Genomic DNA, 461373 nt, shown 5'->3' with positions numbered 1-461373 from the left:
GCTAATACAAGCCCGTTTAAAACAAACTGAGCTCTTTACAAAGTTTCTAACCACCAGGGCTGAACTATATCGCAGCCTTGGGGTAATACCGGATGTGGAAGCAGAAATTCAGCAATAAAAAAAACGGAATCTGGAAAATCATAACAGTGACTTTCCGGATTCCGTTTTAGTTTTTCAAGAGTCAGGTGCAATGCTCTGAATGCAATCAATATAATTGCGCCCCTGAATCTTAAAATTTATTCAACTCGTACCTTAATCCTAAACTAAACCAACGTGTAGGCATAGGTACAGCGCCTGCTTCGGTATATTCAGCATCAAAAAGATTAGTTACCTCTGTAAAGAAGAGAAGCTTTTGCCAGTTGTAATTCACCCGTATATCTGTAACGTTATAAGCATTAGCGAGTTCCCGCTGTAGCCATCGGTTTTCTAACTGTAGGGACAGGTTGTCAATACCGTAGGAAATTCCTGCAATAAATTGATGTTTTAGAGACTCCAGGATATATTTTGACTGGATCCCTTCTGAACTTATAATGCTTGGATCCAGATAATTATAACTTAATCGGTACCTCAAAGACTGGTTGTTTTTCAGGTAAAAATTCTGCTGAATCCTGGCATATATGCCTTGCGTGGTGTTATCGCCAAAGTTAACGGGAGAATAAGGCTCTGAAGCATCTTCTCTCACCCAGTCTATGAAATCGGTTATTTCGCGGTAGAAATATCCCACCTGGAAGTTAAGGGCATTTTTCTGGTAAGTGATGTTACCTTCGTAGTTCCAGGCATCTTCGGGCTGCAGCAGTTCATTTCCAATATTTCCCGGGCGCTGGTCCAGGTATAGATCTGTGAAGGACGGGATTCTTTGGCCCGATCCAATGCTGGTAGAAAGGGTCCAACGTTCATTGATTTCATAAGCCAGGTCTAAGCCCGGATATACCTGCCAGCCAAATACGGAATTGTAATTGGCATAAACTCCTGCCGATCCTGTTAATCTTTCGCCCACCTGGCTCCTTAATTCGGTATAAAATCCATGGTTATCGCGTTCATGTTCCCCAATATTTGAACTATTGATGGTTTCCAGGCGGGATTCCCAGCCAAAACCTAAAGTTCCTATATTGGTGTGAAGGCTGCTGTTGAGTTCGAGCATTAGGGCATTGGTGTAATGTATGGAGCGGCCTTTGCTCAAATCATCTTTAAAGTACCTGTAATCATCTTCACCATAGCGGTTGCTTATTCGGGGTGAGATCATAAAGTTGCCCCACTGGTGCCTTGAAGAAAGGCTGAAAATAGACGATTTTACAAGCTCTTCCGAATTACGGTCACCGGGGGCGGCGTAAAAGCCATTGGCGCCAAATTGGCTGTCTGCATACCCCGCCATAGCCTGCAGTTTGTTGTTAATATCAAGGTCAATTTCACCGTTATAAAAAAGTCGGGTGTTTTTTGAAGCCGAATTATAACGCAGCCCATTGTAGTTGGTCTGGGCCAGGGATAAAAGGTGGCTTTGATTTTCATTTCCGAAGTTAGCGGTAACTTCTGCACGCCCCCTGGCATAAATACCAGATCCGTCGCCTTCTTCTTTTTGTTTAAAAGAGCTTCCCGCCTGTGCAATAGCAGTGATCGAGGAATGGCGTTCTTTTTTGGTGACAATATTAATGGCTCCCGTGAGGGCATTGATCCCGAAAACCCTTGCTGCCGGACCTCTAAGCACCTCAATGTGGTCTATTGCACTTAGCGGAATAGGGATATTCATCATGTTGTGGGCAGTTTGCGCATCAATCATTTTTACGCCATTGATAAGCAGTATGGTTTGTTCGGAAGTGCCGCCGTCAATAGAAATGTCGGTTTGGGTACCGAAAGGACCGCGCTGCCTTACGTCAACTCCGCTGATGTAAGACAAAACTTCATTGATAGATTTTGCAGGAAGCATTTTAATTTGTTCCTGGGTGACCACCTGTATATCCCGTGCGGACTGGCTGAAAGGAATCCTGATCCTGTTCCCGTGAATCACTACTTCCTTTAGCTCATTTTGTGGGTTTTCCTGATTCTCGTGTTCAGGAGATGTCTCCTGTTGTTGTGCAAATACAGGGAGGCTGCATAAGAGACTCACTGTAAAAATTATTTTTTTCATTTAATAATATTCAATTGGGGTACAAAGATTAAGGTTTAAGGGGTAACTTTGCTAGTCCGATTTAAAAATAATGAGTAGTCCGGTTAACATTGCTTTTCGTTCCTTTGTCAAAATAGATCGCAGTAAGAAAGATCCGGTCTATTTGCAAATAGTGTATCAGTTTATTAATGCGGTTAAAACAAACCTTCTGGAAGATGGCGATCAACTTCCCGGAAGCAGGAAAATCGCAGAAGACCTGCAAGTTCACAGAAAAACAATTATGGCCTCCCTGGTGGAGCTGCAAGAGCAGGGATGGATAAATAGCATTCCCAACATAGGTACTTTTGTAAAAAATGCGGAGCTATCTTCGGTGGCGGCCATCGGTTCCGGAGCTTTTAGGTCTCCCCCCGAAAAGGCAGCCTTTACTTTCAGGAAAGAATTTATTCTGGATACTCCCTTCTTGGAGCATCGTGAAGATCTTTATTTCACCGATGGTACACCCGATTATGGGATCATCAAAGGGGAAGAATTGGCTCGTTTTTTCGCCTCGGTCCTTAAAAGGGCCAATTGGTTCAATGAATTGCAGCAGGCAACCGGAGGAAATATGTTTTTTAGGGACCAGCTAAGTTATTACCTGAATATCACCAGGGGGTTTCATCTTTCCAGAAAATTTTTGTTGCCTATTTCGGGAAGAGAGCAGGTCTTTTCCATCTTATCGCAGTTACTTATAAAAACCGGGGATATTATTTTGGTGGAGAACCTGAGTTATTTTCTGCCCAATATGATTTTTGGTCAGGCAGGTGCACAGCTAAGGACGATTCCTGTGGATGAGGACGGGATGAGGGTTGATTTTATCAGGGAGCACTTTAAGGCCGGTGAGATTAGGGCCGTTTACCTCAACCCTCGTTGCCAATACCCCACTACAGTTCCTCTTTCTGAAGAGCGAAAGAAAACTTTACTCCAATTAGCGGCACAATACAACTTTATTGTGATTGAAGATGATGACGACTTTGAATTTTCCCTCCCAAAAGACAGGTCGGCATCACTCTATAGAAAGGACGGGGGAAACAGGGTCATCTATATCGGAGCTTTTGGAAGGTTCCTCACCCCCGGATTTCAAATGCATTTTTTAATCGCCCCAGAAGACTTTTTGGAAGAAGGAAAAAAGTATCTTAATATTTTTGGCAGGCCCAATTTCTTAATGGAAAAGACACTAGGAGATATTATTCATCAAGGGGATGTACATCGGTATCAAAGGAAATTTCACAGCGTAATTAGTGAAAGAAAAAAAATCTTTGCCCAATTACTCCATACCCAACTTAAAAGCGAAATTACATTTAGTGTACCTTTATCCGGCCTGGCTTTCTGGATCAAGTTTAATCGATCATTCTCATTGAATCATCTTCAAAAAAGAGCAAGAAAAAAGGGGCTCTTGATTCCGGGTATATGTCTTTATCAAAATCAAAATCTTATTGCTTTAAGATTGGGATTTGGCCATCTCAGCAAAAATGAAATGGGAGAAGCTGTAAGATTACTTGCTGAAGCATATTGAGAATTGGTTTCTGAGGCTTCGTTGCAAGGATGAAGGAATAATTGGAAGTTTTAAAAGGCCAGCACCTTCCCCTAATGATCTGAGAAGTAAGAGGACGACTTGCGAAGCACTGTTGTATATCTCAACTCCAGTATTAATGGGCTACCATTATGGGAGCTTAATAATTGTGCGGCAAATTTCACGATAACCGATATCTTAATTAATAAAAGTGCGGCAAATTATGGCTTACTTTTTAGATTGACATAACTTCTGAAATACCTGATTTAATCACTCTTTTGTATTAGTTTAGTAGTACATTAATATTAGTTTTGTATTAGTTTAGTAATACATTTATAGTTTAGTTGTATTTTTGTGCCTATATTAGGTTGGTATAAGTATTGTTATACTATATCTAAAAAAGAAAGGTTTAGTTATGGGTCATTCAATTTCAATTTTCTTCGGTAATCTTTCTGACGCTTTGAACGGTGCGTTTAAGCCTGAGAAGAGCAAGGAGTACAACGAGATCTGGCATGAAATAATGGAGCCTCAAAATGAAAAAGAAAATCTTCGCAAAGACTTTAATACCATTTTAAAGGACACGAAAAAGGCTCAAAAAAAATTAGAAGAGGAATTCCACAATGGCTAAACAGAGGCGTAGGGCTCATCTTCAAAAGGGCCATAATGGCGAACATCAAGGCCATATAGAAGAAACCTTTGACGATAGTTTACTCCCAGATGCAGCTGAAATTAAAAGGCTGCAGCAAATAGATCCAAATATGATTACTTGGCTCAAGGAACGAGCTGAAAAGGAACAGGAATTTAGGCACGAATTCACCCGTGAAAAGCTTGGTATGATTAAAAGTACTGAGAAGGGGGAGCGTAGAGTCAACTACTTAGGGTTAATTTGCTCTTTTCTGCTTTTGGGAGGTGGTATGTTTATTTCCTATTTATTAATCACTGGAGGCTTTGAGATTATAGGTTCTATATTCTCAGGTACAACTTTAGTGGCTATTGCTTCGATATACATGCGAAAAGTTAGGAGTAGCAATCGCAGATAAAATGCTCCTATTAAAAAATTCCAACCCCTTTTAGAAGGGTTTTTTATGTCTTGAACTTTTTCTGAAATTCAGAGGGAGAGATTGCGAGTCTTAATAATCTCCGTCAAACAAAGCAGTATTAGTTCTGGTAGTATTTGGGGCACATAGAGGTTCATTTCTGCAATGCGCACGATTTACTTAATTATTGTCAGGAATATTTTTTAATAAAAAGTTGGAATAATATTTTTTTATTATTAGAAGAAGCATTTTATTTGGAGAAATAAAATTCCCCCGAAAAATGGAACGAAAATTTCACACATTAGAACAATCCAAAGAACTTATAGCTCCGATCTATGAAGAAGTTGTTGACTGCATTAGAAATAGCTTTGCCGATTTTATCACCTTCAAAAATGTTTTTGATGAAAAAGCGGGCTTTGTTGAATTTCAAAAAAGAACCAAGGCTTGTATTATTCACGATTTAATTAAAGGTAAAATAACAAATTCTTTTTCTACGAATCCTACTGTTACGATCGGTACCTTTAATAAAGTATTCGGGATAGTTTTAAATGATGATTTGTTTCTTCGGTTCAAGAAAATGGACAAGGATTACAAAGTATCCTCTTTGAAAACTAAACAGCATAAAAAATTTATGAATCAACATCAAATAGAAGGTTTTCCGGAAACTCCAACTTTTCTTTTTGCGGGTTATATACCTAATGCAACCTGGACAGATTTGGATGGTATTTATCTCGCCTGCTGGAATGGAGACATTCTTGAGTGGTATGATGAGGCAGGGAATTATTCTTATGAACAGTCTAATTTTGATTTTCAGACAAATGCTGATACTGATCTTTTCGAGGTGAAAGGGGACAAGCTAACTCTTAAGGAGGGGCTTAAAAAGAAAAAGGAAACAGGAACAAATTAAACTTAAATAAGTGGAAATCAATAGAGAGATAATTAAGCTGGCTCGCCAAGCAAGGGGGTTCAGTCAAAAAGATTTGGCCTCTATGTTACAAATAAAGCAAGGAACTTATTCTAAAATTGAAAATGAGTTTCTTTCTGTAGACGAGGCTCTAATTGAAGGTCTGTCTAATGCTCTTCAATATCCTAAAGAATTTTTTTATCAGAAAAAGGAAGTTCATTTAGTGAAGGGGCATTACAGACGCAAGCTTTCTTTGCCACAAAAGGAAGTCGTAAAGTACCAATCCATAATGACTATAGTGGAATGGAATATTGAAAAAATGATGGAGGCTCTAGATCTTCCAGCAGCTGAATTACCAAGATGGGACTGTATAAAAGATGGTGAGCCAGATCTTTGTGCCCAATTTCTTCGGGAATTTTGGAAGTTGCCCAAAGGAAGAATTCCAAATATTACGAATCTAATTGAAAATAAGGGGGTAATAGTCATTCCTATAGATTTAGGACCTATAGATGCATTCAGCGCTTTTTCAGATGAAGGTTTGCCGTTGATATTTGTACATAGGAGTTTAAAAGGGGATAGATACCGCTTCAATCTTGCTCATGAATTAGGGCACTTGATTATGCATTTCGGACAAAAAGTTGCAGAGGACCGAGATATTGAAGAAGAGGCTCATCTTTTTGCAAGTGAGTTCTTGGTTCCAGGCGCGGAAATAAAACCATATTTAAATAATTTAAGTCTTGAGAAATTGGCCGATTTAAAAAGATACTGGCTCGTTTCCATGCAATCTTTAATTGTCAAGGCTTATAAACATCTTGGGGTGCTTTCTAAAAGTCAATATCATTATTTGTTCAAGAAGATGAGTATTAAAGGTTATAGGAAAAATGAACCAATTTTTATTCCTATTGAAAAGCCAGATTTGTTGCCGAGTATGATTCGTCTTCATATTGATGAACTGGAGTACTCGGATAATGAATTGGCAGAAATGCTTAATTTAAGACAAGAGGAATTTAAAAAATATTATCTCAACCTGAAGACCGAATTAAAAATAGCTTAGGATTGAATCTTTTGCGGATCTTTAGAAATGTTTTTATCTTAATTCTTCACTATGGTCAATTCTGTTTGCGCTTTGTAAAGCGTCTTTAACTACTTCAATTAAACATGTTGTGGATTTGCAGACCTTGATAACCATCAAGTAAGAATCAAAATAAGCAGCCTCGTTACTATCCGGGGCTGTTTCCGTTAATTTGATGATTGTTTTCTCGAGTTGTTCTTTTGCTTCTAGACATTGTTTTTAGTAGATCCTAGAAATTATGATTGCCCTTCCCCTTGCTCCATGGAAACTGCGTTCCGCATTAGGCTCTGTTATGTTCGAGCCTGATTAGAGGGATAAACTTTCCGCAGTAGTTTTTCGAAAGTAGTGCCGGCATTGTATGCATTTAAACCCATATGATATAGTTTAGTGTTGCGGGTAATTGTAAGACTTCTATATATTAAAGAATGTCAACGAAATTGTTAATTCTAAAAAAGAAGCCCCGTAAACATTACTGTTTCGGGGCTATTTAGTGGAGTCGGAGGCAACACTAAGACGCAAAACCTCATCTTTTCTAAACGCCCTAATTTCCTGTAAAGTTATTTATAAATTCAGTATTTATAAGGGTTTAAAGGTAATTAACTTTTTATTAAAGTTTTTAATCCTTTGCAAATAATTGCAGTTTACCGTACAACTACCGTACAAATTTAATAGATTTGTATTGTTCAAATTATTACAAGTATGGCTACTGTTAATTTTCTTTACCGATCTACACGGGAAAAAGCACCTTTAAACTTACGTTTACTATTTCGCCACAATGACAAAGATTTTGCTATTGGAGGCAAAACCAAATTAGATGTTACACGGGATTACTGGAACAACCACCACAGCAAACAGCGTTTAAAAGATATTGAAGTTAAGAACCTGCAAACTGAAGTAAACAACAAGTTAGCAGCGTTAGAAAACCACATTTTAAAAGCCTTTAATTCTACTCAACCGGGAAAGGTTACTAAAGACTGGTTAAAAACCACAATAGAGAATTATTACAACCCACCACAGACTAAAAAAATTCCAACTGATCTTGTTAGTTACATTGATTACTATTTAGAGTACCGTAAAAATGAAATAACCGAAGCAAACAGGAAAAAAGTAAAGGTTACCAAAAACAAAATGTTACGGTTACAAAAGGAACTGGGAAAGCTTATCTTAATCAATGAAATAAATGAAGACTTTAAAAAAGCGTATGTAGATTTTAGTAATAAAAATGCCTATTCTCAAAATACACAACACCGGGAATTTGTACTAATAAAAACGATCTGTTTCCACGCCCGGTATTTAGGAGTAAAAACACACCACCAACTTGACGGTATAACTTTACAGCGCGAAGAGGCGAACCACATTTACTTAACCCTTGAGGAACTGGAAAAGGTTAAAAAAGCTGATCTTAAACACGATTATTTAGACAATGCGCGCGACTGGCTTTTAATTAGCTGTTACACCGGGCAAAGGGTTTCCGATTTTATGAGGTTTAAACCTGAAATGATAAGAACCGAAAACGGCAAACCTTTATTAGAGTTTAGACAAAAGAAGACCAAAAAAGAAATGTCTATTCCTGTTGTTAAGGAGGTAAGGGAAATTTTAGCAAAAAGGAACGGCAAGTTTCCACGCCCTATTTCCGATCAACGTTATAACGATTACATAAAAGAAGTTTGCGAAGAGGCAAAGATCAAAGATGAGGTTAAGGGCAAAAGGCGCGTTTCAATAGCACCAAAAGGCGTTAAACCAACTAAAAACGATTACCGGGATATTGAAGACACTTTTCAAAAATGGGAATTAGTATCTTCTCACATTGGCAGGCGTTCATTTGCGACTAACTTTTACGGCAAAGTACCTACAACCTATCTAATAAACATAACGGGGCACGGGAGCGAAAAAATGTTTCTCAACTACATTAAGAAAAGCAACAAAGATTTAGCTCTTGACGCCTTTAATTACTTTGAATAAAAATAAACAAATGGAATTTACACAAATAGCAGGTTTAGTGTATTTTGCTCAAACAGCAAATTTAAGAGCCTTTTGGAAGAATATTAAAGGCATTGGAGAGCCTAAAGAATTGATTTACCAAATAAGGGATTACAAAGTTTTTCCTGTTCTGTTAGAAATAAACGACAATTACATTAACCACCCTAAACGAAAAAACGAATTAGGGGAGGTTTACGACCGTTATCTTGAAGAAATGGATAAAGCAGTAATGAGGTATCCGGAAAAAGAACAGGAGGTCTTTGGTTGGAAAATTAAGGCAATTAAAAAGCAATTAGAATTGCCAATTTATTTACTTCCCGGACTGAATAGAGAGAATGTAAAAAAAGATATTTCTTCAAATCAAAATCAATTAAAAGGAGAAATTGAAAATGAAGAGAACCACCCGAAACATGACCCCAATTTATGGACAATTGGAGCTTATGAGCTATTTAAATACCTTTTTGATGAGTATTATTTACCGAAGCAAACAGACAAGAGGTTAATGGATATTTTCTTTTATTTAAAGGATAAAGAGTATAAAAACAGGGATACCCTTTGTTTAGTACACGCTACAAAAGACGAATATTTTAGTTTTTTAAATGAGCATTACAAGCTATTTCCGACCAATAAGGATAGAAGTAATAACTATGAAAAACATAAAATTATGTTGGAGGAACACGAGGAAAAATATTCAAATCACTTGAAAAAGTAGAAAAACACAAGAAAAACACTTCGCACACATTTTTTACCTCTTGCCTTACAGTTAACTTCTTGACCTCATTTGCAGTGTAACATTTAAACACTGTAATAATGAGTACAATTCAATTTCTTCAAACTTCGCCTGAACAGTTAGCGGAACTAATTACAGAGGGCGTAAAAACGCAATTAGAAGCGTTTAAAAAGGATCTTCACAACAAAGAGGCGCAAGATGACCTGCTAACACGGGAACAAGCCGCAAACCTGCTGCAAATTCACGAAACAACCCTTTGGCATTGGACTAATAAAGGGCGCGTTACTGCCTATTCAATAGCAGGTAAAAGGTACTACAAGCGAAGCGAAATTTTAGGAAGTTTAACCGAACTAAAAAAATAAGGCTATGGAGTTAACAGCAAGAACCCACAGCCTTAATAATACGTTCGGAAAACGTGTTAAAGATAGGCAAAATAAAACACAATTAGAACTTGTTTACGAGGCTTTTAAAGCCAAACCTATGACTATGTTAGAAGCAGACAGAGAAACAGGCGTAATGCGCTCAAATATCTGTTATTTCATTGACAGGTTAAAGGCAGAAAACAAAATTGCAGTAAGAAAAATTAGACGCTGTTCAATTACTGGTTATCCTAAAGTACAGGAACTAACGGCAAACCCGGATTTGTTTCCACAGTCGAACCAATTAAAACTTTTTTAGACTATGGAGGCAAGAAAATTAAACCCCGTTTTTTCTGATCTTGAACCCGAAAGCCTTATTAACCACGTTGAAAATTTAAAGAGGGTTACAGCCGTTGAAAAGGAAATAAAGAAAAACCCTTTCCCGGTTGAGGTTTTCCCTAAAGCAGTACAGGAAATTATAACAGCAACAAACCGAAGTTTAAATTATCCTACTGACTTTATTGGCGCGTCAATGCTTTACGCTGTTTCTGTTGCAGTCGGTAACACTCACAAAATACATAATGGAGTATTTGAGCAAACAGCCGTTTTATACCTTTCAATTGTTGGAAGAGCAGGAACAAATAAAAGCCACCCTTTAACCTTTGCTTTAAAGCCTATTGAAGAGCGCGACAAACAGCGTTTTAAAGGTTACCAGGAACTAAAACAGGAATACGATCTTGTTAGCAGTCTAAATAAAAAGGAAAGGGAGGCGCAAGGTTATGACGAACCAGTACAGCCTATTTGGGAACAACACCTAATAACAGACTTTACACCTGAAGCACTTACAGACGTTCATAAATTCAATAAAAGAGGTATTGGAGTTTATGCAGATGAACTTGCGAGCTGGTTTAAGAACTTCAACCGATACAACAAAGGGAGCGAAGAGCAATTTTGGTTAAGCGTATGGAGCGGAAAACCTTTAAGGATTAACAGGAAAACAAGCGAGCCTATTTACATACCTGAACCCTTTATTTCTGTTGCAGGAACAATACAACCGGGCGTATTAAACGAACTGGCAAAAGACAGAACCGAAAACGGGTTTCTTGACAGGATTTTATTTGTTATTCCTGACGATCTTAAAAAGGAGTATTGGAGCGAAAACCAGTTAGATGAAGTAATAATTCAAAATTGGAACGCTGTTATAAATAACCTGTTGGATTTAGACCTTGAACAAGATGAGAACCTGAACCCTAAACCCACCGTTCTAAAGTTTACACCTGAAGCCAAACAATTATTATTTGAATGGCAAAAGACAGTAACAGACTTGAGCAACAAAGCAGATAATGAAGCCTTGAGCGGAATTTATGCAAAGTTTGAACAATACGCTTTGCGACTGGCTTTAAACCTTGAATTATTGCGTTACGCTTGTGGAGAAAGCAACAAACAAGCGGTTACCGTTGAAGCCGTAAAGGGAGCGTTAAAACTTGTTGAGTACTTTAAAAATTCAGCCCTAAAAGTACACACGATCTTAACCAATACAAGCCCCGTTGATAAGTTGCCGGGCGACAAAAAGAACCTTTACAACGCCTTACCTGAAGAGTTTACCACAAGCGAAGGGTTAGAGTTAGCAAATGATTTCGGAATAGCAGAAAGGACGTATAAACGCCTTTTAGCAAACCGGGAATTATTCAATAACCACAAAAGAGGGGAATACGAAAAAAGGTTTTAACCTCTATTGGCACAAGGCACTAACGGCACTAACGGCACAAACTAACGTTTATTAATGCCACAAATGCCGCTTGTGCCAAATGCCACAGGTAATTTCTAAAAAAATGGAACAGCACCGATACACTTTAGAGAAAGGGAGTAAAAAAGACTTTTGCCCGGAATGTAGTAAAAAACGTTTTGTTCATTATGTCGATACCGAAACAGGGGAATATTTGCCGAACCAGTACGGACGTTGCGACCGTGAAAGTAAATGCGGTTACCACCTGAACCCGTATAAAAACGGCTATTCTCAAATGATAAAAGAACAGGAACAGGGAACGTTTAACGGGAACTGGAAACCCGACCAATACGCGCGCGTAGTGACTATCAAAAAACCTTTAAGGTCTAAACCTGCCTTTATTCCTGTTGAGGTACTTAAACAGACGTTAGAGCCTGACAGGTACGAACAGAACGTTTTTATTCAGAACCTATTTAATAACGTTCCTTATTCTTTTGAGGTTTCAGATGTTACTAGAGCCGTTGAACTTTACAAGATAGGCACTATTAAAGCAGGTTACAGAAAAGGCGCGGTTACCTTTCCTTTTATTGATCTTAAAGGCAATATTAGAGCAGTACAGGTAAAACAATTCAATAAAAGCAACCACACCACAGGAACGGACTTTTTACACTCTATTATTGATAAGCACCACAGTAAAAGAAATGAACCTTTGCCGAACTGGTTACAAGCGTATAATAAGAATGAATTAAAAGTTTCCTGCCTATTTGGGGAACATTTGTTAAGTAAGTACCCGTTAAACCCTATTGCGTTAGTAGAAGCCCCTAAAACGGCTTTTTACGGTACGTTGTATTTTGGATTTCCTGAACAACCTGAAGACCTTATTTGGTTAGCGGTTTACAACAAGAGCAGTTTCAAATTTGATAAACTAAAGGTATTAAAAGGCAGAACAGTTTTAACCTTTCCTGACTTATCAAAAGACGGGCAAACCTTTAAAGAATGGAAGCAGAAAGCCACAGGAATAGAAAGCAGGTTACCGGGAACGCGTTTTATTTTTTCTGATCTACTGGAACAGTTAGCACCTGAAGCAGATAAAAAAGAGGGGAACGATATTGCAGACTATTTAATTAAGCAGGACTGGCAGAACTTTAGAAAAAGGAAACCTAAACAAAAACCACCCGAACCAGTACCCGAAATTAAAGAATCTGTTACCGAAGTTAGACAAATTAGACAGCCTAAAAAGGAAACAGAAGATTTTGAATTTTCGGAAACCATAAAAAAAGAGCCTGAAGACTGGCAAACCGATATTTCAGAATTGGAAAGGTATTTTGAAAAGATGAGGTTACCACCCGAACCAGTACGGCTTAATCAATGCACGGTAATAACTAACGTTTCTCAATTCCTTAAAAGCCACCTTCAAACAATTAAAAGCCACAACGGGAACAATAGGTTTATACCTTACCTGAACCGATTACAACAATTAAGAACCACGTTAAACTAACACAAACTAACATTATGAGTTTTACAAGTGAAACAGCAAAAGAAGCCGGGAAAAGATCAACAAGAGCCGGGAAAAAGAACAGAACAACCGAAGAAACAAGGGAGCGTTTTAAAGACTTGTTAGAAGCTAATTTTGATAAGATACAAGAAGACCTGGAACAGTTAGCACCTGAACAACGTATTAAAGCCCTTTTAGATTTGGCAAAGTTTGTATTACCCACTTTAAGATCAACGGAACTAAAAGCTGAAGAAAAAGATTTTCAACCTATTGTTATCAATTTAGGTAACGGCATTAATCCTGAAGCAGATGAATAGAAAATTCAAAATTTCCACAGGCGAAGAGTTAATACAGTTTATGGAAACCGAAAAGCTGAACAGCAAAGAAATTTGCCACATATTAAAAGAAGCCTTTATTCTCTTTGCAGATGAAACAAAACCACCTGAAATATTAATTCAGGAATTTAAGGAGTACTGGGAACAATTCAAGAACACTAAGGAAAGGGGAATATTTTTAGGTTTAGATTTAGACGTAAAAAAGCCGCCTGAACAGGATTAAAATAAACTTCATTGGTATCTGTTCGCGCGTTAGAACTTAGTAAAACTTAACTTTAGAACCTGTCAAAACTTGACTATTAAACTTGTTTACAACCTGTATGTAAAGAAAATCTAACGAACTGAACGACTTAAAAGAACCTTAAGGATACATTAAGATTTTTCCGAAGTCATTACGCACGCGCGAAATATTCGAGTATCTGTTACACGTTAGAACCTATTGTTTCTCGAACGCAAAAAAGGGTTAGGTTAATCTGTTTGGACGAGAGTTAGGGAGTTGGTAAGGACGAGTTTTCCGAAACCATAAAAAAGGGCGAACCTCAACGGAACGCCCTTTTTCTGTTCAAATTATTAGCACGGCTAAATGCTAATTTCAACAAAGATAAATTAAATTTTCCTTACCTGATCTGAAGTTAATTTTCAGTTACCGTACAGAAACCGTACAAATTAGAAAACAAAAAAGCCGCAAACCCTTATTAATAAAGGAATTACGGCTTTTAATAGTGGAGTCGGAGGGGTTCGAACCCTCGTCCAAACAAGCAATTCAGAAGCTTTCTACACGTTTAGTTTTCGCTTATTTTTCGATGTACAGCCGGCCGAAAACCACCAACTGCACACTTATCCTCAATTAAGTTTCAAAACTGCATCAAGGTCCTGCAGTCTCTATATTTACTTTGTCGGTGCCTCTGGTGTGAGTGCCGTAAATCAAGGCCCTCACGAGACATCTTGGCTCCCTACCTTGTAGGGACTAGAGTAATCCTACTATGATTCAGATTATGCTGCCAAGGCGTAGTTATTCTCGCCGTTTAAAAAGTGTGAAAAATGAGATTTACGAGCTATTTCCCAGCGCTCGACGTGCTTACAACTCAATTAGACTCGCTGTCAAAACCAAGTCGACCCCATTATGTAAAGAACTTCTGCAGTAATATTGCATATTTCATGCCAAACCTATTAGTCGTAGGTTGAGCATAAGAGTAACAAAAATAGACATTTTAGATTACAAATAACATGATTCGCTCTTGTTTCTGTTTCCTTTCAAATCTTTCGGGGGTTTATTGTCAAAATAAGTGGAAGAGGAATGTGGAGATACAAGACTATTTATTGTTTTTGCCTATTAGTAATGCCAGATGTTTCTTATATAGTTTACTCTTATGGCCTGTTAAATGATTCATTCCTGCCTCTTGCAGCGCAGCTTTCTATTATCTTTTTCCCACTCCTAATAATTCCTATCTTTGAGAAAATCCAAACATTTTAAAAAGCTATTTCAGTATGATAAAATTTGCCCTTATAAAAGAGCGAAAAACTCCCCCAGATCGTCGTGTGGTATTTTCTCCTGAAGAACTCAGGGAAGCTGTGAAGCAATTTCCTGATATCCAGTTCAAGATAGAAAGTTCAGACATCAGGATCTTTACAGATGAGGAGTACAGGCAGGCAGGTTTTGAAGTAACTGAAGATATTTCTGACTGTGATATCATGCTGGGGGTTAAAGAGGTGCCACTACCTTATTTAATCCCCGATAAAAAATACTTTTTCTTCTCTCACACCATTAAAAAGCAGCCCTACAACCGGGATTTATTGCGGGAAATTCTTAAAAAGAATATAGAACTTTATGACCATGAAGTTATTATAAATGAAACTGGCGGCCGGCTCATTGGCTTCGGAAGATATGCAGGGATTGTAGGAGCTTACAATGGATTTAGAGGCATAGGTCTCAAAAATGGCATTTTTGAACTCCCTAAAGCTGAAAGTCTGCCAAACCTCAAAATTATTCAGGATGAACTTGACAAAATTTCTATCCCGCCCCTTAAAATTGTGCTTACAGGCAGTGGGAAAGTGGGGGAGGGAGCTAAGGAGATCCTCGAACATTTAAAAATACCAAAGGTGGGTGTAGAGGAATTCCTCAATTCCGAATATACCCATCCCGTTTACTGCCAGGTTGACGTGCTGGACTATAACAGGCGTAAAGATGGAGCCCAGGGCAGTAACAGGGAATTTTACAACCACCCAGAACTTTATGAAAGTAATTTCAAAAAGTTTGCTAATGCGGCAGATTTTCTAATAGCCGGGCACTTCTACGGGGAAGGTGCCCCGATCTTTTTTACTGCTGAAGATGCAAAATCCCCAGATTTCAGAATTAAATATATTGCGGACATCTCCTGTGATATTGACGGTCCCATTCCCAGCACTATTCGTCCTTCTACCATCGTCGAACCATTTTACGGTTATAATAAACAGGAAGAAAAAGAGGTTGATTTTAAGGATGAAGATGCGATCCTGGTGATGGCTGTAGATAATTTGCCGTGTGAATTGCCACGGGATGCCAGTGAAGGTTTTGGGCAAATGTTCCTGGAAAATGTACTCCCCGCTTTTTTTAACGGTGATAAAGACGGAATTTTACAACGGGCGCAAATGACCAAAAATGGCAGTTTGACTCCACGGTTTAGTTACCTCAAAGATTACGTAAAAAGAGAAGAATCAGAAATATGAAAAAATACACCATGAGCTTAATGATCTTGCTATTTACGGCAATTCCCGTAGAAGCACAGCTACAGGTGATGAGCTATAATATTAAGTATACCAATGAGAATGATGGAGAGAACAGCTGGTCAAACCGAAAAGATGATCTGGCGGCCCAACTCAGGTTTTATGAGCCGCATATCTTTGGAGTCCAGGAAGCGTTGCAGGGGCAGCTCGAATTTTTAAAAAAGGAGCTCGATAACCAATACAAATTCTTCGGAAAGGGACGTGACGATGGGGCTCAAAAAGGGGAATTTAGTGCCATATTCTTTAAAACTGATGATCTTGAACTTCTGAAAGAGGGAACCTTCTGGCTTTCTTCAACGCCCGAAACTCCCGGAAAAGGTTGGGATGCCGCATATCCAAGGGTGTGTACCTATGGGAAGTTCAGACTGAAGAATTCAGGAAAAGAATTCTGGGTTTTTAATACACATTTTGATCACGTAGGGAAAGAGGCAAGACGGCAGAGCGTTCGCTTAATCCATAACAAGATTTCAGAATTAAATAAAGAGAAGTTGCCGGTAGTATTAATGGGAGACCTCAATTTGGAACCTGACACCGAAGAAGTAAATTACCTGGCTTCTCATTATAAAGATTCTAAAAAAGTCGCAGATCACACTTTTGGACCCGAAGGTACTTTTAATGCGTATAAATTCCATGAACCCGTCACCACGCGAATAGATTATATTTTTACCGACGGTGAAGTGCAGGTGAAGAAATATGCCGTATTGAGTGATTCAAAGGATTTACGTTATTTTTCAGATCACCTTCCGGTAATGGTAGAATTGAAATTAAAATAAATATCCGGTATAAATAAAAAGAGGCTGTCTGAAAAGGCAGTCTTTTTTTGTATAAAAAGGTGGAGCTGCTTATTTTTAAAGTATGAGCAGAAAAGTAGTTTTTAAGACTTATCATCAGAACCAACTAAGTCTTATTCCCCCAAGCTATGATGATCTGGTTCCGAAAAATCACCCTGTCCGGATTGTCAATACCATTGTAGATCATTTAGATATTAGCGCTCTTGCGAAGAGCTATAAAGGAGGAGGCACCTCCAGCTATCATCCACGGATGCTTCTAAAGGTGGTGATCTATTCTTACCTGAGAAACATTTATTCCTCAAGAAAAATTGAACAGGCACTACAGGAGAATGTTCATTTTATGTGGCTTAGCGGACAAAGCAAGCCAGATCATAACACCATCAATGATTTCAGAGGCAAAAGATTAAAGGGTAAGTTTAAAAACATCTTCAATCAGGTAGTTGTATTACTGGCTGAACAGGGAGTGCTATCTCTCAAAGAACTCTACGTAGATGGCACCAAAATAGAGGCCAATGCCAATCGCCATACCTTTGTATGGGGCAAATCCATCAAGACCAGTAAAGAGCGAATTAAGAAACAGCTCAAGGAACTCTGGGCCTATGTTGAGAAGGTTTATGCGGAAGAACAGATGCTTCCTAACCAGCCCGACTTTGAAGAGATCGATCCTGAAAAAGTAGCACAGACCATTGATACTATCAATCAGGCTTTGCAGGATAAAGAGGTAGATAAAAAGGTCAGACAAAAGCTAAACTATGCCAAAAAAAACTGGCCGAAAAACCTGGAGAAGTACACTGAACAGGAAGCTATCCTGGGGAAGAGAAACAGCTACAGTAAAACAGATCCCGATGCCACCTTTATGCGCATGAAGGATGATTATATGCAAAACGGACAGTTAAAGCCGGGATATAATTTACAAGCCTCTACCAACAACCAGTTTATCACCAACTACACCCTTGCTCAAACTACTGCTGATACTACTACTTTAAAAGAGCACCTTAAAGATCATATCGAATCCTACGGTCAAACTCCTGAAACACTTACCGCTGATGCGGGCTATGGTAGCGAAGAAAACTATACAGACTTAGAAGACAAGAACATTACTGCTTTTGTAAAATACAATTACTTCCATAAAGAGCAGCGGGATAAAAAGTACAGGGAAAACCCGTTTCATCCCGACAACTTCTTTTACAATCCAGAAACAGATACTTATTACTGTCCCATGGGGCAGGCGATGAGAAAAACTCATACCTACGAAGGGAAAACCAAAAATGGTTTTATTCAGCAAATCCCCCGCTACCAGGCCCAGAACTGTCAGGGATGTCCTTTGCGGGGTAGCTGTTATAAAGCCAAGGGAAACAGGATCATTGAACGCAACCACAACCTGATCCGCCTGAAAGAGAAAGCAAAAAAACTACTGCTTAGCGACGAAGGAATAGCTCATCGTAAGCGCAGGTGTTGGGATGTAGAGGCCGTCTTCGGAAATATTAAACAAAATATGGGCTTCAAACGGTTTATGCTCCGGGGTATGGAGAAAGTAACCACCGAAATAGGGTTAATAGCGATGGCACACAATTTAAAGAAGTTCAATATAGTCTAGAGGGGGCTATATAACCAACTTTTTCAATGCTCACTACAACGTGAAAAAGGAAAAACCCTCCTTGAAAATCTTATCATGAAAAAAGGCCACCTAAAAATTACTTTTTAGACGACCTCTTTTGTTTGTGTGATGTTCATTTCTGAAATAGCTTCAGAAGAAGCTTCAAAAATGACATTTTTGACAACTATTTTCCTATTAAGTCGGATTAATAGGATCGTTTGGTCCTGCACCTGCCGGCCCGTTTTTATCAGGATTTCGGGGAGGATTGGGTTTTGAAGGATTAGATCCCGAATTGTCACCTGGTTTGTCACCTGAAGTATCCCTGGAAGTTTTCGGGGTACTGGCATTTCCGGCGCCGGTACCTTCTGGCGGAAATTTCCTTTCGGTGTTTCGCACATCAGGGTTGTCCCGGTTTGTGTCCCGGGCATCGGCTGCTTCGCTTCTAAACTTCTGAATAATATCTCTAAAATGCTCCCCGGCTGCCTCCCGGCCACCAAGACCGTAACTTAAAGCTACTGCAACGGCTATGGCACCAAGTATCAATCCGAAGGCAAGTTCTACAATTTCATTGGCAATCCCCATGGTTCGTAAGGCGATGGCAATGAAAAGAGCGAGTGATGACCAGCGAATAACGCCTGCAATAAAGTGATTCTTGCTTGAGCGCGTCATCGTGTTATATATAAGGAGAGAAATATAATTTCCTATAGCAAGAATGACAAGACCAAAGAGGATTTGACCCGTGATCTCCAAAATTTGATGAAGTATTTCAGTAAGTCTCGAAAGTCCTAAGATCTCTACAGCGGTAATAATTCCGAAGAAAACCAGGAAGAAATAAATGAGGTTTGCCACGAGTTTTGAAAGCGATTGTCCTGCTCCTATCATGTTATGGATCTGGATCTTTTCAGCCGTGCGGTCCAGCCCCATGCTTCTGAAGAGATCTTCCAGGAAATTGGCGAGATATCTACCACCCCAAACAAATACCAGTAGAATGAGGGCAGCGATCACTATTTCTCCTATAAGTTCTGTAAAGCCATAAAGGATGTCATTGGCGGGTTCGGAAATGGCATCCAGGCGCAGGGTGTTGAAAGCCTGAATGAGAAATGGAATAAAGATGATTATAAATACCAGTTTGCGAAGTATGTTCACAAGTTGGTCTGTGTCTTTAAACCCGGTTTTATCTATCATCCTGTCTAGCAATCCGCCGCCAATGTGAACAAGATTGGCAACAAATTTTGCCAGCACATAACCAATAAATCCAATTAAAAGGGCTCCAATTAAATTGGGAATAAAGAGCAGGAACTCGTTGAGCATATTTTCAAGGGGTGCAAGCACCTCACTTATTCCTAAAACCTCTAAAGCGATTAGGAGAACAATGATCATGATTAAATAATAGAAGATATTCCCAACAAAAACATTGGTGTCATCTATATTATCCCCACCAAAAATTTTTTCATCCCAGGAGGTTTTGCGAAGCAATTTCACCACCATAACTTTAATGCCTTTAGCAATAAGCCAGCCAATGAGAAGTACCAGCAGCGCCCCCAGGAGGTTGGGCAGGAAATAGGCAATGCGGTCTCCTATGTTTTCTAATTGTGTGTCCATAATTTATTGTTTTTTTAAGATAGTTAGTATTTGAAGGTAGATTAAAAAGAGCTTATGCCACAGTTACTTAACAAGAGTTTAAAAAAAATTTTACGGTTGTTGTTAATATTTTTTTACCTAAAATATGAAGAGATAGTAGAGACGAAATTAGGAGTGGTAAGGGCTGAAAGGAAATGCCAGATTTCAGAAAAAATCTCAAATTTTTTTTCAACAGTCTTTAGTTAATAAGAAAGCTGCAGGCCCTCTTTTAAAACTGCTGAATTAAAATAACTTTACTCCTCTTTCAAGTTAAAACAAAAACAAACGGCCATGGTTGAAGAATTATTTAGTACCCAGACTTATACCTATGATGAGGTACTGCAAGCATGTTTAAAATATTTTAAAAATGATGAGCTTGCAGCCACTACCTGGATAAATAAGTATGCAGTAAAAGACAAAAAAGGAAAATTTTTTGAGTTGACTCCCGATGATATGCACAGACGTATGGCGAGGGAATTTGCCCGGATGGAGGCAAAATATGCCGATCGTGTAGCGGGAAAAGAGAACCTTTCTGAATACGGAAAGACAAGAGAATTCTTAAGTGAAGAACGTATTTTCCAGCTTTTCAAGGATTTTAAATACAGCATTCCGCAGGGTAGTGTCATGGCGGCCCTTGGGAATGACCAAATGATAGCTTCTTTGTCTAATTGTGTGGTGGTACCACCTGTTTACGATTCTTACGGCGGAATTTTACATACAGACCAGCAGTTGGTGCAATTGTTTAAAAGGCGTTGCGGGGTAGGTGTTGATCTTTCTGGTTTACGCCCCAATAATGCACAGGTCTCAAATGCAGCCGGAACCACTACCGGAGCAGTTTCTTTTATGGAGCGGTTTTCTAACACCACCAGGGAAGTAGCTCAAAATGGCCGACGCGGAGCTTTGATGCTAACTATTGATGTAGCGCACCCCGATGTTGAAGATTTTATCACCATAAAGCAGGACCTTAAAAAAGTAACCGGAGCCAATATTTCTCTAAGGCTTTCAGATGAATTTATGCAGGCGGTAACCGATGATGCCGATTTTACCCTGCGCTGGCCAATTGACAGTCCGAACCCTAAATACACTAAAAAGGTTAGGGCTAAAGAGCTTTGGGATACCATCATAAGATGTGCGCACAATACTGCCGAACCAGGATTGATCTTTTGGGATAAGCAACATACCTATTCAACATCTTCCTTCTATCCCGGGTTTAAAAACAGTTCTACAAATCCATGTTCAGAGATTGCCATGCAGGGAGGGGATTCCTGTAGATTGATCGCCGTTAACCTATATAATTTTGTAGATAATCCTTTTACTGAAAATGCTTCTTTTAACCATGAGAAGTTCTATAAAGTGATCTATGAAACCCAGCGTTTGATGGATGATCTTGTAGATCTTGAATTGGAAGCGGTAGAAAAGATTCTTGCTAAAATTGATAAGGACGAAGAGCCAGATTTTATTAAGAAAAATGAAATAGATACCTGGAAGTTACTTGCTGAAAATGGCAAAAACGGAAGACGTACCGGTTTAGGATTTACTGCCCTTGCCGATGCAGTTGCTGCCCTTGGAGTGAAATTTGATACCGATGAAGCTCTTGAAGTAGTTGACAAAATTATGCAGACAAAGCTGAAAGGAGAATTTGACAGTAGTATCGATATGGCGATCACAAGAGAACCATTCAAGGTTTTTGATCCTGCTATTGAAGAGAAGTCAGATTTCGTGCAGATGATGAAGAGAGAATTCCCGGGGCAATATAACCGCATGATGCAGCACGGAAGAAGAAACATTTCTATTAGTACCGTAGCTCCTACAGGAAGTCTTAGTATGCTCGCTCAAACTTCTTCAGGAATTGAGCCAGTTTTCATGTTGTCTTACAAGAGAAGAAGAAAAGTCAATGCTTCAGAAAAGAACGCGAAAGTGGCCTTTGTTGATGATACCGGAGATGCTTTTGAAGAATTTACCGTATATCACCCAAAAGTAAAGACCTGGATGGATGCTTCAGGCAAAGAAGCTATTGAAGAAAGTCCTTATGCAGGTGCCACTGCTTCAGAAATTAACTGGCAAAAACGTGTAGAAATGCAGGCTTTGGTGCAAAAATATACCACGCATTCTATAAGCTCTACAATCAACCTTGCCAGTGATGTGACTACAGATAAGGTAAGTGATATCTATATTGAATCCTGGAGACAGGGGCTAAAGGGAATTACAGTTTATCGCGATGGTTCCCGAAGCGGTATCCTTGTTTCTTCAGATGATAAAAAGGATAAAAAAGCCGATGCAGTTCAAAATGTATTTGCTGAAACCTATGCCCCAAAACGACCTAAAAAACTTGAATCAAGGATCATTCGTTTCAATAACGAAAGTGAAAAATGGCTTGCCGTTGTCGGGATTCTGAATGATCGTCCTTACGAGATCTTCACCGGAAAAATGGAAGATGTTTTCAATCTGCCAAATTGGGTAGAAAAAGGATATGTGATCAAAAACAGGGATGAAGATGGAAACTCAAGGTACGATTTTCAGTTCTGTGATAAGCATGGCTATAAAGTGACCATTGAAGGATTGTCAAGATCTTTTAATGAAGAATACTGGAACTATGCAAAATTGATTTCCGGAGTACTTCGTCACGGAATGCCAATCCCATATGTAGTTGACCTTATTAACAACCTTAACCTGCTTGACGAAAGCATCAATACCTGGAAAGCAGGAGTTGTACGTGCCCTTAAGCAGTTTGTCCCCGATGGTACACCTGCCGCCGACAAAGAATGTGGCGAGTGTGGAGATCCTGACGGAATCATTTTTTCTGAAGGTTGCCTGGTTTGCAAGAGCTGTGGCTACTCTAAATGCGGGTAAGAATTAAATTTTGTCCCCCGGTAAATAGGAAAACCCCGCTTCTGAAAAGGAGCGGGGTTTTTGTTTTTAACCCCGGCCAACCCTTTCAGGTTCTGAACCTTAGTAAGGGTTATATTAATTCCCTTTACATCCTTAGATCTCCCTACCTTGATAAAAAAATATTAACTTTTACGTATAATTCATACTTATAGAATATATTTACTATAAATTTTTTTGACATGGGAACTTTCACCTCCTCGCTGCCTCAGGACCTTCTGGATAGACTAAATTCCGAAGCGAAAAAACGCGGAGTGGCAAAAAATAGCCTCATTGAAAAGGCATTGCGAATATATTTGGACCAATTGAACCGGGCGGAGTATGCACGCTCTTATTCTAAAGCAGGCAAAGACGAAGAAATAATGGCTATTGCTGAGGAAGGGATGGTGACTTATCTTAAGGACCTTGAAGATCATTTAACAGAATGAGACAGGGGGAAATTTGGGAGCTATATCTTGATCCGGTTACTGGAAGCGAACAAGGTGGAAGAAGACCTTGCGTAATAATAAGTGGAAATCTTCTTAACCAATATCTTCAGGTGGTAATTGTATGTCCTTTGACTTCAAAAATTAAAAATTACAAAGGGAACTTAATAATTACACCAGATTTAGAGAATGGTTTAGAAAAAGTATCAGAAGTCATGACATTTCATGTAAGATCGGTTTCCAAAAACCGGCTGGATAAAAGAATTGGAAAGATAAGTTCTGAACAGGTAGATTTTATTAAAACAACCTTAGACGATATATTAAGGTATTAAAAACCGTAACAGCACGGATTACCATTCTGCGTTGAAAAAAAGACCTCACAGGTTTTTAAAACCTGTGAGGTCTTTAATTATATGGTCTATAATTAATATGAGATGGCGCGGATTTGCAATCCGTGCCGATGTGTAATTCTAAGATGGCGCGGATTTGCAATCCGCGACGAGATTAATCTTAAAAAGAATTTATGGTCTTTCTAATCGCTGTCAGGTTGCTTAACAATCTCTCTAAATACTGAATGTCCAGCATATTGGCCCCGTCACTTTTTGCATTGGCAGGATCAAAATGAGTTTCGATAAAAATTCCGTCGGCACCGGTTGCAATTCCCGCACGGGCAATGGTTTCGATCATGTCGGGCCTTCCGCCTGTTACGCCGCTGCTCTGGTTGGGCTGTTGAAGGGAATGCGTTACATCAAGAACGGTAGGCGCAAACTGGCGCATGGTAGGTATTCCCCGGAAGTCAACGATCATGTCCTGGTAGCCAAACATGGTCCCTCTGTCGGTTACCATCACCTGCTCGTTATTGCAGTCCTGAACTTTGGTAACTGCATGTTTCATGCTTTCCGGACTCATAAACTGGCCTTTCTTCAGGTTCACTACTTTTCCTGTTTCAGCAGCTGCAATTACCAGGTCAGTTTGACGGACCAAAAATGCAGGAATCTGCAGTACATCCACATATTCTGCAGCTAAAGTAGCATCTTCGGGTTCATGAATATCTGTAACCGTAGGAACACCAAAGGTTTCAGAAACTTTCCGAAGAATTTTCAGGGCTTTTTCATCCCCAATTCCGGTAAAGCTGTCAATACGGCTGCGGTTTGCTTTTTTAAAGGAGCCTTTAAAAATATAAGGAATTTGCAGTTTGTCGGTAATGCCCACAATGGTTTCGGCTATGCGCAAAGCCATATCTTCACCTTCAATGGCACAAGGACCGGCAAGCAGGAAAAAATTTCCGGAGTCGGTATGTTTTATCTGAGGTATCTTATCAAGTTGCATAGAAAAAATTTTACTGCAAAGATACCTTTTTTAGAACGTTATGTGGAAATGCCTTTTTTAAGACCCTTTTTTGCTTCCGTCTATTTCTGCGGAAGGATCTTCGCTCTCTTCTTCCTCGAACGGCGGCTGAATTTCATAACCCAAAGCTCTTATTATTTTATTGTTGTCATAATAAAAATGAGCTGCATTTACCTTATTTCCCTCAAATTTGAGAGCTACATGGTATGGAAAGCTTATAGTTTCTCCATTGGGGTAGCTAAGGGTGTTGGTACCCCAATGCAGTACCCAATTTCCCTTCCCGGCACCTTCGGCTATAGACACTCCCAGCCACACACCATCTTCGGATAATACAGGAGTGGCAGATTCCCGCCCTTTTTTCCAGTACTTTATGGTCTGGTCAATCGTTAAGCTGTCATAACTGCCAAGGTTGTGAAAAATGGCATTTTCAGTAGCGTCTTTTCTAAGGGTTTCCCAGTTTCCGGTTTCATAGGCTTTTACTATTTCTTTCGCTGTTTTCACCAATTGATCCTGCATGGGAAAATCAAGACTTGGCTGGCCATCTACCTGCGTCATACCGGGCTGCACATTGGCAACTGCTAAGAGCAGGCTAAGGCATAACAGCAGTATTTTCTTCTTCATTCTTCCTTTCGTTCTCATGGCTTTTGTTTTAGGTTATACCTTTTAATTAATATGCTGAATACTAATTACTTAAATTTACTGAATTATACGCTCAAAAGGAATTTCATATTCTTAAAATATGAGAAAGCTCAGTTTTAGGGCATGTCTGGGGCAAATCCTCAACCTCTTCTACACGCTTAAGATGTATAAAATCTATAATAAGTTACATAACTTTTTAGTAAACAGTTGTTTATGGTTTTTATAAATAAAAATTTAATTCAAAGCCCAGCTGTTTTAAATGGAAAAAATAAACGTACCTTTGCAGCCTTTAAAAATCAGGCGTTTATATGACAGCTATCAAGAATATCGCGATCATCGCACACGTTGACCACGGAAAAACCACCCTGGTGGACAAAATAATGTACCACTGCAGGCTTTTCAGGGAAAACGAAAATACCGGAGACCTTATCCTGGACAACAATGACCTTGAAAGGGAACGGGGCATCACTATTACTTCCAAAAACGTATCTGTAGTTTACAAGGATACCAAGATCAACATTATTGATACTCCTGGTCACGCCGACTTTGGAGGAGAGGTAGAAAGGGTGTTGAACATGGCCGATGGCGTGCTACTTTTAGTAGATGCTTTTGAAGGGCCTATGCCGCAAACCCGTTTCGTACTTCAAAAAGCTATTGACCTTGGATTGAAGCCATGTGTGGTGATCAATAAAGTTGATAAAGAAAACTGTACACCCGAAGAAGTTCATGAAAAGGTTTTTGACCTTATGTTTGAACTTGGGGCCGAAGAATGGCAGCTTGATTTTCCTTCAGTATATGGTTCAGCCAAGAATAACTGGATGAGCGACGACTGGAGAAACCAAACCGAAAATATTGAACCGCTTCTTGACATGGTGATCGAACATATTCCTTCTCCAAAAGTTGAGGAAGGTTCTCCACAAATGTTGATCACTTCTCTTGACTTTTCTTCCTTTACCGGAAGGATCGCCATTGGTCGCCTTCAACGTGGGACTTTAAAAGAAGGTATGCCTGTTGCCCTTGTAAAAAGGGACGGCACTATCAAAAAGACAAGAATTAAAGAATTACACACTTTTGAAGGTCTTGGCCGTAGAAAGATAGAAGAAGTACACGCCGGGGATATTTGTGCTATTGTGGGGCTTGAAGGATTTGAGATTGGAGATACTGTAGCCGATTTTGAAAATCCTGAAGGTCTTAAAACCATCGCCATTGATGAGCCAACAATGAGCATGCTCTTCACCATCAACGATTCTCCTTTCTTCGGAAAAGACGGAAAGTTTGTTACTTCAAGACACATAAAGGAGCGCCTGATGAAGGAGCTTGAAAAGAACCTTGCCCTTAGGGTGCAGGAGACTGATAGTGCCGATAAATTCATGGTCTTTGGCCGTGGGGTTCTTCACTTATCAGTGCTTATTGAAACCATGCGTCGTGAAGGTTATGAACTTCAAATTGGTCAGCCACAGGTGATCATCAAAGAAATTGATGGTGTGAAGTGTGAGCCAATTGAAGAATTGACTATAGATCTTCCTGAAGATGTTTCAGGAAAAGCAGTAGAGATGGTGACCATGAGAAAAGGGGAGATGTTGAGCATGGAAGGAAAAGGAGATAGGATGACCATCCAGTTCCAGATTCCATCCCGTGGAATCATTGGCCTTAGAAATCAGCTGTTGACTGCAACTGCCGGAGAAGCTATTATGGCACACCGCTACAAGGAATATCAGCCGCTTAAAGGTGGTATTCCTGAACGCCAGAATGGTTCTTTGGTTTCTATGGAAAAAGGTAAAGCAATTCCTTACTCTATCGATAAACTTCAGGATCGTGGAAAATTCTTTGTTGATCCGGGAGAGGATATTTATGAAGGGCAGGTAATTGGAGAGAACTCACGCCAGGATGATATGGTAGTGAACATTACCAAAACCAAAAAACTTTCGAACGTACGTTCATCGGGAGCCGATGACAAAGCGAAGATCGTTCCTGCAATAAAATTCTCTTTAGAAGAGGCTTTGGAGTATATTCAGAAAGATGAATATGTGGAAGTAACACCAAAGCACCTGCGCCTTAGAAAAATCTATCTTACAGAGAATGACCGTAAAAGAAATAAGACTATTTAAGATTAAATAATTTTATATCTTAAGGCCTGTCAAAAATCGCATTTTTGACAGGCTTTATTTTTTTATAGAAGTCCTCAATCTAAGCATCATTCAGGAATGGAAATTTTAGGAATATCGTATATAGAATGGATTGGATACCTGGCATCATTCTTTTTGCTGTTGTCTTTTCTTATGAGAAACCTCACCACGCTTAGGTACATCAACAGCCTTGGATGTTTGTTCTTCGTTGCTTACGGAATTTTACTCGATTCCTGGCCGCTCATCATCACTAATGGTGCTATTGTACTAATCAATATCTATTATCTTTTTATTAAACCGAAGGAAAGTTAGAAGAACGAAGGTAGACTTACGAAGTACGATTTTAGAAGTTCAGGTAGACTTACGAAATTAGACTTACGAAGGACTGTAAGCTTCCCTTAAAACCGAACTGTTTAAAAGTAGAATAATTCTTAATTTTAAACAGTATGAAAAAAAGTAAATTTTCTCCACAGCAAATCTCTAAGATCCTCAAAGAATTCGATAATGGTAAAACAGCTGCCGAGATCAGTCGTGAATATGGTGTAAGCACCGCTGCTTTTTATAAATGGCGAGAGCGTTTTAGTGGTATGAATGGTAAAGAGCTTAAGCGACTTAAAGAACTTGAAGAAGAGAACCGTCGACTCAAGCAAATGTATGCCACCCTTTCTCTGGATCATGAGATGGCTAAGGAGATCATCGAAAAAAAGCTCTAAAGCCTTGCCGTAAGAGAACTATAGCTAAAGAACTTGCTCATTACGGTATAAGCAGGGCGTGCCGTGTCTTAAAAATGAGCAAGAGTGTGTTTTATTACACTCCTCTCCCTAAAGATGATAAACCCATAGAAGAAGCCTTACAGCAAAAGGCAGAGAAGTATAGTGAGGAAGGTTTTTGGATGGCTTATGAGCGACTGCGTAAGGAAGGAAAGCCGTGGAACCATAAAAGAGTTTATCGTGTATATAAAAACCTTGGCTTAAGCCTAAGGCGCAAAGTGAAGAAAAGATTACCAGCGAGAGTAAAAGAACCCTTAGAAGTGCCAGAGACCCTTAATCATACCTGGAGTATGGATTTTGTAACAGATGTTCTGGATAACAAAAGAAGATTTAGAGCATTTACTATTATTGATGATTACAACCGGGAAGCACTTCATATAGAAGTTGATTTTTCCTTGCCCAGCAATAGGGTAATTTGGGTGCTAAACCATTTAATTAACCGAAGAACCAAACCTCAAAAGATAAGAATGGACAATGGTCCTGAGTTTATTGCTAAAATAGCTTCAGAATGGAGTCAAATGCATGGGATCAACTTCCAATATATCCAACCAGGAAAACCTACACAGAATGCTTTTATTGAACGATTTAATGGGACGTACAGAAGAGGAGTCTTGAACAAATACATATTTGAAGATTTGGATCAGGTAAGAGAGCAAACTCAGGTATGGATGGATGATTACAATAACCAAAGACCACACGATGCATTAGGAAAAATGGCTCCAATAGAATATGCAGAATATAATTCTCTATTAGCGACTTCAGATAAAACCAAAAACAATAATTTTATATCATCAAGCAGTTCTAATTAGGGGAAGCTTACATTTTTAGATCATTTAAATATTTATTTCAATAGAATTGCTTCTCACTCTGAGCATTTTCCGCAGAAAAGAAAGCCGTATAAAGAAGCTTTCCTGAAACGATTTCCATTTCTGGTTGTTTACGAAATTATTGAGGACAGGATAATTGTATATTCTGTTTTTAATACATGGCAGGATCCCCGGAAAAAGAGGAAATAAAGACGAGGTGAATTAAAAATGCACCATAAGGTTCAAAGTAGAAGGATTACTACAGTCGCTCTACGAATCCCACTAAACAGGTTGGGTTGTATTATTCAAATTTAAAATTCAGTCACTGGAATCTGGTACTATAAAACAACCTTGAATTTTGCACCTTAAACCTTAAACCTTGAGCCTTTGAATTATACAGTTTTCTGAACCACCTCAAACACTTTTTGCCCGTCGCACTTCAGGGTTTTTGAAGGGTATTTAAGCAGTAATGCATAATCGTGAGTGGCCATAAGTATGGTCTTTCCGTTTTTGGAGATTTGCTGCAGTACTTCCATAACTTCTACAGAGGTCTGCGGATCGAGGTTTCCGGTAGGCTCATCGGCCAGGATAAGTTCGGGGTCATTGAGCAGGGCACGTGCAATGGCAATACGTTGTTGCTCCCCACCAGATAACTGGTACGGATTTTTAAAACCTTTGGTACCCATCCCTACCTTTTTTAGCACCTCTTCGATCTTGGCATCCATGGCAGCTTTGTCTTTCCAGCCGGTAGCTTTAAGTACAAAGAGCAGGTTGTCATTTACATTGCGATCATTCAGTAGTTTAAAATCCTGAAACACCACTCCCAGCTTTCGGCGTAGAAAGGGAATATCTTTTTCGCGCAGGGTGCGCAGGTCGTAATCTACAATACTTCCTTCTCCTTCGGTAAGTGGCAGATCGCCATAAAGGGTTTTCATGAAGCTACTTTTCCCTGTCCCGGTCTTTCCTATGAGGTAAACAAATTCCCCTTTTTCAATCTCGATATTTACTTCAGAAAGAATAAGCGTCTCCCGTTGGTAGATCGCAGCGTCTTTTAGGTATAGAACAGTATTTGACATGAAAAATGACATTTTAGAGAGGTAAAAGTAAGAAAGAGAACGTAAATATGAGAGCTTGAGTTGCTTTTCTTCTATTGAATTTTTTTCAGCTAAATTTTAGGTTTCATTTAACTAGAATGCATAATTTATCTTACAATAAAGGCGTTATTACCTTAGAGTTTCTTATATCTTTGAATCATCAACAAAATAAAATCTACGAATGAAACATTGCAAAATCTGCCTTTTTGTTGTTTTTGTTTTCTTTTCAGTTTCCGGTTTTTCACAACAATCTGCCATTCAAACAAATGCATTGGCCGATTATAACCGCGCTCTGGAATTATACAACAATGGGCAATACCTTGCCGCGCAAACCCTCTTTGACGAAGTACAGGATGAAGTGGACGATGAAAGGGTTAAAGCCAACGCCGCTTATTATATCGCCAATGCTGCGATTCGCCTGAACCAACCCGGGGCCGATGCGCTCATGGAAGATTTTGTGCAGCGATATCCTACCAGCACTAAAACAAATGCAGCTTACCTCGATGTTGCCGACTATTATTTTGAAACAGGAAAATACTCTCTTGCCCGAAAATGGTACGATACTGTAGATCAAAGAAACCTGAGCAAGGCCGAAAAAGAGCGATTTAACTTCAATAACGGGTATGCTTATTTTAGGGCTAAACAATATGATGAGGCCGAAGAATACCTTAATAAGGTGAAAGATTCAAAAAAGTACGGCAGCCAGGCCAAATACTACCTCGGTTTCATGGCTTATGAAGGCGATGACTATGAGCAGGCAAATGCCCTTTTTGAAGAAGTAGAAGATACCGAACGCTATGAAGAAGACCTGTCTTACTTCCAGGCCGATATGAATTTTAAGCAGGGGAATTTTGAAAAGGCCATTGAACTTGGGCTGGAGCAATTGCCCCGCGCCGATCGCCGCGACAGGTCTGAACTCAATAAGATCATAGGTGAAAGTTACTTCAACCTTGGGCAGTATGATAAAGCTATTCCTTATTTAAAGGAATACCAGGGGGAAAGAGGTAAGTGGAATAATACCGATTACTACCAGTTGGGTTACGCTTACTTTCAGCAGGGAGATTATGAAGCCGCGATCTCAGAATTCAATAAGATCATTGACGGTAAAAATGCCGTGGCGCAAAATGCTTATTACCACCTGGCTCAATCTTACCTAAAGACCGATAAGAAACAACAGGCCCTCAATGCGTTTAAAAATGCAAGTGAGATGGATTTCAATCCGGAGATCAAGGCCGATGCTGCTCTTAATTATGCCAAGTTAAGCTACGAGATTGGAAACAGCTATGCCAGCACACCACAGGTTTTGATGAATTACCTGGAGGCTTACCCCAATTCACCTGCTAAAGAAGAGATCAATGAATTGCTGATAAATTCCTTTATCACTTCAAAAAATTATGAGGAGGCAATGCGCCTGCTTAAAGGAAACCGTAATTTCCAGAATAACGTGGTGTACCAGCAGGTAGCTTTCTACCGTGGGCTCGAACTTTATAAAGAAGGAAACTACAGAGAGGCCGAAGAATATTTTGACCTGGCTTTAAGCGAAAGACGCGATCCAAGATTTACTGCCTTGGCCACCTTCTGGAAAGCCGAAAGCGATTTTAACCTTCGCAACTTCCAGGATGCACTGGTGGGTTACCGCGAATTTGCCGGTATGAGTGGCGCAAAGGGAGTTTCAGAAAAAGAAAACCTGGACTATAATATTGGTTATGCATACTTCAAACAGCGCGATTACGACCGTGCAGTAGAATATTTTAAGCGTTATTCCAATGATACTTCCCACGATAAGGCAAGAAGGAATGATGCTTTTGTGAGATTGGGAGACAGCTACTTTGTAAACAGTAGCTACTGGCCGGCAATGGAGGCTTATAATGCCGCTATTGCTTTAAACGGAAATGAAAATGACTATGCTGCTTTTCAAAAAGCCATCAGCTATGGGTTTGTGCAGCGAAACGAAACTAAAATAGCGTCTTTAAATGAATTTCTTCAGAAGTATCCGCGTTCGTCCTATCGCGATGACGCGGCTTACGAGCTGGGGAATACTTATGTCGCCATGAACAATACGAGCCAGGGAATGCAGGCTTATGACAGGCTTATAAGAGACGTTCCCGGAAGTACTTTTGTTCCGCAGGCTTTACTGAAGCAGGGGTTGATCTATTACAACAACGATCAGTCTTCTCAGGCTTTGGAGAAAATGAAAAAAGTGGTTGCCGATTACCCGAATTCGGCTGAAGCAATTCAGGCAGTAAGCACTGCGCGTCTCATATACGTTGACATGGGCAGGACCGATGAGTACGCCAACTGGGTTAAAAACCTGGATTTTGTGGAGGTGACCGATGTAGACCTGGATAATACCACGTTTGAATCGGCAGAGAAACAATATCAAAACAACAATACTTCAGCAGCAATTACTGCACTTCAAAAATATCTTAGTTCTTTCCCTAACGGAATTCATGCTGTGCAGGCCAATTTCTACCTTGGGCAGTTACACTTCCGTGAAGGCAGTAAGCAAAAGAGCATTCCGTATTACAAGTACGTGATCCAGAGATCGGCTTCAGAATATCTTGAGCAGTCTTTGGCAAGGCTTTCTGAAATTTATTTGGAGAGCAGGAATTATTCCGAAGCTATACCCCTGTTAAAGCGGTTGGAGAGCCAGGCATCGTTTGCTCAAAATACCATTTTTGCCCAATCTAACCTGATGAAGTCTTACCTGGAAGAAGGTAGTTACAACGAAGCAGTAGCCTATGCCGAAAAGGTATTGTCAAATCCTGATGCCGAGACCGATGCAAAGAATGATGCGCAGGTAATCATAGCCCGTGCCGCCTTGCGTACAGGAAATGAAGAGCGTGCAAAACGCGCTTATGCCGAAGTGCAGAAATCGGCCACCGGAGAATTGGCTGCCGAAGCTTTATACTATGATGCATATTTTAAAAATAAAGCAGGAAACCATCAGGCTTCTAATGACGTGGTACAGCGACTTGCGCGTGATTACTCCGGATATAAATTATATGGTGCTAAGGGGCTGGTGCTCATGGCTAAGAATTTCTACGCTTTGGGTGATGCTTACCAGGCAACTTACATCCTGGATAACGTGATCAATAATTTCGCGCAGTTCCCCGAAGTTGTAAAAGAGGCCAGGCAGGAACTTGCCCGTATAAAAGCAGAGGAAGCTAAAACCAATGCTTCTGTAGAGACCAACAATTAAATATTACATAAAAACCTTCCCATGAAAATTAAATCGTTAGGTATTTTTATCATATTTCTGGTTTTCACCGGCTTCTCGTATGCCCAGGATCTTGGGAGCGAGATGGTAGAAGTGGTAAAACCCTATACCCCCACAGTAAGTGATGCTTTTAAGATAAAAGAGACTCCAAAGATCTCAGATTCTGTGAACCTGGAGAAGAGGCCTGTACAGTACAGTATATTTTCGGTACCTGTGGCTTCTACTTTTACGCCAGCAAAGGGTAGGGCTACGACGGTAGAACGTCAGCGGCCGCCAAAGTTGTTTGACAATTACATCACGCTTGGCTTTGGAACTTACACCAGTGCCCTCGCTGAGTTTTACAGTAATATTGAAGTTACCCGTACCGATAATTTTGGGATTTTTCTCACCCATAATTCGGCACAGGGAGGCATTGACGGTGTAGAACTTGATGATCATTACTACGATACCGAACTCAATCTTAACTACTCTTCCCGAAAAAGGAACCTTATTTGGAATACAGATTTTGGTGTAGAGCACAGGTTGTTCAACTGGTATGGAGTTCGAAGCGATGAAGTGAGCCAGGAGGTTATAAATAATCTTGAGCCACAACACAATTATTACAGTGTGTACGCCGGCGGAGAAATTAATTGGGAAAATTCCTTTTTTGACAGGGCAGAGGCTAAGTACAGGTATTTTGGGGATGATTTTGAATCTACCGAGCACCGCCTTACTTTTAAACCTACTCTTGAGATTCCTATTGGTGGCGAATTGTTTCACACCAATCTGATTTTCGATTATCTCAACGGATCTTTTGCTCCTTATTTTGATGAGGGAGAAGATCTTAGTTACAGCTATATGAACCTGGGGGTAGCTTCGAGCCTTCTTATTCTGCGCGATGACCTTACCCTTAACCTGGGAGCGGCGATTTACTATAGCTACGATTCAGAGAACAGCGACAGCGGGATTTACGTTTACCCTCAGGTGACTGCCAGCTACCGTGCCGCAGGCGATTATTTTATTGTCTATGCCGGCCTGGAAGGGGAGTTGCGACAAAATTCTTATTACGAGTTTACTAAAGAGAACCCTTTTCTTTCACCTGCAGTTGATATAGCCCCTACAGATCAACAGTACAATGCTTATGTGGGTGCTAAAGGAAAATTGTCAACAAATATAGGCTACAACACGCGCTTAAAGTACATGGCCGAAGATTACAAGCCTCTCTTTAGATCAAATCCCAATGAAATGACTGAGCCGGGAACTAAACCCGAATATGCTTATGGTAACTCTTTTGGTGTTGTTTATGATCAGGTAAATACCATCTCCCTTTTTGGAGAACTTGATTTTGATGTGAACAGTGACTTTAACCTGCGTGTTAATGGGGAGTTTTTCGTTTACGACACCAGTGATGAGGAAGAAGCATGGAACCTTCCAACTTTTAGAGCCAATTTGATTGGAGATTACCAGATCACAGAAAAATGGTTTGCAGGTGCAAATGTCTTTTTTGTGGGCGAGCGCAAGGATTTTGAGATATACCAAACCAGTGATGTACTCAATTCCGTAAGAACAGAAATAGTGAGCCTGGATTCTTATTTTGACCTTAACCTTAATCTGGGGTACAGGTTCAACGACAGGCTTTCAATATTTGCCCGGGGGCAAAACCTGCTGGGAGATAACTATGAAAGATGGGTAGATTATCCTGTGCTGGGAATGCAGGTTATGGCAGGAGCTACTTATAAGTTTGACTTCGGAAGATAACAAACAGGAAAAACACAATATTCAAAAAGCCGGTTCTTACCGGCTTTTTTTATGGAAAGGATATCAGTAATTTTAGACAATCTTAACAATTAGATAACATTGGAATAAAAAGAGGTTTTATGGAAGTGTATAATTTTGCAGCGCAAAAAAAATGTAAAAAAGACAGTTTTATTCGCATTTTTTAGCAATTTTTGAAAACCCTATAATAATCAAATGGCAAAAACTAAATTTAAGAGGATAAAGAGGAATCGGCCGTACTTGAACGTGCTCGATTTTATGGTACAGGAAAAGACATTTCTTGCCATAGTAATTGTAGGACTTGTTCTGGCGGGTATCCTTACCGGTTACGGCCAGGCCGGGATGTGGCTCGGGTTCTTTTTCGCTGCCTACGCTACCGTAGCCAATGATAGTATACAGTCGCTGGGTACCTTTATCGAAAGTAATAAAAATAGAAAATGGTGGGTAATGTGGATCTTCATCGGGAGTATTTTCCTTGCGGTGGTCACCTTTAGCTGGATCTATTTTGACGGTGATGTGACCTATCAACGCCTCCTCAACCCCGATGGCACTACTAAATATCCGCACCCAGAGAACTTCAGCTTTTTCCAAATAATTGCACCCCTGGTACTTCTTATTCTTACCCGTTTAAGAATGCCGGTTTCTACCACTTTTCTTATTTTAAGTGTGTTTAGCGCCGATACGTCGGGGATCACTTCCGTAGTATGGAAATCCTGGACCGGGTACATCATGGCGTTCATCCTGTCATTCCTGGTTTGGTACCTGTCGTACAATACCATCAAAAAGTACTTTAAGAGCCGTAAATTCAACCAGAGCTGGAACATAGTGCAGTGGGTAGTGAGCGGTACATTGTGGGGAGTTTGGGTGATGCAGGATGGTGCCAATATCGCCGTCTTCCTGCCAAGACAACTTGACCTCTTTCAATTCATCATCTTTGCATTGACCATCTTTACAGGTCTTGGACTTCTTTTCTACCTGCGGGGAGACAAAATTCAGAAAGTAGTAAGTGAAAAAGCGAGGATTTCGGATGTTAGGGCGGCAACCCTAATCGATGCCACTTATGTGATTTTGCTTATCTATAAATTATTTATTAGTACGGTCCCAATGTCTACAACCTGGGTTTTCCTTGGAGTCATTGGCGGTAGAGAGATCGCCGTGAGTTTTGCCCGTACCAAAAAAGGTAAGAAGCACCGCAAGAAGGCCGGCAGGATGATCTTTAGAGATTTCGCTTACGCCATGATAGGTTTATTTGTTTCTATTGCCCTTGCTGCTGCAGCCAATGCCGATATTCGTAAGGCCATAGGTGAGGCAATTGTGGGCTGGTTCTAAACTTCATGTGCCCAAAACTTTATAAATGCGCTTCTGTTTGGAGCGCATTTTCTATTTTTACCCTAAATCTCTTCACATGATCAAAAAAGCACTATTTCTAATTCTATGCTTCGGAATGTTCTTCGGATGTAATGACAACGGGAAACAAGAAGCCGATCTCCTTGTAATCAATGCCAATATATATACTGTAGACGATCAGTTTTCTACTGCGGAAGCATTCGTAGTCAAAGACGGAAAGTTCCTTGCTGTTGGTACTTCAGCTGAAATGCAGGAGAAATACAATGCCCCTGAAGTATTGGATGCCCAGGGAAAGACTATTCTTCCCGGATTAATTGATGCACACGCACATTTCTACGGTCTCGGCAGTACCATGCAGGCTGTAGATCTTACCGGCACTAGCAGTTTTGAAGAAGTAGTTGCACGAATAACAGCATTTCAGGAGGAAAAAAATTCCGATTTCATAGTAGGTCGTGGGTGGGATCAAAATGACTGGGAAATAAAGGAGTTTCCCGTAAAAGATACGCTTGATATTCTTTTTCCAGATATTCCGGTTGCCATCACACGAATTGACGGTCACGCTTTACTTGCCAATCAGGCGGCGCTCAATGCAGCTAATATTACAGCAAACACTCCTGCAGAAGGGGGAGAAATTGAAAAGAAGAACGGCAAACTTACCGGAATCCTTATAGACAATCCCATGGCTTTGGTAGAGAACGCAGTTCCCGAAGCCAGTGTTAAAGATCAAACCGCAGCTTTACTCGATGCTCAAAAAGAGGTTTTTCAATATGGTTTAACTACCGTTAATGATGCAGGATTAGATCGTGCTACCATTGAATTGATAGACAGCCTGCAGCAGGCTGGGGAGTTGGAAGTGCGCATCTACGCAATGATAAGCAATACAAAAGAGAACCTGGATTACTTTCTTGACAGGGAGCCTCTAAAAACGCCCAGATTAAATGTACGTTCGGTGAAATTTTATGCCGACGGTGCCCTGGGGTCAAGGGGAGCTGCATTAAAAGAGTCTTATTCCGATAAGCATAACCATTACGGCGCTTTACTTTCTTCGGTGGCCGATTTTAAGAAGACAGCCGGTAGAATTGCAAATTCGCCTTACCAAATGAATACCCATGCCATTGGAGATTCGGCCAATGTTGTGGTGCTAAAGACTTACGATTCTCTGCTTTCAGACGCAGGAGATCGCCGTTGGAAAGTTGAACATTCACAAATAATTGCCCCCGAAGATTTTAAATATTTCAGTAAAAATATAATTCCGTCAGTGCAACCTACCCACGCTACAAGCGATATGTACTGGGCTGGAGAAAGGCTGGGCGAAGAGCGGGAAAAAGGTGCTTATGCCTATAAAAAACTGCTCGAAGAAGCCGGAATAATCGCTTTGGGCACAGATTTTCCCGTTGAGCAGGTGAGCCCATTCCTCACCTTCTATGCGGCGGTGGCACGTAAGGATACAAAAAATTATCCTGAAGGAGGTTATATGCCCGAGCAGGCACTTTCTCGGGAAGAAGCCTTACGCGGAATGACAATTTGGGCAGCTTACAGCAATTTTGAAGAAGATGAAAAGGGATCGATAGAACCTGGAAAGTATGCCGATTTTGTCATTTTAGACAGGGATATCTTGAAGGTTTCTGAAGAACAAATCCCCGATATGAAAGCCAGTGCTACTTATCTTGACGGAAAAAAAGTTTATGGAAATTAGAAGACTTTAGAGAAATGCGAATTTTAAAAGTACGACTTTAGAAGTACAAGTAGTAGAAAAAGGACCCCTTAAAAGCACATTTTTGAGGGGTTTTTTGTGAGTTATAACGAACTAAGTAAATGTTTATCTGATGCTACCCGAAGTTTAATAAGCAGTGGAACGAGCCTGGATCTTTCCCTAAAACAACAATGATCTTGAATCCAGCAGTTACTTTCCTCCATTGGCCTTCAGGTCGAGCTTGCACTGCTCGTCAAAGTCTAGGATATTTTGATCATTTTCAAGAAAACTGAGAGGTGAGGAGCTAAATTCAATGGCCGCTGCCATTAAACATCCCTCAACGCTGCAGTGCGCCCGGGAGCCTTTATCGGGATCTTCATGTTCACTCTGTGCGGGGCTTCCGTTGTTCACCAGGCCAAAGAGGTGCCCAAATTCGTGATGCAGGGTCACTGTTTGAATCTCGCTTTGGGAGGCGCTGCCTGCCATATCACTCAATTCCTGATTGTCAAAAATAACCAGTGAGGTATTGAGGTAAGCTTTTCCTAGAATGCGGAAGTTGGCTTTACTATCCTCACTTTTGTTGTCGGCAAAAAAGATAAATACTCCTAATTTATCATCTTCAGAAAAAACGCTGCGGTGCTGTTTTTCAACCGTTTTAATTTCTTTGATAGAATAGGATCCCATTTGAGGGCTTACAATCGCGCGGGTTTTAAGGCTTATGCCACCCGGCTTGTGGGTATAGCGTTTAAGAAAGTTTGTTAGGCTTTGCAGCACCTGGTCTTCGGGCTTATGGCCCATCACGTAAACCACGTCTAGTTCAATGCGGGTAAAGGTTTCATCGCTTAAAAAATCCCGTGCCGAAGCGCCCAAAACCAGATTATTACTGTACACCGAAGGTTTCTTGTCGGCATCATCAATGCTGCAACCCGTTAAAACGAATAACAACAAGATGCAGGCGGCATGGAAATTTTTCTTCATTCTACTTTTTTACTGTAAGCCTTGCCAGGTAATCATAATGTTCGCCTTCATATATTTTTTCACAGTTAAAGCGGTGCTTGTCAGCTGCTAAAGATAAGGATTCAAAATCAAGGTACAACCAGTCAAAACTATTGGAGGTTTCAGCCTTATAGCTCAATCGGTAGGTGAGTTCGCCATAGTAACCGTTTGTAGTATCCACCCAAACGCCTCCGTCTTCATCGGTATCAAAAAGGTAAATAAGGTCTGAAGAATCAATTAAAACCTGGCCATTTTCAGCAAGAAGATTCTTTAGCTGCTCAAAAAAGGCATCCAGGAACTTCATTTTTCCTACGATACCTGTTCCATTCATCAGCAGTAAAATTGTATCGAATTTTTCTTCGGAAAGATCTTCAAAAGCAATATTTCTGGCATCCGAAATTCCGCGTTTGCGACACACTTTTATAGCTCCGGCTGAAGTATCTATAGCTGTAACTACAAGATTGCGCTCCTGCTGAAGGTACAGGGAATGACTACCCGCACCGCAACCTACATCCAGCACCTTTCCCCGACACAATTTGAGGGCTTGCTGTTCAAGTGGCTGCATTTCTTTATAACTTCTGAAGAGGTAGGGCACCGGAATCACATCATCATCAAAGTCGGGCGAATGCACAACAATATCGGTTTCATCAGCTTTCTCGAAGAAAGCAGTTATTGCTTTTCCGAAGATATCGGGATTATTTTTTGGCTTGTTCACGTGTTGGTTCTGTTTATCTTTGCGGCATGCAGGATGAATTAAATGGGCTTCCGCAAAAGGCCAAAGATAAACATACAGAGAATAAGAAATTTTTTTCGCGTCTTAAAAAGAAGCCGCCGCGGCATCTTGACCTGCAAATGCAGGAGTTGCACGAAGAAGAATTTAGCCGAACCGATTGTCTTACCTGCGCTAACTGCTGTAAAACCACCGGACCTCTGTTTACCAATAAAGACATTGAGCGCATCTCAAAGCACCTGCGCCAAAAGCCACAGCAGTTCATTGACCAGTACCTCCGCATAGATGAAGATAATGATTACGTGCTTCAGGAAGTGCCCTGTGCTTTTTTGGCTCCCGACAATTATTGCCTCATCTACGATGTACGGCCCAAGGCCTGCAGTGAATTCCCTCACACCAACCGGAAAGACTTTCACAAAATCTCAAACCTCACCATTAAAAATGTCGCTATTTGCCCGGCAGCTTTCAGGATTGTGGAGGAGATGAAGAAGAGACTGCCTTAGTTTTTGTTGCGGGTCTTGTTGTTGCGGGTTGCACGTTGTCTTTGTTGCAAGTTGAATTGTTGAGGAGTATTGTTGCACGTTGCGGGTTCCGAATTCCGAGTTCCGAGTTCCGAGTTACTTCATGTACGTGCCTACAAAATTCTTATCTTTTAATTTTCAATTAAAATAAAGATTATGGCAAATTCATATAAAGAGCTGGAGATTTTTCGCACCTCATTAGCTTTATTTTACAAGGTTCACACATTAAGTTTGAAATTACCTAGACACGAGCTTTATGAATTAGGAAGTCAAATTAGAAGGTCAGCAGATTCAGTAAATACAAAAATTGTTGAAGGTTACGGAAGGAGAAGGTACAAAGGAGATTTTCTAAAGTTTCTGGTTTATTCACATGCAAGTAATGATGAAACTATAAATCATTTGGAGAAAATCCTTCATCTTTATCCGGAAATAATGGAAGATCAACATTACCTGAAGAATGATTATAACGACCTGGGTCGCAAAATAAATTCCTTTATAAAATATGTTGAGAAATCCTGGAAAACCTAAGAACAAAGATTAAAAGTTTCTGATTAAATAATTCTGCGGTATAAATCTGAACCACGAATTCCGCAACCCGCAACTCGAAACCTATATACTTCCGGCAGAAAAACTTTCAACTTCTAATAAACCTGCAACCGTGCAACCCGCAACCCGTATCCCGCAACATATTTACTTCCGGTAAAGATTCAACCTCTATCAAACCTGAAACGATGCAACCTGCAACTTTGATAATTTCAACCCGCAACCCGCAACATATCAAACTTGCAACCCGCAACTTTCAAATCCCGCACCTCGCAACTAATACAACAAATACTTCTCCCTTACTGTTTTAAAATCTTCTAAGCCAGGTTTCCAGGTTTCGCGTATTGCCTCTGCGGTCATACCGTTTTCAATTTGCTTCTGCAGTTCTTTGGTTCCGGCGAGCTTTGTGAAAAATGCGTTGAAAAATTCCTCTTTTTGAGAGCTGTGATTATATGCTTCTATAAGCCATTCAAGGTTAAGATAATCCAGGTGCGCTGCATTTGAGAGATCTCTTCCGTAGCAGGTCTTGTTTAGGTGCTTTGGAGATTTGGCACCTTCATTAGGCTCGGGGACATAAGTGAATGGAAATACGTCTTGTGAAAGGTAAGGGGAGCCAAATACCTGGAACTGCTTACTTGTGCCACGACCTGCATTAACGTTGGTTCCTTCAAAAAAACAAATGCTGGGGTACAGGTTAATTGACTTTGCATTAGGAAGGTTTGGAGAAGGTTTTACAGGAAGATCGTAGGGCATGCTGTGAACATAATTTTCCATTTCAATCACTTTTAGATCGGTTTGCACGCCGTTCTTCAACCAGTTCTCGCCATTGGTCATTTTTGCGTATTCTCCAATGGTCATTCCGTGTACCACCGGGATGGGATGCATCCCTACAAAACTCTTGTGCTGCGGGTCGAGCACCGGCCCGTCCAGGTAATGACCGTTTGGATTTGGACGGTCAAAAATGATCAATGTTATGTCATTTTCGGCAGCGGCTTCCATCACATAATGCAGGGTAGAAATATAGGTGTAGAAGCGCACTCCCACATCCTGAAGGTCGAAAATCAGAACATCAAGGCCTTCCAGCTGTTGTACAGATGGTTTTTTGTTGTCTCCATAAAGGGAAATTACCGGCAGGCCGGTATTTGGATCTTTTCCGTCTTCAACTACTTCGCCAGCATCGGCTGTACCCCGGAATCCATGCTCTGGGGCAAAAACTTTAACCAAATTCACGTCGAGGGCCAAAAGAGTGTCTACAAGATGTACATTTCCTGCTTCCGTAGGAATAATACTGGTCTGGTTTCCTACCAGCCCAACTTTCTTACCTTCCAAAAATGGCAAATAATAGGCTGTTCTTTCAGCACCCAGCTTCAGCTCTTTTGAAATTTTGGCAGGGGACTCGTTTTTGGCTTCAGCAGAATTAACCGAAGGATTTCCTGAATTGTTTCCGCAGGCGGTGGCGGTAATAACTAGGAATAAAAATGTACTTTTGAAAAATCTAAAACTCATAGCTACTCTTGAATTTGGAATTGTTTATCGCCAGGCGCCTTATTAGTGCGAAGCAGCACAAAAATAGCATATCGGCACCTATAATAAAAATAGCAATTGTTGCAATTGCTATTGGCGTGATAATGATGCTGGTAGCTTTTGCTACAAGCCTGGGACTGCAGCAGAAGATAAGAGAAAAGATGTCGGCTTTTACCGGTCATATCACCATTTCGAGCTATGACAACAACAATTCACAGGTTTCTTTAACGCCTATCTCGACCGAACAGGATTTTTATCCCGAATTTACCAGTGTAGATGGAATTGATCACATCCAGGCCACGGCCTATCTTGGCGGAGTAATCAGGACTGAAACCGACTTTGAGGGTATCATTGTGAAAGGAGTTGGGCCCGACTTTAACTGGGAATATTTTGAAGATTTCCTGGTAGCAGGCAAGATGCCCAATGTTAGCGACGGGCTGAATAATGAAGTGCTTATTTCCCGCTACACTGCAAACAGACTGGGTTTGGAAGTGGGAGACAAAGCAGTCACTTATTTTTTAAGGGATGAAACCAGCAGGACGCCGTTAATCAGGGCTTTTGAGATCACGGGAATTTACAATTCCGGCTTTCAGGAGTTTGATGAGCTCTATATGCTGGGCGATATTCGGCATGTGCAGCGAATTAACCGCTGGGAAAAAGATGAAGTCGGTAATTTCGAGGTTTTTCTTGAAGATTTTGGTCAGCTGGAAGAGAAAGGGCAGGAGATCTATGAGAATACCGGATCATTTCTCGATACCCGCACCATTAAGCAGCAGTATTATTCTCTTTTTGAATGGTTATCGCTTTTCGATTTTAACGTCGCGCTTATCATCGGGATCATGATCCTGGTGGCAGGCATTAATATGATCACCGCTCTTTTGGTGCTTATCCTGGAACGCACACAAATGATTGGGATCTTAAAAGCCCTTGGCAGCAGCGACTGGAGTGTAAGAAAGATCTTTTTGTACAACGCCGGATATTTAATCCTGCTGGGTCTTTTTTGGGGAAATTTAATAGGTCTGGGGTTGTTATTTGCACAAAAGTACCTCAAGCTTATTCCACTAAACCCCGAGACTTACTATGTGACCGAAGCACCTGTGTACATTGGCTGGGAGTACATTGTAGCAGTTAATTTAGGTACCCTCTTTTTGTGTATGCTAATGCTGCTTATTCCTTCTTTTATCATTACCAGGATCTCCCCGGTAAAGGCCATGAAGTTCGATTAGGAAGAAGTGTCAAAAATGCCTTTTTCGGCATCCCTTTTGCAATCTTTCTAAAGCTGCTTTTTTTCTTACCTTTGCAGCCGAAAATTTGAGATATGGAATACGCTGAAAATATACTAGGTACCATTGGAAATACGCCTCTAGTTAAGATCAATAAGCTTACGGAAGGTATAGATGCTTTGGTGCTGGCAAAATATGAAACTTTCAACCCCGGAAATTCGGTAAAGGACCGTATGGCGGTGAAAATGATTGAAGATGCCGAAGCTGCCGGACTTCTTAAGCCGGGGGGAACCATTATTGAAGGGACTTCGGGAAATACCGGTATGGGGCTTGCTCTTGCCGCTATAGTGAAGGGCTACCGAATGGTTTGTGTGATGGCCGACAAACAGTCTAAGGAGAAAATTGACATTTTACGAGCCGTAGGCAGTGAGGTTGTGGTTTGCCCAACCGATGTAGCGCCCGATGATCCTCAATCTTACTATTCCACTTCTAAACGCCTTTCGGAAGAAACCCCGAATTCCTGGTATGTGAACCAGTACGACAACCTTTCCAATACCAAAGCCCACTACGAGAGTACCGGACCCGAAATTTGGAAACAAACCGATGGAAAAGTGACACATTTTGTAGTAGGTGTGGGTACCGGCGGAACTATTTCGGGAGTAGGAAAATACCTGAAAGAGCAAAATCCAAATGTGAAGGTTTGGGGGGTTGATACCTATGGTTCGGTATTCAAAAAATACCATGAGACCGGCGAGTTTGATGAAAAGGAGATTTATCCATACGTTACAGAGGGAATTGGGGAAGATATCCTTCCGAAGAATGTAGATTTTGACATTATTGACGGTTTTACAAAGGTAACCGATAAAGATGCAGCGGTTTATACCCAAAGGCTGGCTAAAGAAGAGGGGATGTTCCTTGGGAATAGTGCGGGAGCCGCTATAAAAGGATTACTTCAGCTAAAAGAACATTTTAAGAAGGATGATGTGGTGGTAATCTTATTTCACGATCACGGTAGCCGCTATGTAGGTAAAATGTTCAATGATGAATGGATGCGAAAAATGGGATATATTGACTAAGAATATGTTCACTGGAACCTAAAATCAGGACTTACTGATTTAAATATTAAAGAGCTGTCTTAATTTCTTACTTTAGGCAGCTTTTTTTATTGCTGAAGATTCCTTGGCTGCTTCCATTCCCTGAACCAGCCAAAAAGCAAATGCACCTGAAAAGTATAAAATCACATCTATTACATCTGAGGTATATCTTGTAGAGTTGTTAGGCAGATAAAGCTCAAAATAAACAGAATAAAGTGCCGCGAGAGAGCATGCTGAAAAAAGGGAAATTTTGATGCCCTTGTTTCTGCTGAAGCTTCTAATGATAAACAGGCATATACTTAAAACTATGGGCATGCATAAAAGATCATTGAGGTGAGAAGTGAAAAATTCGGGTAATTCAACTGCTAGCTTTATTAAAGCCATATTCAGAAGAAAGGCTGCGAGGCAAATACTGAAAAGCAGATAGATATTTTTCATACCAGGAACAGAGCTGTAACAAAAGCCAGTGCGCCTCCAATAACCATTACTGCCAGCCAAATATTAAATCCTACTTTTTTGAGCAGAGACATGAATTTATTTTCCTTTTTTGGAGGTTTTTCGGCTTTACTATCCGGGTTTTGCTCTCCCGGTACAGGTGGTGTGGCTTTCATGGGCAAGGTTTTGAGTAAGATAAAATATTTAGCTGAAAATTAATCGAGCAGCAGCCTCTTTAACCGTGAATTAAGAATTTCCTGATAATTGTCCCCTCAAAAATGCCATTTTTGCTGATCATTTCTGAAAAAATTCCCGGCAGTATTTGTACTGCTGCTGTTGAATAGTATATTTAGTGACTTAAAACTGAAACTGATGAAACAAATATCCATACTCTGTTTAATGCTGATGTTGTTTGCGGGATGTAAAGAGAATTCTTCAGAAAATATTACAGTAGTAGAGCAACAGCCATTGCGGTACCTGGCTTTGGGAGATTCTTATACTATAGGGGAAAGTGTAGCGCCCGAAATGAGATGGCCTGTGCAGCTTGTAGAGCAATTAAGAGCGATGGATTTGAAGTTAAAGATCCCAGGATCATTGCCACTACAGGTTGGACCACTCAGGATCTTTTAAAGGCTATAGATGCGCAGTTAAACAATGAAAAATATGATCTTGTTTCGGTGCTCATTGGGGTAAATAATCAATACCAGGGAAAATCTATAGAAACTTATCGGGAAGACCTGAAGAAAGTTTTTAAAGAAGCTATTTTACATTCGGTTAATGGAGCAGCAGGGGTTTTTGCAGTGAGCATTCCCGATTATGGAGTGACGCCCTTTGGTGCCGAAAATGCTGAAAAAATTGGACGTGAAATAGATGAATTTAATGAAGTTTTTAAGCAAGTAGCTTCAGAATTCAATATAGAGGTCTATGATATTACGCCCATTTCCCGTGAAGCAATAGAAAAACCTGAATTAATTGCCGAGGATAACCTTCATCCCAGTGGGGAAATGTACCGCCGTTGGGTAGAGAAATTTTATCACGAGGTAAAGCAAAAGTTGCTTATCGAAAATTAACATTAGTTGTAAGGCGAATCTGTCATTTTATTTGGTTGTGTATCAGTAAGGTATGTGAATATTGTATACTTTTATTTGATGCGGGAAGATTATCTACATTATTTATGGCAGTTTCAGAAGTTCGATCTACAGGAGATGAAAACTGTAGATGGCGCTGTGGTTAGTGTCATCTCGCCAGGTCTGCACAATGAGCTTTCAGGTCCCGATTTTCTGTACTCAAGGCTTCGAATCAATGATCAGGAATGGGCAGGAAATGTCGAAATCCATATTCGTTCTTCAGATTGGTACATGCATGGGCATGAAACCGATCCTGCCTATGATAATGTGATTCTTCATATTGTCTGGGTTCATGACGTTGATATCTTCCGAAGGGATAATTCGCCACTTCCAGTGATGGAGTTACAGTCTCTGGTCTTGCCTGAAAGCCTCAATAGCTACAACAGGTTGTGTGCAGAAGATCATGGGAAATGGATCAATTGCGAAAAAGAACTGCCCGATATTGATGATTTTGTAATAGACAATTGGCTGGAGCGTCTATACGTGGAGCGACTGGAGAAGAAATCTTCCCTCATTTCAGAGCTGCTCTCAAAAACTGCCGGAGATTGGGAGGCGGTGCTTTTTCAAATGCTGGCCAAAAATTTTGGGCTCAACATAAACGGGGAGGCTTTTCTGAGTATCGCGGGATCTATTCCTTTTCCGGTAGTAAGAAAAGTGAGAGCAAATGCTCTCGAAATGGAAGCATTGCTACTGGGGCAGGCGGGGCTGCTGGAAAAAGATCATGAAGAACCTTATTTTTTAAAGTTAAGAGAGATCTATCTCTATTTGCAGCATAAGTTTGCCTTGTGTAGAAAAGGAGTTCTGCCTGTTAAATATTTTCGTCTCAGGCCCGATAACTTTCCTGAAATTAGGTTGGTGCAGCTTGCAGCAGTATACTGTGAACATGCGGCGCTGTTTTCGAAGCTTCAAAAATGTCAAAATACGCAACAGGTTCACGAACTTTTCGAAGTGCGTTTAAATGAATTCTGGAATACACACTATACCTTTTCGCGCAGGCACACTGCGAGAATAAAGAAACCGGGAAAGAAGTTCCTGGATCTTCTCATCGTGAATACTGTGGTTCCTGTAAAATTTGCCTACCTTAAAAGTGAGGGGAAAGATGCTTTCGAGATAGTGGCTCCCCTTATAGAGGCCGTTGCTGCAGAGGAAAATGAAATAGTCAAAAAATTTAAAACCCTAAGGCCATCTATCGTGAAGAATGCATTAAGATCACAGGCATTACTGCAGTTAAAAAAAGAGTACTGTGACAGGAAAGCCTGTTTACATTGTGCAGTAGGCCTGGAAATCTTGCAACAGCAACCACATTTTTAATATATTTGTGATATGCAGAGATGGGTGAACCAAATAAGGAACTTTTTTGAGAGACATGGGTTTTATGTTTCTTCGCGCTTTGCCGATAAACTTGGGATGAGAGCTAAAAACGTAAGGCTGTTCTTTATCTACCTTTCGTTTGCCACTTTTGGGATAGGTTTTGCAGTTTACCTCACATTTGCTTTCCTCCTCAGGTTCAAGGATATGATCTACTCAAAACGCACATCAGTTTTTGATCTTTAGAGGGGCCTAAATTTCTCTTAAGTCTTATGGGTTAACGTTTTCTTTGCATTTTAACTTCATAAAATTTGAAAACGTTAATATTTTTAGCATCTTGCTTCGCCGAAAATTCCATTTAGTATTATTCTAAAATCCTTTTATGAGAAAGTCGATACTTTCATTATTATTCTGTGTATTCTTTTTAACTACTTATGCCCAAAACCTTGATGTTGAAGTCCAGGTTGAAAACCCTTCAAAGGTGATCAATGACGGCTTTGCTGAACTTCAGGTACAGGGGGGGGCGCCTCCTTATCAGTACAAATGGTCCAAACAGGACACACCTTTGGATGCCCCGCGGGCAGAAGGTCTTATTGAAGGTGTAGATTATACGGTAACCGTTACCGATGCCAACAACAACAGTGTTACCAAAACAATTAAAGTACCGGCAAAAGCCATTACAGAACATTTCAATGGCACCTTTGCTCCTATTGTGGAAAGCATGGGTAGCGTGCTATTTTGGGATCCATTCTCAGCTATTGGAATTTATGATCCTGTGGTCTATGCCGACATTAAAAGAGTAGCAGCGCCAAATTGGGAAGCCCGTACCGATAGTCGATTTCTTCTGAAAGAATGGCTTAAAGCCGAAGGAGAGCGTGTTGAAGAAGGAGAGCCTATTGCCATTGTGCTGCAGGATGGAGAAGAAGAAAGTACTGCCTACGCAAATGCTACAGGTACCCTCGAGTATTTAGTGAAGGAGGGGGGAATGATCTATAATTCAGAGAATGTTGAAGATGTTATTGAGCAGGGGGCACATTATCTCGCTGCCATAAGATATGATCAGCCTGTGCCATTACTTCATCCTAACGGAGATTTGCAGAAAAAAGATATCCCATTCATTGTAATATGGCTCGTTTTAGGAGCATTGTTCTTTACAATAAGAATGGGCTTTATAAATATTAGAGGGTTTAAACATGCTCTTGATCTTGCTAAAGGAAAATATGACGATCCCAATGCACCCGGACAGGTAACACACTTCCAGGCGCTTGCCACTGCAGTGTCGGGTACGGTAGGATTGGGTAATATTGCCGGGGTGGCTGTTGCTATTTCCCTTGGTGGAGCCGGAGCTACTCTCTGGATGATCCTTGCTGGTCTTCTGGGGATGTCGTCCAAATTCGTGGAGTGTACCCTGGGGGTAAAATACCGCTTTATAAATTCTGAAGGGCGCGTTTTTGGAGGTCCTATGAATTATCTTAGGTATGGGCTTGAAAAGAGAAATATGACCGGATTGGGTAAATTCCTGGCGGTTTTCTTTGCTATTCTTGCAATTGGAGCCTCCTTTGGAGGTGGAAACATGTTCCAGGCCAACCAGTCTTTTGTAATTCTTGCGGGTGAATTTCCGGCGCTTGTTGGTAACGGGTTTATCTTCGGGGTGGTAGTTGCAATTCTTGTGGGAATTGTGATCATTGGTGGAATAAGCAGTATTGCCAAAGTAACAGGGAAAATTGTTCCAATTATGGCAGCAGTCTACATTGTAGGAGCCTTAGTTGTAATTGGTGTAAATATTGAAAATATAGGTCCGGCGTTTGCTGCGATCTGGGATGGAGCCTTTAGCCCCAGTGCCTTAAAAGGTGGGGTAATTGGTGTATTGATTGTCGGGTTCCAAAGAGCGGCTTTTTCTAACGAGGCCGGGGTAGGATCTGCTGCTATTGCACATTCTGCCGCCAAGACAAACAATCCGCCGTCTGAAGGTTTTGTGGCACTTCTTGAGCCTTTTATCGATACAGTTGTAGTGTGTACCCTTACTGCGCTTGTGCTTATTTTTACAGGAATGCACGAGGTTGAAGGAGTAGGAGGAGTAGAATTAACGTCTACCGCTTTTGGTAGTGTGATCTCGTGGTTCCCTTACGTTCTTGCAGCTGCAGTATTCTTATTCGCTTTCTCAACAATGATCTCCTGGTCTTACTACGGAATGAGAGCCTGGACTTTTCTCTTCGGAAAAAGCAAGAATATGGAACTACTCTATAAAGCACTCTTTCTTGTGTTTGTAGTAGTGGGAGCATCGGTGAGCCTTGGTGCTGTTCTTGACTTTTCAGATATGATGATCCTTGCCATGTCTTTCCCTAACATCATCGGGCTTTACATCATGTCTGGTGAGGTGAGAAAGGATCTTAGAGAATACTCAAGAAAATTGAAAGTCGGCGAGCTTTTTCATAAGCCTGAAAAAGAGCGGGTGAAAAAAGCCTCTTAAGGCCTAACTTACATAATGAAAAACTGGAAATCCCATTTTGTTTTCACCAGAAGTCAACAGAATGGGATTTTTGTTTTGGTAGCTATCATCATTGCCCTGCAGGGGATCTACTTTTTCATTCTTTTTTCTTCGGAAGACCTTCCAGACCCTGAAGAAGAAAAAATTGTCACTGAAATGCAACGTACGGTTGATTCATTGAAGCAGGTTGCGGCTGAAAGAGATGAGGTGGCAGTAGCGCCTTTCAATCCCAATTTTATTTCAGATTATAAAGGCTATTTGCTGGAGCTTTCTGTAGCTGAAATAGACCGGCTTCATGAATTCAGGGAACGCGATCTATGGATCAATTCTGCTGAAGAATTTCAGGAGGTCACGGGAGTTTCAGATTCTTTGCTGAAGATATTGGCGCCTTCTTTTCAGTTTCCCAATTTCCGCAGAAATACTTCCGAAGAAAACAGGGTGCCAAAAAAGGCATTTTTGACACCTCTTTCCAAAGCTGATATTAATACCGCTACGGCCGAAGACCTGCAACGGGTTAATGGGATAGGGGAAAAACTTTCTGCCAGGATTGTGAAATACCGTAATTCGCTTGGCGGCTTTAGAGGTGAGGTGCAGCTTAATGATGTCTACGGCCTCTCTCCAGAAGTTGTGGAAAGGCTGCTGCTGCACTTTGAGGTGCAGCAATGGCCCGGAGAACGGCTGGATATTAATAAGGTGAACCTTATGCAGCTCACCGGCATCCCATATTTAAATTACGAGCAGGCCCGTGCCATTGTGAAGTTTCGGGAAGAGGCAGGAGAAATAAAGAGCCTGGAAGAACTTGGGCAGATTCCGAATTTTCCTCTGGAAAAATTAGGCAGAATTGCCCTATATTTGAGCATTGACCAGAAAAACTAAGTTTTTCGCATTCCCAGAAAATTTTCAGGTTTAAAAAAACATTCAGAAATAAACTTTATGAACAGCAGATATTTTACAGAAGAACACGAATTATTCCGCAAAAGCTTTCAGGAATTCCTTCAAAAAGAGGTGGTTCCGCATATCGAAAAATGGGAGGAGACAGGGACTATTGAGCGCTTTATCTGGGAGAAATTTGGAGAAATGGGATATTTCGGCCTCAATTATTCCGAAGAATATGGAGGATTAAATCTCGATATTTTCTATACTGTGATTTTTCTTGAAGAGTTACAAAAGATCAATAGTGGCGGATTTGCAGCGGCTATGTGGGCGCATGCATATCTTGCAATGACGCATCTTGACAAAGAGGGAGATCACCGCATCAAAGAAAAATATCTGGCACCCAGTATTAGTGGAGAAAAGATTGGCTGTCTTTGTATTAGTGAGCCTTCTGGCGGGAGTGATGTTGCCGGGATGAGGACTACTGCGGTTAAAAAAGGGGATAAATATGTCATTAATGGATCCAAGACTTTTATTACGAATGGAGTCTATTCAGATTATCTTGTTGTAGCTGCAAAGACTGCTCCCGAGCTAAAAGGGAAGGGGATGAGCATTTTTGTGATAGACCGTGAAACTCCCGGGATTTCGGCCACAAAACTGAATAAACTGGGCTGGAGAGCATCAGACACTGCCGAGATTGCTTTTGATAATGTAGAAGTACCAGCTTCAAACCTTATGGGGGAAGAGGGTAAAGGCTTTCCTTACATCATGCAGCACTTTGCTTTTGAAAGGCTAATTATGGGGATTAACGCCCATGCCCGTGCAGAGTTTGCCTTAGACTATACTTTGAAGTATATGAAAGAAAGGGAAGCTTTTGGAAGAACCATTGATAAGTTCCAGGCTCTGCGTCACAGCTATGCCGATATGGCCAGCGAGGTGGAGATGGCAAAGGAATTTAATTATTCTATTGCCGAAAGAATGCACCGCGGGGTTTATGTGGTTAAAGAAGCCAGTATGTCTAAGCTGCTTTCTACAAAAATAGCCGATGAGATTATTTACAAGTGCCTTCAGTTTTTGGGAGGATATGGCTATATGGAAGATTATCCATTAGCGCGGTTGTTGAGGGATAGCCGCCTGGGGCCTATTGGAGGCGGGACTTCAGAAATTCTTCGTGAGATCATCGCTAAAATGGTGATTGACGGGAAGGAATACAAACCGGCAGCCAAATAGTCCAAGGTTTAAGGTTTTGGAATTTGGTGCTTGGAATTTGGATTTTGGTTCTTGGAAATTTTTTTAAGAAATAAAACAAATTAAAATTGCGAGTTTACAATTAACGATTATCTTTGCAGCTCGAAAATAATTTTTAAAGAAAGGAGGTGACACTATGTTAATTATACCAGTTAAAGACGGAGAGAATATTGATAGAGCGCTGAAGCGTTTCAAGCGTAAATTTGATCGCACAGGAACAATGCGTCAGTTGAGAGATCGTCAGGCATTTACAAAACCGTCGGTAGAACGTAGGGCTCAAGTCCAAAAAGCTGCTTACATTCAGCATCTAAGAGATCAGGAAGAGATCTAGTATCAATTCCTAAGCCTGAGTTCTTAGGTATATAATATTAACTGTTGATAGATAAAGTTTTATAACTTTGTTTGTCAACAGTTTTTTTATGCCCCAAAATATTTACACTTCATTTTTTGATTACCTGGAACTGGAAAAAAAGAATTCGGTTCACACGGTCACGGCATACCGGGCCGATCTTCTTTCTTTTGCCGGTTTTATCGCTGAAACTTACGGGCAGGAGGATCTCAAGCAGGTGAATTACTCCCAGGTGCGTAGCTGGATTGTGCAGCTGGTTGAGCAGGGCATGTCCAATAATAGTATTAATCGAAAGGTATCTTCTTTAAAAGCTTTTTATCGTTTTCTTCAGAAGTCAAAGCAGCTGGAAACTTCTCCTTTAGCAAAACACAGGGCTTTAAAGACTTCACGCAACCTGCAGGTGCCATTTTCTGAAGGAGAAATGGAACAGGCCCTGGGGCAGGTGCAGGCTGAAGGTTTTGAAGAAGTTAGAAATAAACTGATGGTTGAACTTTTCTATTCAACCGGGGTAAGGCGAAGTGAGCTCATAAATATAAGGTTGCAGGATGTCGATATGACTACGGGTCTTCTAAAGGTAAAAGGTAAAGGGAATAAAGAGAGGTTTGTGCCACTTTTACCTGGTGTTATGAATACATTAAAGGGGTATCTCAATGAGAGGGAAGGTGTCAAAAATGCTGTTTCAGAAGACTTTTTATTTTTGACAGCAGCAGGCGTTAAAACCTATGATTCGCTTGTTTACCGTACAATAAATAATTACTTTAGAGGTATCTCGAGTAGGCTAAAGAAGAGTCCGCATATCCTGCGACACTCCTTTGCCACTCACTTATTGAACCAGGGTGCTCATTTAAATGCTGTTAAAGAACTTTTGGGGCATTCCAGCCTTGCTGCTACCCAGGTTTATACTCATAACAGCATGGCTGAGCTTAATAAGGTCTACCGCAATGCGCATCCAAGGAACAACAAGAAGGGGTTATAGAATTTGTCTAATTAAAAACTTCAATTTTTATGAAAGTCAATGTGCAATCCGTGAACTTCCACGCCGATCAAAAACTGGTTAACCTTATTCAGCAAAAGCTTGACAAACTTGAAAATCATTTCGACAATGTAATTTATGCCGATGTGTACCTCAAAGTGGAGAAAGCGAGTGATAAGGAAAATAAAATTTCAGAAATTTTACTAAGTATTCCGGGAGATGAAATAATTTGTAAAAAAAGGGGCAGGAGATTTGAAGTAGGTGTAGATGAATGTGTTAGTTCACTTGAGAGGCAGCTTCAAAAGCGCAAGCGCAAATTTAATGTGCAGGTAGCTTAAAATATTTTTCATCAAATGTTTTGAGAACAAATATTAATTTATACATTTGCAGTCCGTTAGAAATAGCGGACTTTTTTTATGAAAAAGAAAAAGTTTTGCCGATGTAGCTCAGCTGGCTAGAGCAGCTGATTTGTAATCAGCAGGTCGTGGGTTCGAGTCCCTCCATCGGCTCTAAAATATTGAAGTGAAAACGCAAGGGTGTAGCCTGGAAAAACAGAGTTTTGAAAAGTTACAGAGGGATGAGAAGTTTATCCCGAGCGAAGTCGAGGGGAGTCCCTCCATCGGCTCTAAAAAGTCAAATTTTATTTGATTTTTAAAGTTCTTGAAATTTTGAAAAAAAGCTTTGGTTGCTAAATTAATTTTCTATTAATTTGCGGCTTCTAAAAATAAGCCATTCCAAAGCGATGGTTCTGTGAAATACTGAAAGAATTAATTGGGGAGATACTCAAGCGGCCAACGAGGACAGACTGTAAATCTGTTGTTTTTTAACTTCGCAGGTTCGAATCCTGCTCTCCCCACAAAAATTGAATTCCAGATAACAAATTCCAAACACCAAGTTGGGATTTGGTGCTTGAGGCCTGGAGTTTGAAAATTGCGGGAGTAGCTCAGTTGGTAGAGCGTCAGCCTTCCAAGCTGAATGTCGCCGGTTCGAACCCGGTCTCCCGCTCCAAATCTTTCCTGGTTTAAGATGCTTGTATAAGGGTCTTGATTTTGGAAGAAAAGAGGAGCTTAGAGCTGCAAAGTGAAAGTGACTCATTATAAATTCTTCGGGTGTTGAACTTCGGTTCTATTTCCCGGGAACCAAAGAAGAAAGGTTCTTCTTTTAACGGAGGTTTTCACGCTATTAGCGTGTTTTTCTGTTAACCGGAAGTAGGGCCTGGATTTTTGAATCCTATAGTCGTCTCCCCAGAAAAGCTTGGTGGAGGCTTTTTTGCCGACGTAGCTCAGGGGTAGAGCGTTTCCTTGGTAAGGAAGAGGTCACGGGTTCAATTCCCGTCGTTGGCTCTGAGGTTTGTGTAAAATTGAACACTAATATATAACTAAGATTAAATAAGTATTAATTATGGCAAAGGAAACTTACGATCGGTCCAAGCCGCACCTAAACATAGGTACTATTGGACACGTAGATCACGGAAAAACAACTTTAACAGCAGCGATTACTAAGGTAATGGCTGATGCCGGTTATTCAGAAGCTAGATCTTTTGATCAAATTGATAACGCACCGGAAGAAAAAGAAAGAGGTATTACAATTAACTCTTCACACGTTGAATATTCAACTGAAAAGCGTCACTACGCTCACGTTGACTGTCCTGGTCACGCCGATTACGTAAAGAACATGGTGACTGGTGCTGCTCAAATGGACGGTGCTATCCTTGTGGTTGCGGCTACAGATGGTCCGATGCCACAAACTCGTGAGCACATCCTTCTAGGACGCCAGGTAGGTATTCCAAGAATCGTTGTGTTCCTTAATAAAGTTGACCTTGTTGATGATGAGGAGCTACTTGAGTTAGTTGAGATGGAAGTAAGAGATCTTCTTTCTTTCTACGAATATGATGGAGATAATGGTCCTGTAATTTCTGGATCTGCTCTTGGAGCACTTCAAGGTGAGCAGCAGTGGGTTGACACTGTACTTCAATTGATGGAAGCTGTTGATAACTGGATTGAATTGCCAGAGCGTGATGTTGATAAGCCATTCCTATTGCCTATCGAAGATGTATTCTCTATTACTGGTCGTGGTACTGTTGCTACAGGTCGTATCGAAACTGGTGTTGCTAACACTGGTGATCCAGTAGAGATCATTGGTATGGGAGCTGGAAAACTTACTTCTACAATTACTGGAGTTGAGATGTTCCGTAAGATCCTTGATAGAGGTGAAGCTGGTGACAACGTTGGTATCCTTCTAAGAGGTATTGAAAAGACTCAGATTTCAAGAGGTATGGTAATTACCAAGCCAGGATCTGTAACTCCACACGCTAAATTCAAAGCTGAGGTTTATATCCTTAAGAAAGAAGAAGGTGGACGTCACACTCCATTCCACAACAACTACCGTCCACAGTTCTACGTACGTACAACTGACGTAACAGGAACAATTAACCTTCCTGAAGGAGTTGAGATGGTAATGCCAGGTGATAACCTTACTATTACTGTAGATCTTATCCAGCCAATCGCAATGAATGTTGGTCTACGTTTCGCTATCCGTGAAGGTGGTAGAACAGTAGGTGCTGGTCAGGTTACTGAAATTTTAGACTAATATAGTTTAGTATAAAAGTCAAGGTATTCACTCCGGTGAATATCTTGACTTATATTTACGGGTTTAGCTCAGTTGGTAGAGCACTGGTCTCCAAAACCAGGTGTCGGGAGTTCGAGTCTCTCAACCCGTGCATAAAGAGTGGTCGATATAAACCTCTTTTTTAATAATAGTGATCAATCACATGGCCACCGAGAATTCTTTCCACTACAAGGGGTGATATAACGGGAGCCGGTGCTTAATGACTTATTAAGCTGAAAAAATTAATACCATGGCAGGAATATCAAATTACATTTCGGAGTCCTATAATGAATTAAAGAACCACGTGACCTGGCCAGCATGGGCAGAAGCTCAAAAGTTGACTGTGGTTGTGGTTGTGTTTTCAATAGTGTTTGCATTGTTGATCTGGGGTGTAGATACTGTTTTTAGCGGTGTTATAGAGCAATATTTTGAGTGGATTAAATCATAAATAATATTGCAATGGCAGAGGTGAAAGATAAAAAATGGTATGTAGTTCGTGCCGTAAGCGGACAGGAAAATAAGGTTAAGGAATATATAGAGCGGGAGATCGCTCATGAAGGCCTTGAAGATTTTATTGAAGAAGTTCTTGTTCCAACCGAAAAGGTTATTCAAATAAGGAATGGCAAAAAGGTGAATAAGGAACGTGTTTACTTCCCTGGTTACGTAATGATCCTTGCTAATATTGGGGGAGAGATTCCTCACATTATTAAATCAATCAATGGTGTTATTGGGTTTTTAGGAGAGACAAAAGGAGGAGATCCTGTGCCGCTAAGAAAATCTGAAGTTAACCGAATGTTAGGTAAAGTGGATGAGCTTTCTGTAAAGGCAGACAATGTTGCGATTCCTTTTACTATTGGTGAGACTATCAAAGTAATTGATGGTCCTTTTAACGGTTTTAATGGTACGGTTGAAAAGATCAATGAAGAAAAGCGTAAGCTTGAAGTGATGGTGAAGATTTTTGGAAGAAAAACTCCGCTTGAACTGAGTTACATGCAGGTAGAAAAAGTATAATAACTGTTACACTATATATTTTTGGATAGTTTTAGTATGCTTCCACTAACAAAACTATCATCTTAAAATTAATAAAATGGCAAAAGAAGTAAGTAAGGTTGTTAAGTTACAAGTTCGCGGAGGTGCTGCTAACCCATCACCACCAGTTGGACCAGCTTTAGGTGCTGCCGGAGTTAATATCATGGAGTTCTGTAAGCAATTTAACGGAAGAACCCAGGATAAACAGGGAAAAGTATTGCCTGTTGTTATTACAGTGTACAAAGATAAATCTTTTGATTTTGTAATTAAAACTCCCCCGGCTGCAGTGCAAATTTTGGAAGCTGCGAAAGCTAAGAAGGGTTCTGGTGAGCCAAACCGTAAGAAAATAGCTAGTGTTTCTTGGGATCAGGTAAGAACCATTGCTGAAGATAAGATGCAGGATCTAAATGCATTTACTTTAGAATCTGCAATGAAGATGGTAGCTGGAACAGCAAGATCTATGGGAATTACTGTAAAAGGACAGGCACCTTTTTAATCCAAAAAGAAATTAGAAATGGCAAGATTGACTAAAAAGCAAAAGGAAGCACAATCTAAGATTGAAAAAGGTAAGACTTATTCGGTGGCAGAGGCTTCGGCTTTAATAAAAGATATAACCAATGTGAATTTTGATCCTTCTGTGGATATCGCTGTTCGTTTGAACGTAGATCCACGTAAGGCTAATCAAATGGTGCGTGGCGTAGTAACTTTACCACACGGTACTGGTAAAGACGTTAAAGTATTAGCTCTTGTAACTCCCGATAAGGAAGCAGAAGCTAAAGAAGCTGGCGCAGATTATGTTGGTTTAGATGAATACCTTGATAAGATCAAAGGTGGCTGGACAGATGTTGATGTAATCATCACTATGCCCAGCGTTATGGGTAAACTAGGACCTTTAGGACGTATCCTTGGGCCAAGAGGCTTAATGCCAAACCCAAAAACCGGAACTGTAACTATGGATGTTGCCAAGGCAGTATCTGATGTGAAAGCCGGTAAGATCGATTTCAAAGTAGATAAGACTGGTATTGTTCATGCCGGTATTGGAAAAGCTTCATTCGAAGCTGAGAAAATAGCAGGTAACGCAAGAGAATTATTAACTACCCTGGTTAAATTGAAACCTACGGCTGCTAAAGGTGTGTATATTAAAAGTATCCACATGTCAAGCACAATGAGCCCTAGTGTTGAAATTGATACTAAAAGGTTCACTGAGCAATAATATTATTGGATTATGACAAGAGAAGAAAAATCAAGAGTAATTGAAGATTTAACTGCCCAGTTAGCTGATAATACCACTATTTACCTAGCAGATATTTCAGGCTTAAATGCATTGAATACATCAAACTTGCGTAGAGCTTGTTTTAAAGCGAACGTAAAGCTGGCGGTAGTTAAGAACACACTTTTGGCTAAGGCCATGGAAAGTTCAGGTAAAGATTTTGGAGAACTTCCTTCTATTTTGAAAGGAAATACTTCCATCATGTTTTCTGAAACTGGAAATGCACCAGCTAAAGTAATTAAAGAATTCAGAAAAAAATCTGACCGCCCTTTACTAAAAGGCGCGTTTATTGAAGAGGCTATATTCATTGGAGATGATAAACTGGATACCCTGGTTAACATCAAATCTAAAGAAGAAGTTATTGGAGATATCGTTGGACTGTTACAATCACCTGCCAAAAATGTTATTTCGGCACTTAAATCTGGTGGTGGTAAAATCGCAGGAATTCTTAAGACTCTTTCTGAGAAAGAAGAGTAAGCATAGTACGCACTTTTTAACAAATATAAATTACATTACATTTTAAAAACGATAGAAAATGGCAGATTTAAAAGATTTTGCAGAACAATTAGTTAACTTAACAGTTAAAGAAGTTAATGAATTAGCTGATATTTTGAAAGAGGAATACGGTATCGAGCCTGCTGCTGCGGCTGTTGCTGTTGCTGGTGGTGCTGCTGCTGGTGGTGAAGAAGCCGCTGAAGAGCAGTCTGAGTTTGACGTAATCCTTAAAGCTCCGGGTGGATCTAAACTAGCCGTAGTGAAATTAGTAAAAGAACTTACCGGTCTTGGCTTGAAAGATGCTAAAGAATTGGTAGATGGTGCTCCAAAACCAGTAAAAGAGGGAGTTTCTAAAGACGAAGCTGAAGCATTAAAAGCACAGTTAGAAGAAGCAGGAGCTGAGGTTGAGCTTAAATAAGCTAAACCCACAGACACATATAGGTTTAGACCCGGAGATTAGGTTCTCTGAGGTCTAAACCATTTTGCGTATATAAATATTTCTTGTTTATTTCGCGCCCATTTTATTATAATAACATAATTCCGTCCATTGATGTTAGCAACGCAAACTGAAAGATTGAGTTTCTCTTCTGTTAAGAACAGGCCTGCTTATCCCGACTTTTTGGATATCCAAATTAAGTCATTCCAGGACTTCTTTCAATTAGAAACGAAATCAGAAGAAAGAGGAAATGAAGGTTTATACAATACCTTCATGGAGAACTTTCCCATTACGGACACCCGTAACCAATTCGTACTAGAATTTTTAGACTATTTTGTGGACCCGCCAAGATACTCCCTTCAGGAGTGTATCGAGCGTGGATTGACCTATAGTGTACCGCTTAAAGCACGGTTAAAGCTTTATTGTACAGACCCGGAACATGAGGACTTTGAAACTATTGTTCAGGATGTGTACCTTGGGACGATTCCTTACATGACCCCAAGCGGGACCTTTTGTATCAATGGAGCTGAGCGCGTAGTCGTTTCTCAGTTGCACCGGTCTCCCGGAGTATTCTTTGGACAATCCTTCCATGCAAACGGGACAAAACTTTATTCTGCCCGTGTAATTCCTTTTAAAGGATCCTGGATTGAATTCGCTACCGATATCAATAGCGTAATGTACGCCTATATCGATAGGAAGAAAAAATTACCTGTAACTACACTTTTCCGTGCCATTGGATTTGAGCGCGATAAAGATATTCTTGAAATATTTGACCTTGCTGAAGAGGTTAAAGTTTCTAAAACCGGACTTAAAAAAGTCCTTGGCCGTAAACTGGCCGCACGTGTATTGAACACCTGGTATGAAGATTTTGTTGATGAAGATACTGGAGAGGTTGTTTCAATTGAGCGTAATGAGATTGTATTAGATCGTGATACTGTTCTTGATAAAGACCATATTGAAGAGATATTAGAGACCGGATCAAAAACTATCCTGCTACACAAGGAGGATAACCAAACCGGAGATTACGCTATTATCCACAATACATTACAAAAAGACCCAACCAACTCCGAAAAGGAAGCGGTTGAGCACATATACCGTCAACTTCGTAATGCAGAACCGCCAGATGAGGAAACTGCACGTGGAATTATTGACAAACTGTTCTTCTCAGACCAACGTTACAACCTTGGGGAAGTAGGTCGTTACAGAATGAACAAGAAACTAGGTCTTGATATCGCTATGGATAAGCAGGTGCTTACCCGTGAAGATATCATTACCATTGTAAAATATCTTATTGAACTTATCAATTCAAAGGCAGAAGTTGATGATATTGATCACCTTTCTAACCGTAGGGTAAGAACAGTAGGAGAGCAGCTGTCTCAGCAATTTGGTGTAGGTCTTGCCCGTATGGCACGTACCATTCGTGAAAGAATGAACGTACGTGACAACGAGGTATTTACTCCAATTGACTTGATCAACGCGAAGACCCTGTCTTCTGTGATCAACTCATTCTTTGGTACCAACCAGCTGTCTCAGTTCATGGACCAGACCAACCCGCTTGCAGAGATCACGCATAAGCGTCGTCTTTCGGCTCTTGGGCCTGGTGGTTTATCAAGAGAAAGAGCAGGGTTCGAGGTACGTGACGTTCACTATACGCACTACGGAAGACTTTGCCCTATTGAAACACCAGAGGGACCAAACATTGGTCTTATCTCCTCACTTTCAGCTTATGCTAAAGTGAATTCAATGGGATTCCTTGAAACTCCTTACCGTGAAGTAATCAACGGTAAAGTGAATGTTGCCGATGAGCCAAGGTATCTAAGTGCCGAAGAAGAGGAAGATAAGATGATCGCCCAGGCGAACATCGCAATGAGTGATGATGGTACTATTGAAGCCGATAGAGTTATTGCACGTGAAGAAGGTGACTTCCCTGTTGTAGAGCCATCTCAGGTTCACTACATGGACGTTGCACCAAACCAAATCGCTTCTATCTCTGCTTCGTTAATTCCATTTTTGGAACATGATGATGCGAACCGTGCCTTGATGGGATCTAACATGATGCGCCAGGCAGTACCTCTTTTAAGAGTTGATTCTCCTATTGTTGGTACAGGGCTTGAAAGACAGGTAGCTACAGATTCCCGTGTATTGATCAATGCTGAAGGTGAAGGAACTGTAGAGTACGTTGACGCACAAAAGATCATTATTAAGTACGATAGAACTGAAGAAGAGCGCATGGTAAGCTTTGACTCAGATTCTAAAACTTATGAACTGGTTAAATTTAGAAAGACAAACCAGGGTACTTCTATCAACCTGAAGCCTATTGTAAGAGTAGGAGACAGAGTGAATAAAGGACAGGTGCTTTGTCAGGGGTACGCTACCGAAGCAGGGGAACTTGCTCTTGGACGTAACATGAAAGTTGCCTTCATGCCATGGAAAGGGTATAACTTTGAGGATGCGATTGTGATTTCAGAAAAAGTTGTTAGAGATGACATCTTTACTTCTATTCACATCGATGAGTATTCTCTTGAAGTTAGAGATACCAAACTTGGTAACGAAGAATTGACTAATGATATTCCAAACGTTTCTGAAGAGGCTACAAAAGACCTTGATGAGAATGGAATGATCAGGATTGGAGCCGAAGTGAAGCCGGGAGATATTCTTATTGGTAAGATCACCCCAAAAGGAGAAAGCGATCCAACCCCTGAAGAAAAACTTCTTAGAGCAATCTTTGGTGATAAAGCCGGTGATGTAAAAGATGCTTCTCTTAAAGCTTCGCCTTCATTGAGAGGTGTGGTAATAGACAAGAAATTGTTTGCCCGCGCTATTAAAGATAAGCGTAAGAGAGCTCAGGATAAAGAAGATGTTGCGGCACTTGAGAAAAAATATGAAGCAAAATTTGCCATTTTAAAGAGTGAACTTGTAGATAAGCTTTTCGCTATTATTGGAGGTAAAACTGCCCAGGGTGTAATGAACGACCTTGGAGAAGAGATCCTTCCAAAAGGTAAGAAGTATACTCAAAAAATGCTTAATTCAGTTGATGATTATGCTCACCTTACACAAGGTACGTGGACTACAGATGACCACCTGAACGCTTTGGTGGCCGATCTTCTTCACAATTACCGTATTAAGGAAAATGATATTCAGGGTAACTTAAGAAGAGAGAAATTCACTATTTCTGTAGGGGATGAACTTCCTTCTGGTATTATCAAACTTGCTAAAGTTTACATCGCTAAGAAACGTAAGCTTAAAGTAGGGGATAAAATGGCAGGGCGTCACGGTAACAAAGGTATTGTTGCCCGTATAGTTCGCCAGGAAGATATGCCTTTCCTTGAAGATGGTACACCTGTTGATATCGTATTGAACCCACTTGGGGTACCTTCACGTATGAACATTGGACAAATCTATGAGACTGTTCTTGGATGGGCCGGACAAAAATTGGGTAGAAAATATGCTACTCCAATCTTTGATGGTGCGACTATAGATCAGATCAATGAATTGACAGATGAAGCGGGAATTCCAAGATTCGGTCATACCTATCTTTATGATGGTGGTACTGGAGATCGTTTTGACCAGCCTGCAACTGTTGGTGTGATCTACATGCTTAAGTTGGGCCACATGATTGATGATAAGATGCACGCACGTTCTATTGGGCCTTACTCATTGATCACGCAGCAGCCGCTTGGAGGTAAAGCTCAGTTTGGTGGACAGCGTTTTGGAGAGATGGAAGTTTGGGCGCTGGAGGCATACGGTGCTTCGGCAACCCTTCGTGAAATCTTAACTGTGAAGTCTGATGATGTAATAGGAAGAGCCAAAACTTATGAAGCCATTGTAAAAGGTGAGCCAATGCCAGAACCGGGACTACCTGAATCTTTCAACGTACTTATGCACGAATTGAAAGGTCTGGGATTAGATATTAGATTAGAAGAATAAAGCTTTGTTGTGCAGGGCGAAAGTCCTGCACAACATTTACAATAATTAGATAGCACCATTTATTATGGCTAGAAATAATGATAAGAATACAGTACAGAGGTTTAACAAGATCTCTATAGGTTTAGCTTCTCCAGAGTCGATTCTTGCCGAATCACGCGGGGAGGTCCTAAAGCCTGAAACTATCAATTATCGTACGCACAAACCCGAGAGGGATGGTCTTTTCTGTGAGCGTATCTTTGGTCCTGTAAAGGATTACGAATGTGCCTGCGGAAAATACAAAAGAATCCGTTATAAAGGGATCGTGTGTGATAGATGTGGTGTAGAGGTGACCGAAAAGAAAGTGCGTAGAGATCGCGTGGGGCATATCAACCTTGTGGTTCCTGTTGCACACATCTGGTACTTCCGTTCTTTACCTAACAAAATTGGTTATCTGCTTGGTCTTCCGTCCAAAAAACTGGACATGATCATTTACTACGAGAGATACGTGGTAATTCAGCCGGGTATTGCCAAGAATGAAGATGGATCGCCGTTGAAGAAGATGGATTTTCTAACAGAAGAAGAGTACCTCAATATCCTTGATACCCTTCCGCAAGAAAATCTTTACCTGGATGAAAATGATCCAAATAAATTTATCGCTAAAATGGGTGCCGAATGTCTTATTGACATCCTGCAACGCATTGATCTCGATTCTCTTTCTTATGAATTAAGACATAAAGCGAATAACGAAACTTCAAAACAACGTAAAACTGAAGCCCTTAAAAGACTTCAGGTTGTTGAAGCACTTCGTGATGCAAATAAAAACCGCGAAAACCGTCCGGAATGGATGATTATGAAAGTAATCCCAATCATTCCGCCAGAATTGCGTCCATTGGTGCCGCTTGATGGAGGACGTTTCGCAACTTCAGATTTGAACGACCTTTACCGTCGTGTGATCATACGTAACAACCGTTTGAAGAGATTGATGGAGATCAAAGCTCCTGAAGTGATCTTGCGTAACGAAAAGCGTATGCTTCAGGAATCTGTAGATTCGTTGTTCGACAACACCAGAAAATCTTCAGCAGTAAAAACTGATTCCAACAGGCCGTTGAAATCCCTTTCTGACTCACTTAAAGGTAAGCAAGGACGTTTCCGTCAAAACCTGCTTGGTAAGCGTGTGGATTATTCAGCACGTTCGGTAATTGTTGTTGGACCTGAATTGAAGTTTTACGAATGTGGTCTTCCAAAAGACATGGCAGCCGAGCTTTACAAGCCTTTTGTGATCAGAAAATTGATTGAAAGAGGTATTGTTAAGACAGTAAAATCTGCCAAGAAAATTATAGATAAAAAAGAACCTGTTGTTTGGGATATTCTTGAGAACGTGTTGAAAGGGCACCCTGTGTTGCTTAACCGGGCCCCAACCCTTCACAGACTTGGTATCCAGGCATTCCAGCCTAAACTTATTGAAGGTAAGGCAATACAGTTACACCCATTAGCGTGTACTGCATTCAACGCCGACTTTGATGGGGATCAAATGGCTGTTCACCTTCCGCTAGGGCCAGAGGCTATCCTTGAGGCGCAGCTGTTAATGTTAGGTTCTCACAATATTTTGAACCCGGCTAACGGTTCTCCTGTAACTGTTCCTTCTCAGGATATGGTACTTGGTCTATATTACATGACCAAGTCAAGGAAATCTACCGAAGAAAGACCGGTGAAAGGGGAAGGGCTTACTTTTTACTCTCCCGAAGAGGTGGTTATTGCTTACAACCAGAAAATGGTTGAACTTAATGCCATTATTAAGATAAGAACAAAAGATTTCAATGAGGCCGGTGAACTAGTCTACCAAATCATTGAATCTACTGTTGGAAGAGTGTTATTTAACCAGGCAGTACCCGAGAAAGCCGGGTATATCAATGAAGTACTTACTAAAAAGTCACTTCGTGATATTATTGGAAACATCCTTAAAGTTACAAGTGTTCCCGAAACTGCTGAATTCCTTGATGCTATTAAGGAAATGGGTTATGGATATGCATACCGCGGCGGACTTTCATTTAGTCTTGGGGATATTATTATCCCTGCGGAAAAGCAGAGCATGATTGATGATGCAAACCAACAGGTAGAAGGTATTATTGCCAACTATAACATGGGTCTTATCACCAACAACGAACGTTATAACCAGGTTATTGATATCTGGACTTCTACAAACGCCGGCTTAACGGAATTAGCGATGAAGCGTATTCGTGAAGACCAGCAAGGATTTAACTCTGTGTTTATGATGCTTGACTCTGGTGCGAGGGGATCTAAAGAACAGATCCGTCAGTTAACCGGTATGCGTGGATTGATGGCCAAGCCTAAGAAGTCTACTTCAGGTGGTGGTGAAATTATTGAGAACCCAATTCTTTCTAACTTTAAGGAAGGTCTTTCGATTCTTGAATACTTTATCTCTACTCACGGTGCCCGTAAAGGTCTTGCCGATACGGCCCTTAAAACTGCCGATGCTGGTTACCTTACCCGTCGTTTGGTTGACGTATCCCAGGATGTGATCATCAACGAAGAAGATTGTGGTACTTTAAGAGGTGTAGATGTAGCTCCATTGAAGAAGAATGAAGAGATTGTAGAGTCACTTGGAGAGCGTATTCTTGGTAGAACAGCGCTTCATGATGTGTACAATCCTTTAACTAACGAATTGCTTGTAGCTTCGGGTGTTGAGATCGATGAAGATATCGTTAAGAAGATCACCGATGCGCCAATTGAAAGCGTAGAAGTGAGATCTGCTCTTACATGTGAGGCTAAAAAAGGAATTTGTGTGAAATGTTACGGCCGTAACCTTGCTACCAATAAAACGGTACAAAAAGGAGAAGCGGTTGGAGTTGTAGCTGCCCAGTCCATTGGAGAACCTGGTACACAGCTTACCCTTCGTACCTTCCACGTGGGTGGTATTGCAGGAAACATTTCTGAAGAGAATAAATTGATCGCGAAGTTTCCGGGAATTGCAGAGATCGAAGACCTTAAAACTGTAACAGGAGAAGCTCCTGATGGTAGTGTGGCCGAGATCGTAATCTCCAGGACTTCAGAATTAAAACTGAAAGATGAGAAGTCTGGAATCGTGCTTAGTACAAGCAACATTCCTTATGGATCACAGATATTCATCAAGAACGGAGACAAAGTTTCTAAAGACGATGTAGTTTGCCAGTGGGATCCTTATAACGGGGTGATCATTTCAGAATTTGCCGGTAAGATCAAGTATGAGAATATCGAGCAAGGGGTAACTTATCAGGTAGAGATAGATGAGCAAACCGGATTCCAGGAAAAAGTAATTTCTGAAAGCCGTAATAAAAAGCTTATCCCAACGCTTCAAATCCTAGGTAAGAAAGACGAAGTAATTCGTTCTTACAACCTTCCGGTGGGAGCTCACCTTATGGTGGACAATGATGAGAAAATTGGTGTAGGTAAGATTCTTGTGAAAATTCCACGTAAATCTTCAAAGTCTGGGGATATTACAGGAGGTCTTCCAAGGGTAACCGAGCTTTTCGAGGCGCGTAACCCATCTAACCCTGCTGTGGTAAGTGAGATTGACGGGGTTGTTTCCTTCGGAAAGATCAAACGTGGTAACCGTGAGATCATTATCGAATCTAAACTTGGAGAAGTTAAGAAGTATCTTGTAAAGCTTTCTAACCAGATCCTTGTTCAGGAGAACGATTATGTTCGTGCCGGAATGCCATTATCTGATGGTTCTGTTACTCCTGAAGATATCCTTTCAATTAAAGGGCCAAGCGCTGTACAACAGTATCTTGTGAATGAAGTTCAGGAAGTTTACCGACTACAAGGGGTGAAGATCAACGATAAGCACTTTGAAGTAGTTGTGAGGCAAATGATGCGTAAGGTAAGAATCGTAGATCCGGGAGATACTATCTTCCTTGAAAACCAATTGGTGCACAAGGATGATTTCACCGAAGAAAACGATGAGATCTTTGGAATGAAAGTGGTTGAAGATGCGGGAGATTCAGAAAATCTGAAGCCTGGACAGCTTATTTCGCCAAGAGACCTTAGAGATGAGAATTCAATTCTTAGAAGAGAAGACAAGAATCTTGTTACTGCAAGAGATGTAGTTGCTGCAACTGCAACTCCTGTACTACAGGGAATCACCCGTGCGTCTCTTCAAACCAAATCATTTATTTCTGCAGCATCCTTCCAGGAAACTACGAAGGTGTTGAATGAAGCAGCTGTAAGTGGAAAGGTTGATCTACTTGAAGGACTAAAAGAAAATGTTATCGTTGGTCACAGAATCCCTGCTGGTACAGGTCTTCGTGAGTACGAAAACATCATTGTTGGTTCTAAAGAAGAATTTGACGAAATGCTTGAAAAAAAGCAGGAAGTAAATTATAACTAAGAAAAAAGGCCGCTTTCGCGGCCTTTTTTTACTTAAAGAGTAGACCTCACAGGTTTTTAAAACCTGTGAGGTCTTTTTATTTTCCTTACTTTTATAGGTAATAAAAAAACAACTGATGAGCGACGAAAATAACAATCCAAAAAAGTCTAAAAAAGGGCAAATTAATATAGAACTTGATGAGAAAGTAGCCGAAGGTATCTACTCGAACCTGGCCATTATAAATCATTCAGTTTCAGAATTTGTGGTCGATTTTGTAAGTATCATGCCCGGTACTCCCAAGAGTAAAGTAAAATCCCGGATAATCTTAACACCCCAACACGCGAAACGGCTACTTAAAGCTTTGGCCGACAACGTGAACAGGTTCGAAAAAGCACATGGGGAAATTAAGGAATACGATCAACCCAATATTCCATTAAATTTCGGGCCTACAGGGCAGGCTTAATCAACTTAAAGATTAGGTGTCAAAAATGACATTTTTGAACTCCAAAAAAACCGAAGTGAAAGCTTCGGTTTTTTTAATTGATGTATTTAGTAAAAAATCCTTTAAGCATCTTTAATTCAAAATAATATAAGCAAAAACTTTTTATTTTAAGACTGTTTTATTTGCTGTCAGGTATACTAAAATAGTGTTTTTTAACATTATCTTCACATTCGGAATTTTTAATATAATCCCGATGCGTACTTCTGTATTTTTCTCATTGTTCTTCCTTGTTTTTTCTGCAATGCAAGCCCAGCAGGATAGCCTGCAACAGGAAATTCTTGATTACTCTAACACTACATCTCAAATCATTTCTCGCGGAAGAAGTTTGTTGCTTGACAAATTTATGGAACGGGACCTTCAAAAAGTGAGCGAGGTAAGAGATTATCTTGTAAACGAAGTTCAAAATGACGATTATCTTGCGCTATATCCCAGTGAGTACTGGTTATTACTTTACTGGACAACAGACTATGAGGAGCTTTTGCACAGTATTACAAGCTTTGATGATGAAGATTGGGAAAAAATGTCCCGGCAAATTCCACCCACTTATGACAGGTTGTTTGCCAAACTTCGTGAAAGTACTTTGAATTCTGTAGACCATGTAAAAAACAGGTTGAGAGCGGCAGATCTAAAAACTGTAGATCAGGATTTTTTACTGTTGTATCTTGAATATCTTTTAACAGATTCCGAAGAGGTCTTACAGGAACAAAAACGGATCAATTCATTAGATGAGTTTCTTGCCAACCATCCTGATAGCGCCTATGAGAATTATGTTCGGGAAAACATCCGCTATGTTTTTATTCCTTCTAAATGGGGTTTTGGTTTTGAATTCTTTTCCGGTTATGGATTATTTACTGGTAATCTTTCAGAAGACTATCAAAATAGCATCCCAATGGGAGTAGGTTTTGATATTGAGTACAATAAAATAACTTTATATCTTCGGAATTATATAGGTTTCAGTTTTACCAAAAAAGAGCTGCCTTCCGATACCAAGATCTGGAAAGAAAATTCGCAAGTGAGGGTGTTACTTCCCGAAGCCTCTCTTGGATATGCTGTTATCGATAATAACCGTCTCAAAGTTTCCCCTTTTGCAGGCATAGCCTCTACATCTATAAGTCCTACAGAATATGATATTGAAAAACAACCGGAAATTGAAGACGCCGGTCACGATTTTACCACAACCTATACTGCAGGAATTAATGCGGACTTTAAACTTAACTGGGGCACAGGACTCTTTAGACTAACTGACTCAAAACACAGCTACTGGTTTGTAAGGTTAAGATATGGCTTTTCTGCTCCTCAGTTCAGGGATGGATATTCGGGAAATATGCACTACCTCACGCTTGGTTTGGGTGGATTGGGAAGAGGTTCAAAGCGCCAGTTGTAACCAATAATAATTGCAGGGGAGGTGAAGCAGGCAATAAAGTGATGACTTTTAAGGTTATATAATTTGTAGTTTGAAGAAAAATACAAATATGGCCGAAAAAATTACGAATTATAGCGACTTCTATCGCTTCTATCTTACCGAGCATCAAAATAAAACCAGCAGAATTCTGCATTTTACGGGAACTTTCCTTGTTTTTGTAATGCTTTTTTTGGCCATTATTAATGGCTGGGGGTGGGAATGGATCTTTCTTCCTCTTGTAGGTTACGGCTTTGCCTGGGTAGGCCATGCCTTTTTTGAAAAGAACAAACCTGCGACCTTCAAATACCCTTTTTGGAGCCTTATATCAGACTTTAAATTATTTTTCGACATTCTCTTCGGAAGAAAACATTTTGACTCCCGAAAAGATCAGGCATGAGAAGAATTTATCTTACTATCATGCTGCTGTGCCTGGCTTTCTATGGATATGGACAGGAAAAATCGCTACTGAAGGGAAAGATCCTGACGCAAGACGGGGAGATCTCCTCTATCAATATTATCAACCTTACTTCAGAGTTTGGAACAACAAATAAGGCCGATGGTCGGTTTGAAATTGAAGTCAGCCTTAATGATACGCTCCTCTTTTCTTCGGTCCAGTATGAACCTATAGAAATTGTCGTGACAGAAGAGGTATCAAAAAGGGCATTTTTGACTGTTCTTCTTGACGAAAAAATTGATGAGCTCGGGGAAGTTAACATCAGTAATATTAGTCTTAGTGGCAATCTCGCAACCGACCTTCAAAATATTCCCACGCTTACCCAGGCCGATATTGGTTTCCCAATGTCTGATGTTTTGCCTCCCACCTCGGTTGAAAGAAAATTAATGACAGCTACCTCGGGTCTTGATGGGCTTCTGAATACGTTAAATGGCAAGATCAAAATGCTGAAAAAGGCCGCAGCCTGGGAAGATCTTTCTCAAATAGTTGATGCCGGCGAAACCGCCCTGCCTGCGTCTTTTTTTGTAGATCTTGGTATTACTGAAGATCAAATACGGGATTTTGTTTATTTCTGCGCAAAAGATCCCGATTTTGTTTCTCACTTGCGTGAAGATATGCGTCTGGAACTGCTGCAGTTCTATGAAACAAAGGCACCCGAATTTAAAGCAGAAAGACTGCAGGAAGAACAAATAACTTCAGAAGAGTAAAAATGAGATCTTTCTGCTTCCTGGTTTTCTTTATCGTCTATTTTTCCTCTTTTGGTCAGGAAAGATCTCTGTTGAAGGGCAAGATCCTGACACCTGATGCCGAAGTTTCTTCCATCAATATTATCAATTTAACTTCAAAACAGGGAACAACGAATAGTTCTGAAGGTTTATTTGAAGTAGAAGTCAGTGTCAATGATACGCTTCTGTTTTCTTCGGTTCAATATGAGGTTCGGGAAATTACAGTCACAGAAGAGGTGCTGAAAAAGCCATTTTTGACAGTGCTTCTCGTGGAGAAAGTTGATGAGCTTTCCGAAGTGAACATCAGCGATATTGACCTTAGCGGCAATCTTGCCACAGATCTAAAAAACATCCCGACACTCACCCAGGCCGATCTGGGTTTTCCTATGAGCGATACGCCGAGGCCCACCTCAATTGAACGAAAGTTGAAAACAGCCTCAAACGTAAGCACCACTTCAAAATATAATCCCCCCGGGAATCTCAACGTAAGTCTCGACGGAATAATAAATCGCTTGAATGGCAAAACCGAAATGCTTCAAAAAGCTGCTGCCAATGAAGATCGTGCTCAAGCGGTAGATGTGGGAGTAGCAGCCCTTCCAACCTCCTTTTTTGAAGATCTTTCTATTCCGGAAAACAGAATTCGGGATTTTGTGCATTACTGCGCCGAAGACGGGAATTACTACCGGCTTTTGTCTGAAACTAAACGCCTTGAACTTGTAGAATTCTTTCAGAAAAAAGCACCGCAATTCGTGAAGGAGCGATTGTAATTCTTATTGAAAGACTGCATTAAAAAATAAATACCTTCCAAAAATGCCATTTTTGGAAGGTATTTCAGTTTAAGATCTAAAATTCCGAAGTAAAGTGGAATTTTATATTGGGATATTTTTGCTGCGCCATTTGTAGTGAGAAAGCAGAGTCGGCAAGAAAAACCAGCTGCCCCTGTTTGTCTATAGCCAGGAATTTTTGTTTTACCCTTTTAAAATCTTTGAATTCTTCACTTTTTGGATCGTTTGGTTCTACCCAGCAGGCCTTGTGAACGTTCAGGTTCTCGTAGGTACACTTGGCACCGTATTCATGTTCAAGGCGGTATTGGATCACCTCAAACTGCAGTGCCCCAACAGTTCCAATTACTTTACGGCCGTTAAGTTCGAGCGTAAATAACTGTGCCACCCCTTCATCCATAAGCTGGTCAATTCCTTTTTCCAGCTGTTTTGATTTCATAGGATCGGCATTGTTGATATACCGGAAATGTTCTGGCGAGAAGCTTGGTATTCCTTTGTATCGCAGTTCTTCCCCTTCAGTTAAGGTATCTCCAATTTTAAAGTTACCAGTGTCGTGAAGTCCAACAATATCTCCGGGATACGAAACATCTACGATCTCTTTTCTTTCAGCAAAAAAGGCATTGGGGCTTGAGAATTTAAGCTTTTTGTTGTGCCTTACGTGCAGGTAAGGAGTATTTCTCTCAAACTTTCCGGAAACGATCTTAATGAATGCCAGCCTGTCGCGGTGTTTGGGGTCCATGTTGGCGTGGATCTTAAAAACAAAGCCCGTAAAATTATCTTCGGAAGGTTCCACTTTTCTGATATCGCTGTCTTTTGGCCTTGGAGGAGGCGCGATTGTGATAAAACAATCCAGCAACTCCCGCACTCCAAAGTTATTTAGGGCAGAACCGAAAAATACAGGTTGCAGGTTTCCGGCCAGATAAGCCTCTTTGTCAAAATCGGGGTAAACCCCGTGCACAAGTTCAAGCTCATCCCTTAAAGTGCCGGCGGCCTTTTCGCCAATAAGTTTATCAAGTTCGTTAGATTCAAGATCCGAAATCTCAACGGTTTCTTCAATATCCCTTCTCGGGTCGCCCGTAAACAGGTTTACGTTTTGTTCCCAGATGTTGTAAATACCTTTAAAATCGTAACCCATCCCAATGGGGAAACTAAGTGGAGTAACGGTAAGGTTAAGTTTTTGCTCAATCTCATCGAGTAATTCAAAAGCATCTTTTCCTTCCCGGTCAAGTTTGTTAATGAACACGATCATGGGGATGTTGCGCATACGGCAAACTTCCACCAGTTTTTCAGTTTGTTCCTCAACCCCTTTTGCAACGTCAATAACAACAATTACGCTGTCTACGGCAGTAAGGGTGCGAAAAGTATCTTCAGCAAAATCCTTGTGTCCCGGGGTGTCAAGAATGTTGATCTTGGTTCCCTCATATTCAAAAGCAAGTACAGAAGTGGCTACCGAGATCCCTCTTTGCCGCTCAATTTCCATGAAGTCACTGGTTGCCCCTTTTTTAATCTTGTTCGATTTTACCGCTCCCGCCTCCTGAATAGCTCCACCAAATAGCAGTAGCTTTTCGGTTAATGTGGTTTTACCGGCATCGGGGTGGGAAATGATCCCAAAGGTCCTTCTTCTCTTGATCTCTTCTGAAAACTTCATACTTGTATTTAAGGCTGCAAAGATAATTATTTGATCGTGAAATTAATGCTATACGCCTTCACTCGTTTTACTTCTTTTCTGAAGTCTGAAAAAATGGATTTCCCGCCTGATTTTGTACATTTGAAGCTCAAATTTTGCGATGAAAGAAGAACAAGTGATCCTGGTGAATGAAAAAGATGAGCAAATTGGGCTCATGCCAAAGATGGAAGCTCATGAAAAAGCTTTGCTGCATAGGGCATTTTCGGTCTTTGTCTTTAATGACAAGAACGAGCTCATGATCCAGCAGCGCGCATTGGGTAAATATCATTCCCCCGGGCTTTGGACCAATACCTGCTGCAGCCACCAGAGAGAAGGGGAAACCAATATTGAAGCAGGTAAGCGGCGTTTACAGGAAGAAATGGGGTTTTCTACAGAATTAAAAGATACTGTTTCTTTTATTTATAAGGCCCCTTTTGACAACGGTCTTACCGAACACGAATTTGATCACATTCTTGTGGGCTATTATAATGAGGAGCCAAATTTAAATCCTGAAGAAGCACATGCTTATAAATGGGTGTCTCTTGAAGATTTGAAGAAGGATATGAAAGACAATCCCGAAATATATACGGCCTGGTTTAAAATTATTTTTGATAAATACTACAAGCACATCCAGCAATGAGAGTAACGGTAAACAGGAAGGCGCATTTTAATGCGGCGCACAGGCTGCATAGAAAAGACTGGGATGATGAGAAGAACCGCCGGGTCTTTGGGAAGTGCAGCAATCCGCACTATCACGGTCATAATTATGAGTTAGTGGTGGCCGTTACGGGAGAGATCAATCAGGAAACAGGTTTTGTTATGGATCTTAAAAATTTGAAAGAATTGATCTATGAGAAGATCGAAGTGCCTTTTGATCATAAGAATCTCAACGTAGAAGTTCCGGAATTCAAAGACTTAAACCCCACTGCTGAAAATATTGCTATTGTAATATGGCGTAAGCTGCGACTAGAGCTGGAGCCACATCTCGACCTTGAAGTGACCTTATATGAAACCCCCAGGAATTATGTCACTTACAAAGGAGAATAATTTTTTTGTAAAAAACTGTTTTTTGAATTGAGAAATAGTGTAAATTCGCACCTGAAAAATTACGCGAAAGATGGCGAATAGAAGAACATTAAAGAGAGATATGAATTACGTCTTTGGAGACATCATTGAGGCGGCTTATCTGCACCAGATTACCCACCCTGATGAAGATCCTTCTAAATCTGAAAAAGTTGTCGATGAGGCGATATCAGATTTTGACGAATTGATAGGAAAGATGAACCAAAAAGATATTGAGAATAAAAAACAACATTTTAGAGGTATAGAGAAGGAATTTGAGGTTAAAGCCAAAGTCCTTGTAGAAAAAATAAACGCTTTATAGTAATAAAGCATTCGCCGATGTAGCTCAGCTGGCTAGAGCAGCTGATTTGTAATCAGCAGGTCGTGGGTTCGAGTCCCTCCATCGGCTCAGAAAACCTCTCAATTTTTTGAGAGGTTTTTTTTATGAAATTATGTGAAGGACGATAAACTCCTGCGCGAAAGAAGCTTCTTCCTTTCTAAGGATAAAAAGCTTCATAAGGCTAACTTTTTGGGAGGTGATTTATACGAGTGATTGTTTGAAATGCAGCTATTGAAACTACTTTCTTGCCATTCACTATATAGGCCGGGTGCGTCCAATTTAATACTTTCTTCAAGTACTGCCATTGGGTAGTATATTAATGAGCTGCACTTACTCACCTGGTTTTAAATAAGACCTCACAGGTTTTTCAAACCTGTGAGGTCTTATTACGACTAACGCGGATTTCTAATTTGATCCGCCTTTACTTATGCTTTCAGCTGTAAGTTCGGCTATTTGTACAATTACTTCCACCGCTTTCTGCATACTTTCTACAGGCACATATTCATATTTTCCGTGGAAATTATGACCACCGGCAAAGATATTAGGGCAGGGAAGACCTTTAAAGCTAAGTTGAGCTCCATCGGTACCACCACGAATGGGTTTGATGATTGGCGTGACATCTGCTTTTTTCATTGCAGCCTCGGCAATATCAACAATATGCATCACCGGTTCTACTTTCTCTCTCATGTTGTAGTACTGGTCTTTTACTTCTACAGTCACACAATCTCTTTCATATTGGCTGCATATCTCTGCTGCAAGATCTTTGATCATTTCCTTACGGGCTTCAAAATGCTCCCGGTCATGGTCGCGAATAATGTAATGAAGCGTGGTTTCTTCCACATCGCCTTCAATTGCGTTGAGGTGAAAAAAGCCCTGTCTGTCTTCAGTATGTTCAGGAGTCTCAAGGCGTGGCAGGGAGTTAATAAAATCCATAGCAATATACATGCTGTTTATCATTTTATCCTTGGCATAACCCGGGTGCACGCTTTTTCCGCTTACCTTCACAACAGCACCGGCTGCATTGAAATTTTCAAATTCCAGTTCACCAACCTGGCTACCGTCCATAGTATACGCCCATTCTGCACCAAATTTCTCCACATCAAATTTGTGTGCACCGCGACCAATTTCTTCATCGGGCGTAAAACAAACCCGGATCTTCCCATGTGGAATTTCAGGATGTTCAATAAGATGTTTCATGGCTTCCATGATCTCTGTAATTCCGGCTTTATCATCTGCGCCCAGTAGGGTGGTACCATCGGTAGTAATGATGGTTTGTCCTTCGTATTGCAGGAGGTCATCAAAATATTCGGGTGATAGAATGATGTTCTTTTCCTTGTTCAGCACAATGTCTTTTCCGTCATAATTCTCGATGATCTGCGGGTTAACATTGGTTCCCGAAAAGTCGGGCGTGGTATCAAAATGAGCTACAAAACCTATTACCGGCACATCATGTGCAACATTTGAAGGTAGGGTGGCCATCACGTAGGCGTGGGTATCAATGCTCACTTCCTGCATGCCCATGGTCTCTAATTCTGCCTTTAATTTATTGGCTAAATCCCACTGTTTCTCTGTGCTGGGAGTTGATTCACTTGTTTCGTCACTTTGAGTATCTATCTTGACATAGCTTAAAAAGCGGTCAATGATTTGCTGCTTATTAGTCATTTTTAAGGTAGTTTTCCCAAAAGTAGCGATATAAAAAGTAGGTTCAAAACCTTTTCTATTTTCATACTTTTTTATGCAGCTTTGTGTTAATTTTGTGCAAAACCCACTTCATGTATCAAAAGATAATCCGGCCCCTGCTTTTCAATATTGATCCGGAGAAGGTGCATTATTTCACCTTTTCTGCTCTTCGGAAATTGTTTCTTCTTCCCGTAAGCCAAAAACTTGTTCGAAAACAATTTGTAGTTGAAGATAAAAAGCTGGAGCGGGAAGTCTTCGGAATTAAATTTCCTAATCCTGTAGGTTTGGCCGCCGGGTTTGATAAAGATGCAAAGCTGTATAAAGAACTTTCTAATTTTGGCTTCGGATTTATTGAAATAGGAACCTTAACGCCAAAACCTCAACCGGGAAATGAGAAAAAAAGGCTTTTCAGGCTAAAAGAAGACAAAGCCATTATCAACAGGATGGGCTTTAATAATGGAGGGGTGACAGAAGCGGTAGAAAGACTGAAAAAGAACAACGGAGTTCTTATTGGCGGAAATATTGGTAAAAATAAAGTCACGGCCAATGAAAAAGCTGTTGATGATTATTTGATCTGCTTTAATGCCCTTTTTGAGCAGGTAGATTATTTTGTGGTCAATGTAAGTTCACCAAACACTCCAAATTTAAGGGAGCTGCAGGATAAAGAACCACTAACGAAATTGCTTAATACCCTACAACAGGAAAATTTAAAGCGCCCGGTGCAGAAACCAATCCTGCTTAAAATCGCACCCGATCTTACCGATTCCCAGCTCCTCGATATCATAGATATTATAAAAGAAACCGGGATTGCCGGAGTTATAGCCACCAACACCACCATTTCCCGCGAAGGTCTCACTTCAGCAGACAAAGATGAAACAGGAGGGCTAAGTGGACAGCCGTTAGCTAAACGTGCAACAGAGGTTATTCGTTTTCTTTCAGAAAAAAGCAATAAAGCATTTCCAATTATTGGAGTAGGAGGCATCATGTCTCCCGAAGATGCTATTGAAAAACTTGAGGCAGGGGCCGCTTTAGTACAGCTTTACACAGGTTTTATTTATGAAGGGCCGCAGTTAGTGAAGAAGATCAATCAGGCAATTCTAGCACGTTCCTAGTGGCGGGAGAACTCATAGCTTTTCTTGCAGCTGCCGTGCTGCTCACCCTTTCTCCCGGCCCCGATATAATTTATGTATTGGTCCAGGGTATGACCAATGGGAAAAAACACGGAATTGTTACTGCCCTTGGCCTGGTAAGCGGAATTATCGTTCACACCAGCCTTGTGGCTTTTGGGATTTCAGCAATAATTAAGCAGTCCGAAAATTTATTTCTAATGATCAGGCTCTTGGGAGCGGCATATTTATTCTACCTGGCCTGGAAGGTCTACAAAAGCGATTCGACAATAACCGTCAAAGCGCCGGCTGCCGAGCAAAAGAAGGAATTAGCTGCCCTCTTTAAAAGGGGATTTTTAATGAATGTTTTAAACCCTAAAGTCGCCATTTTCTTTCTCGCCTTTTTCCCGGGATTCCTTTGGGATCCACAAGGCAATACCGTTTACCAGTTCTACGTTCTCGGTTTTCTATTCATGCTTCAGGCTTTCCTTATTTTCGCTGCCGTTGCTATTCTTGCAGGAAAAATTTCTGTCTATCTTCAAAAGCACCCTGCCTCAGGCCAGATTTTTAAGTGGGTGCAGGTGGTGGTCTTCGTTGGGATTGGCGTGTTTATATTGGTATAGAGTAGAGATTATTAAGTAGTTATAACTGAGAAGAGGGTATTATCCTTTAGCAGTTAACCCTTAGCTTCTTTCTGATAAGATGGCGCGGATTTGTAATCGGTGCCGGGGTAAACATTAAAATAAGGCCCTGAAACAAGTTTATGGCGAAAAAATTCTACTTCCTACTTCAGAATCTCAATTCTCATATCTCAATACTAAATTCTATATTTGACTCATGGGGAAATTAAAAATTATTGAATGTCCGCGAGACGCTATGCAGGGAATTAAAAACTTCATTCCTACAGAAAAAAAAGTTCAGTACATTCAGTCTTTATTGCGCTGCGGATTCGACACTATTGACTTCGGAAGTTTTGTTTCTCCAAAAGCGATTCCTCAAATGGCCGATACTGCTGAAGTTTTATCTAAACTCGATCTTTCGAGAACACAAAGTAAGCTGCTGGCCATCGTTGCGAATACACGGGGCGCCCAGGATGCTTCCCAACATCCTGAAATAGACTATTTAGGCTATCCTTTTTCGATTTCTGAAAACTTCCAGATGCGAAATACCCATAAGACCATAGCCGAATCTGTTGAAACCCTGCAGGAGATCCTCAATATCGCCGATGCTTCGGGTAAAGAAGTGGTGGCATACCTGTCTATGGGTTTTGGAAACCCATACGGAGATCCGTGGGATGTGGAGATTGTGGGGGAGTGGACAGAAAAACTCTCCGGAATGGGTGTAAAGATCCTCTCGCTCTCAGACACTATTGGTAGTTCCACCCCCGATATTATTACTTACCTGTATTCAAATTTAATTCCGAAGTATCCAAAAATAGAATTTGGGGCACATCTTCATACCACTCCGGCAAAATGGTTTGAAAAAGTAGATGCGGCTTATAAATCGGGTTGCAAAAGATTTGATGGTGCGATACAGGGATTTGGTGGCTGCCCAATGGCAAAAGACGAGCTTACAGGAAACATGCCTACAGAAAAATTACTTTCTTACTTCACTTCTAAAAAAGACGATACCAATGTTAAAATGATGAGCTTTGAATCATCTCATAATGAAGCAACAAAAATATTTTCAACTTATCATTAGAAGAGTAGTGTTTCAAAATTTATATCTATAATTGCACTCTAAAATGCCATTTTTGAAGCGTAATTATATCTGTTTTTTTGTTGCCCTTTTATTTTTTCCGGGTGCTTATTCTTCAGTTTATGTTGAGTGGCAACAGGAACAGGATTCTGTTGCATTTTATGTAGACAAAGGGTTTTCTATGCTTAACAATGATTTTTCAACAGCGTTAAAAATCCTTGAGAAAGCAGATGCTCTGGCGGCAGCATCCAATGACCCTGAAGATAGGGCAGATGTGGCTTATGCTTATGGCTATGCCTACTATGTAAAAGGGAACTACGATCTTTCTCTTCAGTATTATCTGGAGGCCTTAGAGATCTATCAGGCAACCGGAAATCAACTTTCCGTGGCAAAAAGCCTGGTGGGGCAGGGGCTAATTCAGCAGGGGATTGACAGGAATGAAGCAGCAATTAATCTTTTTAATGAGGCTATTGATGCTTATAATGAATCTGGTGACCCTGCAAGGGCAAATCCTGCCTATCTTAATATTGCCATCTCACAAATTGAAGTGAAGGAATACGAAAAAGCACTGGATAACCTTCAAACGGCGCTGGAACTTTCGCAAAAGGCAGGACGTATAGATGTAGAACACCTCGCATTAAACCGAATTGCCCAGATCAACTTTTTCCGTGGGAATTACGACAAAGCCATAGAATTTTATTTTCGGGTGCTCAACCATCAAGCCGAACCTAGTAACTGGGAAAAATCTTTTACTTATGCGGGGCTGGCCCAGGTTTATGCTGCACAGGAAAAGTATGAGCTGGCAGAAGAGATGGGGCAAAAAGCACTTGTTTTTGCCAGGGACCTTCAATCTATTTGGGACCTGGAAAGGAATACCGGGATCTTATCAAATGTTTACCAAAGCCAGGGGAAGACTGCTGAGGCCTTTGAGTATTTGGCATTAAATCAAAAATACCGTGACTCCCTTTACAATCAAAATAAACTGCGGGCCATAAATTTACTCCAGCTGGAGAGCAAAGAAGGAGAGAATCCAAAGCTGCAGTCAGAAAAAGAAGCGGTAGAGAAGCAGCTTTTTACCAACAGAATTTTTCTTGCAATCTTGGTACTTGCGGTCTCATTGTTGCTGGTGCTGGCAATTTTATATAGAAAGAACATTCGGCAAAAAGAGCAATTTACTACGCAACTGCAAAAAAAGAACCAGACCATTTCTGAGCAAAATCGTCTTATCTCTAAGCAAAATGAAGATCTTTCAGAAATGAACGAGGCGAAAAACCGGCTTTTTTCAATCCTTTCTCATGACCTGCGTTCTCCATTGGCTTCTCTCGAGCAATTGCTGGGGCTTATTAAGTCGGGTGATTTTACACCAGAAGAGCAGGCATCTCTATTAGATGAAATGCTGGTGCAGGTTTCAGGTACTTCTTCAATGTTGCAAAACCTTCTGCACTGGGCCAACTCACAGCTGGAGGGTAGTAAAGTGAACATAGAAAAAGTTGACCTTCCGCAAAAGGCGGCAAAAATTATAAAGGCCTATTATCTCATTGCCAAGCGTAAAAACATCAAATTCATTCAGCAGCAAGTTGAAAACCTGCCCCCTGTAATGGTAGATCGCGGTCATATTTCTGTTATTCTGCACAACTTACTGTCAAACGCCATAAAGTTTACCCGAGAAGGAAAAGAAATCAACATCAGCTTTGAAGAGCAGGAAGAAACTGTGCTTATGAGCATACTTGACGGGGGAGAGGGAATATCGCAGGAGAAAATTAATGAGATCAAAAAATTTAATAACCGTATGATCTCTGAAATTGGTACGAGTATGGAAACAGGTACCGGAATTGGCCTTATGCTGGTCAAGCATTTTCTGGGAATCAATGAAGCTACACTTAATATCAAAAATCATCCAGGTAAGGGAGCAGAGTTCATTGTAGCTTTCCGGAAAGCCTGAAAATGAATTAATCAAATATAATTCTCTCTTCTGGCGAAAAGAATGTATATTTGCACGCAATTAAATCTTAATTGCCATGATCGCACACACCTCCAGGATCCTGGGCGAAGGACTCACTTACGATGACGTACTCTTAGTCCCTGCCTTTTCAGAAATCCTTCCCCGCGAAGTTAATATTCAATCTAAGTTTACCCGCAACATTGGCCTCAATGTGCCTATTGTTTCCGCAGCTATGGATACTGTGACCGAATCACGTATGGCTATTGCCATTGCACGTGAAGGAGGAATTGGTGTTTTGCACAAAAACATGACCGCCGAAGAACAGGCGCTCAAGGTGCGAAAAGTGAAGCGGGCAGAAAGTGGGATGATCATTGATCCTATCACCCTCCCAATTACAGCAAAGGTGAAAGACGCTAAAGAAAATATGCGTGAGCATAGTATTGGCGGTATTCCCATTGTTGATGAGGATGGTAAACTACTTGGAATAGTGACAAACCGCGATTTGCGTTTTGAAAAAAATAATAACAGGCCAATTTCAGAAGTAATGACTTCTAAGAATCTGGTTACTGTAGCCGAAGGTACTTCCCTTGAAGATGCCGAAGTGATACTGCAGCAGAACAAGATTGAAAAACTGCCAGTTGTAAATTCTGAAGATAAACTTGTTGGACTTATCACCTTCAGGGATATTACAAAGCTTACCCAAAAACCTATTGCCAACAAAGATTCCTTCGGAAGGCTTCGCGTAGCCGCTGCCATTGGCGTTACAGGTGATGCAGTTGAAAGAGCCGAAGCTTTGGTGAAAGCAGGAGTGGATGCCATTGTTATAGACACGGCCCACGGGCACACTAAAGGAGTGGTGACAGTACTTAAGGAGGTGAAAAGAAAATTCCCCGACCTGGAAGTAGTTGTTGGAAACATTGCTACCGCCGAGGCTGCCAAATATCTTGTAGAAGCCGGAGCCGATGCAGTAAAAGTGGGAATTGGCCCCGGATCAATATGTACTACAAGAGTGGTTGCCGGGGTAGGTTTTCCACAATTCTCGGCCGTACTGGAAGTTGCAGCAGCCATTAAAGGCAGCGGCGTTCCTGTAATTGCCGATGGAGGAATTCGCTATACAGGAGATATTCCAAAAGCTATTGCTGCCGGAGCCGATTGCGTGATGCTGGGTTCACTTTTGGCAGGTACCAAAGAATCGCCGGGAGAAACTATAATCTACGAAGGAAGAAAATTCAAATCTTACCGCGGAATGGGATCTGTAGAAGCTATGAAACAAGGCTCTAAAGATCGATATTTTCAGGATGTGGAAGATGATATCAAAAAACTGGTGCCCGAAGGTATAGTAGGAAGAGTGCCTTACAAAGGGGATCTTTATGAAAGTATCCACCAGTTTATAGGAGGCCTGCGTGCCGGAATGGGTTATTGCGGGGCAAAAGATGTTGCTGCCTTGCAGGAATCGGCTAAATTTGTGAAGATAACAGCTTCAGGAATAAACGAAAGCCATCCACATAATGTAACGATCACGAAAGAATCACCTAACTACAGCAGATAGTTCATAGTTCAGGAGTTTGTAGTTAAGAGTAGATAGCAAAGCCCAAAAAAAAGGAGGGTCTCAAAAATGGCATTTTTGAGACCCTCCTTTTTTTAGCTGTGTCAATGATTTCAGAGATTGACCTTCAGTCATTGCAGCACTTCTGACTGCTGATCACTAAATTTATTCTTTCACTACAATTCCTAATTTATCCAGAACTTTCATGGTAATATCAAATTCTTCAGCAGAATAGGCCAGGCTATTTCCGCCGGCATGGAAGATCTGGGTGTAATTCTCTTCCTGGATCACCTGTAGCATGGCAGCATTAATCTTCTCATAAAGTGCCTTGGTAAGTTCATTTCTCTTCATCTGCATCATTAGGCTGGCTTTTTGTCGAAAACCTTTTATGTCATTTTCAAGCCCCATGATCTCTGATTCTTTTGTTTTTCTGTCTTCTTCAGAAAAGGTTGTGCTGTTTGCCTGATAGTCTTTTACCAGGGTTTCGTACTTAGTAACGTTTGATTCAAGTTCTTTTTGAAGATCTTCATTGTAGGTTTTGAGTCCTTCGTTGACCTGGGCCATTTCAGGCAATTGGTTCAGGATATAATCGGCATCTATGGTTCCTATTTTTGACTGTGCAAAGGCTGTTAGACTAAGGAAGGTAAAGCTTAAAACTAAAAGATATTTTTTCATGATTTTGTTTTGATTTTCGCAAATATAAAGGAGCAGAGGCATTTATGAAGATTTTAAGAAAATATTTTTTTATTAATCTTCATAAAGCTGTCCGCGATGAGGTTTTAGAGCGTCACGAACCGCCGGCATTTCATCGTTAGTCACTACCAAAAAGGCAATGGCATGTGTTTCAGATAATTTTTCGCTACCCAAAATATTTATTGATAAAGCGTTGTTATTAAAGAATTCCTGTAAGTGATGAGCGTGATGTTTGGCGGTAATTTCGGAATCAGGGCCACGAAAATCCCAGATAAGTTTTAGTTTGCGTTCTTTAGACATGAGATGAAATTTGGCTTCTTTGACTTTAGCATAGCGAAAGCCACGCCAAAAGTAAAATTTTTGTGAAATTCTTTCGTTTTATCTGCAGGTTGGTATACTGTTTGGAATTCGTATTTTTGCGAACTCATAATATTTAAGACTAATTTGACTGTCAAAAAAAGACTTTTCTTCTTACTGTTTTTGGGCTTTTTAACCGGAAGCTGCAACCTGCTCAATGAACCCGAAGAGAAAGAGGTCATTGCACGCGTAAATGATGCATATCTGTACAGGGATGATGTAGCTACTTTAATTTCGGCCAACACTTCTCCTGAAGACAGTACACTTTTGGTAAATAACTTCATTACCCGATGGGCCACTCAAAAATTGCTGCTTGACAGGGCGCGGGTTAATTTGAGTAGTGAACAGCAGGCAGAATTTGATCGCCTGGTGCAGAACTACAAGAACGAACTTTATGCTAAAGCCTATACCGATGCTATCGTGGCCCGGGAACTCGACACCAGTATTTCAAGAGAGGCAGCCGAAGCTTATTACGAAGAAAATGGAGAGAATTTTTTTCTTAATGAGAACCTTGTGAAGGTGAGGTATATCAATATCACCAAGAACAACAAGGACTTTGAAACTATAAAAAAACGGTTTATCAGGTTTAACCAGGAAGACAGGCAGGCATTGCTGGATATGGCCATTCAGTTCAATTCATATTCGCTCAATGATTCTGTTTGGGTTAAAACAAAACAGGTTTACGATAAAATTCGGCCTTTAACGCCTCAGGACAATCCTGAATTCTTAAAAAACAAAAATTTTATGCAGCTTGAAGACTCATTAGGAGTATATTTGGTCTCTGTTGAGGATGTTAAGCTGCGCAATGAACAGGCGCCCCTGGAGTATTCCTTGCCGGGTATAAAGCAGATCCTGCTTAATAAAAGAAAGCTGGATCTCATTAAAAAATTAGAAAAAGACATTACACAAGATGCTATTAAAAATGACGAATTTGAGATCTATAATTAAATCACTGGGCCTATTATCCCTTATCGTGGGCGGGAGCAATGTTCATGCGCAGGAAGTAATAGTTACCGACAGTACCGCAATTGGTATTGAATCGGAAATTCAGCAAAAAATACAGGACAGGAGTGGCCGTTTTAAGGTAGATGGTGTAGCAGCAGTAATTGGTGATTTTGTTGTGCTTGAAAGTGATATTGATAAGATGTACCTTGAGCTTCAAAGCCAGGGCGTTTCTACTCAAGATGTGACCAACTGCAACCTTGCAGGGAGGTTAATGGAGAACAAGCTTTACGCTCACCACGCCATACAGGACAGTATCATAGTTTCTGATGCCGAGATCAATGCCAATATTGATCAGCAATTGGCTTATATGACCCAACAGGTAGGTTCTCTTGAAAAAGTACTCGAGTTCTATAAAAAGGATAGTGAAGCTGATTTTAGAGCTGAACTTTTTGAAATTAACAAGCAAAACAGGCTTGCTTCTGAAATGCAACGTAAAATTGTTGATGCTGTAGAGATCACACCTGAAGAGGTGAGGGCATTCTTTACAGAGATTCCCGAAGACGAGCGTCCTGTATTTGGGGATGAGGTTGAAATTGCACAGATCGTAGTGAAACCGGAAATTCCGCAGGAAGAAAAAGATGAAATTATAGCACGACTGAATGAAATGCGTGCAGATGTACTGGAGAATGGAGCCAGCTTTGCTACAAAAGCGGTTTTGTATTCTCAGGATCCAGGTTCGAGATCTTCGGGAGGAAAAATTACGCTTACACGTCAGGATCCTTTTGTAAAAGAATTTAAAGATGCTGCATTTTCCCTTCAGGAAGGGGAGGTGAGCAAACCCTTTAAGACTGAATTTGGTTATCACATTCTTATGGTCGATAAAATTCGTGGGCAGCAGGTAGATGTTCGTCACATCCTTTTAATTCCTGATGTTACCGAAGAGACCAAGCAAAAAGCTTTTGACGAAATAGAAAATGTAAGAGAAAGGATCAGTAATGAGGAAATTTCTTTTGCCGATGCTGCCAAAGAAGTTTCAGATGAAAAAGAAACTCGTGAAAGCGGAGGAAAGTTAGTAAATCCTACCACTGGTGATAATAGGTTTGAACTTACCAAAATTGATCCGTTGCTATACGAGCAGGTTGTCAATCTTGAGAAGGGAGAGGTTTCAAACATTATCACAGATCAGGACAATACCGGAAGACCTTTTTATAAATTAATCACTGTTACTAACAGGTACAAAGAACATAAGGCAGACTATGCCCAGGACTTTAACAAGATCAAAGAACTTGCACTTAGGGATAAGCAGCTTGAAGCTATTGAAAAATGGCAGGCAGAAAAGATCAAGGAGACGTATGTTAAGGTAAATGGAGAGTATCGAGATTGCGAATATTCCAGCAACTGGCTTAAGAAATAAATGACATTTTTGGCAGGTATGACAGATGTAGAAGCGGTAGAAAATCTGGTTAAACGGCATCAGCAATTAAGGCAGGAAATCGCCAAAAGAATTGTTGGCCAGCAACAAGTAATAGACCAGATCCTTTTATCTGTTTTTTCGGGAGGGCATTCCCTGCTTATTGGAGTTCCAGGCCTTGCCAAGACCCTGATGGTTGATACCATAGCCCAGGCCCTTGGGCTTAATTTTAAAAGAATTCAGTTTACTCCAGATCTTATGCCGAGTGATATTCTGGGCTCGGAGATATTAGATGAGAACCGGCATTTTAAATTTATAAAAGGTCCTGTTTTTGGCAATATCATTCTTGCTGATGAGATTAACAGAACTCCGCCTAAAACCCAGGCAGCCTTACTGGAAGCCATGCAGGAGCGATCGGTAACCGTGGCCGGTCAACATTATAAGTTAGACCTGCCCTATTTTGTGCTCGCAACCCAAAACCCCATTGAGCAGGAGGGTACCTATCCATTACCCGAGGCGCAGCTTGACCGGTTTATGTTCGCCATCAAACTGGAATATCCCTCCTTTGAAGAGGAAATTGAGGTAGTGAAGAATACTACATCAGATGAGGTAAAGGAGATAAATCCTCTATTTACCGCTCGTGAAATTGTCGATTTTCAGCACCTGATTCGACGCATACCCGTGGCCGATAATGTTGTGGAATATGCGGTAGACCTTGTGGGGAAAACCCGTCCCGAAGGAAATAGAGCTACCTCTCTTGTAAAGGAATATGTAGATTGGGGCGCCGGACCAAGAGCTTCTCAAAATCTCATTTTAGGAGCCAAAGCTAATGCAGCGGTAAGAGGAAAATTTTCACCCGATATTGAAGATGTGCAGGCAGTGGCCTTTGGAATTCTTAGGCATAGGGTGATTAAAAATTACAAAGCCGAAGCCGAAGGAATTTCGGAAGAGCATATTATCAAGAGTTTGCTCTAAGGTTTTTAGAGCTGATATAACTTCTTCGTGTGCATTACTGTTTACTTCCGAAGTATAGTGCACAAATTATTTTAGTTAATTGGTTCTTCTCCCTGTTATCTTCAGGAGTACTGTTTGCTGAATTACTAATAATCTTCCATCTATGCGATTCAGGAGCAGCTTCAAAAGACTGTCTCTCTTGTTGTTTAAAAGTGTTGTTGTACACTTGTTTTTGCTGAAAAAATCATCGGATGGAGGGTGCTTATTTTTCAGAAAGGATAAAATAAAGCTTCATATTTACCATATTCTTGTTTTTATGCTAATTTTATAGCATTAGCTTATTTTTATATATAGTTTTTTCATGAACTGCTAAATTATCTTCAGGTAATTTTCAGGTTTGGTTATAATTTTTTAAATCGGGCAGGAATTTGTAATTTTGCAACACTTCAGAATATTAATAAATTCAAGATATGGCATACGATATTGATATGATCAAGAAGGTTTACAGCCAGATGGGCGAGCGCGTTAATGCCGCACGTGAGGCTGTTGGTAAACCTTTAACCCTTTCAGAAAAGATCCTTTATTCTCACTTGTGGGATGGAAAACCGACTCAAAAATTTACCCGAGGTAAAGATTATGTAGAGTTTGCGCCAGACAGGATTGCCTGCCAGGATGCAACTGCTCAAATGGCTTTGCTGCAATTTATGCAGGCTGGGAAAAAGAACGTGGCCGTTCCTACTACAGTACACTGTGATCACCTGATCCAGGCAAAACTAGGGGCGCAGTTTGATTTACCAAGCGCAAAGAAATCCAGTGATGAGGTTTTTGACTTTCTTGAATCTGTTTCAAATAAATATGGGATTGGATTCTGGAAACCGGGAGCGGGAATTATTCACCAGGTAGTACTGGAGAATTATGCCTTCCCTGGAGGAATGATGATTGGTACAGATTCTCATACGGTGAATGCCGGTGGTCTTGGAATGGTTGCTATAGGTGTTGGTGGTGCAGATGCTGTAGATGTTATGGCAGGAATGGCATGGGAGCTAAAATTTCCAAAGCTAATAGGTGTTAAGCTTACAGGTAAGCTTTCTGGATGGACTTCATCAAAAGATGTGATCTTAAAAGTAGCTGGCATACTTACCGTTAAAGGTGGTACTGGAGCGATCATCGAGTATTTTGGTGAAGGTGCCGAATCAATGTCGGCTACCGGAAAAGGAACTATTTGTAACATGGGAGCTGAGGTTGGAGCAACTACTTCTACCTTTGGCTATGATGAATCTATGGCGAGGTACCTTCGTGCAACAAATCGTGCCGATGTTGCAGATGCTGCCAATGAAGTGAAAGAACACCTTACCGGTGATCCTGAAGTTTACGCTAACCCAGAGCAGTATTTTGATGAAGTGATTGAGATCAATCTTTCTGAACTTAAGCCTCATTTAAACGGGCCTTTCACACCAGATCTTGCTACGCCAATTTCAGAAATGGCTGAAAAAGCCAAAGAACATGACTGGCCAATTAATGTAGACTGGGGCTTGATAGGATCATGTACCAACTCTTCTTATGAAGATCTTACCCGTGCTGCTTCTATCGCAAAACAAGCAGTAGATAAGAAAATAAAAGCTAGGTCTGATTTTGGTATTAACCCCGGATCTGAACAGATTCGTTTTACTGCCGAAAGAGATGGTTTGTTACAAATATTTGAAGATCTTGATGCCACTATATTTACTAATGCCTGTGGGCCATGTATTGGGCAGTGGGATAGAAGTGACCGTAAAGGAGAAGAGAAAAATACTATTGTACATTCATTTAACCGAAACTTCTCAAAAAGGGCAGATGGTAACCCTAATACCCACGCTTTTGTAGGATCACCTGAAATGGTGGCTGCAATCGCAATTTCGGGAAGATTGGATTTTGATCCTTCCAGAGATACACTTCTTAATGAAGATGGGGAATATGTGAAACTTGATGAGCCAACAGGTCTTGAATTGCCTCCAAAAGGTTTTGATGTTGAAGATCCTGGATATCTTGCTCCTACCGAAGATGGTTCTAGCGTAGAGGTTAAAGTTAATCCTAACTCTGAAAGACTACAGTTACTTGATCCATTCCAGCCTTGGGACGGTAAAAATTTAACTGGAGCAAAACTACTTATTAAAGCCCATGGAAAGTGTACAACAGACCATATTTCTATGGCGGGACCATGGTTGCGCTTTAGGGGGCACCTTGACAATATATCAAACAACTGTCTAATTGGTGCTGTGAACGCCTTCAATATGAAAACCAACTTCGTAAAGAACCAGATTACCGGTGAATATGATGGTGTGCCTGCAACCCAACGAAAGTATAAAGCTGCGGGAATACCTACAGTGGTAGTTGGAGATCACAATTACGGCGAAGGTTCTTCCAGGGAACATGCTGCTATGGAGCCAAGGCATCTTGGAGTTAAAGTGGTGTTGGTGAAATCTTTTGCCCGAATTCACGAGACAAATTTGAAAAAACAGGGTATGTTAGGGATTACTTTTGCAAATGAAAGTGATTATGATCTTATCCAGGAAGATGACACTTTCAACTTTATCGATCTTGAAAGTTTTGCGCCAGATAAGCAGCTTACAATAGAAGTTGTGCATGCAGATGGCTCTAAGGATACTATTAAGGCAAATCACACCTACAACCTACCTCAAATTGAGTGGTACAGGGAAGGTTCTGCGCTTAACCTTATAAAGAAGCAGAACGCTGCTTAGAAAAAGCTTTTAATGTATATAAAACTCCCGCGCTAGCGGGAGTTTTTTGTTTAGGTATATACTAAAAACAGAAAAAGCAATTCTGTTTAGAATTGCTTTTTCCGAGAAAGTAGATGAGAACTCCGGAGGTTTATTTCCGGAGTTTTTTATTAAGTAATTTTTGCCCCCCAGTAAAAATTACTATTTGTTCTCATCTATTTATGGCAGGGATTCCAATTTACTCTTGTGTTTAAAAAGAACATCAAGCGTGGAAGATGGAATATCCTGATTATAAAGTGTTTGGTAATACAATTTAATGTTTTTTTTCTCTTTTTCATAGCAAACCTTCAAATTTAAATTGTTAAAGGTGTTGCGAGCCAAATAATCCAGCTTAAGAAAAACCGGTAAGAAACTTAAGACTGCAGTTCCAACTGCAGAAGCCTGTATAGAATTTTTAATGTTAAAAAGCAGTTTCCGCAGTTCAATTTTCGCCTTTTCCCTTATTTCTATAAGTTTGGCAATATTCTCAGCCATGTCTTTATCTTCCTGTTTTAAGTCGTAGTAAAGGACATAATACATTTGAAGTAGATCGTCGTTGGAGAGATCTAATTTTAAAAGCTGAGAGTATAACTGGAATTGCATCTTCTGGTAAATGAAAAATTACTAAAATAAATGTAGCATTTATTTTGTCTCAAGAAGATGCTAAAAATGTGATTAACAGAATTTTAGGTTTTTTTGTACGAAGTGTTGTAAGAAAAGTGAAAATCCTAAGGAGCTGAAATAAAATGAATTGGAGTAGGAGAGGAAAGTGTAATTGTTTTGAAAAGTGCCCAGAGCGGGACTCGAACCCGCACGCTCTAATGAACACATGGCCCTCAACCATGCCTGTCTACCAGTTCCAGCACCTGGGCTTTCTTTAAGATTTCTTTAACTAAATTTATTCTCCGTGTGAAGAAAATCAATGGTTTTCCCTTTTGGGGGTTTTACATTAATTTCTTGAAGAAAGAAGTGACCTGGCTGGGACTCGAACCCAGGACCCTCTCCTTAAAAGGGAGATGCTCTACCAACTGAGCTACCAGGTCAATATTTATAAGAACTTAATTTTGTGATCTGGCTGGGGCTCGAACCCAGGACCCTCTCCTTAAAAGGGAGATGCTCTACCAACTGAGCTACCAGATCTTGTTACTTGCATTTTTGCCAATGCGGGTGCAAATATACCCACATTAATTTATTTTTCAAGAAGAAATTGACATAAATTTGAAGATCATTTTAAAGTAGAGATTAAACTCCTTATAAATCATATAATTAAGCATGAAAATTATTCTCATTGGCTACATGGGTTCTGGTAAAAGTTCTGTTGGAAAGGCCCTTGCCACTCATTTATCTGTTAAATTCCTGGATCTGGATGACGAAATATGTGCAGAAGAAAATAAGACTATTCCTGAAATTTTTTCGACCAATGGAGAGATTTATTTTCGCAGAAAGGAAACAGAGGTGCTTAAAAAGCTTCTGGAGAGGGAGGAGAGTTATGTTCTTTCCCTGGGGGGAGGTACTCCCTGTTACGGGAAAAATATGCAATTGATCAAAGATACACCGTCTGTTACCTCGATATATCTCAAAACCGGTCTGCTTCAGTTGAAGGAAAGGCTAATAGTTGAAAAAGATAGCCGGCCATTAATACAAGACCTTAAAACTCCTGAAGTTCTAGAAGATTATATCCGAAAGCATTTGTTTGAGCGCACCTTCTACTACAATCAGAGTGACCTTACGGTTTTAACAGATGGTAAATCTGTAGAGGAGGTAGTGGATACGGTTGTGAAAAGCCTAGACTAGCTCCACTTTATCTTCTCCCGGCTTAAAATGTACTTTTACTGTTTCATGAATGGAAGTTGAAAGAGAGATGCCTTTAAAATCGGCCTTAACCGGATATTTTTTATGGCTCCTGTCAACCAGAACTGCAGTCTTGAAACGTTTAAGCGGAACATCCAGGAAGTGCCTTATTCCGTAGATCAAAGTGGTGCCCGAGTTTAAAACGTCATCTATTAATACAAGGGCTTTATTTTCATAATCCTGAGGTGACAAACTACTGGTGACGGCCTGCAGCGGATTCTTTTTATTCACTTTCACCTCACAGAGCAGTACTTCAAGATCAGAAATTTCCTGTAGTGCTGCCTGCAGCTTTTGCGCAAGCTGAAAGCCACTCTTGGCTATCCCCGCCAGGATGATCTGGTCTTCTTCAAGGTTGTTTTCGTAAATCTGGTAAGCGATCCTTCTTATTTTATGGTTGATCTGCTCATTGTTGAGAATCAAAACAGAATTTTTCTCCATGGGATGTTTTTTTAGATACTAATTGTAAGGTAAAGTTAATCAATCATCGTTGTCTTCAGGATCAAACCAGTCATCCAGCTCCCTTCTATCTTTCTTGGTAGGTCGGCCGGTACCTTTTTTTCGGTAATAGTCCTGGGAATATTTAAGCAGTTCTCTTTTTTCGAGTTCTTCCTGCGGAGTGATATCATTGATGTAAAGGTTAACTAACTTGGCACCCACCCGGCTTTTGGGAATATCCAGTACTTCTATCTGGTAATTAATTTGATTTTTCCTGACCTGAATTTGATCTGTCGCGAAAACTTCTCTGGAAGGTTTAACAATAGCCTCGTTCATTCGTACCTTTCCCTGTTTACACGCTTCGGTTGCTACACTTCGGGTTTTAAAATACCTCACGCACCATAAAAATTTGTCTACTCTCATCTTTGTGCTGTAAAATTCCTTCTATCTTCAGCAAAAATACAAGAATATTGTATCTTGCGGCCCTAAATTACCTATTGATGAAACTGAATAAATTTTTGTTTTTATATGTGCTTGCCGGTATCTCTTTAATGTCATGTGATAAGGATGATGACAGTCCCGAAGTTGTTCCTCCAAGAGATAGGGGAGAACAGGAGTTGGCAGACCAGGCTGCGCTGGATGCCTACCTGGATACTCACTTCTATAACTATGAAGAATTCGAGGCTGCTCCCGAAGGTTTCGACTATAAAATTGAAATTGATACCATTAACGCAGATAATGCCGGTAAAACTCCACTCAGTGAGTCGCCGTTGCTCGAGACAAAGAACTTTAACTATGAAGGGGTAAATTATACGTACTATGTTTTAAAGGTTCGCGAAGGAGCAAGCGAGATGCCGCAGCCAAAATTTAGCGACTCGGTTTTTGTTTCCTATAAGGGGACTCTTTTGAACCGCAGCACTTTTGATTCTTCACAAAATCCTGTGTGGTTTGATCTTGTGCAAACCATACCCGGCTTTGGCCTTGGGATTACAGGATTTCGTGGTGCTTCTGGTTTTGAAATACAGGAAGATAATTCCATAGAATGGAAAAATGATTATGGGGTAGGTGCTGTATTCCTGCCTTCTGGCCTTGCTTATTTCAACGCTTTTAGAGGAACTATTCCATCTTACAGTCCGCTTGTTTTTGCCTTTAATTTATACGGAGTAAATGAGGCAGATCATGACCGTGACGGAATTCCGTCATGGAGGGAAGATCTTAATGAAGATCAGCTGTTAATTAATGATGATACCGACGGAGATTTAGTGCCGAATTACGCTGATGCAGATGATGATGGCGATTTTATTCCTACCCGGGAAGAAATTTCTGATGAAAACGGAAATATTATTTTTCCTTATCCCGATTCAGATAACGATGGAACACCAGATTATCTGGATCCAAATAACTAAACAAAAAAAAGCCCCGAAAAGGGGCTTTTTTGATGCTTATAATTTAGTTCTTTTACAGGCTTAAGGAAAGTCCAAAAATGATCTGGCTGGGCCTCGTGTCTACCCTCTGCGGACCATTCCTACTGCCATCAAGTTGCATGAATTCTGCTTCATTCTCTTTTAGTGCTCTTTCGTATCTCACATCAACTCCTATTTTGCCTAATTGAACTCCTGCACCTAGCTGTGCACCAATGGTGAATTCCTCTTTGACGTCTCCCAGGTCAAAACCCTCAAAATCGTTATCTACCATGTATTGAAGGGTGGGGCCTGCAAAGATCTGGACAGGGCCAAGGATTTTGGTACCCACTAAAATGGGGAGGTCTATTTTAGAAACATTGTATTCTGATTCCTGTTGATTGAATTGATAGGTGCTTTTCGTGGTGGTGTAGACCAGTTCGGGTCTTAAGAAGAAGCCAAGGAGGTTTGCCTGGTAGAAAACGCCAAAATGATATCCCATCTTGCTCTCTCCGCCTTCCAGTACATCTTCACCGGCATTAGAAAAGTCGTTATAGGTGAGTTCTCCATTATCGGCATAATTTATACCGCCTTTTACTCCAAATCCACTTTGTGCTATTGCTGTGGAAGTAGTTACAAACATTAAAATAAAAAAGTACTTTTTCATACAAGCTTTGTTTTAGAAGTTAAGTATAAAACGGAATATAAATATTTTTATTTGCTCAAAAATAAAGCCTCTCAAAAATGTCATTTTTGAGAAGCTTTAGAATAGTTTTAAGCTGAAAAAATTATTTCCTTTTGATGACCTTCTCTGAAGCCTTTACAATAGCAGCAGCATTTAATCCATACTTTTCCATAAGTTGCTCGGGTGTACCACTTTCACCAAAGGTATCCATGGTAGCAACGAATTCCTGCGGGGCAGGGTGATTATGTGTCAGCGTACGGGCAACACTTTCCCCAAGCCCTCCAAGAATATTGTGTTCTTCGGCAGTGACTACACAGCCGGTTTTTCCTACAGAAGCTAAAATTGCAGCTTCATCTAAAGGTTTGATCGTGTGTATGTTGATCACTTCAGCTGAAATTCCTTTCTCTTCAAGTTGTTCAGCGGCTTGTAGTGCTTCCCAAACCAGGTGGCCTGTTGCGATGATTGTCACATCTTTCCCTTCGTTCAGTAAAATAGCTTTTCCTATCTCGAATTTTTGATCTGCAGGAGTGAAATTTGCCACTTTTGGACGCCCAAAGCGTAAATAGACCGGCCCATCATATTCTGCAATAGCAATGGTAGCTGCTTTTGTCTGGTTGTAATCACAAGGATTGATTACAGTCATTCCCGGCAACATTTTCATGAGTCCTATGTCCTCAAGGATCTGGTGAGTCGCACCATCTTCACCAAGAGTAAGGCCTGCGTGAGAGGCGCAAATTTTCACATTCTTTCCTGAATAGGCTATTGATTGTCTTATCTGGTCATAGACCCTTCCGGTTGAGAAGTTGGCAAATGTTCCTGTAAAAGGAATTTTTCCTCCAATGGTCAATCCGGCAGCGATGCCCATCATGTTAGCTTCAGCAATACCAACCTGGAAAAATCTTTCAGGGTTTTCATCGATGAAATCCTGCATTTTTAAAGAGCCAACCAAATCTGCACAAAGAGCAACCACATTAGGATTGGTTCTGCCAAGTTCGGTGAGTCCGGCTCCAAAACCAGAGCGCGTATCGTTTTTACCTGTATCTGTATATTTCTTCATTTTTTCTAGTCTGGTGGGTTAGTAGTCTCCTAAAGTTTCAGGGTTTTGAGCAAGGGCTTTCTCCAGTTGCTCATCATTTGGAGCAACTCCGTGCCACTTGTGGCTTCCCATCATGAAATCTACGCCGTGCCCCATTTCGGTATTCAGCATAATTGCGACGGGTTTTCCTTTCCCGGTAAGGCTTTTAGCTTTATTAAGGCCTTCGCGTATTTGGTCGATGTCATTTCCTTTTTCAATCTCCAGCACTTCCCAGCCAAAAGCTTTAAATTTTTCGACAAGGTTCCCCATAGGCAAAACATCATCTGTACAACCATCTATTTGCTGATAATTGCGATCTATAGTAGAGATTAAATTATCTACTTTTTTAGCAGCCGCATACATGATTGCTTCCCAGTTTTGGCCCTCCTGTAACTCGCCATCACCATGAAGGGAGTAAACAAGGTGTGAATCGCCATTCAGTTTTTTTGCGTTTGCAGCGCCTAATGCTACAGAAAGTCCCTGGCCTAATGAGCCAGAAGCTATTCTTACCCCTGGCAGGCCTTCGTGGGTTGTGGGGTGCCCCTGAAGACGGGAATCAATTAATCTAAAGGTGTTGAGTTCTTCCACAGGAAAATATCCGCTACGGGCAAGAACACTGTAGAACACCGGGGAGATATGGCCGTTGGAAAGGAAGAACAGGTCTTCATCAATTCCATCCATATCAAATCCTTCTTTACGGTGCATTACTTCCTGATAAAGGACGCTTAAAAATTCGGCGCAACCCAAAGAGCCTCCGGGGTGTCCCGAATTTACCTTGTGAACCTGCCTTACAATGTCCCTTCTCACCTGGGTGACAAAATCTTGTAGTTGTTGTGTGTCTGACATCTGGTTTTTATTAAATGTCCTGCAAAAATACTATTTTATCAATGCTTTGGAAATCAACCCGACTCAATTCTTCTAAAAGCTTTGAACAATTGTTTGAGTAATTGTCGAGACTTTTAAATCTTTCATATTTCTTCGGAAGTTTGGCCTCTTTCAGATATTGCCTAAAGCCGGCGCGGATTTGTAATCCGTGCCGGGAAAATTTCAATCTGAAGTTTTGCCACAGATGCACAGATATTTTTTCATCTGACGCAGATTTGTAATCCGTGCCGAAACGAAACTTTCAGCTGGCGCGGATTTACAATCCGTGCCGGGAAGACTCTACCTGAAGTTTTGCCACGAATTCACAAATATTTCCTTTGTGCTCTCCTGCATTTTCTAATTTATTTTCACAATGCTGGCGCGGATTTGCAATCCGTGCCGGGGAAGACTCGATCTGTTTTGCCACGAATCCACGAATATCTTCTTTGTACTCTCTTGCATTTTCTAATTTATTTGCCAAAGCTGGCGCGGATTTGCAATCCGTGCCGAAACGAAACTTACAGCTGGTGCGGATTTGTAATCCGTGCCGAAACGAAACTTACAGCTGGTGCGGATTTGTAATCCGTACCGGGAAAATTTCAATCTGAAGTTTTGCCACAGATGCACAGATATTTTTTCATCTGACGCAGATTTGCAATCCGTGCCGAAACGAAACTTTCAGCTAGCGCGGATTTGCAATCCGTGCCGAAACCCAGCCCTTCAGCTGGCGCAGATTTGTAATCCGTGGTGAAACTAAACCTTCACCTGGTGCACATTCGCAATTGGGGCGGAGCGATTTCCGTAGAACATTAGAAAATTTCTGCGGGCTATCCTCTAATCCCTGCCAACGAAAAATACCTATCTTTGCGCCCATTAAAATTGTTTATGAAATTTGAATTAGCAGTTACCGATACGGGTAGCAGTGCCCGCGCAGGTGTGATCACTACAGATCACGGAACCATTGAAACTCCCATCTTTATGCCGGTAGGTACAGTGGCTTCTGTAAAAGGTATTAGTCAGAAAGATCTTAAGGAAGAGGTGAATCCCGATATTATCCTGGGAAATACATACCACCTGTACCTGCGCCCACAAACCGAAATTCTGAAAAAAGCAGGTGGGCTCCATAAGTTTATGAACTGGGACAGGAACATTCTTACCGATAGTGGTGGGTACCAGGTATATTCTCTTGCCGACAGAAGGAAGATCAAGGAGGAAGGTGTGCGGTTTAAATCTCATATTGATGGCTCTTACCACAATTTTACTCCCGAAAATGTGATGGAAATTCAGCGCCTTATAGGTGCAGATATTATCATGGCCTTTGATGAATGCACCCCGTATCCCTGTGATTATCGCTACGCAAAGAATTCCATGCACCGCACCCATAGGTGGCTGGACAGGTGTATCACACATTTTGATAAAACGCCACCTCTTTATGGTTATTCCCAGGCGCTCTTTCCTATTGTGCAGGGAAGTACTTACAAAGATTTACGGGAAGAGTCGGCAGAGTATATAGCTTCAGCAGGAGCAGAGGGTAATGCCATTGGTGGACTTTCTGTTGGGGAGCCGGCAGAAGAAATGTACGCAATGACCGAGGTGGTCACTAATATACTTCCGAAGGAAAAACCACGCTACCTTATGGGAGTGGGAACTCCAATTAATATTCTTGAAAATATTGCTTTGGGTGTAGATATGTTTGATTGTGTAATGCCTACCCGAAATGCCAGAAATGGAATGTTGTTTACGGCTCACGGCACAATTAATATCAAAAATAAGAAGTGGGAAGATGACTTTAGCCCTATTGATGAATCTGGCGCTACCTACGTTGATACTTTTTACACAAAAGCTTACCTTCGTCACCTCTTTACTGTGAACGAAATGCTTGGCAAGCAAATTGCTACCATGCACAACCTTGGCTTCTACCTGTGGTTGGTTCGAGAGGCAAGAAAACATATCTTAGCCGGGGACTTTGCTTCCTGGAAAAGCAAAATGGTACAGCAAATGGACAAACGTTTATAATTTGAAGATCCTTGACTGGTACATACTAAAGAGATACCTGGGGACATTCGTGTTAATGCTGCTCCTCTTTATTCCTATTGGGATAACGGTGAATCTTGCCGAAAAGATTGATAAGATCCTTCAGAACGAAGTGCCTTTTTGGGAAGTAGTGAATTACTATATTGATTTCACCATCTACTTCGCGAACTTACTTTTTCCTCTGTTTCTGTTCCTCTCAGTGATTTGGTTTACTTCTAAGTTGGCACAGAACACCGAGATTATTGCATTTTTGAGTAGTGGTGTTTCCTTTTGGCGTTTTCTTCGCCCTTATATGATAGGGTCTACTATAGTGTGTGTCGCAGCCCTTGTTCTGGGAATGTATCTTGCTCCCAGTGCAAGTAAAGGTTTTAATGAATTTAAGTACACCTACTTAAAAAGGAGTAGCGATGTACAGGAGACCAGTGATGTTTACAGGCAAATTAATGGTAATGAGTTCATTTATGCTTCTCACTTTCAACCCCGAATTAATTCGGCTCAGAATTTTACCCTGGAGCATTTTGAAGGGAATAAACTTAAATATAAGATAAGTGCGTCAAGGCTAAAATTGAATGAAGAAGATTCTACCTACACCCTCACCAACTACCACAAAAGGATCATTGGTGAAGATGGAGATAAATTGATTTCTGAAATTAGTAAAGATACTGTCCTGCCATTTGATTTTGATGAACTTACGCCGGTGTCTTACATGGCAGAGACACTTAATTATAATGAACTCGAAGCTTTTATTGAGCAGGAAAAAGGTAGGGGTTCTGGGAATATAAATCGATATAAAGTGGTGGCTTATAAACGCTGGAGTCTTCCGGTTTCTGCTTATATTCTTACAATAATTGCTGTTGCGGTTTCTTCTATGAAACGCCGCGGCGGTATGGGAGTTAACCTTGCTCTGGGAATTACTTTGGCCTTTATATTTATTTTCATGGATAAGGTATTTGGGACCATTGCCGAGCAAAGTACCTTCTCACCGCTGTTGGCTGTATGGTTCCCTAATATGTTCTTCGGAGTTTTAGCTGCTTACCTGCTCTGGAATGCTAAGCGATAAAGTTAAGGCTTACCTGCACTTTCACTTCATTGTGTTTATCTGGGGGTTTACCGCAGTCTTAGGGGCATTGATCACCTTAGATGCCGTACCATTGGTGTGGTACAGGATGTTATTGGCCAGCGGCTTTATCTTTCTCTGGATCAAGTGGAAGAAAAAGAACCTGAAGCTGGCACCGGGAAGAATTAAAGTGATGCTAATTGCCGGCGTGGTTATTGCCGTGCACTGGTTAACCTTCTTTGGAGCCATTAAGGTTTCCAATGTTTCCATTACCCTGGCACTTCTTTCTACAGGAGCTTTTTTCACCTCTATTCTTGAACCCATTTTTTACAAACGTAAAGTTATATGGTATGAGATCCTTTTAGGGATAGTGGTGATTTGTGGGCTGTACATTATTTTTAAAGTGGAGACAGAATACGTTCTTGGAATCCTGCTTGCTCTACTTTCTGCTTTTCTTTCTTCAGTTTTTTCTCTTATTAACGGCAAACTGGCTAAGCAGGAAGATGCCTCAGTAATTTCATTTTACGAACTGCTTACTGGTGCCGGTGCCATCACCGTTTATCTTCTTTTTCTTTCTTTCTTCGGAAATAGCAGTAGCTCTGGGTTTAGCACAGAGTTCTTCAATGTTTCGGCGGCAGACTGGATTTACCTGTTTATTCTGGCTTCCTTCTGTACCGCCTATGCTTTTATAGCTTCTGTAGCTGTTATGCGGCACTTGAGTCCATATACTATAATGCTTACTATAAATTTAGAACCTGTGTACGGAATTCTGCTCGCCTTTTGGGTCTTCGGAAGTGATGAGGCTATGAATCCGGGGTTTTATTACGGTGCAGCAATCATTTTGATTACCGTAATCCTGAATGGCTTTTTGAAGACAAGGAGAAAATTCAAAAAACTGCCGAAAGCTAGCTCTTAAGTTTCTTATATTTGTAAGCTAATTAAAAACAACCCATAGCTCATTATGGAATATTTAGATTTTGAATTACCTATAAAAGAGTTGGAAGAGCAGTACCAGAAAGCTTGTGCCATTGGTAAGGAAAGTGATGTTGATGTTACAGCTACATGTCGTCAAATTGAGAAGAGACTCACCGAAACCAAAAAAGAGATCTATAAGAATCTTACTGCCTGGCAAAGGGTTCAGCTTTCACGCCATCCAAACCGCCCCTATACATTAGACTACATAAACGCTATTTGTGGTGACACTTTTCTGGAACTTCATGGAGATCGAAATGTAAAAGATGATAAAGCCATGATTGGAGGCCTTGGAAAAATTGGCGATCAAAGCTACATGTTTGTGGGGCAGCAAAAGGGATTTAATACAAAAACCCGGCAGTACCGCAATTTTGGAATGGCAAATCCTGAGGGTTATAGAAAGGCGCTCCGCCTAATGAAATCTGCCGAAAAATTTGGAATCCCTGTAGTAACTTTTGTAGATACTCCTGGAGCCTATCCCGGGCTTGAAGCTGAAGAAAGAGGGCAGGGAGAAGCAATCGCCCGAAATATCCTCGAAATGACCAGGCTTAAAGTACCCATTATCGTTGTGATTATTGGTGAAGGAGCCAGTGGTGGCGCTCTGGGTATTGCTGTGGGAGATAAAGTACTCATGCTCGAAAATACATGGTACTCTGTGATCTCCCCCGAATCCTGTTCGTCAATTTTATGGCGAAGCTGGGAGTACAAAGAAAAGGCAGCCGATGCTTTGAAGCTTACTGCTAAAGATATGAAAAAGCAAAAGCTCATAGACGAGATCGTAAAAGAACCAGTTGGCGGTGCACATAGCAACAGGGAAATGACATTTTCTATAGTAAAAGATGCCATTTCTGAAGCTTATGAAGACTTTAAAAACTTATCACCAGATGAACTGGTGAAAAAACGAATGAACAAATATTCTCAAATGGGAGTATTTAAAGGTTAAATCCTTATTACATAAGACAGGAAAAAATCCGGAGAGAAACCCTTCGGATTTTTTTGGCCTTATCAACAAAATTTTTAAGTTATGAACAGTTAAAATGTTCATAACCTGTGAACTAAGTAAAGCCTTTTTCGGCTAAATTCTATACTCTATTTCTCTACTTTCGTAACATGGAAAAAGTCAAAGCCCCTCAAAATTATAATTTTAATCCCGGGAATGTCATCAATCTCGAGAAAGGGAAAATTCCGCCTCAAGCTGTTGATTTAGAAGAAGTTGTGCTTGGAGCCATGATGATTGATAAAAGAGGTGTTGACGAAATTATCGATATTTTACATCCCGATGTTTTCTATAAAAGTGCCCATCAATATATATTCGAAGCCATATTTAAGCTGTTCGAGAATTCTGAACCGGTCGACTTATTAACGGTTTCCAATCAATTGAGGAAAGATCAGAAACTGGAGCAGGTAGGTGGCGACTTTTACCTGGTGCAGCTCACCCAAAAAGTGTCTTCTTCTGCTCACATCGAGTTCCATGCAAGGATCATTCTTCAAAAATATATTCAGCGTAGTTTAATAAAGATTTCCAACGAGATCATCGAAGAATCATACGATGAAACTACCGATGTTTTCGATCTTTTAGACACTGCGGAATCTAAACTTTATGAAGTAACGCAGGGAAACATAAAAAGATCTTCAGAAACTGCACAAGATCTTGTGATGCAGGCAAAGAAAAAGATCCAGGAGATTTCCAACAAATCAGGTCTTTCAGGGATTCCTTCAGGATTTGAAAAGCTCGATAAGCTTACTTCCGGATGGCAACCCAGTGACCTTGTGATTGTGGCGGCCCGTCCTGGTATGGGGAAAACGGCCCTCACACTTTCTATGGCCCGTAATATTTCTGTAGGCCAGAATATTCCTGTAGCCTTCTTTTCCCTGGAGATGTCTTCTGTACAGTTGATCACCCGTTTAATTTCTTCTGAAACCGGTTTGTCTTCAGAAAAACTCCGTACAGGAAATCTTGAAAAACATGAGTGGGAACAGCTTAACGTAAAGGTGAAGGGTCTTGAAAAAGCACCGCTTTTTATTGATGATACGCCTTCCCTGTCAATTTTTGACCTTAGGGCAAAGGCGAGGAGGTTGGCTTCTCAACACGGTATTAGGTTGATCGTGATTGATTACCTTCAGTTAATGACTGCCGGTGGTAGCCAAAAAGGAGGGAACCGGGAACAGGAGATCTCGACGATCTCCCGAAACCTTAAAGCCCTGGCAAAAGAATTGAACGTGCCGGTAATTGCGCTCTCGCAGTTATCGCGGGCAGTGGAAACAAGAGGGGGGTCAAAAAGGCCACTTTTGAGTGACCTTCGGGAATCGGGGGCGATTGAGCAGGATGCCGATATCGTTTCGTTCATCTACCGACCAGAATATTATAAGATAGAAGAGTGGGATGACGAAGAGCGTTCTCCAACAGATGGACAGGCAGAATTCATTGTTGCCAAACACAGGAACGGTGGACTTGAGAATATTAGGCTTAAATTCATTGGACATTTAGGTAAATTCGATAACTTAGATGACTTTGATTCCCCTTCTGAGTTCCATTCAAAGATGAATGACAATGATTCAGGAGATTTTGGATTTAATACCAGCCATTTCCCGAGTGCCAATGAAGCCTTCGGAAGCTCGATGAATGATGACTTAAATGATGACGACAGCGACGTACCTTTCTAATAAAATCTCATCTCTCCGGAATTTTTCCGTAGAGTTTATTACTAAAGACATATTTTTAAAAGCCGGAAATAGTACAACTTTTTCCGGCTTTTGCATACTGTTATTTTTCCTGGTGTTTTCTGCTTCAGCTTTTGCATCACAGATTCTTATCCCTATGGATGCCGAAAGTCAGCGTAACCACCTCAAGGCTTATGGCATCACTTACTGGATGCTCGACAAAGATGTAAAAGTGCAGTGGTTGCTCAATTACAGGGGCGGTTCCTTTTTATTGCCCATTTCCGAAGAACTCCGAAGAGAATGTAAGATCCGTGGTGTCTCCTATGAGGTGATTAGTGATCAAAAAACTTCAGATATTCTTGAAGAAATCTCGAGCCCATCTAAAAATATGCAGGCTGTATTACTTGAAAAAGCCCCTAAAATTGCAGTGTATTCTCCACAGGGAAATAAGCCTTGGGATGATGCTGTAACTATGGTGCTCACCTATGCCGAAATTCCTTATGAAACCATTTATGATGAGGAAGTTCTTAATGATGCCCTACTGTTGTTTGACTGGCTGCACCTGCACCACGAAGATTTTACGGGCCAATACGGAAAATTTTATCGCAGTTACCGCACTGCTCCCTGGTATATTGAAGACAAGAAGCAGGCTGAAGCTTTGGCTGCCAAACTGGGATATGAAAAACTTGCTGAAGAAAAACTTGCAGTGGCATTAAAAATTAGGGACTATGTGGTTGGAGGCGGATTCATGTTCGCCATGTGCAGTGCCACCGATAGTTTTGATATCGCCCTTTCGGCAGAAGGGGTAGATATTGCAGAACCTATGTTTGACGGTGATCCCAGCGACCCTAATTATCAAAAAGAACTGAATTTTGAGAAGAGTTTTGCCTTTGAGAATTTTATTTTGGAAAGAAATCCGATGGTATATGAATTCTCGTCCATAGATATGACGGGTAAGCGTCGTGTGCCTATGGATGTAGATTACTTTAGCTTGATGGAATACTCGGCAAAATGGGATCCGGTGCCTACTATGTTAACCCAAAACCACACCATGCTCGTCAAAGGATTTATGGGCCAAACCACAGCTTATGATCCTGCTACCATCAAACCCACTGTGCTGGTAATGGGGCAGAGCAAGATCAATGGGGAAGCAAAATATATCCACGGAATAAAAGGTAATGGATTTTTTACCTTTTATGGAGGCCATGATCCCGAAGATTACCAACACATGGTAGGAGACCCAAAAACCGAACTGGAACTACATCCCACTTCCCCCGGATATCGTCTTATTCTCAATAATGTGCTTTTTCCTGCCGCCAAAAAACAAAAACAAAAAACCTGAGAAGACTCTTTCTAGCCAACTATGGAAAAAACCAATAACTACAACAAGAAGATCACCAAAACAATTTTTATAGCCTTGCTGATGCTTTCAGCGCTTGCGCTGCTTATTTTTCACGCCAATTTCTTTCTCTTGGTCTTTGCCGGTATCTTCTTTTCTACTTTGCTAAATTTCTCTTCCAACTGGATAGTTAGTAAATCTAAAATGCCCTATTGGCTGGCGTTATTGCTGGTGCTTCTGTCCATGACGGGAATCCTGGTGTTGATCATTGTACTCATAGGCCCTTCTATGGTACAACAGGTGAAGGAAATGACAAACACTTTACCGCAATCTCTTAACAATTTGAGGGAGGAGATAAGGCAGACTTCCGTTGGGCGTAGTTTATTTGAAGAATTACCTTCAGATCTTGGTGCTTTAATTGAAAATCGGGAAAAAGTAGTGTCGAGAATTGTGGGGTCTTTTTCAACCACTATCGGGGCGATTGCGAACTTTTTTATCATCATCGTAACCGGAATCTTTCTGGCTTCCAGTCCAAAGATTTACACCCACGGATTTATAAGGTTATTTCCAATAAATTTCCGTCCGCGTTTAATTGAGGTGATGGATAAAACTCAGCGTTCTCTCAGCCTTTGGATGATGGCCAAGCTCATTTCTATGCTGGTAGTTGGAGTATTTACAGCTATAGGCCTGGAAATTCTTGGCATGCCCATGCCTTACGCCCTCGCGTTAATAGCTGCATTATTCTCCTTCATTCCCAATATCGGTCCCTATCTCGCCCTTGCGCCGGCAGTATTGATCGCACTCATGCAGGGAGGTAATATGTATATTTATGTGCTCATACTTTACTTTGGTATTCAAATAGTAGAAAGCTACTTAATTACGCCAATGATCGAAAAAAAGATGGTGCACCTGCCTCCCGCACTTACACTTTTCTGGATGGTACTTTTAGGGTTGATAACAGGAATTTTAGGGCTTATCATGGCCACGCCCATCCTTGCCGCACTTATAGTAATTATAGAAGAATTATATGTGAAAGACCATCTGGAGGCTTCCGGTAACCCCGAAAATGAGGTTGATAAAAAGCCGGTAGCGGTTGAAGCAGATCACGACGACTCCGATTCAAAATAATATTTTCTTATGAAAATTGATGCGCACCAGCATTTCTGGCAGTATGATGCTGAAAAATATTCATGGATTTCTGATGAAATGGCCGTGATCAGAAAAGATTTTTCTCCGGAAGATCTTGAGCCTTTGCTGTCAAAAAGGGGATTTTCGGGATGTGTTGCTGTACAGGCCGATCAATCTGAAGCAGAGACAGAGGTTCTGCTGAAAATGGCAAAAAAGCACGACTTTATTAAAGGAGTGGTTGGCTGGGTAGATTTAGGTTCCCCTGAAGTTGAAGAACGCCTGAAGCACTATTCAAAAAACACATTTTTGAAAGGTATACGTCACACCGTCTGGGACGAAAAAGGGGAATTTATGATGTCTTCTGAATTTCAGCACGGAATATCATTTTTGGCAAATCTCGGTCTCACTTATGATATTCTTGTTTTCGATTATCAGCTTGGCGGTGCTGTAGAACTTGTAAAAGCCTTTCCCCGGCAAAAATTTGTCCTTGATCACATGGGAAAACCCCAGATTTCAGGAAAACCCGATAAGCAGTGGGTAGAGCAGATTCAGCAACTGGCGTCTTTTCCCAATGTGTGGTGCAAAATTTCAGGCTTGGTAACCGAAACTCCCGACTTCAGCTGGAAAACTACCGATTTCTTCCCATTTCTTGAGGAGGTCACCGATGCTTTTGGTGTAGATCGCTTAATCTTTGGTTCTGACTGGCCGGTTTGTTTGTCTGCAGCAAGTTATTCAGAAGTTAACGGGATTATAGAGAAATTCTTCAGCAGTTATTCAAAAGAAGACAAAGAAAAGATCTTCGGAAAAAATGCTGCTGAATTTTATAACTTATAAGAGTAAAAACTAAGGTGTCAAAAATGGCAAAAATGGATTACATTTTTCAGAAGGAAATAAAACTTAAAGCCAAACCCAGAGGTTTTCACCTGGTAACCGATGAGGTGCTTCAGCAAATCCCTGAACTTAGGGAAATTTCTGTAGGATTTTTACAGTTGTTTATTCAGCACACTTCCGCCGGACTGACCATCAACGAAAATGCCGATCCTACCGTAAGAGATGATTTTGAGAGCCATTTTAATAAGATGGTACCCGAAGATCAACCTTACTATAAACATACTTTAGAAGGGAGTGACGATATGCCGGCGCACATAAAAGCAGCCTTATTGGGAACATCTCTTCAGATCCCCATTACAAATGGGCGACTAAACCTGGGCACCTGGCAGGGAATTTACCTGGGTGAACATCGTGACCACGGCGGCAGCAGGAAGTTGGTGCTTACCATCACTGGTACGAGCAAATAGTTTTGAATATCCTCTTTGGTTTATCATCCTGAACTTGTTTCAGGATTCTTCGAGAGTACACTTGGTACTTTTAAACTTTTTTGGATGGTTATATTTTATAGTGAGACCTACAAGGTTACAAAAACTTGCAGGTCTGTTGATATATAAAAAAAAACACCCCATCTTGCGGACATGCGGTGGAGGGGATTATTGCCGTAGAATATTTCTGCTAAAAAATCCTGCTTTTTCCCGCTATTGGAGATGGTACTGTTGAGGATTTGCGGTAGAGTAAAGACTTGAAAGGATTTTCATCTGTACATCTGTGGCTAATAGAAGAACCTGCTAATCGATTTCAGAAACTTTGCAGGTCAGGGTGAAAAAATCCTTCATGCGTTCGTCGCATCCTTAAAAGAGGTCTTAGTACGAAAAATTCCGCTCTTTCGAATGGAATTTTGCAGATCACAAAGAGTAAGAAAATCATCTGTGTATCTGTGGCAAGAACTTTAAAAATCTTCAGCACAAAAAAATCCCGCTCTTTCGAACTGGATTTTGCAGATCACAAAGAGTAATAAAATCATCTGTGCATCTGTGACAAGAACTTTAGAAATCTTCAGCATAAAAAAATCCCCCTCTTTCGAACGGGATTTTGCAGATCACAAAGAGTAATAAAATTATCTGTGCATCTGTGGCAAGAACTTTAGAAGTCTTCAGCATAAAAAAATCCCGCTCTTTCGAACGGGATTTTATAAGTGAGATAACAGTTTAATTTATTTTACTTTTTTGACGATAGCTTCAAACGCATCAGGGTGGTTCATCGCCAGATCGGCAAGAACCTTACGGTTCAATTCGATTCCTGCGGCTTTAACTTTCCCCATGAATTGTGAATAAGACATTCCGTGCATACGGGCACCTGCATTGATACGGATGATCCAAAGTGAACGGAAATTTCTCTTCTTGGTTTTACGGTCTCTGTAAGCATATAGCATTGCTTTGTCAACCGCGTTTTTCGCTACTGTCCAAACGTTCTTACGACGTCCAAAGTAACCTTTTGCTTGCTTAAGAACCTTTTTTCTTCTGGCTCTCTTCGCAACTGAATTTACTGATCTTGGCATATTTTTAAATTTTTTTGTAGCAGGCGGCCGGTAACCGGCACTTTTAATTAAAAGAGATCTCAGATCTCATATCTAAAATCTCACGTCTAATTGGCCTGACTCCAGGGTTATTAAATTTGGTAAACCATCAAAGGTTCAACTACAACAAACGTAATTGAAGTTTGATATTTTTTTCGTCTGCTTCATGTACCAAAGTACTGTGAGTCAGCGCTAGCTTTTGTTTTTTAGTCTTCTTGGTTAAGATGTGACTTTTAAACGCATGCTTTCTTTTGATCTTTCCGGTACCGGTAAGCTTGAAACGCTTCTTGGCACTGGATTTTGTTTTCATCTTAGGCATTCTGTCCTTCTTTTTAATTATCTCACTTATTATTGTAACTCATGCAATCCATTAGAATGGCAGGAGGTTATTTAGATTTTGACTTCTTGGGGGAGAGGAACATAGTCATTCTTTTCCCTTCAAGTTTAGGCATTTGCTCTACCTTTCCAAGTTCTTCAAGATCGGTAGCAAGGCGCAGTAAAAGGATCTCTCCCTGTTCTTTAAATACAATAGAACGCCCTTTAAAGAATACGAAAGCTTTTAATTTGGCTCCGTCTTTAAGGAATTTTTCTGCATTCCTTTTCTTAAACTCATAGTCGTGATCGTCTGTATTAGGACCAAAACGTATCTCTTTAACAACCACCTGGGTTGCTTTGGCCTTTAATGCCTTGTCACGCTTTTTCTGTTCATAGAGAAACTTTTTATAGTCCATTACTTTAGCAACGGGAGGATTGGCGTTGGGGGAGATCTCCACCAGGTCCAGCTCCTGTTCTTCGGCAATGGCTAATGCTTTACGGGTTGGGTAGACACCCATTTCCACGTTATCGCCTACAAGGCGAACTTCCTCCGCACGTATCTTTCCGTTAATGCGATGCGGATCTTCTTTGATTTCTCTAAGAGGTCTTTTGGTTCTTTTTCTACGTATTGCTATGGCTCAAAAATTTTAATTAAACTTCGAATGTTTTTAAAGTACTATTTACTTCTTCTTTAATTAGTTGGGCAAATTCTTCGACAGTCATGCTGCCAAGATCGCCTTCCCCGTGTTTACGTACAGAAACCGTTCCATTCTCTGCTTCCTGTTCTCCAACAATCAGCATATACGGAATCTTGCTTACTTCTGCTCCCCGGATTTTCTTACCAATGGTCTCATTCCGGTTGTCTACAAGGGCGCGAATTTCGTGATTTTCCAGCGAATTTAAAACTTTTTGGCTGTATTTTTCGTATTTCTCACTGAGGGAGAGAATAATAGCCTGTTCTGGCATCAGCCAAAGTGGGAAATTTCCTCCTGTATTCTCCAGCAGTACAGCTACAAAGCGTTCCATACTACCAAAAGGAGCACGGTGAATCATCACCGGTCGGTGCATTTCATTATCACTTCCTTTATAGGTAAGGTCAAAACGTTCTGGTAAATTATAATCTACCTGAATGGTTCCCAGCTGCCACTGTCTGCCAAGGGCATCTTTCACCATGAAATCCAGTTTGGGTCCGTAAAAAGCAGCTTCACCGGTTTCTACGATATAGTTAAGACCTTTCTCCTTTGCGGCATTGATTATGGCATTTTCAGCTTTATCCCAGTTTTCGTCAGATCCTATGTACTTCTCTTTATTCTCAGGATCTCTTAAAGAAACCTGAGCTGTAAAATCTTCAAATCCGAGGGAGCTGAATACATATAAAGTAAGATCGATTACCTTTTTGAATTCAGAATCTAATTGATCTGGAGTACAAAAAATGTGGGCGTCATCCTGAGTGAATCCGCGTACGCGGGTAAGTCCGTGTAATTCGCCACTCTGCTCGTAACGATAAACAGTTCCGAATTCAGCAAAACGCTTCGGAAGATCTTTGTAGCTCCAATGCCCGTGGTTGTAAATCTCGCAGTGGTGCGGGCAGTTCATAGGTTTCAGCAAAAATTCTTCTCCTTCATTCGGCGTTTTGATTGGCTGAAAGCTGTCTTCTCCATATTTCGCATAATGGCCAGAAGTAACATAAAGTTCTTTTTGCCCAATATGCGGAGTAACCACCATTTCATATCCGGCCTTCTTCTGAGCTTTTTTCAAAAAGTTCTCCAGGCGCTCTCTCAAAGCAGCACCTTTTGGCAGCCATAAAGGTAACCCCTGCCCAACTTTTTGTGAAAAAGTAAAAAGTTCCAGCTCACGACCTAATTTACGGTGATCCCTTTTCTTGGCCTCCTCCAGCATTTCAAGATATTCCTTGAGATCTTTTTGCTTCGGAAATGAAATTCCGTAAACCCGTGTCAACTGCGGATTCTTTTCATTACCTCTCCAGTAAGCCCCCGCAACACTCATCAGTTTCACTGCTTTAATCACGCTGGTGTTGGGAAGGTGGCCGCCGCGACAAAGATCTGTGAAGGTATCATGGTCGCAGAAGGTGATTGTTCCGTCCTCGAGGTTTTCAATAAGTTCAACCTTGAACGGGTTATTTTCTTTTTTATAGAAATCAAGAGCTTCCTGCTTGGAAACCTCTCTCATCTGGAAGTCGTGCTTACCCCGTGAAATTTCCAGCATTCGGTCTTCAATCTTTTTGAAGTCGTTTTCAGAGATCTTTTGGTCACCAAAATCCACGTCATAATAAAAGCCGTTCTCAATAGCGGGGCCAATAGTAAGTTTCGCGCCTGGGTAAAGATCCTGGATTGCCTGTGCCATCACGTGAGAAGAAGAGTGCCAAAAAGCCTTTTTTCCCTCGGCATCGTTCCAGGTATATAAAGTAAGGCTGCCGTCGGTATTTAAAGGAGTGGATGTTTCAACCACTGTATTGTTGAACTTTGCCGAAATCACATTACGGGCCAGGCCTTCACTAATGCTTTTTGCTACCTCCATTGGGGTAGTGCCGTTCTCAAACTCTTTAATACTGCCGTCGGGCAACGTAATCTTTATCATAAAACTCAAATTAGGTCTGCAAAGATAACAGGTTCATAGGTGCTTTACAATACTAATATATATAATATGTATGTGAAGGTTTTGGGCGTTCCCCGCCTTCGCTACCGCTCATTCGGGTCGGGCTATGCGCTCCAATCTTTTTGTTCATACTTCACAAAAAGGATTTCCGCTTCTCTCCCTAACGCAGGTACGCGTCTTCGATTCATTATTTTGTAATGGTTTTGGGGTTTTGTTCTTCGATTGGCATTGAAATAATCGGATTTGATTGATTGTTTTGATTCCTATTAATATAATTCGATGGATATTTCGTTTATCAGCTATAAACATTTGACCCCTTCGGGGTCACCCCTGCCGAAGAATAATACATATACCGGATCCAAAGGATCCGGATGGTTAGACCCTATCGGGTCTTATGTTTGTCACGTAATAAGTTACGAACTCAAGACCGCAAAGTCTCTTATTTCTTTAATAACGGGAACACGTCCCGAACCCCGACCCTGAAGGGGTCACATGTTCATAACCCCTGAAGCCTTCAACCCCACGATTCCAAAAGGTCTCACATGTTAGTAACTTGGATAGCGTAACGTTCATGACCCCGACGGGGTCACATGTTTTTAACCTGGATACCGTGATGACCCCGACCCCGAAGGGGTCGTACCTTCCGAAACGCCAACTCTCAAAAATGCCATTATTGGAACCTCTTACCTGATAAACGATGTTTTAAAAGCCGGAAGGAGCCATATAATTATAGGGCTTTCACAAAATTGTACCTCCTGCTGGTGTGATTCTTACCACATACTATATATTAAGAACAGGTCACGAACCCAGACCCTGGAGGGGTCTTATGTTTCATAACCCCTGAAGCCCTCGACTCCACGACCCCGAAGGGGTCATATGTTTGTAACTAAGAGGCAGTCACACCTTCGACGCCGACGGGGTCGCACCTTTGTGAATGTCACCTCTCAAAAATGCCATTTTCGGCACCTCTTATCTCATAAGGTATGTCTCAGGGTCCGAAGGAGCCATATAATAGTAGTACTTTCACAAAATTGCACCTCCTGCTGGTAATGGATCTACATAGTATATATAAGAGATATCATGTACTCATAATTTCGAAGGAATTACATGCTTATAGCAGGAGTGGAGGGAACTGTGACCCCGACGGGGTCCAATATTTATAACCAAGAGATCACGCCCCACACGACCCCGGCGGGGTCGCACCATCGAAAAATGCCCATCCTTGTAACCATACATCCTCTACTTTTAATTTCAGGATAAAAAAGTGTAGAAAAAATCTCTCTTCAAAAATTTCATTTTCAGCACCTTAGTTTTGGGGTTTAGAAAAATGTCAAAAAAACCTTAAAATATTTTTGTTGGAGGCTTGTGGGATTAGAATTCAGTTGTATATTTGCAGCCGCTTTGAGAGGGAGTGACGGGGGTAGGAGAGACGGTGTCTGAGCCTATATGTAGCAAGCCTTTAAAGCGAATAAGTTCTCTGAAATTTTTTTGAATTTTATCTTGGATTGTAAAGGAAATTGGTTTTATCTTTGCATCCGCTTTGAGAGGCACGGTAAGTGTTCTTTTAGGGTTGAAAAAGTTCTCTAAAAAACATTTTGAAGTTAAGTAATAAAGGTTGTAAGTTTGCATCCGCTTTTACGGGATTAGCTTCGAGAGTGGCTGAAAAAAAATAAAATTTTTTTATTGTCAGTTTCAAAAAAGGTTATACATTTGCAGCCGCTTTGAGAGAGAGCGAAAGTTCATAAAAACATGCTGAAAAGAAATCCCGGGTTGGGTGAGATAGAATAAGGTTCGACTCCTTTAATTTCAACAAGACGATCCTTCCAGTAATACGGAATGATCCTCCCCTTATAAAGGGGAGGTGCCGAAGGCGGAGGGGGTTTGAGTTCATTGACATATTGAATTGACAGCGCGTATGTTGCTTTAATTAGCAACAAATGCAAATAAGAATTAAGACTAGAAGAACGTTTTGAGCTTTGATTCCCGGTTAAACGGGATGAAGAAGAGGAATTCCTTTAGTAGTTGTTAAAGTATATAAGATTTAACGATGAAGAGTTTGATCCTGGCTCAGGATGAACGCTAGCGGCAGGCTTAACACATGCAAGTCGAGGGGCAGCACGTCTTCGGATGGTGGCGACCGGCGCACGGGTGCGTAACGCGTATACAATCTACCTTTTACAGGGGCATAGCCCGGGGAAACCCGGATTAATATCCCATGGTATTATTAAATGGCATCGTTTGATAATTAAAGCTTCGGCGGTAAAAGATGAGTATGCGTCCTATTAGCTAGATGGTAAGGTAACGGCTTACCATGGCTACGATAGGTAGGGGTCCTGAGAGGGAGATCCCCCACACTGGTACTGAGACACGGACCAGACTCCTACGGGAGGCAGCAGTGAGGAATATTGGACAATGGGCGAGAGCCTGATCCAGCCATGCCGCGTGCAGGAAGACTGCCCTATGGGTTGTAAACTGCTTTTATACGGGAAGAAACACCCCTTCGTGAAGGGGCTTGACGGTACCGTATGAATAAGGATCGGCTAACTCCGTGCCAGCAGCCGCGGTAATACGGAGGATCCAAGCGTTATCCGGAATCATTGGGTTTAAAGGGTCCGTAGGCGGGTTTGTAAGTCAGTGGTGAAAGTCTGCAGCTCAACTGTAGAACTGCCATTGATACTGCATACCTTGAGTAATTATGAAGTGGTTAGAATATGTAGTGTAGCGGTGAAATGCATAGATATTACATAGAATACCGATTGCGAAGGCAGATCACTAATAATTTACTGACGCTGATGGACGAAAGCGTAGGTAGCGAACAGGATTAGATACCCTGGTAGTCTACGCCGTAAACGATGGTTACTAGCTGTTTGGCTCGATTGAGAGCTGAGTGGCTAAGCGAAAGTGATAAGTAACCCACCTGGGGAGTACGTTCGCAAGAATGAAACTCAAAGGAATTGACGGGGGCCCGCACAAGCGGTGGAGCATGTGGTTTAATTCGATGATACGCGAGGAACCTTACCAGGGCTTAAATGTAGCTTGACAGGGGTGGAAACACCTTTTCCTTCGGGCAAGTTACAAGGTGCTGCATGGTTGTCGTCAGCTCGTGCCGTGAGGTGTCAGGTTAAGTCCTATAACGAGCGCAACCCCTGTGATTAGTTGCCAGCGAGTAATGTCGGGAACTCTAATCAGACTGCCGGTGCAAACCGTGAGGAAGGTGGGGATGACGTCAAATCATCACGGCCCTTACGTCCTGGGCCACACACGTGCTACAATGGTAGGGACAGAGAGCAGCCACTGGGCGACCAGGAGCGAATCTATAAACCCTATCACAGTTCGGATCGGAGTCTGCAACTCGACTCCGTGAAGCTGGAATCGCTAGTAATCGCATATCAGCCATGATGCGGTGAATACGTTCCCGGGCCTTGTACACACCGCCCGTCAAGCCATGGAAGCTGGGGGTACCTGAAGTCGGTCACCGCAAGGAGCCGCCTAGGGTAAAACTGGTAACTGGGGCTAAGTCGTAACAAGGTAGCCGTACCGGAAGGTGCGGCTGGAACACCTCCTTTCTAGAGATTTTGCCTCTTATAAGGCAAAACGCAATTACGACATAAGGAGCCTTTTTACAAATAAAGTGATAAGCTTCTTTTGGTCTTAATTCACTGTCAATTTAATAATATATAGTATTGAGATATGAGTATTGAGTATTGAGATGAGGCGAAAAGCTATCTCACTACTAATTACTAACTACTCACTACTAATTGCAGTCTCATAGCTCAGCTGGTTAGAGCGCTACACTGATAATGTAGAGGTCGGCAGTTCGAGTCTGCCTGAGACTACGAAATACAATTAACAATGATCAATAAACAATGGTCAGAGTTAAGAAGTTCATTGAGAAATACTGAAGGAAATTTTAGAAGTTGGGCAACCAGTTTACAGTACGCAGTTAAGCAGTACGCAGTACAGTGAGAACTGAATACTGAATACTGACCACTGCCAACTAAAAAAACGGGGGATTAGCTCAGCTGGCTAGAGCGCCTGCCTTGCACGCAGGAGGTCATCGGTTCGACTCCGATATTCTCCACCACACAATGATCAATAAACAATGATCAATGATCAGTTTTAAACTGGTGATTGTTGATTGCTAATTGATAATTGTAGAAAGTTCATTGACATATTGGAAAATAAGAATACGAGAAACATAAAAATTTCTATAGTTGTAAGATTATAGATAGAGCAAATTATATTAAATAAGAGTGTTGAAGTAAGAATAGGAGTTATTTATAATTCTGAACTCTTAACTCATAACTTTTAAAAGAGCATATTAGGTAAAAGCACATAAGCTAAATAAGGGCGTATGGGGAATGCCTAGGCTCTCAGAGGCGATGAAGGACGTGATAAGCTGCGAAAAGCTGCGGGGACTGGCACATACAGGTTGATCCGCAGATATCCGAATGGGGCAACCCAGCATACTGAAGGTATGTTATCCGAAAGGAGGCGAACCCGGAGAACTGAAACATCTAAGTACCCGGAGGAGAAGAAAACAATAGTGATTGCGCTAGTAGTGGCGAGCGAACGCGCATTAGCCCAAACCGGTAAGTTTACGGACTTACCGGGGTTGTAGGACCACGACATTGGTTGTGAACAGAATTAGAACACTTTGGAAAGAGTGGCCATAGACGGTGATAGCCCGGTATAAGTAATGAACATAAACCATAGTGGTATCCTGAGTAGTGCGGGGCACGAGAAACCCTGTATGAATTTGGCGGGACCATCCGCTAAGGCTAAATACTCCTGAGAGACCGATAGTGAACCAGTACCGTGAGGGAAAGGTGAAAAGAACCGTGAATAACGGAGTGAAATAGATCCTGAAACCATACGCTTACAAGCGGTCGGAGCCCTTTAGGGGGTGACGGCGTGCCTTTTGCATAATGAGCCTACGAGTTAACGTTGCCAGCGAGGTTAAGGGGTTAAGCCCTGGAGCCGTAGCGAAAGCGAGTCTGAATAGGGCGCTTTAGTTGGTAGTGTTAGACGCGAAACCGTGTGATCTACCCTTGGGCAGGTTGAAGCTGTGGTAACACATAGTGGAGGACCGAACCCGTTGACGTTGAAAAGTCTTGGGATGACCTGAGGGTAGGGGTGAAAGGCCAATCAAACTCGGAAATAGCTCGTACTCCCCGAAATGCATTTAGGTGCAGCGATTAATTAGTTTTATAGAGGTAGAGCTACTGATTGGATGCGGGGGCTTCACCGCCTACCAATTCCTGACAAACTCCGAATGCTATAAAATGATGTTAATCAGTGAGGGCATGGGTGCTAAGGTCCATGTCCGAGAGGGAAAGAACCCAGACCATCAGCTAAGGTCCCCAAATGTATGTTAAGTTGAAAAAACGCGGTTGAACTGCTTAGACAGCTAGGATGTTGGCTTGGAAGCAGCCATTCATTTAAAGAGTGCGTAACAGCTCACTAGTCGAGCGGTTCGGCATGGATAATAATCGGGCATAAACATACTACCGAAGCTATGGATTCTATACATTAGTATAGAGTGGTAGGGGAGCATTGTAACAGCGTAGAAGGTGTACTGCGAGGTATGCTGGAGCGGTTACAAAAGAAAATGTAGGCATAAGTAACGATAATGCGGGCGAGAAACCCGCACACCGAAAGACTAAGGTTTCCTCAGCTATGCTAATCAGCTGAGGGTTAGTCGGGGCCTAAGGCGAACCCGAAAGGGGTAGTCGATGGACAACCAGTTAATATTCTGGTACCTGCTTTGCGTTAAAAGTGACGGAGGCGAGAATTAGGTGCGCACTGACGGAATAGTGCGTTGAAGGGAGTGGTAACACCCCGATAGTACACCCAAGCTTCGGCGGCGGTGATAATCCTGAATATCGACTTCCAAGAAAAGCGAGCAAAAGCAGCCCGTACCGCAAACCGACACAGGTAGTTGGGATGAGAATTCTAAGGTGCTCGAGAGATTCATGGCTAAGGAACTAGGCAAAATTGACCTGTAACTTCGGGAGAAAGGTCGCCCCACTCCGGTGGGGCCGCAGTGAAAAGGTCCAGGCGACTGTTTATCAAAAACACAGGACTCTGCTAAATCGAAAGATGATGTATAGGGTCTGACACCTGCCCGGTGCTGGAAGGTTAAGAGGAGATGTTAGCTTCGGCGAAGCATTGAATTGAAGCCCCAGTAAACGGCGGCCGTAACTATAACGGTCCTAAGGTAGCGAAATTCCTTGTCGGGTAAGTTCCGACCTGCACGAATGGTGCAACGATCTGGACACTGTCTCAGCCATGAGCTCGGTGAAATTGTAGTATCGGTGAAGATGCCGATTACCCGCTGTGGGACGAAAAGACCCCGTGAACCTTTACTATAGCTTAGTATTGACTTTGGACAAGTGATGTGTAGGATAGGTGGGAGACATTGAAGCGGTATCGCCAGGTATCGTGGAGTCATTGTTGAAATACCACCCTTTACTTGTTTGAAGCCTAACTTCCATTGGAAGGACAGTGCTTGGTGGGTAGTTTGACTGGGGTGGTCGCCTCCAAAAGAGTAACGGAGGCTTCTAAAGGTTCCCTCAGCACGCTTGGTAACCGTGCGTAGAGTGCAATGGCATAAGGGAGCTTGACTGAGAGACATACAGGTCGATCAGGTACGAAAGTAGAGCATAGTGATCCGGTGGTTCCGCATGGAAGGGCCATCGCTCAAAGGATAAAAGGTACTCCGGGGATAACAGGCTGATCTCCCCCAAGAGCTCACATCGACGGGGGGGTTTGGCACCTCGATGTCGGCTCGTCACATCCTGGGGCTGGAGAAGGTCCCAAGGGTTGGGCTGTTCGCCCATTAAAGTGGCACGCGAGCTGGGTTCAGAACGTCGTGAGACAGTTCGGTCTCTATCTACAGTGGGCGTTAGAAATTTGAGTGGATCTGACTCTAGTACGAGAGGACCGAGTTGGACCAACCTCTGGTGTACCAGTTGTTCCGCCAGGAGCACTGCTGGGTAGCTACGTTGGGAAGGGATAAGCGCTGAAAGCATATAAGCGCGAAACCCACCACAAGATGAGATTTCTTTAAAGGATCGTGGGAGACTACCACGTTGATAGGTCACAGGTGTAAAGGCAGTAATGTCATAGCCGAGTGATACTAATAATCCGTATAGCTTAGTGCGCTTCCCGGCCTGCAAGGGCCGGGGAGGATAACCTAAAGCTTAATATACTGCTCAAAGTGTTTTCTTATATTATTATTTTCCAACTATGTCAAAGTTATTAGGTATGATATCTAGTAAGTAATCATGGCTACTGCCAACTGATCACTGAACACTGCATACTAACGATTTAAGGTGGTTATAGCAACGGGGCTCACCTCTTCCCATTCCGAACAGAGAAGTTAAGCCCGTTAGCGCAGATGGTACTGCTATTTGTGGGAGAGTATGTCGCCGCCTTTCTTTTAAACCCTTCATCATTTATTTGATGAAGGGTTTTTTTATGCCCTGAAATCAGCAAGGCCTGTAGCTAACCACGGATCAAGAACAAAAGTTGTGGACTAGCTAAATAATGTAGTTAATCTGTACAGGAAAAATTCTACATTTTTCACCCCTCTAAATTGACTTCTAAAAGCTTTAATTTTTGCATTGAATGATTCTGCTGAAGCATTTGTGCTTCTATTTCTAAAGTAGTTTAAGATCGATCTGTAGTTGAGACTTATTGTTGTGGCAACGGTGTTAAATGATTTAAATCCGGATTCTTCTACTTCTTTATACCAATGGGCTAATCTTGTATATCCTGCTTCAATAGATTTTGTCTGGTTAAATACATTTCTAAGGCTATTGACAAGTGCATAGGCTTTATCAATGTCTGTATATTCATGGAACAAGATTTTAGCTCTTTTAGATTGACTTTCTGTCCATTTCGATGGAGCTTTGTATAGCAGATATCTACTCCTGGCCAATAACTGTTTCCTGGTATCTCCATTGGTAAAGGTCTCTGGAGTATAACTTTGGCCTTTTAATTTTCTCTTCTGTATCTGCTCGTTTTCATAATCAATTGCTTCCCATCGATGCTTGATCCGGAGGTTCTGAAGGGCTTCAATAGCCAGCTTCTGGACGTGGAATCGATCTGTGACTTTTATTGCTTTTGGAAAACATTTCTGCACGATAAGCTTCATGGAATGAGCCATATCTAAGCTTATCTCCTTCACTTTATTGCGTTGATAAGAAGGGATCTTTAGTAATTGCTCAATGATAGCTTCAGCTTTAGTACCGGCAATAATAGCTACAAGTGCTCCTTTTTTACCTTTAGCCTTCTTATTGGTGATGATCGTGTAGAGCTCTCCTTTGGATAGAGCAGTCTCATCAATGGAGAGGTAAGGTCCCATATTCTCTGGAAAGATAAGCCACTTTCTGGCGTGCTTCTTTTCTTTCCACTGCTTAAAATCACTCAGAAAGTCTTTGTACTGGCGCTGCAGTTTCTTTCCATTGACACTGTAGAAACTTCCAATAGTATGGCAGTCAGAAGCCTTAGTATCGACTAATTTCTTTTAAAAAAGCAGCGAACTCGTTGGTCATACGTGTTCCCTGTGCTACTAAGTTCCAGTCTCTTTGCACTACCTGTCCGGTATCTTTATCCAACCATCGACGGCGTTTCACATGAAGATAAACGGTGTTTCCCCGGAGCGGAAAGTCTTGAATAGTAATTTCTTTGTGGAAACCTTTAGATACTAAAATCTTGGAAGAATGTTCGTGAGGAGGGATATTGCGTTCTTCAAAATAAAGATGAAGTACTTCTTTTTCTTTTCTACTCTTTTCTAAGTCAAAATTCTCCACCAAGAATTGTGGAAGTACAAGCTTAATCAGGTCCAGGTAATTATTATCCACCTACAGTAATTTTTCTGCAAAGATCGAGATTTACTCCAATTCCTCCACAACATTTAGGAATGATCCCTAACCACTCCTCAGAGAGGAGGGGGATTGCAGTAGAAATTTACCCCGCTGGCGCGGATTTGTAATCCGTGCTCTGTCACCCAACAAGCATCCCGGTCCCCATGCACCACCCCGTCTCCGTCTCCCGGCGGATCCACCCCTCCTCAGCTGAGGAGGGGAACATTTAAGCGAGAAGCTTCTGTAGAAAACGACTTTCAGCACCCCTACCTTCTAGGGAGGGGCAATCTGCCTGTGGCGGATGGGAAGGGTCTCGCTTCCGAAATGTGGCTGGCGCGGATTTGTAATCCGTGCCGGGTTAACCAAAACAATTTCCCGGAAACATGCACCACCCCGGCCTGTGGCCACCCTTCATCAGAGAGGAGGGAAACTGACAAAACGTGAAGTCACATTTGAAACCGAATATCAACATCCCTCCCTTCCAGGGAGGGGAAGTCCGAAGGACGGGGAGGGTATTCTTTCCTCAAAATTTACTTCAGGTAATATAACAGAATTCAGCAGAATTTAACGTATTACTATTTCACTTCATAGGTGAGAACGTCAACTTCAGAAAGCCTGAAATATCCGAAAGGAAAATTTTCAGGGTTAGTTTGATTTACAATATTTCCTCTCACAATGCTGGGCTGGGTCTGAAAAGGACCGCCATTCGAAGTCCCGGCCTGAGAACGCAGTATGAACATGTAATCGTAAAATCCGTCGGAGATTCCCTGGATTTCGAACAGCACTAAATCGCCTTCTTCTGCATCTTCGTCACTAAAAAATGCAAAAGTCTGGTTGCCATTCGTGAATTCGTCGTTATATATTTGAAGTGAATATTGCTCGTTCAGGTATCTAAAAAAGTAGAAATTCTCTGCATCTGCAGGGTCTTCATAAAATACTTTAAACTCATATTCATCTCCTGAAAACCCACCCAGTTCCTGTTCGACGAAAAGCAGATCTGTAGTGGTGTAATACTCTTCTGTGGCAGTATAGACTTCGTTTTCATAGATCACCTCTAGCTGGTAGGTAATATTCTCTTCAGGGGTAATATCGTCGTTTTGGTAAATTCCCTCGCTTACCTCTTCAAAAAGGTATTCCTGGCCTGTTTCCGAAGTAACCTTAACATTGGCGCCGGTTACCGGTGGTACTTCGTCATCAAAATAAGGTGCCGTTGTAGTAAGTTTAATGCTCTGTATATTCGTTTCTTCTTCACTATTCCATACCAGAGAGGCTTCAATGACGAGTCGTGGTTCAGCTTCTTCCAAATCAACATCTATCACCTCTTCACATGAGATGAACATCATAAACAGCAGTAAAAACCCAATTTTTTTCATCGTCAAAATTTAAAGTTGTAGGTCACAGAGGGCACTATGCCAAAAAGCGAAAGTTTTACAGCTTCATTGACCGAGGTGTCATCGTTCTCCCTAAAGTTAATCGAAACCGCATTTTTACGCGCATATACGTTGTAGAGTCCAAAATTCCATGAAGAACTATAAGCTTTTGCCGATCTCTTTTTAGGGGTGTAAGTAGCTGAAATATCTAGCCTGTGATAATCAGGAAGTCTGTTACTATTTCGGTCCGCATATACAGGGATCGTCATGTTTTCAAAAATATACTGCCCGGTAGGATAAGTTGTGGGAAGACCTGTTTGGTAAATAAAGTTGGCGCTAAAATCCCATTTTTGACTCACCTCATAAGTAGCAGTTAATGAAACATCATGCGTCTTATCGTAAGCGGTGGCATACCACTCCGTATTATTGATTCCGGGCTCTATAGGTGTTCTTCCGGGGGTGCGCTGTTCAGATTTTGATAAGGTATAGGCAAGCCATCCGGTGAATTTTCCTTTATTTTTTTTCAGCAGTAATTCTGCGCCATAAGCCCGGGCTTCTCCAGGTAAAATCACCTGTTCTATAGCATCATTTGCAATAAGGTTTGCACCGTCTATGTAATCAAGTCGGTCTCGCAGAGTTTTATAATAGCCTTCAATTTCAAGCGAATATTCATCATTAGCAAAATTTCTGTAATATCCTGCTGCTACCTGGTCCAGGGATTGGGGTTCGATATATTTACCACTTGGCGTCCACACATCTAGCGGCGTAGGGGAACTGGTGTTGGTTATAAGGTGCACGTACTGGGTCATCCTGTTGTAACTAAGCTTCACGCTTTGATCTTCAGCAAAAGTATAGGCCAGGGCAAGCCGGGGTTCAAAATTTCCGAAAGAGCGCTCCACCTCATTTTTTTCTGAAGTCTTTACGCTTACAGGATCGGCTTGCTGATAAATCCCAAACCGCTGGTTGTATGTCACCGGACTTTCATCATAAAGGTTGAGCTCCTCCTGTCCCATTCTCAAAAAGTTGCTGTACCTAATACCATATTCTGCGGAAAGTTTTTCAGAAATTGTATGTTCAACCGATAAATATACAGCCGATTCTAAAGCGTATTTCTTGATAAGTTCTCTTGGGATAATTCCTGAAGAAGCCGAATTTGGTTCTATTTCTCCCGGGTTAAACTCATACCAGGTAGAATGAATACCGTAGTCCAGGCTCAGGTTCCTGTTGAGATAATGGTCGAGATCATATTTGAAATTGAAGTTCTTTATCCCGCTGTTCCAGTTGAATCCCACAAAATCTAAGGTGAGACCGTAGTAATAATCGCTGTATATGAGAGAAAGATTGCTGAAGATATTATCTTTTAAAACCCGATTCCATCTAAGGTTGAAAACTGAATTCCCATAAATGTTTTTAAAACTGTCGCTCAAATTAAACACATCCCTCCCGAAGTAACCCGAAAATAAAATAGTGTTTTTTTGATCGAGCCTAAAAGTCAACTTGGTATTGAGATCATAGAAATACGCAGAATTTTCATTATCAGTTAGTTTTAAAAATAGGTGAGCGTATGAACTTCGGCCTCCAATTAAAAAAGAACTTTTTTCCTTCTCAATTGGTCCTTGCGCCAGCAATCGACTGGAAATGAGTCCAATTCCTCCATTAGCCTCAAATTCCCGACTATTTCCATCTTTTTGATAAATATCGAGGACAGAAGATACCCTTCCGCCGTATTTGGCCGGTATACCTCCTTTATAAAGCTTCAGGTTCTTTATGGCATCGGGATTAAATACCGAAAACAATCCAAACAGGTGACTGGAGTTATAGATAGTGGCTTCATCGAGCAAAATAAGATTTTGATCGGCTGCACCGCCGCGTACGTTAAAACCTGAAGAACCCTCTCCCGCATTTGAAACTCCGGGAAGTAAAAGCAGGGATTTTACAATATCTACCTCCCCAAAAACTACAGGTTGCTTCTGTATAGTAGCAATTTCGAGCTTATTTACACTCATTTCAGGCTTCCTTATGTTAAGCCTTTCAGTGTCATCGGTTATCACCACCTCTTCCAGATCCTGCGCTGCCGTACTTAGCTGGAAGTTCAGTTTCATGTCGTTCTCCACATCTATCCTTTGTGAAACCGACTGGTATCCCAGGTAAGACACCTCCATTCTATGGGTACCTGCAGGAACCTTTATGGAATAAAATCCGTAGTCATTGGTCACCGTTCCCGTTTGTAGTTCAGGGAAAAGGATATTTACCCCGGCCAGGGTCTCGTTGTTCTGGGCATCTTTTACCACACCATTAATCACAAGGGTTTCCTGTGCCCACATCGAAATGCAGGAGAGGAGCAAAGAGAAGAAGATAAATTTTTTCAAGAAAGTGTTTTTAAATTGTCATTTTTGACACCTAATCAAACAGCGCTTTCATTACTGTGTTTATTCCCTTAAACATGAGGTAAATGGCTGCGGCCATAGCAATCAATGCGAAAATAAGAACCGGAAGAAACCAGGGGTTATCTGTGTTTTTAAAGGAACTAAAAAGTACTACAGGCCCCACAAAGCTTAGAGGTAGTGCACCGGCGAGAAATTTAAGCCCTTTTAGCAACAGGCTTTTATTGGTATGTTTCATATTTCTCAAAGATAATTATTCCTTTACAAAATTTCTTTTAATTACTCTGCTCCTTTCAAAAGGCTTATTTTCATATATTTAGATCGATGCAAGCTTTTGTTGCTGCCGGGTGTACAAATATTTTTTGGTAATATTAATCCAGAATTAACATATATCAAAACATTTTATGTTTAAATTTGGGTTAAAATATTTAAACAATGGATCAGTTCTCCATAAGTCAGCTTTCCCAGTTTTCAGGAATAAAACCTCATACGATTCGTATTTGGGAGAAGCGCTATAATGCGCTTAACCCTCACCGATCTGAAGGGAATACGCGCTACTATGACGGTGCGCAGTTGCGAAGGCTCCTTAATATAGTAGCTTTATTACCTACAGGAAATAAAATCTCCAAACTCTGTGCTCTAAGCGATGAAGAACTTTTCCGGATGAGAATGGAGTATGAAAAAGAGGCCGGGGTAGAGAATGATTATCAGTATTTCATCAACCAGCTTATTGCTGCCGGGATGAGCTATGATGAGGCCAACTTCGAAAAGGTATTTTCTCACTGCCTTTTAAAGTTTGGCCTTGAGAAAATGTATATAGAAATTATTTGCCCCTTGTTAGATCGGGTTGGCCTTATGTGGTCTGTAGATGATATTCCTCCTTCCCAGGAGCATTTTATTTCTAATCTCTTACGACAAAAAATGTTTACCGCAATAGATTCTATGCCGGCAACTACTGAAGGAGGAGAACCCTGGTTGCTGTTTTTACCAGAAGATGAATTTCATGAACTTGGGCTTCTGTTTTCTAACTTTTTATTGAGGAGCAGAGGTAGAAATGTGATTTACCTGGGGGCAAATGTGCCTTTGGCTTCAGTAGAGAAATGCATTAATGATCTTCATATTGAGAACCTGCTGTTTTTTATGGTTAGGTGTAATTTACCTGAATATATTGAAGAATACCTGGAAGAGCTCCAGCAGGTGGCCGGGCAAAGAAAGATTTTTGTGGCAGGCAGGGGAACAGATTCCGAAGAAATTTCGACCCGTGATAACCTGGTGAAAATTGCAAAAGTTGAAGACCTGCAACGTGAACTAAAACATATTAAAGTAGCCTAAAAGATGTCAAAAATAGCAATTATAGGAGCAGGTTTTTCTGGGTTGAGTGCAGCTTCTTATCTTGGGGCAGCAGGTCACGAGGTGCACTTATTCGAAAAGAACAGCAGTGCAGGCGGAAGAGCCAGGCAGTTAAAAACTTCAGGTGGTTATACTTTTGACATGGGACCAAGCTGGTACTGGATGCCCGATGTGTTTGAAAAATTCTTCGGCGACTTTGGGTACAAAGTGCAGGATCTCTATAAACTTGACCTTTTGGACCCTTCTTTTGAGGTGGTATTTCCGCAGAATGAAAAATTGAGCATACTAGAAAATTACGATCAGTTACGGGAGCTTTTCGAGAGTATTGAAGTAGGAAGTGCCGCCAAACTCGATAAATTCATGGAAGAGGCCCAGTATAAATATGAGCAGGGCATGGAGAGACTGGTGTATATGCCGGGTATTTCCCTTACCGAGTTTGTAGACCTTGATCTTATAAAAGGGGCTATGCGATTGCAGGTGTTTTCCTCTTTTAGTAAACACGTGCGCAAATATTTCAAAGATCCAAAGCTGATCGCTCTTATGGAATTTCCTGTGTTATTCCTGGGAGCTATGCCTCAGGATACGCCGGCCCTTTACAGCCTTATGAATTATGCGGGGCTCAAGCTGGGTACCTGGTACCCGCAGGGTGGGTTTGGAAGTGTGATCAAAGCAATGGTCAAAGTTGCTAAAGCCCAGGGAGTGCAAATTTATCTTGATGCACCCGTAGAGCAGATCATCGCAACTGATAAAAGCGTGAAAAGCCTAAAAGTACACGGCGAAGAAATTGAGTTTGATGCAGTTGTGGCAGCTGCCGATTATCACCATGTTGAGGAGAAATTACTTCAGAAGGAACATCAGAATTACAGCGAAAAGTACTGGGAAAATAAAACCTTTGCGCCGTCCTGTCTTATTTATTATTTGGGAATTTCAGAAAGAATTCCTGAGCTGGAGCATCATACCCTCTTTTTTGATGAAGATCTTTTTGACCATTCTGTAGAAATCTACAAAAAACCTAACTGGCCAAAAAAACCTTTATTTTATGTGTGCTGCCCCTCAAGAACCGATGACACTGTAGCTCCCGAAGGCCACGAAAACCTTTTCCTGCTTATGCCTTTGGCGCCTGGATTAAAGGATGAAGAACCAACCAGGGAAAAGTTCTTTCAAATCATGATCAAGAGATTAGAAAAACAAATAGGGCGAAAAATTTCCGGAAAGATAGATTATAAGGAGAGTTATTGTGTCTCCGATTTTATTGAAGATTACAACTCCTACAAAGGGAATGCCTACGGGCTGGCAAATACCCTGCAACAAACTGCCATTTTAAAGCCGAAAATAAGGAACAAAAAACTCCGGAACCTATTTTATACAGGGCAACTTACCGTTCCCGGGCCGGGAGTGCCTCCATCGCTCATCTCGGGCAAGATCGCGGCAGAACAAGTTATTAAGGAATTAAAAAAGAAGAAGTATGAAGTCACTGTTTGATGATTTGTCGGTACAGGTAAGCCGGCTCACTACACGCTCCTATAGTACCAGTTTTTCGCTGGGAATCTATTTTTTGCATGACCGGCTGCGTGATCCAATTTATTCTATCTACGGATTTGTAAGGGTTGCCGATGAGATTGTTGACAGTTTTGAAGGATATGACCAGGAATACCTGCTTAGAAAATTTCGTGAAGATACTTATGAAGCTCTCGAGTTAAAGATCTCTGCAAATCCTATCCTGAATTCTTTTCAGGAAGTGGTACATCAGTACGACATAGATACTCAGCTTATCGATACATTTTTGCAGAGCATGGAAATGGACCTTCAAAAAGTGGATTATACCGATGAAAAATATCAGCAGTACATTTTAGGTTCTGCCGAAGTGGTAGGCCTTATGTGCCTGCACGTTTTTACCGGCGGAGATAAAAAAATGTTTGCAGAGCTTAAACCCTATGCTATGAAGCTGGGTGCTGCCTTTCAAAAAGTAAATTTTCTTAGAGACCTGAAAGATGACTACCATGTTTTGGGAAGAACTTATTTTCCCGGGGTTGATATGGAAAACTTTTCTGGGGAGGCTAAAAAGCAAATCGAACAGGAGATCGAAGAAGATTTTAGCATTGCCCTGCAGGGAATAAAGATGCTTCCTGCTTCATCAAAAGGTGGCGTTTACCTGGCATATGTGTATTATCAGTCTTTATTTAAGAAGATCAAGAGATTACCGGCAAAGCGTGTACTTTCAGGCAGGATTAGAATAAATAATGGCAGAAAAGTGGGCTTGATGATCAATAGTTTATTGGAATGCAAAATGAGAATGGTTTGAAAAATATTATCATGATTTTTCTGCTGATGACTGGTGGAATGTTCGCTCAGGATATGAATCTTTCAGAAGCAAGAATGTTGTATGACCGTGCTGTAGAAAATGAGGAGGCAGCTGAGAGTCTTTTGAAAATTTCAGAAGCAAATACTTTTACAAATCCTGTGATGATGGGGTATAAAGCAGCGGGACATATGATGATGGCCAAGCATGTAGGCAATCCGTTTAAAAAGATGTCGCACTTTAATAAAGGGAAAGACATTCTGGGCACCGCAATTGCAGCCGATAAAAATAATCTTGAACTGCGCTTCCTGAGGTTTGCCGTACAGGCCGAAGCTCCGGGTTTTTTGGGGTATAGAGATAACCTGGATGAAGACAAGCGCTTGTTGCTCAATGGGGTGGGAAATATTAAAGATCCTGTACTTCAAAACATGATCCTGAAGTACCTCAAAACTTCAAAAGGTCTTACAACTTCAGAAAAAGAAAAATTGGATTAGCCGGTTGAAATTCAGTAAATTGGAACTACTAAAAAAAAATATGATGGAAACAATTGCAATAAATTTTCTTATAGTCCTTGCCTCTTTTCTTGCTATGGAAGGTGTTGCGTGGTTTACCCATAAATACATCATGCACGGGCTGCTATGGACTTTACACAAAGACCACCACAAAAAAGAGTCAAAGGGTTTCTTTGAACACAACGATTTCTTTTTCCTCATTTTTGCGGTTCCCGGCATTGTGTGCCTTTACCTGGGTATGGAAGCCGGTTATAATTTCCTTTTCTGGATAGGACTGGGAATTACACTTTACGGGATGGCGTACTTTTTTGTTCATGACATCTTTATCCATCAGCGATTTAAAGTGTTGCGCAAGGCAGACAATCCCTATTTTAAAGCCATTCGTCGGGCCCATAAAATGCATCATAAACACATAGGTAAAGAGGATGGGGAATGCTTCGGAATGCTGTGGGTGCCAATGAAATATTTTAGGGAACAAAGAAAAACTGCCTGATGCAATACACTTACCTGCTGGTTAACTTTTTTACGATAATTGTTCCGTTCCTGTTTTCCTTTCATCCTAAACTGAAGTTTCATAAGACCTGGGGGGCCTTCTTTCCGGCGGTTTTTCTTACGGGACTAGCCTTCGTGCTATGGGACATGTTATTTACCCAAATGGGCGTTTGGGGCTTTAATGAACGTTACCTTACAGGTATTAAAGTAGGAAACCTTCCTGTAGAAGAGGTACTTTTCTTTTTCTGCATCCCTTATGCCTGCGTCTTTACATTTCACTGCCTGGATCTCTTCCTCGACAAATTGGGAGGCCCAAAAATGCAAAAAATCATCACGCTTTGCCTGGTGGCATTTTTATTCATTTTTGGAATTATTTACTTCCAAAGAGTATACACGGCAACTACCTTTATCAGTTTCGCTTTGCTGCTTTTATACGCGCAGTTTATTTTGAAAATTTCATGGTTAACAAGGTTCTATATGATCTATGGAGTGCTGTTAATCCCCTTTTTTCTCGTCAATGGGGTGCTTACCGGAAGCTGGATTGAAGAACCGGTTGTGTGGTACAATGCTGAAGAATTTATGAATTTTCGCGTTGGGACCATTCCTATAGAAGATGCTTTTTATGGTGCCGAATTGATCCTGATGAACCTTCTTATCTACAGATATCTTTTAAATCGCAAAAAAGCCGTTGCAGCCTCCAATTTAAAAACCACATTATTATGAAAAAGACCATCCAGATAGCAAATATTATTGCATTTCTCCTCATGGTAGCCTTAAACTACCTGTCTAACACCGGGGCTATCAACGGTGAAACCATGGGATCTGTTTCTGCCGAATATGAGAATCTTTTCACACCGGCAGGATATGCTTTTTCCATCTGGGGCTTGATCTATTTAGGGCTGGCAGGCTTTGTAACCTATCAAATCGTCTCTTCGCGCGGCAGGAAAATAGCAGCCACAATCGGCTGGTGGTTTGTGATCACCTGCCTCCTTAACATGAGCTGGATATTTGCGTGGCTAAACCATCTCACGGCACTTTCGGTACTGGTAATGTCGCTACTGCTTATTTCTCTTTTAATCATTGTTTTCAAAACCAGGATGGAGCTAGACGACAAGCCGGTATCTGAGATCGCTTTTGTTTGGTGGCCTTTTTCGCTCTATTCAGGATGGATCACCGTAGCATTAATAGCAAATACTGCTGCATATCTTACCGACATTGGCTGGAATGGCTTCGGAATTTCTGAAGTATTATGGACCTTGATTATGATTGCTGTTGCTACAATTATAAATCTCTTAATTACCTGGATACGCAATATGAGAGAATTTGCGCTGGTTGGTGTTTGGGGGCTGGTCGCTGTGGGAATTGCAAATAAAGGGGATGAAAATCTTATTTTTTATACAGCTATTGCTGCCGCCGTCGTACTTTTTATCAGCAGTAACATCCACGGATATAAGAATAGAAAATACTCACCATGGCAAAAAATGAAGGAGAAGAAGGCATAGCGATTTGCTGGCTGCGACGAGATTTGCGGCTCTTTGACAATACTGCACTCTACCACGCTCTCAACAGTGGCCGCCCTGTGCAGGTTATCTTTATTTTTGATCCTGCCATTCTCAATACGCTTTCAAACAAAAAAGACCGGCGGGTTAATTTTATTTATCGCCAGCTGGAGAAGATAAATGCTAAATTATCTCATTTCGGGGCTTCCTTGCTTGTACTTCATGACCTGCCAAAAAAGGCATTTGAAAAGCTCATTTTTAAGTACCCTGTTCAGGAAGTATTCATCAACCATGACTACGAGCCTTACGCCCGCACAAGAGATAAAGAAGTTTCTGAATTTTTATTAGCTCACGGGGTTGAATTCCATAGCTATAAAGATCAGGTAATATTTGAGAAGGATGATGTCCTTAAACCCGATGGCACTCCTTATACCGTTTTTACGCCCTATTCAAAAAAATGGAAAGAACAGCTGTACCAAAAAGCTGTTCCAGATTTTGCTTCGGAAGATTTTTTGTCTAACCTGCTAAAAAGGCCAAATAAACCAATCGTTTCTTTAGCTGAAATTGGATTTGAGACTATAGATCCTGAAGTTGCCGAAGCAGATCTTTCTAAAGAATTAATAAAGTACTACCACAAGAATCGGGACCTGCCTTACATTGATGGTACCAGCAAGGCCGGAGCTCATTTAAGGTTTGGGACTATAAGTGTTCGTCACCTTGTCAAACAGGCGCTACAGCAAAATGAACCCTGGCTTAACGAACTCATCTGGCGGGAATTCTTCATGATGATCCTTTATCATTTTCCTCATGTAGAGCATCATAACTTCCGAAGAAAGTACGACCGCATTCAGTGGCGAAACAATGAAACGGAATTTGAATTATGGTGCAGGGGAGAAACAGGCTATCCTCTTGTAGATGCCGGCATGCGTCAATTAAATGAAACCGGGTGGATGCATAATCGGGTCCGTATGGTGGTTGCAGGTTTCCTATGTAAGCACTTGTTGATAGACTGGCGCTGGGGGGAGGCTTATTTTGCTGAAAAACTTCTGGATTACGAACTGGCTTCTAATAATGGGAACTGGCAGTGGGCTGCTGGTACCGGTTGTGATGCTGCTCCTTATTTCCGAATATTTAACCCCGAATCACAACTCAAGAAATTTGATCCTAAACTCGAATACGTGAAAACCTGGATCAAAGATTTTAGAGCCGGTTACCTGGAACCGATTGTTGACCACAAATTTGCCAGGGCAAGAGCGCTGGAAACCTATAAGAAGGCTCTTAATTAGATAAGACAGTGGAGTGGTGTTCCAAATGTTTATTTCACGTCCCGTTGGGACGAGCTGTAGGTGAAAAAAGCCGCATGAAAACTATCCCGTACCTAAAGGCACGCTTTGTTTTTTTCCTTAATTCTACCGATATGCTGTCCCTAACGGGACAAAAAATTGGTAATAATTTGGTCTCATGGAGCACAATGTGGATAGCGGAAAAACATTTTAATGAATTTGACGTCCCGTAGGGACGAACTGTGGGTAAAGAAACGACATGGAAACTCTTTGTGCCGTAGGTACAGGATATGATTGGCGATCGGATTACATATGATGAAGACATTCTTTTTCTATGAAAACCAAAAATCTCAATTCTTACCTCTTCCTTCTTACCTCCCGAAAAACCTATAAGATTCCCCTTTTCTTGATCTCCAGATATTTATTGATAGTGTTCATGGTTAGATCTTCTGGTCTTGTGAGAATGGTTTGGATTCCGTGTTTTTGAAGCTCCTTTGCCATCAATCGTTTGTCGTAGCTAAACTGTTCAGCAATGGTTTGATTGAAAATATCCGGCACTTTTTTAGCAGGGGAAGAGATGAAATTTTCCAGTTCGGTATTTTCGAAAAAGATGACCACAAGCAGGTGCTTTTTTGATAGAGCCAACAGGTAGGGCATTTGCCGGTGCAAGGCGCTTAGATGTTCAAAATTTGTGTATAGCAGGAGTAGACTTCTCTGTGCAAGTCTTCGGTTTAAATGGGTGTACAAAAGTCCAAAGTCTGAATCCCGGTACTGTGTGTTAACATTGTAGAGGGATTCCAACAGCAGGTTCAAATGGGCTTTTTTGGAACTTGCAGGGAGTATCTTTTCCATTTTGCTGGAAAATGTGATCAAACCGGCTTTGTCTTTCTTGTTTAGAGCAATATTTGAAAATGCGAGGGCGCTGTTAATTGCATAATCGAGTAACTTAAGATGATTAAAAGGCATTTTCATGGTACGGCCTGTATCTATCACAGAATACACAGGCTGCGACCGTTCATCCTGGTACTGGTTCACCATAAGCCCTCCCTGTTTTGCAGTGGCTTTCCAGTTTATGCTGCGCACATCGTCTCCCGCCACATAGTCCTTGATCTGCTCAAACTCCATGGTATGCCCAATCTTCCTTATTTTCTTCAATCCGGGTTGTGAGATCTTGCGATCTATAGCCAGGAAATCATATTTTTTCATCTGAATGAAAGAAGGGTAGACTTTCACCATTTGTTCTTTTCCAAACTTCTTCCGGCGTTTGACCAGTTTCAGCGGAGTGGAGGCAAAGACATTTAAACTTCCGAAGAAATATTCTCCCCGCTCCACCGGTCGCAGGGAATAGTTGAAAGAGGTTGATATCCCTGAAGGTAATTTGGTGAGGTATGAAAAATCCCTTTTTTGGAACTGTACGGGGATTTCGTCAATAACTTCTACCTGGGTTTTAAAACTGTACAGATTCCGAAGCAAAACTTCCACTGAATTTTCATCGCTGTTGGAAAATTTATCGGGAAGGATCCTTTCAGCAGTGATCCCGGGGCTTTTGTACAAGACAACAATATCGGCCAGGACAATGAGTAGGAATAGGACAGTCAGGATCCATAAAACCGGATAAAGCCACGGGATCCAATAGGAAAACAGGAAACCTGCCGCCAGGGTGAAAACGATCACAAAGAACCGTTGATGGAGATATAGTGACTTGAAAAAATGCACCAATTATCTCGGGATTTCTACAGAATGAGTGATCATATCAATAACACCGGCCGTGGTGCTGCCTTCCATTTCACGTTCGGGAGACAAAATGATGCGATGGCCAAGCACCGGCTCCAGTACCTTCTTAATATCTTCGGGGATGACGAAATCCCTTCCATCTACAGCCGCTACTGCCTTAGACGCATTCATAACTGCAATGGAAGCCCGTGGTGAAGCCCCAAGGTAAAGGTGCGGGTGATTCCGAGTCTTACTAATAATTTCAGCAATGTAACCAAGTAACTTCTTTTCTATCCTTATCCCCTGGATTTGCGTGCGCAGCACCTGTAGTTTTTCAGGATCGAGAACGGCTTCAATTTTTTCCTGGGGTAAAACTCCCTGCCGCTCGTGATGTGACTGCAAAATCTCAATCTCTTCCTCCATTGAAGGATAATTTACATTGATCTTAAAAAGGAACCTGTCCAGTTGCGCTTCGGGAAGGGCATAAGTTCCTTCCTGTTCAATGGGGTTTTGAGTGGCAATCACCATGAATGGCGGTGGCATGCTGTGCTGTTTGCCGTCTATGGTGATCTGTCGCTCTTCCATGACCTCAAAAAGTGCCGCCTGGGTCTTTGCCGGAGCGCGATTAATTTCATCAATGAGAACAATGTTTGAAAACACCGGACCCGGTTTAAATTCAAAGTCCGAAGTCCTGGAATTAAGTACCGAAGTTCCCAGCACGTCACTCGGCATAAGATCGGGCGTGAACTGTATTCTGCTGAATCCGGTTTTAAGGGTTTTGGCAAACAATTTGGCAGTGATGGTTTTCGCTACACCGGGGACACCTTCTATGAGTACATGACCATCGGCAAGCAGGGCCACGATAAGAAGTTCAATAAACCTTTCCTGCCCAATGATGATTCCCGATAACTGCTTTTTCAAGCTTTCTACGGCCGACTTTAATTCCTCAAGCGGAATACGGTTTTCAAAAGTGATCTCGTCGTTCTTTATTTCTTCGTTTTCCATTTACTTCTTTTTAAAAGCCGAAATGGCCTTGTTTAACTCCAGCAATTCTTCTTTGGATACCGAGTTTTTTTTCTCAAGTCTCTCCATAAATTCCCATAATCTTTCTACTTCTTTGGTGTTATTTTCGCTCATTGCCGCTACGCGATCGTAGAAACCCTGGTTTACTTCGTTAGTAGCAACGCGATATTGAGAGCGCACGTATTCCAAAAATAGGGCAATCTTTTTTGATGCTATACTTTTATAGTCCGCGCGGTCAAGGTACAATCCGGCGATGGTCCGGGTAAAGTCGAGCGTTTGATTTTGCAGCGGTTTAATGACAGGTATACTTCGCTGTTTGCGCTTCCCTTCAAAAATGATGAACAGCAGGCTGCCTATAATCACAAAATAGTAGGCCCAGCGCAGTGGTTTACTGTTCAGGATCACAAACAGGGGAGAGGTGTAAAAAGATTTGCCGGTCTTGTAGTAGTGGTCCCAAAATACAGGTTGTTGTGTGGGAAGATAAGCCAAAACTTTTTCAGCGTAGGCCGCATTATTATCCTGTAGCAGGAAGTAATTGCTGAAGGCTTTTGGTGTGGAATGTAAATAAACCATTCCTTTCCCTAAAGTATCCCTCAAAAAGTTGATTTTTGGAGCAGTTATTTTAGCTGAATCTTGCTGAAGCTGCGTTACTCCCAGCACATCTTTAGGTAAGGAATCGGGTATGATAAAAACATCCTGATAAGTTTCTTTATCAAAGAGAAAAGGCCGATTATTCTCAAGAGCCGGATCTTTAAGATTCAAAAAAGGTTTTGAAGAAATGCCCTTTTTGGGTACCAGGGTTTCCATATTCAGGTTTAAAGTGTCAAGAAGATTCTGGCTAAAATTTTCGGCGATGAAAAATGCGGTATTTCCTCTGGCAACCCAGGTAAGTATTCTTTTTAATTCTGGTTCATCAAATCCAAGGCTGTTGTTCAGGAAAAAGTAGGTTCCGGTGATGGTGGAGTCGTTCAGAAATTCATAGGGAGGAATATTGACTTCCTGCAGGTCAAGATCCTGCTGTTTGAGGTTTTCAAAAAGCACTTTTGTGCCCAGCGGAATCTTATCTAAGGCAGCATAACTGGGGCTCCAGTTAATTTCCTGCGGTTCATTCGCTTCCAGCCAGGTGAGAAACACCAGCAGCAAAACGAGCAGGGCGAGAGAGATCTTATAGGCTTTGCTCATGCTGTGGTTGTATTATTTCTTCGGTTGTAACAAATTCCTTTTTTATCTTTTGATAATCTGTAGCCGTGGTGGCAAAATCTCCATACCACACAAAATCGTAGATCCGGTTCAATCTTCTAAATCTATTCTGAAGTTGTGTATCCTGGATTTCCAGTACATATTCTTCATCGGTTTTTGCCGCATCGTAGCTCACTAATTCCTTTCTGGATAACTGCTGAAGGATGTAAAGGAAATGATAGCGTATGGCAAGCCGGTAATTTTCGGCTGCTACGGCTTTATCTATTAATTTCCTGATGTCTCGGGTCTTAATGATCTTTTCTTCTTCACTAAAATGAACCTCTCCGCCAGATGGGGTTCCAAAAATGTTATTTCCGGGAGCTAATTTTGTAAAGAGGTAGAGCACAAGAGCCAGCAGTAAACCAAGCAAAAGATAAGGCAGGATCTTCAGGAAAAAAGCGAGCAGGAATGGAGCTTCATAATCTCCAAAGATCCAATCCAGGAACCGTTGCCATTGCAGGCTTAAATAACGCTTGAATTTTGTCCACCAGTTATCTTCGGCCGTTACTTCAGAATAATCATAATCTGGGTCTTGTTGGAATTTCTCAATGGTTTCTTCGGAAAAATCTAAAGGCACCAGCTCTTCTTCCGCAGTTTGAATCGGCATTACAAGCTCACCGGCAAATACCGAAAGACTAAATCCGAAGAAAAAAATGAGGAAGAATTTTGCCATTTTTAAGACCCCAGGTTTGAGATACGTTCGTAAGTACCTGTGGCGTTCTTCTTCTCATCAAGATGGTAATAAATAAAAGCTGAAGCTACCACCCCAATAACCGCAAGCAGGTATTGAAAGACTGAAGAAAGAACATTAAAGAACACATACACCCAGTCCACAAGATCGGCAGGATTTGCAATACTGCCCTCCTCCGACATGGTCATGGCTTTGATGAACATATAGACCATAAGCGGGAACTGAAAAATAAGGCTTATGATGTAAATGAGCAGGGTGATCACAAAAAGTGTGGCAAATGTATTCCACCAGTTGTCTTTAATAAGGCTGAAGGAATAACTAATGGAATCTATTACTGAGGTGCGGGCAAAAATGAGCATTGCCGGCGCAAGGGATAATGGAACCCAAACATAAATTGCCGGGAGCACACATAAAAAGAAGGCGAAAAAGGTGATGATCGCTACCAGTATAATAAGACCCAGCATCTTCGCGAAGTCATTCTTTACACCTCTAACAACTTCAGAATAGTCTACGACTCCCGAATTTTCAATATAACTTTTTATGAAATGAAGTACGGTATTATAAAGTAGTATGTAAAATGCCACCATTGAGGAGAAAAGAACAAATATTGCAATGATGAACATTTCAATATTCACCTCTGAACTATCATTCAAAAATGGATTAGAGAACAGGTCCATTCCCAGGTAAGAATAATAACCTATCGCCAGGATGAGAATGACAAAAACAGGTCCTGTGATCTTGAATATGGCTTTGAAAAGTGGCTTGAAATTCTGGCGTATAAATTTGAAGGTATCAGTAATAATATCTCCCAGCTCGCGCTGTTTACGGAATTGAATTGGTTGGTTCATCAGGTAGTTTTCGGTGTAATATGATTGGATAAAAAACGTAGTAAAACAGGATAAGGGCAAGGGAGCCGGAAATAATTAATATCGCCAGCCAGTCGGGCATTTCTGTATGTCGGGTCACAAAGCCTTCAAGAAATCCGGCGAGGATAAAGAAGGGAACGGTGCTAATCACGATCTTGAGTCCGGCTTTTATTCCGTTAATAAACGAAGTAAGGCGGGAGTAGGTGCCGGGAAAAAGAATTCCTTTCCCTACAACCAGACCAGCGCAGGCAGCAACTATGATCACAGAGATCTCTATGGTCCCGTGGATCCAGATGGTTCTTACCGATTCCCATAGCAGGCCTTTTTCATAGAAAAAATACTGGAAGGAGCCCAGCATAATGGCATTTTGCATGATGATGAACAGGGTTCCCAAGCCTGCGAAAATCCCGAAGACAAAAGCCATCAAAGCCACTCTCACATTGTTGATGGTGATCCCCAGGAACATTTCCATTTCCCCCATTTTTTTGTATACGGCCATGGGGTCGTCATTAGCGATATTATCAAGAGTCATGTTGACGTATGCGTCTCCCAAAATAGAACGTACAAATGCACCGTCACTTGCTGCAGAGAAACTTCCTGCTGCGACAAAAAGTACAAACACCAGGAAAGCCAGTAGTAACTGCTTTTGGTATTGGTAGAACTCACGGGGGAATTCTTCAGTAAAGAAAGTTACAAACCGGTTTTTAGGTTCTTTCTTATTCCTGTAGATCTTTTGATGAGCCCTTGAAGCCAGGCCGTTGACATAGTGCAGCGTATTGCTGCCGGGATAAAAAGTCTGTGCGTAACTTAGATGATCTGTCACCTCAAGGTAGAGCGAGGAGAGTTCGCCGGGAGGCAAAAGAGCATTATTTTGCAGGGCCCTTTCAAATCTTTGCCATTTATCCTTATTTTGCTTCACAAAAGCGGCCTCGCGCATTCTTTGCTATTTTGTCTCAAAGAAACATATTAAATGGATAATTTTCAAATTGAAACAGCTCAAAATATAAGTATTACGCAAAATGTTGCGGGGGTAGGAGAGCGTATTCTCGCATATCTTATTGATGGCCTTATGATGCTGGCTTACGTCATTATAGTAACCATGCTTATGGGAGGGCTGGATGGCAATCAGGGGCAGGAATGGCTCTTTATGAGTGTGGTGCTGCTACCCCTGCTGCTGTATTTTTTGCTATGGGAGAGTTTGTGGAATGGGCAATCCCCGGGTAAGGCAGCTTTACAGTTAAGAGTAGTGAAACTTGACGGTTCAAAACCTGCGTTTTCCAATTATATGGTGCGCTGGTTATTGAGAATTGTAGATATTACCATCACCAGTGGGAGCGTGGCAGTGGTTACTATCCTGTTAAACGGAAAAGGGCAGCGCCTTGGAGATCTTGCCGCTGGTACCACTGTTATTTCTGAAAGGGTACGCACCGGGCTGGATAATACCCTGCTGGTAAATGTTCCTGATGATTACCGGCCGGTTTACCCGCAGGTCACTATGCTTTCCGATCGTGATGTGCAGGAGATCAAAGAGATTTACAGATCATCCCTTGCCAGCTCCAATTACAGGGTTATTGCTAAACTTTCTAACAGGGTTTCAGATTTACTTGGGGTTACTCCCGAAGATAAACCGGTACAGTTCCTTAAGACTGTGCTTAAAGATTACAGTTATTACACGAGGCAGTAATTAATCAAGGATTTCCATTTCAATGTGGATGTTGCGCAGGGGCCACTCACTATCGTCTGTAGGGACTTTGTTGATCTCGTCAACCACGTCCATACCCGAGATCACACGTCCAAATACCGTATGATCATTGTTGAGGTGTGGGGAGCCATCATGATCCTGAACTATGTAAAATTCGTAAGGGGAAGATGCTTTACTTACATTTTGCTCGGCATATTTTGCAGCTGCAAGAGCGCCTCGCACATGCCTATGCCCGGCATCGAATTCGCTCGGAATTAAGAAGTCTCCAATCCGGTGGCGCTTAATATTGGTATCGGGGTTATCTGAATTTCCTCCCTGAATAACAAATCCTTCGTCAACACGATGGAAAAAAGTGCCGTCATAATAATCCTGGTTTACCATATAAAGAAAGTTTGCGCGATGAAGAGGAGTATCCCGGAACAATTCGACATCAATATTTCCAAAGCGGGTTTTGATCCGCACCCTATTCTCATCGTGTTTTTTCCCGTACTCCATCAGGAAAGGGATCAATTCTTCCTGCACGAGTAGTGGCCCTTTCCTTTTTTCTTTCTTTTCTACTTCAGCTTCTACAACTTCATCTACCTTGGTGTTATCTACACGGGCAGAATCGGGTTGTACGGGTTCCTCTAACATGGTTTCCACCTCATTTTTTGTAGAAGATTGTTTATCTTCACAACTTGCAAAAACGGCAGTGGCCAAAATTAATATCAGCAAAAAATTAGATCTCATGAATTTTCAGGATTTTCTTAATCTAAGTCCGAATTTAAGGAAAATTAATCTTCCGGGCGATGACGCGCACTTCAAATTGGCGCCAATGCTGCGGATGAAAGAACTGGAAAATCTGAATATTGATAAGCAAAACCCGAAGCAGGCGGCGGTATTATCGGTGTTTTATCCGGGGCCACAGGGAGAAACAAAATTTGTTTTGATCCTTAGAAAAACCTATAAGGGAGTACATTCCAACCAGGTAGGATTTCCGGGAGGCAGGGTGGAAATTGAGGATCGTAACCTTGCGCACACAGCCCTTCGTGAAACAGAAGAAGAAGTAGGAATTCCACAACACGAGGTTGAAATAGTAAGGGAGATGACCAGGCTTTATATCCCGCCAAGTAATTTTTGGGTACATCCATTTATGGGAGTTATGAAGAAGACTCCGGTGCTCATACCACAGGAGGATGAAGTAGAAGCTGTACTGGAGATTAAGCTTGAGGAATTTATGAGTGAATCCTGTTTAATTAAAGAGACCCTCTCTACTTCATACGCCACAAATATTGAGGTGCCTGCATTTCTTCTTAACGGGCATGTAGTGTGGGGTGCTACCGCAATGATGTTGAGTGAGATGAAAGAGATCCTCAGGCAGCTGCTGTAAGTTTTAATTAAGTATCTTTGTTGTTTCGTAAAAATCTCAGGGAATAAATGGGGATGTTGAAAAAGAATCCTTTTGGGCACTATCTTTACTTGAAAAAATGGCTCATCCGCATCTTCGGAGTGCTCTCACACAGGCGATACAGAGGTTTCAATGAACTCAGGATCGAAGGATCTGAAATAATCAAAAACCTGCCCGATAATAATGTACTCTTTGTTTCAAATCACCAAACTTATTTTGCCGATGTCACTGCAATGTTTCACGTATTTAATGCTGCATTAAGCGGGAGGGTAGATTCTATCAAGAACGTGGGTTATATATGGCAACCAAAGCTCAATATTTATTACGTTGCGGCCAAGGAAACCATGAATTCAGGCCTCCTCACCCGAATAATGGCTTACGCCGGGGCAGTTTCGGTAGAAAGGACCTGGCGCGAAAAAGGGAAAGAAGTACAGCGGGAAGTAAATCCCAACGATCATAAAAATATCGGAACAGCTTTAGAAGATGGATGGGTGATCACCTTTCCGCAGGGAACCACAAAGCCTTTTAAACCCATTAGAAAAGGTACAGCCCATATCATAAAACAATATAAACCGGTTGTTATTCCTATTGTTATTGATGGTTTCAGGCGTTCTTTTGACAAAAAAGGATTAAGGGTTCGTAAAAAAGGCATTTTACAGAGTTTTCAGATCAAGGAACCACTGGTGATTGATTATGATAACGAAACCATTGAGGAAATTGTAGAAAAACTGGAATATGCTATTGAACAACATCCGTCTTTCCTGAAGGTAATTCCGCAGGAAGAACTGGAAGCGATGGAGGCCCTGAACAAAACCCGACAGTGGGAGTATTAAAAGAGTGTTCAGTATTCAGTGCTCAGTGTTCAGATTTGAATGGCGCGGATTTGCAATCCGCGACGCGTTTTTCTAAGAATTGATTCAGTATTCAGTGGTCAGTTAGCAGTTTTTGAATGGCGCGGATTTGCAATCCGCGACGAGCTTTTTTAAAAGAGTGCTCAGTGTTCAGATTTAAAATGATCCTGATGGCGCGGATTTGTAATCCGCGACGAGTAACTTCCGAAGTAGTTCTACGTAAGAAACCACCATATTTACATTTCCAGCCTTTTCAACTCTTTGTAATTTCTCTTGAGCCTGCCCAAAAGTATTCCGTAGATCAACCTGTAAAACAGCCATAGAGCGAGGAGGAATACACCGAGTATAATGCAACCGGCTACGGCAAATTTAATCCAGTCTACAACATCAAAAGTATATTTGGAAGAATCGGTCACCTCCTGTACCAGCTGGTGGTTTTGGATGGTATAGTAGGTAATAATTACAGAATATAATCCGGTTGAAATAAGGATGTATGCGATATAGGTCTTTACAGTTTTTCGGGTTCTAAGAATATTCTTCATGAGCGTTGCAGCATCGTCTGTAGAAGAAATTCTCCTGTAATTGCGGTAGAAGCAATAGATAAAATAGAAGGTGATGAGGTAGCTAATCACATACATTCCAATCTGGATCTTTTTAAGGTGTAGTTGCTCCATTTGCTCCCAGTAATCGGCATCGGCCATAAAAATGGTGAACAAAGAAGAAAGAAGCAGCTCTACAATACTAATTACAAAGATCCATTTAACGATGGAAGAGGATTTCTTCCAGATCATTTTGTAGATCTCATTATAAGAAAGCTTTGGAAGATTCTCTTCCTGCTTTTTCCAGTTTTGTTTTAAAAATTCTAGTTCATCCATGTGGTAGGTACTACGGATTTAAAATATTTCTTAGGGTCTTTTTGATCCTGTTCATCTTCACGCGTGCATTGACTTCAGATATCCCCAGCATTTCAGAAATCTCCCGGTAAGACTGGTCTTCCAGGTATAAAAAGACCAAAGCCTTGTCGATATCATTTAGTTCTTTTACCGCTTTATACATTAATTGTAGTTGTTTTTCAACCTCATCATCATAAACATCTGCCTTTATTTTAAAACTTACCTCGTCATAATTCTGGGTGCGCAGTTGTTTTTTCGATTTTCTATAGAGGGTGATAGCCGTGTTAAGAGCTACCCTGTACATCCAGGTGCTAAATTTTGAATCACCTCTAAATTTTGGGTAGGCGTTCCAAAGTTGAATGGTAATTTCCTGAAAAAGATCATTGTGAGATTCCTGGTCATTGGTATACATGCGGCAAATCTTGTGCACTATGTTCTGGTGCTTTTCAAGATGACTTACAAATTCATGTTCCAGTTCTTTCTTCACAAGATTGTTTAGGTTCTTAATTAGTAGTGAAAGTAGCGATCTTGTTACAATTCCCTTAAAATTTATTAATCTTCTTTTTATTCTGCGGAAAGCTCTAACTTTGAAAGAAAGGCTTATATAAGATGAATATTCCCATTTCTGAATACCCTCGTGTGGTCATTGTAGGTGGTGGTTTTGCAGGAATTTCAATTGCAAAGCACCTTTTAAAGGAGAAATTGCAGGTGGTTTTGCTGGACCGTCACAACTATCACACCTTTCAGCCTTTGTTGTACCAGGTTTCCACCTCGGGCCTCGAACCCGATTCTATAGCTTATCCTTTACGTAAGATCACCCGCCACAGTACAGATGGTTATTTCAGGCTCACCGAAGTTCAGCGTATTGTTCCTGAAGAAAATAAAATTGTAACCTCCATTGGCGAGCTGGCTTACGATTATCTTGTACTGGCCACAGGTTCGCGCACTAATTTCTTCGGAAATGAGAGCATTCAGAAAAATGCCATGTGGATGAAGACCATTCCGCAGGCACTTAATATTCGCAGTTTAATCCTTGAAAATCTTGAGCAGGCAGTAATCACATCAGATCCCGTAAAACGGAAGGCTTTGCTCAACTTTGTGATTGCCGGTGCCGGCCCCACCGGAGTGGAGCTTTGCGGCGCTATTGCCGAAGTGCGCAATCACATAGTGCCCAGAGATTTCCGGGATCTCGATCCTTCCGAAATGAAAATCCATCTTATTGAGGGGCTAGACAGGGTTTTGCCGCCAATGAGTCCCGAAGCTTCCAAAAAAGCCGAAAAATTCCTTAAAGATCTCGGGGTAGAAATCCACCTCAATGTGATGGTACAGGAGTACGATGGTCAAAAAGTGACTACAAATAAAGAAGACCTCACGTTTAACACTTCCACTTTTATATGGGCAGCAGGCGTTTCGGGCGCACCGGTAGAAGGTTTGAACGCATCGGCACTGGTTGATAGGGCCGATCGTTATGAGGTAGACGTCTTTAACCAGGTGAAAGGTTATGAGAACATATTTGCGATTGGAGACATTGCTTTGATGAGCAATGAAGATTATCCAAAAGGGCATCCTATGGTAGCCCAGCCCGCAATACAGCAGGGAAAACACCTGGCCAGGAACCTTAAGCGCATCCTAAAAGGGGAAAAAATGGAACCCTTTGTTTACAACGACAAAGGTACCATGGCCACGGTTGGAAGGAACAAAGCCGTGGTTGACCTGGGCAAACTCAAGTTTGGCGGCTTCTTTGCATGGTTCATCTGGATGTTTATCCATCTGTATTTTCTTGTAGGTTTTAGAAACCGACTCATTACTTTCTTCAACTGGGTCTATAATTACGTGAACTTTGATAAAGCAGCAAGATTGATCATAAGACCTTTCAAAAGCAACAGGGAAAACCTGGAAGTAGACCAGAAAAAGGTGTGATACTTTGTTTTATACTCTGGAAAGTCTTCTTCTTCGGAAATTCTTCTGCGGAAATTCTTCTGCTGAAATGTTCAAAAGCTTAAACAAATGCTTTCTGAAGTTTTGAGGAAATTACAGTGAAAATTTTCTTTCTACTGAATTAATTTGATATCCTGAAAGATGGCAAAAATGGCAGAAAACTTTTCAAAAATGGCATTTTTGAAGCCTCTTATTTGTACATCAAAAAGTGAAGTTGATTAAATTTTCGAGGGAGAATGGCATATAAAATACCTCAGGTAGCAATCCTGTATAAAAACGTATTTGTAGAACGCTTCCACTCAAATGTTTAGAATGTAAATGACTTATTTCAGGAGATGAATATCAATAAGACGAGGAATATGAAAAAAGCAGCCACAGCGCAATGATCAGACCATACCTCGAATGTAGTCGCCTTCTCTTTATCTTCAGATTTTCTTCTTTGAGCACTCATGGTGAATCATTTATTAGGTTAATACTATAAAATCGTCTTAAAGATTTCCTATAAAATTAGGATTTTTTTGTGCTTTAACCAACTTTTGTCCTGTTAAATATCTGAATTTGAGAATAAAACCTACAAATGTGATTTTAATATATTAACAAATTAGTTAAAATTTTGAGGCTATGAGCTGCATGAGAGCATGGAGCAGCCGGCTTTAGTCTCTGCCCATTCCGGTCTTTTCTTTACAAAATCCTCAAAGCCATCTGTTGCGTAAGGCTGCTTCATCGCTTCCTGTAGCCTTACAAATAATTTATTCTCTCCCCGTTCCAGTTCCTCTATGGCTTCATGAAGTAGGTAATTTCTAAGGATGATGCGGGGATTGGTTTGGTTCATCAGGTTCTTCCTGGCTTCTTCCGAAAGCCCGTCATTTTTTGTCATTTTTGAGTAGTCTGTCAATAAAGCAACCAACTCGTCCTGTTCTTTGGGCTGGAGATCTCTGTACAATGAAGGTGCAAAGTGGTTCAGCAGGGTCTCAGGTACGGTTTCAGAAGGTATTTCAGCTAAAAGCCGATAGAAGAGGGTCATATCTGGCTGAATACTGGAAAGTACTGCTTCAAATCTCGCGATGATTTTCTTTTCCTCTTTTCCGGGGGGTTGAAAGCCTAACTTTTTTGCCATCATTTCATAATAGTAATCCCAAAAGATCTTTTCGTAGGAGTCGAGCGCATTTTCAAGACCTTCGGTGTCATCAAAAAGTAAAGAAATGGCATTGGCGAGCCTGCCAAGGTTCCAGTAACCAATTGAAGGCTGGTTCCCAAAGGCGTAACGGCGGCCCGGAAGGTCGGTGGTGTTGGGTGTAAAGTTGTGATCATAGTGGTCAAGAAAAGAGAACGGCCCGTAATCAATGGTTAGCCCCAGTATAGACATATTATCAGTATTCATCACCCCATGTACAAATCCCACCCGTTGCCACTCGGTCATCAAAAATGCCGTTTTATCGACTACTTCCTGGAACCAGGTGAGGATGCGATCTTCTTCCGTAAGATGCGGAAAATATCGGTCAATGGTCCAGTCTATTAGCTGTTTCATTTTTTCTTTATCGCCCTGGGCAGCCAGTAGTTCAAAGTTTCCGAAGCGTAAGAAGGAGGGGGCTACGCGAGATACAATAGCACCGGGTTCGTATTCGGGATTTCCATTATAGAACATATCGCGCAGCACTTTGTCTCCGGTCTCCACTAAAGCCAGAGCCCGGGTGGTGGGAACTCCCAGGTGGTGCATAGCTTCACTCATCAAATACTCTCTAACCGAAGATCGCAAAACCGCCCGCCCATCGGCATGTCTCGAATAAGCAGTTGGCCCCGCACCTTTTAATTGCAGCTCAAAAATGCCATTTTTGACACCCCATTCCCCCAGGGTAATCGCACGGCCATCGCCCAGTTGCCCTGCCCAGTTTCCAAATTGATGCCCTGCATAACAGGCTGCATAAGGGTTCATGGAGGCAGTAATTTTATTACCGGCCAGTATTTGCACATCTTCCGTAGAAGGATCCGCTATTCCCAATTCTTCAGCCAGATTCTTTGACCAGGCCAATAATTTAGGCGCAGCAACCGGGGTTGGGATTGCCTTGCTGTATAATTTCCCCGGGGTTTGGCGGGGAGTGCGGTCACCACTTTCATCTCCTTCAAACTGCTGCGTGAAATCATTCCGGAATTTTTTTTCTGCTATAGCAGTCATGGTGCAATTTTTTTCCAAAATACAAAACTTTTAAGCAGGTTTGAAAGAAGATGCTTCCGCAGAGAATTATTCACTTACAAAATATAGCCGCTGAAATTCAAGAGTAAGAATTTTCTTTAGAAAATTAACAGCAGCTTAGGCAATGACAAGAAATTAAGTTAAACCTAAATTAAAAAGTATTTTGGACAGCCTGATCTGGATTATTTTTAGAAAAAAATTGAAGGAAAATGATCTCATATCAAAGTAAAAACGAAATTCAGAATCAGGTGCTCAACCTATTGCCGCACCAGATTGAAGAGTGCAGGGAATGCGATAAACTTCCTGCTTCTCTTGAAGAACTTATTAAACACAACTACCAGGCTGCTTTTGTTTGCTATGACAAAAAGACGAACAGCATTGAAGTAGGCGTGGAAAATGAAGAAGAAAATTCACCTTATCCTGAAATTAAAGTTCACAAGATCCCGCTTGCAAAAGCTGTGGCAAGTCTTCGAAAGAGCTTTAAAAATAGTGATGCCGACCTTAAATTCTACGGAAGAATTTTGGCCGGATACGGCTCCTCTTCAAAAGTTGAAGATGTAGTGCTGGTATAACAGCCTAAAGGGTCTAAAATAAAGCCTTCCGGAATTAATTTTCGGGAGGCTTTTTTTATGGAAAGACTCTCAAGGCTTTTATCTTTGCCATTTTCCACTACATTTAGCCGCAATGAATCCAGTCAGTTTTGTTTTAACCCGTACAGGTCTTCCGAAGAAAAGCGTTGAAAACACGCTTCAACTTTTACAAGAAGATGCTACTATTCCTTTTATTTCCCGTTACCGAAAAGAAATGACGGGTAATTTAGATGAGGTGCAGGTTGCAGAGATCCTGCAATTTAAAGAGGAATATGAGGAACTGGAAAAAAGGAAAAAAGCGGTTTTAAAATCTATCGCCGAGCAGGAGCTTCTCACTCCGCAACTGGAGTCGAAGATCAAAGCTTCAGGAAATTTGGTAGAGCTTGAAGATCTTTACCTGCCTTTTAAGAAAAAGCGCAAAACAAGGGCTGATACTGCCCGTGAACTGGGACTTGAACCTTTGGCTAAGATCCTAATGGCCCAAAATTCGGGAGACATAGCAACTTCAGCCAGGAAATTTGTCACTAAAGATGTTGTTGATGTTGCAGCCGCTTTGCAGGGCGCTAAAGATATTATTGCTGAATGGATCAATGAACACCAGGGAGTTCGGAACCGGCTTCGGAAGCTTTTTCAGCAGAAAGCCATGATTTCTTCCAAAGTGATCAAAAAGAAATCTGAAGAGGAAGATGCGCAAAAGTTTCAGAATTATTTTGAATGGGAAGAAAAGCTGAATCATATTCCTTCTCACCGGCTATTGGCCATTCTTAGGGCAGAAAAGGAAGGTTTTGTACGGGTGAAATTGGAGGTGGAGCATGAGGAGTCTTACAGGATTGTATCAGGATTTATTCTGAAACCCCAGCGAAATTCCTGTACCCAATATATAGAAGAAGCCATTGATGATGCCCTGAAGAGGTTGCTTTTTCCGGCACTTTCAAACGAAGCTTTATCGGCTGCAAAAGAGAAAGCTGATACTGAAGCCATAAAGGTCTTTGCCGATAATCTAAGGCAGTTGCTGCTGGCACCGCCTTTGGGCAGCAAACGGATACTGGCGCTTGATCCCGGTTTTAAATCGGGTTGTAAGCTGGTGTGCCTTGATGAGAAGGGTGATTTGCAACACAATGAAACTATTTTTCCGCATGCACCGCAAAGAGAAACTGCCCTGGCTTCAAAAAAGGTAAAATCCCTGGTCAATGCTTATAACATTGAAGCCATAGCGATTGGGAATGGTACGGCTTCGCGCGAAACCGAATTTTTTATTAAAAATATCCGGTTTGACCGGGATGTGCAGGTTTTTGTAGTGAACGAGGCCGGCGCTTCGGTGTATTCGGCTTCGAAAATTGCGAGGGCCGAATTTCCGAATTTTGATGTTACCGTGCGTGGCGCCGTCTCCATTGGCCGTCGTTTGGCCGATCCTTTGGCCGAGCTGGTAAAGATCGATGCCAAATCTATCGGAGTGGGGCAGTACCAGCACGATGTTGATCAAACAAAGCTAAAAAATGAACTTGATCGCGTAGTGGAGAGTTGTGTAAACGCTATAGGTGTGAACCTGAACAGTGCAAGTGCGCCGTTGCTAAGTTATGTTTCGGGCATTGGCGCGTCTTTGGCCGAAAACATCATTACTTACCGAAGGGAAAAAGGCGAGTTTTCTTCCCGAAAAGACCTGCTGAAGGTGCCACGCCTTGGCGCAAGGGCTTTTGAACAGGCAGCAGGGTTCCTGAAGGTGCCTGGCTCTAAAAATCCGCTCGATAATTCGGCCGTGCATCCTGAAAGTTACTCCATAGTAGAGAAAATGGCTGCAGATCTTAAAGTTGAGATAGAAGAACTAATTGGGAATAAAAAACTCATTTCAGAAATTACTCCTGAAAATTACATTTTTGACACCGTAGGTTTGCCTACTATTAAAGACATTCTGCGCGAGCTGGAAAAACCGGGAGTAGATCCACGGAAGTCGGCAAAAGTGTTTGAATTTGATCCTAACGTGAAGAGCATTAGCGACCTCAAACCCGGATTAAAACTACCGGGAATTGTCAACAATATCACCAACTTTGGTTGTTTTGTTGATATCGGGATCAAGGAAAGCGGACTCGTGCATATCTCCAAACTAAAAAACGAGTTTGTGAGTGACGTAAATTCTGTTGTAAAGTTGCACCAACACGTACAGGTAACCGTGATGGAGGTAGATGAGGCGAGAAAACGTATCCAGCTGTCGATGATCGACTAATTGAAGTTAGGACTCATCGAAGGTAGATTTTAGAAGTAAGAAAAAAAGGTTAGATTTTAGAAGTACAAAGGTAGAACTGGGAAAGTACCAATTTCCAGTCAAATTCCAAATCTCTAAGATAGCCTTGGAATGGCAGCCGGAATGAATTTTCCGCAGAAAGAGTCAGGTTTTTTGCCCTTTTTGGCACCTTATTCAGTAGATTTTTTGGGATCCTGTCGCAGGAGCTGGTATTTTTTCTGCCTTGCTTTCCAACGCTCCATCGCGTACTGCTGCATGTCTTCTACCCGGTCTTTTTCGTCCACAATTTCAAAACCAAGTAAGGTTTCAATAATATCTTCAAGAGTAACGATACCATCAATACCGCCGTATTCATCAACTACAAGAGAGATCTGTTCTTTTTTGTGAAGCAATTCTTCCCAAACCCTAAAAAGTGTGTCGGTTTCAGTAAAAGTTGAAATATTTCTTCTAATATCCTTAAGTTTCAGGTGGAACTGGTCTTCGGCCAGCTTTTCAAAAACCATTTCCCTAAAGACATAGCCGGTGACATTTTCTCTACTCTCACTGTAAACCGGGATTCGGGAGAAATGGAGAAATTCTTTGTTGACCAGAAATTCCTGCAGGGTCATTTCTTCATTGGCCAGTACTACTACGATTCGGGGTGTCATGATCTCTGAAATCCGTATGGTTTTAAGTCGGATAAGGTTTTGAATGATCTTATTTTCTTTATCGGCAAAAATCCCTTCTTCGGTTCCAATAGAAGCTAAAGCCGAAATTTCTTCACGGCTGGTGGTTAGTTCCTTTTCTTTTCGGGATAAAAACCTGGTAAGAAAGAGAGACATGATCACCAAAGGATAAGTAATCACTATCATGAGCCTGATTACTTTAGTGGTAATACCCATTAATTCTTTGCTGAAGTTGGCACCCAGTGTTTTAGGAATGATTTCGGTCAAGATGAGGATAAGAATGGTCAATACAGCAGAAACAATCCCAAAGTAGGCTTCGCCGAATACAACTGTGGCCTGGGCACCCACGCCGGCGGCACCAACGGTGTGCGCTACCGTGTTGAGTGAGAGTATTGCCGAAAGTGGCCGGTCTACATCTTCTTTTAATGAGAGGAAATTTTTGGCAGTTCTACTGCCCATTTCTATTTTGGCCTTTACATAAGAGACCGGAGTAGACAGCAATGCTGCCTCTGCAATAGAACATATAAAAGAGGTGAAAAGGGCAATAAAAAGGTAAGTCAATAGGAGTCCCATAACTATAAGTGGTAAATTATAAAGTGATTATGCAGAATAACCTGAACTCTTTAAAGATAAAAGAGAACAATCAGGAAATTTAAAGTCAAAAAGAATGAAATAAGAAGAAGGGCAAAGACGGGAAAGTCCTTTAAAACTCGTATCGCAATTATCGGGGTCAGGGTCCATATGATAATAATTTCAGTAAGCTTCTGAAGATCATCAGGGTTTTGGAGCAGGGGTTTAAAAATTTTAGGTGCCTGCTGCTATTCTTTCAGAATCTACTAAACTGAGTGCAAAGATACGAAGAATTTCATATTCGGAATAAAAATTCTTCAGGAAGGGAATGGGTAGCATAAAAATGAAGAAGAACTCGAAAAATGAAAGCTGCCGTTGCCAGGTTTGCTAATTCCCTACAATGTTTTGCATGATCATTTTGGCGTGAACCCTCGAATTTTCTATAAACCACTTATGAGTTTCGGTGCCGCCACAAATTACTCCGGCGAGGTAGATGCCTTTTACGTTAGACTCCATGGTTTCAGAATTGTACTGCGGAATTTTTTTACCGTCCTGGGAGAGATCGATCCCGATATTTTTTAAAAATTCGAAATTTGGACGGTAACCGGTGAGCAGGAGTACCCAGTCATTTTCCAGTACCTGTTCCCCATCTTTGGAAGTGATAACAACTTCAGATTCTCTGATCTCTTTAATTTCAGCATTAAAAACAGCTTTTATGCTGCCTTCATCGATGCGGTTGTCTATATCGGGTTTGACCCAGTATTTTACACGTTCCCCAATGGCAGGGCCTCTAACCACCATAGTTACATCTCCACCTTTACGGTAGATCTCGAGTGCGGCATCGACAGCCGAATTACTGGCGCCTACCACGATTGCCTTTTGAGTGGCGTAAAAGTGAGGGTCGCCGTAATAATGCGCAACTTTTGGGAGATCTTCCCCGGGAATATTCAGGTAGTTTGGAATGTCGTAAAAACCTGTCGCAATAATGACATTTTTGGAGCGGTAGCTTGCCTTAGAAGTGGTGATCTTATGCAGGTTATCTTTAGTTTCTATTTTTTCTACCCTCTCAAAAAGGTTAATTTTAAGATGGTTTGAAGTTACAATTCTTCGGTAGTACTCGAGAGCTTCCTGCTTGTGGGGCTTTGGATTGGTACTAATAAAAGGGATTTCATCCAGTTCAAGCTTTTCAGAAGTTGAAAAGAAGGTCATGTTAGACGGGTAATTGTAGAGGGAATTCACCAGGGTTCCCTTCTCTAAAATGAGATAGGAGAGACCATTCTTTTTTGCCTCCAGGGCACAGGCTATACCAATAGGCCCTCCACCAACTATGATCACATCAAACATGTTTTCCTCTTTATTTATTGACAAGATCTTTTAGCTCTTTAATGGTTCGTGTAGGATCTTCGGCTTTAAAAACAAAACTACCAGCGACTAAAACATCTGCACCGGCTTCAATGAGTTGGGCTGCATTTTTATCTGTGACGCCACCGTCTATCTCAATGAGCGTAGAAGCACCGTTACGTTCAATGATTTCTTTTAGTTGCTTTATCTTTTTGTAAGTGTTCTCAATAAAGCTTTGCCCGCCAAAACCTGGGTTTACACTCATCATACAAACCAAGTCAATATCTCCAATCACATCTTCCAATAGTTGTACCGGCGTGTGTGGATTAAGTGCTACACCTGCTTTCATACCTTCAGCTTTAATAGCCTGTAAGGTTCTGTGCAGATGGGTGCAGGCTTCGTAATGCACCGAAAGATTATTGGCTCCCAGCGCAGCAAATTCCTTGATGTACCTGTCTGGATCAACGATCATAAGGTGCACGTCAATAACCTTTTTTGCGTGTTTGTTAATGGCTTCCAGTACGGGCATGCCATAAGAGATATTCGGAACAAATACTCCGTCCATAATATCGATGTGAAACCAGTCGGCTTCACTCTTGTTGACCATTTCTATGTCGCGCTGCAGGTTTCCAAAATCGGCAGCCAGAAGGGAGGGAGCTATAAGTCTGTCTTTCATGTTGGTGTTGTTGTGCTGCAAAAGTAACAAGAATTATACTAAAAGGCTTAGCTGAGGGAAGGGGAATTGCTGTATCAGGATTTTTGTATCTTTAAGTGACTAACAACCTAAAAAAGCATTTATGGAAGTAGAAGAAAGAAGTGGAAAAAGGAATTATGGTAAAATGGGCTGTTTTATTGCTGTGATCCTTCTGGTCATTGTCATTATTCTTATAGCTACGGGAGTGATCAACTTTAGCTGGGAACAGTAGAATTTCCTAAGAAAAATTCTCCAGCACATAGTTTACTGAATTTCGGATTGAGGGGTCGAGTTTTTCTACATGAGATTTGTAATAATCTAATTCTTCCCTGTTGTAAGCGGCATCCAGGCTTAAAAACAAGTTCTCATAAGTATCAAATTTTTGACCTTCAATTTCTTTTTTGAAAATAGGAATGAGGTTATAATGCCTTTTATCTTGTTGTATCTTCTCAAAAAGGTCTGCCACCATTGTTTTTTCCCCTTCTAAAACCTGGAAGAAGTTGCCATTAGAGTATAATAAGATACCGGTGATCTTAACCTGATTATTATTGGAGCTGGTTAATTTAAGGAGGTTCTCAATTTCATTTTCAGAAATTCCTGAAGCTACGGTGCTTACGTAGCTTATTGCATAATTCATGAGTATATTTTTGGGCTGCCAAAAATAATAAAAATGAGAAGATAACCAAACAAGTAGTTGATGCTTAACTTCTTGCTTGAAAATTTCCCTTCAAAAATGCCATATTTGACACTTTTATAAAAAGGTGAACCCGGAGTAATCAGCTCCGGGTTCTTCATCAATCAATCAAAAAACGAACAGTAATCAACTGTTGCTTCTTTACCGGGAATTAACCCAGGTATGTCTTTAATATCTTGCTTCTTGAGGTGTGTTTCAACCTTCTAATTGCTTTTTCCTTAATTTGTCTTACTCTTTCTCTTGTTAGATCAAAAGTCTCGCCAATTTCTTCAAGAGTCATTGGATGCTGGTCTCCGAGTCCAAAATAAAGACGAATAACATCGGCTTCTCTGGGAGTAAGGGTTTCAAGAGCTCTTTCAATTTCTGTACGCAAAGACTCATGTAGGAGTTCTCTATCGGGGTTTGGAGATTCTCCTGAACGAAGTACATCATAAAGGTTAGAATCTTCTCCCTCTACCAAAGGAGCATCCATAGATACGTGACGCCCGGAATTCTTCATTGATTCCTTAACATCATTAATAGTCATATCAAGTTCTTTCGCGATCTCTTCGGCACTTGGCGGACGCTCATGTGACTGCTCAAGGAAAGCAAAAGTTTTGTTGATCTTGTTTATTGAACCAATTTTGTTGAGCGGTAAACGCACAATACGAGACTGCTCTGCAAGAGCCTGCAGAATAGACTGTCTAATCCACCAAACGGCATAGGATATGAATTTGAAACCACGGGTTTCATCAAATCGCTTGGCAGCTTTTATTAATCCTAAATTTCCTTCGTTTATAAGGTCGGGAAGGGTTAATCCCTGGTTTTGATATTGTTTCGCTACAGATACCACAAAACGAAGGTTCGCTTTTGTAAGTTTCTCCAGAGCACGGTCATCACCCGCTTTAATTCGTTGTGCCAACTCCACCTCTTCATCTGCGGTGATCAGGTCAACTTTACCAATTTCTTGCAAATACTTATCCAGCGAAGCAGTTTCACGGTTTGTTACCTGCTTCGTAATTTTAAGTTGTCTCATCTAACGTCTCCTTGGATTTTAATTATGAATAACTCTTGTATTAGTTATACGTAAGATGGGTTGGAAATGTTACAAGAATTAAAGATAATAAAAAATTTTTTTCTTTCGACGTCTTTTGACCTGTTTTCCCTGTCGCCAGATCAGGAAGCCTGTAATAGATAAAAAGGGGCCGCTAAGGCCGATAAGGCAGTACAGAAGCTTAATCCAAATGCCGCCATATTGCCCAAAGTGCAACGGGAGTACGGTACTTAAAATTTTTGTTCCCAGGTTGGCTTCCTGGATTTTTGTGACTCCTTTAATTTCTCCGGAAAGATAGTCGGCACTAACATAGTTGAAGAATTCAGAATAAAAGAAAGGGTCATCATCAAAAAAACCATAAATGACGAGGTTGGCATCAGGGCGAAGCGGAAGCCTGATGTAGGTGGGTTGGAAATCTGGAAGTTCCTGCTGCATTTCTTTTAGTAAACTTCCCACCTGTACTGTAACAGCAGGAGAATTTGGTGCGGCTGAAGTTTTAAAACCGGCCACAACAACGCTCCACGAAAGTAAAATACCGGTGATCACCAAAATAAAATTAAGCAGTAAAGCCCAGGTGCCTACAATGCGGTGCAGGGAAGAATAAAAAGTGCGTTTGTTCTTTGTGAGTACCGGGGTTTTGAAAAATAGTGTTTTAAAGATGCTTTTACGGTAGAGGTAAATTCCGCTGATGAGCGAAAATAGGAACAGAATGCCAACAATAAACACAATTGTGCGGCCTACAGGACCTGCCTGCAGGGAATAGTGAAACTTTAGCAACCAACGGGTAAAGGTGGTGAGTTCGTTAAGCTCTTTAATAATTTCTCCACTGGATGGGTGCACAAAGACAAAAAGTCTTTCGTTAGAATTCCTTAAATTGAAGATGAGTGCTTCCTGTTCTTCAAAATGAATGAGTCGGGTGTCCCAGCCGGGATAATTTTTCTGAATTGTCGAAATACCGCGGTCAATATGTAAGCCCGAAAAGTTATCTACTTCAATATATTCCTGCCAGCGGTAATTGTCTATGTCATGCTGAAAAACCAGAATGGCTCCAGATAATCCCATTAAAACTAAAACAAATCCGGCAATGAGCCCGGCATAAGAATGGTATTTTAAAACTTTCCTGTTATTCATAAAATAGAGAAGAGGCCGTCTAAAAAGTTGCTGTAAGGTCTTCTGGAATTCAGTTTGACACTAACGGGGCTTTTTAGGCGGCCTCTAAAATTTATTCGGTTTGGCAGGAATTAGTTCCTGTCGTTACGATCTCTGTTTCCTCTTGAACGGTCATCACGGCCGCGATTATCACGGTTATCGCGTCTCCCGCTATCACGATTGTTGTCTCGTGGAGGTCTTGGAGAATATCCTTCTGGTTTAGGTAGGATAGCCTTTCTGGAAACTTTAGGTTTCCTTGTTTTAGGATCCATACCCAGATATTTTACTTCAAACTCGTCGCCCATGTTGACAACGTCGCTCACATTTTCTGTGCGTTCCCAGGCAAGTTCAGAAACGTGAAGAAGTACTTCATTTCCTTTTGCTTCCTTGTATTCAACTACAGCACCAAAATCAAGCATCTTAACCACTTTCACTTCGTATACTTTACCAACTTCAGGTTTAAAAGTGATTGCTTTGATACGTTTTTTGACTTCGTCGATCATTTCCTGGTTTACACCAAGGATCTCGATCACTCCCATATCTTCGACTTCTTCGATTACAATGGTAGTTCCGGTTTCCTTCTGCATTTCCTGAATAACTTTTCCTCCAGGCCCAATTACAGCACCAATGAATTCTCCCGGTATTTCCACTTTCTCCATTTTTGGAGCGTGAGCTTTTACGGTTGCTTTTGGTTCAGCAATAGTTTCGGTAAGTTTATCAAGGATATGAAGTCTTCCTGCTCTGGCTTGTTTAAGGGCCTTAACAAGGATCTCATAAGCAAGTCCTTTTACTTTAATATCCATCTGGCAGGCGGTAATTCCGTCGGCTGTTCCGGTTACTTTAAAGTCCATGTCACCTAGGTGATCTTCATCTCCAAGGATGTCAGAAAGTACTGCAAAACGATCTCCATCAGAAATAAGTCCCATAGCAATACCAGATACCGGTTTCTTCAATTGAATACCTGCATCCATCATTGCCATTGTACCGGCACAAACGGTTGCCATAGATGAGGATCCGTTAGATTCAAGTACTTCAGAAACAACCCTTACAGTATATGGGCAGTCTTGCGGAATCATTCCTTTAAGGGCTCTTTGTGCAAGGTTACCGTGACCAATTTCTCTTCGTGATGTACCACGAATTGGGTAGGCCTCACCTGTACTAAAAGGAGGGAAGTTGTAGTGCAGATAGAAAGTTTCCTCACCCTGGTGGGTAGGCATATCTATCATATTTGCTTCTCTGGAAGTTCCAAGGGTCACTGTAGCAAGTGCCTGAGTCTCACCTCTGGTGAATATGGCAGAACCGTGTACAGAAGGAAGATAATCGATCTCACACCAAATTGGGCGAATTTCATCTGTCTTTCTTCCGTCAAGACGCAAACCTTCAGCAAGGGTCAATTCTCTAACTGCTTCTTTTTCTACTTTGTTAAAGTAACCTTTTATAAGATCTTTTTTCTCTTCAAGTTCTTCTTCAGAGAACATTTCAAGAACTTCGTCTTTTACTGCAGAAAATGCATCGCTACGTTCATGTTTGCTATGAGCACCTTTAGCGATATCATAGATCTTTTGATAAGCAGCTTCGCGAACTTTGTTGTACAGATCTTCATCAGATTCTGCAACAGCATATTCCCTGGTCTCTTTTCTTCCAAAAGCATCGGCAAGGCGTTGCTGGGCTTCAATTTGACCTTTGATGGCTTCATGAGCGAATTTTATAGCCTCGGCCATTTCTTCTTCGCTAATCTCTTTCATTTCACCTTCTACCATCATTACAGAATCGGCAGAGGCACCAATGATCATATCAATGTCAGATTCTGCCAGTTGGCTACGGCTTGGGTTGATCACGAACTCGCCGTTGATTCTTCCCACACGGGCTTCAGAAATTGCAGTTTCAAATGGGATATCTGAAAGCTGAATTGCTGCTGAAGCTGCCAGTCCTGCAAGTGCATCGGGCATTACTTCTTCATCATGAGACATCAGCTGGATCATCACCTGGGTCTCATATCGATAATCTGAAGGGAAAAGGGGACGCAAAACGCGGTCAACAATTCTCATTACAAGAACTTCTCCGTCGCTTGGGCGTGCTTCTCTTTTAAAGAATCCGCCGGGATATCTACCCGCGGCTGCAAATTTTTCTCTGTAATCTACTGTTAACGGAAAGAAATCTGCCGTGCTTTTGTTGTAGTTAGAAACTACGGTACAAAGTAGCATAGCGTCTCCCATTTGAACAACAACAGAACCGTGGGCCTGTTTTGCCAATTTTCCGGTTTCGATGGAAATAGTCCTGCCATCTCCAAGGTCGATAACCTCCTTAAATGTCTTTGGAATCATAAATTTTTTAATTCTACTCCTGCTCATTTGCAGGTTGTTAAACAATGGTCTCCCGTTAATTCTGAACGGGACAGGTTGTGTTGTTGTTGTGGGTTGTGAAGACCAATGAAAAACTGCCTTTTGTTTTCTCACCTGCCAGGTAAAAAACCAGAGGTGTCAAAAATGAGCTTTTATTACTGAATTTTTTCAGCTTAAAAATTACGGAGATTTTTCAAAGGAAAAGAAAAACCAATAATAAATTTTTAAAAAAGCTGTGTGTAAAGAAGAAATGGTATAAAAAAAGGGGCCGCGAGAGCCCCTTTTAGTTATTTTCTTAATCCTAATTCTTTAACGATCGCACGATACCTCAAGATATCTTTCTTCATTAAATAATCAAGTAGGCTTCTTCTCTTACCTACTAATTTTACCAGTGATCGCTCTGTATTAAAATCCTGACGATTGTTCTTTAAGTGTTGACTTAAATGTTCAATACGATGAGTGAACAGGGCAATTTGTCCTTCGGCAGAACCTGTGTCGTTCTTTCCTTTGCCGTGTTTTGCAAAAAGTTCTTCTTTTGCTTCTTTAGTTAAATACATTCCAATATTAATTTTAATGATTTTTATGTATTGACAGGTTTTCTGCCAGGCCGCAAATATAATATATTATAAAATATTAACAGGGTAAAATATTACTTTTCTGATTGACAGCCTAAAATGTCATTTTTAAGCCCGTATGGGTTGATTTTGAATAAGATCGATGTATTGGTTGACCTTATTCTTAAGTTCAGATCTTTTAGTGATGAAATCTAAAAATCCATGTTCCATAAGAAACTCTGAAGTTTGAAAATCATCTGGAAGGTCTTTACCGGTAGTATCTTTTACTACACGAGGGCCGGCAAAACCGATAAGGGCACCGGGTTCGGCAATATTTATATCTCCAAGCATTGCAAAAGATGCTGTGGTACCACCTGTTGTAGGATCTGTACAGAGGGAAATATAAGGAATTCTGGCATCGGCCAGTTGGGCAAGTTTGGCTGAGGTTTTTGCCAGCTGCATTAAAGAATAAGCTGCCTCCATCATCCTGGCTCCTCCAGATTTTGAGATGACCATAAGTGGGAGCTTGTGTTCTAAGGCATAATCTGCAGCCCTGGAGATTTTCTCTCCAACTACAGAACCCATAGAGCCGCCTATAAAGGCAAAATCCATACAGGCTACTACCAGGTCTTTACCTTTTGATTTTCCTACTGCTGTGCGAACGGCATCTTTTAAACCAGTCTTTTTTTGGGCATCCTCCAGGCGATCGGTATATTTTTTTGTATCCTCGAAATCCAGCGGGTCACGTGACGATAGATTCTTGTCAAGTTCTGTGAACTTATTATCGTCAAAAAGGATCTTGAAGTATTCATTACTTCCAATTCTTACGTGATAACCATCTTCGGGGCTTACATAAAAATTTTTCTCCAGCTGCTCTGCATCTACAATCTTTCCGGTAGGGGATTTATACCACAAACCTTTGGGCACATCCTTTTTGTCTTCGGTGGCAGTTTGTATTCCCTTTTGTGTTCTTCTAAACCAAGCCATGGTGAATGAGATTAAAAAAGGTATGGCCCGAAAATATTCAGGCCATACCTCTAATTAGTTTTATTACAGGGTGTTAATGTTATTAAGGTCTTCAAAAGCCTTTTTTAGACGGTTTTTGAAAGTTACCTCTCCTTCTCTAATCCATTTTCTTGGATCGTAGTATTTTTTATTTGGAGAATCTGCACCTTCAGGATTACCGATTTGACCTTTTAGGTAATCGGCATTTTCGCCCATGTAATCGCGAATTCCTTCTAAATAAGCATATTGAAGATCTGTGTCAATGTTCATTTTGATAACTCCGTAGCCAATAGCTTCTCTTATTTCTTCAACTGTAGAACCGCTTCCGCCGTGGAAAACGAAGTCTATAGTATTTTTTTCAACACCGTATTTTTCAGAAATAAAATCCTGTGAATTTTTAAGGATCACCGGAGTCAATTTTACATTTCCGGGCTTATAAACCCCGTGAACGTTACCAAAAGCTGCAGCAATGGTAAATTGATTGCTCACTTTGCTCAATTCTTCATAAGCGTAGGCAACTTCATCTGGCTGGGTGTAAAGCTTCGAAGAATCAATGTTGGTATTGTCAACTCCATCTTCTTCGCCACCGGTAACTCCAAGTTCAATTTCGAGGGTCATTCCCATTTTGCTCATTCTCTCAAGATACTTCTTAGAAGTCTCAATGTTCTCTTCAAGAGATTCTTCAGAAAGATCGAGCATGTGAGAACTGAATAAAGGTTTTCCAAACTGCTCAAAATGCTTTTCACTAGCATCAAGCATTCCATCTACCCATCCTGTAAGTTTTTTCGCACAGTGATCTGTGTGAAGGATAACTGTTGCTCCATAAGCCTCTGCCAGTTCATGAACGTGCTTTGCGCCGGCAACAGCTCCTGCGATAGCGGCTTTCTCATCTTTATTAGAAAGACCCTTACCGGCATTAAATTGTGCTCCTCCATTGGAGAACTGTATGATGACGGGGGAATTTAATTCGGCTGCTGTTTCAAGTACCGCGTTAATAGTACTTGAGCCTATGACATTGACAGCGGGAAGTGCGAAATTTTTCTCTTTTGCGTATTTAAAAATTTCCTGTACCTCCTGGCCAGTAGCAACGCCGGGTTTGATATTATAACTCATAATTATTATTATTTGGTTAACAAAAATAAGAAAAATAGTCGGGTTAAAAAGGATAATTGATCCCTACATTAAATACTGCTTTTGAAAGTTTGTACCCGCTAAACCACCTGTTTTCTGGTTCAAGGGCAGGGTTGTAAGTTTTAAAACCTACATCAAACCTCAGAACAAAAAAATCGAAGTCATACCGGAAGCCCAGCCCTGTTCCCAGTGCAAGTTCTTTAAGGTCGGGAAGGCCCGTAAAGGTTGAAGCCTCTTCTTCTACAACATCAAAAACATTCCAGATATTTCCTGCATCTGCAAAAACGGCTGCGTTAAGGTCGCCAAAAAGATTAAACCTGTATTCAGCACTTAAAGCTATCTTCATGTTGGCTTCATTGAATTCATTTCGGCCACCGCTACTTCCGGGGCCAAGGGAATAAGGTTGCCAGGCTCGGTTATCGTTAGGCCCTCCGGCAAAAAATGATCTTATGAAGGGAATGCTATTCGAATTTCCATAGGGAATGGCGATACCTCCAAAAGTCCTTATGGCAATTACATTGTCACGTCCCAGATCCCAGTGTTTTATATAGTCAATTTCAGTTTTAACGTATTGGGAGAAATTCACTCCAAAAATGCTGTACCTGCCGGTTTCGTCTTTTTTGATCCCTGCGAGCCTGGATACAGCAGAGAGAAAGTGTCCTGCTGCTTCTAATTTTATTCGTAACCGGGAAAAATCTTCATCATAGATATTCTCTTTTTTGTTGAGGATATAAGAGAAATTGGTTGCATAAATAAGGTTATCTTCGGTTAGCCGGTTTTTTCGCTCTCTTAGATCGCTAAGAATTTCAGACTGGCTCCCTGTTAGCCCCTGAACCTCTCCCAGGCGTGCTGCGCGTAAGAAACCATCGGCACCTTCAGGAATCATGAGAAAACGCTCTCCCTGTTCATTTGTGGTGTAAAATTCTTCGGGAGCATTGACATTTTCTGAAGTTGCTATTTCGTTTATTTCCAGGTATGAATTACGATATACGTTGAAGTAGTTATCTACATTCAGGTTGCGTACATACTGCACATTTACCAGGTCAAGGAGGTGGGTAAGTTTATCGTTGGGCAGCCATCTATAGTTCATAACAGCAGTAAAACTTTGCTTGTCAAGACCAATATTAGTCTGCGTACTGGCACCTGCACCCAGGGTGGTAAAAGGATACATGTACTTTGGAATAAATTTTTCGGTTGAAAAAGGAAATAAAATACGCGGCAAGGTAAGATCTACATCCATACCAATTTCGGTGATGTCAAAGAATCGATCAGAGTCATTTGCAGCGTCTTTTGAAGATCCTATACTTCCCCTTCCAGAGATCTCTAAAATTTCGGCTCCCTTAAAGACATTCCGGATTAAAAGTGAACCCCCAAAACCAATACCGAATTTTTGAATGTTGCTTTGGGAAAGATCAAAATCAAAACCCAAAGAATATTTTTGACGCGGAGTGAGAAAAACATTGGCAACAAGTGCTGTGCCTGTGGTATCGGTAGGATCCTCCATGTATTGAATGTTCGGGTATTTAAAGATCCTTAGCTGGTTGAGTCGGTTGTAAGTTAGTGTCCTATCGGCATCAGAATATATGGTGCCCGGGGTAATGAATATTGCATTGGTAAGAGCCCCCGGTTTAAACTGTAGCTTTTCAAAACTGTAAAGGTTGTAGCCTTCATTAGAGGCAGTATCTGTTATAGGTTCGGTGCGGTTCTCATAGCGGTAATCTGGGAAGATATTCACCTTGCTTATCTTGTGCACCTTATAAGGAATTCTTGTTTCCACGCCATCTACCGTTGCTTCCCGGTTCTGGATAATTATGGCAGAGTTTACTTTATGATCAGTATTTATGGTGTCGGCCTCAAAACTTATATATTCCTGTTCAAAATGATACAACCCATTATTCCGGTATAATTGAGTCAGTCGTTCTCGCTCGGCTCCGTAATCCTGGGTTTTGTATTGAACTCCGGGCACTATCAGGGAGTTCTTCTTATGGGCTTCATAAATGGAATCGGCCACCGCCGAAGCAATCTTTGTAGTGACAGAATCGATATAATAAGGTTGCTTTGGCGTAACAAAATAATTTATTTTCGCCCTCTTTTTCTTGGTGGGAATGATCTCGTACCCAGTCTCTGCATTAAACCAGCCATTGTTCCAGTACCACGCCTTAAGCCGTTCTGCAGATCGTTGACTTTTTTCTTCACTAACAATTGCAGGAGGTTCGCCGGTTTCCTTTAACCACTCATTAATATTTACATAAATGTTTCCCAGCCGTACTACCTGCTTTTCAGAAAGAATATTTGCCAGTCTTTCGGCTCTCTTCGGTTTTTTCTGAAGCCAGTTAATATAAGTAGTATCGGGATTGGGGTTGGCGAGATTGTAGAGGTACAGCTGTAGCGGTAGCCCCAGGAAAGATTTGTTTGGCTCCTGGTAAAGCTGGTTGTAAATATTTCTTTGAGAGACCTCCTTACCATCCACATAAATGGTATTCTCTTTTAGAAGTCTTTGATCGTCTTCAACCCTTTTTACAGCGTTACAGGAAGAAAGAAATAAAGCAATTAAAAGAATTAATGATATTTTTGCCCGTAAATGTTTCAAGTAGCCTATTTAATGTGCTCAAAAATACAACTTTGGTATGTTTAGCAAAAGCCAAATTAAACTTATAAAAAGCCTGTCTCAAAAAAAGTACAGGGCGAGGCATGGGTTATTTGTTATAGAGGGCAAAAAAGGCATTTTTGAACTGCTTTCTTCCCCTTTAGAACTTCATTCTTTATTTACTGCTGAAGATATCTTTGATGCTGCGGAAGAAAAAACCTATCTCATTACTGAAGGCGATCTCAAAAAAGTAAGCAATCAGCAAAGTCCGCAAACGGCATTGGCAATTTTTCATATTCCTGAAGTAGTGCAGCCTAAAGCTGAAGGATTGCAGGTAGCATTAGACGATGTGCAGGATCCCGGTAATTTGGGGACTATTATTAGGTTGTGCGACTGGTTTGGGGTCGAAGACCTTATTTGTTCACAGGGTACGGTAGATTGTTATAACCCAAAGGTGGTGCAGGCCACCATGGGGTCTATTTCAAGAGTAAAGGTTCATTACCTTGATTTAGCTGAATATTTGCGAGAGCTCCCTAAAGAAAGACCTGTCTACGGCACATTTTTGGAAGGTAAGAATGTTTACCGGGAACCGGTTTCTCCAGAAGGAGTAGTAGTTCTAGGTAACGAGGGTAACGGTATCTCACCTGAAGTAGAACAACTCATTACTCAAAAGTTGAACATTCCCCAGTTTGGAAAAGTCATGACAGAAAGCCTAAATGTGGCGACTGCCGCTGCCATTTTCTTAAGTGAATTTAGCCGAAGGAAACCTACTGGAAAGTAAAATTAATAAAGACAGCGCGAGAAGACATTTTTTCTATGTTATCTGAGTTGAATACTGGAGTATCATCCCGTACAAATTCATCATTGATAGCAAATACTCCTCTTATTGATGGGGTGAACTTGAAGTAGTATAAATATAGATCTATACCAAAACCTATTTCGTAATAAAAGTTATTTGTGGTCATTCTAAACTGGCCATCGCTGTTGTCTTCGGGGTTATTCTCGTTACTGGAGAGGTTAAGAGAAGTAGACACTCCACCTACTACAAAAGGTTTAAAGTTGTTAATGCGGGTAGTGGAGAATTTCAGCAAAAGAGGGATGTGTACAAAAGTGGAGTTTATTTCCCTAAAAGAATCTGTAGGGTCAGATTTATTAAAGATAAAATTAATTCTGTTAAAAGAGACTCCGGGTTCCAGGCGCAGGTCGAGGTGATCGCTAAGGCGCATATTCCCGATTAAACCCACATTAAAACCTATAGTGCGGTCTACATGAAAATCTTTACCCTGATTTGATCCTTGAATATAGTCCTTATAGTCAAAATCGAAGTCGTATGTGTTGAATCCAAGAAAATATCCCCAGGAAAATCGCTGCATATCAAAATTTGGATTATTGATCACATCTTCCCCGCCAAAAAGCTGTGCACGTGCTGGTAAAGCCGACAATAATACAATTGCTGCAATTAAAAACTTCTTCATGATCTTATTTTGATGCCGAATAAATAGTCGCCACTCCCATTGTTTGAGGCTTGTGTTGTACCTCTATAAACCCAATTTCACGCAAAATATTGTTCAGGTTTTCGCCGTAAGGGAAAGCGGCGGCACTTTCACTAAGGTAACTATAGGCAACTTTGTCTTTTGAAAACAATTTACCAATTAGGGGAAGAAGATTCTTAGAGTAGAATTGGTAACCTTGTTTAAACGGAAATTTAGTAGGTACAGAGGTCTCTAAAATGACAAAAATCCCGCCCGGTTTTAGAACCCGCAGAATTTCTGATAAGCCCTTTTCTAAATTTTCGAAATTGCGAACCCCAAAAGCAACTGAAATAGCATCAAAACTATTATCGTCAAAAGGTAAAGCTTCAGAGTCTCCCTGAATCATCTTGATTCGCTCTGTAAGTTGTTCTTCTTCGATCTTTTTTCTTCCTACAGATAACATTCCTTCAGAAAGATCAAGACCTACGATTTCTTTTGCACCTGTTTTTGCCAGACTAATGGCGAGGTCTCCTGTTCCGGTTGCGATGTCAAGAACAGATTCAGGATTGGTTTCAGAAATTATATTAATTACTTTTTTACGCCATTTTACATCAATTCCAAAAGAGATAACTCTGTTTAAACCATCATAGTTGGTAGAAATGGTATCAAACATTTGCTCTACCTGTTTCTTCTTGTTTAAACTGGAATCTTTGTATGGGGTAACCTTCTTTCTCATGCCAAAAAATTTTCGCCAAAGATACATGTTTATCTATCAAATGCTGAGCCTGTAAACCAAATACTTATGTGGTATTTTGTTTTGCTCGATTGAAATACATTAACTTTGTGCCTCTTGAACTTACTTGTTCCTTATGAAAATAATCATTGCCGGTGCCGGTGAGGTAGGATTCCATTTAGCCAAGCTATTGTCATATGAATCGCAGGATATCACTCTTATTGATGTGAGTCGTGAGAATCTTATCTATGCCGATGCCCATCTGGATATTCGGACTCTAAGAGGAGATGCTACTTCCATTTCGGTGCTCAAAGATGCGCAGGTAAAAGACGTAGATCTGTTAATTGGTGTTACCAGTAGTGAAACAACAAATATTACAGTTTGTGTTCTGGCAAAGCAATTAGGTGCAAAACGTACCATTGCCAGAATTGCCAATACCGAATTTTTGGACGGAAAGGACGAGATAGGTTTTACCCAGTTTGGAATTGATGAACTCATTTCTCCTGAAGCATTAGCCGCCCGTGAAATTGAACTTCTTCTGAATCAATCTGCGTTTAATGATAGTTACGAGTTTGAAGATGGAGCCCTTACTATGGTGGGACTAACACTTTCTGAATCGGCTGCTTTTTTAGGGAAATCGGTTAAAGAGACTGCCAAGATTTTTCCGGGGATTCATTTTATGCCAATTGCACTTCGGCGGAAGGATACTGTAGAGACAACTATTCCCAGGGGAACTACTACTTTTAAAGAGGGCGATCAGGTTTACTTTGTAACCACACGTGGGGGAGTAAGTGATCTTTATAAGCTTACGGGAAAGAAACGCCAGAACATGAAGAATGTCATGATTCTGGGAGGAAGCAAGATAGGCCGTAAAGCCTCGATGGATTTGTGTAAAAAGAAAATGAATGTGAAGCTCATAGAGAGCGATAAGGATACAGCATTTGATCTTGCCGATGAACTGCCAAAAGCCCTTATCATTCATGGAGATGGTCGTAATGTGGAGTTGCTTGAGGAAGAAAGCATTCAGGATATGGACGCCTTTATTGCGGTAACAGGAAATTCTGAAACCAATATTATGACCTGCCTTGTTGCTAAATCCAAGAATGTAAAGCGAACCATTGCACTTGTTGAGAATATGGACTATTTTCAGTTAAGTCACTCCATAGGGATAGATACGCTTATCAATAAAAAACTACTGGCCGCCAGTAATATATTCAGGTACATAAGAAAAGGAGAGGTGGTTGCAATGACACGTCTTAGTAATATGGATGCTGAGCTGCTGGAGTTCATAGTTAAACCTACTTCAAAGGTTTCCAATAAAAAAATTATAGATCTTGACTTTCCGCGATCAGCAATTATTGGTGGAGTTATAAGAGATGGAATAGGAGTGATTGCTTTGGGTAATTTTAGAATTCTTCCCGGTGACCGGATTGTAATTTGTTGTTTGCCACATGCCATTCACAAAGTAGAAAAATTGTTCCTCTAATGCCGAGACTTAATAAGCCTATAATTAGTCATATCATGGGGGTGCTCATGGTCTGCAACGGGGGGTTCATGCTTACTGCTGCCGGAGTTAGTTTTTACTATCAGGATGGAGTAACCTGGGGAATCCTGCAGGCAGCACTAATTACTATGGGAATTGGGGCTTTGGCAATGGTTTTTACCAGGGGGCATGTGAAAGAGGTCAAAAAAAGGGATGGCTATCTCATCGTTACCTTTGGTTGGGTTTTTATGGCACTAAGTGGTACCCTGCCATATGTGTTAAGCGGTGGAATACCTTCGTTCACAAATGCCTTTTTTGAAACCATGTCTGGCTACACCACCACAGGGGCTTCAATTTTAAATGATATAGAATCTGTTCCCAAAGGGCTGCTTTTCTGGAGAAGCCTTACCCACTGGATAGGGGGAATGGGAATTATAGTCCTGGCCATTGCAATACTTCCCCTGTTGGGAATTGGCGGTATGCAGCTATTTGCCGCAGAGGCTCCGGGCCCCAGTGCCGATAAACTGAAACCAAGAATTACCGACACCGCCAAAAGACTTTGGTTTATTTACGTAGGACTAACTTTTGCTGAAACCGTATTATTATACGTTGCCGGTATGGGCCTTTTTGATGCCGTTAATCACTCCCTAAGTACACTTTCTACAGGTGGATTTTCTACCAAAAACGCAAGTGTCGCCTACTGGAATGATAATCCGCTGGTGCAGTACATTATCTCTCTCTTCATGTTTCTGGCAGGAACAAACTTCGTAATAAGTTACTTTGGGTTCAAAGGGAATTTTAGAAAGGTATTTCGCGATGAAGAGTTTAAATGGTATTCCTATTTTATTACTGGTTTTACGCTGATTGCTGCTTTAATCGTTTTTTTTAAAGCCGATCCTTCGCTTTCTTCCATAAACCATCCTATGATTTTGGGAGAATTTGAAAGTGCCTTGAGACATTCCCTGTTTCAGGTTCTTGCTATTGTTACCACTACAGGTTTTGTCACGGCAGATTATACTTTATGGACTACCTTTTTGACGGTCTTTTTCTTCGGATTATTCTTCCTTGGCGGCTCCGCAGGTTCTACAGCTGGGGGGGTTAAAGTGATGCGTCATGTGATCATGATTAGAAACGGCCTCATTGAATTTAAAAGAACGCTGCACCCAAACGCTGTACTCCCGGTACATTATAACGGTAAGAGTATTAGTAAAAAGATTGTCTTTAATATTCTGGGCTTTTTTATCCTTTACATGCTTTCTTTCATAATTGGGGCTTTAGTGCTTGCTTCCATGGGCCTCGATTTTGAGACTGCAATTGGGGGAGCAGCTTCTGCCCTGGGCAATATAGGTCCGGCATTTGGAGACCTTGGGCCGGTAAACAATTTTGATTCTTTGCCCCCTCAGGGAAAATGGTGGTGTTCTTTTCTTATGCTTATAGGAAGACTTGAACTATTTACCGTCCTCATACTTTTAACACCATTCTTCTGGAGAAACCGATAGGATTAATCAGTATGCAATAATTAGTATTTAGAATTGAGTAGTGAGTGATTTTTGCTGGATATTTTTTCTTCTCTTATACTTCGGAAACCTTCGTGCAGTAAACTATCTTTATTGATGTCGCGGATTTATAATCCGTGACGAGAAGAATTCTATTCGAATTTCTATGACTGAAAATGTTCTTCAAAAATGGCATTTTTGGAAAGTGTTTTCCCGGAAGGCATTCCACAAAGCGGCGTGATTTAGTATTGGGATTCTAAAATTAAGAAGTTAGTGATTTTCATTATTCAAATCTGTTCTTTTTTATCTGCGGAAATCAACGGGAAATAGAAGTATCAGTATTTAGATGTCGCGGATTTATAATCCGTGACGAGCATGATCCATTTGAATTTCCATGACTGAAAATGTTCTTCAAAAATGGCATTTTTGGGAGGTCTTGTGTTCAAAATGCTTCAGGCATAAACAAAAAATCCCTACTTCTTCAGCAGGGATTTTTTTATAAATTTCAGAAGAAATTATTTTTCAGAAATAGCATTTTTAATGCGATTCATGGCTTCTTCTATTTCGGCTTCACTTGCGGCATAAGAGAACCTGATGCAGTTTGGGCTTCCAAAAGCATCTCCGGTTACTGTAGCTACCAAAGCTCTTTCCAAAATGAACATAGAAAAATCGGTTGCATCTTTAATTTCGTAGCCATTGATGGTCTTTCCGAAGAAATAGGAAATATCTGGGAAAACATAAAAAGCACCCTCTGGCTCTGTAATGGCAAAACCTTCAATGCCCGACATTAAATCAATGATCAACTTTCTGCGGCTTTTAAACCTGTCGATCATGTACTGGATCTTGCTTACAGGAGCTTCTAATGCAGTGATCACCGCACGTTGTGCGATACAGTTGGCACCACTGGTGATTTGGCCCTGCATTTTGTTACAGGCTCTCGCAATCTCGGCTGGGGCTCCTATGTAGCCAATTCTCCATCCGGTCATGGCAAAAGCTTTTGAAACTCCGTTTACAGTGACTACACGGTCATACATATCTTCGAACTCTGCCATAGAGGCGTGCCCTCCCACAAAATTAATGTGCTCATAAATTTCATCGCTCACCACAATGATTTGCGGATGTTTTACCAAAACATCGGCCAAAGCACGAAGTTCTTCTTTGCTGTAAACCATCCCACTTGGATTTGAAGGAGAACTGTACCACAACATTTTAGTTTTGGGCGTAATGGCAGCTTCAAGTTGCTGAGGTGTCATCTTAAAATCTGATTCAACTGAAGTAGGTACTTCTACGGGAACGCCTTCGGCCAGCTTCACAATTTCGGCATAGCTCACCCAGTAAGGGCAGGGAAGGATCACTTCGTCCCCAGGGTTGAGCATTACCATCGCAACGTTGGCCAGGGATTGCTTTGCTCCTGTTGAAACAACAATTTGGGAACGATCATAAGTGAGGCCATTATCTCTCTTGAACTTGTTGATAATAGCATCTTTTAGCTCCACGTAACCGTCTACCGGCGTGTAGGCGTTGTAATTTTCATTGATGGCCTGTATGGCGGCATCTTTAATAAAGTCGGGAGTATTAAAATCGGGTTCTCCCAGGCTAAGGCCTATAACGTCTTTTCCTTCTGCCTTAAGCTCTCTGGTCTTGGCAGCCATTGCCAGGGTTTGAGAGGTAGACATGTTGTTAATGCGATCAGATAGTTGGTACATGTTAAAAAGGGTTGATAGTTATGGTAGATTAATAGTTAAGATGATACTGAAGGCTTCATTCCCATTTCGCGCAAATGGCGAAAATGTGCGGTAATGGCTGCCCGGGTGGTCTTATACTCATTGTAAGGCAGCTGGCATTCTTTAGCTGTTTCCTTCACTATTTTTGATAGTTTGTTGTAATGAATATGACTAATATTCGGAAAAATGTGATGCTCTACCTGGTGATTCAATCCGCCGGTAAACCAGTTGACTAACTTATTTTTGGTAGAGAAATTTACCGTGGTAAATAATTGATGAATGGCCCATGTGTTTTTCATAGAACCGGTATCATCGGGTAAAGGCATGTCGGTTTTTTCTACAACGTGAGCCAGTTGAAATACCACACTCAAAATAAGGCCTGCAGTGTAATGCATTATGAAAAACCCAATAAGGATCTTCCACCAGGCGATAGACAGGATAAGCATTGGGATGACAATCCAGATAGCCACGTATATAAGTTTAGTGATGGCTATGATGCTCCATTGCTTTACCGGATTTGGCATTTTTCCGTAAGAAAGTTTACGGGCAAGATACCTCTTGGTTTGCTTAAAATCGGTGGTGAGTGCCCAGTTAAAGGTAAGTAGCCCATATAAAAATATGGAATAATACTGCTGAAACCTATGAAAGCTGTGCCATTTGGCGTGTTTGCTGAAACGTATGATCCTGCCGGCATCCAGATCTTCATCGTGGCCGTGAATATTTGTATAAGTGTGATGCAGAACATTGTGCTGTACCTGCCAGTTGTAAACGTTTCCTGCCAAAACGTAGATCGTACCACCCATTAGATTATTTACCCATTTTTTGGAAGAGTAGGAGCCGTGATTACCATCGTGCATAATATTCATACCCACACCGGCCATACCTATTCCCATCACTATAGTAAGTAATAACATCCACCATTGAGAAATGTCAAGGGTAAGAATGAGAAAGTATGGAGTTAAGAAAAGGGAAAACATGACCACGGCTTTGAGGTGAAGCTTCCAGTTTCCACTTTTTGAAAGGTTGTTTTCTTTGAAATAGGCATTCACCCTGCTATTAAGGGTTCGGAAGAACTTTGCTGAATCTGTCCGGGAAAAACGTACTGTAGGTGTATTCATTAAAAATTTTGTATGTAAATGACAAAGGTAAAAGATTATAATTCTCTACGAGTATAGCACTTCACAATTAATGCTTTAAATTATTACTTTTGCTGAAAAATAAAAAAGTTTGGAGCTTCTCGAAAAATATTTTCCCAATTTCTCAAAAGATCAGAAGAATAAGTTTTCTAAACTGCAGGAACTGTACCAGGATTGGAATCTTAAGATAAATGTAGTCTCCCGTAAAGACATTGATGAACTTTACCTTCGGCACGTGCTGCATTCTCTGGGAATTGCCAAAGTTCAGGAATTTCTTCCCGGCGCATCAATCCTTGATGTGGGCACAGGAGGCGGTTTCCCCGGTATTCCCCTTGCCATTCTGCATCCCGAAACCAATTTTCACCTTGTAGACAGTATTGGTAAAAAGATCAAAGTGGTCAATGAAGTGGTTGAAGGCCTGGGCCTAAAAAATGTTCACACTACCAACGCCAGGGTAGAAGAAGTGCCGGGGCATTACGACTTTATTGTAAGCAGGGCGGTTGCTGCCATGCCTACTTTTGTACACTGGACCACCGGTAAGATTGCGAAACAGAGCAAACACGAACTTAAAAACGGAATTCTCTACCTAAAAGGCGGAGACCTTTCTGAAGAACTGGCCGATTATCCCAAAGCCGTGATCTATGAGCTGCCAGATTTCTTTGAAGAAGATTTTTTTGAGACCAAAAAGGTGGTGCATCTACCCCTGAAGTATAAAAAATAAGGAACCTCAAAAAATAATCTAGCCCCCAAAAGTTGAACACTTATTGGGGGCTGGTCAAAAATGCCATTTTTGAGACCTCTTTTTTCATTTCGGCAAATTTATTTAATCTACAAGGAACTTGAGAGCCACACTCGAATCTTCCAGGTACACCCGCACGACGTACATTCCTTTAACCGGAACCTCTACCGGTAATTTTATTATGCTTCCCTGTTCAATTTCGTTTTTGCTGTACGAATAGATTGCCTGCCCCACAGTGTTGTATAAAATGACATTTTTGACAGGTAATAAATCGTAATTTTTAATGACGAGCTGCTTTGATTCTCCCAAATAAAGGACCTCTAATCCCGTTGAGGAAGGTTGAGGTTGTTGAGGTTTCTCAATGATGATGCTGTCGTCACCTCCATTGCTGCCGTCGTCATCACCTCCTTCATCAGGGTCTCCCGGATCTTCTTCGGAAGGTTGATTGCCTTTAAAGACTATGGCGTATCGGTCATGGATGTTTCCCGCTGCGACTTCAGCAGTAAAATCTGATTCCTGTAAATTATGATAGGTGTCGGTATCATTGTCTTTTACAAAAATTGGAGCATTTTCGCTTATGTTCTCAAGCTCATCAATTGCAATGGTAATTTGGCCTCCTTTGGAAGTCTTGATGCCAAATGGCAACACCCTGCTTTCTCCAAAATCGGGCACCCCCTGAATAATGGCCTCTAATTCATTGAACAACCAGTACATATCTTCCCTGTTGTTTTCTATAAGGGGAGCGTCATAGCCAAGGTCAAATCCTGAAGTCGTATTTTCATCAGCTGTAACCAGAAGCTGACGGTGGTAACCTTCAGGGGAACGGAATTTGATCCAGATCCTTTTTCTGCCTTCCGCGGTAGAAGATTTAGGCTCATTTAAGCCTTTTTTCTCCTGGGAATGAAACACCGATTTTGTGGGGGCAATTTCAGAAACAAAGAAACGCTGACTATTCCTGAACAAAATTTCTCCTCCATCAATGCTAACGCCATATTGAGAAGTGATAGATTCATCGAGGGCGGTACTTACAAAAAAGGCCTGGGCCACCGGAATGTACTGTTGCGGCCTCTCACCACCTTCATCTCCTGTAGCATTAATACGTTCGTCATTTGCTATGGCTCTAATTCCGCCAGAAAGATTATACACTGCATAGCCGCCAATGTAAAGGGGCAGGTAGTGCGTGTTGCCTGAAAAATGCGACCAGAAATAAAGGGAACCGTTAAAAACATTCGTGCCGTTTCTTCTATCCTCCAAATTATCGAGAATAAACTCATTGGCATCAATAGCCGATGCGTAAGGGTTCCCAATAAGGTAATTTTTTCCGGTAGTGATATTTAATGAAATGGTGTCGTTATTTGGCATTCCGGTGAACACGTAATTCTGAAGATCCAGAATTTCACTGTAGCCCGAAGATCCTTTCATGGAATATCCTTCTCCCGATTTTAAGAGCGTTGTACTTTCATTGATCTTTTCCCACTGGCTGTATTCGTTTGAATCTCCAAAGAATTTATGCAGCCAGTAAGAACTTATTTTAATAGGGCTGGCCATAGCCTTGTCTGCCCAATGAAACTGATAATTAAAGTCAATAATTTTTGGATCGGTAGGGTCTGTACCATCTTTTAGTACTGAAGCGATTTTGTAACCGCTGTTTTGACCGCTAATACTCACCGGTGATGTCCAGTAATTGTAATTGTAACTGCTGGCGGTTCCCTGCTGGTCTTTTTGTATGCTGCCATTGCCAACTAAAATACTACCCTGGGTCTGGACCAGCTGTGATTCTCCATTCAGGTCTATAAAACCACCAAGATCGAGGTATTTGGTTATGGTGAGGCCATTTCCGGTTCCAGGCTGAATTCCGCTGGAGGTGCGTACAGGGTTTTCACCCAGCATATCCAACTTTCCTCCATTTAGTAAAAATCCAAGCAGCGTAATATTTTGGCTTCCGGAATTTTGCTTGTGGGTGACATAGGCAATATTCCAATTGATGTTTTCTCCATTGATCCCCTTATCATTGGGCCAGGTCCAGAAATTCTCTCCGTCATCTCCTATATGAACATCCCATGCCGTCCGGGTTTTCCATGCGCCATCAGCTTCGGAAATATAAGGAAGGGGAGCAGTATTTTGCTGAAGGCTTTCAATATTCCGCAGATGCCCGTCTACACCATTATTTGCCCTGTCTACTGCTATTCCCTGGGCCACTTTAGCATCTTCAGCAATAAGCCTGTAATAACTTGCGAGGGATGACCAGGATAAATTTTCAGGAACATTCATGGGGAGAATTATTCCTTTTACAAGGCTACCATTGGGCTCAATGCGCTGGTTCATCATAAACCTTATTTGCTCTACAGAGAGGGCGGTGTTCCACACTCTGAGTTCTTCCATCCAGCCTTTAAAATAGTTTTGCGGTACTTCGGGATTCCCTGCGTTGTACATGGCACCAATAAGAAATGGGAACGAATTGGCTGTTGGTTTGGAGCCGGTAGAGTTTCCTACCTTGATGCCGTCTACATATAACTCAACGCTACTGCCTTTAAAAACCACTGCAAGATGGTACCAGCGGGTGGTGCTTAATTTGTGTGAAGTAGAAACCGAATTTCCATTCCATCTAAACGTGGGTGCACCATTATTGATTACCAGGTCATATCCACTGGAAGTTAATGCAGCTGTGTTACGTTTTGAAATAATTGTTTTTAATCCCTGAACAGACTTCGGTCTAATCCAGACTTCCATAGAAAAATCTGAAGAAAAGTTATTTCTGTCTCCAATATAGACGTAATCATCTACTCCGTCAAAATCTAGAGTACTGCAATCGCCTTTAAAATTAACCGTCATGTCACTACTTGTTCCGCAGGTGCCATCGGCATGGGCAATTGTCCATCTTAACGTGTAAATACCTGCCGGGGCGCTAAAAGCTGAGGTTGGGCTATTTGGTTCGGCAAGTGTCCAGCTTGAATTTGGGGCATCAATTACCGTCCAGGTTCCCACGCCGGTCACGGGCGTATTTGCCTCCAGAACAGTATCGTAAAATCCGCATCCAAACGTTTGATCGGGACCAGTTTCAGCAACAGTCAGCTGTTCAGGCTGGGTAATAGTGACCGGTACGATAGCCTGGCAGCCATTGGCATCAATAACGGTTACAGTGTAGTTGCCTGCAAGTAGATTTATCGCAGTAGCTGTGGTTTGTTCTGTTGGATCATTCCAGAGATATTCGTAGTAACTATTGCCGTTTTCATCAATGAAGGGGGTGCCTCCCTGCGGTGAAGCTGTAGCTTTCCCTTTTTCACCGTAGCAGGCAGGATTAACAGAAGTTAAGTTGATAGTAATTGGGGCAAGCGGCTGGATGATCTCTACAGCCTCCGATTCAAATTTTTTGCCTTCACTGTCTTTCACCCAAACTGTATAAGTGCCTGCTTCGAGACTATTGAACACATTAGAGCTTTGATAGGTTCCATTTGAACCGGTAATACTGAAATAATAAGGAGCTTTTCCTCCGGAAGCTTTTGCGGTTACAGTGCCGTTTTTAGAACCGTAGCACAGTAATTCATTTGCAGTAACTATGACAAATAACGGAGCCTGTACCGTCTCGGGACTATTGGTGGAATAACATTTAGGATTGGGGCCCTGTCCGCACGTCCATTTGCTATTGTTGGAAAAGGTAAGGTATACATTTTCTACAACGAGTATGTCTCCGCAATTCCAATCAACCTCAATGGTTTTTACTTTTTGAGGTATTGCCTGTTTATCGTATAGACACCTGCCTCTGTTCAGGCGGGTTACTTCCCCATTGGGGTGTTCTATAGAAAATATATATTCCATATATAGCGAATACCGTGTGGGGCCAGAAGGCAGATCAAAGTAGATGAATTTTGAAATATCATCATCACAGGTTTCACTGGTAATTTTGTTTCCGTTGGCATCACCGATGTAAAACGGACTAATTCCAAAGTCATTTGATCCGCAGTCGTCAACAAAACATTCCCCTGCATAATGTATGATGGAAATGGTCTTTGAAACTCCGGTAGCATCAGTAACCGTAAGTTTTACATCTTTATTTCCTGTGGCAGAATAAATAACTTTATGAGATCCCGGGCCGGTAGCTGTAGCGGGAGTGGCATTTGCTCCAAAATTCCAGGAATAGGTATAAGGTCCCACTCCGCCCTTCGCAGAAAGATCTTCTACTTCAAAATATGAGGTTCTAATAATGTCGGTATCACTGCCGCATACAGAGGTGGGAATTATTGGGGCATGGATAGCATCATATATGTGGACAGTAGTAGTAAGCTTACAACCCTTGTTGTCGGTTACTGTTACTTCGTATTCTCCTGCAACCAGATAATTTGCCGTTTTTGTAGTTTGAAGAATTGCAGTTTCTCCTTTTTTGTGCCATTCATAGGTGTAACCCGGCGTGCCTCCGGTAAAATCTACAGTTGCTGAACCAGTGGCTGTGCCATAGGTGGTGGTCCGCTGAATGTTTGTATTTACCACAGATAGTGGTTGGGCCGGCTGATTAATTTTTAATGCTGAATTAAGCACTACGACACAGTTAGGGTATGCTGCATCTCTTATAGCTACGGAATATGTTCCGGCAATAAGTTGACTAAAGCTGGCAGCCGATTGCCAGCTTGTTCCATCAATGCTGTATTCATAAGAGCCATGCCCTCCTGAAGCGTTTGAAATATTAATGGCGCCACTATTTCCATTTGCACAACTCACATCGGTTTTGGTGACTTGTGCGTTCATAAGGTCCGCCTGTGATAATGTCACCGGTACCTGTACTGCACAACCATTAGCATCCTTTACGAAGATCGTGTGATTTCCGGCTGGGAGGTTTTCAAAAAGTTTTGTGGAGTAGAAATTCTCATTATCTACAGAGAATTCGTAAGGAGATGTTCCGCCTGTAACAGTTCCGGCGGTGATCATGCCATCACTTCCTCCATGGCAGGTGACTGGTGTAGTTGCAGGTTCGGTGGTCATCGTCAATACTTCCGGCTCAGAAATTGTAACAGTTTCTGAAGCTTCACAGCCCTTACTGTCTTTTACAGTGATCACATGATCTCCTGCGGAAAGGTTACTGAAAGTAGTCGCTGTTGAAAAATCACCTCCATTAATACTGTAAGTATAACCTGAATTTCCGCCTGCAACAGTGCCGACAATTACAGTTCCATCACTTCCTCCATTACAGGAAACGGGAGTGGTGGTGGAATTTGTTAGAGTCAATACGTTTGGCTCAGAAATAGTCACAGTTTCTGAAGCTTCACAGCCCTTGCTGTCTTTTACAGTGATCACATGATCTCCTGCGGAAAGGTTGCTGAAAGTAGTGGCTGTTGAAAAACCACTTCCATTAATGCTGTAGGTGTAACCTGAATTTCCACCTGAAGCAGTACCGACAGTTACTTTTCCATCGTTTCCTCCATTACAGGAAACGGGCGTGGTAGTGGAATTTGTGAGAGTCAGTACATCTGGCTGAGAAATTGTAACAGTTTCTGAAGTTTCACAATCCTTGCTGTCTTTTACAGTGATCACATGATCTCCTGCGGAAAGATTATTAAAAGTTGTGGCTGTAGAAAAGTTTCCACCGTTGATGCTGTAGGTATAACCTGAATTTCCACCTGCAACAGTGCCCACGGTTACTTTACCGTCGTTTCCTCCATTACAGGAAACAGGCGTGGTGGTGGAATTTCTGAGAGTCAGTACGTCCGGCTGAGAAATTGTAACCGTTTCCGAAGCTTCACAACCCTTGCTATCTTTTACAGTGATCACATGATCTCCTGCAGAAAGATTATTGAAAGTAGTGGCTGTTGAAAAACTACCACCGTTGATGCTGTAGGTATAACCTGAATTTCCACCTGCAACCGTGCCGACAGTTACTTTTCCGTCGTTTCCTCCATTACAGTAAACAGGAGTGCTGGTAGAGTTGGTGAGAGTCAGGACATCGGGTTGAGAAACATTAACCGTTTCCGAAGCTTCACAGCCCTTGCTGTCTTTTACAGTGATCACGTGATCTCCTGCGGAAAGGTTACTGAAAGTAGTCGCTGTTGAAAAATCACCTCCATTAATACTGTAAGTATAACCTGAATTTCCGCCTGCAACAGTGCCGACAATTACAGTTCCATCACTTCCTCCATTACAGGAAACGGGCGTGCTGGTGGAGTTTGTTAGAGTCAGTACGTCCGGCTCGTAAACTGTAACTGTTTCCGAAGCTTCACAACCCTTGCTATCTTTTACAGTGATCACATGATCTCCTGCAGAAAGATTATTGAAAGTAGTGGCTGTAGAAAAGTTTCCTCCATTGATGCTGTAGGTATAACCTGAATTTCCACCTGCAACAGTGCCGACAGTTACTTTTCCGTCGTTGCCACCATTACAGGAAACGGGCGTGCTGGTAGAGTTGGTGAGAGTCAGGACATCTGGCTGGGAGATAGTAACAGTTTCCGAAGCTGTACAACCCTTACTGTCTTTTACAGTGATCACGTGATCTCCTGCAGAAAGATTATTAAAAGTTGTGGCTGTTGAGAAACCACCTCCATTAATGCTATAGGTGTATCCCGAATTTCCGCCTGAAGCAGTGCCGACAGTTACTTTTCCGTCGTTGCCACCATTACAGGAAACAGGCGTGGTGGTGGAATTAGTCAGAGTCAGGATATCTGGCTCGGAAACTGTTATTGTTTCTGAAGCTTCACAGCCCTTACTGTCTTTAACAGTAATGATGTGATCTCCTGCAGAAAGATTATTAAAAGTAATGGCTGTAGAAAAACTACCACCGTTAATGCTGTAGGTATAACCTGAGTTTCCACCTGAAACAGTGCCCACAGTTACTTTACCGTCGTTTTCTCCATTACAGGAAACGGGAGTGGAGGTAGATCCTGAGAGGGTCAAAACATCGGGTTGAGAAACATTTACTGTTTCTGAAACCTCACAGCCCTTACTGTCTCTAACAGTAATGATATGATCTCCTGCGGAAAGATTGCTGAACGTAGTTGATGTTGAGAAACCACCACCGTTAATGCTGTAAGTATAACCTGAATTTCCGCCTGCCACAGTTCCTACACTTGCAGTTCCGTCGTTTTCTCCATTACAGGAAACGGGAGTGGAGGTAGATCCTGAGAGGGTCAAAACATCGGGTTGAGAAACATTCACTGTTTCTGAAACCTCACAGCCCTTACTGTCTCTAACAGTAATGATATGATCTCCTGCGGAAAGATTGCTGAAAGTATTCGCTGTTGAGAAACCACCTCCATTAATGTTGTAAGTATAACCTGAGTTTCCGCCTGAAGCAGTGCCGACAGTTACAGTTCCGTCGGTTCCTCCATTACAGGAAACGGGCGTGGTGGTAGAGTTTATTAGAGTCAGTACATTTGGCTGAGAAACAGTGACCGTTTCCGAAGCTTCACATCCCTTACTGTCTTTTACAGTGATGACATGATCTCCTGCAGAAAGATTATTAAAAGTAATGGCTGTAGAAAAACTACCACCGTTAATGCTGTAGGTATAACCTGAGTTTCCACCTGAAACAGTGCCCACAGTTACTTTTCCATCGTTTCCTCCATTACAGGAAACAGGCGTGGAGGTGGAGTTGGTGAGAGTCAGTACATCTGGCTGAGAAATTGTAATAGTTTCTGAAGCTTCACAACCCTTGCTGTCTTTTACAGTGATCACATGATCTCCTGCGGAAAGGTTGTTGAAAGTATTCGCTGTTGAGAAACCACCTCCATTAATGCTGTAAGTATAACCTGAATTCCCGCCTGCAACCGTGCCGACAGTTACTTTTCCGTCACTTCCTCCATTACAGGAAACGGGCGTGGTGGTGGAATTTGTGAGAGTCAGTACATTTGGCTGAGAAATTGTAACCGTTTCCGAAGCTTCACAGCCCTTGCTGTCTTTTACAGTGATCACATGATCTCCTGCGGAAAGATTAGAAAAAGTAGTTGCTGTTGAGAAACCACCTCCATTAATGCTATAGGTATAACCTGAATTTCCACCTGCAACAGTGCCGACAGTTACTTTACCGTCGTTTCCTCCATTACAGGAAACGGGCGCGGTGGTAGAGTTGGTGAGAGTCAGGATATCTGGCTGAGAGATCTCTAGATCCGGATTCAAGGTAACCCGGCAGGAAGTATCAGATTTATCAGTAATAAGTACCTGATAATTCCCAGGTGCAAGATTTTGGAAATTACCCGAATCCTGCCAGGAGTTTCCATTATCGATGCTGTACTGATAACTTCCGCTCCCTCCTGAAGCTCCGGAAATATTTATTGATCCGTCACTGTTGCCATTACAAGTGATGTTAGTTGAAGACAAACTGGCCGAAAGACTACATTCCTGAAAAGAAGCAGAAAAAATTCCGTAAGGAGATTCCGCCCAACTTTGTGCCTGAGGCTGATGTTCCTGAGGGAAAATGTAAGTATTTGATGTAGAGTTATTCCAAAAGGATGCCAGTACCGAACTTGTCAGTAGTAAAAAAAAGACCAAAATTTTGAGAGAATTGTAGATTTTCCCCATGGCAAACCATTAAAAATCAGCAGGTAAAAGTAGGAAAATTTTCAAGATTGTGTTCTTTTATTCCTTTTTTTAATCGGTAAAAGAATTAAAAATCCGATTAAATACACTTCTTTTAGGGTTTAATCTGCCTGGATATCACTTCCAGATCCTTTTAATGGGTTCTTTTGTACTTGGTTTTATTGCTGAAATAACTTTTCGAGAGTTGTGATTCAGTGCTGTTACATCTTTCAGGTATTGATAAAAATATGATGAAAGGATTGAGCAAAAAAACCTTAATCTATCCGATCCACAAGGAATTTTAGCACCCGGGTAAAATCTTCGGTATAAACACGTACAAAGTACATGCCTTTATTTGGGACTTTTATCGGTAATTTGCTGATTTTTTCAAGCTCAATATTGGAATAGGAATGTATTTCCTGTCCTAAAGCATTGAACAAAACAGCCTTTTTGAGAGGTAACAGGCCTGGATTTTGAATTACCACCTCTTTATACTTTGATGAATAAACTAAATTAAATTTACCCTGAGCAGGAGTGGGTTCTTCGGGTTGTTCACTTCCGTCGCCATCGCCATTTCCATCGCCATTTCCATCGCCGTCGCCATCACCACTTCCATCACCGTTATCGTCACCATCATCCCCATCACCGGGATCTTCTGTATCATCTTTTTTCTCATGGAAGACAAGAGAGTAACGATCATGAATTTCACCGGCTTCAATTGTTGTAGTAAAATCAGATGCTCTCAGGTTGTAATAAGTATCGGTAGCATTGTCTCTAATATATATTGGAAGGTCATCGGGGATATTTTCCATTTCATCTATAGCAATGGTGAACTCTCCTTCCGTAGAAATTTTAAGTCCCAGAGGTAAGACCCTTTCAGTATCAAAATCGGGTACTCCCTGAATTACCAGTCTATCCTCCTCTTCTCCCATAAGCCAGTACATATCCTCTTTATTATTTTCGATAAGAGGTGCGTCATAACCCAGGTCAAAACCTGAAGTGGTAGCGGTATCACGGGTTACCAGTAGCTGGCGATGGTAACCTGCCGGAGATTCAAATTTCAACCAAAGTCTCATCCTGGTTTCCTCCTTAGGAGTATCTTCAGCTGTAGTATTCTGGTTCACTGTTTTCTTTTCCATAGAATGGAAAACAACTTTTGTGGAATCTGCTTCTGTTTGAAATACCCGCTGGCTATTATTGAATTTAACCTCTCCACCTGTGATTGTCACATTTGGATTAAGCGACAATGCCGGGTTTAAAACGGTATTGATAAAAAATCCCTGGCCCACAGCAATATACTGGCGTGGTTTCTTTCCGCCCTGGCGGTTTGGGTTCTGGTTATTGATCCTGGCGTCATTGGCAATAGCGCGAATACCACCGGCCAGGTTGTAAATTGCGTAACCTCCTACATATTCAGTAAGAATGTGGGTTTTATTTGCAAAATGGGACCAGAAATAAATTGAGCCATTAAATACATTTTGAGAGTTTCTGCCTAAGGGAACATTCTTTAAGTTATCCCTAATAAATTCACTTGCGTCAATGGCTGAAGGGTATGGGTTTCCAATTAAATAATTTTGATCCAGTCCAATGTTCAGGGTAATAGTTCCATTATTGGGCATACCTCTAAAAGTGTAATTTTGGAGTTCCTTTATGTCTTTATTTCCCCTAGACCCTTTCATGGTAAAGCCTTCTCCAGTGGCAACCAGGGTTTGGGGAGTGATCTGTTTCCACTTGCTGTATTCCCCGGCTTTGCCGAAAAACTGATTGAGCCAGTAGGAACTAATTCGAATAGGACCTTCTTCAGAATAATTATGATCTGCATAATGATACTGAGGATTAAAATCTATGGGTTTGGGATTTTCTGGCTTACTACCGTCCATAAGAACATCAATAAGTTTGTATCCTGAGTTGGGAGCATTTCCTTTTATACTTACAGGAGAACTCCAGTAATTGTAGTTATAGCTGCTGGCAGTTCCCTGCTGGTCTCGTTCTAGGTATCCCGATCCTTCTACCTTACTGCCTTCTGGCTGTAAAAGCTGTGATTCTCCATTAAGATCGAGTACGCCGTCCAGCTTAAAATAATGAGTTAGTGTTAGGCTGGTACCGCTCTTATTATTTTCTCCTTTTAAAGTAAGAGTACCTGTTTTGTCCAGTAAGCCCAAGAGGGTAATATTCTGAGAGGAAGTTGGGTTGTTGACTTTTTTACCATTAAGATCTACAATATTCCAGTTAATTGCATCCCCATTTATCCCGCTGGTGTTTGGAGCATTCCATACATTTGGCATGCTGATATTTCTTCCGTTGTACGGATTGGGCAGCTGCCAGGTATTTTTGTCAAACCAGTTACCATCATTTGTAAAAAGTTTGTAGGGGAGAGGTGCAGTGTTTTCCTGCATATCTTCGATGTTCTTCAGGTTTCCATCTGCTGTATTTCCCAGGTTTCCAAGGTTGACGGTAAAGCCGTTAGCTATCAGGCCTTCTTCGGCCAGGAGTTGATAATAACCGGGCAGTTTACTCCACGACTGTACTTCGGGAGCGTTTGGCAGGTTTAGATCATTTCCTAAGACACTTCCGTTTACCTGAGTATCATTGATTTTCTCCAGCCGCTGATTCATGTAGAACCTTATTTGCTCAACAGAAATTCCTGTATTCCATATTCGAACCTCTTCTATAAAGCCTGAGAAGTTATTTTTACTTCCACTAAAAGAAGAAGCGTAAGTAGCTCCAATAATAGCCGGGGCACTATTGTCAACAATAGCATTTGGGGTAATACCCGAATTGGATTTTACCAGGATGCCATCTACATACAGCTGCAGTTCGTTGCCAGAATATACCCCTGCCACGTGAAACCAACGATCTGTTGTTAGTGAGTTTACAGAAGTTACACTCTTATTTCCGACCCTAAAAGCAGGAGCTCCATTGCTTAAGATAAGATCGTAGCCAGAATTTAATTTATCTTCTTCCCGTTTAGAAATTATAGTTCTTGTTCCGGTAAGATCATGAGGTTTTATCCAGGCTTCAATAGAGAGGTTGCTGTTCACCATGTCGTAGTGATCACCAAGATCTACAAAATCGTCGTTTCCATCAAAGTTCAATCGGCTACAGGCGGGGGGAAGTTCAATTACCACCGTGTCACTTATTTTACATTCTTCAACAATAGGAGTTACTACCCAACTTATTTCATACTTTGTATTTGCCTGCCCCGTGAACCAGGTATTTGGAGCTAATTCGTTTTCAAAAGTGGGTGAATTACTAGTGGTTGGTACAGTTGCAATAACTTCCCATCTGCCAGTCCCCAGGTTAGGATCTACAGGTATGGCGTTTAACTGAATTTTACTTATGCCACATTCAGCAACAATGATATCTTCACCTGCATCCACAATAATTTCTAATGGCTGATCTATAGTAATATTTTCAGAAAGCAGGGTACAACCATATGCTGTATTTGCGGTAAAAGTATAAGCTCCGGCTTTAAGGTTGGTTACCTCAAAATTCCCTGTGGTATTGTTTACTTCTGAAGCAACTTCAGATCCGTTGTTGTTTAGTAAGGTTAAAGTGTAATTAGGGGAATCACCCGTAATCATACCTCCACTGACAGAAATTGTGGCGCTACCATCTTCGCCGTCAAAACAGGTGACATTCGTTACCGAAGTGTTGTCAATTTGTAGTGCTGAAGGCTCTAAAACAGGTGGGCCGGTAACATCTACCTGGCAGCCATTGGCGTCTGTAACAATTACAGAATAACCCGATTCACTTGGAGAAAGGTTGGTAACGGTTTGGGTTGTTCCAACAGTATTTCCGTTTTGGTCTTTCCACTGATAGGTGAAAGGAGCTGTTCCTGTTCCTTCTGTCACGGTTACAGTTGCAGTACCATCCTGTGCACCAAAACAATTTACAGGGGTGACAGAAACGGTTGCAAGGGGAGAATTGTAAAAAGAAATATTCACCTCATCGGTACAGGTAGCGTTAGGATCATTAGAGGTTAAGGTAAGCGTTACCCCGTTTTCAGAAGTAAGGTCAGTTTCTCCCGGAGTATATGTGGCATCCAGGGCCTTATTATTAGAAAAAGTACCGGATCCATTGGTAGACCAGGTGCCACCACCATTTGATCCTGATATGTTACCATTCAGCTGAACGGTTCCTATATTAGAACACAAAATTTGATCTTCACCTGCATCTATTCCCAGGATATTCACAGCAGCTAAAGCCTCTTGCGGTTCGCACCCGTAAAAATCGGTTACTGTTAATTTATACTGTCCGGTCATATCTGCCGTGACATTTTCAATTATAAGGTTTTTTTCAGATGAAACTACCTCTCCATTCGGGCTTGTCCAGGTATATTCAAACGGCTCCCTTCCTCCTTTAAATTCTGGAGTAATTTCCAGTATTTCTCCCTCACATAAAAATGTAGCCGGTATGGGGTCAATTGAAAATTTTATTTGCTCAAGCGTACCAAAGGAGATGTCATCCAAACCAAAGTCGTTACCATTGCGAATTGTTTCTAAATTGATGATCTCAAGTGTGGCTGTAGTAGCGTTTTGAGAATTCCAGAAGGGGTTACTGTAGAACTGAATCCATTCCCCAACAGCGATATTTCTTAGATCGGCTATGGTTCCTGTGGGTACCCCATTTACCCGAAATTGCAGTCTTGCTGGGGTTTTAGGGTTAACATTGGTTCCCCAGGCACTGAAATAATAATCAGTATTAGGCTGAATATTTTCAATGGTTTGCCGCCAAATGACTTTTCCTGATCCAGGCGCCCCATTAATAATCATAAACTTACCATTCCCCGAAGTATGATCTCTTCCGTCAAAATCATTGTGATAATCACTTGCATCCCTGTCAACAGCAAAATCCCCTTCTGGATAAAGATCACCCGAATTAGTTTTGTTGCGATATTCCGTATAGAAGCCATTTACACCATTCTCAAAATTTCCATTCACTAATAGTTCTTCAGAAACATTTATAGAAGCCGAACTTTCACAACCAAACTCATTGGTGACGGTGAGTGTATAGGTTGAAGCTATCTGAACATTCTGAGTTCTATTTGTACCCAATAGTTCTCCTCTTGATTCCCATTTGTAAGTTAAATGCTCATTATCAGAAACGAGCTCTATCCAGGTTGAATCGCCGCAATAATTTGCAGTAATAGATGGTGGCTCTGGCTGATTCACCACAACTTTAACTGAAGCACTGCCAGGACAACCGGTATCTGGATCGGTGTAGGTGGCAGTATAAACCGTGGTGCGCTGAGGATTGACATTTTTTGGATTAGCATCTGTCGATGTCCAGTCACTAACATCACTGGTCCATTTTACTTCAGGAGCAGCCACACCATCTCCTGTAACCGATATGTTGTCTACAGCCCAATACCAGTCATCATTTGCGTTGTCATATCTAAACCTGATCTGCACATTTTTTTGTCCTGCCAGGTTACTAATGTTATAAGTCTTTTTTACAAAATTTCCTGCTTCGCCCTCGGTAGAAGTATAGGTGTCAATTTCTTGCCAGCCGTTTCCGGTATTGTATTCTAAGATTCCATAATCTCTGTTCTGTCTTCCTCCTCCGTCTCTGTAATGATGCCAGAAAGTGAGCTGGAGCGTATTATATCCTTCAGTGTTAAAGCTGGGGCTTGTGAGTTTTACATCATTAAAATTACCGGTATAACTATGACTGTTTACAAGAAAAAATTGATCACTGGTACTGGAGTTGAAATAGACTTCTTCGCAGCGGTATTCATAACGTCCTCCCCACCAGCTATTGTCCCGAACAAAGACCCAGCTACATTCTTCGTAAGCCACGGTTCCACTATTAGTCAACCGCCACCTGTTTCCATTAGTAGGGGTTTGCCACCCGTCTTTTCCTGTATTAAAATTGGCACTCAGTAATTCCGATGGCAAATTTGTACTGTTTGCAAAAGAAGTTTTAGAGAACAAATCTACATTGTCTCCCCGGCAGATGGTTATCTCATCGGTAACTTGAGCTCCTCCATTTCTAGAAGCAGAGACCTCGGTATCAGGAGAAGGAGTCACTGATACAACAACATTGTAAACCTGAGGATTAGTACAGTTATTGGAGCTTAGTACAAAGCGATATGTAACTCCAAGCGTTTGTTGAGTGGTATTGTTTAAAACTTCTTTAATAGCACCTGTGCCACTACTGGTCTCATTGCTAATTCCGGATACCGCGGCTCTGGTCCACGAAAAAACTGTACCTCCTGTGGAACTGGTAGGAATATATCCAAATTCTGTTCCACTACAAACCCCATCCGGGCTAAGGGTACTGCTTAATAAAGGAGTAGGAGTTACAGTTGTTTCTATCTGGGCTGTTTGAATGCAACCTTCTGGAGAAACCATTATAACTTCATATACTACCGCTATGGGGTTTGTGGTAGTATTGATTAAAACTTCACTAATATTGCCGGTTTCGCTATTGGCGGGTGTTGAGATTCCGGAAATCTGGGGCCGGGTCCAGCGAAATTCAGTTCCGGGTATGTCGCTGCTGAAAGTGTACTCAAAGGCCGTTCCTGAACAAAACCCGGCTGCCTGTGTGGGGCTGGTTAAATTGGGAGTGGGTTTTTCGGTTACCACAACCGGTTTTATTACAGAGCAACCATAAGTGTTCTCTGCTTTAATATAGTAAGTTCCCACACTGGTTTCAGTAGGTTTACTGAGAGGAATGGAGGCCGAAATATCCTTCCAGTAAGTGAAAGTCAGGTTAGGTGTAGAACCGGTTGTGATTTCGGGACTTGTTAAATCTACTATTGCCGGGGAGCAAATAGTTTCAGGATTGGTTATAATTAATGAAGGAAGAGGATTCACAGTAACAGTCACACTTATGGGCGTACCAGTACATCCATTTGCTTCAGGCACAATTCGGTATTTTACAACCTGGGGCTGGGAGCTGCTATTGGAAAGCGTCTGAATAATCTGATTTCCCGAGCCTTCAGAAGCTCCGGTGATCTCATTGCCTGCTTCAGCAATAGTCCAGGAAAACGAAGTCCCACTGCCGCTTAAGTTAATGGAAGTGCTTTCTCCGGAACATATTTGCTGGCTCGCCGGGCTCACTGAAACTGTCGGGGTGGGATTTACAGTAACATCATAACTTACAGGTGTTCCTGTGCACCCATTTACCACAGGGGTTATCGTCACAGTTGCCGTTCCGGTTTTAGCAGTAAACGCCGGGATTTCAGTCACATTAGTCCTGTTGGATAATCCAATAGCCGAACCACCAGAAATATTGAATTTAGTGCCGGTTACATTAGCGCCAAGAGACAGGATCTCTGTTGTTTGACCGTTACAATACGTCTGGGAATCAGGAAAAACATTTACTTCCGGCCTGGGTTTTACAGTTATGGTGAAGGTCTCTACTTCTCCGGTACAGTCATTTGCTGAAGGAGTCAGACTAATAGTGGCTACCTGGGTCACATGAGTGCCATTAGTGGTGGCGACAAATGCAGCAATATCTCCATTTCCTGAAGGACTAAGACCAATATTGGTGTTATCATTACTCCATGCTACTTCACTTCCTGTTACCGATACGTGTGAAAGATCAATCTTACTAATCGTTTCTCCTTCACATACCACAATATCATTAGGTTTTGTGATCGATGGAGTGGGATGTATGGTGATGGAAAAACTGGTCGCATCCCCTTCACAGGCATTCCCGAAAGGAATAACCTCAATTACAGCGGTAACAGATTCATTAGTGTTGTTCTTTGCCGTAAAAGCAGGGATATTTCCAGTTCCACTTGAAGCCAGTCCAATATCAAGACTGCTTCCGGAAGCACTTTTATAAGACCAGGAATAAGATTTGTTTGCTAAATTATTACCGGTAAAGGTTACAGCAGGAATAGTTTCAGTATTACAAAACTCGCTGCCGTCAATTGCGGGTACATCAACAGTGGGTTCAGGAATAATGATTTTCTGGTCTGCTGTAACGGAATTATTAGAAGAATCGGTAAAAGTCCAGGTAATTATATATTCCCCAAAATTATTGAAGCTAAGGTCATTTATTGTGGTTCCTGTTATCACTTCATCACAGTTGTCTGTAGTGGTAGGAAAATCTGTTATTTCTCTGCCGCAACTCCAGTTAAGATCCTGTAAAGTTGGAATTTCTGGATCAATGTCGTCAATTACTTTAATAACTGCTGTTGCCGTGGTTAAATTTCCGTTTACGTCGATGATTGTCAGGGTTACTTGGTTATCTCCTGTATTGGAACAATTGAAAGTTGTTTTGTTTAGGCTAAGGCCACTTATTCCACAGTTATCTGAAGATCCATCGTTCACTTCTTCAGGAGTAATGGATGCTGTTCCTTTTTCGTCGAGGTAAATGGTTAAATCCTGCGCACTTGCAATAGGGTTTACCTCATCTTCTACGGTTACAGTCGCGTTCGCTGTAGATTTGTTTCCATTGGTATCGGTAACAGTAAGAACAACAGCATTTGGTCCTACATCAGAACAGTCAAAGCTAGTAATATTCGTATCGAATACTAATCCGCTACAGGCGTCAGATGATCCGTCATTAACTGCATCTTCATCGATAGTTGCGTTTCCGTTAGCATCCAGTTGAACCGTTATATTTTTAGCTTTAGCGACAGGTTTCACCTCATCTTTTACAGTTACAGTCGCATTCGCTGTAGATTTGTTTCCGTTGGCATCGGTGACAGTAAGAATTACAGTATTTGTTCCAACATCAGAACAGTCAAAGCTAGTGATATTCGTATCGAATACTAATCCGCTACAGGCGTCAGATGATCCGTCATTAACTGCATCTTCATCGATAGTTGCGTTTCCGTTAGCATCCAGTTGAACCGTTATATTTTTAGCTTTAGCGACAGGTTTCACCTCATCTTTTACAGTTACAGTCGCATTCGCTGTAGATTTGTTTCCGTTGGCATCGGTGACAGTAAGAATTACAGTATTTGTTCCAACATCAGAACAGTCAAAGCTAGTGATATTCGTATCGAATACTAATCCGCTACAGGCGTCAGATGATCCGTCATTAACTGCATCTTCATCGATAGTTGCGTTTCCGTTAGCATCCAGTTGAACCGTTATATTTTTAGCTTTAGCGACAGGTTTCACCTCATCTTTTACAGTTACAGTCGCATTCGCTGTAGATTTGTTTCCGTTGGCATCGGTGACAGTAAGAATTACAGTATTTGTTCCAACATCAGAACAGTCAAAGCTAGTGATATTCGTATCGAATACTAATCCGCTACAGGCGTCAGATGATCCGTCATTAACTGCATCTTCATCGATAGTTGCGTTTCCGTTAGCATCCAGTTGAACCGTTATATTTTTAGCTTTAGCGACAGGTTTCACCTCATCTTTTACAGTTACAGTCGCATTCGCTGTAGATTTGTTTCCGTTGGCATCGGTGACAGTAAGAATTACAGTATTTGTTCCAACATCAGAACAGTCAAAGCTAGTGATATTCGTATCGAATACTAATCCGCTACAGGCGTCAGATGATCCGTCATTAACTGCATCTTCATCGATAGTGGCATTCCCATTTTCATCTAGTTGAACTGTTATGTTTTTTGCTCTAGCCACAGGTAAGACCTGATCTTCCACAGTGACAGTTGCCGTCTTGCTGTTCGAATTATTGTTTTCGTCAATTACCGTGAGGGTAACCGTATTTGTGCCAATGTCACCACAGTCGAACTGAGTTTTATCAAGCATATAATTTTTGATTCCACAGTTATCATCAGAGCCATTATCTACCTGAGCGGCAGTAATAGAAACTGAACCGGAAGCATTAAGTTGAACAGTAATATTTTTTGTGAAGATTGTGGGTTTAGTAGTATCCTCATCACAATCATCAAACCCCACAGCAAAAATTCCTTTAGGCGATTCATACCAGGAAGCGGTATAATTTTCAGATGGTTGAGGGTAACTAAAGGATTTAAGATCTGGGCTCGACCAGAAGGCACCCAATACAGGGGAGCCGACCAGTAAAAATAGTATCCATATCTTAACAGGAGTAAAATATTTCTCCATACCAAACCATTAGAAATCAGGTGGTAAAAGTAGGAAAAAAAACAAAGCCTTAAATTTTTACTTTATTTTAATAGATTAAAGGCTCCAAACTTGGCTAAAGTGCATAAAGCTAAGAAAATTTTAGTAAGTATTCTTTAAAGTCGATTTACTCCAGAATTACTTTTTTTGTAATGATTCCCTGTGCTGTATGCAGCTTCAGAATATATACTCCAGCACTAAAGCGTTCTACAGGTAGCTCTTCTTTTATTGTTAACGGGATATTGTAGTAGACGTGAACCTGCTGTCCTGAGAGGTTGTTCAGATAGATTCTATTGACCTTTATCAGTTCGGGATTTTTAATTAAAATGATTCTGTCTTCATTCAGGTACTGGACTTTGAACGGCCCATCGTCTACAACAACCGGATCTTCGGGTTCTACTACAGGTGTTTCATCATCTTTAAAGACCAGTTTAAAACGATCTGTAAAGACACCCTCTTCAACTTCTATAGTATATGGTTCGTTTTTTAAATTATGTATTTTGCCTGTGATGCTGTCTTTCAGGAATATTTCCTGATCTTCTGCAATGTTACCCAATCTATCTATGCTAATCTTTACAACTCCTTGTTCTTTTATCTTCACCCCCAGCTGAAGTTCCCGCTCCACATTAAAATCTTCTACTCCCTGTATCACAAATTCGTTATTGTTAAAGTACCAGTACATATCTTCAACATTATTTTCAATAAGAGGGGCGTCATAACCCAAATCGAAGTTATCGGTAGCATTGGGATCGGCAGTGACTAAAATTTGTCGGTGATATCCTTTTGGAGATTTAAATTTCAGCCAAATACGCTGCTGTTCTGCCTTTGAGGTATTTGTACCCTCAATTCCTGAAATTTCTTTCTTTTCCTGGTAGTGAAAAACTGATTTTTTAGCATCATTTTCAGTAATAAATAGTCTTTGATTATTCCTGAAAGTAACCTGCCCGCCATGGATAGTTATATTTGAAATATTTACAATTTCAGGATCTAAGCGGGTATTGACAAAAAAGCCCTGGCCTACCGGAATGAACTGCTGCGGAATGCGCCCGCCTTCATCTTCAGTAGCATTAATCCGGTCATCTATAGCCACAGCAATTACACCGCCTGAGAGATTATAGGTAGCATAGCCGCCAATATATTCTTCGAGATAATGAGTTTTATTGGCAAAATGCGACCAGAAATAGATGGTTCCGTTAAAGACGTTGGAAGTATTTCGGCCATTGATGACGTCTCGCATATTGTCTAGAATAAATTCATCGGCATCAATAGCTGACGGATATGGATTCCCTAAAAGATAATTTTCTCCTGTGCCCGTGGCATTCATAGTTTCCATTAAAATGGTACCGTTATTTGGGAGCCCTCTAAAGGTATAGTTTTGTGGGTCGAGTATAGCTGTACTACCAGAGGTGCCTTTCATACTGTAGCCTTCGCCAACCTGCAAAACTCCTGTACTTCCAATATGTTCCCACCTAAAGTAATTATTTGCCGTACCATGGAACTTGTGAAGCCAGTAAGCACTCACTTTGCGCGGGTTTGTAAAACCAGCATCGGCGTGATTGTAGGCGTTGCCAAAGTTGATCTTAGCGGGGGTAGGGGTTGTTCCATCCATCATAACTGTTCCTACAGAATAATCGGCGTTAAGGCTTCCGGGACTTACAGGGGAAGACCAGTAATTGTAATTATAACTGCTGGCAGTTCCTTGTTGGTCTCTATCCAGGAAACCTGTTATTTCCCCGTTTATACCCGAAGTCTGATCTACGATACTTCCATCAGGTTGAATAAGTTGTGATTCTCCATTGAGGTCAATAATACCATCAAGCAGGAGGTAATGGGAGATAAAAAGTCTATTTCCACTTCCACCGCTGGTCCATCCTGTGGGATTCGCTCCTTCCATATCAAGTACATTACTTTCAGATAATAAGCTCAGGACTGTAATGTCCCGATTACCAGAAGTGATATGATGAGAAGTTTTTACTATGTTCCAATCAATAGTACCTGTATGCGGAGGGTCCCAAACTTCAGGGCGCAACCAGGTATCATCTGTTCCCCAAATTCCATCTTTACCAGAATAATAGGGAAGGGGTGCAGTATTCTCCTGATTCGTTTCCATATTGACTAACCTTCCCGGAGATGCTGTTGCAGCACGATCTGGGGTTAACCCATCAAGAGGCATATCTTCTGGTAAGAAAATAACTGGACTAGTGGGTAAAGGTTCGGGTGTTGCCGAGATCAATCTGTAGTATCCTGCCAGGTCTGAATAATTCAGTCCGCCGGGTACATTCATAGGAATTTGTTCTCCCATTTGAGTGCCATTCGCAATAAGCCGCTGATTCATCATAAATCTTATCTGTTCAACCGTCAGCGCTTTTTTCCATAATCTAACTTCCTCTATCCAGCCGGAATAGAAGTTAGTTGTTTTGCCATTAAGTAGTTGAGCTCCTATGATAGTTTGAGGACCGTTGCCACTACCTAAAGTGAAATTAGTTTTTTCTACTCCGTCTACATATAATTTCCCATTAGAAATTGCAATATGGTACCACCTGGTGTTTGGAGTAATGCCAGCCGGAGTGGTGATATTAAAATTTGGGCCTGAGATTATAGTTCCACCAGATACTTCGGGCCTTATCCAGGCTTCAAAACTTACAACTTCATTGTAGGGATCATCAATGAGTATGTGGTCGTCTTCCCCATCAAAGTCTAAAGCAATACAGCCCTTAATAATTACCTCTAATGAATTGACTTGAGGAGCACAGGTTTCCGGATTTTCATAAATGTTTCCATTTTCATCCTTTTCTGTAGGTTCAAGGATCCAGGAAACATTATAAGTACCCGTAGTTGTGGTATGAAGAAGTGCATTGGGATCATTTTCGGCAGCAATATTATCATTTGGATTGGAGTCTACTAAAGTAGCACCTACCGCATCAATTGACCACTTGCCTATATAACCATCGGGTGTCGGGTAAGTTATTACAGGTTCATTTTTCCCATTTAGTACGGAAGCAGAAAGTTGGGCTTCAAAATTTCCGCAGCTACCATACTCCGCTGAGACAGAAGTAGTGTATTTGTCAAAAACAAACACCTCTATGGTTTCGGCATTTTCGGCTACCTCACAGGCATTACCGGTAGAATCAAACACTAATTTTGTCTTTACTTCAAAAACATTAAGACCAATTTGTTTTGGGGCATATTGAACAGAATTTGTGGTTCCAATGGTGATAACCTGTTGAGGATCTGTATAGTCGTTCCATTCAATAGTAACATTTCGAGGGCCTTCAGGTAATTTTATACCATCTACAGCCCAAAGATCTCCGTTCCTCGCTCCATCAAACGCGAACTTTAGTCTCAGATTATTTTTACCTAGATAGTTCCCAAGGTCTAACAACATTTTGTTCTTAGGGCGGGATTGGGGAGTACCGGTTCCAAAGCTGCTGTAATTACCACTGGAGGCACTACCACTCATGGTAAATAGAACTGCCTGATATGTATTTCCTCCATCTTCGGAAATTTCTACAGTTATTGTGGCTCCGGGTGTTAGGTTGTAGGCCTGATCGAAAGTTACAATCGCCTGATCCATTGAGCCTATACTGAAAATGTTCGTTTCCATGGTAGCATTATGAGCCCCCGAGACCAGTGCAAAACCTTTATTTCCATCTTCGATTCCCGAATCCCACCTCATAGGACTCATTGAGTATGGACTCGTATTATAATTTGCTGTGTTAAAATTATGTGGAGTAGCTCTTGACCAAAAATCCTGGTTGGTATTGTTGGCGTTGGTTTCGAAGTTCATATCTTTTCCGTCGAGTCTAAAACGCCATCCTTTATTTTTAAGTCCTGCATTATCAAAATTCCCGTTTTCAACTGTGGGAACGCTGTTGGTATAACCCGTTTCTGAACTTAAGGTTACCGTATCTCCCAGGCAGATAACACTTTCACTTACTGTTACGGGGCTGGGTGTTATATCTGTCGGAATAACACTCAGAATTGCAGTTTGGGAGAAAACATTAGGGCTACAGGCCCCACTACCTATTTCTACCCTAAACACTGTTGTTTCAGGTAGGTTTAAACCCTGTATTGTAGAGGCAGATAACACATTGCCGGTAAAATTTCCTTCTTCTCCCGGAATTGTAATCCAGGAAGCACCGTTAATACTATATTTCCATGCCAGGATGTTTCCTGTATGACCTGATAGGGTAATGGGTAAATATCCAGAAGTCGCCCCCTGGCATATCATGAAGATCCTGCCGTTGTTATTGGTATTAACAAGATCTTCAAAAGCTAATTTCCCGCCAACTGGTAATGGATCAATATTTATTTCCACAGTACTGCTTACGTCTTCGCAAACTCCTTTCCCTTCAATAATATAAGTAATTTCGTGCGTGCCGGTAATGGCATCTGTAGCAGTCCAGGTAATTGCACCAGTAGTAGCGTTAATGCGACTTCCCAAAGTGGGGCTGGAAAAAGTTCCCCCGGTTTCAGAACCATTCACTACCGAGGCGCTTTTTGTGGAGATGCAAAAGGAAGTACTGCTGTATTCAAACCAGGCATCGGATTTTTTTTCGATATTAATTGAAAAAGAACCTTCTACCACATCACACCCATCGGCGTCAACATTCACCGTGTTCGTAATGACGTAACTTCCGGCATCACTGTTCATTATATCAATATTTCCCGTTGTTGTGTCCAGAGCAAGGATAGCTCCTTCGGGAGTTGCTGTATAAGTAAAACTACCCGTAACTGCACCATCTTCCAGAATTGGGGCAATTGTTTGTTCCACTTCAGAAGCTGAGCAAAATTCTGTTGTAGAGTAGGAGAAATTGGGATTTGGTTTTTGATTAATTGTAATAGATGCAGCATGAGTTACTATAGCACAACCCTGGGTAGAATAATCTACAGTATTAATAATTTCATAGGTGCCGGGTGCACTGGCGGCCACATCAATTTCTCCCGTAGCTGCATTTGCAAATACAAGGTCTTCAGTAGAAGAGCTAAAAGTGCCGGCCACTCCTTCATTTAGAAAACTGGGAGTAATATTTTCTGAATCACTACAAAATGGATTCTCCCCATAAGTAAAATCGGCTACAGGTTTTTCTCCTATGGTTACTTTGAAGATCTTTTCGGCAACTGTACAACCTGCTTCCTGGGAAGTTATAGTGTAGGTATAAGTTATTGTAAACTCTCCCGGGCTAGTGCCATTTGGAGTTATGTCTCCGGTAGTAGGGCCGATCGCTAAAGCAGTGTTATCTACTGAAAATATTCCGGTACCGTTAGTAAGGTTGTTTCCGGCAATATGTGGGGTATAGGTGGCAATGTCTGTTTCACAAAATTCGGTGGAAACAGCACTGTTGTCGCTGGGATGATAGCTGAATTCAGTTATGACTGGTTGAGGTATTATTGTTAGACTTCTAGTATCTACAGCATCTTCACATACCTGAACACCTCCAACTTCGAATTTAGCAGTTAAAGTAAATATAAGGGTATTACCAAAGTCTGCTGCCACAGGAGCATAAGTTGCTCCATTTAAATCTGTTGCATTTAAGATTTGTCCTGCTCCATTAGTGGTCCAGGCGAGAGAGCTGTAATTTGCGGCAGTAGCTTCTGTACCAATGTCAATACTCGTTGAAGTGCTACAAACTTCTATATCTTCTCCCGCTTCAACTTCAGGAGGTGAATAAACAGTTACTGTGGCCGGATTAGAAATAATTTGCAAACAACTTCCTTCAGGACTGCTTATTACTACATCATAAATATCAGAATCTTCCAGAGCTAAATTTTTAATGATCAAATTTGCGGTTGTTGTGCCCGAGTATTTTGATCCATCGAAAATTGGTATCCCATTTTTTCTCCATACATAGTCATAGATGTTTCCGGTAGCGACAACACCAATTTCAACAGCATTTTCTCCCAGGCAGACAGGAAGGGTAGGTTCAGGTTGACTGGTGATAGTGATAGTTTGATTTACTCTGAGTTCGACTTGTTTCGTGGACTGCACATTGGAGCAGGGAGCGGTACCTTTAACCAGAACAGTATAAAATCCGGCATCAGAAGCATCGGCCTGGGCCATATTTAAGGTGGGGGAATTGGTTCCAATAGGATTTCCATCTTTTGTCCATTCAAAAGTCAGACCGGTTCCTGTTGCTTCTATGGAAAATTCAACCGGGAAACCTGCACAAGCTTCTATTGGTGTCGAATCGTCAAGATCTGTTATGATCTCTACCGGCTCATTTACGGTTACCGCACCTGAAACATCACTGGTCACTTCAGGTGTACATGCTCCACCTACAATTACGTAATAGTATATAGTTCCCGGAGTACTGGTTTCAGGAAGGAAAGTGGCGGCAGTAGCTCCATTTATTGCAGTACCTCCGGTATTTAAATTCGTTGAATTACTGTACCATTGGTAAGTCAGATCTTCTCCTGTAGCTGTAATCGACAATTCTGCGGCAGGATCCTCAAGGCATAAGATTTGCTCAGTGGCAGAAGGCTGAGCAGTGATATTGGGTGGAGAGTTTACAGTTACCGCTCCTGAAACACTACTTGTCACTTCAGGAGTACAGGTTCCGCTAACGATAGTATAGTAATATAAAGTTCCTGGAGTACTGGTTTCGGGAAGGAAGGTGGCGGCAGTAGCTCCATTTATTGCATTACCTCCGGTATTTGAATTCGTTGAATTACTGTACCATTGGTAAGTTAGTTCTTCTCCGGTAGCAGTTACAGACAATTCTGTAGCAGTATCGTTCAAGCATAAAGTTTGTTCAGTTGTAGAAGGCTGAGTAGTGATAGTGGGTGGAGAGTTTACAGTAACCGCTCCAGAAATATCACTAGTCACTGCAGGAGTGCATCCTCCCCCAACAATTACATAATAATACAATGTGCCTGCAGTACTGGTTTCCGGAGAAAAAGTAGCGGCAGTAGCTCCATTTATTGCATTACCTCCGGTATTTGAATTAGTTGAATTACTGTACCATTGATAGGCTAGATCTTCTCCGGTAGCTGTTACAGATAATTCCGTGGCAGTATCGTTCACACATAAAATCTGTTCATTGGTTGAAGGTTGAGCAGTAATATTGGGTGGGGAGTTAACAGTTACTGCTCCAGAAAAATTACTTGTCACTTCAGGAGTACAGGATCCACCGATAATTACATAATAATATAAAGTCCCTGGAGTACTGGTTACCGGAGTATAAGTAGCGGCATTAGCCCCATTTATTGCAGTACCTCCGGCATTTGAATTAGTTGAATTGCTGTACCATTGATAGGTTAGGTCTTCTCCGGTAGCTGTGACAGATAATTCTGTGGCAGTATCATTCAGACACAAAGCTTGATCAGTTGTAGAAGGCTGTGCAGTGATTGCGGGAGATGTATGAACATTTACCGCGCCGGATACTCCGCTGGCCACCGGGGGAGTACATGTTCCACTGACGATTACATAATAATACCGAATTCCTGCTGTTGTTGCTACTGGTGTATAAGTAGCAGAAGTAGCTCCATTAATTGCAGTACCTCCGGTATTGGCATTAGTTGTATTGCTGTACCACTGATATGTCAATCCGGCGCCGGTAGCCGTAACTGATAATGGGGTTGCAGTACCATTAAGACATACGACTTGTTCACTGGTTGACGGCTGAGCTGTAATTGCAGGTGGAGCGTTCACGGTTATCGGCCCTGACACGTTGCTGGTCACTGGCGGAGTACATGTTCCGCTGACAACTACATAATAATATGTGGTTCCCTGAGCAGTAGTTAACGGAGTATAAGTAGCAGATGTAGCTCCATTGATTGCAGTACCTCCGGTAATAGAATTGGTGGTATTGGTATACCATTGATATGTTAACCCGGCTCCACTAGCTGTAACTGATAAGGGAGAAGCAGCAGCATTAAGACATAGGACTTGTGGAGTCGTCGAAAGTTGAGTAGTGATTGCAGGTGGTGCGTTCACAGTTAGAATCATTTTGTCAGATAGTTGAGCGCAATTAAAATTCCCTGTCGTTTTTGTACTTGTGAGAGTTAGGGTAATAGAGCCTGTAAAATCCTTTGAAGGAGAAAAAGTAGGATTTTTGGCTTTTATGTTGCTAAAAGAACCACTTCCAGCAGGACTTACAGTCCAGGTTGGGGCATTTTGACCACCACTATTTATATAGCCACTATAATCTGAATCAGTTATACTATAACTTCCATTCATACAAATGGAAGTATCCGCGCCTGCATAGACGGAGGCAGCCTTTTCAATAGTGACCGGCAAAGTTTTAGAACTACTTCCACAAGCATTTCGCGCAGTTGCAATTAAATTATATATTCCTGCATTTAAATTACTGTTGTTTATGGTAATAGAGTTTGTTCCGGCTCCAGCAGTAATCGTCCAACCCGTTGGTAATGTCCAGTTATAGCTGGTGACATTTGGATCTGAGGCCACCGTATAAACCAGACCTGTATTTGGAGGACAAAGTAGAGTAGTATTAACAGGGCCACCTTGTGTTGGAGCAGGACTAAACACGGGAGCCGCAGGAGGTGTAAAACCTTTCATACTAATAACATTACTAGTAGTGGTCACAGGTGATCCACAGATAGCATTTGAAGTCATTACCACTGAGATTTGAGAACCAGCAGCTAAGGAATTTGCTGTAAATGTAGGACTGTTAGGACCTACATTGGTTGTGCCGTTTTTCCATTGGTAGGATGGGTTTGTTCCCGGGTTAATCGGGGTGGCGGTAAAGGTTACCGGAGTTGAGCCCGAGGCTGTTGTAGTACAAATTTCAGTTGAAGTTGATGAGATGGTAACAGAAGGTACGAGAGTCGGGTTCACCGTCACAGTAATTGTGTAAGGTTCACCTGCACAATTTCCTGTAGTAGCCGTAGGGGTAACAATATATTCTACTGTACCTGCTGTTGTACTGCTGGGGTTGCTTAAAGGTTGATTTATTGTTGATCCCGCTCCAGCACTTGCACCAGTAATACCTCCTGTAATATTTCCCACCGTCCAGTTAAATGAACCTGAGGTAGAAGCCGTCAATGAAATATTTGGTCCGTAGCCACTGCATGCCGTTGTCGTGTTTGCAGTAGTTACTAAAGGTTTCGGGTTTACTGTTACTTTAATTGAGTAAGCCTCACCTGCACAATTTCCTGTAATTGCAGTAGGAGTTACAATATACTCAACTGTCCCCGCTGCCGAGGTGCTGGGGTTAGTTAGTGTCTGATTAATGGTAGTTCCCGATCCTGCACTTGCACCTGAAATATTTCCTGTAATGGATCCTAAGGTCCAGGAAAAAGTACCCGGTGTAGATGCAGTCAGTGCAATATTAGGACTTGCCCCACTGCATATTGTTGCTGTATTTGCAGTAGTTACAGATGGTTCCGGATTTACTGTTACCGTAATCTTATAAGGTTCCCCTGCACAACTTCCTGTAGTCGCTGTTGGTGTTACAATATATTCAACTGTTCCTGCTGCTGAGTTGCTGGGATTGGTTAGGGTCTGGTTTATTGTGGATCCCGATCCTGCACTTGCACCTGAAATATTTCCAATTTTGGATCCTAAGGTCCAGGAGAAAGTACTGGGTGTAGATGCAGTCAATGGAATATTAGGACTTGCACCACTACATATTGTTGCTGTATTTGCAGTAGTTACAGATGGTTTTGGATTTACTGTTACCGTAATGGTATAAGCTTCCCCTGCACAACTTCCTGTAGTAGCGGTGGGTGTTACGATATATTGGACTGTCCCTGCTGTTGCGCTGCCTGGGTTGGTGAGAATCTGATTAATAGTAGTTCCCGATCCTGCACTTGCACCCGTGATGCCTCCTGTGACGGTTCCTACAGTCCAGGAAAACGAACTGGGGGTAGAAGCTGTCAATGGGATATTGGGACTTGCACCACTGCATACGGTTGCAGTGCCGGCAGTAGTCACGGTTGGTTTTGGATTTACTGTTACTGTGATTGTATATGGTGTACCTGTACAACTTCCTGAGTTAGCCGTTGGAGTTACGACATATTCTACTGTACCTGGTGTACTGCCTGTATTCGTGAGGGTCTGATTAATTGTAGTTCCCGAACCGGCACTTGCCCCAGTTATTCCTCCTGTGATAGTACCTACTGTCCAGGAAAAGGAACTGGGTGTTGAGGCGCTTAAGGAGATATTCGGACTTGTTCCACTGCATACCTCGATTGAATTTGTGGTTGTTACCGACGGTTTTGGATTTACTGTTACCGTAATTGTGTAAGGGTTCCCTTCACAATTTCCTGTTGTAGCAGTAGGTGTGACGATATACTGAACCGTTCCTGCTGCTGCATTGCTGGGATTGGTTAAAATTTGATTTATTGTAGATCCCAATCCTGCACTTGCACCTGTAATGCCTCCTGTAACGGTTCCTACTGTCCAGGAAAACGAGCTGGGTGTAGAAGCAGTCAACGCGATATTGGGACTTGCACCACTGCATATTGTTGCTGTGTTTGCTGTAGTTACTGTGGGAATTGGGTTCACAGTTACTGCAAGAGAATTACTCGTCAAAGGTGTAGCTAAGCAATCGGCTGTAACAACCACTCTAACAGTATGTCCATCCTGAAGAGTATTAGTGGTAAAAGTATTGGAAGGAGTTTTTAAGCCCTGGTTTAGACCGTTAACCTGCCACTGGTAAAGGATATTTGTTCCGGTTCCATCCAGGGCGGCGGTAAATTCCACAGGTTCCCCTGCACAAATCGTTGTTCCCGGTGATGCAGTGATATTTACAGACGTAGGACATTGCCCCCACCCCAAAATCGAGGTAAGAATAAAAGCCCAAAAAGTGAAAACTTTAAAGAATAGTTTTTTAACCATATTCACAGCATATTGGGGAAGGGGGGGAGTTAAGACCGAGGGGTGCCTTAACAGTCTAAGGTACTGCGAATTAACTTAAATTATCAGGGCTTTCGGCTAAAGGCCGCAAAAAACGTTCAGAGGTGAGGATTTAACTTATTCTATTTTAATTTAACTTTCTGAATGTAAGAGTTTTATGATAAAAACTCTTGCCTTGGCAAAGGTTTAAAAGAGTCAAAAAAAAGCCGCCAGGAAAATATTTTCCGGCGGCTTTTAATAAAAAGGTTGTTTTTACTATTCTCCCAGGAATGGGTATCTGTAATCTGTTGCAGTTACAAAAGTTTCCTTGATAGTTCTTGGTGAGATCCATCGATATAAGTTAAGGATAGATCCTGCTTTGTCATTGGTTCCACTTCCACGCGCACCTCCAAAAGGTTGTTGTCCCACAACGGCTCCTGTAGGTTTGTCATTGATGTAGAAGTTTCCTGCGGCATTCTGTAATGCTTTGGTAGCTTCCGCAGCTGCGTAACGGTCTTGAGAAAGAATTGCTCCGGTAAGTGCATATTCTGAGTCATCTACCAGCTTGAGAGTTTCATTCCATTTTTCATCCTCATAAAGGTACACGGTCACAACAGGCCCAAAAAGTTCGGTACACATTGTACTGTATTTTGGGTTCTCTGTAAGTATAACTGTAGGTTCTATGAACCAGCCCTTAGATTTATCGTAATTTCCACCAACTACTATTTCTGCATCGCTGTCATTTTTTGCAGCATCAATGAATTTTGCCAGCTTGTCGAACGAAGCCTCATGAATTACCGCAGTGATGAAGTTGCTCATATCTTCGGGTGATCCCATCTTGAAAGACTTCACATCTTCTATAAGGTAATTTTTAACTTCTGCCCACATACTTTTAGGGATGTAAACCCTTGAAGCAGCACTACATTTTTGTCCCTGGAATTCAAATGCTCCTCTCGAAATAGCCGTTGCAACCTGCTTTGGTTTTGCACTTGGGTGGGCGATAATGAAATCTTTACCCCCGGTTTCTCCCACAATACGCGGGTACGACCTGTAGTTATGTATATTTTCTCCTATTTGTTTCCAAAGGTTCTTAAACACCGTGGTGCTTCCTGTGAAATGAAGTCCGGCAAAATCCCTGTTCTCAAGAATAGTGTCTGAGATCATTTTTGGATCTCCCATCACCATATTAATTACCCCATCTGGCAATCCGGCTTCTTTAAATACTTCCATAATTACCTGGGCCGAATATACCTGCGAGTCGCTTGGTTTCCAAACTGCAACATTCCCCATTAATGCAGGGGCCGAGGGTAAATTACCCGCAATTGCCGTAAAATTAAAAGGAGTTACTGCATATACAAAACCTTCAAGAGGGCGGTATTCGAGCCTGTTCCATGCTTCCGAAGAAGATTCAGGTTGTTCCTCATAAATGCGTGTCATGTATTCTACATTGAAACGAAGGAAGTCGATCAATTCACAAGCCGAGTCAATTTCAGCCTGAAATATATTCTTAGACTGCCCAATCATGGTAGCAGCATTGATCTTGTAACGGTAAGGCCCTGCAATAAGCTCGGCTGCTTTCAGGAAAACTGCTGCTCTTTGTTCCCATTCAAGATTTGCCCATTTTTCGCGGGCATCAAGCGCAGATTGTATCGCCTTTTCCACATGCTCTTTTGAAGCTTTATGATAGTCACCAAGGTGATGCTGATGATCGTGCGGCGGATTCATAGGTGCTGTATCACCAGTTTTGATCTCTTCGCCACCAATATAAAGTGGTACCTCTACCTTGCTGTTGTACAATTCTTTATAAGCCTTTAAAACGGCTTCTCTTTCGGGTGTTCCCGGGGCATATGACTTTACGGGTTCATTTACTGCCTGCGGAACCTGGAATACACCTTTTCCCATACTGTTGTAATTTTTTTTGATTTCTAAATGTATGGTCGTAAAGGTAAAAAAATTAAAATAGTTTTACTTACTCAATTTTTTACTGAACTTTACTCAAAATCAGCACCTAAAAGGTAAAAAATCTTAATTTTTTCATAATGTGTACGGTTACTATCCTGCCTTTAAAAGGCCATAATTCGTTTGTTCTTACTTCCAATCGTGATGAGGCTCCGGGGAGGCAAACGCTACCGCCAAAAACCTACGAGGTTGCAGGCTCAAAAATGGCATTTCCGAAAGATGTTTTGGCCGGGGGCACCTGGCTGGGAGTGAGCGATAGCAAACGTGCTATTTGTCTGCTGAATGGTGCCTTTAAGAAGCATGAAAGAAAACTGCCTTACGGCAAAAGCAGGGGAGTGGTGGTAAAAGATCTATTGGCTGCTGAAGATTTTACTGAAGCTGCGGAAGAATATGAGCTTTCTGAAGTCGAACCTTTCACCATTGTAGCAGCCGATTGGCAAAAAGGGCTCTTTTTTGCTGAATTTGTTTGGGACGGAAGCGAAAAACATTATAAAAAATTACCTCTGAAGCCTCACATCTGGTCCTCAAGTCCGCTTTATTCTGAAGAAATGAAGCAGCTGCGGGAAGAGTGGTTTTTAGAACTTCAACTTCAGCAGAAAGAGAATATTAATCCCGAAGCTCTTCTCAATTTCCACTTTTCAGCAGGAAAAGGAGATAAGGAACAGGGTGTGATCATGGACCGCGGATTCGTAAAGACCGTGAGCGTTTCTCAAATTATTGTTTCCGAAGGGCAGGCAGATTTTTTCTATAAAGATCTCGCCACAGATAAGGTGTCAAAAATGACATTTTAGAGCGGTAAGCTGTGGAAATTCCAAAAATACAAGCACCAAATTCCAACAATATTCCGTAGTCTGCTTTTTGGATGGACTTGAACCTTAAACCTTAAACCATGAAAGATGAGGTTTCCTAAATGCCATTTTAGAGAGGTAAGGCGTGGAAATTCCAATAATACAAGCACCAAATTTCAACAATATTTCAGAAGTGTGCTTTTTTAATAGAGGAAAAGATGAGGTTTCAAAAATGATATTTTATAAGGTGATTTGAGGATGTGATAATTTGAAGATTTGAAAAAGTTCCAGATACGCTAAAATAATGTAACTCCGAACGGAGTTGACGTAACCACAAACTTTGAACGTTAAACCTTGAACTAGTTTAGCGCAAATGGGGCACTGAGTTTAAAGGAGGGGATGGTGACCCTGAATTTCCTGGTAGAAGTAAAATTGATCATGCTGTAAAAGCCGCTCATAGATCCAAATGGTGAGGTGAGCAGACATCCGCTTTTGTAGGTGTGGGATTCTCCGGGTTTTAGAACCGGTTTCTTTCCAATTACTCCTTCACCTTCCACAATTTCTGTGCGGTTAAGCGCATCTTTTATCTTCCAGAACCTGGAACTGAGTTGCACAGAATCTTTGCTTTGATTCTCAATAGTGATTTGATAGCCAAAGGCGAAGTGGACTCTATAGTTTTTATAGAAAGTCCCTTCAAAATTTGTTTCTATAGAGATTTTTATGCCTCTGGTAATTTGTTGAATCATGCTAGTAGATCGCAAATGAAGCCAGCACCGAAAATATGAATGCTAATAAAGCTAAAGTAAAGAATATAATATTTATTATAATAAACTTTATCAACGTTTTAACTCTTCTCTGTCCGTAGAATTTTCTAAAAGCTTTATAGAGGTAAAAAGCGAAGATGAACATGGCAAGCGCGGTGGCAAAATTGCTGTTGAAGAGCGTATTAATGCCCACTGCTATTCCAAAAAGCACAAACCAGGTGGTTTGATTGTGGAAGGTAAAGATGAGGTGTTCCATGTATGTGAAAGGCCTCCTTAAATAAAGCAGCCAGATGAACAGCGCAAACACCGGAAGGTAAAAGAAGATGATGAACGGCAGCTTGCTGTAAAAATAACTCCAGAAAAGATTAGCATCTGAACCGAATATTTTTGAGTTCACGGTTTTCTTGTAAAACCATTGATTAAAGCGGGAATTTGAATAATTGAGGCTGTCTAAAGCAACTTTGGAATTTCTCATCCCGGTAGCTTCATAATGATCTGAAAATACCTGCCATTGCTTTATTCGGGCATTTAAAAAGCTCATGGTATCCAGATCTTTTTCCGCAATATATTCTGGGGTTGAGACGCTGTCGTTGGCAGGAAGAAATACTTCTAAAGGCGGGTTTTCTATACCCTGGGCGGTTAAAATGGAATCAACTTCCTTTTGTTCTTCTGCACTGCCTTCCAGGTCGAAGTTAATGGGTGATTCAACTTCGTGAGTGACACTCCAAAGCAGGAAAAAAATAATGGAAGCGCTTAGGTAAAACCGGTAAGGATTGGCATAGCGCACCCTCTTTCCCTGAATGTAATCTTTTGAGATTTTTCCGGGTTTAAAAAGCAGGGCTCCCAGCGTTCTGTAGAACCGGGAATCGTAAGCAAAAATTCCGGCAAAAAATTCGTTGAAAAAATCGTTAAAAGCCAGCTTTTTGGTACTGTTAAGCTGACTGCAGTTTGGGCAAAACTCATCACTGATATCAAGAGGATGATGGCAGTTTAGGCATTCTGTGCTGCGGTACTTCAGTCTATGCCGCTCCTTGTATATCTTCGGTAAATTTTGACCCTCGTTCATGAGAAACTATGCAGATAACTTAATTGCTGATGTTTAATGAAGTAGCTGAGCCCATTCCAATAACCCTGGTAAACCTTCCACCGGGAGGCAGGTAATAGATGAGCACGGTATAATCGTTTTCGGTGCTAACAAAATTTCCGCTTATAAAACCTTCATCAAGAATGCCATCCTTCCGAAGAAATACATATTTGTAATCGTAGTATCCCTGTTTGAAGAGGCGTGCCGTTTCATAAGCGCCGGTGTTAGGGTTGTATTCGAGTTTTGTGCTTTCATCAAGCACGAAATTATTAAACTGGCCGTAAAGATGTACTTCACCACCTTCAAAAGGCTCGGGGGCAGCGAGGGCAAAATGGGTCCACACGTAGCCGGCCTCAATGTCGTCTTCAAGCGCTTGAAATTTTCTCACCAAAAATTTTCCGTTGATATCGGGGTTATAGGTGTAGGGTTCAAATGCCCTTATCGCGTCTGGGAAGAGGTAATGATGATATAGGTCCTGGAGGTCAATGTACTGTATTTTTACGGTTGCCGCCCGCAAATCTTTGCTGTCAAAACTAAGGAATTCGTTACCGGCCCAGAAGGAAGTGAGGTCGTTGTATTTGTAAATAAGGCTGGTGCCAATGTGGTACTGTGGGCGTATGTTGTAGATCGCGGTTTTTAAATTGTTGTTTTGAAGGATAACCGCCCAGGTTGATTGTTCCGGGTTGCGAATAATGAATTCGGGCGAGTCTACTTCAAAATTCACCACGTGTTTTGTTTGAATATTTCTCACTTCCGAAGATTTTCGCACGGCTACCTGCACACGGGTGAGAGGTTCGTAAACAATGAACTTTCGGGAGAATACCAGTTCTTTATTGTCGTTAAAGATCTTTATTAAATAATTACCACTAACTTTAAGCGAACGGGTATTGTCATTAGGGATGCGCAGCTCGTAGTGAGAGTAAAGCTGAAGCGTGTTGAAAGAATTCTCATAGTTAGTAATGCGAACGTTATCAAAGCCTTCTAAATACTCATTTTTAAGTAATTCTGAAGGTGTCCAGTCGTAATTAAAATGCTCAATAGTGTAATAGTAATTGGCCTCATCGCCTACCAGGTCGTCAAAAGTGAGCAACAGAGGTTCTCCCAGTTTAATAACAGGCACTCCGCTATACTCGTTAGAGCCAGTAAAGATTACGGTTCTTATAAAATTTGGAGGAGGATTTTCTACCGTCTGTGCGGCAGCAGAAAAAATTCCCAGAAGTAAAAAGAAAAAGAAGGATAAGTTTAACTTCATGCACCAAAAATAAATTTAAATATACTCAAAAACTGATTAGCATCATTATTTGTTCACTTTAACAAAATCTAAGGGGAATTTATTCATTTTAAATTGGGATTTGTGGGTCGGAAATGAGTAAATTTGCCCGATTTTAAATGAAATTTAACACTTCGTCCTATGTCCAACGACATTAGAATTAAAAGAGGGATTACGCTTCGCCTGAAGGGTGAAGCCGACAAGACCCTTGTTGACGCACCCCGCTCCAAAACCTATGCTGTAAAACCGCCCGATTTCCATTCGGTCATACCAAAGATGGTGGTAAAAGAGGGTGCAAAAGTAAAGGTGGGTGATGAGCTTTTCTTTTCTAAATACACCGATAAGATTCGTTTCACTTCTCCTGTTAGTGGTACTTTAAAGGAAATTGTGAGAGGAGAGAAACGCCGCATTCTTGAGGTGGTAATCGAGGCTGATGCTTCAGATGACTACCGGGAATTTGGTACTCTTGATCCTTTAAACGCTGAAGCCGATGCTGTGAAAAGCCGCATCCTCGAAAGTGGAAGCTGGGCTTTCCTGAATCAGCGTCCTTACGATATTCCGGCAGATCCTGAAGATACCCCAAAAGCTATTTTTGTTTCTGCAATGAACACTGCGCCGCTTTCTGCAGATGTGGAGTTTATCCTGAAAGACCGCATGGAGGCTTTTCAGGCTGGGCTTAATGCCCTTACCAGGTTAACCCCGGGGAAGGTGCATGTTTCTGTAAACGGACAGGGTAGTGGGGCCTTTAAAGGTCTTAAAAATGTGGAAATTCACAACGTTTTTGGTCCGCATCCTGCTGCTAACGTGGGAGTGCAGATCCATAAGATCGATCCAATCAATATGGGAGATCGGGTTTGGACCGTTAAGCCTGAAGATGTTGCAAACATTGGAGATCTTTTCCTTAGCGGTAGGTTCACGCCAGTACGTACAGTAGCTGTGTGTGGAAGTGAGGCAAAGGAAAGAAAATACTTTAGAACACGAATTGGAGCTCCGGTAATTGACCTGTCGGGTGCTGTAGATACAAAAAATGTAAGGGTGATTTCCGGAGATGTTCTCACTGGAGAGCAGGTGAATACCGGGCAGTATATCGGCTTTTTCCCAAATGAGCTTACTTTAATACCCGAGGGTAATAAGTATCGTGCATTTGGATGGTTACCGTTTACCTACAATAACATTCCTTCTAACTCACGTACTTCCTTAAGCTGGATGTTCCCAAATAAGAAATTTGAGGTGAACACTAACCTACACGGTGAAGAAAGAGCATTGGTGGTGACAGGGGAAATGGAAGAGGTGATGCCAATGGATATTTTCCCTATGCAGTTGTTAAAAGCCTGCATGGCGGCAGATATTGAAAAAATGGAAAATCTTGGGATCTATGAAGTGGCTCCCGAAGATTTTGCACTTGTAGATTATGTGAACACTTCAAAAATAGAGGCGCAAGAAATAATACGCTTAGGGCTGGATCTCATGATCACCGAAGTTGGATAAACTGTTTACTATGGAATGGATTAGACAAAAATTAGATAAATTTAAGGAGCCCTTTGCTAAGGGTAAGAAACTTGAAAAGTATTCTCCGGCAATTAATGCGCTTGATACTTTTCTTTTTACTCCAAATCACACTACTAGAAAAGGTGCCCATGTGAGGGACGCGGTAGACTTAAAGAGGGTGATGATCACTGTGGTGATCGCCCTGCTGCCGGTGCTGCTTTTTAGTATGTGGAATGTGGGATACCAGTACCTCAAACAAATTCAGCCTGAAGTTGACTTCTGGGATGCATTTGGTCACGGTGCACTTGAGATCCTGCCAATGATCGTAGTTTCCTATGCGGTAGGTTTGGGAATTGAATTCGCTTTTGCCATTTTTAGAGGGCATGAAGTGAACGAAGGTTACCTGGTAACCGGACTTTTAATTCCGATGATCATGCCTGTAGGCTTACCTTTATGGATGCTTGCAATTTCGGTTGTATTTGCTGTTATAATTGGAAAAGAAGCTTTTGGAGGAACGGGAATGAATATTTTAAATCCTGCTTTAACAGCCAGGGCCTTTGCTTTCTTTGCTTATCCAACATATATGTCGGGTAACCAGGTATGGGTGATGAATGCTGCTAATGTAGATGGTGTATCTGGAGAAACTATTTTAGGAACTCTTGCAGCCGGACAGCCGGTTGAATACACTACCATGGATATGTTCTGGGGAATGATTCCCGGATCAGTTTCAGAAACTTCAGCAGCATTGTGTCTGCTGGGAGCACTCTTCCTCATCTTTACAAAAGTAGGAAGCTGGAGAATCATGTTGAGCGCAGTAGTGGGAGCTTCTGTAATGGGCTTGATCTTTAACGCGCTCCCTGCAATGGGAGTGGAAGGTAACTCACTTACAAATTTCCCCTGGTACAATCATCTATTAGCCGGAGGTCTTGCTTTTGGTATTGTTTACATGGCAACAGATCCTGTTTCGGCTGCCCAAACCTATAAAGGGAAATGGGTCTATGGATTTCTTATAGGTTTCTTATCAGTTATGATCAGGGTGTTTAACCCTGCTTATCCTGAAGGGGTGATGCTGGCAATACTGTTAATGAACGTATTTGCTCCAACTATAGATCACTATGTGATTCAGGGTAATATTAAACGAAGAGTGAAAAGAAAGGCAGCAGGTATTAACAAACAAGTTGAAACTGTAGTATAGTTATGGAAGAGAAAACAGTAAATAAGACGAACACCAACTCGTACACATTCATTTTCGCCATCGTTATGGTTGTGGTAGTAGGTGTTGTTCTGGCCTTTGCCGCTACCTCGTTGCAGCCAAGGCAATATGAAAACATGCGCCAGGAAAAGATGCAGAACATCCTTGCGACAGTAGGTGTTGAAACCGACAGGGCCGGAGCCGAAGCTTTATTTGAGCAGTACATTAAAGAACAACTTGTTCTAAATAATGAGGGGCAGGAGAAAGAAGGAGTGAATGCCTTTGATGTAGATCTTGCTAAAGAGCTTAAAAAAGTTGATACAGAACAAAACTTTCCGCTTTATATAGCCGAGGTTGACGGGGAAACCTATTACATTATTCCGCTTAGAGGAGCAGGGCTTTGGAATGCCATTTTTGGATACATTGCTCTACAGGATGATGTAAATACCATCAAAGGAGCCGTGTTTGATCACCTTGGGGAAACTCCGGGACTTGGTGCCGAGATTACTCAGGAGTGGTTTAGAGAGCGCTTTACCGATGAGAAGATCTTTGATGAGAATGGAGAACTTATAGGGGTATCTGTTGTTAAAGGAAACAGCAGTACTTCTAAGGATGATAATAAGGTTGATGCAATTTCGGGTGCAACTATTACCGGAGATGGGGTTTCAAATATGATTTCAGAGAGACTTCAGCATTACCTGCCTTATTTCAAGAGCAAAACAGAATTAAACGTTGCAAGTAATTTATAGTTATGGCACAGGAGACAAAAAATAGACCTGAGCAAATTGCTGAGGTAGACAAGGAAAGTAAGAAAGATGCAATGATCCTTTTTCTTTCTGATTCAGAAGAGAAAGAGCACTTTTTATCAAGAGCCAACAGAAAGTTACTTTCAGATCCTCTTAACGATGATAACCCTATTACCGTTCAGGTTCTGGGGATATGCTCTGCACTTGCGATTACGGTGCAATTAGAGCCTGCTATTGTAATGGCAATTGCGGTAACTGCGGTTATGGCTTTTAGTAACATGATCATTTCAGCACTAAGAAACCTAATTCCAAACAGGATTAGAATTATCGTTCAGCTTGTGGTAGTAGCCGCTTTGGTGGCACTCGTAGACCAGGTGCTTAGGGCTTATGCTTATGATGTAAGTAAACAACTATCGGTATTCATTGGTCTTATCATTACCAACTGTATTGTGATGGGCCGTCTTGAAGCTTTTGCTTTAGGTAACGGTGTGTACAAGTCTTTCCTGGATGCAATTGGAAATGCTGCAGGATATGGTTTGATCCTTATTATCGTAGCATTCTTTCGTGAGCTTCTTGGGGCTGGTAAGCTTTTTGGCTACGAGATCCTTGGGCACAAAGGAGCTACACTGGCAGAATCTACAGGGCTTTACGCTCTTGGATATGAGAACAACGGTTTAATGCTTCTTTCTCCTATGGCACTTATAGTGGTAGGGATCATCATTTGGGTACAGCGCTCAAGAAACCGTAAATTAATTGAAGCCTAATCTATAACTTCAAAAAAACCGACTATGGATTATATAAATTTATTCGTACGAAGCATCTTCATTGAGAACATGATCTTTGCATATTTCCTGGGAATGTGTTCGTACCTCGCAGTGTCCAAGACCGTTAAAACAGGGGTTGGATTAGGTGCAGCGGTGATCTTCGTGTTGACAATGACCGTGCCCATCAACTTTTTACTTGATAAATATCTTTTAAGACCGGGTGCACTTTCCTGGTTAAATGAAGAATATGCAACCATCGACCTTAGTTTTCTAAGTTTCATAATGTTCATCGCCGTAATTGCAGCTATGGTACAGCTTGTAGAAATGGTAGTTGAAAAGTTTGCTCCCGCACTTTATGGTGCCCTGGGGATCTTCCTTCCGCTTATCGCAGTAAACTGTGCTATTCTTGGAGGTGCGCTGTTCATGCAGCAAAAAGATTTCTCGGGTATTGGGGAAGCAGTAACTTATGGTTTGGGAAGTGGAATTGGCTGGTTCCTGGCTATTCTCGGAATTGCAGCTATTCGTGAAAAAATCGCTTATTCAAACGTTCCTGCGCCGCTCAAAGGTTTGGGGATCACTTTTATAATCACCGGACTTATGGCTCTTGGATTCATGAGTTTCATGGGAATCAAAATATAGAGAGAAAGCAATGGAAGTAATTATAGCAAGTGTTATTGTATTCTTAGTCCTAATCTTAATCCTGGTTGCTGTTCTTTTGGGAGCAAAAGCCAAGTTAATACCATCGGGACCTGTAAAGATCAATATTAACAACGAAAAAGATATCGAAGTAGGTTCGGGAGGTACGCTTCTGTCTACTTTAGGTGAGAACAAACTGTTCCTTCCTTCTGCCTGTGGTGGAGGTGGTACCTGTATACAGTGTAAATGTATTGTTGCTGAAGGTGGTGGGACTATCCTGCCAACAGAAGAACCACACTTTACCCGTAAAGAAATTGCCGATGGATGGCGTCTTGGTTGCCAGGTAAAAGTGAAGCAGGATATGAAAATTACCATTCCTGAAGAAGTTTTTGGTATCAAGAAATGGGAAGCTACTGTAGTTAGTAACTACAACGTAGCATCATTTATCAAGGAATTTGTTGTAGAAATTCCTGAAGATATGGACTACAAGGCTGGAGGATATATCCAGATCGAAATTCCGAAGTGTGAGGTGAAATATCAAGATATGGATATCACTGCCCACCCTGAAGAACACCCGGGAGAACCTGATAAATTTAAACTGGAGTGGGATAAGTTTAACCTGTGGCCACTTGTAATGAAGAACCCTGAAGTAGTGGAGAGAGCTTATTCTATGGCTTCTTACCCTGCCGAAGGAAGAAGGGTTATGCTTAACGTTCGTGTGGCAACTCCGCCATGGGATCGTGCTAAGAACGACTGGATGACAGTAAATCCGGGGATAGCTTCTTCTTATATCTTCAATCAGAAAAAAGGAGACAAGGTTACTATTTCAGGACCTTATGGTGAATTCTTTATCAACCACAGCGATGCCGAAATGCTTTACGTTGGTGGGGGAGCCGGGATGGCGCCAATGCGTTCACACTTATATCACCTCTTCAGAACCCTTAAAACCGGAAGAAAAGTAACTTACTGGTACGGTGGGCGTTCTAAACGTGAGTTGTTCTATACTGAACACTTTAGAGCTTTGGAAAGAGACTTCCCTAACTTTAAGTTCTATATTGCCCTTTCTGAACCTCTTGAAGAAGACAACTGGAAAGTTAAAGATGGAATTGAAGGGGAAGGAGATGGTTTCGTAGGATTCATTCACCAGGTGGTAATCGATAACTACCTTAGCCTGCACGATGAGCCGGAAGAAATTGAATTCTATTTCTGTGGACCTCCATTAATGAACAAGGCCGTAGAGAAAATGGCCGAAGATTTTGGAGTGCCACCAGAGAACGTGAGATTTGATGACTTTGGAGGGTAACCTGAAGAAGTTAAAATATATAAAAACAGCTGCCTTTTGGTGGCTGTTTTTGATTTGGGCACATTATATTAAGCTGAATTGACTAATTTTGAGCTATGTCACAATTAACCGATCAGGAACTGCATAACCTTGCAATGAACATTGTAGGTAAAGATCTGGAAGAACAGGGATATGAATTTCTAGGGGTCAATAGTGATTTTAAAAAAGACCCTCAGTTCGTGGCTTTAAGGGATAAAAAGTTGCATTTCGTTGTAGTGCGGGCAATAGAATATCCACACGATCCGCGAGATGTTGATATGATCTTTTTGGAAACTGTAAAAGAGCAGGCTTTAAAATTTAATGCCCGTACTTTTTATGCCGGCGTGGGGCTCGCAAATTCCAAAGACTATGAATTGCCCGTAATGAGTTCAGAAGATTACGTAGTTAATTACCCCGGATTAAAAGAAATCTAAAAATGACATTTTTGAGACCTGCTGTTAGACTGCTGCTGTTATGTGCCCTGATTGTTTCATGTTCGCAGGCAGATAAGGAAAGAAGCGCTTTTGGAGAAGCCCTTGGTACTACCTACTCCATAAGCTATTATTCCGAAGAAGACATTCCCCTTGACAAGGCTCTCGACTCCATTTTTGAACGGGTAAATCAGTCTATGAGCACCTACAGGGAATCTTCAGATATTTCAAGGATAAATAGGGGAGACAGCCTGGTAGTGGTAGACACTCTTTTTCAGAATGTATTTAAACTCTCTAAAAAAGTGTGGCGCAAAAGTAACGGCTACTTTGATCCTACTGTGGGAGATCTCGTCAATCAATACGGTTTTGGCCCTGAAAATGGCCCTAAAGAAATAGATTCAATGACTATAGATTCTCTTATGCAGTTTGTAGGCTTTGATAAACTTCAATTAAAAGGGGACCGACTCATAAAAGAAACTCCCCAAATTTATCTCGATTTTAATGCTATTGCTAAAGGTTATACCATAGATCTTATAGGCCATTATCTCAATTCTAAGGGTGTTGATGATTATTTGATTGAATTGGGCGGTGAGCTTTTGGCAAAAGGGGTAAACCGAGAGAGAGAGTCCTACTGGACTGTGGGAATAGATGACCCCACCCAGGAGGAGGGGCAAAGGGAATTGACTGCTACCATAGGCTTGCAGAACAAGGCCATGGCAACTTCGGGGAATTACCGCAAACACCGTACAGATCCTGAGACTGGTGCCCAATATGTGCATACCATTAATCCGCTCACCGGCTTTGCCCAAAAAAGTGATTTGCTTAGCGTAACTGTTCTTGCTGAAAATTGTGCTTTGGCCGATGCCTATGCCACTGCTTTTATGGCTATGGGATTTGACCTCTCAAAAATGGTACTTTCGCAGGAAGATAATTTGGACGCTTTTCTTATTTACTCTACGCTTGGAGGTGAAATGAAGGAATATGCCACCCCGGGTTTTGACGAACTTATGAAAGACTTATAGTTTGGTAGTGAGTATTGAGAACATTAGGTCGGTATCTTCTGATATGGTTCTCCAGGTAATTCCCAGCAAAATTCTCTGACTATTTACCTTCTGATTCACTTTATCTCCCATAAGAAAATTCTAATCTTAATCTCCAATTAACCAATAACCAACTACTTCCTTGCCACCGGAATAATTTCTCCCTTTGCGAGCCGGTATTTATCTACCAGTTGTAAATCCATTTGAGAGGTAAGGTCTACTTCTTCTACCCTAAAGCCAACTTCTCTCAGTTTATCGAAGTAATCTCGTCCATACACCCTTACATGGTCATATTGGCCAAAGATCTTTGCACGTTCGGCAGGATCTGTAATGGAGTCATCTTCAAATGTTTTTTCGCGGTTTAAATCCTGCGGAATTTGCAGAATGGCAGTGCCACCAGGAGTAAGGATCCTGTATATTTCCTGCATTGCTTTAGTGTCATCGGGAATGTGTTCGAGGACGTGGTTACACAAGATGAAGTCAAAGCTGTTACCTTCAAACGGAAGGTCGCAGATGTCGGCTTTTACGTCGGCTAAAGGCGAGTTGAGATCTGTGGTAGTATAATGAAGGTTATTCAATTTCCTGAAACGTTTGTAAAAGGCCTGTTCAGGGGCAAAATGCAGTACTTTATGCGGGGCGGTGAAGAAAGTGGTGTGGTCTTTTAGGTAAAGCCATAATAGCCGGTGCCGTTCCAGGGAAAGGGTAGAAGGGGAAAGTACATTCTCGCGTTGCTGCCCGTACCCATAGGGCAAAAACTTTGAAAAACTTCGGCCGTCAATGGGATCTGTGTATTTACTTCCGCGGAGGCTAAGTACAAAAAGGGGTTTTACCGCATAGCTAAGACGGATAAGTACAGGCCGGGGAATCCTGTTCAGAAAAAACTTGAAAGCTTTTCCAATCATACCTTGATATCTCCCCAGTTTTCTCCCGATTTGATGCGGTAGAGCTGCATTTCTGAAACCCCAAATTGCTTTGCCAGCACCCTTATGCGGGTTTTTCGGTTGGGGTCGAGCAGTTTTTTCTTAAGTACTGTGGCCTGGGCATAACTTAGCTTGGAGTAGCATTTTATGGTGCCCAGCTTTCGTTTCAGCTTATTTTCCTTTACCTGCGGATTGTTCTGCTGATGCGTAACCCACTCCTTTTTTGTCACCCAGGCAAGGTTGCTCACCTTATTTTCTGTCTTGTTGTAGTTCTTGTGAATAACATATTCGTCTCCTTCTTTCTTCGGAAGAAAAAGTTCAGCAACCACCCGGTGAATATAGCAGGCTTGTTTTTTGCCATTTTTGAGGGTTGCGACAAAGGTGAGGAAGCCCTGCGACTTACCTCCTTTTAGTAGGTCTCCGTCAGGATTTTTCACATAGCTCACCACTCTCCCATAATTAGAAACTGCATACCTGAAGCGGTCGTGCCATTTCTCTCTGGAGTAGGGGAGCCATTTTTCCTGGCGAAAATTTTTAATCATGGAAGTTGATTGTTTGTGCCCTAAATTCTTCTTCTTCATTGCTTTCTATTCCCAGAGCCTCATAAATGTAATGAAAAGTTGATAATAGTTCTGGCTTTCCATCAATTAAAGCTACATCATGTTCAAAGTGGGCACTTGGTTTATTATCTGCAGTGAGAATGGTCCAGCCGTCGCGTAGTTGTTTAATTCGGTGTGTGCCGGCATTGATCATAGGCTCAATGGCTACTACCATACCTTCAATGAATTTCTTTCCGCGGCCGCGTTTTCCGTAGTTCGGCATTTCGGGATCTTCGTGCATTTTTTCTCCCAGGCCATGGCCCACCAGTTCCCTTACCACGCCAAAACCGTTCTTTTCGGCATGTTGCTGAATGGCAAAACCTACATCTCCCACACGGTTCCCCAGTTTAAATTCTCTTATCCCTATGTAGAGGGATTCTTTGGTAACATCCAGTAATTTTTGTGTTTCAGGGGCAATTTCTCCTACGCCAAAAGTATAGGCATGATCTCCGTAAAATCCATTTTTAAAGGCTCCGCAATCAATAGAAATCACATCTCCTTCCTTGAGAGGCTCGTTATTAGGAATACCATGTACCACCTGGGCATTGGGGCTCATACATAAAGAATTGGGGAAATCGTACATTCCAAGAAAACCCGGCTCGGCACCGTGGTCACGAATAAATTCTTCGGCCATTTTATCGAGCTGCAGGGTGGTAACTCCCGGTTTAACTTCAGAAGCCAGCATTCCAAGCGTTTTCGACACGATTAGGGCGCTGTGGCGAATAAGTTCAATTTCTTCTCTGGTTCTTTGTATGATCATAACTTTTTAAAAATACTTAGCAATTTATTCTTTTTTTTGGGCAGCACGGGATCAACTTTAGAAGTCTCTATAAGTTGATGATAGATCTCCCCCCAGGGGGGGAGACCATTAATATTGCGGTCGTCTATAAAAAGATCGGCCAGGATCTTACGACTTATGGCCTTCTCTTCAAATTCCTCTTCCGGATAACTTTTATTGACTGCATAAAAGCTGATGCCTTTGCTCTCGCAAAAGTCTACCGCTTCCTGTAATTTAACTCCGCTTCTATAAGTCCAGAGGATGATTTGATGTCCTTCCTGTTGAAGTTTCTGTAAAGCTTCAAAAGCAAACAAAATGGGTTTGCCTATTTCGGGATAGCGGTTTTCCACCAATGTTCCGTCAAAATCTACAGCTATTGTCAACAATTTGGGCATATGCAAAAATAACAATTTAAATGGCAGCGAAAACTACTCGTAAGAGTGCTTGTATTCCTGCCCCGAAACTATTTTTGCAATATCATCTTCCAGCTCTTCCTGCGGGTATTCTACAAACCTGCCTACTTCTTCACCATCTTTAAAAAAGATAATAGTGGGAACGTAAATAACATCATACTCCTGTTCCATTTTATTAGGAAGGGTTTTGTCTTCCCTTACCGCCATTACCTGCAGCCTGTCTAAATCATAATCGCTAAGCTCCAGTAACTTGTAAAATTTCGGAAGTTCCCGTTGGCTATCGGCACACCAGGTTCCCATGAACATCATGATGTCGTACTCATTAATATTCTCTTTAATTGTGCTGAGTGCTTCCTCTCCCGGTTTATAGGATTGGTACATTGGGTCAAACCAGGCAGAATAGGGCGCTTGTTGTAAATCTTCAAAATTAATCTCTCCAATTAAGTTCCCTGCTTCTTCCTCCTGTGAAACCGGTTCTGTCGTCTTCTGTTCATTCTTTGTATTTCCGGTATTTCCGCAATTGGATGCCGTGATCAACAGCAATAAATAAAGGAATATCTTCATCTTTAAAATAGTGGTTTTTGTGTCATTAATTCAGGTTGTTCCACGCCCATCAACTTTAAAATTGTAGGTGCAATGTCTCCAAGAATACCATCCTTAACCGCTTTTATATCGTTGTCTACAAGAACAAACGGTACCGGGTTGGTAGTATGTGCTGTATTTGGAGTGCCATCTTCATTGATCATGAACTCACTGTTTCCATGATCGGCAATTACAAGTACAGAGTAGTCATTAGCTACGGCAGCATCCACAACTTTTTTGGCACATTCATCAACTGTTTCGCAGGCTTTCACCGCGGCTTCAAAAACTCCTGTATGCCCAACCATATCTGGATTGGCAAAGTTAAGGCAAATGAAGTCGGCCGATTTCTGATTGATCTCAGGCACAATAGCGTCAGTCAGTTCATAAGCACTCATTTCAGGTTGCAGGTCATATGTTGCTACCTTGGGAGAGTTGATCATTATGCGGTGTTCTTTGTGAAAAGGGTTTTCCCTTCCGCCAGAAAAGAAGAAAGTAACATGTGGGTACTTTTCTGTCTCGGCAATTCTTATCTGTGACTTTCCGGCGTGTTCAAGAACTTCACCAAGCGTAGCTTTAATATCTTCTTTGCTGAAAACAACATGAACATTTTTAAATGTCTCATCGTAACGGGTGATAGTTACAAAATACAGTGGCAAAGCCTTCATTTCCTGCTCCGGGAAATCCTGCTGCGTAAGAGCTGCTGTAAGTTGTCTTCCGCGGTCGGTTCTAAAGTTGAAGAAGATCACCACATCTTCTTCTGAAACCTTAGCCACAGGATTGCCCTGGCTATCGGTCATCACAATTGGCTTAAAGAATTCGTCGGTAACGCCTTCATCATAGCTTTTCTGAATAGCTTCCACAGCGTTTTGACAGGGTTCTCCTTTCCCATTCACTATAAGGTCATACGCCAATTTGGTTCGCTCCCAACGTTTATCGCGGTCCATGGCATAATATCTGCCAATAACCGAAGCCAGTTTACCATTGGTTTTATTTAAATGATCTTCCAGGTCTTCAATAAAACCTTTTCCCGAATTGGGATCTACATCACGACCATCAGTAAAAGCGTGCACATATTTTTGGGAGATGCCAAATTCTTCAGCAGCGGTGAGTAGTCCTTTAAGGTGATTAATGTGAGAATGCACTCCGCCATCACTTACAAGGCCCATAAAATGTATGGCTTTATTATGCGTTTTGGCGTAGTTGAAAGCCTGTTCCAAAACCGGCTCTTTTCCAAGCGAATTATTCTGTACCGCCAGGTTGATCTTTGCCAGGTCCTGGTAAACTATTCGTCCGGCACCAAGGTTCATATGGCCAACCTCGCTGTTGCCCATTTGTCCTTCAGGCAAGCCAACGTTCATTCCGTCGGTGCGTAACTTGCTGTGAGGGTATTTGTTATAAAGGGAATCAATAAAAGGTGTATTTGCCTTATCAACGGCCGAAGTGTTGGGGTCATTGCTGATTCCCCAGCCGTCCAGGATCATCAATATTACTTTTTTATTCATTGAATTAGGGTATTTTCACAAAGATACGAAATATGCATAGTAAGGAAAGCCTGTAAGGCCGTTATAATTAGGCTGAAAAGCAGAAATAGCTCAAAAGGTATTTTTTAACACTTAAAGGTTTAAATTATACAATATTTTTAAGATTTTGCAGTTTTTATAAGAGGTGGAGGTGAATGTTAAAATGCTCATTATTACTGAATTAATTGATCATCTTCCCTTTTTGGTATGACCTTTGAAACATTATAGGCAACTAACTATTTAACAAAAAGATATGATAAACAAAACAACTGTATTTGCTCTTCTTCTTACAATAAGTGCCTCCTTTGCCTTTACCACCAATTCCTTAAATTCTGAAAAAGTCTTTGCTGAAAAAACTTCTGAAAAAGAAGTGATCGAGGTAAAAACCGAATTAACTGCCGAAGAGAAGATTGATCTTCTTTACGAGGAATTCGCTGCTGTAAATGCACAAATGCCTTCAAAGGTTTCTTTTACCTATGCAATTACCGGGTATAACAAACTTGAAAACGAAGAAAAGATTGAAAACAGACTGTTGAGTATCGTAGATTTCAGCCTTCCTTCCACCGAAAAAAGATTGTGGATCCTTGATATGGAAACCAACGAGATCATTTACCATACTTATGTTTCTCACGGAAAGAACACCGGAGGAAACATGGCAACTAAATTCTCAAACACACCAAATTCGCTACAGAGTTCCCTCGGATTCTATGTTACTGCGGAAACTTACTACGGAAAAAACGGACTTTCGCTTTTCATCGACGGCATGGAAGAGGAATTCAACTCAAATGCCCGTGAGCGGTATGTAGTGATCCACGGTGCAGATTATGCAAAGGAATCGTCTATCAAAAGACTTGGCAGATTAGGCCGTAGCTACGGATGCCCTGCCGTACCGACAGAAGTTTCAAAAGAGATCATCAATAAGATTAAAGGTGGATCGGCCTTGTTCATTTACCACACGAATAAAGATTATATCTCTAACTCCACTTATTTGAATTCTCAATCGGTTTAAAAAGCTATTCAGTTAATTTCGTGTAGATCTGTTCATCGAGATCGTACACGTCATTCAAAATAACAGTTTCATTTCCGGCCCTCCAGGCAGTCCAGTAAAAATGATGGACCTGGATGGGCCGGTTCACTTTTACAGTAGTTGTTTCTCCAGTCTCAATGATCTCCTTGATCCTCTCTTTTTGCCAGTCATCCTGGTTCTCTACCACGTAAGCAGCCAAATCAACAGCATCTTCTACCCTCACACAGCCCGAACTTTCTGCGCGCTGGGTTTGGCTAAACAGGCTTTTTGCAGGGGTATCGTGTAAATAAATAAGATATTTATTCGGGTACATGATCTTTACCCGCCCCAGCGGATTCGCAGGTCCGGCCCTTTGAGTGATGTTGTAGTTTAGCGCTTCATCGCTGCTCCAGTCCACGCTTGATGGGTCTACACGTTCACCACTACGGGTGGTAATGGTCATGTTGTTATTGCTTAAATAAGAGCGGTTTGCTGCCATTTTTGGAAGTACATCCTGCGACTTGATCGTTGGCGGAACCGTCCAGGTAGGATTGATCACCAGGTGATCTATAGTATCCGAAAAAATAGGGGTGGGGCGTTCTTTAGCTCCGGCGATCACGTTATGTTTCCTTATGGTGTCGCCATCTTTGATTACTGCCAGTTTAAAATTGGGAATATTGATTAAAATGTAATGCTCACCCAAATCTCTCGGGTACCAGCGCCATCTTTCTAGATTTGCCAGTATTTGATTGTAAACTTCTTGTGGTCCTTTATTAAGTTCATCAATGGTGGCATCTCCTATAATTCCGTCAGTTTGAATACTTTTCTTCTGCTGAAATTTTCTCACTGCATCTACCAAAGCTTCAGAATAGGTTTGCCCAATGCCTGAAGTATCAGCTTTAAAGACCCCAAGCTCCTGAAGCCTTTGTATAATAGCAGGAATTCGGGGATCTGTCTGCCCCGGTTCAATAATTTCTCCTCGTGAGATCTTGTTTATTGCAGTTTCCTGAGTCTTTTGTTCCTTATAATCAGCAAGGCTTTTTTTGAGTCCCTGGTAAACCTGGTGGGAAGGCTTCAGGTCTTCCAGGATTGAGCTTACTTCCTTCTGTTCTACAGCATCTTTCAAAAGCTTTCCGAAGTCTTTTTCTTTTCGGCTAATTCCCCAGAACTCGTGCAGCTTTTCAGGATCAAGTTTTCCGTAGTATAAGTGGCGGGCATAGGTGAGAAAAGCATCCGAAAGCAGCAGGTCAAGGCGTGCGGCCTGTTGTGAACTCAGGTCGGCAGTTGATAAAAGTGAATCAATCTCTTTTCCGTGGTAATCTTTAAAATTAAGGCCTTCTTCATTGGCTCCCTGCAGGCTGTTATACAGGGAATGAATGGTTTCTCCATCGCGCCAAAGAGATTTGTAATCCCTCTCGCTGTATACCTCTTCTAAAAGTCCCCCCTCAAAAATGTCATTTTTGGAAGAAATTTCTGTCTTGATGCCATCTGGGGAGGCTTCTGCAATTTTTTCTGAAGCTTTATCAGATGAAGCCCTGTCTGCCGGATTGTTTTTGTCGCCGGTACAGGCGCCAAGGCTTAAAAATAAGATCGATAAAGGTAGTAAAAAGCTCTTTTTCATAATTCAGTAGGTGTTTTGTACATCACAATATGCATGCACACGTTTGGGATCATAAAGGCAGGGCCTGTAGTTGAATATCCATACTTTTTATAGAATTCCACGGCAGTTTCGCGCGCATTGAACCACAGTAAAGTATTCGGATTTCTACTTTTCAAGATTTCTTCCCCTTTATGAAGCATTTTTTCTCCCAGTTTCTGGTTGCGGTGAGAAGGCAGTACGGCCATTCCTCTAAGCTGGTACTGTATTGGGATTTCAAAAATGGCATTTTTACGGGCTACAAAAGTGGCCACAGCCACTACTTGTTCTTCCTCAAAAAACCCCAGGTGAATGGTGTCTTCTTCGAGATCGCCCTCAAAAAAGCACTCTTTTAAAGGTCGGCCGGGGCGTAATACTTCCTGGCGGACCTTATAAGTTTCTTCGGCTGATATTTGGCGGATCATTTATCCTTCGGTGGCCTGTACCTCCCGGTACTCCTCATGCCTTTCAAATTGTTTTGCGGCATAAGCGCAAAGAGGATCTATCTTGATTTCTTTTTCTTTGGCGAAGTCAACACTGTGTTTTACGAGGCTACTGGCCAGGCCTTCGCCGCTATATTTTGGATCGGTTTCAGTATGATCAATGGTCATGATCTGGTTGTCTTTCAGAGTATAGGTGAGTTCAGCAACAATTTCGCCGTCATCTTCAATGTAGAACATCCCTTTTCTGTCTGTTTCTTTATGCTGAATATCTTTGTTCATTTTATCCTTTTTGAATTATTTTGTCTACAATTCCGTAGTCTACAGATTCTGATGCATTCATCCAGTAGTCACGGTTGAAGTCTTTATAAATGCGTTCATAAGGCTGGCCGCAATTGTCGGCAAGAATTTGAGCGCTTTGTTCTTTGATCTTTAGTATTTCGGCAGCCTGGATTTCAATATTGGAAGCCTGCCCCTGCGCACCTCCGCTTGGCTGGTGGATCATCACCTTGGCATGCGGCTGAATGAATCTTCGTCCTTTAGCCCCGGCCGAAAGTAGGATTGATGCCATAGATGCGGCCAGGCCGGTACAAATGGTAGAAACCGGGCTGTTGAGGCTCAGCATCGTATCATAGATTGCAAAGCCCGAGGTTACGTATCCTCCCGGACTGCTTATATAGAATTGAATTTCATCATCTCCCGTGGCATCCAGGTACATCATTCTTTCAATAACATGTTTTGCAGTTTTCTCGTTTACTGTGCCCCAAAGAAAAATTTTGCGTTCATTGAGTAGGGACTGTTCTATGCGATCCTGAATTTTTCCGGGTTTATCTGTGTCTTTCATTGTGTTTTTTAAATGATTGGTAGCTAAAAATATGACTATTTTTGCAGAAAAGATGGGGATGAACCTTGCATTTAACAAGATTTTAAAGGAAGAAATTCCGCATATCCTGCCTATGGTACAGGAGTTAATGGGGCAGCAATTTTCAAACGAGATCCTTACCCAAAGGTTTTTTGAAATGTTTGATCAAAATTACGAATGCTTTAAGATCACACATGATGAGCAAACGGTGGGAGTATTTGGGTTGTGGTTTATGACGCGGCATTATGCGGGGCGCTCTTGTGAACCCGATCATATTTTTATTAAGGAAGAATACCGAAGCAAGGGCGTAGGCAAAAGTTTATTTGAATTTATTTATAAATATGCGACCGAAAAAGGCTGTGAAACTTCAGAATTAAACAGTTACGTTCAAAACTACCGAAGTCATAAGTTTTACCTCAATGAAGGTTATGAAATCAAAGGGTATCACTTTTTAAAAAAGCTGTAAATTTTTCTTGAGCAATAAAAACTTTCGATATATATTTGCAGAGCAATATCAACGCGGGAGTAGCTCAGTTGGTAGAGCGTCAGCCTTCCAAGCTGAATGTCGCCGGTTCGAACCCGGTCTCCCGCTCAAAGCCTCGACGACAGTCGGGGCTTTTTTTTTTGCTGCGGCACGGATTACAAATCCGCGCCAACTTCCGAAGCTTCGGAAATTTTCAAAACCTTGAAGGTCTCATCTAAAGGGTTTAGTATAATTCTTCAACAGACTTCCCTTTTTACGAATCCCGGAAATGATAGATTGATTAAAAAATAAAATTCGTTTAATTTTAAACCTTTTTTAGAATGATCCATGAAGATAAAAAATCTAGCCGGCGTTCCCTTTGAAAATGTGCTTTCCTGCTTTCTTTCTGCTTTTGAAGGTTATTTTATAAAACTGCCCGAAGATCCTAACTACTGGTGGGAGCGATTCACCATTGCCCGTGTAAACTGGGAGCTCTCCTTTGGAATGTTTGATGAAGATGAGCTGGTGGGCTATATTATAAATTGTGTGGATCAACACCGGGAGTCACTTACAGCATATAACACCGGCACAGGAGTGCTAGCTAATTACCGCGGAAGGGCAATCGTAGATCAACTTTATGAACACGCTATTCCTGTTTTAAAGGTTCACGGAGTTGAAAAATGTCTGCTGGAAGTGATCTGTGAGAATGAAAGGGCTTTAAAAGTGTATAACCGCATAGGCTTCGAGATTACCCGACAACTCCGCAGCTTTACCGGATCTCTTCCTGAAACTTCTTCGGAAATTACCCTTCAAAAATGTCATTTTTCGCAGGTAATTCAGAGTGGGCTTTATGAGGAAGCGCTTTATTCCTGGGACCATACGGCCAAAGCTGTAGCATTGATGCAAAACCGGGTTCAAACCTGGTGTTTAGGAGATCCCGACTCTCCTGAAGCTTACCTGGTGATCGATAATGGCGGGAATATCATTCAATTGTTTTCAAAAAGAGATAATTACCCCGAGCTTCTGACTGCTGCAGGCTGGTTAGCAAAAGAAGTTAAGCTGAAAAATGTAAGTGCCGCAAGAGAGAGCCTGATAAATACCCTTCAAAAATGGCATTTTTCGAATCCCGTAAACCAGTACGAGATGGAGATGGAAATCTCTTCCTTCTGAGCTAATATTGGGACTTCAGGAATTTTTTTTAACTTCAGCAGTAACACCTTTTAATTATAACCTTACAAGTGATGCAGACTGCTTATCCTCCAAATATATTACCCAGTGATGGGAAAAGTTACTACTTCGGAAAAATACTTAACGAAAGTGAAGAGCAGCGTTTTTTCAATAATTTGCTGGATGAGGTGGCGTGGCAGCATGATGAGGTTATGATCTTTGGGAAGAAAATTGTTACCGCCCGAAAGACTGCCTGGTATGGCGACCGCGAATTTGAGTACACCTATTCAAAAATGACAAAAAAAGCAAAGCTCTGGATCCCGGAGTTATTAGAATTGCGAAAAAGGGTAGAGGAGGTGACGGGCCTGGAGTTCAATTCGTGCCTGCTCAATCTCTACCACAGCGGGGAAGAGGGAATGTCATGGCACAGTGATGCAGAAGCAGAGTTGGGAAAGCAGCCGGCAATAGCTTCTGTAAGCCTGGGTGTTGAACGTAGATTTGTTTTTAAGCACAAAACTTCAGCCGAAAAAATAGAACTTCAGCTTGAACCGGGCAGCCTTCTGCTTATGACCGGAGATACTCAGAAAAACTGGTTGCACAGCCTTCCGAAGTCAAAAAGAATTAAGGAGCCAAGGATCAATCTGACTTTCAGAAATATCAAAAGATTGAAAATCCGGTGAGGGTAGTGAGGCGTTCGAGGGAAGCCATTCCCAACGCTGAATTTCCTTTGGGGTTCAACGGCGGACTCCATACTGCCACTGCAAACCTGTCGGGGTGAACAGCAACTATGCCGCCGCCCACGCCACTTTTTCCCGGCAGGCCCACTTCAAAACTAAATTCCCCGGCTTCATCGTAAAATCCGCAGGTTTGCATGAGCGCATTAACCCTTTTTACCTGTCGGCCGGTGAGAAACTCTCTTTCAGAGCCTATGGTTGTACCGTTATTTGCGAAAATAATAAAAGCATTAGCCAGTTCCTGGCAAGACATGGCGATAGAGCACTGGTGAAAATAGAAATCGAGCACATCTTCTACATCGTTCTCAATATTTCCGAAAGATTTTAGGTAGTTAACCATGGCGTAGTTACGGTAACCTTTAGACTGCTCGGAGGCGGCCACCACGGGATCAAAATCAATTTGGGGGTTACCGGTTATTTCATGCAGAAAGGTGAGGAGAGCAGCTTTGGCATTGCTAAAGGAAGATACCAGTACATCGGCTACTACAAGCGCTCCGGCGTTTATAAAAGGATTCCTGGGAATACCCGAATCGTTCTCGAGCTGCGAAAGGGAATTGAACGGGTCTCCCGAAGGTTCAACGCCTACCCGGTTCCACAGCTTATCTCCCATGACTTTCATGGCAAGGGAGAGGGTGAAAACCTTGGAAATTGACTGGATAGAAAAGCGTTCCTGGCTGTCGCCAAAGCAATAGTTACTTCCGTCAAGATCATAGAGGTGCATGCCAAATTTGTTCGACGGCACCTTGGCCAGCTCGGGGATGTAAGATGCCACTTTGCCCGACCGTGGCTGGTCTATAAATTCCTGGTTGATCTGGTTGAGGATCTTTTGGTAATCTACGCTAGTTGAGGTCATTCAGCACGGTTTCCGGTTCTACTTCAAAGGGTTCTTTATCGGCTTCAAAAATTCGGGCGGTAAGTGTTCCTTTCAGTTTAATGTCTTTTCCTTTCACTTCCAGCCAGCTCCCTTCGCGAAGGCCTATTACCGGTGGTGTATTGTGACGGTGAAATTCCATAATACGTGTTTCGCGGGTTTCACCTTTGTGGGTGGATTTAGGATCGGGATCCAGGTAGTGCGGATTGATATTGAAAGGCACCAGCCCAAGGGTATTAAAGGATGGCGGGTACACAATAGGCATATCATTGGTAGTTTTCATTGTAAGCCCGGCAATATTGGTCCCGGCACTGGTACCCAAATAAGGTTTTCCCTGGTTTACAGCTTCTTTAAGCACAGCAAGCAAATCGTGCCTGTAGAGCTGTTGTACAAGGAGAAAGGTATTTCCTCCACCGGTAAAAAATCCGTCAGCCTGTTTCACAGCCTCATGCGGAGAATCAAATTCGTAGATGCCTTTAATTTCAAGGCCTGCTTTTTCAAAAGCTTTTTGCGCAGTTGCAGTGTAATCTTCATGAGAGATTCCGCCGGGGCGGGCATAGGGAATAAACAGAATGTTGCTGCAGTCTCTAAAATGGCTTTTTAAGAGGGGCAGTAAATATTCAAGATATTCCTGGTTGTGCAGGGTAGAAGTACTGGCAAGAATAAGATTTTTCATGCGGCTTGTTTAGTAATTGATGTAAAATTAAAAAATATGACACAGGGAGATTCTAAAATTTGGCCAATTCTGAAGAGAAAGCAGGTTAAGATGGTAAATAAAATGGCTTGAACAAGGCTTCAGAGGCTAATGAATATATATTTCGGGTTGAAGGATATTTAACGAAAGTTTAGTCGGGAATTAAATTTTTATAAAGAATAGATTTTGTTCCTTTAAGGAAATCAGCATTATGAAATCTTTATTATTCTTTATTATTTTCTTTATTTCCTTCACAGTTTTGTCTCAGGACAGAGTGCAGATCAATGGTAGTGTAACCCCGCCGGTAGGGGAGACGCCCCAGGGTATTACCGTAGTGAACCGCACGGCCAAAAGTGCCACGGTGGTAAATGATCGGGGGAATTTTACCATAAGAGTGGTGGCCGGAGATACCTTACAGTTCTCGGCACTTCAATTTCAGGATTTTTCAGTAGTGGTAGATGAAGGCGTTGTAGAGAACCGGCAGCTCAACGTTTTTATTTCTGAAGCAGTAACCGAACTACCGGAAGTTGTAGTGAGCCCGTATGATCTTTCAGGAAATGTAGAGGTAGATGTAAAGATTATTCCTGTGGTATCGACCGATCTCCCTACAAAATCTGCTGCAGAAATTAATCCGTATAATCACACTTTTCGACCCGATTCACTGGTTTCTCCTCCCAATGCAGCTATGCGTAGTGGGATGATTTACAGCGGAATGAATTTTGCCAACATCTTTAGGAATATTTTCACCTCTCGTGATGTCACGACAACGGTGGGCGGTGATGACGACCTTGATGAGCAAATTCTTCAACTTCATGATGATGAATTTTTCCAGGATCAGCTTAATATCCCGGAAGAGGATATATCAGATTTCATTTATTTTGCTGCAGATAATGGCATTACGGAAGAAATGCTGAAACCAAAGAATGAGATGTTGCTAATAGAGTTTCTAGTAGCGCAAAGCCAGAAATACAAACAGCAGAAGGCGAATTCTCCTTCTGAAGATTAAGAGTTAAGAAAAAACACCCAGTAAAATTGACATTTTTGAGAGGTGAGTTTTAATATTTTTCTTTAATTATTACGCATTTGATGTAATTATGCCTGAATTTGGTCGTTATTTATAATATGAAGCATATCTACATTTTTATTTTGCTTTTCACCTCGTTTACGGCTGCTGCTCAATCTATAGGGGAAGTCGAAATTAAGGGAAGCATAAAAGTACCTGCGGAAGCTGACGCGCAGGGAATTTCGATCTACAACAAAACCACCGGGAAAGGTAGTGTTTCTAACAGGAATGGAGATTTTACGATTAGTGCGGGCTTAAATGATTCTCTTTACATTTCGGCTGTACAATATAGAGATCTTCTGGTGGTAGTTGATAAGAATATGGTAAGTACGCAAATTTTGCAGGTAGAGATTACCGAAGATATTAATGAACTTGCAGAAGTAGTAATAAAGCCTCATAACCTCACCGGAAACCTTGCAGCAGATCTTAAAAACATTCCCGTTTTAGAGCTAGACCTTCCCACCTGGTCTGCCGCGGAAATCATGGGTATGGATTACACCTTTTCACCCGATGCCCAGACAGGTGTTACAAATCCGGGAATGTCGGCAAATATGGAATATGGTTTTCAGCCAATAAAGATCATTGGCGGCCTTGTAGATCTTGTAGCTCCGGCTCCAAAAGACAGGTCTCAGGAAATACGAAGAGCAAGGGCAGGTTATGACCTGCTTGAGCGGGAGTTGCTGAACCGGTATGACCACGAATTTTTTCAGGAGGTCTTAAAGATCGATAAGGAAGAGATCCTGGCTTTTATTGCCTATCTGCACAAAAAAGGGGTATCTCACGCACTATTAGAAGAAGAAAACGAGCTACAGCTTTTAGACCTTATGGTGCTGCAAAGCACAGAATTTATGAAGCGGTAAGGAAGGTTATTTCTAAAAAAGAATGAAGTTCTGTCTTATCATCAAAAATAACAGTTTCTAAAGTTCCATTGAGCTTCCTTAAAAGACGAAAAGCTCTTCCTGAAGTTGAGACGATCGGAGTTAGAAAAGGTCTTAAAAGCTTTCTGATTTAAAAATTTTCCACACTAGTGCAACTTATAGCAGTAGTATATCTGGAAGACCTTCAGCAGGTGCTCAAAAATGGCTTTTTTGAGAGCCTGTTCCTTGATATAATTGCTGAAGTATAATTGTAATTCCCTGCACTTTCTTTAATAGTGAATGATGAGGCACCGACCTGTCATATGAATGTTTTTACATTTTATTTCTCGCACTTTCCCTCATTTTATTTAAGGCAATCGATTGCATAAAAATATTTCCTCTTTATCGATCTGTGGTATTGTTCCCTGACTTAAAATCGCTCTAAGTCGATTAATCCCCACATTTTTTAACACTGGTTTTACATCTGTATTAAATTTCTATTAATTTTATTTATGTAAAAATTGCTTTTATTGATTCTTTTCTCTAGGTTTGTGTAATCGATTACATTGTGGAAAAGAGCTTATAAATCTGTTTTAATTATCAAATATTAAAATAATAAGGAAGCTCATTAACTAAATGATAAGAACTCCAGTTTTTTGATGTTGTTTTTTCTCAAATGGCTGGGAATATTCAATAGAAATAACGAAAACGATTTAGTTGCAATTTCCTTTGAATGACGGATAGCTTAACCAGAACTATTAAATGATTAACCAATTTTAGTCCAGAATTATGAGTATGAAATTATTTAGTCTTTTCTCTAAGGAGTTTCTTTTGGTTTGCGGGTTTCTCCTGCTGCTAGGAGTTGATGCGCAGTCTCAGAATACAACTACTGTGAATGGAACTGTAGTTGATGCAGCAACTCAGGAACCTCTTCCTGGTGTCAATATTCTTGAAAAAGGAACTTCTAACGGAACTATGACAAATTTTGACGGTGAGTTTTCTATTACAGTTTCGAGTCCTAATGCTGTTTTAATATTCAGTTACGTGGGGTTTGCCCCTCTCGAAGTTAAAGTAGACAGTAGAACTACCATTGATGCGGCACTTGAGTTGGATCAAAATGCTTTAGATGAAGTTGTAGTAGTAGGTTATGGTACTACCAGAAGATCAGATTTAACAGGGTCAGTGGCTTCCATCTCCGGAGAAAAACTAGATGAACAGGCCAGGGCTAGTGTGGCTGAAACCCTTACAGGGAGACTTCCCGGGGTACAGGTGCTCGCTACCGAAGGTTCACCAGATGCCGAAATTAATATTCGAATACGAGGTAATGGTTCATTAACACAGGATAGTTCTCCTTTAATTATTGTAGATGGATTTCCTGTGGCCAGTATGTCTGATATCAGCCCGACCGATATTTCCAGTATTTCGGTCTTAAAAGATGCATCATCTACAGCTATTTATGGGTCCAGAGGGGCTAACGGGGTTATTATCATAACAACCAAAGATGGGGTTAACGGGAAGATCAATGTGAGTGTAAACGCTTTTCATGGTTTTCAAAAAATTGCTAATACCATTGATGTTTTGAGTCCGGAAGATTTCGTCAAGTGGCAATATGAATATGCTTTACTAGATGATCCTGAGAACCTTGACTCCTATGAGCAGCTTTTTGGTCTTTGGCAGGATTACGACCTATATGTGGGCCAGGAAGGAAATAACTGGCAAAAACAAGTCTATGGGAACATGGGTGAAGTTCAAAGTCATGATATCTCTATTAGAGGTGGGTCTGAGAAAGCCAACTACAGCTTTAATTATGCCCATTATGATGTAAATACTATAATGTTAGGTTCAGCTTATAAAAGGGATAACCTGTCACTGGCACTTAAGAGCCAGGCAGGTGAAAAGGTAGACTTGTCTTTTACAGTAAGATATTCTGATACTGAGATTGATGGTGGCGGAACCAATGAACAAAATGAAGTGTCCTCTGCAGATTCAAGGTTAAAATATAGTGTTCAATATTCTCCAATACCTATTTCTGGTCTTACCACAACTAACACCGATGAAGCCCTGACAGGGTATTTGGTTAATCCTTTTGTAGCTACTGCCGATAACCAGAGACAGCAACTAAGAAGGAATTATAATATGCTTGGAAGTTTTGGATGGGATATTATGGATAATCTAAGGTTTCAATCTGATTTTGGTCTTGATTATCGTATTGAGCAAGACTACCGCTATTATGGCAGATCTACTTATTATGCAAAAAACCGGCCATCAGCCAGCAACCAGAGTTTGCCGTCATTGGTGTATAGCGACCGAAAACGTGAAAGCTTTAGAAATGCCAACACCATTAATTATGACTTTAACCAGCATCTTGGAGAAGATCATAATCTTAAATTATTGGTAGGGCAGGAGATGATTTTAACTAAAGACAATGAAGAAACTGCTGAAATTCAGGGGTTCCCTAAGGATTTTGATTTTGAGACAACAAGAAAATTAACTACCCAGGGTATTCCGCAAAGCGTAGATAATTTTTACCGGCCAGATGATAAGCTCTTATCTTTCTTTGGTCGTGTGAATTATGATTTCAGAAGTAAATATTTGCTTACTGCAACTTTCCGGGCTGATGGGTCCAGTAAATTTTTGGGAGACAATAGATGGGGATATTTTCCATCTGCCGCAGTAGCCTGGAAAATAAATGAAGAAGATTTCTTACAAAATGTAGATTGGCTGGATGCCCTAAAGTTAAGATTAAGTTATGGTGAAGCTGGAAATAATAATATTCCTGCTGGTCAAACGGTACAGAGCTTCCAGTCAAAAACCACCACTTATATTAATGGCGTTCCTACCTATTGGGCGGCTTCCAATGCTCTGGCTAATCCTGATTTGAAGTGGGAGACTACTGTAACACAAAATGCAGGTATTGATTTCGAGATTATGAAGGGGTTGCTACAAGGTAGTGTTGAGGCCTATAAGAATGTGACAACAGATTTACTTCTTGCTTTTAGAACCCCTGGTTCAGGGTACGAGTTTCAATACCGAAACCTTGGGGAAATTCAAAATACCGGGGTCGAGGGGTCTTTAAACTTTTATCCGCTAGCAGAGGAGAATTATGGATTGAGTTTTGGCTTGAATGTGTCGGCCAATAAGAACAAGATTAACTCCTTGGGTACTTTAGAAGATTACCAGGATTATTCTGGTTGGGCTTCTTCAGAGATCTCTAACGGGGATTATGCTGTTTGGGTAGGACATCCGGTTGGAGCCATGTATGGTTTTAAGAATGATGGTCGCTATGAAGTGTCAGATTTTAATTATGATCCTGAACTTAATTCTTACACTCTTAAATCTGATGTAGTAGATGCTACAGATATTGTAGGGGAGTTAATGCCGGGATCCTTAAAACTAAAAGATATAAATGGAGATGGCGTAGTGAATATTGAAGATAATTCTATTATAGGTGATGCAAACCCTGATTTCACAGGAGGGTTTGTCATAGATGCTTATGCTTACGGATTTGATTTTTCTGCAGCTTTCAACTTTAGCGTTGGGAATGATGTTTATAATGCTAATAAAATTCAGTTCACAACAGCTAGTGAAAGTGGTCAATACAGAAATTTAAGTACGGTAATGGCCGACGGGAACAGGTGGACAAACCTTAACCCCGAAACCGGACAGCTCATTACAGATCCTGAAGAACTGGCAGCTGCCAATGCCAATACTACGATGTGGTCACCTTATATGCGGAATTATGTATTTAGTGACTGGGCAGTAGAAGATGGTTCATTTTTGAGATTGAATACACTTACTTTAGGTTATACCCTGCCAGAGTCTCTGGTTTCTAAAGCTAATTTGACCAAATTAAGAGTGTATGCAACAGCAAATAATGTGTTTATTCTTACTAACTATTCTGGTCTTGATCCTGAGGTTTCAACCAGAAGAAAAACGCCACTTACTCCTGGGGTTGATTACTCTCCGTTTCCAAGAAGTAGACAGGTGGTATTTGGATTAAACCTTAATTTCTAAAAAAAAATTAGTTGATAATGAAAAATTTATTTAAAATCCTTTCGGTATTGATTCTAATGATCCTGGTTGTTTCTTGTGAGGAAGATTTTCTAGATGAAGATTTCCTGGATGCACCCGCGAATTCAACTCTTGACAAATCGACAATTTTTTCAACGGTTGATTTAGCGAAGGGAGCTGTGGATGGCATTCTTGAACCCATGGGACAAACAAACTCCTACAGGGGAAGATGGATTCCTTACTATGGCTTTAATACGGATGTGGAGTATAATTACAGTTCTGGCAATGAAGGTTCGGATGCCGACCTGTTGTACTATGATGCCAAGCCAAGTAATTCAAGAATGAATACAGACAATAATGCCTGGGCTATGATGTACCAGGGGATTGAAAGGGCAAACATAGCTATAGAGAACCTTCGTCTCTACGGAAACCCGGAACCTGGCAACGCATTTGGTCAACTTTTAGGGGCGGCATTAACATATAGAGCCATTTATTATGCAGACCTTATGAAGACCTGGGGCGATGTTCCTGCTCGTTTTGAGCCAATTTCTTCAGAGACCTTATACTTACCAAAGACAAGTCGTGATACCATATACAAGAAACTCATTGCAGATCTTGGAGAAGCAGCTACTTTAGTTGCCTGGCCCAATGAAAATGCCACAACCTCTTCGGTAGAGCGTATCAATAAGGCATTTGTAAAAGGGTTTAGGGCCCGTCTTGCTTTGGTAGCTTCCGGGTATCAACAATATCCAGATGGGGTAAGAAGAAGCAATGACCCAGACCTCTCTGTGGAGAAAATGTATCGCCTGGCTCTTGAAGAAGCCCGTTCTGTTATAAACAGTGGAAGGGCACACCTGGAACCCTCTTTTGAAGGTTTCTGGAGGAAATACAATATGGAAAATATCAATGCAGGTGGAGAATCTCTTTGGGAAATACCTTTCGCCGATGGTCGTGGCAGGGTGTTATTTTCATTTGCCGTGCCTCACAAAACTGTAGACCAGTTTACCAAACAACCTCGGGGTGGGAATGCCGGACCTACTCCAACAATATATTATGATTTTGATGAAGACGATACTCGAAGAGATGTTTCAGCCGTACCCTTTGAGTGGGGTGCTGCAGTAGACAGTATTGCTAAACAAGAACTCACGGGTATAAACAGGTGGTACTTCGGAAAGTATCGATATGAATGGATGGATCGTAAAGTAACTTCTACAAATGATGATGGAGTAAACTTTATTTATATGCGATATGCTGAAGTTCTTCTAACTGCAGCCGAAGCAGCAAATGAACTGGAAGGGCCAGGAGCCGCAGCGCCATATCTTAAAGAGATTCGACGCAGGGCATTTCCTTCCGAAGTACATGCAGAAAAAGTAGATGCCTATGTCGATGGCCTTGGTTCTAAAGAAGCAATGTTCAATGCTATTGTTGAAGAATACAAGTATGAATTTACAGGGGAAATGGATCGTAAAATGGACCTTATCCGTTGGAACCTTTTAGGTGAAAAGCTTGATGAAGAAAGACAGGAGTTAGAAAATCTTGCCAACAGGACTGGTGATTACGTAAATGTACCAACCACCCTGTATTTCAAATACAAAGAAGACGGTATAACTCTGGATATTTATGGGTTAAACAGAGGTGAGACGGGTAACCCGGGGCCAGAATATACTTCCTATTCATGGAACCAGCCCCTCGATGAAATAATCAACTCGTTGTACAAGCCGGGAGTTGATCCAGATAACAGACAATTTTGGCCCATATGGCAGGTTTTTATTGATGCAAGTAATGGTCTATTGGTGAACGATTACGGGTACTAGAACCCAATAAACAGAATCAATTTATAAATTATGAAAGTAAAAGATATCTTTAAAAAATTACTGGTCTTTATCTTCATTGCAGCTACTGTAACAGGCTGTGATTACGATAAAGAACTCATTGAGGAACTTCCTGTAAACAGGGAATTTGCTCCGGTAAATTTAAGAACCTTTGTTAGAAATCAATTAAACGTAGAATTAAACTGGACCCACAACGAAGATGCTAACAGTTATATAGTAGAGTTTTCTAATGATTCATTACAATTCAACAATATTGTCAAAACAATTGAGGTGAACCCAAATGAACTACCGGTTCTGGTACCTTTAGAAAGTGAAACTTTATATTCTGTTAGGGTAAAAGCAATAAGTGAGAGGGGCCTCGATGATTCCTCCTGGGCTACTACCACGGTACGAACTTTAACCGAACAAATTTTTATAGTAGTTCAACCCGGAGATATTGTGGCTAAAGAGGCTACATTAAGATGGACTCCGGGAAGTGAGGTTACCGAAATTAAACTCAGCCCCGGGGATATCACCCATACCATTACAGCAGAGGAAATGAATCAGGGGGTGGCCACGATTACAGGCCTTACCTCAGAAACAGAATATACTGCAACTTTATTCAATGGAGAGAAAATAAGAGGGATTAGAGAATTTACCACAGGAATTGACATTGGGGATGGAATATTGGTTACTCCTGAAGACGATCTTTTGCAAATGATCGCCGATGCAGAAGAAGGTGCCATTCTTGTTCTGGAACCGGGAGATTATACCGAGCAAACAGGTACCATAACTTTGGATAAATCTCTTACCATAAGAGGCTTGAGAAGCTTCGATAAGCCTTTGTTGACTTTGAATTTTGAAATCGTGGGAGGTGCTACAGATGTTGCCTTAATAGATCTTGATTTAAATGGTGGTGAAGGTGCAGCATTACTATCAGATGCAATAAGATATACAGGTGCCGGAAATTTCAATTCCTTATTTATTAGTGGAAGTAATATACATGATTATGGCCGCTCGTTTATTGCTGGAAATGAAACTGGTGCGATTTTACAAACACTTACTGTGGAAAACAGTATTGTTTACAACATTTTAACTGCAGGTGGGGATTTTATAGATTTTAGAAGTTCAGATGTTCTGAATGTCCACATTGATGCAAGTACTTTTTATAACGTTGCCCCAGACCGTGATTTTATTAGGATGGATGCCAGTGGAACGTCTAATGAAACTGGTTTAACTGCCAATATCCTTATTGAAAACACCACCATTTACGCCAGTTCTAATAAAGATAGTAGCAGGTTGTTATATGTCCGGTTTGTATCGAATGACGTAACCGTAAGAAATACGTTAATCGTAAATACTGCATCCGAAGGTTATGCCGATAGATCTGGTATTGACGAGTCTCCAAGCTTTAGTAACAATAATTACTTCAATGCTCCAGGATTTTATGATACCTCGCAATATATTTTCGATGATAGTAACTATATGACACTTGATCCAGGTTTTGTTGATCCGTCAACAGGAGATTTTACTATCACAAATCAAACATTAATAGATAATAACGTGGGTGACCCCCGTTGGAGATAAGATGGTAGGTTAGTTTAGATGCGAAAAAGGGGGTGCGTTGTAATGACGCAAACCCTTTTTTACACTTTACTGAGATAAGAGTATTTCAAAAGGATAATCCTTAAACATAAAAAGAAGAGCTACGCGCTTTTAAATTTAAAAGCAGTTAAGAATCCTGACATAGGATAGGATGTATTTTTAATTTTAAATCTTGTAAAGAATGATTAAACAATTACACTTCATATCCCTCTTTCTCTTAATAGGGATTTTTACTGGGTACTCCCAGGAGCAAAATATAGTCACCTATGATTTTACCGATGGGACTATAATAAGTGCTAAACAAAGCCCTGATGGTAAACTAACCCTGGGAGGAGATTACTCATTTCACTCAGAGACCTATGGGCTCAATCTCAAAATTGATCAGGAAATAAATGTTTCTGTAGAGGGGAGCGCTACCATACGCTTCATAGGTTCTAAACATTCAGGCCTTAACATGGTAGGTACAGATGTGTCTACAGGAGCATCTTTGGGTGAAGTACCAACAAAGGTAGTCAATGACCTTGAGGATACCTATGAATTTACCTATACTGGGCCTGCTACAACTTTAAATTTTAAGACTGTTGCCGGAACAGGTAATGATACCTACCTTCCCGGGTTAGAGGTGGTTACTGAGCAGGCTGTATCAATCCCCTCTGAGGGCCTTACCCAGGTTTGGGATTTTGGTGCATCACAACTTGATGAGTCTCAATATTCAAATATGTTAACTGAAGAGATCATCAATTCATGGTACGATGAATCTATTACGCCAGGAAGCTCAGATAATAAATTACCAGATTTTACTGTTGGTGATCTAAGCTTTACCGGAGGCGGTAGTGACCGATTACGAACTTCTAATACAAATCTGACCCGTTACGATGAAAATATTTCAGATTACGACGAATTTAAGGGAAGGATCTATATAAATTCATCAGGAGCCACAAACCGGTATTTCAGTATAGATCTTAATGAGGATGATGTTGTAACTATATGGACGCTTACTCAAGAAGGTAACGGAAATATCCATTTTGAATATATTTCAGATCCAACCTTGCAAAACGATATCGTAGCTGTTGGAGATGAACTTACTGAATTAAGCTTTACTGCAAAAGCTGCAGGGACCTACCGTATCTATGATGATACAGATAAGCCTAGCTACTTTAGAATAGCGCGTAAAATTGTTACCTATGCTGCACTTAGTGGGAATGTAGATCTAACTGATGCTGCAGGAATTCCCAATAACTACATCATAAATTTCACTAACGAGTCAGGAAAAACCTGGAGTGCTGAAGTTGATGGGGGATCTTATCAGGTAGATTTACCTGTAGGTTTTGAATATAGCATTTCCCTGGAAGGAGCAGAAGGATATGAAATTACTAACGGTACAACTTTAAGTGTCGATGAAAGTACTTCCACTTACAACATTACTGTAGAGGAAATTGGCAGTGGTACATCCAATGGTCTACCAGATGTTTGGGATTTTGGGGCAGCACAACTTGACGAGTCTCAGTACAATAATAAATTAACTGAAGATATTATCAATTCGTGGTATGATGAGTCCATTCCTCCGGGAACTGCAGGCAATGTCTTCCCGGATTTTACTGAAGGTGATTTGAGCTGGGTAGGCGGCGGAAACGACAGGTTACGTACTTCTAATACCAACCTTACCCGATATGATGAAAATGTTTCATCTGAGGAATTTACGGGAAGAGTTTATATTAATTCGAGAGGAGCGCGCGACAGGTACATGAGCCTTGAGCTTAGTGAAGATGATGAAGTGACACTTTGGGTTCTTGGTCAGGATGGAGTTGGTCAACTTCATTTTGAATATGTTGCAGATCCAGACCTACAGGACGATGTTGTAAGTGTGGGCGGTGAACCCATGGAGGTAAACTTTGTTGCAAAAGCCAGCGGAACCTACAATATCTATGACGCGGCCGATAAACCAAGCTATTTTAGAATTATAAGAACTCCGGCTATTTACGCCAGCCTCAATGGGAATGTAGATCTTTCATCCGCATCAGGGATTCCTGTTGATTATTCTATAACTTTTACAAATAGCGCTGGAAAAAAATGGAATGTCATACCAGCAGATGGAACTTACCAGGTAAAATTACCGGTAGGTTATGAATATAATCTATCTCTCGAAGGAGCCAATGGTTATATTATTTCCAATGGTAGCAGCCTGGAGGTAACTGAAAGCACTACATCTTACGACATAACTATCCAAAAAGTAGAGCTTTTTACTGTTTCTGGATCGGTGATTGGTCTGGGAGAAAATATCTCAGATCTGGCTCTTACTTTTACTCCAGATCCAGATGCCAATAGTATTTATGTTCCTCAGCCTATGCTTGATGTTGATGCTGAAGCCTATTCTGTACAGTTGCAACCAAATATTGAATATACTATAGAGGCAGATGGAGTGAACGATTTTCACATCCCCGATAATACCGTTCAAATTACTGGAGCAACAACTACAGATGTTGTTTTTAAACCAAAACCATTACAGAATGTAACAATCGAAACTAATGGATTAACTGAGGCTCAAAAAGGGGATTTAACGTTAACCTTTACAAATATTAATGAACCAGATTACTTATATACTTTCTCAGATATAAATTCTGTAGCTCTAAGAGACGGGGTTTATGAGGTAAATGTATCTGGTTTGGAAGCATATCCACTAGAACTTTCCCTTACTTCTTATTTGACTGTGGATGGAGAAGCAGTAACCAAAACGCTTGACTTTGAAAGTGTTTCAAATTGGACTTTTGACGATACAAATATTACTGTTGAAACAGAATATTATAAGGGTCTAATTTTTACAGGAAATATTAAAAATGAGCAGGCCAAAGGCCATTTGTCTGCAGGAAGCGAAGGCACAATTTCGGTTCCCATGCAGCCCGGACAGAAAATGGTGGTTACTTTTTATTATGCTGCCGACTTTACCATTGACGGCGGTGATGCAATAACCACCAGCAGTGGCAGTACTTCACAAATGGAGTATGTTACCTATACTTATCCGGGTACCGAAGCAGGAATGGCTGAGATCACATTTAATGCTACTTCCTATATTACCAATATTGAGGTAATAGATGTGGTGGCTTATTCTGAAGTAATTACAGTAGGAAAAGATAAAGATTATCAAACCATAAATGCTGCTCTCGTTGCAATTTCAAGGATGGCCAGGCCTAATGATGAACGTGTAACGGTTCTTATAGATTCAGGAAATTACGAGGAAATGGTAGTAATTAAGGAAGATAATATTACTCTAAAGAACGCCGCATCCATTCCAAGTATTGAATTGACAAATGAAGGTGTAGGTATTGCAGATAACGCCGTTCGTATCACCTCCTATTATGGTTATGGTTACAACTATTATAGCCAGGGAACTGATAATAAATGGAGCGAAGATGCGCTGGAGGTTAATAAAGCCAATGGAAGTCAACCATACAATAACGTTTCAGGAACTACTAATGGTTCTTACTGGAATGCTACTTTAGTGGTTGCAGCAGACGGTTTTATTGCTGAAGATCTAATTATAGAAAATTCCTTCAACCAGTATATCTCTCAAAAAGAATCTGAAGACGTAGTGGTAATGGTTAGCGGTAACAGAGGTGAACGTCCTACCGATTATGGCAATACCAGCGTGCAGGATCGAAGCTTTGTTGAACGTGCCGCGGCAATAGGGATTGCGAGTGGCTCAGACAAGATCATTCTTGACAAATGTCGAATCGTGGGAAGACAGGATTCCTTCTACGGAGGGTCTGATTCCAGGGTGGTGATCTATAAAGGAGCTATGATGGGTGCTGTAGATTACATTTTTGGCGGAATGACCGCTGTTTTCTACAAATCTGACCTGGTTCTTAATACAAGTGATGTAAGTAGTGATGCTGCTTATATTACTGCTGCGCAACAAGACGGAGGAAGAGGGTTCCTTATGTACGAAACCAATATTATTTCAACAATACCAGGTGTAAATACAGCTTCAAATCAGGGTTCCAAACCTGGCTTTTTTGGAAGGCCATGGCAGGCACACACCAGCGAAGTTGTTTTCTATAATACCAATATTGCCGTTTCTACTTATCCAGGTTTTGAAGGAAAGTCTTTGATCGAACCAGAAGGCTGGAAAAGCTCCCTTGGAGGTGAATCTGAAAAAATGTACGAATACGGAACAGTCGAAGCTTCCGGAGAAAATCACATGGACGATCGTGTGTCGTGGTCTACAGTACTCGATTCCCCAGTGCTTAATGATGACACCGAGATCAAACCTTTTAATTTCACTAAAGGGAATGATGGCTGGGACCCGTTACCAAACCTAATAGCGACTGATGATTCTGATAATGATGGGATACTTGATGTGGATGACAATTGCGTATTCACACCAAATGCCGACCAGGCCGATTCTGATGGTGACGGGATTGGAGATGTATGTGATGATAGTGACGGCGACGGACTTGTAGATAGTGAGGATAGCTGTCCTAATTCTACTGAAGGAGCGATCGTTGATGTTTTTGGATGTGAAGTCTTCAATTTGCCATCAGATAATTTCAACATAGCTGTGCATGATGTGAGCTGTAATGGAAACGGAGACGGGTTTGTATCCATCACTGCCAAAGATCGAAATTATACCTATAATGTTTCATTATCTGGTGCAGGTACAGGTTCTGCTACACTTTCATCTTCTAACAACTTTTCAGCAAAGATTGAAAATTTAGCTGCGGGTAGTTATGATATCTGTATGACTGTTGATGGACAGGATGGGTATGAGCAGTGTTTTAAAATAACAGTAGAAGGACCAACTCCTTTAGAAGCTTATTCTTCGGTAGATTATGCGGCTAATACCGTGACCTTATCATTAGATGGGGCCAATCTTTACACAATTGAACATAACGGGAATATCACGACCACATCACAATCTCATGTAACCTTAGATCTTAAGCCAGGCACGAATAAACTTGCTGTCTACACAGATTCTGGCTGTCAGGGAATATTTTATGATGAGGTATTAATGTCTGAAGAGGTTGTACTGTTTCCAAACCCAACCCGGGGAGATCTTAAGGTCTATATCAATGGGTTAGATCCCAATATACATGTTTCCCTGCTTGACCTTAATGGAAAGGAATACTTCTCAGGAAGAATGGGAATTCCTGTAGATAGATTGCTTCCACTCAACCTTACCAACTACAGGGAAGGTGTGTATTTCCTTCAATTGAAATCCGCCACGGTAAGTCAAACTATTAAAGTGATTAAATTATGAAAAACATAAAAAATATATCCTGTATAAAAATGTTCTTCATTATTCTGCTGGGCACTATAACAGTTTCCTGTTCAGAAGATGATGATGCCGAAATAATTTCTGCTACACCTCCCGGAAAGGCCGAACTGGTTATGCCGCAAAATAATACAGAATGTGAAGTAGGAGACGTTATTGCGAATATGGCCGAAGTAGCTTTTGAATGGAATGAAGCTATTGATGCAGAAAGGTATGATCTTTTAATTACCAATCTGGTAACGCAGGAAGTAACACAGCGACCTAACCTTACCTCGACCTCACTTGTAGTTAGACTCGAAAGAGGTTATCCATATTCATGGAGTGTGGTGGCAAAAAATGCGGGAGAAGAGACTACCAGTTCAGATCCTCATAAATTTTATGTTGCGGGTGAGGCAGGATCTAATAATGCACCTTTTCCGGCTACATTAGTTTCACCTGCTTCCGGGGTAACGGTATCTCCTGTTGATGGTAAGGTTACTTTAACCTGGGAAGCTGCTTCCGCAGATATTGATGGAGATCCTCTTACCTATACATTATTTGCTGATGAGGTTGATGGCAACCAGGAACCATCTGAAGAATGGAAAGGACTTACAGTTTCTACCATAGATGTTGAAGTAGAACCCAATACTGTCTACTACTGGCGTATTGAAACCAGAGATGGAAAGAATAGCGCTTTAAGTAACACCTACTCATTCCGTACCGGAGATAATACTTCCTCAATAGATGGTAAAGTGGTTTCTACATCACAGGAAATTCTGGATGCAATTTCAGTGGCCATTCCCGGTGAAAATATATACATCCGTGGAGGTGATTATACCTTCGATGCTACCATAGAAATAAACACCAGTGGTAGTGCGGGTAATATGATCTCCTTGTTGGCTCATCCCGGTGATGACACCAGGCCAAAATTTGATTTTTCTTCAATGGCTGAAAATTCTTCTAATAGAGGTATAGAGTTGAAGGCAAGTTACTGGCACATCAAAGGCATTGATGTTACTAAGGCAGGAGACAATGGAATGCAGATAACAGGAAGCAACAATCTTGTTGAGTTCTGTACTTTTTCTGAATGTGCAGATACAGGGCTTCAGTTGAACAGTGGTGCTGCGAACAATACTATACTTAATTGTGACTCTTTCTTCAATGCAGATTCTACACTAGAAAATGCTGACGGATTTGCCAGCAAATTAGATGTAGGTACCGGTAATAAATTCGTGGGATGTAGGGCGTGGCAAAACCTTGATGATGGTTGGGACGGTTATTTAAGAAATGCAGATAATGTCACTACTATTCATGAAGATTGCTGGTCAATCCAAAATGGATATCTCAAAGATGGTTCTGTAAGCGGTGGTGACGGAAACGGCTTTAAAACGGGTGGTAGTGATAACAAAGATTTGAAGCATAATGCGATTTACATAAGGTCTATTGCTGTAGGAAATAGGTATGATGGCTTTGACCACAACAGTAATAGAGGAGAGGTGACACTTTACAATTGCTCTGCTTATGATAACGGAACCAATTATGGTTTTGGCAGTACAAATCCACTTGAAAAGTTAACAATTAAGAATAGTAATGTTCTTGGGGAAGTTGGCAGCATCAATGCGACTACTCTAGATGTGACCAATAACAGTTGGATGGAGGGAGTTGAATCTTCTGTAAATGATTTTGTGAGTATAGATTATTCTGAATTAACAGGTCCCAGGAAGCCTGACGGTAGCCTCCCCGACGTTAGTTTTTTCCATTTAGAATCAGACAGCGATTTGATTGACGCAGGAGTGGATGTAGGCTTACCTTACAATGGTGCTGCACCAGATCTTGGAGCTTTTGAATTCTAAATAATTCCAATGATTAGAAAAAAGAATATTTATTTAAAAACAGAAATTTAGAAATCTACTCTACTAGGCACTATTAACCGGGTTTTTATAATCCGGTTGATTTTGCCTAATTAAATTTATAGTAGAAGGAGTCTTGAAGACGGAACGAAGGCCTTTAAGATCCAATATTATTAGAAAACTTTTGAAGAGAAAAAAATAAAAAATATGCGGAATTGCCTGAAGAAAATAAAATTTTTAATTGCAGCTATACTGGTAGGCTTGCCCTTACAGGCACAGCAACTGGCTTTTCCTTCAGCCGAGGGTTTTGGAAGGTATGCAACCGGTGGCCGGGGCGGCATTGTTTACACCGTTACAAACCTAAATGATGATGGAGAAGGAAGTCTTAGAAAAGGCATTTTAAAGGATGGTCCCCGTACTATTGTTTTCGCAGTTTCAGGCACTATAGAACTCGAAAGGCCATTAGATATCAACAAAGGCAATCTTACCATTGCCGGGCAGACTGCGCCGGGAGATGGCATTACCATTAAGGGCTATCCTGTGGCAGTAAAGGATGATAATGTGATCATTAGATACATGCGCTTCAGGATGGGCGACATCAAAGGCATTGCCGATGATTCCTTTAAAGGACGGGGTGTCAAAAATGTCATTTTAGACCACTGTTCCGTAAGCTGGGCCACAGATGAAAATGCCTCTTTCTACCAGAATAAGAACTTTACAATGCAGTGGTGTATCATTTCTGAAGCGCTTAACAGTTCTGTGCATTCCAAAGGAGATCATGGCTACGGCGGAATTTGGGGTGGCGAAAATGTCTCTTTTCATCATAATTTAATTGCCAGTAACCACAGCAGAAACCCCCGTTTCAGTGGCTCAAAAACTACTGAAAATCTAGAGGGGGAATTTGTGGACTTCAGAAATAATGTGATCTACAACTGGGAAGATAACAGCATTTACGGCGGTGAAAACGGCCGTTATAATATTGTAAATAACTATTTCAAACCGGGTCCGGCTACCGAAGATGAGGAGAGGATCGTAGAGCCGTATGATCCCTACGGAAAGTTCTATGTAAATGGAAATTATGTTGAAGGTTCAGAAAAGGTGACAGAGAACAACTGGAATGGCGGAGTGCAGGGAGATGATCCTGAAGCAGCACGTGTCAATGATCCTTTTGATTATAACAATAATGTTGACACCCAAAACGCACGTACAGCCTTTGACCTGGTGATGAAAAAGGCAGGTGCCAGTTTAAAAAGAGATGCGGTTGATATCAGGATTATCAACGAAACCAGAAGCGGAAAAGCCACCTACGGCAACGGAATCATTGACTCACAGGAACAGGTGGGCGGCTGGCCAAAATTAAGAAGTGGAACAGCACCCAAAGATTCCGATGAAGATGGAATGCCCGATGCCTGGGAAAAAGCCAAGGGTATTGACGCTACTAAAGAAAATGCCAATGGGCATGATCTCGATAACGACTATACAAACCTCGAAATTTATTTAAATGAACTTGTTGATAAAGAAACCGAAACTGCAGCCGTTAATTCCGCTACTTATGATTTTATAGTTTCAGCCGATGATTCCGGGGATTTTAAGACTGTGCAGCAAGCAATAAATGCGGTGCCCGATTTTAGAAAAGCACGGACAAGAATTTTTATTAAATCAGGGATTTATAAAGAGAAGTTAGTACTTCCTGCTTCAAAAACTAACGTCACTTTTATAGGAGAAGACAAAGTTTCCACCATACTTACTTATGATGATTTTGCGCAAAAGCTTAATGTTTTTGGAGAGGAAGTAGGAACTACCGGTTCCACTTCCTTCTTTGTCTTTGGAGATGGTTTTCACGCTACCAAAATCACCTTTAAAAACAGCGCCGGACCTATAGGACAGGCTGTGGCAGTAAGAGTGGATGCTGATAAAGCCATTTTTGACAACTGTAAATTTTTAGGTTTTCAGGATACACTTTATCCGCACGGCAGGAACAGTAGGCAATACTACCGCGACTGCTATATTGAAGGTACGACAGATTTCATTTTTGGGTGGTCTACCGCAGTGTTTGAGAATTGCGAGATCTACTCCAAAGAAGGCGGCCATTACATCACTGCGGCTTCAACTGAAAAGGGTGCGAAGTATGGTTTTGTTTTTCTGAATTGCACGCTCACCGGTGATGCACCAAAAGGAACTGTTTACCTGGGACGGCCCTGGAGACCTTTTGCTCAGACAGTTTTTATAAACACAAAGATGGGTGAGCATATTAAAAAAGAAGGCTGGCATAACTGGAATAAGCCACATGCCGAAGAAACGGTTCTTTATGCAGAATACAACAATTCAGGTCCGGGATGGGCACCTTCAGAAAGAGTGGAGTGGGCGGTACTACTTACCTCAGAATTATCAAAAAAATACACTGTAGAACACATTTTTGGAGGGACAGACGCCTGGAACCCTTCAGAAGTTTTGAATTTTTAAATTCCATAGAAAAATGATCAAATCCCTAAAATCGAGCATTTATTTACTCCTTCTGTTTATTGCATTCACCTCTTGTAAGGGAACTGAAGAAGAAACTGCCGCTACAGAAGCAACCCCAGTAAAAGAGGAACATAAATATTCCACCTGGATGGCCGATTCAGAAATTAAGAGAAATCCTGAAGGCTGGACACTTGATTTCAATGAAAAGCCAAAATGGGAATACACTCACGGGCTTATCATGACTTCAATGGAAAAGCTTTATAAGGTTACTGGCGACGAAAAGTATCTCAATTATATCAAGAATTTTGCTGAATTTATGGTGAATGAGGAGGGCGAGATCAAAACCTACAAACAGTCAGATTATAATATTGACCGGGTACAGGGAGGCAGGTTCCTTATTGGTCTTTATAAAGAAACAGGTGACGAGAAATATCACAAAGCTGTGGAAATGTTGAGGGAGCAGATGAGAGAACACCCACGTACTTCTGAAGGTGGCTTCTGGCACAAAAAGATCTATCCTTATCAAATGTGGCTGGATGGCCTTTACATGGGTTCTCCATTTCTTGCCCGCTACGCTGCGGAGTTTAATGAGCCGGAATTATTTGATGATGTCGCCAACCAGTTTGCACTGGTAAACAAATACCATTACAGTGAAGATTCTGGACTTTTCCACCATGCCTGGGATGAAAGTAAAGAACAACGCTGGGCAGATCCTGAAACCGGGCTTTCCTCAAATTACTGGGGAAGAAGTATAGGCTGGTTTGCTATGGCTGTAGTTGATGTACTTGATTTTCTTCCGCAGGACCATCCCAAAAGAGATGAAATTGTGGATATCGCTCAAAAACTGGCCGAAGGTATCGTTCGTTATCAGGATGAAACCGGGGTTTGGTATCAGGTAGTAGATCAGGGGGAAAGGGAAGGAAATTACCTGGAAGCTTCAGCATCCAGTATGTTCGCCTATTTCCTGCTTAAAGGAGTGGACGAGGGATATCTTGACCCCAAGTTCCGTGAAGCAGGAGTTAAAGCCTATGAAGGAATTCTGGAGCAGTTCATTGAAGAAAATGAAGACGGTACCATCAGCCTTACAGATGTCAACGGGGTTGCAGGTCTCGGGGGCGATCCCTACCGCGATGGTTCTTACGAATACTACATCAATGAAATCATTAGAGACAACGATCCAAAAGGAGTGGGGCCATTTATTCTTGCCTCACTTCAATATGAAGACCTTGAACAATAATCATGAAGAATACTAATATGAAGTCACTAACAAAATATTTAATCCTTTCACTCATTATTGCAGCAACAGCCTGCAAAAACAAGGATGACAAGAAGCAGCGTTTAATCCCTGAAGACACCAAAACTTCTCAGCCTCAAACTTATGCCGAGATCTCGGTGAAAAAGGACGGACAATGGGAAGGTCGAGAATACAGGGGCGGCACTTTCGAAAATGTGCAGGAACTTACCCTTCCCCCGGAACATACAGATCACTCTTACTACATTAGGTATGAAGGTCCGGGCTGGGAGAATGCACAAGTGGGATATAGATTATATCTGGACTGGAGAAACGCTATAGATATCTTCGGAAAGAAAACTGACACTATGGTGCTGCCACAAGTGGGCCAGGACGGTTTCGATTCTTACCACGAAGAAGCTGCCTGGGGGATGGATATCCTAAAAGCCGGGAAATCTCTGGGAATTGGGAGCTACGGCCGCTTTATGAATGATACTGTAGCACACTTCAGAAACGTAGGTAACACTCATGCGCAGGTTTCTAATACTGAAGGTTCTTCAGAAGTTAAGATCGAATATTCAGATTGGGCAACCGGAACAGATACGGTGGATCTTACTACCACCCTCACTATTTTTCCTGAAGGAAGATATACAAAAGCAACTTTAGATCTTTCTGAACCTCTGGAAGGCTTAACTACAGGAATCGTAAAATTTGAAAATATTGAACTGCTTCAGAAGCAAGGTGAAGGAGGAGAGTGGACATACATCGCTACCTATGGAAACCAGACGTTTGTGAATGATCAGGATAAACTGGGGATGGCGCTATTCTATAAGAAAGCTGATGTAAAAGAAGTCAAAGAAGGTCCGCATGATCACCTCGTAATCTTCAATGAAACCGCAGAACCTGTAACTTATTATTTCCTTGCAGCCTGGGAGCAGGAACCGAATGGAATCACCACAAAAGAAGGATTTTTAGCTGAAATTGATGAGCATTTAAACAATCTTGAGGAATCCGGACAATTAGAATAACATGAAAAGACTTAAAAATTTAGCAGCAGTTTTGGTTCTTTTAGTTTTTGGAGGGATAACTATGAATGCTCAAAACAGCGAAAATTTTAAGTCAGATGTATGGGCAGCCGATCAGGGAGATGGAACATATATAAATCCCATTTTACATGCAGATTATTCCGATCCCGATGTGGTGAGAGTGGGCGATGATTTCTACATGACCTCGTCTTCGTTTAATTCTGCACCGGCTTTACCAATATTGCATTCCAAAGATCTGGTGAACTGGCAGCTTATAAATCATGCTTTACCAAGGCAGGTGCCCGACGAACATTTCAGCTCCCCCCAGCATGGAAATGGTGTGTGGGCGCCGGCTTTTCGATATCATGAAGGGGAATATTACATCTACTGGGGAGATCCCGACTTCGGCATTTACATGGTTAAAACCAAAGATCCTGCGGGGGAATGGGAAGAACCTGTTCTTGTGGAAGCAGGTAAAGGGCTTATTGATCCTGCACCACTTTGGGACGAAGAAGGAAAAGCCTATTTATCTCATGCCTTTGCGGGCAGCCGTGCCGGAATAAAAAGTATTCTCGTGGTCAAACCACTGAATTGGGAAGGAACAAAAACTACCGGCGCCGGAAAGATCGTTTTTGATGGGCATGAAGATCATCCTACAGTTGAAGGAACCAAGTTTTACAAAAAAGACGACTATTACTACATTTTTGCACCTGCCGGAGGAGTTTCCACAGGCTGGCAGTTGATTCTGCGGTCTAAAAACCCTTACGGTCCTTACGAGGAGCATGTTTCTTTGGCTCAGGGAAATACCGATATCAATGGGCCTCACCAGGGAGCATGGATCGAGCTGGAGAACGGCGAGGACTGGTTTATCCATTTTCAGGATAAAGAGGCTTACGGGCGTATAGTCCACCTACAGCCTATGACGTGGAAGGATGGCTGGCCTACAATGGGAGTAGATAAAGACGGAGACGGTACAGGAGAACCTGTAATGTCTTTCAGGAAACCCAATGTGGGTAAGATTTATCCTATTCAAACTCCCAAAGATTCAGATGAATTTACCGGAAATGACATTGGGCTTCAATGGCAGTGGCAGGCAAATCCTAACGCGACCTGGGCCTTTGCCAATCCTGCAAAAGATCAGTTGCGCCTTTATACGCAATTACTTCCTGAGGCTGCGAAAAACCTGTGGGATTCCCCGGGCCTGTTGTTGCAAAAATTTCCGGCTGAAGAATTTACTACCACTACCAAACTAACCTTTAATCCAAATAAGAACCTTGAAAATGAAAAAGCAGGGCTAATCGTGATGGGAAGATCTTATGCCTATGTGGCTTTGGAAAGTAGAAAAGACGGAATCTATGTTGTTTATGCTGAAGCTGAAAAGGCCGATGAAGGTAATCTAGAGCAAAAGGAACAGCTAAAAAAGCTTTCTGCCAAAACGGCCTTTCTGAGAGTTGAAGTGGATAAAAAGGCGCAGTGTACTTTCAGTTATAGTGAAGACGGAAAAAAATACATTGAGATAGATGAAGATTTCTCCGCAAGAGAAGGAAAATGGGTAGGTGCGAAAATCGGCATTTTTGCCACCAAAAAGCAGAAAACCAATGATTCCGGTTATGCCGATTTCGATTGGTTCAGGTTTTCAAAATAAGCTTCAGTATACCCCCCAAAAAGGGTATTTTGACAATGAATTGTATTTCAGAAAAAATAATGCAACGATTGGTGTCCCTGATAAACCTCTTAAAAATGGCATTTTTGAGAGGTATGATTTCAGTTAGGGGCAACCAAGATCCGGAAGCAAAAATAATTTCCGGAAATTTCGGCAACCGTTCAATAATTAGATAGAATGATCATAAAACCTTATTATTTAATACTCTTACTGCTTTTTCTGCTGCCCGGCGAACAGGAAGAGATGGTGAAAATTTACCTTATCGGCGACTCCACAATGGCCGATTATAGCAACAACTATGACCCGGGTAAAGATTATATGAAAACCAGATATCCTCTTACGGGCTGGGGACAGGTGTTTCAGGAAAAAATGACTCCTGAGCACTTGCAGGATTTAAATCACATCCTAAAAACAGATACTGTAGTGGTTGATGACCGTGCTCGTGGAGGTCGCAGTACCCGTACATTCTTTGAAGAAGGCAGATGGCCTTCGGTTTATGAGGATCTTAAAAAGGGGGATTTAGTGTTGATGCAATTCGGGCACAATGATGCCGCTGAAAATAAGCCGGAGCGTTACGTAACTGTTGAAGGGTATAAGGAGTACCTGCGCCTGTTTGTTCACCAGACCCGTCAAAAAGGGGGAATTCCGGTAATTCTTACTCCGGTAAACCGCAATTACCCGTGGGAAGACGGCAAGCTACAAAACGTACATGGAGCGTATTACACGGCTGCTGTTGAAGTGGCAGAAGAGCTCAAGGTCTATCTTATCGATCTCACTCAAAGGTCTATGGATCATTTTACTGAAAAAGGTAAAGATTACGTCACGGCTAAATATTTTATGAACTTTGGTCCAGGCTTATACGAAGCTTATCCTGAAGGCAGCAGTGACAATACGCATTTTCAACCCGAAGGAGCCAGGGCAGTGGCACAGTTGGTCTACGAGGGGATGGTAGACCTTCAGAAACAAAAGCAAATAAAAGAGTCTCAAAAATGTCATTTTTGAGAGGAAATATTTTTATTCCGTTCTGTAGGATTTTAACGATTGGAAAAACCTTTTCGCCGAAAAAATTCTATATTTGTGTAATCGATTGCATAAATGCAAAAGCCGCAGCAGCCGGGGCTGGAACTTTTGCTTACAGTTCCCGAACATAAAACGAAGTTGAACAGCAAAAAAAATCGAAATGACTAATTCAGAATTACGTTACGCACATCATCCAAATGATGTAAAAAAATATACTACCCAGGAACTACGGGAGCATTTTTTGATCCCAGACCTCTTCAATAATGACGAGATCAATCTTACTTATTCTATGTACGATAGATTTATTGTAGGAGGAGCTTATCCTGTAAATAAAGACCTGAAGCTTGAAACTATTGACGATCTTAAATCTGAAAACTTTTTAGATCGAAGAGAACTGGGAGTGATCAATGTAGGTGGAGCCGGAATTGTTGAGGTAGACGGAAAAGAATATCAGCTGGCACACAAAGAAGCGCTTTACGTTGGTAAGGGTGTCAAAAATGTCATTTTTAAGAAGTCTTCCGGGGAACAACCCATTTTTTATTTAAACTCTGCTCCTGCACACAAAGAATATCCTACTAAAAAAGTTGGAAAAGAAGATGCTGAAGTTGTTCATCTTGGAGATGAGAAATATGCCAACAAAAGGATCCTGAATAAGCTTATCGTGAACAGCATAGTTGAAACCTGTCAGCTCCAAATGGGAATGACCGAGCTTGTAGAAGGAAATGTTTGGAACACCATGCCTCCCCATACCCATGAACGCCGAATGGAAGCCTATTTCTACTTCGATCTGGAAGAAGGGCAAACTATCAGTCACTTCATGGGTCAGCCCGATGAAACCCGCCACATTTTTATGAAGAACCACCAGGCAGTTTTGTCTCCCGAATGGTCTATTCACGCCGGCGCGGGAACTTCGAATTATACTTTTATCTGGGGAATGGCAGGAGAGAACCTTGACTATGGAGATATGGATAAAGTTGATCCCGATAACCTGAAGTAATATGAAATTATTTGATCTAACAGGAAAAACAGCATTAGTTACTGGTTGTAACCGCGGAATTGGCTTTGCAATGGCCCAGGGTCTTGCAGAAGCAGGAGCAGACATTATTGGAGTTTCTACCAGTTTAAAGGCAGAAGGTTCAGAAATAGAAACAGCAGTTAAGGCTGCCGGGAGAAAATTCTCTGCCTACCAATGTGATTTTTCAGATAGGAAAAGCCTTTACGCTTTCATAGAAAAAGTAAAAGCAGAAAATACTACCATAGACATTCTGGTGAATAACGCCGGAACAATCATGAGGAAACCTGCCGCCGAGCATCCCGATGAATATTGGGATAAGGTGATCGAGGTGAATCAAAATTCTCAGTTCATTCTAACCCGGGAGATCGGGAAAGAAATGATCCAGAGAGGAAGTGGGAAAATTATATTTACAGCCTCCCTTCTCACTTTCCAGGGGGGGATCACGGTTCCGGGTTACGCAGCTTCAAAGGGAGCCGTTGGGCAACTCGTAAAAGCCTTTTCAAATGAATGGGCTTCAAAAGGAGTACAGATCAATGCTATTGCTCCGGGTTATATTGCTACAGATAATACGGCAGCTTTACGCGAGGATGAAGACAGAAGTACTTCGATTCTCGCCAGGATCCCTGCAGGAAGATGGGGTGAACCCGAAGATTTTAAAGGACCTGTTGTTTTCCTTGCATCAAAAGCAAGTGATTACATGAATGGCTCAGTAGTTTTGGTAGATGGCGGCTGGATGGGGCGCTAACGCCATAATTTTGAATAAACAGTTAAAGATGAAATCCAAAAAATTTATATCAGACGATTTTTTGCTCTACAGCGAGCAGGCAAAAGATCTTTATAACAACTACGCGAAAGAACAGCCTATCATAGATTATCATAATCACCTTTCACCAAAGGAGATTGCCGAAGACAGGCAGTTCGATAATATCACACAGGTTTGGATTGCAGGTGATCACTACAAGTGGCGTGCAATGCGAACCCTGGGCGTGGATGAAAAGTATATTACAGGAGATGCATCAGATAAGGAGAAATTCATGGCCTGGGCCAAAACTGTTCCCCATACTTTGCGTAACCCTCTTTACCATTGGACGCATCTTGAGCTTCAGAGATACTTCGGAATTGATGAGCTTTTAAACGAAGATTCCGCAGAAAGAATCTATGAGGAGGTGAACAAAAAACTTCAGCAACCGGAATATTCCTGTCGTGGCCTTCTGAAGAAAATGGGAGTGGAGGCGCTTTGTACTACCGAAGACCCCCTTGATACTCTCGATTACCACCGGCAGTTAGCCGATAGTGATTTTGGAATAAAAGTAAGTACCGCATTCCGTCCCGATAAAGCCGTTCTAATAGAATCTCCTTCTTTTAACGATTATGTTGATCAATTGGGAAATGTGGCAGAAACTTCGATTAAATCTTACCAGGATCTAAAGAATGTTTTGAGAAAAAGAATTGAATTTTTCCACGAAAATGGCTGCAGGTTGTGTGACCACGGGCTCAATTCTATTTCCTTTGAAGAATTCACAGATGCTGAAATAGCGTCTATCTTCTCAAAAAAGCTAAATGGGGAAGAGATTTCAGAATTAGAAGCCGATAAATATAAGACGTCGATTCTTCTGTTTTTGGGAGAAACTTACCATGAGCTAGGCTGGGTTCAGCAATTTCACCTGGGAGCCCTTAGAAATAATAACAAACGTATGCTTGAGAAGCTGGGGCCAGATACAGGTTGGGATTCTATAGGAGATTACTCCCAGGCCGAGAAGATCTCTCAATTCCTCAACCATCTTGATGGGAAGGATAAACTTACAAAGACAATTTTATACAACCTGAATCCCGCTGATAATGCTGTTTTTGCCAGTATGATAGGCAATTTCAACGATGGGAGTATAAAAGGGAAGGTGCAGTTTGGTTCTGGCTGGTGGTTTCTTGATCAAAAACAAGGGATTATAGATCAATTAGATGCGCTTTCAAATATGGGGCTAGTGAGCGTGTTTATTGGGATGTTAACAGATTCCAGAAGCTTTCTTTCTTTCCCCCGCCACGAGTATTTTCGAAGAGTTTTATGTAACTTGTTCGGTGAAGAAATGGCGAAAGGGGAGTTGCCCAATGATATGGAATTAGTGGGACAAACCATAGCTAATATCAGTTATAAAAACGCAAAAGAATATTTTAATTTTTAAAGCAGCTGCCCTTGTTGCACACAGGATCTACAGCTGGAATATGGATTTAATCAATAGAGTTTTATGAAAAAAGTAGTGACTTTTGGTGAAATAATGTTACGTCTTGCCCCGCAGGAACATTTGCGGTTTTCGCAGGCAAATAATTTTGATGTAGTTTACGGAGGTGGAGAATCAAATGTGGCGGTATCGCTGGCCAATTATGGCGTGCCTGTAGATTTCGTGACCCGTTTACCTAAAAATGATATTGGCGAATGTGCGCTTATGGAAATGCGCAAAAGAAATGTAGGTACAGATAAGATCATTTTTGGAGGCGATCGTCTCGGAATTTATTTTCTTGAAACCGGCGCGGTAAGCCGTGGGAGTAAAGTAGTTTATGACCGCGCTCATTCGGCCATGTCCCAAATTGAAAAAGGGATGGTCGACTGGGATGAGGTTTTTGACGGCGCAGGTTGGTTCCACTGGACCGGAATTACCCCAGCTATTTCCCAGGGAGCAGCCGATGCCTGCCTTGAAGCGGTAAAAGCTGCAAGCGCCAAAGGGATCACTATTTCTACAGATCTTAACTACAGAGCAAAACTTTGGAAATATGGAGTTGAGCCGGAAGCGATCATGACCGAGCTAACTTCTTACTGCGATATTATCCTCGGAAATGAAGAAGATGCTGAAAAACACTTCGGAATTAAGCCTGAAGGTCTTGATATCACCACCCAGGGAGAGCATGTAAAAGCTGAAGCTTTCCTTTCTGTTTGTCAGCAAATGATGGAGAAATTTCCCAATGCCAAAAAGGTGATCACTACTTTAAGAGGATCCCTTTCTGCTTCTCATAACACATGGGCCGGAGTTCTTTATGATGGAGAAACCATGTTTAAATCTCCCGAATATAACATCACCCATATTGTAGATCGGGTAGGAGGAGGAGATTCCTTTATGGCCGGATTGATCTATGGATTATTAACGTATCCAGAAGATGATCAAAATGCATTGAACTTTGCTGTGGCTGCATCGGCATTAAAACATACCATTAAAGGTGATGCGAACCTGGTGACTATAGATGAAGTTAAGAAATTAATGGGCGGTGACGCTTCCGGTCGTGTAGCCCGATAAATTTTAAAAATATGGCTCAATATTCAAGAATAGAAGTAGCGTCAGTAATGAAAGACCAGGGAATGGTTCCCTTATTTTTTCATTCTGATGTAGAACTTGGAAAAAAAATACTAAAAGCCTGTTACGACGGAGGGGGTCGTCTGATGGAATTTACCAGTCGCGGAGATTTTGCTTTTGAAGTATTTGGAGAACTTAATAAATACGCAATTAAAGAACTTCCCGGAATGATCATGGGTGTAGGTTCGGTGACCGATGCTGCTGCGGCATCACTTTACATGCAATTGGGAGCGAACTTTATTGTGACTCCTGTTTTACGGGAGGATATCGCAGTGGTTTGTAACCGCCGCAAAGTGCTTTGGTCTCCAGGCTGCGGCTCTCTTACCGAAATTACCCGTGCAGAAGAACTCGGTTGTGAAATCGTAAAGCTGTTTCCGGGAGGAACCTATGGGCCTACTTTTGTAAAAGGAATCAAAGGTCCTCAACCATGGACAAGTATTATGCCTACTGGCGGGGTTTCACCAACAGAAGAAAACCTTAAAGGCTGGTTTGATGCAGGAGTGACCTGCGTAGGGATGGGGTCAAAACTTATCTCAAAAGAGCTTATTGCCAATAAGGATTATGACGCTCTTAAAAAGACTGTTCAGGAAACCCTTGACCTTATCAAGAGACTTAAAAAATAAATTTGAAACAAAAAGCTACAGGTAATTCTATCTGTAGCTTTTTACTAATTGCCCATGCACGAAAAAGCTTCAGGAACAAAAAAGATTGTCACCTTTGGTGAGGTTTTAATGCGTTTATCACCATCAGATAACCGGAAGCTTTTACAGGCAACTCAGATGGATTTTTTCTTTGGTGGCACCGAAATGAATGTTGCAGCATCTCTTGCTCATATGGGCATAGAAGTTCAACATGTGACCAATATCTCAAACGATATAGTTGGGGAGGCGGCATTATCTACGCTTCGGAAATATGGCATTGGTATAGGCGCGGTTCAAAAGGTTAACTACCCTTTAGGTTTATACTTTCTTGAAGTTGGATCTGCCATGCGCTCCAGCCAGGTAGCCTATAATCGGGTGAATAGTTGCTTCGCTAATATTACCCCAGGTCAGGTAGATTGGGAAAAGGTGCTGGAGAATTGCCAGTTCATGCACTGGAGCGGGATTTCACCGGGTGTTTCAGAAGGAGCATATCAAACATTAAAATCGGGGCTGGAAGTGGCGCTCCGCAAAGGTGTCATAGTTACAGCAGATCCTGCCTACAGGAGTAATCTCTGGAAATATGGCAGGAGCAGTCATGAGGTCCTGAAAGAATTGATTTCCCTTTCCACAATTTTCATAGGAGGTGTTAACGAGATCAATGAAATCCTGAAAACCGATTTTTCTACAGATGAAAAAGGTTTTATGGCAGCCAGTCGTGCTTTAATAGCCGAGTTTCCCAAAATTCAGAAAATTTTTGACAAAGTTCGAACCAGCGTGAATGCTTCGTGGCAAAAAATTTATGGGAGAGCATGGAATGGAGAAGAATTTCTTACTACGAATGAACTGGAAATAACAAACGTAGTAGATAGAATAGGTACAGGCGATGCTTTTGCGGCTGGAGTGTTATACGGGTTACAACATTTTGATGACAAGCAAGCCCTCGACTATGCCAATGCAGCCTGTGCTTTAAAACATACCCATGTTGGCGATGTGAACCTGGTAAGTGTTGAGGAAGTGCTGGAGGTGGCAAACGGAAAAACCGATGGAAGAATAAAGAGATAACACTTTCATCAACCGGCACAAAAGAGTCACCAAAAGCCGGTTAATTATTATTAATAAAAAAATGAATATCCTTAGAACTAAAAATATAAATCGTGTTGGTTTACTGCTAATTCTACTTTCATTGGGAATAGGTTGCGCAGAGCAAAACGAAGTAAAGGAAATAAAGCTGGGTCACGGTCTGGACACTTCTCATCCTGTTCATAAAGCCATGGTCTATATGTCCGAACGTCTTTATGAAAAGTCGGGAGGCACCATGAGCATAGATATATATCCAAACCAGCAATTGGGTTCAGAAAGAGAAACCCTGGAGCTTTTACAAATAGGAAGTCTTGGAATGACAAAGGTCTCTACCGGGGTTCTTGAAAATTTTGTTCCCAGCCTGCAGCTTTTTGGTCTTCCATTTCTGTTCCGGGACAGGGAGCATAGATTTGAAGTCCTGGAAGGGGAGATAGGAGAAGAGTTCCTTAACAAGAGCATAGATAAACGGCTAAAAGGACTTACTTTTTACGATGCAGGAAGCAGAAGTTTTTACAGTAAAACCCCTGTGGAAAAACCTGAAGATCTTAAAGGTTTAAAATTACGGGTAATGGAAAGCAATACAGCCATTAATATGGTAAAGAATTTAGGAGGTTCCCCAACCCCTATTGCCTGGGGAGAACTTTACACTGCTTTACAACAAGGGATCGTAGATGGAGCCGAAAACAATTTACCAAGTTTTTACCTTTCCCGCCATTATGAGGTGACAAAATTCTTTGTGGTAGACGAACACACTGCCCTTCCCGATGAACTTTTAATAAGTACCCTGGTGTGGAATGACCTTAACCCGCAACAGCAAAAATGGTTAAAAGAGGCAGCTATGGAATCTTCAGAATATCAAAAAACCATCTGGAGAGAAGCAGAATTAGAAGCCATGGAAGAGATTCAGAAAGCAGGAGTTAAGGTGATATATCCAGATAAAGAACTTTTCAGGGAAAAAGTGGAGCCCATGTATGAGGAATTTTCACAGGATCCTGAAATGAAAAAATTAATTGAAGAAATCCAGGCTATTGAGTAAGTTATGAGAAAAACTGTAGATAAAATCCTCGGAAATTTTTTGGTAGTACTTCTCATACTCATGGTGCTATCTGTATTATGGCAGATCTTTTCAAGATACCTCCTTAATTCTCCCAGTTCCTTTACCGAAGAACTTGCACGATATCTTTTCATTTGGATAGGAATTTTAGGAGCTGCATACGCTTCAGGACAACAAACTCATTTGTCGATAGATATTTTGCCGCCAAAGTTGAATCCGACCAACAGGATGAGACTTCGCATTTTTATCAATATTCTTATCATCCTCTTTAGTTTGACCGTGCTGGTCATTGGAGGTGGCAACCTGGTCTATGTCAACGATTTACTGGGGCAGTCTTCGGCAGCCCTGGGCGTCTCATTATCATGGGTCTACAGTGTAGTGCCCCTAAGTGGCTTACTGGTGATATATTATAAAATTCACGAAATCATTCATTCAAAAACATATTTAGTATGATGTCAGAGGTTTTAATACTGGTGCTATCCTTTGTGATTTTGCTGGCAATAGGGGTTCCTGTTGCCTGGTCAATCGGGATTTCATGTATACTTACAATTTTGGCATCTATAGATACGCTTGCTGCATTTACTACGGTTTCCCAGCGTATGGCCACGGGGCTGGACAGTTTCTCGCTGCTTGCAATTCCCCTGTTTATTTTGGCAGGACAAATAATGAATCAGGGAGGGATAGCCAACCGGCTCATTGCCTTTGCCAAAGCCCTTATGGGGGCGTTACCGGGTGGATTGATCTATGTGAATGTAGTTGCGGCAATGCTCTTTGGTGCTATTGCAGGATCTGCAGTGGCAGCTACTTCGGCAATGGGTGGAATCCTTGGTCCGGCTATGGAAAAGGAAGGATATTCTAAAGAATTTGGTGCGGCAGTGAACATTACTTCTTCAACTACAGGCCTGGTAATTCCTCCTTCAAATGTGCTTATCGTTTATTCGCTTGCAAGTGGTGGAGTGTCAATTGCCTCGCTCTTTTTGGCCGGGTATCTTCCCGGTATTCTCATGGGGTTGGCTCTTATGCTTGTTGCTGCGGTCTGGATCAAAAAGAAAAAGTATCCTGCAGGCGCACCTGCGAATTTAAAGAATATCGCAGTTACTTTTTTGCAGGCGCTACCCAGTTTATTACTGTTGGTTGTGGTGATTGGCGGAATTGTTTCAGGGATCTTTACTGCCACCGAGGCTTCAGGGATTGCAGTGCTGTATTGCCTTATCCTATCTTTTATAAACAGGGAATTAAAATTAAGTGATCTCCATAGTGTGTTTTTAAGCTCTGTGGGAACAACCGCTATTGTAATGTTGCTTATCGCCACCTCCATGAGTATGAGTTGGGTCATGTCTTATGAAAACATTCCGCAGGCTGTAAGTGATACTTTACTGGGCCTTAGTGACAATATCTTTGTAATCCTACTCATTATAAATTTACTGTTACTTTTTGTGGGGACATTCATGGATATGACTCCCGCAGTTTTAATTTTCACTCCCATCTTCCTGCCTGTGGTAACGGCGCTGGGTGTTGATCCTGTACATTTCGGAATTATGATGGTAATGAATTTATGCGTGGGGCTATGTACCCCGCCGGTAGGCTCGGTACTTTTTATTGGGGTTAGTGTGGCCAAATCGAGTATTCAAAAGGTTATAAAACCGCTCATGCCACTGTACGTCGCAATGTTCATCGTACTGTTGCTCGTGACTTTTGTGCCTGAAATCTCTTTGTGGTTACCGGAATTATTTGATTAGAAATTTAATGTTGAAAATGTTATTATGGAACGCTTAACGAGGAAAAATAGTGGGCTAACTGAAAATTTACCCATTAAAGTCATACAATTTGGTGAAGGGAATTTTTTGCGGGCATTCGTTGATTATCTTATTGATAAACTAAATAAAGAAGCAGGATTTGATGCTGGCGTTGCCGTGGTGCAGCCTATAAACGCCGGACTTGTGGAGATGCTGAATGAGCAGGACGGACTTTATAACCTGTTTATGAGAGGCGTCAAAGGCGGAAAGGAAATCCAGGAGAAAAGAACTATTAGTTGTATTCGAAAATCCCTCAATCCCTATGACGATTACTCGGCTTATTTGAATCTTGCTACTGAAAAGGAGCTGCAATTCCTCATTTCCAACACCACTGAAGCCGGCATTTCCTTTGACGGGAACGATAAATTTGAAAAAGTTCCTCATAATAGTTTTCCTGCAAAGGTTACCGCTTTACTTTGGAAGAGGTTTCAGCATTTTAAGGGGGATCCTGCCAAGGGATTAACTATAATTCCCTGTGAATTAATAAATCACAATGCAGACAATCTTAAAAAGATCATTTTAGACTACGTGGAACTTTGGGATCTTGGTAAAGATTTCCGCGGATGGATAGAGAATAGCAATAGCTTTCACAATACCCTTGTAGACCGAATTGTTCCCGGATATCCCAGAGCTGAAATTGAAGAATATCAAAATCAGCTTGAGTTTGAAGACAAACTAATCGTTACAGCTGAAGTTTTTCTGCTTTGGGTGATTGAAGGTGGCCGGGAACTTAAAGAAAAGATTCCGTTTCATAAAATTAACGAAAATGTTCTTATCGTAGATGATATACAACCTTACCGCACCCGAAAAGTAAGAATTCTCAATGGCGCTCATACTACTATGGTTCCTTTTGCAATTCTTAGCGGAAAGGAAACAGTCAAAGAAACGGTTGACGACGACTTCACCGGAAAGTTTGTCAAAAATGCCATTTTTGAAGAGATAAATCCTACACTTGATCTTGCTGAAGAAGAACTTGACTCCTTTGCTTCAGAAGTTTTGGACCGTTTCAGAAATCCTTTTATTAAGCATCAACTGGCCAGTATTGCCCTTAATTCAGTTTCAAAATTTAAAGTGAGGGTGCTGCCGAGTTTATTAGAATTTCAGAAGAGAAAATCTACCTTGCCCACCCGGCTTACTTTTGCATTTGCCTGCTTGATCAGGTTCTACAAAGGAGAGTGGAAGGGGGAAAAACTACCTGTGCAGGATGATGCTCAAATCATTGATTTCTTCAGCAAAATCTGGGAAAATTCAAACTTTGAATCAGTTGCAGGAGAGGTGCTTAAAAAAGAGGAATATTGGGGGCAGGAGCTCACTGCTGTCCCAGGTCTGAATGATCAGGTTGCAGTGGCACTCAAAGAACTGGAAGAAAAAGGTGTGGAAGAGGGCTTCAGGTCTTTCCGCGAAAAAACACAGCTCAAAAGTTAGAAAAATGAAGACGAAAATAATTAAAGTTCATCCCGAAGATAATGTGGCTGTAGCTCTTGCCGATTTATGGCAGGGCGAGGTTTTATCTATTGATGATATAGAAGTTGAAGTCTTTAATGATGTTGCAGCTAAACACAAAATTAGCCTTGTAGACCTGGATGAGGGTAACAAGATCTATATGTATGGGGTATTGGTGGGTAAGGCTACACAACCGGTAAAGAAAGGTGAAGTACTTACGGTAGACAATGTAAAACATCAGGCCGAGCAGGCACATAAGAAAACTGAAACTACCGGTTGGAATGCACCCGATGTTTCAAAGTGGAAGAACAGGACTTTTAATGGATATCACAGGCCCGACGGGCAGGTGGGAACAAAAAATGTATGGTTGTTCTTCCCGCTGGTCTTTTGTGAGAACAGGAATATAGAGCTTCTAAAAGAGGTTTTTGAGAAGGAACTTTCTTTCAGAAAACCTTCCAGGGAACAACTGCTCCTCCGGAAATTAATTCAGGGTGAGAATACCACCGAAAGCCTCCAAATAGAAGAAGAGGAAAGTGAAATTTTTGACAATATTGAAGTAAAATTTATTACTCACCAGGGAGGATGTGGCGGCATAAGGCAGGATTCTGCTTCGCTGGCGAGGCTGTTGGCCGGTTACGTGAACAATCCTAATGTTGCCGGAGCAACGGTGCTTAGTTTGGGCTGCCAAAACCTGCAGATAGATATCTTTAAAAAGGCACTTGAAAGGATCAATTTTGACAATAGAAAACCTGTGCTGCTTTTTGAACAGCAGCAGATGGGAACCGTAGATGAAATGATGAGTAAGATCATCAGCGATTCATATGCTGCTATTAAGGAAGCTAACAATATTACCAGGAAACCCGCTCCTCTTTCAAAACTGAAGTTAGGTTTGGAATGTGGCGGATCTGATGGTTTCTCTGGAATTTCAGCAAATCCGGCTTTGGGTTATGCTTCAGATCTTCTTTCGGCACTTGGTGGTTCGCCTATACTTTCAGAATTTCCAGAGTTATGTGGAATTGAGCAGGAATTGATCAACCGTTGTGTGAGCGACGATTTGGCTGAAAGATTCCTTGAGCTTACAAGGGCTTTTGAACAATCGGCTATAGATGCCGGGTCTGGCTTCGATATGAACCCTTCGCCGGGAAATATTAAAGACGGACTTATTACAGATGCCATGAAATCGGCCGGAGCCGCGAAAAAAGGAGGGACTTCTCCAATCCAGGATGTTCTGGATTATGGAGACTATGTTACCAAACCCGGTCTTAACCTGCTATGTACTCCCGGGAATGATGTGGAAAGTACCACAGCAATGGTGGGGGCAGGGGCTAATGTCGTGGTGTTTACAACAGGTCTGGGAACCCCAACGGGTAACCCTGTGGCACCGGTAGTAAAGGTTTCTTCTAATAGCACTCTTGCCCGCAGAATGCCAGATATTATTGATCTTGATGCCGGTGGTGTAATTAAGGCTGAAAAAACCATTGAACAAATGGGAGAGGAGATCCTCGGGTTCCTCATTAAAGTAGCCAATGGTGAAGAAACAACAAAAGCCGATGCGCTTAATCAGGACGATTTTATTCCGTGGAAGCGAGGGGTGTCTTTATAAGGCTCCCCTTTTTGCTATTTTGAAAATTACTGTACTTTGAGTTCTGCTAAATTTCTGTTAGATGATTTTCTAACGATTAATTCGGGAGAAAGCACCACCTTTTTTTCGATGCTTAGTTCCTGGTCGCTGTCTACCTGCTCCAGAAAAACCTGAGCTGCAATTTGTCCCATCCGCAAGGGAGTTTGATCTATAGAGCTCATGGGTAATTCCATGTATTGAGTAAATGGTTCATTACTAAAACCTGAAATACAGAAATCTTCAGGAATTCGTACGCCCTGCTTTTTAAGTTCCTGTACTGCTCCAAGGGCCGTATAATCACTTGCTGAAAAAACAGCGTCGGGTTTGTCCTTTAGTTCCCACATTTTACGGGCTGCAGCTGCGCCAGATTCTACGTTACTCAGTGTGGTGAAAATATAACGCGGATCGGGTTTGAGCCCGTGATTCTCTAGAGCACTTATATATCCGTCATGTCTGTTTTTGTAAATTTCCAGGTTAAGATCTCCCGAAAAATGAGCAATTCTTTTGCAGCCCTGTGAAATGAGATGTGCAGTAGACATATAACCCGCTTTAAAATCATCGATTACCACAGAACTAACTCCTGGAACATCAAGTTTCCGGTCAAAAAAGATCAGGGATTTCCCTTCTTGTAATACTTTCGTGAAATGGTCTATGTTGGTTGTGGATTTCGAAATAGACATGAAAATTCCGTCTACCTGGGTGTTTAAAAGGGTATTTATTTGTTCCATTTCTGTATCCATTTGCTCATGTGTCTGGCAAATAATTACATGGTATCCGTGAGGGCCCAATTCTTCTTCAATGCCTCTGATTATAGAAGAGAAAAAGTTCCGGTTAATATAAGGAACAATAACGCCCACATTCTTGCTTTTTCCGCTTTTAAGCGCCTGGGCAAGACGGTTTTGCTTATAGTTCATTTCTTTAGCAGTGGCAAAAACCAACTCACGTGTTTTACTGCTGATTTTCGGGTTGTTATTGAGAGCCCGTGACACCGTAGCAGCGCTGACATTCAATCTTTTTGAGATGTCATATATGGTAACCTTACCGTTATCTTTCATGGAAAAAGCTAAATGCAATAAATGCAACAAATTGCACTGCAAAGATATTAAAAATATTCTTGTAGGTTCTATTCATTTTTAACATTATGAGAATGATGAGCAGCAAACAGGCCGAATAATTTCCCTTTGGGAAAAAATCCTCTTAAGTTTTCAAACCAAAACCTTGGAAAAAACAGAAAAAAATGGCTATTTTAGTGCAATCGATTACATGTAGCTTCAAATTTTTTAATCTTATGAAATACTTTTCCAAAGTACTTTTTAGTCTTACAGTGATATTTTTAGTCTTCTCCTGTAAAAATCAAAATGAATCTGGTTCCACCGCTCCCGAAACTACCGCCGGGGTTAATTTTGACGATCCGTGGAAGCAGGCAGATGCTATAGTAGAAAGTATAAAAATTCCAACTTTTAGAGATGAGGTCTTCAATGTACTTGATTATGGAGCCTCGGCAGATGGAAGTAAGAGCAGTGATGACGCCTTCAAAAAAGCGATTGAAGCTTGTTCAAATGCGGGAGGAGGGAAGGTATTCGTTCCCGCCGGAGTATATCATACCGGGCCAATTCATCTTAAGAGCAATATAAATCTTCACCTTGAGGAAGGTGCAGAGGTGAAATTCTCAACCAGTCACCAAGATTACCTCCCCGTGGTTCACACTTCTTATGAAGGCATGGAGTTTATGAACTATTCTCCTTTGATCTATGCCTATAAACAAAAGAACATTGCAGTTACCGGAAAAGGAACTTTTAACGGGCAGGCTGGTAATGAGAACTGGTGGCCATGGAGTGGTAAAGATGTTTATGGATATAAAGAAGGAGATGTAAAGCAACATGATACGCACAACCTGCCACGGCTTAGTGAGATGGTAGAAAAAGGCACCCCTGTAGAAGAAAGGATTTTTGGGGAAGGACACCAGTTCCGGCCAACATTTTTTGAGCCGTTTGAATGCGAAAATGTCCTTATAGAGGGTGTTACATTTATAAATGCACCTTTCTGGGTAATGCATCCTATAAAATCGAGTAATATAACAGTTAAGGATGTGAGTGTAATTAGCCACGGTCCTAACAATGATGGTTGCAATCCTGAGTATAGCCAGAATGTTCACATCACAGGCTGCCTTTTTGATACCGGAGATGACTGCATCGCCATAAAATCGGGTAGGGATAACGACGGAAGACGTGTAGGGATAAGCAGTGAGAACATTGTTGTAGAGAATTGCACCATGAAAGACGGCCATGGCGGGGTAGTCATGGGAAGTGAGATTTCCGGGGGGGTGAGAAATGTATATGTGCGTAATAATACCATGAACAGCCCTAATCTTGATCGTGCCATTAGAATAAAGACCAACACCAGAAGAGGTGGCACCATTGAAAATATTTTTGTTAAGGATTTGAAAGTGGGACAGGTTAAAGAAGCAGTTTTGAAAATTAATACTCACTATGGTATTTATGCCAACCAGGAAGGAGGGCATATGCCGGTGATAAGGAATATTCTTCTTGAGAATGTAGAAGTAGAGAACGGGGGAGAATATGGTGTTTTAATACTGGGAAGAGAACAATCCCCTGTTAGCAATGTAAAACTTAAAAATGTGAATATTAAAAATGTGGAGGTGCCGCTCAGGGTAGAGCACGCAGATGATATCATATTTGAGAACACTACCATTAACGGTAAGGAATACTAAGTCCTTTGATGTAGACCAGAAATTTTCAGTCCCTGTTGAGAGCAATATGCATTCAGCATGATCTAGCAACGTAATGTTCGGGGTAATGTAAACGGAAAAGAATAAGTGTCGGGAGGTTTTAAATATCTGCCCATTGTTGAAAAAGCGAAGACTTCCATAGGTACACGAAAAGATCAAAGATCCTGGTTTAAGGTCGCAATTCAAGAAGTGCGGTTCGTCGCGGAGGTACTTTTTTAACTTCCACTGGAATTAAAAGAGAAGAATCCACACGTTAAAATAAGTAAGATGAGTCTCCAAAAATGCCTTTTTTCGATCCTCTTTTTTTTCTGCCTCTGCCCAAAATCTATTGCGCAGAAGAATGAGGTAAGGCCATATACGATCAATACCACCTATAAAAAACTTAAAAAGGATTATCCTTTTATTTCTCCTGTAGAACCTCAGTTTTCTGAAAGAATTGATGCTATAGAAAATATTGTTTATCAAAAAACTGCTGAAAGAAACCTAACTGCATATGTTTACATGCCGAAGTCTGAAAAAGGCGAAAAGTTCCCGGCTGTTCTTCTAATTCATGGAGGAGGCTGGCTTACCGGAAGTAAAGAAAACCTGCAGCCATTAGCTCAAAGTCTTGCTGCTGGAGGGTATGTCGCCGTAACTGTTGCTTATAGCCTTGGCACAGAAGCCCTTTATCCTGCTGCTGTAATTGATCTTAAAAATGCTGTAAAATGGATGAAGGAGAATGCAGAACAATATCGAATAGATACCGAAAAAATCGCTGTATTAGGTGCTTCAGCAGGAGCACAACTCGCCAGCTTGATCGGAGTAACTTCAGGTTCAGAGAAATATAAGTCCATAGAATCTGGCTTTTCAGATGATATACAGGCCATAGTCAATGTAGACGGGATTGTGTCCTTTATTCATCCCGATTCCGAAGAAGGCTGGATGGCCGCTACATGGCTGGGAGGTTCTAAAACCGAAAAATTCGAAATATGGAAAGAGGCCTCTCCTCTGGAATATGTGAACAGTGATACACCGCCCACTTTGTTTATCAATAGCTCCTATCCAAGGTTTCATGCAGGTCGTGATGAAATGGTGAAAATCCTGAATAAAAATAATATTTACAATGAAGTTCATACTATAGACAAGACCCCTCATGCTTTTTGGCTTGTACATCCCTGGTTTGATGAAACTGTCAGACTTACCACAAATTTCCTCGACAAAGTCTTTAAAAATTCTTCTTCAGCCAGAGAGAAATATCGCGAAATAACGGTTTCCAAAGTTGGTAATGCCGATTTTACCAGTATACAGGAAGCAATAAATTCTACCCGGGATCTTGGTCCGGGAGAAGTGGTGATCAAAATAAAATCTGGCACTTACAATGAAAAGCTGGAGATCCCTTCCTGGAAACATCAGTTGACGCTCATTGGGGAAGACAGAGAAAATACTCTTATTACCAACAGCGACTTTTCAGGCAAGATCGATCCGTTAACGGGAAAAGAGCATTCTACTTTTACTTCCTATACAGTTTTGGTGAGAGGGAATGATATTAAAATCGAGAATCTTACTATTCAGAATACCTCCTGCGGAGAAGGGCAGGCAGTAGCTTTACACGTGGAAGGGGATCGCTTTCTAATTAAAGACGCTAACATTCTTGGTTGCCAGGACACCGTGTATACCGCAACAGAAGGTAGCCGCCAGCTGTATTTGAACTGTTATATTGAAGGGACTACAGATTTTATTTTTGGAGAGGCAACCGCAGTTTTTAAAGAATGTACCATTAAGAGCTTAAAAAATTCTTTTATCACTGCTGCAGCAACTCCGCAAAATCAGGAATTCGGATATGTTTTTCTCGACTGCAAATTTATAGCTGCCGAAGGCGTGAATGAGGTTTATTTGGGCAGGCCGTGGAGACCTTACGCAAAAACCGTATTTATAAACTCTTACCTCGGGGATCATATTCTTCCGGAGGGCTGGGATCACTGGCCGGGAGATAAAATGTTTCCGAAAAAAGAGAGAACAGCTTACTACGCCGAATACAACAGCAGCGGCCCCGGAGCTTCTCCGGCTACCAGGGTGAACTGGTCTCACCAGCTTTCTTTAGAAGAAGCGTCAAAGTACAATCTCCAAAAAATTTTTAGTATTGAGAAAGACTGGTATTGGGCAACAATCCCTTAAGCCTGTGAGAAGGAACTACAGCAAATCCTGGTGCATTTGAATAACATTATAACTGCTGAAAAAATGAAAAATCTATTTCTTTTCCTCGTGATCTTCTGTTCAATTTCAGTAGTGGCACAGGAGAAGCCTACGCTTTATCTCATAGGCGATTCTACAATGTCTGATAAAAAGGATCCCGAAAAGAACCCTGAACATGGCTGGGGACAAATGCTTCCGGAATTGATGACTTCAGATATAAATATTCAGAATCACGCCGTCAATGGTCGCAGTACCAGAAGTTTTATTGCTGAAGGCTGGTGGGAAGAAGTAAAAGACCAGTTGAAGCCGGAAGATTTTGTGTTCATTCAGTTTGGGCATAACGACCAGAAAGTGAACGATCCCGCCAGGTATACCAATCCTTTTACACAATACAGGAGCAACCTTGAGAAGTTTGTGAGAGAAACCCGTGAAAAAGGAGCAACTCCAATTCTTTTCAGCTCAATTGTGCGGCGGAATTTTAATGAAAACGGCGTTTTAGTCGATACTCACGGCCTGTATCCTCTGGTGGTGAGAATGCTCGCAAAAGACCTGAATGTGCCTTTCATCGATTTGCAGTTATTGACAGAACGGCTGGAAATTATGTACGGGCCTCAAAATTCAAAACAACTGCATCTTCACCTGGAGCCGGGCGAGGATCCTTATGAGCCAAAAGGGGTAGCCGATGATACGCACCTTTCCAAAATGGGTGCAACTCTTGTTGCCAGTCTGGCACTTCAGGAGATTGCAGAACAGGATCTGGAATTGAAAAAATATATAAAGGAAAAGGTTTTATTTCAGAAGATTCTGAAAGAAGTTCCGGTTAGTTTGGGAGGTTATTCAGAAAAAGTTCCGTGGAGAAGAGCATTAAAACAGCATAAGGAGTGGTACGGGAGCAAGGAAGCCCAAAGAATTGCAGATAATGTGCTGTTATATCAGCATACCAATGGGGGCTGGTATAAAAATATAGATATGTCTAATGAATTAAGCCCAAAAGAAAAAGACAGTCTTAGGAATTTGCAAAATAAAGAAATGGGCACCACCATAGACAATGGCGCAACCCATACCCAGCTAAAGTATTTAGCAAGGGTTTATAAAGCTACAGGAAAAGAGGACTACAAAATGGCATTTTTGGAAGGTGTCGATTATCTGCTTGAGGCGCAGTACAGCAATGGCGGCTGGCCTCAATTCTATCCGCTTAAAAAGGGATATTACGGGCACATCACCTACAATGATGGAGCGATGATTGGAGTGATGAATTTGTTACGGGATATTGCACAAAATGAAGAACCATATTCATTTGTGGATGCCTTCAGAAAAAATAAAGCCGAAAAAGCTGTAGAAAAAGGATTGAAAATAATTCTCGCTACCCAGGTTGAAGTTGATGGTAAACTAACTGTTTGGGGAGCTCAGCATGATAAAAAAACACTCAAACCTGCCAAAGCAAGAGCTTACGAACTGGCCTCTCTGAGCGGTAAGGAAAGTGCCGAAATTGTACGGTATTTAATGGAGATCGAAAATCCTTCGGAAGCAGTAAAAAGATCTGTCCGAAGTGCCATACAGTGGTTTGAAGACGCTAAGGTAACAGGGAAAAGAGTGGAGTGGATCAAAGATCCCAGTCTGCCTGAGGGTCGTGACCGTATAGTAGTCGAAGATCCTGCAGGCGGTCCTCTTTGGGGTCGCTTTACCGAAATTGGAACCAACAGGCCCATGTTTATTGGTCGCGACGGAGTGGTAAAATACAACCTTGACGAAATTGAACATGAACGGCGTATAAATTACAGTTATATAGATAATTACGCTGAAGATCTTCTAAAAGTAGATTACCCTAAATGGGAACAAAAACATAAATAATATACCAGTCAAAAATGATAAAAGGGAATACGTTTTTTAAGGAAGCTGAAACCGGATGGGAACCCGCAGGAGAAGGAATCTCACGGCAAATTACAGGCTACAATACTCAGTTAATGGTGGTCAAGGTGAAGTTCGAAAAAGGAGCAGTAGGGTATGTACACGAGCATTTTCACTCCCAGGGAACTTTCGTGGCTTCAGGAAGATTTAAGATCATCATTGATGGTATATCTGAAATTCTGGAAACAGGTGACGGGTTTTTCGTCCCTCCTAATGCTAAACACGGTGCCGAGTGCCTAGAGGCGGGGATGCTCATAGATGTATTTAGTCCGGTGCGGGAGGATTTCCTTTAGCCGAACTTTTTAGAGACAAAAGTTCTCTGTACCTTAAGGTTTGGAAGAAAAATTCTGCAAACCTTCCAAAAAGGGCAAAAATTGACCTTCTTTGAATAAGCATAAAAAAATGGAAAAGATTTTCGAACAAAGCTGGAGGTGGTATGGGCCTAATGACCCCGTAAGCTTAAAAGATATTAAACAGGCCGGGGCAAGTGGTGTTGTTACTGCTTTACATCATATTCCTGTGGGGGAGGTGTGGAGTATTGAAGAAATTGAGAAGCGGAAATCCCTTTTGGAAGAAAGTAACAGGAAAAATCCATTTTCGCTGCGCTGGAAAGTGGTGGAGAGTCTTCCCGTGCATGAGCACATCAAGCAAGGAAAAGGCGATAAGGCTAAATACATTGAAAATTATAAGCAGAGTTTACAAAATCTCGGCCAAAGTGGCATTACCCGCATTTGTTATAATTTTATGCCTGTCCTGGATTGGCTGCGCACAAATGTGCGGTATCAACTTGAGGATGGAAGTACCGCCCTGTTACACGACCTGGAAGACCTTATCATTTTTGACCTTTTTATTCTGAAGAGAGAGCGAGCAGAAGAAGACTATGATCAGGAAATGGTAAAACGGGCAAAATCCAGATTTCCTCAAATGCCACAGGAAGAAATCGAGAGGCTTAGGGAAAGTTTGCTAATGGCACTGCCGGGAGATCAAAAAGGCTTCACTTTGGGAAAGCTTCAGCAGGGACTGGAACATTATAAAGAAATTTCAGCAGAACAACTTAGGGAAAATCTGGTAGACTTTTTAAAGGAAGTCATTCCGGTAGCAGAAGAAGCAGGGGTAAAGCTGGCGATTCATCCAGATGATCCACCATGGCCGGTTTTGGGGTTGCCCAGAGTGGTGAGCAATAAAGATGATCTCGATTACATTTTTAGCAAGGTGCCACCAAAGTCAAACGGACTTACATTTTGCAGCGGTAGTTTTGGAGCTTCAGAAAAGAATGATCTTCCCGGCATCATCAAGACCTATTTTGATCGCATTCATTTTGTGCACTTAAGATCTGTGCAACGGGAGGCCCGCTCCAGGTTTTATGAAGCCAACCACCTGGAAGGCAGTGCAGAAATGTATAAACTGGTGCGTACCTTCTATGAGTGTCAAAGAGGGCAAAAAACACAACCAATTCCTATGAGACCAGACCATGGCCATCAAATGCTGGATGACCTCGAAAAAACGACATATCCCGGCTACTCTGCAATTGGAAGATTAAGAGGCCTGGCAGAATTGCGCGGCCTGGAAATGGGAATTGTAAAATCTTTTGAAAACGAATAATTAAAATAAGAATGAATAGTTTAAACGATAAAGTAGCCGTAGTAACAGGCGGAAACGGAGTGCTAGGAGGTGCCATAGCAATGGGACTGGCTTATGAAGGTGTAAAAGTAGGGATATTGGGGCGCAGCGAAGATACTGTGCAGGCAAGGGTTAAAGAAATTGAGAGTAATGGCGGCAGAGCTTTGGCATTGGTTGCAGATGTTCTTGACGAAAAAAGTTTAACCGCTGCCAAAAATAAGATAGAAAATACCTTCGGAAAAGTGGATATCCTGGTGAATGCCGCCGGCGGAAATCAAAAAGGTGCGACTATAACTCCAGATCAGACTTTCTTTGACCTCGACCTCGACTCCTTCGATAAGGTGAACCAGCTCAATTTTAAAGGAACTGTTCTCCCATCTCTAGTCTTTGGCCGCGCAATGGTAGAGCAGAAAAAAGGGAGTATTATCAATATTTCGTCCCTTGCTGCGCAACGGGCGCTAACAAGGGTAGTTGGATATTCTGCAGCAAAGGCTGCGGTTGATAATTTTACAAGGTGGCTGGCTGTAGAAATGGCACAGAAATATGGAGACAGAATTAGGGTTAATGCCATCGCCCCCGGTTTTTTTATTGGAGAACAGAATCGGGATCTTTTATTAAATGAAGATGGAAGTCTCACATCTCGCGGGGAAACCATTGTAAACCAAACCCCCATGAACAGGTTTGGAAAACCTAAAGAATTACAGGGTGCAGCTAACTGGCTGGCAGGAGAAGGATCTTCGTTTGTTACAGGAACTGTAATTGCTGTAGATGGCGGTTTTGGTGCTTTTAGCGGAGTTTAAAAATTAGATAATATGATGGCATTAGGAAAATATTCATTTGGAGTAGGAGATAGGTTCGGGAAAGAAGGAAAGGCACAACTTGATGCCATTCTTAAAATTCAGAGCGAAGGAGTAGCGGTTACCCCGGTATGGAACAAGTCGAACCGGGAACACCAAACTGTGGGTACTCAGCCCCAAAGTTTGCGAGAGGAAGCAGACAGGGCGGTGAAGGCTGCCGGTTATGCAGCAGAATATTTTGTAGATGCCGATCATATTAATATTAAGACGGTAAAGCCTTTCCTGGAGGTAAGTAACTTCTTTACCATAGATGTGGCCGAATTTATAGGTAAGTCGGCTCCAGAAGAGGAGGAAGAAGATTTTCTGAATTTTTTCAAAGCATATTCCGGAGATCTTCATATCCCGGGAATTGAGCGAAAAATGCAGATATCCAAAACTCATCTCCGGGAGATGCTAAACAATTTTCTTTTGGCAGCTAAAAATGCCGGAGAGGTTTACTCATACATTCAGAGTAAAAAGGAGGAATATGTACATATTGAAGTTTCTATAGATGAGGTGGAAGAGCCGCAGTCTCCTGTAGAGCTTTTTTTCATTCTGGCAGCTTTGGCTTATTATAAGGTTCCGGTAAATACAATTGCACCAAAATTCACCGGCAGTTTTAATAAAGGGGTGGATTATGAAGGAGACCTCGAACAGTTTGAAAGAGAATTTGAAGAAGATCTTTTAGTCTTGAAATTTGCTGTCAAGGAATTTGACTTGCCGCAAGATCTAAAGATAAGTGTTCACAGTGGGAGTGATAAGTTTTCGGTATATCCGGTGATTCGGAAGCTCATCAGGAAGCATGATGCAGGCCTGCACCTTAAAACTGCCGGGACTACCTGGCTGGAAGAATTAATCGGGCTGGCCGAAAGTGAAGGAGAGGGTTTTAATTTCAGCAAAGAATTGTATAGGGACGCATTAGAGCGATATGACGAACTTACACGCGATTATAAATCGGTATTATCAATAGATAGATCTCAACTACCGGCTCCCGAAGAATTTTCTTCGGGTAAGCAATATGCAGCTGCCCTGCGGCATGACCCAAATTCACCTGAATTTAATCTGCACTTTCGACAGTTGCTGCATTGCGCGTATAAAATTGCTGCTGAAAAAGGAGATCGGTTTTTCCCCCTTTTAGACAGGTATAGAGAAAGGGTAGAAAACAATGTTACAGATAATCTTTTCAGGAAGCACCTTGCCCCATTATTCCTGTCTCAACATGAAAAATAACAGCTTCTATATTTCCATAGAGTTTCCTTAAAAGACGAAAAGCTCTTCCTGAAGTAGACGATCGGAGTTAGAATTTAAGGTCTTAAAAGCTTTCTGATTTAAACATTTTCCACACCATTGTAACTTTTAGTAGTAGTATATCTGGAAGACTTTCAGCAGGTGCTCAAAAATGGCTTTTTTGAGAGCCTTTTGTGTTTAAAACTTTCCGCAGATTATAATATTCTTCGGAAGAATATCAGGTAAATTCGAGTTCGCGGGTTCTTAGCCTTGGGCTTTTCTTCTTGAACTTGCGCCCGTACCATAACAGGAAGCCTGTAACAGGCAGGCTGGCACAGATCAAGCTGGCAAAGAAAGCAATTATTTTTCCGGGTAGGCCTGCAATGGCGCCTACGTGAATGTCGTAATTCATCCTGAGTACTTTTTCTGAAAAACCTGCCTCTTCATAAACACCGTAAACGCTTGGGGTTTCAATTTCCTCGAGGGTATTTTGGTCGTAAAAGCGATAATCTGCAGTGTAATAGATTCCGTCATGATAGGCTACTTCCACATAAATACTTGAAGAATCGGTGTAAGGATAATGTATCTCGAGATCTACAGCTTCAGGATATTCCTTTTTCAGGTCTACAATAAGCGATTCTATAGGAGGATTTTCTGTAGCTTTAAAAGTCCCTGAAGTATTATCGGGAATAGTGAAAACCACTTCCTTTTCTCCTCCCATACCTTTATACACAGCGCTTGCAAACCATTCGAATACCATCACCAGGCCTGTGAACACAACAATTACTGCCACAAAGCTTACATAAAATCCCATGACAGAATGTAAATCGAAATTTTTTCGCTTCCATTTGGTGCTTTTCTTCCAGTCGAATGACAGGCGTTGCTTTTTCATTTTCCTGTTTTTGGGCCACCAAAGAATCATACCGGTAACCAGCATAAAGAAAAAGATGAAAGTACTCCAGCCTACTACCTGGCTGCCAATTTCATGAGGAAGCCACAGATACATATGCCCATCGAGAATAAAAGGGAAAAAACCTGTCATGTGGTCTTCCACTTTAAGGACTTCACCCGTGTATGGGTGCAGGTAAACCGACTGGTAGAATTCAGGTTCCAGTTCATAGAAAATAACCTCAACAGGTTCATTTTCTTCTGCGTAAAGGGTCCCGTGAACATACCTGCCGGGCAATTCCTCTTCAGCAAGAGCTTTTGCCTCTAAAGGGGTGAGAATTGAGGCGTCTCTTTTCTCTATTTCAGGAAGGTCATTGGTGAACATTTTAATCTCCTCCTGGAAAACCCATAGACACCCGGTAATGGCAATAACAAAGACAATTGCACCAGTAATTAGTCCCAGATACAGGTGGATTTGTCTAATCCATTTTTTAAGGTTCGATTTACTCTTATTCTTCTTTTTCATAAGAAATAAAAAAGGTCGCGAGCGCGAATAAGCTCTACCCGTGACCGGATGAATTACTGTTTAATAAGGCTTTTAATATTCTCTCTTTCAATCTCAGCCACTCGTGTATAAGCGACCGAACCTTTTTGAATCCCATTCAATATAACAGGAAACGTAAAGTAGAACTGGAGCTCCAGTTCTTTAAAATAAGTCTAAATAAAAGCGGCAGCTAAGTTAATTAGCGCAGCTTACTTCTCCAATTGTTATTTAGACTTTTTTTAAATAGGGAAATAATTTGTTTGAAATAGCGTGAAGAACCGCCACAGAAAAGGTGTCTTCTAAAGATCCCTTTTCTGAGCGTTCAAAACTTATTCTGTGGAATAATGTTTCAATTCACCCTTTACCGGTTATTCATATTTAATCGTCACAATATTTATGTATGACAATAAAATTTTTTTTCGTTGGGTGTAGCGCATAAAAAAAGGCCTTCGATTTCTCGAAAGCCTTCATTTTACTGGTAGCGAGAACGAGATTTGAACTCGTGACCTCCGGGTTATGAATCCGACGCTCTAACCAACTGAGCTACCTCGCCATGTTTCTAAAAGAGACTGCCTGTAGGGGCTGTGCTATCTTTTAGCGGGTGCAAATATAAAAACATTTTATCTTGCCGCAAACTATCTTTTAGTAATTATTTAAATTGATTTCTTTTTATGTTTCTAATTAATATTTATATTGCCCGAAACTAACAAAACCGCAGCATGGACGATAAAATTAAGTTTGAAATGGAATTTCCAATCCAGGCTTCCCCTTCTTTACTCTACAACTATATCGCAACCCCGTCAGGCTTAAGTGAATGGTATGCAGATAATGTAAATTCGCGCGGAGAATTATTTACCTTTATTTGGAACGGAAGCGAAGAAAAAGCAAAATTACTAAGCAAGAAATCTGGAGAAAGAGTGAAATTTCGCTGGTTAGCTGATGAGGATTCTCAATATTTTTTTGAATTGCGCATCCAGGTAGATGAGATCACCAAAGATGTTTCCATTATGATTACCGACTTTGCTGAAGAAGACGAAATAGATGAAGGGAAAATGTTGTGGGAAAATATGATTTCAGATCTTAAACAAGTACTGGGTTCAGTTTAGAAATCTCTTATTTAATACTACCTTTGCCCGTTTTAAAAACGGGTTTTTTTATGGTTAATATCAACGGACAGTTGTTTGAAGAAAAAGAGGCCTCTCTTTCTATTGCTAACCGTGGCTTTGCTTATGGAGATGCGGTGTTTGAGACTATTCGCGTAATCAATGGCAGGATCATTTTCTGGGAAGATCATTACTTTAGGTTAATGGCATCTATGCGCATTATGAGAATGGAAATTCCGGCTACTTTCTCTCCTGAATTTCTTGAAGCTGAAATTTTACAAATTGTACGTGAAAATGACCTTTTTGACACCCAGGCACGGGTGAAGCTCAATGTGTCCCGGCAAGCAGGTGGTTTCTATACCCCTCAAACCAACGAAATAGACTATCTCGTTACTGCTGAAGCTCTCCCTGATGCTTTCTACCTTTTAAATGAAGACTTCTACGAAGTAGAACTTTTTAAAGATCACTATGTGGCTAAGGGATTACTCTCTACGTTAAAGACTAATAACAGGGCGGTGAATGTATTGGCAGGTATTTATGCCATGGAAAATGATTATAACAACTGTTTGCTGCTCAACGAACAAAAAAATGTTGTTGAAGCACTCAATGGTAATATCTTTTTGGTAGTTGGGAATGTTATTAAAACGCCTCCAATAACCGACGGTTGTTTAAAGGGGATCACCCGCGGAAAGATCCTGGAAATCATAAAGAAACTGCCCGATTATACTCTTGAAGAGGCTTCTATCTCTCCCTTTGAATTACAAAAGGCAGATGAGATGTTTATATCAAACGTAGTTATGGGAATACAGCCGGTCAAAAAATACCGGAAGAAAGAGTACAGCAGTGAAGTGGCTAAAGTATTGCTTGGCCGTTTAAATACGCTGGCCAGATTAAGCTAGTTGTACGAAGGATTCTCTGGAGCGTTAGACCAGATTATATAGTTGCCACCTAACTGGATCATTTTATCTTTCCAGAAAGTGCGTGGTTTACGGTTTAATATGTCTTTATGGTCGTTATTTTCGGCAACTATCCAGGAATTTGCATTGAGCTCCTGGTTTAATTGGTCAAATTCCCATCCGGAGTAACCTAAAAAGAATTTAATTTCTTTATCACTAATGAGATCCTCATTTATAAGGCCTTTCACCGCCTCAAAGTTACCGCCCCAGTAAATTCCGCTGGCTATCTCAACGCTATCGGGAATAAGATCGGGGACTTTGTGAATAAAGTAAAGATTGTCCTGCTCCACAGGTCCGCCATTGTATACCTTGAAATTTCCGGTAATATCTGGCAGAAGATCTTTGAGTGTAAAATCGAGTTCTTTGTTCAGGATAAAACCTACAGAGCCGCTCTCGGTATGATCGGCGATAAGCACCACAGATCTATTGAAGGAGAGGTCTCCTGTAATGGCAGGCTCGGCAATAAGAAGTAATCCTTTGGCAGGTTTTAGTGTAGTCATTTCTTCAATAGTTTCTGCAATCTTTTACCTAAATCTAAAAAAATATTGTACAGCGTCAAATGAGAATAGATAATATTTAACAAAAAAACTCTCCCGTTTGGGAGAGTTTAATATTTTCTTAGCTTTTGTGAATATTAGTTCACAGCTTTTTGAAGATCTGCACCTGCTTTGAATTTTACTACATTCTTAGCACCAATCTTAATTGTTTTTCCTGTTTGAGGGTTTCTTCCTTCTCTTGCAGCTCTTTTAGAAACTGACCAGGAACCAAATCCTACTAATGAAACGCGATCTCCTTTTTTAAGAGATTTCTCAACATTCTCAAGAAAAGATTCTAGTGCCTTTTTTGCAGCTGCTTTAGAAATCCCGGCATTTTCAGCCATTGCATCAATTAAATCTGTTTTGTTCATAATTTGAGTTTTTAATAGTTGTTGGTTGAACTTTTAATAATTTGCTTTACAAATTTATATGGAAAACTTTCCCATGCAAGTAATATCAAGGGAAAAGCCGGATATTGTTAATAACTTCGGCAAATTGTTGATAACCTTAGTTGATTTTTTCGGAAATGCGCTAATATCAGCATTTATAAGGCCTCACAGAACTTTAGCGTTCGCATAAAATTCATAGCCGTTCAAAAGATCCTTAATCGGCATCTTTTTCTTTCCCGGAAGCTGAACTTCCGTAAGTACCAGGAATCCTTCTTTTACCGCCACTTTTACTGTTTTTCCTTCCTGTACAATTTTCCCGGTAACATTTTCGTGTTCAGTTTTTTCAATTTCGCTGGCGTAGATCTTCATGATCTCCTCTTTGTTGCCATTGCTCAACATGGTCCAGGCGGTAGGATAGGGGCTTAGTCCGCGAATAAGGTTGTACGTGTTTTCTAAAGGTGCTTCCCAGTTCACCCTGGTATTTTCCCTGTCTAGCTTATAGGCGGTCTTTAAATCGCCGCTTTCAGGTTGGGCAGTCGTTTTAACCTCTCCTTTCTTAATGGCCTCTAAAGTCTCTAGAATAAGGCGAGCACCGGTCTGCATAAGCTTGTCGTGCAATTCTCCGGCACTTTCTGTAGGGGTGATGGCTATTTTTTCCTGCATGATCATTTCCCCGGTGTCAATCTTTTCGTCTATAAAAAAGGTCGAAACGCCGGTTTCTTTTTCCCCGTTTATTATAGCCCAGTTAATAGGGGCTGCCCCACGATATTGGGGTAGTAATGACGCATGAAGGTTAAAGGTTCCAAAGTCCGGCATTTTCCAAACTACTTCGGGCAGCATTCTAAAAGCCACTACTACCTGTAGATTTGCGTTGAGTTCCTTTAGTTCGGCTAAAAAATCATCCGACTTTAAATTTATCGGTTGCAGTACTTTCAGGTTTTGCTGAATTGCAAATTGCTTTACTGCCGATGCCTGGAGTTTTCTTCCCCTACCTGCAGGCCTATCGGGTGCTGTGATAACTCCCACAACATTATATCCTGCTTCCACTATGGCTTTGAGTGAATAAACAGCAAATTCGGGCGTACCCATAAAGACAATTCTCAAATCTCTCATAAATGTTTTAATTTATATTTATTAGACGCAGTGATAGCCAAGGCTCCTTTCTCAACCAGTAACTGTAAGACTTTAATGATATGATCTTCCGGGAAATCAAGTCTTTCAACCATCTCGCGTGAAGTGTATTGCTGCGCTTCCAGGAGGCCTATAATTGCAAAGTAAATCCTTTTCATCTCCTCACGGTCAAGTTTGGTCTTTAAAGGCCGGCAAACAGAACAAATTCCGCAGGGCTCAGTTTCCTTTTCTCCAAAATACTGCAACAGTTGTTCACTTTTACACTGCCTGTCGTTCTCAACATATGCAAGCACCTGCTCAATTTTTTCCTGTTTAGTCTTCCCCTGAAGTTTTATGTAAGGTATTAAAGGATTAATAGTGATGTCGTCTTCCCGGGGCACCAAAAATGTGATTTTTGTGTCGTGTTGATCGTGTTCAAAATTAACTATATCTTCTTTTTGAAGCTTTTGGAGCAGCTTTGTCGCTTCCTGAACTGTAGTTCCTGCTTTCCCGGCTATCACCTGTAAATTTAGTTCAACCATGCTGTCAAAAGCCCCGCCATAGGTGCGTAAAATGGATTTTACAACAGCATCAAACTGCGGATTTGCTTCCAGGTACCAGTTGATCTGTTTTCCTGTAACCAAAAACTGAATTCGTGTTTTCTTCTGAAATTGCTCTGCCAGCGTCAGGATGCTCATCCTGTCCAGTAACTGCATCGTATTATAGGCGAGCAAAGTGTTAAGCTCGTATTTTTGGCAAAACTGGTAAAAGTTGAAATAGTGCTCTGTGCCTTCACCTTCGCCATAGGCTATCCTAAAATAAGAATTCAGTTTTTTGTAAACCAGTTTTACCATCTCAACTCCCGGAAGCGTGGCCAAAAACTGATTTTTAAGCAGGGGAATATCACTCTTGTTGGTTAGCACAACTGCTTTGGCAGGTTTCCCATCCCTTCCGGCCCTTCCGGCTTCCTGAAAATAGCTTTCAAGGCTCTCGGGCAGGTTCAAATGTATCACTGTACGCACATTTGCCTTGTCTATACCCATCCCAAAGGCGCTGGTGGCTACCATTACCCTTTTATCTTCTTTAAGCCATTGCTGCAGGCGTAAGGATTTTTCAGATTTTGGGAGTCCGCCGTGGAAAGAGGTGGCAGAAATGCCCTTTTTGAGCAGGTATTGCTCCAGTTCAATAGTGGCCTTGCGAGACCTAACATAGATAATTCCTGCTTCGTTGTGCTCCCGGAGCAATTGCTCCATGTAGTAATTTTTGTCCTGGGCCTCTTTTACAATATATGCCAGGTTTTCTCTTCGGAAGGATTTCTGAAGCAGTTTTACATCCTTCAATTCCAGTTGCTGCGCGATATCCTTTACTACCGGAAGTGTTGCCGTGGCAGTCAACGCCACTACATTAACATTAGGTTTTAGTTGGCGCAGCAAAGATATGTTGCGGTAGGCAGGTCTAAAGTCATGGCCCCATTGTGAAATACAGTGCGCTTCATCTACAGCAATAAGGTTTACCTGCATTTGTTTGATGCGTTCCTGCACCAGCTCCTGCTGCAATCTTTCGGGGGAGAGGTAGAGGAACTTGTAATTTCCGTAGATGCAATTATCCAGCATGGTGTCCACTTCCCTAAAATGGATTCCGCCGGTGAGTGCCATGGCTTTGATGTTTTTTGCCTGCAGGGCCTTTACCTGGTCTTCCATGAGGGCGACCAGGGGCGAGATAACGATGCAAATTCCGGGTTGTATGATGGCGGGGACCTGAAAACAAAGGGATTTTCCGCCGCCGGTGGGCAGCAGGGCAATGACGTCCTGCTTCCGAAGTAATTGTTCAATAATGTCATTTTGCAGCGGTCTAAAGCTGTCAAAGCCCCAGTATTGCTTTAATATGTCTTCGGGGCTATTCAAGGTGGTTAAGAATAAACAGGGTCCGTTCGGCAATGGTGCCTTCGGGGACTTCTATAGCTTCATAACCGTGAAAGGCATAGCTGCGGGCCAGCTCATCATGAATCTCTACAGCCTGCTCATAACTTTCATAGCGTTCGTTGTCTTCAGTATATATCTGCTTCCACGGAGGCAAAATAAACACCCTGTCATACACATATTCTTTGCACACGCGATTAAATACGGGAGGATATTCATTTCCGAAGTAATTCATGTAAGCCACAACATCGGGCACACCGCGATCTAGAAAGACCATGTTGGTCTTCTTCTCATGAGCCTCCTTAAACTGCTTAATTCTTCCTTCGAGCAAGAGTTCGCTAAAGAGCAGAGGGTCTTTAAGAAACAATTGATCAATTCCCTTTTTTTGAGACTCTCTTATGATCTCCCGTGACACTTCATGAAAACAAAAATATCCGTGTTTTTCAAGGGCTTCAATGACAGATGTCTTTCCTGTACCGGGACCGCCGGTTATTACAATCTTTCTGGTATTCACCCGGCAAATTTCGCGATTTGCATCCAATTTAAAAAATAGATTCTAAAATGTATCTTTGCAGGAATCATGAAGCAAGATTATTATGAGCGAAGCTAAAGACCCGGAAGAATTTTATCGCAAGCTAAAGTCGCAATTGCTGGACACTGCAAGCTGGCCGTCTATTTATTTATATAAATTTATAGTGCCCACAAAACCTGAGAAAATACAGGGGGTTGAAGAGATCTTCAACAATATGGGCGCCGTTATTAATACAAAGCAGTCCAAAAAGGGGAACTATACGAGTGTTTCTGTAAATGTGAAAATGCAGGATCCCGATGCGGTTATAGCCAAATACAAGGAAGTAGGACAAAAAATTGAAGGAGTGATCTCACTCTAAATAATTGCAGGATAATTTAGTAGAGCTGCTTTTTTCCTGAATAATTTATTTAATTTGCAGTCGATAAACTTCTGCAGTATATTATCACCTAATATTATTCATTTTGACAAACGAATTAGAATATAACTCCGAAAGGAGTAAACTCATCATTCCTGAGTATGGAAGACATATTCAAAAGATGGTTGAACACGCCGTAGAGATCGCAGATGATGAAGAGCGCAATAAAGTGGCTAAGGCTATAATTTCAGTGATGGGGAATCTCAATCCTCACCTTCGGGATGTACCCGATTTTCAGCATAAACTTTGGGACCAGTTGTTCATAATAAGTGATTTTAAACTTGATGTAGAAAGTCCTTACCCAAAACCATCCAGGGAAATACTGGAAGAGAGACCTGAGCGTATGCCTTACCCGCAAAACTTTCCGAAGTATCGTTTCTACGGAAATAACATTAAGCGGATGATCGATGAGGCAAATAAATTTGAAGATGGGCCCGAAAAAGAAGGTCTTGTCTTCACAATTGCCAATCACATGAAGAAGTCTTACCTGAGCTGGAATAAAGATTCTGTTGATGACAAAGTGATCTTTGAGCATTTAAGGGAACTAAGTGACGGTAAGATCAATTTAAAAAATACCGAAGAGGACCTTAGCGAAGCTTCAGAACTTTTGAGAAGCAACAAGAAATTCACCTCTAAAAAGCCGGTTAAAAAGTCAAATAACAGAACACGCAGCCGTAAACGATACTAAAATTACGAATTTTCTATGGGATCTTTTCAAATTGAAGGAGGGCATGCTTTAAAAGGGGAAATTCAACCCCAGGGAGCAAAGAACGAAGCTCTGCAAATTCTTTGTGCCGTATTGCTCACTTCCGAAAAAGTTACAATAAATAATATTCCCGACATCCTGGATGTCAATAAGCTTATTCACCTGCTAAAACAGCTGGGTGTGAAGGTAGAAAAAATTGGAAAGGGATCTTATACTTTCCAGTCCGATGAGCTTGACCTTGATTACCTTAAGAGTGAAAAATTCAAGGAAGAAGGAAGTGGACTTCGGGGTTCAATAATGATCGTGGGGCCAATGCTGGCAAGATTTGGTCAGGGTTATATCCCAAGGCCGGGTGGCGATAAAATTGGGCGTAGAAGACTCGATACGCATTTTGAAGGCTTTATAAAACTTGGAGCCGACTTCCGTTATAATAAAGAGGAACGGTTTTACGGGGTGGAAGCGCCAAATGGTTTGAAGGGTACTTACATGTTGCTCGAAGAAGCCTCGGTAACCGGAACTGCCAATATTGTGATGGCAGCTGTACTTGCAAAAGGCAAGACTACTATTTATAATGCCGCTTGCGAACCATACCTGCAACAACTTTGCAATATGCTTAACAGTATGGGCGCAAAGATAAGCGGGGTAGGTTCAAATTTACTGGAAATTGAAGGAGTGGAATCTTTAGGAGGTTGTACGCATACCATACTTCCCGACATGATCGAGATTGGCTCCTGGATTGGCCTTGCCGCCATGACCAAAAGTGAGATCACTATAAAGAATGTAGGCTGGGAACACTTAGGTTTGATCCCCGCTACTTTTAGAAAGTTAGGTATTCAAATGGAGCGAAAAGGGGATGATATTTACATTCCGGCCCATACCAATGGTTATGAAGTGCAAAGTTTTATTGATGGCTCCATTATGAGTATCAGTGATGCACCATGGCCAGGATTCACACCCGATCTTTTGAGTATCATGCTGGTGGTGGCTACCCAGGCAAAAGGCGATGTGCTAATTCATCAAAAGATGTTTGAAAGCCGACTCTTTTTCGTGGATAAATTAATAGATATGGGCGCCAAGATCATTCTTTGCGATCCGCACAGGGCTACCGTAATAGGTCATGACTTTAAGTCTCAGCTCAAAGCAACTACTATGGTTTCGCCCGATATTAGAGCAGGGATCTCTCTTTTAATTGCAGCACTTTCTGCAAAAGGAACTTCGGTGATCCATAATATCGAACAAATTGACCGCGGTTACGAAAATATTGATGAGCGCCTGCAGGCAATAGGGGCGAAGATCAAGCGAGTAGCTTAGTTGAGTCGAGAGACAATAATTAATAGTCAAGAGATAACATTCAAGACTAAAATGATGTAAAAAAGGCTGCCGGAAAATGTCATTTTCCGGCAGCCTTTTTTACATCATTTACATTATACAATATTCACTATACAATATACATTTGCCTAGTGGCTTTGCATTTCGGCTTTTCTTTTCTGAAGCTGTTTTTCAAGGTCTTTTACCGTTTCGGCAGCAGCGGCTTCAAAGCTGTCAGAATTTGAGGAGGCATGGATCTTTGGGCCCGGAAGGCTCAATTCTATAGCACAGGTTTTCCCGTTGCCGTTGGTTGATTTTTCTTCCTTAAACATTACATCTGCAGAGATGATCCAGTCATATTTATTTTCAAGTTTATCAAGTTTTCTCTGAACAAGTTGTTCTGCCGAAAGTTTTGTGTCTGCGTGTACAAATTGAATGTTTGTCTTCATATTCTTCTTTTTTACTTAAAATATACTTCTTCAAGATAGCAAAATTGCTTCGAAAAGTGGTTAGTTTATAAAAAATATAACGTTCCAAAAATGGCATTTTCCTCAGTCTTTTCCTACTGCTGAAGCCTGGAAGCAACTTCTTTAAAAGTTACCTTATTATTTTCCTGAAGTTCATATTCAAAAATTGATTTTCCCTGTACATGGCCATCATCATAGATTGCCAGCACCCAGTTTTCAGTGATTACCTGTACCTGCCTGAATTCCATAGTGCCACCAAGCACAGGATCTAACGGAATCAGATCTTTTTGCTGTTTTAAAGCCTCAGTAATATGTTTTTTGGGATCCTGAATGTCTTCAAATTCCTTTCCGAAGTAAACCGGGATAGTCTCCTGATCTTCAGTTATAACCGGGCGGTTTTGCAGGGAGTCTATGAGCTGCCTTTTCTGGGTGAGTTCCTGTGAAAGGGAATCAATTTCCTGATTTTTGGACTCTAGCTCCCTATTCTGATTGTTGCAGCTGCTTAAGGCTCCCAAAAAGAGGAGCCAAAGTGCCATTTTTGGAAGGTATGATCTATAAGTCATAGATGTTGTTGTATGAATTGCCTGGAGTGACAAAGAACTCGCCGGTCACGTATCTAAAATGGCGTTCTATTCCCGCGATTTTCTTAAGGTCTTCTTCATCTAATTTTACATTGATGCTTTCCAGGTTTGAAATAATGTGTTTCCCGGTAGTAGATTTAGGGATAACTGCTGTGCCACGAGAGACCGCCCACTTGATGAGCACCTGCGCCGGGGAAACATTGTGCTTCTCAGCAATTTCAACAATTGCAGGTTCTTCTAAAAGAGAAGGTTCATCTTCAGCTTTCATTTGCGCACTGCGATCGCCACTTCCTAGCGGAGAATAGGCGGTATTGTGAATATTGTTTTCGCGGCAAAACTGTATAAGTTCAGGTTGTGGTAAGAATGGGTGGAGTTCTACCTGGTTCATTTCAGGGGTTTCGGTAGTTTGTGACATAAGGTCGTCCAGCTTTTTACTGCTGAAGTTTGATACCCCAATGTGCTTAACCAGACCTTGCTTTTTTGCTTCGATCATGGCATTCCAGGTTTCAATAATAGGGACTTCTTCAAGAGAAAGATAGTCGTCATCGTTAGACGGGAAACCAACCCCGTGTTTAAAAGCTACCGGCCAGTGCATAAGGTAGAGGTCGAGGTAATCTAATTGTAGATCGTCTAAAGTCTTTTTAAGGGCAGGAATTACGTGCTCTTTTTTGTGAGAATCGTTCCATAGTTTAGAGGTAACCCAAACATCTTCCCTTTTTATTTTGCCCTGAGCAAATATGTCTTTAAATGCACGTCCAATTTCGGCTTCATTGCCATAAGTGGAGGCACAATCTATATGGCGATAACCGTTATTAAGTGCAATTTTTACTGCTTCTTCAACTTTTCCCTTACCCGATTTCCAGGTGCCCAGGCCTATAGCCGGCATGGTATCTCCGTTTTTAAATTTAAGTGTTTCCATAATATTGTTTTATAAGCTTAAATTAATGAGGAAAAGGCTGCTGCCAAAGGAATTTCTATGGTTTAGCAAATATTTAGTGTTCAGTGCTCAGTATTCGTATTAGTAAGTACCCGGTAAAGATTTGAATGCTGTGGTTTTGCCGTAGTACTGAGTTGTTTTAAACTCCGCAAAACGCTCAACCCTATTCAGGACTTCACAAACCTTAAACCTTAAACCCTGAACCTTGAACCTTGAACCCATTATCGTCTTGGGTGAAATTCTTCCATCACCTTGCGCAGGTGGGAACGGTCAAGGTGAACGTAGATTTCGGTAGTGGTGATGCTCTCGTGCCCCAGCATTTGCTGAATGGCCCGTAAATCGGCTCCGTTTTCAAGTAAGTGTGTTGCAAAGGAATGCCTGAAGGTGTGCGGACTAATATTTTTATGTAGTCCGGTTATGGTGGCCAGTCTCTTTATTATGGTGAAGATCATGGCGCGGGTGAGCTGTTTACCACGGCGATTAAGAAATAAAGTGTCTTCGTGGCCTTTTTGAATATCCTGATGCGCTCTTATATGGTGCATGTAAAGCTCAATGTATTTGCAGGTAGTTTCGGCTATGGGTACAAATCGCGATTTACTTCCTTTTCCTGTTACCTTAATAAAGCCTTCCTCAAAAAATAGATCGCTAAGGCGTAGATTGGTTAATTCAGAAACCCGGAGCCCGCAGCCGTACAGGGTTTCCACGATGGCGCGGTTCCTTTCTCCTTCAGGTTTATTAAGGTCTATGGCCGCGATAAGAGTATCGATTTCTTCCGTAGAAAGCGTGTGGGGTAGTTTACGTCCTGTTTTTGGAGATTCAATTAACTCGAGAGGGTTGGTTTGTCGGTAATCTTCAAAGACCAGATAGCTAAAGAATCCGCGGAGGCCCGAAATTATCCTGGCTTGTGAACGGGCGTTCATAGTTTTGGCAAGCGTGTAAATGAACTGTTGCACTTCTTCTTCAGAAATAGACAGGGGCGAGACTTTAATGTTATTTAGTTGTAGCCAGTTTGAAAGTTTTTCTACATCCAGACTGTAATTCTCGATGGTATTTGCAGCCAGGCCTCGCTCAATTTTGAGGTAATGGCGATAGTCTTTCAAGGCATTTTTCCAGTTCACAGGCTAAAAATAGGGGCTAAAAGTACGGATTTACGAGTACTTTAATATAAAGTGAGTTTTTCTTAACACTATGCCTCCTACATTTGTCCCTGAACTTTTAAAAATGAAATTTATGAAAAAGTCAATTTTGTTTATCGCAGCGATGGTATTTAGTACAACATTTGTAACTGCACAGGAATTCGTTTACTTTGGAGCAAAAGGAGGGGTGAACTTCTCGACCTTTTCAGGAGACGGATGGTCAGATTTTGAGGATGAAAGTGCAAGAACCGCATATCACTTAGGTTTAGTTGCTGAAATCCCTTTATCAGATCGTTTCTCAATCCAGCCCGAGGTACTTTATTCTGCTCAGGGATACGACATCGTAGAAATTGAAGATGGAAACGACCTGGAACATAAATTGGATTATGTAACTGTTCCCGTTATGGCTAAGTTCTATTTAGTAAAAGGGCTAAGTCTTGAAGCCGGTCCACAGTTCGGTTTTCTTGCAGATCATGAAATAGGAACTGGAGAAAACGATGTTGATGTATCTGATGATAACATTAATAAGTTCGATCTTAGTCTTGGACTGGGAGCCTCTTACAAATTCAACAACTTTTTCCTTTATGGACGTTACAATGCGGGTATGACCGACATTTATGACATAGAAGGAGTTGAAGCCAAGAACTCTGTAGTACAGGCTGGGATTGGATTCTTGTTCTAAGAAAAACCTGAAAATTTATAAAAAGAGGTTGTCTTTAATCAAGGCAGCCTTTTTTTTGTGCCTATTGAAACTACCTGTGAATGTGAGGTTTTCCTTTCAAAGGAATTTTACTTAGTCGATAAGAGTAATATGTAAATTACTAATTTAGTGATAGATAACCTTTAAAACTTTGAGTTATGAAGAAATTTTTATGTTCTCTTATTTTTATTGCAGTAGGTTTTACATCAACCTATGCTCAGCGCGATATTAGGTTAGGAGTGAATGCAGGAATTCCGGTAGGGGATATTTCAGATGCATCAGACTTTAATGTGGGCGCAGACATTGCTTATCTCATGGGGTTTGAGAATTTCCAGTTAGGGCCTATGGTAGGGTACAATCACTTTTTTGTAGATGAGTTTGATGATGTTTCTTTTCTGCCTCTTGCTGCAACAGCAAGGTTTAGCCTCGCCAATCTTGAATTGGGAGCCGATCTTGGTTATGCCCTAGGTATTAGTGATGGGACAGACGGTGGTTTTTACTATAAACCCAAGATTGGGTTCAACCTCCTCGGGGTGGGCCTTATTGCATCTTACACCGGGATAAGTATAGATGGCGGCACGGCAGCTTCCGTTAACCTTGGGGTAGAATTCCGGCTCTAAAAAAGATTGAATTAAAAAATGACATTTTTGAGCCTGTTAAAAGCGGAAGCTGTGGTTTCCGTTTTTTTATTTTCTATTTTTACTTTATGAAAATATTGATCATTAACGGGCCCAACCTCAATTTACTCGGCAGCCGTGAACCAGGAACCTACGGAAGCCAAACTTTTGAAGATTACTTTCAAAACCTGGAAAAGAAATTTCCGCAAGTAGAATTAGCCTCTTATCAATCTAATATTGAAGGGGAAATCATAGACCGGCTTCATGCGGCCGATAAGGAATTTGATGGTATTGTGCTTAACGCTGCAGCCTACACGCATACTTCAGTCGGGATTGGAGACGCTGTAAAAGCGATTTCAAAGCCGGTGGTAGAAGTGCATATTTCCAATACTTCGGCCAGGGAAGAATTTCGGCATAGATCTTTCATTGCGCCCAATGCCAAAGGCGTGATCCTGGGGTTTGGATTGCAGAGTTATGAACTGGCTGTCTTGAGTTTTACTGAAGCATGAAAAAAGCGTTCATAAACTGGAGTTCGGGGAAAGATGCGGCCTTTGCTCTTTATCTCACTCAACAGCAGAAAGAATATTCCGTAGAAAAGTTGCTTACCACAGTTAATTCTGAAGTTGACAGGATTTCTATGCATGGCCTTCGGAGTGATTTATTGCTGAAACAGGCTCAAAGTATTGGTATTCCCCTGGAAGTTCTTCCGCTTGCGGGAAATGTTTCTATGACAACCTATAATAAAGTCATGGAAGAGGAAATGCTGAAGCTGAAGAATTCCGGATTCAATTACAGTATTTTTGGTGATATCTTCCTGGAAGATTTAAAGCTTTACCGGGAACAGCAGCTTCAAAAAGTGGAAATTGAAGGGGTTTTTCCGCTGTGGAAAAAAGATACTTCAGCCCTCATGAAGGAAATACTCGCCGCCGGATTTAAAGCTATAACTGTGAGCGTAAATGCAAAGTTTTTGGATAGGTCTTTCTGCGGAAGGCTTGTAGATGAAAGTTTCCTTGCCGATTTACCTTCAGGCGTAGATCCTGCCGGGGAGAATGGGGAATTTCATACTTTCGTTTTTGACGGACCTATATTTTCCCACCCAGTAACCTTCCAAAAAGGACAAATTGTAGAGAAATTTTTTGCTTCCGCAGGAGATGAAGAAGATGATTGCTTTAAAAAAGAGAAGGAAGCCTGGGACACCAAATTTTATTATTGCGACCTTATTTCGATTTGAAAATTTGAAAGTTAGGAATTAGAATTTGGTGCTTGGTACTTAATATTCGGTGCTTGGAATTTGAGATTTTCTCACTACTAATATCTCATATCTAAAATCTAAAATCTCCCATCTAATTAACACAAATTTATCCTCCACTTTTGTGAGATGTTCATGCTAACAATTAAATTAGGGCATGGAAAGGAAAATTGTGAAAAAAGGTTTTGTTTTTAAACGCTTTGAGGCCGAGAATATCCCTCCTTTTGACAAGCTTTTTGAGATTTTTAAAGAGCTTATCACTCATACTTCCGGAGATTTTGATGAGGCTATAGAATGGCTAAGACAGCTGGATGTTGAATATAAACTCACCGATGAAAACTATACGATAGATGATTTTATAGAAGACCTTAAGAAAAAAGGTTACATCCGTGAGGAAATTGAGGGAGGTGGAGGAATGGCTATTACGGCCAAGACCGAAAGAGCCATTAGGCAGCAGGCGCTCAATCAAATCTTCGGAAAACTGCGCAAAAGTCGGTCGGGCAACCACAGCACCAGGCAGTTGGGGTTGGGCGATGAACACACGGGAGAATTCAGAAATTATAATTTTGGAGATTCGCTCGATAAAATCTCCATGACAGAATCTTTGCGAAATGCCCAGATACAGCATGGCGCCGATGATTTCCGGATGACCGAAGACGATCTTGTAGTCGAAGAAACCCATCATAAGAGTCAGATGAGTACCGTGCTTATGATAGACATAAGTCACAGTATGATACTTTATGGCGAAGACAGGATCACCCCTGCGAAGAAAGTCGCCATGGCCCTGGCCGAGCTCATTACTACCAGGTATCCAAAAGATACCCTCGATATACTCGTTTTTGGGAATGATGCCTGGCGCATTTCTATAGGAGACCTGCCTTACCTACAGGTGGGGCCATATCATACCAATACAGTAGCCGGGCTTGAACTGGCTATGGATTTGCTTAGGCGCAAGCGTAACACCAACAAACAGATCTTTATGATCACCGATGGTAAACCCAGCTGTTTGAGAGAGCGGGATGGGGGTTATTATCAAAACAGTGTGGGGCTAGATCCATACATTGTCGAAAAATGCTACAATGCCGCGAGCCAGGCGCGTAAACTGCATATTCCCATTACCACTTTTATGATAGCGCAAGATCCTTACCTGGAGCGCTTTGTAAGGGAATTTACACAGGCAAATCAGGGGAAGGCATTCTTCACCGGACTTAAAGGTCTTGGAGAAATGATCTTTGAAGATTACGAGACCAACCGCAAGAAAAGAATTAAAGGTTAAAATATTAAAGGCCCAAAAATGGCCTTTTTCAAACAAATTTTCAGGACATGGATATACAAAAGCTCAGCACCTTTGGAGCATTAAAGGACTATGGCTATAAAAGCAAAAGCATAAAAGAGGAACTCAGGCAAAATCTGCTGAAGAGAATTAAGAACAATGAACCGGCTTTTGAAGGGATTCACGGGTATGAAAATACGGTAATTCCCGAAGTAGAGCGGGCAATCCTCTCAAAGCACAATATTAACTTTCTTGGGTTGAGGGGGCAGGCTAAAACCCGCCTCGCCAGAATGATGGTAAATCTTCTGGATGAGTATATCCCTATAGTTGAAGGTTCCGAAATCAATGATGATCCTTTTCGTCCTATTTCGCGCTACGCCCGTGAACTTTTGGAAGAGCAGGGAGATGAGACACCAATTTCCTGGATTCACAGGAATGACAGGTTTTTCGAAAAACTTGCCACGCCCGATGTGACCGTAGCCGATATTATTGGGGATGTAGACCCAATCAAAGCTGCCAACCTGAAACTGAATTATGCCGATGACCGCGTAATTCACTACGGAATGATTCCGCGTGCCAACCGCAGTATTTTTGTGATCAATGAGCTGCCCGATCTACAGGCGAGAATACAGGTGGCTCTATTTAATATCTTACAGGAAGGAGATATTCAAATTCGTGGATTTAAGCTGCGGTTGCCTTTAGACATGCAATTTGTATTCACTGCAAACCCTGAAGATTATACCAATCGCGGAAGTATTGTTACGCCTCTTAAAGACAGGATTGGCTCCCAAATTCTCACTCACTACCCAGTAGACGTGAAAACTGCCAAAAAGATCACGCATCAGGAAGCCAGGCTGGAGCCGGGGCAGCTGGAAATGGTTCAGGTTCCCGAACTTGCCAAAGACCTCCTGGAGCAAATAAGTTTTGAGGCGCGAGACCATGAATATGTTGATTCCCGCAGCGGGATAAGTGCGCGGCTGAGTATTACCGCATTTGAAAACCTTATAAGTACAGCCGAGCGCAGGGGTGTCAAAAATGGCGAAAATAAGACCCTTCTCCGGCTGGGGGATTTTCTTGGGGTTATTCCTTCGATTACCGGAAAGATTGAACTGGTTTATGAAGGAGAGCAGGAAGGAAGTGCTATGGTAGCCCAGGAACTTATAGGAGAAGCCGTAAAATCACTTTTCCCAACCATGTTCCCGAAGATCGAAAAGCTGCAGAAGCCCGATGCCGAAGATCCTTATTCCGAAATTGTGGAATGGTTCTTCTCCGAAAGTGGCTTTGAATTGCTTGATGAAACTTCGGATGCCGACTATAAAAAAGCGCTTGACTCCATTCCGGCACTCGAAAATCTCGTGAATAAATATCAGCCCAACGTACCTGAAGAAGACAAATATTTTCTGAAGGAGTTTGTGCTTTGGGGGCTGGTAGAATACAAAAAGCTGAATAAATTTCGGTTTTCGCAGGGAATGCAATTCAAGGATATGTACGGAAGCTATATAGAAGGACTTAGAAATGAATAAGGGATAAGGAGTAATGATTTACTATTTTAGATTGAATATTTGGTATTGAAATTCCAAGCACCAAATTCCAAACATTGAGTTCCATACTTTCTCTGAATTGCCGTCAGTTCGAGTTTTTTTATTTGCCCTGAAAGGGGCGAAGAAAAAAGTATCGAGAACAGAGGCAATGCCTGATGCCAAATTCCAAAATCTAATCATCAGGTTTTAAGCACCAAGAACCCACCCCGCCTACGGGCACCCTTCCGAAGGAGGGGACAAGCTGAAAATAAAAAAAACCTCCGGAAGTTTTTCCGGAGGTTTTTTTATTCTGTGGAACTAAATAACCCGCTCCACATTATAAATTATACATTATACAATATACCTTCTAAAGGTGTATCACTTCCCCGTAAGCATCGGCTACGGCTTCCATCACTGCTTCACTCATGGTTGGGTGAGGGTGAATGGCTTTTAGTACCTCGTGCCCTGTAGTTTCCAGTTTTCGGCCAAGAACAGCTTCAGCGATCATATCGGTAACACCGGCACCAATCATGTGGCAGCCTAACCATTCGCCGTATTTGGCGTCAAAGATCACTTTTACAAATCCGTCAGGAGTTCCTGCAGCTTTTGCTTTTCCGGAAGCAGAGAATGGGAATTTCCCAACCTTCAGCTCATAACCGGCCTCTTTAGCTTGCTTTTCGGTCATACCTACTGAAGCTATTTCAGGGGTGGCATAAGTACATCCGGGAATATTTCCGTAGTCAATAGGCTCAACATGCATTCCCTTGATCTTCTCAACACAGGTAATCCCTTCCGCAGAAGCTACGTGAGCTAGTGCAGGGCCTGCAACTACATCTCCAATAGCATAGATTCCCTTCACGTTGGTCTCGTAGAAATCGTTCACAAGGATCTTATCCCTGTCGGTTTTGATACCTAATTCTTCAAGCCCGATATTTTCAAGGTTAGATTTGATACCCACGGCTGAAAGTACAACTTCGGCCTCAAGGGTTTCCATACCTTTTTTGGTTTTAACCTGTGCTTTTACAAGGTCTCCCGAGGTATCAACACTCTCTACAGAAGAGCTGGTCATCACCTTAATTCCGGCTTTTTTGAAGCTGCGCTCAAATTGTTTTGAGATTTCTTCATCTTCAAGCGGCACCAGGTTAGGAAGAAACTCAACAATAGTAACCTCTGTACCCATAGTCTTGTAGAAGTGGGCGAACTCAACTCCAATGGCGCCCGATCCTACCACGATCATAGATTTTGGCTGCTTCTCAAGGCTCATTGCCTGGCGGTAACCAATCACTTTTTTGCCATCTTGCGGAAGGTTTGGCAGTTCTCTTGAACGTGCTCCTGTAGCGATGATAATATGATCTGCAGAATATTCTGTTTTCTTATCGTTTTTATCGGTAACCTCGATCTTTTTGCCAGATTTCAGTTTTCCGAAACCGTCAATAACCTCGATTTTATTTTTCTTCATCAGGAACTGCACTCCTTTGCTCATTCCATCGGCCACATTTCGGCTGCGTTTGATAACGGCACCAAAATCTTTTTCGGCTTTTTCTACTTTTAATCCGTAGTCCCCTGCATGGTTGAGGTATTCAAAGACCTGGGCACTTTTAAGAAGGGCTTTGGTAGGAATACACCCCCAGTTAAGACAAACGCCTCCAAGATTTTCTTTTTCTATAACCGCCGTCTTGAATCCTAATTGTGATGCACGAATGGCAGTCACGTAGCCTCCAGGACCACTTCCTAAAACTATAACGTCATATTTACTCATTATTCGGAATTTTATGTAACTGAATTTAAGACAGCGAATTTACGGAAATTAACCTTAAACCGAAAGTATATGGTTTCGGGAAATCCTTTCAAAAATGCCCTTTTTGACACCCGGGCAAAAAAATATCCTCTTCCCCTGAAGGGAAAAGGATATTTTATCTATAAACCGATTATTTCTTATTGGATATCGAGGGCCTGCATCACAGCATCATGGTCGGAAATGTCAATGCTCATTTCATCTATAAATTCAGATGGCATAACTACAAATTTGAAGTACTGGTTTTGAAGGTAATCTTCACTTAAAGTTTCTAGATCAAAATTTCCGGTGATCAATACCTCCACGTCTTCGTCTGTGTGGTTAAAGGAGTACTGGATAATTCTTCCGTCTTCAAGAAAATAAGATTTTGGTAATAAATTCCATGTCTCCACGTTGTCTATAACTTCAAGCCTGTAAGCTAAAATAGCATCAGACTCATAAATCTCGACATCGGCGGGTATCTGGAAGAAGTGGTTGTATAAATTGAAGTTACTGTCAAAAGTAAAATTTCTGGCAGTCAGGTCTCCAAAAGTCTGTCCCAGGATATTGACTCCCGGTTGTCCTGGAGGGCCTTGTGGGCCAACTTCTCCGTCGTCGGAGCAGGAGGTAAGGCTAAAACTGACTAGTGCAAAAAGAAAGAATATTTTTTTCATTTTTATTAGGATTTAGGTTTAGATTCAAATTCTATACTGGCCGAATTCACGCAGTAGCGCTGGCCGGTGTCGGTGGGGCCATCGTCAAAAACATGCCCAAGGTGACTGCCGCAGTTAGCACAAAGAATTTCAGTTCTAATCATGCCAAAGCTCCTGTCTTGTACGTATTCTATCGCGCCATCTAAAGCTTCGTCAAAACTGGGCCAGCCACAGTTGCTCTCAAATTTTTGGCCGCTTTCAAAGAGTTTGGCGTCACAGGCAGCACAGCAATAAGCTCCTTCCTGAAAGTGCATGTTATATTTTCCTGAATGAGGCGCTTCTGTGCCTTTTTCGCGCAGTACCCGGTATTGTTCTTCTGAAAGTTGCTTTCGCCATTCAGCTTCTGAGCGTTCTATGGGATATTTCTTAATCATATAATTTTGTTTTGTCTAAATATAAAAATTAGGGGGTGTTGGCATTCTTAAACAATTGGTAAACTTTATTCCTGCTATTTTTTCTTCGGAATAAAATCCATGGCAACCCCGTTAATACAATGTCTTTTTCCGGTTGTATTTCGAGGTCCGTCATTAAAGACATGGCCCAGGTGTCCGCCGCAATTCGCGCAAAGTACCTCTAGAGCGCTGAAGCCTCCTGTCCTGTCGGGCCTGTAGTCTACATTCTTTTCATCTACAGGGCGGTCAAAACTTGGCCATCCGGTTCCGCTTTCAAATTTGTGGCGGGTTTTATACAATTCGTTACCACAGGCAGCACAAACAAATGTTCCGGGTTCTTCAATACGGTTGAGTTTACTGGAAAAGGCCCTTTCGGTTCCTTTTTTCCGAAGTACCTGAAATTCTGCTGTAGTTAATTCCGATTTCCACTGAGCTTCAGTTTTGGAAACAGGATAGGTTTTTTGGTTTTTGGCCTCTTGCGCATTTGAGTTACAGCCAAGGCTAAAAACTAAAATTATAATAGAGATTGTAAGCTTCATAGTTTATTTACTACTGAAGATACAAGAACTATACCGAAAGAAAATCAACAATTTTCTTAATTACATCATAATTACCTAATATGCGGCGGTGGCCCAGTCCTTTGGTGGTCATAAGCTCACTATTTTCTAGCTTTTCATGAATATCATAAGCCGAATTGATGTGCACATCCACATCATCTTCATCATGAATAACAAGGGTGGGAATTTTGACTCCTTCCGCAGAAACTGCACCCGAGAGTTTATTCATATCTTCATCAAACTTCCTGTCAAAATAGCTTTTCATTTTGTCTGCTACTTTGTTATTCATCTTCATGTTACGGGCGAACTCGCGGGTGATGTGCGTAATGCTGTTCGCGGTACCTATAATGACCAGTTTTTTAACGGGCAGGCCATTTGAAACTGCCTTTAGAGACGCCATACCACCCAGGGAATGCCCTATGGCTGCTTCAAAAGGTCCGTATTTTTTTTCCAGGACTTCAATAGCTTCTATGAAGTGAGGCATCATGCTCATTTTTCCCGATGCTTTTCCATGAGCCGGGGCATCAAAACTCACCACAGCAAAACCTGCTTTTATAAGGGCTTCGGCCATTACAGCGAGTTGGGTGCCGCGGCCGCTCCAGCCGTGAGAAAGCAGTATTTTTCGGGAAGATTCGCCGTATTGGTAAACTACAATCTCCCGTTGAAAATGAGGAAGGACTAACTTTTCCTGCTTACTTTCTCTGTCCATTTTCTTTTCCCGTTCCGGAAGTTTGTACCTGAAAGGGGTTAGAAAAAGCCGAGCCGCAAACCTACTGGCCAAAAAAGGGGAAAGGGTGGTAAGTATTTTTCCTGTGGCCAAAATATAGGAGGGAACCAGGAGCCTCTGCACAGGAGTTTGATCTTTTTTTTGTTGTGTCATAAAAGGGAGAAAGTGTGCAAGGTACGAATATGAATCTTTACGGGGTAAGCTGTACAGCGCCTTTTCAAGATTGGCAGGTATTTTGTTAAACCTAATTTAAAGCTTCAAGTGGAGCCGGTTCGATTTATTAACTTTAACAAAAATAAAACTATCATGAAATTGAGACAAATAACTATAGTGGCTAGTTTTTTACTCCTGTTGGCAGGATGTAAAACAAACCCTTTTACCGGTGAAAGAAACCTGAATTTTGTTTCTAACTCGCAGATTTTTCCGGCTTCTTTTCAGCAGTATAATGAAGTCCTGGCGCAGAGTGAGGTGGTTAAAAATACTTCGGAAGCAAGAATGATCGAGAATGTAGGAAGAAAAATTGCTGTTGCTGCAGAAAGGTATCTAAACGCCAATGGCTACCAGGGATATCTTGATGGCTATGAATGGGAATATTCTTTGATAAAGGATGACCAGGTGAACGCCTGGGCTATGCCTGGTGGTAAGATTGCCTTTTATACTGGTATCATGCCTATTGCCCAAAATGAAACAGGGGTTGCTGCCATTATGGCTCACGAGGTAGCCCACGCCGTGGCAAATCACGGGGCACAACGTATGAGTGCCGCACAGCTACAACAGGTAGGTGGCGCAGTTGTAGGAGCTGCAGTTGGTGGTAAGAGTGAAAGTACCCAACAAATTATAGCACAGGCTTACGGCCTTGGTACCAACCTTGGCGGAATGTTGCCTTTTAGCCGAAGCCATGAAAGTGAAGCAGACAGGATTGGTTTAACGCTTATGGCTATTGCCGGTTACGATCCGGCTGAGGCTGCCAACCTTTGGAGAAGGATGGCGCAGCAAAGTGGAGGGCAATCACAGCCAGAGTTTCTAAGTACGCACCCTAATCCTCAAACCCGTATTAACAACATAGAACAATGGGCTCCCCAGGCTAAAGCCGAGGCCCAGAAGTACGGAGTAACTTCTTTTAAATAGAGGTCTTAAAAAAACAGTATTTTAGGAGCTGCCAAAATTGGCAGCTCTTTTAATTTGTTACTCCATGAAACAACTCCCCAAGGGAAGTAAAAAATTGCTCAATGCCTGGGCTTTTTACGACTGGGCAAATTCGGTTTACAGCCTTGTAATAGCTTCTACCATTTTTCCTATTTTCTATGCTGCTCTCACTATCGTGAAAAATGAAGAAGGCAGGGTGATACAGGATACCGTGCAGCTTTTTGGTTTTAACTTCAATAACGATTCCCTCATTAGTTACGTGACCGCCATGGCATTTATGCTGGTGGCGGTGATAAGTCCGTTCCTCTCGGGGATTGCAGACTATGTGGGGAATAAAAAGAACTTCCTGAAATTCTTCTGCTACCTTGGCGCCCTGTCTTGCATAGGGTTATTCTGGTTTAGTCTTGAAAACCTCATTTTTGGACTGGTCTGTTATTTTCTTGCATTGGTGGGATTCTGGGCCAGCCTTGTCTTTTATAATTCATACCTGCCCGATATTGCCTTTCCTAACCAACAGGATAAGGTAAGTGCAAAAGGATTTTCTTTGGGGTATATTGGGAGTGTTATCCTGCTCATCCTGTGTCTTATGCTGGTACTAAACTATGAGTGGTTTGGGTTTGAAAGTGAAGCCATGCCCACCCGTATTTCATTCGTGCTTACCGGCATCTGGTGGATTGGGTTTAGCCAGATCACTTATTACTATCTTCCAAAAGGCAACAAGAAAGAAAAACTCACGCGAGATGTACTTTTTAACGGGTACAAAGAAATTAGAATGATCTGGAGGTCTTTTGAAAATAATTTGCAGTTAAAGAAGTATCTGCGGGCCTTTTTCGTGTACAGTATGGCGGTACAAACCGTGATGTTGATCGCCACTTATTTTGGCATAGAAGAAGTGAACTGGACAGGGCAGGATGCAACAACAGGATTAATTGTAAGTATACTGTTAATACAGCTGGTGGCTGTGGCAGGAGCAACTATTACCTCCCGGATTTCTTCAAAAATGGGAAATATTGAGACCCTTATCCTGGTAAATGTAATGTGGATTGGCATTTGCGTTTATGCGTTTTTTGTGAAAACACCCATGCAGTTCTATATCGCTGCAGGGCTGGTTGGGCTGGTAATGGGCGGTATACAAACCCTTTCGCGATCCACCTACTCAAAAATGCTTCCCGAAGGTACGTTAGATACCACTAGTTACTTCAGTTTTTATGATGTTTCAGAAAAAATAGGCATTGTGATAGGGATGTCGCTTTATGGCTTGGTTACACAGATATTTGGGAGCATTAGATATTCTATTCTTTTTCTTACAGCCTTCTTTTTGATTGGAGTATTTTTATTGCTGAAGGTGCCTCGTACGGGGAAACTTTCAAAAAAAGAAGCGGCTTAAAAACCCCTTTTTGACACCCTGCCGGGATGAGGTCTTTAAGCCGCAGTTACTTCTGAAGTTTTTTAGTTTTTGCTGATAGATCCAGAACCCATAGTCCTGAAATCCTCTTTTTTAGGATTTCCCCTGTATTCGATATCTCCCGAACCCGGAGTGCTGGCTTTTAAAGATTCTGATGCATAAACCTGAATATCTCCCGATCCTGTTACCATTGCAGAAACGTTTTTACACCTAAAATCGAAAGCACTTATATCTCCAGATCCTGTTACCTTGCAATCAAAATCTTCGGCCTTGCCAGAGAGGTCAATATCCCCAGATCCTGTAATACTTGCTGAAGCATTCCTGGTTTCAACCGGAAGTTTTACATTACCCGAACCGGTGATGTTGATAGAAAAATTGCTGGATTTCACCAGGTCACTGGAGCGTATGTCGCCAGACCCTGTTAAACTAACCTCTTCAATATCTGTAAAAGGAACGGTAATGGTAATGCCCTTATTTCGGGAAGGATTTAAAGAATAGCCTTTCTCAACTGAAATTTTGAGCCTTCCGCCACTAACTTCGGTTTCAATATGCTGTTGCAGGTTCTCTTCAGCCTCAATTTTTAAACTTCCTTCCCTGCCTTTTACCAGGATCACATCCATAGAGCCGGTAAGCGATACTGCATCATAACTTGATACTGTCCTGGTTTTTGAAACCATATTCCCGTTGCCATCTATTTTTTTGGTTCCCTGCCACCATTGTGCCTGTGTTGCGGTGATACAAAAGAGGGCTAAAAAAAGTGTTGATAATAATTTTTTCATGATTATTGTTTTTTGGGTGATTGATGTTCTTTAAATATTAATCGGTAAAGGAAACACTGCCATAGCTGGAATCTACATAGATTTTTCCTCCTGTATTTTCGGTGCGGTGGTATCCCTGGTAATAATTATCACTGCCGCTGTGGTTGCGTTTATTTACAGTGAAGTTACTGTTATTTACTCCATTAACACCTCCATAAGCCGTTTTTATCTCAAAGCTAAAAGAGGCTTCCCTGTCATATCCCAGCTTCACTCCCGTGTAATCGCTGTTGATATTGATGTCTTTAAAGCTGGGCATGATCTTTTGAATTACCAGTGAACCGTAATCCATATTGAGATTGAGGCTGCCGTACAAAAGTCCAAGTTTTATTCCCAGGTAATCGCCTTCTCCTTTCATGTTCTTTAATTTTTCCACTTTTAGGGAGCCGTAGTCGTTGTTGAAAGATAGATGTTCTACTTTCAGAATGTTGGAATCTGTATAATCGGCACTCAGGTCCAGGGTTCCGGCTTCATCTATGGTGAACTCAGAGTAATCGGCGTTGATCCTGGCACGTTTTACATAGCCAATGCTGCTGTTTCGGGTGTAGTCAAAATCCAACTCATTGTTGTTCCCGTGAAGTTCGCCTATCATGATCTTTCCGTAGTCACAGGAGATTTGAGCATCACCTTTCAGCTTGTCGAGGTTAATGCTTCCGTAGTCATTAGAGAGATCTACGCTGTTGGTCACCGGGGCTTTCACCCTGTAATTGATTTCTATGTTGACATTGCTGCTGCTACCGCCAAAAAGGCTTCCCCAAAAAGAATTGTTATTGTTTTTCTCAAGGATGGTTCTTGCTGTTACCTGCCCACTGGTTTGATTAAAAGCAACATCAATTTCCCTTAGGCGCTGTTCTACTTTTTCTTCGTCATTCCCGTTGGTGCGAACAATGACATCTATTTCTACCCGGTTCTGGTTCCAGGTTACGATGTCGATGTTGCCATAGCTGTTGGAGATCTTCAGCATATCATTGGCCGAGACTTTAAATTCTTTCTTTACGCGCTTTTGTTTGGTGTATTTTCCTCTAAGATCTCCTTCTGCACAGGCTACTGCCGGGATAAGGAAGAGAACGATCAAAGCCTTATATAGTTTTGTTTTCATGATTTGTGTTTTTTAGGGTATTTATATCATTTACTTTTTCAAGTACCATTTTTAACAGGTCAATTCTTTTTTGAAAATTTGTTATCATAGCGTAGATCACTCTTTGGTCGTGGCCGCTTTTTCCCAGGTCTTTTTTTAAGGTTTCATAATCTTTTTCAAGGATGTCCAGTTGAGTTAGGGCATCATTGATCACTGCTTCATTTTCTGGTGTTTTTTGCTCCTTTAATGCGGCTAGCTCAGTTCTTATAACCGAGGAATAGAATTCCTGGGTCTGCTTCATCTCTGGTGAAACATTTGCCAGTTCCTGTTCTCCTGTAAAGGGGTTGTTAAATATCCCCTGGAAGATGAGCACAGCCACAAGAAAACTTGCTGCTACTGCCATCACAGGTAGCCACAGGCTAATTAATCCGTTGTGCCTGGGTTTCTTTGTTTGAGAGCGTTGCCGTAGTTTTTCCCTGAAGCGATCTTCATGCCGTGGTGTAGGCTCGGCAATATCGAAATCCAGCCCCTCAAAAAGGTCCTTTAAATCGTTATCATTTTTCATAGCTCAGTAATTTGGTGCGTAGGCTTTCTTTAGCCCGTGAAATTGTTGTTCTGCAATTGGCGTAGGTAATGTTTAAGATTTCACATATCTCCTCGTAATCATAACCTTCAATTAAATGGAGGGTTAAGGCTACCCGGTAATTTTCTTTTAAAGATTCCATGGTCTTTAAGATCATCTTTACTTTTGGATTCTGCTCTTCTTCTTCGGAAGCTATCCCTGCCGATTCATCGGCTGCATGCCTGAATTGGTCGTGGTATTCCACTTCAGTATACCGGGTGTTTTTATTGTACACTCCTATGCTGTGGTTTACCACTATCCTTTTAAGCCATGCGCCAAATGTTGATGTCCCTTCAAAAGTGTCAAGTTTGTCAAAGGCTTTTAAGAAGCATTCCTGCATAATATCTTCAGCTTCCGCAGAGTCTTTTACAATACGCAGCGCCACGTTATACATCGCTTTGCTGTACTTGTTGTACACTTTCATTTGGGCACGCTCGTCTCCCCGGCGGCATTTCTCCAAAAGCTCATCAATATGTGTGGTGGTTAGTGTCAAAATTTAAAAGCTTTACTATAAAGATGAGGTAGAACAAAGTTTGTTACAGTTTTGCAGAATTTTCTTTTAATTGATTTTCTGAACGTTGGCATAACAATTGAAATAATGTGTCTAAAATGTGCTTTAAATGCCTGTTATACAGCATGAGTAAAGGTAGTAAAGTAACTAAATAGATTGTGATATAATAACTGCAGTGACAGTTTGACTTAAAAACAGATATGGGCAGAACAAAATTTAAAAATCTTGACAGTCTGTCATTACAGGGAATAGATGAAGATGCAGAATTGATTCCCCTAATGACGCCTGAAGATGAAGAAGAAATAAATAAGGAAGACCTTCCTGAAATATTACCTATCTTACCCTTGAGAAATACAGTGCTATTTCCCGGGGTGGTAATACCTATCACGGCAGGTCGCGATACTTCTATAAAACTTATTAATGAAGCCAACAACGATACTAAAGTTATTGGGGTGGTTTCTCAAAAAGATGAGAAAGTAGAAAATCCTACCGCACAGGACATCAATAAAATTGGGGTAGTTGCGAGGATTCTTAGGGTGCTTAAAATGCCCGATGGAAATACCACCGTGATCATCCAGGGTAAAAAACGGTTTGAAGTAGATGAAGTAATTGCCGATAAGCCATTTTTGAAGGCCAGGATCATTGAAGTGCCCGAGGCACGTCCTGCCGAAGAAAATGAGGAATTTAAAGCCATTATTGATTCTATCAAAGAACTGGCTTTACAAATTATAAAGAACAGCCCAAATATACCTTCGGAAGCTTCTTTCGCCATACAGAATATTGAGAGTCCTTCGTTCCTGATCAATTTTGTTTCTTCAAACATGAATCTTTCAGTAGAGGAGAAACAGAAGCTACTTGAAACGAATGATCTTAAAGAACGGGCACTTTCCACGCTTAAGTTCATGAATGTGGAGTATCACAAGCTGGAACTTCGCAATGACATTCAAAGCAAGGTGCAAAGTGACATGAGCCAGCAGCAGCGGGAATATTTTCTTCACCAGCAAATGAAAACCATCCAGGAAGAACTGGGTGGTGTTTCTCATGAAGGGGAAGTGGAAGAAATGCGCGCCAGGGCAAAAAAGAAGAAATGGCCTGAAAATGTAAAAGAACACTTCACTAAAGAATTGTCTAAAATGCAGCGGATGAATCCGCAGGTGGCCGAGTATTCCATTCAGCGGAATTATCTGGACCTGTTCCTGGACCTGCCGTGGAACGACTTCAGTAAAGATAAATTTGACCTTAAGCGAGCCCAGCGTATTCTTGACCGTGATCACTATGGCCTTGAAGATGTGAAGCAAAGGATTATAGAATACCTTGCGGTTCTTAAGTTGAGAAATGACATGAAATCACCTATTTTATGTCTCTACGGGCCCCCGGGAGTTGGTAAGACCAGTCTGGGCCGTTCTGTTGCCGAAGCTTTGGGTAGGGAATATGTGCGGGTTTCCCTTGGCGGACTTAGAGATGAAGCCGAAATAAGGGGACATAGAAAAACTTACATCGGTGCTATGCCTGGAAGGATCATTCAGTCTCTCAAAAAGGCAGGGACCAGCAACCCTGTTTTTGTTCTTGACGAAATTGATAAACTGAGTATAGGCCATAGCGGAGATCCTTCTTCAGCTTTACTGGAGGTGTTGGATCCCGAACAAAACAGTGAATTTCACGACAATTTCCTGGAGATGCCCTTTGACCTTTCCAAAGTGATGTTCATAGCTACGGCAAATAATTTGGGTAACATTCAGCCGGCCCTGCGTGACAGGATGGAGATCATCAACGTGACCGGGTACACCATTGAAGAGAAAGTTGAGATTGCGAAACAGCATTTACTTCCGAAGCAATTAAAAGAACACGGCCTTACCAAAGACAACCTGAAGATTGGCAAAAAACAACTGGAGAAGATAGTTGAAGGTTACACCCGGGAATCTGGTGTGCGTAGCCTTGAAAAGCAGATTGCCAAAATGGTGCGATATGCCGCCAAGAACATGGCGATGGAAGAGCAGTATAACGTTAAGATCAAAGATTCGGATATTCTTGATGTTTTGGGCAGCCCCAAACTCGAGCGCAACAAATATGAAGATAACGAGACTGCCGGGGTGGTTACAGGCCTGGCCTGGACGCAGGTAGGAGGAGATATCCTGTTTATTGAATCTATTCTTTCTAAAGGAAAAGGCTCCCTCAATATTACCGGGAACCTGGGGAAAGTGATGAAAGAATCGGCTACTATTGCTTTGGAATATATTAAAGGAAATGCTGAAGCCCTTGGGATAGACCCCGAGGTAATGGAGAAATATAATGTGCACATTCACGTGCCCGAAGGTGCTACTCCAAAAGATGGCCCCAGTGCAGGAATTACCATGCTTACTTCCCTTGTGTCGTTATTCACCCAGCGAAAAGTGAAGAAAAGCATCGCCATGACAGGAGAGATCACCTTGCGGGGTAAAGTGCTTCCGGTGGGCGGGATCAAAGAAAAGATCCTCGCTGCAAAAAGGGCCCACATTAAAGAGATCATACTTTGTGTAGAAAACCGAAGGGATATAGAAGATATTAAAGAAGAATATCTTAATGGCCTAACTTTTCATTATGTGAAGGAAATGTCTGAGGTTATTGACCTGGCTATCCTCGATGAGAAGGTTAAAAATCCTAAACAGTTATAGAAAGTAATTGAAAACGGGCCCCGCTAACAGCGGGGCTTTTTTTGTTTAAGAACGATTTCCTTTTAAACCTGTAAGAAATACCTATTTTTGCAGAGGTGCCAAAAATGGCATTTTTGAGAGTCTCTATTTCTGGCTCTTTAAGCCGAAGAACAAACATTTATGAACAGAAAGATCACCATTGCAATAGACGGGTTTTCATCAACAGGTAAAAGTACCGTGGCAAAGCAGCTAGCCAAAGAGTTAGGCTATGTGTACGTAGATACTGGCGCAATGTACAGGGCAGTTACCCTTTATGCGCTGCGGAAAAAATTTATTTCTGAAAATAATTTCGATGTTGCCGGACTCATAGCCGATCTTTCCCTTATAAAACTGAAGTTTATCTTTAATCCTGAAGTGGGTTTTGGTGAAATGTATTTAAATGGTGAGAATGTGGAAAAAGAGATCCGACAAATGCAGGTTTCACAATATGTGAGTAAGATTGCAGCGGTGCCACAGGTACGTGAAATGCTGGTTGCACAACAACAGGAAATGGGCAGGGAAAAAGGCATTGTAATGGACGGGCGTGATATTGGGACAGTGGTTTTTCCAAATGCCGAGCTTAAAATTTTCATGACAGCCAGCGCCCGGGAGCGTGCCCAGAGAAGGTTCAAGGAACTTTCTGAAAGGGGAGAAGAAGTGACCTACCAGCAGGTGCTTGAAAATGTTGAAGAAAGAGACCTTTTAGACACCACAAGAAAAGATTCCCCTCTTGTAAAAGCAGAAGACGCAAAAGAAATAGACAATTCCCACCTCACGCTTGAAGGACAATTTGAGAAGATCCTCGAGTTGTACGATGAGGCAATTAACAATTAGCAAGCACCAAATTCCAATCTTTCAATTTGAGAATTTGAAAATTTGTGGATTTGAAAATTTAAAATAACCTCTCGACGAGCCTGTCCTGAGCGATAGCCGAAGGACTCAAGGTGACAATGCTTTTTGGATTTAGAGCGTGGTGACAATGTCTTTCGATTCTGCCCGTGGTGACAAAGCCTCTCGACTGCGCTGGAGGAAACTATGCAGCATCTGCGAAAATCAGCGTAGTCTTCGGGAAATTCTAAGGTTGAAAGGAATGTCTCAAAAAATTTTTCGTGTATTCGTGGCAAAAAACTGCTAACAAACCTCCTTTGATAATTGTTAATTGATTATTGCAAATTGTTATAAATAGTTGTATTTTTGCACTCCTTTTAGCAATAGGTCGGGAGACTAAAAGGGTTGAAAATCAATATTATAAACACTTCTGTGTTCTTTTATTGCAAATATCTTCCGGAAGAATACAGGATACAAATTAATTATCAGCAATGGCTGAAGAAACAAAAAATCAAGAAGTTCAGGGTTCTGAAAACGCTGAAATTCAACCGGTAGCAGGTATGGAGACTAAGTCTCAACCTGATGCAGAGGTACAGCAACAAGATCCTGAGCAATTCTTAAAGGAATTCAACTGGCACAACTACGAAGAAGGAATTGATCCTATCGACGATCAAAAGCTGGAAGAATTTGAAAAGCTTGTAGCAGAAAATTTCGTTGACACTTTACATGATGAAGTAGTTACCGGAAAAGTGATCAACATCACAGATCGTGATGCGATCATTGACATCAATGCAAAAAGTGAAGGTGTAATTTCTCTTAATGAGTTCCGTTACAACCCAGATCTTAAAGTTGGAGATGAAGTAGAGGTATTGATCGATGTTCGTGAAGATGCTACAGGACAGTTGATCCTTTCTCACCGTAAGGCTCGTGTTATTATGGCATGGGATCGTGTGAACAAAGCACACGACGAAAGTCTTATCGTGAACGGTTACGTGAAATGTCGCACAAAAGGTGGTATGATCGTAGACGTATTTGGTATTGAAGCTTTCCTTCCTGGTTCACAAATCGATGTGAAACCAATCAGGGATTACGATGCATACGTAGGTAAAACAATGGAATTCAAAGTTGTGAAGATTAACCACGAATTCAAAAACGTTGTTGTATCTCACAAAGCACTTATCGAAGCCGATATCGAAGAGCAGAAAAAAGAGATCATTGGGCAGCTTGAAAAAGGTCAGGTACTTGAAGGTACTGTTAAGAACATCACTTCTTACGGTGTATTCGTTGACCTTGGAGGTGTTGACGGACTTGTTCACATCACCGATCTTAGCTGGTCACGTATCAACCATCCAAATGAGATCGTTGAACTTGATCAAAAACTGAACGTTGTTATCCTTGACTTTGATGAGGCTAAAACAAGAATCCAGTTAGGTCTTAAACAACTTAGCAAACACCCATGGGAAGCTCTTGACGAGAACCTTAAAGTAGGTGACAAAGTAAAAGGTAAAGTAGTTGTGATCGCAGATTACGGTGCATTTATCGAAGTTGCTGAAGGTGTTGAAGGTCTTATCCACGTTTCTGAAATGTCATGGAGTACTCACCTGCGCTCAGCTCAGGACTTCGTGAACGTTGGAGATGAGGTTGAAGCTCAAATCCTTACTTTAGATCGTGAAGACAGAAAAATGTCTCTTGGTATCAAGCAATTGACTCCAGATCCATGGACTGACATCACTTCTAAGTACCCTGTAGGTTCAAGACACACAGGTATTGTTCGTAACTTCACTAACTTCGGAGTGTTCGTAGAACTTGAAGAAGGAATTGACGGACTTATCTATATTTCTGACCTTTCATGGACCAAGAAGATCAAGCATCCAAGTGAATTCACTAACGTAGGTGATAAACTTGAGGTAGTTGTTCTTGAATTAGATGTAGAAGGACGTAAGTTAAGCCTTGGTCACAAGCAAACTGAGTCTAACCCATGGGATAAATACGAATCTGAATTCGCTGTAGGAACTACTCACACAGCTGCAATTACAGAGATCGTTGACAAAGGTGCGACTATAGATTTTAATGAAGATATCACTGCATTCGTTCCGCAACGTCACCTTGAAAAAGAAGACGGAAGCAAACTGAAGCAGGGAGAATCTGCAGAATTCCAAATCATTGAATTCAATAAAGAATTCAAGAGAGTGGTAGCATCTCACACTGCTATCCACAAGGAAGAAGAGCAGCAAATTGTAAAGCAGGCCCAAAAGAAAGCCGCTGCACAACAAGCTCAAAGCAACACTACTATTGGTGATGTTAACGCAGAACTTCAGGCGTTGAAAGATAAAATGGAAGGAAAGAACTAATTTCCTGAAATTTTTAAATATTTAAAACCTCTCCGGGAAACCGGAGAGGTTTTTTTATGGATAAAACCGGTTCATTTTACAAGTAAGTTGCTTTAAATCAGTAAAATACCTATAAGGGGGTATTGCCTTGAGTGGAACTTTCGGGTAACTTTCTCTTTCATTTTAAAAACAGATGTTATGAAATTTCCATTATTAAAAGGTATTTATCTTCTTATGTTCTTAAGCGTATTTTTGGGGTGCGATTCAGAAGATGAAGACCGCGAGCCGCAATTACCCGAAGTAGTTACAGTAAGTGATGAATTTGAAACTGTTATCACCTATACTTCTGTCCAAATTTCAGGAACCGTTATGGAAACTGACAGTGAAATTCAGTCTTATGGTGTTGTTTGGGGTACCAATCCCAATCCCACTCTTGAAGATAATGTTGCATTACCCGAAGGGCAAAGTGCTACCACCTCCATATCGAAAAGTACTCAAAAACAATCTGAAAGCTCTTTTGTGGTGAAGATTGAAGACCTCAATCCCGGGATCAATTATTACTTCAGAACCTTTGCTACAAATGAGGCGGGTACGGCTTATGGAGAAGAGCTGAGTGTTGAAACAGATAGCCTGGAAGGATCTAAATGGGAAATTACTTACCATCATGATGAAGATACTTCCTGGATTGGCCATGTAGTTTTTCATGAAGATGGTACGGCTTTTTATACCGAGCCCGCAGCACCCGAGGTATATGATCTATGGGGAGAGTGGAGTATGGAAGGCAAAGTTTTAACCTATGATATGATCCCTGATGATGAAGGCGAGAGCTACATTCTTACAGGTGAGCTCCATGAGAATGAAATGAGCGGAACATACACTTTTCTTACTTCCAACGGAATGACACACCGGCCGTGGACTGCCACGCTCATAGAATAATTATAGATTATCAGGCGTCTATCTTGCAATTAATACCTGGTAACTGCCATGGGAATGTACTGCGGAATGAAGATTTTAGAACAATTTTTGGATTTGGTTTAAAACGATAAATAGAACTTCTTAAAATTTGGAATTACCCGAAACTCAGCTTGTGAAAATGCTGGAGAAGACTTATCTTCAATAAAAACCAACCAATCATGTCCAAAACCATTATATTCAGGAATCGTCCTGCAGGGAAGCCTTCCGCTTCAGATTTTGAAACTGTTGAAGAGAACGACCCAAAGCCGGGAGAAGGAGAGATTCTGCTCAAAGCACTATATATTTCGGTAGATCCATATCTGCGTGGAAGAATGAGAAATGAAGAATCTTATATTCCTCCTTTTCAGCTCAATGAGCCGCTGGAATCTATGGTGGTGGCCGAGGTTGTGGAAAGCAAGAACCAAAATTTTCAAAAAGGAGAGTATGTTTCAGGAATGCTAAAATGGAAGGAGCTGCAGGTATCTGCCGGTACCGGCTTGAACAGAGTAGATACCGAACTCGCACCTTTACCAGCCTTTCTTGGCGTGCTGGGATTAACGGGGCTAACTGCTTACCTGGCGCTTGATAAAATTGGTAGACTTAAACCTGGAGAGACCCTTGTAGTTTCGGGTGCAGCCGGCGCTGTGGGAAGCATAGCCGGGCAAATCGGAAAGATTAAAGGCTGCATGGTAGTGGGAATTGCCGGTAGTGATGAAAAAGTAAAACATCTGGAAGAAAAATTTGGCCTTGACAAAGCACTAAACTACAATAAAGAGGAAGACATGGCCGATGCCATTAGAAGGATTTGTACCGATGGAGTAGATGTTTACTTTGACAATGTAGGAGGTGAAATTCTGGATGCCGTGTTGCAAACCATCAATAAAGACGCCCGAATCATTAATTGTGGTGCGATATCTCTTTATAATGAAACTGATGTACCAACAGGACCACGTCCCGAAAATATTCTCATCAAAAAAACAGCTTTGATGCAGGGCTTTTTAATTCGTGATCACGCAAAAGACTTCGGAAGAGCGCTGCGGCAGTTAAGCAGCTGGTTAAAGGATGGAAGCCTCGATTATGATGAAACCACCGTAGAAGGCTTTGATAAACTCCCTGAAGCGTTTATAGGTCTGTTTGAAGGGCGTAACATGGGTAAAATGGTCGTGAAGGTTTAACTCTCAAAGTTCAAGGTTTAAGGAAGTAAAAATCATATCCGGTAATGAAAAAATTTACCGGCAATTAACCCGCAACCTAGAAACCCGCAACTTATAAGGCGTGAAAGGTTCAGCCTAAATATTCTTTCCCCTGCAAAATTTGCTCAAGCACTCTTTTGTGTATGTTTAGATCTTTTTCACTGTACAGTACAAAAATGATATTTTTGAGATGTTTCAGAGAAGAAATGCTTTCTATGAATTTTGTGAAAGCCACTTTTGCAGCATCTTCTACAGGGTATCCAAAAATGCCGGTTGAGATAGCCGGAAAAGCAATAGAAGAAATTTGCTTCTCTTCAGCTAGCTTCAGAGCATTTGAATAACAGTTAGCCAATAACCTATCTTCCGGCTTGTCCTGCCCGTAAACCGGCCCCAGGCAATGAATAACGTACTGGTTTGGGAGATTATACGCTTTTGTTATTACAGCTTCTCCGGGTTTTATAGGTGCCATTGACCGGGCTTCACTAGCAAGCTCTGGCCCTGCAACTGTGTGAATAGCCCCCGCGACTCCGCCGCCGGTTTCCAGCTGCGCATTGGCTGCATTGACCACTGCCTCACAATCTCCCTGATTCGCAATATCACCCTGCCGCAGCTCTATTGTTACTCCCGATATAGATTTTTTCATACTTCTCTAAAATAGCAAATTTTTATCCCTCTTCAAACTCTTCCTGATTTTAATCATGCTTTTCAATTGCTGTATTTTTTAATTTACAATAAATTAAATCAGAGTGTTATGAAAGATAAAGTTGTAATTATTACAGGCGCGGCCTCGGGAATAGGAGAGGCCACAGCTCTTCTTTTTGGCCGCGAAGGTGCTAAAGTTGTAGTTTCTGATATTAATTCTGAAGCAGGGGAGGAAGTAGTGAAACGCATTAAGAAATCTGGTGGTACAGCCAGTTTCTTTAAAGCAGATGTAGCCTCAGCTGCCGAAAATAAGGCCCTGGTAGATTTTGCTGTAAAAAATTACGGGAAGCTTGATATTGCTGTGAATAATGCAGGTATTGGGGGCGAGGCAAACAAGATTGGAGATATGAGCCTGGAGGGTTGGCACAGGGTGATAGATATTAACCTGCACAGCATTTTCTACGGAATGAAGTACCAAATCGCAGCTATGCTAAAAAATGGACAGGGGAGCATCATCAATATCTCTTCTATTTTAGGTAGTGTGGGCTTTGAAGGTTCTGCCGGGTATGTTGCTGCAAAACATGCTGCTGTGGGTTTAACTCGTAATGCGGCAATAGAATATTCTTCTCAGAATATTAGGATCAATGCTGTGGGACCGGCATTTATTGACACTCCTTTGTTAGACCAGCTTGATGAGGATATAAAAAAACATTTGATTTCTTTACACCCCATAGGACGTTTGGGCAGGAGCAATGAAGTAGCCGAGTTGATCCTTTGGCTCGGCAGCGACAAAGCTTCATTTGCCACCGGAGCATATTATCCTATAGACGGCGGCTACCTGGCAAGATAAGATTGAAGTACGAAGGTAGAAGTACGAAGGTTAAATAAAATTTGGAAGTACGAAGTGTTTAAAAAATGAAAGAGTCTACTCCAACAGGAGTAGACTCTTTCATTTAAAAATATTTTTGCGGGTTGTTTCCCTCTACACTACCTTCTTCTCCTTTGCCTGTTGTTATTGCGGTTGCGATTGTTTCCTGTAGCTACCGGTGCAGGTTCAGCATTTAGATCCATAGGGTAGGGGTGTTCCTCTACCACCGGGATTTTAATAGCTGCCAGTTTTTCAATATCTTTTAATTCCTTGCGCTCATCGGCGGCACAAAACGAGATGGCAATACCTTCGTTTCCGGCACGGCCGGTACGTCCAATTCGGTGTACGTAAGTTTCGGGAACGTTTGGAAGGTCGAAGTTAAACACATGTCCTAACTCATCAATGTCGATTCCGCGGGCGGCAATATCGGTTGCTACCAGTACATTCAGTTTTCCACTTTTGAAGTTCTTTAATGCGTTTTGCCTCGCATTCTGACTTTTATTCCCGTGAATAGCTGCCGAATTGATCTTTGCTTTATCCAGGAACCTCGCAACTTTATCAGCACCGTGCTTTGTACGGGTAAAGACGAGGGCGCTTTCAATGCCATTGCTTTCCAGGAGATGGAGCAGTAACTTTCTCTTATCAGGTTTGTTGGTAAAATAAACCCTTTGATCAATTTTATCTACTGTTGAAGACGGCGGAGTAACTTCTACTTTCACCGGATTTTTCAGCATCATCTTAGCCAGATTCTGTATTTCATCGGGCATAGTGGCCGAAAAGAAAAGGGTCTGCCTTTTTTCTGGCAGGCTCTTAATAACCTTTTTTACATCGTGAATAAAACCCATATCCAACATCCTGTCGGCTTCATCAAGAACAAAGATCTCGAGGGTTTTAAGGTTGATAAAGCCCTGGTTCATAAGATCCAGTAAGCGGCCTGGGGTGGCGACAAGAATGTCTACCCCTCGTTTAAGCTTTTTGACCTGCGAATGTTGTGAAACACCTCCAAAAATAACCGAATGCTTAAGCCTGGTATGCTTGCCGTATGCTGCAAGGCTCTCGTCTATTTGTATGGCGAGCTCCCTTGTTGGGGTAAGGATTAGGGATCTTACTCCTTTTCCAGAGAATTTTTTCTCATTTAATAACTGGAGGATAGGAAGGCCAAAGGCGGCTGTTTTTCCTGTTCCGGTCTGGGCTACTCCTAAAAGATCTTTTCCTGAAAGAACTACTGGAATGGCTTGTTTTTGTATTGGGGTGGGCGTATCATAACCCTGAGTTTCGAGCGCCTTAAGTAAGGCCTCATCTAAATTTAATTTTTTAAACGACATTAAATTGTTTTATGTGAAATGCTGGAAAAGACGTTGCACTTTCTTGAAACAGCTGCTGTTTTTTATTCTGAACCGGCTTACAACCTGCCGTGTATCTTGTAAAGAAGATGGCAAAGATAAGCTTTTTATCTGCCGGTTTTACAATCAGCAAGAATCGGGCCGCTAATAACAGGTTCAAAAATGGCAGAAAAGCTATAAGATCTGGATTTGATACTTCTCCAAAAGGCCCCGAATATTTTCTGCAGAAAAATGAGCCCCCTTGATGTTGTTATTTTCAGGATCTATGCTGAAGTTCCTGGAAGTGCTAAAATCGGCTTTTTCAAGCCTGGTATCTATAAAGGTGGCACCGCTAAGATCACAATTCTGGAAAGTGGCTGAAGTTAAATCGGCTTCAGAAAAATCTACCTGAATCAGCTTGCAATCTTCAAAAGAAATATTCTTCAGTTTTAATCTTGAGAAAGAAGAAAAGTTTAAAAGGCAGTTTTGAAAGGAAAATGAGAGCAAAAAAGGATCAAGCTCATGAAAATTTAAACCCATCAGTTTACAGTCTATAAACTCTGTGTCCCTGATGCAGGTTCCTCTGGTAATGCAGTTGCTAAGGTCACAGGCTTCAAAAACACATTCCGAAAATGTCATTTTTGACAGGTGAGCACCGGAAAAATTAATGGCTTTAAAAGTACAGTTGTCGTATTCGCCTTCGGGAAGGTTGCCGTCACGAAGATTTTCTGAGGTGAAATCTTCGTCTCTAAAATAAGCTTCGTTCATGAATTTTAGCAGCCTTTGCCTTTCCCGCCTTTACAATTTGTAGATTCGGCTACCAGGTATGCAATGCTGCCACCAAGATCGATCTTTAGGGTTGTAGAGCCTAAATCTGAAGCCAGGCGTTTTTTTCCGTTTAGCATAAGCTCATTGAAACCGCTAATTGTAAATGTTTTGGTGTTCTTATCGTAAACTATTTTTTCGGCTTTCTCAATCTCTACTATAGAGGTAGTGAAATGTACATTGCCGGTAAGCTCTACAATTTGTTTATTCTCGCGCGTTACACTTTGATCTCCAGAGAAGGTAATTCCCTTACTTTCAAAAGTGACCGGGCTCTCCTGCGCCATTGCTCCCGTTCCTAATAGGGTGAAGAAAAGAAGGAAAAGAAATTTCATAATCAGCATTTTTTTGATGTTGACAAGGTAATTATTTATTGCTAAACATTTTAGTTTATTTTAAGGTTTTTTCAGGGAATACGGAGTATTTTCATCATGAGAAATGAACCTTTAAAATGCCATTTTTCAAAAGAATTGATTTTCGGTTCATACAGGGAATGACCCAAAAATTGTCGAAATTAGTAGTAATAGAGTTAGGGGAAGTAATCTTATTAATATTTGATTATTAGTATCTTATAATTGTTTTTAATGCTTTGAGCAGAAGACCATGAAATGCATCCGGAAAAATATCGCTCATTTTCTTTTAATCCTTCTTGTACTTACAGGATGGACTTCCTGTGAACGATCTGAAACGGCTCTTCAGTCTCAAAATTCTAATCAACCAGCGGCTACAATTGAACCAACGGTCAGCCAGGAAGTCGAAAAGTTGCCCCTGTTCGTTACCTATCATCGTGACAGCCTTGAAAATACTGCCCAGGTTGATAGTTTTAAAACCAGGTTCAACGAACTGGAGCAGGAGTTTATTTTTGCCATCAACCGCGTGGACGCCTACCGGCTAAGGGCAGGTGATGTTTTGGTGATACCCGATACCCTCACCAAAAACTTTTTAGATTATTCTCCTTTTCCCCAAAGACTGGAAATGCTCGATTCCATACCTAAGACCGTGCTTATCTCGAGAAGAATACAGGGATTTGCATTGTACGAGAATGGAAAACTTCTAAAATGGGGACCCGTGAGCTCGGGAAAAAAGTCTACGCAAACTCCCGCCGGTCTCTTCTACGGAAACTATAAGGCCCGCAGTAAAATTAGCACGGTAGATGATTCCTGGCTTATGCCTTACTACTTCAATTTTATGAACTTTGAGGGCGTTGGTGTGCACCAATATTCCCTGCCTGGTTACCCTGCCAGCCACGCTTGTGTGAGATTGCGAAAAGATGATGCCATTAGCATTTACAACTGGGCCAAACAGTGGAAACTTGATGCTACAGGCCAAATTGTAGAACACAACGGCACTCCTTTTATGGTTTTTGGAGATTACAACTTTGAAGGGCCCGTGCCCTGGCTGCAACTGGTAGAGAAGCCTAACTCCAACTACCTGAATGTCCGGGAACTGGAAACCCTGAGCCAATATGTTGCGGAATATAAAAAGGATAAAAGAAACTTTGATCTTCCCGAACCTGATCTCGAGGAACTTGCTGTAACGCCACCCGAAGGGTTGGAGACGATCCGCTAAAATTGACCGGAATAAGAAAGGTTGCCAAAAACGCATTTTTGACAACCTGTTCTCCTCAAACAATTATTTTTAAACCCTGTACTTTTCTTTGTATGCCAGCACGGCCTTTTCGAGATCGTTACTGTCTTCTATGAACGGCACATGCCCGCCATTATTTTCCCATAAAAGTAGATTCGAAAATTCAAGATCCTTATAATGTCGCGGCCCCACCATATAATCATTGGTGCCGTAGAAGTAGAGCACCGGCATCTTCATACCACCACTAAGCAGTTTAAAGTTTTGCCAGTATTCGCTTCTGTTCATGATATTGTTGCTTAGGTCGTAATTGAAATTTTCGATTTCTCCAGACATTTGGTCGAGCTTTGGAAAAGTTTCAGGATCTCTGGAGCCCATTTTCCAGAAAAGGCCTTTTTCCTGCAGCTTTCCGCCATACTCATTCATTCTTTGTGCCAGGGTAACTGTGTCTCCCGCACAGCTATAGGTTTCCCCAACATATTCTGCTGCCTTTGGAAGCCAGCTTTCGCAAGCCGATTCTATAAGGTTGAGCGTGCAATTTATCATGAGCATTCCTTTTTGTGCTTCAGGATACCTTTCGGCATAACCCATTTGTAAAACGCCTCCAAAGGAGTGACCCAGGGTAAGCCAGTCTTTAAAACCCAAAGCTGCCCTTACTTCTTCAAAGTCGAGCGCCATACGGTCAAGGGAATAATCCTGGGTGGGTGAACTTTGTGATCTTCCAACCCCGCGTTGGTCCAGGTAGACTACGGTAAAATGCTGTTCTAAAAATTCACCAGTTAATTTCTCAAACCAGTAGCTGCCCGATCCCGGCCCGCCGTGAATATAAAGCAGTGGAGTGCCCTTGCCTTCTACTTTCACGTAAAGGTCAACCCCGTCTGAAGTAGTAATGGTCTTTTCACCGGCCAAAACATTCTGGCTTAAGAGCAACGTGACGATAATCAGGAATAATCTATCCATTTTTGAAAGGTTTACCTGCCTTAGAAAAGTGAGCAGGTTTTTGATTTGAAAAACCTGCCCTTAATATTTCTTCTTCAGCAATTTCTCCTATAGACTTTTCTGGAGATCATTTGTTACAGTCAGCCTTGTTGAAAATGAAATTATTTCTGGATTTGCCTATAATAATGGCTGAAACTGCGCAAAAAAAAAGATCCCGAAGAAGACAAAAAATCTTCAGACGGGATCTCCAGTGTAGGGGGACTGGAAACTTAGGATACCAAAGATTCTGCCAGATTTATCTTCGGAATTAAAATAACTTCAGCTTTTATAGAATTCGTGATGAGACAGGCTTTTTCGGCTTTAAAAAGGATCTTTTCGGCCTTCTCTTTATCTTCTTCATTGTAGATAGTAAGCACTGGCTCAAGTACAATTTGAGACATTATAAACTTACCTTCCTGTTTGCTCAGCTTTCCTTTTGCAGGGCAACTTAAACTTTCAAATTCCAGTTTTGAATTTTCGGCAATTGCCAAAAAAGTAGTCATAAAACAGCTGTTCACTGCAGCTGTATAAAGATGTTCCGGAGACCAGATGCCGGCAATTCCCTTCGGAAATTCGGGAGGTGTGGCCACTTCGATTTTCTCATCGAGTTCAGGAGAAGATATTTCCCCTTTGCGATCTGTTTTCCAGTGTAAATCGACGTTATAGATATGTTCTTCCATAAGTGTAATTATGTGGTAAATATAATTCTGTTTATTTTCTTAATTCCTGATCTCGATCAGGTTCCAGTGCACAATTTGTCCCCGTACAATTTCCTGCTGCACACCCAAAGCTAAAAAGCCCCATAGCAGCAACGTAAATACCTAAAGCAAGCCCCCACCACTGTGCTGCACTGGCAGCCTGAAAAATTATAAGCATTCCAATAATGAGGTAAGCAGCTCGTACCCATGTCCAGTTTTTTAAAAACCTGTTTTTCATCCTATTTTATTCTGAAGGTTTCTCCAGCCGCCGCCGTTATGTACTTCTGTGAATCCTGCCGATTTCAATATATTTTTTGCCGAAGCACTTCTCATGCCCGAAGCACAACAGGTAATGACAGGCTTATTTTTATCTCCAACTTTCTTCAGGTTCTGGCCCAGGCTGTTCAACGGAATGTTTTTTGACCCATTGATGTGCCCGCTGCTAAATTCTCCTTTGGTGCGTACGTCAACAATAGTGGCGCCTTGTTCAAGTAATTGGGCATAATTTGTTTTTGGGCCAAGTCCCAGAATTCGTTTTAAACTTTCTATCATTTTAAGATGCTTTATTTTGTAGGTAATTTACTTCGAGCCAGGAACCCCCGTTCACACAATTAATTCCGGCACGGGTGAGATATTGTTCTGCTTGAGAACTTCTTATGCCCGAAGCGCAACAAAGAATGATTGGGCCTTCCCATGATCTCAAATTCTCAAATTCATCGGGTAATTCTGTAAGGGGTATATTTTTGGAACCTGCTACATGGCCACCAGCAAATTCTGCTCTTGTTCTAACGTCCAGTATGGTTCCTTTTCCGGCTTGTATGATCTTTTCCGTTTTCATAAGTGTTATCATTTAAAAACAGGACAAAAGTAATTCCTAAGTTGCGCCCGTACAGTTACTTTTGTTACACAGGGTGGTAGCAAAAAAAATCCGGAGAATTTAGAAGTCCCCGGATTTTATTCATTTCTTTTTTCAATTTAGTTGATACTATCAATTACCTTTTTCAGCTTTTCCCGTACCTGCGTGGCAACATCCCCTAAAGTGTCATTTTTAACGGCTTGCATGGAAGCCACAGGATCAACGGCTGATACTTCAATCGTGCCGTCGCCGGTTTCCTGCACTATCACATTGCAGGGCAACATAGTTCCAATCTTGCTCTCGGCTGAAATAGCCTGGTGCGCCATTTGCGGATTGCAGGCACCCAGAATTCTATACTTTCTGAAATCTACATCCAGTTTCTTTTTAAAGGTTTCCTTCACATCGATCTCTGTTAGAATACCGAAACCTTCTTTTTTGAGTTCTTCGGTAACTTTTTGAATGGCTGTGTCAAAATCCTGTTTTAAAGTAGTGGTAAAATAGTAGCTCATGACTGTAGTTTTATCTGATTATCAATATACTACAAAAAAAGCTCTTTTGGAAGGAATAAACAGTGACAATTGTTACAGAAGGAAAAATGAAAAACCTGAAGGGAAAGGTGTGTAGGGGACATCCTAACCCTAAAGGTTTTCGATGTAAAAATACTTCAGTCTATTCTATTGAATATTAAACTTCTATAGATTTATCTTATTTAACTAACGGTCGTTTTTTAGCCTTTAATCTTTTCGGAATGATGCTTCAAAAATGCCATTTTTGACACCTCATTTTTCTGCGGAATAAAAGACATGGCCCTTTCGGCTATTGCAGTGATGGAAAGACTGGGGTTCACACCCGGGTTTGCCGAGATCATTGATCCGTCTATGACGTAGAGATTTTCATAACCAAAAACTTCATTCCTGGAATTGATCACGCCTTCTGAAGCATTTTTGCCCATCACCGCACCGCCTAAAATATGGGCAGTAGTGGGAATTCCGGCAATGCTTTCCAGTACAAAAGAAGTGGCTTTCCCATTGATGGCTTTGCTGTACCTTTTGGTGAGGTCTTTTGAGGCAGGAATGTCTGAAGTAGGTTTTTCTCCCGAACTTATGCCGCTGGACATGCTTCCGAAGAAATTTCTCTTCAGTTTTATGGTGCTGTCAATGCTTTGCATAAAAAGCAGTACCGCAGTACTTTTTGACCAGCCATTGATAAAATATGTTTTAAACCAGGAAACCGGGGAACTTATTAGCTGAGAAATAACATTCAATATACGCTGCGGGGGAGTCTTTCCTGTGGCCATTGGCAGGTGTAATAACTTCCAGAAACCCGAACCTCTGGAGTAACGCACTACCTCAAGATGGCTGTTGTCATCTGTGTGCAGCAGGCTCCCTATGGCTACGCCTTTAGAAAGGTCTTTCTTCCTGTCGGCCGTAGAAACGCTGATGAGGGTCTCGTTATTTGTTCTGATTTCGTCTCCCACTTTATCGGATAACTTCGGAAGACTTTTCTGCTTCAGCTTGAGCAAAAGTTTTACCGTACCCAAAACTCCGCCGGAAAAGATCACTCCCTTGCTCCGCAGTTTTTTGGTCTTCCCGAAGTAGGAGGTACTCGATTTGAGTGTCACTTCATAAGCTTCCGAAGCAAGCTTTTTTACATCAGTGACTTCATTTTCTGCCAGTATTTTTGCCCCCAGCTCTTGTGCCAGCCAAAGGTAATTCTTGTCAAGGGTGTTTTTTGCATTATACCTGCAACCGGTCATGCAGCCGCCACAAAAATTACAGCCGGTTCTATCTGGCCCTTTGCCGCCAAAGTAGGGATCCTCTTTGGTTTCTCCCTCTTTTCCGAAGTAAACAGCTACATGAGGGTGTTCAAAATGCTCTTTTCTGCCCATGTCCTCAGCCATTTTCTCAAGGGCTTTGTCGGCATCAAACAATCGTGGATTAGGCACTGCCCCCAACATCTTTAAAGCAGTCTGGTAATGTGGTTTGAGATCCTCTTCCCAGTCTTCCAGCTGCCTCCACGAACCAGAGGTGTAAAATGCCTTTTTTGGCACCGGAAGGGTGTTGGCGTAGACCAGCGAACCGCCACCCACACCTGTGCCCGAAATTACTGCCACATGCCTGAAGACGCTCAGTTTCATGATGCCAAAAAATTTCAATGCCGGTATCCAGAGCCATTTTTTCAGGTTCCAGTTGGTTTTGGGAAAATCTTTGACTTTAAACCACTTTCCTTTTTCGACTACGAGTACTTTATAACCTTTTTCTGAAAGTCTCAGCGCACTCACCGAGCCTCCAAAACCACTGCCAATAATAATATAGTCGTAATCGTATTCCATTTGGTAATAGATGCTTACTGTATAAATTTAAACTTTTTCGGGGGAAATTGTAGGCAATTGATTTCTTGTTTTTCTGAAAAGAGCCAGCAGGCCCAGTAGAGGCCCGGGTGCCAAAAATAAAAGGAGATAAACCGGATCGAGCACTTCAAGCACAAAACCTGTCAATTCGATGCTCACAATAGTGATAGCAAAACCTATGCAGTTCACCACGGTCAATGCCGTGCCCCGTGTTTCGGAAGGTGCATGTTTTGCGACAAGGGTAGAAAACAGGGGAGAATCGGCCACTACAACCATGCCCCAGAAAAGGAGAAAAATAATAAAGAACGTTTCTGAAGTTTGCAGAAACATAAGGGGAGAAATGATACAACACGCAGCCGAAAGTAGTAAAGCACCTGCAGCACTTCTCTTAGTGCCCCAACTTTGGGAAAGAAGACCAATGACCGCACAGGCGAGTCCGCCGGAGCCAATGATGAAAAAAGAAAGTAAAGGAATATTGAAATTGCTGTGAGGGTGAAGGACGCTGTACACCTTGAGTACCACAGGAACAAAGGCCCAGAAGGTGTATAATTCCCACATGTGCCCAAAATACCCCAATGCCGCTGCCCTAAACTTCGGAATTCTAAAAACCCTGAGCATGGCTGAAAAATCCTTTTGTAACATTGGGTTTCGGTAGGGGCCATCCTGCACAAGCAGTAAAATGAGGCTCCCTCCCAAAAATGCCAGAAATGAAGTAGTAATTAGAACGCTTTTCCACGGTAAACCCTGCAGCCCGGTTACTGTTAAGAGTAAGTGCGGGAGTGCTGTTCCAAGAACCAAAGCACCTACCAGGAAACCGAGAGATTTGCCAAGGCCTTCCCGATAATAATCGGATGCGATCTTCATTCCCACGGGATAAATTCCTGCAAGGGAAAATCCTGTAAGAAACCTAAGCATTAGCAAACTGCCGGAGCTGTTGCTTTCCACAAGCATCCCCAGGTTAAAAAAGGCGCCAAAAATAGCAGAATAGAAGAACACTTTTGAGGGGGAATACCGGTCTGCAATTCCCAGGAAAGCAAAACCCAGGGTGCCGGTAATAAAACCGAATTGTACTGCCGATGTAAGGTGCCCGAGTGCGGCAGGACCGAGATCAAAAGTCTGGATGAGATCGTTCATCACGCCATTACCTGCAAACCATAAGGAGGTGCAGCAAAATTGTGCAAATACAATGACCGGTAAGCTTAGCCGCGACGTGCCCATTCAGGAATTATCTACAGCTAAGAAACGAAAACTCCGCTAAATTAAACGAGGGCTTCTTTGATCTTTTTAATCGGACTTTTTTTCTTCTCCCTGGTGTCAACACCAAGAAATTCGTTTACCGGGCATACCCTGGTGATGGAACTTTCAGCAATCAGGGTTCCTGTAACTATGGCCGCAAGACCTGCAAGTTTTCCCTTGTTCCCGCCAAGGGCAAAAAAGCCTATTCCCATAAGGGCAGGGCCTGCAATACTTCTAATGAGCTGATCTTTTTTACCTACATTTTCTTTCATAATTCTTTTTTTCTGAATTTTCTATTTAAGATAACGTAAACCTGCTACTTTTCCAAGTTTTGGAGCACCTAAGTTCAGAGGGAATTCCGAATTTTAAAGACTTCAGGGAAGGTGAATTTTCAATTGAAAGAGAAGACTTCAGTTAGAGCTGAATTTTTCCGAAGTAAAGATCTTTAAAATGGCATTTCAGAAAGAAATTTTAGCGACTGGGTTTCTAAAGATTTTGTTCAGGATATTTTGTTTTTTCCTCTAAGTCTTTGTCAATGAATTTCACGAGGTTGCCGGCCATGCCTTCAAAAACAAAAAAGTGGAAGGGAAGCACGGTGTACCAATAGAGGCGACCCGCAAGGCCATGGGGTCGAAAGGTCGCGGTTTGTTGCAGAAAATGTTCCCCATTTCTTTCAGTGATCTTAAACTCCAGCCATGCTTCGCCGGGTAATTTCATTTCGGCATATAGCAACAAGCGGCGGTTCTTTTCATCGGCTGCCAGTACCCGCCAAAAATCTAAAGTGTCACCCGTATTGATATGGTATGGATGCGTGCGCCCGCGCCTAAGCCCTACGCCACCCACCATTTTATCCATAAAGCCTCTTATTTTCCATAACCTGCTGCCGTAATACCAGCCACGTTTTCCGCCAATCGCCCAAATATTTTTTAGAACCGCATCTGGATCACCTGTGATCTTCTTTTCCCGGTAATCTTTAAAGCAGCCATCGGTAGGTACATTGATATGCTCCAGTAAAGAATTATCTGAATAACTGGAGGCCAGCGAATCTTTCCAGCTGGAGATAACGCTGTTTTGCTCAATTTTTTGGAAAGCCAGCGCTACAGCCTCTTTATACGGAATGGATTTTATTCCCAGCATTTTTTCAAGATCATTATCTTTCGCAATGACCTCAACTTTCATGCTGTCTACAAGGTTTATGGCAAGCTTGTAAGAAGTTGACGTAACAAAATAAAGCCAGTAGGAGGAAAGCCGGGGAGTCATTACGGGAACTGTAATGATCTTGCGTTTAAAACCTCTTACATCTGCAAACTGCAGCATCATTTCTTTGTAAGTAAGCACATCGGGCCCACCAATGTCAAAAGCCCTGTTAAAGGTGTCTTCCCGTAGAAGCACCCCTTCTAAATACTCGAGTACATTTCTTATAGCGATTGGCTGACTCTTGGTGGTGACCCACTTGGGAGTGATCATCACCGGCAGTTTTTCAACCAAATCGCGCATGATCTCAAAGGAAGCACTACCCGAACCCACAATAATTCCGGCTTTAAGAGCTGTGAGTGGCACGCTGCTTTTGCCAAGGATCTCTTCTACATTTTGGCGGGAAGAAAGATGTTTGGAAAGTTCTTCTTCGTTAGTAATCCCGGTGAGGTAGATGATCTGTTTTACCGAAGTTGGCTCCACAAGCTTTAAAAAATTATGGGCCGAAGCAGCTTCCATTTCTGCAAAATCTCCGGTACCTGCACTCATAGAATGGATGAGGTAATAAGCGGCATCAATGTCTTTAATAACTTCAGATGAAGGCAGCGGCTTCAGGAAGTCAACTTCGAGCAGAGAGATCCTGTCGTGTGCATATATCCCATCGGTAGGAAACCTGTTCCTGTCCCTAACGCAACACACCACCTCGTGGCCGCGGGAAAGCAGTATAGGAAGGAGGCGCTTTCCAATATATCCTGTGGCGCCGGTAAGGAGTATTTTCATAGCTTCAGCTTAATTTTTACTGAAGATATGAAAAGATAAGCAAAAGCGCTTTTTAGATCTGTTTCAATTCTTTAGCAGCCCTACATGCACCAGGAGAGAACAAGCGGTGGGTGCCAAAAATGGCATTTTTCTTCCCTGATTTTTTGCAGATCTATTCTTCCTGATCTCTTTCGTCAAGAATCAGTAAATCGGCCGATGCCCGGTTTAGTGCGATTGGGATATTGTTGATCACTGCAGTCCTTATGAGGGTCTGGATGTCATGTTCGTGACCGTGGGGAGTTTCGGCATCAATGAAAAAGATGATCATGTGCACTTCCCCCTGAAGTATTTTAGCTGCCAGGAGAATGTCGCCGCCGCTGGGGCCGTGGCCAAAACCGGTAACTTTTATATCCAGCATATCGCTGAGCAGTTTAGAAGTGTTGGAAGTGCCTATGAGTTTGTATTTTAAGAGTGCTTCACGATGTACTTTGGCCCAGTTAAGCAAGTCGGTTTTGCGGCTGTTGTGGGCAATTAATGCAATGGTTTTCATGTTGTTGGTTTAGTTTTATCAATAAAAAATTCAAGGGTATAATGAGCATATTCCGGTTGGCTAATGCCTTCGGAATAAAATATATATTCTGGCTGGTTGTTTTTCCGGGTATATGCAATGAATTCTGAAGGGAATTCGGTTGATGTTGCCATTTTTAGTGCTTGATGTATGTAAAATTAAAGAATAAAGGTTAAGCAAAGATGAAGGACTACTGAAAATATCAGGAAACTTAAAAATAGCTTCGGAATATTTTGACAGGAATTTAAGATTGTAATTAGTATTTTAGGGCTATGACTGAAATACTTGTACCTGAAACAACTACCCCCGGAATTCTCCTGGTTTATACCATAATCTTCTTTTTTGCAATCCTCTTCAGGTATTTTGTGGCAGCAGGGGTCTTTTACTACTATTATTACGTCAAAAATTTTAAGAAATATGACGAAAGAAGGTTAAGTAAAAGGCTGGCTAACAAAAAGCAGTTGAAAAAGGAGATTGTGTGGAGCATAAAATCATCGGCAATTTTTGCCCTGGTGGGGGCGGCTACCTACTGGCTGTGGCTAAAGGGACATACCGCTGTGTACCTGGAACCCCCTCTTTATGGCTACTGGTATTTGCCGGTGAGCCTTTTAGCTATTTTACTCATTCATGAAACCTATTACTACTGGGTGCACCGCTGGATGCATCACCCCAAAGTCTTCAGGATTGTGCATAAGGTACATCACGATAGTCGTATTCCTACACCATGGACGGCTTTTTCCTTTCATCCATGGGAAAGTTTGATCGAAGCACTTATCCTGCCATTGATTCTTATCTTTTTACCTGTGAATATCTATGTTTTGGGTTTTTACCTGTTGGTCATGACGGTAAGTAGTGTAGTGAACCATCTTGATATAGAGATCTATCCGCTGTGGTTCCAAAAAAGCCGTTTTGGGAAACTATTTATTGGCGCCACCCATCACCACCATCACCACACAGAATTTATGACCAATTACGGCCTATACTTCACGTTTTGGGATAAAATAATGGCTACTGAAAGCCGTAAAATGAAATCCTGATTACTTTAACCTCTTAAAAATCTTTTTTTCTGAAAAAAGGTTTTTTCGCAGGAGTTGCCGAAACTCTTTATCTGTTGGTGCAAGTAGATAGTATTCGAATTTACCATCTTCAGATGTTATTTCTCTAACAGGTCTGGATTCCTGTACCTCCATTATGAGTTGTTCAGATTCTGAAGTTAAATTGGCGCAGTGGGTAACAATCTTATTCTTGGAAGCCTTAAAGGGGAAAACATTCCAGTTATCCTTATCATAAAGGTTTAAAATATAACTGCTATTCATTTTCTTTAGCACAGTTTGTGGCTTAGAAAGGTCTCCGTCAACACCTGTTTCTGTACCTCCGGAATATCGAAAATAATGCTTTTCGATAAAAAGGGTGTCTTCATTATTTGAAACAAATATGCCATGCATTTTTGAAGGAAATTCTGAAATTGAAGGAGCAGTAGATGGTTGTGGACTTTCAAATTTTACGGCTGTACATGATGAAAGAAATAAAGCCAAGATCGGAAAAAGGATCAGCTTTTTCATGGGGAGAGAATTTAGAAAAATATGAGGTATAAATTTACTGATTTAAAAAAAGATGGGGTAAATATTAAGTGCTTTTTTACTGTAAACTTTACATTTAAATACCTGGCTATCTACATTCAAAACACTTCTGCAAGTTTGCAGGTAGCTCTACCTCTTCACTTCCCTTTAAAGGCCCTGAAAAGGGTTCTTTTTTATTGATCTCCTCATGAAATTCTTTGGCATATTCCTGCAATTTGTCCCTTCGATGTTTCAGTTTTGAAGCTATCTCATTCCCATTGAGTTGCACCAGGCTTTGAGGCCAGGCTTCAAGAGCTTTATTGATTTCAGTGTCTGTTAAGTGTTGTTGCAGGTATTGTGCTTCCTCTATGAAAATCTGCCGGGGCACATCTTTCAGGAAGTAAACATCAAAAGGATAAACAAACCCAGGTATATGATCAATATCCTTCTCAAAAGGCCTCACCATGGGCTGTACCAGGTGATTGGTGAGGATGGTGGGAATAACGCCATCAATCCTGAAAAAAGCATTATCCCTGTCTCCGGGCAACGGAATTGCCACTTTATTTTGCCCCCGTTGTTGTATCACCCAACCCCATTGTTTTGTATGCCGGTCCCAATCACCAATAAGGAGGTCGAAAAGCCGTGCCCGCACCAGTTTTTGGTGGTCAATGTGCAGAGCCTCCTTCAGGTTGATCTTCATTTCCTGGAGTTCATCGGTCTCCACGATTTTATCTACGTTATTATAAGAGGTCCAATTGACTTTACCTTCGGTTTCATATTCGCGAAGGAACAGACGATTTCCGTATTTTTTGGAATATTTTCCCATCGCATCGTGCCGTGGCACAAAGACAATTTTTGGGTGGGTATGGAGAATGCCTGCAGCATCGGCAAGAGCGGCTGCAAGAACAGCTCCATAAGGATGTTGTGCAGAAATACCATCTACCACAATGTTTTCGAGGCCAAGGGTTTTTGCAACTTCTGGAATTAAAGGGGAAGGATCTTTGTTGATACTGCGTAGACTGTAAAGAGCGCCGTCTTTACCTACAATTTTAAGAGACTTTGTTTGATTACCGCCGCCTTCTTCCTGGATTGTAAAAGAATCAAGAAGAAAAATTTCGGCCTGTACCGGGGCCTCCCAGGCCTCGCGGTAGTTATCGCCTTGCATAAAACGCTTAATGGCGTTGGCTTCGTATCTATTAGTCGCTACTGCCGTTACCCTGTCTCCATCCTGGAACCTGCCCGAAGAAATTTCGGAAGGAATGACTTTTGAAATAAATAATTCCGAAGGGCCTATTGAAATAGACCAGTAAGTGAGGCCAAGAAATACAAGGAGAAGAATTAGCAGTGCAAGTAAAAATTTTTTCATTTCAATTTTCTTCTGCGAAGAAAGTTTTATGCCATCACAATTGATGACTAAGTTCATTATCAAAGATTAAAATTCCATGGCCGAAACTACCTCGAGTCTTACAGGCTGGTCTATTTTCTTTTCAATTTCCTTTTTAACTTCCTGTATACGTTGAGGCGCAATATCTTGAGGGCCTACCAGCCGCAGTGATACTACCATGGGTGAACCGAATCTTATGCGCACATCTCTCAAAACCACATTCTGAATTGTTGCGCCTTCAAGAGCACGGGTGATATTGGCCTCTTGCATAATCCTGTCAAAAGAAAGGGTGAGGGGAACAGCCACCAGAACTACGATGACGAGGGTATAAACGAGTCCCATTTTTGCCCTTTTAAAGGGGGCAAAGCCCAGAAATAGGAAAGTGAGGCCTCCAAACAATATAATGCCCGCAAGGTTTGTGGCATATAATAAAATTGCACCCGAAAATACTTCCCAATCCCACCAGCCAATACCAATCCCGGCTACCGCAAGTGGCGGAACTAATGCAACTGCAATGGCTACTCCTGCCAGGCTTTTTGCAATGCCTTCATTGGCGTGGGCATAAGCTGCCGCAATACCCGATGATACTGCAATTCCCATATCAAGTAAAGTAGGGGAGAGCCTGGCTTCAATTTCGGGGGTGAGTACTTTAAGAGGGATCACAAGACTTACCCCCGCAGCAAAAGCGAGCGAAACCAGGGTGCCGGCGGTAATGGTGACAAAACTTTCCTTTAACATAGGTACATCATATCGCACCATTCCCATAGAAAAGGAGACAATAGGCGATATTACCGGTGCCAGTATCATAGCGCCAATAATTACCGGTGAGGAATTCCCAAAAAGCCCAAAAGTTGCAATAAGGGTAGATAAGATCATCATCACCATGAAAGAGGTGCTTATTGTCGAGTTGTTTCTAAGTACCTTAAACAGGTCCTGGAATTGCTCTGTGCTGGCACGGGGCAGGATTGGCAGGCTCCTTTTAATGAGTTCCTTTCGGGTTTCCCCTGTTGGCAGTCCTTCAATTTTTATACTTTTTCTTCCGTTTTCCTTTTCGGTTTTATCACTGTAAACACTTTGCTGTTTAAGAATAAGCGTTTGTTTAAGAACTTCAATATTGAGTTCTTCAGCTTGTTTTTTCTCTCCATCAATGGTGTAATCAACGGGTTCTTTCCCGGCCACCTGCAGGTTTGAAGTTTTTATTTTTCCGATGAAAGAAGGGAGCTTGGTGAGCGTCTTTTTGCTAGGCACAAGACTTCTAAGGAAGAACCACAACAGTACCATAAGGTTTTGCGGTGCAAGTACGAAAGCCTGAAAAGCCCCGTCGTTTATAGAGCTTTCCTCAAGCAGGCGTTTTGAAATTAGAGAACTCGATGCATGTTCTACTACAATAATTCCTAAAGCAGAGGTGTGAATTACCTTTTCTCCGTCTGTACTTATTTGATAGGAATGGTGAGAAAGCGAGGAAGCTTTGCGAATATTGCGAATAATATTCACCACCTCCTGAAAAAAGTTCTTTTTGCCGTGCCTTTGGGAAAGTAAAAAGATGTCTCCAATATTTATGGAGCTAAAAACTGGTATGTCGTTACAAAACAGGAGGTCAATATGATAAGGGTTATCACACTCGGTAAATTGAGTGATCACGTCTTCAATATCTTCTGAAACTCCCAGCCCTTTTGAGGTGAATTTATTTTCGGGATGAGGTAAGATGGCAATAGGCCATTTGTTTTTTGCTGCCACGGGAATGATCTCTCTCAATGCAGAATCGGGCAAAAAAAGGAGAAGGCATGAATCTGCGTCAATATCGAATTCTTTGTCCAGCGGAAAAGACACCGGTTCATATTCAATGTTCTTTAAAACCGGGAGGATATTTTCCTCTACAGATTCTTTTTCCTGGGATTCGTGTAAGAGGTAGAGCATTAAATTTTTACTGCAAGATAAACTTTAATTTGCCTATTTCTGAAGAAGGAAATTATAAAAAACTCTTTATTTATAGGTGTAGCCTAAATTTTATTTGATCCTTGCAGATGCAGTTCTCACAAAAAAAATCATACTTTTGTTATGTTAACTTCAGTTATTATGAGCCAAAAAGTGTTGCTTGCTTCAAAAGAAATGAACATCATTTTACAACGTTTGGCCTGCCAGTTGATTGAAAATCACGATACCTTCAAAGATTCGGTGATCATTGGTATACAACCACGGGGTGCTTTTCTCGCAAACCGCATCTATAAGATCCTTAGGGAAGACTATGGTATTACCACGATTAAGATGGGGCAGCTGGATATCACTTTTTACCGGGATGATTTCAGAAGAAGCGATAAACCTCTTGAGGCCAATAAAACCCATATAGATTTTGTAGTAGAAGATAAGCGGGTGATCTTTGTGGATGACGTGCTTTATACCGGAAGGAGCATTAGGGCGGCACTTACCGCGGTGCAATCTTTTGGAAGGCCACGTGAAATTGAGCTTCTTACGCTCATAGACCGCAGGTTTAGCAGGCATTTGCCCATTCAGCCCGATTATAACGGGAGACAGGTAGATGCTATAAATGAGGAAAAAGTTAAAGTGAACTGGAAAGAGAATGAAGGGGAAGATGCCGTATACCTTATTAGTAAATTATAAACATGAGTGAACTAAGTGTTAAGCATTTACTGGGGATAAAATACCTGAATAAAGAAGATATTGACCTCATATTTGAAACCGCCGATCATTTCAAGGAGGTGATCAACAGGCCCATCAAGAAAGTACCTTCCCTTCGTGATATTACCATAGCCAATTTATTTTTTGAGAATAGTACCCGAACCCGGCTTTCTTTTGAGCTGGCCGAAAAAAGGCTGAGTGCCGATGTGGTAAATTTCTCGGCGGCCTCTTCTTCAGTAAAAAAGGGGGAAACCCTTATAGATACTGTGAATAATATCCTCTCTATGAAGGTAGACATGGTAGTGATGAGGCATCCAAATCCCGGCGCAGGAATTTTTCTATCAAAACATGTAAATGCCAGTATCATCAATGCCGGGGATGGAGCGCATGAACATCCCACCCAGGCTTTGCTGGACAGTTATTCCATTCGTGAAAAGCTGGGCGAAGTGCAGGGTAAAAAAGTTGTGATAGTAGGTGATATTCTGCATAGCAGGGTAGCCTTATCAAATATTCTGGCATTAAAACTACAGGGTGCCCAGGTAAAAGTTTGCGGCCCTTACACCTTACTTCCTAAATATATAAGTTCGTTAGGGGTAGAGGTAGAACCAAACCTGCGCAAGGCTCTCGAATGGTGCGACGTGGCAAATATGCTGCGGGTACAAAATGAAAGAATGGACATAAGCTACTTCCCCAGTACGCGGGAATACGTGCAGTTGTTCGGATTAAATAAAGAACTCCTCGATTCCCTTGGCAAGAAGATCGTGATTATGCATCCCGGCCCAATTAACAGGGGAGTGGAGATAACCAGTGACGTGGCAGATTCCGATCAGGCTATTATCCTTGATCAGGTGCAAAATGGAGTGGCTATTAGAATGGCAGTGATCTATCTCCTTGCGTCAAAAATTAAATAGTTATGAAAATAACAGAAAAGGAGACTTATAAAATATTTGAAGACGAAAAAGATGATGTGACCCGGTTTGCCGCATTTTTGGATAGTATTCATCCAAAGTTTAAAGATGACAATGTGGTGATAGATATCTTAAAATATGGGGAGCTGCGGCTTGATGAACTCCTAAAGTTCCTGGAGCTTTCAAATAGGCATAGAGAGGGAAACAGGTCTTTTGTTATTGCAAACGATACGATTAACATAGACCAGGTACCCGAGGAACTGCTGGTAGTGCCCACCCTCACAGAAGCCGAAGATATTATACAAATGGAAGAGATTGAAAGAGACCTGGGATTCTAGGTCTTTTTAATTTTAAAGACCCCGAGACATGAAATTGACCGTGCTGGGCTGTTATGCGGCTACACCAAGAACTTTTACAAATCCTACCTCCCAGGTGCTGGAGATCAACAATGAAGTTTTTCTTATTGATTGCGGAGAAGGGACTCAGGTGGAATTGCGCCGGCACAAGATCAAGTTCGGAAAGATTAAACACGTTTTTATTTCCCATCTTCACGGCGATCATTTTTATGGTTTGATTGGTCTAATTTCAACTTTTATGTTGTTGAACCGAAAAACCGAACTCCATATCTACGGCCCCAAGGGCATAAAGGAGATCGTGCTGCTGCAACTTAAATATGCTAACTCCTGGACCGGCTATCCGCTTTATTTTCATGAATTATCTTCTACCGGGCCTCAGGTAATTCTCAACACCCGTAAAGTTACTGTAGAGACCATTCCTTTAAAGCACCGCATTTATGCTAATGGGTACCTCTTTCGGGAAAAGCCAAAACCAAGGAAGCTGTTGATGGAAGAAGTTGAGAAGTACAATATTGATGTAGCTTATTATAAAGGCATCAAAAAAGGTAAAGATGCTGTTCTTGAAGACGGCCGAATCATCCCCAATGTTGAGTTGACCGAAGATCCCGAACCTCCCGAAAGTTATGCCTTTTGCAGTGATACTTCCTATACTCCCTCGCTGGCTGAGCAATTAGAAAATGTTACGGTGTTATACCACGAATCTACTTTTCTCGAGGAACACGCATATCTTGCTGCGCCCACGGGCCATTCTACTGCACGAGAAGCAGCTGCTATTGCCAGGGCGGCTAAGGTTTCTCATCTCGTGCTGGGTCATTATTCCACCCGTTATGAATCTATAGAGGCATTTAAAAAGGAAGCTAATGAGGTTTTTGACAGCGTGCATCTTGCCGATGATGGCAAAGTTCTTCGCTTTGAATAGCTGCACTTTATCGATCTAATACGTCTTTTATCTTCAGAGTTTTAGCGCTATTTTTGTAGGGTTTGGAACCCTACTGTGTTAAATTTACCTTAATTTGTGTAGTTCATCGATTAAATGGTTTGTTAATCGGAAATAATTCTTAATTTTCCTATCCCAAACCTACTGACTACCATTATGAAGAATTTAACCTACTTGACATGGTTAATGTCTATTTGTGCGATTACTCTTACATCTTGTTCCAAAGAAAGTGTAGATGAAGTAGAATCGGCCAACCTCACCACTAAACTCGCTCCTGTTAAATATTCCTCAATTGAACTTGATGTACTCGAGCTGGTCAACGCCTACAGGGAACAAAATGGATTGAACAGTTTATTATACCTGGATGAAGGATCCCTCGAGGCTGCCGGTCATAATAAACATATGATTGAAGACGATGAGGTATGTCATCATTTCTTCGGAAGCAGATACCAGTCACTTGTTAAATCGGTTAATGCCAAGGCTGTGAGTGAGAATGTTGGGTTTGGTTATAGAACTGCCGAAGCTGTAGTTAATGCATGGATTAAAAGTGACGGCCATCGTGAAAATCTTGAAGGTGATCACACTCATTTTGGCATCTCGGTAAAGGAAGGAAAAGATGGTAAATTCTATTTTACCAATATTTTTGTAAGAAAGTAATAGTAAGATTTCATATCATAAATAATTTACGGTTGGTTAGGAGAGCCTGTCTTAAAATTTATTCAAGACAGGCTCTTTTTTTTATAGGCTAACCTTAAGGTAGATTATCATTTTATAGAATCACTCTAAGCTTCCTTTTCTTCTACTTCTCAAGCTACATACAAGCCATTTACTTTTTCTGAAGAGGGTAGCGTGCCACCTTAATTTCCCGAAGGTATAGTACAAGAAAAGAGGCTGTCAAAAAGCCTCTTTTTGTTATCCTTTCGGTTCTTTTAACTTCTGATGTTCAGATTTAAAAGAATCTGAAAAATTACTTTCAGAATAACATTTTAGGAGCTTATAAGACAGCCTCTTTAATGGTTGGTTAGTTTGGTCGATCTATTCCATTTTAACCACTTTAAAAATGGATCTTCTGTTCAATTGGTGTTGAACTTCATTACAATTATTACAGTCTATCTCTGGCTGCTCTTCTCCATAACCTTTGTAAGTTACAATTCTTTCGGGAGCTATACCGTGTTGGACCAGGTAATCATATGTAGACTGGGCCCTTCTTTCTGCAAGGCGACGGTTATATTCAAGAGATCCTCTCCTGTCTGTATGTGAGCCAATTTCAATAACCAGTTCAGGGTAATCATTTTTCATCAGGTTCACCAGCTTATCCAGTTCGGCGGCAGCATCTGGGCGAATATTGTGCTTGTCAAAATCAAAATAGATCTTGTTAATTTCAGCTAAATATTCCACATCATTAACAGGCGACAGTTCGATATCGTAAACAAGTTCGGTTTGGTCATCCATCTCAAAAGTGTTTACTGTACCCAGTTTTTGGTCGTATTTAATATGTTTCGCTTCAATAGGATATTTAACATCTCTGCGAATTTCCAATTCATAATACCCAACACTGTCAGTCTTTAAAAAAGCTATTTGTTGCTCGTTTTCATCCATTAAGCGTACGGTTGCGTTGGCGATAGGTTTCCCATTTATAGAGTCGGTCACTGTTCCTTTTAGCACTAAAGGTGCCAACACACTTAGCTGGTAAATGTCATCACTTCCCTTTCCGCCGGGTCTGTTGGAAGCCACAAATCCTTCAGAAATATCTTCGGAAGAAATTGTAAAAGAAAAATCATCGAGATTGCTGTTGATGGGTTCCCCCAGATTGTAGATTTTTTCCTGATTTTGAAGATCTACTACAAAAACGTCCAGTAGGCCATAGCCTTTATGTCCGTCAGAAGAAAAGTAGAGCTTGCCATCTTCAGCAGCAAAAGGGAAAACCTCATTTCCGGGAGTGTTTATTTGTTTTCCAAGATTTTCGGGGGTTCCAAAAATGCCATTTTTGACACTGACTTTATAAAGATCCGATCCTCCAAATCCTTCAGGAGCTTCCGAAGCAAAATAAAGGGTTTGTCCGTCCTTCGAAAGGGCTGGATGGCCCACCGAATAATTGTCGTTATTAAACGGTAGCTCTTCAATATTCGTCCATTCCCCGTTTACCAAAGAAGCTTTGTAGATCTTAAGGTGATTAACACCTTCGCTGTCTTTTTTGCCGTTTTTATTGTTGATGTAATTATTGCGGGTAAAGTACATGGTCTTTCCATCTTTGGAGATCACCAGCGGACCTTCATGCCTTACGCTGTTCACTTCTCCGGAAAGCGATTCCAAAATGCCATTTTTGGAAGGTATGGAGTAAATATCCAGAAAAGGTTCACCGTTCCAGTCATAGATTTTAGGATTCCTGGCATCTTTGGCCCTGGCTGAAGTGAAATAGATGGTCCCGTTGCCTTTGTATGCACCAAAATCACTGAATTCCGAATTAAAATCGGCATTTTTAAGCCTGAAGGTTTCCAGTCCCGGGTAAATTGCAATTTTCTCCTCGTTAAGGAGGTCTTCTACCAAATTCTCATTTTTTCCCTCTTCAAGGTACTTTTTGAGCCACTGCCTTGATTCATCATAACGGCGCACGCCGCGTAAAGCCTGGGCATATTTGTAGTAATATTCGGGAGATACGCCGGGTTGCTCAACAACTTTAGCGTAAAGTGGCGCTGCATTTTCGGGATCCCTCAACAAAAAGTAACTATCGGCCAGCTTTCTTTGATTGTGTTCAACCTTATAGTCCTTTTCCAGCAGATCTTTGTAAACATCTATGGCTTTCGCATAAGCGAAACTTTCATATAACCTGTCTGCTTTTTTTTGCATGCCCGACTGAGCCGAAAGGAACAGGGACTGACAGATTAAAAGGAGGAGTAAACAGTAGTTTTTTTTCATCATCCTGGTAGTTTAATTAAAAGAACCTTGGGGATCTATATTTGGTGTTTTGTCTTCGGAATTCATATATCAACAGGATCTCGTGGGTGCCTGAAGTATAGGGCTGTAAGTCAGAAACAGAGTATTCATAGGCATACCCAACCCTAAAGGAAGGAAGGATTTGAAAATCAACAAATCCGCCTATGGCATCATCCAGCCGGTAATTTGCCCCCAGGTACACTTTTTCGTCATAAATGAATGTACTGGAAATATCTACAGAGAGCGGGGCTCCATTTGTCGCTTTCAGCAAAGTACTGGGGCGAAGCTTCCAGCTATCGTTGAGATCAAACACATACCCACCGGTTAAATAGTAATGCACCTGTTCAAGGGCTACATATTCGCTTTTTATGTTATTATCATTATTTAGCAGCTTTGGTGCAGAAAGCCCTACATACCAATCTTGAGAAGAGAGGAATAGCCCGGCTCCAAAATTGGGTGTCCACCTGTTAAATACATCATCATTAAAAAATGGATCATCTACATCTTGCAGCAAATCTTCATCTAGGTTGTAGTAGCTCATTCCGGCTTTAAGTCCAAAAGATAAAGTAGTGAGGGCATTCACATTGATGGTGTAAGAAAAATCTCCATACGCATAGGTGTAATTCTCATAACCGGCTTTGTCGTTGATCACCGAAACCCCAAGCCCAATTTTTTCGTTGCGAAGAGGGGAGTGGATAGACAGGGTCTGCGTTTGCGGTGCCCCTGCGAGTCCTGACCACTGACTCCTGTGAAGCCCAACTACCGAGAGAGCATCTCTATTTCCAGCATAAGCAGGATTTATCGAAATAGTGTTGTACATGTACTGCGTAAATTGTGGCAGCTGCTGTGCATTGGCACATACACCAATAAGTAGAAGAATTATGACGGGGTAGATTTTTTTCATGTTCATCGATTATTTGGTTCCTAAGTAGATATATCCCTGTATTGGTTCAAGTCCACTTTGTTTTATCTCAACAATGTAATAGTAAGTTCCTGCAGGTAATTGATCTCCGGTTATAGAGTTACTTGAACTTCCATCCCAGCCATCAGTATAATTACTTGATTTATAAACTTTATTCCCCCAGCGGTTAAAGATTTGAACAGCATAAGTGAAGCCACAGTCAATACCTTTCCCTACTTCAAATTTGTCATTAATGTTATCTCCGTTTGGAGTTACAGTTTTGGAAATGCTGTTTCGCACATCTTCTATTTCACAGGGAAGAACAATACAGTCATCGTTAATGCTAACCTGTACAGTTGTAGTTGCAGTACAGCCACCTTCGTTGATCACATAATCAAAGCTGTATAATCCCACCTGAAGTAGGCCCGGATCTATTGTTCCATTTTGTAGTGCACCTGTTTGATTGCTGTCTACCCAGGTTCCGTTCTCGTTGTATTCTCCTATTAAAAGATCAGAGAGTTCAAAAATGACATCTTCAGTACAAAGGTCTGCAGTGGTAGTTTCAATTACAGTTGAAGTTGGATTTATATTAATAGTTTGTGTAAACACCGCCTCATTCCCTGCACAGTCAGATGCGAACCAGGTTCTGGTGATTACAGAGCTTCCGTTTTCCCCGTCGATTGTATTCTCATCAAACTCCACAGTAACCTCAGGAGAACAATTGTCGGTAAAAGTTAACTCTGGTGTTGCGGGGATTTCCTCACAGCTAATGTTGATCACTTCCTGAAGTTCGTTCGCCAATGTTGGTGCCGTATTATCTTCTACGGAAATGATCTGCGTATGGGAAATAGCATTTCCGTTATTATCAGTTGCAGTCCAGGTTCTGGTTAAAATATATTCTGAAGCACAATCTGAAGCGACCATTTCTTCGGAAAATTTCACGTTCACCCCGCAGGCATCGGTCGCAGTTAAAGTAGCTGCTGCCGGAACCTCGTCACATTCTACAGTTGCATCTGAAGGTAAAGCTGAAGCCCATACCGGCAACTCATTATCAGTTACAGTTACATCAAAGCTACAGGTAGCAGTGTTTCCTGAAGCATCTTCCACCTGGAAGGTCACAGTTGTAGTTCCAACTGGGAAAACTGAACCAGAAACCGGACCTGCAATCTGGGTCACATTTATGTCACCTGAATTGTCAGAACCTTCCGGAGTTGTAAATTCTACTATAGCACCACAAATTCCTGTATCAACATTTACGTTAATTGGAGCAGGGCACTCAAGGGTTGGATCTTCATCATCAGTAATAGTTACAGTAAAACTACAGGTGGCAGTGTTTCCGGCAGCATCGGTCACTACAAAAGTGTTGGTAGTGGTTCCTAATGGGAACTCACTTCCTGAAGCTAAACCTGCTGTTTGTTCAACAGTAAAGGAACAATTATCGGAAGCTACAGGTGCATCGTAAGTAACAACTGCAGTAGTTCCATTTTCACCTACAGTCTCAGAAATGTCATTTACACAAACAATTTCGGGAGCGATGTTGTCAACCACATTCACAGTGAAAGTAGTGGTCACTTCATTTCCTGAAGCATCGGTCGCAGTGTAAGTCACTTTAGTTTCACCTAGTGGGAATTCACTTCCTGAAGCTAATCCTTCAGTTAGTTCTACAGTAACACCTTCACAATTATCAGTGGCAGTCGGTAGTTCGTATTCAATCGTAGCTGAACAAGAATCCACATCTACATTCTGAGTGATATTAGCAACTGAAGTAATTTCAGGAGCTTCATTGTCAGTTACAGTTACTTCAAAGCTGCAGGTTGCTGTGTTTCCTGAAGCATCTTCCACCTGGAAGGTCACAGTTGTAGTTCCAACTGGGAAAACTGAACCAGAAACCGGACCAGCGATTTGGGTAACAGTCACGTCACCAGAATTGTCAAAACCTTCCGGAGTGGTGAATTCAACCACAGCGCCGCAAATTCCTGCATCAACATTTACATTGATAGGAGCAGGACACTCAAGCGTTGGATCTTCATCATCGGTGATCACTACATCAAAGCTACAGGTAGCAGTGTTTCCGGCACCGTCGGTTACAACAAAAGTGTTGGTTGTAGTTCCAAGCGGGAATTCAGAACCAGAAGCCAATCCGCCGGTTTGTTCAACAGTGAACTCACAGTTATCAGAAGCAACAGGTGCGTCAAAAGTCACAACGGCAGTTGTTCCGTTTTCGCCTACAGTGTCAAAAATGTCATTTATACAGGTGATTTCAGGAGCGATGTTGTCAACTACAGTCACAGTGAAAGTAGTGGTTACTTCGTTTCCTGAAGCATCGGTCGCAGTGTAAGTCACGGTAGTTTCTCCAAGCGGGAATTCACTTCCTGAAGCTAAACCTTCAGTTAAAGTTACAGTTACTATGTCACAATTATCAGCTGCAGTCGGTAGTTCGTATTCCACAGTAGCAGAACAGGAATCCACATCTACATTCTGAGTAATGTTGGCCACTGAAGTAATTTCAGGAGCTTCGTTATCTTTTACAGTCACATCAAAGCTACAAGTTGCTTTGTTTCCTGAAGCGTCTTCCACCTGGAAAGTCACAGTTGTAGTTCCAACTGGGAAAACTGAACCAGAAACCGGACCAGCGATTTGGGTAACAGTCACGTCACCAGAATTGTCAAAACCTTCCGGAGTGGTGAATTCAACCACTGCGCCGCAAATTCCTGCATCAACATTTACATTGATAGGAGCAGGACACTCAAGCGTCGGATCTTCATCATCAGTGATCACTACATCAAAGCTACAGGTAGCAGTGTTTCCGGCAGCATCGGTTACAACAAAAGTGTTGGTAGTGGTTCCTAATGGGAACGCACTTCCTGAAGCCAAACCGGCGGTTTGTTCAACTGTGAAAGAGCAATTGTCCGAAGCCACAGGTGCGTCGTAAGTAATAACAGCAGTTGTTAAGCCTGAAGCTACAGTGTCAAAAATGTCATTTACACAGGTAATTTCCGGAGCGATGTTGTCCACCACAGTTACAGTGAAAGTAGTGCTTACTTCATTTCCTGAAGCGTCAGTCGCAGTGTAAGTCACTGTAGTTTCACCCAGTGGGAATTCACTTCCTGAAGCTAATCCTTCAGTTAAAGTAACTTCCACACCTTCGCAATTATCAATTGCAGTCGGTAGTTCGTATTCCACAATTGCAGAACAGGAATCCACATCTACATTCTGAGTAATGTTGGCCACTGAAGTAATTTCAGGAGCTTCGTTATCTTTTACAGTCACATCAAAGCTACAAGTTGCTTTGTTTCCTGAAGCGTCTTCCACCTGGAAAGTCACAGTTGTAGTTCCAACTGGGAAAACTGAACCAGAAACCGGACCTGCAATCTGGGTCACAGTCACGTCACCTGAATTGTCAGAACCTTCCGGAGTGGTGAATTCAACCACAGCGCCACAAATTCCTGCATCAACATTTACGTTAATTGGAGCAGGGCACTCAAGCGTCGGATCTTCATCATCGGTGATGGTTACAGTAAAGCTACAGGTAGCAGTGTTTCCTGCACCGTCGGTCACAACAAATGTATTTGTTGTTGTTCCAAGCGGGAATTCACTTCCTGAAGCTAAACCTGCTGTTTGTTCCACAGTGTAAGAGCAATTGTCCGAAGCAACAGGAGCGTCATAAGTCACAACTGCAGTAGTTCCATTCTCGCCTACAGTCTCAAAAATGTCATTTGTACAGGAGATTTCAGGAGCGATGTTGTCCACCACAGTCACAGTGAAAGTAGTAGCCACTTTGTTTCCTGAAGCATCGGTCGCAGTGTAAGTCACGGTAGTTTCACCTAATGGGAATTCAGATCCTGAAGCTAAACCTTCAGTTAAAGTTACAGTAACACCTTCACAATTATCAGTTGCAGTTGGTAGTTCGTATTCAACCGTAGCTGAACAAGAATCCACATCTACATTCTGAGAGATATTGGCAACTGAAGTAATTTCAGGAGCTTCATTATCAGTTACAGTTACATCAAAGCTACAGGTTGCAGTGTTTCCTGAAGCGTCTTCCACCTGGAAAGTCACAGTTGTAGTTCCAACTGGGAAGACAGAACCAGAAACCGGACCAGCGATCTGGGTCACAGTCACCTCACCTGAATTGTCAGAACCTTCCGGAGTTGTAAATTCTACAACAGCACCGCAAATTCCTGCATCAACATTTACATTGATAGGAGCAGGACACTCAAGGGTTGGATCTTCATCATCGGTGATGGTTACGGTAAAGCTACAGGTAGCAGTATTCCCGGCACCATCAGTCACAACAAAAGTATTGGTTGTTGTTCCAAGCGGGAACTCAGAACCTGAAGCTAAACCTGCTGTTTGTTCAACTGTGAAAGAGCAATTATCTGAAGCAACAGGCGCATCGTAAGTAATAACAGCAGTTGTTAAGCCTGAAGCTACAGTGTCAAAAATGTCATTTACACAGGTAATTTCCGGAGCGATGTTGTCCACCACAGTTACAGTGAAAGTAGTGCTTACTTCATTTCCTGAAGCGTCAGTCGCAGTGTAAGTCACTGTAGTTTCACCCAGTGGGAATTCACTTCCTGAAGCTAATCCTTCAGTTAAAGTAACTTCCACACCTTCGCAATTATCAATTGCAGTCGGTAGTTCGTATTCCACAATTGCAGAACAGGAATCCACATCTACATTCTGAGTAATGTTGGCCACTGAAGTAATTTCAGGAGCTTCGTTATCTTTTACAGTCACATCAAAGCTACAAGTTGCTTTGTTTCCTGAAGCGTCTTCCACCTGGAAAGTCACAGTTGTAGTTCCAACTGGGAAAACTGAACCAGAAACCGGACCTGCAATCTGGGTCACAGTTACGTCACCTGAATTGTCAGAACCTTCCGGAGTGGTAAATTCTACAACAGCGCCACAAATTCCTGCATCAACATTTACGTTAATTGGAGCAGGACACTCAAGCATCGGATCTTCATCATCGGTAATGGTTACGGTAAAGCTACAGGTAGCAGTATTCCCGGCACCATCAGTCACAACAAAAGTATTTGTTGTAGTTCCTAATGGGAATTCACTTCCTGAAGCTAATCCTGCCGTTTGTTCAACAGTGTAAGAGCAATTATCAGAAGCCACCGGTGCGTCGTAAGTCACAACGGCAGTTGTTGAGCCAGAAGCTACAGTGTCAAAAATGTCATTTGCACAGGTGATTTCCGGAGCGATGTTGTCCACCACAGTTACGGTGAAAGTAGTAGATACTTCATTTCCGGCTGCATCGGTTGCAGTGTAAGTCACTGTAGTTTCCCCTAGCGGGAATTCAGATCCTGAAGCTAAACCTTCAGTTAAAGTTACTTCAAATCCTTCGCAGTTATCAGTGGCAGTCGGTAGTTCGTATTCTACAATTGCAGAACAGGAACCTACATCAACATTCTGAGTAATATTTGATACTGAAGTAATTTCAGGAGCTTCGTTGTCAGTTACAGTTACATCAAAACTGCAGGTTGCAGTATTTCCTGAAGCATCCTCGACCTGGAAAGTCACGGTTGTAGTTCCGACTGGGAAAACTTCTCCTGACACTGGACCTGCAATCTGGGTCACAGTCACCTCACCTGAGTTATCAAAACCTTCCGGAGTGGTGAATTCTACAACAGCACCGCAAATTCCTGCATCAACATTTACGTTGATTGGAGTAGGGCACTCAAGGGTCGGATCTTCATCATCAGTAATAGTTACAGTGAAGCTACAGGTAGCAGTGTTTCCGGCACCATCGGTCACAATAAAAGTGTTGGTAGTGGTTCCAAGCGGGAACTCAGAACCAGAAGCCAAACCGGCGGTTTGTTCCACAGTGTAAGAACAGTTATCAGAAGCAACAGGAGCATCGTAAGTAACAATAGCAGTAGTTCCACCAGAAACTACGGTGTCAAAAATGTCATTTGTGCAGGAGATTTCAGGAGCGATGTTGTCTTCAATAATCACTTTTTGAATTGCAGTGGTTTTGTTTCCACTTTTATCTGTGAAGGTCCAGGTTATGCTATGTGTTCCCTGTTCAGTGTAAGAAACAGGATCTGTTGTGGTTGCAGTAAGATCCCCGTCGCAATTATCGGTAGTCACGGGAGCTTCAACATCGGCAGCACATTGTGCAGTCATGTCCTGTAGGCTTATGGCTTCAGGCGCAGTAGTGTCTTCGACCTTAATGACCTGTTGTACTTCAACGCTTCCGCATTCAGAAGTTATTCTGAAGGTCCTTGTAATAACAGTGGGTAAAGTACTTTCAAGATTGTCAAAATATTCAACTTTTTGGATATCTTTTTCCGAAGTAATTGTACCACCAAGGCTTTCAAAAACATTTTGAGTAATAGCAGTCAGCTGAGTGGAATATCCGGGAATTGTGGAGCTTTCAAATTCAGTTCCGCAGCCTTCAATCTCTATATTGGAGGGTGGCGTTGCTTCAGGTTTACCGGAAATACTTACGGTAATTGTAGTTTTGTTAGGGCTTATACAGCTTAAAGATTCCCCTTCGGCTACGTAATAGGTAAATTCTCCTGCTTCTAAAGTAGATGGAGTGATAGAACTTTGAGGCTCACCATCTTCCGAAGTATAATAGAAGAGCGAATAATTAGATTTACTTGGCGTGGCAGTGAGCGCAACCGCTTCTTCGTTAATACAATAGGAGATATCTTCGGCTGCAGGGATTGAAGTGATTTCGTCAATGGTAATACTGAAGGGAATGTAACAGGAATTTGAGCCTTTTAAAATGGCGTAATATTCTGTAGTTCCAGCAGTAGCAGGGAAATTTCCTGTAATTTGAGTAGAGCCTGAAGTCACAGGATAGCTATCGTAAAACCTACTGCCCTGAGGGAAATACGACTGAATGTCACTCACCGAAAATCCGCTTTGGGTATCGCAGGTTGAGAAACTCAGCTCGTCGGGGGTCGCCTGACAATTATTCTGAATGAAATTTGATGCATCAATGTCGATAAGCAACGGACTGGTAATGGGTTGCATTTCACAGGTGCCGTTGTTCTGGTACCCCTGAATTAGGCCTTTATCTGTGAAGGTGGCACCCGTAATTGCCCCTTTTCCACTTAAAGTACCTGTAAAAGGAATTTGGAATTGATGCCCGCAGCTGGAGTTTTTAAGAATGGCACAATCTTCAGTAACCTTAAAATTGAGGTTTAGGTTCCCCAGGATGTTACTCCTGTCGGCTGGAAGTTGAAGCGTACCAATACTCCATATTATAGAACCATTTGCCCCAAGTGAAGGGTCATAGGTTACATTGTTGGGAGACGGAGCCTGCCCGTTAAAATGGGTTTCGTTCCCCACATATTCCAGGTTGAAAGGTACCGGAATGATAATTTTCGCATTTTCAATTTCTTCGGAACCCTTATTGTAAAGGTCTATATTATAAGTAATTTCTTCACCAGGTACTGCAGTTGTCTGGCCAATAGAGGTAACAGCTTCAAAATCGGGCGTGTAAGCGTCTACAGACATCGCCATGTTAAGAATGATGTAAGTGTCTTGTGTAGAACCATATCGGAAAGTAGTAGAAGTCTGGTTGTTTCCAATCACCTGGTTGTTCTGGTTGTCGATATTAAACATGCTGATGTCAACACCGGTATTGTTAAGGCGGTTTGGATTTCTGGCACCGCTGGTTTGTATGGAAGAATTAAAGAAGTTATCGGTAGAGTTCAAACTGTGACTTAGCGACTGCCATGAATTTCCATTTCTCTTTTTTATGCTGAAGTAATCCCCGCTAATTCCTCTATCGCCTTCACCGGCCATCATCCCAAGCTTCATGTTAATATCCCCGGCCTGGGCAGTATTAAATCCTGATACAGGAATTTCATACTGGCGGGTCGCATTACCCTGCACATAAGCATACCCATTAAAAACAGTAACGTCCCGCAAGTTCATTTGCTGGTTCTCATAGATCACGATCATTCCCCAGCCGCCATAATAACCGGTAGAACCACCATTACCTTCAGAAACAGCCATATCGGCCACCCAGTATTCACCGGTACCTCCTGCTTTGACAATGTCGGTTACTTCGGCATAAGCGGCATACATATTATTGTCTCCCGGAACATTATAGGTAATAGCCTGTATATCTTGATAAGAAGAGCCAGGCCCCCTGAACTTTACTTTGCTTTTTTTGTAGTTTGGCACATTATCACTGGTTCTTCCGGTCCAATACAGTCCTGCAAAAAGTACGTTTGAGCATTCGGGACTGGCGCCATTTTCGTTAGAAAATGTAAGAGTGGCACTAGATGAATTGGAAGTATTTCCAACCTCATCGGTATCTACTTCCACCATGTAGTTGTTACTATTCATCCTCTCATTAGAGTAATCCCACAACGTCATGTTGGTATTCCCTATCATGGTAAAATCCCCCTTGATATTGTAGATCTTCCTGTTGGGAGAGTCTTCCGAAGTTGTCTGAATAAAAGGCTGTCTTACCTGGGCACTCATTTGAAGTACTGAACCAAATAAAACAAGGAACAGGGTATAAAGGTTCCCGGGGTTTATTGCAGAAAATTGTTTTGCGTATTTTTGTTTCATAATGCCAAATTTTGGTGCCAGCGTCGTCTTATTCGGGGGTTGAGATTATATACAGGACCTTCAGGTTCCCAATATTCGAGAACATGTTTTCAATCCTTGTTGTACTACATTCAAAAGTGCACTCCACAAAAACATATTCAAGGTTTTCAAAACCCTGCAGCCTGCTTAAGTCAAAAGATGCATTGAAGTCTGCTTCACTTTCTATTTTCATTTTCAAAAGCTTCACATTATTAAAACCGGGATTGGCAGTAGAAAGCCTGTTGAAGTTGCCCGCACTTAATTCTGCTTTCACAGGAGCTTCTTCCCCTAAAATCTTGTACCCCGAACTTCCAATAAAAATGGTAGGGTTTAGGTCGTAGATCAAGCCTGAAAGCTCTTCGACATCATTTTTGCTAAACTGGCCCGAAGAGGTAACAGGTGAATTTAAGAGTTCACCAAAGTTTACTGCTGTATTTTGACTTAAGGCACTAAAAGATGCCGAAAAACAAAGGATGGTGAGTCCGATAATTTTACTAAAGGTTATATTCTTGATCATAGAATTGTATGTTATAATTGAAAAGAAAAAGGGAGCCATAGGTTGAAAGGAAGGAGTGAATATCTCCTGTAGGTGGTAGCCAAAGCTTGTAGGTTTTTTTTGAGGTTATAAATAAGTTTTGAAATAGATCTGGGGGGGAGGAATCTTATTTCTGAGGTAAATGTATTTTCTAATTTCTGTTAAAAAAAGAAAATTCAAATGTTTTAGATGTAGTGTGAGGTTTTACGGACAAACTGCACACGGACAGTAAATTATAGCAGGGATTAAGAGGGGTGTTGATTATATTTAATACTGCGTTATCTTTAATATAACTGTGAAATAAGTAAGAAAAATAATATTAAAAACATCTTATATTTTTAGGGGGTTATCCCATGAAATTAATGGGATGAAAGGAAAATTGAAGCCAGGTTTTAGAGTCAAATAATTCTTACAGGATTTGCCATTTTTGACCCTGTGTACTGGCGTTGTAAAACCTATATTTTGTAAATTGGCAATATGAAAAATAAGCTTCACGATTACCGTAAACTCTATCAGAAACATGAGTTACTGGAAGAGGAAATCCCTAAAGATCCCTTTGAATTATTTCATGTTTGGATTAGGGAAATTGAAACAAACAAAGAAGTTGACGAAGTCAATACAATGAACCTCTCTACCGTTGGGCTGGATGGTTTTCCCATGTCACGCGTAGTGCTTCTTAAGGAATATGATGACGAAGGATTTGTGTTCTACACCAACTATGAATCTGAAAAGGGTAGATCTATAGCTAAAAATCCCCGGGTTTGTCTTTCTTTCTTCTGGCCAAAATCTGAACGACAGGTGATGATAAAAGGGCTGGCTGAAAGAACTTCTGAAGAAGAATCGACTACCTACTTTCATTCGAGGCCACGTGGCAGCCAACTGGGAGCCTGGGCTTCGCAGCAAAGTTCTGTAATTCCTTCCCGCGAATACCTTCAGAAAAAACTGGAGCTTCTTGAAGAGGAGTTTGACGGAAAAGATATTCCAAAACCTGTATATTGGGGAGGTTATAAAGTCATACCTTCGGAATTCGAATTTTGGCAGGGCAGGCCAAACCGCCTGCATGACCGTATCTATTACAGTAAGGAAGGAGAGGCATGGAAAATGGATAGATTAGCACCATAATTATGAAAAAACTGATTCTTGTTAGACATGGTAAATCTTCATGGAAAGAAGATTTACCCGATGCTGAACGCACTTTAAAAAAGCGGGCCTTCAAAGATGCCGGCCTGGTTTTGAATGCCTTTTCAGGTTTCCGGGAAAAACCATTGAAGATATGGAGCAGTTATGCAACGCGTGCGCTAGATACCGCCAGGATCTTTCAGAAAAGACTGGAGGTTGAAGACAAAGATTTTAAAGTTAAGAAGGAGCTTTATACTTTTGATGCCAAAACACTTCTAAACATTATTACTTCATGTGAAGATGATGTGGATTCTCTTATGGTGTTTGGTCATAACCCGGCGATTACGGGGGTTGCAAATCAATTAGGAGATCAGCATTTCTCTAATGTGCCCACTACAGGATTATGCGTGATAACATTTGAAGCTGAAAAATGGCAGGAGATAAAAGACGGGCAAACAATTTTATACCTGTTCCCAAAGAATTTAAGATAAATGGAAGAAAATCAGTACATCAACAGGGAGTTGAGTTGGTTGCAGTTTAATGCAAGGGTGTTGCAGGAAGCTGCAGACAAAACAGTGCCATTGATTGAGAGGCTGAGATTTCTTGGAATCTTTTCAAATAACCTCGATGAGTTCTTTAAGGTAAGGTATGCTACAATTAAACGGATTGATCTCGCCGGAAAAGGCGGAAAGAATGTTTTGGGAGGAATAAAAGCCAACCAGCTTCTTGAAGAGATCACCGAAATTGTAATTGAGCAGCAAAGCCAGAGTTTAAAGATCCTGGATGCCATTCAGAATAAGCTGAAAGATCACAATATCTTTATTATAAACGAGAAGCAGGTTGCTAAACCTCAACAGGCTTTTCTTAAAAATTTCTTCCTTCAAAAGGTGAGTCCTGCCCTGGTAACCATCATCCTGAACGATCTTGATGAATTACCACGGTTAAAGGATAGCGCGGCATACCTCGCCGTAAAGATGACCATGAAAGATCCCGTTCCAAAAAGGGCAAATTCGGGCGTGCTTCCAAATCATGCGAAAGAGAAGAAATATGTACTTATAGAAATACCCCGGAGTATTGAACGCTTTGTTGTGCTCCCAAAAGATGGAGACAGGCAGTACATTATTCTGCTCGATGATCTTATCCGCTATCATTTGCATTCCATTTTCAACATTTTCGAATATGAGAGTGTCACTGCTCATATGATCAAAATTACCCGCGATGCAGAACTTGATATTGACAGTGATCTTAGTAAATCCTTTATTGAAAAAATTTCGGAAAGTGTAAAAGACCGTATTGAAGGGGAGCCGGTGAGATTTGTGTACGACATGAATATTGATCAGGACACCCTTCAGTATCTTATGAGTAAGATGGGTATTGATGCGACCGACAGTATTATACCCGGCGGGCGTTACCACAACAGGCGTGATTACATGAATTTTCCCAGCCTGGGGGGAGAAGAGCTGCAGTATAAACCGTATGAACCCCTGCCAATTCCGGGGTTGATCTTACAGGGTAGCTTGTTTAAAGAGATCGCAAAAAAGGATTTCTTGTTGCACACTCCTTACCAGTCTTTTTCCTATACCGTAAAGTTCCTGAGGGAAGCAGCACTTGATCCGGCAGTAAAATCAATCAAGATCACCATTTATCGCCTGGCTAAGATCTCTCACATAGCAAGTTCATTGGTCAATGCGGTCAAAAATGGGAAAAAAGTAACTGTACAAATCGAACTTAGAGCGAGATTTGATGAAGTGGCCAACATTAAATATGCCGAGCAACTACAGCAGGAAGGTATCAACCTCATTTTTGGGGTTAAAGGTCTTAAAGTGCATTCTAAAGGATGTGTTATAGAGAGACTTGAAAATGAGAAAATGATGCGCTACGGCTTTATAAGCACCGGAAACCTGAATGAATCTACTGCGCGGGTATATTCCGATCTCACACTTTTTACAAGTAATCAAAGCATACTCAAAGAAGTCAATAAGGTGTTCGACTTTTTTGAGGTAAATTACAAGGTGAGCCGGTACAAACATTTACTGGTCTCGCCACATTATACCCGTAGTGGTCTTGTTAAGTTAATTCAGACAGAAATTGACAACGCCAAAGAAGGAAAACCATCGGGAATCAGGTTAAAATTAAATAGTTTATCTGATTATTCTCTTATTGATAAGTTATATGAAGCCAGCAGGGCAGGGGTGAAAATGAAACTTATTGTACGTGGGATCTGTTGTCTCGTGCCCGGCGTAGAAGGGATGAGTGAGAATATTAAGGTGATTAGCATTGTAGATAAATACCTGGAGCACCCAAGGATCTATATTTTTGAAAACGAAGGAAATCCGAAAGTGTATATATCATCGGCAGACTGGATGACGCGGAATATGGATTACAGGGTTGAAATAAGCTGCCCTATTTATGATAAGACTATTCAAAAAGAGTTAATAGAAACTTTTGAAATTTGCTGGAGCGATAATGTCAAGGCCAGGGTGATTTCTATTAAGCAGGATAATGCTTACCGGCGCAATAACAAGCCGGCCCTAAGGTCGCAATTTGCATTATATGATTATTATTTAAAAAAACTGGAAACCGAAAAAGAGAAAGTTTGATCAACCAAAGAAAGTTTGCAGCCATAGATATTGGATCTAACGCAGTGAGATTGTTAATAATGACAATCACCGAGCAGGAGCACAGAGAACCCATCTTCAAGAAAACCTCCCTTGTGCGGGTGCCAATAAGGCTGGGAGCTGATGTGTTTCTTACTAAAAATATTTCCGAAGAGAATATCAAACGTATGGTTGATACCATGCAGGCTTTCAAATTGTTAATGCAGTCGCATAAAATAGAGAAGTTCAAGGCCTGTGCCACCTCGGCCATGCGGGAATCTGAGAATGGGGAAGAAGTGGCGCAGCTTATTCTGGAAAAAACCGGAGTAGAGATCAATATTATAGATGGTAGCGATGAAGCTGCGATCATTGCCGCGACCGATCTTCATGCGCTCATCCAGACAGATAAAACCTACCTGTATGTTGATGTAGGAGGTGGGAGTACCGAATTTACGCTTTATTCAAAAGGAAAGACCGTTGCTTCCCGTTCATTCAAACTGGGAACAGTAAGATTACTTGAAAACATGGTTTCGCAGGAAGTATGGGATGAGGTAGAAGAGTGGATCAAGAAGATTACCCGTAACTACACAAAGATCGATCTTATAGGCTCAGGTGGAAACATCAACAATATCTTTAAAAGTAGCGGTAAAGCCAATGGGAAACCTCTTAGTTTCCTATATCTGAGCTCTTATTATCAACTTTTGCAATCTTTTACCTACGAAGAACGCATCACCGAGCTTAACCTGAATCAGGATAGGGCAGATGTGATAGTGCCGGCTGCAAAAATATATCTCTCGGCTATGAAATGGACACGCGCCCGAAGGATCTATGTGCCTAAAATAGGACTTTCAGATGGGATTATTAAATCTCTGTACCAGGAGGCGCTGGAAGAGGCTAACCGTGCATAGTTTCCTTTTTGCCAAGCTCTTTCATGATTTCGGCCTCAAATTCAAGCAGATTTTGCCATTTTTGGTCCACTTCTTTGCGGTCTCCATATTTCCGGGCAAAATTGAGAAACATCGTGTAATGATTGGCTTCACTTACCATTAAGCTGCGGTAGAACTCCGCCAGTTCTTTGTCTTCAAGGTTTTCTGAAAGTAACCGAAAGCGTTCACAGCTGCGCGCTTCAATTAATGCGGCGTAAAGTAGACGGTGCGTAAGGTTTGTAAGTCGGCTTCCGCCCTTAGGGAAGAAGGTTAGCAGCTTTAACACGTATTCATCTTTTCTGTCTCTGCCCAAGGTTAGCCCCCGTTCCAGGATACGATCGTGAACCATTTTAAAATGGCCCATTTCCTCTCTCGCCAAAGCAGTCATAGCCGTGACAAGTTCTGAATATTCCGGGTGGGTAACAATAAGGGAGATGGCCGTTGAGGCTGCTTTTTGCTCACAGTAAGCATGATCTGTAAGGATCTCCTCAATATTCTTTTCAACAATATTGACCCATCGTGGGTCTGTGGGTAATTTTAGACCTAACATTATATATCTAAATCAAATGTGGAACGTAATTTTTCGATAAGCGGGTTTTTCTCCCTTAGTTTCTCGAATTTTTCAATGGGCGTAAAAGCAAATTTCTTTTCAGCTTTTTCATTTACGGTAACCTTCAGTTGAATGTGGGTATTCTGAAGCTTTTCCTTCAAAAAGCCCATTAAATGATACTGCACTTTCTCCAGCTCAAGTTTCATGGTCTCGTTGGGAAGTTCAACACAAATATTCTTGCCCATCAAAGCAGGGGTGTCTGTTTGCATGATCGAAGCCAGGATCTTTTCCCCTTTATCGTTCTGCTCTTCGCTAAATTCCTGCCAGGCCGCCTGCATTTGTTCTTCTGTGAATTTGCCATTTTTGACAACCTCCTCTTCAGTTTTAGCCTCCCGCTTTTGAGCTTCCAGTTCTTTTTTCTTCTGAATACTCTTCAAAGAAAGCCCCGACACCTTTTTTGCAGCAGGTTGTTCAGCTGTAGCTGTTTTTTCTTCGGAATCTTTTACGGCTGTTTCTGCGGAAGAAACATCGGGAGAAACGTAGGTTGCAGCAGCATTGCTATGATCAGGTTTTTCTTCGGCTGAAGTTTCAGTGGCTGAAGGTGCAGCTGCATCATCTGAAGTTTTTTCTTCGGCTGAAGCTTCAGGTGCAGGAGTGTCTTCCTTTTTAAGTTCGGGAGTTACGGGAGCACAATCGGCAGCAGCCCCGGCCGGTGCCGGTTTTGGCAGCTGTGCTTCAGTGGGTGCAGCCGAATCTCCTTTAGCGTATTCGTTATTGACAATTACTTCTTTCTCCTTGGAAGAAAGCTTAAGTGCCGGAGCGGGAATGGGAGCTCCGGTAAAATGGTTTGGCGGAATTATGTAGCTGCTATCCTTTTTTTTTTCGTCGCTAAAAGTGACTGAGGCTAGTTGCATGAGGCAAAGTTCCACCAGCAGCCGTTGGTTTCGGCTGCTCTTGTACTGTAAATCACACTGGTTGGCCAGTTCTATGCCCTTCAGAAGAAAAGAGGAAGAAGCTTCCTGAGATTGTTTGTAGTATAAAGCTTTTGTATTGTCTCCTACTTCAAGAAGATTTATAGTCTTGGGATCTTTACACACCAAAAGGTCTCTAAAATGTGACGCCAGCCCCGCAATAAAATGATGCCCGTCAAAGCCGTGGCTCAAGATTTCATTGAATAATAAAAGTAGCTGCGGAATGTCATTTTTGAGAATTAAATCTGTAGCAGAAATATAGGTGTCGTAATCAAGTACATTCAGGTTTTCGGTAACTGCCTGCCTGGTGAGGTTTTTACCACTAAAGCTCACTACCCTGTCATAAATAGAAAGCGCATCTCTCATGGCACCATCCGCTTTTTGGGCAATGATGTGCAGCGCGTCATCATCGGCTTCTACGCCTTCCTGTTCTGCAATGTAACCCAGGTATTCTTTGGCATCTTTTACCGTTATCCTTTTAAAATCAAATATTTGACAACGGGAAAGAATAGTAGGGATGATCTTATGCTTTTCGGTAGTTGCCAAAATAAAAATGGCGTGCCTTGGCGGCTCTTCAAGCGTTTTAAGGAAAGCGTTGAAGGCTGCCTGAGACAGCATGTGCACCTCATCAATAATATACACCTTGTACTTGCCAACCTGGGGCGGAATCCGCACCTGGTCAATCAAATTCCGGATATCGTCTACCGAGTTGTTTGAAGCGGCATCGAGTTCAAAGATATTGAAAGCAAAATCTTCATTGGGATCCTGGTTCCCGTCCTGGTTGATCTTTTTGGCAAGAATACGGGCGCAGGTGGTTTTCCCCACCCCACGCGGACCGGTAAAAAGAAGTGCCTGTGCCAGGTGATTATGTTCAATGGCGTTGAGTAGCGTGTTGGTAATAGCCTGCTGGCCCACAACATCTTTAAAGGTTTGAGGACGGTATTTTCTGGCCGAGACTACAAAGTGTTCCATTGAAATGTTTTAGATGCACAAATATAAAAATACAAAACCGAAGCCGGGAATTATCACCGGGTTTTTATCCACAATTACCTGTTTACTTGCTTAAGTGAACCCCGGGATTTCATACCTCTCAAAAATGGCATTATAAGTGTATATTTGCAGCAAGCAGACCGCCTTATCGCTGCCCCAACTTCAATAATACTGAAATGGGGTGGAGGAAAGTCCGGACACCACAGGGCAGCATAGTGGGTAACGCCCATCACCTTCTTTGGAAGGGAGGACCAGTGCAACAGAAAGGATGTACAGATAATGCTGTAGTGAAATCAGGTAAACTCTATGCGGTGCAATGCCATGTATACCGGCTGTTAAGAATTGCCCGTTCGTTGCCGGAGGGTAGGCAGCTAAAGGCTTTTGGTAACAAAAGCTTCAGATAAATGATAAGGGCTTCATCCCGATAGCTATCGGGGTTGGAGTACAGAATCCGGCTTACAGGTCTGCTTTTTTATTTTTTTCAGCAATAAGATTATTTACCCATTTTAAAGCAGATTCGAGATCACGAAAAATTTCATAAGGGATCTTGGAAAATTGTTTTTCAAAGGTGGCAGATTTAAAAGCTGATTCCTTTTTGCAAATTATCCCAACTCCTGCAAGATTCTTCTCTTTGTGCAGATTGAGGTTAACTGTGGGGTTAACATTGTAGTCATTAATCCGGTTGGCAAGATAAACATAGTATTTTCCGTTGTAGAAACTTGAACAAGCTTCAACAAGATCGGTCATTTTCTTGCCTTCCAAAACCTGTCCTTCCCTGGGTTGGGAAAAAACATAGTTCGGATAGAATTGGAGTACGGTGAATTCCAACTCAACTATTTTAAGAGGTAAACACATCTTCTAATTTAAGAAAAAAAACTAAAAACCGAATTACCGTATTTTCTTACATTTTGAAAATGTTCTATATGGGAAAGATCTATTCTTTTACTATGCTCAATGATGAGGGAGCCGCCTTCTTCCAGAAGCCCTCTTGAAAATGTTGTTTCTGCAATTTGTTGTAGAACGTCAGCCTCAAAATCGTAAGGCGGATCGGCAAAAATGATGTTCGCAGTTTCGGTGGTAGCTTTTAAAAATTTGAAGACATCACTTTTTACAGTTCTAACGGGTAAATCGAGCTCTTCAGATTTCTTGTTGATGAACTTTACACATTCAAAATGGGCATCAACTGCAATGATCTCTACTGCACCGCGCGAGCCAAACTCGTAAGTAATGTTCCCGGTGCCACTAAAAAGGTCGATCACTTTTAAAGCCGAAAAATGGTATTGGTTGTTCAGGATATTGAAAAGCGCTTCCTTGGCAAAATCTGTAGTAGGTCTTACCGGAAGTTTTTTTGGAGCGATGATCTTTTTCCCTTTATGTATTCCTGAAACTATTCTCATTCGAGTGCTTTAAAAAGAGTGTAATGCATATAACCTTTTGGCGGTTCTTCTTTGCCGTTAAAAATGTAACCAAAAGAACTTTGAAGAAACTTTATTTCCTTCACATAAGTGTATGCAATTTCGTAATAATCTGATTTCTCTCTTATCCTTCCTAAGAGGATCAATTCAAAACTGGAGGGATCAAGATCAAGCTGTTCTGCGCAAAAGAGCAGGTAATAAATAAAATCTTCGGGGCTGTTGCAGTTAAAGCTGTTTGCCAGTATTAATTTTCCCTGTTGGTATACAAGCAGGTCATAGCCCCCGGGAAAACAGTTGAGGTAAACCCTTGTGCCTTCTTTTTGGAAGCGGTTTTGAATTTGAAATTCTTCTGCCAGCACACTTACGCTGTGGCGGTATTCAAATTCCCCATACCTGTCAAAAAAGAAGTTATTGATATTAGTGTAAGGGATATATACGTTCACAATTTCTGCGGAAACAATATCGTCCTTTGCTACATAATCGGTCTCCAGGATCTTTGTGTTGTACTTGAGATATTCCGAAGCATTTTCCTCTTCAAAGAATTCGGTAGGTACAAGACTGTACAATTCATTCGAAAAAAGCACAATAACCTCGGGGTTTCCACTACTCAAAAAAGGCTCCTGTTCGTACTGTTTTTCTATTTGCTGCAGCACCTGTGCCGGATTGAGTTTTCGGGAAAAGAGGATGTCCCTGAAAAAAACAATTCTTTTTTCTTCTTTAGACAGGGCACAAAAAGAAAGTCCATTCAGGCTAACCTGAATGGACAACTTTATATTTTCGTAGTTTATTTGCCTACTCTGCGTCACCATATTTTAAAGGCCAGTTACCGCTGGTTTTTACTTCTTCCATAGAACCAACGCTAATGGCAGGGCCGTTTACGTTGTCTACAGATACAACCTGCTGTTCCTGGTTTACAAGATCTTTGTCTTGATCGTGAAGTATCACTTTCTTAGAAACTTTTGCTTCAAAGACAGGGATTTGAGTACCACTCTTATCAAGAGTGCCTGCTTCAAGTTCAAACCTGGCATCTACTCCTTTAATAGGAACGTTCATCATTGTCTTGTAACGATCAGATCCTTTGAAAAGAGAGTCTTTTACAGATTTGTATCCAAGAGTGTCAACTACTACAATTTCAACTCTTCGGTCAACCCCGTATGTCTTTCTGTATTCTTCATCCATTACGGTGGTATCCCTTCTTTGGGTAAGGGTAAATTGTGCGGTATCAATAAACCGAACTAAATTTTCCCAATTGCCTTCAAATTCTCCCGTCACCGTACGGTGTGCGAGTTCGGCATCTCTAATATCTTTAAGCTTTTCTATTACTTTGGCATATCTTGCCTCCTTAACTTTATTAAATTGTATAGGCTCGTAAACAGAATTAAAAACCAGGTATCCCAGGAAGATGATCACAATCCAAAGAACTAACTGAATGACAAGTTTCATGCGGGTGCAGTTTAAGATTTATTTTAGTATCCACGCAAATCTACAATTTTTTTTTATTCACAAAAGATTCTTCAGAAAAAAACCTTGTTATCTTTGGGCTTCGACGGAAAATGATCATGGAAAAACTAAACGCTGCCACATTCTATAAACTGTTATTAAAAGATCTCAAATTTGAAGCTAAAGTAAAACAGGATATTGCGCTGCAGCAGCTGGCGACTTTTGTAATGGAAGGCAGTAAAGAATCTTTATTTCTTCTTAAAGGTTTTGCCGGTACAGGGAAGACTACAATTATAAGTTCTTTAGTAAAAAACCTGTGGCAGGTCAAAAAAAGTGGCATCCTGCTGGCGCCAACAGGCCGGGCAGCCAAAGTAATTGCCAATTATTCGGGCCGCGAGGCTTTTACTATTCACAAGAAGATCTATTTTCCGAAGAAAAAATCGGGCGCCGGGGTAAGTTTCGTGCTGCAGCCCAATAAACACCGCAACAGCATCTTTATTGTCGATGAAGCTTCAATGATCCCCGATGTCAATAACGACGCCCAGATGTTCGAGAATGGTTCGCTGTTAGACGACCTGCTTCAGTATGTCTATTCGGGCCACAACTGCAAATTGATCTTTATAGGGGATACTGCCCAGCTACCACCGGTAAAGCTTGAAGTGAGCCCCGCACTTGAGGAGCAAAAACTTCAGAATACATATTTAAAAGAAGTAACGCATATAGAACTTGATGAGGTGGTTAGGCAAAGTGAAGAAAGCGATATTCTGCACAATGCAACCTTGATTAGGGAGGCCCTACGGGAAGATTTTTATGAAAGCTTCAGGTTTGAATTGAGCAATAAAAAAGATGTGGTGAGGCTTATAGACGGGTATGAGATCATGGAAGCTATTGAAGATTCTTATCGCAATCTGGGGCACGAGGACACCACAATTATTGTGCGATCTAACAAGCGTGCAAACCTCTACAACCAGCAAATAAGAAACCGCATTTTGTTTCAGGAAGAAGAGATCTCTTCCGGAGATTATTTGATGGTGGTCAAGAATAACTATTTTTGGGTGAAGCCCAGTAGTGAAGCCGGTTTTATTGCCAATGGTGATATTATTAAGGTGCTGGAGATCTTTGCGATAAAAGAATTGTATGGCTTCAGGTTTGCCGAGATCAAGGCGCAGATGGTAGATTACCCCAACATGCAGCCCATTGAAACGGTAGTGCTGCTGGATACGCTTGAAAGTAACCATCCGTCGCTGACCTATGAGGAGTCAAATCAACTCTACCAGGAGGTGATGAAAGATTATGAGGAAGAACGTACCAAGTACAAGAAGTTTTTAAAAGTGAAGAACAACAAGTACTTCAACGCCCTGCAAATCAAATTTTCTTACGCCATGACCTGTCATAAATCTCAGGGTGGGCAATGGAACACTGTTTTTGTGGAGCAGCCCTATCTTCCCAACGGGGTAGATAAAGATTACCTTCGGTGGTTGTATACTGCCGTTACCAGGGCGCAGGAGAAGCTCTATCTCATTGGGTTTAAAGATGATTTTTTTGCCGGGGCTAATTAAAATCTTTAATAAAATTACTTCGGAAGTATAACAAAACACAATATGATGTCTACGCAACAACCTCTTCGTATAATTGCCATGATCCCGGCGCGGTATGCCGCTACACGTTTTCCGGGGAAACTGATGCAGGATCTGCACGGGAAAACTGTCATTTTACGAACCTATGAAGCGGCCATGAAAACCGGCCTTTTTGAGGAGGTATATGTGGTGACCGATAGTGACGTGATCTTTGAAGAAATAAGCTCCAACGGCGGAAATGCCATTATGAGCAAAAAAGAACACGAATGTGGCAGTGATCGTATTGCCGAAGCCGTAGAAGATATGCCGGTAGATGTGGTGGTGAACGTGCAGGGAGATGAACCCATGATAGATACCGAAAGCCTTAGGCTGCTGCTCGATGTTTTCCGCGGAAAAGATGCCGATCTCATAGACCTGGCTTCTCTAAAGGCTCCTCTGGCCGATAAAAAAGACATTTTAAACCCCAATAATGTCAAGGTAATTACCAATAAGAACGATTTTGCGCTGTATTTTTCCCGTTCTCCCATTCCTTATCCTCGTGATGAGAATACCGGCGTTACATGGTACAAACATATAGGGATCTATGCCTTTAGGAAACAGGCTTTGATGGATTTTTACCGCCTGCCAATGCTGAAGCTTGAAGCTACCGAGAAAATTGAGTGCATCAGGTACCTCGAGTACGGCAAGAACATAAAAATGGTAGAAACTGAAGTGAAAGGTGTAGGCATAGATACTCCCGAAGATCTTGAAGAAGCGAGAAAGATCCTCTCCAAAAAAAAATGAGCACTAAAAATGCCATTTTTGACACCTTATGTCACAAAAAATATTTGAGTAGTTCATTCCGGAAATTCTATATATTTGGATAAACTCACTTAAAATATTTATGAAAAAAATCACTCTTTTTCTTTTTGTAGGGCTCATCAGCAGCTTTGTGAATGCCCAAATCCAGGTGCCGCAGCCCAGTCCTTCGGCTAAGATCGAGCAAGAGGTTGGCCTTACCAATGTAACGGTTGAATATTCCCGCCCGGGAATGCGTGGCAGGACCATCTTTGGCGACCTTGTGCCTTATGGCGAGAAATGGCGTACAGGTGCCAATAACAACACTAAAATTTCCTTTGATACCAATGTGGTGATTGACGGAAAAGAACTCAAAGCAGGGACTTATGCCATTTATTCCATTCCGAAGGGAAACGAATGGGAAATGCTCTTTTACGAAGACAGTAACAACTGGGGTTTGCCGCAAGACTGGCAGGACAGTAAAGTTGCTCTGCGGGCCACCGCTCCGGTCCAGGAAATGCCAATTACTATGCAAACGTTCACTATTCTTATTGATGAGCTTCAAAATGACTCTGCCGTACTAAACTTTATCTGGGAAAATACTATTGCTACCCTGCCTTTTGAGGTGCCTACAGATGAGCGTGCCATGGCAAGTATTGAGCGGGTAATGAACGGCCCTTCGGCAGGAGATTACTTTGCAGCAGCCACCTATTTCCACGATGAAAAGAAAGACCTTGGTAAGGCTTACGAATGGATCAAAAAAGCGGTGGAAATTGGTGGTGAAGATGCCTATTGGGTAGTGAGAAGAAAATCCTTAATTGAAGCCGATCTAGGTAAAAAGAAAGAGGCTATTGCAACTGCCAAAAAATCTTTGGCCGCTGCTGAAAAAGCAGGGAATAAAGATTATGTAAAGCTCAACCAGGACTCTCTTAAAGAGTGGGGAGCAATGTAAAGAAACTCTTTTTGATCTTTTAAAGAGGCTGTAAAAAGTAAGAAATGCTATAAAAACCTGAGTGAATCAGGTGGCAAAAATGCCTTTTTACAGCCTCTTTTTTTAGTATTCCAGATTGATCTTTTTCCTGATCTCATCGAGCATTGAAATGAGTTCCCGGCTTTTGTCAAAGCTCATCACATCGCTTTCCTTTTTGCCTTGTCTCAGCATTTCCTGCACGTGCCGTGCCTCGTATTCATATCCAAATGAAGCGACATCAAAGGTCTTTGATTCTGTTCCTTCGGCCGTTGTGATCACAACTGTTGAAGGATTATGCCACTTTGATTCGATCTTTATGGTAGCATTCTCAAGCTCAAAATAAGCAGTTGTCGGCGTATCTTTAGTGATATTGCTGTGAAGTTCAGCTTTGGCCCCGTTGGGGTAAGAGAAAATCACGTCGCAAACTTCATCTACTTCTGTTTTCCCCATTTGGGCAGTGGCTTCCACTTTTTCGGGCAAACCAAGGGTGTGCAGGGCAAGAAAAACAGGGTAGATCCCAATATCGAGTAAGCTGCCCCCGCCAAGACTCTTCCGGGAAAGCCTGCTGTTCTCATCAAAAGGGAAATAAAACCCGAAGTCGGCACTAAGATATTTTACCTTGCCGTACTTCCCCGAATCAAGGATCTCGCAAAGATATTTTATGTGAGGTAGAAACGGCGTCCACATGGCTTCCATTAAAAACACATTGTTTTCTTTGGCGGCCGCGATCATTTCTTCCACCTGTTGCCGGTTTATGGCAAAAGGTTTCTCGCATAGAACAGCCTTTTTGTGTTGCAGGCAAAGCAGTGTTTGTGCGTAGTGAAAAACATGGGGAGTGGCCACATAAACCACGTCTACTTCCTCATCGCGCAACATTTCTTCATAAGAACCGTAAGCTTTTGTTGCGCCGTTCTCTTTGGCAAATTCTTCTGCCCGTTGCAGGTTCCGGCTAGCTACCGCATAAAGATTTGCATCTTCAACTTCCCTGAGGCTGGTAGTGAATTTTTTAGCTATTTTTCCGGGGCCAATAATACCCCAGTTTATTTTTGCTGTCATAAGTCAGTCAGTTTTTTTGGCATTTTTGGAAGGATAATTTGCAGGATCACAGCCAAAGAAATAACGAGGAAACATCCCGCCAGGTTAAGCCATAAGTAAGGCATGACTTCCTGAAAATAAAGCCTGATAATGATTGCCTGCGTGATTAAAGCAGCAATGAAAACTGCAGTTCCTTTTACATACTTTATAAAAAATGCCAGTAGAAATATTCCGAGTACATTTCCGTAGAAGATAGATCCAATAATATTTACCAGCTGAATGAGGTTGTCAAAAAGGTCGGCGATACTGGCCACAGAGATGGCAATAAGGCCCCAGCAAAGTGTGAAGAATTTAGACATACGCACATAATGCCGCTGGGTTTTTTCCCCCACATTACGCTTATAGAGGTCGATCATGGTGGTAGAGGCCAGGGCATTCAATTCGGAAGCTGTAGAAGACATTGCTGCGGAAAGGATCACCGCCAGCAGCAGGCCAATCAAACCGCGAGGCAGGTTGTTCAGGATAAAGTGGATGAAAACATAATCTTTATCGTTGGTTTCTATCAAGGGGGCGGCTTCTTCAATAAGCTGTGTAGCTTCCTGCCGCACCTGCAATTCGGCAGCATTCAGTTGTACCAGATCATTTTTAAAGATTTCCCTGTCTCCTTCTGAAAATTTTCCGGCATTGGCATAACTCAAAGATTTCTGTTGTTTTTGATCCTGAATTTGTTTCAGTTCCTCCTGAAGCTTATTGTATTCCGAAGAAAATTCCGAAGTATTTACAGCATTTGTGGCCGCCGGATTAAAATTTAGCGGCGAATAATTGAACTGATAGAAAACAAAAACCATCACCCCAACCAGCAAAATAAAGAACTGCATGGGCACTTTTAACAAGCCGTTGAAGATGAGGCCCAACTGACTCTGCCGTACAGATTTTCCTGAAAGATAGCGCTGCACCTGACTTTGATCGGTTCCAAAGTAGGAGAGGGCAAGAAAAGTCCCGCCTATGATGCCGCTCCAAAAGGTGTACCTGTTGTCAAAATCGAATGAAAAATCTATAACGTCAAGTTTTCCGCTGGCACCGGCAATTTCAAGGGCTTCGGTGAAACTAATTTCTTCCGGCAGGTATTGAATGATCAGGATCAAAGCTGCGACCATTCCGAAGAAGATCACTGCCATTTGCTGTTTTTGGGTAACATTTACAGCTTTTGTGCCGCCCGAAACCGTATATATAGTCACGAGTATCCCAATGATGATATTGAGGGTTGTGAGGTTCCAGCCCAGCACCGCCGAAAGAATGATTGCGGGGGCAAAAATGGTGATCCCGGCAGCCAGCCCACGCTGTATAAGGAAGAGCAAAGCCGTGAGGGTACGGGTCTTGCGGTCAAACCTCGATTCCAAATATTCATAGGCGGTATAAACTTCGAGCCGGTAATAAATGGGAATAAAGACCATGCAAATGATGATCATGGCAATGGGAAGCCCAAAATAGAACTGCACAAAGCCCATCCCGTCGTGAAAAGCCTGCCCGGGCGTGGAGAGAAAAGTGATTGCACTGGCCTGGGTTGCCATGACCGACAGTCCCACCGTCCACCACCTGGCTTCGTTGCCTCCCCGAATATAATCCTGGACATCTTTACTGCCGCGGGTTTTATAAACTCCATAGATCACGATGAACGCAAGAGTACCGGCTAAAATGATCCAGTCTATAGTTTGCATATCAGGTGAAAATTGTCATTAAAATGTAAAACAGGAGAATATAGGCGGCATTGGCGAGGAGCACAAGGCTGTATGCTTTTTTCCACTTGTATTTTTGAGGAGCTTCCATTACTTCTGATTGTCTTGTTGCAAACCGGAAACCGATGGCTCATGTTGTGGAAGAGAGAGCATATTGGCAAAAAGCCGGAATGCCCCCGGGACCCCTGCCGGGAATTCCCTGAAAAAGCTAAGGCCGGTATAGATAAAATTGCCTTTCCCGTATGGTGCTACTAAAAGACTGCCTTTGGTGGGCGCTTCATCTTTGTCGTTCATCGCAAGGATTGGCGTAAATTCTTTACCCCATTTGTCTGGAAAATAGAGTCCGCGTTCCTGTACCCAGCCCTCAAAATCTTTGGAAGTTATCTTATTTGGAAAATTGAGAACAGGATGGTTGGGTGCCAAAAATGTCACTTCTGCCGCTTCATTGGTAACCCTGTCTCGGGAAAGTTCGAGTTTGTAAGGTGCAAGTGTTTCAGTGACGAGTCCGCGGCTCGTGTTGTACTGCAGGATGAGATTGCCGCCCTGCTTCACGTATTCAAAAAGCGCCTGTTGCCTGTAACGCAACTCATCAATAGTATTATAGGCGCGGATTCCCACTACCACAGCATCAAATTTTGTCAGGTTATTTTCTGAAATATACTTTGGGTCTATAAGCTCCACTTTGTAGCCCATTTGTTCCAGCGCCTGTGGTACCACGTCTCCCGCCCCCTGAATATAACCTACCAGATTTCCCCTTTTTTGGATATCCAGTTTTACCAGGCTGGTTTTATTCGGAAGCACCAGGGTTTGTAGCGGGATATGCGGATAATCAAGCTGAACAACAGACCTGGAATAAGTATTCCCGTTTACCGTAGCTACAGGTTTGAAAACGACTTTATCCTGAACTGAAGGTGGTTGTACTTCAAAGCTGAAGGTTATTTCTTCCCCTTTTTGCAGGGTGTCAAAAATGTGCTTTTCGGGAGAGATTTTCCAGCCCGGCATTTCCTCCGGATTTAACTCTCCTGAAATGCCATTGGCCATGGCTTTTACGGTCACTGTAATGCTGCCCGGCACCCCATTGGCAAAGACCATCACATTGGTGCCTGTGGTGACCGAAACTTTTGGCACCACTTCAAAAGGCCTGTAAGATTCCCCGGTAACGGGATCGTTGAATTTATAGGTGATGTTCCTCTCAAACGGGATTTTTACCCCTGCAACATCAACCGTAAACTGAACCTTCAGCTCCCGGGGAGTTTCAGGAAGGCCAATGAGTTCATTTTGGGTTACCCTGTACATTCCCAGGCTGCCTTCTTCATTGAGCCAGTAAGGGCTGGTGAAGTTGATATTTTCAGGAATAACAAAATCAATCTCCTGAACCGAGGCGCGATTATTGGCCAGGGAAAGATTGACGGGAATAGTTTTTTCTTCAGGAAATAATTTAACAGAAAGCAGTTCGGTATTGATATCGCTGCGGTTTATGGCTTCAAGCTCCAGGTTCACCTTTTCGCCCGGTGTAGCCAGGGGTGAACCTGCCACAGCTTCCAGGTACAGACCCATAGCAGCAGCAATAACGTCTTTTATCTGTTCAGATTTTAGCTCTTTCCAGTGCGGGTCTTCAAGGTTTTGAATGAGTTGATATGCTTTTACCAGTTGAGGTACGCTGGCCGCCGGATCTTTAAAATCGAAGTTCTCCTGTACCAGGTTCAGGATCTTTCCTATCTCTTTTCCTCCTTTTACACGGCTCCAGCTGGTGTTGATGCCGTGAAAGATATCTGGATTATTCTCCGGATGTTTCCCCTTGAGAAGTTCAATATATTCTGAAGCAGTGCCGCGGGTACCGGTGCTGCCAAATCCCTGCGACTGGTGCTGGCTGCGGCTTAAAGAAGCAATTTCGGTATTGGAAAGGCCCTTTAGCGGGAAGTACACCCCGGTGTCAAAACTGATAAAGCGGGATTTATCTGCTGCGTCAAATGCTTCCTGCGATTCGTAGAACCAGGGAGAGGTGTTAAAAAAGAGCTTTTTTGGCTGCCATGTTCCCAGCTCATCTGCCAATTGAGGGTAAGCTGAAGGTTTTCCCGCAAGATCAAAGGCACGGCTGCTCAAAATTGCGGAAGAGGTGTGATGGCCATGGGTTTCACCTGCCGAATTTGCATCAAAACGGTTGATGATCACATCGGGTTTAAACAATCTTATGGTGCGAACTACATCTTTAAGGACTTCTTCCTCATTCCAGATGTTCAGGGTTTCTTCAGGGGTTTTGCTGTACCCAAAGTCATTCGCACGGCTGAAGAATTGCTCTCCGCCATCAATTTTTCGTGCTGCGAGCAACTCCTGGGTACGTATTACGCCCAGAAGTTCCCTCAATTGCGGACCAATGAGGTTTTGGCCGCCATCACCACGGGTAAGGGAGAGATAAGCGGTACGGGCATTGAGTTCGTTGCTAAAGTAGGAGATAAGGCGGGTGTTCTCATCATCGGGATGGGCTGCAACATACAACACCGATCCCAGGAAGTTGAGTTTTTCAATTTCAGAATAAATTTCTGAGGAATTTAATTTTTCAGGTTGCTGGGCCTGAGCAAGCCCACTGATGAAAAGAAAAACAAGGCAAAAAAGCTTCCGCATAGGATATTCTTTTTGATAAGCCTTCAAATATAATAAGATTCCTCACTAAACCATGTTAGAGGGCATCTTTCCCTTCATCGGCATGATATTCTTTTTCAATTAAAGAAACCGCTTTTTGCAGGATGAGGTTATTGGGATAAGTGATCAATTCTCCATCTAGCGTACGCAAATGTAGATGAAAAGCCTTGATATCTTCAATTACGGCTTCTACCGGCATGTCTTTATCGTGGATTTTTATGCGGCTTCCAATTTTGTATGGGAAGGAAAAAAACAGGATAATCCCCGCTGTAATATTGCTCAAAATAGACCAGATTGCAAACATAGCAACCCCAATTATGGCGAAGAGAGATGAGAAAATGAGCGCAATCTCCTGTGCATTATAACCCCAGGTAAGAGAGAGCAAAAAAATGGCAATGATGGTGACCAGTATGTTAATATACTTGAACATTAGCCTGGTACGGGTAATGTGAATTTCACTGCGGTGCCCCACGCGGTGGGCGGCTTTTTTCATGATAAACTGCAGGATCCAGAGCGCCAAAAGAATGGCTGCAGTGGTAATTATCTGATTTTTGTTTAGAAAGAAAACATCTAACATTCCTGAAAATGAATTTTTGTAAAGATACCTTTTAGGATTAGGAAACCTGAAGTGTGGCTAAAAATTATTCGGCCATTTCAAGCAGGGTGCGGTAGACCAAATGAGTTGGGAGCCCCACTACATTAAAGTAACTTCCTTCAATATACTCAACCCCAATAAGTCCAATCCATTCCTGAATTCCGTAGGCTCCGGCTTTGTCGAAGGGCCTGAATTTTTCAATGTAATATTTGATTTCATCGTCAGCGAGCTCGCTGAATGTAACCCTGGTGATGGCATGTACAGTTTGCTTTTTTTCGGGAGTTTTAAAGCATACCGAAGTAATCACCTCGTGGGTTTTCCCGCCCAGAGCTTTGATCATCTCCAATGCCTGTGCCGGATCAGCGGGCTTTTCAAGGGCCTTACCTTCATGCCATACGATGGTGTCGCTGGTAATAAGAATGTCGTTGGTATTCAATTCGCCTTCAAAGGCTGCAGCTTTAAGTTCGGCTAGAAAATTGGTGATCTCTAGATCCTTTAATTCTGATGGATATTCTTCTTTTACCGGCTTCAGCCTTATCTCAAAATTAAGGTCAAGTTCCCTGAAGAACTGTTGTCTACGGGGAGAAGCCGAAGCTAAAATGATATGGTGATCTTTTAATTTTTCCTGTAACATAATTATATCAAAACAAATTTATAAAGGCCGATAGAGAAGATCCCTGCAGCCAAAACTATTTTTAGAACCAGACTAAGGTGATGGAATTCCTTTTTGTTCCCTGCACCCACAATTTTTACCATAAAGTAGAGCAGGGGTGCAACAACAGCGATCAATACATAGAGCATCGCGACCCGGCTTTCATAAAGGTACGTATATAAATAATAAAGTATACCAATGAGGGGAAGCAGGGCAATGGCGAAGATGATGAAGTTAGTCCTGCTCCTGCCCAGCAGCACCGGCAATGTTTTATAGCCCGCATTATAATCGCCTGTAATATCTTCCTGGTCTTTTACAATTTCACGAAGAAAATTTACCAGAAAAGCAAAGATTGCGTAATCAACGAGGATTGAAAACATCACTTTTTGAGTGGTGAGATTTTCGGGAGTAATAGCAGGAACAAGATCAAAAATCCCCACCATTACAATAATCATGGCAACCATTATACTTACTACCAGGTTGCCAACAAGTACGGTGCCTTTGATTTGGGTAGCATAAAAATAGAGAAAGGCTGAAGGAATGATAAAAAGTGCCACAAAAGAGGGTTTTCCTACCAGGTTGCTCAGGTAAAATCCTATTCCCACTCCAAGAATGTTTAAAGCAATAAACCAGTTCCACGCAACTTTTTCTGAAATTTTGATGCCAATAAGCATTTTTTGAGGCTTATTCACCTTATCGGTGGCTGTGTCGTGAAGATCGTTGATGATATTACCGGCGGCAGCAAGGCATATCATTGAAAACACGAGCAGACTGAAGTTAAAGTCACTGAAGGTGGTGTCTATGCCAAAGGGTTCGAATAGAAAATACTTCACCAGTACCTGCGTGAAGATGATCATCAAAAGATTGAAAGGCCTCACAAGCTTCAAAAATGGCAAAATTTGCATGGTTTTAAGCGGAAACAAATTTAAGCCCGATGATAGAGGCAATAAGGGTGAAAAGGAAAAACAGCCGCCAAAAATGCACAGGTTCTTTGAATACAAAAATTCCAATTAAGACGGTGCCAAACGCACCTATTCCTGTCCACACTGCATAGGCAGTCCCAATGGGCAGGGTTTGGGTGGCTTTGTACAGCAGAGACATGCTTATTGTAAGGCATAGAAAAAAGCCTGCCATCCACCAGAAGGCGGTGCTGCCTGTGGCTTCTCTGGCTTTACCAAGACAGGTTGCAAAGCCTACTTCAAACAAGCCAGCGATAACGAGGAGCAACCAATTCATTGGTGATCATTCCATTTTCCCTGCACTTTTAAGACCTGTTCAATAACGTCTCGCACACAGCCTTTTCCGCCTTTCTTGTGAGAGATATAGCGCGAGGCTTCCTTGATCTCGGGCGCGGCATCTTGCGGGCAGCAAGGCAGGCCAACTTTTTGCATGGCATATAGATCGGGGAGATCGTCACCCATATAAAGCACTTCCCCGGGTTTGATGTCGTAGATGTCAAAGAATTCTTCCATTTGCTCCACCTTATCCGGGCATCCAAGGTAGATGTCGGTAATTCCAAGACCTTTGAGTCGGGAACGGACACCTTCGTTATTTCCCCCAGAAATAATGCAGATCGTATAGTCTTTTTCACGTGCATATTTCATCGCGTAGCCATCTTTGATGTTCATGGTGCGAAGTAATTCGCCGTTGGTGCTTATTTGAATGGAACCATCAGTAAGCACGCCGTCTACATCAAAAATAAAAGTGGTGATTTGGGCAAGGAATTCTTTATAGCTTTTTTCCATGGAAGGTTTTAATTGCTGAAGTTAATAATTCGTATATCTTTTTGTTTTCGCCCGATTCCAATAGGTCCAGGTGGGCTTTTATAGTCGATTGATCATTCCTGATGGCAGGGCCGGTCTGTACCCCGGCAGGAGAAGCATGTTGTACTTTCCCGGCTGTTTCGGCAATGAGGGGTTTTAAAATGTCGAACGGAATATCGTTCTGTTTACAAATTTGCTCGCCCACTGCGTAGAGATGGTTGACAAAGTTGCAGACAAACACTGCCGAAAGGTGTAATTTTTTTCTTTGTTCCGAAGAGATCTCGTAGCAGTTCCCTGAAACCTTCGATGCAAGCGTTTTCAGGATTTCCAGGTCCTGGGCAGTATTAGCTTCAAGGCAAAAAGGAATTTCGGAATAGTTGACATCATTGTCTTTAGAGAAAGTCTGGAGCGGATAATACACGCCTCTACGGGAGCAGGCTCTAAGGGCATCTAGGGCTACCGAACCCGAGGTATGGGCTATAAGCGCATTCAGGTCCTTCAGTTTTTCTGAAATTTCAGGAACCACGTCATCCTTCAGTGCCATTATATATATATCTGCCGGTGCCAGCTCAGAAATTTCAGTAGTTACATCACATTTACTTCGGAAGAAATCCAAAGTTTTTTCAGAATGATTATAGACCTGTTTTACACGAATTCCTTCCGAAGCCGAAAAAGCTTTGAAAAGGTGTGTGGCAACATTGCCCGATCCTAAAAGTACAATCTCAATCATATGGCTAAAATACAAATTTCTTTTACTCCCGTGGCTGCTCCTGTAGCCGCATAAATATGGAATTTAAGCAACTTTTAATCCCTATAAATTGCTTACTTTTGCGGCATTTATTAAAGCAAGCCCTCGATGCAGAAAAAAATAGCTTCCATCATCTTCTCCACCCGCCTTATGGCTTTCCTTTTTATCGTATTTGCCGTAGCGCTGGGAATGGGAACCTTTATTGAAAACTGGTACAGTACAGAAACCGCTAAAGTCTGGATCTATAATGCCCTGTGGTTTGAAGTGATCATGGCCTTGTTCGTGGTCAATTTTACAGGAAATATTTTCAGGTACCGGCTTCACAAAAAAGAAAAATGGTCATCTCTACTGCTTCACCTTTCCTTTATCTTTATTCTGGTAGGCGCTTTTGTGACCCGGTATATAAGTTATGAAGGCATGATGCCGATTAGAGAAGGTGCGACCGAAAATACTTTCCTCTCAGAAAAGACATTTTTGACCACCTTTATTGATGGCGAAATAGATGGAGAACCACGCCGAAGAGTAGTGGAAAATGAGGTGCTTTTGGCTCCCGGAGCTTCAAATGAATTCACTTTTAATACAGATTATAACGGACAGCCGGTAAAACTGGAGATTCTTGATTACATTCATGGTGCCGAAGAAGGCCTGGTAGAAGATCCTGAAGGAGAAAACTATCTCAAGATCGTAGAAGCAGGTGGTGGCGAAAGGCATGACCACTACATCAAAGAAGGGGAAGTGAGCAGTATTCACAATGTGCTGTTCGCCTTGAATAAACCCACAGATGGTGCCATAAACATCACTGTTGAAAATGGGGAATACAGTATTTCTTCTCCTTTTGAAGGTACTTATATGCGAATGGCCGATCAAATGCAGGGGCAGGTAGAAGCCGATTCTGTTCAAACCTTGCTATTGCGTTCTCTCTACAATATGGCGGGTATGCAATTTGTTTTGCCCGATCCTGTGGTACGTGGAAAATACGATGTTATTCCTACCGAAGAAAAGACTGAAGGCCAGCAGGATGCTGCTGTAGTAAGGGTGAGCACTGCAGGCGAATCACAAACTGTAAAACTTCTGGGCGGGAAAGGTATGGTTACCGATCCTATAAAACTCAATCTTGGCGGCCTCGAATTTTACGTGAGGTACGGCTCTAAAGAATACGAGTTGCCATTCTCTATTAAACTCAACGATTTTATTGCTGAAAGATATCCCGGTACAGAGAAAAGCTATTCCTCTTTTAAAAGTAAGGTGACGGTTATTGATGAGGAGACAACTTTTGATTACGAGATTTTTATGAACCACGTGCTCGATTACGAAGGCTACAGGTTCTTCCAGGCCTCTTTTGATCCCGATGAAAAAGGGACGGTACTCTCTGTAAACCACGATTTTTGGGGCACCTGGATTACCTATATCGGGTACACGCTATTATATATTGGATTGATGTGGATCCTGTTTGCAAAAGGATCCCGTTTTGGGGAACTTAAGCAAATGCTGGAAAAAGTGAAGAAGAAAAAAGCCAGTATTACCGGTATTTTACTGGTGCTGTTCTCTACAACAGCAGGTTTTGCGCAGGAAGAAGAACATGCGCATGAAAATCCGCTCACTATTCCCAAAGCAAGGATAGACTCGATCATTAAGGCCAATGTGGTTTCTGAAGAGCATGCAGCAGAGTTCGGCCGACTTGTAGTACAGGATGCCGGCGGAAGGATGAAGCCTGTAAACACCTATTCTTCGGAATTACTTAGGAAATTAAGTAAAAGTGATGATTATGAAGGATTAACGGCTGACCAGGTGATGATCTCCCTTACCGAAAATCCTACCATGTGGTATAATGTGCCGGTGATAAACGTTAAAAAGGAAAATGACAGCATCAGGCATATTGTAGGTGTTCCCGAAGACCAGAAATTTATCGCGTTAACCAGCTTTTTTGACAGGGAAGGAAACTATAAACTTTCGCCTTACCTGGAGCGTGCCTACATGGCCGCGGTGCCCGATCAATTTGAAAAAGACTTTATCGAAACCGACAGAAGGGTAAACTTGCTCTACAATGCCCTGCAGGGAGAAATTCTAAGGATTTTCCCAATCCCGGGGCATGAAAACGATAAATGGGTATCGTTTCCCGAAGCTGCCGAAGCAGGATTTAAAGGAATGGATTCAGTTTATACACGGCAAATCCTTCCAATGTATTTCAGCGCATTGCAAACTGCGAAAAAGACCGGCGATTATTCACAAGCCAACGAATTGCTGAACAGTATCAAAGGCTTTCAGAAAAAGTTTGGAGGAGAAGTAATGCCTTCCGAAGAGAAACTGGAAACAGAAATTTTGTACAACAAGTACGATGTTTTCAGGAACCTCTTTGCAATGTATATGATAGCGGGTGTCCTGATGTTGATTTTTGTAATTGCCCAGATCTTTAGGGACAGCAAAATGATACGAATCTTGATTAGACTAAGTATTGCGGCTATTATTATCTTTTTTGTGCTCCATACACTGGGACTTATTGCGCGCTGGTATATTTCGGGACATGCGCCATGGAGTGATGCCTACGAGTCGATGATCTATGTGGCCTGGGCTACCATGCTTTTTGGGTTGCTCTTTGGAAGAAAAAGTGACCTTACCATTGCATCTACGGCTTTTGTGACCTCTATGATCTTAATGATTGCACACTGGAACTGGATGGATCCCTCTATTGCCAATCTGCAGCCGGTACTTGATTCTTACTGGTTGATGATCCACGTTTCGGTAATTGTGGGTAGTTATGGTCCGTTTACCCTGGGAATGATCCTGGGTGCGGTAGCTTTGATCCTCATGATCTTTACCACAAAGAATAACAAAAAGAAGATGGACCTAACCATCAAAGAAATAACGATCATTACCGAAATGGCGCTTACCATTGGTTTGGTGATGCTAACCATCGGGAACTTCCTTGGTGGGCAGTGGGCCAATGAAAGCTGGGGACGTTACTGGGGCTGGGATCCAAAAGAGACCTGGGCACTGGTGAGTATCATGGTCTATGCTTTTGTGATTCACATGCGCCTGGTGCCGGGAATGAGAAGCCGCTGGTTATTCAACTTTATGGCAGTTGTATCTTTTGCAAGTATTATGATGACCTACTTTGGGGTGAATTTCTACCTCTCAGGGCTGCATTCTTATGCCAGTGGAGATAAGGTAATTACCCCAACTTTTGTTTACTATTCTGTAGTAGTGGTAGCCATTTTAGGAGCAGTTTCTTACTGGAGGTTTACCAAGTACTATAAAAAAGGAAACCGAAGCAGGTTGACTGCAGATTATATTAAGAAGAAGAAAAAATAGTGTTCAGTGATCGGTATTCTTAAACCTTAAACCTTAAACCTTACTCAAACTTCCCCTGTTGATAATCTGTATATGCCTGGTCAATTTCTTCGAGCGTGTTCATCACGAAAGGGCCCTGGGCTACCACAGGTTCGTTAAAAGGTTCGGCGTGACCAAATAAGACAGTACTTTCTGCCAAAGCTTCTATGCGCAGGTTTTCATCGTCATTATTGAATTCTACGAGATGAAGGGACTGGACGATCTCACCATTGATCTTTATTTCCCCCTTTATGACATAACAAAGAATGTTGTGGCTTTGAGGAACCTTTGTAGTGAAAACTCCTTGGGTCTCAAAGAAAAGGGTGCTAAGGTGTATCTCTGTGGGGGTCTCAAAAGGACCCTCAGTCTCATTAAGTTTTCCTGACACTACCTGGGCTTTAACTTTTCCATCTTCAGAAAAAGTCAGCGGAATTTGCTCTTTTTGAAGCCCCTTGTAAGTAGGTGTAGTCATTTTTAACCTCGCCGGTAAATTCACCCACAGCTGCAGGATCTCTAATGGCCCACCTTCTTTTTTTAATTTTTCTGAAGAAACTTCTGCGTGAATAAGGCCTTTTCCGGCGGTCATCCACTGTACGCCGCCACTTTCAATCACACTGTTGTTGCCGCCAGAGTCTTTATGGGCAATGTCGCCATCGAGGATAAAAGTTACTGTTTCCATTCCCCTGTGCGGGTGCGGCCCAAAAGGCAGGCCATTGTTTCCCGGGGAATACCGTTGCGGCCCGTGATGATTGAGAAAGAGAAAAGGATCAATCATCCGCAGAGACCTCGTGGGCATTGGGGAATAGGTGATGAGATCGGCAATTGGCCGGTACTCAGCTTTATATGTTCTTTTGATGGTTCTCATGTACAATTACTAATTAACAATAAACAATAAACAATAAACAATAAACAATATTCAATGTCTTACTCTTTATTCCTCACATAGATAAGTTTGTATTTTCCGCGGCCCTGATTTTCCCTTGATTCAATTTCAAATTTATCTATAGAGTTGATCATGGGGGTTAACTTTTGGAAACCGTAGTTACGGGAGTCAAAGTTAGGTTGCTTCTTTTGTAGCAGGCTACCCACATCTCCAAGGAAAGCCCAACCGTCATCATCGGCAACATCAGAGATCGTGGAGGCGATTAATTTGATGACTTTATTAGTGATCTTATCATAATCACTCTTTTTGGTCTCTTTTTCCTTGCTAGATTCCTTAGTCTGGTTCTTTAAGATTTCGATATAGATAAATCGGTCGCAGGCAACTATAAAAGGATCGGGAGTCTTTTTTTCTCCAATCCCAATCACGTTCATTCCGGCTTCTCTAAGGCGGGTTGCGAGTCGGGTGAAATCACTGTCACTGGAAACCAGGCAAAACCCGTCAACTTTTTCCGAATACAAAATATCCATGGCATCAATGATCATGGCAGAATCGGTCGCATTTTTGCCCTGCGTGTATCCGTATTGCTGTATGGGCGTCACGGCATTCTCAAGCAGTACATTTTTCCATTTTGCGAGGTGGGGTTTGGTCCAGTCACCGTAGATCCGTTTTATTGTGGGGTTGCCGTATTTGGCGATCTCTTCCATCATTTCCTTGACATAAGCCGAAGGTATATTGTCGCCGTCTATTAATACCGCTAATCTTGTATCCATTAAATTTAAATTTCCTGATTATCCCATAAAGATAGGGAATTGACATCTACCCGTGGGAGGAGCGCAGGGGATTAAGTTTTTTTTAGGAATGCATACCGACGACCGGAAGAAAATACCTGCCAAAAATGGCATTTTTAAGCATGCTCCGGGTTGTGAGGTTCTATGTGAATAAGAATGTCGGCTAATTCGGGTTTTTCCTGTATGAGCCTGTCCTTTAAATTATGGGCTATTTCGTGGCCTTCGTTGACAGAAAGTTCGCCGTTTACAATAACATGCAGGTCTACATGGTAGGTCATTCCGGTTTTGCGAATAAAGCATTTTTCGGTATTAAGCACCCCTTTTTCTTTCATGGAGATCACCCGAATCTCTTCTACCAAATCATCATAAAGGTGCTCATCCATAATTTCACCAAGAGCAGGTCTCAAAATGAGGTAAGCGTTGTAAAGAATAAATCCCGAGGCAAAAAGCGCCGCCCAGTCATCGGCTGTTTCGTATCCTTTTCCCATAAAAAGGGCAATGGCAATCCCTATAAAAGCCATGAGAGACGTAATGGCGTCGCTGCGATGGTGCCAGGCATCGGCCTTGAGAGAGCTGCTGTTGGTCTCTTCCCCTTTTTTATTGATAAACCTGTAAAAGATCTCTTTGGTAAGAATAATTGCCGTTAACACTACCAGCGTGTAGGGTTTGGGAATTTTATGCGGAGTCTGGATATTCTCAATACTCTCCATCACAATTATTGTCGCCGAAACCACCAGAAAACCTACCACAGCAAAGGTGATAAGCGGCTCCACACGGCCATGCCCGTATGGGTGGTTATCATCGGCGGGCCGGGCTGAATATTTTAATCCAAAAAGCACCAGAAGGCTCGAAAATACATCGGTTGTAGATTCTATGGCATCGGCAATAAGGGCGTAAGAATTCCCAAAAACGCCTGTAACCCCTTTAATTACGGCAAGTGCGGCATTGCCGGCAATGCTGTAGTAAGAGGCTTTTATGGCCTGCCGGTGAGCATCAGTCTTCATAAATTTTGAAACTAAAGAGGCTTTCTTAAAAGCTCTAATCCTATCTTTCTGAATTACTTCTGAATCTTTTTACTCCTGAAAATCAGTTTGTAAGATCCTGAAAAAGTAGCTTCAGAATGACATTTTTGACAACTTTTAAGACAGCCTCGTTTCTGTCTTCCTGAAATATTCAGGGGTTATATAATTTTAAAGTATTCTGAAATCAATTCAGAATGATATTTGTCAACTGTGTGGGAGTGCTTTATTTAAGCCTCTTCTTCAGTTGTTTCTTCCATGGTGTGGTACACGTGCTGTACATCATCATCTTCTTCCAGTTTTTCGAGAAGCTTTTCTACATCGGCGGCTTCTTCGGGAGATAGTGTTTTTGTTACCTGCGGAATATATTCAAATCCGGAGGAGATGATCTCAATATCCCTGCCTTCCAGTTCCTTTTGTAGGGCTCCAAATGCTTCAAAAGGCGCATAGATGATGATCCCGTCTTCATCTTCAAAAACTTCTTCGGCTCCAAAATCTATCAATTCCAGTTCCAGTTCTTCAGCATCAAGGTTATCTTTGGCGATGCGGAAGTTACAGGTGTGGTCAAACATAAATTCTACCGAGCCCGAAGTTCCCAGGTTTCCGTCGCATTTATTGAAGTAGGAACGCACATTGGCAACTGTACGGTTATTATTGTCTGTAGCAGTTTCTACCAGCACGGCAATACCGTGTGGCGCATAACCTTCAAAAAGTACGATTTTATAGTCGCCCTGGCTTTTATCTGAAGCTCTTTTTATAGCCCGTTCAATATTGTCTTTGGGCATGTTGACACTCTTGGCATTCTGGATCACAGCCCGTAACCTCGAATTAGTGTCGGGATCGGGGCCGCCTTCTTTAACAGCCATTACTATGTCTTTCCCAATGCGGGTGAAAGCCTTGGCCATAGCAGACCATCGCTTCATTTTACGCGCTTTACGGAATTCAAATGCTCTTCCCATTTTAATCTATTAATTGAGGGGTAAAAATAGGAAAAAACATCAAGCTCCTAAAAAAGATTATTCGCCTGCATCTACAATATCTTCTATGCTGCGGGCGAGTTTAAAATCTTTGTGGGTAACCCCGCCGGCATCGTGTGTAGAAAGGGAAATTTGAAGTTCGTTGTAGACGTTTGTCCAGTTGGGGTGGTGCTGCTGGGCTTCGGCTTCAAAGGCTATTCTCACCATTACCGAAAATGCTTCTTTAAAGTTCTCGAACTGAAAAGAGGTGTGAATGGCATCATCTTTATATTCCCAGCCTTCAAGTTCTTCAAGCTTTGATTTGATCTCATTTTCATCTAAAATCTGCATATCTTCGAAGTTTTATTTTTTTAAAGTTAAGCAACCTCGTAGCGCAGAAAGATGAATTAGTAGAATATTAACAACTAGGAAACCAGGGTGCTTGCCACCACTTCCTGTATAGAGATTTGCAGGTTCTTTGGAAGCAGATTGTCTTTGGGAATTACGGCAAGAAACCGGTCAAAGTTTGAATCATAGACATTTTTTAACAAGGGCTTTTTTTCTCCCAGGGTTTCACAAATCTCTGCTACCAGGTCATTGTGGTGAATAAGGTCGTTGCTGCCCAGGTGAAATACTCCCTGCTTGTTCCTGTTAATGATGTAATGCAGTTGCTGGGTCATTTTTGCTTCATAGGTAGCATTCACTACCACATTCGAAAAAACTTCAATGGCTTCCTGTTCCTGCAGCTGTCTTTTTATCTCGGTAACACGCGGGGAATTGGCTCCAAAGACCATAGGCAACCGGGCGATGACATACTTGTTATTTGGCAATCGCAGGAGCGCATTTTCGATCTTTATTTTAAACCTTCCGTAGACACTTTGAGACAGGGTTTTGTCATATTCGTATGACGGATAGTTGGTAAAAGCGTCAAAGACATTGGCCGAAGACAGAAAAATGAGCTTTGAATTCTTGTTTTTCAACAGGTAATCTATAATCTCAAAGTGGGTGTGTACCTGTGCCAGAAAGTTTCCGCGCAGGGCCGACACAATGATATTGGGTTGCAGGTTCTCCAGGAGAATGCAAATGCTTTCCCTCTCCAGGTCAAACTGGTGGAACTTCTGGTTCTTCTCGAAAAAAGCATTGTCGGTATGATAGGTGGCGTGCGTATCAAAATAGGGGTAAAGCTCTTTATACAGGGCATTACCTATAAAGCCGCTTCCCCCTAAGATCAAAATCCTCTTCAAAAACTATCCTTTATAAAATGGCATTTTTACCACTGTGGCAGGAAGAGCTTTTTTACGAATTTGAATATTAATTTTACTTCCCGGTGTGGCATACTCTGTTGGAACATATCCCATTCCAATTCCCTTTTCGAGCGATGGAGACATGGTTCCTGAAGTTACATTGCCAATAACCTTGCCACTATCATCTACAATCTCGTAACCCTGACGCGGAATTCCGCGCTCATCAATTTCAAAACCTACAAGTTTGCGCTTTGGCCCATTCTCTTTCTGTTCCTTAAGAGCTTCAGAGTTAACGAAATCTTTGGTGAACTTAGTGATCCAACCAAGGCCTGCTTCGATTGGGGAGGTGGTGTCATCAATATCATTTCCGTAGAGACAGAAGCCCATCTCCAGGCGCAGGGTATCTCTTGCGGCAAGACCAATTGGTTTGATGCCATAGTCTGCACCTGCTGCAAAAACACGGTCCCACACGCGCTGGGCATCATCATTTTTTACATAGATCTCAAAACCGCCGCTGCCGGTATACCCGGTGGCCGAAATGATCACGTTTTCGGCTCCTGCAAAAGGTGCCACCTGAAAAGTATAGAATTTTATTGCTGAAAGATCTACATCGGTAAGAGACTGCATGGCTTCAGCGGCTTTTGGACCCTGTATGGCAAGCAGCGAATATTCGTCTGAAAGGTCGCGCATGGTAGCGTCCATCGTGTTGTGCTGGGAAATCCAGTTCCAGTCCTTTTCAATATTGGAGGCGTTAACCACCAGAAGGTATTTCTCTTCGTTAAAGCGATAGATAATAAGATCGTCTACAATTCCGCCATCGGCATTGGGCATGCAGCTGTACTGGGCTTTGCCATCGGTAAGTTTTGCAGCGTCGTTAGAACCTATTTTCTGGATCAAAGCCAGGGCATGCTCTCCCGTGATAAGGAATTCGCCCATGTGCGAAACGTCAAATACACCTACCGCTTTTCTCACGGTCTCGTGTTCAATATTTACACCTTCATAGGAAACAGGCATGTTGTAGCCCGCAAAGGGAACCATTTTGGCTCCAAGATCTATATGAGTAGAAGTAAGTGCTGTATTCTTCATTTAAAAAATATTTTCCGCAAATTTATTAAATTCAATAAGGATTGGGCGGTTAATGCAGAAATTTTCAATAGAAATAGAGAAGGCAAAGGCTGGGGCCGAAGGAAATTTTATATTTGTGTAACTTTTCAAAAATAGCATTCATGAAGATCCTTAGCGCCAAACAAATAAAGCAGGCCGATAAACTGACTATTGAAAAGCAGGGGATTTCTTCCACCGAATTAATGGAGAGAGCTGCCACGCTGGTTTTTGATGAGATTCATAAACGCCTGCAGGGCGCGCCAATTCCTGTTAAAATTTTCTGCGGAATTGGGAACAATGGAGGAGATGGGCTTGTAGTGGGACGGCAGTTGATCGAAGCGGGCTATGATGTCACCATATATATAGTAAACTACAGTGATCAACGCTCGCCGGATTTTCTGGTGAATTACGATCGGGTAAAAAACCTCTCAAAAAACTGGCCTGTACTTCTCAAAGCTGAAGACGAGCTTCCCGAAATAAAATATGGCGATTTTGTAGTTGATGCCATCTTTGGAGTGGGCTTAAACCGACCGCTGCCCAATTGGGTCGCTGGTTTAGTAAAGCACATCAATGCCTCGGGAGCCTTTGTGCTGGCTATAGATATGCCTTCGGGCCTCATGGCCGATGCTGCGGTAGCAGATATGGAATCTATTATTAAAGCGAGCTATACAATCAGTTTCCAGGTGCCAAAAATGGCATTTTACCTGCCCGGTACTGCCCCTTTTGTTGGCGACCTGCAAATTCTCGATATTGGACTCGACCCCGAATTTCTCAAAGATGCCCCCGCAGCAGCCGAATTAATTGGCAAAGCCGAAGCAAGGGCCCTTTACACCCCACGCCAAAGATTCACCCATAAAGGAACTTATGGCCACGCCCTGATCATTGGAGGGAGCTATGGTAAAATAGGCAGTGTTTGCCTTAGCGCTACTGCTGCTCTGCGGGCAGGTGCCGGTTTGGTGACGATTTATGCGCCAAAATGCGGATATGATATCCTGCAAACCGCACTTCCCGAAGCTATGGTGATTACCGATCCGCATAAAGAGATCCTTACCAATATAGACTTTGACCTTGATCCCGATGTGATAGCCTTCGGAATAGGAGTGGGCACTAAAGAAGAAACTATTGAAGCTTTTGAACAACTGCTGAAGAAATATGAAAAGCCGATGGTGATAGATGCCGACGGACTTAATATACTTTCCAAAAATGGCAATTTGCTCGAGCTTTTACCCGAAGGCAGTATCCTAACACCCCATCCCAAAGAACTGGAAAGGCTGATTGGTTCATGGAAAGATGATTTTGAAAAACTGGAGAAGGCGAGGGCTTTCACTAAAAAATATAAAGTAGTGCTGCTTATTAAAGGCACCTATACGTTTACAGTAACTCCAAAAGATCTTTTTATTAATACCACCGGGAACCCCGGGATGGCCACTGCCGGCAGCGGAGATGTGTTGACCGGTGTGCTAGCTGCACTTGTTGGCCAGGGATACGAATCCCTTCGCGCCACCATCCTCGGAGTATACCTTCATGGAAAAGCCGGAGATATTGCAGCCGAAAGATTCAGTTATGAAGGAGTGGTTGCGGGAGATATTGCAAAGAACACAGGAGCCGCGATTTTTGACCTTTTTGAAACCGAAAAAACCAACATTTCCTAATGAGAGATTGTCATTATATAAGTTCTTCTGTCCTCGACATTGAAGAAATAAGGGAGATTATTCAGAATAATAAAAGCCTTGCCCTTAGTGAAGAGGCTGTTTACCAGATTGAGAAGGCGAGAAGGTATCTCGACCAAAAAATGAAGGAGAACAAGAGCCCCATTTACGGGATCAATACCGGTTTTGGCTCTTTGTGCAATGTGAAGATCTCAACAGAAAATCTTACCAAACTACAGGAAAACCTGGTAATGTCTCACGCCTGCGGAACAGGCGAAAAAGTATCAAAACCTATCATCAGGTTGATGTTACTGTTAAAAATTCAATCCTTGAGCTACGGGCATTCCGGGGTTTCGCTCGAAACGGTGAACAGGCTTATAGATTTTTATAATGAAGATGTGCTGCCGGTGGTTTATTCTCAGGGATCTTTGGGAGCTTCAGGAGATCTTGCACCGCTGGCTCATCTTGCGCTACCTTTAATAGGAAAGGGAGAAGTGTACCTTAATGGCGAAATTATTCCTTCGGAAGAAATGCTGAAGAAATTTGGATGGAAGCCTATCACTTTGCAGTCTAAAGAAGGTCTTGCCCTGCTTAACGGAACCCAGTTTATGAGTGCTCATGGTGTATATGCGCTTCTTCAGTCTAACCGGCTTTCTATTTGGGCCGATGTCATTGGAGCCTTATCTGTAGATGCTTTTGATTGTAACACTTCTCCTTTTGATGAGCTGGTACATCTTGTACGTCCCCATCGCGGGCAGGTGAAAACAGCCGAAAGGATCAGGAAGATCCTTGCAGGTAGTGAGATTGCCAAACAGGTAAAGCAAAACGTACAGGATCCTTACTCCTTCAGGTGTATACCGCAGGTGCATGGTGCCAGCAAAGACACGCTCGATTTTGTGTACAAATGTTTTAAGACCGAAATAAATTCGGTTACCGATAATCCTAACATTTTTGCAGATGCCAATAAGATCATTTCGGGAGGGAATTTTCACGGGCAGCCATTAGCTTTGTCCTTAGATTATCTGGCTATTGCTATGGCCGAGCTGGGTAGTATTTCAGAAAGAAGGATCTATCAGCTGGTATCTGGTTTGCGCGGACCTGCATTTTTGGTTGATGCGCCGGGGCTTAACAGTGGATTCATGATTCCGCAGTACACCGCCGCCAGTATTGTGAGTCAGAACAAGCAACTTTGCACCCCTGCGAGTATAGATTCTATTGTATCTTCAAACGGGCAGGAAGATCATGTGAGCATGGGGGCTAATGCCGCCACAAAAGCAGTAAAAGTTGTAGAAAATGTGAATAGCATTTTGGCTATAGAACTCTACAACGCGTCACAGGCATTGTCGTATAGAGGTGCTTATAAGACTTCTCCTGTTCTTCAGAAATTAATTGAAGAATTCAGGAAAGAAATTCCTTTGGTAAAAGAGGATGTTGTTATGGCACCTTTTATTCAGAAGGCAAAAAAATTCCTTCAGAATTACCCTTTGAGCGATTTTACCTTTGAATAAGCATTTATTTGCTCCATCATCCAGACTTTAGCTTCCTCAAGGGAGCTAAAGATCTCAAAGGAATTTTTATTGGTGTAAAACTGCCGTTCTACACGGGCGGTTTGGCGGGTGAGTGCATTTTCAGAAACCACGGCGATTGCTTTTAGGCGTGGGTGTTCGGCAGACTCGCGGTACACCATAGGATTCACTGCGTAAGAGTGTATTCTATGGGAAATATATCCGAAGTAATCGTGGCCAAAGCTCTCGCTGCCAATTTGCAGGATTTTTTTGTTCGTTGCTACATCAAGTAAAGCACCTTCGTTCATTTCATTGATCAGTATCCTGTCGTGGACCCAGATCACGCCGCAGTCCAACTCAACTTTTCTTGTCATTATTTGTTTGGAATAGGCGGTGAAATTATCACTTTTATTTTGAAGTTGATGAAGCAGCCAGTGAGATTGGATGAAAAAAAATAAGGTCTTCAAAAATGCCATTTTTGAAGACCTTATTTTTTAAGGAGTTAGGTGATTATTTTAAACTGCCAACCATATCCTGAGGTCTTACCCATTCATCAAATTCTTCGGCAGTAACATACCCAAGGTTAACGGCTTCCTCTTTTAAGGTAGTGCCGTTCTTATGTGCGGTATTGGCAATTTCGGCTGCCTTGTAATATCCAATCTTAGTATTAAGGGCTGTAACCAGCATCAAAGAGTTATTGAGTAGCTCCTGTATCCTTGGCTTATTTGGCTCAATACCGGCGGCGCAATGTTCGTCAAAAGAAGCGCAGGCATCACCAAGTAACTGTGCACTTTGCAGGATATTTGCTGCCATCACGGGCTTGAATACATTCAGTTCAAACTGTCCCTGCATACCGCCCACGTTAATGGTAACGTCATTTCCAATCACCTGTGCACAAACCATGGTTAGGGCTTCTACCTGGGTTGGGTTTACCTTACCGGGCATAATAGAAGATCCGGGCTCATTGGCAGGGATAAGGATCTCGCCAATTCCGCTTCTTGGGCCAGAGGCAAGCATTCTTACATCATTGGCAATTTTATTAAGAGACACTGCCAGTGTTTTTAAGGCACCGCTGGTTTCTACAAAAGCATCGTGAGCTGCTAAGGCTTCAAACTTATTGGGAGCAGAGGTAAAAGGAAGCTCAGTGAATTTTGCAATAAACTCAGCTACGCGCTTTGAATAACCTTTTGGGGTATTCAATCCTGTTCCTACTGCTGTTCCGCCCAGGGCGAGTTCAGAAAGGTGTGGCAGCGTGTTCTCAAGGGCGTTAAGGCCGTGGTCAAGTTGAGAAACATACCCGCTGAATTCCTGCCCTAAAGTAAGGGGAGTGGCATCCATAAAGTGGGTGCGGCCAATCTTTACCACATCCTTGAATTCTTCCGACTTCTTTTTAAGGGTGTTGCGGAGTTTCTTCACCCCGGGAATGGTTACTTCTACAATCTTCTTGTACACTGCGATGTGCATTCCTGTAGGGAAAGTGTCATTTGAAGATTGAGATTTGTTCACATCGTCATTGGGAGAAAGCACTTTTTCACCTTCTCCAACAGTTCTTCCGGCAATTTGCTGGGCACGATTGGCAATTACCTCGTTGAGGTTCATGTTGCTTTGCGTGCCGCTACCTGTTTGCCAAATCACCAGGGGAAACTGGTCATCGTGTTTCCCTTCAAGGATCTCTTCACAAACTTTTGAGATGTAATCTCTTTTGTCTACTGAAAGAACCCCAAGTTCACAGTTGGTGAAGGCTGCAGCCTTTTTAAGATATGCGAAACCGTAAATGATCTCCATTGGCATAGAACCCGGAGCGCCGATTTTAAAGTTGTTCCTGGAGCGTTCGGTTTGTGCTCCCCAAAGTTTATCTGAAGGGACTTTTACTTCCCCCATGGTATCCTTTTCTATTCTGTATTCCATGATTTAATTGGTTTACTACAAATTTACATCTTCGATAAATTATAAGCACTTAAAACGAGACAAAATTAGGGTGGAAAGGGCAAAAAAATCGGTTGCTTTTTTAAACCTGAAACCAACATAAAAAATAAAATAAAAACTTTTGCGATAACTTCTTAGAGTTTCTATCTTTGGCAAAGATTCAATAAAATACAACACATGTTTGAATTTGATCAATATTTAGGCTTTCTGGCTTTCCTTATTATACTACTCATCGGGTTTTGGGTAATGCTATTCTTAACCGCCATTATCCCTTATTGGATAGGAGGCGCAGTTAAAGAAATGCTCGACGAAAAGAAAGAGAAGAAACGCCTGGAGAGAGAAAAAGCTTAAAAAGGACTTCAAGTCCTTTTTTTTGTGGCTATTTTTAGAGCCATTACAGAAAACAGAAAAGCCGTCAAATTTGACGGCTTTTCTGTTTTATAATACTATTTGGTTACTCTAGAAGTCTCCTCCTTCATCACCCATACCGCCATTCATGTCACCAGCTTCTCTGTTCTGTCTTTCCTGGTCGCGGCGCTGTTGATTGAACCTGTAAGTGAACGAAAGAGTGATGCTGCGTTGCCTCCATTGAAACTCACTTTCTCTTTCAAATCTTTCAGTTATGGTAAACGCATCTCTTTTTCGGGAATTCAGTAGATCCTGGATGTTAAGCGTGAGCGAGGCTTTTTCGTTGAACAATTCTTTGCTCAAAGCCATATCTACCATAAATAAACCGTCGGTTTCTGTTTGGGCTCCTTCCGAAGCACCTCTGTAAAAAGCATTGGTTTGCCAGTCTATCTTGGCAGGAAGTGATACTTTAGAGCTAAACCTTCCATACCAGCTGGTGTTTTTAGCGCTGTAGTCAACCCCGTTATAATCACCATCAGTATCAAACTGGAAGAAGTTTACGCTACCGTTCAGTCGCAGCCATCTTGTGGGATTGTATAACACTCCGGCTTCGGCACCAATTCGTGCTGTGGTAGCTAAGTTGATAGGAATGGTTCTAATAACCTGCGTGCTATCTGTGGCTGTAGAAATTTGTTCTACCCTTTCAAATGAATCGGTTTCATATTGGTAGTAAACCGAAGAGGTAAGGGTGAGTTTGTCCCACCTTTTAAGGTAACCAAGGTCGAACGCGTCTGAATAAGCCGGTTCAAGATTTGGATTTCCCTGAAAGATGTTTGTTCTACTTGCTCTTGAAGGGAAAGGATTAATAAACCAGCCACGTGGCCTGTTAATCCTTCTGTTGTACCCAAGCGTGATGTTTTCCTGCTCGTTTAATTCATAAATAAGGTTTACAGTAGGGAAAAGGCCCAGGTAATTGTTGTCAAAATCTGTATCTATAGGTATTTTAAATTCTTCTCTTAATTCTTCCTCGGTAAGATCGGAATCAATTTTTCCTTTCAGCTGAGTGTTTTCAAGGCGTAATCCCAAAAGGAAAGAGAAGTCTCCAAACTTATTTCCGTATTGTGAATAAAGGGAGTTCACATTTTCGGTATAAGTGAATACGTTGGTAAGCGGACTCAATTCTAAAATTCCGTTCTCCCTATTTTCGAGCAGGAGTTGGTAATCGGTAACTTCTTCTTCAAAACTTCCGCGGTATCCTGCCTCAAATTGAGCATTCTCTCCAATTGGCCTCACATAATCGGCCTGGAGAAGAAATTCATTTTGTGTTTCTTCAGTAAAAGTTTGTTCCAACGGATAAAAAGGATCAAGCTTAGTGGTATTTGAAACAATACTTTCGTTAATGTCTCCCGTTTGCGTTTCCTCATCCCGTTCGTATTGGATGTCGGCAGTTAACTGGTGCCCGCTATCGTTGAATTTATTGATGTAATTCAGGGCAAACTGGTAACTGTTGTCGTCTTCAATCTGGTTTTCTGTTCGCAGTGTCTTTAATATGCCATCTTCGGTGTACTCGCTGCTGCGGTTGGTGGTAATGTCTTCATCTTCGCCATACCTGTAGAATCCGGTTGCTGTAATAGATGACATATCGGTGATGTAATATTCCATCCCAAGGCTGGTATAGAAATTTCGGTTAAGACGATCCATTCTTCGGTCTTCAACAAGCCTTTCGGAAGTAGGATCTATAAGCTCCCCGTCTTCATTAGTATACTCCAAATAACGAGTGTCTGAAAATGCTTTTCCGGGGGCATCAAAATACCTGAATCCGGTGGTGTTGAAAATATTGAATTTATCTTTTCTAAGGTTTACATTGGCTGAAAGTCCCAGCTGATCGGGGTCTCCAACTCTTGCAGAAACTGACCCGTTAAGACCAAGCGTCTTTTCTTTTTTGAGGATAATATTCAGGATCCCTGCTGTACCTTCGGCGTCATATCTTGCTGAAGGAGAGGTGATCACCTCCACACGCTCAATAGCATCTGCCGGAAGTTGTGACAGCACATCAGTATTTCCAAACCCTGCCATGGCCGAAGGTTTGCCATTAATAAGGATGCGCACATTCTCGTTTCCTCTAAGGCTTATTCCGCCTTCAATATCTACTGAAACCGATGGCACGTTGTTAAGGGCATCGGCTACTGTACCGCCTGCAGTGGTAAGGTCTTTACCTATATTGTATATCTTTTTATCTAGCCGTACTTCTACCTGTGTGGTTTCAGCAGTTACCACGACCTCTTCCAGTTCCCCGGCTGCCATTCCAAGCTTTACAGCACCCATATTAAGGTCTTTGTTTACCTGGCGATTTTTAAAGGTTTTAGGTTCAAAAGAAATGAATTCTATAGTGATATTATAGGTTCCCTGGCGTACGTCAATATTGAAATTTCCCTGCGCATCTGTAATGCCTCCCGTAACATTTGATGGGTCGCCGGTGCTTTGAAAAGAAATGGTGGCATACTCCAGCGGAGTGCCTTGCTCATCGGTCACTTTTCCCGAAACTTCATACTGGGGTGCCTGTGCAAAGGCTGATAGAGAAAGTAATAAAAAGAAAGAAAAAATTAAGGCACTGGTTCGGTGCCGGGTGATGTTCGTAATCATACTTGGTTTTATTTCTTTGACAGGTAAAAACCAAAATGGTTTAATTTTTTACTTAAAAAAGCCTTTTTTTTATTATAAATAACTGATTATTAGGTAAAAGTTTAGAGTTGTGGAGGGGAGAAAAGTAGCGGCTCATTTATAAAAAAATGCATTTTAGTCATTCTGAAAAACTGAAATGAAGCGATTATTTTTTTCTTCTGAAAATGAATCCTTTCTTTGGAAGGTGCTGTAAAAAACAAAACCGGGACGAAAGTCCCGGGGTGTCAAAAATGCCTTTTTAGAAGCCTCTTGTTTTATCCTATCAGCTCTTCAATATTGGAAGCTGGCCTTCCTATTACCGCTTTGTGTTTTGTTTCCACAATGGGCCGCTGAATGAGTTTTGGGTTTTCAGCCATCACTCTAATGAGTTCTTTATCGCTTAAATCGCGGTCGCGATAATCTTCTTTCCAGATTTTTTCTTCTGTACGCACCAGTTCAATAGGCGCCATATTTAATTTCTGAAGTAGATCTGTAATTTCTTTTTCGCTCAGGGTATCCTTTAAATATTCGCGCACTTCAAAATCTTTGCCCGATTCTTCCAGAACCTGTAATCCTTCGCGAGATTTTTTGCATCGGGTATTGTGGTAGATCTTTAGCATTGTTCTTTAAGTTATGAGTTTTTTTTATTTTTCCAGTTGCGGGTTGCAGGTTGCGAGTTGCAGTTTCTTAATTTTAAACCTTAAACCTTAAACCTTAAACCTTATTCCGCCTTCTGTCCCATCATCATGAGAAAGGCTTTTAAGAACTGGTCAATATCTCCATCCATCACCGAATCAACATTTCCTGTTTCTTCGCCGGTACGAACGTCTTTTACGAGCTTGTAGGGGTGCATCACGTAATTCCTTATTTGTGATCCCCATTCAATTTTCATCTTGGAATCTTCAATTTCCCTGCGCTGCGCCTGTTGCTTCTGAAGTTCAATTTCATAAAGCTGACTCTTCAGTAACTGCATGGCTTTGGTCTTGTTGTCAAGCTGGGAACGGGTTTCAGAATTCTCTATCACAATGCCCGAAGGTGCGTGTCGCAGCCTTACGGCAGTTTCCACCTTGTTCACATTTTGACCTCCTGCACCCGATGATCTCATGGTTTCCCACGAAATATCTGAAGGATTGATATCAATCTCAATGGTTTCATCGGCCAATGGATAAACATAAATACTGGCAAACGAGGTATGCCTTTTCGCATTACTGTCAAAAGGGGAAATTCTCACCAGGCGGTGCACTCCATTTTCTCCTTTTAGCCAGCCAAAAGCAAACTCACCTTCTATTTCAATGGTCACCGTTTTCACACCTGCAACCTCACCGGCCTGGTAGTTGAGTTCGCGTACAGAGTATCCCCTGTCTTCGGCCCAGCGCAAATACATGCGCATCAACATTTCGGCCCAGTCACAACTTTCGGTACCACCGGCACCGGCAGTTACCTGCAATACGGCACTTAAATTATCTCCCTCTTCAGAAAGCATATTTTTAAACTCCAGGTCTTCAATAAGACTTTTGGATTTTTCATGCCTTTCTTCAACATCTTCAGCCGTGGCTTCTCCTTCTTTATAGAATTCATAGATCACTTCGAGATCGTCCACAAGAGTGACAGCCTCTTCGTAATCGTCTACCCATTTCTTTTGAGAATTGAGCTCTTTTACAAGAAGTTCCGCTTTTTTGGGATCATTCCAGAAATCGGGAGCCAGGGTTTTTTCCTGGAGATTGGATATTTCTATGTTTTTGGCATCAACGTCAAAGATACCTCCTTAACGCAACCAGGCGATCTTTGAGATCTTTTATTGTCTCTGTTGTAAGCATACTTGAATTTTCAACAAAAATAGAATTAATGAGGGTTCCGGGAAACTATTTTACCAATATTTTATAGTTTTATACACCTTCAAAAATGGCATTTTTAAAGATCATTTCTGAAGGTCAAACGTTTAATATTTTATGATGAAAGAAATAGATCTTAGAAGTGATACCGTTACCAGGCCTACTAAAGGAATGATGCAGGCTATTATTAATGCCGAAGTAGGAGATGATGTTTATAAGGAAGATCCCACGGTGAACAAACTCGAGAGAAAACTGGCTGATATGTTTGGAATGGATGAAGCGCTGTTCTTTCCTACCGGAAGTATGGCCAACCAGGCCGCTATTAAATTACACACCCAGCCGGCCGATCAATTGATTTGTGACAAGTGGGCTCATGTGTACAACTACGAAGGCGGCGGAGCGTCCTTTAACAGCGGAGTGTCCTGTAAACTGGTTGACGGTGACCGCGGGATGATCACTGCAGCCCAGGTAGAGGAGAATATCAATCCCCCCGACTTTTATCACAGTCCGCTTACTACGCTTGTTTGTCTGGAAAACACCACAAACAAAGGGGGCGGAGCCTGTTACGACTTTGAAGAAATAAAAAAGATAAGAAAGGTGTGCGATGAGCACAACCTTGGCCTGCATCTTGACGGCGCCAGGCTCTTCAATGCCCTGGTAGCTAAAAATGAAGACCCGAAAGAGTATGGGAAGATCTTTGATACTATTTCTGTATGTCTTTCTAAAGGTTTGGGTACGCCAATGGGCACTGTGCTTATTGGAAATAAGAAGGTGATGAAAAATGCCATGCGCGTGAGAAAGGTTTTGGGTGGTGGCATGCGGCAGGTAGGTTTTATGGCTGCCGCGGGCATATATGCCCTCGATAACCAGGTGGAACGCCTGGCTGAAGACAATAGAAGAGCTTCAGAAATTGGTAAAACCTTAAACTCCCAAAGCTATGTTGGCGAAGTCGAGCCCGTAGAAACCAATATTGTGATCTTTTATCTCAAAAATGCTTCAGATGAAGCAGCTTTTATGAAATGCCTTCAGCAGGAGAACATTAGGATAAGCAATATGGGGCAGGGGAAGCTAAGGATCGTTACCCACCACGATTATTCCGAAGAAATGCATCAAAGGTTTCTGAAAGTGCTGGAAAAAATAGAGCTGTAAAAAAAGTTACCCGTCAAAAATGCCATTTTTGACGGGTAACTTTTTTTAGTCGTTAGACTGTAGTCGGGAGATGGTAGAGTTTTATAATTATTTCAAAAATAAAGATTTAAGTCTAGTGTCTCCCGTCTAATATTTCATATCTATTTGCCAAGCATATCATTCATTCCGGGAATATCGGGCATACCTTCTTTGGCAACGGCGGCAAGTTCGGCTTCGTTTACTTCGGTTGCCCGGGCAACAGCTTTATTGATGGTTAGCACCAGGTAATCTTCCAGCTGTTCTTTGTCTTCAAGAAGTTCATCGGCAATTTCGATGTTTTTGATCTCACGGCTTGCAGTAATGGTAACTTTTAAAAGTCCGTCGGCCGATTGTTCATCGAGCAAAACAGTTTTAAGCCTTTCTTTAGTTTCTTCAACTTTTTTTTGGGTCTCTTTGATTTTATTCATCATGCCCATCATATCTCCAAACATAGTTTCATTTTTTCTGTTAATACAAAATTACCTAAAAAGTCTAATAAGAGAACTAATAGACACAGTTTTAAGTTTTCTTTATTAGAAAGCTTAACTTTGCAGCCGGTAAAATTAAAATGGAAAGATGAAAGTGGTTGCTCAAGAAATTAAGGCTCCGCGGGCTAAAAAGATTCCCGTACAACTTGAAAAACACGGAGATGTTCGTATAGATGATTACTTCTGGCTGCGAGAGCGCGAAAACCCTGAAGTACTTGATTACCTCACCCGCGAAAATGACTATAATGAGCGAATGACGGCTCATACAAAACAGTTGCAGGAAGACCTTTTTCAGGAGGTGAAGAAAAGGATCAAGGAAGATGATTCTTCTGTTCCTTATAAACTGAATGGTTACTGGTATGTTACCCGCTTTGAAAAAGGCAAGGATTACCCAATATATTCCAGGAAAAAAGAAACCCTCGATGCGCCTGAAGAAATCCTTTTTGACGTGAACGAGATGGCTAAAGGCCACGACTATTACCGGCTTAGCGGCTTAAGTGTGAGCCCCAATAATAAGCTTATTTCTTATGCGGTAGATACGGTGAGCCGTAGAAAATATACGCTCTACATTAAAAACCTGGAGACAGGCGAAGTATATCCTGAAAAGATTAAGAATACTACGGGAGGCGCTACCTGGGCAAATGACAATAAAACACTTTTCTATGCCCGAAAGGACGAGGAAACCTTGCGTAGCAACAAGATTTTCAAGCATCGGCTGGGAACAAAGGCCAAAGAGGATGAGCTTGTTTTCTTTGAGGAAGACGAGACCTTTCATACTTATGTTTATAAATCAAAATCCCAGCGTTATATAATCATAGGATCAGACAGTACTTTAACTTCGGAATACAGGTTTATTGCCGCCGATGATCCTCATGGGGAATTACAAATTGTACAGCCCAGAATTAGGGGTGTGGAGTATGGCATTGCCCACTACCGTGACAGTTTTTATATACTCACAAATAAAGACGGAGCTACCAATTTCAAATTGATGAAAGCTCCGGTGCACAACCCGGGGATCGAAAACTGGGAAGAAGTAATTCCGCATCGCGAGCATGTGTTGCTTGAAGATATTGACCTGTTTAGAGATTACCTGGTAGTAAGCGAAAGGAGTGATGGTCTTAATAAGATCCACATTCGCAGGTGGGACGGCACCGATTCTTATTTCTTGCCGTTCGACAATGAAACCTACACCGCTTTTACGGGTACAAACCCCGATTTTGATACCGAAATATTGAGGTATACATACAACTCCCTTACTACTCCCACCCAGGTGGTAGATTTCAACATGCGCACCAAGGAAAAGGATGTGAAGAAGGAACTGGAAGTACTGGGAGGGAAGTTTCAGAAAGAAAATTATGTATCTGATCGTATTTGGGCTACAGCGCGAGACGGTGCTAAGATCCCAATGACGCTGGTACACCGGAAGGAGTTGAAGAGAGACGGGAAAAACCCGGTGCTGCAGTATGCTTATGGTTCGTATGGTTCTACCATTGACCCGTACTTTTCAAATGTTCGCCTTAGCCTGCTTGACAGGGGCTTTATCTTTGTTATTGCACACGTAAGAGGAGGGGAGTACCTGGGGAGACAGTGGTATGAAGATGGAAAGCTGCTAAAAAAGAAAAATACTTTTACCGATTTTATTGACTGTACCAGGTACCTTATTGAGGAGAAATACACTTCTGCGGAACATATGTACGCCAGTGGAGGTTCAGCAGGAGGATTGCTTATGGGAGCAGTAGCCAACATGGCACCACAGCTTTATAAAGGCATTATTGCCTCGGTGCCTTTTGTTGACGTTGTGACTACCATGCTAGATGAAAGTATTCCTTTAACCACAGGTGAGTATGATGAGTGGGGAAATCCTAATGATGCCGAATACTATACTTATATGAAATCTTATTCGCCATACGACAATGTTACGGCGCAAAATTACCCTAACATGCTGGTCACTACAGGTCTTCATGATTCCCAGGTGCAGTATTGGGAGCCGGCCAAGTGGGTGGCAAAATTGAGGGAACTAAAAACCGACTCCAATAAATTGCTTTTTCATACAAACATGGAAGCAGGGCATGGAGGAGCATCAGGCCGATTTGAAGCCCTGCGCGAAGTCGCTGAAGAATACGCTTTTCTTCTCGATTTAGAGGGAATGGACCAATAATTAAAATATTTGACTTAAATTTGCTTCGTTTGTGATCGTTCTAAGGATACTAATTTCCAAAGACGATTATTGTAAATAACTTCAATTTATGAGAGAAGATTTACAGGTTTTCGATAATGTATTACAACTAGTAGGTAATACCCCTCTAATTCACTTAAACCGCGTTACCCAGGACCTTAAAGGTGACTTTTTTGCAAAAGTAGAAGCTTTTAACCCGGGCCACTCAACTAAAGATAGAATAGCATTACATATAATAGAAGAAGCCGAAAGAAAAGGTATCCTCAAACCGGGAGATACCATTATTGAGACTACTTCAGGGAATACCGGGTTTAGTATTGCCATGGTTAGTGTGATCAAAGGCTATGAATGTATACTGGCGGTAAGCTCGAAGTCGTCCAGAGATAAGATCGATATGCTGCGCTCTATGGGCGCCAAGGTATATGTTTGTCCGGCAAACGTAACTGCCGATGATCCGAGGTCTTATTATCAGGTGGCTAAGAGAATGCACGATGAGATAAAGGGTTCGGTGTATATTAATCAGTATTTCAATGAACTCAATATAGAAGCTCATTACCTCACTACCGGTCCCGAAATTTGGAAACAAACTGAAGGAAAGATCACCCATTTGGTGGCTTGTAGTGGTACCGGCGGAACGATATCTGGAACTGCCAGGTTCCTGAAAGAACAAAACCCGGGCATTAGGATCATGGGAATTGATGCTTATGGCTCGGTGCTTAAAAAATATCACGAGACCAAAGAATTTGACTCTTCAGAAATCTATCCGTATCGCATCGAGGGATTGGGGAAAAACCTGATTCCTACAGCTACAGATTTTGAGATTATCGACAAATTCGTGAAAGTAAGTGATGAAGACAGTGCCCATACCGCACGGGAACTTGCCCGCACCGAAGGGCTATTTGTTGGTTATACCAGCGGTGCAGCCTTGCAGGGAGTGCGCCAGCTTGCCGAAGAAGGAGAGTTTGACGAGTCCAGTAAGGTCGTTATCATTTTTCCCGATCACGGTTCCCGCTATATGAGCAAAGTCTATAGCGACGACTGGATGAACGAACAGGGTTTCTTCGACAGTAAGAACGAAAAAGCTGAAAATCAGATAGAATTCATAAAATAACTACAGCATATTTTTGTTCTGTAGTATATATAACCTCTCTCTTATTTTTTAAATAGCGGCAGAAGGAGCAGGTGCTGCCAAAGAATTTGCGTTGTAAGGTGCATGTTTTTCAGTGCATTTGAGCGACCGAAATTCTGAAGTTGCTATTTATTTGTTACTTTTGCAGAAGTGAAAAATACACAAAATGGCAGATTTATTTAATAAAATATATAAGGATAAAGGACCTTTAGGAAAGTGGAGTGAAGTGGCCGAAGGTTACTTTGTTTTTCCAAAACTGGAAGGCCCTATTTCCAACAGGATGAAATTCCAGGGAAAAGATGTGATTACCTGGAGTGTGAATGACTATCTGGGACTTGCAAACCACCCCGAAGTGCGAAAGGTAGATGCAGAAGCGGCTGCCGAATGGGGTTCTGCGTATCCCATGGGAGCCAGGATGATGAGTGGTCACACGTCCTTACATGAAAAATTGCAGGATGAACTGGCCTCTTTTGTACATAAAGAAGCTGCATACCTGTTAAATTTTGGTTACCAGGGTATGGTTTCTACCATTGATGCCCTAGTTTCCAAAAAAGACGTTATTGTTTATGACGTTGATGCTCATGCCTGTATTATTGACGGGGTGCGCCTGCACCTGGGGCAGCGCTTTACATACAAGCACAACGACCTGGAGAGCATTGAAAAGAACCTGCAACGTGCCGAAAAGATCACCGAACAAACTGGCGGCGGAATTCTTGTTATTTCTGAAGGTGTCTTCGGAATGAGGGGAGAGCAGGGGAAACTTAAGGAAATCATAGCGCTTAAAGAAAAATACAATTTCAGGTTACTTGTTGATGATGCACATGGCTTTGGGACTCTTGGAAAGACAGGAGCAGGAGCAGGTGAGGAGCAGGGAGTACAGGATGGTATAGATGTATATTTTGCCACCTTTGCCAAGGCCCTTGCCAGCACAGGTGCTTTTATAGCAGCCGATCGTGAAATTATAGACTACCTCAAGTATAATCTTCGTTCTCAAATGTTTGCCAAATCCCTGCAAATGCAGTTGGTAATAGGGGCTCTTAAGCGTCTTGAGATGTTAAAGACCATGCCCGAACTTAAAGAAAAGCTTTGGGAGAACGTGAACGCTCTTCAAAATGGTTTAAAAAGCCGTGGGTTTGACATAGGAACTACACAGAGTTGTGTTACACCTGTGTATCTACAGGGAAGTATTCCGGAAGCAATGGCTTTGGTCAATGACCTTAGGGAAAATCATGGAATCTTCTGTTCTATTGTTGTGTATCCGGTAATTCCGAAAGGTCTTATCCTGCTAAGATTAATTCCTACAGCAGCACACACTTTAGAGGATGTAGAAGCTACGCTTACCGCTTTCTCTGCAATTAGAGAACGCCTTGAAAATGGAACTTACAGAAGATTGTCGGCAGGTGTTGCTGCAGCAATGGAAAAGTAATTTCTCCAAAATATCTTTAAAAAATCCCCTTTTTGAGGGGATTTTTTTATGCCTTCTTTCCAGTTTTATAATTTGTTTAGCAGATAAGTAATGAATTTAGACTTATCTTCTTCGGAAGTGAATTAAGAATTATAAAATAACAATAGAATTATGAAAGATATGAAGTTAGCAGTGATCTATTACAGTTCCACCGGAACGAATTATCAACTGGCAAAATGGGCAGAAGAAACCGCAAAAGAAGCTGGTGCCGAGGTAAGGCTTAGAAAAGTTAAGGAACTGGCCCCAAAAGAAGCTATTGAAGCTAATGAAGACTGGAAGAAACACCTGGAGGCCACGCAAGATGTAAAGGAAGCTTCAATGGATGATTTGGAGTGGGCCGATTGCTACATCTTTAGTGCACCAACCCGTTATGGAAATCTTCCTTCCCAACTAAAACAATTTCTGGATACCACCGGGGGGTTGTGGTTTAACGGTAAACTCGCCAATAAAGTAGTAAGTGGTATGACCAGTGCAAGTAATGTGCACGGCGGGCAGGAGTCAACCTTGCTTTCTTTGTACAAGACCATGTTTCACTGGGGTGCCATTGTGGCTGCACCCGGTTATACCGATGAAGCCATCTTTAATGCCGGCGGTAATCCTTATGGAGTAAGTATTACAGCAGGGAAAGAGGAGCTGGGAGAAAAGGTGAAAAAAGCCGTCGCGCACCAGGTAAAAAGAACAATAACCATGGGGCAGTGGGTTAAAAAAGGTAGCCAGTAAATGCCTTTTTTAGAAGTCCTTTAAATTAACTCCTTCAAAAATTAAAGTACGAGTTCAGCGAAGAGGCGCTGCAGGGTTTGATCGAGATCAGAAGACAAGCCGGGATGTGGCCGGGAAGTCTGAATAACCGAACTCCGCACTGCGGTGAGCCACCTAAAGCGCGAGGGAATGTCCATCACGGCTATAGGCCCGCCATTCTTTGCACCTTCACATATCAGTTCAAATGACTGCAGGTTCTTCTCAAGCTGCTCCAGGTCAAGGTCTGGACAAAGGCAAAGTAATTTTGTACTGTCCAGCTTATACCTCACCTGCAGGTATTTTTGATTTTTGCAGAATACCACGACCCCCACATTGAGAAACTCTTCACGTTCTACCCGTGGTACTACCCGTAAAGTGGCATATTCATACAAGTGCTTGTCTGGCATTTTGTGCTTCTTTTATAAATGTATCTGAATTCTGGAGGCGAATTTCCAGGAAATTGATGTAGGCTTCTCTCAGCTCTTCAGCAGAGAGTTCGCTGTCTCTCCATTCTAACCAATCCTGTGGTAAACCTTCAACTATTTCCCTGATCTTTTCTTTGGTGAGCAGTTGTTTTATCTGCTGGTCTGCTTCCCAAAGCTGGGTTGCCTGTGGGAGTAATACGTGATCTTTTATTAAGCTGAAAGGGCTAAGCGCATGCTTCTCCAGGTTATTCCAGGAATGGTGAAAGTAAAAGGAGGCACCATGATCAATAAGCCAAAGCTCCCGGTGCCAAATGAGCATGTTCGTATTTCTGAAGGTGCGGTCTACATTGGTGATAAAAGCATCCAGCCATACAATTTTTGAGGCCATAGCTTCATCTACAGTAGTTACTGCAGGATCAAAATTTATTGCGCCCGAGAGAAAATGTAGGGCGAGGTTCAGGCCCTGGCTACCCTGCAATAGATCCTGTATTTCTTCATCTCCCTCAGTTCGTCCAAAGGCTTCATCGAGGTTGGCAAAAACCAGCTCGGGTACTTTTAAACCTATTGTTCGGGCGATCTCCCCTCCCAAAAATTCAGAAATTAGTGCTTTAACCCCATGACCGGCCCCTCTAAATTTTAGAACGTACTTAAAATCGTCATCTGCCTCGGCCAATGCAGGGAGGGAGCCACCTTCCCGTAGCGGTGCGATGTAACGGCAAACAGTTACAGTACGTATATCTTTTATGTCTCCCATAGAAGTTTCAAAAATAGCATTTCTGAAGCAAACTTATGCTCCCTGCATGTAGCTCCCGCATATTTCTAAGAATTTGACCTGATTTTGCCATTTTTGACACTTCAGGTTGAACTCTAGCATAGGGACAAAAATTCAGAAGACAGCATCTTCAGGCTATAGTTTTTGCTGAAGGTTTTCACGTTAGGTACTAAATAATATTGATGATGTAATGTATTTTCTACAGACACCCCAATATTTCCGAAGTAATTTAGAAGAACCGGAAATAATTGTTACCTCTACAAAAAGGAAAGTCTGCACCAGATGGTGGTGCAGACTTATAAAGTTTTTCAGCGGTTATGACCAGAGTTTAGGCCAGTAACCTTTTTTGTTTTTGTTGCTTAATAGCTTTGCCTACAACTTCAAAAATATCCCGTTTAAGCCGTTTGTACTGTCTTGAATAATGAATAAAGTCATTGAGGATCTCCTTGTGCTCTTTGCGATATTCCCGTCCTTCTCTTTGTTCATCGAGATTCTCAAGAAGTTCCCGCAACTTATTTATGTGCTGGGCAACCCGGTTCTCCAGCAGTTTTAAGTCTTTCCTGGAGAGGTTTAACTGTTCAATGAGCTCTTTTACGCGAGAAAACAGCTGAGATTCAAGAATGGGTAAAGTGTATTCTTTAAGCATATCTTCAAAAAAGCGGTGTTCGTCTTTAATGAAGTTTAGTTCAGATTTCCACTGCAGGGAGGAGAAATGCATTTCATCGGGTGTTTTCCACTCAATGTACCGGTAGTTATGTGTCTTTTTTTCCATGACAAAAAGATTTAGACTTATTAAGGCTCGTTACTTGTGCGTCTTAGCAGAGGGCCGGTGTAGGAGTAAATTTCGGACTTAAATTTTCTGAATTTTTTAGCAAAATCCTGTACTTTCTGTTTCAATTTTAAATGCTCCTGGTGGTAGAAGACCTCACAACTAATATCTTCACATTCCAGTATTCCTTCAATATCATAGCGATGATTATGAACTTGTGTGGTGAGATCGAGGCATTCAAGTTTGATATTTTGCAGGTCATCATAGAATAATTGAAGCCGTTCGTACAGGTTGGGTACATCTTTTTGAAAAATCTCTGCACTAAGGTAGAGGTTCAAAAATGTAATTTCACCTTTAAAAAAAGTGAGTCTTTCTTTCCACCTCCTGTTTTCTTTGAGCAGGCGTTCTATTTCTTTTTCGTTGGCAGAGAAAGGTTTGGATGTGTTCCGGTTCATAATCTGCTGTATTTAAGTCATTAAGGTAAGCATAAAAACAGTTGGTCAAGATGATATATGTCACATAAAAAGAATTGTGGGCCAGAAAATGAAGCCTATAAATATGGCAAAAAAGCATCAAAAAATTTAACTAAAATATTTTTTCATCAGTATGTTTTGAGTGTCAAAAAATAATATACATTTGGCGCCTCAAACAATTAATAATTCATTTAAAATGAAAAAATCCTTTTTGACTTTTGCTGCTATCGCATTAGTATTCTCTTTTACTTCTTGTAAAGAAACAGCTACTGAAACTACTGAAGAAAGTGCAGTAGAAGTGATCGAAACTCCTGAGACTTCTGTTGAGGTTGAGGCTGTTGAGACTGAAGAAGTTGTTGATACTACCAGCACTGGCGGTGACGTAGTAGAAGACATTACAGATACTAACTCTGTAGAATAATTTATTATTTTTCAGATCCCGGCATTTCATTATGTCTAAACACAATCCGTGGCGAGAGCTACGGATTTTTTTTGTTTATACTTTTACTGTTATTACTTCTCCCAGGTGAGGGATTTTTGCAAGCCATTTATACTGATCTTTTATTTTTACCCGTAGTACATCTGCAGCTTTTTTCTCTCCATGAACCAGGAATATTTGCTGTGGCATGTTTTGCAGTTCATTTAACCACTGAAGTAACCCAGGCTGGTCTGCATGTGCAGAGAGGCTGTTAATGGTTTTAATTTCTGCTTTGATGGGGTAGTATTTTCCAAAGATCTTTACATCGGGCACACCTTCCTGTAATTGCCTGCCTCTTGTGCCTTCTGCCTGAAAACCTACCAGTATAACAGTAGTTTCGGGTTTTTCGAGATAAAACCTTAAGTAGGTGAGCACTCTTCCGCCTGTCACCATTCCGCTACCGGCAATCACCACTTTGGGTTGAGGATCTTCAATAGTTTTCCAGGTATCTTTATACCGGGTAATGATTCTGAAGAACTTCTTCATCTTTTTGAATTCTTCAGTATTTAATTTGTGCCAGGACATATACCTGCCAAAGATCTTAAGTACCTCATTACCCATGGGGCTATCTATGTAAACCGGAATTCTGGGAATCTTATTCTCCTGGTAACACCTGTAAATTGCATACATAAGGGTTTGCAACCGCTCTACTGCAAAACTTGGAATAATAAGTGTCCCCCTGTTTGTAATCGTTTTATTGATAGCCTTGGCAAGTATCTCGTTTACATCTTCTTGTGGATGGATCCTGTCACCATAAGTGCTTTCCAGGAATAAATAATCTGCATATTGAGGTTGTAATGGCTGTTCCAGAAGTAAATCGGACTTTCTTCCTACATCTCCGGAAAAGACAAAGATCTTACCATTAAGATTTAATTCTATAAAGGTAGATCCCAGAATATGTCCGTTTTTACGAAACCTGATCTTCACTTTTTCTGAAATTTCTATCCATTCCTCTGTTCTTACAGATTTGAACAATTTGATGGTTTGTGCAACATCCTCTTCATTATAAAGGGGTAGTGCGGGCTCATGTATAGAGTAATGCTCTTCGTTGGCCCTATCTGCGTCTTCTTGCTGAATTTTAGCGCTGTCGGTAAGAATAACTTCAGCAATAGCCAGGGTAGGAGAGGTTCCTAAAATGTCATTTTTGAAGCCTTCTTTTATCAGCTTTGGCAGGTAACCGGTATGATCTAAATGTCCATGGGTAAGCAGTATGAGGTCAATTTTTTCTGGGGGAAAGGGAAATGCTTTCCAGTTAAGCTCTCTCAATTCTTTAAGCCCCTGAAACAATCCGCAGTCTACAAGTATATTCATCCACGGAGTCTCCAGGAGAAATTTTGATCCTGTTACAGTGCCTGCAGCACCTAAAAAATGAATATTAACTAAGTTTTCCATGTTTTTTAGCAGGTGCTATTAATTCCTGCATTTCTTTTAATATTCTTTTCTTTCTGTTCTTGCTTATTTCAAGTTGGTCCAGAAGAAAATCGTCCTTTAATAGTTGCCGGCACAATACGTTATCCCTGCTCAAAAGAAATTGCTTTTCCCTTGTAGATAATAAGGTAGACACGGTGATAGGGTATAGCCCTAATTTATCTATTCTTTCTTTTAGACCTTCACCTTTTGGAAAATCCCAACCCAACAATTTTAGGCCCACACATTGCCCATAGGCAATAGCATCTTTTGTAAATCGCGTATTGGTTATTACCCATCCTTCATGCCTTACTTCTTCTTTACTATGGTTCTTCAGCTGGTAGCTTTCAAGGTCAACAAACCTTGAATTGATGTAAAGAGGGATTTTTACATCGCATTTTTTACCTTGTTCACTATGAAATTTACATTCCATGAACATTTTTAAGCCTTCAGTTTCAGCAATAACATCTACTTCATGGCTTACACAGGTTCCCTGGAGAATCTTTCCTACCTGTACATGATATCCGCTATTTTCGAACAGTGCTCCAATAAATTTTTCAAAAGGAAATCCTGTAGGGCCAAGTTCATAAATCGCTTTTTTTAGTTTATACCTTGAAGCTGTAAGTCCGTCCTGTTGCTGTAGAAGATCAAAGGCAATTTTGTAAATTTTCTTTGTTGAAATATTGGGGTGAATATGAGCCCGAAGGTTGTGAAGAATATCAGCGATCACATGCTCCTGCGCGCCAGATCTTCTAAGAGAGGAAGCAATTTTTGCTTCTGAATATTCAGATATTTCTCCAGAAGCTGTGGTGATCTTCATCTTTTAATATTTAGTTCTAATTCTTTTCCGGCTGATGCAATACCAATACCGGAACTTTTGAAAAATGCGCCATATTTTTGTATACCGGGTTTAGGAGCAGGTTTTCTAAAAAACTGTGCTTTTTGTTGACAAAGGCGATCATACCACTACCACGGCTTTCTGTAAACGAATATATTCCCAGGGGTACACTTAAATATTCCAGGAAGTGGAACGAATGCTTCACATCAGAGAGGTAATCTTTCAGCTGTTTTCTATTTTGGTGCTGGGTTTTGTTGAGTCCGCCTTCTTCTGAAATATGTAAGATTCGTAAAGCCGCCTTAAACTTGTGCACAAGAGAGATTAGATAATCAAGATCCTGAGGAGTGAGGCCTACTTTAAAGCTGTTGGCCAGTACAATTTCATTAGGTACAATAAAATCTACATGTGCAGGTACGCTTAATACAGGGCAATTTTCAATTTCCTCAATAATATTCAGGGAGTTGCTACCGTACATCACTTCTTTGTTTTCGGTATGGCCCTGGCTTCCTATCACCACCACATCAGTTCTTCTTTTGCGCAGTTCTTTCTTTACTGCATCAGGTAGAGGGAGGTTATGGAGTTTGCATTCAAAAGTATGAGCTTTGCCTTTGTTGCTTTCCAGTTCCTGCCTTACTTCTTCTATTTTCTTTAGAGCTTCTTCCTGCGCATTTGCAATGGCCGCTTCACCGGGTTTTGCCACCAGGTGACTGTTTTCGTAATAATTAAAAACTTTGTAAGCGTGCAGTAAAACAAAATGTGCTTTTTCATTCCTGTACATATCAATTACATACCTACAGGCATTTTGTGCATTTGCCGAAAAATCTGTGGGTAAGAGTACAGTTTTCATTTTACTTTCTTTTTTTTGAAGGAATTACCAAAAATGGCACTTTCACATTAAAACCTATTTCGTTGACTACAGGGGTAAAGAGTAAATTTTCAAAGAATGAATGTTTGTTGTTTACCATGGTAAGCATGTCTATTTCATTCTCTTCCTGAAAATCATATATGGCGCGGGTAACACTTTTGCCATTAATATTGTAAAAGTGATGGGCAAGGTCCTTAAAGGTTATTGATAATGCCTTTTTCCTGCTGGCCTGGTTTGATGTAAGATCTACTCCAAAATATACATGTAGAATATGTATTGTAGAAGAATGAGCAGTTGCCAGCTCTTCCATAATATTAAGAAGTGCCGGTATTTCTCCCTCATAATCTGTAGGGAAAAGAATTTCTTTGGGTGGCTTATACTCATAATGTGCCGGAATGGCCAGCAGTGGGCAGCGTGCTCTCTTTATGGCGTGAACGGTATGGGTGCCAAAAAGAATTTCTTCAGCGCCCGTAGCGCCTTTTGTACCCATAACAATGAGATCTATTTCTTTTTCGGCAACAATATCTTTCATTTCATCATTCAGGAGATTGAATGAAGAGATTTTCTCAAAATAATGTTTTTCATTTTTAAAATTTCGTTTTATTCGTCTTAGCACCCTTTCAAGCCCTTTTTTCGATTTATCCTGGTAAATTTCTGTGAGGGTAGGATAATTGGAGTTGTATACCAGATATTCATTATCGTAAAGTACAGGAGTGTATGTGTTTAGCAGAAAAAAGGTGCATTCCTCATTACTAAATAGCTGCACAGCATATTTGGCAGCATTATATGCGTTTTCGGAAAAGTCGGTAGGTAGCAGGATATTTTTCATGAGTTAAGGGTTTTGACTTTTAATACCGGTTGAAATTCTGGAGTACCAAAAATGGTATTTTTGGATGTAGTCCTATTTTATCTATTGTTGAACTGTAAAGTATATTCTCTAGATAACTGTGACGCGAGTTGACCAGCACCAGTAGATCAATGTTGAGATCGTCTATCATCTTTTTGATTGCTTCGGTTTTTTCGAGCTCTTCTTCCTGGTGTTGCTGCACATTTACATCGTATAAATGTTCCAGGATCGCCTGTTTGTTGTCTTCCTGCCTCAAAGTTATTTCTGAAAATTTTGAAGCATACAACATGTGAATCTCAGAACAGAAGGAGCGGGCGATTCCTCCAACCAGTTTTAATTCGCGGCGTTGGTAAGGAAGCAGGTAGTTGGTAGGAAAAAGAATTCGTTTGGGATCTGAAAATTCGTAATCTTCGGGAATACTCAACACCGGGCACTGCACGTATTTTATAATCTGAAGGGTGTTGCTTCCAAAAGTCAGTTGCCTGTCATTGGTAACACCCCGGGTGGAAGTAATAATAAGATCGGCGTTTTCTTTTTCGGCTAAATCATTTACCTCATCTATCAACAGTCCAAATGCTGAAATTGCATGGAATGTGTGTTTAGGATTGGCATAAAGGTCTTTTATCCGCTTCAGGATAACTGCAAGTTCTCTATCACTTTTTTCTTTAATGTTCTGTTTATATTCTTCGAGAAGATTAGATGTTATTACGCCCTCAAAACTGTAAACTTCATCGGCATATGCGTGAAGCACGTAAAATTCACTTCTTTCATACTTGAAGAGTTCTGCGGAATACTTTAGTGCCTGGAACGCATTTTCCGAAAAATCTGTGGGAACAATAATCTTTCTCATTTTATTGCATTTTCATTAAAGTTAGAGAAAGTTTCAGTAAAAAAGTATGACTGCGATCATGCAGGAGAAGAGACTACCCATTATGCAGCGGGTGAATTTCAAATGTTTAAATCATTCTACTTCCCTGCCTGCAACTTTAGGAATAATCGCTTTGAATCGCAGGGCAGTCTCTTCTTAAAGGTCAGGAAACTTTAATGGTTTTTGGTTTTTTAGTTTCTATGCCTTCTTTCTTGTGTAATTTTAATTTTAGAACTCCATCTTCATATCGAGCCGAGACATCTTTGTCTTCATCAATAGATTCAGGAATACTTACAGATCTTGAGAAGGAATTATAACTAAATTCTCTACTCACAAAACCTTCTTTTTCATCTTCTTTCTTTTCTTCTTTTTCAGCAGAGATAGTGAGAAGACCATTGTCAAGAGTGATGGTGAAATCCTCTTTTTTGAGGCCGGGGGCGGCGAGCTCAACTTCAAATTCTTTCTCTTTTTCTTTAATGTTCATTGCCGGATTAACATCACCGTCTCCATTAGGAGCGAAGAAATTTTTCATCAATCCGCGGCGGTCAAAAAAGTCTGAAAAGAAAGGATCACTCATAAAGGCATTGCTCAATACGGGAGCCCTGCGCTTTTTTGTTGTTGCTAATGACATAACCATGGAATTTAATGTTAGTAATTTTTTCTTCTAATTTACAGTACATTAACCCCGAAGAGCATGACAATTGTCATGTAGCGAAAGAAAGGTGTGCGAAAACTCCTAATGTATTTCCGTTAATTTTTCAAGCTGCAGTATCTTTATGTCACGGCCAATAATATCAATAATACCATCCTTTTTAAGGCAGGAAAGGCTTCTTATAAAACTTTCTGTAGAAATACCGGCAACACTGGCCATATCGCTGCGCGAAACCTTTAAAACGGGAGTATTATCGTCTTTTACCTTTTCAGCAAATTCCAGTAAGGTACTGGCTGTTTTTTTAAGGACCGATCCATATGCCATTTCTAACAGGTGAGTTCTAAGTACATCGAGGCTGTGTGTTATTTCTTCAGCAAATTCCAGCATCAAATCCCGGTTTTGTTCCAGCATTTGTAGAAATTCGTCATGAGATAACCTGTACAAAATACTTCTTTCCAGTGCCTGGGCACTTTCGGGATAATGGTTTGATTTTTTATAGCTATAGAAGCCCAAAAAATCCCCTTTTTGAGGAATAGTCGTGATAAGTTCTTTCCCGTACTCGTCAAGCCTATAGGTCTTCACCATCCCATGTTCCAGGAGGTAGACACTGCAGGCCATACGATTTTCCATAAAGATCTCTTCATTTTTTTCAGCCTCTATCTGTTCGCCATAAGTGCGCACATATTCTTTAAACTCTTCGAGGTGAAACTGGTTTTTACGGCCGGGACTTTTTTCTCCCTCCAGCTGTGCCCGTTTAGTAAGACGCTTTTCAATGGTTAAAATAAGATCTTCTTCGCTAAAGGGTTTGGTGATATAATCATCGGCTCCCAGGTTCATTCCCCGGCGTACATCGGCAGGATTTGACTTTGCTGATAGAAAGATGAACGGAATATTCCTGGTGTGGCGATTTTGCTGAAGCGCGGTATACACCTCGTACCCGTCCAACTCGGGCATCATGATATCTGATATAATAACATCGGGTAGTTCCTTGTATGCCTTTTTTAGTCCGGTTTTGCCTTCATGGGCAAGGAAAGTCCGGTAACCGGAAAGTTCGAGTAATTCCCGGGTGTTTTCTGCAAGAACAAGGTCATCTTCAATAAGGAGGACTGAGTTCTCCATGAGCTTGATATTTAAACTGATATATTGAAAAGTTACAAAAAACACCTCTCATTATCAGCGAATTAAAAATGTGAAATAAAGATACGTCAGAAAACCATATTTAGGAAATATTTAAGACCTGAAAGCCTTTTTTTTTCTCTTCTGTTTTTATCTTTAGATAAACCCTTTTTAGAACATTGGTTATTGTTCTGAAGATTAAGATGATATGCTATGAAGTCATTGACCTGTCAAAGCTGCGGATTGCCTTTTTCAAAGAAGTTTAGAGGCACCAATAAGGATCTTAGCAAGAACTCCGATTATTGTTTGAACTGTTTTAAGGATGGAACATTCACTAACCACCAGCTCAACATTCAGGACATGGAGAAAAAATTGCTGGAGATGGCCCGGCACCACGATGGCCTCACACTTGAAGAAGCCCAGCAAACCATCAAAATATTGCCCGATTTAAAGCGCTGGAAGATGACACACATCCTTTAAAAAAGGGCTGAGGTTTATACTTTCCTTAACTTCAGATTTTAAGAAAACCTGTTATAATTCTTTACCTTTGAGCTAAGTTCAAAAGTTAAAAGAGCTATAATTTAAAACCTAAAACATGAAAAACTTAAGCAGATTTTTTGCAGTTTTTTTAGCTGCAGTTCTAATGAGCTGTGGAAATGAAAAAAAAGAACAGGAAACTATAACTATTGGAGATGGAGGAAACCTTGAAACAGTGGAGACCACCCAAGATGCAGCTGCTGATGAAACAGCCCAGACCAATGATGCTATACAGCGGCAGGATGGGGTGGTACAGGTTAACCTCACCGGTAATGATCTAATGCAGTATAACCTCAATGAGATTAAGGTAAAAGCAGGTGACAAGGTAAAACTTACCCTTACCCATGTGGGGGAATTACCCGAAAATGCAATGGGCCACAACTTTGTACTGCTTAAGCAGGGAACAGATGTGGTTGATTTTGCCCAAAAAGCAGCTACTGCAACAGGTAATGAATACATCCCTGAAGGAACAGACGCTGTTATCGCCAAGACCGAAATGATAGGCGGTGGTGAGGAAACAACTATTGAGTTTACTGTTTCTGAAGCAGGAACTTACGATTTTATTTGTAGTTTCCCGGGGCATTACGTTCAAATGCGCGGAAAATTTATTGTAGAGTAAGCGCTTAATTTTTTATTCTGGCGGATAAAAAGGCTGTTTTAATTTTTAAAGCAGCCTTTTTCTATTCCTGTTCTTTATTTGTTTCTTCTTCTGCCTGTAATTTGGCCTGTCTTTTAAAGTAGCCTCTAAAGAGGATATTGTGCTGCAAAGCTTTCATGTTCTCGTCAAACTTTTTGGTAGCTTCTTCGATATTCTGAAGGGTAGCATCCAGTTTATCTACAGCACCGGCATCGTTTAATAAATAATCCAGCGTGCCTTCACCATTTTTTAGATCATAAGAAACCTGCTGCAGGTTAGAAGTCATTACCCCAATTTCAAGAGCAGAAATTTCAAGATTTGAGATAATTCCTTCAATTTGCTTTGCCGCGGTAGTATCATTTAGTAAAACTCCCGCAACACTTTCTTTAAAGTTCACCTGAGTGGTTATTTTGTTGAGGTTATTGACCATAATTGAAACTTCTCCTGTGGCCTTTCTAAGGTCTTTAATACTCTCCTTAATATTAGCTGCCATTTCCTTGTCTTTAATTAAAGCCCCCAGGGTGCCTTCCCCTTTATTAATGCTGTTGGTTATTTTCAGCAGGTCGGCGGTTAAAAGTGCAGCGTTCTCATTAGTTGTGTTAAGGGTGGTAAGCATATCGGCGGTGGCAATCTTACTAATAGATTTAATAGTATCTCCCGAGCTCACTGGAACGGGTGCCACATCTGCCTTTTCTCCCGGAAGAAGGTTTATGATCATGCTCCCTACCAGCCCGTCAGAACTAATCGTTGCGAGGGAGTTCTTGCTGATAAGATCCATAGTGCGCTGGTCAATTCTCATGTTTACGGCAATACTGGTGTCGTTAACTATGGTAATGCTTTGCACCGTACCCACATTTACTCCCGCAAAGCGAACATTGTTTCCGCGCTGTAGACCATTAACATCTTTAAACACCGAAACAATGACACTATTATTCCCAAACAGGTTTTGCCGGTTTCCTATGAAATAGACTGCGGTTATGAAAATTATAATTCCCACAATCACGAATATTCCTAATCTCAGGTTCTGTGAATTTGAATTTTTCATGTCTTTTATTTAAAGAAGGCCCTTATTCTGGGGTCTTCAGAAGTTGATAGTTCCTCAAAAGTTCCCTGCGCATAATTAGTACCGTCAAGTAACAGGATCATCCGGTGGGAGATCACTCTGGCACAGTCAACATCATGGGTAATGATCATTGAAGAAGTTTTATACCTTTTTTGAACGCTTGTCATTAATTCAATGATCTCTTTGGCTGTAATGGGATCAAGGCCGGTAGTGGGCTCGTCATAAATAATTATCTTGGGTTTAAGAATGAGTGCCCGTGCAAGGGCTATCCTTCGCTGCATCCCGCCCGAAAGTTCATTGGGCATAAGATCAATGGTTCTGGCCAGCCCTACATTCTCCAGTGCTTCAAGTACAAGTTCATCTGTATCTTTGATGTTCATTCTTTTGGTGTGCCGCCTCAATGGAAACTCCAGATTTTCTCTCACCGTCATTGAATCGTAAAGAGCACTGCCCTGAAACAGGAACCCAATCTCTGCTCTAAGTTCATCCATTTGAGTGCGGTCAAGTTTCGTGATGTCCTGACCTAATACTTCGATCGTCCCGCTATCCGGTTCCATGAGACCTACAAGACACTTGATCATTACCGACTTGCCCGAGCCCGATTTCCCCATGAGTACCAGATTTTCGTTCTCGTACATTTCCAGGTTAAAATCCTTCAACACCACCTGGTCTCCAAACTGCTTGTGCAGGTTTTGGATTCGTATCACCGGTTTCCCTTTTGGTGTGGAAGAAGATGTAGGTTCGGCCGTCATGCTATCCATATATTAATTGGGTTAGAAAAACTGCTATAAAATCTATAATGAAAAGCAACATGCTCGTGTATACTACTGCGGAATTTGAAGCCCGACCCACACCGGCAGTTCCTTTACTGCTATTGTAGCCCTTGAAACACCCCACCAGCCCAATAGCAAATCCGAAGAAAAAGGATTTTCCCGTAGCAGGCAGGAGGTCCCTGAAACCAAGGGCACTAAAAACCTGATTAAAGTACAGCATAAAAGAAACCTGCCCTTTAATGTTCTCTACCAGGGCCGATCCAATAAGTGCAACAAAGTCACCAAAGATTATAAGAAGCGGAAGCATAAGGGTGGCAGCTAGAATTCGGGTGACAACAAGATACTTGAAAGGATTGGTGCCCGAGACTTCCATAGCATCTATTTGTTCGGTCACTTTCATAGATCCCAGTTCGGCACCTATGCTTGATCCAATTCGTCCGGCACAAATAAGAGCGATGATCACAGGGCCAATTTCCCTAACAATAGAAATACTAATCATATTCGGGATCCACGATGAAGCTCCAAACTCTTCTAAGGTGGGCCTGGATTGAAGTGTGAAGACCAGGCCAAGAATAAAACCTGTTACTCCTACAAGTAACAAAGATTTATTCCCCATTTGGTAACATTGCCGTAAAAACTCTTTGAATTCAAAAGGCCGGCTGAACAATTCCTTAAAGAACCGTGCGGCAAATTTTGACAGCGCTCCAATTTCAGCAAAAAAGGAGTACAGGTTTTTTTTCAATGGAAAACTTTCAGCCATTCCCTACAGTTTCTAGCTTAAAACTACCTTATAAATCCCGGAATAAGTATGATATCTCTCAGTTTTACGCCAGACTTCAGAAAATATGAAAAGCTTTTTCAGAATTTAACATTACAGTTTTAGGGTTAAAAAACTAATCTGTAAATTAGAGAGTAGACCAAATAAAATATAGGCAATGATAATAACCTTAACTGCCAATCCTGCCCTGGATATTTATTCAAAAACAGAAAGGCTCGAACCCAACGAAAAATTGAGGTGTGAGGCACCGCTTATTGATGCGGGAGGAGGGGGAGTAAATGTCTCCCGGGTGATCAAGAGACTGGGTGGGCAATCTACCGCCGTGTATGCTAAGGGTGGTCACACAGGAAAGCTTTTTTACGATCTTCTGAAAAAGGAAGGGGTGACACAAAATCCTGTAGAGGTTACAAATGATTTGCGGCAGAATTTTGCAGTTACCGAAACTGCCACAGGAAATCTCTATCGCTTCGGTTTTCCTGGGGCTCAATTACAGGAATCGGAATATGAAGCTTTACTCGACAAAGTGAGCCGGTGTGAAAAAGGGGCTTTTTTAGTGGCAAGCGGGAGCCTTCCCCCGGGTGCACCCTCCAACTTTTATGCCCGGGTAGCGGCAAAAGCGAAAGCCTGCGGATTAAAATTTGTGCTTGATACTTCTGGAAAATCCTACCAGGGAGTTCTGGAGCAGGGAGCTTATCTACTAAAACCGAATAAAAGGGAGCTCAGCGATATTACGGGCCAATCGGCAGAAAATCTGGAGGAGCAAAAAAGCGCTTTGCTCGATATCCTTAAAAAGTATTCCGTAGAGATCATTGTGCTCTCTTTGGGGGGTGAAGGTGCGCTTTTGGCTACAAAAGGGGAAGTGAAACATTACCCTGCCCCGCAAGTGGAGCACGTTAGTTCAATAGGGGCGGGAGACAGTATGGTGGCCGGCCTGGTTTACGCCCTTTCTACAGGCCAACCTCTCAAAAATGCCATTTTGTACGGACTTTCCTGTGGCAGTGCAACCATAAAATCGCCGGGGACCGAACTCCTTAAAAAAGAAGATGTAGAGGTTCTTTATGAACAGCTGCTTAAACAAAATTTAAGGGAAGGCAGAACAATCTAAATATGAAGTAACAGAAATAATTAGAGGATGTCATGGAACAGAGGTTAAACAGCACGAATGCCTATCTTAAAACGGTAGAGGAAGTGGCAGGTGACCTCTCTGCAGATATCCGCCATGGCCTTTCTAAAGAAGAAGCAGAAAAGCGGCTGAAAAAGTACGGCCCTAATAAATTAAAGGAGGCTGAAGAAAGAAGTCTGTGGCACCTCATCCTGTCCCAGATCAATAATCCGGTAATTTATTTGCTGTTTGCTGCAGCCGCGCTTGCCCTTATTTTTGGCGATTTTGCTGAAGGAATAGCCATTTTCATTGTACTTATCGTAAATACCGTTATTGGTTTCTGGATGGAATTTCAGGCGCAGAAATCAATGAATGCCCTCAAAAACCTCGATATGGTAAGGGCCCTTGTGGTGAGATCTTCTAAAGAAATAGATATTGATGCTGAAAATATAACTTCAGGAGATATTATTAAACTGGAAGCCGGAGATCTCGTTCCTGCCGACGCCCGAATTATCGAAGCTGTTGAACTTAAGGTTGATGAATCTCCCCTTACCGGAGAATCTGTACCTGTCGAAAAGAATTCCGAAGTAATTGAAGAGGAGCTGCAGGTGGCCGATCGCAAAAATATCCTCTACAAAGGTACCGCAGTTACCTCGGGCACTGCAACAGCCCTTGTTTTTGCTACCGGGATGGATACCGAAGTTGGCAATATCTCTTCGCTGGTTGAGGAGCAGGACCGGGAAGATACTCCTTTAAATATGAAGCTAAACAGGCTCACCAAAAAACTGATCTGGGTGATCCTGGTGATGGCAGCTGCCTTTTTCTTCTTTGGCTGGCTGGCGGGAGAAGAACTGTATCAACTGGTGCAAACGTCAATCGCCTGGTCTATTGCTGCTATCCCTGAAGGCCTGCCCATTGTTGCCAGTATCGCCCTTGCCCGCGGAATGGTAAGGCTGTCTAAAAAGCATGTTTTGATCAAGAGCCTGAGCGCGGTAGAAACGCTGGGAGAGACTACCGTGATCTTTACCGATAAAACCGGAACTTTAACAAAGAATGAACTTACCGTTCACAGCTTTTATCTCCCCGATGACGGACTTCTGAAGGTTGACCGGCACGGGCAAAAACCAACTTTACATGTTGATCTACAGGAAAAAAGTAATTTAAACGAGTTGCTGAAGATCTCTGTACTTGCCAATGATGCTTCCCTGAGAAATCCCGAAAATTCTGAAGAAAAACCGGAAGCAGCAGAAGAGGGAAAACTGGCTAAAGGAGACCCTCTTGAGATAGCCCTGCTGGATTTTGTGAGCAATTTTGACCCGGAATTTTATAAGGAATTACAGGACTTGCCCCGGGAATTACATGATCCTTTTGACTCAGAGTCTATGGTGATGGGAACCATTTACAAAGAAAACGATCATTTCTATATAGCCGGAAAAGGATCTGCCGATGCCATTCTTTCCCGTTCTACACAAATCCTGAAGCAGGGAAAACCGGAAGATTTTACAGAAGATGAAAAGGAGAAATGGAAACAGCGAAATCATGACCTGGCCGCCGATGGTTTGCGCGTACTTGGTTTTGCTTTTAAAACAAGTCAAAAATGTCCTGATGGCGAAGAAGCCGAAGATTTTCTACATGACCTCAATTTTGTGGGGCTGCTCGGTTTTATGGATCCTCCGCGAAAAGAAGTGGCTACAGCAATAGAGACTTGTAAAGCTGCAGGCATTAAAGTGATCATGGTAACCGGAGATCATCCTGCAACAGCGGCTAATGTGGGGCGTGAGGTAAAGATCGTTTCAGAAGAAGAACACCAACCCCCGGTTTTACATGGCAAAGACCTGCATAAACAGTTTGAAAAAAGTACCCAGGATGAACTCATGGGCATCAGGGTATTTTCACGCGTAGACCCCGGGCAAAAGCTACGTCTTATCAGCCACTTTCAAAATATGGGCGAGATCGTGGGTATGACCGGTGACGGAGTGAATGACGCGCCGGCTCTCAAAAAGGCCAACATTGGCATTGCTATGGGCAAGAGAGGTACGCAGGTAGCCCAGGAGGTCGCCGATGTGGTACTCAAAGATGACTCTTTTGGTTCTATAGTCAAAGCTGTTGAGCAGGGGCGCATCATTTTCGGGAACATCAGGAGGTTTGTGCTTTATCAGCTTTCTTACCACCTTGCTGAGATCATTTTGATCGCGCTTATAAGTTTCTCACTCTTTATCCTGCCTATTTTACCCCTGCAGCTGTTGTTTCTCAACCTGCTTTCAGATGTGTTCCCGGCTCTTGCGCTTGGTATAGGCGAAGGCAATCCTAACGTTATGAAGTTGCCCCCAAAAGATCCAAAAGAACCAATCATTAGCCGGTGGAATTGGGTGCAGATTGGAATTTACGGGGTGCTCATTGCTGCCAGTGTTACGGGAGCTTTTTTTTATTCCTATTTTATTTGGGAAGAAACGGAAGAGATCAATAATAACATCGCCTTTTTAAGCCTTGCGTTTGCGCAGTTCCTGCACGTACTCAATATGCGTGAGGGCAAAGAACCGTTGCTCAACAACCAGGTTACCCGTAACAAATATGTATGGATGGCGGTGGGATTTTGTGTGGCTGTGGTTCTCCTGGCCTACTTTATCCCGGTAGTGGCCGGGGTGTTGAGCCTGCAGCCTTTGCAAACAAACCATTGGGTTTTGATTGCCGGTGCCGGCATTTTACCCACTTTCATTATACAGGTCACAAAATTCTTTTATAAAGACTTCTGATGCCCTCAAATTGAAAAATTTCAACTTCAGGTTAGCGCAGGAAAACTTATGCCTAAAATCAGCAGGTTAAGAATAGTGCCGTATTTTGCATCCTGCCAGTTTAACGTGATGAGAAACTGAGACAGGATGGCCCCTATAATAGCCAGAATGGGCCAGTAATTTGAAGCCATTAGAAAATAGACATCTGCTATAAAAATAAGCACGGCACTGGTAAGCCAAAGTATTCCTTCAAGTTTATTTATACTTCTGGAGAGGGTAGGTAAAAAATCTTCATGAACAGCTTTTACTACCCCCATGAGGTGTAAAATTGCATGTGTGAGGAGCAGGACAGAGATTAAGATTTTCATGGCTTAATAAATAATGGTTTTGTGGTATTACGGTTTCGTTTAAAGGCAGGCACAAAGTCTATTTCAGGTTTTGGACTTATCAAAGTCGGAGCTTTTGGATTGGAAATAAAGTTCACAAAAGCCGGGTTATTCATTTTTCTTTGCAGGCTATGCTCATCCTGAGGGAGCAATCGTAAATCAAAATTTTGAGCATCCTGCAGGTTTGAAAAACGGTATTCTTGCTGAGAGAAAACCTTCACCGCAGGATGATATATATTTAAAACTTCTTTTAACCTGAAGCTGTCAATTTTTGCCTGTTGGGCATTCACTTTGCCGGGGTAGATCTTATGTATTTCAAGTGAAAAGCTGAAGTTTCCGAAGATTTTTTTAACCGGGGCAAGACTGGCTAATGGAACCTGAACGCCGGGTTCTGCTATGAGAAGTAATTTTTTGGGAAGTATAGGCTTCGCAATATCAGGGAGTGCCAAAAATGGCATTTTTAAGCCGGCATATAGTTTGGTCAACACCGTCAAATGACTTAAAGCTCTGTTTCTGGTATTCAGGATAGCCAAAGAGAATTTTTCTTTTCTTTTGTAGAGATCTTCGGGCGAATTCAAGATGTACAGCTCATAATCTTCAGCAGGGAAAAAGCTCCTGATCTTTTTCTGAATGGCATCCAATTCCTGTTTGATGACGAACTCGAGACAATTTAATTGAGATTCATTGTAAGACGGCCCCGAAGCCAATCTTTGTTTCATAGAAAAGGTCTCGAAATAGAAATGAGTTTTTCGGCCTCTCATGAGATGAAGGGCGTAGAGCAAGCCACTTCGGGGAAGCGACAACACATCTGAAGAGATCAGAATATTGTTCATAGCCGAAAAAATTAGAACAATAATTTACTGAAAATTCCAGATAGTTTACATGATTTTTATCAGATTCTTAATAGGTAAAATTCTTAACTTCAATAACTTCTCCTGAGTTTAAGCTGTCAAGTTTCTCCTGACCTATGCGCACCCTTACCAGCCTAAGAGTGGGAAAACCGGCCGCTGCAGTCATTTTTTTTACCTGTCTAAACTTGCCTTCAGTGAGTGTAATTGAAATCCAGCTGGTAGGGCCGTGCCTTTCATCTCTAATGGGTTTTGCCCGGGGAGGAAAATCAGGAAGAGATTCCAGTAGTCTGGCTTCGCAGGGTTTGGTAAGATATTTTTTTCCATTGATCCCTATCTCAATTCCGGTACTTAATTTTTCGATGTCTTTTTCTTCAATGAGGCCATCTACCTGCACATAATATTCTTTTTCTACATTCCCTCCTGTAATCTCTGCACTCACTTTACCATTGGTGGTAAGCAAGAGCAGGCCTTCCGAATCTTCATCCAATCTGCCAATCGACATAGTGCCTTCGGGGAAATCCCCTAGTTCTCCCAGCATTTTCTTACTGCGGCGGGTGCGCTGGTTACTCACGAACTGGCTTAAAAAGCCGTAGGGTTTATATATTTTAAAGTGTCTGTGCATAAAATAGTACCACAACAATATCTTTTTGTTGTTCGTAGGCAAAAATAAGGCTTTCGTCTTTGAATTTTAACAGAAAAAGGGCGAAAATCCCCAAAAGTGGGTATTGGTGGAGGAGGTGTGAAATACTATTTTTATCACGTGAAATTGTACCGGATATTTCACTTATGAGTCCGGTGCAACGGAGTGAAAAATCGGGGGTGTAGGGGCCCCGATTTTTTTTTGTGCTTAAATAAGATCGTAGGCCCTGGCGTATTCCGTAAATTCAAAATTGGTAGAAATATTCAGTTTCTTTTTGATATTCTTGCGGTGAGTGTGCACGGTGTCTATAGAAATGTGCAGTTCTTTTGCAATATCTGCCGAACTCTTTCCCAGAGCCACCAGTTTTAAAACTTCCTTTGCCCTTTTTCCAAGGCTAAGAAATTTACTTAGGTTTTCTTTGAAGAACATATTTTCCTTTAAAAGCCGCTCTGCTTTATTTTCAATATGCTTCATGCGGTCAACGGGAAACGCGACAGTGACCAGATGAGTGGCTGAGCCATCATCAGCCTGATGAAAAATCCTTATAGACCCAATGTGCCATACCCATTCCTGGCGGTTTTTAAATTTCACCTGCTGAAAAAAAGTAAAGGTTTCTTCTGGATCTTTTTTTTGAAGCAGCTTTCGCAGTTTCACTATGAAATCTTCCATATCTTCATTATTGAAGAAACGGTCATGGTATTTAGGTCCCATTTTAGAAAGCTCCTCTAAAGAAACTCCCAGTTGATATAGCCCGCGGGAGCTCATGTAAACAGTCTTGAAGTCTTTTTCCCTTAATTCATGGACTATGACTACACCAGGCATAGCTTCTGCACATTCAGAGAAGAGAGTTAGTTTTTGTTCAAAGGTTGGTTGCAAGGTTCCGGTTGTTTGCTATTTAAAAGTAGCACAAAACACAGGTTCTTTAAAAAAACCTTAAAGAAAATCGATAAAGAGTATCTTTTTTTCGATATCTATCACATTAGGTCATAAGCCCGGGCATATTCCTGGAGTTCAAATGAGTTGGCAACCTCCAGTTTTTTCCGAAGAGATTTTAGATGAGAATTCACCGTATCTGAAGATATGTTTAATCGCTCTGCCATTTCATTAGTTCTCATCCCTTTTCCTGCCAAACCAAGTGTTTCAATTTCCCGCGGAGTCAACTTTCCGTATTTTTCAAGGTTCTTCCGGGCAAAATCTGTTTCTTCCATTAAGCGCTCAGCTCTTCTTATGGTCCATTCAAAATCTTTAAGCGGCACTGCGTAGGTGATAGTGTGAGTAGGTTGAAAATGAGCTTCGATATGAAAAATTTTTATAGAAGCCGCATACCATTGAAAGCTTCCCTGGATTTTGACCTGGTGAAAGAAGGTATATGTTTCATCAAGTCCTTCCAATTCAATCAATGACTCCAGCGATTCCAGATAATCCCTTATGTAATTTGATTTAAAATAGATATGTTGGTAATTCTCCTTTGTAGCTATAAGTTCATTGAGGGTCAAGCCCAGCAGTTCCAGGCCGTTTGAGGTCATAAATAGAGGTTTAAAACCCTCTATTTCATTGATCACGGTAACTCCCGGAAGCTTTTCAAATTCTTCTGAAAATGTAGAAATTTTTTCTTCTACTGTCATAAGTCATAATTTATCCTATTACCTCCAATGAACTATAGCCCTGGCCATTTCTGCTAAGTCGTATCTGTGTGGCAATTCGTTCTTTTAACGAGTCAACATGGCTAATAATTCCAATGGTCTTAGATGATTCTGCCTGCAGCTTTTCCAGCGTATCCAAAGTTTGGTCGAGGGTTTCAGGATCAAGGGTGCCAAAACCTTCATCTATAAACAAGGAGTTGATCTCGACATTTCGCGAAGCCAGGTCACTTAAAGCAAGGGCCATAGAGAGGCTTAGCAGAAAAGTTTCACCTCCCGAAAGTGTCTTTACCGAGCGTCTTTGGCCTCCCATATGTTCGTCTATGGCTACCAGGCTGTCGTCTTCGTCTTCTAAAGGTTTATCGATCCTGTAGCGGTCGCTTAGATCCTGAAGCCTGCGGTTTGCCAAAATGAGTAACTGTGAGAGGCTTAGATCCTGGGCAAAGTCGTTAAATTTCTTCCCGGTGGCGTCTCCCACGAGCTGGTTGAGCAGTTCCCAACGTTTTATTTTGCCCTTCACTTCCTTAAGATCCTCCTCAATGGCAGCAATTTGTGCTTGTCGCTCTTTGTCGTTCCGCAATTTGCGCCTCAATTCTTCGCACTCCTCATTTAAAGAAGTCAGTTGCGCTTTTGTCTCCTGCAGCTGCTTTAAAAGATTTTCCTCGCTTTGTGGCACATCCTTTTTTTGTAGCTCTTCGAGTTGCGTTTTAAGCGTTTTTAAAGAGGCTTCAATTTGCCCTTTTTGAGAGGTAAGTTCTTCACGTTTTCTGTTGAGCTGTGAATATTCTGTTTCAGGTAAAAGTCTTTGCAGGGCTTCAGAAATATCTTTGCAACCGGCTTTAGAAATATTGGGGTGCAGAAGTTTTTCCAGCGTTTTGAGCTCAGCAGTTTTATTGGTCAGTTTTTGGTTGAGGTCTTTTCCCTGGCTGGTAAGCGAATTTTGTTGGTGCTGCAGCGAAGTCCACGAATTTTGCAGCTCCAGGCAGTCGGTATCAATATCTTTCCCGCTGTACAGGCCGTCAAGTTCTCTTTTGATCTTTTTTCCTTCTACCAGTACGTTTTGGATCTCGGTAAGTATGGGGAGCCCGGTCTTAATAGCGTTCAGCTTCCTGTTTTGTTTTTCAAATTCATCAAGCAGGTTAATCTTCTCTTCACTGTTGTTGCAGAATTCTTCCCAGTCTTTCCCTGCCGGATTGATCTTTAAAAATACCTCTTCAAAATGCCTTTTTTGAGCCTCCACTTTGCTTCGGTTTTCCTGGATGAGCAGTTGAAGTTCGCCAATTCTCTTCTGGTGATGCGCCAGGCTGGTCTCACGGCTGGTCACCTGCCTTTCCATTGCCGAAAGCTCTTTTTTCAGCTTTAAAAGTTCCTCCTGTAAAGTGTCATTTTTGGCAGGTAAGTGGGTGGCATAAGGATGTTCGGTGCTGCCGCAAAGCGGGCATGGTTCGCCGTTCTTCAGGTTATGCCTGTGTTGTTCCAGGCTCGCCTTAAGCAGCTCATTTTCCTTTCTTAGTTGCAGGTTCTCCACATCTTTTTGAAGGGTTTGCATCTCTTTTTTTGCTGAAGCCACCTCCTGCGGAAGGTTTGCAACCTGCCCAAGCAGTTCTTTTTCCTCTTTTGTTGCCCTTTCAATTTCTGCGGAAAGATTTTCTATCGTCACCCATTCCTGTTGTGCTTTTCTTCCCTGCTGAAGGAGTTCCCTTAACCTGATTTTTTCGGTTTCTATATTTTGCAGGTCTATCTCTTTCAGCTGATCTTGAAGCTCCTGAAGCCTGTTTTCGCCCGCAGCTTTCATTTCTTGCAGCTTCAGTTCTTCGGCTTGTAGATCGCCATTCAGCTTAAACGGAACTTCTCTTAATTCCAGGTCAAAGCGCTCCTGCAGGTTGCGATAATGGTTCAGTTTTTCATCCCGTTGCTGCTGAAGTTTTCTCACATTGCGGGAAAAAGCTTGTAGGCTGCTCTCAATCTCTTCTGTAGCAGGTTCATTTTTTAAAAAGCTGGTGATGTTCTCAAGGCATTGGCTAATGCCTTTCCTGTTTTTTTCTACGCCACTGGCATGCCTGGTAAGTTCTTCTTTTATTTCCCTGCAGCCGGCATCGAGATTTTGCCATTTTCGTAAATCTCCGGCAAAGCCTTGTACCTGCTCGTGTTGTTGTAGCTTTTCTCCCTTTTCTTTTTCAAAATTAATAAGGTTTTGGGTGGCATTGAGCTGTAGTTTCTCCTGTGCTGCAATTTGCTCCTGCTGTGAAGAAATATTCTTCTTGAGTTCTTTAAGCCTTTCCAGTTCGCGGGTTTCCTTCTCCAGCGGCTCACACATGCCCGCTTTTTGAGTAAGAGCTGTAGTGAGCTCCTGCAAAACTTCCTCCTCTAAAAGGTCTTTTTGAAGCACATTTATTTCCCGCTGCCTGTCATCAATTTCGGCATTAACTGTTTTAAATTTCTGATAAACTTTGATGCCTACCTGCCTGTAAATTCCTGTTCCCGTGATTTTTTCAAGAAGCTCCCCGCGTTCATCTTTTTTAGCCTTTAAGAACTGGGCAAAATCTCCCTGTGCCAGCAGCACCGATTTTATGAACTGGTTGTAACTTAAACCTATAAGCTCCTCGTTCTTTGAAGGGACATCAGACTTTTTATAGTCCAGGGGTTTGCCGGTAGCCAGATCGTAGAGGAACATTTCATAATCGCGCAGGTTGTTGTTGCGATTGGTTGAAATGCTCCATTCGCTGGCGTAAATTCCTTTTTTTGCCTGGTAAGTAACCTTTGCAAAAGCCTCTTTTTGGTTGCGGGTAAGCAGCGCCCCTTTATTGATGATGTCGTTCTTACTGATCTTTCCCAGGCGCGGCACCATGTTGAAAAGGGCAAGGGAAATCACGTCTAGAATTGTGCTTTTTCCGCTGCCGGTAGGCCCAGTAATAGCAAAGAGCGAACTTACCGTAAAAGGCACTTTTGTGAAGTCTATCTCATGCTTTCCCTTGAGAGAGTTGATGTTCTCAAATTCTATTTTTAAGATCTTCATATTTCTGCATTTTCATCCCGGTGCAACTCTTCAAGTATTTCGTCAAAAGCCGAAAGGATTTCCTGCTTTGTTTCGGTATCATACTCGTGTTTTGCAATGAGCTCCAGGAAAACATCTTTGGGCTTTAAATCCTGTAATTGTTTATCGGCACTAAAAGCCTGGCCTGCACCTTTTAACTGATTTTTAAAACCTGCCCTGTGTTTTACAATCCGGTAACCTTCTTTTTGAAAACCAGAAACCAGGGTATCGAGGTCATAGATCTTTAAGGCATCATACTGCTCCTCTTTAAGCTCTACTTCGATGAGGCTTTCAAGATCTTTTTTCTCCTCTAGCTCATCCAGTTTTAAGCTGATTTGTTCAAGGTCGCCACTTATCTTTAAAAGAGCGCGAAACCCCGGAACAGGAACACTTTTTGGTTCCCAGCCTTCTTCAGAATCAATGATAAGTACTCTTTTTTCATCCCGGCGTTCGCTGAAGGACAGGGGCAGGGGAGAACCGCTGTAAAATGCAGGCACAGCAGCGGCTACCCGCTGGGGTTTATGGATATGCCCCAGGGCAATGTAATTGAAATAGCTACCAAACCTGGAGGCTTCAAAAGCTGCCAGATTCCCTATCTGAATTTCTCTTTCACTTTCTGAAGTTTCAATACCTGCGGTGAAGAGGTGGCCCATGGCGAGTGCAGGTACAGCCGGAAACTGCTGTTCACAAATTTGTGCGGCTTCAAAAAAGGTATTCTGAATGCCATTTTTGAGAGCTTCAAGACGGTCTTCATGAGTTTCAGATTCAGTCGACTTTCGAAGATCGGCATCGCGCAGGAAGGGAACGGCCGCAATTACCAGCTCAGTTATTCCGTCGGAATTTTTTATGGGAATGATGAGTTCTTCAAGGTTTTGGGGCATTCCGCCAACAATCTCGATATCGAGCGCTTTTAGGATCTCTTTTGGCGCCTCGAGCATGGCTGGAGAATCGTGATTACCGCCTGTTAGAATGATTTTGCAATCAAAGCGGTTCATTTTTACCAGCGCGCGGTAGTACTGGCGCCTTGCTTCGGAAGATGGATTGGCAAGATCAAAAATATCTCCCGAAACCAGCAGAACATCAATTTTTTCTTCTTCAATGGTCTTGCACAGCCAGTTGACAAAGAGGTCGAAATCTTCGGCCAGTTCGGTTTTGTGAAGTTTTTTTCCAATATGCCAATCGGCCGTATGCAGGATCTTCATTGGGTTTAACTTTTAGCTTCCGAAGTTAAAGGAAAGCTTGGTGCCCTGCAAAGTTAATGACTTATACGACAAAATATGTCCTCTCAAAAATGTGCTTTTAAAATGCCATTTTTGAGAGGTATTTCATCAAACAGATCTAGTTGTTTTCTAACTTGTCACGTATTTTATCTATCGCGCTTTCAATAGATTCATCGGGTTCAATTATGTTATTCTCACCCCAGAAAGAAAGATCTGCAAAGCCCGAAATATCGTCATTCATGATCACCTTTCGGCTTAAAAAACTATTGTCTCTTTTAACTTTTTCGGTATTCACCTCCCAGTTGGTCACGGCGAGTTCGCTGTTTACCTTGTAACGGGAGTTGAAGAGTTTGCGTTTCCAGTTTACCACAAACTCCAGTTGGGTATTGCCATAGCCAAAATACCAGCGGCCGTCTTTTTGCCTGTAGGTAATGTCATATTTCACTTCTACGGGATAGACCTTTGTTCCGCCAGGTTTTTTCTGAACAAACAGATCTGTCGCAGCCGAGCGGTTATCTACGTTAAGATTAAAAGAAGCTTTGATCAGGGAAAAAGTGTTGGCATCAATGAATAGTTTGCCATAATACCAGGGCATCCTCTTATCCAGTTCCTCAAAATTCACAACGTAGAGGTACTGTTCGTCAATTTTGGTAGGATTGTCAAAGCTGAATTTGAAATTGGCAAGATCCCGCTGATTAAAAATATGTGTAGGATTTTTCATAAGGTCTATGCTCAAAGGATTGTAAGGCCCACCCCTTAATTTAAGGGCTACAGTGTCCAGCCGGGTATAATCGGCTGTTTTTCGAGCTTTTACCAGGGCAATATCGTCATCACTGTTAGAATCATAAGGTTGTTTGTGAATTTTTACAACGGCTTCAGAAAGAGAGACATTTTTTCGGCCTCTTTTTATAGCTTCCCTGTAAAAGGCAGTCATGGTTGTACGGTCGGTAAAATAGTTGTTTCCGCGGGTTTCCAGCATATTGTGAACCAAAGCAGCAGGATCGGTATAGGTGAAAATGCTGACTTCATTAAGCTCTTCTAAAGATTCTTGCAGTGCTATGACAACATTATCCTGCTGAAAGAATTGCAAAGGAATTGTGCGGCTTTGGAAGCCAAGAAAGGAAACCTGCACATTTACATCTTCCAGGTTTTGAGGGATCTTTAAGGAAAATTCCCCGTCACTGTTGGTCACTGTAGAGATGTTGGTGTTTTGAACAGATAGGTAGGCACCGGCCAGTGCATCGTTGTTTTGGCTGTTAACAACCTGTCCTTTATATTCTGTATACTCTTGTGAAGGTTGCTGAAAAGCAGTCACAGCTCCTGGAGACAAAACAAAAAACAAGAACAGGATAACAATGGGCCTTGCGAAAAATGAAGTTGGATTTCTCATGGCGTTAAAATTATAGGGATACGCTATACAAGATACTGAATTGTAATTGATTATTAATATTTTGCTTCAGGATTTTAAGGGTGCAGAGGTGGTGAAAACCTATAGTGAGCTTATTATTGCTTTTGTTCCTTGTGTTTTTCTTATCTTGTTGTATGTAAATAGATTACATTAATTTTTAAAGCTGTTAAATAAGGAAGGGAGCAGGTAGAAGAATTGGTTTTAAATAGGGGAATAAGGCTGATGCTTCGCCCTCCCTTCCAATTATAGCATTTAGTGAACACTCTAATTTTTAGAGTGTTCAATTTTGCATCTTCTACTTTAACAAAAGCCGAAAAACTGCAAATTGGAGACAATATCTGGCTGCAAAAGAGCTTAATTCTGCACAACATAGTTACTTAACACATTGTTAACAGTAAAAATTATTGTATAGAAGTATTTTCACGGCGAATAATTTTTCCAATACATGCTATTGAATTTCCTGCTTGAGATGATTTGTGGGTAACCTGCGATTTGTTTTAAATAGTAAGGATTCTTTGGTGGCTCTTTTTTCGTTATGAGTAAGAAAATCAAGAATTCCCCGACTTTACAATCAGAAATGCCCCCTTCTTCGTCCAACACCCGAATTGTGGCCGTAGGAGCCAGTGCTGGTGGTCTTGAAGCTCTTAAATCTTTTTTTGAACATATTCCTCAAGCTACCAAAAGCGCTTACATCATCATTCAGCACCTGTCTTCAGATTATAAAAGCATGATGGGCGAACTCCTGGCCCGCAGTACGGGCTTGCCTATAGTGGAAGTAGAAGAGGGTATGGAAGTCAAGCCTGGGCATATCTATCTTATACCACCGGCCAATAACCTGATTATTAAAGGCAACAGGCTACAGCTTCTGGAGAAGCCCAAAAACCCTACGCTCAACTTGCCTATAGACATGTTCTTTGAGTCGTTGGCGCGAGAACAGCGGGAGAAGGCTATAGGAGTTATTCTTAGCGGTACCGGCAGTGACGGAACCCGCGGGGCACGTGCAATCAAAGAAAGCGACGGGATGATTATGGTGCAGGAGCCTGATGAAGCCCAATTTGACGGAATGCCCAGAAGCGCGATTGCTACAGGGCTGGTAGATTATGTGCTGTCAGTCAAAGAAATGGGTAATGAGCTCGATAATTATCTTACCGCACCTTCTATATTTCATTTTAAAGATGGAGATGTAGCTTACGACCAGACAGAGCTTATCAAGATCTTAAACTTCATTGATGAGAAAACAGGGCTCGACTTTAGAGAGTACAAAAGGTCTACTCTTGCCCGAAGGGTAGCCCGAAGAGTGAGTGTGTGTAAATGCCGATCTCTTGCCGAATATTTTACTTACCTCACCAATACCGAAGGAGAAGTTGATATACTTTACAGGGAGTTCCTTATTGGGGTCACCAAATTTTTTAGAGACAGTAAAGTCTGGGACGTTTTACGCCAACGGGTAATCCCCGAAATGGTGAGTTCAAAAATTGATGGAGAAGTTCTAAAGGTTTGGGACGTTGCCTGTAGTACGGGAGAAGAAGCTTATTCTTTTGCCATGTGCTTTATCGAAGAAATTGAGAACCAGGGGAAGAATATAGAACTCAAGATCTTTGCTACCGACATTGCCGAAAAGCATCTTGAGATAGGCGGCAAAGGCTTATACCCCGAAAGTATAGCGGCCGATGTACCAGCCGATTTTCTTGCTAAATACTTTAAAAGCAAGCAAGGCAAATATGAGGTTGTAGATAAGTTGAGGCGGGCTGTAATCTTCTCACGCCACAACGTGATCAAGAATCCGCCGTTTAGTAATATGGATTTGGTTTCCTGTCGCAATCTTCTCATATATTTTCAGCCTGCAATACAAACCAAGGCCTTGAGTGTGCTGCATTACAGCCTTAAACAGGATGGGGTACTCGTACTGGGAACCAGTGAAAGCGTACATACAGAGCAAAAGAATTTTTCTGAAATTGATCGCAAATGGAAGATATTCAGGAATATTCAACCCAATAACAGGCTCGAAGCCGGTCTTTCCCACACGCCAACATCGGCGGGGAGAGTAGCTGGCAGCAAGCCCCAAAGTACAGGAATGGCATATAAAGCTCCTGCCAACACTACTTTTAACAAGCTCACAAGTGACTTTAATGAGACCGTACTCGATCACTTCAAGGCGGCAAGCGTTTATGTAGATTCAGATTACGATATACTTGAGGCCATTGGCGAATTCAGGAAATACGCCAACCTTCCTGTGAGCGGCTTTTCTACAAATTTACTCGACATGCTGGGCACAGATTTGAGGTATTTGATTCAGAACAGCCTTAAAAAAGCAGAAAAGCTTCAGCAAAAAGTTTATTATAAAGATGCCATTTTTGAACACCAGGGGGAGAAAAAAGCTGTTGACCTTTTAGTAAAACCTTTTCTGCGGAACCATGTAGACTCCGAAACCACTTTTATGATCACCTTTCTTGAGAAGGAGCTCAACCTTGAAGGGGTAGAAAGTGTAGATAATATTACCCTTACCACCCGTACCAAAGAATATGTTTCCAATCTTGAAGAGGAGTTAAAGCAAACCAAAGAAGAATTGCAGACTTCCCTGGAAGAGATAGAAACCAGCAACGAAGAGTTGCAGGCGGCCAATGAAGAACTTTTGGCTTCAAACGAAGAGCTGCAAAGCACCAACGAAGAACTGCAAAGCGTAAACGAGGAGATCAACACCGTAAATGCCGAGAACATTCAGAAAATGGATGATCTTGCTGCGCTTAATGCCGATATTAACAACCTGCTTGAAAGTACGCAAATTGGTACCATCTTCCTCGATGGCTCCCTGTGCATACGCAAGTTCACCCCGGCCATAAAAGATCATTTCAGTTTTCTTAATTCTGATATGGGGCGGCCAATAAGCCATTTTACGGGGAGTATTGGAAGAAGCAATTTGCTCCAGCGTTGTAAGCGGGTGCTTAAAACCGGTAAAACTTTAGAGAAAGCCGTAGTTTCTAAAGACGGGCTGCATTACCTGCGAAGAATATCACCCTACGTAGATTCTAACGAGAAAATTGACGGGGTAGTGATCACTTTCATTGAAATTGAAAGCCTTCAAAAGTCTAAAGAGAAGCTGCAGGCGAGCGAACGCAGGTTTAAGAGTTTCTATGAAGAAGACCCTGTAATGCACATAAGCGTTAACCCGCAAAATTATAAGATTGTGCATTGCAACAAAATGGCCATAAAGCAGCTGAAGTATGAGTCGAAAGAAGAACTTATAGGGAAATCTATTTACGACCTGTACCACGAAGATTCCCAGGTGGAGGCTTTAAAATCGAATAAATATTTTGCTGAAAACGGCCTGCTTGTCAATCTCGAGCAGAACATCCTCAACAAGAACGGAGAGAGCCTGCCCGTAATTCTCAATGCGACTGCCGAAAGAGATGAAGAAGACAACGTTCTAACCATTCGCTATACTTTTGTAGAGATTGCAGCTTTGAAAAAGGCCGAAGATCAACTGCGGGAACAAAAAGCCGATCTTGAAAGGGCTAACCGCGACCTGGAGCAATTTGTTTCCATTTGTTCGCACGATTTGCAGGAGCCGCTTTCTACCATCAAATTTGGGATAGATATCTTAGGTAAAATCTATGCTTCCAAACTTGATGAAAAAGGTCAAAATTATGTTTCTTACATCAAGCAGGCATCTACCAGGCTTTCAGAACAAATAAGGGCCTTACTGGAACATTCGCGCATAGGGCGCGACGGGGTTAAAAAGCTCGTAGATACCCGTGAACTGGTAGAAGTAGTAAAATATGATTTAGGCAAAAGAATAAAAGATACAAAGGCAAAGATCCATATTGGAGATTTACCGCGCTTGCAAGGTTATGAAGTAGAACTAAGACTGCTTTTCCAGAACCTTATTAGTAACGCCATAAAATATACCCCTAAAGAACGAAATCCGGAGGTGCGTATCTCGGCATATAGAGAAGGCGATTTCTGGACATTTACGGTGGTAGATAACGGGGTGGGGATTGCAAAAGAAGACCAGGATAAAATTTTTACAATATTCAACCGCGTCAAGAAACACGACAGCAATGATGGTACAGGTGTGGGGCTGGCACACGTAGAGAAGATAGTTCATTTACATAATGGTAGCATTTGGGTAGACTCGCAAGAAGGGGTGGGAAGTACCTTTTACTTCAAACTTCAGGCTTGATAATATGGATAAATCGTCCTTAAAATACCCGGTTCAGGTTGATTTGGAGAACTGTGCCAAAGAACCTATCCACTTTATTGGGAAATCTCAGGCGCATGGCGTGCTGGTGGTTTGTGATCGCACAAATTTAAATATCACCCAGGCCGGTGAAAATGCTTCGGAATACTTCGGAATTCCTGTAGATGAGCTGCTGGGGAAACCGCTGTCTTACCTTCTGAAAATGCCATTTTTGGCACCCGATTTTGATGAAGATAACCTTCCGCAGGAAGTGGAAGTAAACCGAAAGAAATTCCTGGTGCTTGCGCATATTTCCGAAGAGAGCCTGGTGCTCGATTTTGAGCCACTCGCACAGGTGCAGGATCCATTTTTCTTTCAGAAGCAGTTAACGGGCATCCTCAACAAGTTCCAGACGGCACGGTCTCTTGAGGAGCTTTCTTCGGAAGCTGCCAAACTCACCCGCAAAATGTTTGGCTATGACAGGGTGATGATCTACCGCTTTGATGAGGAGTGGAATGGCGAAGTAATTGCCGAAACAAAGAATGACGATTTAGAATCGTGGCTGGGGCTGCGATATCCGGCTACCGATATTCCGGAGCAGTCCCGTAAAATGTTCCTTAAACACAGGGTAAGGATCATTGCCAATGTACACTATACGCCGGTGCCTCTAAAGCCCGAAATTTCACCGGTTACCGGGAAACCCCTTGATATTTCAAGATCTTCGCTTAGGGCCGTTTCTCCTATTCACATAGAATATTTGAAAAACATGGGCGTGGGCGCATCCCTTTCGGCAGCTATTGTGGTAAAGGGAAAATTGTGGGGGCTTATTGCCTGTCATCATCAGGCAGAGAAGCACCTTGATTTTTACCAGCGGGAGAGTTGCCGTTTCCTGGCACAAATGCTCTCAACCGAAATTACGCTGCATGAAACCAGCAGCCTTTTAAGTCATTCGGAGCAAACCGAGAGTATCCGGCGCCAGCTGGTGGCTCAAATGAAATACCACGACAATATTGTGGAGGCGCTAAGCAGGGATACCGTACAATTTCTAGAACTCCTTAATTGTAGCGGCGGTGCCATTTTTTACATTAATGAATGGGAACTAAATGGGCAAACACCTGGCAAAGAACAGCTGGACAGCCTGCTAAATAACTTCATAAAAAAGCAGTCAAAAAGCCTTTTTTGGACCCGCAACCTTTCAGCGCTATTTCCTGAAGCCGAAGAATACAAGAAAACAGCCTCGGGACTTTTCAGCTTAAAAATTTCTGATAATAAATATATTTTATGGTTCAAGCCTGAAGTAGTGCAGGTAGTGACCTGGGGAGGGAATCCGCAGAATAAGGTGTTCTATAACGAAAAGGAACAAAGACTTAGTCCGCGTAAATCTTTTGAAAAGTGGAGTGAGAAACTCACCGGCTTTTCGGAACCATGGCATGAGCTTGACCGCAACACGGCCAGGGCTTTGAGAGAAAATATAAGCCATGTGCTGCTCACCCGCCAGCGCAGGGAAATTGAAGCCTTGAACGAAAAGCTCATAGAAGCCAACAGGGAGCTGGAACTATTTAGTTACGGACTTTCACATGATCTACGGGCGCCGGTAAGAGGTATGGAAGGCTTTCTCAAAATTCTTCGGGAAGATTTTAGTAACCCCCTTGGAAGTGAAGGTCTTAAATATCTGGAAATGAGTACCGGCCTTACCCAAAAAATGAATGATCTTATTGACGATATCCTGGAGTATTCCAGGCTGGGGCATATTGAGAGGGTAGAGAAGCATGAGGTAGATACCACCGCAATGCTCAAAGAAATATTCGAACTCTTCAACCTTTCGGCAAATTTCCCTTCGGCACGCATAGAGATTCAGGAAGAGCTTCCGCCTATGTGGGGTAACCGTAGAATGCTGTTCCAGTTGTGGTCTAATCTGCTTAACAATGCTTTAAAATATTCTTCAGAAAAAGAAGCACCAGTTATAGAAGTAGGTAAAACCCTCATAAATGGGCGCAGTACGTTTTACGTAAAAGATAATGGAATAGGGGTAGACCCGGCATTGAGAGAAAAAATATTCGAGACCTTTCAGCGCGGTGTGGGCAGCAAATTTAAAGGCACCGGCATTGGCCTTGCCATTGTAAAGAGGATTGTGGAAAAACATGAAGGAGAAATTTGGGTTGAAAGTGAACCCGGAGAAGGTTCTGTATTTTATTTTTATCTTGAGCCCCAAAAGTAGGAGCATACGCAAATGATTAAGATCCCGTTGAGAATATTACTGGTGGAGGACAATGAAGCTGATGTCTTGATTACCCTGCGCACTATTAGAAAACTTGTTGAAGAACCACATATTGAGGTAGTCGAAGACCTTTCTTCCTGTAGGAACAAGCTCATCAACTTTATTCCCGATGTGGTGATTTCCGATTACAACCTTCCTACCTGTACAGGCCTGGAGGTACTGCAGCTGGTACAGCAAAAAGATCCCAAACTTCCATTTATCTTCCTTACCGGCACGGTTCACGACGAAGAACTGGCTGCCAATACCATTTTGGCAGGAGCTTCGGGGTTTATTCTGAAAAAGCACATGAACAACCTCGAAGATAAATTAAAACCCCTGCTTAAACAGGTGGTCTTCCGCATGAGTGAAAAAGAGGAAATAAGGGAACGCCTAAGGCAGAACAAGATTGCCATAAACCAGATCAATGATTACCTGGATAACCTGAAATTTGACAACAGGGAGCAGAAGGATAACATCAGCAAGATCAAAAATGCCATTAAAGATTTTAAAGCCGGTAGGGATGAAGATAATAGAGAAGCTTAAGGAGGAAACCCGCGAACTGCACGAACAAATTGAGGATAAGAACCTGGCCCGGCAAATTATGGACCACAGTATTGATCTCACCACCTATAAACTCCTGTTGCTGCAGAATTACCTGGCGTATCGCGAAACTGAAACCGAAATACAAAAGTTCTTGCCACACTACGAAGGCAAAAAGCACCAGCAGTTAAAACAGGATTTGCAACAATTGGGCATTACAGAAGAAATACCTTCCAAAAATGGTATTTTTGAATGTCATTCTAAAGCCGAAGCCCTGGGAGCGGCCTACGTGGTTGAAGGATCGGCCCTGGGTGGGATGGTTTTGGCTAAAAACCTTCAGAAATGTGCTGCTTTAGATGAAATTCCGCGTCATTACTTCTTTAATGGAGATAAAAACAACATGCAGGACTGGAAAGCATTTAAGGAAGAGCTCGAAAATTACCCTTTTACCCCTTCCGAAGAAAAAATGGCCATTGAAAAGGCTAAAGATACCTTTCGGTTCTTTGAGCGTATTTTTGACAGGGAATTGAATGTAGATCTAAACCCCACTTTCAAACACCAGGGACAGTAGCCTTGGCACTTTAGACCTGTCATTATTATCAAAATGTTCGTTGAGGTCTAAGAGCTTAAACTTGTGCGCTTTGGCCATGTCTAGAAAATCTGAAAGATGATGAGTAAAGGCAGGGGGCATTTGGTAGCCGCTTTCGGTTTCAAATTTTGCTCTACTGCCTGCATACTGTCTTCCCGGATGAAGTTCACAGATATAGAACTTTCCGTTTCTCTTCAGGCTGCGGGCTCCTTCAGCAAAGATAAAGCTGAGGTCCTTGATATGTTCTAGCACGAGGCTACAGGTGACAAGATTAGCCCAACCCGGCTTTACAGGCCACGCTTCAGTAATATCTGCCTCAATAAAGCTAACATTTTCAGCCTGTGTTTTTTCCTGCGCTTTGGCCATCATTTTTGGAGAAATATCAATAGCGGTAACAAAATCGGCTTTTTGCGAGAGCCATTCGGTGTTTTTCCCTGTGCCGCAGCCCAGCTCCAGGATATTTCCGTAGTGAGGGTTCAAAAAGGTGTCCCTAAGCACCTGGGCTTCGAGGTCACGGGTTCTGTTCTCCATAGCGTCGTAAGAGGCTGCCCATGCATTATAGGAGTCGCCGGTGTTCATATTTCTATCTTCTTGATCCAATTTTTGGCTTCGTCTTTTTCGGTTAAATCAAAATATTTGATCGTGGCTCCGGTAAAGGGTTTCATAAGTTGGGTAAGTTCTTTCTCCCACTCCTTATTCCCCACCATGGCAATACGCTCCAGGTTTTCGTTATTTTTGAAGTCGAATTTGATATCGCGCCACATGGCACTCAAGTTCCAGCCTTCAAATTCTTTCATTTCAAAGTACCATCTTATGGTGCCAAAACTCCTTACTTTCTCCTGTAGCAGTGGGATAAGCCTGTCATAGTCTTCATTGGTAAGTTTTTCTTCGGCGACAGTGTAAATAACGTTATGTTCAACCTGGATAGAAATCATAATGTAGTTTTGCTACAATTTCCAAAGAAATGTGGATTTTGACAACACAATGGAATGGGAGTAGAGTTAAGCTCTTGTTAATCTATACCTAAGGAATGTTAAGTATTTTTTTCTGAAAAACTAAGAGAGCAGGGCTTTCAGCATTCAAAAATTCCTGCCATCTTTGCCTTTTTTAAGAGGTATGGAATCCCGTAAAAAGCAACGTATTGCTCTTAGCACTTTCTTCTTTATGTCGGGTTTTGCTTTTTCTACATGGGCATCCCGCATTCCCACCATTAAAACCCATTTTGATCTAAACGAGGCACAACTGGGAAATCTCCTGCTGGCCATGCCGGTAAGTTCTCTCATTGGTTTGCCCATTTCGGGTTGGCTGGTGTCAAAATTTGACAGTCGCAATCCTTTAATTGCGGCTTATTTCTTTTTTGCTGTAGGGCTGGTGCTTATAGGAAGTGCGTCAAACATGGTGTTTTTGGTGGCAGGCATAAGTGTTTTTGCCTTTAGCATGCGAATACTCAATATCTCCATGAATACGCAGTCTCTCACGCTTCAAAAGTTATTTCCGCGGAAGATTTTGGGATCTTTTCACGGCCTTTGGAGTACAGGCGGACTGGTAGGGGTGCTTTTTTCTACCTTGCTAATTAAGCTGAATGTTTCCATGCAGATCCATTTTTGGATGGTTGCAAGCCTCGGAATCTTACTCGGTTTATGTTCTTATTCTTTTTTACTGCGGAAAGATCGTGCCACGGGCGGTAATAAATTAAGGCTTGGTAAACCCGATAAATTCATTCTTTACCTTGGGTTACTCATCTTTTTTGCATCGCTGTGCGAAGGTGGTATGTTTGACTGGAGCGGCGTGTACTTTAGAGAAGTTGTTAAGGAAGAGGTGTTCACACTAGGCTATCTTATTTTTATGACCTTTATGGCGCTTTCGAGGTTCTTTTCTGATAGACTCATAGAGAAACTAGGAATGGCCCGAATGTTTGTGGTGAGTTCTTCCCTTATTTCTTCGGGAGTATTATTAATGGTCCTGTGGCCGAGTTTTTGGCCGGCACTTGTAGGCTTCAGCCTTGTTGGTATTGGGGTTGCGGCTATTATCCCCATGATCTTTAGCCTGGCAGGTACTTCTAAAAAATATTCGGCAGGAATGGCTATTTCTATCATCACTACTTATGGAATTGTAGGAATGTTGTTAGGTCCGCCCCTGGTTGGCTACATTGCCCATCTTTTTAACCTTAAAATATCTTTTCTGCTGTTCCTTTTCGCCGGACTCCTGTTCATACCGGTGTCTCAGCTGTTCTTTAGGTTAAAACAGGAAGAGCAGGTGTGATAAAATATTGTTTCAGAAACGTTTCATTTATTTACCATTTTTGAGAGGTGAGCGTTTTATGATTCTTTTAGAAAGACCTTACTCCTTACTTTTGTATCTTATCTTGATTTCAGAAAAAAATCCCGCAAGCTTATAAGCTGAAGTATGGAGCGGCACGAAGAATAGAATATATTTTATTCGGCTGTAGAAAAATAAAAAAGGATGGCAAATAATGAAGACTATAAGGTACCTGCTTCAACAAGGATAGGCCACGTTCATCTCAAGGTTTCAGATCTTGAACGGGCTCTGTTATTTTATAACGGGCTGCTAGGATTTGAAGTGACGCAGCGTATGGGCGATGCAGCTGCATTTTTATCGGCTGGCGGTTACCATCACCATATTGGCCTCAATACCTGGCACAGTAAAGGAGCGCCCGAAGCCTCAAAAAGGGGAGTGGGCCTGTACCACACCGCTATAGTTTATGAGCATAGAAAAGAGCTAGCACAGGTACTGCAAAGGCTTCTTGATGCCGAATATCCTTTAACAGGGGCGGCCGATCACGGCGTGTCTGAAGCCCTGTACCTCAATGATCCCGATGGTAACGGCGTAGAACTTTATTACGATCGCCCAAGGGAGCAGTGGCCGTACACAAAAGACGGCTCTCTTGAAATGTACACCAGGGCTTTGCACCTTGACCAATTGCTGGCCGAGCTTAAATAGTTAATTTCCTACCGGGTAACCTTTGTCTATCCAGTCTACTTTTATATTCTCGCGCAGGTTGAGCAGTTGATGATTGGTGAAATCCATTTCGTTGAGCAGTGCAAAAGCAGGCCGAACGTTGGGACAAATATTAAAAGGACAACAACCACAGTAAATGAGAATATTGCTGTCTTTTGGCAGTGTTTCCAGTTCCTGTCTCAGGTTGTTGAGGCTTTCTTTTTCTCCGGAAGGTCCTGTGTCTTTAGACCCGGGAATTATTCCTCCGGCACCCAGGCTAAAAATGATCAGGCTATCTTCGGAATTTTCGAGGATTTGCACGAGCTCTGAAGGTTCCAGAAGTTGCTGTTGAGACCAGGGTTCCTGCCGAATTTCAGGTTTTGCTTCTTCAGCATAATTTTCTACAACCTCATTATCTTCAACTGCAGATTCCTGAGTTTCGTTTTTACAGGCTGAAGTTAATAAGGTAATCAGGCAAATGGCGGAATAGAAGTATTTGTTGATCATAATTTTTTTGTATCCGAAGAAAAAAGAATTCAGAATTTATAGAAAATTTAGTCGGGGCGTTTGGGTTTTGAACGGCATGTTAGGCCTTTATTTTGAATTTGAAAATCCGGAAATAATTACCACAGGTTTTTTACTTCATTTTTGATGTAAGCCAGGCCGGTTTCGCTAGGTGGCTGTTGATCGATAAGGGAATTTACAACTTGCTGTCGCAGTTCATTTGCGGTAGTGACCTCTTCCCGTCCTGCAACTTTTCGGATGTTGTTTATCGTTGCATTTTTAGACGCTTTGATAACGTTCCAGCATTCGTCAGAAATATAAATTTGTTGTGCCAGGTTGTGCTCAAATTCCTGTTCAATAGCTTTTATGAGAAGCGTTAAATAAGCTTCTTTGTCATCTCCTGCAGGTTTGATCCTTACAAGAAGATTTCCCGGGGCAATGCGTTCCAGGAAAAGGGCCATTCTTTCATAGGCCTGTAGCCGTAAAGGCAGCGCCTGTTTTTGTGCTTCTTTGTGAAGTAAATACCGCCGCCGCCTCTCTTCATTGCGGGTGTGCAGGTTAAAAAAATAGAAGGCAATCACGCCCACAACCACTGCCGGTAAAATGTAGAACAGCAGCTCTAAAATGGAATCTTCTGTCATTGGTCAACTATTGATCGGCTACCGAGGTGTCTTCAGTTTCTACCTCTTTCACATCGGTTTCTTTACCTTTTCTGTACGAGCCCCCTAAGTTAGGACATCCTGCCAAAGTAGCAACAGAATCAAATGGAACTTTTGTCTTGTTGTACATGAAAGTTTCGGCTAAAGTTTTTGCGATAAACCTGTCTCCCAGGTTAATTTCTACATCATCCATCGTGAACTGGCAGGGGTGTTCGTATCCGCAGGCATGGGTGATCTCCAGAAGTTCCTTCCTGAAATTGTTGAAATAATAATTCACCCTTTCCGATTTGTCTTTCACGTTGATACCGGCTTGTAGCCAGCGGTTTTGCGTTGCCACGCCCGTTGGGCAGGTGTTGGTATGGCAGGATTGCGCCTGTATACAGCCCACGCTTAGCATGGCTTCGCGGGCAACATTAATACAATCTACACCCATTGCAAAAGCCATGGCCGCTTTAGCAGGAAAACCGAGTTTACCACTGCCAATAAATACAATGTGATTGGCGAGATCTCTTGCCTGGAAGATCTTATAAACATCGGTGAAGCCGTAAATCCAGGGCAGGGCCACATGATCGGCAAAACTTGGTGGGGCCGCCCCGGTTCCACCCTCACCGCCATCAATGGAAATAAAGTCGGGTCCGCGGTGGGTTTCGGCCATGATACTCGCCAGCTCCCGCCATTCATCGAGTTTCCCAATAGCGGCTTTTATTCCCACCGGCAGGCCTGTTTCTTTCGCAATTTCTTCTATCCAGTCTACCAGCTCCTGCATGTTGCTAAAAGTGCTGTGAGCCGGCGGTGAGAGTACATCTTTGCCCATGGGCACGTGCCTAATTTCGGATATCTCCCTGGTAATTTTGGATGCGGGCAGCACTCCTCCTTTCCCGGGTTTGGCACCCTGGGAGAGTTTGATTTCTATAGCTCTTATACTGGGATATTCTTTAACAAGCTTTACCAGTTTTTCCATCGAAAAACCGCCGTCTTCATTTCGAATTCCAAAATATCCTGTTCCTACCTGGAAAACGATATCTGCCCCTTTTTTGTGGTAAGGAGACAAACCTCCTTCGCCGGTGTTGTGATAAGCGTAGGCTTTTTTGCACCCAAGATTCAAAGATTCTATTGCTTTGGCAGAAAGAGAGCCAAAGCTCATTGCCGAAACGTTAATTACCGATGCAGGCCGAAATGGTCGACGTCGTTTGTGAAACTCACCCATTACTTTTGCACAAGCCACAAAATAAGGATCTTCCCGGTTAACGTGCTTATGGGGCATGTATTAAGGAATTACGGCATTGTTTATAAAGATGTAATTCACTTCATTGATGTCCTGATCTGTCCCAAAACCTTCATAATTATTGACATTTTTGGAAGATGCATACACCCAGCCGCGCTCAATTCGATTGAACGGGAGTTCTTCCCTGTTTCCCGCCACAATGTACTGCCGCAATTCGGGGCCAATACTTTCGAGCATGTACCTGAAATGTCCTACCAAGGGGAAATTATGGAGAATGATATGCTTCTTATTTATGAAAACGTCATAAATTACTACCAGCACAACAAAAATGAGGAGCCACATCCACCAGGAGATATTTCCCAGTAAATCGAAAATATTATCCATACAAACCGCTTTAATTCCTAAAAAATCAAAAGTTAGCTTATATAGCTGCTCCTCCAAAATATATTGTTTTAAAATATTCGTAAAATAGTTTTTTGGAGCTTTCAGTTAAAGCCAAAAAGATATAGTAGGAGGGTTCTTATTTTGCCTCATTTTAGCTATTTTCACCCCTTAAAAGAAGTTACTATTGGAATCTTATTTAGCCGAATTAAATGATGCCCAGCGAGCTCCTGTATTACAGAAGGATGGAGCTATGATTGTTATTGCAGGTGCGGGATCTGGGAAGACGCGGGTACTTACCTATCGGATTGCTTATCTTATGAGTAAAGGAGTTGATGCCTTCAATATCCTTTCATTAACTTTTACCAATAAGGCAGCGCGGGAAATGAAAACCCGAATTGCAAAAATTGTTGGGAACAGCGAGGCCAAAAATCTCTGGATGGGTACTTTTCACTCCATCTTTGCCAAGATGCTCAGGTTTGAGGCCGATAAATTGGGATACCCTTCCAATTTTAGTATTTATGACACCCAGGATTCCCAGCGTCTCATATCGGCTATTATTAAGGAGATGGGGCTCGATAAAGATGTGTACAAGTACAAGCAGGTCTATTCCCGTATTTCGTCTTATAAGAACAGTCTCATTACCGTAAAGGCATATTTTCAGAATCCTGAATTGATGGAAGCCGATGCCATGTCGAAAAAACCAAGGCTGGGTGAAATTTACAGGGAATATGTAGACCGCTGTTTTAAGGCAGGAGCGATGGACTTTGATGATTTATTGCTTAAAACAAATGAGCTGCTCAATCGTTTCCCCGAGGTGCTTCAGAAGTACCAGAATCGCTTCAGGTATATTCTGGTAGACGAGTACCAGGATACCAACCACTCCCAGTACCTTATTGTTAAAGCGCTTTCAGATAAATTTCAGAATATATGCGTGGTAGGTGATGATGCGCAAAGTATCTATGCCTTCCGTGGCGCTAACATCAACAATATTCTCAACTTTCAGAAGGATTATGACAATGTACAAATGTACCGGCTGGAACAGAATTACCGTTCTTCCAAGAACATAGTTGAAGCAGCCAACTCCATCATTGAAAAAAACAAGACCCGACTTGAAAAAGTGGTATGGACGGCTAATGAAGACGGGCCAAGGATCGTTGTAAACCGCCTGCTCACCGATGGGGAAGAAGGAAGGTTTGTGGCAGGATCTATTTTTGAGAACCGGATGGAGCACCAAATGAAAAATGGTGATTTCGCGATTCTTTACCGAACAAACGCACAAAGCCGGGCCATGGAAGATGCCCTTCGGAAAAAAGATATTCCTTACCGTATTTATGGCGGACTCTCTTTTTACCAGCGTAAAGAAATTAAAGATGTACTGTCCTATCTCAGGCTGGTGATCAACCCTAAAGATGAGGAAGCGCTAAAACGGGTGATCAATTACCCGGCAAGGGGAATTGGGCAAACAACTATAGACAGGCTTACCATTGCTGCCAATCACTACAAAAGGTCGATCTACGAGATCATTGAAAATCTGGACAGGATTGACCTGAAGATCAACAGAGGTACCAAAAATAAGCTGGAGAATTTCATCAATATGGTCAAAAGCTTCCAGATCATGAATGAAACTGCCGATGCTTTCACCATTGCTGAAACTGTTGCGAAAAAGACGGGGCTTTTACAGGAATTGAAGAAAGATGGTACGCCCGAAGGTATTGCGAAAATTGAGAACATCGAGGAATTGCTTAACGGGATAAGGGATTTTGTTGAAGAGCAAAAAGAACTGGCCGATGTCACCGGTTCCCTTACCGAATTTCTTGAAGATGTTGCGCTGGCTACCGATATGGATAAAGACTCGGGCGATGACGATCGTGTTGCCCTAATGACCATACATTTGGCTAAAGGCCTGGAGTTCCCGTTTGTATACATTGTAGGGATGGAAGAAGATCTATTCCCTTCGGCTATGAGTATGAGTACCCGTAGCGAACTGGAAGAAGAACGCCGGCTTTTTTATGTGGCTCTTACCAGGGCCGAGAAAAAAGCTTTTCTTACTTACACCCAATCGAGGTACCGCTGGGGAAAACTCGTAGATGCCGAGCCCAGCAGGTTCATTGAAGAAATAGATGATAAGTACCTGGATTTTATGATTCCGCAGGACGATTATAAGTACAAACCTCTTATTGATACCGACATTTTTGGGGAGGTAGATAAAAGTAAATTCCGTCAAACCAAACCTTCAAGCGGCACTCCGCCACCATCACATAAACCTACAGAAGAACAACTTCAAAAACTGAGGAAGCTGCGACCTGCAACTTCCCCCGGCAATACGGCTTCTGCAGGAGAAGTGATCAAACTTATGGCGGGTGACGAAGTAGAGCATATGCGTTTTGGTAAAGGAAAAGTGTTGAGTATAGAAGGGGCAGGGCAGGATAAAAAAGCAGAAATCGACTTTGAAACAGGGGGGATAAAAAAACTACTCCTAAAGTTTGCTAAGCTCAAATTACTCAATTAAGGTTAAGTAATTGTTATTCTTTGGTTTAGGTGTATTCTTGTTCTTATTTTTAAATAAAAAATGATAAGAGAAGGTACAGCAGTAAAGTGGAAGTGGGGTAAAGGAACCGCCCAGGGAAAAGTGAAGAATACTTTTGATCATGAAGTTACACACACCATTAAAGGAACAAAGGTAACCCGTAAAGGAAGCCCCGAAAATAAAGCCTTGTATATTCAGCAGGAAAATGGGAATGAAGTTCTCAAACTTGAAAGTGAGGTAGAAAGAAATGACTAAATTTCTCTAAAACTCTTACTAAAAGGCGCTGATTTTTTGTAATTTTTGAAGCATTTAAATCAGAAGAACTATGGCAGAATTAATCAGGATCTACGAAGAGAACCCCAATCCAAAAGAAGTAAAGAGAGTAGTAGAAGCTTTAAGAGACGGTGCTTTAATCATTTATCCTACAGATACGGTATACGGTTTGGGATGTGATATCACCAATAATGCAGCCCTTGAACGCATAGCCCAGCTTAGGGGTGTAAAACTTGAAAAGGCCAATTTTTCTTTTATCTGTGAAAATTTGAGCAACCTTTCTGATTATGTGAGGCAAATAGATAACCAAACCTTTAAAATACTCAAGAGAAACCTGCCCGGGCCTTATACTTTTATTCTGCCGGGGAACAATAATTTACCCTCGGTCTTTAGAAAGAAGAAGACTGTAGGTATTCGTATACCCGATAATAATATTTGTAGAGCGCTTGTAGGAGGTCTTGGTAACCCGATAGTGTCTACTTCCATTCGTGACGATGATGAGGTGCTGGAGTACACCACAGATCCTGAACTCATCCTTGAAAAATGGGATAAGCATGTAGAAATAGTGGTAGATGGCGGATACGGTGATAATGTACCCTCTACAGTAATTGATCTCACTACCCCCGAACCGGAAGTGATTAGGGAAGGCAAGGGAAGCCTGGAAATATTATAATAGAAATCCTATTTCTCAATAATATTTCTATTGAGTATAATAAAACAAAAAAGAGGCTGTCTTTGTAAGACAGCCTCTTTTGAATTAGGTCAAAAGGTTTTTCTTCTTATTCAAAAATATCTCCAAACACGGCGATGAAAGCTTCGTGCGCCTCTTGTTGAGAAAGGATATGCCCTTTCTTTTGTGCGCTGGTTGCCAGTTCATACCCCAGGCGGGCTGCTTCCATTCTTTGAAGTGGCGTACCGTGGTGGCCGCTGCTGGCAAAGCTGCAGTCTCCAATATTGAAAAATAGCTCAAAGAATTGCTCCACTCTCTTCCAGTTGTAAGTAGCACCTCTTTTATGCGTCATGTAGTAAGCAGCTAAAAAGTCGGCTTCCAGTTCGGTAAGACGGGTGGCTGCTGCCGGGTCTTCGTCTGCACCGTTAGGATACCATTCAGTATAATTGTCAAACTGAATCTCGTGCGCCCACTCATGAGCTAAAATCCCGGTCCATACAATACCTTCATCAATCCCTGTATTGGCAAGAACTGACGTTATTCCATCTCCAATCACAATAAGGTCTCCTGTTGTAGCGAATCCGTCCATGGCAAAATATGGACTTTCAGGAAGAACAGGTGATGCTTCATTAATAGCCAGGAGTTGATCAGCAATTGCGTATGCATCTTCTCTGGTTTCAACGTTAGCGCCAACAATCATGTATAGATCGGCCAGTTTTTCACGATCGTTCAAGCTGGCAGTATGTTGCCCGTTTACTCTAATCTCGCCTTGTATTCCCCAAAACTTCTCCAGGTCACGAATTCTCTTCTTTACAAAATTGGTGTATTGACCTTCATCTCCATAGTACTGTTCAGAAGTATCAAGGTACGCCATGTAGAAGCTCAGGTCAAGGTAGAGGGAGTAGTAGGTCAACGCCAGCGGATCTGAATAGAAGGGCTGGATCACCTTATTAATTTCCTGATTAAAAGCTGTGGGTGCACATTCAGATGGCGCTACAGCATCCATTTTAAATACTTCATTCCTTAAATTGTGACCTGCATAAGTAACAGGGTCTACATTGAATTCTGGATTGAGTGTAGCGTTTGCACTTAGCGTTCGTGCCGACTGTACTGCGTTCACGCCTGCAGCATCTACATTCATAATTTCTTCTACTTCGTTTTCTTTTTCACACGAAATACTAATAAGCCCGGCGCACAGGGTAACCATGGCAATCTTGTTGAAATTTTTCAGCATAATTTTAGTTTAGTTTGATTTTTATTAGGTGCTGAAGCTAATAAAAAAATATTATTTTAAGTGTAATTTACTGAAGATTAATTTGTTAAAAATAAAAAACCCGGCCTATAGCCGGGTTTTAAAGAATATTTGAGCTTGCTTATTTAGCAGTCTGCATTCCTTCTTCAATAAGGTTGTAGAATTGATCAAGTTTTGGAAGAATCACGATACGGGTTCTTCTGTTCTTGGCTCTACCTTCAGCAGTTTCGTTTGAAGCTACAGGAACGTAGTAACTTCTACCCGCAGCGGTCATTCTTTGTGGCTGAACACCAAACTCTTCCTGAAGTACACGTACTACAGAAGTAGCTCTTTTTACAGAAAGATCCCAGTTGTCCTGAAGTACTGCGTTTCTAATTGACTTGTCATCTGTGTGACCTTCAACCATAAATTCAATTTCTGGACGGTTTTTCACAACAGTGGCTACTTTTCCAAGTACTTCTTTAGCACGGTCAGATACATTGTATTTTCCGCTTTCGAAAAGAAGTTTGTCAGAAATAGAAACATAAACTACTCCTTTTTCAACATTGATCTGGATATCGTCATCACTCATGTTTCCAAGAACACCTTTAAGGCTGGTAACCAAAGCAAGTGTTACAGAATCTTTTTTAGTGATCGCATCCTGCATACGCTGAATCTTCATATCTTTTTCTTTGATACTTTCTAAAGAGCGTTCAAGATTTTCGGCTTCTTTCTTTGATAAGGTGGCAAGATCTCCAACGTTGTTCAATAAAGCAGTATTTTGGTTGCTCAACTGACTAATTTGTTGGTTCAATCGATCTTTTTCATCCAAACAGGAGTTAAGTTTAACCGTGGCTGTGTTCAACTTGTCCTGAGTCTCCTTTTGTTGAGCTTCAAGCTCGGCATATTTCTTCTGTGAAACGCATGAAGAAAAAAGGAGCGCAGCAGTTGCCGATAAAAGCATGAATTTTTTCATAATTCTTAATTGTGTGATTAAATGTTAACGTTTCAAAAATACAAAATCTAAGGTCATTCCGAAATTTAAACAGAACATAATTAAAATAATTTAAACTCTCTTAAATTCCTTCCTTCCCTGTAGGTAATATGCGAATACAACGGAGATATTGTTATAATATTTTGTCTTTTTTGGAGAAGGTTTCCTTTTTTTCCACATTTTTCCTGCATGCCGGTAAAACTGAAAATGTGCTCTTATAATGGCTGCTGAATGTGAGGGTTTTAGCTCAATTAAGAATTTTACACCTGCCAGCCCATCCAAAAGTAACCGTAGAAAAATGATGATAAATACCTTGTCTTTTGGCGCATTTTTTAGCACTGTGAAGAGGCTGTTCCTAAAATTTAAAAAAGTCTTGCGCGGGTGCATGGCATTTAAAGTGCCTCCTCCAAGATGGTAAACCTTTGACGCTCCCACTGCTTTTACCTTTAGCCCGCTGTTGTAAAGGCGCCAGCAAAGATCTATTTCTTCCTGGTGCGCAAAGAAATCTTCGTCAAAACCTCCCGCCTCAAAAAAGGCATTTTTGCGTATCATCATACAGGCGCCTGTGGCCCAAAAGATCTCTTTGGTATCATCGTACTGCCCATGGTCTTCTTCAAGGGTTTCAAAAATGCGGCCCCGGCAGTAGGGATAACCCATGGCATCAATATAGCCGCCTGCAGCCCCGGCATATTCAAAATGGGTTTTTTTCCGGTAATTGAGGATCTTTGGCTGGAGTGCTGCAACCTTCTTATCCTGCTCCATTTCTTGTATTAATGGCTGTAACCATCCTTCAGTCACCTCTACATCGCTGTTCAAAAGCACAAAAATGTCTTCCTGCAGGTCTTGAAGGGCGTCGTTATAGCCTTTAGCAAATCCGCCGTTTATTTTATTCTGAATGATCTTTACCTGCGGAAAATTCTTCCGAAGAAAAGGTACCGAATCATCGGTAGAGGCATTATCGGCTACATAAATGATAGCTTCAGGAGAATTTTGTACCACCGAAGGTAAGAACTGCTGCAATAAAGCTTTTCCGTTCCAGTTAAGAATGATCACTGCTACTTTCACAGGTGCAAATTAAAGTAAATTATAAGGTTGATGCATTACAGGGTGTCAAAAATGGCATTTTCTAGCCCCATTCCGGGAGGTCTGGGAGAAAGTGGTATTGCTCGGCTACATAATCAAGCTGACAAAAATAATGCTGAAGTCCGTTGGTCACCATCAGGTAATCTGCCTGTAGGGCCAGGTTATAACGTGCAATCTGGTCAAAAGTGCCTTGTGTAATAGGAACAGAGGCTGCCTTGCATTCTACCACCAGGTGAATATCACCATTGGGTTTATAGGCCAGTACATCATACCTTTTTATAAGATCGTGGAGCTTCACTTGCTTTTCTACATTGAGCAGGCTCTTTGGAAATTTCTTTTCCTGAAGAAGAAATTGCACCACGTGTTGGCGCACCCATTCTTCGGGCGTAAGCAAAACAAATTTTTTCCGAAGCTCATCAAAAACAGCTATTTTATTTTCGCTATTTTTGAGCCGAAATGAGTACCGGGGGAAGTTAAGTGTATGCATGCTCAAAAGTAGGATTTTTTCAGAAGAAACTTCTTTTAGTCCCTCCCCAAAACCAGCTTTATGGATGACGTAAAAAATATAGTGACTGCCATTAAAAAAGGGGATATTAAACCTATCTATTTTTTAACGGGAGAAGAGCCGTATTTTATTGATAAGATTTCAGATTACATTGAAGACCATGTTTTGCCCGAAGAAGAAAAGGGCTTTAACCAGATGGTGCTTTACGGGCGCGATGTGACTGTAGATGAAATTATTGGCAACGCCAAACGTTATCCCATGATGGCCGAACGGCAGGTAATTATCGTAAAAGAAGCCCAGGATCTTTCGCGCACCATAGAGCAACTCCTGCCTTATGCCGAAAACCCGCAACCCACAACCGTTTTGGTTTTCAATTACAAGTATAAAAAGCTTGATAAGCGCAAAAAGCTGCACAAGGCAATAGCCAAAACCGGCGTGATCTATGAGAACAAGAGATTGTATGAGAACCAGGTTGTAGACTGGATACAGGCAGAAATGCATAGCCGCGGTTACCAAATGGCGCCAAAGGCAGCGCAAATGCTCCTCGAATTTTTAGGTAACCAGTTAGATAAGATTGATAATGAGCTAAAGAAACTTCAGCTTATAACTCCAAAAGGGAGCACTATAACTCCTGAAGTTATAGAGGAGAATATAGGGATAAGTAAAGATTTCAATATTTTTGAGCTGCGAAAGGCTATTGGCAGTAAAGACAACCTGAAGGCGCACCGCATTATCAATTACTTTTCACAGAATGAGAAAGACCATCCTATGGTGATGACGGTGGGAATGTTGTTCAGCTTCTTTGTGCAGCTGCAGCAGTACCATGCCCTTAAAGACCAGTCTGAAAACAATGTGGCCAGGGCATTAAAGGTCAACCGTTTTTTTGTGAAAGACTATGTTACCGCTGCCCGTAATTACAACATGAAGAAGGTAAGCAGTATTATTTCCTACTTGCGTGACGCCGATGTGAAAAGCAAGGGAGTAGGAGCTGCCAATGTGCCACAGGGCGATCTTTTAAAAGAATTACTTTTCAAAATTATCAATTAATATGGCGAATTTAGATACCTGGGTAAGTGCAGCGAGGCTCAGAACGCTGCCGCTATCAATTTCAGGAATTTTGGTGGGAAGTTCTATAGCTGTAGCGCAAAATGAGTTTAATAGCGTGATCTTTGCACTGGCTTTGGCCACCACGCTGGGCCTGCAGATTCTCTCCAACTTCGCCAATGACTATGGAGATTTTGTAAAAGGAACAGACAATGAAGACAGGGTAGGCCCGCAACGTGCACTTCAAAGCGGAATGATAACCCGGGATGAAATGTTTTGGGGAATGATCGTTACCGGCATCATCACTTTCTTTTTTGCCGTTACGCTTATTTATCTGGCCTTTGGCACCCGTAGCCTGTTCTACGGACTGGTGTTTTTGGTCCTGGGAATAGGCGCTATAGCTGCAGCAGTGAAGTATACCGTGGGAGATTCGGCTTATGGTTACAGGGGTCTGGGAGACGTGTTTGTGTTCGTGTTCTTCGGACTTGTTGCGGTTTATGGTAGCTATTTTCTTTATACTATGGAATGGGACTGGCGGGTATTTTTACCGGCTGCCACTATTGGATTCTTAAGTGCCGGGGTGCTCAACCTTAACAATATGCGCGATCGCGCTGCCGATGCTAAAGCAGGAAAGAACACCTTAGTAGTTAAACTGGGAGAGGCCCAGGCAAAACAATACCATTATTTTCTTCTGCTGGCGGCTTTTTCCTCTATGATCCTCTACTCGGCTTTCTCGTTTACAGGAATAGATGATCTCCTGTATCTCTTTGCTTTTGTGCCACTTTTGTTTCACTTAAAGAGGATCATGGAGAACAAGAATCCCGTTCTCCTCGATCCCGAACTTAAGAAACTAGCCTTAGGCACTTTCTTACTGGCTGTTCTTTTTGGGCTGGGACAAATATTATAGGTGTCAAAAATGGCATTTTTGGAAGGCCTTTAAGGCAGGATTTTGTATTTTGTTTTGAAAATATAATATTATGAAAATTACTCACTACGCACACAGCACATTTGCAATAGAAGTTAAGGGTGTTCACCTTTTAATAGATCCTTTTATCTCGGGTAATGAGAAGGTGAAGGGAAAGGTGAATATTGATGATCTAAAGGCAGATTATATCCTGTTAACCCATGCGCATCAGGATCATACGCTAGATGCTGAAGCCATTGCCAAACGAACCGGCGCGGTGATCATCAGTAATTTTGAAATAGCCACTCATTACGAAAATAAAGGTCTGGAAGTACACCCGCTTAACCACGGTGGTAAATGGAACTTTGAATTTGGAACGGTGAAATACGTGAACGCCATTCATACCAGCTCCTTTCCCGATGGTAGTTACGGCGGCCAGCCCGGCGGATTTGTCATTGAAGGGGAACACAAGAATATTTACATCGCGGGCGACACTGCCCTTACTATGGATATGAAACTTATCCCCATGCACACCAAACTAGACCTGGCCATTCTGCCTATTGGCGATAATTTCACCATGGGTGTAGATGATGCCATTATAGCCAGCGATTTTGTGCAGTGTGATAAAGTGCTGGGTTGTCACTATGACACTTTTGGATATATTGAAATTGATCATGAAGAGGCGAAAAGGAAATTCTATGAAAAAGGGAAAGACCTTATGTTGCTTGAGACAGGGGAAAGTATAGAACTTTAAACAAAATAAGTGCAGGCAAATTATTATAAGTATATCCTGAATTTTAAACGCCCCAGCGGTACTTCGCGGGGCGTTCTTACGCAAAAGGAAACCTGGTTTATTATTCTGAAGCAAAACGGAAAGACCGGAATTGGAGAGTGCGGTATTTTAAGAAGCCTTAGTTACGACGATCGCCCGGGTTATGAAGAAAAGCTGAAGTGGGTGTGCGAAAACATCCAGCTGGGTGAAAACAAGCTATGGGAAGAACTTCGGGAATTTCCAAGCATACAGTTTGGGGTAGAAATGGCCTTTAGATCGTTAGCGGCGCAAGATCCCTTTCTATTATTTCCTTCAGAATTTACTTCCGGAAAGGCGCCCATTTCTATCAACGGACTCGTTTGGATGGGGGAGGAGCAGTATATGAAAGAGCAAATAGTTGAAAAGATCAGGGGCGGCTTCAAATGCATTAAGCTGAAGATAGGTGCTATAGATTTTGAAACTGAAATGAAATTGCTCAGCTTCATCAGGCGTGAATTTACTTCGGAAGAAATGGAAGTAAGAGTAGATGCGAATGGAGCTTTTAAACCTTCCGAAGCATTAGAAAAACTGAAGCGTCTCAGCGATCTGGAACTCCACAGTATAGAACAACCCATAAAACAAGGTCAGCCCGAAGAAATGGCCGCGCTGTGTGAGAAAACGCCTTTGCCTGTTGCCCTTGATGAAGAATTGATTGGGGTAACCGGTCTTTTGCAAAAGAGGGAACTGCTGGAAAAAATCAGGCCTCAATATGCAATTTTTAAGCCCAGTCTCATTGGCGGGATTCGGGGAACAGATGAGTGGATTGAGCTTAGCCGTGAACTCGGCATTGGCTGGTGGGTTACCAGTGCTCTTGAAAGTAATGTAGGGCTTAATGCTATTGCACAATACACTTACAATCTTAACAATCCTATGCCGCAGGGGCTTGGCACAGGAGGTTTGTACACCAATAATTTTGAAGCTCCTCTCGAAGTTGAGAACGGAATATTATGGTATCGCCCCAACAAAAGCTGGAATTTTAATCTATAAAAGAAAAAATGTTTATACAACAGGCATATAAGGGCAAAACTGAATGGTGGCGCTATGTAATAGGGTTAGTGATCATCTTTTTGGGCTGGCAGCTCTTTGGGGCTTTACCCTGGTTTGGTGCCGTGATTTTGGAGGCAGGCCCGGATGTGCTTACGCTTTCGCAGGAAGAGTGGATGAGGGTGCTCGATTCAAATCTCAATTTCTTTTTGTTGCTTCTTTCTTTTGCTGTGGGCCTCGCTGCCCTGCTTTTTGTGGTGAAATACCTGCATGCCCAAAGTATTAAAGACGCTACTACTTCTCGTAAAAAAGTGGACTGGGGCAGGTTTTTCTTCGGATTTAGCATTGTGGCTGTTTTCACAGTTGTTACCACGCTTATAGACTATAATATGCAGCCCGAAGATTACCTGTGGAATTTTAAAACGGTGCCTTTCCTTATCCTCGCAGCCATTGCCCTTATCATGGTGCCCCTGCAAACCAGCTTTGAAGAATATCTCTTTAGGGGATATATTATGCAGGGAATTGGAGTGCTGGCGGGAAACAGATGGGTGCCTCTGGTCATTACCTCTGTGATCTTCGGAAGCCTTCACCTGTTCAACCCCGAAGTGGAGAAGCTTGGTTACATTATTATGGTGTACTACATTGGCACCGGATTTCTACTCGGTATTATGACCCTTATGGATGAAGGGATGGAGCTGGCGCTGGGCTTTCATGCCGGGAACAACCTGGTAGGTGCACTGCTGGTAACTGCCGACTGGACGGCATTTGAAACCAATTCGGTTTTAAAGGATGTTTCTAACCCCGAGGCGGGGCTTGATATTCTTCTGCCAATCCTTATTGTGTATCCAATTTTCCTGTTTTTAATGGCGCGGACATATCGCTGGACCAACTGGAAGGAACGCCTCTTCGGAAAAGTAAATCGGCCGGAACCTATAAAGTACCCTGAAGAAATTTAGTATTTCTGAACAATTCGTTAACTTTAGCCTTTGATCGTTAAATATGACGAAATGATGCAAACAAAATTCAGCTTACCCGAAACTCATCCCGAATTCAGGCTTAACGGGCTTCACTACAACAATGAAGAACTGGCTGCGGTAGCCTATAGTCTTATCAAGGAAGGGGAGCCCTATGAGGGCCAGGCAGGTAATTTTCTGCTAGACTGGGTTAATGATAAAGAATATATCGAGGTAAAAACCTCGGGTTCTACAGGGCCTCCTAAGAGAATTCCTATTAAAAAACAGCAAATGATCAACAGTGCCCGGGCCACGGGAAAATATTTTGAACTGGGGCCGCGCACTACTGCATTGCATTGTCTTCCTGTGAATTTCATTGCCGGAAAAATGATGCTGGTCAGGGCCATGCTGCTGGGTTGGAAGCTTGATCTTGAGCTGCCAAAAGCAAACCCTCTGGACCGCATTTTTAAGACCTATGATTTTTGTGCCATGACGCCCTTCCAGCTTGATAATTCTCTTAGCCGGCTACACCTCATCAAAAAACTGATCGTGGGTGGCGGAGCCGTATCGGGGAACCTGCGTAACCTTGTGCAGGGAATCAATACCGAGGTCTATGAAACTTATGGTATGACCGAAACAGTTTCTCATATTGCAGCCCGTCACATCAATGTAAAGGAGAAAAAGATGGAAGATCCGCTGCCTTTTTCTACGTTGCCCAATGTCAAGATAGATGTTGATGACAGGAGCTGCCTGGTTATTGAAGCCCCACAATTAAACGATGAAACACTTGTTACTAATGACGTGGTGGAAATTGTTTCTGAAAACAGCTTTATCTGGAAAGGCAGAATAGACAACCTGATCAATTCGGGAGGGGTGAAATTACATCCTGAAGAGATAGAAGTGAAGCTGGCACCAATCATTGCCCACAGGTTTTTTATCACCTCCCTGCCCGATGCGGCACTTGGTGAGAAACTGGTTTTGATGGTGGAAAGTCAGTTTTCGGAAGTGGCTTTAAACAATCTTGAAAGGGAGATCAAAGCCTGCAGGAAGTTAGGGAAGTATGAAATACCCAAAAAGATCTATTTCGTCGAAAAATTCGAAGAAACTGCAAACGGAAAGATCCACAGGGCCAACACCCTTAAGAGCCGGATGAACTAGTCTTACTTCGGAAGTAATAAAGTTTTCCAATTTCCTCTGAAGTTTTAGCATAGAGGAAAGAGCAAGGTTTGAAATAAAATGAGGTCGTCTAAAAAGTAATTTTTAGGTGGCCTTTTTTCATGATAAGATTTTCAAGGAGGGTTTTTCCTTTTTCACGTTGTAGTGAGCATTGAAAAAGTTGGTTATATAGCCCCCTCTAGACTATATTGAACTTCTTTAAATTGTGTGCCATCGCTATTAACCCTATTTCGGTGGTTACTTTCTCCATACCCCGGAGCATAAACCGTTTGAAGCCCATATTTTGTTTAATATTTCCGAAGACGGCCTCTACATCCCAACACCTGCGCTTACGATGAGCTATTCCTTCGTCGCTAAGCAGTAGTTTTTTTGCTTTCTCTTTCAGGCGGATCAGGTTGTGGTTGCGTTCAATGATCCTGTTTCCCTTGGCTTTATAACAGCTACCCCGCAAAGGACATCCCTGACAGTTCTGGGCCTGGTAGCGGGGGATTTGCTGAATAAAACCATTTTTGGTTTTCCCTTCGTAGGTATGAGTTTTTCTCATCGCCTGCCCCATGGGACAGTAATAAGTATCTGTTTCTGGATTGTAAAAGAAGTTGTCGGGATGAAACGGGTTTTCCCTGTACTTTTTATCCCGCTGCTCTTTATGGAAGTAATTGTATTTTACAAAAGCAGTAATGTTCTTGTCTTCTAAGTCTGTATAGTTTTCTTCGCTACCATAGCCCGCATCAGCGGTAAGTGTTTCAGGAGTTTGACCGTAGGATTCGATATGATCTTTAAGGTGCTCTTTTAAAGTAGTAGTATCAGCAGTAGTTTGAGCAAGGGTGTAGTTGGTGATAAACTGGTTGTTGGTAGAGGCTTGTAAATTATATCCCGGCTTTAACTGTCCGTTTTGCATATAATCATCCTTCATGCGCATAAAGGTGGCATCGGGATCTGTTTTACTGTAGCTGTTTCTCTTCCCCAGGATAGCTTCCTGTTCAGTGTACTTCTCCAGGTTTTTCGGCCAGTTTTTTTTGGCATAGTTTAGCTTTTGTCTGACCTTTTTATCTACCTCTTTATCCTGCAAAGCCTGATTGATAGTATCAATGGTCTGTGCTACTTTTTCAGGATCGATCTCTTCAAAGTCGGGCTGGTTAGGAAGCATCTGTTCTTCCGCATAAACCTTCTCAACATAGGCCCAGAGTTCCTTGAGCTGTTTCTTAATTCGCTCTTTACTGGTCTTGATGGATTTGCCCCATACAAAGGTATGGCGATTGGCATTGGCCTCTATTTTGGTGCCATCTACGTAGAGTTCTTTGAGAGATAGCACTCCCTGTTCAGCCAGTAATACAACTACCTGATTGAAGATGTTTTTAAACTTACCCTTTAATCTTTTGCCTCTGAAATCATTGATGGTGTTATGATCTGGCTTGCTTTGTCCGCTAAGCCACATAAAATGAACATTCTCCTGTAGTGCCTGTTCAATTTTTCTTGAGGAATAAATGTTTCTCAGGTAAGAATAGATCACCACCTTTAGAAGCATCCGTGGATGATAGCTGGAGGTGCCTCCTCCTTTATAGCTCTTCGCAAGAGCGCTAATATCTAAATGATCTACAATGGTATTGACAATCCGGACAGGGTGATTTTTCGGAACCAGATCATCATAGCTTGGGGGAATAAGACTTAGTTGGTTCTGATGATAAGTCTTAAAAACTACTTTTCTGCTCATACTTTAAAAATAAGCAGCTCCACCTTTTTATACAAAAAAAGACTGCCTTTTCAGACAGCCTCATTTTGTTTTTACTGAAGTGTCAAAAATGGCATTTTTAAGCCTGCTTCAGGTTTTGACGTTTAATGTAGAACTCATCTTCCTGCACCTGTACTGCTTCAGGAGAATTCACCTGCTGTTCGAGCTTTTGCCATTTTTCCGTAGGATAGAGGCGAAGCTCTTTTCCTTCAATAGTTACATCTACAGGCATATCAAATCCTTCAACATCGGCTTTCCATTTGTAGAGAATGCTGCCTTTTTCCTGCTTAAACTGCAGTTCGGGTAATGCAGCGTGCCTCAGGTATTGATCGAATACCGGCTGCAGGTCATACTTTATGGCAGCATTAAAGAAATCTTCGGTGGTTTGGGTAGTAATGATCTTATGGCGATTGGCTTCGGTATAATCTTTTAAGGTTTTCCACCACAAATCATCATCATTGTAGATGCTTCTAATAGTGTTTAGCAGGTTAGCGCCTTTGTAATACATGTCTCCCGATCCTTCACTGTTCACGCCATATGTACCGATGATCTTTGTGCTGTTGGCAATGTTGTTCCTTATACCTTTAAGGTAGTTGAGAGCTTCCTGTTTTCCCCAGCGGCACTCAATGTAAACCGCTTCAGAATAAGTGGTGAAGCCTTCATGTATCCACATATCGGCGATATCTTTGGCTGTAATGCTGTTTCCAAACCACTCGTGGCCAGATTCATGAATGATGATAAAATCCCATTTTAAGCCCACGCCTGTGCCGCTTAGATCCCTGCCCAAATAACCCATTTGATATTGGTTGCCATAGGCCACGGCGCTTTGGTGTTCCATACCCAGGTAAGGCGTTTCCACCAGTTTAAACCCGTCTTCTTCAAAAGGATAGGCCCCAAATTTTTCATAGAAGCAGTTCATCATAAACTTCACTTCTTCAAACTGCTTTTTGGCTTTTTCGAGGTTGTAAGGCAACACGTAATAATCCAGGTCCAGATGGCGGAACCTGTCTTTAAAATGAACATAGTTGCCAATATTCACCACAATGTTGTAGTTGTTGATGGGGTTGTTCACCTTCCAGTTCCAGCGGGTATAACCGTCATCCAGGATTTCTTTTCCGAGGAAGCGACCGTTAGAAACGTTCATAAGATCGTTGGGAACAGCGATTCCAATAAGGGCTTCTTCGGGTTCGTCGCTTTGGTGATCTTTATTAGGATACCAGAGGCTTGCTCCCGTCCCCTGCACCGCAACCGCGATCCATGGATTGCCCTGCTGGTCTTTTTCAAATACAAATCCGCCGTCCCACGGGGCATTTTTGGCAACTATCGGATTTCCGGAGTAGTAAAAAAGAACAGAGTCTATCGCATTTTTTTCTACCTGTGGCACCAAATCGATAAAAACGGCATTGTGGCGCCGTTTAAAATCCATTCTTTTTCCGCGGAAGATAATAGAGTCAACCCTCATATTCCTGAAGAGGTCCACCTGCATTACGGGCAGATCTTCTTCGGCCTTAAAGCTGATGCCGTTATACCCCGAAATGAACTTTTCTTCGGGCACCACCTTTACTTGCAGGTTGTATTTGAGTACATTGTATTCTCTCTCGGCCCTCAAAGAACCACGCAGCGTATCGGCTTCGGTAAACTGAGATTTATTGGTGAGCACCTGGCCCTGTAGAGGAGTAGCTGCAAGAATTAAAACAAAAATAATGGAGGTGAAAAATCGCATTTTTGAGAGGTATTAAGTCTGGATCACACCCAGGTTAAAATCTTTTTCGATAGGAGCATTATTGGCTGCTTCAATTCCTGTAGAGAGCCATTTCCTGGTTTCGAGAGGATCTATCACAGCATCGGTCCACAAGTGGGCCGCAGCGTAATATGCTGAAGTCTGCCTGTCATACCTGGCTTTGATCTCGTCGAACACTTTTTTCTCCTTTTCGGCGTCTACTTTTTCCCCTTTTTTCTCGAGGGCCGCAGTTTCTATCTGCGCCAGTACTTTTGCCGCCTGGGTACCGCCCATAACAGCGAGTTCGGCACTGGGCCAGGCGAAAATGAGGCGTGGGTCATAGGCCTTACCGCACATGGCGTAGTTACCGGCCCCGTAGGAATTTCCAATAATGACTGTAAACTTTGGTACTACCGAATTACTTACCGCATTTACCATTTTTGCCCCGTCTTTGATAATACCGCCATGTTCACTCTTGCTGCCCACCATAAAGCCGGTCACATCCTGAAGAAATACCAACGGAATTTTCTTCTGATTACAATTGGCTATGAACCGGGTAGCTTTATCGGCCGAATCGGAATATATTACGCCGCCAAACTGCATCTCTTTTTTGGCACTTTTGACAATCTTACGCTGATTGGCCACGATACCAACGGCCCACCCATCAATTCGGGCGTAGGCGGTGATGATGGTTTGCCCGTAGCCTTCTTTGTATTCCTGGATTTCAGAATTGTCTACCAGCCTGGCAATGATCTCCCGCATGTCGTACTGTTCGTTGCGCTGCTTGGGAAGGATTCCGTAAATATCCTGCGGATCTTTTTCCGGCTTTACCGGGTCCTTGCGGTTGTACCCGGCCTTGTCATTATCCCCAATCTTATCTATAAGCCCTTTAATAGTATCAAGGGCATCTTTATCATCTTTAGATTTATAATCGGTAACGCCGCTAATTTCGCTGTGGGTAGTGGCACCGCCCAGGGTTTCGTTGTCGATAGATTCGCCAATAGCGGCTTTGACGAGGTAACTACCGGCCAGGAAAATGCTTCCGGTTTTGTCAACAATAAGGGCTTCATCACTCATAATTGGCAGGTAAGCCCCTCCGGCAACGCAACTTCCCATCACGGCAGAAATTTGCGTGATGCCCATGCTGCTCATTATAGCGTTGTTTCTAAAGACCCTTCCGAAGTGTTCTTTATCGGGAAAGATCTCATCCTGCATAGGGAGGTAAACCCCGGCCGAATCTACAAGGTAAATGATGGGCAGTCGGTTTTCAATAGAGATTTCCTGGGCTCGCAGGTTCTTCTTTGCGGTAATGGGAAACCAGGCACCGGCTTTTACCGTGGCATCATTTGCCACCACGATACATTGTTTGCCCGAGATCTTCCCAATCTTCACCACCACGCCGCCACTTGGGCAGCCGCCGTGTTCCGTGTACATTCCGTCTCCTGCAAATGCTCCTATTTCAATAGCTTTCTGGGAATTGTCAAGCAAATAATCTACGCGTTCACGGGCGGTCATTTTGCCTTTGGCGTGATGTTTTGCAATGCGTTTTTCGCCGCCGCCCAACTTTACCTCTTTGAGGCGCCGCTTAAGCTCTGATACTAATAATTTGTTGTGGTCTTCGTTCTTGTTGAATTCAATATCCATTTATAAGATCTAAAAGTCGTTGTGGTTATCACTCTACCCCTCTAAAAAGCTGTGTAGATTTATCAATGGTCGCTAAAATACAAAAACCCTGCAACTAAAAATCCTTATAAAAACATATAAAAATGCGATCTTTGTCATAGAAGAGGTCATTTTACAATACTACTTTTACGGCCTTTTGGCAATGACTGCCATAAAACTAATTACTCGCTGCACAAGATGGGAATGAATAAGAACACGATTTTTGGATGGGCATCATTTTGCATGCTCCTTATAGGTATAGCTTTGGTTTTGCTGGGGGTGCTCAAGTACCAGGATCAGGCTATAGGTTTTTCTACCGTAGGGATTGGCTTCTTTGTAATGTCCTGGGCTTTTAATGCTTTAAAAGGAAGGGTTTAAAAATAGTATTTATGTCCGGGATTTTTTCTGAAGAGATCCGGGAACAAAAAACAAAATTGATCAAACTATAACTTTTTAAACTGAAGATTCATCCTGTCCTTTTTGAATGAACCTTCAGAAGCAATTAGTTTGGTGTTGCAGGGCTGTGTGCCTAAATTAAAAGGAAAAGCCGAAACCAATATTGGCAATTAAGCCTTTAAAAAGTATATCTGCCGAAGCTAACTCTTCTTCAAAATCGTAAATATCCCTCTCTGTGGTGCCATCGGGATACCTCACCTGGTAATCTATGGTTTTGGGAAGAGAGGAGAAGGCATAGCCAATTTCTGGCCGAAAATAGAACAGGCCGCCCAGTTTTGCGCCTAATTTAATGTTGAAAGAACTGTGGTCGTAATCAATATACCCGGTGCCATCCATGCCGTCTTCATTGACATCTGTCTGGCCTTCAAACTTCATTTGGCCATAGCTCACCCCGGCATAAAGGCCTTTGCCCGCTTTAAAAATATAATAATTTATTCCGCCTTCAATATAGGAGTAACTAAGATCGGTAGTTTCGGTGTCCCCAGATTCATCTTCAGATAAAAACCAGTCAGATTCAATGGTCGAATAATCCAGGATTACAGAAACCTTGTCGTTTAAAAGCGGCGTTACGTATTCTACATTTCCGCCCACCATGTTTGGAAATCCAATTTTTACACCCAGGCGTATGGGTCTTACCTTATAATCCCTTTGTTCCGGAAGCTGCTCCTGTGCCTGTATAAAACCGGTGTTTAACAGCAAAGTAGCCAGGGCTAAAAAGAAGAGCGGGGTGGTGGTGAATATTTTCATGACGCTAATATTATGTTATAACCGAAAGATATCTCATTAAAAATGAGGCTGCAATACCCATAAATAAGTAATTTTAAGGAAATTGAATTTCAATTAAGCCTATGGATAATTTGAAAGAAAGTTTGGTAAAGCATTTAAAAGGTGGCGAAGCTTTTATGCCGATAGATAAGATGATTGAAAAAATACCCTTTTTGGAACTGGGGAAAAGGCCTGCAGATCTTCCTTATTCATTCTTTGAGATCTTCTCTCATATTCGTTTTACGCAGAAAGATATTCTAGACTATTGTACACAAACTGATTATAAGGCACCCCAATGGCCTAAGGATTACTGGCCAGAGAAATCTTCTCCCGATGATGAAAATGCCTGGAAGGAGTTGGTAGACGCTTATTTTAAGGAGAGGGATGAGCTAGGGGAACTTATACTTTCCGAAGAAAAAGATCTTATGGATACAGTACCTTCCGGCGGAAACCATACGCTTTTCAGGGAGATTCTACTGGTCATTGAACATACCGCTTATCACAGCGGGCAACTTTTAATTATCTTAAGACACCTGGGACTTCATTCCTCCTGAAATTATTCTGATGCAGCCTTAAAATCAATTCTAAAATTATGATATTTGTCTGTTAGAATAAACCGGGAGTTCTTATTAAGAACTTCGAAATAATAAACTGAAAACAGCATTTTATGGCAGATGATAAGAAAGTAATTTTCTCGATGTCGGGAGTTACAAAGACCTACCAGTCAGCAAATACGCCGGTACTTAAGAATATTTACCTCAGCTTTTTTTACGGGGCAAAAATTGGGATTCTTGGTCTTAACGGTTCCGGAAAATCGACCTTGCTCAGAATTATTGCAGGCGAAGAAAAGAATTACCAGGGAGATGTGGTCTTTGCACCAGGCTATTCAGTAGGATATCTTGAACAGGAGCCAAAACTCGATGACGATAAGACTGTATTGGAAATTGTAAAGGAAGGAGCAGCCGAGACCGTGGCTATCCTTGAAGAGTACAACAAGATCAACGACATGTTTGGTCTACCTGAAGTTTACGAAGATCCAGATAAGATGCAGAAGCTTATGGACAAGCAGGCTGTACTACAGGACCAAATTGATGCGAGCAATGCGTGGGAATTGGATACCAAGCTGGAGATAGCCATGGATGCGCTTAGAACACCCGATCCCGATAAGAAAATCGGAGTACTTTCGGGTGGGGAACGAAGAAGGGTAGCGCTGTGCCGACTACTGCTTCAGGAGCCGGATGTGCTACTTCTGGATGAGCCTACCAACCACCTTGATGCAGAATCTGTATTATGGCTGGAACAACACCTTCAGCAGTATAAAGGAACAGTGATTGCCGTAACGCACGACCGTTATTTCCTCGATAACGTAGCTGGCTGGATCCTGGAACTTGACAGGGGAGAAGGAATCCCATGGAAAGGAAATTACTCCTCATGGCTCGATCAAAAAGCCAAACGCCTTGCGCAGGAGCAAAAGCAGGCAAGCAAGCGCCAAAAAACGCTTGAGCGTGAGCTGGAATGGTCAAGAATGGCACCTAAAGGAAGGCAGGCCAAACAAAAGGCCCGTTTGAACAATTACGATAAGCTGCTTAGCCAGGATCAAAAACAAATGGACGAACAACTGGAGATCTATATTCCAAATGGCTCACGTTTGGGAACCAATGTGATTGAGGCCAAAGGGGTGAGCAAGGCTTTTGACGACAAGCTGTTGTACGACGATCTTAATTTTAAATTACCGCAAGCCGGAATTGTTGGAATTATTGGACCAAACGGTGCCGGTAAAACCACGATCTTTAAGATGATCATGGGAGAAGAACAACCTGATAAAGGTACTTTTGAAGTAGGGGATACAGCAAAGATTGCCTACGTAGACCAGAGTCACACAAATATAGATCCTGAAAAAACCATTTGGCAGAACTTCAGCGATGAACAGGAGTTGGTGCTTATGGGAGGCCGGCAGGTGAATTCAAGAGCATATTTGAGCAGGTTTAACTTTAGCGGAAGCGAACAGAACAAGAAGGTGAGCAAACTGTCTGGTGGAGAAAGAAACCGCCTGCACCTGGCCATGACCTTAAAGGAAGAAGGGAACGTTTTGCTTCTGGATGAGCCTACCAACGATCTTGATGTGAACACCTTGAGAGCTCTTGAAGAAGGTCTTGAGAATTTTGCAGGCTGTGCGGTGATCATCTCTCACGACAGGTGGTTTATGGACAGGGTTTGTACCCATATCCTCGCATTTGAAGGAAACTCGGAAGTATATTTCTTTGAAGGCAGTTTCTCTGAATACGAAGAGAACAGGAAGAAACGTCTTGGCGATGTGGCTCCAAAGAGAATTAAATACAAGAAGCTGGTACGCTAAGTATTAGCTCCTTTTAAGTCTATCCATTATTGGCTGAAAACTTCAGCTGATAATGGATATTTTTTTTGGTGAAAGTTGTTACAGCCGATTAGATAGCACAAACCTTATCAATTCCCCTTTTTTATTGAGCTGAAGTTTTTCCTTAATATTCTTCACGTGGGTGTCTACAGTAAGTTTAGATATGCACAGCTCTTTTCCAATCACCTTGTTTGTCTTTCCGGTAGCCAGCGATTGCAGGATCTCGACCTCCCGTTTGCTCAGTTTTTCGGTTACTGAAGTATCCTGTGTGGGCTGAATGTAATTCTCACGGTTTTTTAGTGCCAGGTTTAAGGTGATAAGTAACTGCTGATTATTGAACGGCTTTAAAATATAGGCATAGGGGCTAACTTCTTCGGCATGCTCCATGACCTGCGGATTGGAATAGGCTGTAAGAAAAATGACCGGCCCGTGTTGATCAAGTTGATGAAATTTCTGAATGATCTCAATACCATTCATTCTGTCCTGCAGGTTGATATCACAAATTACCCCACTAAAGCTCTCATGCTGCAGGCTTTCAACAGCCTTATCTACATTTGAAGAAATAGAGACTTCGTAAGAATTCTTTTTTAGAAAAATCCGCAAGCTTTCGGCGATAATGATTTCATCTTCAATGATCAGGATTTTATTCATAAGCAGTTAGGTTTAAGAACGCGATGAAACTTAACATTTAAATAAGATAACAATATGGGCTCCTTCGGGTACCTTCAGGATCTCGAGATGGCCCTTTAACTGTCTCGCCAGGTTTTCTACAAGATTAAAGCCCAGGGAATTTTCATCTTTGAAATTGTCAGGGATTCCTATGCCGTTGTCTTTATAATCAAGCCTTATAAGTTCGCCTTCCCGGGAAAGGGAAATTTCGATCTTCTTGTTGTTTCTATTGCCGGGAAAAGCATGTTTCAGCGTATTGGTAACCAGTTCATTAATAATGATGCCCAGGGGGGTGATACATTTTTTGTGCACTTTCAGCACTTCCAGGTTAAAATCTAAATGCACCCCCTCGTCCATAAAGCTCACGAGTTCCCTGGCCAGGCTGGAGACGAATTCATCCAGCTTAAAATTTTCACCAGGTTTTTTGGCACCTAACAAATCGTGAATGGCTGCAATGGTAAACAGCCTGTTTTGCGCCGCCTGAAGGTTATTTCTGGCCGATTCATCCTGAATAGTCTCTTTTTGGATATCGAGCAAACTTGCAATGAGCTGGAGGTTGTTTTTCACGCGGTGGTTGAGTTCCTGCATTAAAAAAGCGATGTTGTTTTTTTGCTCTTTTGCGAGGTGCATGGCCTTACTAAGGTCGTTGTTGGTTTTTCTAAGCTCGGCAGTGCGGCCTTCCACCATTTTGTGAAGGCGCAGGTTCTCTGCTTTTTTCAGGTTGTACCTGTACAGGTAAACCCCGGTGATGAGCAGTAGGAAGAAGAGAATGGCAAAAGCCCTGAACCATACAGTTTTATACCAGGGGGCTCTTATGGTAAGCACGAGGGAATCTGGTGCTCCCCATTTCAAATCGTTGTTGCTGCCTTTTACCAGGAAGGTATAGGTTCCCGGGTTGAGGTTGGTGTAGGTAGTAGAGCGTTCTTTTGTCACCGGGCGCCAGTCTTTGTCAAAGCCCAGCATTTTAAACTGGTAATTGTTCTTCTGCGGAAGCAAAAAATTAAGTGCCGTGAATTTAAAAGTAATTACGTTCTCATCGTGTTCAAAAGAAAGCGTGTCGGTATAAATTACATTACGTTCAATGGGTGTTCCAAAGAGCTCTACCTCTTCAATAATCGTTCTTCCGGCGTGGGTATTTACAGGTATACTGTCGGCGTGGAATTTATTGTAGCCGTTCATGCCCCCAAAGTACAGGTAGCCCAGGCTGTCTTTATAAGCTGCCTTGCCATTGAATTCGTTGTTCTGTAGCCCGTCCTGTTCTGTAAAGTTGGTAAAAGTTTCAGTTTCCCGGTCAAATTTTGAAAGTCCGCGGTTTGTACTCACCCAAATATCGTTGTTATTATCGGCGAGCACGCCGTAAATAAAATCATTGGGTAGCCCCGGCTGTTCCAGGTAAGAAGTGATTTCATCGGTCTGCAGGTCGAGTTTGTTAAGCCCCTGCGCCGTTCCTATCCAAAGATTATTATTCTCATCCTGGGTAATACTAAAAACCCGGTCGTTGCTAAGAGAACCTTCGGAACCCGACTTGTGCGTATACTTCCGGGTTTCACTGCCCGAAATTCTATAAAGCCCATCGTCGGCACCCAGCCAGATGGTCCCGTCTTCACTAATGAAGGATGCTCTTGATCTATGGATATCCCGGCCATTTATTTTTACCTGATGGGCTTCAAAAGTTTGTGGATCTACCGAATAGATTCCCGAAGCCCAGGTGCTCACCCATATGCTGTCTTTGCTTAACGGAATGATCTCCGCCACATCCCGGTCGGGAATGCCGGTTAAAGGAGTAACGTCTTTAAAAAGGTCTTTTTTCCTGTTGTATTTCTCAAGGCCAAGGTCAAATCCGCCACCCCAAATTTGTCCCTGCGAATCTTTGACCAGTGTGTAACCCAATTTGTTGGTGCGGTACAGCTCATAGGTATCCGCACGCATATCGTGCTTCACATAACCAATAGCGGTGGCCATCCACAGCGTTTCGCCTTCTCTCAGAAAGTTGAAAATGCTTATGAAGTCTTTTTCGGGTTCATTTTTAAGTTCTATGCGCTGTGGAGTGAACTTTTGCCTGGCCGGGTGATAGTAGAACATGCCTTTTCCCTGTGACCCCATCCAAACGCCCCCGCCGGCATCCTGTTTAACCTGAAGGATCTCTACAGGAGAAAATACTTCCTTCTCAAAACCGGCCAGCACTACAGGTTTGATATTATAAGTTTGTTTGTTGAGGAATTTGATGCCCTTGGTGCCCCCAAGGAGGTAGTAATTTTCATTCCAGTCAAAGAAACAACGAATACCCGACTCCTGTTCGGGTTGCCCAATGAGCTGTAATTCTTCCGAAGAAAAAGAGTATTTAAAAAGCCCTTTTTGAGTACCTATCAAAACTTCATTAGCCGCACTTTTCTGAAAAGCATGCACCGGATTATTGTCCAGCGTATTAAACTGAGGCATATCTTCAATGGTCATTTTTTGAAGATCGAGCTTCAAAATACCGTTAAAGTAGGTGCCCAGCCAGATGTTCTCTTCGGAATGATTGATGAGGCCCAGCACGTAATCATTGGCAGCGGGATTGGGCAGGGGGAGAGTAGTGATCCCACCAGATTTTCTATCTATAAGGATGCAGTTTTTAAGAGTGGCCGCCAGGAGATATTTGCTGTTCACCTCATAAATGCCATGGGCAAAACTGAGGGAAGGATCGGCTGTTATTTTCTCATGATCCCTGTAATGCAGAAATTTGTTCTGCGACGGAATATATGCCTGTACAGCATGCGTATTGGTGCCCAGCCAAAGCGTGTCATTCCTGTAAAGCAGCCCCCGAATATGATCATCGGTGAGACCTGAAGTTTCATCGGTTCCCTGGGAATAGGTGTACATGTTATAACCGTTGAACCTGTTGAGCCCATCTTCGGTTCCTGCCCACAAATAACCATTTTCGTCAAAATCGAATTGTAAAACATTCAGTTGGGAAAGATCTTGCTTTTGGGCGATCTGGGAAACCCTAAGCGTGTCACCAGTGGGTAATTTTAAATTTTGAGACCAGCCAAAAGAGGTAAAGAATACAGCAATTAGAACATGTAAAGTTTTCCCCATACTTTTTACTTCTGATTTAAAACTAATTATTTTTTAATTTAATTCATAAAATTTTTAACATTTTTCTAAATTTATGATCAATAACTGATAGTGAAAGTTGTCTTTTGATATTATAGTTGAGGTAGCACAGGTGTCAAAAAGTGGATTTTCACATTACATTTTTAAGATCCGAAACCAAAAAACCCGCTTTTTTTTAGCGGGTTTAAATTCTGAAATCTTTATGTGAAAATTAAGATCCATCTTCGGGATACCAGTTGGCCAGCACCACTTCTACCTCGCTGTTTCCTTCGTTTACCAGTTGTTTGAATTTGTCAACATCGGCTTTTCCATCCTGTCCGCGAAAGTGGTACGGATAGACTTTTTCGGGTGCAAACTCGATCACTGCATCTGCAGCTGCATCAACCGGCATGGTGTAAGGCAGGTTCATTGGCACCAGCGCAATATCTATGTTTTCGAGGTTTCTCATTTCGGGGATGTCTTCGGTGTCTCCGGCTATGTAAAGTCTTTGTCCGTCTTTTTCAAGAACATACCCGTTGCCACGGCCTTTTGGGTGGAACTGTTTTGCTTCTTCCCGCAGGTTGTACATAGGGATAGCTTCAATGGCAATCCCACTTTGACTTAGATTTTCTCCGTTGTTCATCACGGTGATTTTTGTCGCTAAAGAATCAGGCAGCTCATCTTTCACTGCCTGCGGCGCAATGATGGGCGTGTCGCCAAGGTCTAACGCAACCAGGGTTTCAGCGCTCATGTGGTCGCCGTGAATATCTGTGATCAATACCATATCGGCATCGGTCATACCTGTAAAAGCTTCGGCGCCTCCCACGGGATCGAGGTAAATGGTTGTATCTCCCCAATTGATCACCGCGGTGGCGTGTGAAATGGGATTGATGTCTATTTCAGCAGTATCTGTAGCGGCAGCTGTTTCTCCTTCCAGCACGTCTTCTCCTGTAACATCAGGAACTTCGCGGTTTTCATTTTTGCAGGATAAGAGCGAACCGGCCACCATGGCGAATAATAAAATACGTTTCATAAAAAAATCAGTTTCCAATAAAACTAATGAAAACTGAAGCTTTTCACCCTAAGTTTAATAGTACTTTAAGAAAGAGGAAGTTCCATTTTGATATCACCACGCGCATAAGGATTATTCTCCCCAATGGGAATTTCCCTGAAACCGTATTTTTTGTAGATGTGAATGGCGTTCTCCAGCTTTCGGTTTGAGTAGATAATGAGTTTTTCCCAGCCTCTGCTTTTGGCAAAATCGAGGGTGTGCTGCATTAGCTTCTGGCCAATGTTTTTTCCCTGTGCCGCAGGGGCTACAGCCATTTTTGTGAGCTCAAAGATTCCCTCATCAATTTTCATCAAAGCCACCGTCCCAAGAATCCTGTCATTTTCGTGGACAAAGAAGATGTTGCCTCCCGGTTCAATAATGTATTTTTCTGGCTTTCCCAAAACCTCTTCATCATGAGGTTCTACCCAAAAATATTTTTCCAGCCATTCAATATTCAGTTGCCGAAAGTCTTCGGTATATTTTTGGTCAAATGATATGATCTCCATTTATTCTCCGATTTCCCGCTTTTGCCAGGGCCATTTCCCCTCCAGCTCCACCTGCAAAGAAAGGCTTAAAAAAGTTCGTATTAAAACAATTACACCCAGCACAAGTACATTATTCATTGTAGGGTCTGTGCTTACTGTAGCAATAATATCTCCTGCCACTAAAAACTCAAGTCCCAGTAAAATTGCCTTTCCCAGGTCATGTCTAAAAGTCCTGTAACTACTGCCGTCTTCATGCCTGTCAAAAAAATACCTGTAAAGAGCAAAAAGTGGCCCTATGATCATCACCAAAACCCCGGCAACTTCAATACCCAGCGCGGCCCATTCCACGTAATACTGTACAGTTTCATGCATATGTTTTCTCTTTTAGGAAATCGGTTACTAAATAACTTAGGGCTTTTCCGGTAGGAAAATTATTGGTTGCCACCGCTTCACAAATGTGAAGATAGCAACAATTTCGCTCTTTTGCAGCCTCTCTTATCATCTCCCGGGCTTCATCAAGCTCAAGGCCCGCGGGCGAAACAGCGCTGCTGGGAAAGTTAGCGATCGCATCACAATCCAGTTCAAGGCCAAATTTTTCCTGTTTTACAAAATCCAGCAGTTCCAAAAATACCGTTTTTCGCTTATGCTTCGGAAGCTCTTCAAGCAGGTAGTATTGATATGCTTCGGAAGCATTCATCTCATCAAATATATATTGAGGGGTGTAATTCTGATGGAGCCCGAAAACCGAATACCTCTCTAAAAAGCCATTTTTGAAGGCATAGCTGAAGCCGTTCCCGCTGTGACGATGTTCCAGCCTTCGCAGGTCGGTATGTGCATCTATATTCAGTACGTTTATTGGATGATTAAAAGCTTCTGAAGCTCCTTTTAAATTGCCAAACGCATTGTTATGTCCGCCGCCAATGATTACCGGAAATTTTCCTGCTAAAATGACATTTTTGACAACCTCACTAACTATAGCATCCAGTTGTTCCACAAGATCGCCCAGCTTCTGAACGTAATTTGGGTCTGAAACATCAATGTTTCCGGCCTTTTTCATTACTTCGGAAGTATTGATCTCTCCCAGTAGCAAAATATTTTCTCCCGAATTAAACTGGTTTTCCTGAACATTGAGAAAAGCTCCCAAAAATGCCTGCCATGCATTTGAAGTTCCGGGTTTTCCGAAGTTTGCCCGCACGCCAATATCTTCAGGGATCCCAAAAATGACAATTTTGGCTCCTGATTTTTGTACATCCTCAAAACTCGTGGCAACCTTAATTTTCTCTCCCAGTTTAGTTTCTCCCTGCCGGGTTGAGATCAGCTTTGAAACCTGTTTTTCAGAATAAAACTTCAACTGATTCATTTATACCTTTTTTCCGTTGATATAAACCGAATTAATGTGGTTGGCGCCAAAGGAGTAAGGCATAAACCCGTAAGAAGGGATCTCCTCGGTAAGGATTAGGTTTGCGGCTTTGCCTTTGGTGATGCTGCCGTGGGTGTTGAGAATATCCATTGCATAAGCCGCATTAATTGTGGCTGCATTAATGGCTTCTTCGGGGTTCATTTTCATTTTAATGCAGGCCAGGGAGATCACCAGGTTCATGTTTCCGTTGGGAGTACTTCCGGGGTTGTAATCGGTCGCCAGTGCTATGGGCAGTCCGGCGTCAAGGATTTGTCGGGCCGGAGAGTAGGGAATTCCGAGGAAAAGAGAGCAGGAGGGCAGTGCTACCGGCATGGTGCCGCTATCTTCCAGGGCATCAAGATCGTCGGGCTCCATCACTTCCAGGTGGTCTACAGAAAGTGCGTTGTGCGCTACTGCGGCTTTGATACCGCCAATGGCATTGAATTGATTGACATGGATCTTGGGCCTGAGACCATGTTTTCTCCCTGCTTCTAAAACCCGGTGCGTATCTTCTACTGAAAAATAGCCTTTTTCGCAGAAAATATCTACAAATTCGGCCAGCCCTTCTTCAGCTACTTTTGGGATCATTTCATTAATGAGCAGGTCGAGATAGCCGTCTTTGTCGTTTTTGTATTCCGGCGGAATTGCATGAGCGCCCAAAAAGGTCGCTTTTACGGGCAATTTATAGTTTTCTTTCAGCTTTTTGATCACCCGCAGCATTTTGAGTTCGGCAGCTGTGGTCAAACCGTAACCCGATTTGATCTCAATGGCCGTGGTACCCATCTTCATCACTTC

Annotated in this window: 389 protein-coding genes, 13 tRNA genes, 3 rRNA genes, 2 other RNA genes and 2 pseudogenes (2 of these 409 running past the window's edge); 218 read left to right on the top strand and 191 right to left on the bottom strand. The window is 41.8% G+C overall.

Translation table 11 applies throughout. The features are described 5' to 3' along the window. Positions 1-118: the 3' end of a TolC family protein gene (locus tag VS868_RS03295; RefSeq protein WP_345599177.1), read on the top strand. The gene continues 818 nt to the left of window position 1, outside the view; 118 of the gene's 936 nt are visible here — the last part of the coding sequence; its start codon lies off the left edge, out of view; it ends in the stop codon at positions 116-118. A gap of 111 nt (positions 119-229) precedes the next feature. Here the strand turns inward: VS868_RS03295 and VS868_RS03290 are convergent, their stop codons facing one another. Further along, a complete protein-coding gene (locus VS868_RS03290; protein ID WP_345599176.1) occupies positions 230-2122 on the bottom strand; it encodes a TonB-dependent receptor in 1893 nt (630 codons plus the stop codon). 70 nt (positions 2123-2192) lie between these two features. On the opposite strand from VS868_RS03290, the gene VS868_RS03285 reads away from it, so the two are divergent. The 13 genes from VS868_RS03285 (at position 2193) to VS868_RS03225 (ending at position 13511) form a co-directional block, all read left to right on the top strand. Continuing rightward, a complete protein-coding gene (locus tag VS868_RS03285) occupies positions 2193-3653 on the top strand; it encodes a PLP-dependent aminotransferase family protein (RefSeq protein WP_345599175.1) in 1461 nt (486 codons plus the stop codon). A gap of 412 nt (positions 3654-4065) precedes the next feature. Next, positions 4066-4278, top strand: a complete 213-nt coding sequence (locus tag VS868_RS03280; RefSeq protein WP_345599174.1) for a hypothetical protein — start codon at positions 4066-4068, stop codon at positions 4276-4278. Next, the gene (locus VS868_RS03275) at positions 4271-4690 is read left to right on the top strand and encodes a hypothetical protein (protein WP_345599173.1); all 420 of its coding nucleotides are present in this window, start codon (positions 4271-4273) and stop codon (positions 4688-4690) included. The genes VS868_RS03280 and VS868_RS03275 overlap by 8 nt, the downstream gene beginning before the upstream one ends. 277 nt (positions 4691-4967) lie before the next feature. After that, on the top strand, positions 4968-5594 hold the full coding sequence (locus VS868_RS03270) for a hypothetical protein (protein ID WP_345599172.1): 627 nt from the start codon (positions 4968-4970) through the stop codon (positions 5592-5594). Between the two features lie 10 nt (positions 5595-5604). Next, on the top strand, positions 5605-6645 hold the full coding sequence (locus tag VS868_RS03265) for an XRE family transcriptional regulator (RefSeq protein ID WP_345599171.1): 1041 nt from the start codon (positions 5605-5607) through the stop codon (positions 6643-6645). Positions 6646-7362: 717 nt separating this feature from the next. Further along, complete coding sequence (locus tag VS868_RS03260; RefSeq protein ID WP_345599170.1) at positions 7363-8625, top strand: tyrosine-type recombinase/integrase; 1263 nt, start codon at positions 7363-7365, stop codon at positions 8623-8625. A 10-nt stretch (positions 8626-8635) separates the two neighbouring features. Further along, positions 8636-9355 carry a hypothetical protein gene (locus tag VS868_RS03255; protein ID WP_345599169.1) on the top strand — a complete coding sequence of 240 codons (720 nt, stop codon included), beginning with the start codon at positions 8636-8638 and terminating at the stop codon, positions 9353-9355. A 98-nt stretch (positions 9356-9453) separates the two neighbouring features. Continuing rightward, positions 9454-9735 carry a helix-turn-helix domain-containing protein gene (locus VS868_RS03250; protein WP_345599168.1) on the top strand — a complete coding sequence of 94 codons (282 nt, stop codon included), beginning with the start codon at positions 9454-9456 and terminating at the stop codon, positions 9733-9735. Between the two features lie 4 nt (positions 9736-9739). Then, entirely contained in the window at positions 9740-10051 is a 312-nt protein-coding gene (locus tag VS868_RS03245) for a hypothetical protein (RefSeq protein ID WP_345599167.1), read from the top strand. Between the two features lie 3 nt (positions 10052-10054). Further along, complete coding sequence (locus VS868_RS03240; protein WP_345599166.1) at positions 10055-11461, top strand: DUF3987 domain-containing protein; 1407 nt, start codon at positions 10055-10057, stop codon at positions 11459-11461. A 103-nt stretch (positions 11462-11564) separates the two neighbouring features. Continuing rightward, complete coding sequence (locus VS868_RS03235) at positions 11565-12956, top strand: DUF6371 domain-containing protein (RefSeq protein ID WP_345599165.1); 1392 nt, start codon at positions 11565-11567, stop codon at positions 12954-12956. 14 nt (positions 12957-12970) lie between these two features. Continuing rightward, positions 12971-13270 carry a hypothetical protein gene (locus VS868_RS03230; RefSeq protein WP_345599164.1) on the top strand — a complete coding sequence of 100 codons (300 nt, stop codon included), beginning with the start codon at positions 12971-12973 and terminating at the stop codon, positions 13268-13270. Continuing rightward, positions 13263-13511 (top strand): hypothetical protein, encoded by a 249-nt coding sequence (locus VS868_RS03225; protein ID WP_345599163.1) that lies wholly within the window; start codon positions 13263-13265, stop codon positions 13509-13511. The genes VS868_RS03230 and VS868_RS03225 overlap by 8 nt, the downstream gene beginning before the upstream one ends. 497 nt (positions 13512-14008) lie before the next feature. Here VS868_RS03225 and ssrA read toward each other — a convergent pair. Continuing rightward, positions 14009-14408: a transfer-messenger RNA gene (gene ssrA / locus VS868_RS03220) on the bottom strand. A 368-nt stretch (positions 14409-14776) separates the two neighbouring features. Here ssrA and VS868_RS03215 point away from each other — a divergent pair. The 3 genes from VS868_RS03215 (at position 14777) to VS868_RS03205 (ending at position 18439) form a co-directional block, all read left to right on the top strand. Further along, positions 14777-15994, top strand: a complete 1218-nt coding sequence (locus VS868_RS03215) for an NAD(P)-dependent oxidoreductase (RefSeq protein ID WP_345599162.1) — start codon at positions 14777-14779, stop codon at positions 15992-15994. Beyond that, positions 15991-16824 carry an endonuclease/exonuclease/phosphatase family protein gene (locus VS868_RS03210; protein WP_345599161.1) on the top strand — a complete coding sequence of 278 codons (834 nt, stop codon included), beginning with the start codon at positions 15991-15993 and terminating at the stop codon, positions 16822-16824. Before VS868_RS03215 ends, VS868_RS03210 begins: the two co-directional genes overlap by 4 nt. 82 nt (positions 16825-16906) lie before the next feature. After that, positions 16907-18439, top strand: coding sequence for an IS1182 family transposase (locus VS868_RS03205; RefSeq protein WP_345596777.1), 1533 nt, complete (start codon positions 16907-16909; stop codon positions 18437-18439). A 195-nt stretch (positions 18440-18634) separates the two neighbouring features. Here the strand turns inward: VS868_RS03205 and VS868_RS03200 are convergent, their stop codons facing one another. Further along, positions 18635-20041 (bottom strand): mechanosensitive ion channel, encoded by a 1407-nt coding sequence (locus VS868_RS03200; RefSeq protein WP_266069880.1) that lies wholly within the window; start codon positions 20039-20041, stop codon positions 18635-18637. 309 nt (positions 20042-20350) lie between these two features. Between VS868_RS03200 and VS868_RS03195 the strand changes: the two genes are divergently transcribed. From VS868_RS03195 to VS868_RS03185, 3 genes are all read left to right on the top strand, one after another. After that, complete coding sequence (locus VS868_RS03195) at positions 20351-22909, top strand: adenosylcobalamin-dependent ribonucleoside-diphosphate reductase (RefSeq protein ID WP_266069881.1); 2559 nt, start codon at positions 20351-20353, stop codon at positions 22907-22909. 218 nt (positions 22910-23127) lie between these two features. Further along, positions 23128-23373: a CopG family transcriptional regulator gene (locus VS868_RS03190; RefSeq protein ID WP_345599160.1), complete on the top strand. Its 246-nt coding sequence runs from the start codon at positions 23128-23130 to the stop codon at positions 23371-23373. Beyond that, on the top strand, positions 23370-23702 hold the full coding sequence (locus VS868_RS03185) for a type II toxin-antitoxin system PemK/MazF family toxin (RefSeq protein ID WP_345599159.1): 333 nt from the start codon (positions 23370-23372) through the stop codon (positions 23700-23702). The genes VS868_RS03190 and VS868_RS03185 overlap by 4 nt, the downstream gene beginning before the upstream one ends. A gap of 178 nt (positions 23703-23880) precedes the next feature. Here VS868_RS03185 and kdsA read toward each other — a convergent pair whose 3' ends face one another. Together kdsA and VS868_RS03175 are read right to left on the bottom strand one after the other, a co-directional pair. Further along, the gene (gene kdsA / locus VS868_RS03180) at positions 23881-24699 is read right to left on the bottom strand and encodes a 3-deoxy-8-phosphooctulonate synthase (protein ID WP_345599158.1); all 819 of its coding nucleotides are present in this window, start codon (positions 24697-24699) and stop codon (positions 23881-23883) included. Between the two features lie 57 nt (positions 24700-24756). Beyond that, positions 24757-25356, bottom strand: coding sequence for a hypothetical protein (locus VS868_RS03175; RefSeq protein ID WP_345599157.1), 600 nt, complete (start codon positions 25354-25356; stop codon positions 24757-24759). A gap of 308 nt (positions 25357-25664) precedes the next feature. Here VS868_RS03175 and typA point away from each other — a divergent pair, with 308 nt between their 5' ends. From typA to VS868_RS03160, 3 genes are all read left to right on the top strand, one after another. After that, positions 25665-27464, top strand: coding sequence for a translational GTPase TypA (gene typA, locus VS868_RS03170; RefSeq protein ID WP_345599156.1), 1800 nt, complete (start codon positions 25665-25667; stop codon positions 27462-27464). A gap of 96 nt (positions 27465-27560) precedes the next feature. Further along, complete coding sequence (locus VS868_RS03165; RefSeq protein WP_345599155.1) at positions 27561-27794, top strand: uroporphyrinogen decarboxylase; 234 nt, start codon at positions 27561-27563, stop codon at positions 27792-27794. A gap of 134 nt (positions 27795-27928) precedes the next feature. Then, positions 27929-29061 (top strand): IS3 family transposase gene (locus VS868_RS03160; protein ID WP_345598845.1). Its coding sequence is split into 2 segments (ribosomal slippage): positions 27929-28190 and positions 28190-29061, totalling 1134 coding nucleotides; the frame shifts between segments, so codons are not numbered across the junction. 389 nt (positions 29062-29450) lie between these two features. Here VS868_RS03160 and VS868_RS03155 read toward each other — a convergent pair. Continuing rightward, positions 29451-30134, bottom strand: a complete 684-nt coding sequence (locus VS868_RS03155) for an ATP-binding cassette domain-containing protein (RefSeq protein WP_345599154.1) — start codon at positions 30132-30134, stop codon at positions 29451-29453. A gap of 199 nt (positions 30135-30333) precedes the next feature. On the opposite strand from VS868_RS03155, the gene VS868_RS03150 reads away from it, so the two are divergent. The 4 genes from VS868_RS03150 (at position 30334) to VS868_RS03135 (ending at position 38170) form a co-directional block, all read left to right on the top strand. Then, the gene (locus tag VS868_RS03150) at positions 30334-33354 is read left to right on the top strand and encodes a tetratricopeptide repeat protein (protein ID WP_345599153.1); all 3021 of its coding nucleotides are present in this window, start codon (positions 30334-30336) and stop codon (positions 33352-33354) included. Between the two features lie 21 nt (positions 33355-33375). Then, positions 33376-35109 (top strand): TonB-dependent receptor, encoded by a 1734-nt coding sequence (locus VS868_RS03145; protein ID WP_345599152.1) that lies wholly within the window; start codon positions 33376-33378, stop codon positions 35107-35109. A 213-nt stretch (positions 35110-35322) separates the two neighbouring features. Beyond that, positions 35323-36456 carry a hypothetical protein gene (locus VS868_RS03140; RefSeq protein ID WP_345599151.1) on the top strand — a complete coding sequence of 378 codons (1134 nt, stop codon included), beginning with the start codon at positions 35323-35325 and terminating at the stop codon, positions 36454-36456. A gap of 76 nt (positions 36457-36532) precedes the next feature. Beyond that, positions 36533-38170 (top strand): amidohydrolase, encoded by a 1638-nt coding sequence (locus VS868_RS03135; RefSeq protein ID WP_345599150.1) that lies wholly within the window; start codon positions 36533-36535, stop codon positions 38168-38170. A 207-nt stretch (positions 38171-38377) separates the two neighbouring features. Here VS868_RS03135 and VS868_RS03130 read toward each other — a convergent pair whose 3' ends face one another. Continuing rightward, positions 38378-39145 (bottom strand): hypothetical protein, encoded by a 768-nt coding sequence (locus VS868_RS03130; RefSeq protein ID WP_345599149.1) that lies wholly within the window; start codon positions 39143-39145, stop codon positions 38378-38380. A 1-nt stretch (position 39146) separates the two neighbouring features. Beyond that, positions 39147-39878, bottom strand: coding sequence for a class I SAM-dependent methyltransferase (locus VS868_RS03125; RefSeq protein WP_345599148.1), 732 nt, complete (start codon positions 39876-39878; stop codon positions 39147-39149). Between the two features lie 26 nt (positions 39879-39904). Here VS868_RS03125 and VS868_RS03120 point away from each other — a divergent pair, with 26 nt between their 5' ends. Beyond that, on the top strand, positions 39905-40396 hold the full coding sequence (locus tag VS868_RS03120; RefSeq protein ID WP_266069905.1) for a YkgJ family cysteine cluster protein: 492 nt from the start codon (positions 39905-39907) through the stop codon (positions 40394-40396). Positions 40397-40570: 174 nt separating this feature from the next. Then, positions 40571-40942 (top strand): four helix bundle protein, encoded by a 372-nt coding sequence (locus VS868_RS03115; protein WP_345599146.1) that lies wholly within the window; start codon positions 40571-40573, stop codon positions 40940-40942. Between the two features lie 291 nt (positions 40943-41233). Here VS868_RS03115 and VS868_RS03110 read toward each other — a convergent pair whose 3' ends face one another. Continuing rightward, a complete protein-coding gene (locus VS868_RS03110) occupies positions 41234-42463 on the bottom strand; it encodes a DUF1343 domain-containing protein (protein WP_345599144.1) in 1230 nt (409 codons plus the stop codon). 8 nt (positions 42464-42471) lie between these two features. Between VS868_RS03110 and VS868_RS03105 the strand changes: the two genes are divergently transcribed. Further along, a complete protein-coding gene (locus VS868_RS03105) occupies positions 42472-43707 on the top strand; it encodes an FtsX-like permease family protein (RefSeq protein ID WP_345599143.1) in 1236 nt (411 codons plus the stop codon). A gap of 92 nt (positions 43708-43799) precedes the next feature. Beyond that, on the top strand, positions 43800-44780 hold the full coding sequence (locus VS868_RS03100; protein ID WP_266069913.1) for a cysteine synthase family protein: 981 nt from the start codon (positions 43800-43802) through the stop codon (positions 44778-44780). A gap of 72 nt (positions 44781-44852) precedes the next feature. On the opposite strand, the gene VS868_RS03095 is transcribed toward VS868_RS03100, so the two are convergent. Together VS868_RS03095 and VS868_RS03090 are read right to left on the bottom strand one after the other, a co-directional pair. Continuing rightward, a complete protein-coding gene (locus tag VS868_RS03095) occupies positions 44853-45182 on the bottom strand; it encodes a hypothetical protein (protein ID WP_345599141.1) in 330 nt (109 codons plus the stop codon). Between the two features lie 50 nt (positions 45183-45232). Continuing rightward, the gene (locus VS868_RS03090) at positions 45233-45409 is read right to left on the bottom strand and encodes a hypothetical protein (protein WP_345599140.1); all 177 of its coding nucleotides are present in this window, start codon (positions 45407-45409) and stop codon (positions 45233-45235) included. A gap of 196 nt (positions 45410-45605) precedes the next feature. Here VS868_RS03090 and VS868_RS03085 point away from each other — a divergent pair, with 196 nt between their 5' ends. From VS868_RS03085 to VS868_RS02945, 29 genes are all read left to right on the top strand, one after another. Continuing rightward, entirely contained in the window at positions 45606-45863 is a 258-nt protein-coding gene (locus tag VS868_RS03085; RefSeq protein ID WP_345599139.1) for a hypothetical protein, read from the top strand. Continuing rightward, positions 45764-46303, top strand: coding sequence for an SGNH/GDSL hydrolase family protein (locus tag VS868_RS03080; RefSeq protein WP_345599138.1), 540 nt, complete (start codon positions 45764-45766; stop codon positions 46301-46303). The genes VS868_RS03085 and VS868_RS03080 overlap by 100 nt, the downstream gene beginning before the upstream one ends. Positions 46304-46357: 54 nt before the next feature. After that, a complete protein-coding gene (locus VS868_RS03075) occupies positions 46358-47671 on the top strand; it encodes a DUF2851 family protein (protein WP_345599137.1) in 1314 nt (437 codons plus the stop codon). A 12-nt stretch (positions 47672-47683) separates the two neighbouring features. Beyond that, positions 47684-47914, top strand: coding sequence for a PspC domain-containing protein (locus VS868_RS03070; RefSeq protein WP_266069923.1), 231 nt, complete (start codon positions 47684-47686; stop codon positions 47912-47914). Between the two features lie 136 nt (positions 47915-48050). After that, positions 48051-50138, top strand: coding sequence for an amino acid carrier protein (locus VS868_RS03065; protein WP_345599136.1), 2088 nt, complete (start codon positions 48051-48053; stop codon positions 50136-50138). A gap of 15 nt (positions 50139-50153) precedes the next feature. Further along, positions 50154-51032 carry a helix-hairpin-helix domain-containing protein gene (locus VS868_RS03060; protein WP_345599135.1) on the top strand — a complete coding sequence of 293 codons (879 nt, stop codon included), beginning with the start codon at positions 50154-50156 and terminating at the stop codon, positions 51030-51032. Positions 51033-51089: 57 nt separating this feature from the next. Then, positions 51090-52259, top strand: a complete 1170-nt coding sequence (locus VS868_RS03055) for an acyl-CoA dehydrogenase family protein (RefSeq protein ID WP_345599134.1) — start codon at positions 51090-51092, stop codon at positions 52257-52259. 154 nt (positions 52260-52413) lie between these two features. Beyond that, positions 52414-52608: a 30S ribosomal protein S21 gene (gene rpsU / locus VS868_RS03050; protein WP_266069931.1), complete on the top strand. Its 195-nt coding sequence runs from the start codon at positions 52414-52416 to the stop codon at positions 52606-52608. An 88-nt stretch (positions 52609-52696) separates the two neighbouring features. Continuing rightward, positions 52697-53602 (top strand): tyrosine-type recombinase/integrase, encoded by a 906-nt coding sequence (locus VS868_RS03045; protein WP_345599133.1) that lies wholly within the window; start codon positions 52697-52699, stop codon positions 53600-53602. Positions 53603-53631: 29 nt separating this feature from the next. After that, the gene (gene raiA / locus VS868_RS03040) at positions 53632-53937 is read left to right on the top strand and encodes a ribosome-associated translation inhibitor RaiA (protein ID WP_266069934.1); all 306 of its coding nucleotides are present in this window, start codon (positions 53632-53634) and stop codon (positions 53935-53937) included. A gap of 97 nt (positions 53938-54034) precedes the next feature. Further along, positions 54035-54108 (top strand) — tRNA-Thr (locus VS868_RS03035). A 264-nt stretch (positions 54109-54372) separates the two neighbouring features. Next, positions 54373-54455, top strand: a tRNA-Tyr gene (locus tag VS868_RS03030). A gap of 76 nt (positions 54456-54531) precedes the next feature. Continuing rightward, a tRNA-Gly gene (locus VS868_RS03025) sits at positions 54532-54607 on the top strand. Positions 54608-54870: 263 nt separating this feature from the next. Next, positions 54871-54942 (top strand) — tRNA-Thr (locus VS868_RS03020). 58 nt (positions 54943-55000) lie between these two features. Beyond that, positions 55001-56188 carry an elongation factor Tu gene (gene tuf / locus VS868_RS03015; protein ID WP_266069935.1) on the top strand — a complete coding sequence of 396 codons (1188 nt, stop codon included), beginning with the start codon at positions 55001-55003 and terminating at the stop codon, positions 56186-56188. 57 nt (positions 56189-56245) lie between these two features. Then, a tRNA-Trp gene (locus VS868_RS03010) sits at positions 56246-56318 on the top strand. 138 nt (positions 56319-56456) lie between these two features. Continuing rightward, a complete protein-coding gene (gene secE / locus VS868_RS03005; protein ID WP_266069936.1) occupies positions 56457-56654 on the top strand; it encodes a preprotein translocase subunit SecE in 198 nt (65 codons plus the stop codon). A gap of 11 nt (positions 56655-56665) precedes the next feature. Then, positions 56666-57217: a transcription termination/antitermination protein NusG gene (gene nusG / locus VS868_RS03000; RefSeq protein WP_029035716.1), complete on the top strand. Its 552-nt coding sequence runs from the start codon at positions 56666-56668 to the stop codon at positions 57215-57217. A gap of 76 nt (positions 57218-57293) precedes the next feature. Then, positions 57294-57731, top strand: a complete 438-nt coding sequence (rplK, locus tag VS868_RS02995; RefSeq protein WP_266069938.1) for a 50S ribosomal protein L11 — start codon at positions 57294-57296, stop codon at positions 57729-57731. Between the two features lie 18 nt (positions 57732-57749). After that, entirely contained in the window at positions 57750-58448 is a 699-nt protein-coding gene (gene rplA / locus VS868_RS02990; protein WP_266069940.1) for a 50S ribosomal protein L1, read from the top strand. Between the two features lie 12 nt (positions 58449-58460). Beyond that, a complete protein-coding gene (rplJ, locus tag VS868_RS02985; RefSeq protein WP_266069941.1) occupies positions 58461-58982 on the top strand; it encodes a 50S ribosomal protein L10 in 522 nt (173 codons plus the stop codon). Between the two features lie 58 nt (positions 58983-59040). Then, on the top strand, positions 59041-59418 hold the full coding sequence (gene rplL, locus VS868_RS02980; RefSeq protein ID WP_266069942.1) for a 50S ribosomal protein L7/L12: 378 nt from the start codon (positions 59041-59043) through the stop codon (positions 59416-59418). A 132-nt stretch (positions 59419-59550) separates the two neighbouring features. Further along, positions 59551-63363 carry a DNA-directed RNA polymerase subunit beta gene (gene rpoB, locus VS868_RS02975; protein ID WP_266069943.1) on the top strand — a complete coding sequence of 1271 codons (3813 nt, stop codon included), beginning with the start codon at positions 59551-59553 and terminating at the stop codon, positions 63361-63363. Positions 63364-63427: 64 nt separating this feature from the next. Further along, complete coding sequence (gene rpoC / locus VS868_RS02970) at positions 63428-67729, top strand: DNA-directed RNA polymerase subunit beta' (protein WP_266069944.1); 4302 nt, start codon at positions 63428-63430, stop codon at positions 67727-67729. Between the two features lie 115 nt (positions 67730-67844). Beyond that, entirely contained in the window at positions 67845-68171 is a 327-nt protein-coding gene (locus tag VS868_RS02965) for a DUF3467 domain-containing protein (RefSeq protein WP_266069946.1), read from the top strand. 232 nt (positions 68172-68403) lie between these two features. Beyond that, entirely contained in the window at positions 68404-69594 is a 1191-nt protein-coding gene (locus tag VS868_RS02960; RefSeq protein WP_345599132.1) for a hypothetical protein, read from the top strand. Between the two features lie 88 nt (positions 69595-69682). Next, entirely contained in the window at positions 69683-70009 is a 327-nt protein-coding gene (locus VS868_RS02955) for a DUF962 domain-containing protein (RefSeq protein WP_266069949.1), read from the top strand. Then, positions 70006-70773 (top strand): hypothetical protein, encoded by a 768-nt coding sequence (locus tag VS868_RS02950; protein WP_345599131.1) that lies wholly within the window; start codon positions 70006-70008, stop codon positions 70771-70773. Before VS868_RS02955 ends, VS868_RS02950 begins: the two co-directional genes overlap by 4 nt. Before the next feature lie 2 nt (positions 70774-70775). Beyond that, positions 70776-71558 (top strand): hypothetical protein, encoded by a 783-nt coding sequence (locus VS868_RS02945; protein WP_345599130.1) that lies wholly within the window; start codon positions 70776-70778, stop codon positions 71556-71558. Between the two features lie 76 nt (positions 71559-71634). Here the strand turns inward: VS868_RS02945 and VS868_RS02940 are convergent, their stop codons facing one another. Further along, entirely contained in the window at positions 71635-73221 is a 1587-nt protein-coding gene (locus tag VS868_RS02940; RefSeq protein WP_266069952.1) for a peptide chain release factor 3, read from the bottom strand. A 139-nt stretch (positions 73222-73360) separates the two neighbouring features. Here VS868_RS02940 and idi point away from each other — a divergent pair, with 139 nt between their 5' ends. The 4 genes from idi to VS868_RS02920 all read left to right on the top strand — a co-directional run bounded on the left by idi (position 73361) and on the right by VS868_RS02920 (position 74710). Continuing rightward, positions 73361-73879, top strand: a complete 519-nt coding sequence (gene idi / locus VS868_RS02935) for an isopentenyl-diphosphate Delta-isomerase (protein ID WP_266069953.1) — start codon at positions 73361-73363, stop codon at positions 73877-73879. Beyond that, positions 73876-74286, top strand: coding sequence for a 6-carboxytetrahydropterin synthase (locus tag VS868_RS02930; RefSeq protein WP_266069954.1), 411 nt, complete (start codon positions 73876-73878; stop codon positions 74284-74286). Before idi ends, VS868_RS02930 begins: the two co-directional genes overlap by 4 nt. A 70-nt stretch (positions 74287-74356) precedes the next feature. Then, positions 74357-74623, top strand: a complete 267-nt coding sequence (locus VS868_RS02925) for a hypothetical protein (protein WP_266069955.1) — start codon at positions 74357-74359, stop codon at positions 74621-74623. A 13-nt stretch (positions 74624-74636) separates the two neighbouring features. Next, positions 74637-74710 (top strand) — tRNA-Thr (locus tag VS868_RS02920). A 336-nt stretch (positions 74711-75046) separates the two neighbouring features. Here VS868_RS02920 and pepT read toward each other — a convergent pair. Further along, on the bottom strand, positions 75047-76303 hold the full coding sequence (gene pepT / locus VS868_RS02915) for a peptidase T (protein WP_345599129.1): 1257 nt from the start codon (positions 76301-76303) through the stop codon (positions 75047-75049). A gap of 110 nt (positions 76304-76413) precedes the next feature. On the opposite strand from pepT, the gene VS868_RS02910 reads away from it, so the two are divergent. From VS868_RS02910 to guaB, 5 genes are all read left to right on the top strand, one after another. Beyond that, on the top strand, positions 76414-77433 hold the full coding sequence (locus VS868_RS02910) for a quinone-dependent dihydroorotate dehydrogenase (RefSeq protein WP_345599128.1): 1020 nt from the start codon (positions 76414-76416) through the stop codon (positions 77431-77433). Continuing rightward, a complete protein-coding gene (locus tag VS868_RS02905) occupies positions 77433-78050 on the top strand; it encodes a LysE family translocator (RefSeq protein WP_345599127.1) in 618 nt (205 codons plus the stop codon). The genes VS868_RS02910 and VS868_RS02905 overlap by 1 nt, the downstream gene beginning before the upstream one ends. A gap of 214 nt (positions 78051-78264) precedes the next feature. Beyond that, positions 78265-79128 carry a hydroxymethylglutaryl-CoA lyase gene (locus VS868_RS02900; RefSeq protein WP_266069962.1) on the top strand — a complete coding sequence of 288 codons (864 nt, stop codon included), beginning with the start codon at positions 78265-78267 and terminating at the stop codon, positions 79126-79128. 52 nt (positions 79129-79180) lie between these two features. Beyond that, a complete protein-coding gene (locus VS868_RS02895; RefSeq protein WP_345599126.1) occupies positions 79181-81067 on the top strand; it encodes a tetratricopeptide repeat protein in 1887 nt (628 codons plus the stop codon). A 76-nt stretch (positions 81068-81143) separates the two neighbouring features. Then, entirely contained in the window at positions 81144-82616 is a 1473-nt protein-coding gene (gene guaB, locus VS868_RS02890) for an IMP dehydrogenase (protein WP_345599125.1), read from the top strand. A gap of 162 nt (positions 82617-82778) precedes the next feature. Here the strand turns inward: guaB and VS868_RS02885 are convergent, their stop codons facing one another. Both VS868_RS02885 and VS868_RS02880 read right to left on the bottom strand, forming a co-directional pair. After that, on the bottom strand, positions 82779-83288 hold the full coding sequence (locus tag VS868_RS02885; RefSeq protein WP_266069966.1) for an OmpH family outer membrane protein: 510 nt from the start codon (positions 83286-83288) through the stop codon (positions 82779-82781). A 72-nt stretch (positions 83289-83360) separates the two neighbouring features. Beyond that, the gene (locus VS868_RS02880; protein ID WP_266069967.1) at positions 83361-83606 is read right to left on the bottom strand and encodes a hypothetical protein; all 246 of its coding nucleotides are present in this window, start codon (positions 83604-83606) and stop codon (positions 83361-83363) included. A 144-nt stretch (positions 83607-83750) separates the two neighbouring features. Between VS868_RS02880 and VS868_RS02875 the strand changes: the two genes are divergently transcribed. From VS868_RS02875 to VS868_RS02860, 4 genes are all read left to right on the top strand, one after another. Then, a complete protein-coding gene (locus VS868_RS02875; protein ID WP_266069969.1) occupies positions 83751-84611 on the top strand; it encodes a peptidyl-prolyl cis-trans isomerase in 861 nt (286 codons plus the stop codon). Further along, positions 84586-86022 carry a peptidylprolyl isomerase gene (locus VS868_RS02870; RefSeq protein ID WP_345599124.1) on the top strand — a complete coding sequence of 479 codons (1437 nt, stop codon included), beginning with the start codon at positions 84586-84588 and terminating at the stop codon, positions 86020-86022. The genes VS868_RS02875 and VS868_RS02870 overlap by 26 nt, the downstream gene beginning before the upstream one ends. 18 nt (positions 86023-86040) lie before the next feature. Next, positions 86041-86994 (top strand): MoxR family ATPase, encoded by a 954-nt coding sequence (locus VS868_RS02865; protein ID WP_345599817.1) that lies wholly within the window; start codon positions 86041-86043, stop codon positions 86992-86994. Between the two features lie 449 nt (positions 86995-87443). Beyond that, positions 87444-89711 (top strand): aconitate hydratase, encoded by a 2268-nt coding sequence (locus tag VS868_RS02860; protein WP_345599122.1) that lies wholly within the window; start codon positions 87444-87446, stop codon positions 89709-89711. 198 nt (positions 89712-89909) lie between these two features. Here VS868_RS02860 and VS868_RS02855 read toward each other — a convergent pair whose 3' ends face one another. From VS868_RS02855 to VS868_RS02840, 4 genes are all read right to left on the bottom strand, one after another. Then, positions 89910-90332, bottom strand: coding sequence for a hypothetical protein (locus VS868_RS02855; RefSeq protein WP_345599121.1), 423 nt, complete (start codon positions 90330-90332; stop codon positions 89910-89912). 185 nt (positions 90333-90517) lie between these two features. Continuing rightward, a tRNA-Leu gene (locus VS868_RS02850) sits at positions 90518-90601 on the bottom strand. Positions 90602-90699: 98 nt separating this feature from the next. Continuing rightward, a tRNA-Lys gene (locus VS868_RS02845) sits at positions 90700-90772 on the bottom strand. Positions 90773-90796: 24 nt separating this feature from the next. Then, a tRNA-Lys gene (locus VS868_RS02840) sits at positions 90797-90869 on the bottom strand. A 132-nt stretch (positions 90870-91001) separates the two neighbouring features. Here VS868_RS02840 and VS868_RS02835 point away from each other — a divergent pair. Then, a complete protein-coding gene (locus VS868_RS02835; protein ID WP_345599120.1) occupies positions 91002-91523 on the top strand; it encodes a shikimate kinase in 522 nt (173 codons plus the stop codon). Here the strand turns inward: VS868_RS02835 and VS868_RS02830 are convergent. Beyond that, positions 91515-92018 carry a phosphoribosyltransferase family protein gene (locus tag VS868_RS02830; protein ID WP_345599119.1) on the bottom strand — a complete coding sequence of 168 codons (504 nt, stop codon included), beginning with the start codon at positions 92016-92018 and terminating at the stop codon, positions 91515-91517. The two genes, VS868_RS02835 and VS868_RS02830, sit on opposite strands and share 9 nt — an antisense overlap. Positions 92019-92057: 39 nt before the next feature. Next, a complete protein-coding gene (locus VS868_RS02825) occupies positions 92058-92438 on the bottom strand; it encodes an RNA-binding S4 domain-containing protein (protein WP_266069975.1) in 381 nt (126 codons plus the stop codon). A 77-nt stretch (positions 92439-92515) separates the two neighbouring features. Between VS868_RS02825 and VS868_RS02820 the strand changes: the two genes are divergently transcribed. Then, complete coding sequence (locus VS868_RS02820) at positions 92516-93421, top strand: FKBP-type peptidyl-prolyl cis-trans isomerase (RefSeq protein ID WP_345599118.1); 906 nt, start codon at positions 92516-92518, stop codon at positions 93419-93421. Between the two features lie 52 nt (positions 93422-93473). Here the strand turns inward: VS868_RS02820 and VS868_RS02815 are convergent, their stop codons facing one another. The 4 genes from VS868_RS02815 to VS868_RS02800 form a co-directional block, all read right to left on the bottom strand. Beyond that, positions 93474-94082 carry an outer membrane beta-barrel protein gene (locus tag VS868_RS02815; RefSeq protein ID WP_266069977.1) on the bottom strand — a complete coding sequence of 203 codons (609 nt, stop codon included), beginning with the start codon at positions 94080-94082 and terminating at the stop codon, positions 93474-93476. Between the two features lie 121 nt (positions 94083-94203). After that, positions 94204-95157: a transketolase family protein gene (locus VS868_RS02810; RefSeq protein WP_266069978.1), complete on the bottom strand. Its 954-nt coding sequence runs from the start codon at positions 95155-95157 to the stop codon at positions 94204-94206. 18 nt (positions 95158-95175) lie between these two features. Beyond that, a complete protein-coding gene (locus VS868_RS02805) occupies positions 95176-96021 on the bottom strand; it encodes a transketolase (protein WP_345599117.1) in 846 nt (281 codons plus the stop codon). Positions 96022-96316: 295 nt separating this feature from the next. Continuing rightward, positions 96317-96520, bottom strand: coding sequence for a hypothetical protein (locus VS868_RS02800; RefSeq protein WP_345599116.1), 204 nt, complete (start codon positions 96518-96520; stop codon positions 96317-96319). A 404-nt stretch (positions 96521-96924) separates the two neighbouring features. Between VS868_RS02800 and tgt the strand changes: the two genes are divergently transcribed. The 9 genes from tgt to VS868_RS02755 all read left to right on the top strand — a co-directional run bounded on the left by tgt (position 96925) and on the right by VS868_RS02755 (position 106528). Next, on the top strand, positions 96925-98055 hold the full coding sequence (tgt, locus tag VS868_RS02795; protein ID WP_345599115.1) for a tRNA guanosine(34) transglycosylase Tgt: 1131 nt from the start codon (positions 96925-96927) through the stop codon (positions 98053-98055). A gap of 1 nt (position 98056) precedes the next feature. Further along, positions 98057-99133, top strand: coding sequence for an LptF/LptG family permease (locus VS868_RS02790; protein ID WP_345599114.1), 1077 nt, complete (start codon positions 98057-98059; stop codon positions 99131-99133). Then, positions 99120-100046 carry a DMT family transporter gene (locus VS868_RS02785; RefSeq protein WP_345599113.1) on the top strand — a complete coding sequence of 309 codons (927 nt, stop codon included), beginning with the start codon at positions 99120-99122 and terminating at the stop codon, positions 100044-100046. Before VS868_RS02790 ends, VS868_RS02785 begins: the two co-directional genes overlap by 14 nt. A gap of 45 nt (positions 100047-100091) precedes the next feature. Beyond that, positions 100092-101045, top strand: a complete 954-nt coding sequence (locus VS868_RS02780; protein ID WP_345599112.1) for an acetyl-CoA carboxylase carboxyltransferase subunit alpha — start codon at positions 100092-100094, stop codon at positions 101043-101045. 167 nt (positions 101046-101212) lie between these two features. After that, positions 101213-102766 carry a replicative DNA helicase gene (gene dnaB / locus VS868_RS02775; RefSeq protein ID WP_266069985.1) on the top strand — a complete coding sequence of 518 codons (1554 nt, stop codon included), beginning with the start codon at positions 101213-101215 and terminating at the stop codon, positions 102764-102766. A gap of 154 nt (positions 102767-102920) precedes the next feature. Then, complete coding sequence (locus tag VS868_RS02770) at positions 102921-104105, top strand: asparagine synthetase B (protein ID WP_345599816.1); 1185 nt, start codon at positions 102921-102923, stop codon at positions 104103-104105. 21 nt (positions 104106-104126) lie between these two features. After that, entirely contained in the window at positions 104127-105230 is a 1104-nt protein-coding gene (locus VS868_RS02765) for an AI-2E family transporter (protein WP_345599111.1), read from the top strand. Between the two features lie 9 nt (positions 105231-105239). Then, positions 105240-106064, top strand: a complete 825-nt coding sequence (locus VS868_RS02760; RefSeq protein WP_345599110.1) for an amidohydrolase family protein — start codon at positions 105240-105242, stop codon at positions 106062-106064. A 32-nt stretch (positions 106065-106096) separates the two neighbouring features. Further along, complete coding sequence (locus tag VS868_RS02755; protein ID WP_345599109.1) at positions 106097-106528, top strand: secondary thiamine-phosphate synthase enzyme YjbQ; 432 nt, start codon at positions 106097-106099, stop codon at positions 106526-106528. A gap of 746 nt (positions 106529-107274) precedes the next feature. Here the strand turns inward: VS868_RS02755 and rplT are convergent. The 4 genes from rplT to thrS all read right to left on the bottom strand — a co-directional run bounded on the left by rplT (position 107275) and on the right by thrS (position 110550). Continuing rightward, on the bottom strand, positions 107275-107619 hold the full coding sequence (rplT, locus tag VS868_RS02750) for a 50S ribosomal protein L20 (protein WP_266069989.1): 345 nt from the start codon (positions 107617-107619) through the stop codon (positions 107275-107277). 139 nt (positions 107620-107758) lie between these two features. Further along, entirely contained in the window at positions 107759-107956 is a 198-nt protein-coding gene (gene rpmI, locus VS868_RS02745; protein WP_029033297.1) for a 50S ribosomal protein L35, read from the bottom strand. 67 nt (positions 107957-108023) lie between these two features. Next, positions 108024-108545 (bottom strand): translation initiation factor IF-3, encoded by a 522-nt coding sequence (gene infC / locus VS868_RS02740; RefSeq protein WP_345599815.1) that lies wholly within the window; start codon positions 108543-108545, stop codon positions 108024-108026. Between the two features lie 58 nt (positions 108546-108603). After that, positions 108604-110550 (bottom strand): threonine--tRNA ligase, encoded by a 1947-nt coding sequence (gene thrS / locus VS868_RS02735; RefSeq protein ID WP_345599108.1) that lies wholly within the window; start codon positions 110548-110550, stop codon positions 108604-108606. A gap of 2062 nt (positions 110551-112612) precedes the next feature. Here thrS and VS868_RS02730 point away from each other — a divergent pair. From VS868_RS02730 to rrf, 5 genes are all read left to right on the top strand, one after another. Beyond that, a 16S ribosomal RNA gene (locus VS868_RS02730) occupies positions 112613-114134 on the top strand. A 196-nt stretch (positions 114135-114330) separates the two neighbouring features. Next, positions 114331-114404, top strand: a tRNA-Ile gene (locus tag VS868_RS02725). 171 nt (positions 114405-114575) lie between these two features. Beyond that, positions 114576-114652, top strand: a tRNA-Ala gene (locus VS868_RS02720). Between the two features lie 248 nt (positions 114653-114900). Continuing rightward, positions 114901-117734 (top strand): 23S ribosomal RNA (locus VS868_RS02715). Between the two features lie 167 nt (positions 117735-117901). After that, positions 117902-118010, top strand: a 5S ribosomal RNA gene (gene rrf / locus VS868_RS02710). Together the 16S, 23S and 5S rRNA genes with 2 tRNA genes alongside form the textbook arrangement of a ribosomal RNA operon. Before the next feature lie 98 nt (positions 118011-118108). Here the strand turns inward: rrf and VS868_RS02705 are convergent. The 5 genes from VS868_RS02705 to VS868_RS02685 form a co-directional block, all read right to left on the bottom strand. Continuing rightward, a complete protein-coding gene (locus tag VS868_RS02705) occupies positions 118109-119029 on the bottom strand; it encodes a transposase (RefSeq protein WP_345599806.1) in 921 nt (306 codons plus the stop codon). Between the two features lie 52 nt (positions 119030-119081). Continuing rightward, the gene (locus VS868_RS02700; protein ID WP_345599107.1) at positions 119082-119438 is read right to left on the bottom strand and encodes a transposase; all 357 of its coding nucleotides are present in this window, start codon (positions 119436-119438) and stop codon (positions 119082-119084) included. 578 nt (positions 119439-120016) lie between these two features. Further along, the gene (locus VS868_RS02695; RefSeq protein ID WP_345599106.1) at positions 120017-120814 is read right to left on the bottom strand and encodes a DUF4249 domain-containing protein; all 798 of its coding nucleotides are present in this window, start codon (positions 120812-120814) and stop codon (positions 120017-120019) included. 2 nt (positions 120815-120816) lie between these two features. Then, positions 120817-123135: a TonB-dependent receptor gene (locus VS868_RS02690; RefSeq protein ID WP_345599814.1), complete on the bottom strand. Its 2319-nt coding sequence runs from the start codon at positions 123133-123135 to the stop codon at positions 120817-120819. Positions 123136-123211: 76 nt separating this feature from the next. Beyond that, entirely contained in the window at positions 123212-123433 is a 222-nt protein-coding gene (locus VS868_RS02685) for a DUF6095 family protein (RefSeq protein ID WP_266070667.1), read from the bottom strand. A gap of 197 nt (positions 123434-123630) precedes the next feature. Here VS868_RS02685 and VS868_RS02680 point away from each other — a divergent pair, with 197 nt between their 5' ends. From VS868_RS02680 to VS868_RS02645, 8 genes are read left to right on the top strand one after another with little or no spacing between them, the layout of a single operon-like run. Beyond that, complete coding sequence (locus tag VS868_RS02680; protein WP_345599105.1) at positions 123631-124527, top strand: MerR family transcriptional regulator; 897 nt, start codon at positions 123631-123633, stop codon at positions 124525-124527. A 3-nt stretch (positions 124528-124530) separates the two neighbouring features. Continuing rightward, complete coding sequence (gene crtI, locus VS868_RS02675; protein WP_345599104.1) at positions 124531-126027, top strand: phytoene desaturase family protein; 1497 nt, start codon at positions 124531-124533, stop codon at positions 126025-126027. Beyond that, positions 126011-126847 (top strand): phytoene/squalene synthase family protein, encoded by an 837-nt coding sequence (locus tag VS868_RS02670; RefSeq protein ID WP_345599103.1) that lies wholly within the window; start codon positions 126011-126013, stop codon positions 126845-126847. Before crtI ends, VS868_RS02670 begins: the two co-directional genes overlap by 17 nt. An 11-nt stretch (positions 126848-126858) precedes the next feature. Beyond that, complete coding sequence (locus VS868_RS02665) at positions 126859-127338, top strand: hypothetical protein (RefSeq protein WP_345599102.1); 480 nt, start codon at positions 126859-126861, stop codon at positions 127336-127338. 43 nt (positions 127339-127381) lie between these two features. Continuing rightward, positions 127382-127849 (top strand): sterol desaturase family protein, encoded by a 468-nt coding sequence (locus VS868_RS02660; protein ID WP_266070715.1) that lies wholly within the window; start codon positions 127382-127384, stop codon positions 127847-127849. After that, on the top strand, positions 127849-128571 hold the full coding sequence (locus tag VS868_RS02655) for a lycopene cyclase domain-containing protein (protein ID WP_345599101.1): 723 nt from the start codon (positions 127849-127851) through the stop codon (positions 128569-128571). Before VS868_RS02660 ends, VS868_RS02655 begins: the two co-directional genes overlap by 1 nt. Next, the gene (locus VS868_RS02650; RefSeq protein ID WP_266070673.1) at positions 128568-129350 is read left to right on the top strand and encodes a tryptophan-rich sensory protein; all 783 of its coding nucleotides are present in this window, start codon (positions 128568-128570) and stop codon (positions 129348-129350) included. Before VS868_RS02655 ends, VS868_RS02650 begins: the two co-directional genes overlap by 4 nt. Continuing rightward, positions 129320-130633: a deoxyribodipyrimidine photo-lyase gene (locus VS868_RS02645; RefSeq protein WP_345599100.1), complete on the top strand. Its 1314-nt coding sequence runs from the start codon at positions 129320-129322 to the stop codon at positions 130631-130633. The genes VS868_RS02650 and VS868_RS02645 overlap by 31 nt, the downstream gene beginning before the upstream one ends. Before the next feature lie 384 nt (positions 130634-131017). On the opposite strand, the gene VS868_RS02640 is transcribed toward VS868_RS02645, so the two are convergent. From VS868_RS02640 to VS868_RS02615, 6 genes are read right to left on the bottom strand one after another with little or no spacing between them, the layout of a single operon-like run. Then, entirely contained in the window at positions 131018-132346 is a 1329-nt protein-coding gene (locus tag VS868_RS02640) for a DUF58 domain-containing protein (protein ID WP_345599813.1), read from the bottom strand. A gap of 3 nt (positions 132347-132349) precedes the next feature. Beyond that, the gene (locus VS868_RS02635) at positions 132350-133348 is read right to left on the bottom strand and encodes a MoxR family ATPase (protein WP_345599099.1); all 999 of its coding nucleotides are present in this window, start codon (positions 133346-133348) and stop codon (positions 132350-132352) included. Next, entirely contained in the window at positions 133349-134548 is a 1200-nt protein-coding gene (locus VS868_RS02630; protein WP_345599098.1) for a DUF4350 domain-containing protein, read from the bottom strand. It lies immediately after the preceding gene. After that, positions 134532-135278 (bottom strand): DUF4129 domain-containing protein, encoded by a 747-nt coding sequence (locus tag VS868_RS02625; protein WP_345599096.1) that lies wholly within the window; start codon positions 135276-135278, stop codon positions 134532-134534. Before VS868_RS02625 ends, VS868_RS02630 begins: the two co-directional genes overlap by 17 nt. Before the next feature lie 2 nt (positions 135279-135280). Beyond that, complete coding sequence (locus tag VS868_RS02620; RefSeq protein WP_266070680.1) at positions 135281-136144, bottom strand: hypothetical protein; 864 nt, start codon at positions 136142-136144, stop codon at positions 135281-135283. Further along, a complete protein-coding gene (locus VS868_RS02615) occupies positions 136119-137099 on the bottom strand; it encodes a stage II sporulation protein M (RefSeq protein WP_345599095.1) in 981 nt (326 codons plus the stop codon). The genes VS868_RS02620 and VS868_RS02615 overlap by 26 nt, the downstream gene beginning before the upstream one ends. 33 nt (positions 137100-137132) lie before the next feature. Between VS868_RS02615 and VS868_RS02610 the strand changes: the two genes are divergently transcribed. Further along, on the top strand, positions 137133-137846 hold the full coding sequence (locus VS868_RS02610; protein ID WP_266070682.1) for an RDD family protein: 714 nt from the start codon (positions 137133-137135) through the stop codon (positions 137844-137846). Here VS868_RS02610 and VS868_RS02605 read toward each other — a convergent pair whose 3' ends face one another. Further along, a complete protein-coding gene (locus tag VS868_RS02605; protein WP_266070683.1) occupies positions 137847-138593 on the bottom strand; it encodes a peptidylprolyl isomerase in 747 nt (248 codons plus the stop codon). It abuts the gene before it with no gap. Here VS868_RS02605 and VS868_RS02600 point away from each other — a divergent pair. After that, complete coding sequence (locus tag VS868_RS02600) at positions 138592-139233, top strand: CoA pyrophosphatase (protein ID WP_345599094.1); 642 nt, start codon at positions 138592-138594, stop codon at positions 139231-139233. The two genes, VS868_RS02605 and VS868_RS02600, sit on opposite strands and share 2 nt — an antisense overlap. Before the next feature lie 47 nt (positions 139234-139280). Beyond that, positions 139281-140084: a lysophospholipid acyltransferase family protein gene (locus VS868_RS02595; protein ID WP_266070685.1), complete on the top strand. Its 804-nt coding sequence runs from the start codon at positions 139281-139283 to the stop codon at positions 140082-140084. A gap of 254 nt (positions 140085-140338) precedes the next feature. Here VS868_RS02595 and VS868_RS02590 read toward each other — a convergent pair whose 3' ends face one another. After that, the gene (locus VS868_RS02590; protein ID WP_266070686.1) at positions 140339-140977 is read right to left on the bottom strand and encodes a hypothetical protein; all 639 of its coding nucleotides are present in this window, start codon (positions 140975-140977) and stop codon (positions 140339-140341) included. A 10-nt stretch (positions 140978-140987) separates the two neighbouring features. Beyond that, positions 140988-141482, bottom strand: a complete 495-nt coding sequence (locus tag VS868_RS02585) for a sigma-70 family RNA polymerase sigma factor (RefSeq protein WP_266070688.1) — start codon at positions 141480-141482, stop codon at positions 140988-140990. A gap of 122 nt (positions 141483-141604) precedes the next feature. On the opposite strand from VS868_RS02585, the gene VS868_RS02580 reads away from it, so the two are divergent. Then, a complete protein-coding gene (locus VS868_RS02580) occupies positions 141605-142915 on the top strand; it encodes an NAD(P)/FAD-dependent oxidoreductase (protein WP_345599093.1) in 1311 nt (436 codons plus the stop codon). A 637-nt stretch (positions 142916-143552) separates the two neighbouring features. On the opposite strand, the gene VS868_RS02575 is transcribed toward VS868_RS02580, so the two are convergent. Next, a complete protein-coding gene (locus VS868_RS02575; RefSeq protein ID WP_266070690.1) occupies positions 143553-145106 on the bottom strand; it encodes a YdiU family protein in 1554 nt (517 codons plus the stop codon). Between the two features lie 227 nt (positions 145107-145333). On the opposite strand from VS868_RS02575, the gene VS868_RS02570 reads away from it, so the two are divergent. Continuing rightward, positions 145334-145696, top strand: coding sequence for a hypothetical protein (locus VS868_RS02570; protein ID WP_266070691.1), 363 nt, complete (start codon positions 145334-145336; stop codon positions 145694-145696). Between the two features lie 112 nt (positions 145697-145808). Next, positions 145809-147935, top strand: a complete 2127-nt coding sequence (locus VS868_RS02565) for a Tex family protein (RefSeq protein WP_266070692.1) — start codon at positions 145809-145811, stop codon at positions 147933-147935. 188 nt (positions 147936-148123) lie between these two features. Here the strand turns inward: VS868_RS02565 and VS868_RS02560 are convergent, their stop codons facing one another. The 3 genes from VS868_RS02560 to rpe all read right to left on the bottom strand — a co-directional run bounded on the left by VS868_RS02560 (position 148124) and on the right by rpe (position 151205). Then, positions 148124-149191 (bottom strand): CNNM domain-containing protein, encoded by a 1068-nt coding sequence (locus VS868_RS02560; protein ID WP_345599092.1) that lies wholly within the window; start codon positions 149189-149191, stop codon positions 148124-148126. A gap of 384 nt (positions 149192-149575) precedes the next feature. Beyond that, the gene (locus VS868_RS02555; protein WP_266070716.1) at positions 149576-150532 is read right to left on the bottom strand and encodes a YpdA family putative bacillithiol disulfide reductase; all 957 of its coding nucleotides are present in this window, start codon (positions 150530-150532) and stop codon (positions 149576-149578) included. Between the two features lie 10 nt (positions 150533-150542). Continuing rightward, positions 150543-151205 carry a ribulose-phosphate 3-epimerase gene (rpe, locus tag VS868_RS02550; protein ID WP_266070694.1) on the bottom strand — a complete coding sequence of 221 codons (663 nt, stop codon included), beginning with the start codon at positions 151203-151205 and terminating at the stop codon, positions 150543-150545. Positions 151206-151326: 121 nt separating this feature from the next. On the opposite strand from rpe, the gene VS868_RS02545 reads away from it, so the two are divergent. Beyond that, the gene (locus tag VS868_RS02545) at positions 151327-151455 is read left to right on the top strand and encodes a hypothetical protein (protein WP_266070695.1); all 129 of its coding nucleotides are present in this window, start codon (positions 151327-151329) and stop codon (positions 151453-151455) included. 6 nt (positions 151456-151461) lie between these two features. Here the strand turns inward: VS868_RS02545 and VS868_RS02540 are convergent, their stop codons facing one another. The 8 genes from VS868_RS02540 to VS868_RS02505 form a co-directional block, all read right to left on the bottom strand. Beyond that, positions 151462-151860 carry a BLUF domain-containing protein gene (locus VS868_RS02540; protein WP_345599091.1) on the bottom strand — a complete coding sequence of 133 codons (399 nt, stop codon included), beginning with the start codon at positions 151858-151860 and terminating at the stop codon, positions 151462-151464. Between the two features lie 208 nt (positions 151861-152068). Further along, positions 152069-152932, bottom strand: a complete 864-nt coding sequence (locus VS868_RS02535; protein ID WP_029035204.1) for a sigma-70 family RNA polymerase sigma factor — start codon at positions 152930-152932, stop codon at positions 152069-152071. Between the two features lie 78 nt (positions 152933-153010). Continuing rightward, positions 153011-154081, bottom strand: coding sequence for a PepSY-associated TM helix domain-containing protein (locus VS868_RS02530; protein ID WP_345599090.1), 1071 nt, complete (start codon positions 154079-154081; stop codon positions 153011-153013). A gap of 110 nt (positions 154082-154191) precedes the next feature. Further along, positions 154192-156423 (bottom strand): polyribonucleotide nucleotidyltransferase, encoded by a 2232-nt coding sequence (locus VS868_RS02525; protein ID WP_266070699.1) that lies wholly within the window; start codon positions 156421-156423, stop codon positions 154192-154194. Positions 156424-156728: 305 nt separating this feature from the next. Further along, entirely contained in the window at positions 156729-156998 is a 270-nt protein-coding gene (gene rpsO / locus VS868_RS02520; protein ID WP_265164334.1) for a 30S ribosomal protein S15, read from the bottom strand. A 126-nt stretch (positions 156999-157124) separates the two neighbouring features. Further along, positions 157125-157982: an acetyl-CoA carboxylase, carboxyltransferase subunit beta gene (gene accD, locus VS868_RS02515; protein ID WP_266070700.1), complete on the bottom strand. Its 858-nt coding sequence runs from the start codon at positions 157980-157982 to the stop codon at positions 157125-157127. Between the two features lie 63 nt (positions 157983-158045). Beyond that, positions 158046-159113, bottom strand: a complete 1068-nt coding sequence (gene fbaA, locus VS868_RS02510) for a class II fructose-bisphosphate aldolase (RefSeq protein ID WP_266070701.1) — start codon at positions 159111-159113, stop codon at positions 158046-158048. 43 nt (positions 159114-159156) lie between these two features. Beyond that, entirely contained in the window at positions 159157-161721 is a 2565-nt protein-coding gene (locus tag VS868_RS02505) for a BamA/TamA family outer membrane protein (RefSeq protein WP_345599089.1), read from the bottom strand. Positions 161722-161758: 37 nt separating this feature from the next. Here VS868_RS02505 and VS868_RS02500 point away from each other — a divergent pair, with 37 nt between their 5' ends. Further along, the gene (locus tag VS868_RS02500; protein WP_345599088.1) at positions 161759-162499 is read left to right on the top strand and encodes an RNA methyltransferase; all 741 of its coding nucleotides are present in this window, start codon (positions 161759-161761) and stop codon (positions 162497-162499) included. Here VS868_RS02500 and VS868_RS02495 read toward each other — a convergent pair. Then, positions 162486-163193, bottom strand: coding sequence for a porin family protein (locus tag VS868_RS02495; RefSeq protein ID WP_345599087.1), 708 nt, complete (start codon positions 163191-163193; stop codon positions 162486-162488). The genes VS868_RS02500 and VS868_RS02495 overlap by 14 nt on opposite strands. 4 nt (positions 163194-163197) lie before the next feature. Then, on the bottom strand, positions 163198-163926 hold the full coding sequence (ubiE, locus tag VS868_RS02490) for a bifunctional demethylmenaquinone methyltransferase/2-methoxy-6-polyprenyl-1,4-benzoquinol methylase UbiE (RefSeq protein WP_345599086.1): 729 nt from the start codon (positions 163924-163926) through the stop codon (positions 163198-163200). 133 nt (positions 163927-164059) lie between these two features. On the opposite strand from ubiE, the gene trkA reads away from it, so the two are divergent. Further along, positions 164060-165409: a Trk system potassium transporter TrkA gene (gene trkA, locus VS868_RS02485; protein ID WP_266070706.1), complete on the top strand. Its 1350-nt coding sequence runs from the start codon at positions 164060-164062 to the stop codon at positions 165407-165409. Further along, positions 165409-166905 (top strand): TrkH family potassium uptake protein, encoded by a 1497-nt coding sequence (locus VS868_RS02480; protein ID WP_345599085.1) that lies wholly within the window; start codon positions 165409-165411, stop codon positions 166903-166905. Before trkA ends, VS868_RS02480 begins: the two co-directional genes overlap by 1 nt. Positions 166906-167417: 512 nt before the next feature. Here the strand turns inward: VS868_RS02480 and VS868_RS02475 are convergent. Both VS868_RS02475 and VS868_RS02470 read right to left on the bottom strand, forming a co-directional pair. After that, positions 167418-168608: a pyridoxal phosphate-dependent aminotransferase gene (locus tag VS868_RS02475; protein ID WP_266070709.1), complete on the bottom strand. Its 1191-nt coding sequence runs from the start codon at positions 168606-168608 to the stop codon at positions 167418-167420. Between the two features lie 35 nt (positions 168609-168643). Further along, the gene (locus tag VS868_RS02470) at positions 168644-169744 is read right to left on the bottom strand and encodes an acyl-CoA desaturase (RefSeq protein WP_266070710.1); all 1101 of its coding nucleotides are present in this window, start codon (positions 169742-169744) and stop codon (positions 168644-168646) included. Positions 169745-169853: 109 nt separating this feature from the next. Here VS868_RS02470 and rsmG point away from each other — a divergent pair, with 109 nt between their 5' ends. Further along, positions 169854-170483 carry a 16S rRNA (guanine(527)-N(7))-methyltransferase RsmG gene (gene rsmG / locus VS868_RS02465; protein ID WP_345599084.1) on the top strand — a complete coding sequence of 210 codons (630 nt, stop codon included), beginning with the start codon at positions 169854-169856 and terminating at the stop codon, positions 170481-170483. Between the two features lie 102 nt (positions 170484-170585). On the opposite strand, the gene VS868_RS02460 is transcribed toward rsmG, so the two are convergent. The 4 genes from VS868_RS02460 to pruA form a co-directional block, all read right to left on the bottom strand. Beyond that, on the bottom strand, positions 170586-179000 hold the full coding sequence (locus VS868_RS02460) for a LamG-like jellyroll fold domain-containing protein (protein WP_345599082.1): 8415 nt from the start codon (positions 178998-179000) through the stop codon (positions 170586-170588). A 272-nt stretch (positions 179001-179272) separates the two neighbouring features. Then, complete coding sequence (locus tag VS868_RS02455; RefSeq protein WP_345599081.1) at positions 179273-189001, bottom strand: LamG-like jellyroll fold domain-containing protein; 9729 nt, start codon at positions 188999-189001, stop codon at positions 179273-179275. A gap of 145 nt (positions 189002-189146) precedes the next feature. After that, a complete protein-coding gene (locus VS868_RS02450; RefSeq protein ID WP_345599080.1) occupies positions 189147-199823 on the bottom strand; it encodes a PKD-like domain-containing protein in 10677 nt (3558 codons plus the stop codon). Positions 199824-200096: 273 nt separating this feature from the next. Continuing rightward, positions 200097-201722: an L-glutamate gamma-semialdehyde dehydrogenase gene (gene pruA, locus VS868_RS02445; protein WP_345599078.1), complete on the bottom strand. Its 1626-nt coding sequence runs from the start codon at positions 201720-201722 to the stop codon at positions 200097-200099. 137 nt (positions 201723-201859) lie between these two features. Here pruA and VS868_RS02440 point away from each other — a divergent pair, with 137 nt between their 5' ends. Then, complete coding sequence (locus tag VS868_RS02440; RefSeq protein ID WP_345599077.1) at positions 201860-202570, top strand: NRDE family protein; 711 nt, start codon at positions 201860-201862, stop codon at positions 202568-202570. A gap of 356 nt (positions 202571-202926) precedes the next feature. Here the strand turns inward: VS868_RS02440 and apaG are convergent, their stop codons facing one another. The 3 genes from apaG to VS868_RS02425 are packed head-to-tail and all read right to left on the bottom strand — an operon-like array spanning position 202927 to position 205667. Then, positions 202927-203313 (bottom strand): Co2+/Mg2+ efflux protein ApaG, encoded by a 387-nt coding sequence (gene apaG / locus VS868_RS02435; RefSeq protein WP_266069461.1) that lies wholly within the window; start codon positions 203311-203313, stop codon positions 202927-202929. Between the two features lies 1 nt (position 203314). Continuing rightward, positions 203315-204397 (bottom strand): DUF3667 domain-containing protein, encoded by a 1083-nt coding sequence (locus VS868_RS02430; protein ID WP_345599076.1) that lies wholly within the window; start codon positions 204395-204397, stop codon positions 203315-203317. Positions 204398-204416: 19 nt separating this feature from the next. Further along, positions 204417-205667 (bottom strand): DUF5103 domain-containing protein, encoded by a 1251-nt coding sequence (locus tag VS868_RS02425; protein WP_345599075.1) that lies wholly within the window; start codon positions 205665-205667, stop codon positions 204417-204419. A gap of 159 nt (positions 205668-205826) precedes the next feature. Between VS868_RS02425 and VS868_RS02420 the strand changes: the two genes are divergently transcribed. The 8 genes from VS868_RS02420 to VS868_RS02385 all read left to right on the top strand — a co-directional run bounded on the left by VS868_RS02420 (position 205827) and on the right by VS868_RS02385 (position 213285). Next, the gene (locus VS868_RS02420) at positions 205827-207173 is read left to right on the top strand and encodes a Na(+)-translocating NADH-quinone reductase subunit A (protein WP_345599073.1); all 1347 of its coding nucleotides are present in this window, start codon (positions 205827-205829) and stop codon (positions 207171-207173) included. A gap of 10 nt (positions 207174-207183) precedes the next feature. After that, the gene (locus tag VS868_RS02415; RefSeq protein ID WP_345599072.1) at positions 207184-208368 is read left to right on the top strand and encodes an NADH:ubiquinone reductase (Na(+)-transporting) subunit B; all 1185 of its coding nucleotides are present in this window, start codon (positions 207184-207186) and stop codon (positions 208366-208368) included. A gap of 2 nt (positions 208369-208370) precedes the next feature. Further along, positions 208371-209114 (top strand): Na(+)-translocating NADH-quinone reductase subunit C, encoded by a 744-nt coding sequence (locus VS868_RS02410; RefSeq protein ID WP_345599071.1) that lies wholly within the window; start codon positions 208371-208373, stop codon positions 209112-209114. Positions 209115-209116: 2 nt separating this feature from the next. After that, positions 209117-209875 carry an NADH:ubiquinone reductase (Na(+)-transporting) subunit D gene (locus VS868_RS02405; protein ID WP_345599070.1) on the top strand — a complete coding sequence of 253 codons (759 nt, stop codon included), beginning with the start codon at positions 209117-209119 and terminating at the stop codon, positions 209873-209875. Positions 209876-209899: 24 nt separating this feature from the next. Beyond that, positions 209900-210514 (top strand): NADH:ubiquinone reductase (Na(+)-transporting) subunit E, encoded by a 615-nt coding sequence (nqrE, locus tag VS868_RS02400; protein ID WP_266069468.1) that lies wholly within the window; start codon positions 209900-209902, stop codon positions 210512-210514. Positions 210515-210524: 10 nt separating this feature from the next. Further along, positions 210525-211814 (top strand): NADH:ubiquinone reductase (Na(+)-transporting) subunit F, encoded by a 1290-nt coding sequence (gene nqrF, locus VS868_RS02395; RefSeq protein WP_266069469.1) that lies wholly within the window; start codon positions 210525-210527, stop codon positions 211812-211814. A 95-nt stretch (positions 211815-211909) separates the two neighbouring features. After that, positions 211910-212266 carry a Na(+)-translocating NADH-quinone reductase subunit F gene (locus VS868_RS02390; RefSeq protein ID WP_345599069.1) on the top strand — a complete coding sequence of 119 codons (357 nt, stop codon included), beginning with the start codon at positions 211910-211912 and terminating at the stop codon, positions 212264-212266. Positions 212267-212268: 2 nt separating this feature from the next. Further along, positions 212269-213285, top strand: a complete 1017-nt coding sequence (locus VS868_RS02385; RefSeq protein WP_345599068.1) for an FAD:protein FMN transferase — start codon at positions 212269-212271, stop codon at positions 213283-213285. Positions 213286-213437: 152 nt separating this feature from the next. On the opposite strand, the gene VS868_RS02380 is transcribed toward VS868_RS02385, so the two are convergent. From VS868_RS02380 to gpmI, 6 genes are read right to left on the bottom strand one after another with little or no spacing between them, the layout of a single operon-like run. Next, entirely contained in the window at positions 213438-214202 is a 765-nt protein-coding gene (locus VS868_RS02380; RefSeq protein ID WP_345599812.1) for a methyltransferase domain-containing protein, read from the bottom strand. Continuing rightward, a complete protein-coding gene (locus VS868_RS02375; RefSeq protein WP_345599067.1) occupies positions 214202-214765 on the bottom strand; it encodes an HNH endonuclease signature motif containing protein in 564 nt (187 codons plus the stop codon). The genes VS868_RS02380 and VS868_RS02375 overlap by 1 nt, the downstream gene beginning before the upstream one ends. Beyond that, positions 214758-215582 (bottom strand): type I methionyl aminopeptidase, encoded by an 825-nt coding sequence (gene map, locus VS868_RS02370; RefSeq protein ID WP_266069473.1) that lies wholly within the window; start codon positions 215580-215582, stop codon positions 214758-214760. The genes VS868_RS02375 and map overlap by 8 nt, the downstream gene beginning before the upstream one ends. Then, positions 215579-215995, bottom strand: coding sequence for a hydrolase (locus VS868_RS02365; protein ID WP_345599066.1), 417 nt, complete (start codon positions 215993-215995; stop codon positions 215579-215581). Before VS868_RS02365 ends, map begins: the two co-directional genes overlap by 4 nt. 33 nt (positions 215996-216028) lie before the next feature. After that, positions 216029-216577, bottom strand: coding sequence for a thioredoxin family protein (locus VS868_RS02360; RefSeq protein ID WP_345599065.1), 549 nt, complete (start codon positions 216575-216577; stop codon positions 216029-216031). A gap of 2 nt (positions 216578-216579) precedes the next feature. After that, complete coding sequence (gene gpmI, locus VS868_RS02355; protein WP_345599064.1) at positions 216580-218097, bottom strand: 2,3-bisphosphoglycerate-independent phosphoglycerate mutase; 1518 nt, start codon at positions 218095-218097, stop codon at positions 216580-216582. 271 nt (positions 218098-218368) lie between these two features. On the opposite strand from gpmI, the gene VS868_RS02350 reads away from it, so the two are divergent. Then, positions 218369-219124 (top strand): murein L,D-transpeptidase catalytic domain family protein, encoded by a 756-nt coding sequence (locus VS868_RS02350; RefSeq protein WP_345599063.1) that lies wholly within the window; start codon positions 218369-218371, stop codon positions 219122-219124. A gap of 4 nt (positions 219125-219128) precedes the next feature. On the opposite strand, the gene VS868_RS02345 is transcribed toward VS868_RS02350, so the two are convergent. From VS868_RS02345 to VS868_RS02330, 4 genes are read right to left on the bottom strand one after another with little or no spacing between them, the layout of a single operon-like run. Then, positions 219129-220742, bottom strand: coding sequence for a L,D-transpeptidase family protein (locus tag VS868_RS02345; protein WP_345599062.1), 1614 nt, complete (start codon positions 220740-220742; stop codon positions 219129-219131). Further along, a complete protein-coding gene (locus tag VS868_RS02340; RefSeq protein ID WP_345599061.1) occupies positions 220739-221182 on the bottom strand; it encodes a GNAT family N-acetyltransferase in 444 nt (147 codons plus the stop codon). The genes VS868_RS02345 and VS868_RS02340 overlap by 4 nt, the downstream gene beginning before the upstream one ends. Beyond that, positions 221183-221479, bottom strand: a complete 297-nt coding sequence (locus VS868_RS02335) for a GNAT family N-acetyltransferase (RefSeq protein WP_345599060.1) — start codon at positions 221477-221479, stop codon at positions 221183-221185. A 1-nt stretch (position 221480) separates the two neighbouring features. Beyond that, a complete protein-coding gene (locus VS868_RS02330; RefSeq protein ID WP_345599059.1) occupies positions 221481-222041 on the bottom strand; it encodes an ATP-dependent Clp protease proteolytic subunit in 561 nt (186 codons plus the stop codon). A gap of 31 nt (positions 222042-222072) precedes the next feature. Between VS868_RS02330 and VS868_RS02325 the strand changes: the two genes are divergently transcribed. The 4 genes from VS868_RS02325 (at position 222073) to VS868_RS02310 (ending at position 224369) form a co-directional block, all read left to right on the top strand. Continuing rightward, positions 222073-222525 carry a GNAT family N-acetyltransferase gene (locus tag VS868_RS02325; protein ID WP_345599058.1) on the top strand — a complete coding sequence of 151 codons (453 nt, stop codon included), beginning with the start codon at positions 222073-222075 and terminating at the stop codon, positions 222523-222525. Between the two features lie 53 nt (positions 222526-222578). Beyond that, positions 222579-222651: transfer RNA gene (locus VS868_RS02320), tRNA-Gly, on the top strand. A gap of 219 nt (positions 222652-222870) precedes the next feature. Next, the gene (locus VS868_RS02315; RefSeq protein ID WP_266069484.1) at positions 222871-223692 is read left to right on the top strand and encodes a GNAT family N-acetyltransferase; all 822 of its coding nucleotides are present in this window, start codon (positions 222871-222873) and stop codon (positions 223690-223692) included. Between the two features lie 71 nt (positions 223693-223763). Further along, positions 223764-224369, top strand: coding sequence for an alpha-ketoglutarate-dependent dioxygenase AlkB (locus tag VS868_RS02310; RefSeq protein WP_266069485.1), 606 nt, complete (start codon positions 223764-223766; stop codon positions 224367-224369). On the opposite strand, the gene VS868_RS02305 is transcribed toward VS868_RS02310, so the two are convergent. Both VS868_RS02305 and pepE read right to left on the bottom strand, forming a co-directional pair. After that, positions 224347-225276 (bottom strand): glutaminase, encoded by a 930-nt coding sequence (locus tag VS868_RS02305; RefSeq protein ID WP_266069486.1) that lies wholly within the window; start codon positions 225274-225276, stop codon positions 224347-224349. The genes VS868_RS02310 and VS868_RS02305 overlap by 23 nt on opposite strands. Further along, positions 225263-225970: a dipeptidase PepE gene (gene pepE / locus VS868_RS02300; RefSeq protein ID WP_345599057.1), complete on the bottom strand. Its 708-nt coding sequence runs from the start codon at positions 225968-225970 to the stop codon at positions 225263-225265. Before pepE ends, VS868_RS02305 begins: the two co-directional genes overlap by 14 nt. A 229-nt stretch (positions 225971-226199) precedes the next feature. On the opposite strand from pepE, the gene VS868_RS02295 reads away from it, so the two are divergent. The 23 genes from VS868_RS02295 (at position 226200) to VS868_RS02185 (ending at position 261805) form a co-directional block, all read left to right on the top strand. Then, positions 226200-226994 (top strand): hypothetical protein, encoded by a 795-nt coding sequence (locus VS868_RS02295; protein WP_345599056.1) that lies wholly within the window; start codon positions 226200-226202, stop codon positions 226992-226994. 116 nt (positions 226995-227110) lie between these two features. Beyond that, on the top strand, positions 227111-227911 hold the full coding sequence (locus tag VS868_RS02290) for a hypothetical protein (RefSeq protein ID WP_345599055.1): 801 nt from the start codon (positions 227111-227113) through the stop codon (positions 227909-227911). Positions 227912-228703: 792 nt separating this feature from the next. Then, positions 228704-231922 carry a TonB-dependent receptor gene (locus VS868_RS02285; RefSeq protein WP_345599054.1) on the top strand — a complete coding sequence of 1073 codons (3219 nt, stop codon included), beginning with the start codon at positions 228704-228706 and terminating at the stop codon, positions 231920-231922. Between the two features lie 17 nt (positions 231923-231939). Next, a complete protein-coding gene (locus VS868_RS02280) occupies positions 231940-233733 on the top strand; it encodes a RagB/SusD family nutrient uptake outer membrane protein (protein ID WP_345599053.1) in 1794 nt (597 codons plus the stop codon). A 30-nt stretch (positions 233734-233763) separates the two neighbouring features. Continuing rightward, positions 233764-235317: a DUF5123 domain-containing protein gene (locus tag VS868_RS02275; RefSeq protein WP_345599052.1), complete on the top strand. Its 1554-nt coding sequence runs from the start codon at positions 233764-233766 to the stop codon at positions 235315-235317. Between the two features lie 199 nt (positions 235318-235516). Then, positions 235517-240589: a pectinesterase family protein gene (locus VS868_RS02270; RefSeq protein ID WP_345599051.1), complete on the top strand. Its 5073-nt coding sequence runs from the start codon at positions 235517-235519 to the stop codon at positions 240587-240589. Beyond that, positions 240586-242436, top strand: coding sequence for a right-handed parallel beta-helix repeat-containing protein (locus VS868_RS02265; RefSeq protein ID WP_345599050.1), 1851 nt, complete (start codon positions 240586-240588; stop codon positions 242434-242436). The genes VS868_RS02270 and VS868_RS02265 overlap by 4 nt, the downstream gene beginning before the upstream one ends. A gap of 204 nt (positions 242437-242640) precedes the next feature. Next, a complete protein-coding gene (locus VS868_RS02260) occupies positions 242641-244896 on the top strand; it encodes a pectinesterase family protein (protein ID WP_345599049.1) in 2256 nt (751 codons plus the stop codon). A gap of 13 nt (positions 244897-244909) precedes the next feature. Beyond that, entirely contained in the window at positions 244910-246133 is a 1224-nt protein-coding gene (locus VS868_RS02255) for a glycoside hydrolase family 88 protein (protein WP_345599048.1), read from the top strand. A gap of 17 nt (positions 246134-246150) precedes the next feature. Continuing rightward, positions 246151-247155: a DUF4861 family protein gene (locus tag VS868_RS02250; RefSeq protein WP_345599047.1), complete on the top strand. Its 1005-nt coding sequence runs from the start codon at positions 246151-246153 to the stop codon at positions 247153-247155. A gap of 1 nt (position 247156) precedes the next feature. After that, positions 247157-248797, top strand: a complete 1641-nt coding sequence (locus VS868_RS02245) for a glycoside hydrolase 43 family protein (RefSeq protein WP_345599046.1) — start codon at positions 247157-247159, stop codon at positions 248795-248797. 195 nt (positions 248798-248992) lie between these two features. Then, positions 248993-249817, top strand: coding sequence for a rhamnogalacturonan acetylesterase (locus tag VS868_RS02240; protein WP_345599045.1), 825 nt, complete (start codon positions 248993-248995; stop codon positions 249815-249817). A 178-nt stretch (positions 249818-249995) separates the two neighbouring features. Next, on the top strand, positions 249996-250832 hold the full coding sequence (gene kduI / locus VS868_RS02235; RefSeq protein WP_345599044.1) for a 5-dehydro-4-deoxy-D-glucuronate isomerase: 837 nt from the start codon (positions 249996-249998) through the stop codon (positions 250830-250832). 1 nt (position 250833) lies between these two features. Next, positions 250834-251595 (top strand): SDR family NAD(P)-dependent oxidoreductase, encoded by a 762-nt coding sequence (locus tag VS868_RS02230; RefSeq protein ID WP_345599043.1) that lies wholly within the window; start codon positions 250834-250836, stop codon positions 251593-251595. Between the two features lie 28 nt (positions 251596-251623). Next, positions 251624-253027, top strand: a complete 1404-nt coding sequence (gene uxaC / locus VS868_RS02225) for a glucuronate isomerase (RefSeq protein WP_345599042.1) — start codon at positions 251624-251626, stop codon at positions 253025-253027. 63 nt (positions 253028-253090) lie between these two features. Continuing rightward, entirely contained in the window at positions 253091-254131 is a 1041-nt protein-coding gene (locus VS868_RS02220) for a sugar kinase (RefSeq protein WP_266069505.1), read from the top strand. 11 nt (positions 254132-254142) lie between these two features. Next, positions 254143-254811, top strand: coding sequence for a bifunctional 4-hydroxy-2-oxoglutarate aldolase/2-dehydro-3-deoxy-phosphogluconate aldolase (locus VS868_RS02215; RefSeq protein WP_266069506.1), 669 nt, complete (start codon positions 254143-254145; stop codon positions 254809-254811). A gap of 54 nt (positions 254812-254865) precedes the next feature. Then, the gene (locus VS868_RS02210) at positions 254866-255891 is read left to right on the top strand and encodes a sugar kinase (RefSeq protein WP_266069507.1); all 1026 of its coding nucleotides are present in this window, start codon (positions 254866-254868) and stop codon (positions 255889-255891) included. Positions 255892-255952: 61 nt separating this feature from the next. Further along, positions 255953-256945, top strand: coding sequence for a TRAP transporter substrate-binding protein (locus VS868_RS02205; RefSeq protein WP_266069508.1), 993 nt, complete (start codon positions 255953-255955; stop codon positions 256943-256945). A gap of 3 nt (positions 256946-256948) precedes the next feature. Further along, on the top strand, positions 256949-257416 hold the full coding sequence (locus VS868_RS02200; protein WP_266069509.1) for a TRAP transporter small permease: 468 nt from the start codon (positions 256949-256951) through the stop codon (positions 257414-257416). Beyond that, the gene (locus VS868_RS02195) at positions 257416-258702 is read left to right on the top strand and encodes a TRAP transporter large permease (RefSeq protein WP_345599811.1); all 1287 of its coding nucleotides are present in this window, start codon (positions 257416-257418) and stop codon (positions 258700-258702) included. Before VS868_RS02200 ends, VS868_RS02195 begins: the two co-directional genes overlap by 1 nt. Before the next feature lie 24 nt (positions 258703-258726). Then, the gene (locus VS868_RS02190; protein ID WP_345599041.1) at positions 258727-260184 is read left to right on the top strand and encodes a tagaturonate reductase; all 1458 of its coding nucleotides are present in this window, start codon (positions 258727-258729) and stop codon (positions 260182-260184) included. 4 nt (positions 260185-260188) lie between these two features. Continuing rightward, positions 260189-261805, top strand: coding sequence for an altronate dehydratase family protein (locus tag VS868_RS02185; RefSeq protein ID WP_345599040.1), 1617 nt, complete (start codon positions 260189-260191; stop codon positions 261803-261805). 26 nt (positions 261806-261831) lie between these two features. On the opposite strand, the gene VS868_RS02180 is transcribed toward VS868_RS02185, so the two are convergent. Then, complete coding sequence (locus VS868_RS02180) at positions 261832-262878, bottom strand: LacI family DNA-binding transcriptional regulator (RefSeq protein ID WP_345599039.1); 1047 nt, start codon at positions 262876-262878, stop codon at positions 261832-261834. Between the two features lie 233 nt (positions 262879-263111). On the opposite strand from VS868_RS02180, the gene VS868_RS02175 reads away from it, so the two are divergent. The 7 genes from VS868_RS02175 (at position 263112) to VS868_RS02145 (ending at position 272338) form a co-directional block, all read left to right on the top strand. Then, complete coding sequence (locus VS868_RS02175) at positions 263112-264554, top strand: glycoside hydrolase family 28 protein (RefSeq protein ID WP_345599038.1); 1443 nt, start codon at positions 263112-263114, stop codon at positions 264552-264554. A gap of 285 nt (positions 264555-264839) precedes the next feature. Further along, positions 264840-266726, top strand: coding sequence for a pectinesterase family protein (locus tag VS868_RS02170; RefSeq protein WP_345599037.1), 1887 nt, complete (start codon positions 264840-264842; stop codon positions 266724-266726). A gap of 63 nt (positions 266727-266789) precedes the next feature. Further along, positions 266790-268595, top strand: coding sequence for a pectate lyase (gene pelA, locus VS868_RS02165; protein ID WP_345599036.1), 1806 nt, complete (start codon positions 266790-266792; stop codon positions 268593-268595). Positions 268596-268609: 14 nt separating this feature from the next. Then, on the top strand, positions 268610-268945 hold the full coding sequence (locus VS868_RS02160) for a cupin domain-containing protein (protein WP_345599035.1): 336 nt from the start codon (positions 268610-268612) through the stop codon (positions 268943-268945). A 109-nt stretch (positions 268946-269054) separates the two neighbouring features. Beyond that, positions 269055-270254 carry a mannonate dehydratase gene (gene uxuA, locus VS868_RS02155; RefSeq protein WP_345599034.1) on the top strand — a complete coding sequence of 400 codons (1200 nt, stop codon included), beginning with the start codon at positions 269055-269057 and terminating at the stop codon, positions 270252-270254. Between the two features lie 11 nt (positions 270255-270265). Continuing rightward, positions 270266-271072 (top strand): SDR family oxidoreductase, encoded by an 807-nt coding sequence (locus VS868_RS02150; protein WP_345599033.1) that lies wholly within the window; start codon positions 270266-270268, stop codon positions 271070-271072. Positions 271073-271084: 12 nt separating this feature from the next. After that, a complete protein-coding gene (locus tag VS868_RS02145; RefSeq protein ID WP_345599032.1) occupies positions 271085-272338 on the top strand; it encodes a tagaturonate epimerase family protein in 1254 nt (417 codons plus the stop codon). A 235-nt stretch (positions 272339-272573) separates the two neighbouring features. Here the strand turns inward: VS868_RS02145 and VS868_RS02140 are convergent, their stop codons facing one another. Further along, on the bottom strand, positions 272574-273749 hold the full coding sequence (locus VS868_RS02140; protein ID WP_345599031.1) for a PepSY-associated TM helix domain-containing protein: 1176 nt from the start codon (positions 273747-273749) through the stop codon (positions 272574-272576). A 494-nt stretch (positions 273750-274243) separates the two neighbouring features. Next, positions 274244-274320, bottom strand: a tRNA-Met gene (locus tag VS868_RS02135). Positions 274321-274486: 166 nt separating this feature from the next. Here VS868_RS02135 and VS868_RS02130 point away from each other — a divergent pair. Together VS868_RS02130 and VS868_RS02125 are read left to right on the top strand one after the other, a co-directional pair. Beyond that, positions 274487-274873: an START-like domain-containing protein gene (locus tag VS868_RS02130; protein WP_345599030.1), complete on the top strand. Its 387-nt coding sequence runs from the start codon at positions 274487-274489 to the stop codon at positions 274871-274873. A gap of 50 nt (positions 274874-274923) precedes the next feature. Further along, positions 274924-275769 (top strand): aminotransferase class IV, encoded by an 846-nt coding sequence (locus VS868_RS02125; RefSeq protein ID WP_345599029.1) that lies wholly within the window; start codon positions 274924-274926, stop codon positions 275767-275769. Here VS868_RS02125 and VS868_RS02120 read toward each other — a convergent pair. The 5 genes and pseudogenes from VS868_RS02120 to VS868_RS02100 all read right to left on the bottom strand — a co-directional run bounded on the left by VS868_RS02120 (position 275766) and on the right by VS868_RS02100 (position 280294). After that, positions 275766-276326 carry a YqgE/AlgH family protein gene (locus tag VS868_RS02120; protein WP_345599028.1) on the bottom strand — a complete coding sequence of 187 codons (561 nt, stop codon included), beginning with the start codon at positions 276324-276326 and terminating at the stop codon, positions 275766-275768. The two genes, VS868_RS02125 and VS868_RS02120, sit on opposite strands and share 4 nt — an antisense overlap. A 134-nt stretch (positions 276327-276460) precedes the next feature. Next, positions 276461-276763: pseudogene (locus VS868_RS02115) on the bottom strand (HU family DNA-binding protein); the annotation flags it as partial. A gap of 153 nt (positions 276764-276916) precedes the next feature. Further along, positions 276917-277864 carry a methionyl-tRNA formyltransferase gene (gene fmt, locus VS868_RS02110; protein ID WP_345599027.1) on the bottom strand — a complete coding sequence of 316 codons (948 nt, stop codon included), beginning with the start codon at positions 277862-277864 and terminating at the stop codon, positions 276917-276919. Continuing rightward, on the bottom strand, positions 277861-279765 hold the full coding sequence (locus tag VS868_RS02105) for an ATP-dependent DNA helicase RecQ (protein WP_345599026.1): 1905 nt from the start codon (positions 279763-279765) through the stop codon (positions 277861-277863). The genes fmt and VS868_RS02105 overlap by 4 nt, the downstream gene beginning before the upstream one ends. Beyond that, complete coding sequence (locus tag VS868_RS02100; protein WP_266069583.1) at positions 279758-280294, bottom strand: ATP-binding protein; 537 nt, start codon at positions 280292-280294, stop codon at positions 279758-279760. Before VS868_RS02100 ends, VS868_RS02105 begins: the two co-directional genes overlap by 8 nt. A gap of 82 nt (positions 280295-280376) precedes the next feature. Here VS868_RS02100 and VS868_RS02095 point away from each other — a divergent pair, with 82 nt between their 5' ends. The 3 genes from VS868_RS02095 to murA all read left to right on the top strand — a co-directional run bounded on the left by VS868_RS02095 (position 280377) and on the right by murA (position 282744). Continuing rightward, positions 280377-280670: a DUF493 family protein gene (locus VS868_RS02095; RefSeq protein WP_266069581.1), complete on the top strand. Its 294-nt coding sequence runs from the start codon at positions 280377-280379 to the stop codon at positions 280668-280670. A 103-nt stretch (positions 280671-280773) separates the two neighbouring features. Then, a complete protein-coding gene (locus VS868_RS02090) occupies positions 280774-281415 on the top strand; it encodes a DUF4290 domain-containing protein (protein WP_345599025.1) in 642 nt (213 codons plus the stop codon). 15 nt (positions 281416-281430) lie between these two features. Then, positions 281431-282744, top strand: coding sequence for a UDP-N-acetylglucosamine 1-carboxyvinyltransferase (gene murA / locus VS868_RS02085; protein ID WP_345599024.1), 1314 nt, complete (start codon positions 281431-281433; stop codon positions 282742-282744). A gap of 146 nt (positions 282745-282890) precedes the next feature. Here the strand turns inward: murA and VS868_RS02080 are convergent, their stop codons facing one another. The 4 genes from VS868_RS02080 to xerD all read right to left on the bottom strand — a co-directional run bounded on the left by VS868_RS02080 (position 282891) and on the right by xerD (position 285844). Beyond that, the gene (locus tag VS868_RS02080) at positions 282891-283190 is read right to left on the bottom strand and encodes an HPF/RaiA family ribosome-associated protein (RefSeq protein WP_345599023.1); all 300 of its coding nucleotides are present in this window, start codon (positions 283188-283190) and stop codon (positions 282891-282893) included. A gap of 113 nt (positions 283191-283303) precedes the next feature. Next, on the bottom strand, positions 283304-283771 hold the full coding sequence (locus VS868_RS02075; protein ID WP_345599022.1) for a hypothetical protein: 468 nt from the start codon (positions 283769-283771) through the stop codon (positions 283304-283306). After that, positions 283761-284708: an aldo/keto reductase gene (locus tag VS868_RS02070; protein ID WP_266069576.1), complete on the bottom strand. Its 948-nt coding sequence runs from the start codon at positions 284706-284708 to the stop codon at positions 283761-283763. Before VS868_RS02070 ends, VS868_RS02075 begins: the two co-directional genes overlap by 11 nt. A 239-nt stretch (positions 284709-284947) precedes the next feature. Then, the gene (xerD, locus tag VS868_RS02065) at positions 284948-285844 is read right to left on the bottom strand and encodes a site-specific tyrosine recombinase XerD (protein ID WP_345599020.1); all 897 of its coding nucleotides are present in this window, start codon (positions 285842-285844) and stop codon (positions 284948-284950) included. Between the two features lie 112 nt (positions 285845-285956). Here xerD and VS868_RS02060 point away from each other — a divergent pair, with 112 nt between their 5' ends. From VS868_RS02060 to VS868_RS02035, 6 genes are all read left to right on the top strand, one after another. Then, positions 285957-286544 (top strand): porin family protein, encoded by a 588-nt coding sequence (locus VS868_RS02060; RefSeq protein WP_266069574.1) that lies wholly within the window; start codon positions 285957-285959, stop codon positions 286542-286544. Between the two features lie 176 nt (positions 286545-286720). Beyond that, positions 286721-287182, top strand: a complete 462-nt coding sequence (locus VS868_RS02055; RefSeq protein WP_266069573.1) for a hypothetical protein — start codon at positions 286721-286723, stop codon at positions 287180-287182. 86 nt (positions 287183-287268) lie between these two features. Beyond that, on the top strand, positions 287269-287688 hold the full coding sequence (gene aroQ / locus VS868_RS02050; RefSeq protein WP_266069572.1) for a type II 3-dehydroquinate dehydratase: 420 nt from the start codon (positions 287269-287271) through the stop codon (positions 287686-287688). Further along, positions 287685-288410, top strand: coding sequence for an ATP-binding protein (locus VS868_RS02045; RefSeq protein WP_345599019.1), 726 nt, complete (start codon positions 287685-287687; stop codon positions 288408-288410). The genes aroQ and VS868_RS02045 overlap by 4 nt, the downstream gene beginning before the upstream one ends. Before the next feature lie 175 nt (positions 288411-288585). Further along, entirely contained in the window at positions 288586-289704 is a 1119-nt protein-coding gene (locus VS868_RS02040) for a VWA domain-containing protein (protein WP_345599017.1), read from the top strand. Between the two features lie 47 nt (positions 289705-289751). Continuing rightward, positions 289752-291224 carry a magnesium chelatase gene (locus VS868_RS02035; protein ID WP_345599015.1) on the top strand — a complete coding sequence of 491 codons (1473 nt, stop codon included), beginning with the start codon at positions 289752-289754 and terminating at the stop codon, positions 291222-291224. 364 nt (positions 291225-291588) lie between these two features. Here the strand turns inward: VS868_RS02035 and lpdA are convergent, their stop codons facing one another. From lpdA to VS868_RS02010, 5 genes are all read right to left on the bottom strand, one after another. Next, positions 291589-292980 (bottom strand): dihydrolipoyl dehydrogenase, encoded by a 1392-nt coding sequence (lpdA, locus tag VS868_RS02030; protein ID WP_266069568.1) that lies wholly within the window; start codon positions 292978-292980, stop codon positions 291589-291591. Between the two features lie 176 nt (positions 292981-293156). Next, positions 293157-293669 carry a collagen-like protein gene (locus tag VS868_RS02025; RefSeq protein WP_345599014.1) on the bottom strand — a complete coding sequence of 171 codons (513 nt, stop codon included), beginning with the start codon at positions 293667-293669 and terminating at the stop codon, positions 293157-293159. A 5-nt stretch (positions 293670-293674) separates the two neighbouring features. Then, positions 293675-294082, bottom strand: coding sequence for a peptide-methionine (R)-S-oxide reductase MsrB (msrB, locus tag VS868_RS02020; protein ID WP_266069566.1), 408 nt, complete (start codon positions 294080-294082; stop codon positions 293675-293677). Between the two features lie 74 nt (positions 294083-294156). Continuing rightward, on the bottom strand, positions 294157-294639 hold the full coding sequence (gene msrB / locus VS868_RS02015) for a peptide-methionine (R)-S-oxide reductase MsrB (RefSeq protein ID WP_266069565.1): 483 nt from the start codon (positions 294637-294639) through the stop codon (positions 294157-294159). A 28-nt stretch (positions 294640-294667) separates the two neighbouring features. Further along, the gene (locus VS868_RS02010) at positions 294668-295537 is read right to left on the bottom strand and encodes an alpha/beta hydrolase (protein WP_345599013.1); all 870 of its coding nucleotides are present in this window, start codon (positions 295535-295537) and stop codon (positions 294668-294670) included. Between the two features lie 153 nt (positions 295538-295690). Between VS868_RS02010 and VS868_RS02005 the strand changes: the two genes are divergently transcribed. Together VS868_RS02005 and VS868_RS02000 are read left to right on the top strand one after the other, a co-directional pair. Beyond that, positions 295691-296512: a M48 family metallopeptidase gene (locus VS868_RS02005; RefSeq protein WP_266069563.1), complete on the top strand. Its 822-nt coding sequence runs from the start codon at positions 295691-295693 to the stop codon at positions 296510-296512. Between the two features lie 64 nt (positions 296513-296576). Then, positions 296577-297917 (top strand): MFS transporter, encoded by a 1341-nt coding sequence (locus VS868_RS02000; protein ID WP_345599012.1) that lies wholly within the window; start codon positions 296577-296579, stop codon positions 297915-297917. 62 nt (positions 297918-297979) lie between these two features. On the opposite strand, the gene VS868_RS01995 is transcribed toward VS868_RS02000, so the two are convergent. From VS868_RS01995 to VS868_RS01980, 4 genes are read right to left on the bottom strand one after another with little or no spacing between them, the layout of a single operon-like run. Continuing rightward, positions 297980-298714, bottom strand: a complete 735-nt coding sequence (locus VS868_RS01995) for a head GIN domain-containing protein (protein WP_266069561.1) — start codon at positions 298712-298714, stop codon at positions 297980-297982. 37 nt (positions 298715-298751) lie between these two features. After that, on the bottom strand, positions 298752-299849 hold the full coding sequence (locus VS868_RS01990) for a hypothetical protein (RefSeq protein WP_266069560.1): 1098 nt from the start codon (positions 299847-299849) through the stop codon (positions 298752-298754). Beyond that, on the bottom strand, positions 299830-300393 hold the full coding sequence (locus tag VS868_RS01985; protein WP_266069559.1) for a DUF4179 domain-containing protein: 564 nt from the start codon (positions 300391-300393) through the stop codon (positions 299830-299832). Before VS868_RS01985 ends, VS868_RS01990 begins: the two co-directional genes overlap by 20 nt. Next, complete coding sequence (locus VS868_RS01980; protein WP_345599011.1) at positions 300383-300943, bottom strand: RNA polymerase sigma factor; 561 nt, start codon at positions 300941-300943, stop codon at positions 300383-300385. The genes VS868_RS01985 and VS868_RS01980 overlap by 11 nt, the downstream gene beginning before the upstream one ends. A 218-nt stretch (positions 300944-301161) precedes the next feature. Between VS868_RS01980 and lon the strand changes: the two genes are divergently transcribed. The 5 genes from lon to VS868_RS01955 all read left to right on the top strand — a co-directional run bounded on the left by lon (position 301162) and on the right by VS868_RS01955 (position 308917). Continuing rightward, complete coding sequence (gene lon / locus VS868_RS01975; protein WP_266069557.1) at positions 301162-303612, top strand: endopeptidase La; 2451 nt, start codon at positions 301162-301164, stop codon at positions 303610-303612. A gap of 159 nt (positions 303613-303771) precedes the next feature. Then, the gene (gene cmk, locus VS868_RS01970; RefSeq protein WP_266069556.1) at positions 303772-304464 is read left to right on the top strand and encodes a (d)CMP kinase; all 693 of its coding nucleotides are present in this window, start codon (positions 303772-303774) and stop codon (positions 304462-304464) included. Positions 304465-304949: 485 nt separating this feature from the next. Continuing rightward, positions 304950-306809: a 30S ribosomal protein S1 gene (gene rpsA, locus VS868_RS01965; RefSeq protein WP_266069555.1), complete on the top strand. Its 1860-nt coding sequence runs from the start codon at positions 304950-304952 to the stop codon at positions 306807-306809. Between the two features lie 177 nt (positions 306810-306986). Further along, positions 306987-307724, top strand: a complete 738-nt coding sequence (locus VS868_RS01960) for a hypothetical protein (protein WP_266069554.1) — start codon at positions 306987-306989, stop codon at positions 307722-307724. A 197-nt stretch (positions 307725-307921) separates the two neighbouring features. Continuing rightward, positions 307922-308917 (top strand): NADP-dependent oxidoreductase, encoded by a 996-nt coding sequence (locus VS868_RS01955; protein ID WP_345599010.1) that lies wholly within the window; start codon positions 307922-307924, stop codon positions 308915-308917. Positions 308918-309026: 109 nt separating this feature from the next. Here VS868_RS01955 and VS868_RS01950 read toward each other — a convergent pair whose 3' ends face one another. Next, positions 309027-309578 carry a macro domain-containing protein gene (locus tag VS868_RS01950; RefSeq protein ID WP_345599009.1) on the bottom strand — a complete coding sequence of 184 codons (552 nt, stop codon included), beginning with the start codon at positions 309576-309578 and terminating at the stop codon, positions 309027-309029. A gap of 108 nt (positions 309579-309686) precedes the next feature. On the opposite strand from VS868_RS01950, the gene VS868_RS01945 reads away from it, so the two are divergent. Further along, entirely contained in the window at positions 309687-310427 is a 741-nt protein-coding gene (locus VS868_RS01945; RefSeq protein ID WP_345599008.1) for an SDR family oxidoreductase, read from the top strand. Between the two features lie 137 nt (positions 310428-310564). Here the strand turns inward: VS868_RS01945 and VS868_RS01940 are convergent, their stop codons facing one another. From VS868_RS01940 to VS868_RS01930, 3 genes are all read right to left on the bottom strand, one after another. Next, the gene (locus VS868_RS01940) at positions 310565-311770 is read right to left on the bottom strand and encodes a DEAD/DEAH box helicase (protein ID WP_345599007.1); all 1206 of its coding nucleotides are present in this window, start codon (positions 311768-311770) and stop codon (positions 310565-310567) included. Positions 311771-311962: 192 nt separating this feature from the next. Further along, a complete protein-coding gene (locus tag VS868_RS01935) occupies positions 311963-312535 on the bottom strand; it encodes a pentapeptide repeat-containing protein (protein WP_266070612.1) in 573 nt (190 codons plus the stop codon). Positions 312536-312540: 5 nt separating this feature from the next. Then, positions 312541-312924 (bottom strand): hypothetical protein, encoded by a 384-nt coding sequence (locus VS868_RS01930; protein ID WP_266070613.1) that lies wholly within the window; start codon positions 312922-312924, stop codon positions 312541-312543. A gap of 268 nt (positions 312925-313192) precedes the next feature. On the opposite strand from VS868_RS01930, the gene VS868_RS01925 reads away from it, so the two are divergent. Further along, positions 313193-314158 (top strand): L,D-transpeptidase, encoded by a 966-nt coding sequence (locus VS868_RS01925; protein ID WP_345599006.1) that lies wholly within the window; start codon positions 313193-313195, stop codon positions 314156-314158. Positions 314159-314227: 69 nt separating this feature from the next. Here VS868_RS01925 and VS868_RS01920 read toward each other — a convergent pair whose 3' ends face one another. The 12 genes from VS868_RS01920 to VS868_RS01865 all read right to left on the bottom strand — a co-directional run bounded on the left by VS868_RS01920 (position 314228) and on the right by VS868_RS01865 (position 322946). Next, a complete protein-coding gene (locus VS868_RS01920; protein WP_266070615.1) occupies positions 314228-315133 on the bottom strand; it encodes an alpha/beta hydrolase in 906 nt (301 codons plus the stop codon). A gap of 248 nt (positions 315134-315381) precedes the next feature. Then, positions 315382-315831: an OsmC family protein gene (locus VS868_RS01915; RefSeq protein WP_345599005.1), complete on the bottom strand. Its 450-nt coding sequence runs from the start codon at positions 315829-315831 to the stop codon at positions 315382-315384. A 31-nt stretch (positions 315832-315862) separates the two neighbouring features. Beyond that, positions 315863-316087, bottom strand: coding sequence for a hypothetical protein (locus VS868_RS01910; protein WP_266070617.1), 225 nt, complete (start codon positions 316085-316087; stop codon positions 315863-315865). Next, positions 316084-316401, bottom strand: a complete 318-nt coding sequence (locus VS868_RS01905; RefSeq protein WP_345599004.1) for a rhodanese-like domain-containing protein — start codon at positions 316399-316401, stop codon at positions 316084-316086. The genes VS868_RS01910 and VS868_RS01905 overlap by 4 nt, the downstream gene beginning before the upstream one ends. 1 nt (position 316402) lies before the next feature. Beyond that, on the bottom strand, positions 316403-316687 hold the full coding sequence (locus VS868_RS01900) for a rhodanese-like domain-containing protein (RefSeq protein WP_345599003.1): 285 nt from the start codon (positions 316685-316687) through the stop codon (positions 316403-316405). Positions 316688-316824: 137 nt separating this feature from the next. Further along, positions 316825-317214 (bottom strand): DUF302 domain-containing protein, encoded by a 390-nt coding sequence (locus tag VS868_RS01895; RefSeq protein ID WP_266070620.1) that lies wholly within the window; start codon positions 317212-317214, stop codon positions 316825-316827. 218 nt (positions 317215-317432) lie between these two features. Further along, on the bottom strand, positions 317433-319037 hold the full coding sequence (locus VS868_RS01890; protein WP_345599002.1) for a GMC oxidoreductase: 1605 nt from the start codon (positions 319035-319037) through the stop codon (positions 317433-317435). A 27-nt stretch (positions 319038-319064) separates the two neighbouring features. Beyond that, positions 319065-320273 (bottom strand): MFS transporter, encoded by a 1209-nt coding sequence (locus tag VS868_RS01885; protein ID WP_345599001.1) that lies wholly within the window; start codon positions 320271-320273, stop codon positions 319065-319067. A 41-nt stretch (positions 320274-320314) separates the two neighbouring features. After that, positions 320315-320563, bottom strand: coding sequence for a DUF2892 domain-containing protein (locus tag VS868_RS01880; protein WP_266070623.1), 249 nt, complete (start codon positions 320561-320563; stop codon positions 320315-320317). Between the two features lie 214 nt (positions 320564-320777). Further along, entirely contained in the window at positions 320778-322265 is a 1488-nt protein-coding gene (locus VS868_RS01875; protein ID WP_345599000.1) for an SDR family oxidoreductase, read from the bottom strand. A gap of 151 nt (positions 322266-322416) precedes the next feature. After that, entirely contained in the window at positions 322417-322794 is a 378-nt protein-coding gene (locus VS868_RS01870; protein ID WP_345598999.1) for a methylglyoxal synthase, read from the bottom strand. Then, the gene (locus VS868_RS01865; protein ID WP_345598998.1) at positions 322791-322946 is read right to left on the bottom strand and encodes a hypothetical protein; all 156 of its coding nucleotides are present in this window, start codon (positions 322944-322946) and stop codon (positions 322791-322793) included. Before VS868_RS01865 ends, VS868_RS01870 begins: the two co-directional genes overlap by 4 nt. A gap of 138 nt (positions 322947-323084) precedes the next feature. On the opposite strand from VS868_RS01865, the gene VS868_RS01860 reads away from it, so the two are divergent. Continuing rightward, positions 323085-323849, top strand: a complete 765-nt coding sequence (locus VS868_RS01860; RefSeq protein WP_345598997.1) for a sterol desaturase family protein — start codon at positions 323085-323087, stop codon at positions 323847-323849. Here the strand turns inward: VS868_RS01860 and VS868_RS01855 are convergent, their stop codons facing one another. The 3 genes from VS868_RS01855 to VS868_RS01845 all read right to left on the bottom strand — a co-directional run bounded on the left by VS868_RS01855 (position 323850) and on the right by VS868_RS01845 (position 327672). After that, complete coding sequence (locus tag VS868_RS01855; RefSeq protein WP_266070628.1) at positions 323850-324374, bottom strand: hypothetical protein; 525 nt, start codon at positions 324372-324374, stop codon at positions 323850-323852. A gap of 106 nt (positions 324375-324480) precedes the next feature. Beyond that, positions 324481-325794, bottom strand: coding sequence for a hypothetical protein (locus VS868_RS01850; RefSeq protein WP_345598996.1), 1314 nt, complete (start codon positions 325792-325794; stop codon positions 324481-324483). A gap of 9 nt (positions 325795-325803) precedes the next feature. After that, the gene (locus tag VS868_RS01845) at positions 325804-327672 is read right to left on the bottom strand and encodes a DUF389 domain-containing protein (protein ID WP_266070630.1); all 1869 of its coding nucleotides are present in this window, start codon (positions 327670-327672) and stop codon (positions 325804-325806) included. Positions 327673-327831: 159 nt separating this feature from the next. Between VS868_RS01845 and pyrR the strand changes: the two genes are divergently transcribed. The 5 genes from pyrR to VS868_RS01820 all read left to right on the top strand — a co-directional run bounded on the left by pyrR (position 327832) and on the right by VS868_RS01820 (position 331250). After that, a complete protein-coding gene (gene pyrR, locus VS868_RS01840; RefSeq protein WP_266070632.1) occupies positions 327832-328374 on the top strand; it encodes a bifunctional pyr operon transcriptional regulator/uracil phosphoribosyltransferase PyrR in 543 nt (180 codons plus the stop codon). 2 nt (positions 328375-328376) lie between these two features. Further along, the gene (locus tag VS868_RS01835) at positions 328377-329303 is read left to right on the top strand and encodes an aspartate carbamoyltransferase catalytic subunit (protein WP_266070634.1); all 927 of its coding nucleotides are present in this window, start codon (positions 328377-328379) and stop codon (positions 329301-329303) included. Positions 329304-329305: 2 nt separating this feature from the next. After that, on the top strand, positions 329306-329638 hold the full coding sequence (locus VS868_RS01830; protein WP_345598995.1) for a ribonuclease Z: 333 nt from the start codon (positions 329306-329308) through the stop codon (positions 329636-329638). 28 nt (positions 329639-329666) lie between these two features. Next, on the top strand, positions 329667-330575 hold the full coding sequence (locus VS868_RS01825; RefSeq protein WP_345598994.1) for a ribonuclease Z: 909 nt from the start codon (positions 329667-329669) through the stop codon (positions 330573-330575). A 174-nt stretch (positions 330576-330749) separates the two neighbouring features. After that, positions 330750-331250: a CAP domain-containing protein gene (locus VS868_RS01820; protein WP_266070637.1), complete on the top strand. Its 501-nt coding sequence runs from the start codon at positions 330750-330752 to the stop codon at positions 331248-331250. A 378-nt stretch (positions 331251-331628) separates the two neighbouring features. On the opposite strand, the gene VS868_RS01815 is transcribed toward VS868_RS01820, so the two are convergent. From VS868_RS01815 to VS868_RS01800, 4 genes are all read right to left on the bottom strand, one after another. Next, on the bottom strand, positions 331629-333440 hold the full coding sequence (locus tag VS868_RS01815; RefSeq protein ID WP_345598993.1) for an OmpA family protein: 1812 nt from the start codon (positions 333438-333440) through the stop codon (positions 331629-331631). Positions 333441-333525: 85 nt separating this feature from the next. Continuing rightward, positions 333526-334431: a type IX secretion system membrane protein PorP/SprF gene (locus tag VS868_RS01810; protein ID WP_266070639.1), complete on the bottom strand. Its 906-nt coding sequence runs from the start codon at positions 334429-334431 to the stop codon at positions 333526-333528. Positions 334432-334440: 9 nt separating this feature from the next. After that, positions 334441-342975, bottom strand: a complete 8535-nt coding sequence (locus tag VS868_RS01805) for an HYR domain-containing protein (protein WP_345598992.1) — start codon at positions 342973-342975, stop codon at positions 334441-334443. 28 nt (positions 342976-343003) lie between these two features. Further along, positions 343004-343510 (bottom strand): hypothetical protein, encoded by a 507-nt coding sequence (locus VS868_RS01800; protein ID WP_266070641.1) that lies wholly within the window; start codon positions 343508-343510, stop codon positions 343004-343006. A gap of 495 nt (positions 343511-344005) precedes the next feature. Between VS868_RS01800 and pdxH the strand changes: the two genes are divergently transcribed. The 4 genes from pdxH to VS868_RS01780 are packed head-to-tail and all read left to right on the top strand — an operon-like array spanning position 344006 to position 348152. Beyond that, positions 344006-344650, top strand: a complete 645-nt coding sequence (gene pdxH, locus VS868_RS01795; RefSeq protein ID WP_266070642.1) for a pyridoxamine 5'-phosphate oxidase — start codon at positions 344006-344008, stop codon at positions 344648-344650. A gap of 2 nt (positions 344651-344652) precedes the next feature. After that, the gene (locus VS868_RS01790; protein ID WP_266070643.1) at positions 344653-345138 is read left to right on the top strand and encodes a histidine phosphatase family protein; all 486 of its coding nucleotides are present in this window, start codon (positions 344653-344655) and stop codon (positions 345136-345138) included. Then, positions 345139-347247, top strand: coding sequence for a polyphosphate kinase 1 (gene ppk1, locus VS868_RS01785; RefSeq protein ID WP_345598991.1), 2109 nt, complete (start codon positions 345139-345141; stop codon positions 347245-347247). Then, a complete protein-coding gene (locus VS868_RS01780) occupies positions 347244-348152 on the top strand; it encodes an ethanolamine ammonia-lyase reactivating factor EutA (protein WP_266070645.1) in 909 nt (302 codons plus the stop codon). Before ppk1 ends, VS868_RS01780 begins: the two co-directional genes overlap by 4 nt. Here the strand turns inward: VS868_RS01780 and VS868_RS01775 are convergent. Further along, positions 348139-348720, bottom strand: coding sequence for a tRNA-(ms[2]io[6]A)-hydroxylase (locus tag VS868_RS01775; RefSeq protein WP_266070647.1), 582 nt, complete (start codon positions 348718-348720; stop codon positions 348139-348141). The two genes, VS868_RS01780 and VS868_RS01775, sit on opposite strands and share 14 nt — an antisense overlap. Next, positions 348720-350663: a DNA polymerase III subunit gamma/tau gene (locus tag VS868_RS01770; protein ID WP_345598990.1), complete on the bottom strand. Its 1944-nt coding sequence runs from the start codon at positions 350661-350663 to the stop codon at positions 348720-348722. The genes VS868_RS01775 and VS868_RS01770 overlap by 1 nt, the downstream gene beginning before the upstream one ends. 150 nt (positions 350664-350813) lie before the next feature. On the opposite strand from VS868_RS01770, the gene rnpB reads away from it, so the two are divergent. Beyond that, positions 350814-351156, top strand: an RNA gene (gene rnpB, locus VS868_RS01765) — RNase P RNA component class A. A 388-nt stretch (positions 351157-351544) separates the two neighbouring features. Here rnpB and VS868_RS01760 read toward each other — a convergent pair. From VS868_RS01760 to VS868_RS01750, 3 genes are read right to left on the bottom strand one after another with little or no spacing between them, the layout of a single operon-like run. After that, positions 351545-352078 carry an RsmD family RNA methyltransferase gene (locus VS868_RS01760; protein ID WP_266070650.1) on the bottom strand — a complete coding sequence of 178 codons (534 nt, stop codon included), beginning with the start codon at positions 352076-352078 and terminating at the stop codon, positions 351545-351547. After that, entirely contained in the window at positions 352075-352905 is an 831-nt protein-coding gene (locus tag VS868_RS01755; RefSeq protein ID WP_345598989.1) for a DUF3822 family protein, read from the bottom strand. Before VS868_RS01755 ends, VS868_RS01760 begins: the two co-directional genes overlap by 4 nt. After that, positions 352889-353539, bottom strand: a complete 651-nt coding sequence (locus VS868_RS01750; RefSeq protein ID WP_266070652.1) for a hypothetical protein — start codon at positions 353537-353539, stop codon at positions 352889-352891. Before VS868_RS01750 ends, VS868_RS01755 begins: the two co-directional genes overlap by 17 nt. Positions 353540-353655: 116 nt before the next feature. Between VS868_RS01750 and VS868_RS01745 the strand changes: the two genes are divergently transcribed. The 3 genes from VS868_RS01745 to VS868_RS01735 all read left to right on the top strand — a co-directional run bounded on the left by VS868_RS01745 (position 353656) and on the right by VS868_RS01735 (position 356842). Next, entirely contained in the window at positions 353656-355095 is a 1440-nt protein-coding gene (locus VS868_RS01745; protein WP_345598987.1) for an AAA family ATPase, read from the top strand. Between the two features lie 45 nt (positions 355096-355140). Continuing rightward, positions 355141-355896: a 3-deoxy-manno-octulosonate cytidylyltransferase gene (gene kdsB, locus VS868_RS01740; RefSeq protein ID WP_345599810.1), complete on the top strand. Its 756-nt coding sequence runs from the start codon at positions 355141-355143 to the stop codon at positions 355894-355896. Positions 355897-355996: 100 nt separating this feature from the next. After that, on the top strand, positions 355997-356842 hold the full coding sequence (locus tag VS868_RS01735) for a DUF2911 domain-containing protein (protein WP_345598986.1): 846 nt from the start codon (positions 355997-355999) through the stop codon (positions 356840-356842). A 102-nt stretch (positions 356843-356944) separates the two neighbouring features. Here VS868_RS01735 and VS868_RS01730 read toward each other — a convergent pair whose 3' ends face one another. From VS868_RS01730 to VS868_RS01690, 9 genes are all read right to left on the bottom strand, one after another. Beyond that, positions 356945-357916, bottom strand: coding sequence for a Gfo/Idh/MocA family oxidoreductase (locus VS868_RS01730; protein WP_345598985.1), 972 nt, complete (start codon positions 357914-357916; stop codon positions 356945-356947). Continuing rightward, complete coding sequence (locus VS868_RS01725) at positions 357913-359613, bottom strand: sodium:solute symporter (protein ID WP_345598984.1); 1701 nt, start codon at positions 359611-359613, stop codon at positions 357913-357915. Before VS868_RS01725 ends, VS868_RS01730 begins: the two co-directional genes overlap by 4 nt. 108 nt (positions 359614-359721) lie before the next feature. Then, positions 359722-362253: a PIG-L family deacetylase gene (locus tag VS868_RS01720; RefSeq protein ID WP_345598983.1), complete on the bottom strand. Its 2532-nt coding sequence runs from the start codon at positions 362251-362253 to the stop codon at positions 359722-359724. Between the two features lie 55 nt (positions 362254-362308). Continuing rightward, the gene (locus tag VS868_RS01715; RefSeq protein ID WP_266070659.1) at positions 362309-362848 is read right to left on the bottom strand and encodes a mechanosensitive ion channel domain-containing protein; all 540 of its coding nucleotides are present in this window, start codon (positions 362846-362848) and stop codon (positions 362309-362311) included. Positions 362849-362912: 64 nt separating this feature from the next. Continuing rightward, positions 362913-363500, bottom strand: a complete 588-nt coding sequence (locus VS868_RS01710; protein ID WP_266070660.1) for a Maf-like protein — start codon at positions 363498-363500, stop codon at positions 362913-362915. A gap of 2 nt (positions 363501-363502) precedes the next feature. Continuing rightward, positions 363503-364423: a geranylgeranylglycerol-phosphate geranylgeranyltransferase gene (locus tag VS868_RS01705; protein ID WP_345598982.1), complete on the bottom strand. Its 921-nt coding sequence runs from the start codon at positions 364421-364423 to the stop codon at positions 363503-363505. A 4-nt stretch (positions 364424-364427) separates the two neighbouring features. After that, positions 364428-364754 (bottom strand): multidrug efflux SMR transporter, encoded by a 327-nt coding sequence (locus VS868_RS01700; RefSeq protein ID WP_266070662.1) that lies wholly within the window; start codon positions 364752-364754, stop codon positions 364428-364430. Further along, positions 364751-365263: an HAD-IIIA family hydrolase gene (locus VS868_RS01695; protein ID WP_266070663.1), complete on the bottom strand. Its 513-nt coding sequence runs from the start codon at positions 365261-365263 to the stop codon at positions 364751-364753. Before VS868_RS01695 ends, VS868_RS01700 begins: the two co-directional genes overlap by 4 nt. Beyond that, entirely contained in the window at positions 365247-366011 is a 765-nt protein-coding gene (locus VS868_RS01690; protein ID WP_266070664.1) for a DUF2520 domain-containing protein, read from the bottom strand. The genes VS868_RS01695 and VS868_RS01690 overlap by 17 nt, the downstream gene beginning before the upstream one ends. A gap of 126 nt (positions 366012-366137) precedes the next feature. Here VS868_RS01690 and ccsA point away from each other — a divergent pair, with 126 nt between their 5' ends. Continuing rightward, a complete protein-coding gene (gene ccsA / locus VS868_RS01685) occupies positions 366138-369338 on the top strand; it encodes a cytochrome c biogenesis protein CcsA (protein ID WP_266070665.1) in 3201 nt (1066 codons plus the stop codon). Between the two features lie 40 nt (positions 369339-369378). On the opposite strand, the gene VS868_RS01680 is transcribed toward ccsA, so the two are convergent. From VS868_RS01680 to gcvT, 7 genes are all read right to left on the bottom strand, one after another. Beyond that, the gene (locus VS868_RS01680) at positions 369379-370221 is read right to left on the bottom strand and encodes a pirin family protein (RefSeq protein WP_266071215.1); all 843 of its coding nucleotides are present in this window, start codon (positions 370219-370221) and stop codon (positions 369379-369381) included. Between the two features lie 59 nt (positions 370222-370280). Continuing rightward, positions 370281-371009, bottom strand: coding sequence for an NYN domain-containing protein (locus tag VS868_RS01675; RefSeq protein ID WP_266071214.1), 729 nt, complete (start codon positions 371007-371009; stop codon positions 370281-370283). A gap of 134 nt (positions 371010-371143) precedes the next feature. Further along, positions 371144-372031 (bottom strand): cation diffusion facilitator family transporter, encoded by an 888-nt coding sequence (locus VS868_RS01670; protein WP_266071213.1) that lies wholly within the window; start codon positions 372029-372031, stop codon positions 371144-371146. Between the two features lie 245 nt (positions 372032-372276). Then, positions 372277-373005, bottom strand: a complete 729-nt coding sequence (locus VS868_RS01665; RefSeq protein WP_266071211.1) for a YebC/PmpR family DNA-binding transcriptional regulator — start codon at positions 373003-373005, stop codon at positions 372277-372279. Between the two features lie 57 nt (positions 373006-373062). Beyond that, a complete protein-coding gene (locus VS868_RS01660; RefSeq protein ID WP_266071210.1) occupies positions 373063-373353 on the bottom strand; it encodes a 4a-hydroxytetrahydrobiopterin dehydratase in 291 nt (96 codons plus the stop codon). Between the two features lie 74 nt (positions 373354-373427). After that, positions 373428-374246, bottom strand: coding sequence for a sugar nucleotide-binding protein (locus tag VS868_RS01655; RefSeq protein WP_345598981.1), 819 nt, complete (start codon positions 374244-374246; stop codon positions 373428-373430). 3 nt (positions 374247-374249) lie between these two features. Further along, complete coding sequence (gene gcvT, locus VS868_RS01650) at positions 374250-375332, bottom strand: glycine cleavage system aminomethyltransferase GcvT (protein ID WP_345598980.1); 1083 nt, start codon at positions 375330-375332, stop codon at positions 374250-374252. 140 nt (positions 375333-375472) lie between these two features. On the opposite strand from gcvT, the gene VS868_RS01645 reads away from it, so the two are divergent. Both VS868_RS01645 and hutH read left to right on the top strand, forming a co-directional pair. After that, entirely contained in the window at positions 375473-377002 is a 1530-nt protein-coding gene (locus VS868_RS01645; RefSeq protein WP_266071207.1) for an NAD(P)H-hydrate dehydratase, read from the top strand. Further along, on the top strand, positions 377002-378507 hold the full coding sequence (hutH, locus tag VS868_RS01640) for a histidine ammonia-lyase (RefSeq protein ID WP_345598979.1): 1506 nt from the start codon (positions 377002-377004) through the stop codon (positions 378505-378507). The genes VS868_RS01645 and hutH overlap by 1 nt, the downstream gene beginning before the upstream one ends. On the opposite strand, the gene VS868_RS01635 is transcribed toward hutH, so the two are convergent. Together VS868_RS01635 and fumC are read right to left on the bottom strand one after the other, a co-directional pair. Further along, complete coding sequence (locus VS868_RS01635) at positions 378477-378878, bottom strand: hypothetical protein (RefSeq protein WP_345598978.1); 402 nt, start codon at positions 378876-378878, stop codon at positions 378477-378479. The two genes, hutH and VS868_RS01635, sit on opposite strands and share 31 nt — an antisense overlap. 136 nt (positions 378879-379014) lie before the next feature. Next, complete coding sequence (gene fumC / locus VS868_RS01630) at positions 379015-380412, bottom strand: class II fumarate hydratase (protein ID WP_266071204.1); 1398 nt, start codon at positions 380410-380412, stop codon at positions 379015-379017. Between the two features lie 195 nt (positions 380413-380607). On the opposite strand from fumC, the gene VS868_RS01625 reads away from it, so the two are divergent. Next, complete coding sequence (locus tag VS868_RS01625; protein ID WP_265163022.1) at positions 380608-380781, top strand: hypothetical protein; 174 nt, start codon at positions 380608-380610, stop codon at positions 380779-380781. A 108-nt stretch (positions 380782-380889) separates the two neighbouring features. Here the strand turns inward: VS868_RS01625 and VS868_RS01620 are convergent, their stop codons facing one another. The 3 genes from VS868_RS01620 to prfB all read right to left on the bottom strand — a co-directional run bounded on the left by VS868_RS01620 (position 380890) and on the right by prfB (position 385256). After that, positions 380890-383421: a TonB-dependent receptor gene (locus VS868_RS01620; protein ID WP_266071203.1), complete on the bottom strand. Its 2532-nt coding sequence runs from the start codon at positions 383419-383421 to the stop codon at positions 380890-380892. A gap of 293 nt (positions 383422-383714) precedes the next feature. Next, positions 383715-384059: an arsenate reductase (glutaredoxin) gene (arsC, locus tag VS868_RS01615; protein ID WP_345598977.1), complete on the bottom strand. Its 345-nt coding sequence runs from the start codon at positions 384057-384059 to the stop codon at positions 383715-383717. 101 nt (positions 384060-384160) lie between these two features. Then, a protein-coding gene (gene prfB, locus VS868_RS01610; protein WP_266071201.1) for a peptide chain release factor 2 occupies positions 384161-385256 on the bottom strand; the annotation gives its coding sequence in 2 pieces (ribosomal slippage) (positions 384161-385192 and positions 385194-385256; 1095 coding nt in all). 135 nt (positions 385257-385391) lie between these two features. Here prfB and VS868_RS01605 point away from each other — a divergent pair. After that, a complete protein-coding gene (locus VS868_RS01605) occupies positions 385392-386420 on the top strand; it encodes a GntG family PLP-dependent aldolase (RefSeq protein ID WP_345599809.1) in 1029 nt (342 codons plus the stop codon). Between the two features lie 140 nt (positions 386421-386560). On the opposite strand, the gene VS868_RS01600 is transcribed toward VS868_RS01605, so the two are convergent. Then, on the bottom strand, positions 386561-386890 hold the full coding sequence (locus VS868_RS01600; RefSeq protein ID WP_266071200.1) for a YbaB/EbfC family nucleoid-associated protein: 330 nt from the start codon (positions 386888-386890) through the stop codon (positions 386561-386563). Between the two features lie 124 nt (positions 386891-387014). Here VS868_RS01600 and VS868_RS01595 point away from each other — a divergent pair, with 124 nt between their 5' ends. The 4 genes from VS868_RS01595 (at position 387015) to wrbA (ending at position 392416) form a co-directional block, all read left to right on the top strand. Beyond that, positions 387015-389084 carry a S9 family peptidase gene (locus tag VS868_RS01595; RefSeq protein ID WP_345598976.1) on the top strand — a complete coding sequence of 690 codons (2070 nt, stop codon included), beginning with the start codon at positions 387015-387017 and terminating at the stop codon, positions 389082-389084. 88 nt (positions 389085-389172) lie between these two features. Further along, positions 389173-390213, top strand: coding sequence for a pyridoxal-phosphate dependent enzyme (locus VS868_RS01590; RefSeq protein ID WP_266071198.1), 1041 nt, complete (start codon positions 389173-389175; stop codon positions 390211-390213). 184 nt (positions 390214-390397) lie between these two features. Beyond that, entirely contained in the window at positions 390398-391657 is a 1260-nt protein-coding gene (locus VS868_RS01585; protein WP_345598975.1) for an aminotransferase class I/II-fold pyridoxal phosphate-dependent enzyme, read from the top strand. Positions 391658-391807: 150 nt separating this feature from the next. Further along, a complete protein-coding gene (gene wrbA / locus VS868_RS01580; RefSeq protein WP_266071196.1) occupies positions 391808-392416 on the top strand; it encodes an NAD(P)H:quinone oxidoreductase in 609 nt (202 codons plus the stop codon). A gap of 41 nt (positions 392417-392457) precedes the next feature. Here the strand turns inward: wrbA and VS868_RS01575 are convergent, their stop codons facing one another. The 4 genes from VS868_RS01575 to VS868_RS01560 form a co-directional block, all read right to left on the bottom strand. Then, positions 392458-392841, bottom strand: a complete 384-nt coding sequence (locus VS868_RS01575) for a DUF3037 domain-containing protein (RefSeq protein ID WP_266071195.1) — start codon at positions 392839-392841, stop codon at positions 392458-392460. Continuing rightward, on the bottom strand, positions 392819-393613 hold the full coding sequence (locus VS868_RS01570) for a HipA family kinase (protein WP_345598974.1): 795 nt from the start codon (positions 393611-393613) through the stop codon (positions 392819-392821). Before VS868_RS01570 ends, VS868_RS01575 begins: the two co-directional genes overlap by 23 nt. Before the next feature lie 346 nt (positions 393614-393959). Next, complete coding sequence (locus tag VS868_RS01565; RefSeq protein WP_345598973.1) at positions 393960-394403, bottom strand: hypothetical protein; 444 nt, start codon at positions 394401-394403, stop codon at positions 393960-393962. Between the two features lie 20 nt (positions 394404-394423). Beyond that, complete coding sequence (locus tag VS868_RS01560; protein ID WP_345598972.1) at positions 394424-394855, bottom strand: hypothetical protein; 432 nt, start codon at positions 394853-394855, stop codon at positions 394424-394426. Between the two features lie 214 nt (positions 394856-395069). Between VS868_RS01560 and VS868_RS01555 the strand changes: the two genes are divergently transcribed. Next, positions 395070-395294, top strand: a complete 225-nt coding sequence (locus tag VS868_RS01555; RefSeq protein WP_345598971.1) for a hypothetical protein — start codon at positions 395070-395072, stop codon at positions 395292-395294. Between the two features lie 75 nt (positions 395295-395369). On the opposite strand, the gene VS868_RS01550 is transcribed toward VS868_RS01555, so the two are convergent. The 7 genes from VS868_RS01550 to VS868_RS01520 form a co-directional block, all read right to left on the bottom strand. Continuing rightward, complete coding sequence (locus VS868_RS01550) at positions 395370-396743, bottom strand: MBL fold metallo-hydrolase (RefSeq protein ID WP_345598970.1); 1374 nt, start codon at positions 396741-396743, stop codon at positions 395370-395372. Further along, on the bottom strand, positions 396727-397578 hold the full coding sequence (locus tag VS868_RS01545; protein WP_266071170.1) for a restriction endonuclease: 852 nt from the start codon (positions 397576-397578) through the stop codon (positions 396727-396729). The genes VS868_RS01550 and VS868_RS01545 overlap by 17 nt, the downstream gene beginning before the upstream one ends. 16 nt (positions 397579-397594) lie before the next feature. Next, positions 397595-398443 (bottom strand): universal stress protein, encoded by an 849-nt coding sequence (locus VS868_RS01540; protein WP_266071171.1) that lies wholly within the window; start codon positions 398441-398443, stop codon positions 397595-397597. A gap of 1 nt (position 398444) precedes the next feature. Continuing rightward, positions 398445-399290: a universal stress protein gene (locus tag VS868_RS01535; RefSeq protein WP_266071173.1), complete on the bottom strand. Its 846-nt coding sequence runs from the start codon at positions 399288-399290 to the stop codon at positions 398445-398447. A 19-nt stretch (positions 399291-399309) separates the two neighbouring features. After that, on the bottom strand, positions 399310-400158 hold the full coding sequence (locus VS868_RS01530) for a universal stress protein (protein ID WP_266071174.1): 849 nt from the start codon (positions 400156-400158) through the stop codon (positions 399310-399312). A 181-nt stretch (positions 400159-400339) separates the two neighbouring features. Then, entirely contained in the window at positions 400340-400807 is a 468-nt protein-coding gene (locus VS868_RS01525) for an Hsp20/alpha crystallin family protein (protein ID WP_345598969.1), read from the bottom strand. 105 nt (positions 400808-400912) lie between these two features. After that, positions 400913-401947, bottom strand: coding sequence for a response regulator (locus tag VS868_RS01520; protein WP_266071176.1), 1035 nt, complete (start codon positions 401945-401947; stop codon positions 400913-400915). A 210-nt stretch (positions 401948-402157) separates the two neighbouring features. Between VS868_RS01520 and VS868_RS01515 the strand changes: the two genes are divergently transcribed. After that, positions 402158-402424, top strand: coding sequence for a zinc ribbon domain-containing protein (locus VS868_RS01515; RefSeq protein ID WP_266071177.1), 267 nt, complete (start codon positions 402158-402160; stop codon positions 402422-402424). Positions 402425-402539: 115 nt separating this feature from the next. Beyond that, positions 402540-403100 carry an azurin gene (azu, locus tag VS868_RS01510; protein ID WP_266071178.1) on the top strand — a complete coding sequence of 187 codons (561 nt, stop codon included), beginning with the start codon at positions 402540-402542 and terminating at the stop codon, positions 403098-403100. 61 nt (positions 403101-403161) lie between these two features. On the opposite strand, the gene VS868_RS01505 is transcribed toward azu, so the two are convergent. Genes VS868_RS01505 through VS868_RS01495 form a run of 3 tightly spaced genes read right to left on the bottom strand, consistent with a single transcriptional unit; the run spans position 403162 to position 405714 of the window. Further along, positions 403162-404163 (bottom strand): MlaD family protein, encoded by a 1002-nt coding sequence (locus VS868_RS01505; RefSeq protein WP_266071179.1) that lies wholly within the window; start codon positions 404161-404163, stop codon positions 403162-403164. A gap of 5 nt (positions 404164-404168) precedes the next feature. After that, a complete protein-coding gene (locus tag VS868_RS01500; RefSeq protein ID WP_266071180.1) occupies positions 404169-404942 on the bottom strand; it encodes an ATP-binding cassette domain-containing protein in 774 nt (257 codons plus the stop codon). Then, positions 404935-405714, bottom strand: a complete 780-nt coding sequence (locus tag VS868_RS01495; protein ID WP_266071181.1) for an ABC transporter permease — start codon at positions 405712-405714, stop codon at positions 404935-404937. The genes VS868_RS01500 and VS868_RS01495 overlap by 8 nt, the downstream gene beginning before the upstream one ends. A 175-nt stretch (positions 405715-405889) precedes the next feature. Between VS868_RS01495 and VS868_RS01490 the strand changes: the two genes are divergently transcribed. Continuing rightward, positions 405890-406837 (top strand): 1-phosphofructokinase family hexose kinase, encoded by a 948-nt coding sequence (locus tag VS868_RS01490; protein ID WP_345598968.1) that lies wholly within the window; start codon positions 405890-405892, stop codon positions 406835-406837. Between the two features lie 32 nt (positions 406838-406869). After that, on the top strand, positions 406870-409587 hold the full coding sequence (locus VS868_RS01485) for a cation-transporting P-type ATPase (protein WP_345598966.1): 2718 nt from the start codon (positions 406870-406872) through the stop codon (positions 409585-409587). A 26-nt stretch (positions 409588-409613) separates the two neighbouring features. Here VS868_RS01485 and VS868_RS01480 read toward each other — a convergent pair whose 3' ends face one another. The 8 genes from VS868_RS01480 to VS868_RS01445 all read right to left on the bottom strand — a co-directional run bounded on the left by VS868_RS01480 (position 409614) and on the right by VS868_RS01445 (position 418727). After that, positions 409614-409934, bottom strand: a complete 321-nt coding sequence (locus tag VS868_RS01480) for a hypothetical protein (RefSeq protein ID WP_345598965.1) — start codon at positions 409932-409934, stop codon at positions 409614-409616. Continuing rightward, positions 409931-410785, bottom strand: coding sequence for a hypothetical protein (locus VS868_RS01475; RefSeq protein ID WP_345598964.1), 855 nt, complete (start codon positions 410783-410785; stop codon positions 409931-409933). Before VS868_RS01475 ends, VS868_RS01480 begins: the two co-directional genes overlap by 4 nt. Positions 410786-410852: 67 nt before the next feature. Next, complete coding sequence (locus VS868_RS01470; RefSeq protein ID WP_345598963.1) at positions 410853-411425, bottom strand: pseudouridine synthase; 573 nt, start codon at positions 411423-411425, stop codon at positions 410853-410855. Between the two features lie 225 nt (positions 411426-411650). Continuing rightward, a complete protein-coding gene (locus VS868_RS01465; protein ID WP_345598962.1) occupies positions 411651-412319 on the bottom strand; it encodes a helix-turn-helix transcriptional regulator in 669 nt (222 codons plus the stop codon). 98 nt (positions 412320-412417) lie between these two features. Then, on the bottom strand, positions 412418-413068 hold the full coding sequence (locus tag VS868_RS01460; RefSeq protein ID WP_345598961.1) for a helix-turn-helix domain-containing protein: 651 nt from the start codon (positions 413066-413068) through the stop codon (positions 412418-412420). A gap of 10 nt (positions 413069-413078) precedes the next feature. Continuing rightward, positions 413079-416099, bottom strand: coding sequence for an AAA family ATPase (locus VS868_RS01455; RefSeq protein ID WP_345598960.1), 3021 nt, complete (start codon positions 416097-416099; stop codon positions 413079-413081). Next, entirely contained in the window at positions 416096-417319 is a 1224-nt protein-coding gene (locus VS868_RS01450) for an exonuclease SbcCD subunit D C-terminal domain-containing protein (protein WP_345598959.1), read from the bottom strand. Before VS868_RS01450 ends, VS868_RS01455 begins: the two co-directional genes overlap by 4 nt. Positions 417320-417455: 136 nt before the next feature. Then, entirely contained in the window at positions 417456-418727 is a 1272-nt protein-coding gene (locus tag VS868_RS01445) for a carboxypeptidase-like regulatory domain-containing protein (protein WP_345598958.1), read from the bottom strand. A 553-nt stretch (positions 418728-419280) separates the two neighbouring features. Here VS868_RS01445 and VS868_RS01440 point away from each other — a divergent pair. Genes VS868_RS01440 through VS868_RS01425 form a run of 4 tightly spaced genes read left to right on the top strand, consistent with a single transcriptional unit; the run spans position 419281 to position 426290 of the window. Beyond that, a complete protein-coding gene (locus tag VS868_RS01440; RefSeq protein ID WP_345598957.1) occupies positions 419281-422925 on the top strand; it encodes a chemotaxis protein CheB in 3645 nt (1214 codons plus the stop codon). 4 nt (positions 422926-422929) lie between these two features. After that, a complete protein-coding gene (locus VS868_RS01435; RefSeq protein WP_345598956.1) occupies positions 422930-425140 on the top strand; it encodes an ATP-binding protein in 2211 nt (736 codons plus the stop codon). 12 nt (positions 425141-425152) lie between these two features. Beyond that, positions 425153-425722: a response regulator gene (locus tag VS868_RS01430; protein ID WP_266070916.1), complete on the top strand. Its 570-nt coding sequence runs from the start codon at positions 425153-425155 to the stop codon at positions 425720-425722. After that, positions 425700-426290, top strand: coding sequence for a biliverdin-producing heme oxygenase (locus VS868_RS01425; protein ID WP_345598955.1), 591 nt, complete (start codon positions 425700-425702; stop codon positions 426288-426290). Before VS868_RS01430 ends, VS868_RS01425 begins: the two co-directional genes overlap by 23 nt. On the opposite strand, the gene VS868_RS01420 is transcribed toward VS868_RS01425, so the two are convergent. Further along, complete coding sequence (locus VS868_RS01420; protein WP_266070919.1) at positions 426258-426908, bottom strand: class I SAM-dependent methyltransferase; 651 nt, start codon at positions 426906-426908, stop codon at positions 426258-426260. The two genes, VS868_RS01425 and VS868_RS01420, sit on opposite strands and share 33 nt — an antisense overlap. Next, entirely contained in the window at positions 426884-427243 is a 360-nt protein-coding gene (locus VS868_RS01415; RefSeq protein WP_266070920.1) for an STAS/SEC14 domain-containing protein, read from the bottom strand. The genes VS868_RS01420 and VS868_RS01415 overlap by 25 nt, the downstream gene beginning before the upstream one ends. 163 nt (positions 427244-427406) lie before the next feature. Here VS868_RS01415 and VS868_RS01410 point away from each other — a divergent pair, with 163 nt between their 5' ends. Both VS868_RS01410 and VS868_RS01405 read left to right on the top strand, forming a co-directional pair. Beyond that, positions 427407-428570, top strand: a complete 1164-nt coding sequence (locus VS868_RS01410; protein WP_345598954.1) for an MFS transporter — start codon at positions 427407-427409, stop codon at positions 428568-428570. A gap of 201 nt (positions 428571-428771) precedes the next feature. Further along, positions 428772-429269, top strand: a complete 498-nt coding sequence (locus VS868_RS01405; RefSeq protein WP_345598953.1) for a VOC family protein — start codon at positions 428772-428774, stop codon at positions 429267-429269. Here VS868_RS01405 and VS868_RS01400 read toward each other — a convergent pair whose 3' ends face one another. From VS868_RS01400 to VS868_RS01390, 3 genes and pseudogenes are all read right to left on the bottom strand, one after another. Beyond that, the gene (locus VS868_RS01400) at positions 429270-429773 is read right to left on the bottom strand and encodes a rhodanese-like domain-containing protein (RefSeq protein ID WP_345598952.1); all 504 of its coding nucleotides are present in this window, start codon (positions 429771-429773) and stop codon (positions 429270-429272) included. It abuts the gene before it with no gap. A 116-nt stretch (positions 429774-429889) separates the two neighbouring features. Further along, positions 429890-430411: a hypothetical protein gene (locus tag VS868_RS01395; RefSeq protein WP_345598951.1), complete on the bottom strand. Its 522-nt coding sequence runs from the start codon at positions 430409-430411 to the stop codon at positions 429890-429892. 7 nt (positions 430412-430418) lie between these two features. Then, a pseudogene (locus tag VS868_RS01390) lies at positions 430419-432038 on the bottom strand (FMN-binding glutamate synthase family protein). A gap of 184 nt (positions 432039-432222) precedes the next feature. Between VS868_RS01390 and VS868_RS01385 the strand changes: the two are divergent. The 3 genes from VS868_RS01385 to VS868_RS01375 all read left to right on the top strand — a co-directional run bounded on the left by VS868_RS01385 (position 432223) and on the right by VS868_RS01375 (position 435511). Beyond that, positions 432223-434547 carry a UvrD-helicase domain-containing protein gene (locus tag VS868_RS01385; protein WP_345598950.1) on the top strand — a complete coding sequence of 775 codons (2325 nt, stop codon included), beginning with the start codon at positions 432223-432225 and terminating at the stop codon, positions 434545-434547. A 60-nt stretch (positions 434548-434607) separates the two neighbouring features. Then, the gene (locus VS868_RS01380) at positions 434608-434820 is read left to right on the top strand and encodes a DUF2945 domain-containing protein (protein ID WP_266070927.1); all 213 of its coding nucleotides are present in this window, start codon (positions 434608-434610) and stop codon (positions 434818-434820) included. Between the two features lie 70 nt (positions 434821-434890). After that, positions 434891-435511 carry an L-threonylcarbamoyladenylate synthase gene (locus VS868_RS01375; protein WP_266070928.1) on the top strand — a complete coding sequence of 207 codons (621 nt, stop codon included), beginning with the start codon at positions 434891-434893 and terminating at the stop codon, positions 435509-435511. A 106-nt stretch (positions 435512-435617) separates the two neighbouring features. Here VS868_RS01375 and VS868_RS01370 read toward each other — a convergent pair whose 3' ends face one another. The 4 genes from VS868_RS01370 to VS868_RS01355 form a co-directional block, all read right to left on the bottom strand. Continuing rightward, positions 435618-436742 carry a hypothetical protein gene (locus VS868_RS01370; protein WP_266070929.1) on the bottom strand — a complete coding sequence of 375 codons (1125 nt, stop codon included), beginning with the start codon at positions 436740-436742 and terminating at the stop codon, positions 435618-435620. Positions 436743-436881: 139 nt separating this feature from the next. Then, a complete protein-coding gene (locus VS868_RS01365) occupies positions 436882-437715 on the bottom strand; it encodes an OmpA family protein (RefSeq protein ID WP_266070930.1) in 834 nt (277 codons plus the stop codon). 90 nt (positions 437716-437805) lie between these two features. Then, a complete protein-coding gene (locus VS868_RS01360) occupies positions 437806-438798 on the bottom strand; it encodes a glycosyltransferase family 2 protein (protein ID WP_266070931.1) in 993 nt (330 codons plus the stop codon). Positions 438799-438859: 61 nt separating this feature from the next. Continuing rightward, complete coding sequence (locus tag VS868_RS01355) at positions 438860-439303, bottom strand: type I restriction enzyme HsdR N-terminal domain-containing protein (RefSeq protein ID WP_345598949.1); 444 nt, start codon at positions 439301-439303, stop codon at positions 438860-438862. Positions 439304-439363: 60 nt separating this feature from the next. Between VS868_RS01355 and holA the strand changes: the two genes are divergently transcribed. From holA to VS868_RS01325, 6 genes are all read left to right on the top strand, one after another. Then, complete coding sequence (gene holA / locus VS868_RS01350; protein WP_266070933.1) at positions 439364-440368, top strand: DNA polymerase III subunit delta; 1005 nt, start codon at positions 439364-439366, stop codon at positions 440366-440368. A 1-nt stretch (position 440369) separates the two neighbouring features. Beyond that, a complete protein-coding gene (gene menA / locus VS868_RS01345; RefSeq protein ID WP_266070934.1) occupies positions 440370-441272 on the top strand; it encodes a 1,4-dihydroxy-2-naphthoate octaprenyltransferase in 903 nt (300 codons plus the stop codon). A 70-nt stretch (positions 441273-441342) separates the two neighbouring features. Beyond that, positions 441343-442023, top strand: coding sequence for a metal-dependent hydrolase (locus tag VS868_RS01340; RefSeq protein WP_345598948.1), 681 nt, complete (start codon positions 441343-441345; stop codon positions 442021-442023). 9 nt (positions 442024-442032) lie between these two features. Further along, positions 442033-443067, top strand: coding sequence for an o-succinylbenzoate synthase (locus VS868_RS01335; RefSeq protein ID WP_345598947.1), 1035 nt, complete (start codon positions 442033-442035; stop codon positions 443065-443067). A gap of 8 nt (positions 443068-443075) precedes the next feature. After that, positions 443076-444020, top strand: a complete 945-nt coding sequence (locus tag VS868_RS01330) for a CPBP family intramembrane glutamic endopeptidase (protein WP_345598946.1) — start codon at positions 443076-443078, stop codon at positions 444018-444020. A gap of 51 nt (positions 444021-444071) precedes the next feature. Then, positions 444072-445175 carry an AMP-binding protein gene (locus VS868_RS01325; protein ID WP_306419800.1) on the top strand — a complete coding sequence of 368 codons (1104 nt, stop codon included), beginning with the start codon at positions 444072-444074 and terminating at the stop codon, positions 445173-445175. Between the two features lie 196 nt (positions 445176-445371). On the opposite strand, the gene VS868_RS01320 is transcribed toward VS868_RS01325, so the two are convergent. From VS868_RS01320 to VS868_RS01310, 3 genes are all read right to left on the bottom strand, one after another. Next, positions 445372-446904: an IS1182 family transposase gene (locus tag VS868_RS01320; RefSeq protein ID WP_345596777.1), complete on the bottom strand. Its 1533-nt coding sequence runs from the start codon at positions 446902-446904 to the stop codon at positions 445372-445374. Between the two features lie 97 nt (positions 446905-447001). Next, positions 447002-448645, bottom strand: coding sequence for a M1 family metallopeptidase (locus VS868_RS01315; protein WP_345598945.1), 1644 nt, complete (start codon positions 448643-448645; stop codon positions 447002-447004). A gap of 12 nt (positions 448646-448657) precedes the next feature. Continuing rightward, positions 448658-450286, bottom strand: a complete 1629-nt coding sequence (locus VS868_RS01310) for a carboxyl transferase domain-containing protein (protein ID WP_345598944.1) — start codon at positions 450284-450286, stop codon at positions 448658-448660. 216 nt (positions 450287-450502) lie between these two features. On the opposite strand from VS868_RS01310, the gene VS868_RS01305 reads away from it, so the two are divergent. Continuing rightward, positions 450503-450682: a CAL67264 family membrane protein gene (locus VS868_RS01305; protein ID WP_266070940.1), complete on the top strand. Its 180-nt coding sequence runs from the start codon at positions 450503-450505 to the stop codon at positions 450680-450682. Positions 450683-450838: 156 nt separating this feature from the next. Here the strand turns inward: VS868_RS01305 and VS868_RS01300 are convergent, their stop codons facing one another. Then, positions 450839-451507, bottom strand: coding sequence for a hypothetical protein (locus tag VS868_RS01300; protein ID WP_345598943.1), 669 nt, complete (start codon positions 451505-451507; stop codon positions 450839-450841). 101 nt (positions 451508-451608) lie between these two features. Between VS868_RS01300 and VS868_RS01295 the strand changes: the two genes are divergently transcribed. Then, a complete protein-coding gene (locus tag VS868_RS01295; RefSeq protein ID WP_345598942.1) occupies positions 451609-452079 on the top strand; it encodes a DinB family protein in 471 nt (156 codons plus the stop codon). Positions 452080-452192: 113 nt separating this feature from the next. Continuing rightward, positions 452193-453881 carry an energy-dependent translational throttle protein EttA gene (gene ettA / locus VS868_RS01290; RefSeq protein WP_345598941.1) on the top strand — a complete coding sequence of 563 codons (1689 nt, stop codon included), beginning with the start codon at positions 452193-452195 and terminating at the stop codon, positions 453879-453881. Positions 453882-453959: 78 nt separating this feature from the next. On the opposite strand, the gene VS868_RS01285 is transcribed toward ettA, so the two are convergent. From VS868_RS01285 to hutI, 7 genes are all read right to left on the bottom strand, one after another. Then, positions 453960-454550, bottom strand: a complete 591-nt coding sequence (locus VS868_RS01285; RefSeq protein WP_345598940.1) for a response regulator transcription factor — start codon at positions 454548-454550, stop codon at positions 453960-453962. 30 nt (positions 454551-454580) lie between these two features. Continuing rightward, entirely contained in the window at positions 454581-457646 is a 3066-nt protein-coding gene (locus VS868_RS01280; protein WP_345598939.1) for a two-component regulator propeller domain-containing protein, read from the bottom strand. A 229-nt stretch (positions 457647-457875) separates the two neighbouring features. Continuing rightward, positions 457876-458676, bottom strand: a complete 801-nt coding sequence (locus VS868_RS01275) for an MBL fold metallo-hydrolase (protein ID WP_345598938.1) — start codon at positions 458674-458676, stop codon at positions 457876-457878. Between the two features lie 65 nt (positions 458677-458741). Beyond that, the gene (locus VS868_RS01270; protein WP_345598937.1) at positions 458742-459200 is read right to left on the bottom strand and encodes a GNAT family N-acetyltransferase; all 459 of its coding nucleotides are present in this window, start codon (positions 459198-459200) and stop codon (positions 458742-458744) included. Then, on the bottom strand, positions 459201-459551 hold the full coding sequence (locus VS868_RS01265) for a DUF1622 domain-containing protein (protein ID WP_266070949.1): 351 nt from the start codon (positions 459549-459551) through the stop codon (positions 459201-459203). Beyond that, positions 459544-460539, bottom strand: coding sequence for a formimidoylglutamase (locus VS868_RS01260; protein ID WP_345598935.1), 996 nt, complete (start codon positions 460537-460539; stop codon positions 459544-459546). Before VS868_RS01260 ends, VS868_RS01265 begins: the two co-directional genes overlap by 8 nt. After that, a protein-coding gene (gene hutI, locus VS868_RS01255) for an imidazolonepropionase (protein ID WP_345599807.1) crosses the window boundary here: on the bottom strand, positions 460540-461373 show its 3' portion. The gene runs 402 nt beyond the window's last position; 834 of the gene's 1236 nt are visible here — the last part of the coding sequence; the start codon falls outside the window, past its right edge; its stop codon occupies positions 460540-460542.

Origin of the sequence: Salinimicrobium sp. 3283s (genome assembly GCF_039602225.1) — a bacterium.
Lineage (GTDB): Bacteria > Bacteroidota > Bacteroidia > Flavobacteriales > Flavobacteriaceae > Salinimicrobium > Salinimicrobium profundisediminis.
This window is presented reverse-complemented; position numbering and strand designations above follow the sequence as displayed.

Excerpts from the sequence above, each read along its gene's own strand:
- VS868_RS03290 (WP_345599176.1), bottom strand. The coding sequence starts at position 2,122 with ATGAAAAAAATAATTTTTACAGTGAGTCTCTTATGCAGCCTCCCTGTA.
- VS868_RS03285 (WP_345599175.1), top strand. The coding sequence starts at position 2,193 with ATGAGTAGTCCGGTTAACATTGCTTTTCGTTCCTTTGTCAAAATAGAT.
- VS868_RS03280 (WP_345599174.1), top strand. The coding sequence starts at position 4,066 with ATGGGTCATTCAATTTCAATTTTCTTCGGTAATCTTTCTGACGCTTTG.
- VS868_RS03275 (WP_345599173.1), top strand. The coding sequence starts at position 4,271 with ATGGCTAAACAGAGGCGTAGGGCTCATCTTCAAAAGGGCCATAATGGC.
- VS868_RS03270 (WP_345599172.1), top strand. The coding sequence starts at position 4,968 with ATGGAACGAAAATTTCACACATTAGAACAATCCAAAGAACTTATAGCT.
- VS868_RS03260 (WP_345599170.1), top strand. The coding sequence starts at position 7,363 with ATGGCTACTGTTAATTTTCTTTACCGATCTACACGGGAAAAAGCACCT.
- VS868_RS03255 (WP_345599169.1), top strand. The coding sequence starts at position 8,636 with ATGGAATTTACACAAATAGCAGGTTTAGTGTATTTTGCTCAAACAGCA.
- VS868_RS03250 (WP_345599168.1), top strand. The coding sequence starts at position 9,454 with ATGAGTACAATTCAATTTCTTCAAACTTCGCCTGAACAGTTAGCGGAA.
- VS868_RS03245 (WP_345599167.1), top strand. The coding sequence starts at position 9,740 with ATGGAGTTAACAGCAAGAACCCACAGCCTTAATAATACGTTCGGAAAA.
- VS868_RS03240 (WP_345599166.1), top strand. The coding sequence starts at position 10,055 with ATGGAGGCAAGAAAATTAAACCCCGTTTTTTCTGATCTTGAACCCGAA.
- VS868_RS03235 (WP_345599165.1), top strand. The coding sequence starts at position 11,565 with ATGGAACAGCACCGATACACTTTAGAGAAAGGGAGTAAAAAAGACTTT.
- VS868_RS03230 (WP_345599164.1), top strand. The coding sequence starts at position 12,971 with ATGAGTTTTACAAGTGAAACAGCAAAAGAAGCCGGGAAAAGATCAACA.
- VS868_RS03225 (WP_345599163.1), top strand. The coding sequence starts at position 13,263 with ATGAATAGAAAATTCAAAATTTCCACAGGCGAAGAGTTAATACAGTTT.
- VS868_RS03215 (WP_345599162.1), top strand. The coding sequence starts at position 14,777 with ATGATAAAATTTGCCCTTATAAAAGAGCGAAAAACTCCCCCAGATCGT.
- VS868_RS03210 (WP_345599161.1), top strand. The coding sequence starts at position 15,991 with ATGAAAAAATACACCATGAGCTTAATGATCTTGCTATTTACGGCAATT.
- VS868_RS03205 (WP_345596777.1), top strand. The coding sequence starts at position 16,907 with ATGAGCAGAAAAGTAGTTTTTAAGACTTATCATCAGAACCAACTAAGT.
- VS868_RS03200 (WP_266069880.1), bottom strand. The coding sequence starts at position 20,041 with ATGGACACACAATTAGAAAACATAGGAGACCGCATTGCCTATTTCCTG.
- VS868_RS03195 (WP_266069881.1), top strand. The coding sequence starts at position 20,351 with ATGGTTGAAGAATTATTTAGTACCCAGACTTATACCTATGATGAGGTA.
- VS868_RS03190 (WP_345599160.1), top strand. The coding sequence starts at position 23,128 with ATGGGAACTTTCACCTCCTCGCTGCCTCAGGACCTTCTGGATAGACTA.
- VS868_RS03185 (WP_345599159.1), top strand. The coding sequence starts at position 23,370 with ATGAGACAGGGGGAAATTTGGGAGCTATATCTTGATCCGGTTACTGGA.
- kdsA (WP_345599158.1), bottom strand. The coding sequence starts at position 24,699 with ATGCAACTTGATAAGATACCTCAGATAAAACATACCGACTCCGGAAAT.
- VS868_RS03175 (WP_345599157.1), bottom strand. The coding sequence starts at position 25,356 with ATGAGAACGAAAGGAAGAATGAAGAAGAAAATACTGCTGTTATGCCTT.
- typA (WP_345599156.1), top strand. The coding sequence starts at position 25,665 with ATGACAGCTATCAAGAATATCGCGATCATCGCACACGTTGACCACGGA.
- VS868_RS03165 (WP_345599155.1), top strand. The coding sequence starts at position 27,561 with ATGGAAATTTTAGGAATATCGTATATAGAATGGATTGGATACCTGGCA.
- VS868_RS03155 (WP_345599154.1), bottom strand. The coding sequence starts at position 30,134 with ATGTCAAATACTGTTCTATACCTAAAAGACGCTGCGATCTACCAACGG.
- VS868_RS03150 (WP_345599153.1), top strand. The coding sequence starts at position 30,334 with ATGAAACATTGCAAAATCTGCCTTTTTGTTGTTTTTGTTTTCTTTTCA.
- VS868_RS03145 (WP_345599152.1), top strand. The coding sequence starts at position 33,376 with ATGAAAATTAAATCGTTAGGTATTTTTATCATATTTCTGGTTTTCACC.
- VS868_RS03140 (WP_345599151.1), top strand. The coding sequence starts at position 35,323 with ATGGCAAAAACTAAATTTAAGAGGATAAAGAGGAATCGGCCGTACTTG.
- VS868_RS03135 (WP_345599150.1), top strand. The coding sequence starts at position 36,533 with ATGATCAAAAAAGCACTATTTCTAATTCTATGCTTCGGAATGTTCTTC.
- VS868_RS03130 (WP_345599149.1), bottom strand. The coding sequence starts at position 39,145 with ATGAAGAAAAATTTCCATGCCGCCTGCATCTTGTTGTTATTCGTTTTA.
- VS868_RS03120 (WP_266069905.1), top strand. The coding sequence starts at position 39,905 with ATGCAGGATGAATTAAATGGGCTTCCGCAAAAGGCCAAAGATAAACAT.
- VS868_RS03115 (WP_345599146.1), top strand. The coding sequence starts at position 40,571 with ATGGCAAATTCATATAAAGAGCTGGAGATTTTTCGCACCTCATTAGCT.
- VS868_RS03110 (WP_345599144.1), bottom strand. The coding sequence starts at position 42,463 with ATGAGTTTTAGATTTTTCAAAAGTACATTTTTATTCCTAGTTATTACC.
- VS868_RS03100 (WP_266069913.1), top strand. The coding sequence starts at position 43,800 with ATGGAATACGCTGAAAATATACTAGGTACCATTGGAAATACGCCTCTA.
- VS868_RS03095 (WP_345599141.1), bottom strand. The coding sequence starts at position 45,182 with ATGGCTTTAATAAAGCTAGCAGTTGAATTACCCGAATTTTTCACTTCT.
- VS868_RS03090 (WP_345599140.1), bottom strand. The coding sequence starts at position 45,409 with ATGAAAGCCACACCACCTGTACCGGGAGAGCAAAACCCGGATAGTAAA.
- VS868_RS03085 (WP_345599139.1), top strand. The coding sequence starts at position 45,606 with ATGAAACAAATATCCATACTCTGTTTAATGCTGATGTTGTTTGCGGGA.
- VS868_RS03080 (WP_345599138.1), top strand. The coding sequence starts at position 45,764 with ATGGCCTGTGCAGCTTGTAGAGCAATTAAGAGCGATGGATTTGAAGTT.
- VS868_RS03070 (WP_266069923.1), top strand. The coding sequence starts at position 47,684 with ATGCAGAGATGGGTGAACCAAATAAGGAACTTTTTTGAGAGACATGGG.
- VS868_RS03065 (WP_345599136.1), top strand. The coding sequence starts at position 48,051 with ATGAGAAAGTCGATACTTTCATTATTATTCTGTGTATTCTTTTTAACT.
- VS868_RS03060 (WP_345599135.1), top strand. The coding sequence starts at position 50,154 with ATGAAAAACTGGAAATCCCATTTTGTTTTCACCAGAAGTCAACAGAAT.
- VS868_RS03055 (WP_345599134.1), top strand. The coding sequence starts at position 51,090 with ATGAACAGCAGATATTTTACAGAAGAACACGAATTATTCCGCAAAAGC.
- rpsU (WP_266069931.1), top strand. The coding sequence starts at position 52,414 with ATGTTAATTATACCAGTTAAAGACGGAGAGAATATTGATAGAGCGCTG.
- VS868_RS03045 (WP_345599133.1), top strand. The coding sequence starts at position 52,697 with ATGCCCCAAAATATTTACACTTCATTTTTTGATTACCTGGAACTGGAA.
- raiA (WP_266069934.1), top strand. The coding sequence starts at position 53,632 with ATGAAAGTCAATGTGCAATCCGTGAACTTCCACGCCGATCAAAAACTG.
- tuf (WP_266069935.1), top strand. The coding sequence starts at position 55,001 with ATGGCAAAGGAAACTTACGATCGGTCCAAGCCGCACCTAAACATAGGT.
- secE (WP_266069936.1), top strand. The coding sequence starts at position 56,457 with ATGGCAGGAATATCAAATTACATTTCGGAGTCCTATAATGAATTAAAG.
- nusG (WP_029035716.1), top strand. The coding sequence starts at position 56,666 with ATGGCAGAGGTGAAAGATAAAAAATGGTATGTAGTTCGTGCCGTAAGC.
- rplK (WP_266069938.1), top strand. The coding sequence starts at position 57,294 with ATGGCAAAAGAAGTAAGTAAGGTTGTTAAGTTACAAGTTCGCGGAGGT.
- rplA (WP_266069940.1), top strand. The coding sequence starts at position 57,750 with ATGGCAAGATTGACTAAAAAGCAAAAGGAAGCACAATCTAAGATTGAA.
- rplJ (WP_266069941.1), top strand. The coding sequence starts at position 58,461 with ATGACAAGAGAAGAAAAATCAAGAGTAATTGAAGATTTAACTGCCCAG.
- rplL (WP_266069942.1), top strand. The coding sequence starts at position 59,041 with ATGGCAGATTTAAAAGATTTTGCAGAACAATTAGTTAACTTAACAGTT.
- rpoB (WP_266069943.1), top strand. The coding sequence starts at position 59,551 with ATGTTAGCAACGCAAACTGAAAGATTGAGTTTCTCTTCTGTTAAGAAC.
- rpoC (WP_266069944.1), top strand. The coding sequence starts at position 63,428 with ATGGCTAGAAATAATGATAAGAATACAGTACAGAGGTTTAACAAGATC.
- VS868_RS02965 (WP_266069946.1), top strand. The coding sequence starts at position 67,845 with ATGAGCGACGAAAATAACAATCCAAAAAAGTCTAAAAAAGGGCAAATT.
- VS868_RS02960 (WP_345599132.1), top strand. The coding sequence starts at position 68,404 with ATGCGTACTTCTGTATTTTTCTCATTGTTCTTCCTTGTTTTTTCTGCA.
- VS868_RS02955 (WP_266069949.1), top strand. The coding sequence starts at position 69,683 with ATGGCCGAAAAAATTACGAATTATAGCGACTTCTATCGCTTCTATCTT.
- VS868_RS02950 (WP_345599131.1), top strand. The coding sequence starts at position 70,006 with ATGAGAAGAATTTATCTTACTATCATGCTGCTGTGCCTGGCTTTCTAT.
- VS868_RS02945 (WP_345599130.1), top strand. The coding sequence starts at position 70,776 with ATGAGATCTTTCTGCTTCCTGGTTTTCTTTATCGTCTATTTTTCCTCT.
- VS868_RS02940 (WP_266069952.1), bottom strand. The coding sequence starts at position 73,221 with ATGAAGTTTTCAGAAGAGATCAAGAGAAGAAGGACCTTTGGGATCATT.
- idi (WP_266069953.1), top strand. The coding sequence starts at position 73,361 with ATGAAAGAAGAACAAGTGATCCTGGTGAATGAAAAAGATGAGCAAATT.
- VS868_RS02930 (WP_266069954.1), top strand. The coding sequence starts at position 73,876 with ATGAGAGTAACGGTAAACAGGAAGGCGCATTTTAATGCGGCGCACAGG.
- VS868_RS02925 (WP_266069955.1), top strand. The coding sequence starts at position 74,357 with ATGGCGAATAGAAGAACATTAAAGAGAGATATGAATTACGTCTTTGGA.
- pepT (WP_345599129.1), bottom strand. The coding sequence starts at position 76,303 with ATGACTAATAAGCAGCAAATCATTGACCGCTTTTTAAGCTATGTCAAG.
- VS868_RS02910 (WP_345599128.1), top strand. The coding sequence starts at position 76,414 with ATGTATCAAAAGATAATCCGGCCCCTGCTTTTCAATATTGATCCGGAG.
- VS868_RS02900 (WP_266069962.1), top strand. The coding sequence starts at position 78,265 with ATGGGGAAATTAAAAATTATTGAATGTCCGCGAGACGCTATGCAGGGA.
- guaB (WP_345599125.1), top strand. The coding sequence starts at position 81,144 with ATGATCGCACACACCTCCAGGATCCTGGGCGAAGGACTCACTTACGAT.
- VS868_RS02885 (WP_266069966.1), bottom strand. The coding sequence starts at position 83,288 with ATGAAAAAATATCTTTTAGTTTTAAGCTTTACCTTCCTTAGTCTAACA.
- VS868_RS02880 (WP_266069967.1), bottom strand. The coding sequence starts at position 83,606 with ATGTCTAAAGAACGCAAACTAAAACTTATCTGGGATTTTCGTGGCCCT.
- VS868_RS02870 (WP_345599124.1), top strand. The coding sequence starts at position 84,586 with ATGACGAATTTGAGATCTATAATTAAATCACTGGGCCTATTATCCCTT.
- VS868_RS02865 (WP_345599817.1), top strand. The coding sequence starts at position 86,041 with ATGACAGATGTAGAAGCGGTAGAAAATCTGGTTAAACGGCATCAGCAA.
- VS868_RS02860 (WP_345599122.1), top strand. The coding sequence starts at position 87,444 with ATGGCATACGATATTGATATGATCAAGAAGGTTTACAGCCAGATGGGC.
- VS868_RS02855 (WP_345599121.1), bottom strand. The coding sequence starts at position 90,332 with ATGCAATTCCAGTTATACTCTCAGCTTTTAAAATTAGATCTCTCCAAC.
- VS868_RS02835 (WP_345599120.1), top strand. The coding sequence starts at position 91,002 with ATGAAAATTATTCTCATTGGCTACATGGGTTCTGGTAAAAGTTCTGTT.
- VS868_RS02830 (WP_345599119.1), bottom strand. The coding sequence starts at position 92,018 with ATGGAGAAAAATTCTGTTTTGATTCTCAACAATGAGCAGATCAACCAT.
- VS868_RS02825 (WP_266069975.1), bottom strand. The coding sequence starts at position 92,438 with ATGAGAGTAGACAAATTTTTATGGTGCGTGAGGTATTTTAAAACCCGA.
- VS868_RS02820 (WP_345599118.1), top strand. The coding sequence starts at position 92,516 with ATGAAACTGAATAAATTTTTGTTTTTATATGTGCTTGCCGGTATCTCT.
- VS868_RS02815 (WP_266069977.1), bottom strand. The coding sequence starts at position 94,082 with ATGAAAAAGTACTTTTTTATTTTAATGTTTGTAACTACTTCCACAGCA.
- VS868_RS02810 (WP_266069978.1), bottom strand. The coding sequence starts at position 95,157 with ATGAAGAAATATACAGATACAGGTAAAAACGATACGCGCTCTGGTTTT.
- VS868_RS02805 (WP_345599117.1), bottom strand. The coding sequence starts at position 96,021 with ATGTCAGACACACAACAACTACAAGATTTTGTCACCCAGGTGAGAAGG.
- tgt (WP_345599115.1), top strand. The coding sequence starts at position 96,925 with ATGAAATTTGAATTAGCAGTTACCGATACGGGTAGCAGTGCCCGCGCA.
- VS868_RS02785 (WP_345599113.1), top strand. The coding sequence starts at position 99,120 with ATGCTAAGCGATAAAGTTAAGGCTTACCTGCACTTTCACTTCATTGTG.
- VS868_RS02780 (WP_345599112.1), top strand. The coding sequence starts at position 100,092 with ATGGAATATTTAGATTTTGAATTACCTATAAAAGAGTTGGAAGAGCAG.
- dnaB (WP_266069985.1), top strand. The coding sequence starts at position 101,213 with ATGGAAAAAGTCAAAGCCCCTCAAAATTATAATTTTAATCCCGGGAAT.
- VS868_RS02770 (WP_345599816.1), top strand. The coding sequence starts at position 102,921 with ATGGATGCCGAAAGTCAGCGTAACCACCTCAAGGCTTATGGCATCACT.
- VS868_RS02765 (WP_345599111.1), top strand. The coding sequence starts at position 104,127 with ATGGAAAAAACCAATAACTACAACAAGAAGATCACCAAAACAATTTTT.
- VS868_RS02760 (WP_345599110.1), top strand. The coding sequence starts at position 105,240 with ATGAAAATTGATGCGCACCAGCATTTCTGGCAGTATGATGCTGAAAAA.
- VS868_RS02755 (WP_345599109.1), top strand. The coding sequence starts at position 106,097 with ATGGATTACATTTTTCAGAAGGAAATAAAACTTAAAGCCAAACCCAGA.
- rplT (WP_266069989.1), bottom strand. The coding sequence starts at position 107,619 with ATGCCAAGATCAGTAAATTCAGTTGCGAAGAGAGCCAGAAGAAAAAAG.
- rpmI (WP_029033297.1), bottom strand. The coding sequence starts at position 107,956 with ATGCCTAAGATGAAAACAAAATCCAGTGCCAAGAAGCGTTTCAAGCTT.
- thrS (WP_345599108.1), bottom strand. The coding sequence starts at position 110,550 with ATGATAAAGATTACGTTGCCCGACGGCAGTATTAAAGAGTTTGAGAAC.
- VS868_RS02695 (WP_345599106.1), bottom strand. The coding sequence starts at position 120,814 with ATGAAAAAAATTGGGTTTTTACTGCTGTTTATGATGTTCATCTCATGT.
- VS868_RS02690 (WP_345599814.1), bottom strand. The coding sequence starts at position 123,135 with ATGTGGGCACAGGAAACCCTTGTGATTAATGGTGTGGTAAAAGATGCC.
- VS868_RS02685 (WP_266070667.1), bottom strand. The coding sequence starts at position 123,433 with ATGAAACATACCAATAAAAGCCTGTTGCTAAAAGGGCTTAAATTTCTC.
- VS868_RS02680 (WP_345599105.1), top strand. The coding sequence starts at position 123,631 with ATGGATCAGTTCTCCATAAGTCAGCTTTCCCAGTTTTCAGGAATAAAA.
- crtI (WP_345599104.1), top strand. The coding sequence starts at position 124,531 with ATGTCAAAAATAGCAATTATAGGAGCAGGTTTTTCTGGGTTGAGTGCA.
- VS868_RS02670 (WP_345599103.1), top strand. The coding sequence starts at position 126,011 with ATGAAGTCACTGTTTGATGATTTGTCGGTACAGGTAAGCCGGCTCACT.
- VS868_RS02665 (WP_345599102.1), top strand. The coding sequence starts at position 126,859 with ATGATTTTTCTGCTGATGACTGGTGGAATGTTCGCTCAGGATATGAAT.
- VS868_RS02660 (WP_266070715.1), top strand. The coding sequence starts at position 127,382 with ATGGAAACAATTGCAATAAATTTTCTTATAGTCCTTGCCTCTTTTCTT.
- VS868_RS02655 (WP_345599101.1), top strand. The coding sequence starts at position 127,849 with ATGCAATACACTTACCTGCTGGTTAACTTTTTTACGATAATTGTTCCG.
- VS868_RS02650 (WP_266070673.1), top strand. The coding sequence starts at position 128,568 with ATGAAAAAGACCATCCAGATAGCAAATATTATTGCATTTCTCCTCATG.
- VS868_RS02645 (WP_345599100.1), top strand. The coding sequence starts at position 129,320 with ATGGCAAAAAATGAAGGAGAAGAAGGCATAGCGATTTGCTGGCTGCGA.
- VS868_RS02635 (WP_345599099.1), bottom strand. The coding sequence starts at position 133,348 with ATGGAAAACGAAGAAATAAAGAACGACGAGATCACTTTTGAAAACCGT.
- VS868_RS02630 (WP_345599098.1), bottom strand. The coding sequence starts at position 134,548 with ATGAGCAAAGCCTATAAGATCTCTCTCGCCCTGCTCGTTTTGCTGCTG.
- VS868_RS02625 (WP_345599096.1), bottom strand. The coding sequence starts at position 135,278 with ATGGCAAAATTCTTCCTCATTTTTTTCTTCGGATTTAGTCTTTCGGTA.
- VS868_RS02620 (WP_266070680.1), bottom strand. The coding sequence starts at position 136,144 with ATGAACCAACCAATTCAATTCCGTAAACAGCGCGAGCTGGGAGATATT.
- VS868_RS02615 (WP_345599095.1), bottom strand. The coding sequence starts at position 137,099 with ATGCGCGAGGCCGCTTTTGTGAAGCAAAATAAGGATAAATGGCAAAGA.
- VS868_RS02610 (WP_266070682.1), top strand. The coding sequence starts at position 137,133 with ATGGATAATTTTCAAATTGAAACAGCTCAAAATATAAGTATTACGCAA.
- VS868_RS02600 (WP_345599094.1), top strand. The coding sequence starts at position 138,592 with ATGAATTTTCAGGATTTTCTTAATCTAAGTCCGAATTTAAGGAAAATT.
- VS868_RS02605 (WP_266070683.1), bottom strand. The coding sequence starts at position 138,593 with ATGAGATCTAATTTTTTGCTGATATTAATTTTGGCCACTGCCGTTTTT.
- VS868_RS02595 (WP_266070685.1), top strand. The coding sequence starts at position 139,281 with ATGGGGATGTTGAAAAAGAATCCTTTTGGGCACTATCTTTACTTGAAA.
- VS868_RS02590 (WP_266070686.1), bottom strand. The coding sequence starts at position 140,977 with ATGGATGAACTAGAATTTTTAAAACAAAACTGGAAAAAGCAGGAAGAG.
- VS868_RS02580 (WP_345599093.1), top strand. The coding sequence starts at position 141,605 with ATGAATATTCCCATTTCTGAATACCCTCGTGTGGTCATTGTAGGTGGT.
- VS868_RS02575 (WP_266070690.1), bottom strand. The coding sequence starts at position 145,106 with ATGACTGCTATAGCAGAAAAAAAATTCCGGAATGATTTCACGCAGCAG.
- VS868_RS02570 (WP_266070691.1), top strand. The coding sequence starts at position 145,334 with ATGATCTCATATCAAAGTAAAAACGAAATTCAGAATCAGGTGCTCAAC.
- VS868_RS02565 (WP_266070692.1), top strand. The coding sequence starts at position 145,809 with ATGAATCCAGTCAGTTTTGTTTTAACCCGTACAGGTCTTCCGAAGAAA.
- VS868_RS02560 (WP_345599092.1), bottom strand. The coding sequence starts at position 149,191 with ATGGGACTCCTATTGACTTACCTTTTTATTGCCCTTTTCACCTCTTTT.
- VS868_RS02555 (WP_266070716.1), bottom strand. The coding sequence starts at position 150,532 with ATGTTTGATGTGATCATAGTTGGTGGAGGGCCTATTGGTATAGCCTGT.
- rpe (WP_266070694.1), bottom strand. The coding sequence starts at position 151,205 with ATGAAAGACAGACTTATAGCTCCCTCCCTTCTGGCTGCCGATTTTGGA.
- VS868_RS02545 (WP_266070695.1), top strand. The coding sequence starts at position 151,327 with ATGGAAGTAGAAGAAAGAAGTGGAAAAAGGAATTATGGTAAAATGGGC.
- VS868_RS02540 (WP_345599091.1), bottom strand. The coding sequence starts at position 151,860 with ATGAATTATGCAATAAGCTACGTAAGCACCGTAGCTTCAGGAATTTCT.
- VS868_RS02535 (WP_029035204.1), bottom strand. The coding sequence starts at position 152,932 with ATGAGACAACTTAAAATTACGAAGCAGGTAACAAACCGTGAAACTGCT.
- VS868_RS02530 (WP_345599090.1), bottom strand. The coding sequence starts at position 154,081 with ATGAATAACAGGAAAGTTTTAAAATACCATTCTTATGCCGGGCTCATT.
- VS868_RS02525 (WP_266070699.1), bottom strand. The coding sequence starts at position 156,423 with ATGATTCCAAAGACATTTAAGGAGGTTATCGACCTTGGAGATGGCAGG.
- rpsO (WP_265164334.1), bottom strand. The coding sequence starts at position 156,998 with ATGTATTTAACTAAAGAAGCAAAAGAAGAACTTTTTGCAAAACACGGC.
- accD (WP_266070700.1), bottom strand. The coding sequence starts at position 157,982 with ATGGCTTGGTTTAGAAGAACACAAAAGGGAATACAAACTGCCACCGAA.
- fbaA (WP_266070701.1), bottom strand. The coding sequence starts at position 159,113 with ATGAGTTATAATATCAAACCCGGCGTTGCTACTGGCCAGGAGGTACAG.
- VS868_RS02500 (WP_345599088.1), top strand. The coding sequence starts at position 161,759 with ATGTTTAGCAAAAGCCAAATTAAACTTATAAAAAGCCTGTCTCAAAAA.
- VS868_RS02495 (WP_345599087.1), bottom strand. The coding sequence starts at position 163,193 with ATGAAGAAGTTTTTAATTGCAGCAATTGTATTATTGTCGGCTTTACCA.
- ubiE (WP_345599086.1), bottom strand. The coding sequence starts at position 163,926 with ATGAGAAAGAAGGTTACCCCATACAAAGATTCCAGTTTAAACAAGAAG.
- trkA (WP_266070706.1), top strand. The coding sequence starts at position 164,060 with ATGAAAATAATCATTGCCGGTGCCGGTGAGGTAGGATTCCATTTAGCC.
- VS868_RS02480 (WP_345599085.1), top strand. The coding sequence starts at position 165,409 with ATGCCGAGACTTAATAAGCCTATAATTAGTCATATCATGGGGGTGCTC.
- VS868_RS02475 (WP_266070709.1), bottom strand. The coding sequence starts at position 168,608 with ATGTACCAACTATCTGATCGCATTAACAACATGTCTACCTCTCAAACC.
- VS868_RS02470 (WP_266070710.1), bottom strand. The coding sequence starts at position 169,744 with ATGAATACACCTACAGTACGTTTTTCCCGGACAGATTCAGCAAAGTTC.
- VS868_RS02460 (WP_345599082.1), bottom strand. The coding sequence starts at position 179,000 with ATGGGGAAAATCTACAATTCTCTCAAAATTTTGGTCTTTTTTTTACTA.
- VS868_RS02455 (WP_345599081.1), bottom strand. The coding sequence starts at position 189,001 with ATGGAGAAATATTTTACTCCTGTTAAGATATGGATACTATTTTTACTG.
- VS868_RS02450 (WP_345599080.1), bottom strand. The coding sequence starts at position 199,823 with ATGGTTAAAAAACTATTCTTTAAAGTTTTCACTTTTTGGGCTTTTATT.
- pruA (WP_345599078.1), bottom strand. The coding sequence starts at position 201,722 with ATGGGAAAAGGTGTATTCCAGGTTCCGCAGGCAGTAAATGAACCCGTA.
- VS868_RS02440 (WP_345599077.1), top strand. The coding sequence starts at position 201,860 with ATGTGTACGGTTACTATCCTGCCTTTAAAAGGCCATAATTCGTTTGTT.
- apaG (WP_266069461.1), bottom strand. The coding sequence starts at position 203,313 with ATGATTCAACAAATTACCAGAGGCATAAAAATCTCTATAGAAACAAAT.
- VS868_RS02430 (WP_345599076.1), bottom strand. The coding sequence starts at position 204,397 with ATGAACGAGGGTCAAAATTTACCGAAGATATACAAGGAGCGGCATAGA.
- VS868_RS02425 (WP_345599075.1), bottom strand. The coding sequence starts at position 205,667 with ATGAAGTTAAACTTATCCTTCTTTTTCTTTTTACTTCTGGGAATTTTT.
- VS868_RS02420 (WP_345599073.1), top strand. The coding sequence starts at position 205,827 with ATGTCCAACGACATTAGAATTAAAAGAGGGATTACGCTTCGCCTGAAG.
- VS868_RS02415 (WP_345599072.1), top strand. The coding sequence starts at position 207,184 with ATGGAATGGATTAGACAAAAATTAGATAAATTTAAGGAGCCCTTTGCT.
- VS868_RS02410 (WP_345599071.1), top strand. The coding sequence starts at position 208,371 with ATGGAAGAGAAAACAGTAAATAAGACGAACACCAACTCGTACACATTC.
- VS868_RS02405 (WP_345599070.1), top strand. The coding sequence starts at position 209,117 with ATGGCACAGGAGACAAAAAATAGACCTGAGCAAATTGCTGAGGTAGAC.
- nqrE (WP_266069468.1), top strand. The coding sequence starts at position 209,900 with ATGGATTATATAAATTTATTCGTACGAAGCATCTTCATTGAGAACATG.
- nqrF (WP_266069469.1), top strand. The coding sequence starts at position 210,525 with ATGGAAGTAATTATAGCAAGTGTTATTGTATTCTTAGTCCTAATCTTA.
- VS868_RS02390 (WP_345599069.1), top strand. The coding sequence starts at position 211,910 with ATGTCACAATTAACCGATCAGGAACTGCATAACCTTGCAATGAACATT.
- VS868_RS02385 (WP_345599068.1), top strand. The coding sequence starts at position 212,269 with ATGACATTTTTGAGACCTGCTGTTAGACTGCTGCTGTTATGTGCCCTG.
- VS868_RS02375 (WP_345599067.1), bottom strand. The coding sequence starts at position 214,765 with ATGATTAAAAATTTTCGCCAGGAAAAATGGCTCCCCTACTCCAGAGAG.
- map (WP_266069473.1), bottom strand. The coding sequence starts at position 215,582 with ATGATCATACAAAGAACCAGAGAAGAAATTGAACTTATTCGCCACAGC.
- VS868_RS02365 (WP_345599066.1), bottom strand. The coding sequence starts at position 215,995 with ATGCCCAAATTGTTGACAATAGCTGTAGATTTTGACGGAACATTGGTG.
- VS868_RS02360 (WP_345599065.1), bottom strand. The coding sequence starts at position 216,577 with ATGAAGATATTCCTTTATTTATTGCTGTTGATCACGGCATCCAATTGC.
- gpmI (WP_345599064.1), bottom strand. The coding sequence starts at position 218,097 with ATGAATAAAAAAGTAATATTGATGATCCTGGACGGCTGGGGAATCAGC.
- VS868_RS02350 (WP_345599063.1), top strand. The coding sequence starts at position 218,369 with ATGATAAACAAAACAACTGTATTTGCTCTTCTTCTTACAATAAGTGCC.
- VS868_RS02345 (WP_345599062.1), bottom strand. The coding sequence starts at position 220,742 with ATGAAAAAGAGCTTTTTACTACCTTTATCGATCTTATTTTTAAGCCTT.
- VS868_RS02340 (WP_345599061.1), bottom strand. The coding sequence starts at position 221,182 with ATGATCCGCCAAATATCAGCCGAAGAAACTTATAAGGTCCGCCAGGAA.
- VS868_RS02335 (WP_345599060.1), bottom strand. The coding sequence starts at position 221,479 with ATGAACAAAGATATTCAGCATAAAGAAACAGACAGAAAAGGGATGTTC.
- VS868_RS02330 (WP_345599059.1), bottom strand. The coding sequence starts at position 222,041 with ATGAAAGACACAGATAAACCCGGAAAAATTCAGGATCGCATAGAACAG.
- VS868_RS02325 (WP_345599058.1), top strand. The coding sequence starts at position 222,073 with ATGACTATTTTTGCAGAAAAGATGGGGATGAACCTTGCATTTAACAAG.
- VS868_RS02315 (WP_266069484.1), top strand. The coding sequence starts at position 222,871 with ATGAAGATAAAAAATCTAGCCGGCGTTCCCTTTGAAAATGTGCTTTCC.
- VS868_RS02310 (WP_266069485.1), top strand. The coding sequence starts at position 223,764 with ATGCAGACTGCTTATCCTCCAAATATATTACCCAGTGATGGGAAAAGT.
- VS868_RS02305 (WP_266069486.1), bottom strand. The coding sequence starts at position 225,276 with ATGACCTCAACTAGCGTAGATTACCAAAAGATCCTCAACCAGATCAAC.
- pepE (WP_345599057.1), bottom strand. The coding sequence starts at position 225,970 with ATGAAAAATCTTATTCTTGCCAGTACTTCTACCCTGCACAACCAGGAA.
- VS868_RS02295 (WP_345599056.1), top strand. The coding sequence starts at position 226,200 with ATGAAATCTTTATTATTCTTTATTATTTTCTTTATTTCCTTCACAGTT.
- VS868_RS02290 (WP_345599055.1), top strand. The coding sequence starts at position 227,111 with ATGAAGCATATCTACATTTTTATTTTGCTTTTCACCTCGTTTACGGCT.
- VS868_RS02285 (WP_345599054.1), top strand. The coding sequence starts at position 228,704 with ATGAAATTATTTAGTCTTTTCTCTAAGGAGTTTCTTTTGGTTTGCGGG.
- VS868_RS02280 (WP_345599053.1), top strand. The coding sequence starts at position 231,940 with ATGAAAAATTTATTTAAAATCCTTTCGGTATTGATTCTAATGATCCTG.
- VS868_RS02275 (WP_345599052.1), top strand. The coding sequence starts at position 233,764 with ATGAAAGTAAAAGATATCTTTAAAAAATTACTGGTCTTTATCTTCATT.
- VS868_RS02270 (WP_345599051.1), top strand. The coding sequence starts at position 235,517 with ATGATTAAACAATTACACTTCATATCCCTCTTTCTCTTAATAGGGATT.
- VS868_RS02265 (WP_345599050.1), top strand. The coding sequence starts at position 240,586 with ATGAAAAACATAAAAAATATATCCTGTATAAAAATGTTCTTCATTATT.
- VS868_RS02260 (WP_345599049.1), top strand. The coding sequence starts at position 242,641 with ATGCGGAATTGCCTGAAGAAAATAAAATTTTTAATTGCAGCTATACTG.
- VS868_RS02255 (WP_345599048.1), top strand. The coding sequence starts at position 244,910 with ATGATCAAATCCCTAAAATCGAGCATTTATTTACTCCTTCTGTTTATT.
- VS868_RS02250 (WP_345599047.1), top strand. The coding sequence starts at position 246,151 with ATGAAGTCACTAACAAAATATTTAATCCTTTCACTCATTATTGCAGCA.
- VS868_RS02245 (WP_345599046.1), top strand. The coding sequence starts at position 247,157 with ATGAAAAGACTTAAAAATTTAGCAGCAGTTTTGGTTCTTTTAGTTTTT.
- VS868_RS02240 (WP_345599045.1), top strand. The coding sequence starts at position 248,993 with ATGATCATAAAACCTTATTATTTAATACTCTTACTGCTTTTTCTGCTG.
- kduI (WP_345599044.1), top strand. The coding sequence starts at position 249,996 with ATGACTAATTCAGAATTACGTTACGCACATCATCCAAATGATGTAAAA.
- VS868_RS02230 (WP_345599043.1), top strand. The coding sequence starts at position 250,834 with ATGAAATTATTTGATCTAACAGGAAAAACAGCATTAGTTACTGGTTGT.
- uxaC (WP_345599042.1), top strand. The coding sequence starts at position 251,624 with ATGAAATCCAAAAAATTTATATCAGACGATTTTTTGCTCTACAGCGAG.
- VS868_RS02220 (WP_266069505.1), top strand. The coding sequence starts at position 253,091 with ATGAAAAAAGTAGTGACTTTTGGTGAAATAATGTTACGTCTTGCCCCG.
- VS868_RS02215 (WP_266069506.1), top strand. The coding sequence starts at position 254,143 with ATGGCTCAATATTCAAGAATAGAAGTAGCGTCAGTAATGAAAGACCAG.
- VS868_RS02210 (WP_266069507.1), top strand. The coding sequence starts at position 254,866 with ATGCACGAAAAAGCTTCAGGAACAAAAAAGATTGTCACCTTTGGTGAG.
- VS868_RS02205 (WP_266069508.1), top strand. The coding sequence starts at position 255,953 with ATGAATATCCTTAGAACTAAAAATATAAATCGTGTTGGTTTACTGCTA.
- VS868_RS02200 (WP_266069509.1), top strand. The coding sequence starts at position 256,949 with ATGAGAAAAACTGTAGATAAAATCCTCGGAAATTTTTTGGTAGTACTT.
- VS868_RS02195 (WP_345599811.1), top strand. The coding sequence starts at position 257,416 with ATGTCAGAGGTTTTAATACTGGTGCTATCCTTTGTGATTTTGCTGGCA.
- VS868_RS02190 (WP_345599041.1), top strand. The coding sequence starts at position 258,727 with ATGGAACGCTTAACGAGGAAAAATAGTGGGCTAACTGAAAATTTACCC.
- VS868_RS02185 (WP_345599040.1), top strand. The coding sequence starts at position 260,189 with ATGAAGACGAAAATAATTAAAGTTCATCCCGAAGATAATGTGGCTGTA.
- VS868_RS02180 (WP_345599039.1), bottom strand. The coding sequence starts at position 262,878 with ATGAAAGATAACGGTAAGGTTACCATATATGACATCTCAAAAAGATTG.
- VS868_RS02175 (WP_345599038.1), top strand. The coding sequence starts at position 263,112 with ATGAAATACTTTTCCAAAGTACTTTTTAGTCTTACAGTGATATTTTTA.
- VS868_RS02170 (WP_345599037.1), top strand. The coding sequence starts at position 264,840 with ATGAGTCTCCAAAAATGCCTTTTTTCGATCCTCTTTTTTTTCTGCCTC.
- pelA (WP_345599036.1), top strand. The coding sequence starts at position 266,790 with ATGAAAAATCTATTTCTTTTCCTCGTGATCTTCTGTTCAATTTCAGTA.
- VS868_RS02160 (WP_345599035.1), top strand. The coding sequence starts at position 268,610 with ATGATAAAAGGGAATACGTTTTTTAAGGAAGCTGAAACCGGATGGGAA.
- uxuA (WP_345599034.1), top strand. The coding sequence starts at position 269,055 with ATGGAAAAGATTTTCGAACAAAGCTGGAGGTGGTATGGGCCTAATGAC.
- VS868_RS02150 (WP_345599033.1), top strand. The coding sequence starts at position 270,266 with ATGAATAGTTTAAACGATAAAGTAGCCGTAGTAACAGGCGGAAACGGA.
- VS868_RS02145 (WP_345599032.1), top strand. The coding sequence starts at position 271,085 with ATGATGGCATTAGGAAAATATTCATTTGGAGTAGGAGATAGGTTCGGG.
- VS868_RS02140 (WP_345599031.1), bottom strand. The coding sequence starts at position 273,749 with ATGAAAAAGAAGAATAAGAGTAAATCGAACCTTAAAAAATGGATTAGA.
- VS868_RS02130 (WP_345599030.1), top strand. The coding sequence starts at position 274,487 with ATGGACGATAAAATTAAGTTTGAAATGGAATTTCCAATCCAGGCTTCC.
- VS868_RS02125 (WP_345599029.1), top strand. The coding sequence starts at position 274,924 with ATGGTTAATATCAACGGACAGTTGTTTGAAGAAAAAGAGGCCTCTCTT.
- VS868_RS02120 (WP_345599028.1), bottom strand. The coding sequence starts at position 276,326 with ATGACTACACTAAAACCTGCCAAAGGATTACTTCTTATTGCCGAGCCT.
- fmt (WP_345599027.1), bottom strand. The coding sequence starts at position 277,864 with ATGAGAGATTTGAGAATTGTCTTTATGGGTACGCCCGAATTTGCTGTT.
- VS868_RS02095 (WP_266069581.1), top strand. The coding sequence starts at position 280,377 with ATGAGCGAAGCTAAAGACCCGGAAGAATTTTATCGCAAGCTAAAGTCG.
- murA (WP_345599024.1), top strand. The coding sequence starts at position 281,431 with ATGGGATCTTTTCAAATTGAAGGAGGGCATGCTTTAAAAGGGGAAATT.
- VS868_RS02080 (WP_345599023.1), bottom strand. The coding sequence starts at position 283,190 with ATGAAGACAAACATTCAATTTGTACACGCAGACACAAAACTTTCGGCA.
- VS868_RS02075 (WP_345599022.1), bottom strand. The coding sequence starts at position 283,771 with ATGACTTATAGATCATACCTTCCAAAAATGGCACTTTGGCTCCTCTTT.
- VS868_RS02070 (WP_266069576.1), bottom strand. The coding sequence starts at position 284,708 with ATGGAAACACTTAAATTTAAAAACGGAGATACCATGCCGGCTATAGGC.
- VS868_RS02060 (WP_266069574.1), top strand. The coding sequence starts at position 285,957 with ATGAAAAAGTCAATTTTGTTTATCGCAGCGATGGTATTTAGTACAACA.
- VS868_RS02055 (WP_266069573.1), top strand. The coding sequence starts at position 286,721 with ATGAAGAAATTTTTATGTTCTCTTATTTTTATTGCAGTAGGTTTTACA.
- aroQ (WP_266069572.1), top strand. The coding sequence starts at position 287,269 with ATGAAAATATTGATCATTAACGGGCCCAACCTCAATTTACTCGGCAGC.
- VS868_RS02045 (WP_345599019.1), top strand. The coding sequence starts at position 287,685 with ATGAAAAAAGCGTTCATAAACTGGAGTTCGGGGAAAGATGCGGCCTTT.
- VS868_RS02040 (WP_345599017.1), top strand. The coding sequence starts at position 288,586 with ATGGAAAGGAAAATTGTGAAAAAAGGTTTTGTTTTTAAACGCTTTGAG.
- VS868_RS02035 (WP_345599015.1), top strand. The coding sequence starts at position 289,752 with ATGGATATACAAAAGCTCAGCACCTTTGGAGCATTAAAGGACTATGGC.
- lpdA (WP_266069568.1), bottom strand. The coding sequence starts at position 292,980 with ATGAGTAAATATGACGTTATAGTTTTAGGAAGTGGTCCTGGAGGCTAC.
- VS868_RS02025 (WP_345599014.1), bottom strand. The coding sequence starts at position 293,669 with ATGAAAAAAATATTCTTTCTTTTTGCACTAGTCAGTTTTAGCCTTACC.
- msrB (WP_266069566.1), bottom strand. The coding sequence starts at position 294,082 with ATGATTAAGAAATATCCCATAGAACGCTCAGAAGCTGAATGGCGAAAG.
- msrB (WP_266069565.1), bottom strand. The coding sequence starts at position 294,639 with ATGAAGCTTACAATCTCTATTATAATTTTAGTTTTTAGCCTTGGCTGT.
- VS868_RS02010 (WP_345599013.1), bottom strand. The coding sequence starts at position 295,537 with ATGACACAACAAAAAAAAGATCAAACTCCTGTGCAGAGGCTCCTGGTT.
- VS868_RS02005 (WP_266069563.1), top strand. The coding sequence starts at position 295,691 with ATGAAATTGAGACAAATAACTATAGTGGCTAGTTTTTTACTCCTGTTG.
- VS868_RS02000 (WP_345599012.1), top strand. The coding sequence starts at position 296,577 with ATGAAACAACTCCCCAAGGGAAGTAAAAAATTGCTCAATGCCTGGGCT.
- VS868_RS01995 (WP_266069561.1), bottom strand. The coding sequence starts at position 298,714 with ATGAAAAAATTATTATCAACACTTTTTTTAGCCCTCTTTTGTATCACC.
- VS868_RS01990 (WP_266069560.1), bottom strand. The coding sequence starts at position 299,849 with ATGAAAACAAAACTATATAAGGCTTTGATCGTTCTCTTCCTTATCCCG.
- VS868_RS01985 (WP_266069559.1), bottom strand. The coding sequence starts at position 300,393 with ATGAAAAATGATAACGATTTAAAGGACCTTTTTGAGGGGCTGGATTTC.
- lon (WP_266069557.1), top strand. The coding sequence starts at position 301,162 with ATGGGCAGAACAAAATTTAAAAATCTTGACAGTCTGTCATTACAGGGA.
- cmk (WP_266069556.1), top strand. The coding sequence starts at position 303,772 with ATGAACAGAAAGATCACCATTGCAATAGACGGGTTTTCATCAACAGGT.
- rpsA (WP_266069555.1), top strand. The coding sequence starts at position 304,950 with ATGGCTGAAGAAACAAAAAATCAAGAAGTTCAGGGTTCTGAAAACGCT.
- VS868_RS01960 (WP_266069554.1), top strand. The coding sequence starts at position 306,987 with ATGAAATTTCCATTATTAAAAGGTATTTATCTTCTTATGTTCTTAAGC.
- VS868_RS01955 (WP_345599010.1), top strand. The coding sequence starts at position 307,922 with ATGTCCAAAACCATTATATTCAGGAATCGTCCTGCAGGGAAGCCTTCC.
- VS868_RS01950 (WP_345599009.1), bottom strand. The coding sequence starts at position 309,578 with ATGAAAAAATCTATATCGGGAGTAACAATAGAGCTGCGGCAGGGTGAT.
- VS868_RS01945 (WP_345599008.1), top strand. The coding sequence starts at position 309,687 with ATGAAAGATAAAGTTGTAATTATTACAGGCGCGGCCTCGGGAATAGGA.
- VS868_RS01940 (WP_345599007.1), bottom strand. The coding sequence starts at position 311,770 with ATGTCGTTTAAAAAATTAAATTTAGATGAGGCCTTACTTAAGGCGCTC.
- VS868_RS01935 (WP_266070612.1), bottom strand. The coding sequence starts at position 312,535 with ATGAACGAAGCTTATTTTAGAGACGAAGATTTCACCTCAGAAAATCTT.
- VS868_RS01930 (WP_266070613.1), bottom strand. The coding sequence starts at position 312,924 with ATGAAATTTCTTTTCCTTCTTTTCTTCACCCTATTAGGAACGGGAGCA.
- VS868_RS01925 (WP_345599006.1), top strand. The coding sequence starts at position 313,193 with ATGAAATGCATCCGGAAAAATATCGCTCATTTTCTTTTAATCCTTCTT.
- VS868_RS01920 (WP_266070615.1), bottom strand. The coding sequence starts at position 315,133 with ATGGATAGATTATTCCTGATTATCGTCACGTTGCTCTTAAGCCAGAAT.
- VS868_RS01915 (WP_345599005.1), bottom strand. The coding sequence starts at position 315,831 with ATGGAAGAACATATCTATAACGTCGATTTACACTGGAAAACAGATCGC.
- VS868_RS01910 (WP_266070617.1), bottom strand. The coding sequence starts at position 316,087 with ATGAAAAACAGGTTTTTAAAAAACTGGACATGGGTACGAGCTGCTTAC.
- VS868_RS01905 (WP_345599004.1), bottom strand. The coding sequence starts at position 316,401 with ATGATAGAAAGTTTAAAACGAATTCTGGGACTTGGCCCAAAAACAAAT.
- VS868_RS01900 (WP_345599003.1), bottom strand. The coding sequence starts at position 316,687 with ATGAAAACGGAAAAGATCATACAAGCCGGAAAAGGAACCATACTGGAC.
- VS868_RS01895 (WP_266070620.1), bottom strand. The coding sequence starts at position 317,214 with ATGAGCTACTATTTTACCACTACTTTAAAACAGGATTTTGACACAGCC.
- VS868_RS01890 (WP_345599002.1), bottom strand. The coding sequence starts at position 319,037 with ATGGAATACGATTACGACTATATTATTATTGGCAGTGGTTTTGGAGGC.
- VS868_RS01885 (WP_345599001.1), bottom strand. The coding sequence starts at position 320,273 with ATGGGCACGTCGCGGCTAAGCTTACCGGTCATTGTATTTGCACAATTT.
- VS868_RS01880 (WP_266070623.1), bottom strand. The coding sequence starts at position 320,563 with ATGAAAGAAAATGTAGGTAAAAAAGATCAGCTCATTAGAAGTATTGCA.
- VS868_RS01875 (WP_345599000.1), bottom strand. The coding sequence starts at position 322,265 with ATGAAAATACTCCTTACCGGCGCCACAGGATATATTGGAAAGCGCCTC.
- VS868_RS01870 (WP_345598999.1), bottom strand. The coding sequence starts at position 322,794 with ATGAAAACCATTGCATTAATTGCCCACAACAGCCGCAAAACCGACTTG.
- VS868_RS01865 (WP_345598998.1), bottom strand. The coding sequence starts at position 322,946 with ATGGCAACATCAACCGAATTCCCTTCAGAATTCATTGCATATACCCGG.
- VS868_RS01860 (WP_345598997.1), top strand. The coding sequence starts at position 323,085 with ATGACTGAAATACTTGTACCTGAAACAACTACCCCCGGAATTCTCCTG.
- VS868_RS01855 (WP_266070628.1), bottom strand. The coding sequence starts at position 324,374 with ATGAAAAAGCTGATCCTTTTTCCGATCTTGGCTTTATTTCTTTCATCA.
- VS868_RS01850 (WP_345598996.1), bottom strand. The coding sequence starts at position 325,794 with ATGAACTTAGTCATCAATTGTGATGGCATAAAACTTTCTTCGCAGAAG.
- VS868_RS01845 (WP_266070630.1), bottom strand. The coding sequence starts at position 327,672 with ATGCTCTACCTCTTACACGAATCCCAGGAAAAAGAATCTGTAGAGGAA.
- pyrR (WP_266070632.1), top strand. The coding sequence starts at position 327,832 with ATGAGCCAAAAAGTGTTGCTTGCTTCAAAAGAAATGAACATCATTTTA.
- VS868_RS01835 (WP_266070634.1), top strand. The coding sequence starts at position 328,377 with ATGAGTGAACTAAGTGTTAAGCATTTACTGGGGATAAAATACCTGAAT.
- VS868_RS01830 (WP_345598995.1), top strand. The coding sequence starts at position 329,306 with ATGAAAATAACAGAAAAGGAGACTTATAAAATATTTGAAGACGAAAAA.
- VS868_RS01825 (WP_345598994.1), top strand. The coding sequence starts at position 329,667 with ATGAAATTGACCGTGCTGGGCTGTTATGCGGCTACACCAAGAACTTTT.
- VS868_RS01820 (WP_266070637.1), top strand. The coding sequence starts at position 330,750 with ATGAAGAATTTAACCTACTTGACATGGTTAATGTCTATTTGTGCGATT.
- VS868_RS01815 (WP_345598993.1), bottom strand. The coding sequence starts at position 333,440 with ATGCAAAAAAAAGCAGACAGGTTATATGAAAGTTTCGCTTATGCGAAA.
- VS868_RS01810 (WP_266070639.1), bottom strand. The coding sequence starts at position 334,431 with ATGAAAAAAATCTACCCCGTCATAATTCTTCTACTTATTGGTGTATGT.
- VS868_RS01805 (WP_345598992.1), bottom strand. The coding sequence starts at position 342,975 with ATGAAACAAAAATACGCAAAACAATTTTCTGCAATAAACCCCGGGAAC.
- VS868_RS01800 (WP_266070641.1), bottom strand. The coding sequence starts at position 343,510 with ATGATCAAGAATATAACCTTTAGTAAAATTATCGGACTCACCATCCTT.
- pdxH (WP_266070642.1), top strand. The coding sequence starts at position 344,006 with ATGAAAAATAAGCTTCACGATTACCGTAAACTCTATCAGAAACATGAG.
- VS868_RS01790 (WP_266070643.1), top strand. The coding sequence starts at position 344,653 with ATGAAAAAACTGATTCTTGTTAGACATGGTAAATCTTCATGGAAAGAA.
- ppk1 (WP_345598991.1), top strand. The coding sequence starts at position 345,139 with ATGGAAGAAAATCAGTACATCAACAGGGAGTTGAGTTGGTTGCAGTTT.
- VS868_RS01775 (WP_266070647.1), bottom strand. The coding sequence starts at position 348,720 with ATGTTAGGTCTAAAATTACCCACAGACCCACGATGGGTCAATATTGTT.
- VS868_RS01770 (WP_345598990.1), bottom strand. The coding sequence starts at position 350,663 with ATGGAACACTTTGTAGTCTCGGCCAGAAAATACCGTCCTCAAACCTTT.
- VS868_RS01760 (WP_266070650.1), bottom strand. The coding sequence starts at position 352,078 with ATGAGAATAGTTTCAGGAATACATAAAGGGAAAAAGATCATCGCTCCA.
- VS868_RS01755 (WP_345598989.1), bottom strand. The coding sequence starts at position 352,905 with ATGGTGACGCAGAGTAGGCAAATAAACTACGAAAATATAAAGTTGTCC.
- VS868_RS01750 (WP_266070652.1), bottom strand. The coding sequence starts at position 353,539 with ATGAAACTTGTCATTCAGTTAGTTCTTTGGATTGTGATCATCTTCCTG.
- VS868_RS01745 (WP_345598987.1), top strand. The coding sequence starts at position 353,656 with ATGGAAAAACTAAACGCTGCCACATTCTATAAACTGTTATTAAAAGAT.
- kdsB (WP_345599810.1), top strand. The coding sequence starts at position 355,141 with ATGTCTACGCAACAACCTCTTCGTATAATTGCCATGATCCCGGCGCGG.
- VS868_RS01735 (WP_345598986.1), top strand. The coding sequence starts at position 355,997 with ATGAAAAAAATCACTCTTTTTCTTTTTGTAGGGCTCATCAGCAGCTTT.
- VS868_RS01730 (WP_345598985.1), bottom strand. The coding sequence starts at position 357,916 with ATGACAGCAAAAATAAACTGGGGTATTATTGGCCCCGGAAAAATAGCT.
- VS868_RS01725 (WP_345598984.1), bottom strand. The coding sequence starts at position 359,613 with ATGCAAACTATAGACTGGATCATTTTAGCCGGTACTCTTGCGTTCATC.
- VS868_RS01720 (WP_345598983.1), bottom strand. The coding sequence starts at position 362,253 with ATGCGGAAGCTTTTTTGCCTTGTTTTTCTTTTCATCAGTGGGCTTGCT.
- VS868_RS01715 (WP_266070659.1), bottom strand. The coding sequence starts at position 362,848 with ATGTTAGATGTTTTCTTTCTAAACAAAAATCAGATAATTACCACTGCA.
- VS868_RS01710 (WP_266070660.1), bottom strand. The coding sequence starts at position 363,500 with ATGTTACAGGAAAAATTAAAAGATCACCATATCATTTTAGCTTCGGCT.
- VS868_RS01705 (WP_345598982.1), bottom strand. The coding sequence starts at position 364,423 with ATGCAAATTTTGCCATTTTTGAAGCTTGTGAGGCCTTTCAATCTTTTG.
- VS868_RS01700 (WP_266070662.1), bottom strand. The coding sequence starts at position 364,754 with ATGAATTGGTTGCTCCTCGTTATCGCTGGCTTGTTTGAAGTAGGCTTT.
- VS868_RS01695 (WP_266070663.1), bottom strand. The coding sequence starts at position 365,263 with ATGGAAAAAAGCTATAAAGAATTCCTTGCCCAAATCACCACTTTTATT.
- VS868_RS01690 (WP_266070664.1), bottom strand. The coding sequence starts at position 366,011 with ATGATTGAGATTGTACTTTTAGGATCGGGCAATGTTGCCACACACCTT.
- ccsA (WP_266070665.1), top strand. The coding sequence starts at position 366,138 with ATGCAGAAAAAAATAGCTTCCATCATCTTCTCCACCCGCCTTATGGCT.
- VS868_RS01680 (WP_266071215.1), bottom strand. The coding sequence starts at position 370,221 with ATGAGAACCATCAAAAGAACATATAAAGCTGAGTACCGGCCAATTGCC.
- VS868_RS01675 (WP_266071214.1), bottom strand. The coding sequence starts at position 371,009 with ATGGATACAAGATTAGCGGTATTAATAGACGGCGACAATATACCTTCG.
- VS868_RS01670 (WP_266071213.1), bottom strand. The coding sequence starts at position 372,031 with ATGAAGACTGATGCTCACCGGCAGGCCATAAAAGCCTCTTACTACAGC.
- VS868_RS01665 (WP_266071211.1), bottom strand. The coding sequence starts at position 373,005 with ATGGGAAGAGCATTTGAATTCCGTAAAGCGCGTAAAATGAAGCGATGG.
- VS868_RS01660 (WP_266071210.1), bottom strand. The coding sequence starts at position 373,353 with ATGCAGATTTTAGATGAAAATGAGATCAAATCAAAGCTTGAAGAACTT.
- gcvT (WP_345598980.1), bottom strand. The coding sequence starts at position 375,332 with ATGAAGAATACAGCACTTACTTCTACTCATATAGATCTTGGAGCCAAA.
- VS868_RS01645 (WP_266071207.1), top strand. The coding sequence starts at position 375,473 with ATGAAGATCCTTAGCGCCAAACAAATAAAGCAGGCCGATAAACTGACT.
- hutH (WP_345598979.1), top strand. The coding sequence starts at position 377,002 with ATGAGAGATTGTCATTATATAAGTTCTTCTGTCCTCGACATTGAAGAA.
- VS868_RS01635 (WP_345598978.1), bottom strand. The coding sequence starts at position 378,878 with ATGACAAGAAAAGTTGAGTTGGACTGCGGCGTGATCTGGGTCCACGAC.
- fumC (WP_266071204.1), bottom strand. The coding sequence starts at position 380,412 with ATGGAATACAGAATAGAAAAGGATACCATGGGGGAAGTAAAAGTCCCT.
- VS868_RS01625 (WP_265163022.1), top strand. The coding sequence starts at position 380,608 with ATGTTTGAATTTGATCAATATTTAGGCTTTCTGGCTTTCCTTATTATA.
- VS868_RS01620 (WP_266071203.1), bottom strand. The coding sequence starts at position 383,421 with ATGATTACGAACATCACCCGGCACCGAACCAGTGCCTTAATTTTTTCT.
- arsC (WP_345598977.1), bottom strand. The coding sequence starts at position 384,059 with ATGCTAAAGATCTACCACAATACCCGATGCAAAAAATCTCGCGAAGGA.
- VS868_RS01605 (WP_345599809.1), top strand. The coding sequence starts at position 385,392 with ATGAAAGAAATAGATCTTAGAAGTGATACCGTTACCAGGCCTACTAAA.
- VS868_RS01600 (WP_266071200.1), bottom strand. The coding sequence starts at position 386,890 with ATGTTTGGAGATATGATGGGCATGATGAATAAAATCAAAGAGACCCAA.
- VS868_RS01595 (WP_345598976.1), top strand. The coding sequence starts at position 387,015 with ATGAAAGTGGTTGCTCAAGAAATTAAGGCTCCGCGGGCTAAAAAGATT.
- VS868_RS01590 (WP_266071198.1), top strand. The coding sequence starts at position 389,173 with ATGAGAGAAGATTTACAGGTTTTCGATAATGTATTACAACTAGTAGGT.
- VS868_RS01585 (WP_345598975.1), top strand. The coding sequence starts at position 390,398 with ATGGCAGATTTATTTAATAAAATATATAAGGATAAAGGACCTTTAGGA.
- wrbA (WP_266071196.1), top strand. The coding sequence starts at position 391,808 with ATGAAAGATATGAAGTTAGCAGTGATCTATTACAGTTCCACCGGAACG.
- VS868_RS01575 (WP_266071195.1), bottom strand. The coding sequence starts at position 392,841 with ATGCCAGACAAGCACTTGTATGAATATGCCACTTTACGGGTAGTACCA.
- VS868_RS01570 (WP_345598974.1), bottom strand. The coding sequence starts at position 393,613 with ATGGGAGACATAAAAGATATACGTACTGTAACTGTTTGCCGTTACATC.
- VS868_RS01565 (WP_345598973.1), bottom strand. The coding sequence starts at position 394,403 with ATGGAAAAAAAGACACATAACTACCGGTACATTGAGTGGAAAACACCC.
- VS868_RS01560 (WP_345598972.1), bottom strand. The coding sequence starts at position 394,855 with ATGAACCGGAACACATCCAAACCTTTCTCTGCCAACGAAAAAGAAATA.
- VS868_RS01555 (WP_345598971.1), top strand. The coding sequence starts at position 395,070 with ATGAAAAAATCCTTTTTGACTTTTGCTGCTATCGCATTAGTATTCTCT.
- VS868_RS01550 (WP_345598970.1), bottom strand. The coding sequence starts at position 396,743 with ATGGAAAACTTAGTTAATATTCATTTTTTAGGTGCTGCAGGCACTGTA.
- VS868_RS01545 (WP_266071170.1), bottom strand. The coding sequence starts at position 397,578 with ATGAAGATCACCACAGCTTCTGGAGAAATATCTGAATATTCAGAAGCA.
- VS868_RS01540 (WP_266071171.1), bottom strand. The coding sequence starts at position 398,443 with ATGAAAACTGTACTCTTACCCACAGATTTTTCGGCAAATGCACAAAAT.
- VS868_RS01535 (WP_266071173.1), bottom strand. The coding sequence starts at position 399,290 with ATGAAAAATATCCTGCTACCTACCGACTTTTCCGAAAACGCATATAAT.
- VS868_RS01530 (WP_266071174.1), bottom strand. The coding sequence starts at position 400,158 with ATGAGAAAGATTATTGTTCCCACAGATTTTTCGGAAAATGCGTTCCAG.
- VS868_RS01525 (WP_345598969.1), bottom strand. The coding sequence starts at position 400,807 with ATGTCATTAGCAACAACAAAAAAGCGCAGGGCTCCCGTATTGAGCAAT.
- VS868_RS01520 (WP_266071176.1), bottom strand. The coding sequence starts at position 401,947 with ATGGAGAACTCAGTCCTCCTTATTGAAGATGACCTTGTTCTTGCAGAA.
- VS868_RS01515 (WP_266071177.1), top strand. The coding sequence starts at position 402,158 with ATGAAGTCATTGACCTGTCAAAGCTGCGGATTGCCTTTTTCAAAGAAG.
- azu (WP_266071178.1), top strand. The coding sequence starts at position 402,540 with ATGAAAAACTTAAGCAGATTTTTTGCAGTTTTTTTAGCTGCAGTTCTA.
- VS868_RS01505 (WP_266071179.1), bottom strand. The coding sequence starts at position 404,163 with ATGAAAAATTCAAATTCACAGAACCTGAGATTAGGAATATTCGTGATT.
- VS868_RS01500 (WP_266071180.1), bottom strand. The coding sequence starts at position 404,942 with ATGGATAGCATGACGGCCGAACCTACATCTTCTTCCACACCAAAAGGG.
- VS868_RS01495 (WP_266071181.1), bottom strand. The coding sequence starts at position 405,714 with ATGGCTGAAAGTTTTCCATTGAAAAAAAACCTGTACTCCTTTTTTGCT.
- VS868_RS01490 (WP_345598968.1), top strand. The coding sequence starts at position 405,890 with ATGATAATAACCTTAACTGCCAATCCTGCCCTGGATATTTATTCAAAA.
- VS868_RS01485 (WP_345598966.1), top strand. The coding sequence starts at position 406,870 with ATGGAACAGAGGTTAAACAGCACGAATGCCTATCTTAAAACGGTAGAG.
- VS868_RS01480 (WP_345598965.1), bottom strand. The coding sequence starts at position 409,934 with ATGAAAATCTTAATCTCTGTCCTGCTCCTCACACATGCAATTTTACAC.
- VS868_RS01475 (WP_345598964.1), bottom strand. The coding sequence starts at position 410,785 with ATGAACAATATTCTGATCTCTTCAGATGTGTTGTCGCTTCCCCGAAGT.
- VS868_RS01470 (WP_345598963.1), bottom strand. The coding sequence starts at position 411,425 with ATGCACAGACACTTTAAAATATATAAACCCTACGGCTTTTTAAGCCAG.
- VS868_RS01460 (WP_345598961.1), bottom strand. The coding sequence starts at position 413,068 with ATGACAGTAGAAGAAAAAATTTCTACATTTTCAGAAGAATTTGAAAAG.
- VS868_RS01455 (WP_345598960.1), bottom strand. The coding sequence starts at position 416,099 with ATGAAGATCTTAAAAATAGAATTTGAGAACATCAACTCTCTCAAGGGA.
- VS868_RS01450 (WP_345598959.1), bottom strand. The coding sequence starts at position 417,319 with ATGAAGATCCTGCATACGGCCGATTGGCATATTGGAAAAAAACTTCAC.
- VS868_RS01445 (WP_345598958.1), bottom strand. The coding sequence starts at position 418,727 with ATGAGAAATCCAACTTCATTTTTCGCAAGGCCCATTGTTATCCTGTTC.
- VS868_RS01440 (WP_345598957.1), top strand. The coding sequence starts at position 419,281 with ATGAGTAAGAAAATCAAGAATTCCCCGACTTTACAATCAGAAATGCCC.
- VS868_RS01435 (WP_345598956.1), top strand. The coding sequence starts at position 422,930 with ATGGATAAATCGTCCTTAAAATACCCGGTTCAGGTTGATTTGGAGAAC.
- VS868_RS01430 (WP_266070916.1), top strand. The coding sequence starts at position 425,153 with ATGATTAAGATCCCGTTGAGAATATTACTGGTGGAGGACAATGAAGCT.
- VS868_RS01425 (WP_345598955.1), top strand. The coding sequence starts at position 425,700 with ATGAAGATAATAGAGAAGCTTAAGGAGGAAACCCGCGAACTGCACGAA.
- VS868_RS01415 (WP_266070920.1), bottom strand. The coding sequence starts at position 427,243 with ATGATTTCTATCCAGGTTGAACATAACGTTATTTACACTGTCGCCGAA.
- VS868_RS01405 (WP_345598953.1), top strand. The coding sequence starts at position 428,772 with ATGGCAAATAATGAAGACTATAAGGTACCTGCTTCAACAAGGATAGGC.
- VS868_RS01400 (WP_345598952.1), bottom strand. The coding sequence starts at position 429,773 with ATGATCAACAAATACTTCTATTCCGCCATTTGCCTGATTACCTTATTA.
- VS868_RS01395 (WP_345598951.1), bottom strand. The coding sequence starts at position 430,411 with ATGACAGAAGATTCCATTTTAGAGCTGCTGTTCTACATTTTACCGGCA.
- VS868_RS01380 (WP_266070927.1), top strand. The coding sequence starts at position 434,608 with ATGATAAGAGAAGGTACAGCAGTAAAGTGGAAGTGGGGTAAAGGAACC.
- VS868_RS01375 (WP_266070928.1), top strand. The coding sequence starts at position 434,891 with ATGGCAGAATTAATCAGGATCTACGAAGAGAACCCCAATCCAAAAGAA.
- VS868_RS01370 (WP_266070929.1), bottom strand. The coding sequence starts at position 436,742 with ATGCTGAAAAATTTCAACAAGATTGCCATGGTTACCCTGTGCGCCGGG.
- VS868_RS01365 (WP_266070930.1), bottom strand. The coding sequence starts at position 437,715 with ATGAAAAAATTCATGCTTTTATCGGCAACTGCTGCGCTCCTTTTTTCT.
- VS868_RS01355 (WP_345598949.1), bottom strand. The coding sequence starts at position 439,303 with ATGCATACACTTAACTTCCCCCGGTACTCATTTCGGCTCAAAAATAGC.
- holA (WP_266070933.1), top strand. The coding sequence starts at position 439,364 with ATGGATGACGTAAAAAATATAGTGACTGCCATTAAAAAAGGGGATATT.
- menA (WP_266070934.1), top strand. The coding sequence starts at position 440,370 with ATGGCGAATTTAGATACCTGGGTAAGTGCAGCGAGGCTCAGAACGCTG.
- VS868_RS01340 (WP_345598948.1), top strand. The coding sequence starts at position 441,343 with ATGAAAATTACTCACTACGCACACAGCACATTTGCAATAGAAGTTAAG.
- VS868_RS01330 (WP_345598946.1), top strand. The coding sequence starts at position 443,076 with ATGTTTATACAACAGGCATATAAGGGCAAAACTGAATGGTGGCGCTAT.
- VS868_RS01325 (WP_306419800.1), top strand. The coding sequence starts at position 444,072 with ATGATGCAAACAAAATTCAGCTTACCCGAAACTCATCCCGAATTCAGG.
- VS868_RS01320 (WP_345596777.1), bottom strand. The coding sequence starts at position 446,904 with ATGAGCAGAAAAGTAGTTTTTAAGACTTATCATCAGAACCAACTAAGT.
- VS868_RS01315 (WP_345598945.1), bottom strand. The coding sequence starts at position 448,645 with ATGCGATTTTTCACCTCCATTATTTTTGTTTTAATTCTTGCAGCTACT.
- VS868_RS01310 (WP_345598944.1), bottom strand. The coding sequence starts at position 450,286 with ATGGATATTGAATTCAACAAGAACGAAGACCACAACAAATTATTAGTA.
- VS868_RS01305 (WP_266070940.1), top strand. The coding sequence starts at position 450,503 with ATGGGAATGAATAAGAACACGATTTTTGGATGGGCATCATTTTGCATG.
- VS868_RS01300 (WP_345598943.1), bottom strand. The coding sequence starts at position 451,507 with ATGAAAATATTCACCACCACCCCGCTCTTCTTTTTAGCCCTGGCTACT.
- VS868_RS01295 (WP_345598942.1), top strand. The coding sequence starts at position 451,609 with ATGGATAATTTGAAAGAAAGTTTGGTAAAGCATTTAAAAGGTGGCGAA.
- ettA (WP_345598941.1), top strand. The coding sequence starts at position 452,193 with ATGGCAGATGATAAGAAAGTAATTTTCTCGATGTCGGGAGTTACAAAG.
- VS868_RS01285 (WP_345598940.1), bottom strand. The coding sequence starts at position 454,550 with ATGAATAAAATCCTGATCATTGAAGATGAAATCATTATCGCCGAAAGC.
- VS868_RS01280 (WP_345598939.1), bottom strand. The coding sequence starts at position 457,646 with ATGGGGAAAACTTTACATGTTCTAATTGCTGTATTCTTTACCTCTTTT.
- VS868_RS01275 (WP_345598938.1), bottom strand. The coding sequence starts at position 458,676 with ATGAAACGTATTTTATTATTCGCCATGGTGGCCGGTTCGCTCTTATCC.
- VS868_RS01270 (WP_345598937.1), bottom strand. The coding sequence starts at position 459,200 with ATGGAGATCATATCATTTGACCAAAAATATACCGAAGACTTTCGGCAA.
- VS868_RS01265 (WP_266070949.1), bottom strand. The coding sequence starts at position 459,551 with ATGCATGAAACTGTACAGTATTACGTGGAATGGGCCGCGCTGGGTATT.
- VS868_RS01260 (WP_345598935.1), bottom strand. The coding sequence starts at position 460,539 with ATGAATCAGTTGAAGTTTTATTCTGAAAAACAGGTTTCAAAGCTGATC.